Source organism: Halopiger aswanensis, assembly GCF_003610195.1.
Classification (GTDB): Archaea; Halobacteriota; Halobacteria; order Halobacteriales; family Natrialbaceae; genus Halopiger; species Halopiger aswanensis.
In genome coordinates this window covers 115344-576716 of record NZ_RAPO01000004.1, presented here as the reverse complement: position 1 = coordinate 576716, position 461373 = coordinate 115344, and the positions used below count along the sequence as shown (strand labels likewise).

Here is a 461373-nt window from a genome sequence, read left to right as displayed (position 1 = left end):
GTCTCGGCGGGCGACGTCTTGCTCCTCGAGGACGACCGAATGATCATCGTCGCGTTCGAACCGCGGGACGCGCTCGCCGTCGAACTGCCGGAGGCGACGGCGACGACGCGTGATGCGGCAGTCGAACTCGGCCACCGGATCGGCAACCAACACTGGGATCTGGCCGTCGAGGACGGCGTCGTCTACGTACCGCTCGAAGCTGACCAGCATATCGTCGAGCGAGTGATCGCCGACGTCGTTCCGGGTGCTGCCGTTCGCAAGACGACGGTGGAAGCGGATCTGTTCGTGACGGATCTCGGGGGGATGCCGGATCACGAGCACGATCATTCGACGAACGGACACGAGCACGACCACGGCGAACACTCGCACGGCCCAGAAGACCCCGATCGCGGACACAATCACAGACACACTCGAGACGGCACGACACACGAGCACGACCACACTCACGGCGAGCACGAACCCGACCACAGCCATGACCACTAATGAGGCTCCCGAGTCGTTCCTGACGGCGCTGCGACTTGCCGACTCGTTCCTCCCGGTCGGCGGCTACACGGCGTCCTACGGTCTCGAGCAGTACGTCAACGAAGGATACATCGATGACGGTGACGGCCTCCGCGAACTGATCGCCGCGTACCTCCGACGCGTGGTCGGTCCCTGCGAAACCGTTGCGCTAGCGAACGCACACGCGGCGAGCGCCGACGGGGATCTCGAAGCACTCCGGCGGGTCGATCGACGTCTCCACGCCGTCACGATGCCCCACGAGTTTCGCGAGAGCTCGACCAAAGCGGGCGCGAAACTGTGCGAACTACTCGTCGAAACGGATGCATCGTCCAGCAGAGCTGACGTCGATCCGGCGTCCGAATCGAGCACAGCCGAGGAATCTGCGGGCCTCGAGGCAGCGACGGCTGCAGCGGTCGCTGCCGATGAGATACCCGGCCACTACCCGGTCGTCTTCGGCGTCGTCGCCCATTCGCGCGGGCTCTCGCAACTCGAGGCTTGTCTGGCGCACGCTCACTCTTTCGTCACCGGACTGTTGGGCGCTGCACAACGACTCGGCCGGTTCGGTCACACGGAGATTCAGTCCGTCCTCGAGACACTGCGACCGCTGGTCGCTCGGATCTGCCGACGCCATGTTGATGACCCCGTCGAGTCGATGGCATCGTTTGCTCCGTTCGCCGAAATAATGGGGATGCGACACGAACGAGCGGGACGGCGACTATTTATGAGCTAACGGGCCGTATTTAGCCTTCATCGTGCGACCCAACCGCAAAACCAGCCAGCCATGGACGTCTTACTGCTCGGTGCGAGCGGCCGAATCGGGACTCGAGTCGCGAACGAACTGCTCGACCGAGACCACGCCGTCACCGGCGTCTCTCGAAGCGGCACCGTCGAGGATGTCGACGGTCCAGATTTCGTCGCTGTCTCGGGCGACGCGACCGATGCCGACGATATCCCGAAACTCGTGACCGGCCACGACGCGGTCGTGTCTGCGCTCGGGCCGTCCGATGACGCATCCCCCGAGATCCTTACAACAATGATGGAGGCGACGATCGAGGGGCTGCGTCGCGCATCGGTCGACCTCCTCGTCTGGACCGGCGGCGCGGGCGGGCTCACAGTCGGCTCCGACACGCGACTCATCGAGACCGAGGGCTTCCCGGAGGAGTGGAAACCCGTCGCCAGCGCGGCGATCGACGCCTACGAGATTCTCAGCGAGGCCGACGACCTCGAGTAGACGTACGTTGCGCCCGCGGCGCTGATCGAATCCGGCGAGTACCGCACCGCCGAGGGCGAACTCGCCGCTGACGACGAGGAAGACAGCTACATCAGCATGGAAGACTTCGCGATCGCCTTCGCCGATGAACTCGAAGAGGCGAACGCGGTCCACACCTACCTCGGCACTGCCTACTGACGATATTTGTTCGAACCGCAGTTTACAATTGAACACTTTATAGTAATGCACGAACCATTCAATGCCTCTCAGACGCTCGCCTGGCTGTCCCCCATGATTACGGAAGCGACCGATTCGCTGATCTGCTCGTCCAAGTCAAGTTGACCGGTAAGTACGAGCACGCACCGTTGTGATCGCGGATAACACGCTTACGATGTTAAAGAAGGAGACAGGTATCGGCGAAAGGCTACTCCGTCCGAGGAAGCCCCGAAGTTCTGAGTCGCAACACTGGTAGCAGTCTCGGAAATCTCTCGAAATTGTTGGTAGTGATACAAAAACGGCGGTTGGAGCCTCGGTCTGATGCAGTTTCTGTGCACTGATGCTGCTGAAAACGCACATTACAGACCCGATGGGGCCGGTGTAGTCTCAACGTCCCTACTGAACTTCTCATCCAATTACCGATAGAAAGAACTCCACTAAAAGCAACACCTGAGACGATCTCATACAGGGCACTGTCTACTTGAGTCGGTTTGAGAACGAGCAGGCAGTTCAGCGACATCTTGAGAGAACGAGCAATGGCGACGCCAGTTAGGGTGTTCTCCGTTTCCTCAGCGATCATCGTTACCTTGAGATCGCCGTCGCTGTTGGTCCCAGCGTGGGCAACATCGTCTTCGTACCGCTCAGTGACTGGACCGTCGAGAGTCCCGATTCTCGCGAGCCAAATTACTGAAGACTATCGATTAAGAGATCTAGATCTACCAGTTCGAATTTAGAAGTGTTAGACAGATAATAACGTCTCAAGATCACGTTCCGTTGTGTCCTCTCGAGGGCTTCACCCAGAAAATGCCGCTGTTTTCAACGGCATTAGATACGGATTTCGGTGCAGCTAACGAGTCGTACTCCGGAGTGGTGACAGGACCGCTCACCCGTATTCTCCTGAGACGTTCCGACACTGGCTAATCGTCAGTTGATTCCACTGCCGTCGAGTTTGCCTCAGCATAGCTCCCGGTGAGTAGCGAATAGCTGAGGAGGGACGCAAGGAGCGCGAACCCGGCAAGCGTCACGAACATCGCTAGTTCACCGAACCCTTCGTAGACGATGCCGGTGATGGTTGCTCCGAGCGCGCCGACTCCAAAGGAACCGACGTATGTGAATCCGTATGAGAGACCGCGGGCGTTCGCGGGGGAATACTGCGCGATCGTCGCCTGGTAGAGCGGCTGGATCATAAACAAGAGGAATCCGAGTACTGTACCGACTAGCGCAAGCGTAACGAGACTACCCCGTGCTGCGGGGATGAAAACGAGAGCAGTAACCGCCAATGATGCGAAAACAATCATTAGTGCCCGCTCCGTCGCCACTCGCTCAGTTAGTTTTCCGCCAGCGTACTGGCCGCCGATGCCGACCATCAAAAGTCCCGTGTAGAAAAATCGAGAGGGTTGAAACTCCTCAGCCATTGGTGAATCCGGTTCGAAAAGCTGTAAATCACCAACAACGGGCTCAAGCATCGTGGTCAGTATTTCAGGCAGCAGCGTCAGTGTACCGCGGTAAAACAGACCGTTGAAAATTACGATAATGAAGACGATGCTAAAACCGGTGGCAAACAGCGCTTTCGATTCGGTCCACAGTTCTGATAATGAAGACGCAGCCGTCGCGTCACTTGAGTCGGACTCGCCCTGTCGGTCTTTCGTTCCTGCAGTTTCGTCGAATTGTACCTGCAACGCGTAAAGTGCAGCAAGCAGGGCGGGGATCGAGAGCAGCGCAGCGACAAGCCGCCAGTCGACAACGAGCAAGAGTAGCGCGGTCGCCAACGGTCCGAGTGCGATTCCAGCGTTGCCTGCCATCCCGTGATATGCGAACGCCGTCCCACGATCAACGACGCCCGTGCTAATCAGCGAGAGGCCGGCTGGGTGATAGATGCTCGCTGCGATTCCCCAGCAGACCAATCCAAAGACGAGGACCGGGAGCGTAGGTGCGATACTCAAGACGAGAAACGAGATGCCCATACCGACGAGACAGCAGACGATAAGCAGTCGCGAACCGTAAATATCGGCAAGGACGCCCGTCGGAAGGGCTCCTAACCCGAACATCGCGTAACCGGTGGAAACGACGACAGCGAGGAGCCCGATCGAGATTGAGAACTCGCTTGCCCACAGTAGCATGAGTATCGGGATCGATAGTTCATACGTATGGACCATTGCATGGGAAACCATCGCAAAGCTGATGATAGATCGATCGTTCCTGTCCATAGCGCTGATTGATGCTTTCGTTGGGTAAAAACATCCCTTTTGATTCAGCGGCGACCTCAAATATGCGGTAATAAACGCCGATATCTTCTGTATGGATCAGTTCTACCTGCGTTTTCAGACTTCTGGCTTTCCCTGAAGACATTCGAAATTAATTCAGCTGTTTCTATTGGCCCAATGGCAACTTCTGTTTCAAATGGGGTACTCCTAAGACCTGCAGTTTCGTACCGCCCACGATTCATGTCCATAACATAAATTATTTTATGTAACTGCCTGTTGTGTCAATCATGCCCGGGTACCAATATTATGAACATCCGAAACATATTGGTAAATGAATCACGTCACAATATTGAACATGGAACCCGATTTGGACCGCTTCAATTCCCGTCGTTCGACCGTCTATGGACAGCAGGGAATCGTTTCAACGAGTCAACCGCTTGCCGCCTCGGTGGGCATTGAGATCCTTCGCGACGGCGGGAATGCCTTTGACGCGGCAGTAGCGACTGCGGCCACGCTCAACGTTGTCGAACCGACATCGACGGGTCTCGGCGGCGACGTGTTCGCCCTTTACCGGACGGCCGAAGACGAGATCGGCGCGATGCGAGCGTGCGGTGGCGCACCGTCAGACGCGACCATCGAAACTGTCCGTGAGGCGGTCGGTGGCGGTAAGGACGCGACGATGCCCAAAACTGGTCCTCATACGGTCACCGTTCCTGGAACTGCACGCGGGTGGGAGGCCACCGTGAAACGCCTCGGGACGTTGGACTTGTCGACACTGTTGGCGCCTGCCATTCGCTACGCGATCAACGGTTATCCGGTCTCAGAAGTAGTCTCAAGCCAGTGGGTACACGGAGAGGAGCTGTTTAAGTCCGAACACGCCCGCGAGGCGTACCTATTCGACGGTGAGGCCCCGGATACGGGCCAGTATATCAAACTTCCAGAGCTTGGGGCGACGCTGCAACGTATCGCCGAGGCAGGTGCCGACGTCGTCTACGAAGGCGAAATCGCTGAAAAGATTGCCAACGCGGTACAAGCCGAAGGGGGAGTTATGACTGTCGAGGACCTTGCCTCCTTCGAGGTTGAATGGCCCGATCCCGTCTCAACGACGTACAACGGTGCGACAGTGTACGAACTGCCTCCGAACAATCAGGGACTCATTGCCCTCGAGGCGCTAAATATCGCCGAAGAAATTGATGCCGGCGGGTACGAGTATGACTCCGCCGAGCGCGTCCACTACTTCGCCGAGGCTACGAAGCTGGCTTTCCACGACGGTCATCAGTACATCACGGATCCGTCGTTCGAGGATCATCCACCGATTGGTTCGAAATCGTGGGCGAGAGAGCGTGCAGCCGAGGTTGGATCGGAGGCAAATCACGACGTTAGCTTCGGCGTCCCCGAAGCGAACGCCGAGGACGCAGACACCGTCCTCCTCACCGTTGCCGACCGTGACGGTAATATTGTGTCCTACATTAATTCTCGGTTCGCTGGTTTTGGCTCCGGTATCGTCGCCGGAGACACCGGAATTGCCCTCCAGAATCGAGGCTGCTCGTTCTCGCTTGACTCAGACCACCCAAACAGCCTTGAACCCGGTAAGCGTCCCTTCCACACATTGATTCCGGGAATTGTTCGCTTCGACGAGGACGATTGGGGGGCATTCGGTGTAATGGGCGGCTATATGCAACCACAGGGACACGTACAACTGATCAGTAACCTCGTCGATTACGACATGCCGCTCCAACGCGCACTCGATGAGCCACGATGGCGCTACCGAGAAGATGGCCATCTTGCCCTTGAACCACACTTCGATGACGACGTGGCCGCGAAACTCGTACGGAAGGGACACAAGGTGCGCACGTTAAACGCCGGTATGTTCGGCGGTGCACAGATCGCTCGCAACAATGGCGGGATCCTTTCCGGTGCAACCGAACCGCGAAAGGACGGCAACGCGCAGGGGTATTGATCATCACTTCGCTATAATACTCTGAAGTCGGCTAAATTTCGCGGCTGGTCGATCGACTTTCTAAACAGATTGGTGACCCAATAGACAAGCAGCTGCACAACACGTTCGTGACGATAGCTGACCTGATCTCATTGGCGTGGGAACCTCGAGCACGTAGTCGGAGTATACTCAGCGTGCTGTACGAACCCTCAATACACACTGTAAGCAAAGACAGCAACCGCTATCCGTGCAAAAAGATCGAACAGCGCTTATTCGACGCTGGTGATATCCCAGTATGTCTCTCTCACCACGCCTGACTGCGCTAACATAGTAAATATCTCGTTATTTTACTGGAACTCTTTGATGAGTTGTGGAACGACATCGAAGAGATCGTCAACAATCGCGTAGTCCGCGATATCCATAATCGGAGCGTTCGGATCAGTATTGATTGCGACGATCGTGTCCGAACCCTTCATGCCAGCAACGTGCTGAACTGCCCCTGAAATTCCAATAGCGATATAGATGTCGGGAGTGACGACTTTGCCCGACTGGCCGACTTGTCGGCTCTGGGATAGCCACCCGTTATCGACGATCGGACGTGACGAGGAAACCGTTGCATCCAGCGCATCCGCAAGGTCGAAAATGAGATCGAGCGAGATTCTCCTCTTCTTCGATTCCACGACCGACGGAGACGAGTACGTCGGCTTCTGTGATATCGACGTCACCCTCGCCAACGTCTTCAAAGCCCGTGACCGTTGAGCGAATAGCGTCGTCATCGATTTCGACATCGAAGGCCTGAACGTCGGCATCGCCAGTCCCTTTCGCAGGAGACCACTCGGCACCGCGGACGGTAACGACCGCGTCACCCTTGATCTCAGTAGTGGTCTCGACCTTCCCACCATACATCTCGCGGGTCGCAAGAAGGGTATCACCGTCCGTCTCGAGAGTGACGGTATCAGTGACGATCGGCAGGTCGAGTTTATTAGCGACTGCGGGCGCGTAGTCGAGACCGTTGACGCTATTGGGAGTCAGGACGTATTGGGGAGCAATCGCTTCGTAGAGCTGGGTGAGCGCCTGCACGTAAACGTCGTGATTGAACTCTTCACCGTAGTCGACGGTGTGAATTTTGTCAACGCCCTTAATATTGAGTTTCTCGGCGAACTCGTCGACGGAACCACTAATGGCAGCTACGTTGAGGCTGCCACCAGTGTTGTCGGCGAGCTGGCGGGCTGCGGTAACGAGTTCGTAGCTGACATCGCGCAATTCGCCGCGACGGTGGTCGGCGACGGCCAGAATATCGGTCATTGTGCTACCCCCTCGTTGCGAAGCAGAGCAGCCAATTGTCCGGCCGTCTCCTCCGGGCTCCCCTCCCAGATTGCCACGTCGCTCTCGCTTTCGGGCACGTACATCTCCGTTAGCTCGAGGTCGGCGTCCACGGTGTGTTTATCGACGCCGAGGTCGCTGAGACTGTAGACCTCCAACTCCTTGCGCTGGGCTTGACGGATGCCCCGCAGACTAGCGTAAGGGGGCTCGTTGATCCCCGTTTGAACGGTCAGAACGGCGGGAAGATCGATGTCGGTGACCTCCTCGATACCGCCTTCGAGTTCACGTCGCACGGACGCAACACCGTCGTCAAGTTCGTGTTCGAGATGGTTGACAACGGCGCCCCACTGGAAGCCCATCTCCTCGGCTAGGGAGACGCCGGTGGCGCTGAAGCTGTCGTCGCTGGCCTGAACACCGGTCAGTACGAGGTCAGGTTCCTCTTGCTCGACGACAGCGCCGAGGATCTCGGTCTTGGCGCCAACGTCGAGTACATCACTCTCCTCGAGAGCGGTGTCCCAGACACGAACGGCACGGTCGGCACCTTTCGCAAGCGCCTGGCGGATCGTCTGCTCGCAGTCTTCTGGACCGATGGTGACTGTCACAACCTCGTCGGCGATGCTTTCTTCCCGGAGTTGGACGGCCTCCTCGATGGCGTAATCGTCCCACTCGTTCAGGTCGGCGTTGAGGTATTGATCGTCGATTTGGGTCCCCTCAATTTCAAACTCGTCTTCTACAGTTGTGACTTCTTTGACCGTTACGAGGACTTTCATCGCTATGAGATTTGTAGCTATTTTCTCCCGTAAAAACGCACCGGTGGAGATCACAGAGCGAAGTGACACCGATGTTGGGAGCTGTGTGGCAAAATAAGAGTGAAACGAACGATCTAGGGTTATGGTCGTCCGTCTTCAGTCTTCACCAACCCCCGAGTTTGTAGGAGGGGTTGCTGTCCCGGTCAGCCCCTCAACGGCGGCGATTGCCATGCACCTACACTCGGATGGCGATCCCTAGACTGTGGCGACCACCACTTATAAGCCGTCGGCACAGGAACCCTGTCACCAGCGATGATGTACCACGACGTCGCCATTGTTGGCGGCGGCTGCGTCGGGCTATCAGTCGCAAAGCACCTCGCCGAGCGGACTGACCTCGACGTCGCTGTCCTAGAGAAAGAACACCATCTCGCGGCTCATCAGAGCGGCAGGAACTCAGGGGTCCTCCACCCCGGCTTCAACTATCCGCCAGACTCGAAGAAGGCGCGGTTCGCCACCGAGGGCACGAGCCGGATGAAGAAGTACTGTGCCAAGCACGACATCCCGTGTGAGGAACTCGGAGTACTCGTGGTGGCGCAGGACAACAGCGAGGAAGCCCGCCTCGACAAGCTCGCCGAGCAAGCCGAAGCCAACGGTGTCGAATACAAACTCCTCGACTCGCAAGCCGAGATTCACGAGCACGAGCCGCACGCGAACGGACAGGCTGCACTGTACGCGCCAGAGGCCGCGTCCGTAGACTCCCAGCAGTATGTCTACGAGCTGGCCAAGGAGGTTCGGGAGGCGGGCGTCGACCTCTATACGGACTACGAGGTCACGCGCGTCGAGCAAACGGTCGACGGGTACCACCTCGCTACGAGCAACGGTCACTTTGAGGTGTCCTACCTCGTGAACGCGGCGGGTCTGCACGCCGACGAGATCGCCCACCAGGTCGGCGTCGGGGAGCGCTACCAGGTGGTGCCGTTCCGCGGCGAGTACTACGAGGTCCGCCCAGAGCGTGCGGATCTCTGCCAGACGATGATCTATCCGACGCCGAACCCCGAACTCCCGTTCCTCGGAGTCCACTACACGCGCCGCACTGACGGGAAGGTCATCGTCGGGCCAAACGCCGTACTCGCGTTCGGTCGTGAGGCCTACGACAACACCGAATTCGATCCTCGAGACCTGTATGAGACGCTCACCTACGAAGGATTCCGAAAGCTGCTGTCCTCGAAGCTGATGATCAAGGTGGCGTGGGACGAACTCAACAAGTCCTACCGGAAGGAAAAGTTCACGAAGGCATCCCAGCGACTCGTCCCGGATGTACGCGCCGAGGACCTCCAACAGAGCTACGCGGGCATCCGGGCGCAACTCGTCAGCGACGACGGCGAACTTGTTAAAGACCCGCTCTTCGTCGAGCGCGAGGACGCCGTCCACATTCTCAACGCGGTCTCTCCGGGACTGACGTCGTCGCTACCGTTCGGCGAACATATCGCGGAGACGCTCGTCGAGAAAGTCTGAACGCGAACTGATTCTCAGAGTTGTTCTACTCAAGCCCGCGAGCTAGGAGACCGGCTATTCAAGCTCTTTACTGTCAGCTTGTGGAACGACCCGTTCCTCATGGGATCGGTCTACGATCACATCGAGCGCCGCGTGTCACTACACCGTTGTGGAAGACACTGGATTTCCGCCCCACGAGTACGAGGTTACTCATTAGATTAGCTACTTTATCAGCAGAGGTACCGAGCTATTTAGCGACTGCAAGACGGTACTGAAGGCCATCGACACATTTGTCCTCGGAGAGAACATCCGTCGCGGCATCGCTGAGGCCGCCGAGCTTCTGCATACGTTTCTGCTCCATCTTGTGGATACGTGCGGAAGTAGTCGGTGGGGAACAGACGTGCCGGCCATCCAACTACCTATGACCCGAACTTTAATAACGCAGTGCTGTTACCTCGAGATGACAAGCGACCAACGAAGACACGGAGTCAGACGAGACCGTCTGACTTCGAACGCTGCCACTCATAGACTATGTCAGGTCACACGACAGGCGGCCGTACGGCCGCTACAGACGGCTGTATTGCCTTGAAGAAGCGCATGCCCCGCCGGAACGCCGAGGAGGAACGATGACCTGTTCGCCACAGAAACCCGTCGAACAGCGGCTACATGGCGATGTGCCGGTCGTCGACGCGACGGAAGCGGCGACATCCATCAACACGGACGCGACGGTACTCATAAGTGGTTTCGGGAGCGTCGGCTACCCGAAGGAGATCCCGCTTGCACTCGTAGAGGATGACCGAGACCTCTCGTTAACAGTGGTACACAGCGGGAATGTCGGCGATGAGATCGATGTCGATCTCGTGGAGTCGGGTGCCATCGAGCGACGGTTTTCCTACCAGTCCTCGCGGGTTGCCAGGGCAGCGACGAACCGCCGCGATATCGCGTTCAGTGACCGAAACGCCTCGGCTATTGGCGACGAGGTACAGTATGGCGGACTCGTCGACTCCGCCATTGCCATCGTTGAAGCGGTTGCAGTCGGCGAGGACTGGTTCATCCCATCGACATCGCTCGGCCAAGTGCCTGCATTCGTTGAGGCCGCGGATCAGTTATTTGTGGAACTAAACCACCGACAGCCACTCGAACTGCAGTTGCTCCATGACGTTTATCGACCTGATGCACCGCCGAACCGCGACCCCGTGCCGCTCACCGATCCTAGTGAACGCATTGGTACCGCACATGTCAGCTTCGACGCAGAGAAACTCGCAGGCGTCGTTGAGACTAGCACCCCGGACTCAACGTATACGTTTCGTGATCCGACCGATGATGATCTCGCCATCGCTGGGAATCTCGGAGCGTTCCTCGATACGGAGATGGAGCGTTCGTCCGTCTTTGAGGACGCCGTCCACCTTCAGTTCGGTGTCGGGTCACTCGGAAATGCACTCATGGGTAAGCTCAAGGAACTTGACTTCGGTGACCGCGATGTCGCCTACTTCGGCGAACTTATTCAGGACGGTCTCCTCGATATGCTCGACGATGACCGATTGGAGTGCGCGAGCGCTACTTCGATGGCGCTCACCGACGACGGCCAGCAGCGGCTCTTCGAGAACGTCGAGCGGTACGCCGAGGACGTCGTGCTTCGGCCGGCAGACGTCTCGAATCACCCTGGCGTCATCAACCAGTTCGGCGTCATCGGCGTCAACAGCGCCATCGAGGTCGACATCTACGGAAACGTCAACTCGACGCATGTCGGCGGCAAACGCATGATAAATGGCGTCGGCGGCTCCGCGGACTTCAACCGGAATTCACTGGTGACCGTGTGTGCGCTCCCGTCGACACTAAAGGACGGCGAGGTTTCTCGCGTCGTCCCGATGGCGTTCCACGTCGATCATACTGAGCACGATGTCGACGTCTTCGTCACCGAACAAGGTGTCGCGGACGTCCGCGGCTGCTCGCCGGTAGAGCGCGCCGAGCGCATTATCGAGTCCTGCGCGCACCCAAAGTTCGCGCCCAAACTACGCTCGTACCTAGAGGATGTCCGCGAGCAGAACAACCATATCCCACACGATATCCATCGTGCCATGGAGTGGCACGAGTGATGTCGATCGCGGGCGAAGTGCCCGCTGAGCCGAGAACTGACTACAGATAGAGGATAAGCCACCAGATGTAGCCGGCGGCGAGCGCAAGACCGACCAGTACCTCGAGGGCGCCGGTGTACGTCTCGCCGTGGGTCTGCCGGAATGACTGGACGAGTTCGATGCGACGCCAGACCGGCAGTAGCGGCTCGGGAATGACTTCACCGAGTCCGCCGGCTTGATCGATAGACTCTTCCGCGACCGCTTCCGGGGAGTCGTCTGTCGAACTCATTGGCTTGTACCTCTGCCGAACGGCAGTTCGAGACCGCGCATTAGCACTTTCTCTGCGACGAAGATACTGACGAACAACACGATACCAGCGAACTTCACGATGTTGCTCGGGTACACCATTACGAGTACGCCGAGCACCGTCAACAGCGCTCGTAAGGCGATCTTTCGACCAACTTCCAGCCGGAATGGATAGTTGAGGCCATAGATTATCGTAATCGCGCCGAGCAGCACGAGCGTCCCAACGATAACCGTGTTGAGGCCAACGGACATCGTGATCATCTCGGGATTATAGACGAACGCGATGGGCAGGACGAACAGTGGTGCGGCGATTTTGATTGCGGCACCGCAGGTCCGCCAGAAGTTCGCCTCTGCGATGCCTGCGGCGATGACTGCCGCAGTCGCGACCGGGGGTGTGATACCCGCAAGGATAGCTGCGTAGAACATCGTGTAGTGGGCTGTAATCTCCGGGATGTTGAAGTCCGCAACGAACGTCGGCACGATGAGAATTGCGACGATGACGTAGGCGGCGACTGTTGGCATCCCGACGCCCATCAGAATAGCGACGCCCATCCCGAGCAGTACTGCAAACAGCAGGACGCCACCAGAGACGTTGATGAGCAGGAGCGCGATTTTAGCGGGGACGCCGGTCGTGCTGAAGACGTTCACGACGCCGCTGATAACCACCAAGATGATAGCGATCGGTGCCAGAATGATGGCGCCACGGCGAAACCCATGGATGGTATTCTTCAGTTGCGTCCAGAGCTCGCCGGCTGCCCCAACGTCCGCGCTGTCCACGGTTCGCTGAACGGCCGGCACGAGGATGCCCATGATGGTCATCGCAACGACGGTGTACAGCGCCGATGTCATCACCGTGTACTGGGCAATACCGAGCAGGTAAATGAGCAGCGCAAACGGGACACCAAACCGGATTGCCTCGAACACTTTCTGTTTATTCGAGAGCGTCTCGTCGAAGAACTCCGAGAACTCCATCTCCTGTTTGCTGGCGTCCGAAATAGCCGTGTAGTGGACCGCGATGGTAATGGACACAACCAAAATCGCGGCCGGGATGAGTCCTGCGACGACGATGTCGAGGTATGGAACGCCGAGGTACGACGCCATGACGAATGCAGACGCCCCCATCACAGGCGGAAGGACCTGCCCCGCTGTGGATGCGACCGCTTCAATACCGGCTGCGCGGTGGCCCTCCATCCCGGACTCCTTCATCGTCGGGATGGTAAACGATCCCGTCATCGCTGCGTTAGCGGTGTACGAGCCGTTGATGGAACCGATGACCGCGGACGCGAGTACGGCGGTCTGTGCGACGCCGGACTCGATATACCTCGCAGCGACGATCGCGATCCGAAGGATGAGGTCGAATGCGCCGTACGCGAACAGGAGTCCGGCGTACAGCAGGAACGGCGCGATCCAGGTTGCGGTGATCTGAGTCAGGTTCCCGTAGAATCCGTAGAGGTCTGTGACCGTCACTTGCAGGAGCGTCTGCTGACCCATGCCGGCGTGCCCGAGGACTCCCGGCACGTGATTGCCGTATAGCGCATAGAGGAACACGCCACCAACGAGTAGCAGGAAGACGTTCCCGAACTCTCGCCACGTGAGGTACATTAGCGAGAGGATGACGAGGCGCGCGAGCATGTATTCGTGTTCGAGCGCGTACCCCTGCCGGAGCAGGTAGACGTCCTCGAAGTTTAGCGCGAAGAACGCCGACGCGGTCATCAACACCAGTGACGCCGGAATCAACACGATGCCAGAGGCCCAGTCGCCATCCTCAATGGCGAGCCGCGTCTCGTTAAGTGCATACACGGTCATGATGCCGCCGACGAATGCGGTCGCGTACCGTACGTCGCCGATCACTTGCGTCTGCGCCCAGTACAGCACGCCCAGCCAGAACAGCACCGCCACTACAGTGACCGTGATATCGATACCTCGAAGAAACCCGGAAAGCCGTTCAACCGAATCCGATTGTGTATTCATTGATGGATTAGATTAGTGGTCGATACCTCCTGAAGGAGGGACGAAGGTTGGATCGCCATTGCCTCAGGCGCTCTCGCCTTCTTGGAGGCTGTCGTCCCACGCGTCGTTATCCTTGTAGTACTGGACAGCACCCGGGTGGACCGGGATGTTTTCGCGGGCGGAGCCGAGCATGTCCCCGGTAGACTCGAAGTCGTTGAACTGGGCTTCGCCCTCGTTGACGACATCATTGTGCTCATCGACGACGCGGCAAAGTTCATAGACGGCGTCAGCATTGGCCTCCGGGTTGAACGTGTAGTTCACCTCGAGGTTCCAGTGGAATACCTCATCGGTTCCAATGTCCGCGTCGGCTATCTGCCAGTCGTCGTAGCTCGTGGTACCGGTGCCGGCGCCCGAGTACGACTCAGCGGACTCGCGGAGTGCATCCGTCGGCTCGACGTAGTGAACGTCGATTCGAGACGCGATCTCCTGGACAAAACCAGTATACCGAACACCGGGAGTACCGTAAGCGATGCTCGCGTCGATGTTTCCTTCTTCCATCGCGCCGGGTGCGGAGTCGACCCCCATATTCTGGATGTTCATCTGGTCGTAGACGTCGGCGGTCGGATCCTGTGACCAGACATCGAGCGTGGTCGCCCGTGTCGAGTACCCTGGTTCGGCGGGGTAGACGTTAGCACCCGCGAGGTCGTCAAACGTCTCGATCCCCGTGCCGTCGCGGGCGATGATGTAGATGCTGTATGGGAATGCGTAGAACCCATAGTTCGGGATACGGTCGACAGGCTGATCGGAGAACGCACCGCGCTCGTCGATGGCCTTCATGAGAGAGTTATTGTCGGTGATGCCGGCGTTGAACTGGTTGTTGGCCATCCGACGAATGGTTCCGATGTAGCCCGGGCTCTCTATTGTGGAATACTCGAGGCTGTCACTCTCTTGGCTCACTGCGCGCTCAACAGCAAGACCGACGTCTTGGGTGCCACCGGCGGACGTACCGACGCGCAGCGAAAGGTTGCCGCCGCCGTTGCCGTTACCGTTGCCGCCACCGTTGCCGCTTTGAGAACCGCCGTCACTGACGTTGGTGTTTCCGTTTCCGTCGCCGCTACATCCGGCGAGACCTACGATGCCTGCTGCAGCTGTACTGTACAGAAACTTACGTCGCTTCATGTGGCTGTCTACCATGTACATCACAGCCATCACATTCAAACATTAACAATCTATTTGTTTGTTTCCTACACGTGGTTGCGAAAATACATCATCGCGGTTCTATTCGCCTGTGTTACAGCGTAATATATCACCCCCTGAGAGAGACTGTGACTGGACAATTCGCAGACAGCATTACTGACTGTGTAGTGCTTCCAAATAGCACTTTCCCGGTAGGGCTCCGCTGGCGACCGCCCATCACAATGTTGTCAGCGTCGATTTCATCTGCGGCCGCGAGTATCTTTTCGGTCACGTCACCGTGCTCGCGTCGCTTTGAGACTGCTGAGACGTGAGACTCGAGATACTCCTCAACAGCGTCGACGGCCTCCGGGTAGTTTGTTTCGTCCCAGATATCCTCGGATTTGATCTGGCCGGCCTCGCCGGTGACGTCGAACTCTTCGAAGACGTTCAGGATCACCGCCTCGACTTCCTCGTCAGCGTTTGGAAACCCTGCGACGGCTTCAGCGGCATTCAGCGCGCGGTCCGTGTTGTCTCCAACTGGTATGAGTACTCGGTACACGGTAGCTACTCACAGACCCTCGCATAATAAAAATTCCCGCTGGACGACCGCTATCGCGTGACCGGTGCCTCGACGGTCCCGATGTCCTCCACGACCGCGCGCACGTCGTCGCCGGGCTCAATGTGTGCCGCACCGGGTGTCCCCGTACTGAACAGGTCGCCCGGTTCGAGGGACATCACGTCCGAGTGGAACGAAACGATCTCCGCGGGAGGGAACAGCATGTTCCGAATCTCGTTTTCGGCCTTGATATCGCCGTTGACCTCCGTTTTCACGGACAGCGACGTCAAATCGAGGGGCTCCTCGGGAACCGCAAGCGCGGCACCGGGTACGAGGAACGTATCGTAGCTCTTCGCGCGCGTGAGAAACCGTGGGTTCCGCTGGAGGACGTCCTCGGCCGTCATGTCGATGACCGGAAGGAATCCCGCAACGACGTCATCGAAGTCATTCTCGTCTATGTTTCGGCACGTCCGGCCCATCACGACGGCGAGTTCTGCCTCCGCGGTCACGCGCTCACTCTGCGAGGTTGGCGGCAGACGAATCGGACCGCTCGGCCCGGTGAGTACCGTCGACGGCTTCATGAAGCTCGCGGGCTCCTCGGGCCGCTGCTCGTCGAGATCACCGGCGTGCTCTGCGTAGTTCAGACCGATACCCCAGAGTTTCCCGAAATCCGCGAGCGGCGCGCCGAACGTCAGATCGGCAGCTGGTACGGGTTCGGCGGGCGCGTCGGCGACGTCGCCGAGCGTCCCGTCGGCGGCTCGCGGGAGCGCCTCGTGAACGCTATCGAGGTCCGGCTCAACCGAGCGAAGTGGAACGTAGCCGTCCTCATTGCCGAGTAGCGGGTTGCCAGTCGCGGTGCGTGCAAGGTACTTCATTCGTCCCGTTCCGTCCAGAAGTCGAACGAGCGGCCGGGCGCAAACACGTCCAGCCCGACCGCGCGCTCGTCACCGGTGTTCTCCACTCGGTGTGTTTCGTTGGACTCCAGAAACACCGAGTCGTTCGGTTCCAGCGTAACCTCGTCGTCCTCCGTGGCGACCGTCAACTCGCCCTCGAGACAGAGACACACCTGCTCGTTTTCGTGATCGTGCATCGGCGAGCTGTGGCCCGGCGGCTTCTCGAACCACTCGAAGGAGAACTGGTCGCTGCCCGCCATCGCGACGCGGCGCCAGCCTTCGTCGGGCTCGTAGGTTTCCGCGTCGTCGAAGCGCACCGGCTTCATAGGTTCGCCCCCACGGAACCGCCGTCGATGGGCAATGCGGCACCATTGATGTACCCGGACTTCGGCGAGCTCAGGAACGCCACCGTGTCCCCCAGCTCCATCGGGTCGCCGATGCGCTCGAGGGGGTTGTCCGACCACGCTGCCAGTCCCTCCTCGTAGTTCTCGTAGTCGCCGCGCTCGATGGCGCTCTCGATGAGGTTCTCGATGCGCGAGGTCTCGTGGGAGCCGGGGAGGACGGCGTTCGCACGCACGTCGGGCGCGAACTCCTTCGAGAGTGTCTTCTCGAGGCCGATAACGCCCATTCGGACGGAGTTCGACAATACGAGGTTCTCCTTGGCTTCCTTGACCGTCCGGGACGTGATATTGACGATCGTGCCGCCCTCGCCCTCCTTCAAGTGGGGCGCGGCCTCCCGAGCCAGGCGAACAACGCTCATCACGAGAAGCTGATAGGCGTCCTCCCAGTCATCGTCATCCGTGTCAAGGAACGCGCCGGAGGGTGGACCACCCGCACTCGTGACGAGGTGGTCAATAGTGCCGAACTCCTCGACCGTCGTCTCGACGAGTGTCCGTATGTCCTCAGACTCCGTGAGGTCGCCGGGCTGGGCGACAACATCGCCCGTTGCCACGTCTTCGATTTCCTTGCGAGCTTCCTCGAGCTGGTCCTCGTCGCGACCGTTAATGACGACGTTCGCGCCCTCGCGAGCGAGCGCCTTCGCTGACGCTTTGCCGAGTCCGCTGGACGACGCCGTCACCAGCGCCGCGTTACCATCTATCTGCAGGTCCATGTGAATGGCAATCAGAGGGCAACGGGAAAACGTTTACGTAAAGGCAATCGCGCCTACGCGTCCCTGAACCGTGCCGTACCATCTTCGAAGATCAGCGTCTCACGGGCCGCTACGGTCGCTGACGCCGGCAGGTCCTCGACGACGGCCGCCGAGACGCGAAGCTCACCGAGGTCTTCGGTGTTCTCGATCCAGAGGATGCGGACCGTCTCCGGATCGTAGCTGCCGAGCGCAGCCAGCGCCGTGCGGAGCGCGAACTCATCGTCGGGCGCGACCACGGGGAGCTTGGACTTCGCGAGCGAGCCGCTCGTGAGCGCGTTTGCGTACGTCTTTTTCAGATCGAGTTGGTCGACGGCGGCCCGCCGCGTAAGGTCCGCGAGCCCGATACCGTTGCCGTTCCCGTTCGTCTCCTCGGTGAGTCCGCGGACGTAGATCAGGTCGATATCGGGATTCTGCGGGTCGGGCGCGTTGAGTACGCGGTACCGACCGATAACGTTCGTGTCCATCCCCGCACCGGAGATCTCTTTGCCGATTTCGTCCACGACGAGCAGGTCGATGTCGTCGACTGGGAGCGTCGCCATCTCGTCGTACGCGCGCTCTAGGAGCTCCGGTTCGCGCTCCGTAAACGATCCCGCGGGAACACCCTCGACGTACGCGAGTTCATCCTCGAAGTTCTCGACGAGCGCGACGCCACCGAGCAGTGGCACCGAGGACTCGATGGCGTCCAGCGCGGCGGTCAACGTCTCAACGTACCCTTCTGCGATGGCCGTCGAGTGGAACGACTTTGCGCCGCGTTGCTTTCCGAGGCCGACGACGGTCATCTTCGCGAGCCCGCTCTCGATGGGGCCGCTAAAGTTCGTGTGCGCCTTCACACGGTTCACCACGAGCATTGCGTCGGCCTCGAGGGCGGCCGTCGCGAAGTACACCGGAACGTCCGCGTCGCCGACCGTGACCGTCGCCAGCAATTTGGCGTCCATCCGCGCGTCTATCGGCGCACCCACCGTCTCATCGGTGATGCCGAGCGACGCCAGCACCTCGCGCTGTCCTTCGGGCGTTGCGCCGCCGTGGCTTCCCATCGCAGGGACGATTACGGGAGCAAAGCCGCGCTCCTCGAGCTCGGCGACGATACCGTGTACGACGTCGTCGATGCGGTGGATGCCGCGGCTGCCGACGCCGACGGCGACCGTCGCGCCCTCGTCCAGTTCGTCTACGGCGAGCGCGTCGAGTTCGGCTCGGACGTCGGTGACGGGATCGGCCAGCGATTCGCTGCCCGGCTCGTACCGGATTCGCGCGAATTCGGGTAGCGACTGTGGCTCGATGAGGTGATCGACGTCGCTACGATCAGGAAACTTCATGTCCGGGCTGTTGCGGGCGTCCCACTAATACTATGGGTGAGAGTGTTGCCGCTACAATTGGCTACTTGTGTACGTGTGTCACCCCTCGTAGCATGGAAATCACAGACGTAGAATCGTTTCCAATCAAGTTACCCTTGGAGACCCCAGTATCGTTCTCCAATCGCACGCTCACATACCGAGACCACGCGATAACGTACGTAAGAACTGATACCGGCCACGAGGGAGTCGGCTACTCGCTGGGGTACGAGGGCGCCGGACTCATCGCCGACGCGGTCGAGGAGCTACTGGCGCCGGTCCTCCGCGGCGAGGACCCTCGAGACACAGAGCGACTGTGGCACGAAATGTACGACGGTAATGTCCAGATCGGACGGACAGGTCTGCTGTTGCGCGCCATCTCAACGGTGGACATCGCGCTCTGGGACCTAAAAGGGAAAGCCGCAGGTGAGCCGCTGCACAAGCTGCTCGGCGGGCACTCCGAGCGCGTGCCGTCGTACGCCAGTGGCGGATACTACCGCGACGACAAGGGTCACCAAGGCCTCCGTAACGAGATACAGCGGTACCTTGACGAGGGCCATGACATCGTGAAGATGAAGGTCGGCCGCCGATCTATCGACGAGGAGGTGGATCGTGTCGCTGCAGTCCGTGAAGCGATCGGCGACGAGCGCACGCTCCTTCTAGACGCCAATGGAGTCTGGTCATCAACGACAGCGGCTACGCGGGCGTGCCGTGCGTTCGAGCCCTACGACCCGTACTTTATCGAGGAGCCCGTGATGATCGACCGAGTGGATACGATGGCGGAGGTCAACAGTGCTCTGAACTATCCGGTCGCGACCGGGGAACTAGAGGGAACGCGGCACAACTTCGCGCGCCTTGCTGATCAGGGCGCTGCAACCATCCTCCAGCCGGACGTCACTGTCTGTGGCGGCATTACTGAGTGGCTGAAGATCGCCCACTACGCTGCCGCCTACGACATCCCCATTGCGCCCCACTACAACTGGAACATCCACGCCTCGCTGCTCGGCGCTATCGAGAACGGTCTCTGGGTGGAGTACTTCTACCGCGACATGGACGTGAAGGCGTTCGACGATGTCGTCGCTGACCCTGTACAGCCCGACGACAACGGGATGATTGCCCTTCCGGACCGCCCCGGCCACGGCGTACCGCTCGACGAAAACGCCCTCCAGCAGTTCAAAGACCAATGAGAGACTTTTCGGACCACATCGAGACTCGCGACCCGGACAGAGACGTAGCAATCACAAGCATCGACGCGTGCGTTGTCGAAGGCAACTTCGAATGGAACCTCATCAAAGTGGAGACGGATGCCGGCGTCACTGGTATCGGCGAGTCCTATCGGGGTGGTGGAATCCCCGAACTCGTAGAGTATACCAACCGGTTTCTCGTCGGCGAGAACCCGCTTGACGTGGAGCGCCTTGTTCGGTATATCTTCCAGGAGATGTCCGGCCACGGCGGTACCACCGGAAAGGTTGTTACCGCAGCCTCGGGAATCGAGGTCGCCTTGCTGGACGCTGCCGGGAAAATTCTCGGCCTCCCGGTGTACCAGTTGCTTGGTTCGAAGTACCGTGACGAAGTCCGGCTCTACTGCGACTGCCACGCCGGCGAGGCGTACGCCGTCGAGGACGGCGCGACCGACTACGCGGATACCGAAGCGTACACGCCGGAGGCGTACGCCGCGGAGGCTGCGCGCGTCACCGATATGGGCTTCGACGCGCTCAAATTCGACCTCGACCTGCCCGCGGACAACGCCAACGACCCGTACAACGGCCGCCTTACGAACGCTGCCGTCCGGGAGAAGCGAGAAATAGTGGCAGCGGTCCGTGAGGAGATCGGCTACGACGTAGACCTAGCGTTCGACTGCCACTGGGATTACTCCGTCGAGAGCGCCAAGCGACTAGCCTACGAGCTCGAGGAGTTCGACCTGATGTGGCTCGAGGACCTCGTGCCGCCGGAGAATATGGATGCTCAGAAGGAAGTCACACAGGCCACACGGACGCCGGTTGCGACCGGTGAGAACCGATTCCGCGTATTCGAACTCTCCGAACTTATCTACGAACACGGCGTCGATGTTATCACCCCAGACCCGACGACAGTCGGCGGACTCACGGAGACGATGCGGGTTGCAGACCGTGCAGAAGAGAACTACATCCCGATGTCCCCGCACAACGTCTGCAGCCCCGTTGGAACGATGGCATGCGTCCACCTCGGTGCTGCCGTTCCGAACTTTGACCTGCTGGAGTACCACGCGCTGGAAGTCGAGTGGTGGGACGACCTGCTCGAGCGCGACGAACCCCTAATTCAGGACGGATCCATCGAGGTACCAGAAGAGCCTGGCCTCGGCATCGAACTTGACGAAGCGGTGGTTGAGGAGCACCGTCTCGACGGCACATCTGGGTTCTGAACCCCCTCGCGTAGGTTGGTTATTTATTGGTGGACACGTAAGTTGGCATATGCTCGATTACTTCGACCTGGAGGCATCACTTTCCCAATCGGAGCAGTTACTCGTCGAATCCGCTCGCGAGTTCGTTGAAGGCGAAGTCGACGATATCGGCCAACACTGGATAGACGGTACGTTTCCGAGAGATCTCATCCCGAAGATGGGAGAGATGGGGTTCTACGCACCGAACTTGGAGGGATACGGTTCGGCGAACGTCAGCGAGACGGCCTACGGCCTCCTGATGCAGGAGTTGGAGGCCTGCGACTCCGGACTGCGCTCAATGGCGAGCGTGCAGGGGGCACTCGTGATGTACCCCATCCATGCGTACGGCAGCGACGAGCAGAAAGACGAGTGGCTACCGAAGCTCGGCACTGGCGAGGCAGTCGGATGTTTCGGTCTTACCGAGCCCGAACACGGCTCGAATCCGTCCGCAATGGAGACCACTGCCGAACGTAACGGTGACGAATACGTCCTGAACGGCTCGAAGACGTGGATTACGAACTCACCTATCGCAGATATCGCGGTCGTCTGGGCAAAAGATACCAGCGAGGACGATAATCCTGTCCGGGGATTCCTCGTGGAGACCGACCGTGACGGCGTCACCACGAACAAGATTGAGGAGAAACTCTCGCTGCGAGCTTCGATTACAGGCGAAATCAGCCTGCAAAACGTACACATTCCAAAGGAAAACCTGCTGCCTGGCGTCTCAGGAATGAAGGGGCCGCTGTCATGTCTTACGCAGGCACGATACGGTATCGCGTGGGGTGCGGTCGGTGCCGCTCGCGACTGCTTCGAGACCGCACGCGACTACGCTACCGATCGCGAGCAGTTTGGGAAGCCTATCGGCGGCTTCCAGATGCAACAGCAGAAACTCGCCGAAATGGCCACCCAGATCACGCTCGCGCAACTGCTCGCTCATCGGCTTGCGGAGCTCAAAGAGGAGGGGAGAATGCGTCCCCAGCACGTCTCAATGGCCAAGCGCAACAACGTCCGGATGGCCCGCGACCAGTCTCGGGTCGCCCGCGAGATGCTCGGCGGAAACGGCATTACCGCAGACTACTCACCGATGCGCCACATGGCGAACATGGAAACCGTCTACACCTACGAGGGTACCCATGACATCCACACGCTAATCCTCGGCGAGGACCTCACCGGTATCCAAGCATACCAGTAATCACGAAATTGAACTTCTGAGGTTGACGTACTTGCCGGCCTCGCTGATCGACGAGCACCGTGGAGAGGCGATCAAAATTTCTGGAGTTGCAGCCTCAACGGTCCATACGAAGCGGTGCTGCCGTACTCATCGCAAGCAGGCACGCAATGCCCGTCCCCGCGCTGAGCAGCCCTATCGCTACACCCACAGTTCGCACAGCCACCGCGAAGCCGAGGTGCGATGTGGTAACGGCGATAGCGGCTCCCATCAGAACCGGCGTCATCGTCGCGGCTGCGCGGCCGCTGCCCTCGCTGAGGCTGACGAGGCCGCCGCGGAGATCCGACGGTGCGAGGCCCGTAATGATGCTGCGGTATATCGAGAGCACGAGCCCAAAGCCGATGCCCATGAGGACGACGCCAATGGCGGCTACAGCCAGCGACGTTGCGAGGAAGACGAGCGCGAGCCCCACACCCATCGATGTGTTTGACGCGATGAGCGGGTAGACCCGATCATCGAACAGATCAGCAATACGGCCCGCCTGCGTCGCCGCGAGTGCATACGTGAGACTGGCAAGTGCCGCGAGCAGCCCAGCTTGGGCAGGTGTGCCGCCGAGCACGTCCACGATGAGGATAGAGTTGTACGTGAGAAAACCGAACCACGCGAGGTTCGCAGAGCCACGGGCGACAACCATTGACCACGCGCGTCGATGGGCAACGAGCGTGCACAGATCCGAGAGTTGTTCGCGGAAGTCCGTGGGCGAGTCATCGTCCGACGTCGGCTCGATTGGCTCCTCGAACCAGACGTAGACGATCGCTGCAATGGGGAATGCGACGGCATATAGGAGGAACGGATACTGCCATGCCATCCCGACGAGGACGCCAGCGGCGAGTGGGAAAACTGTCTGGGAGAGCCCCGATCCGGAGAACCGCAACCCCTGCGCAGTCGCCTCCTTGGTTCCCGTATAGAGATCACCGAGGCTAGTGATGATGATGGGTGTGAGCGCGGCGAAGCCAATGCCCTGGAGGAACCGGAGCATGAGCGCGGCCTCGAACGTTGAGACGAGTGCGATAGCCGTCCCGGTAAGGCCGAACCACAACAGTCCAAAAATGAGAACCGGACGACGGCCGTATCTATCGGAAACGACGCCCGCGACAGGGATGACGAAGATGGCTGGCGCAGTGAACGTGGACAGCAGCAGCCCGATGTTCGCCGTCGACGCACCTAACGGCTTAACGAGCGAACCCAACACCGGCGAGAGGAGTGCTGTGCCGAGCGGTGGGAGAACATTAATGAGCAACAGTAACTGGAACGGCCGTTCACTCACGAGATCCGTGTCGTCTCCGACGACAGACGAGAGCGATACCACACCGGACAACTCGAGCGTGTCTAAATTAAAGGTATGTTTATAGGTACTATACGCTGGACTGGTTCCCTGAACGTCGCACAGCACGGACACCATTGTTCGACATAGTCGAATACTTTTTAATGGTGGCGAATCCTAACATGCCTCATGGACACACCAAACAGGGCTGGTCCAACAGATTCAGTCCAGACGGCACGAACGATGTTCAGCATAGTCGAATATATCGCAGATAGAGAGGGTGCGTCATTGTCAGCGCTCGCGGCTGATCTCGACTATGCGAAGAGTACGATTCATCGGCACCTGCGGACGCTCGAGGACCTCGAGTACGTCGTTGAGCGCGAAGACGGCTATCACGTTGGCCTCCAATTCCTTGAGATCGGGGTGACTGCCCGGAACAGCTATCGGGGGTACGGCCTTGTCCGAGAAAAAGTTGAGGCGCTCGCCGAGGAGACCGGCGAACGAGCACAGTTCTTTGTTGAGGAACACGGGAAGGCGGTGTACTTAGCGCGGTCAGTCGGCGAACACGCGGTCCGGACTGACCCCGGTATCGGGAGCCGTATCCCGCTGTACGCAGCGTCAGCCGGGAAGGCGATCTTGTCGGAACTTCCCGAGCCAAAACTGTCCGATATGTTCGAACGCATGGCCTTTGAGCCCGTGACGGAGCGCACGATCACCGATCCCGATGAGCTTCGTGCCGAACTTGAAACAGTCCGCGAGCGCGGGTACGCCTTCAACCGTGAGGAATCCCTGCGCGGCACACACGCGGTGGGTGTCCCCATCTGTGGACCAGATGGCGACGTCATCGGCGGACTCAGCGTTACCGGTCCGAGTCACCGCCTAAAGGGCGAGCGCTTCGAGGAAGAACTTCCGAATCTGCTGCTTGGCGCCGCGAACGAACTCGAGCTCAATATCGCACACTCGTAGCTCGGACGCAGGGGATCAGTCGATCCAGGCGGTATTCGATATATTCGAATGCAGGTACCGAATCGACGGTCACTCGTTGTGTATAAAATCGGAACCGGACAGTCAGTGATCCGTTACAAGAGTACAACTGTAAAAATATACATCATATAATATACTATAGTATTCTGCATTTCATCTATCTCAACCCGAACTGCAGCGTGGTTGCCCCTACGTATAGTCCACGGGTATACTGTTGTGGTCAAGTTTCGTTTGTAGCATTCTAATTCTATGCTCCGGAATTAGCACTTTTCCGTTGAAAGCTTAATGTGTTATTTACAACGGTACTAGTGTAATATGTGTCGGGTTCGAGATTGCCTGTGAGTTTCAGTTACGGGAGTCAGTTTTGTCATCGTCAAAATTTAGGGTGACACACAACCTCATGAATGGGAAGACCCTTAACGGTTAAACGAAAATTTAATTCGTACTGATATTATATATTAGATCCCACCGTTGGTTCGGGCATCTGTAAATTAACCTCAATCACATTAGCGGAATCAACAACTCGCTCTGGAACTGTAGTCGAAAATCGTTCGCCCCGCATTCGACTCGTCGGCGCGGAGAGGCTGATCGCACCGTGCACTGTCTCATCCTGAATTATCGGTGCAGCGACGGCTCGTTACTCCAGCTATCTGTTCTTCGTCGTTGCGAGCAAATGCTTTCGCGCGTACGTTCTCAAACTCTTCTCGCAAGGTTTCCTCATCTGTGATTGTATTCGGCGTCCTCGAGATGAATTCGTAGTCTTCGAGAATATCATCTCGACGCTCCGGTTCGAGGTGAGCGAGAATTGCCTTGCTGGCCGCTGAACAGTGGAGATTTCGCCTTGGAAATCCCTTGATCCGAGTGTAGAGGTCCTCGCCAACTGCTTCTGGTCCGAACCGTTCGTACAGTAAAATCTCTCGACCGTGGCTTTCGACCACTAAGTGACTGGCTTCGCCTGTTTCTTGAGCGAGTTTATCGACTTCTGACTTGCCGACTTGATAAAGTCGCGAGTGCGATCGCACGTATTCGCCGAGCGGTAACGCGAACAGGCCGACGTGTATTTGCCTTTAACAGTGCGAACGTAACCTAGATTCTGAAGCGTCGATAGATAGGTGTGAGTAGTACCAGGCGACCGGTCGGGTGTGTTATGAGATACCTGAAGTATGGAAGAGATTGTGACTGACGAGGACCCCAGTGCAATTGGACCGTACTCTCAGGGAATCAAGGATGAGGGGCGGATATACGTATCCGGACAGGGTCCGGTTAACCCCGAAACCGGAGAGGTCGTATCGGAGGATATTCGTGAGCAGACAGCCCAGACAATCGAGAATATTTCAGCTATCTTAGAAGCTGCCAACGCATCTCTCGACGATATACTAAAAGCGAACGTCTATGTCACCGACATGGACGACTACGAGGCGGTGAACGAAGTATACGCCAAGTACATGGACGAGCCGTATCCGGCACGAGCGGCCGTAGAAATATCACAACTTCCAATCGAGATCGGTGTCGAAATCGAAGTCATCGCGCGCGCTGAATGATGAAGAGTCTTTGCCAAAAGCGCTGTACGACTGCATAATGTTAGCAAATGGGCTCTAACGGAGCCCATGTACACACTGTTGTCGATTAAAATACACACTCTGAAATCACCGAGCTGCGAAATTATCTCTAAAGAGGTCCCATCTAGTTAGCGTGGTTTGAAAAGTGAGCGGGTCGTAGAGCTATTTTGGCTATGATACTCGCAGACCTGCTCAGCGAGTATTACGCGGCGGAATTTGATGAATGTTGGAAGCGTGAGTGGACGGCGATGCCCGTCAGGGTGTTCGCCGTTTGCCTCTACGTGACCGGATATTCGCTTTGAGAGACACAAGCGAAGAATCGCTCGAGCGGCGTCAAACGATCTCATCAAGCAATCCGCCGCTGGGTACATCGGCTGGCTGATAGCCTTTCGGACCTGCTGACGGCGAAGCCGTCGTAGGCCATCATTAATAAGAAAAACGTCATTATTAACAGCGAATGGTATTGGGTATGAATTGCAATAATAGTGGGCTCGAGATTCATTCTCGATGTCACAATGTTCGGACGATAAAGCACCGATCTAGTTGTTGCGTTCTTGCATCGATTAACCGAGAAACACGGTCTTTCCGATACTGTATTTGTCGTCGATGGTTACGGTTATCTAAATCTCATCTTCCGATCAGGATTGAAAAGCACCTGAATTCTGTCGATCGGAACCACATCGAAGAGTGGTTCTATACCCTCAAAATGCGGGTCAAACCCTCCTATAACTCGTGGGTAGGCAGTCAGGCGAGCATCAGGGTATGTATTGAGTAGTTTGTACACTACTACAATACACAGTGAATACACCAATCACTTAACCGACAGATATAGCCTGAGGTGCTAAACTATACAGTGACGTCTAACTCCTCATTTCTGGTGTATTTAAACACTTGCAGGGTGGTGTACATTCCTCAGAACGCTCGCAAGATGGTGTGGGATGATTTCTTTTTCTCTATACCCTATTATCGATGTGAAAATCGACACCTTTTGGGGACGCTCGGCAATGTAGACTACCTCGAGTAGGGCGGTTCATGTTCAGGGACAGCTGCTACGAGTGATTCAGTACGATCGCAGATTATCCTTAACCTGTCGTAGAGAGAATAGAACTGCAGAGAGTCACCACACCGGTAAACATTGTGTTGGTCGACGAACGGAGGTTACTGACCGCTGAAGTGGGTATATGACGGTTGCAATTCGAACGCTGGACGATGGCGCGTGGATCAGCGTCAACGACGCTCGACAGGTAAGCGTGAGCGACATTTGGATGCTTTCTCGCGGTGTATTCTGTGAATGTGAACCCGCATCGATCCTCCTCGAGACGTTTGTCGACGCAAACGCCGACGGTCCGATTATCACTGCGGATGCAGTCGGCCAGTGTCTCGAGTGCGGAACGCGCGATTCGGTCGATGGATTACCAGTCGGCCAAATCGTCGACGGCGAATTTCGGCCGTACGATCCTGACGCCGTACAGTCGATTCTCGAGCCAAAGCCAAACTAACGATACTCATGGTACGGGTATAATAAATATAGGTAACAATAGCCGGTAGCCACGAGAGGGGGGAAGAACTGACGGAGGACGGAGAGCCTTATGAATAGCCGTTATACGGTGCGTCAATGCCAAGCGACGTGGAGCAGTGGAAGGACGAACTCTACGGGACGGATATCCGAGCGGAAATCGAGCGCTTCGCCGACGCAGGATGGGAATCGATCCCCGACGACGAACGAGACGCGTGGTTCGAGCGGTTCAAGTGGTACGGACTGTACCACCAGCGAGCCGGCCAGGAATCGTACTTCATGATGCGGATCGGACCGCCGAGCGGCGTCCTCGAGCCGGGCCAGTTCCGTCGGATCGTCGAGATCGCCGACGACTTTTCCCGCGGCCCCGTCGCGAACCCCGAATTCGGCAACGGCTGGCTCGACGTGACGACGCGACAGGCGATTCAACTGCACTGGATCCGCCTCGAGGACGTTCCCGAAATCTTCGATCGGCTCGAGGACGTCGGGTTGTCGACGGTCCAGGCCTGCGGCGACTCGTGGCGAAACATCGTCGGCTGTCCGGTCGCCGGCAAGGACAAACACGAACACGTCGACGCCGGCGCGCTCGCGACCGAACTCAACGACACGTTCAAGCGGAACGAGGCGCACTCGAACCTCCCGCGCAAGTGGAAGGTTTCGGTGACCGGGTGTGACGAGGGCTGCGGACAGGGAGACATCAACGATCTCTCGTTCGAACCCGCCGAAAAGGAAATCGACGGCGAGACGGTGACGGGATATAACGTCCGCGTCGGCGGCGGCCTCTCGCGCAACGAGCCCCGATTCGCGCGCGATATCGACGTCTTCGTCACGCCCGAGCAGGCCGTCGACGTCGCCGGCGGCATCTCGGCGCTGTTCCGGGACCACGGCGACCGCGAAGACCGCTATAACGCGCGCATGAAGTTCCTCGTCGACGAGTTGGGGCCTGACACGATCCGCGAGATGCTCCAGGCGGAGTACGTCGACTTCGAACTCGAGACGGCGGGCGAGGATCTCCGCGACTCCTACTCGTACAACGCGGGCGACGCCGACGGCAAGCACGACCACGTCGGCGTTCACGAACAGACCGACGGAAACTACTACGTCGGACTGAACGCCCTCGTCGGACGGATCGGCGTCGACGAGGCCTACGAACTCGCCGACGCCGCCGAGACGTACGGGTCGGGCGAGGTCCGGCTCACCCAACGTCAGAACGTCGTCCTGACGGACGTCCCGGAGGAACGGCTGGACGAACTTCTCGACGAACCGGTCCTCGAGGAGTACAGCCCCGATCCGCATCCCTTCCAGCGCGGGTCGATCGCCTGCACCGGGACCGAGTTCTGTTCGCTGTCGATCGTCGAGACGAAGAACCGCCAGGTGCGGTTCGCGCGCTGGCTGAAGGAGAACGTCGAACTGCCGGTGGGTGTCGACGACTTCCACATCCACCTCTCGGGCTGTACGGCGTCCTGTGCCCAGCCCCAGATCGCCGACGTCTCCCTGCGCGGAATGAAGACGCGCAAGAACGGCGAACCGGTCGAAGCGCTCGACATCGGACTCGGGGGCGGACTCGGAGAGAACCCGCAGTTCGCTTCCTGGGTCGCCGAACGCATCCCCGCCGACGAGGTTCCGGGCGCGATCGCGAACCTTATCGAAAACTTCGCTGCCGCTCGAGAGAGGACCGAGAGCTTCCGGGAGTTCGTTCTCGCCCGTGAGGACGACGAACTCGCCGAGTTGATCGAACCCGAGGAGACGGACTACGAGGATCCGTACATGCACAACACGAAGCGAACCTGGTATCCGTACGCCGAAGACGACGATCTCGACGCAAGTCCGGCACCTGCACGGGCTGACGGAACACCGATCCCGTCTGACGACTGACGGTTTAATCGGGGTCGCTTCGTCTGCGTTCTGATCGTCACTCTCAGATAGCCTAAGTACCTTCGCGGATTCCAAATAGATACCAATGACCGACCGCCTGATGAAAGTGAACGCGTACACCACGCTCGACCTCGTCGACGCAGTCGTGGCAGGACACGAGTTCGAAGCGGAATCGTTCGCCGTCGTGAATGCGACGACGGACAAGGATGCACCAGACTGCGTCCGTCTGCAGTTCGAACTCGACAACATGACCGAAACCCACCTTCCGGCACACATGGAGGAACTGCAATTGACACCCGACCAAGCCCGAACGCTTGCAGCCGAACTCGAGAAACACGCGAGTCGTGTTGAACAGGAGAACGGAGGCGATGAGAGGTAACCAACATATCGAGAGCGGTCCTGAGAGCGTTAGTTAAACCACTTCCCGTACATAACTCAGACGAAGGAGCGCAGAGATCGAGATGTCCGCTACCGAACGACAGTCAGAGGATGGATCGTCTCCGTTCAGTCCCGCGATCGACGCCCATACGCACCTCTTCCCGAAGCGACTCAGCGACGCGATCCGCCGCTCGCTTACCACCGAGACCGGCTGGGAGTTCTCGCACCCGACGGCTCGCCCGGAGATCGAGGACGTCCTCCGCGCGGCCGGCGTCACCGCCTACGTCGCACTCCCGTACGCACACAAACCGGGGATCGCACGCGGGTTGAACGAATGGCTCCGCGAGCAGGCCGCCGCGTCGGACGTGCTACTCCCGTTCGCGACGGTTCATCCCGACGACGACGGCGTCGCTGATATCGTTCGAGACGCCTTCGACGGGGGAGCGAAGGGCCTGAAGATCCACTGTCCGGTCCAAGAGTGTCGCCCCGCGGACTCGCGACTCGAGCCGGCCCTCGAGGTTGCGGCGGCAGCCGATCGGCCGATCACCTACCACGGCGGCACGGCACCGATGTTCGAGGATAGCCCGTACGTTGGCGCGGACGCGTTCGCGGAACTGGTGGCTTCGTATCCGGAGCTTCGCGTCTGCTGCGCGCACATGGGCACCTACGAGGTCGAGGATTTTCTCGACCTCGCGCGAGACCACGAGAACGTTTATCTCGACACGACGTTCGCGATGTCGACCGCGGCGACGGAGACGATGGGGTTCGATCCGTCGACGATCGCCGACGAGACTCTCGTCAACCTCTCGGAGTCGATTATGTACGGCTCCGACTTCCCGAACATTCCGTACCCTTACCGCGCCGAACGAGCGGGACTCCTCGCTCGAGACCTCCCCGCGGGGACCGTCCGAGATCTCTTCGCCCGAACGGCCGCCGACTATCTCGGGCTCGAGTCCGAATCGGACTTCGCCCTCGAGTGACGGAGACGGTCGTTCGGGAGGATGGCACCTCACGACGGACTCCTTCACTCCGTTATAAGAATCGACACCACTTACTCGGGATACGTGGCAGCTACTGGTATGGTTCGTCGAAGCGTTCTTTTCGCCCCCGGTGACAAACCAGCTCTGATGCGGAAAGCAGCCAAGACTGACGCCGACACCGTCGTCTTCGACCTCGAGGACGCAGTCGCTCCGGCCGACAAGGAAGATGCTCGCGAGGCCGTCCGCGAGGTACTCAACGACGTCGAGTCTGAGTGCGAGGTCTGCGTTCGGGTGAATCCGATTGGTATCTCGGCTGCGACCGACCTCGGGGCCGTCCTCGAGGGGGCAACTCCGGACAGCGTGATGCTGCCGAAGGCGGAAGCAGCCGAGGACGTCCAGAGGATCGACCGCTTGCTCGAGGAACGCGGTGTCGACCTTCCGGTGCTGTCGCTCATCGAATCCGCGTCGGGGGTCCTCCGGGCCGACGATATCGCGGCGGCCGACGCGACCGACGCGCTGCTATTCGGGGCCGAAGACCTCGCAGCCGACATCGGTGCGACTCGCACGAGCGAAGGGATGGAGGTGTTGTACGCCCGCGAACGGACCGTGATCGCGGCCAGTGCCGCCGGTGTCGGTGCGATTGACACTATTTATACGGATTACGAGGACCTGGACGGACTCCGCGAATCGACTAAGCGCGCCGTCCAATTCGGGTACGACGGAAAGATGGCGATCCACCCTGATCAAGTTCCGGTCATTAACGACGCGTTCACGCCCAGCGACGAAGAGATCGCGTGGGCCGAACGCGTCGTCGAGGCCGACGCCGAAACCGATGCCGGCGTCTTCGAGGTCGACGGGGAGATGATCGACGCGCCACTCATCTCGCAGGCCGAACGCATTCTCGAACGCGCTCGCGAAGCCGGTCGACAGTAGCTGTCTAGGAACCCCTACCGGACGGTTTCGATCCCGTCGAGTACAGCGTGATTCTCGATGCTACTCGTGTCATCGAGGTCCTCGCCCTCGGAGGTGGCTTCGACTGTGCGGCGGATGATCGTTCCCGATTGGGTTTTGGCGAATTCCGCGATTCCTTCGACCGACCCATCCAGCAGCGGTCGCGCTGAGTCGTCGGTGTGGCCGAGTAGACTCGTTCGAAGAGCGGTTCGTCCGCGATGGAACGGTGTCCTCACGTGGCGTGTTCGCGTTTCAGTGAGAGTACGGTGCGGTCGAACTCGCAGACGAGCGGTTCCTCCGCCGCGTTGACCTTGAACACCTCGACGTGCATCGTGACGACCCCGCGTTCGCCGTCGCTGGTCTCTCGTTTGTCGGTGACGGTCGACTGGACGCGGATCGTGTCGCCGTGGTATACCGGATTCGGATGCTCAACGTTATCGTAGGACAAGTTTGCGACGATAGTGCCGTCGGTCGTCTCCGGAATGGTCAGCCCGACGGCGAGGCTCATCGTGTAGAGTCCGTTGACCAGCCGCTCGCCGAACTCGGTATCGGCCGCGAACTCGGCATCGAGGTGTAACGGTTGCTGGTTCATCGTCATGTCACAGAACTGCTGGTTGTCCCGCTCGCTGATCGTTCGTCGCTTTCCGTGGTCGATGGTCTCGCCGACCGCGAACTCCTCGTAGTGCTTGCCCGTCATAGAATCGTTCCGTGTTTCTTGGCCGGCAGATCTTTCTCGACGGTCTCGTAGAACGCGAAGCGGTTCGTCAACTCCTCTCGGAGACTGCTCGGCGGGACGATCTCGTCGATGACGACCTCGCTGGCCATTCGGTGGATATCGATGTCTTCACGGTACTCCTCGCGCAGTTCCTGCTCTTTTTGCTTGCGCTCTTGCTCGTCTTCGATCTCGGAGAGCTTTCTGGCGTAGACGGCGTTGATCGCCGCCTCCGGCCCCATGATTGCGATCTCGCCGCTTGGAAGACCAATGGTCGATTCCGGATCGTAGGCCGGACCGGACATCGCGTAGATCCCCGCACCGTAGGCCTTCCTGACGATGACTGACTGCTTGGGAACCGTCGCCGAGGACGTGGCGTAGATCATCTTCTTGCCCTGCTCGAGGATGCCTTCTTTCTCGACGCCGGAACCGGCCATGAACCCGGGCGTGTCACAGAGATACAGTAGCGGGATGTTGTAGGCATCGCAGGTCCAGATGAACTGGGCCGCTTTCTCCGCTGCATCGGGGAAAATAGCACCGGCTCGGTGGTTGGGTTGGTTGGCGACGATCCCGACCGGCCGGCCGTCGATCCGGGCGAACGACGTGATTATCTCCTCGCCGTACTCGGGCCGCAGTTCGAGCGTCGACCCGGCGTCGACTACCCGGTCGATCACGTCGAACATGTCGTAGCCCTTGTTCGGTTCTTGGGGAACAATGGCATCGATCCCTGCTGGCGAGAACTTCGGTTCCGTGCCGCTGGTCCGTGGCGGGTCCTCGTCGGCGTTGTCGGGCAGATAGCCGATTAGTTTGGCGACGAGTTCCCGCGCCTCTTCCTCGTCATCGGCGACGAGGTCCGCGCTCCCGGAATGTCGGGCGTGCACGTCGGGGCCGCCCAGCTCTTCGAGGCTGATCTCTTCGCCGGTGACCATCTCGACCATCCGGGGGGACGCGATGGCCATCGCACTCATGTCCCGGACCATGACCGTGAAATCCGCGAACACGGGGGTGTAGGCCGCGCCGGCGATACAGGGACCGTACAACACGCAGATCTGCGGAACCCTGCCCGAGAGCATCGAGTGGTTGTAGTAGTACTTCCCGATGCCCTCGCGGTTGGCAAAGAAGCCGGTCTGCTGATCGATCCGGCCGCCCGAGGAGTCCATCAGGTAGAGGACGGGACGTCCCGTCTTCAAGGCCCGCTGTTGCATCCGGAGGAACTTCTCGACACCCTTCGCGGCCATGCTGCCGCGTTTGACCGTGTAGTCGTTAGCCATAAAGTGCAGGTCACGGCCTTCGAACTCCGCGGCTCCGGTGATGAGCCCGTCAGCCGGGAGCCGGTCGTCGGCGTCGAACTCCGCGAACTTGCCGTCCTCGAACAGGAAGTCGTCGCCGAACCACAGGTCGATCCGGTCGCGAACGAAGAGTTTGCCCTCCTCGGGCAGCTGCGCTTTGTACTTCTCGGGACCGCCTTCGAGAATCTCCTCGATTTCCTCGAGGAGCGTCTCCTCGCGTTCGGTCGGGCCGAGATCGTCGTCAACTGTCTCTGCGGTCGCGTCGCGCTCGTCGCCGTCGTAGGTGGCGCTGCCGACTTCGTCGCCGCTGTCGACGACGAGGATCACGTCCTCCTCGAAGTGTGTCGCCAATGCCTCCGCGATCGCCGCTGCTTCCGATTCGGTCGTATCGTCCGAGATTCTGATTCGCATGCTCACTCCTCCAGGACGACCAATGTGTCGCCCATATCCACGGAGTCGCCCTCCGCGACCGGTACCGACGCGACGGTCCCCCCGGTAGACGCCACCACGTCGTTTTCCATCTTCATCGCTTCCAGCACGCAGACGACGTCGCCTGCCGCGACCTCGTCGCCGGGCTCAACCGCCACTGACAGGACGGTCCCTTGCATCTCGGCGGTGATCGTACCCGATGTGGACACGTCCACCGCGGCGCTCCCGGCCGACCCACCGCCGGAACTTCCGGCGCTGGATCCCTCGCCGGCGTCGCCACTGCGCCGGGCGCGCGGGAGACCGTCCTCGACGACGACGTCGAAGCGCTTCCCGTCGACCTCGACGGTAATCTCGTCGGTCGATGCCGACGGTGTGTCGCCACCGACCTCGTCGGTCCCCCAGCGGTCGACAGCTGCGTCGAGGGTCCGGTCGTCGAGTTCCTGATCGAGATACTTCGTGGTGTGGTCGCCGGTGATGAACGTCTCGTCCTCGAGCATCAACCGGTGAAACGGGATCGTGGTATGAACTCCCTCGACGGTGAAGTGGTCGAGGGCGCGTCTCGACCGATCCAGACAGTGTTCGCGGTCCTCGCCCGCGACGATCAGTTTCGCGATCATCGAGTCGTAGTCCCCGCCGATTTCGTCGCCCTGCGCGACCGCATGGTCGAGGCGGACGCCGATACTGCTCGGGGGAGCGTACGTCGTCAGCGGTCCCGGCGTCGGTGCGAAGTCCTCAGCCGGGTTCTCGGCGTTGATCCGGTACTCGACGGCGTGGCCGCCGATTTCTACGTCGTCCTGAGCGAAGTCCAGTTCCTCGCCCGCGGCGACCCGAAGCTGCCAGCGCACGATGTCGATCCCGGTCACCTCCTCGGTGACGGTGTGTTCGACCTGGATGCGGGTGTTAACCTCCATAAAGTAGAACTCCCCATCTTCGACGAGGAATTCCACGGTCCCGGCGTTCGTGTAGCCGGCCTCGCGGACACCCCGGCGGGCAGCCTCGCCGATCTCTGCACGCAACTCGGCATCCAGCGCCGGACTGGGTGCTTCCTCGATGACCTTCTGGTGGCGCCGCTGCAGTGAGCAGTCACGTTCGCCGAGGTGGCGAACGTTGCCGTGCTCGTCCGCCAGCACCTGCACCTCGATGTGTTTCGGAGCTCCGAGGTATTTCTCGACGTACACGGAGTCGTTGTCGAAGTACGCCTCGCCCTCGCGCTTGGCGCTCGCCAGTGCGTCCTCGACTTCGGCCTCGCTCCGGACGATCTTCATGCCGCGACCGCCACCGCCACCTTCGGCCTTGATGGCGATCGGATAACCGAACTCCTCGCCCAATTCGCGCACTTCCGCGGGATCCTCGACGGGATCGGTGGTCCCTGGGACGACCGAGACGCCGGCCTCCTGCATGACGGATCGGGCCTTCGTCTTCTCGCCGAGCGTCTCCATGGCGCCGCTGGGCGGACCGACCCAGGTGATCCCGTCGGCGGTCTCGACCCGTGCGGCGAACTCGGCGTTCTCCGCGAGGAAGCCGTAGCCGGGGTGGATCGCGTCGGCGTCCGCACGCTGGGCGACGTCAAGGATCTCCTTCTGGTCGAGGTACGACTCGCTGGCCGGTGCCGGGCCGACGTTGTACGCCTCGTCGGCGTACTCGACGTGGCCGGCGTCGCGGTCGGCGTCGCTGTAGACAGCCACTGTCTCGATGCCCAGTTCCTCACACGCTGCCATCACGCGGACTGCGATTTCGCCGCGGTTTGCGACGAGCACTTTCTCGAACATGGTCAGTAGGACTTCGGGAAACCGAGCTGCTGGCTGATGTGATTATACGCCATCTGTTGGGAGACCGGCGCCAGTCGAGTGAGGTTGATCTCGCGCCACCAGCGCTCGACGTCGTACTCCGTGGCGTAGCCCCAGCCGCCGAAGGCCTGCATCGACTGCTTGACCGCCTCGATACCGGCGCTGACGGCCGTCGCCTTCGCGATGTTGGTCTCGTAGCCGCAGTCCTCGTCGTGATCGTAGAGCCACGCGGCCTTCTCGCGCATCAACGCGGCCGTCTCCATCCGCGCGTAGGCCTGCGTAATGGGGAACGAGACGGCCTGATGGCTCCCGATCGGGGCACCGAACACTTCACGATCGTTGGCGTACTCGACAGCGGTGTCAGCGGCCAGTTTTCCGATCCCCGTCCCGGCCGCGGCGAAGCCGATACGCTCGGGATTCAACATATCGACGAGCACCCACCAGCCCTCGTCTTCCTCGCCCAGCAGGTTCTCTTCGGGGACTCGAACGTCCTCGAGGAAAACCTCACAGGACTTCGAGTAGTTGATGCCGTGTTTGGGGATCGGCGCGACGTCGATGCCAGGGTCGTCCATGTCGACGATGAACAGGCTGATGCCGTCGGTGCCGCGGTCGACCTCCTCTAGAGGGGTCGTCCGCGTGACGATGATCATGTTGTCCGCCCGATCGGCGAACGTGATCCACGCCTTCTGTCCGTTGAGGACGTACTCGTCACCCTCTTTCTCGGCGCGCGTCGCAACGTTCAGCGTGTTCGTCCCCGCCTCCGGTTCGGTGATTCCGATGGAGAAATTCCGCTCGCCGTTCGCGATGTCGGGGAGGTAGGTCTCCTTCTGGGCCTCGGTGCCGTTCTCACGGATGCCGACGGCGGCCATACCTGCGGTGAGCACCAGATACCAGGTGCCGGCCATGCCACAGCCCTCGGCACAGAGCGTCTCCATCACCAACCCCATCTCTTGCATCCCCATGCCAGCGCCAGCGTACTCCTCCGGGACCAGCAGCCCGTGGAAACCGGCCTCCGCCAGTTCGTCCCAGAACTCTTGGGCGAACTCGCCGTTCTCCTCTTTTTCTCGCCAGTACTCCGGTCCGTACTCGGCCGCGACCGATTCCGCGGTCGACCGGATCATCGCGCGTTCGTCCGTAGACTCGAAATTCATCGTGTAGTGTGTCGAACAGGTATTTGCAGATCGTTTATTTCGAAAGACGGTCGTTTACGGCGACGCCTCGGTCTCCGCTTCCGCCTCGTCCTGGAGCTCCGTCCGTCGGATCTTTCCGGTAACCGTCTTCGGCAGCTCGTCGCGAAACTCGATTTCGCGGGGGTACTCGTGGGCCGACAATTCGTCGCGAACGTGGTTCCTGATGTCCTCCTTGAGCTCCTCGGACGGCGTTGTGCCCTCGCTGGGGACGATGTAGGCTTTCACGATGTTGCCCCGTTCCGAGTGCGGCTTGGGCACGACGGCGGCCTCGGCGACCGCCTCGTGCTCGCCCAGCGAACTCTCGACCTCGAACGGGCCGATCCGGTAGCCAGAGGAGAGGATGACGTCGTCCGCCCGTCCCTCGAACCAGAAGTAGCCGTCCTCGTCTTTGTGCGCGAGGTCACCGGAGAGGTACCACTCGCCGTCAGGACCGTCGACGAAACATGACGCGGTCTTCTCGGGCTTGTTCCAGTACTCGGCGAAGAAGCAGGGGTAGTCCCCGCGCTGGGCGATTTCGCCGGTTTCGCCGGGTTCGAGTACTTCGCCCGTTTCGGAGTCGATGATGTCGGCCTCGATTCCGGGGAGTGGCTTGCCCATCGAGCCGGGCCGGACCTCCATGGTCGGGTAGTTGTTGATGATCATGTTGCCCGTCTCCGTCTGGCCGTACGTGTCGAGGATGGTGACGCCGAGCACGTCCTCGCCCCACTCGACGACGCCGGCGCTGAGCGGCTCGCCGATAGACAGCGCGTGTCGCAGGTCGAGGTCGACGCCCTCCAGTACGTCCTCTTTTTCCCGGAGCATTCGGTAGGCCGTCGGGACCGAGAACAGGACGTTGATGGGGTACTCGTCGAGTAAGTCGGCCCACTCCTCCGGGTCGAACTCGTCCTCGTAGGTGAACAGCGAGGCCCCCCAGAACCAGGCGCCGAGCGTGTTGATCGCGCCCGTCAACCATCCCAGGTCGCCAGTGCTCCAGTAGAGGTCGCCCGGCTGGAGGTCGACGGCGTACTTCTGGGTCGCCGCCACGCCGGCCACCCAGCGGTGCTTGTGCAGGACGCCTTTCGCCAGTCCGGTCGTCCCCGACGTGTAGTACAACAGTGCGTCGTCCTCGCCATCAGTCTCGGCGGCGTCGTACGCCGTACTCGCGCCGTCGAGCGCCACGTTGAACGAGACGTCATCGGTGGGCGCCCCGCCACCGCGGTCGACGGTGATGACGTGCTCGACCGACGGCGCGTCCTCGAGTGCGTCTTCGACGGTGTCGCGGTTGTCGGTCGTAGTGACGACGACTTTCGCGTCGCAGTCGTCAAGGCGGTAGGAGATCCCGTCCGGGCCGAACCGCTCATTGACGCTTCCCCAAACGGCGCCCCGCTTGAGCGTCCCGACCAAGGCGACGTAGTGTTCTGGGATCCGCGGCATATACGAGAATACCCGATCGCCCTGCTCGACACCCAGTTCTTCGAGCACGTTCGCGAACTGACTCGAGCGATCGGCCAGTTCCCAGAAGGTCAGTTTCGTGAGTTCCCCGTCGGTATCGACCTGGTAAAGCGCGACCTTCTCGCGGTCGGTAGCGTGTCGGTCGGCGACTTCGTGTGCGATGTTTAGTTCCCCCGGTGCGTCCCAGTCGGCTTCTGCGTAAATGTCGTCCCACGAGAACTCCTCCCGTTCAGTCTCGTAGTCGGACAGGTTGTGGCTGGATACCATACACGGCCTCGGATTTCGTTCCCATATATAAACGAACTGGAAAATTACTCGCTAAAAACACACTGATAATATATACAACTAGGAACGGTAGGTGGGTTGTCCCTACGTCGTATTGCGTAAACGGTAGTGTTTACATCTAGTAAGATACCGAACGTGTTCAAAATCCGCTCCGGTCGCGGTCGACGGACGCTGCGTCGTGACGGTCGTTCCACACTTCCCGAGCGGCGTCGCGAACGGACGTCGGAAACGACTGCTCGAACGAGACCCGCGGGGCGATGTACGAATCCTCCCAGCGAGGATCCCAAGCCGCGTTCACGTACAGCCGAGCGCCGGTCGTCCCGTCCTTGCGATACCGGGGACGTTTCGCCGCCGGTGCGGACGATTCGCTGAATATCCAATCTCGAGAGGGATGTGCTTTCACCCAGATATCGCCGAGGACGCGCCCGAGTTCCCGCGGCGAGACATCTTCGTCAACGATGACGACGGTGTCGAAAAGCGACGAGAAGGCGAAGAGGAGGTTAGCGAGCTGCCACTCGAAGCCGGCGTAAAGGACGTCCGTAGCGACAAAACAGATGCCGAGTTCGGCCTCTGCCGGCAACAGAACCCACTCGACGGGCGAGATTCCCCAGTAGTCGTTGACGCGTCGGTATAGCGTCGCCGCCGTCGCCAGCCCAGTGAGCTGTAGGTCGTCCGCGAGCGGCCGTCCGACGGGCGAGAATGGGATCACCGGATCGTCGGTCGCGATCACTCGCTCGACGGAGAGGGAAAGCGGCGTACTCGAGACGCCGTGTTCCCACGCCTCACGCCGGTCGGACTGGAAGTCGGGGTGTCGGTCCGCGACCGTCGTCTCGACGATTAGTTCCGTCGCGCTCGGGACGAGGCCGCCGTTCGTCGGGACCAGCGGAACATCGTCCGCGACGCCGCAGTCCTGTACCGGTACCTCGATACCTTCCGTCACAGCGAGCAGGTAGGCGGCCGCCACGGCCGCCGCCGGCACGCCGAGCGCGATGGAGAGCGTCCCGTCGTCGGCTAGCAACGACGACAGCGCGGCCGGCGTGCGTACGCGAAGTTTGTCGTCGCCGATGACGGAGCCGTGAATCGGAGCCCAGTGTGACCCCTCGTCCGTCGATACCGAGGCGACACCTAGCGTCAGCGAAGGCCAGACATCGTCGGTGCCTTGCGGCAGGTGCAACTTCTGTACACTATCGACGGTGCGCGACGCCGCCTGCCTGGCGTACGTCGGCTCTGCTTCGCCGGCGGATGGACCGAGACTCGTAATCGTCTCGAGTACGGAGACGAACGACGCCTCCGGATCCAGTCCGAGGCCCAGCGCCAGCCGCGACCACGGCCGCGACTTCCGACGCTGCATCTGGTCCGGACCGGCCAACGTCCCGCTGGCGAGGTCGACGCCGTCGGTTCGGTCGTACCGGAGCGCCGGTCCGCTCGCGCGGAGCGCCTCGGCCGCGACCACGTCCAAGGGAACGTCGATGGGCTCCTCGAGGGTCACCAGATCCCCGTTACCCGCCAGCCCTTGGAGGTATTGCGCGAACGAGATCATCCGGACTCACCACCTCCTTCTCCGAGGAGATCGAACGGCTCCGGCGAGAGCCCCGCGTCGACGAGGAGTTCCTGTGCTCGCGTTCGCAGCCGTTCGTCCTCGGATCCGTCCGCGGCCGGCCGATCGGCGGTCGCGTCGATGTACGCTTTCGCGGTCTTTGCTTTCGAGGTACCGACGTCAGCACTGCCCTTCTCGTCGGGGGTCTGGTAGATGTTGAGCGGTACCTTCGGCATCCGTTCGACGCCGAACTGGTGGAAGTCCGCGTCCGGGTCGGCCTCGAGCGCGATCGCGGTCAGTACGGCCCGCGGGTCGAGCGGGTCGACGTCGGGGTCGACGAACACGAAGAAATCGATGTGGAGCATCCCCCAAGTGGTGAAGATGAAGTTCGCTAGTTCGTGGAGGTAACCCGGATACGGGCGGTCCGTCGCGATGATCCAGACGGTCCGGGAGGTAAACCGCCACGGGACGGCCAGCTCGACGTCGAAGCCGGCCGCCCGTAACCCGAGGGTCGCGTCGGGGCCGGCCGCAGCCGTCTGAAGCGTGCTGCTCGAGTTCTGCCCGTAGCCGACGCCGGTTCCCTCGACACAGAACGGTACCCGCGGCTCGGACCGGTGGGTAATCGCGTCGACCGCGAGTACGGGCATGGACCGCCGTGGACCGTTCATGTACCCGAAGTAGTCGCCGAACGGCCCCTCGTCGAGTCGCTCGTTCGGAAGCACCCGTCCCTCGACGACCAGTTCCGCCGTCGCCGGGACGAACAGATCGCTCGTCTCACAGGGGACTAGGTTAACGGGGCTGTCTTTCAGACCGCCTGCGAAGGCGGCCTCGCTCCGACCTGTCGGAATCCACATCTCCGTGCTGCACTGAACGGCCGGTTCAGCGCCGAGAACAACGGCTACGGGCATCGGCTCGTCGCCCGGTTCGTACTCGTAGTAGTAACGGTTCGGCGCCTGTTCGCCCGCCAAGAACAGCAAACTGGCGAGGGCGTCGTCGTGGATCATCATCCGGTGGCTCGACCAGTGTCCCCACCGTGTCTCCGGATCCGGCGCAACGACGGTGTGGAGGTTCGAGTACCGTCCCCCGTCGCCCTGGTGGATGTACGGCCAGGGAATCGACAGGAGGTCGACGTCCGTCCCGGTGTGGACGACCTCCTTGCACGGGGCTGTACCCCGATCGACGACCCGCGGCTCTCGAGGCGACCGAAGCCGCTCCACGACCCTCTCGTAGTACGCCGTCCCGGAAAGCCCGGCCGGCAACCCGAACGAACGTGCGAGGTGGTCCCATGGTCGGTACTGCGGACCACGGTACGGGTCGCCGACGAGCGCCGCGCCGATCGTGTCCTCCTTGATCGACTCGAAGATCGGTACCTCGCCATCGGTTCGGTTGGCGAGGGTCGTGACCGCACTCGCCTCGAGATCCCACGATGTCGGCTCCGAGATCCTGATGCAGTCGTTTTCGTCCTCGAGGAAGTGGAGGTACGTGCGGAACGAGTCGGCAAACATGGCTACTCCCCGTCCGTGAGGGCGCGACGGAGCGGGTCGGCTTCGAACTCGGTCCGAACGTCCTCGTACGTTTCTAGCAGCGCGGGCCGATTCTCCGCGAGGTGCTGGAACGCGATCTCTCGGAGCGCCTCAGCGGTCGATTCGTACTGGCCCGATTCGACGAGATAGCGCAGAATCACCTTGAGGTCGTCCGACCGCGTATTGACGATGTTCGATGCTGATTCCTGCTCGGTCGTGAGCCGATGTAGGAGGTCGTCGTCTATCTCTCCCTCGTCAATCTCGTCGATTAGTTCGACGTACCGTTCCTCGCTAACGTTCTCGTGCGGTCCAGTGACGACCCGCAGCGGCCGCGGGTCGGTCAGCTCGTCGGGTTCGCGGGCAATCCGGACTCGCGCCTCGAAGATTCGCTTCGTCTCGGCATCGGTGATCTGAAGCGTCGTCTCTGCCAGTTCCTCGTCGGGCAGATGCTCCTCCGTTGTGATGTAGTGCTTCGACATGTCCTCCCCGTTTTCGTGTCCTGTGTCTCGTGTGTTCACACGCCAGTCGGTCATTTCTTTTCCTCACCCGTCCTAAAGAGTAGGGTTCTCCGGGGTTGCTCTGCGCCGTTACCCTCGTAGCGACGCGTCGGTCGTCCCGATGGCTGTTCGATGCCGAGATTCGGAATCTCGACGTCCGATCGAACTTTGGAGCGTACTTATAGTACCAAGTGAATAAATATCGCCGATCATCGGTGATCGAGTCGTTGTACTCGTGACCGCACCCGAAGGAACCGACCTGGATGAGGTAGTCGTCGAGATTAGGGTTGAAGTAAAGCCTTCCTACGCACCTTTCGAACTCTCCGCGGAAACGGGCTGCGAAGCGAAACTCGTCCGCCTTCTCCCGCGAAGCCACAGACCATACGGTGTTTCAGCGGGTCAGCGGCGCGCAACCGCAGCAAGTCCTCCAGTCGACTTTGATACTCGAGTTCGTCAGCTTGTCGGCGCCGTCCCGGCAGATGGCACGGGTCCACGGTCGCCGACATCTGCTGATCGACCGAGGCTCAGCGCGAACGGTTTGGAGGATGACGACGAACGTGCAGACGGCGAATCGCCGGCTAGCCGCCGAGGCCGTCCCCGATCATCGGGTCGCCGAGGCGGCCGAAGTCGAGGACTGAGTAGTATCGGCACTGCACGAGGCGGCGTCGACGACCCCGAGGATCGACGGAAGAGGATTAGAGACTTCAACGAGGCCGATGCGAGGTCATAGGCGTATTCGAATACCGACGAGCGAGTAGAGTCAACGAATCGATGCTTGGGACGACCTGAAACGTCGTTCCTCCGCGAGATTGGGGTATCCGTCGTGACCGTCCCCAATGGCTATCTATCATTGTCTAACGACCCAATCTACGATTCGAATCGAGCGTACGTCGGTATATGAGTGACATGACCACCGCTCATTACGGCCTGCTCACTTCTCAAACACGCTTTACTGGATAGTGTAATATCGTCTGAATATAATAAATAGTGTATATATAAGCAGGAAAGATTTATCAATGGTAATGTTGCATGGCTATTTGGAATGCGTCGACGAACCATCCTCAGAACCCTCGGTGGAATCGCAGGAGTCGGAACACTCGGCATCGGCACCGTCAGTGCCGACGACTGTACAGATGACTTCATCAAACCGGGCGGCCCGTTCCCTCCGGAAACGGCGAACATTAACTACAACGCATTCACGAGTAACGCAGACCTCTACAACACTCTCGATAAACTCGACAGAAAGAGCAATCTCGAGTATGATTCGATTGGCGAGACGTGGGAAGGACGAGACGTACCCTACGTTCGGGTTGACGGCGGCGACACCGATGTCGTCTACGTGACTCAACAGCACGGTGACGAACAACACACGACGGAGGCAGTCCTCCAACTTCTCCAGCGGTTCGCCGCTGGCGGACACCAAGTCGAGAAGATCCGTGACGAGGTAACGTTGCATGTCGTTCCGCGACTCAATCCTGACGGCTGGGCGCCGGCCGACAACAATGAGACACCTCAGCGAGAGAACGCACGACCGGCAGACATCTGCCACGATGGACCTTACTTCGGAAAGAATCAGTGTGGCTCAGTCGATCCGAACCGACAGCACTACTTCGGTATCGATTCGGATATCCTCGCCGAGACTGACGGCATTGATCCCGATCTGATTCCGAATGAGAATCCCTCTCCTGAGACGCAGGCGTTACTCGACAAGGCGGATGAGGTTGATGCCGATATTATCTGCGATTGGCATCATCAGTTCACCTACCGGAATTCGGACTGCGAACTGATCAATGCGTCGACGATGTGGCCGCGCAACGAGGCTGCGCCTGACGAAGCAGTAAACCTCTCGCGCCAGATTTCTGCGCATGCGTATCAGGAGACTACCGATCTTGGACATACCACTTGGGACCGCTATCCTGGCGGGACCACCGCTAATATCGCCCGGAACGCCCACGGAATTCGGGGACGCGGCAGCGTTCTCTTCGAGTTCCGTGGACAGGCTTCGCAGCTCGGGAACGCAGCAAACGGCAAACTCGTGACCGTCATCAATACGACCATGAACGAGATCCTCGAGGGGCTGGCCTCCGGCGCGCTCTACGAAGTTGATCCCGCAGCTGCCGACGAAATTCCACCCCGCGGTGACTACTTCTGGAAGGACCTCCCGCGAGAGGAGTGGTCACCGGAACACGAGGCCTACCGAGAGTAACGAGCGCTGGTACTGCACCGCTTGTTTCGCCCGAACTCGCATCGATACTTTTGCCATTCGACTTCCAAGAGATAGTTAGTATCTCCGTCGGATCAGAACTGCCCTGCCCGACAGCGACGACGTCGGTATTCTCGAGTAGGTCCGTAACTGCACGCTGGTGCGTTGTATACCAAAACTGACGGCCATTTTCGAAGTGGGCATCTCGGCACGTTCGGTGTAACTGGTCTTGGGGGTCGGACCCTGAGAGAGTTGGTTAAGGATGGAGTAGAAAGGGCCCGTGCTCGAACCTATCGAATTTGAGCGTGTCCCTCAATATATTGAATTGCCCAAGCAGGTTCAACCTGTACAACGTCTATACTGGCGTGCCTTTGATGATTATCCATATCACGACGGTTGTAGTGAGTCACCGTCTCGTTGCCACAACTTGCAAGCCGCTCGTTTTGAAGTCATACGCTGCCATGACTACATTACGAATACCGGTGTCTACGTCGAAAGAAGGGTGAAATCGGGGCTGTATACATACTACTTTGACAAGGTGGCGGTCCTTAGTTCGAAAAAGGGTGTTAAATCCAAAATCCACAATATAAAAACTGCTGCACACTATGTGGTAATAGATAGTATGAAATCCCTCAAACTGGATATGGTCCAGTACGATTGTCCGTATATCAGGACGACGCGGGAGCACGATGTTGCCTTTCATACACAACATTGGGACTTCAACCACGCCGACCGGACCCTCGAGACTCACCTCATGGTCGTTGGCCAGAACCGTGAGGAACTGAGCAACGGACTCGAATCGCTGAGTGAGTACCAGATGTTTCGGGGGTACGACCTCCTCACTCGCAAGGGGAACACGGCCGTCGTCCGGTCTCGGATCGACGAAACCGACGCTATGCGGACAATTCTCGAAAACGATGGGTACGTGACCGGTCCCTTCGTTATTCGCGACGGGAGCGAACTCTGGAACGTCGGTTTCGACCGTGACGAACAGGCGGACGACGCGCTGTCGGAGCTCGATCGGAACAACGAGTTCACAGTGAAAAACGACAACTCGATCCACATCGATGAGTTCTCTGACATCCTGCAAAACGTCGATTCTCTGTATACGCTGCTGTCGGGGCTGCAGGACCTGACCGACACCGAGAGGGAAACCCTCGAAGCGGCCGTCGAGAAGGGCTACTTCTCAACTCCTCGAGAGACGAGCTTGGAAGGGCTGGCCGAGGAGTTCGACATTTCAAAGATGGGGGCCTCGAAGAATCTCCGCCGGAGCCAGCGGAAGATTCTCCGGCGAGTCGTTCACGCAATGAACGACATCGAAGCACAGTCGGACCTCGAGAATGAGTCATCTGACCGGCCGGCCGACAACGTGACGCGAGAGGCAAAACCCGCGGACTCGGGCACCAACGGGGATTCTAATGCCGGAATCGGTTCCCGTTAAGATAGATTTGGAGGCCAACTCCGGGAAGAAATCGGTCGGAACGTTCCACTGAGGTGCTTCCCTCCCACGAGTACGCTCATCTAGTCGGTCTCCCGTGCTTGCTTCCGTCTTCGGGCTCATTCGACTCGATTGGAATGAAGCCGATGAACCTCTCTTCGTCTTTGGTGTCGTTGGTGGATACCACCGTCGGCACGACCGTGCTCCCTCCTTCGACGGTCGTCGGATCGACGTCTTGTACCTGTCCGGTTAGCCGCACTGGACCGAACGATGCCACCGCGACCGCGTACGGTGCGTCGTCGGCGAACGCCGGGTGCGGAACGTGGATGGTGCTTACCGCCTCGATCGTTCCTTCATCGGGAAGTGGCTCGCGATCGAGACTCTCTCGTTCAGGAGCCGGCGGAATCGTCGCTGTATTCTTCCCCTGCAGGTAAAAACCGTTACCGTCCTCCAAAGCGTCGAGCCAGTCGTCGTAGCCGATCCCGGTGGACTCAAGGTCGTCGCTCATGCTCCGACCTCCTCGAGGACGTGGACCGCGGCGGTCGCGACCGTCCCGCCCGCATTGTGGGTGACAGCCGTCGAGGCTTCCGGTACTGCGTCGGCGTTCGGGTGGGCGCCCGTGAGCAGTTTCGTCGCCTCGACCAGTTGAGAAACGCCCGTCGCACCGACCGGATGGCCCTTCGCCTTCAGTCCGCCCGAAAGGTTGACCGGGACGTGACCGTCGCGGGTCGTCTCGCCCTTGCGGGCCGCATCAATCGCTTCGCCGTGCTCGTACAGGTCGAGCGCCTCGAGCGCAAGCACCTCAGCGATGGTAAAGCAGTCGTGAACCTCTGCGAAGTCGAGATCGACCGACGTGATGGCGGCCTGCTCGTACGCCGTTTCGGCCGCGGCCTCGGCGGCGGGCGTTCGAGTCAGGTCGTCACGTTCCTGCAGTGCCAGCGCATCGGTCCCGCGGCCTGAACCAGTGATCGCGACCTCCGGCTCGAGTCCGGCTGATTCGGCGTACTCCGGCGAAACGAGTACGGCGGCGCCGGCCCCGTCGGTGATCGGACAGGCGTCGTACAACCCCAGCGGTGAGGCGACCCGCGGCGCCTCGAGTACGTCGTCGACGTCGATCACGTCTCCGTACTGCGCCTTCGGATTGGTCGACGCGTTCGCGTGGTTCTTGACAGCGATACGGGCGAGATCATCGATCGTGCCGCCGTGGCGGTCCAGGTAGGCGTCCGCAAGAAGGCCGTACGCTCCCGGGAAGGTCATCCCGGCGCTGATCTCGTACAGTTCGTCGGCAGCCCGTGCGAGCGACGCCGTCGTCGCGTCAGTCTCGAGGTTGGTCATCCGTTCCATTCCGCCGACGAGGGCGACGTCGGCCTCGCCGCTGCGGATCGCCCGGACGCCCTCGGCGACCGCGTAACCCCCCGAGGCGCAGGCGTTCTCGATACGCATCGCCTCGAGGTTCGTTCCGCCGATATCGCCTGCCACCAGCGGCGCCTGATGACTCTGTCCCTCCGCGGTTGCGCCCATGAAGTTCCCGTAGTAGAGGACGTCAACCTCGCCGGGCGGCACGGCGCTTCGTTCGAACGCCAGCGATCGGGCCTCGGCAAATAGTTCTCGGCCCGTTCGATCCGGGTGGTCGCCGAAATCGGTGGCCCCGACGCCGGCTATCAGGACATCTCTCATACGTTTCTCATTGCGCAGCACGGTGGAGAAACGCCGGGTTGACATGTAACCCCTGCCGGGGTGTTTTCGTACGGTTCAGATTACTGGTGCGTGATTTTCAGTCCGGAGCGAACCGTCTCCCTCGTGTTCCTCGACACCGCTCGCCGATCGTATCACCGGGTGGAGAGTCGAACCCAGTCCCTGATTGTGCGATGGGTTCAGGGGTACTGGGTGGGTTCACCACCGGGATACCCCGATATCGTCTGGCGTCGAACTGTCGTAAAGTCGGTGTGCTGGCGACGCTACTCGAGGTTTATGACTAAACCCGGGCGTTTACCCACTATCCAGGATTATCAATGATTATTGAGGCACTGACCGGGGAGACTGATGACCAGAAACAGAGCACGACACGGCGTACGGTTCACGTACAGGCACCGAGACGACGATCGGTGATAGCTATGCTAGACAGGAAAATCGACATCGAACCCTACGTAACTCACTTGATGGTAGCGGGAGCGGCGCTGTGGCTCGCTGCCCTCCTGTTGGGTTTTGCAGGGTACTGGTTCGAGGCGTTGCTAGTCACGGTTTTCGTGCTGCACCCGTACTTCATCGTCGGAGCGGCACACGACCACGAGATCAGTCTGAAATTGCTCGCGTACCCCCTCGGGGTGTTCACGGTGTTGGCGCTGGCCGGGTTCGGTTTGGCCCAGTACTACAGCGAATTGTTCGTGGGACAGACCCCCGAGTTCTTGGTCACCGGAATGCACCCGTCGTTCGCGGCGGTCTTCTGGCTGTACTGGATCGGCGGCTTCATGAGCATCAACCTCGCGTACGGTCTCTATTATCGCGAGCACTACCTGCCGGACGGCGCCTGGGACGAGTTCCTCGCCGAACTCGAGGAAATCGAGGGCGCCGAAGCTACGCCAAGCGCGGAATCGCCATCCGGATCAACGACAGAAGCAGCGGAGGTGGAATGATATGGCACTCGAAGCGTGGCTCGAAGGCGTACAGGTCGTCCAGACGGTGTTCGTGATCCTATTTGTAATCTCGACGGTTCTCGTGGGCCTCTGGGCGGAACGACTGATTTCCGACCCCGACGAGTACTACGGCGCGACGAAACTGTTCGGTGCGGCGGTGATCACTCTCGCGAGTATGTCAGGGATAATGTCGGCTTTCGGATTCATCGGCGGCCCTGGTCTCGTTTACCAGATGGGGACGTCCTCGCTGTACATGACCTTTGCAGCGGGACTCGGGTTCGCGATGGCGTACTGGATGGTCGGCAAGCGCGTCCGCGGGATAGCTGACGCCGCCGACATCGGCACGCTGCCTGACATCGTCGATGAACGGTTCGAGAGCCCGCTGGCCCGTGGATTGCTCGCGTTGATCCTCTTTATCGCCTGCATTTCCTATCTCGCGTCCCAGGTTGCGGGCGGGGGATACGTCCTCTCCGTGCTGCTCGGGGTGAACATGGAGGTCGCCGTCTGGATTGTCTTCGGTGCGATTATCCTCTACATTGCCTTCGGCGGAATGGCGGCCGCACAGCTTTCCGGGGCGTACACTGGCGCAGTGATGCTCGTCGGTGCGGCTGGTGCGGTCGTCGGCTTCTTCCAGGTCGCCGGCGGGATGACCGAAGTCACCATGACTGCCGCGGCGGCCGGCGAGGTGTCGAACGGCGACATCGTGAAGACGTTTACGCCGCAGATGCTGGACGGGTTCGGGCTCGCGAAGGCATCTGCGCCCGGCCTGTTGCTCATTTGGCCCATCGTCTTTTCAGTCGGCGTCGTCGGCCAGCCGCAGGTACTCCAACGCATGTACTCAATCGACAACCCTGAGGGGCTCCGTACGGTGGGCCTCATCAGCGGCGTGACCTATGCCGTTGGCAGTCTTCTGTGGATGCTGATCGGCTTTGCGGCGTTGCACCTGGTCGCCGACGGAACGGTTGAGCCGATGACCGACCCTGACTTCGCCGCGTTGCAGTTCGTTGAACAGCTCCACATCGGTATTCAACTGATCATATACGCGGGACTCGTCGCGGCGATCATGTCGACCGCCGGGTTCTTCCTGTCGGTGGCTTCGGGCGTGATCGCTCGCGACTTCGTCCGGATGTTCGGCTGGAATTTGAGTGAAAATAGACAAACGTGGGTCGGACGTATCACGACGCTCGTCATCGGCGTTATCTCGGTCCTATTCGGGCTGTACGGGGGCCACCTCGTGGCGATCCTCGGTACCTTCGGTTGGGGTACCTTCGTCAGCGGGACGTTTCCCGCCATCGTGATCGGCCTTCTCTGGAAGGATTGCAGCCGCGAGGGGGTCATCGCCGGCCTGTTGACGGCGGTCCTCCTGAACGTCGTGCTACTGATCGCGACTCAGATTGGATTCGAATTCCCGATCGGGATGGACTTCTACTTCATCGCGATCGTCGCTGCGGTCGTCGTGACAGTCGGTGTATCGCTCGTCACCACTGGAGCCAGTGGCGAAAATATGCCGGACAAACTCGAGCCAGTGTTCGATCTCTAAGGAGGTGATACCGGATGGAAATACCACTTTGGTTGGTCGGGTTCGTCGCGATGGTGTTGATCAACCTGATCGTCGTCTTCCTGAAGATTTGACGACAGGCCTCGGATGAATATTGATACCCAGACATACAATATTGGCAAAAAATAAAATTACATATATGTAATTCTGACTGTTGAGTTTGAAGAAGCCGGTAAGAAACCATCTAGGAGCATTTTATGGCCGTTACTGAAATGTATGGTTCGAAACTGGAATAGCTACCAGTATTCATATAATAAGATATATCCTGATAGATGAAGTAGTTGCGGGCGATGTCAGAAGACAGTGTGGAGCCGGCCGAGCTGAAGCGGTCGGACATCATGCAGATCGAGGACGATCGCTTTACCGCCGACAACGTCGCTATCGTCACGGGCGCAGCGTCGGGGATCGGCCGCGCGACCGCCATCGTACTGGCCGAAAACGGACTCACAACTGTCGCGACCGACGTCGACGAGGCCGGCCTTGACGGAACGCTCGAGAAGGCTGAGGAGGTAGCTGTCGAGGGAGAGATCCACGCACTTCCGGGTGACCTCACCGACGACGATGAGATGGACGCGGTCGTCGAGGAGGCGGCCCAATTGGGAGATATCCGGTTCCTCGCGAACATAGCGGGGATGCAACACATCGACTCCATCGGGGACTTCCCGATGGATACCTACGATATGATGCACCAGGTGATGCTCCGCGCGCCGCTTTATCTGTCGAAGCTCTGTCTGCCCCGTATGCGGGAGACCGGCGGCGGTGTCGTTGGGAATATGGCGTCGGTTCACGGCCACTACGTTACTCGCGATAAGGTCGCGTATAACATGATGAAGTTCGGGATCCGGGGACTCACGCGGTCGATCGCCGCCGAAGGCGAGGGTGAAAACCGCTCGTTCTCGATTAGCACCGGCTACGTAAAGACGCCGCTTGTCATGAACCAGATCGAGGATTCAGCCGAGAGTCGCGGCATCACTGAACGCGAGGTTGTCGAGGACGTGATGCTCGGTCAGGCCCGAACGAAGGAGATGATGGAACCCGTCGAAGTTGGAAATCTTTTCGCCTTCGGGTTCTCGGAAAACGCTCGCCACCTCAACGGTAACGACCTGCTGTGGGATGGTGGGTACACCCACACCTACGAGTAGTACCGATAGCCAACCGATAATCATACGATCACCAGCCAATGACAGATACGACGGTCGATATTGACGGGATAGTTCACGAACCGAGTCAGGAGTTCGTCGAGTCGACGAACGTCTGGGAGTTCATGCAGACGTACGACATCGCCGACTACGATGAGCTTATTGAACGAACGACGACCGAGATCGAGGGCGTCGAGGAGTCCGGCGTCGAGTGGTTCTGGGACGAGTTAGTTGAGTACCTCGATATCGAGTTTTACGAGGAGTATGCCAAAGTTCGAGACGATACAGCGGGCCCACAGTTCACCGATTGGTTCCCCGAAGGAACCATCAACATCGCGCACAACGCCCTTGACCGCCATGCCGCAATTGATAACGAGCGTCGGAACAAGGTCGCCTGCATCTGGGAGGGTGAAGACGGCGAGATCCGGGAAGTCACCTTCCACGAACTTCATCGGCAGGCCAATCAGGTGGCGAACGCGTTGGCGGAGCGCGGCGTCGAAACGGGCGACACCGTCGGGCTCTACATGCCGATGGTGCCGGAAGTCATCTCGATTCTCTACGGCTGCTTCAAGATCGGAGCGGTTGCCGTTCCGATTTTTTCAGGCTTCGGTGTCGACGCGACTGCGACCCGCCTCGAGGATCCAGCGTGTTCAGTGCTGTTTACCGGTGACGGTTTCCGCCGCCGCGGTGATCCGGTGACGCTCAAAGGGACTGCCGACAAGGCGATCGAGGAGGCCGACACAAACGTCGAATCCGTCATTGTCTACGAGCGGCTGGGGGCCAGCGAGGAGAGCGGCGACGTCACCGCACCGATGACTGAGGGTCGCGATGAGTGGTGGGTCGACGCCGTCGAATCGCAAAGCGACGAGTATGACACCAAAGAACTGCCCAGTGATCAGGAGTCGATGTTGCTGTACTCGTCGGGCACGACGGGCAAGCCCAAGGGTATCGTCCATACCCATGCCGGTGCCCAGATACAGTGTGCGAAAGAACTACACTTCGGGTTCGACCTCAAACCCGGCGATCGCTTTTTCTGGGTCAGCGACATCGGCTGGATGATGGGGCCGTGGACGCTCATCGGCAACCACACGTTCGGTGGCACCGTTTTCATGTACGAGGGTGCTCCGGACTACCCTGACCCCGACCGCTTTTGGGAGATGATCGACCGGCATAAACTCACCCAGTTCGGCATCTCCCCCACTGCCATCCGGGCGCTCCGCAAGCAAGGCGATGAGTGGCTCGAGGGACACGACCTCTCCAGTCTCAGACTGTTAGGCTCAACTGGTGAGCCGTGGGACCCCGAATCGTGGCAGTGGTTCTACGAGAACGTCGGAAACGGTGAGACGCCCATCATTAACATCTCCGGTGGTACCGAAATATGCGGCTGTTTCCTCATGCCGATGCCCATTCAGTCCCTTAAACCCTGCACGCTCGGTGGTCCCGGTCTCGGAATGGACATTGACATCGTCGATAGCGAGGGGAACTCCGTCAAAGAGGATAACAAGCGTGGATACTTGGTGGCTCGAGATTCGTGTCCGTCGATGACCAAGTCGCTGTGGAGTGGCGATGAACGTTACCTCGACGAGTATTGGAGCACGTGGGATGACTTGTGGGATCACGGCGACTGGGCTCAAAAGGATGAAGATGGATTTTGGTTCCTCCATGGTCGGGCTGACGATGCGCTGAACGTAGCTGGCCGGAAAGTCGGTCCTGCGGAAGTCGAAGGTGCTGCCATAGAACATGAGGTCGTCAACCAGGCAGCTGCTGTCGGCGTCCCCGATGACACCACCGGTACTGCTGTCGTCCTCTATGTCGTTGTTGAGGGCGGTATCAAAGAAAGCGACGAACTCCGGGAAGAAATCCGTGAACTCGTCGGCGAAGCACACGGCAAACCGTTCCGTCCCCGGGAAGTACTGTTCGTTGACGAATTTCCCAAGACTCAATCCGGGAAAATCATCCGTCGAGCGGTTGAGGCAACTTACACCGGCGAAGACTTTGGTGATCTCTCCTCTATTGAGAATCCAGAAGCATTAGAAGAAATCGAAAACGCGCGGTAACGGACCGGCCGAGCGGTTTTATTGCTTGTCGACCTCGTGCGTTCTGGAATCTGTCCCACCTCTAGTCGTTCACTTGCTCGGAAAAGCATTCTCCTGACTGATTCGGAGTTCCAAAAGGTGTCGTTCCTATCTACTCCGTTATCTATAGATTCGGACTTCTTGGAGCAAAGACTGACCGATATTTAGTGGCTGTGAGGTGGTCAGTGGATGCTCGATTGCCAGAGGGTGCCTATCTAACCCTCCCGCTCGTATCTCCTCTCGCTGCGAGGTAGCGACCTCTGGCATAAGCACACAGATGCGATTGTGAGGCGGCAGCAGCGGGTTGCCGATTCATGATACCGAAATGAGGGGAGCATGAGTGAACAAGAAACGACAGGTGACACGAGGCGATCGTTCGTGGCGAAGAGCGCCCTTGCTGCGGGGGCGCTGACGCTCGGAACGGGCGCGTTCGGCACGGCAACGGTCGCGGCCCAGCGAGAGCAGGTCGCGGTCTTCGCGGACAGTTACTACCCCGGAGCGAACTTCGACGTCATTGACCCGCTTCAGCAAGGAACGACGGTCGACATCCTGCAAGTCGATGACGAACCGGTGACGGAGATCTCCCAACCCGACGAATGGACCGGACACGTCATCCGGTACGATATCGGCCAGGGAGCAGGGATCACGACGTTCCTGTTCGTGCGCGGTGACAGATTCAGCCGCGGCGACAGCGGAACGATCGGACCGGAGGCATCGGTGCTGAGTTCCGACCTGAACCTTCTCACTACGTCACTGGGCGACGGTGGCGGCCCGGGAGACAATCAGGCAGCCGAGGGGAATCAGACGACGAACGAGACTCCCACTGAGAACGGAGGCGGAGAATAATGGTGCAAGATGGTGACGCGCGCGTCCTGCTCTTCACCTACGATTACGAAGCCGGCGCAACGTTCGACGTCGTCTCCCAACTCGAGCAGGCAACGTCGGTGCGACTGCTTCAGACCAGCGAGGGAGAGACCGTTCCCGAGATTCCCCAACCCGACGAGTACGACGGCTACGTCGTCCGGAATCAGAGCGACAGCGGCCCGTTAGAACCAACGACGGTTCTGTTCGTTCGCGGACAGGCGCTTAGTGTCGATGACAGTGAAACGCTCAGCGAAGACGCGTCGATGTTCAGTTCGCGACTGAACCTCTTCTCGACTTCGCTCGAGTAACAACCTTATTTTGTAGTCTCTCCACCAGGGCCGCTGTAGTACCGCCAGATCCAATCCTCCGGCGACGGTGAATAGATGACAGAAAGAGGGAGGGAACTACTTCTATACGGTCGGTGGTGAACCGAATATTCCGCCTCATCGAGGACACCCCGATTCGACAGGCAGGTTTGGCTACCGGTGGAGGATTATCGTGGTTGGGAGGGTAGAATATAGCATGACCTATGAATGGTAATCCAGCTATGATGACGAGGTGATCCACCGGATTGAAACAGAGTGACTCGCCCACGAATAAGCACTAGCCGGTGACGGTCACTACCTGATGGCAGGCGAGTTCAGCCGGTCGGTTTGAACACGTGCCACATTTTTTCCGGACGTAGTAGCGTGGACGGTGGTTGTTCCATCGTCAGCACCCGAAAGAACGCGCTGGACAGCGTGCTATCGGTGTGGGCTTTCTGAGTCAGCCGGGAAAGATACCATCGGATGACGTCAGTGCCACGCGGTTTTGGGCCGGTTGTCTGCGGAAACGCGAAGTCACTGCCTACCGCCAACCGCCACGCCGTGTCGATCACCTCTTCGGCGCGATCGAAAAACCGAAGCGCGAGGCCCTCAGTGCTGTCCGTAGCCAGCGCGTGGTGAAGCACGAGTGCTTCCAGCGCCGCTACTGACATGCCCTGTCCGTAGATCGGGTTGAAGCTCGCAATCGCGTCTCCGATGACGATCAATCCTTCGGGGAACTGATCAAGGTCCGCATAGCGGTACCGTCTATTGGTCGGAAACGGATACTGCTCGATGGCCGAGGAGACCTGTCGATGGTCGTCGAGGAGATACTTTACCTCAGGGGTCAGCAGGCTCGCTGCGAATTCGACGAATCCATCCGAGTCCGTTGGGGGGTGGTCACCGTGGACGCCATGCACGCTCACCACCCAGCGGTTTCCTTCTACAGGTGCAGCCATGCCGCCGCGCGTGTGCGGTGCGGACGGTGGAACGAGAAATGTGCGGAGGTCGTCGGTAGGTCGCTCGATAAACGCGGTGCTGTAGGCCACGTCGATGTGCACCTCCTCTAGCTCCGGCGGCGTGTAGCCGTGGTTTTCGAGCCACGCCGGCGTGCGACTCGTCCGCCCGGTGGCATCCACAACCAGGTCGGCGGCGATTTCCGCTCGATCACCACCGTCACGGATAACCACGCCTTCCACGGTCGTCGCCGTGTCGTCAAGGAGATAGTCGTTGACCTGGCAACCCGAGCGAATGTGAACGCCATCGAGATCGGAAACGCGTTGTCTGACAATCTGCTCGATCAAGGGTCGGGTTGCGGAGTACGTCTCCATCGGCGTTCGTCCGTGAGCGAGGAAGTCACCTTCACTGTAGAAATTCACGTCGCTGGCGAAATCGACGGCGACGCCTCCGGCCGAGACGAGATCCTCGCCGTACCCGGGGAACAGGTCTTCCAGCGTTGCCCGCCCGGCTTCGAGTAGTGCGTGAGGATGCGCGCCTTGGGGTACTCCTCGGCGTACAACGGGCTCGGTGGGCAGTTGATCTCGTTCGATGATCGTGACTTCGCTAAATCTATCAGCTAAAATGCGAGCTGCGAGTAGCCCGGCCATACTCGCTCCACTCACCACCGCGTTACCCCGCCTCTTTCCCGATTGGTTACTGTTGTAACGTGGTACCGTTGCCAAGGTCATGATATCTGTTCCCGGATCTGTTGACCTCGCGAGCAGCCATTTTCGGGAGTCGCGATGAGTTCGCATTCGCACCGATCGGGTACTGAGCGAGGTTTTGGGCGATCTCTCCCGACCGCTCGTTCAGAAGGCGGGGATACCATCACGGCCTGACTTCGAGTACCAGATTGAACGGTGTTTCAGCCGCCCGCCGGAATCGGGTGAAACCACCTTCGGTAACCACCTCGCGCAGCCGTTCCTCGCCCGCTTGTGCACCGAGTGCAGGATTTCCGCCCTGATCGAGCGAGTTCGGCGTACAGAACATCGTCGAGAAGCCGTAGAATACTCGCCCAACCGGATTTAGATTGTTCTCGACTCGATCGTTGGCGTACGGTTCGATCAACATCAACGTCCCATCGTCGGAGAGCGTCTCCCGAACGTGCGCCGCTACGCTGACGGGATCACCCATGTCATGGAAGGCGTCGAATATGGTTACCAGGTCGTATTTCGTTCCGTTGTACTCCTCAGCTGTCGCCACTTCGAAGTCAACGCGGTCGCCGACACCGGCCTCATTGGCGCGCTCGCGCGCCATCTCTATCGAGTGGTCGTGATAATCGATGCCGACGAACGTCGAGTCCGGATACCCCTCGGCCATGAGGATCGTCGTTGCGCCGTAGCCACAGCCGACGTCGGCCACGCGTGCGCCGTTTTTCAGCTTTGTATCTACTCCCTCCAGTGATGGAAGCCACTCACTTACCAGACTGGCCGCGTAGCCGGGTTTGAAGAACCGCTCCGTGGCTGGAAACAGTTCTGGATGATGCTCGTGCCATCCCACACCATCGCCCGTCCGAAATGCCGCTTCGATGTCGTCTTGCACGTCGGCAAGGACGGTGTTCATCCCCTGGAAGCCGCCTAGCATAAACGCCGGACTATCCTCATCAGCTAACACGGCCCTCTGTTCTGGAGAGAGGCTGTAGCGTTCAGTCTCGGGATCATAAGTCACGTACCCGCCAGCGGCTTGTGCGCGCAACCACTCGCGGACGTAGCGTTCCGCAGTATCGGTCCGTTCGGCCAGTTCGACGGACGTGAGCGGGCCGGCGTCGGCAATTGCTCTATAGAGACCGAGCCGGTCGCCGATCTCGGCTAGCGCAGCTTGGACCGCACCGCCGAGGTCGTTTACGGTCGTTCCGACGAGTTCATCTAGTTTCTCTTCATCAATCGATTCTGCTGGCGTACGAGTCCCTGTTGTCATAGTTAGTCGTCCTACGTACTGGGACGGGACGAATCGAGACATAGGTATCTAGTGCAATTCCCCCAGTACACGACCTAATTGCAGCCGATGATAGCGAGTCACCGGTTGCAAACAGATGGATAACCGATTCTCTGTCACTAAATGGCTATATGTTTCTCTCACCCGTTGAGCGACGCACTGATCTGTGTCGGCCATCCCTTACTTCCTGACTCGGTCAAAAATAGGGGTGAGATACAAGAAGAGTCCTTGAGGCTGGGTCGATAGTCTCTCTATATCTGGAGTCCGTGCTCCTCGCAGAGCGTCGGAACGCTTTCCAAGTCGGCCTCGAAGCCGTACCGCTCGCAAATCTCTTCGAAGCGAGCGAGCGCCTCCTCGTCCGTGGGGTCGACCGGGTAAACGCGTGCGATCTCTGCAAAGAACTCGGAGAACTCGCCGGGTGCGATGATCTCGAGGAACCGGAGCGGTTCGTCGGTTGCGTTCCAGAAGGTGTGCCAGACGTTTCGGCCCTTGACGGTAGCTTCGTCCGCAGGGACGGTCCAGATTTCGTCGCCAGCAAGCACGGTCATCTCACCTTCCAGTACGTAAGAGATCTCGTCTTCGCGACTGTGTCGGTGGAGTGGGGCGGCGAGCGTGTGCGGCGGAAGCGTATGTTCGACGATGGCGACGTCCGCCTCGTTTTCAGTCCGAGCGATCTCCAGTTTCGCCCCCAGTTTACCGAGATCGACGTCGTACTTCTGATTGGATGTGGTATGTGCACTCATCACACGTACAGACGGCTTACAACGAGATAAAATATCAGTGAGGTGACCGAGCACGAACGCGAAGTGATCGATCTGAGCGAGTGAGGAGCGTCTATTACCTAGTGACGCCTATCCACCCCATGACTATTATCGCCGAAATTTCGATTCAAGCCGATCAATTTCTCCTCGGGCAGATCATCGCCGAACACGACGGTCTCTCGGTCGAACTCGAACGTGTGGTACCCGCCGAAAAACGGATCATGCCCTATATCTGGGGCTACGGGAGCGATCTCGAGACGTTCGAGACCGCGATGGAGGAGAGTCCGAACGTCAAATCGATCTCCGTCCTCGACCAGTACGACGATCGGGCGCTCTACAAGATCGTGTGGGAAGATCCGGCCGAACAGTTGATTACCGGGATCACGAACACCAATGCCACGATACTCGAGGCGCACAGCGACGAGGAGTGGTTATTTCGAATTCGGTTTGAGGATCACTCCGGACTCGCTCGGTTCAACCGGTACTGTGCCGAACACAATATCACATATCGGCTCAACCGCGTTTCCTCGCTCGCCGAGCGTCCACCCAACGGTCACGACTTCGATCTGACCGATGCACAGCACGAAGCGCTCGCGCTCGCGGTCGAGCGCGGCTACTTCAAAGTCCCTCGGGAAGTCGAGTACGCCGAACTCGCTGCAGAACTCGACGTCTCAGTGCAGGCACTCTCCGAACGGGTGCGTCGAGGAGCGGACAAAGTCCTTCGCGCCGCGTTGCTTCAATCCGGAAGCGGAAACCCGTAATGCCGATATTCAGGTCAAGCAGTACTACGAAGATAAAGGCCATGAGTAGTACGGAGCGAAGGCTTTCGGAGTTCTACTCCATTACGGATCATGGTTGAACGACTCAGCGTTGACCGACTGGAGAGCCCCGAGTTCCTCGATACGGTCTACGTAATCTTGGCCGACGCGTCCCGTCGACACGCGCTTCAGTACCTCCTCGCTCACCGTGATCGAGTACCGGTTTCTCGGTTAGCTGCCGAGCTCGCCGCACTCAAACGCGGGATTCCGAGCGAAGACGTAACTACCGACCAACAACACGATGCGTTCCTCGAGTTGCAGCACGTTCATCTGCCGATGCTTTCCGACTCGGGAGTCGTCGAGTGGGATCGAGACGAAGGGGACGTTACGTTCACCCCGCTTCTGGAACTCCTCGCCGAAGCGTTACCGGACCCGACCGAACTCGTTGACGTGTCGACGTTGTCGGAGACGGTCGAAAACTGCCGTAAGTAGGGGAATGCCGCGAGACGATTCGGTTGAAAAACCGCCGAGCGTCGCTGTCGTCGAGGCGGTCGCGGCGAAAAGCGGTGTCGACCCGGCCGACCTCGAGTGTCTGTTAGCGGATGTGATCGATCCGGACGCGTTGGACAGATTGTTCGAACCGACGTCGACGCACGAGCGGGGATCGGGGTTCGTCGAATTTGGATACTGCGGGCGGGTCGTCACAGTGTGGGCAGACGGGAGCGTCGATGTTAGATAGCTCGACAGGAAGACGTTCTGGAAACGCCCCGCCGACGTTCCGTACCCACCTCCGGAAGGCCCAACAGAAGCGCTCGATGCGTTGCTATCGGGTCCGATACCGAAGACGATGACCTGGCTCTCGCTCTCTCAGCTACTCGATGCGTCGGTCCGTATATGTGCCGCTCAAGTTACTTGAACGATGGCGCCCACGTGACGGAGTAGGATCGAGATGAATGCGGGGTCGGCCGGTCTCCGACGGTGGACGCAGCGGTTTACGATCGCCAGTGCCGGCGCGTTCGTCGCGTTTCTTCCGGCGCCGCTCGTTGGCACAGGCCACCGAACGGCCGTCCTCATCGGGTTGTTCGGCTTCGTCTGTCCGATGATCTTCGGAATGGGGTATCTCCTCCTGCCGGCGTACGCGGGTCGAACGCTCGTGGATTACCGACTCGCCGGATTTCACTTCGGGCTCGCATATCTCGGCGCCGCCCTGATCGTCGGCGGATGGATTCGCGACGGCATCGGGACGCTGTTTACCGCCGGCGCGGCCCTCTGGGCGCTCGGCGTCGCGACGTTCGTCGGCGCACTGCTCGCGACGATTGGACCAGTTCTCGTCACGGAGCCGGCGGCCGTCCTCCGGTTCGGCGATCGGCCGCAGCGGTCGACGCGACTCGCGACAGCCGTACTCCCGGTCGCGGTCGGCTATCTTCTCGTCGGGACGATCGCTCTCCTCGAGGTGACGCCACTGCTCGGACTTACGGACGGCTCGATCCGACCGGCGCAGGTGAGCCACTACTACGCGATCGGGTTCGGTGCCCTGTTGGTCTTCGCACTCGGCGCTCGACTACTGGTCGGCTTTTACCACGTCACGCCGCCGCGGTCGCTCGTCTGGCTCCTTCTCCTGTCCGGCGTGGTCGCTCCAGGGTTGCTCGGAACCGTCCGCTGGCAGGGGCCGTGGTTTCGGATCGGCGCCGGGTCGGCGGCAGTTGCGATGGGCTGTTACGCGGCGGTCATCGCGTTCGTCGCAGTCCGGACCGATCGCTCGCGCGTCGAACTCTCCGGTATCGCGTTCGGCGCTCTGGCAGGAGTGCTCGCGGTTGTGGCGTCGGGATCGCTTCTGCTCGGCAACGGCGTCCGAAACGCGCTCCTGCTACACCGAACGTTCGTCCTCGCTGGGTTCTTCCCGCTGACGATCACCGGCTACGCGTTCCAGTTTTTCCCAGTCGCTACCGGTCGGGTCCCCGGCGCGACGGCTCGAGGCGTCGCGGCGACGATCGGGGCGCTAGCTGTGGGTGTCGCCGCACAGGGTCTCGGTATTGCCGGTCAACTCGAACTCGTCCGATCGTTCGGGATCGGCCTCTCACTCCTCGGGGCAATCGGCTATCTCTACCTCGTAGTCGGTCGGTTCGCGAACTTCGAACTCGAGGTTTGACCCGCCGGCTCGAAATCTGAACCTCGAGTGCTCTACAGGCTGTGCAGGACGAGCGGCTCGGGGCTTGTCCCCGAGGTACTTCACCGCGTCTGCGTGACGACGAAGGGTGAACCCTCTTTCCACCGGATTCGCTAGTTACGGTGCTATGGTTCCCGGATTTCAGCCCCGAGATGTCTCGTCGACGCGGCGGACGACCGTCGCCGATATGCTAGAGCGCATCCGGAATCGACAGGAATGCGAACTCTGTCGCGTACGGACACTCACGACGGAGGCGTACGGACTGTGGGTGTGTAGACAGTGTGAAGAAACGTATCTCCCGTAACGGAGAACCGGGGTGGATTCCGAGACCGTCAGTAGCGACGACGTTTCGTGCCCGCAGACGCGAACTACGGTTCACTCGATTACGAGTGCCGATCGGCCAACGGCTTACTCGCCGAGGCCCGCTCGTAGCGGGCCGGTTTCGACCATTCCCAGAATGTAGGAGCGCGTTCCGCGCTTTATTATTCACCCCCGCCAAATGACGGGTGCGGTCAGGAACAGTGGCCGCACCCTCAGCCGATTCACGCACCACCCACCTTCCACCCACCAAGCCCACTTGCCGTGGTCTGTCCCACGCATTGCGAAAGCGCCTTCGCAACTCGCTTTCGGCTTTCGGCTTTTGCTTTTGGCGGCACACTCGAGCAGCTCCCAGCCCATCGCAGTTAGCAGTACGAAGACGAGTGTGGATCGACCCGCCGCTCAGGGGCAACGATGCTGCTGCAGAGAAGTCGATAGTAGATACCGGCTTGGACTACGTGAGCAAGTACAGTCCCAACGGAAGCAGTACGATACTGAGAACCAGTTCTAGATGATCGGGATCGACGTGGTGTGCGAGGACCCAACCACTTACGGCCCCGATGATAGCCGGAACCGTCGTGAGGGTCGCGAAGAACGGCGAGATCGCATCCTGTAGAACGTATCCGCTCGCCGCGAATCCCGAGATGAAAATCGCCTGCACCTGCGCCACGCCTAAAGACAGTAACAGTGGAACACCCAGCGTCACCAGTACTGGGACTGCAAGTATCGGGCCACCGATACCCACAATTCCCGAGGTAAGTCCGAGAAACAAGCCGACGCCACTGAACGCGAGACGGCCGCTCGTCACACTGACGTCAACAGTAACGACGGCTGGGAGATCGCGGATTTGCCCGTAGAACAGCACACTGCCGATTATGACCGTCAGCGTGCCGAGGAGAATGCTGAACAACTGGTGTGAGATGTAGGCGTTCACATATGCGCCAGTGAGGGCGCCGAGGATGCTCGTTCCGCTGAGAATCGCCGCTAACGCACGTCCGTCGGTCCCGAGTAGTTCACCCGACCGCGTGAACCCAATCGCCCCGACGATCCCGACAGCGATGAAGACAATATGTGCAGTCCCGGCGATTTCCGCGGATGAAAGCGATGTGAACACGTAGAGCGAGATCGTAACGAGTATTCCACCCGCACCAGTCGTCGTACATCCGATCCCGGCGACGAGAGAGATGACGATAAGGAGACAGAACAGCTCGAGCGGGATTGGAAGCATTCCGTGCCCCCAGCTAGCACACTCACGCCGATAAAGCCGATTCCGGTGTGGCCGTTTCGGTGATGCCGGATCGGCCGTCAATCGTCCGTCGACGCAGCGCTCGGTCCGGCGACATCGGGTCCGGAACTCGAGCCGGTGAGATCGGATTTTCGCCACGTACCGCGTTTGAACCACAGAGACGCGACGATCGCCCCGACTGCGTTCGAGATCGGGAACGAGATCCAGAGTCCGGCGGGACCGATCGTCGACGCACCGATCCAGGCGATCGGCAACCGAACGAGGCCGAGCGTTACGACCGAAATGACGGCCGCGTAGATCGTCTTCCCGGCGCCGCGGAATCCACCGGTGTAAGCGCGCATGACGCCCATGAAGCCGAACGTCAGGGCGGCGTAGCGCAGGAACGTCGCGCTCTCGGCGATGACCGCCGGATCGTTCGTGAAGATCGAGGCGACGGGTCGCGCAGCTACCAGCGTGACGAGGCCGACACCGGTCAGGATGGCGAGCATGGCGCGGGCGCCGAAGTGATTCGTTTCGGCGGCTCGGTCTACCTCGCCGGCGCCGATGTTTTGGCCGGTCATCGTCTCGATGCCCTGTGAGACCGCCAGCGCCGGTAGGAAGACAACCGAGAAGATCCGCGTCCCGATCCCGTACGCGGCACTGATCTCCGCGGGGAAGACGGCGAGCACGAACAGCAGGAGGTTGATCGACACCGATCGGGCGGTCCCCTCGATAGAGGCCGGCAGCCCGATGTCGACAACCCGCCGTCCGAACGAGAGATCCGGTGCCATGTCCGCGAGGCTGATCCGGACGCCGCGATCCCCGCGGAACATGATCGCCAGCCCGACGACGAATGCGAGCGCCCGCGAGAACACGGTCGCGATCACAGCACCGGCGATTCCCGAGCCCGTGTAGCCGGTCATCCCGAGCAGCGACGCCTCGAGGCCGCCAGCACCGACGTATCCGAACAGCGGGTTGTCCTGAAAGCCGAAGATGAGGATCGGATCGAGGACGACGTTCAGGACGACGGAGCCGGCCATCACGTACATCGGCGTCACCGTGTCGCCGTAGCCGCGCATGAGCGAGATGAACACGGCGAAGCCGAAGACCGCGACGAGGCCGACCGAGAACACGCGCATGTAGTCGGCCACCAGCGGCGAGATGTCGGGGCCGGTGCCGAGAAGCACGAGGAACTCGTCGACGAAGACGTACCCGAGGACACCGAGCACCAGCGAGGCGAGGACGGCGTAGCTTATCGTCTGCGAGGCGGCGTACTCGGCGTCGCGGCGATTGCCCGCCCCGATGTGTTGGGCGACGAGGACGCTGCCGGCGACGGAGAGTCCGAGCGCGAGCGAGATCATCAGGAAGACCATCGGGAAGGCGAAACTGATCGCCGAGAGCGCCACCGTACTGTGGCGGCCGAGCCAGAAGGTATCGGCCAGGTTGTACATCACCTGAAACAGGTTCATGATGACGATCGGCAGGGACAGGTAGAACAGCGGCTTCCCGATGCCGCCCGACGTGAGGTCGAACTCCTCGGGACCCTTGAGCAGCGAGTCGACGAACCGGCGGACGCCCATTAGGCGACCACCTCGAGGCGCGAGGGCCGCGGTACGTACAGCGAGTTGGATAGCGGGTACTCCATATCGGTCTCACCGAACTTACTGACTGATCAGTCAAAAGCGTTCTGGAAGGGGTAGCCGCTCGGGCTGATCGGACGCATTAGTCCGTGAACGTATTGTATAGGACCAATACGTGGTATATGGGTGCGGTACGGACGCAACCGTTATCCGCGAGCCAGCTAACTAACGAGTAACAATGGCAGCACCGTCCGACGAGTCGAGTTCCGATCCGAACGAGGCAATCATGCGGGCAACGTACCGTGCGCTCTGCGAGTACGGCTACGCCGAGCTCACGATTCAGCGGATCGCCGACGAGTACGGGAAATCGACCGCGGCGATCCACTACCACTACGACACGAAGGAAGACCTGCTCGCGGCGTTTCTCGACTACGTCCTCGATCGGTTCAAGGACGCCGTCCACGAGGTCGAAACGACCGATTCCGAGCAGCGCCTGCGGGCACTGCTCGACAAACTCCTCGTCGATCCCGAAGATCATCGGGACCTCCTCGTGGCGATGCTGGAGATGCGGAGCCAGGCGCCGTACAACGAGCGGTTCCGGGAGCGGTTTCGAGAGAACGACGAGTACGTCTGCTACCTCCTTCGGACGGTGATCGAACAGGGAATCGCGAACGGCGTCTTTACCGACGTCGATGCCGACCACGCTGCCCGAGCGCTCATGACGATCGTCGACGGCGCCCGGACTCGAGCGGTCGTCTTCGACGATGAGGCTGCGTTGACGACGGCGCGACGGACTGCTGCAGAATACGTATCGAACGTGTTGGTAGCTGACGGTCAGTAGTGCGGTAGAGCGGCGCTACGGCTCCCGAATCTCGTCGGATCGCTCGCGCTCGAGATCGTCGAGCCGCGTCGTACACCAGTGACAGAAGTCGAGTTCGGGATCGACGTCTTTCCCGCAGTGCGGACAGGAGATCGCGTCGTCGGTATCGGCGGCGCCCTCGACGGGTGGCTGGGACTGGACGACGTGGGCGCGAGCGAGGAGGTAGGCGTCGATAACGCTGAGTCCGGTAATGAACAACGACGGTGCGACTGCGAGCAACACGTCGGGGGTCGCGGTTCCGGCCAGAATTTCGTCGATCGCCGCCGGATCGACAAAGAGCGCGGTCGCGGCGACCGAAAGGACGAGCCAGCCGACCGCGCGTCGCCACCGTCGAAGGTACAGATGCCCGAATCCGGTGACGAGTGCGGCCAGGAGTGCTGCAAGCCACGGTCGCTTCTGTGATACCGAGCGAGGCATATGCTGACTAACTGTTCAGTGTGAATAAATCTTCTTCTCGGATTACCGGTTGGTGTTTCTCCGGTAGATGACAGATGCGTATAGATTCGGCCGCTGCAAGTCGTCACAAATCGAGAGTTTACTTTTGAACTAACCCTCGACTAATTATTCAACTAGCACGTAGTGCGTTCCTGATACCCCGTCTGTAATGTGATGTCCTTCAATCTCTCCAGCTGTGAGCGGACCTAGACCGAACATTCAATCAGTTTTTATAGCCGGCGTCCGTATTCGGTAGCCGTTATGACGGGTTGCAGGGCAGCACATCGGGATCACCAATGGAACCGGGGAACCAGCAACACACCCGACCACCGCGAGCGGCGAGCACCATGACGCAGCTGCCACCGTTCCTCGAGGAGCCGGACGACACGCAGCAAGCGATCATGAAGGCGACGTACGTCGCGCTCTGTGAACACGGCTACAGCGATCTGACGATCCAGCGGATCGGAGACGAGTTCTCGAAGAGTAAATCGCTGCTGTACCACCACTACGACAGTAAGGACGATCTCCTGCTGGACTTTCTCGAGTTTATGCTGGCGGAGTTCGAATCGGAGATTCCGGCGGAAGACGAGGAGCGCTACGACGAACACATCGATGACATCTGTAGCGGCGACTTCGAGTTCGGCGGCCCGGAAGCGAACCTCGACTTCACGAAGGCGCTCGTCGAACTCCGTGCTCAAGCGGCCCACGACGACGCGTTCCGGGAATACTTCGAACGGACCGACCGTTCTATCAAAGCGTACCTCGAGGAGACGATCCGGACCGGTATCGACCGCGGTGTGTTCCGGGCGGTCGACCCGGAGGCAACGGCGGCGCTGCTTATGATCGTGACGACCGGAACGATGTTTCAGCGGGCCACCGGTTCCGATGCGGTCGTCGAGGGTGCGGGCGCTGCGTTCGAGCAGTACGTCCAGACGCACCTCCTGAACGCTGATTTCTCGCCGAGCGATTGAGCCCGTCGATTCGGGCCGTCCGGCACGCACTTCAGTGTCGGAGAACTAATGTAATACAACAATCACAACTATGGTAGCGATACAGGTCGACGACCTCACCAAGACGTTCGGCGAGACGGTCGCCGTCGACGAGCTTTCGTTCCGCGTCGAGGACGGGGAACTGTTCGGACTGCTCGGGCCCAACGGCGCGGGGAAATCGACGCTCATCAACATGCTCGTTACGCTGCTCCGGCCGACTGCAGGAACGGCGACGGTAAACGGGCACGATATCCTCGAGGAAACCGCCGCCGTTCGGAACAGTCTCGGCATCGTCTTCCAGGAACCCGCACTCGACGAGGAGTTGACCGGCGAAGAAAATCTGGCCTTGCATGCTCGGCTGTACGGCATGGACGGCGACACTCGCCGCCAGCGCATCGACGAGATCTTCGACCTCGTCGGCCTCGAGGCCGAGCGCGACCAGCCCGTCGGCTCGTACTCCGGCGGCATGAAGCGCCGCCTCGAGATCGGCCGCGGACTGCTCCACGAGCCGTCGGTGCTCTTCCTCGACGAACCGACCGTCGGACTCGATGCGCGAACGCGGCGCGACACGTGGGAGTACATCCAGCGGATGAACGCGGAGGCCGGCGTCTCGATCGTCCTGACGACCCACTACATAGAGGAGGCCGAACAGCTCTGCGACCGGGTCGCCATCGTCGACGACGGGGATATCGCGGCTATCGATACCCCGGACGCGCTCAAAGAGTCGCTCGGCGGCGACGTCGTTTCCCTGACCGTCGACGGCCCCACCGCGACATTCACTCGGCAACTCGAGGACCGGCCGTGGGTCACAGACTATGCGACCGACGGCGATGCCGACGTCGTTCGGGTCACCGTCGACAGCGGCGCCGAGCGCATCGCCGATCTCGTGCGGCTGGCGGACGAGGTCGACGCGCCGATCGCGTCGATCGACGTTCACCGACCGAACCTCGAGACCGTGTTCCTCTCGCTGACGGGGTCGACGATCGGCGACCGCTCGTCGGCAGTCGATGCGGACGGCGACACAACGGTGGGCCGCACGGCCGGCAGCCGGCGAGACGGAGCGGAACGTCGACGGCGCACTGCCACGACGGAGGACGACCGATGAAACTCGTCGACGCGCGCAGCGTCTACGCGCTCTGGCTGCGGGACGTCAAGCGATTCCTGCGGGCGCCCTCCCGAATCATCGGCTCGATCGCGATGCCGCTGTTGTTCTTGGTCTTTCTCGGATTCGGATTCAGCGGCGCCGCCGTCCCGGGGCTCCCGGAGGGCGTCGACTACCTCGAGTACCTCGTCCCCGGCATGGTCGGGTTCACGATGCTGTTCGGTGCATCGTTCGCGGGCCTGTCGATCCTCTCGGATCAGGACGTCGGTTTCCTGAAGGAGATTTTGGTTGCCCCCGTCAGCCGCACGTCGATCGTCCTCGGGCGTATCGCCGGCGGGTCGACGACGGCACTGGTGCAGGCGACGCTCATCCTGCTGCTCTCGATCCCGCTCGGGTTCCCCCTCAGCAGCCTGCTGTCGATCCCGCTCGCCGCGGTGTTCATGGTGTTGATCGCGGTCACGTTCGTCGGGTTCGGCGTGGCGCTGGCCTCGCAGTTCAACGATAGCGAAGGGTTCGGACTGGTCGTCCAGTTCGTTATCTTCCCGCTGTTTTTTCTCTCGGGCGCGCTGTTCCCGCTCGAGAGCCTTCCGGGACCGGTGCAGTTACTCGCACTCGCGAACCCGCTGACCTACGGCGTCGACGGCCTGCGGGCGGTGCTCGTCGGCACCTCGGCGTATCCGGTCGCCGTCGACTTCGGTGCGCTCGTACTCTCGTCGACCATCACGGTCGCCGTCGGCACGTACCTCTTCGAGCGCGTCGAAGCGGTTTGAGCGCTCTCGAGCAACCCGAGATTCGGATTCAAATCTGAATCCGGGTAGACAAGACAGACGGTTTAACAGCCACGACTCCCTACCGGACGCTATGGCAAGCTTCCGCATCGGTCGGATCTTCGGGATTCCGATCGAGCTCGACCTGACGTTTCTGCTCGTCCTGCCGCTGTTCGCCTGGATCATCGGCTCGCAAGTGGAGTTTTGGATCGACATTCTCGGGATTCTTCCGGAGGCAACCCCTTCGACCGGCGCGCTCACGGAGGGATCGACGCCGTGGCTGCTCGGTCTCGCCGCAGCCGTCGGCCTGTTCGTCGGCGTTCTGTTGCACGAACTCGGTCACTCGGTCGTGGCGCTGCACTACGGCTTGACGATCGAGTCCATCAAGCTGTGGCTGCTCGGCGGCGTCGCCCAGTTTACCGAGATGCCCGAGGACTGGCGCCAGGAGTTGGCCGTCGCGGTCGCCGGGCCGATCGTCAGCGTCGCCGTCGGCGTGGTCTCGTACGTCGTTTTCGTCGCACTCCCCGCAGATCTGCCGGCAGCCCGTTTCGTCGCGGGCTATCTCGCGCTCATGAACGTCGCGCTCGCCGGTTTCAACATGCTCCCGGGATTCCCGATGGACGGCGGCCGGGTCCTGCGCGCGCTGCTGGCTCGGAACCGGACCCACGTCCGCGCGACGGAAATCGCCGCGGCCGTCGGGAAGGGATTCGCCGTGCTGCTCGGCCTCCTCGGTCTGGTCGCCTTCGATCTCATCATGATCGCGCTCGCCTTCTTCATCTACATGGGCGCCTCCGGCGAAGCCCAGCAGACGGCGCTGAAGGCCGCCTTCGAGGGCGTCACCGTCCGCGATATCATGACCCCCGCCGCCGACCTCGAGACCGTCACTCAGGAGACGACGATCGCCGACCTTCTGGACCGAATGCTCCGGGAACGCCACGTCGGCTACCCCGTGTTGCAAAACGGCCGGTTCGCCGGTATGGTCACTCTCGAGGACACCCAGTCCGTTCGCGAGGTCGAACGGGACGCCTACCGCGTCGAGGACGTGATGACCGAGGCCGGCGACGTCCCGACGGTGCGTCCCGACCAGCCGGTCATGGACGCGCTCGAGACGATGCAAGAACACGGCGTCGGTCGCATCCCGGTCATGACTGTCGACGACGAACTCGCCGGCCTGATCTCACGAACCGACCTCATGATGGCGTTCAATATCGCCCAATCCGGCGGCTCGCTCGGTCCGATTCAGACGCAGGAACGGCTGCTCGAGCGACCGTAATAGCAGGGGTGGATGCGGTAGACGGTTCCGATAACCCAGTCTGCCGTCGGCAGTACCGCGATCCGTCACCGTCACCATCAGTTGGCCGTCCCTCTACCCCGGAACCTCGGAATGCACTTTCGTACTGAGTATCGAACCATAGTCGTCGGTCCAGGTACGTCCGTTCGACGAGAACGTTCTCACAGGTATCGATGTCCCATCCGTAACAATTTGCGCCGTGATTGTGGACAGTTCGGTCTCCCCACACCATAGATTACATTCGAGGGCACTAGATTTAACTAACACTGGAATCGATTCCGTGGTAGTCACAAATGGCTCTCCAAGAATTACCTGACGACGCCCCCGGGCGCCTCATCCCGTATGATCGGCGTCCATATTACAATCCCGATCCCCTTCCACCTGACGCTGAGTTACAGTTCGAGAAAGAGTTCTATGACACGCTTTCGGAAGCGACGTTTTGGCTGGGAAAACTCAGCGGCTTCAGTCTGACCGCGGATTTTGCACCTGTGTTGTACACGTCGTTACTCCGGAAAGAAGCGATGGAGTCGTCCGAAATTGAGGGCGCGGATATCGATTACAATGCGCTCTACAGTTTCGAAACTCGATCACTGGACCGGTCCGGGGCAACCGATAAGCAAGCAGCAGCGATAGACGAGACGAAAGACGTCCAGGAAGTGCTCAACTACGAGCGGGCGCTGAAAAGCGGAATCAACGCGCTCGATCACGATGATGGGATCTCCATCGACCTTCTGCATACGCTCCATACGATACTCCTGACGGACGTCCCCGAAGACCGCAGAGAAACGGACACTATTGGCGAATTCAAGACGGTTCCGAATCACCTCGGTGAATTCGTTCCTCCCGTTCCGAGCGCCGTCGACGGGTTGATGGATGCGCTGATGACGTATATTCGAACCGACGGGAGTTACCATCCCGTTATCGATATTGCACTCACGCATTATCAGTTCGAGACGATACACCCTTACGGGGACGGAAACGGTCGACTCGGACGCCTCTTGATCACATTACAACTGTATGATCACGGCTACCTCGAGCACCCGACACTCTACCTCAGTGAGTATTTTAACCGATATAAAGAGACGTACGTCGATCGGATGAACGCTGTCCGGAAGTACGGGGAATGGGAGGCCTGGATCGAGTTCTTCGTGACAGGGCTCCGATATCAGGCAGAAGAATCTCTGCTCCGGTCTCAGGAGCTTTACACCTTACAGGAAGCGTACGAAGCCGAATACGGCGACATCTCTGCTGCCTATGCGAAATTGGCGCGTAAGCTCTTCGACCAGCCGTATCTTACTGCCGGTGTTGTCGAAGAACTACTCGATGTCACGAGTCCAACCGCCTACCGAGCGATCGATCGGCTCGAGGAGGATGGAGTACTTGAGGAAACGACCGGCAAGGAACGGAACCGCGAGTATCGAGCACGGGAAATCTTCGAGATTCTCGAGCGACCACCACGGACGTACTGATTCTTTCAGTAGGGGACACATTGCTCGCCCATCCACGCACGATCGAGGGCTGGCCGACCCGTATTAAACGGTCGAGTCGCCGCTCGTTCAACTCCCGTAGTCGCCCTCGAGGGCTTCGGAAAGGTCGTCGCCGACCGACGCAATCGCCTCGAGCGCGCGGTCGACGTCGCGCATCGTCATGAAGCCGTGGACCATGTCCTCGTAGTTCTCGTAGCGCGTCGGGACGCCGTCGCGAACGAGTTGCTCAGCGTAGGCCTTCCCACCGTCCCGGAGCGGGTCGAAGCCGGCGGTGACGACCGTTGCCGGAGCCACCCCGGAGACGTCGTCGGCGTTCGACGGGTCCGCGTAGGGGTTGCGTCGGTGGATCTCGTTGCGGTAGTAGCACTCGTTGAACCACTCCATGTCGGCCTCGTCGAGGACGAGTCCGGCGTGTTCCTGCACGGACGCCTGTTCTCGGTCGACACCGATGGCTGGATAGAGCAGCGTCTGATAGTCGATCTCGGGCCCGTCGCGTTCGGTAGCCATGAGCGACGCGACGGCGGCGAGGGTTCCCCCGGCCGAATCACCTGCGACCGCGATCCGTCCGTTTCCGCCGACCGCGTCCGGATTCGCCGCCACCCACTCGAGGGCACCGTAGGCGTCTTCTACTGCCGCCGGGAAGGGATGTTCGGGGGCGAGTCGGTAGTCGACCGAAAGGACGGCACAGCCGCCCTCTCGAGTGAGGTGCCGACAGAGCCAGTCGTGCGTGTCGATGCTCCCCAGGACGAAGCCGCCGCCGTGGAAGAAGACGACCGTCGGGTACGGTCCGCTCGCAGCCGGGAGGTAGAGTCGCGTCTCGAGTTCGCCGTCGGGGCCGGGAATCGTCCGGTCGATCGTTCGCCCGACGCTCGGTCCGTTTCGGTTCTGGATCCGCGAGGTCACGCGGCTGAGCAGTCTGAGGAATTTCAATCCGTACCGGTTGTGCGGCATCGGAATTCGCTCTTGGCGCTCCAGGGCGGCCTTCGCCTGCGGATCGATCCTCTCAGCCTGCATACGTGATTGTTCGGCGAATTGAACTAAGCCGTTCCGATCTGAGAATTCCACTGCCAGCGGCGTGCTCGAGAGGGCGTCAACGCACACCACCCGCGGCGGTACGTGATACTCACTCGAGTCGCCGGCCGGTGGTGAATCACTTGCAGCAGGTATCCCCCTGTGACAGCAGTCGTCGTCACTTTCACTACCGATACTGAAGACTAGACGACTATGGGAACCGATACGGGCGATGATACCGACGACGTTCGCGTGTGGCTCGTCGAGCGGACCTACTCCGACGACGAGCAGAACATGATCATCCTCACCTACGCCACGCTTGACGGGGATCGATACTTCCGCAAGGAACGAGCGCTGACCTCGTTTACCGATATTCGCGACACGACCGCCGCCGTCGACGTTCCGCCGACCAATCTCGGAACCGTCGACGACCCCGACCAGCAAGCGCAGTACGCGGCCGAAGCCCAGCGCATGGCCGAGATCCACGATCCCGACGACGTAATCTGAGAGTCCGGGCGCAAACCCGACCGTCCGAGCGCGGACCATCACGGTAGCGTCGCTCCCTACCGTTTTACGTCGGTAATACGTATCTCGAGTATGCGCGAACTCGTCTTTGCTCTCGAGTACGAACCCGGCTGCAACAGGGTGGCGGATACGCTCGCCGACCACCCCGACGCTCGGATCCGTTCGCTGTCCTTGCACGCCACGATGGACGGGCTCTGGCGCGTCGATCACGCGACGGGCGATCCGGACGCGCTCGCGGCCATCGAGGACGCGTTCATCACCGCCGACTACTACGCCGACTGTCTCGCGACCGGCGACTGCGGCGCCGTCCAGACCACCCAGGTCTTAGAACACGCCGACGACACGCTCGTACTCTACTCCTACTGGGAACGGACGCCCGACTGCGCCTCGGTCCCCCACATCGCGCTCGAGCACCTCGGCACCGGCGTTCTCTTCGAGACGCGCCACGAGGGACGCCACTACACGTGGCGGCTCATTCACTCCGGCGAGGGTAACGTCGGCGCGTTCTTCGACGAGCTCGAGGCGGCCGTCGGCGACTGCGCGCGAATGGAGATGCTCCGGACGGCCGAGGCGGAACCGTCGGGAAGCGAACCGGCCGCGGGCGACGGTGAACTCTTGCCCGAACAGGACGCGGCGTTGCGGGCAGCCGTCGAACACGGGTACTACGAATCCCCGCGGGACGTCGATGTCGGTGACCTCGCCGACCACCTCGACGTCCCGCGATCGACGCTCACCTACCGACTTCGACGTGCCGAAGAGCAACTGGCGAAGCAGTACGTCGCCGACGGGACGGTCTCGAGCGAACCGTCCCAGTCGCTCTGAGAGCACAGTCGGGTCGCTACTTTCGCTCAGTATGCGACACCGTTGCGGTAGTATGACTCGAAACGGCGGGTAACACCGGTGTTAGTAGCCGACACCGGTGTCCGCGAGCACTTATGGCCAAGCTGTGACTATCAGTCGATGTCGACACAACCGCCATCGAATATGTCACAGCAAAAATCTGATTACGCGGACGAGGCTGCTATCGACGAATCGCTGGACGAACTGCCGACCGACGACGACCTCGAGGAGACCGTCGCGAACCTGGAAGCGAACGGGTTCGAGGTCATCGTCGTCGACTCCGCTGACGAGGCACTCACGGAGGTACAGTCGCTCATCCCCGCCGGAGCGTCCGTGATGAACGGCCACTCGACGACCCTCGAGGAGATCGGCTTCGTCGAGTACCTCGGCGAGGGCGACCACGAGTGGGAGAGCCTTCCGGACGAAATCTGGAGCATCGACGACGACGCGGAACGGCAGGCCGCACGCCGCGAGTCCCAGACGGCCGACTACTTCCTCGGCGGGATCAACGCGATCGCCCAGACGGGCGAGCTCGTCGCCGCCGACCGCTCCGGTAGCCGCGTCGGTGCCTACCCCTTCGCCGCCGGCAACGTCGTCATCGTCAGCGGCGCCAATAAGATCGTCCCGACGCTCGACGACGCGCTCGACCGCCTGGAGTCGGTCGCCTACCCGCTCGAGAACGAGCGCGCCAAGGAGGCCTACGGCGTCGAGTCCGCGATCGCCAAACAGCTGATCTTCCGGCAGGAACTCGAGGAGGGGCGGACGACGGTCGTTCTCGTCCGCGACCGCTTCGGCTACTAACGACCACCTCTCGATCAACGCGGCCGCTCCCTACGCCCGAAACAAATCAGCGAGTTACTATCTCTCGACTGTTGTAAGAGGGTTTTAACTCAGATAATCACATAAAACGCAATCGTATGGTCGACGAGGGCGAGCGACAACGGGCAGCGGCAGTGTGTGAGAATTGCGGGACCGCTCACGCAGTACGGCTCGGTCCCGACGGTGAAATACGACCGATCGGGAGCGAACGGGCTACCGGTTGCACGTGCGGGAACGGCGATCTGCGAATTCTCAGTACCGATGCGACTGTTCTCGAGGACGTGGATATGTGAAATCGTCGCTCGAGTGCAGAGGCGAGGTGCGAAGCGGTTGTCCTGCGTGTCCCCTCTCACTCCTCTCGTAGCGGTGACGCCGTTCGTCTCGAGTTGGAATATTCCAACGAAGGCTTATCGAGATGACGCCCTTAGCTCGACGTAATGACAGACGAAACTGCAGCGCGGCAGCCGAGCGGGGGTGAGCGGCAGCGCACGGAGACGCTGACCGCCCGCCTCGCGGTCCCCGAGATGGACTGTCCCTCCTGCGCGGGGAAGGTAGACAAGAGCCTGCAACGCGTCGGCGGCGTCGTTGACGCCGATCTCAATCCCACGACCGGGACGGCGACCGTCACGTACGATCCCGAGCGAACCGCCGAGAGCGACGTGGTCGCGGCGATCGAGGGTGCGGGATACGAGGTAACGGGCGGTACCGGCAGTGACGCTGGCACCGACGCCGATGCAGCGGCGGGCGGGTCGTCCGACGGCGTCGACGTCGCACCGCCGACCGAGGTCTGGACGAGTCCTCGCGCGAAGAAGACGTGGCTCGGTGCCGCATTCGTCGTCCTCGGACTGCTCTTCGAGTTCGTCCTCGAGGCGCAGAACGTCGCCGTCGCGAGCGTGCTCGGGACGCCACTCTCGATCGCTGACGTACTCTTCCTCGGCGCCGTCGCAGCCAGCGGCGTGCCGGTGGTCCGCAGCGGCTACTACTCCGCGAAGGCCCGGAGCCTCGACATCGACCTGCTGATGGGGACGGCGATCGTCGCCGCCACCGGAATCGGCTACTTCGTCGAGGCGGCGACGCTCGCGGTGCTTTTCAGTATCGCCGAACTGCTCGAGGACTACGCGATGGACAGGGCCCGCGATTCCCTGCGCGAGCTGATGGAGCTGTCGCCGGACGAGGCGACAGTTCGCCGCGACGGCGAGGAGGTGACCGTTTCCGCGGAAGACGTGGCCGTCGGCGAAACGGTCGTCGTCCGCCCGGGCGAGAAGATTCCGCTCGACGGCACCGTACAGGACGGCGAGAGCGCCGTCGACGAGTCGCCGATCACCGGCGAGAGCGTCCCCGTCGACAAGACGCCCGGCGACGAGGTCTTCGCCGGTGCGATCAACGAGGAGGGCTACCTGGAGGTCGAGGTCACGTCGACGGCGGGCGACTCGACGCTCTCGCGGATCATCGAGTTGGTGCAGGGTGCCCAAGCCAAGCAGACCGATACCGAGCAGTTCGTCGACCGCTTTGCGGGCTACTACACGCCGCTGGTGGTCGCGCTGGCGATTCTGACGGCCGCCGTGCCGCCGCTTCTCATTACCGATCCGATCTCGACGAGCGTCGTCGGCTACGAGTTCACGTTCGCCGCCGACTGGGGGACGTGGTTCGTCCGCGGACTGACGTTGCTGGTTATCGCCTGTCCCTGTGCGTTCGTCATCTCGACGCCGGTCTCGGTCGTGTCCGGGATCACCAGCGCCGCGAAGAACGGCGTCCTCATCAAGGGCGGCAACTACCTCGAGGCGATGGGTGAGGTCGACGCCGTTGCGCTGGACAAGACCGGCACGCTCACGAAAGGCGAGCTTGCGGTCACCGATGTCGTCCCGCTCGGCGAGACGAGCGAGGCCGACCTGCTGCGGTACGGCGCCGGACTAGAGCGGCGCAGCGAACACCCGATCGCCGACGCGATCCTCTCCCGCGCCGACGAGGCCGGACTCGAGGACTTGCCGGAGCCGTCGTCGTTCGAGAGCCTCACCGGGAAAGGCATTCGCGGTGAGATCGACGTCTCCGGCGAAGCCGGAGGCTCGTCGGACTCGTCCGACGGTGGCGAAACCTACTACGCCGGCAAGCCGGCGCTCTTCGAGGATCTCGGCTTCGATCTCTCTCGAACACGTCGCTCGACCGAGACTGACGGCGGCGTCGCTATAGACTCGGCTGCGGCCGCTGACACCGTCTTCAGTGAGGAGACACTCGCCGACCTCGAGCGGGAGGGGAAGACGGTCGTCCTCGTCGGAACGGAATCGACGCTGCTGGGTGCGATCGCGATCGCCGACGAGGTCCGGCCCGCCTCCAAGCGAGCCGTCGAGCGCCTCCACGAGTTGGGCGTCGACCGCGTCGTGATGCTCACCGGCGACAACGAAGGCACCGCCCGAGCGATCGCCGACGAGGTCGGCGTCGATGACTACCGTGCCGAACTCCTGCCCGACGAAAAAGTCGACGCGATCGAGTCCTTGCGGCGCGAGTACGGAACCGTAGCGATGGTCGGCGACGGTATCAACGACGCGCCGGCGCTTGCGACCGCGGAAGTCGGCGTTGCGATGGGCGCTGCAGGGACCGATGCGGCCCTCGAGACCGCCGATATCGCGCTGATGGGCGACGATATCGGGAAGCTCCCGTACCTGTACGCGCTTTCGCAGAAGGCAAACGGCGTTATCCGACAGAACATCTGGGCGAGCCTCGGCGTGAAGTTCCTGCTCGCGCTCGGCGTCCCGCTGGGTCTCGTCAGCGTGGCGATGGCCGTCGTCGTCGGCGACATGGGAATGAGCCTCGGCGTGACCGGGAACGCGATGCGACTCTCCCGGCTGCGGCCCGACCGGTTCTTCGACTGACGTACGGTCGTTTGCCAAGGCGACGCTGTCCCCTTATTTGGCCGGTAATTATACCTGATCGTGTTTGCAATTATGAGTGAATGAACGCAGGGGACGAACGGATCACGCCGGCAGTCAGACGAGGTGTCGATGGCGCGCAACTTGCCGCCGAGATCGGTATCGACGAACGCGAAATCGAGTGGCGCAAGGAATTTACCGGATTCGACGATGCCGACCAGCGGCGGCTGCAGGCCTTGGACGATGTCGTCGGTCCGATCATTGACGAGACGGTCGACGATTTCTACGACAATCTCCAGTCGTACGACGAGACGCTGGAGATTTTCGATCGGTCGACGAAAACAGTCGAGCAGCTCAAACAGACGCAGCAGCAGTATCTCACGCAACTCTTTGCTGGACAGTACGACGAATCGTACTTCCGACGGCGCGCCCGGATCGGGAAAATCCACGACATGTTGGACCTGGGACCGAAGATCTATCTCGGGGCCTACGCCGTCTTCTACGAGCACCTTCTCGAGGCGATCGTCGAGGATTTGAAGGCCGATCTTCCCGACCGCGACGCGGAGGCGGCGGCCGACGGCGATGGCGAGACGCAGTCGCCGGCCGAGGTATTGGACGAGATGGCGGCGCGAACGCTCTCGCTCCTGAAGGTGACGAACCTCGACCAGCAGGTGGCGATGGACACCTACATCCACTCCTACAGCCAGCGCCTCGACGAGGTTATCGACGAGCAGGAAACGCTGATGGAGCAGGTCAGCCAGGACGTGCAGCAACCGTTGGCCGACCTCGAGGCCTCGGTCGGCGACGTCGCCGCGAGTTCCGAACAGATCAGCGCGCAGGCCCGCGATCAAGCCGACTCGGTGGAGACCGTGACCAGCGAAGTCGCGGCTATGTCGGCGACGGTCGAAGAGATCGCCTCGACGGCCGAGGAGGTCGCCGCGACCAGCGCCGAGGCCGAAAGTCAGGCCCAGGAGGGACGGGAAGCGGCGACGGAAGCGATCGAGTTGATGCAGTCGATCGATTCCTCGACCGCCGAAGTCGCCGCCGACGTCTCGCAACTCGAGGAGCGCATCGACGAGATCGACGAGATCGTCGACGTCATCAACGACATCGCCGACCAAACGAACCTGCTGGCGCTGAACGCGAGCATCGAAGCCGCACACGCCGGCGAGGCCGGCGACGGGTTCGCCGTCGTCGCCAACGAGGTCAAATCGCTGGCCGAGGAGTCCCAGGAGCACGCCCGCGAGATCGAAGGGCTGGTCGACGAAATCAAATCTGACACCGCCGAGACGGTCGCGAGCCTCGAGGAGACGACCCGGGAGATCGATCGGGGAATCACGCAGGTCAACGACGCGATGGAAACCCTGCAGGACATCGCCCGCGCCGTCGAGGAAGCGTCGGAGGGGGTTCGGCAGGTCTCCGACGCGACGGACGATCAGGCCGCAAGCACCGAAGAGGTCGCGTCGCTCGTCGACGAACTCCTCGAGCAAGCCGACCACGTCGCCGACGAGATCGAAGACGTCGCCAGCGCCAACGAGGAGCAAGCCGAGAAGGTCGAGCGGATCAGTTCGACCGTCGCTCGCCTCTCGGAGACGTAAGGACGAGCCGAAGTCTCACCGGGACCGCGTTCGTGCCCGACGGGACCGGACGTAACACAGAAAAAAGACGAGCGCAGCGGCGAGGCCGACGATCTCGTAGGCACGGTCGTGAAAGGTCAGCAGTGCCGACGCGACGACGAACGCGCTCGTCAGGACCGCGTAGCCGAGTTCGCGGATCACTGCGTCTCGAGTTCGTGCATCGACGGGGTCCGTTCGGACGACGAGCTCGCCGCGCTCGAGTCGGTCGAGTACGCTGTCCGCCCGTGCGGGAAGTCCCGCGACGACGGGTGCGGATTCGCGAAGATCGCGTTGCAAGTCCTCGAGCAGTACCTGGAACTCCCGCTCGAGGAACCCATGGTCGACGAGAAACGACCGCGTCGTCTCGAGGAAGTCGAACGTCGGGTCGAGGTTCCGACAGACGCCTTCGCCGACCGTCCCGACCCTGACGAGCAACATCACGTTCGGCGGGATCCGGAACGGGAACTCCCGGAGTCGTCCGAACAGGTCCGTGATGATCGTCCGCCACGTGATGTCGGTCCGCCCTTCGAGGTTCTCGATGACCATCTCGAGGACGCGGCGAACGGCGTTGCGATCGACCGACGGATCGAGGACCTCGAGCGCGACGAGGGTGCGGACTAGTTCGTCCACGTCGCGGCGGACGAGCGCCCGGTACAAGGAAGTGAGATCCGCCTGTTCCTGCTCGGTCAACCGCTGGCTCATCCCGTAATCGTAGATCACGAGGCGCCCGTCAGGCGTCACCGATAGGTTTCCCGGGTGGGGATCGGCGTGAAAGACGCCGTCGACCAGCCCCATTTGCAGGTACGTTCGCGCGATCAGCGTCGCCATCTCGGTGCCGTCGACGCCGGCGGCCGCGAGCGCCTCCTCGTCGGTTACTTTCTCGCCCTCTACGTACTCCATCGCGACGACCCGATCGGAACAGAGTTCCGGGTACACCTGTGGGATGACGACTCGCTCGTTGTCCTCGAAGTTCCCTCTCAGTTCGGTCATCATCGCCGACTCGCGCTCGAAGTCGAGTTCGTCGAGAATGATCGACTCGAAATCGTCTGCGACGTTCTCGAGCGAGTACTGCTGGCTCTCGTCGGCGAACAGGGCGATCAGGGGTACGAGTCCTTGGATAACCCGCAGATCGCGCTCGATCACCGGGACGAGATCCGGTCGTCGAACCTTCAGCGCGATGCGCTCGCCCTCGTAGACGGCCGTGTACACGAACGCCAGCGACCCGCCCGCGATCGGTTCGACCGTTTCGAGATCGATCGCGTCACCGAGTTCCGCCTCGAGGACGGTGAACGGGTCGCCGCCGATGTCTTCGGGGACTTCGTCCTGCAGCGTCGCGAAGGTCTCGACGTACGTCGGGGGAACGATGTCCGGTCGTGTCGAGAGCACTTGGCCGACTTTGACGAAGGCCGGTCCGAGGTCGAGCATGATCCGCGTCAGTCGCTCGGCGCGCTCGCGGTGGACGGAGTCGGAAACGCGTCTAGACGGGCCGAACAGGACGAACCGGCGCCGATCCCGCAATAGGGCGAACGCGATCGGGAGTACTCGGAGGAGAACCTGTAGGTATCGGCGGTAGTAGCGCATCATCGCTAGCGGATCACAGCGAACCGAATCGCGTCTTGTTTCATACTCAGATTCGAATACCGATCCCTACTGGCCAGCGCTGCCGACGAAATCTGGCGACTGCGACGGACGGCTGGACGGCACCGGTCGCCGCCGTCCGACCGTCGCTCGACCGTTTCTCACGCGTCTTCGACCGGCGTCTTGACGATCGTGACCGGTCGATCGGCCATGCGGGCGACGCGCTCGGCGACGCTGCCGAGTAACCGACGGTATTCGCCGGGCCGGTTCTTGGAGCCGACGACGATGAGGCCGATATCCGCCTCGTCGCTGTACTCGAGAATGTCCTCGTGGGGCACGCCGTGGCGAATCTCGGTGACCGTCTCGAGTCCGGCCTCGGCAGCGCGATCGGTTATCTCCTCGACCGCATCCCGGCCCGCTTCCTCGAGGGCGTGCTCGAGGCCTTCGAATTCGTGAACGTACTCGTCGCCGGGATAGGAACTGTACGCGTCGGCGTCGACGACGTACAGGACGTGCAACTCGGCGTCGTACCGCTCGGCGGCGTCGATCGCGTGCTCGATCGCGCGATCGACTCCGGGGCTCATATCGGTCGGAAGCAGTATTTTATCGTACATCACGTAGTAATTCTTTGAGACGAGTGATAAACTGCGGGCGCGATTATATCATCGTTGGATCGAACGGTTGCATTCAAGTACTTACAGTAGTGGTTACGAACGACTCCGTAACTCCACGAACGATCTCATATGATCAAGAACAGCTATAGATATTCCGGCTTCACCCCGTTACCGATTATGCGCGGGAAAAGTTGTCCCGTTCCCCCAGCGCGGAGGTAACGAAACGGGATGACGGACGGGAGGACGGTGATTAGCCTCTCGGTCGGACCGACGAACTGCTACCTGCTCAAGACGGATGGAGGCTACCTGTTGATCGATACCGGGTACGAGTGGGAGTATCGGACGTTCCGTGACCGGCTCGCGGATGTCGGCGTCGACGTCGACGAAGTCGAGTATCTGCTGCTGACTCACCATCACGACGATCACGTGGGCTTCGTGAACGAACTGCTCGACGAAGTGACCGTGATCGCCCACGAGTCCGCCGACGAACTGTTGCGAGCCGGCGAGAACGACAGGTCCGGCGGCGGGCTGTTGAACAGGCGGGTCTACTACCTGGCGAAGCTTCGGTCGTGGATTACTCCCGAGTGGGACCTGACCTTTCCGCCCGTCACGCTCCGGGACGACGATCTACTGGTCGATGGCGACGACGACCGGACTCTGCGCGAACTGGGCATCGGTGGCACGATCCTCCACACGCCGGGGCACACCCCGGACTCGATCTCCGTGTTGTTGGACGACGGGACGCTCTTCTGTGGCGATGCAGCAATGAGCAGGCCCCTCTGGGCGGGAATCCGGTACCACACGATATTCATCACCGACCTCGAGCAGCATTACGAGAGCTGGCGAAAGATCCTCGACAGCACAGCCGAGAGAATCTATCCGGCACACGGCGAGCCGTTCGATGCCGAACGATTACGGGAGAACCTGGGTGCGTACAGCGACGACGCGCTGATCGAGAAGGATCCGATCACCGATCGGTACGACGACTTTGGCTGAGTCCGTACAGCCAACCCATTAACAGGATCACCGCAAGTCCGACGAACACTAGCCCGCGTTGTAGTACTGTGTGCCGAGTGCCGTATTCGCCCCCGGCGGCCCGCCGACGGTCATCCCGAGGTCGCTGTGGTAGTCGGTCAGTGGCGAGAACTCACCCGGCCAGTAACGGTACGCCTGCCCCATGAAAAACGCCTCCCCGAGCAGGACGAGTCTGCCGCCGAGAACGGTCAGGGGCCACCGGAACGGATTTCGATCCATGCTCTTTCCTCCGTCCGTTAATCGTTGCCAGTGGTTACCGCTCAGTAGGAAGGGGGATGTACCTATATGTCTCTCGCCCGACACCGTTCGGCCATGAATTACGCCGTGAGTGTTGCGGATCGACGACCGGCTGCTCTCGGCTGCGTCCCGTCACGAGCGCTCGCTCTGTGGCCGCTCAAGTCCGAGGCTCACGCCGATGGCCGTCGGGCTGTCGGCAACGCGGGGGGTCGGCTGTCGGCGTTCGAGGACGCGAGCGGCTCGGAAGTCAGCGATTCGAGGGAGGGGATTGAGTGACCCGGGATACCCCCCGCCGCGAGTACCTCGCGTTGGCCGGGGCAAACCTGACCGGTTCGCTTGCCGGCTGTCTCGATCTCGGGTTCGGTGGGAGAGACGGACCGGCAGACTCGCTTCCTAAACACCTCAACGAGCGCGTCCCGAAGTTGCTCGAGTACTACGACGTCCCCGGAGCGAGCATCGCGCTCGTCAAGAACGGCGAGGTGACGTGGACCGAGGCATACGGCGAGGCCGACAGCGAGAACAGGCGGCCGACGACGACCGAGACCATCTTCCGGGTGGCCTCCATCACGAAGTCGGTCACCGCCTGGGGCGTGCTAACGCTGGTCGAGCGTGGCGAGATCGGCCTGGATGATCCGGTGGAACGTCACGTCACGCGGTGGGAACTACCGGAGGCAGAGTTCGACACCAGGGAGGTGACGGTCCGGCGGCTGCTCTCGCATACGTCCGGCCTACAGATGGGATTGCCCGACGAAGACCAGCTGTACGCGCCGGGCGAGGCGGTCCCCGCTCCCGAGGAGGTGCTCGCCGGGAAAGGGATAGAATCAGCCGCCGAGTTCGAACAGCCGCCTGGAACGGAGTTCAGTTACTCAAACGCCGGGTTCGTGCTCCTCGAGATCCTGATCGAGGAGGTCTCCGGCCGCGAGTACGAGACGTTCATGCGGGAGGAAATCCTCGAGCCCCTAGGGATGGACGATGCCACGTTCACTTGGGACGAGGAAGTGGCTTCCGACATCGCCACCGGGTACTATCTCGACGGTGGCCGCGCTCCCGTTTTCGTCGACCCGGTCAAGGCCCCCGGCGGGCTGTACGCGACCGCCGAAGACATCGCCCGCTTCGTGGCCGCCGCGACCGAGGGGCCCGACGGGGAACCGCCCGGCCGTGGCGTCCTCGAGCCCGAGACACTCGCGGAGATCCACGGCCCGGCGGTGGAGACGACGGGGCTCTACGGCTACGTCTCCGACGGCTACGGACTGGGGCACTTCGTTGAGACGCTGTCTGGTGGCCAGAGGGCCGTCTGGCACGGCGGCCAGCACACCGGCTGGCTGAGCCACTACCACTGTGTCCCGGTGACCGGCGACGGGATCGTCGTGCTCACCAACAGCGAACGATCCCAGCGACTCTTAGGCGAGGTCGCGGGTGCGTGGGCCGAGGCGCAAGGGCTATCGTCGGTGGCGATGAGCCGTACCTACTCGCGGATGGCGACTGGGTTGAAAGCGACGATCGGCGTCGCCGGACTTGCCACCGCGGGACTAATTTGGCGACTCGGGCGGGGACTCCGTGCCGGGGAACGAGAATTTCATCCCCTCGCTCGGTGGGACGTGAAGTGGCGTGCCGGACTTGGTGCGATCGGGTTCGTCGTCGCCGGACTGTGGTGGGGACTCGGCTCGGAGGTCCTACCAGCGCTGTTGCCAGTGCTGGCAAACTGGATGGAGTTCGCACTAACGGCGTTCGTAATACTCGTGGTACTCACGGTGCTCTTTCCGCGGTCGAAGGAGGACGATTCGTGACTGGGGAACTGAAAGACGGTCTGGCCAATCTGACATGGTCCGGAACGCGGGCCTCTCGACAGGGCTGATACACACACTCACGATCGAAGCCGGTCGAATCACGACAGTTTTCCTTCTACTGACCGGTTGCGATAGCTTCAATCTGGCCACCACGCCGTCACGACTCGCGCCCTGTATTCAGCACGATTTCCAAGAACTATCTCTAATTAAGGGTTTCAACAGGGCCGAACGAATCGGTCCTGTCTGTCGAGGAGCACTGGGATGATCGAGATCGGGGTGAGTCGAATCAGAGCGATTGCGACGTGGCCGGGCCACGATGATATCGACCCCGTTGACGTTGACTGTATATTGGTATCAATCGCTCGGATCGACACCGGCCGAAGATGCCCTCGAGTACGCCCTCGATCAGTCCCCGAAGCGGCTATCACCGCACTGTACGTCGTTCCGGTCCCAGACGGCTACTGGACAGTCTGCGACGGAGTAAAAAACCGATTCCGACCGACGAAGCGGATACACGGAGTCGCGGAATCCTCGATGATTCGACTGCTGTCGCCGTGAACTGCGACCGCAAGATCGAGACCGCAATCGAACACCGCTCCGTCGATACTCGAGTTGGAGGGCGATTCAGTGGTATCCGATTTGATCGCACCGAAGCACCGTCAGTTATGCCGACGCGTCGTAGCCGGCGTCCTCGACGGCGCCGACGAGCGCGTCCGGATCGGCGGAACCCTCGACCGTCGCGGTCTCGGCGTCGCTATCGGCCGTCGCCTCCGAGACGCCCTCGACGTCCTCGAGGGCTTCTTCGACGGTCTGTTCGCAGTGTTCGCAGGACATCCCTTCGACGGTGATGGTCTGGCTCATAGTCGACTGAAGGTAACGGTGCCTGATCTTTGTGCGTTTCTCCTTGGATTCGAACGTTTCGTCTCGGCTGCACCCGAACGATCCAAAGTAGAAGACGAGAAACAGTATAGTATCCGGAGCGAGTACCAGTCCTATGCGCGATCTGGACGAAACGGATATGGAGATTCTGTCGCTGTTGGCCGAGAACGCCCGCCGACCGTTCAGCGAGATCGGCGAGCACGTCGGGCTGTCGGGGCCAGCAGTCTCGGACCGCGTCGAGCGGCTGCAGGAGACGGGTATCATCAACAATTTCACGATCGACGTCAACCGGTCGCAGCTTCGGGCCGGCGTTCCCGTCCTGATTCAGGCGGAACTCCCGACCGAGTCGCTCGAGCCGGCTCGAGAACGCGTCCGCGACGCGGACGGCGTCGAACACGTGTTCGTGACGGCGGAGGGCGACCTCTGGTTCTACGCCCGTATCGAGGCCCAGAACGTCCGGACGTGGCTCGAGACGCTGTTAGAGGACGTGACGGTGATCGACTACACGGTGACGCTGGTCGACCGCGTCGAGTGGACGCCGTCGATCGACGGCGTCGAGTTCGCGCTCTCCTGTGCGGAGTGCGGGAACACGGTCGACAGCGAGGGCGAAACGTCGCGGATCGACGGCGAGGTCTACCACTTCTGCTGTCCGTCCTGTCTTTCCCGCTTCGAGGACCGGTACCAGCAACTGGAAGAAGGCGTCTGACGACACTTTGGATTCGAAAGTAAATCGACGGCCGTAGCGGACACATCGAAGGAGAAAACCGCCTAAAGGTGGGGCCCCTAGGACGAGACAAGAACCAGTATGGCCACCCGAACTATCCACCTCGATATCACGGGGATGTCCTGCGCCAACTGTTCGGCGACGATTCAGGACACCCTCGAGTCCCTCGACGGCGTCTCGGAGGCGAACGCCAACTACGCCACCGACGAGGGCTCGGTCACGTACGACCCCGATGAGGTATCGCTCGCGGAGATCTACGACGCGATCGACGACGCCGGCTACGGCGCCGTCTCGGAGACGGTGACGATCGCCATCGCCGACATGTCGTGTGCGAACTGCGCGGAGACCAACGAAACCGCACTCGAGTCGACGCCGGGCGTCGTCGACGCGGACGTCAACTACGCGACTGACGAGGCGCAGATCACCTACAACCCCGCGGACGCCTCGATCGCGGACCTGTACGACGCCATCGAGGACGCCGGCTACTCGCCGGTTCGCGAGGAAGGCGACGACGAGGACTCGGATCGGGACGCGCGCGACGCGGCCCGGCAGGACGAAATTCGGAAGCAACTTCGACTGACGCTGTTCGGGGCGGTGCTGTCGGCCCCGTTCCTGTTCTTCCTGGCCGATCGCTTCCTGTTGGGTGGAACTGCGCTGCCCGAACAGGTCTTCGGCCTCGAGTTCGGCTGGGTCGAGTTCGCGCTCGCGACGCCCGTTCAGGTCGTGCTGGGCTGGCAGTTCTACAGGAACTCCTACAAGGCGCTCGTCAGGAACAAGCGGGCCAACATGGACGTGCTCATCGCGCTGGGCTCGTCCACCGCGTACATCTACAGCGTGGCCGTCCTGCTCGGACTCATCGCCGGCGGCGTGTACTTCGACACGGCCGCGTTCATCCTCGTGTTCATCACGCTGGGGAACTACCTCGAAGCCCGCTCGAAGGGCCAGGCCGGTGAGGCACTCCGGAAGCTGCTCGAGATGGAAGCCGAGACGGCGACGGTCGTTCGCGAAGACGGAACCGAGGAAGCGGTTCCGCTCGAGGACGTTGCGGTCGGCGACCGAATGAAGGTCCGGCCCGGCGAGAAGATCCCCACGGACGGCGTCGTCGTCGACGGGCAGTCGGCCGTCGACGAGTCGATGGTCACCGGCGAGTCCGTCCCCGTCGAAAAGGAGGAAGGCGACGAGGTGGTCGGCTCGACTATCAACGAGAACGGCGTCCTCGTGGTCGAAGCGACGAAGGTCGGCTCGGACACGGCGCTCCAGCAGATCGTCCAGACGGTCAAGGACGCCCAGTCGCGCCAGCCCGATATCCAGAACTTAGCGGACCGCATCTCGGCGTACTTCGTGCCCGCGGTCATCGCGAACGCCTTGTTCTGGGGGGCCGTCTGGTTCCTGTTCCCCGAGGCGTTGGCCGGCGTCGTCGACTGGCTCCCGGTGTGGGGCCAGGTCGCCGGCGGTCCCGCGCCGGCCGGCGGGGGCGTGTCGGTCTTCGAGTTCGCGGTCATCGTCTTCGCGTCGGCCGTGCTGATCGCCTGTCCCTGCGCGCTCGGGCTCGCGACGCCCGCCGCGACGATGGTCGGGACCACCATCGGCGCCCAGAACGGCGTGCTGTTCAAAGGCGGCGACGTCCTCGAGCGCGCGAAGGACGTCGACACCGTCGTCTTCGACAAGACGGGGACGCTCACCGAGGGCGAAATGGAACTCACCGACGTAGTCGTCATCGGCGAGGACGGAACCCCGCTGCCGGACGGCGGCGAGGCGTCGCCTGACGGCGGCCAACTCACCGCTCGACCCGACCTCTCGGAGGACGACGTCCTCCGACTCGCGGCGTCGGCCGAGAGCGGGAGCGAACACCCGCTGGCCCAGGCGCTCGTCGAGGGTGCCGAGGAACGCGGCCTCGACGTCGTCGATCCCGACGCGTTCGAGAACGTCCCCGGCCACGGCGTCCGGGCGACGGTCGACGGCGGCGAGGTGCTGGTCGGGAACCGAAAACTCCTGCGGGACGAAGGAATCGATCCCTCGCCCGCCGCGGAGACCATGGAGCGCCTCGAGAACGAGGGGAAGACGGCGATGCTCGTCGCCTACGAGGGCGATCTGATCGGCGTCGTCGCCGACGCCGACACCGTGAAGGAAACGGCGGACGACGCCGTGGCCGCCCTTCGGGAGCGCGGCGTCGACGTGATGATGATCACGGGCGACAACGAGCGGACCGCTCGAGCGGTCGCCCAGCGCGTCGGTATCGACCCCGAGAACGTCCGCGCCGGGGTCCTCCCGGAGGACAAGTCCGACGCGGTCGAGCGCATTCAGGACGAGGGCCGACAGGCGATGATGGTCGGGGACGGCGTCAACGACGCTCCCGCGCTCGCCGTCGCCCACGTCGGGACGGCGATCGGCTCCGGGACGGACGTCGCCATCGAGGCGGCCGACGTGACGCTGATGCGCGACGATCCGCTCGACGTCGTGAAGGCGATCCGCATCTCGGACGCCACGCTGCAGAAGATCAAGCAGAACCTCGTGTGGGCGCTCGGCTACAACACGGCGATGATCCCGCTCGCGTCGCTCGGCCTCCTGCAGCCGGTACTCGCTGCGGCCGCGATGGCGTTCTCGAGCGTCTCCGTGCTGACGAACAGTATGCTGTTCCGCCGGTACGACCCTGACGGAGACTACGAACTGCTCGGCCGGTTCCGCTGATCGGAACCCGTCCGGCTCGAGCCTGACACTCTAATTTCTGTCTATTCTGTATATATGATATATGGTGTTGGGTCGTCGTAGATTCGGCTCGACTTTGCAAGCAGTCCTCTCACGGCGACTGGCCCCGAAGCATTCGATAAATGGATCATCTATCCAACAACCAGAATCGATATAATGGGCTCGACACCGCTGAAAAACGCACTTATTCCGGATTCGGTTCGCAATGGTAGATTCAAACACAACGAACCGAGATCGGTCCCGTTACCAACGGGGTAAGGACCGCGGCCAATCAGTATCATCAATTGTCGTAGCTGTTTCTGAAATAGATAGCGGTCAAATTGATAATGTGAGTGATGTAGTCGCGGAGGTCGCCGGTCCCGCTCACGCAACTGTCCATCTCGTTTGTCCCTTTTCCACCGACGAGTTCGAGAAGACGATCCAGCGGCTCGAGTACGACGCAGACTCGCCGCCGGAGCCGGACGAACTCGCGAAGCGGTCGCAGTCGGTTCGGCAAGCGGCGGCCGGATTGCGCGATCCGACTCGAAACTACGGGATGCCGATTACCGTTCACGGTCGGATCACCGACAATACCGGAGAAGCGATCGTCGATACCGCGAACGAGGTGAACGCCGATCGCGTCGTTATCTGCGGCGGGAACCGGTCCCCGACGGGGAAGGCTATATTCGGGAGTACTGCGCAGTACGCGCTCCTCAATGCGCCGTGTCCGGTCACGTTCGTCCGTAGCGACTGAGAGATTCTCGACGGCATATTTAGCAGACTTCTCGGACCGACGGCTACCCGGGTTCTCGTGCAACAAATCGTGAACATTATCTTTCTCGCCGTCGCGACCACGGGTATGGACGTCTACGGTATCATCGGCAACCCCGTCGAGCACTCACTGTCGCCGCCGCTGCACGAAGCCGCCTTCCGCGAACTCGGCATCGACGCCAAGTTCGTCACCTTCGAGGCCGATCCCGATCGGATCCAGGAGGCGTTTCGCGGCGCCGAGGCGCTCGGTATCGACGGCCTGACAGTCACGCTGCCGTTCAAACACGACGCCTTCGAGTTCGCCGAGCCGGACGCGCAAATCGAACGGGTCGGAGCGGTCAACACGATCGACTTCACCGAGGACGGGCCCGTCGGGTACAACACCGACATGACCGGCACGCTTCGGGCCTTCGAGCACCACGGCGTCGACCTCGAGGGGGGTCGCGCGGTCGTCGTCGGTGCCGGCGGCGCCGCCCGGGCGCTCGCCTTCGGGTTCGAGGAAGCGGGCGCCGACGTGCAGATCGCCAATCGGACGGAGTCCAAGGCGCACGACCTCGCCGACGAGGTCCCGGGCGCGACCGGCCACGGACTCGAGGAACTGCCGGACTTGATGGCCGACGCCGACGTCGTCGCCAACGCGACCAGCGTCGGGCTGGAGTCGGACGAGTCGGTCGCCCCGGCCGACGCCTGGCACGAGGATCTCGTCGCCTTCGACGCGGTGTACAAGCCGTTCGAGACGCGGTTCCTGCAGGACGCCGCCAACGCCGGTGCTCAGACGATCGACGGCGCCTGGATGCTGCTGTTCCAAGGCGTCGACGCCTTCGAAATCTGGACCGGCCAGGAGGCGCCGGTCGACGCGATGAACGAGGCGCTGCGCAGTCACTTGTAACAGGGCTAGAAATACGGTTTCTGCATTTACGGCCGGGGTGTAAATCACGGTCCGTTCGGATCACGTACTTGCCGGACTGACAGGTGGTCTCAGCGATCCCAATCACGAATTGCGTTTGAATACCGCCCAAACGCGTCGTCGTACTGTCAGCAATAGTGACCTGTTCTCCAGATCCGATACATGATTAATTGCGTTTGCAGTCCTACTACTCTCGGACGGACACCAAACAATGGCACACACGGCCCGCACTTCTCACCTCGGACGTCTCGATCGACCAACTAAATCGGATCACGGCGAGTACGAACAATGAGTCTCGTCGATGTTCTCCCGCTGGCCATCGTGATGATCGCAGGGCCACAGATTCTCTCCTCGATCTTCCTCGCGACGAGCGAACAGTGGCGGACGAACTCGGTGGCCTACGTCTTCGGTGCCACCCTCTCGATCAGTTCTGTCGTGGTGGTCGCGTACCGCCTCGGAAACAGTATCAGCGGTGGCGGTTTTTTGGGGGCGAGGGCGAAACACCTCCTCTATGTCGCCGTTCTCGTTCTCCTCCTCTTTGCAGCGGTGGACACCTATCGAAAGCGGGCCGTGTCGGAACCGCCAGAGTGGATGGGCAAGTTGGCAGGTGCGACGCCGCGGTTCTCGTTTCGACTAGGATTCCTCTTATTGGGGTTTTTTCCGACCAACATCATTACCTCGGTTAGTGTCGGAACCTATCTCGCTGCCAACGACGCCCCGGTTACTGATGCGACGGGGTTTGTCTTGCTCACGCTCTTCATCTTAGCGCTCCCGTCACTGGGTGTACTCTTACTCGGAGCCCGCGCCGAAGCCGCACTCCCCGAACTTCGCGACTGGATGGATGACAACTCGTGGATCATCTCTGAGGCGGTAATTGTGCTCTTCGTCGTCCTGACGATTCAGAACCTCCTCGGGTAAGATGGGGAGATCATTATCGCATGGAGGTGGTGTGCCCTCCCGACACGATCGTAGATGCCGTCCCTCGTGGGGTATCACCGTAGCTAACAGCATTCTCACTACCCGGTAGACTCCTGTACGTATCGAACAGTTCAGTCCAGTTTCGTTCCTTCAGCAAGCACAATCTCATCGAACGGCCGGCCAACGGACGCCGAGCGGGCAACGTTGACCAGGGCGAATCGACGATCGTCTCAACACCGATCACGAGGAAACTCGAGTCGCGTCTCAGACGTCGAGGTCCGCCTCGAGGACGCGCTCGCCGGCGATCAGGAACCAGCCCTGGCCGTAGAGGTTGATCGCCTGCGGAGCCTCCGGGCCGCCGGGCATCGCCGCGTTTCGCTGGACCGCACCGTCGGGGGTCACGACCGTCTTGGCCGCGCCGATCGCGTCTTCGGCGACCTCGCGGTACTCCTCGTCGAGCAGGCCGCGGTCGACGGCCTCGGTGAAGGCGTAGGCGTACTGGAGGGTCCCCGAAGTCTCGAGGTACATCGTGTCGTCGTCGATGAGGTGGTGCCAGAAGCCGCTGGCGTCCTGGTAGTCGGCCATACTCTTGAGGTGGTCGGTGACGAGTTCCTCGAGGCGGTCGCGCTCGGGGTGGTCCTCGGGCACGTAGTCTAACGTGTCGAGCACGCCCGTGGCGAACCAGCCGTTGCCGCGCAGCCAGAGCGAGCCGTCGGGGTAGCTGTTGGGCTGCTCGCGCCAGATGTGCCGGTAGAGGTCGGTGTACGGGTCGCGGAGGTGTTTATCGTGCACCAGAATCTGATCGACGGCTTCGTCGATTGCCTCGGGCCTGTCCGCGAGCTGGCCGTAGCGAGCCATGAACGGACACATCATGTAGATGGCGTCGATCCACAGCTCGATGTCGTCCATGTGGTGGGTGATCCCGCCGTCCTCGCTTCGCGGGGCGTCCTCGTGAAGGTACTCGAACTGGCGGCGGCAGGCCTCGAGGTAGGACTCGGGCCCGCCGTTCTCGTAGGCCTCGAGCGCGAGCACGGCGACTGCACCGGCGTCCGGAATCGGCCGGAAGATGCGGTGTTCGTCCCACTCCGGGACGACGTCGATCGAACCGTAGGCCATCAGGCCGTCGCTCGACTGCGAGCGGACGGCCCAGTCGATGTACCGTTCGGCGATTTCAGTGTGTTCGTCGTCGTCCGTCGCCAGTAAGCCCCGAAGCACCATCGGTCGTTCGCCCTGGATGAAGTCCTCGAAATCGAGGTCGATCGTGTATTCGGCGACGGTCGGGAGCAGTTCCTCTAGCGGACGTTCTCTAGCCATACGAAGTCATGTGAGGGATTATCACTTAAGATTATAGATGTTGTCCGTGCCACTTTCTATCGTGATGGGGAAATATAGCTAACACGGGGCGGTAGTCGATAGTGTATCAGAACTGGTGGGGTAATCTGTTCCTGAGAGACAAATAGTTGCGTGACCGGCTTGACGATGCCCACACCAACTGATCTATCCGTTCGACTGGATTTCTCGGTCCGTTCGACCGATAGCGGGAGCAACAATAACGACGATGAAACGAAGAGCCAGCACGAGGGTCGCCAACGGGCAGTATCTCGAGCCTACGTCGAGTAACAGACGTTTTCCGTCGGCCCGATTACGGCGGGATCGCTCCCGAACGGTCGGCGCTCCGATCGACCGTTCGGGTATCGGGAACACCGTAAGAACGAAGACGGCCGACCTCGAGTCGGTGATACGTCTCTCGCACATGGCACCAGATACGACAATCCGCGTCGGCGTCCGAACGCGATCTCTTGCAGAACCGCGACTCCAGTACATACGCCAACTCGGCGCAACGGATATCTTCGTCGACCACGCGGACGTCGACGAGGAACCCGACGAGTTCAACGACCGCGACGCGAGGGCGACGCTTGCGGTCGGTCGTGACGCGATCCCGACCGTTGCGGACCTCGAGGCGGCGAAAGAGCGCGTCGAGGCCGCCGGGTTGACGCTGACCGGGATTCAGTCGCTGCCGTACTCGCTGTACGGCGATATCATGTTCGACCGCGAGGGGAAGGAAGCGGCTCTCGAGCAGATTACCACGCTCGTCCGGAACCTCGGCGAGGCCGACATCCCAATCCTCGGCTATCAGTGGAACCCCCGGGGCGTCGTGCCGATGCGAACCGGGTCGGCCGAACTCCGCGGCCGTGCGCAGGGAACCGCGTTCGACTACGACGAAATCGACGATCCCGACGCGCTCGCGCCCGGCCTCGACCGCGAGTACACGGAAGCCGAGTTCTGGGACAACTACGAGACCTTTCTCGAGACCGTATTGCCGGTCGCCGAAGAGGCTGGCGTCGAGATGGCGTTGCATCCGGTCGATCCGCCGGTCATCGAATCCATGTGCGGCGTTCCGCGGCTCTGTCGCAGCGTCGAGAACTTCGAGAAGGCGATGGACCTCGTTCCGAGCGACAACCACGGCCTCAAACTCTGCCTGGGCTGTTTCTCGCAGATGGGCGAAGACGTTACCGACGTGCTCCGGACGTTCGGCGAGCGCGATCAGATCGGGTTCATCCACTTCCGCGACGTCGTCGGGACCGTTCCCGAATTTCACGAGACGTTCGTCGATCAGGGGAACTTCGATACGACCGAAGTCGTCGAGACGCTGGATGAGATCGGCTACGACGGCGTCGTGATCCCGGACCACGTGCCGGCGATGACCGACGACACCGACTGGCGACACCGCGCTCGCGGCTATACCGTCGGGTACCTGCGTGGAGTTATCGATACCGTTCAGTCGACTTGAGGCCGACTCGAGTCCGCCAACCGAGACACGTGAGGCCTTGTACGGTTTGAGTTCGGCATCCGGAATCCTCGTCGGGTTGAACTCGGCGACGCGATTGGCGAGTAGTTCGTCGGGGGCGTCGACGTGCCAGCGGTTGGCGTCGGGAGTCCTAATCTCTACAGGAATTTCCCACGTCCCGTTCTAGTAATCCGCGTGGTTCAACTGCGCGATCTCTTTCCGGATAAATTCCGTACGTTAGTCACATAATGGACAGTTCTTCGTTCGGTTTCGACGAACACTGGAATAGCACTTGAGGGTACCGACAGCCGAACGGGGGCGACCCGTCTCGGTCGAGTCACCACTGCCGCCGAACGGTGGATTCTGACTGTGCCGTTCGCTGCACCGAGTACGGTGAGAGCGGATTCGTGAGTTCTCGTCCACCGGATGTGTCGAGCGTTACCGACCGTATATCGGGACATCCCCGACATTCCGTCCGGTATGATCGGACAGTCCGGAAACGACCGCTATCTAAGCGAACGACCGGTCGTGTCACGTCTCTCGATATTGTATGTACGATCATTACGTTCTATTTACGGCTGTACCCGTGTAAATGTCGAGTGCCGAATTCCCTCTAACAGTTATCCGGCTACACCGGACGGTGTGAGATAGAACCACGCTTCGTCTCAGTACCGGGAAGCAGTTTCAACTGAGCGGTTCGTCACCGGACGGATCGCCGTCCTCACCCGAACCTACAAATAAGCAAGCCGCAATGAATGGCGCAGATGACGGGAACGGATGACCACGAGATTGCCGTCCTCGAGGGTGACGGCACTGGAGACGATGAGACACGCGCGGGGACAGCGACTGTCGTTCCGCTGGTCGGAGATGCAACGGCACAGATCCGATACGTGTGCGACGCGTCAGTCGTCGAAATCGCTGCCGACGATCTGCAGGCCGACATCGACCGCGTTACCGGCCAGTTGCCGACCTGCGATTCCGGTCTCGACGATATCGGCGGACGAGCGATCGTCGTCGGGACGTACGGCGTCGACGAGGCCTTCGATCGAACGATCGACCAACTCGCGACCGACGGCGAGTGTGACCACGGTCTCGAGGCTCGCGAGAGCTACGTTCTCTGGGCCGGATCGGGGACGGACGCGCCGTTCGGCGCGGACGAGGCGCTGGTGATCGCGGGCAGCGATCCCCGCGGCACCGCCTACGGCGTCTACGAATTTGCCCGCCGTCTCGGCGTCTCGCCGTGGTACTGGTGGGCGGACGTACCGACGCCCGAGCGCGACGCCGTCCGCGTCACCGCGGGCCTCGAGCGAGACGGGCCGCCGTCGGTTCGGTACCGCGGGCTGTTCGTCAACGACGAGGATTTCGGCTTTCGCGAGTGGGCCCAGCGGACGCACGACCCGTCGGCGCCGGACGGAATCGGGCCGAAGACCTACGAACGGGTGTTCGAACTGCTCTTGCGTCTCAAGGCGAACACGATCTGGCCCGCGATGCACGAGGGGACGAAGGCGTTCTATCGGTGCGACGGCAATCGCGAGGCCGCTGATCGATACAGCATCGTCGTCGGCACCTCCCACTGCGAACCGATGCACCGCAACAACGTCGACGAGTGGGACACGGCGACGGACGGCGAGTGGAACTACGAGACCAACGCCGAGCGCATCCGCGAGTACTGGGACGACCGCGTCGCCGAGGTCGCAGGGTCCGAGAACGTGTTCACCGTCGGGATGCGCGGAATTCACGACTCCGGTATGCCCGGCGGCGACACCCGCGACGAGCGCGTCGCCCTCCTGCAGCAAGTGCTCGAGGATCAGCGCGACATCCTCGAGGTGCACCACGAGTCGTCGGCCGAGTCCGTCCCGCAGATATTCTGCCCGTACAAGGAGACGCTCGACCTCTACCGAAACGGCCTCGAGGTGCCCGACGACGTTTGTATCGTCTGGCCCGACGATAACTTCGGCTACCTCCGGCGCCTGCCGACCGAGGAGGAGCGATCGCGTTCCGGTGGCCACGGCCTCTACTACCACCTCTCCTATTGGGGGCGACCGCACGACCACCAGTGGCTCTGTTCTGTTCCGCCGGCGCTGATCCGCGAGGAACTCCACCGGGCGTACCGCCACGACGTCGATCAGCTCTGGATCGCGAACGTCGGCGACATCAAGCCTGCCGAGACGGAGACCGAGTACTTCTTCGAATTGGCCTGGGACGTGGAGGAGGTCGCGGCTCGGTCGACGACCGACTGGCTTACCGAGTGGGCCGCCCGCAAGTTCGGCCCGTCCCGCGCGAGCGATATCGCCGACGTGCTCGCCGAGTACTATCGACTCGCGCTCGCTCGCAAGCCGGAGCACGTCGGCTGGAACTCGGTGTACCCCGATACCGAGAAGAACGAACCGACGTTCAGCGCGATCGATCACGGCGACGAGGCTCGGCGACGCCTCGAGGCGTACGAGCGAATCGGCGAGACGGCTGCAGCGATTCGCGAGGACCTGCCGTCGGAATCGCGAACGGCGTTTTTCCACCTCGTCGAGTATCCCATCCGCTGTGCGCGAGCGATGAACGAGGGTGCGCTCGAGGCGATGCGAAGTCGACTCTACGCGGGACAGGGCCGGACGGGTGCGAAGACGTACGCGGAGCGATCGCGGGCGGCGTTCGAGCGAATCGACGCAGCGACGGAGCGGTACAACGCCTCGTCGGACGGGAAGTGGCGCGGGATGATGTCCGCGAGCCCGCGGGACCTGCCGGTGTTCGATCCGCCTGCGACCGGACGCGTAACTGACGACCAGGGGCCAACACTGGACGTCACCGTCGAAGGGGCAGCGGGTGTCGCCGGTACCGGACCGCGGGACCGCCGGTTGCCGACGCTCGTCCAGGGCGTCGATCACCCCCGGTTCGTCGACTGCTACAATCGCGGCACGGGGACGATCGAGTGGTCGGCGACCGTCGACGACGAGTGGATCGATCTCGAGCGAACGGCGGGGACCTTCGACGAGGACGACCGGCTGTGGGTCAGCGTGGATTGGGACGCCGCACCCGATTCGGCGACGACCGGCCGGTTCCGGATCGAGGGCGCCGGGCGGGAACTCGAGGTGACAGTCCCGATCCGACCGCGGGAACAGCCGTCGCGATCGGCAGCTGGTGACGGAAGCGAGTCCGGAGCGACCGACGGGCGGGCGCCGGTTTTCGTCGAATCGAACGGTCGCGTCGCTATCGAGGCCGACCATCCGACCGCCGTTGAACAGGGAGCCACGCGGTGGGTGCCGATCGAGGGGCTCAGCCGAACGACCGGGACTGCAATGGTCAGTCGTCCGTTCGACAGTCCGCACCTCAGCGCCGACGCGATCCGCGACCGGGCGGCTCGTCTCGAGTACGATTTCGTGGCCGAGGCCGGCGACGTCCGCGTCGAGGTTCAGCTGCTGCCGACCCACGCGTCGACGGACGGAACGCCCCATCGGTACGCGATCGCGATCGACGACGCCGAGCCGACGGTTGTGGATTTCGACGCCAACGGCGGCGAACACGATCCGCAGTGGCAGCGGAACGTGCTCCGGTCAAGTGTCCACTCGAAGACTGACCACGAACTCGATCGGGCCGGGCGTCACACGCTGTCGCTGTACGCGACAGATCCAGCCGTCGTCGTCGACCGGGTGCTCGTTCTCACCGACGGCGAGAGTCGTCGATCGTATCTCGGGCCGCGCGAGACGCGCGATCGACCGTTGGACTGAGGTCGGTCGTGCGCTTGGTGACCGAACTCAGAAGTGATCGAACACGTCGATTTGGAAGTACGTCAGGATCGCGACGATGGCCAGCATTAACAGACAGAGCGCGGCCGTCATTGTCGCGACGACGTACGAGCCGGTACCGGGTTCGAGATACGGATACGAAAATCCCAGCAGAACCAAGAAGAGCACGTTGATTCCGAACACGAACTTGAGCACCGGACGAGTACGATCCATCGATTGACTAATGGGGGGCCATCGGATCATAAGTTTTCCCCAGCTACCACCGCGATGAGCGCTGCACTCGGTACTAGTAGTGTTTGTAGCCAATTGAGTAGAAAAATATATATGGTTCTATCATGAACACGTGATCGATGCCAACGAATAGCAATGGTTCGAACAGTGCAATTACTCGACGGACTGCACTGAAGAGTGGGCTGGCAGGGGGTGTTGTGGCACTGGCCGGCTGTACTAACAACTCCGGCAACGGTGTCGATAACAGCAACCGCGAGCCGGTTGAAGAACGGGTCGACAAACGGTTTACGAAGGCGCTCCACCGCGGGACCTACGGAATGGACAACGCGTCGTGGAATCCCTACGACCCGTCTAACGAGATGGCGAACTTCGACCCGCCGGGGCTGATCTTCGATCCGTTGATGGTCGAATACCAGAGCCACGGTACGTTCCAGGGACTCATCGCGGACAACTGGGAGAAAGAAGACGGATCGGTGCTCGTCGAGATGAGCGACGAGTGGACGTGGCACAACGGCGATCCGGTCACCACTGCTGATCTGGTAACCGATCTCGACATTCGGTTCCGAATCTCCGAGATCACGTCCCCGGATGATCCGGCGAGTACGTATATCGAAGACTACGAAGCCGTGGACGATTACGCCATCCGATACCACCTCCACGACGACTTCACCATCGAGTCCGTTCTCACCAACGAACTCGCAGAAGCGCCTCTGTTCATCAAGGAGGACGTCGGGAACCCCTCCTTCGGCCAGTGGCGTGACGACCTGATGGACGCCGACGCGGACAGCGACGAGGCGACGACACTCGTCTCGGACTTCCAGGAGTGGTCGCCCGAACTCGACGAAGTCGTCGGGAACGGCCCGTTCCAACTCAAAGAGGTCACGGACACCGCCCTCGTCGCGGAAGTCTACGACGACCATCCCAACGCGGACGATATCTACTTCACCGAGTACGTTATCGAGCACCACGAAGACCAGGTGCTGGCGTTCATCGAGGAGCAGGTCGACGCGATCGCGCTCAACCTACCGGAGTCGCCGGACCTCATGCAGCAACTGCCGGAGCACCACGAGATCAACCGGGACTACGATCACCTCTGGTCGGTCCTGTTCAACTTCGGTGACTACGACTGGCCCAACTCGCCAGCCAACAACCCAACCAACCAGCCGATCACGTCGGACGAGCGGGTTCGAAAGGCGATCGCGTGCGCGCTCGATCGTGAACAGATCTTTGCGTCGGTCCCCGAGGAATACGATCTCTACGAACTCCCGCCGACATTCCTCAACTCGACGGCGGTCGAAGAGGGACTGGTCGACATCGACGGGTACGACAACTACGATGTCGACCACGATCGCGCGACCGCCCTCATGGAGGAGGCCGGATACCAGCGCGATGACGGCCAGTGGTACGACGAGGACGGCGAGCCGGCCGAACTTACGTTGCTCGCTCAGTCGAGTACCGCCGTGCAGGTCGACGGACTCGACGCAATTCGACACCAGCTCGAAGAGTTCGGCTTCACCGCAGAGGTCGATGCCGTGGACGAAGCGACCTACGGCGAGAGCCGGTTCAACGGCGACCACGACATCATCTTCGACAACCACCCGGTGTTCTCCATCATGGGGCTGACCTACGTCGACTTCGTCTGGAACTGGTTCGCGCAACTGAACCACGTGGACTACGAGAACGAGACGTGGGAGATCCCCGCGGAGATCGGCAACCCGGATGCCTCCGACACCATGGAGCTCAACGTCATGGACGAGATCGAGCAGCTGCACCTCACCGGCGACGACGAGTACCTCCAGCGGCTGACCTGGTGGTACAATCAGGCGCTGCCGATGTACGGCTGCGTGATCGCCGGCGACTACGGGGCAATCAACGCCAACGAATGGCACGTCGATGCCTCGGACGAAATGCTCGACAACCGCGTCTGCGAGTTCAATCTGGTGCGACTGCCGGACGGCGATCTCCGTCCGTACCAGGAGTAAGGCTCTCAGGCGATTACGGGGTTTTATAACGGTAGATAACAATACTAATGATGCCGTACTACGACGTGGTCATACAATGAATTGGAAGATACGACGGCTTGGTCAGGCCGTATTTACCATCTGGGCAGTGATGACCCTCGCGTTCGTCATGACGCGAATGATGCCCGGGAATCCGGTCGACGCATTCGTTGCACGAATCGGACCGGAGCTCGACAATCCGCAGGAGGCCTACGAGCTCGCGGAGATTTACATGAATATCAACCCACAGGACCCGATCCACGTTGCCTACGTGGACTACATGGTTGCCCTTGCTCAAGGTAATATGGGTCACTCGATGAGCCAGAACGCCTCAGTCGCTGCGATCATGGGCGATGCGATCCCGTGGACGCTGTTCGTCATGAGCTGGGCGGTGTTCCTCAGCTTCACGGTTGGCATCTCGCTCGGTGCGCTCATGGCCTACTGGGAGGGCAGCAAGTTCGACGTCGGGCTCACAGGCTACGCGACGACGATCACGTCGATCCCGTTCTACGTGCTCGCGCTCTTGCTGTTGATCACATTCGCCTACCGACTCAACTGGTTCCCGACGTCGGGTCGTCGACCGACGGGCGTCGAAGCCGGGTTCAACCTGCCGTTCATGTTGGGGATCCTCCACCACGCGGCGTTGCCCGTCCTCTCGATGTTCGTCGCGTCGGGCGCGGCATCGCTGACGATGCGAGGCAACAGCGTTCGCGTCCTCGGCGAGGATTACCTCCGCGTCGCCCGACTTCGCGGGTTGCCCGACCGAACGATCGCCGTCCGGTACGTCGCCCGCAACGCGATCTTGCCGATGTACACCGGATTGATGATCTCTCTCGGGACCATGTTCGGCGGCGCCGTCGTCCTCGAGGAGATCTTCGCGTACAGGGGCATGGGCTACTACATGATTCAAGCAGTCCGGGCGCGCGACTACCCGCTGATGATGGGCGCGTTCACGATCATCACGATCGCCGTCGTCATCGCGCTGTTCATCGCCGACCTGACCTACGGTAAAATCGATCCCCGTGCAGGAGGTGAGGGCCGTGAAGCGTTCTGACGACGAGTCCTCGGAACCGCCGAACGGGCGATCGGGCGACTCGATCGACCAGTTCGTTCCCGAGCAGTCCGTGGAAACGACTGCCGAGGAACAAACTGACGAGACAGCCGCGCAGATGCGAAGCGACGGCGGCACGATCGGAACGGACTCGCCGTTCGAAACGACTGCCTCCGTCGCGGAGACGCGCAGCGACCGGATCGATCGGTTCCTCGAGGAGTACATCCGAACACCGTGGTCGATCCTGCGCAGCGACTGGCGAGCGGTCGTCTCGTTCGGCATCCTCGGGATCTACTTCCTCATGGCCACCGTCGGCGTCTATCTGGTCGAGCCGACCCATCCGGCCCACGGACCGCAGTTGTTGGGCGCGTTCGAGAACTGGGACTTCCCGCTCGGGACCACGGTCGCGGGCAGGGACGTGTTCGCGATGCTGATCCACTCGACGCCCTCGATCCTCATCATGATGGCGTCGGGTGCGGTCTTTACCGTCGCCGTCGGTACCATCTTCGGTGTCGTTGCCGGCTACAAGGGCGGAACGATCGACACCGTGCTCAGCACGATCACCGACATATTCATCAATATTCCCGGCCTGCCGCTGGTGATCGTCCTCGCGACGCTGCTCGAGGCCTGGATCAACAACCCCGTCACGCTCGGCGTACTGTTGGCGGTCGCCGCGTGGGCGGGGCTGGCTCGAGCGATTCGCTCGCAGGTGTTGACGATCCGCAGCGAGTCGTTCGTCGAGGCGGCGCGGGCGATGGACCTGTCGACGCGGTGGATCCTCCTCCGAGAGATCATTCCGCACCTGATGCCGTACATCGTGGTGAATATGGTGAACGCAGCCCGCCGGATCATCTTCGCAGCCGTCGCGCTGTACTTCCTCGGCGTGCTGCCGTTCTCCGACGCCAACTGGGGCGTCATGCTGAACAACGCGTACAACGCCGGCGCACTCTACCGGCCGTCTGCGTACCACTGGCTGCTCGTTCCGATGATCGCTATCTCGGGGATCGCGATCGGGCTCATCCTGCTCGCGCAGTCGCTGGACCAGGTGTTCAACCCGCGCATCAGGGCGCGCCATCAGGATCTGGGCGACGACGACCAGCTGGAACCGGACTCCGAAAGCGACACCAAGGACATGATGAACGTATGATTTCGGCTACGACGAATGCGACTTCGGTACGACCGACTCGACCGATTCGACGACCGTACGCGCACGCCAACGTCGATCAAAGCGACGACCGGCGGACCGCACTGGAGGTGTCGCGATGACGGTCTCGCAGTCGGCAGCGGACATCGACCGACCGAACGAGGACGTCATCATGAAACTCCGAGATACCTCCGTCGCGTTCGGCATGAACCGCGGACAGTCTCGTGTCCTCAATGACGTCGATTTCGACGTCCAGCGCGACGAAATCGTCGGCGTCATCGGCGAATCCGGCTCCGGAAAATCGATGTTCGCCTCGGCGATGCTCGACGCCGTGCCCGAACCGGGCGTCACGACCGGCGAGGTGACGTACTATCCCGAGGACGGGGAGCCGATCTCCGTCACCGACCTCTCGAAGGAGGGACTCCGCCAGTTCCGCTGGGAGGAGGTCTCGATGGTCTTCCAGGGCGCGATGAGTTCGTTCAACCCGGTCCTGAAGATACGCACTCACTTCGTCGAGACGCTTAGCGCCCACGACTACAACGTCGAACGGGGCCTCGAGCGCGCGAAGGAACTTCTCGAGGACCTGTACCTCGAACCGGAGCGCATGCTCGACTCGTACCCGCACGAACTCTCCGGCGGAATGAAACAGCGCGTGCTGATCGCGCTGAGTCTGGTCCTCGATCCGGAGATGCTCGTGATGGACGAGCCGACGGCGGCGCTTGACCTGCTGATGCAGCGGTCGATCATTTCGCTGCTCGAGGATATCAAGGAGAAACACGACCTCACGATCGTCTTCATCACCCACGACCTGCCGCTGGTCGCCGACCTTGCGGATCGACTCGCCGTGCTGTACGCCTTCGAGTTCGCGGAGGTCGGGCCGGCCGACGAGATCCTCGCGGATCCCGCCCATCCCTACACGCGGGCGTTGCTGAACGCGACGCCGAACCTCTCGGCCCCGCTCGAGGAGATGCGGCCGATCGAGGGCGAGAGCCCCGATCCGGTCAACATCCCGGAGGGGTGTTCCTACCACCCGCGGTGTCCGCTCGCCGACGACGAGTGTCGGGCCCACGACCCCGACGCCTACGACGCCGGGACGGACCACGACGTCTACTGTCACCACTGGGAGGACTCGATCGAAAACATCGATAAAGCGTTCGCTAAGTCAGACTCGAGCGACCTGGTCAGGCGGACGGCCGCCGATCGGACGGCAGCCGAAGAGCCGGTCGTGTCGTTGAACGATGTCGAGATAGAGTTCGGCTCCGAGAACGACGGGTTACTCGACTTCGGCGATTCGGACGTGGTTACTGCCGTCGACGGCGTCTCGCTCGACATCTACGAGAACGACGTGGTCGTTCTCGTCGGCGAATCGGGCTGTGGGAAGACGACGCTCGGGAAGACCGCCGTCGGACTGCAGCAGCCGACCGATGGGACGATCGAGTACAAGGGACGGGACATCTGGGAAGGCAGCGGCAACAGTAGTACCCTTGCCGACAAGGAGATTCGACGGGCCCTCCAGATCGTCCACCAAGACCCCGGCAGTTCGCTCAACTCCCACCACCGCGTGCGGACGATTCTCGAGACGCCACTCAAGCGGTGGCACTCGGATCTCGACGGAAACGATCGCCGGGAGCGGATTTTGGGGATGCTCGAGTACGTCGGGATCAGTCCACCGGAGGACTACATCGACCGGTACCCACACCAGCTCTCGGGCGGCGAGAAACAGCGGGTCGCCTTGATCCGCGCAATGTTGATCAATCCGGATCTCATCCTCGCCGACGAAGCAGTGTCGGCACTCGACGTCTCGCTGCGGGTCAGCATGATGGACCTGATGATCGAACTGCAGGACACGTTTAATACGTCGTTCCTGGCGATCTCACACGACCTCTCGAACGCCCGCTACTTCGCCGAGAAGACCGGCGGCCGGATCGGCGTCATGTACCTCGGGGAACTCGTGGAGATCGGCTCGCCCGAGCAGATCATCCACAATCCGCAACACCCCTACACGCAGGCGCTGCGCTGGGCGACGCCGGAACTCGATCGTGCTGAGGACACCGACGAGAACCCGATGCGGACGATCGACGTTCCCGACCAGACGAACATGCCCTCGGGCTGTCGCTACCACACGCGGTGTCCGAAGGCCCGGGAGGTCTGTAAGACGGAGAAACCGGAGATGATCGACTGTACCGACGAGGACGGCGTCCAGCACACCGCCTGCTTCCGCGCGCTCGAGAACCACGAGTACTGGGACAGCGAGCCGATCGCGGACGACCCACCGACCGCGGAAGGGACAGGCAACGCTGACTGATCGCCGTCAACGACTCTTCGTTTTCTCTGTATCGCGGATGACGGTTGTCTGCTGTAAAACGGACGGCGACAATCCAATGCTTCAGCCAGAATCAGCCGCGAGTACCCCGCTGTGAGAGCGTCACTCCAACGTGGATTGCGACACCGAGGAGAACGAGTGCAATACCCCAGATGCCCAAGATCGCGGGCCAGATGCCAGTGTTGACGATAAATGCGATGACGGTAACGATAAGTCCGACAGCAGCAGTCTGTAGTGCGTACGAATCTTGGAGCGGACCGAGAATCGATGTCTCGGCTGATCCAGCCCGGTCGAGACGACTCGCTTGCGTATCGTCGCCAGTATCGGTGGCCATACACCCATGTTATCGTGAACCGTGTTATCTGTTTCGGAGCACCATGTCGTCCCCTTCATCTTGCCGGGTCGCAGCTACTCGAGATCGAGAGCCGGCCTCGAGCGGGACTCGACGAATAACGACAGGGCGACCGGAAGCGAGACGACACGAACTCCCGCCGCTCGAGTCGGTGAAATGACGACCGTACGCGGTGAGTTCGACGTTGCAACGGGTGCTGCATGACCCAATCAGTATCGATTCTGTCGTAATCGACGCTAATCTTAGCTCACCTACATAATTTTTATATTACATGCTGTGGTCGGAGAATGTGCGGTGTGAGAGACAGTGACAGATCCAAATACGAGCGATATGAGCAGCCAACGGTATCGACGCGAGATCCTAAGCGGGATGGCAGCCGGATCGACGGCGGCGGTCGTCTCCGGCGTGGCCACGGCGTCCCACGGTCAGGGTAACGCCCGCGGAAACGGCAAGCAAAAGCACGGCTCGAAACGACAGGCAGAGGCCCTCGACCGCGGCCTCGTGGCCGTGCCGTCCGGCGACGGGGTACTCGTCCGCTGGCGACTCCTCGGAACCGAGCCCCGCGATCTGGGGTTCCACGTGTATCGCGACGGCGAGCGACTGAACAACAAACCGATCACCGAGAGTACGAACTACTTCGATCCCGACGGAACGACGGACTCGACGTACGCGGTTCGAGCGGTCGGCAACGGTCGGGCCAGCGGCAGGAAGGACGGCGACCGGAAACCCGGGATGTCGGAGTCCGTCGAGGTTTGGGACGAACAGTACAAGGAAATCCCGCTGAACAAGCCCGATCCCGTCGAGGGCGAGGACGGCGAGACGGTCACGTACCACGCCAACGACGCGAGCGTGGCCGACCTTACGGGCGACGGCACGCTCGACATCGTCCAGAAGTGGACCCCGTCGAACCAGAAGGACCCCTCCCAGTCGGGGCACACGAGCGACGTCCTGTTCGACGCGTATACGATAGAGGGAGAGCACCTCTGGCGGATCAACCTCGGCCAGAACGTCCGGGCCGGCGCGCACTACACGCAGTTCTTAGTGTACGACTTCGACGGGGACGGCAAGTCGGAGTTCGTGGTTCGGACGGCCGACGGGACTGAAGACGGGGTCGGCAACGTCATCGGCGACCCGGACGCCGACTGGACGAACGACGACGGCTACGTTCTCGAGGGGCCGGAGTATCTCACCGTCTTCGACGGTGAGACCGGGGAGGAACTCGCGACGGAGGAGTTCCAGCCCGCGCGGGGCGACCCCTGCCAGTGGGGCGACTGCTACGGGAACCGAGTCGACCGGTTCCTCGCGGGGACTGCCTACCTCGACGGCGAGCGACCGAGCATCGTATTCACGCGGGGCTACTACGAAAAGACGATGCTCGCCGCGTGGGACTTCCGGCAAGGCGACCTCGAGTTACGCTGGCTCTTCGACAGCGAAGACGGGAACGAGGACTACGAGGGCAAGGGCGCACACAGCCTGGCCACCGCGGACGTCGACGGCGACGGGAAGGACGAGATCGTCTTCGGCGGGGCGGTCATCGACCACGACGGCACCGGCCTGCACACGACGACGATGGCCAACCCCGACGCCCAGCACTGCGGCGATTTCCTCCCGGATCGGGAGGGCCTGGAAATCTTGGTCCCCGCCGAGTATCCGCCTGAGGGGGAACCGAGTCTCTCGATGCGTGATGCCGAGACCGGCGAGTATATCTGGGCCGTCAGGAACGGTGAGGACGTTGGCAGAGCGCTGGTCGCGGACATCGATCCGAGATACTCCGGCGCGGAAGCGTGGGGCGGCGAACCGCTCTCCAGCGACGGAGTGGGGACGTACAGCGCTCGCGGTGAGCAGATCAGCGAAACACCCATCAATTCCATCAACTCGGCTATCTGGTGGACCGGCGATCTGCACCGCGAACTGCTCGATCACGACTTCCTCGGCTGGGACGAGGGATACGGGGTCGGCTGGATCAAGAAGTGGAACCCGGAGACCGAAGAACTCGACCTATTGAAATCCTTCGAGGGAACGCGCTCGAACAACTCCTCGAAGGGCAACCCGTGTCTGTCGGGGGACATTCTCGGTGACTGGCGCGAGGAGGTCATCTGGCGGGCCGAGGACAGCAGCCACCTGCGTCTGTACGCGACGCCCCACGAGACGGATACACGGCTGTATACGCTGTTGCACGACCCGCAGTACCGGACCGGTATCGCCCGGCAGAACGTGGGCTACAACCAGCCGCCGTGGCCCAGTTTCTTCCTCGGCCACGGGATGGACGATCCGCCGAAACCTAACATCATGACCTCGTTCGAGCCCGCGGGACACGACCGACTCGCCGAGATATCCGCGAGCGAAACCGACGCGACTCCCTGCGACCAGATCGAATTCGAAGCGGTCGACCTGACGGGTAACGGCAACAAGGTCCGTTCCCTGACGTGGGAGTTCGGCGACGACACGACTGCGACGGGATGGTCGGTCAGTCACACCTACGACGAACTGGGGACGTATCCCGTCAAGCTGACCGTGACGGCCAAGAACGGGGAGACGACGACCGACTTTGAGACGATCACGATCACCGAAGCGGAGCCGCTAGCGCGGGCCGTGCCGAGTGCGACCCGCGTCGACGTGGGCGAGTCCATCGACTTCGAGGCGGAGGACGTCTCCGGCGACGAGGAGTCGATCGACACCCTGACGTGGGAGTTCGGCGACGGCACGACTGCGACGGGGTGGTCAGCTACGCATAGCTACGACGGTCCCGGCGAGTACACCGTCACGCTGAACGCCACCGCCGAAAGCGGTTGTACGACATCGTACTCCGAGACGATCACGGTCGACCTCACGGAGGGCACCTACCGTCTAACCTCCCAGCTCAACAGCGACGACATCGTGATGAGCGCCGACGGCGAACTCGCCGACGGGGCGAACGTCTACAACGACACCGTGGGCGAGGCCAGCGGACAAACGTGGAGGGTGATCGAACTCGAAGACGGTATCTACCGCATCGCCGCGGCTGACAACGAGGACCTCGTGCTGGAGGCCGCCGACGGCGGTACCGACACCGGCACGAACCTCGAGCTCGGCCAGTGGGAGGGCGCCGACTACCAGAAGTTTGCGGCGGTGCCCGAGAGCGGCACGGGCTACACGCTCGAGCCGACCCACGCTAACCTCGCGGCCGACGTCTGGGAACGTGATCCCGATCCGGGCGCGGACATCCGCCACTGGAACGTGACCGGCGCGGAGAACCAGCTGTTCGCGTTTATCGACCCCGACGGCGACTAACCGATCGGAGTCGCGTAGTCACACCCACCACCACGAACCTCGGGACGGGAGTCGGGCAGACACTACGCCGGTCTCCGTAGACCGCGTCGCTCGAGGAGCGCGCAGGCGACCGGCGGTTCGATGCTCGGTTCCGTTCTCGCCGATTTATCGATAAAAACGGGACGGTAATCAGCGACCGCCTCAGTTTTCGAGGACGGCCGCGTTCTCGAGATCGTACGACTCGAAGTAGTCGCGCTCGATCTCGATCAGTTCGGCGAACAGCTCCTGTGCTTCCTCGCGAGGGAGCGTCACGAGCGGCTCGTTGAGGAACGCCTCGAACGCGAGATCGAGATCGCCGGCGAAGCCGGCTTCGACGAGCGTTTCCTGGTTGTGAATCGCGGTCGTGACCATGTTCCGGACTTCGCGGGGGAGCGTGCCGGCGGTGATCGGCTTCACGCCGGTCCCGGTGATGAGGACGTTCGTCTCGACGACCGCACCGTCGGGCAGGTCCGGCGTCTGGCCGACGTTGGGGTAGTTGACGTTGGTCTTCAGCGGCTCGAGGCCGCACAGTGCGCGGATGATGTCGACGGCTTCCTCGCCGGTCTCTGTGAACTCGAACTCGTCCGGATCAGTCAGGTACTGGTCCATCTTCGCCGGTCCGTCGCTGTCGCTGACGCGGGCGGAACTGGGCGTCAAGCGGAGCCCCCAGCGCTGGATCTCCTCGGGGTCGTCGATCGAGAGGTACCACGGGACGAACTCCACGAGGTGGCGGTCGCCGGCGGCGCCTAAGAGACCGAACTTGTCGTAGAGGTCGAACGCAACTTCGTGGTGGTTGATCCAGTAATCCGCGTCCGCGAGGTCGCCGGGCTCGAAACTCGGGAGCGGCTTGCGCTCCTCGAGTTCCGCGTCGAGATATTGGAAGACGTCGTGATCGCGCCAGTAGGCCTCGTCGATCCACGTGAAGTGGTTGATGCCCTTGACGGTGACGTCGATCTCGCTGCCGGAGACGTCGTCGGCACCGTCGATGTACTTCTCGGCGATTTCGGCGAGGAGCATTTGGATATGGAACACTTCGTGACAGAGGCCGATGGCGTTGATGTCGGGGTACTCCTCGTAGAGCGCTCGGGTGCAGACGGTCATCGGGTTCGTGTAGTTGAACACCCAGGCGTCGGGACACCGCTCGCGAACCGTCGCCGCGATCTCGCGGTACTGCGGAATCGACCGCAGCGCGCGGACCGCACCGCCCGGCCCGCAGGTGTCGGCGACCGTCTGGTAGATACCGTACTCCTGAGGGACGTCGATGTCGTGAACGAACGTCTCCTCGGGCGGATCCTGCGTCGAGCAGATCACGAAGTCGGCGTCCTCGAGCGCCGCCGCGAGCGTTTCGGCGGCCTCGAACGTCCAGTCGCCGACGGCCTCCTTGCGGGTCGTCAGCGCGTTTCCGAGTTCGGCGTTGCGCTGGGCGGCCTCGTAATCGACGTCGTAGAGTCTGACCTGCCCCGAGACGTCCGGACACTGGAGCAAGTCGTTGATGAACGTGTGCGCCCAGCCCTGACTGCCGCCGCCGACGTAGCCGATCGTGACGTCCGTTCGCGCGTCCGACGCAGTCGTCGCTGTACTACCGAGGTGGTGCATGGTACCGTGACTGGTGCTGACGCACAAAAGCGTTGGTGTTCAGGTCGGTCAGACCGTCGATCGCAGGTGACGGATACCGGACGATCGGTGATGGCCGCTCCCCGCCGTCGCAGGCTGCTACCGCCACTCGAGGACGGTCTCGACCGCCGCGTCGGCGTCGCCGGTCGGCGAGAACTCGCAGCCGACGTAGCCGTCGTAGCCGGCCTCGTCGATCGCTCCGATGATCGTCTCGTAGTCGAGTTCTCCCGTCCCGGGTTCGTGTCGGCCGGGCACGTCCGCGATGTGGACGTGGCCGATCCGGTCGACGTTGTCGGTGATCGTCTGAATGACGTTCCCTTCGGTGACCTGCTGGTGGTAGACGTCGTACAGCAGTTGTACGTTCGGCGAGCCGACGTCGTCGACGATGTCGAACCCCTCGGCCGACGTCTCGAGGAAGTAGCCCGGGTGGTCGACGGCGGTGTTCAGCGGTTCGAGGACGAGCGTCACATCGGCTTCCTCAGCGTCGGGGGCGACGCGGGAGAGCACGTCCACGATATTGTCGTACTGCGTGTCGCGGTCCAGTCCGTCCTGGTCCTGTCCGGTCGTGACGATTAGCGTCGGGACATCGTACTCGGCGGCGGTCGCGATCGATTCCCGGATCGTTTCGACGGCGTCGTCAGCCGCGTCGGGATCGGTGAGCGTCCCGCCGGCGACGAAGCCAGCGATCGGAATATCGCTCACCTCGGCGGTGTCGACGATCGCCTCGAGATCTTTCTCTCGCCAGTCCCAGAACTCGACGGCGTCGGCGCCGGCTTCGGCGGCCCGCGAGATGCGGTCGACGAACGGCTCGTCGTCGTAGACCATCTCGACGCAGATCGAGATCCGGGCCATCTATTCGGCCTCCTCGTCCATCGGTTCGGGATTCAGTTCGCCGGACTCGACCATCGCATCGAGCGGGTTGTCGTCGATCTCGAGCGGCAGGTCGACCCGGCCGCGCTTGCGAGCCGATTCCCACGTCCCGAAGATCAGTTCGGTCGCGTTCAGGGCGTTTTCCGCGCTGAGTTCCGGTTCCTCGTCCTCCTCGAGACAGCGGACGTTCTCGGCGATGGCGCGGTCGATGAACTCCCAGCTGTGGAGGCCGTCCTCGGTCTCGACGGCCTCCCACTCGTCGTCGCCGGCGCGGCGGATGCGCAGTACGGGGAGATCCTCGTCCTCGTCGCCCTCGGGGCCGAGTTCGATCGTTCCCTCGGTACCGATCAGTCGGTTGTGACACTCGACGGCGCTCGTCGGGCCACCGTCGCCGGTAGCGTCGCTCGTGCCGAGCCCGTGGACGCCGTTTTCGTACTCCCACATGACGACGGCCTGGGTCTCGTTGTGCGACCCAAAGACGACGTTCTCCTCGCTGTAGTCGATCTGCCCGAGCACCCACTCGGCGGGTACCTCGTCGTTGAAGTAGTTACAGAGGTCGAACGAGTGGCTCCCGTAGTCGAAGATGCCGACCGGCGCGGAGAACTCGACGCGCTCTAGCTCGCCGATCTCGCCGTCGTCGAGCAGCTGTTTCGCGGTGCGGACGGCGTCGCTGAACCGACGCTGGTGATTGAACGTCAATTGGACGTCGTGGCGGGCGGCCTCCTGGGTCATCATGCGCGCGCCGCCGTAGGTCTGGGCCATCGGCTTCTCGCAGTGGATCGCGTCGACGCCCGCGCGGCAACAGTCGATCGCGATCGACGCGTGGATCACCGGCGGAACGCACAGCGAGACGATGTCAGGGTCGACCGTCTCGAGCATGACCTCGTAATCCTCGAAGACGTTCTCGTCGGCGATCCCGTACTCGGCGGCGAACGCTTCCGCGTTTTCGGGGACGATATCGGCGCAGGCGACGAGCTCGCACCGATCGTGTTTTTCGTACCCTTCCGCGTGGTGGTACGCCATGGCGTACCCGTCGCGTCCGGGGTCGTCCGGTTCCGTTCCAGTTCCAATCACCGCTACCTGATAGGACATACCATACCGTTTCAGGTCAAACAGTATAATTGTTCATCCTGTTAACCGGGTACCACTGGCTGAAGTGATCTGTCGATGAACCGTCGGCGGCGCCGTGCGAGAGAAAGATTCAAGATTCAGGCTGGAAAGTTCGAGACGATGCAATTCGTTCGATTCGCGACCGACGGTAGCGTCCGTTGGGGCGTAACCGTAGACGACCAGACGTACGATCTGACCCGGTTCGGCGAGCCAACACTCGAGGAACTCGCGTCGCCGGGGTACCGACGACGCGTCCGTCGCGCCGTCGAGACGGGCGAGCTCCCGGAAATCGACGACCCCGAGGACCGCCTCGCACCGGTGCCGTCGTCGGCAGTCGACCAGATCATCTGCGTCGGGCTGAACTACCACGACCACGCTGAGGAGCAGGACGAGGAGATCCCCGAGAAGCCGATGCTGTTCGCGAAGTCGCCGTCGACGGTCACCGATCCCGAGGCCCCGATCGTCCACCCCGACGACGTCGAGCAGGTCGACTACGAAGTCGAACTCGGCATCGTCATCGGCCGCACCGCCTGCGAGGTGTCGGCCGAGGAGGCCGAGGAGTACGTCGCGGGCTACACGGTCATCGACGACGTCAGCGCGCGCGACGCCCAGTTCGAGGACGGCCAGTTCTTCCGCGGGAAGAGCTACGACACGTTCGCGCCGATGGGGCCCGCGCTGACGAGCCCCGACGCCGTCGACCCCAACGATCTCGAGGTCGAACTGCGTCTCAACGGCGAGGTCAAACAGGAGTCGACGACCGCGGAGTTCATCTTCGACGTCGGCGAGGTTATCGAGTACATCAGCAACTTCACGACGCTGCGGCCGGGGACGGTCATCTCGACCGGCACGCCCGGCGGCGTCGGTATCTTCCGCGACCCGCCCGAACTCCTCTCGCCGGGCGACACCGTCGAAGCCGAAATCGAGGGTATCGGGACGCTCGAGAATCCGGTCGTCGGCACGGAAGAGTAACGCGGTACCGATTCGGTGAACGGATAGCGGTCAGATCCCCGCCAGGTCCTTGAACGACCGCTCGGTGAGCCACTCCCGGTCTTTTTGCGAGAGGCCGTCGACGTGCTCGAGCCACTGCAGACTTTCCTCGTAGCTCGCTTCGTCGCTGACGTTCGGGAAGTCCGAGCCCCAGACGACCCGTTCGCGCCCGAACGTCTCGAGCAGCCAGCGGACGTGATCGTGCATGTCGGCGTAGGGGAAGCCCTCCTCGGAGCGGTGGACGATCTCCGAAATTTTCACGGCGACGTCGTACTCGTCGGCGGCCAGCGGCTCGAGGGGTGCGAACACCTCGTCGGGATCGGTGTCGGGACCGGCGTGACAGAAGTGATCGAGCGCGTAACTGAGGTCGGGGTACGTCTCGATCAGGTCGACAACCTGATCCAGCTGGTCGTAGTGGGCGAGAATCTGCACCAGGGCGTCGGTGTCGCGGGCCGCGTCCCAGAACTCGGGCTCGTCGATGGCGTCGCGCAGCCAGTCCACGTCCGGATCGAACGTCTCCCACATCCGATCGTAGGGACAGATCGCGCCGAGTCGGAAGCCGAGGATGCCGTCGGTCGCCATGCACGAGCGCAGTTGTGCGGCCGCGTCGTCGGCGAACTGGTCCAGCATGACGATCCCGTAGAGGTCGTCGTACTGCTCGGCGCACTCGAGCGTGTAGCGGTTGTCGGTCCACTCGCAGATCGGGTAGCCGACGACGACGGCCTCGTCGACGCCGATCGCCTCCATGTCCGCGTGCAGCGCGTCGGCGTCGTAGACGGTGTCGACTGAAAAGTCGTCGACCGTCTCCACGAGCGGGCCGTTGACCCAGGGGTGGTCTCGGCTCGGTCGCGTCCACGCGTGCGTATGGGTATCCAGCACCATCGTATACGAAATGCGACGCGTCGAGCGCTACTAAACGTTGTGTCGCAAAACGGCTCGAGATTGATGCCGAACGGCGTCGATATCCCGGCTCGCAGCCGGCGCTACAGCGATCGCACCGCTTGATGGCCGCTCATAGGTCTGCGAACGAGAAGACCGGTTTGCAGGTCTCGGACTCGAGGAACGCATCGAACGCTGCGGTTGGGTCCTCGATGCTGTAGGAGGTGTCGATGATTTCGTCGGCGTCGATCTCGCCGCCGTCCAGAAGACGGATTGCTTGTTCGAAGTTCCGCCAGGTCGATCCGTAGGACGTGTTCACCATGACTTCGCCGCGGACGACCGGCGTCATGAACAGTTCGCTCGGTGCGCCGGGCAATCCGACGACGACAACCTGGCCGCCCTTGCGGACGTGCTCGACGCCCATCTCGACGCCGCTCTTGTGGCCGGTCGTATCGAAGACGACGTCGAAGCCGCCGCCGTCGGCCTGCGACTCGACGAACGCCTCGAGATCGCCGTTTTCGACGTCGATCGTGTCGACGCCGAGCCGTTCGACGAGCGGCAGGCGGTACTCGGTGTCCTTGCCGAGCCCCGAAACGACGACGTTCGCGCCCAGCGAGTCGGCGACGGCCGCAACGAGGACGCCGATCGGGCCGGGGCCCTCGACGAGGACGAGATCGCCGGGTGTGACGGTCGACTGGTCAAATACCGCTCGCGTCGCGATGCTCAGCGGTTCGGTGATGCTCGCCTGTCTGAGCGGGACGCTGTCGGGGATGTGGTGCAGGTCTTTGGGTTTGACGGTCGTGTACTCGGTGTACGCGCCGTCGTTGTGCATCCCCGTGATCTCGAAGTTCCGGCAGACGTTGGGCTGGCCGTTCTTGCACTGAAAACACGAGCCGCAGTCGTGGATCGGTTCTTCGACGACGTGATCGCCAACGTCGAAATCGGTGACGTCCTCGCCGACCTCGACGACTTCGCCGGAGTATTCGTGGCCCATGATGCGGGGCAACGGGATCCATTCATAGCCGTCTTCGTACGTATAGGCGTGGGCATCGCTGCCGCACAGGCCTGCGGAGTTGACTTGAACGAGCACTTCGTCGGCGGCAACCGTCGGTTTCTCTCGTTCGCGGATTTCGATAGATCTGGGTCCGGTGTGAACTATAGCCTTCATGCTGGAGTTACCTCTCGCTCTGGTCGAGCTACTGGTGGTTTGTAACCCAGCCACATATAACTTTACGCTCTTCGGAAGGCAATGCGGGATCGATCACAGAGGGCACCGGGTTCGATAGCGTACTGGATATAACGAGGACGGCCGTTAAGAGGAGTCAGTCCTCGCGTGATCGATTGCACTCGAGCGGCCGACGTGGGGATGAGCGCGCAAACGAAGCTGACAGACAAACACAAACGGCGGCGAGATCCGAGCAGTGGAAAGGATTTTATCGTTGCCGAAAGCAGTGGCACCTACGAGGAAAGACGATGGAAATCACAGACGTCAGTGCAACCAAGATCAGCAACGAGTCGTGGGGCGAGTTTATCGAGTTCCCGCTCGTGACGATTATGTCGAAGTACGAGGAGTATCGGAACGTCGACGGCGAGAACCCGCAGGCCCGCCGCAAGTGGATGGGGCCCGTGGGTGACGTCGTCGTCGAGATCGAGACGGACGCCGGCATCACCGGCGTCGGCGTCGGGAACTGGGGAAGCGGCGCCATCGCCACCGTCGTCGAGGAGACGCTCTCGAAGATCGTGATGGGCGAAGATCCCACCCGGCGCGAGAAACTCTGGGAACAGATGTACCGCGCGACGCTGCCGTTCGGTCGGAAGGGCGTCGCCGTCATGGCCATCAGCGCGGTCGATCAGGCCCTCTGGGACATCGCGGGCAAGGAAGCCGGCAAGCCGGTGTACGAACTGCTCGGCGGTCCCACCAAAGACGAAATTCCCGCCTATGCGTCGAACCTCCACCCCGTCGACATGGAGAAACTCGAGCGCGAGGCCGTCCAGTACGCCGAGGAGGGCTTCGACGCGATGAAGCTGCGCTTCCTCCACGGCCCCGAGGCCGGCCGCTCGGGGATGAAGAAAAACGAAGAGATCGTCAAGACGGTCCGCGACGCCGTCGGCGACGAGATCGAAATCGCGGCCGACGCCTACATGGGCTGGTCGGTCCGCTACGCCAAGAAGATGCTCGACCGCCTCGAGCCCTACGACATGGCGTGGGTCGAAGAGCCGGTCATCGCCGACGACATCGACGGCTACGCCGAGGTTCGCGAGGCCGCGCCAATGCCGATCTCCGGCGGCGAGCACGAGTTCACTCGCTGGGGCCACGAGGACCTCCTCGAGGCGGAGGCCGTCGACATCCTCCAGCCCGACGTCGGTCGGGTCGGCGGCATCACCGAGATGATGAAGGTCGCCGATATGGCCGAGGTTCACGACGTCCCCGTGATTCCCCACGCCGGCACGAATCCGACGCTACACGCCATCGCGGCGCACACGAACATGCCGATGGCGGAGTACTTCCCGATGCCGGAGTGGTTCGAAGAACAGCAGGAGGAGAAAGAGTCGACCTACGCCGACGCGATCTTCGAGAATCCGCCCTCGCCCGAAAACGGGTCGATTCCGATCCCCGACGAGCCCGGCGTCAGCACGAAGCTGAACCACGAAGCACTGGAACACTTCGCCGTCGAGTGAACCATGTCCGAAGACATTACATTCGAGTACAACGTGCCGGTGTTCGCCGGCGCCCCCGATGAGGGCGACGACGAGCCGGTCCACCGCGACACGCCCCGGTACGAGCGACTGGACTGGGAGACGACGAAGGAGGGCATCCTGAAAGCCGAGGAACTGGGCTTCGACGCCGCGTGGGCGCCCGACCACCTCATGCTGGGGCGCGACCACGCCGAGTACGAGGTCTGGACGCTGCTGTCGGCGATGGCCGGCTTCACCGACGACATCAACCTCGGGTCGCTCGTGCTCTGTAACGACTACCGCAACCCCGCCTTAGTCGCGAAGATGGCCGCGACGCTCGACGTCATCTCGGAGGGTCGCCTCGAGCTCGGCCTCGGCGCGGGCTGGCACGAACCCGAGTACGACGCCTACGGCTGGGAGTACCGCGACGGCTTCGAGCGGTTGATGCGCCTCGACGAGGGCATCCGGCTGATGAAGGAAATGTGGGCGACCGACACCGGCGAGGGCGCGACCTTCGAGGGCGAGCGCTACCAGATCGAGGACGCCTACTGCGATCCCGGCCCCGTGCAGGACCCGCACCCGCCGATTCTGGTCGGCGGCCAGGGCGAACAGGTGACGCTGAAACTCGTCGCCAAACACGCCGACGTCTGGAACACCGACGTCTTCAACGGCGACGTCGACACCCTCGAGCACAAGATCGGGGTGATCGAGGACCACTGCGAGACGGTCGGGCGCGACCCCGACGAGATCGAGTACTCCTGGGACGGCCACGTCATCTGTACCCGCGACGAGGACAAACTCGAGTCGCTGATCGATCTGATGACGCCGATTCAGTTCGAAGAGGAGTATCAGGATCAGGCGCCGATCGAAACCGAAGCGGACGCCCGCGAGTTCTTCATCATGGGCACGCCAGAGGAGTGTGCCGAAGCCATCGAACGCCGGATCGAGGCTGGCGTAACGAAGTTCCAGGGCTGGTTCATCGACTTCCCGGAGACCGACGGAATGGAACTGTTCGCCGACGAAGTTATGCCGCAGTTCCGATAACGCGAGTATTGATTTCGCTTCGGTACTCGGAACTTTTCTCCGTTCACTGTTGAAGCGATCGTCGGGCCACGAGTGTCGTCTGTGCCGTTCGGACCCGGCTTTGGACTACAAATTACGGCTAGAGTATTTGTCCGCCGAGGGTTGACTTCGTAACGGGATCCGTCCGGTGACAACGGACAGCGCTAGATAATTCATGATGGGGCCTGCATTCCGTTTGATCCCTTCGAGAGACGCTGTTCAGCGGTAATTCAGTTATTTCGAGCGGTAGTCGCGTTCTCACTCCACCAATGGATTACACAAGTACGGTTGTAATGTAATTCTATCCGTGATTCTGGTAATGGCGGACGTGAACCAGATGGAAACGAGGCTTGCTACCACGAGACGGGTCCCATGTCCGCGCTGCGCGCCATCTTCGCTAGACGATCACTACAAGAAGGGCGTACGAGTAATTCGATGCCGTCCGCCCCCACCGGACAATCGATTACAGATGACTCGCTCGAGACCAGGCGGTACACATAAGGAATTGTCCCCCGCAGAACCGGTATGGGCACGAGCGAGTACGATTTCACCGGTGAGACGGTCATCGTGACGGGCGGGAGTTCGGGTATCGGCCGGTCGGTCGCCAAGCGGTTCGGCCATGCCGGTGCGACGGTTCTCGTCGCCGACGTTCGCGAGTCGCCGAAAGGTGACGACGACCGCGCGCCGACGCACGAACGGATCGAACGCGACGGCGGCGAGGCCCGGTTCGTGCAGACGGACGTCTCCGATCCGGCCGATCTCGAGGCGCTCGTCGAGGCGGCCCGCGAGTTCGGCGGGGTCGACGTCATGGTGAACAACGCGGGGATCTTTCGAGGCGGGTCGCTGCTTGACCTCGACGTCGAAACGTTCGATACGGTCTACGAGACGAACGCTCGAAGCGTCTTTGCGGGGTGTCAGGCGGCCGCAGCCGATATGGCCGACCGCGGCGTCTCCGGATCGATCATCAACACCGCCTCCATTAGTTCCGAGTACGCCCAGGTCGGCCACGCCGCCTACGATCCCTCGAAGGCGGCGATCATGATGCTCACCCGCGTCGCGGCCCTCGAGTGCACCGAGTACGACATTCGCGTCAACGCCGTCGCTCCCGGCCCCGTCGCGACGCAGATCAGTACCGAAAACGACGGCTCGACGACTGACAGGTCGGGATTTCAGAAACCGAACCCGATGGGGCGGCGGGCCCCGCCGGACGAAATCGCCGGTTCCTACCTCTACCTGGCCAGCGACGACGCGTCGTTCGTCACCGGCCACATGCTCTACGTCGACGGCGGACACGCGATTTACTGACGGTCTCGAGGACTCGCGTGAAGCGGTTACTCCGTGAGCAATCGACGAACCGTTTCGTAGGCCGCTTTCGGCCGCCGGTATTCCCCGACGATCCCCTTGTTGTTCTTCGACTTCGGCCGGCTCATCGGATCGCGGCTCGTTCGCGTATCGCAGAACTGCCAGATGGTAAACCCGGCAACGGAATCGTCGGCCAGCAGGACCGGAAGGACCGTTTCGAAGAATTCGGACTGGTAGGTCTCGCTCCACTTCGCCCTCTCCCAGGTCCGCTCGCCCTCGATCGCGCCCGCCCCGAACTCGGAGACGAAGATCGGACAGTCGCGGCGGTCCGCGATCCGTTCGAGGAATCCCGTCCACTGGTCGGCCGCCACCGGTTCGTCGGTGTACCAGCCGTAGTAGCCGTTGACGCACGCGAAGTCGCAGTGCTCGAGACACCGGTCCTCGCCGCGATCGACCCATTCGTTGTACGACGCGAGCGTGACGAGTCGCGAGTCGTCGGTCTCACGTGCGACCGTTGCTAGGTGGTCGGTCGCCTCGGCGACGCCCGCCTGCTCGTTCGCGCATTCGTTAGTGAGGCTCCAGGCGAACACCGACGGGTGATGGCGGTCCCGCGAAATCATCTCCTCGAGCATCCGTTCGCCGCGCTCGAGGAGGTCCGCTCGCTCGAAGTCGTCGGCGTCGAAGTGCCAGTAGGGCAGTTCCTCGATAACCAGTACCCCCAGTTCGTCGCACAGGTCGAGAAATCTCGGGTGGTTCGGATAGTGCGAACAGCGGATGCAGTTCAGCCCCGCCTCGCGGATTCGTGCGAGGTCCTCGCGCATGACCCGCAGCGGCTGCGCCGACCCCCACTCCGGGTGGTCTTCGTGGCGATTAACGCCGCGGAGGTCGACCGGTTCGCCGTTCAGCAGGATTTCTCGGCCGTCGACGGTCACCTCACGAAAGCCGATCCGATCCCGTCGGTCGTCGACGACCGTCTCCTCGGCCTCGAGTGCGACCGTCACGTCGTACAGCGTCGGATCGTCGAGCGTCCACCGGTCGACCGGGCGCTCGAGCGCGAGTTCGACGCTCGTCTTCCCGGCCGGTACCGTCACCCGCTCGCGGACCGTCGTCTCGCCGATCGTGACCGCCACGGTGCGGTCGGTTTCGCGATCGCAGTTCGAGACGTCGACGTCGGCTCGGATACGTGCCGTCGTTCGCCCGCCGTCCGGATCCGAAGCGAGGTCGTACCGGAGGTCGAAATCGTCGATGTAGACGTTTGGAACCGTCTCGAGCACGACCTCGCGAGTGATGCCACCGTAGTCGAACCAGTCGGTCTCGGGGAGCGGAATCGTCGTTTCCGATCGGCCGTTTTCGGCGCGGACGAGGAGTTCGTGCTCACCCGCGGAGAGGTCTTCGGCCACGAACTCGAACGGCGTGTAGCCGCCGGAGTGTTCGACCCGCCGCTCGCCGTCGAGATAGACGATCGCCTCGTGGGACACGGCGAGGAATCGAACGCGAACGTTCGCGCAGTCGGGAAGCGTGATCGTTCGGCGGTACCACGCCGACCCGTGGTGGTCGGCGTAGTCCGCCAGCGCGTTCCACGCGCAGGGGACTGGGATCGTCTCTGGCTCCGCAGGGAAGTCCGCCGGGGTCGCGTCCGCCTCGAGGGCCGTCGTAAACTCCCAGGTTCCGTCGAGGTGCCGTTGCTCCCGTGTCTCCGTGGTGTCGAACCGCCTGTGCATAGTCGGGTTGCTCGGGCCACCCGCAAAAACCTACGGTCGGGTTCGGCGGCGCGCTTGAGACCGTCGCTCACCCGTCGGCTCGGCACAATCTATTTCACACGCCGTTCGGTTATCTGCTGTATGTCACCATACGACCCGACCTGGGAGTCGCTCGATTCGCATCCCGTCCCGGACTGGTTCCACGACGCCAAGCTAGGCATCTTCGTCCACTGGGGCGTGTATTCCGTCCCAGCCTGGGCGCCTCCCGACGCCGACATCGGCGGCGAAGACGCCTCGCCGTACGCCGAGTGGTATCCGTACTACATGTACGAGGAGGGATCGCCGACCCGCGAGTACCATCGCGAAACATACGGCGAGGACGTCGAGTACGCCGACTTCATCGAGGAGTTCACCGCGGAGAACTGGGATCCGGACGCGTGGGCCGACCTCTTCGCCGACGTCGGAGCGGGATACGTCGTCCTCACCGCCGAACACCACGACGGCTTTCCGCTGTGGGACACCCATTACACGCGGTACAACGCCGCCGAGATGGGGCCCGAACGGGATCTCGTCGCAGACCTAGCGGCGGCGATCCGGGAGCGGGGGCTCCGATTCGCGCCCTCGTACCACGCGAACTTCAACTACTACCAGCCGGGCTTCGACGGGCAGTTCGGTCACCCTGACTTCGAACCTGCCCACCCGCTCGAGGACGGCGGCGGCCCCGGGCCGGAGTACGTCGACTTCATGAACGCCAAACACCGCGAACTGGTTCGGAAATACGATCCGGATTTGCTGTGGTTCGACGTCCCGACGAGACACAGCGACGACGTCCGCGCGAAGGAATTGATCGCCGACTACTACAATCGCGCCGCTGCGCAGGATAGGGCCGTGGCGGTTAACGATCGCGCCTCGAACGATGCGATCCGGGCTGAAAGCGAACGGTGGGATCCGTCGGAATACCACGGCGACTTCGTCACGCCCGAGTACCACTCGTACGACGAGATCCACGAGGAGAAGTGGGAAGCCTGTCGCGGGATCGGCCGCTCGTTCGGCTACAATCGGGTCGAAGGCGAGGCCGAGCAGCTCTCGCCCGGCGAATTGATCCGCTCGTTCGTCGATATCGTCTCGAAGAACGGGAACCTCCTGTTGAACGTCGGTCCGCGAGCTGACGGGACGATCCCCGAGATCCAGCGCTCGCGCCTCGAGGCTCTCGGTGACTGGCTCTCGATCAACGGCGAGGCGATCTTCGGGACGCGACCCTGGGCCGTCGCGGAGGACGGGGCGAGCGACGTCCCGGTCCGGTACACGTGGCGCGACGGCACCTGTTACGCGATTGCGCTCGAGCGGCCGGGCGACGCCCTCTCGCTGTCGCTGCTCGACCACGTCGACGAACCGCCGGCGACGGCCGCGCTCCTCACCCGCGACGGCGACCGCGAATGTGAGTTGACCGTTACTGGCAACTCGCTCACGGTTGCTCTCTCGACGGAACCGGACCACGAGCACGCGTACGCAGTTCGACTTTCGGCTACCAAGAACCCGCGAACGTAGCGTTCGCCACGATCGCGGCCGGCCAACCGTCGATCACGGGTGAGCGTCGATCTCGTTCACCACCCGTATATTAAATCTGATTATCACGGAGCAGATGGCGTTCGAGGACGAACGTGGAGAGAACACGCAGGAGGGTTATCCGCCGCTCAGTCCCACTCGGACGGCTCGTACTCGGGCAGCGACTCGAACGCCGGGACGTCGACGAGGTAGATGTTGCTCGAGCCGTCGTACCGGTCCGAATCGAACACAACCTGCGAGCCGTCCGGGCTGAACCGCGAGTGGGGATGTGGGCTCTCGGGCTTCCAGTCGACGGTCGCGAGGGCGCGCGGCCCCTCGTACTCGCCTGCACCTTCGTCCCATCGGTAGAGGATGTTGTAAGGCAGTCCCGTGAAGGAACCGTCGCAGACGAGCAGTTCGGGCGAGTTCGCGTGGGTGTGAGTCAGCGCGTACACCTCGTCCGGAAGATCGGTTTCCCGGCGGTCGGTGTCGTCGTACCGGACGCTGCCGATGAACGGCTCCGGCTCGTCCACCTGATCGCGGCCCTGCGGATCGCGCATCGAGCCGTGGTAGCCGATCCGCTCGCCGTCGGCCATCCAGTACTCGTGACCGATGCCGGCGTCCTCGGGCACTTCGCGGACTTTCCAGATGTCGCCGGATTCGGTATCCGCGACCCAGATACGGTGCTCGACGCCGTCCCACGGCCCCTCCTGGCAGAACGTGAAGAGTTCGGGTCGGGTCGGCGAGGCGTTGACGTGGCTGCTGACCCAGCGATCCTCCTCGTGTATCAGTTCGGGGTCGCCGCCGTCGCCGTCGATCGGCACGGCGAGAATCTTCGTGTGCGGCCGCGCCTCCATCATCTCGTCCATCCGCGGCTCTTCACCCGGGAGATCCACGCCCGCCTCGCTGACCGCCGCGTAGACGACGGTCCCGTCGGCGTTGACGTCCATCGATCCGCCTCCGTACCCCTCAGGCGCCTCGTAGAGGACGTCCGTAACTTCGAGTCGCTCGAGGTCGAACCGAACCAGGTTGTCGTCGACCCAGAAGTATGCGTCCGAGGTCTCGTGGTGAATCGAGGTTTGACCCTGGAACTCCTCGAGCGCCGTGACCTGCGTGATCAGCCCTGACTCGAGGTCGATCGAGAACAGCTGTCGGCTCCCCGTCCGGTCGCTGCGAAACAGCAGCCGGCGGCCGTCGTCGTACCAGCCGTCCTCGGTGAAGTAGAGGTGGTAGTCGTCGTCGGGGTGGCTCGTCAGTCGAGTAACTCGAGCGCCCGTGTGCGGATCGTCGTACTCCTCCCACTCGGCGGGCCAGGTGCTTCCCGCTCTGGGCCCCTGCGCGATCGTATTTGTCGAAGTCATCGGCAACCACGCCTGTTGTTGTCGCCGGGGGTGTTAACTATCCCGGCTCCGCTCACCCGGTGATCGCGCGAAAAATACCGAGTCAGCGACCTGCGTTCCAGTCAGGAGTCGCTTTCCATGAATTTGAACGGCTGATTGTTGCCGCCGTACCGATGAGTGCGGCGTCGTCGAGACGCGGTCGGACGAGCGGTAGCCGGCGCCACACCGCCCGACCCTACTGTGCGGGCGGGACGTTTCCGTATTCCCGGAATCCGTACTCGCCCTCGCTATCGATCGCGGTTTCGGCATCCGCCAGATCGTTGCCCGCGAACAGGCGCTCGTCCGCTGTTCCCTCGATCGAGCAGAAGGTGCCGGTTCCCGCTCGAGCGCGCGAGTTCCTGATCGAGACCGTCCGCACGCCGCGGAGCGCGACGGCTGCGTTGTTCGCGCCCTCGTGAGCCTGTCGACCGCTGAAGCCGTCGATCTCCAGGTCCTCGATGTCGGTACACCGAATCCCGTTCGCGTAGTACGCGGGAAGATCGATCCCCCACTCGAGGGCGATATCGCGCAACTCGAGGTCGCGGACGCCCTCGCAGTCGATCCCCGCGATCTCCCGTTCGGCGATCGGCGCTTCGACGGCCGTCGGCTGGAGGTCGACGTTCCCGCCGACGCGATCGGCGTGCGGACTGTCCTTGATCTCGACGCGCACGTTTTCGAGGGTGACGGCGGCCACGTCGGCGTCTTCGTGGGCGTAGACGAGCGCGCCGTTCTCGCTTCGGGCGACGATGTTCGAGAACCGAACGTTGCGGATCCGGCCGAGGTCCGTCTCCTCGTCTCGAGGCACTGACGTCACGTAGATCGGTTCGGCTTTGCCCCACCACGGGCCAGGTAGCAACCCAGTTTTGACGACGATGTTCGAGAACAGGACGTTCTCGAGGTCGCCCGCGTCTCGGTGCTGAATCCCGAGGCCGCGGTTCGAGTCGCGGATCACGCAGTTCTCGAAGACGCAGTCGCGGATCGGAGCATACGTCTCGGAGCCAAACTTGATCGCACAGGCTGCCGACGCGAGCGTGCAGTTGGTGACGGTAACGCCGGTCGTCTCCCCGTCGCTCTCTGCGCGCGTCCCGATCGTAATCGAGTCGTCGCAGGAGCGGATCGAACAGTCCGAAATGCGAACGTCGCGCGAGTTCATGATCGAGATCCCGTCGCAGTTGGGAATCCGCATGTGGTTGTCGATCGTGACGCCGTGGACGCCGACGTCGTCGCAGTCGTGGAGGCTGATCGTCCACGCCGGCATGTCCCGCAGCGTCACGTCCTCGAATCGCACGTTCGTCGCGTCCTCGAGGAGGAACATCGGTCCCGGGCGGAACTCTGATTTCGCCCGCGGCCACTCCTCGGTGCCGACCGCGGGGTCGAGATAGTCGTCACCCTGGCGCGCCTCGTGCGGGGCGTTCGCGATGAGCGGGTGGTGCTCGCTCTCGCCGGAGTGACCGCGCAGCGGTTCGTCCATCTCGTGGAAGTCGGTTCCGCAGCCGTCGAAGACGCCCCGACCCGTGATCGTGACGTTCTCGATGCCTTCGGCGCGCACGAACGGTCGCTCGCCGTCCGGCCCGTACACGTCGCCGTACGCCGACTGCTCCTGCGCGGGGGACACGGTCGCTCCGGCCTCGAGCGAGAGCGTAACGTTACTCCGGAGGTCGATCGTGCCGATCTCGTACTCGCCGCTCGGCACGACGACCGTGCCGCCGCCCGCGTCGGCGCAGGCGTCGATAGCGCTCTGGAACGCTTCGGTCGCACGGTCGGCGTCTGGCTCGAGGTGCTCATCGATCGACGGGCATACTCCTGGGTCGGCCATGCGAACGACTCACGGGTGCTCGCGCTTAATCGTTCTCCTCGCGATCGTCGCGACCGAGTCTCGCTGCTCGAGCACTGGGGCTGATACGTCGGCACCTATTACTTGGTCCGCGACCAACCGTGGTGCACGAGATGACGCGGATGCAACCAACAGAGCTGCGAACCGAGTTCGTCCAGACCCCACTCGGTATCGAGGAGCGCAAGCCGGACCTCCGCTGGCGAGTCGACACCGACCGCCGCGGCGCGGGCCAGACGGCCTATCGCGTGCTCGTCGCTTCGAGCCGCGAGCGCCTGGCCGACGACGAGGGCGACGTCTGGGATACGGGAAAGCGAGAGCGCGAGACGCCGTCGGTCACCTACGACGGGCCGGCCCTCGAGGCGGATACGGACTACTACTGGAAGGTCCGCGTCTGGGACGGCGACGAGGCCGGCGCGTGGAGCGAGCCCGCGATGTGGGGCACGGGCCTGCTCGAGGCCGACGACTGGGCGGCGAACTGGATCCGCCGACCTGGAGAGGTCAACGCCGACGCTGTCGAGGACTTCGAGCGCGGCCAGTTCACCTACGCCCGCCGCGAGTTCGCGCTCCCCGAGGACGCCGACGTCGAGCGTGCTCGCGCGTACGTCGCCGCCTGCCACCAGTACGAACTCTCGGTCAACGGAGAGCGGGTCGACCGCGGCCAGTCGTTTTCCTACCCCGACTTCCACTACTACAAGATCGTCGACCTGACCGATGCGCTCGAGACCGGCGAAAACGCCGTCGGCGCGCTGTTCACGTGGCAGGGCGAGGGCCAGGGACGGCCGACCGCCGAGCCCGGATTCATCTGCCAACTCGAGATCGAACTCGCCGACGGGACCGAGCGGACGATCGTCACCGACGATTCCTGGCGACTCCGCGAGGCCGAGTGGGACGAGGACGCGCCGCTGCGAAACGACGAGATCGGCGAGGCGGTCGAAATCGTCGACGGTCGCGACGAGCCTTGCGGCTGGGCCGAACCCGGGTTCGACGACGCCGACTGGACGGCTGCCGGCGTGGTCGGCGAGCATCCGACCGACCCGTGGGAGCGACTCATCGCACAAGATCGAGAGGTCGTCGGGAGGAAAATCGAACCCGAATCAATCACGCAAATCGACGACGAGACGTCCGTCGTCGACTTCGGCCGCGTCTACACCGGCCTGCCGACGGTCGCGTTCGAAGACGGCACCGCCGGCCACCGCGTCGACATGCGAGCGGGCTACCGCCTGCGCGAAGACGGAACCGTCCACGAGCAGGAAGGCACCCAGTGGACCGACATGCGCTACGCCTACGTGCAGCGCGACGGCGCGTGCACGTTCCGGCCGTTCAACTACCTCGGCGTCCGCTATCTGCAAGTCGAGTCGCCCGGCGAAAATCTCGAGGCCGATCAGGTGTCGCTTCGGGCGCTGCACAACGAAGTCCCGGACGAACACGCGGCGACGTTCGAATGTTCGAACGAGACCCTCGATGACGTCTTCGAACTCGCGCGTCACTCGGCGCTGTACGGCAGCCAGGAGCAGTTCATCGACACGCCGACCCGGGAGAAGGGACAGTTCCTCATGGACGCGTTGAACATCTCGGCGGTCTCGCGGCGCGCGTTCGGCGAGCGAGCGCTGACGCGCCAGGCGATTCGGGAGTTCGTTCGGTCGCACTATCGCTACTGGGAGGACGAGGGGCGACTGAACGCCGTCTACCCCAACGGCGACGGCAAGCGCGACATCCCGGATTTCACCGAAGCGTTCCCCGACTGGGTCTGGCAGTACTACCGTGAATCGGGCGACCGGGCGATCCTCGAGACGGCCTATCCGGTCGTGCAGGCGGTCGCCGACTACATCGCCGAGCACGTCGACGAGGAAACCGGTCTCGTCACTAACCTCTCGGGCGGCGAGGGCGGCCCCTACGAGGAGGGAATCGTCGACTGGCCGCCGGAGATGCGCTACGGCTACGACCGCGACTGGCCCGCCCGGACGACGGTCAACATCCTCGGCGTCAACGCCTTCGCCAAAGCCGCAGCCATCGCGGACGCCCTCGATCGGCCGACCGAGGAGATCGAGACGTATTGGGATCGGCAGCAGGCGCTCGAGGATGCGATTCGAGAGCACTGCTTCGACGGCGACCTGTTCGTCGACGGCTGCGACGCGACCGACGCCAGCGAGGGCCGCTCCCAGCACGCTAACGCGTTCGCGCTCGCATTCGGTCTCGTCCCCGACGACGCGATCGATGGGGTTGCCGACCACATCGCCGAAATGGGAATGCGAATGGGGCCGATGATGGTCCCGCGGCTGCTCGAGGCGCTCGAAGCGGCGGATCGAATCGACGCGCTGATCGATCTGCTCACGAACGCCGAGGACGACGGCTGGGCGAACATCCTCGCACAGGGCGGGACGTTCACCTGGGAGACTTGGCACTGTCGCGATTCGGATCTGCCGACCAACGAGCGGCAAAACCGCAGCGAATCCCACGCGATGGGCGCGCCGGTGCTCGTGAGTATCCAGCGCGCGCTGCTCGGCGTCCGTCTCGCCGAACGAGAGGCCTCTCACCTCGAGATTCGGCCGGCGATCGACCACCTCGAACACGCCTCGGGCCGAGTCCCAACCGAACGCGGCCCCGTCGAGGTTGCCTGGTCCCGATCGAACGGGAACTGCGACCTCGAGGTGACGGTGCCGTGGAACGCGACCGCCTCGATTTCGCTCCCTGCCGACGTCGAGACTAACCGGATCGACGTGACGCCAGTCGCCTCGTCACTCCCCGAAGGCATCACGAATGTGCACCGCGTGGACGGATCGATCGTGATCGAGGTCGAATCCGGGACGTATCAACTCACGCTCGAGTGAGGAGGGCGAGTGCCGTCGAGCTCGTCGCAGAGCGTGATAGATCTGCGTAGGATATCGCAGACCTGAACGAGGCGGCAGAACCGTGTTATCGGCCATTTGAACGTCACTTTCGTTTTCTATCAGCATCGCTGTTAGGAGCAGTGGAACTGGAAGCAAAGTGAAAAACTACCGTTCACGAGGAGTGAGTGGTCGTCGAGTAAACGACACTAAGTTCTCTTGCTGGACCGTGTCTGGCATAGCCTGGCCGATCGGACTTCACGCTCGGTTATGGAGTGAACGCGACGCTGTCAATGTCCGCGATAGCGTCGATGTCTGCGACAGACTTAGATAACGTGAGATAAACGCAGTAACATGGACAGAGGATTAGTACTCATCGAGAACTCCGAATCCCACGCGGAACTCCTCCAGGAAGCGAAAGAACACGCGCTCGGTTCCGGCGCCGACCTCATACTCCTCGTTACGCTCACGGAAGACGAGTTTGAGGAGACACAGGAGGTCCTCAACACGATCGGGGACATCGAACAGACGTCATACACGGACCAGAACGCCTACCAGGCGGCGATGAACGACGCTGAAGAAGTTTCGCGATCGGTCTTCGATGACGATGACGAGGTGTCTTACGAAATAGTTCCGCGCGTATCTTCCGAAAAGGAACGTGCAGAGACGGTCATCGAAGTCGCGGAGGAGATGGACGCGGACCACGTGTTCATCCTTGGTCAGAAGCGGTCGCCGACCGGAAAGGCGCTCTTCGGCGACCTCGCGCAGTACGTTGTTCTCAACTTCAACGGCTACGTGACGCTCAACACCCAGTGAGCGTCGCCGCGGCGGTCTAACGCGCCCTCGTTTTTCGAACCACCGAGCGACGTGGAGTACATCAGCTGTTGGGTCCCTACCTGTGAGAGGCGATGTTAAGGAACCGTAGTCCGAGTCGATAACTGTCGCCCTCGTGGACGATGATGCGTCGCTCTTCGAGCGTTCAGAGATAGCTCTGAATCGTATCCTTCAAATGCTCGAGTTCGTCGGATATGTCCGTCACACCGCCACCTGACTCCTCTTGGATTCGCAGACGCTGTCGTCGAGATTCTCGAACGACAGAGTTCCCAAGACGCGTGTCGAGCGGATCGATTCGTTCCCGTCTCGATCCGGCGTCGTCGGTTCCCGTACGGCGTTGTCCACCAACCGGTCTCTGATTAGTTGGAACCGGACGACCACCACTGCAACACACCGTAGCCGAGGATCGTACCGACTACGAGCGAAACTCCCCAAACTCCGAACATGCCCGCGAGGACTCCCTCCGATAAAATTACACCGCCAATTACGAACAGAACACCTATCCCGACGAGTATCCAGAACAGACGGTTCTTCGGAACGAGCGCCATCTCGCTGATCGAACTGGACTGTTGTGTTGCCATATCGATTGGATGGTAACTCCTCGCATATAGATATTTTCCCATTGGCAGATCGCACGGTTCGGCGGTATCACGACCGACGTGTCTATGCTACGGACGGAGAGCATGTCACGGTATGTACCGTGGTAAGCGGTAGACGCGTCTCAGAACTCGTCAGTGTATATTATGTTGTATACCTGGTCTCGGGTGGCCTTCGCCACGCAGAGCAGCCCAATCGCGAGCGCGCCGATCGGGACCTTGCCGCGCCAACTGGACCAGTGGTACCGCTCTTCTAGCGTGACGATATAGACGGCGTCGTTACGCTCATAGAGCAAGGGGAGGTGGGCCGGAGCCGACTCACGTGATCGGTACCACTGTCCCTCCCCATCACGGACGCTATCGACGGTCGACTGACTTTCGGAACCGAGTTCCTCGTACGTCGAGACGCCATCGTCACTCGTCGACTGGAGCGTCGATTCCGTGACACGATAGTCGATAGCATATACCGCTGAGATCGGAACCAATACGAGCAGAAACACCAAGCCGACGATGCCGACGATGAAGAGACGGGTGTCAGGAGTTAGCATATTCAGCGATTTCATGCGACGGATCGAAAGTATTGTGGTCCGTTCGTCGTTCAAGGAACGCGAGAATCGGCACGGATCAATCCGAGACGATACTGGGAACACCGAGCGGTATCGAGCGTGAGTACTCCACCGTCGGCGTAAATTTGGAGCCGCCGAACCTTTTTTGGACTCCTACATCCACACTCGAAGTATGGCCTCAAAAAAGTATATTGACCATCTCTGTGAGCGTGAGACAGGTATTCGGTACGTGTTTATTATCTCTCTGTTGTCGATCGTCCTGTTGATGGGATCTTTGACCGTTGTCTCACCCGGGACGGGGACGTACTACATCGCGGTTATACAGGTGATCACGTTTGGAGCCTTGGTCGTTTTTTCCTTCGGACTGATGACGCACTGCCACCGTCGTGAAGAGCAGCGAGAGCTGTGAGATCGGCCGGAGATCGCAAGCCAATCCCGTTAGCTTACAAAAAGGGAGCGCGAGGGCTGACAACCCGACGAAGCCATTACAGAGTAATAATTTGTGATATGTTCCCTAACCTGAATAACGCTAACAATTATATAGGATGCCTATTAACGCGTTACCGTAGCAAAAACCATGGAAGATGGCAGCCCTTGGACTCGACGCAAATTTGTTGAGATCGGTGCGATCGCCGGCACTGGACTACTTGCCGGTTGTACCAACGGAGATGATGCGAGCAGCGACGGTGGGAATGGAGGCGCAGGCGGCGAAAGTGACCGGTTTACCCTTGTCGTCGGACGCCCGCTTCCGGAGGTTCAGTTCAATCCCTTCAATATCCAGAACTACGGCCAAACCATCAGCACGTACCTCAACGTGGGGCTCGCTAACGGGCACGCCGACGGAACTGTGCAGTCACGGTTCTTAGAGGACATCTCAACGGACGAAAGAGAGATGACGATCTCGATTCCGGAGGGATGGACCTACTGGAACGGCGACGAGATCACGGCAGAGGATCTGTACACCGCGTTCGAACTCAAGCGGTACCAGAACTACGACTCGACGAGCTACGAGAGTCACGAAATCGTCGATGACTACACGGTGAAGCGGACGTTCAAGAGCCCAGTCACGCCGACGCTGATGCAGGCCTCCCTCGTGGGTGAGCCCTTCGTCCACTCAGAGCTGTTCTCGGACTATCTCGAGGATTACGAAGACGCGAGCTCCGCGGACGAGCGCGAAAGCGTCACCGAAGAGCTCATCCAGTACACGATTAGTGCGGAAGACTACATCGACGGCGGATACGGAACGGGCGTGTATCGGCCCACCGAGTGGAACAGCGACCGGGCCGATGCGGAACTGGTCGAGGACCATCCGATGGCCGAGTCGACGGACATCCCCGGGGTCCGCATCTACGCCGTCGGCGGCGAAACCGATGCGATGGCGAGAAACAACACGCTCGACCGTGCGGGAGTGCACCCCGACGACACGTGGATGGAAAGCACGGATCTGGAGATCGAGAGAACGATCAACTGGTTCCGGGCCCAGAAGTTCATCCTCAACTGGAACAACAAGCATCTCTCGAACCTGAATGTCCGCCGGGCGATCATGGCCATCATGCCGCTCGAGGCGATGAGTGCGGCCGCGAACGAGGGCGGGTACAATGCGGAACCGACTCAGTTGCAGACCGGTCTCCGAGAGTCGATCCACGGGGAATACCTCGGTGAGGACTTCACGGAACAACTCATCGAGTATCCGGTTGCGTCTGATCCTGAAGCTGCTGGAGAGTACATGCGTGCGGCCGGCTACTCCGAGGAGGGCGGAAGCTGGGTCAGTCCTGACGGAGAACAGGTCTCGTTCAACATCCTCTCACGGAGCAACACCGGTCAGGCACTCCCGACAACGGCCTTCTCGGACGCACTCAATCGCTTCGGGATCGAGACGGAAGTGAACGCCATCGGCGAGGACTACTACACCACACTGCAGAACTGGGAGTTCGACATGGGTTGGGTCTGGCACGTCGCGTCCGCGCTGTGGCATCCGACCTCCTACTTCTCGAACGACTTCTACGGTGTCCGTATCGGTGACCCGGGGGAGACGGAAGGGACCGGTGAGACCGGCATTCCGCTTACCATGACCATCCCGAGCGAGATCGGTGCCGAAGAGATCAGCGGGAGCGGACAAGAGATCCGACCGGCTCAACTGAGCAACGATCTACGGTCGGCCGAATCAACCGAGCGGGTTCGAGAGATAACCCGAACGCTGTCGTGGTGGTTCAACTACAGCCTCCCGGCAATCGCCTACATCCAGGAGAATCAGACTAGAGCGCTGGACACGACGAACTTCGAGATCGTCTCAGATACGCAACCGCCGTTGAACGTGAGCGAACCGATCATGGAAGCGCTGTTCAACGGCCGCATCCGCCAAAAATAGCTTGTGAGAACTCGGTGCTCACTCGCCCGACCACAAATGATAACAAAGAAATAGTAACTGGATCACAATAGTAGACACACCCATGAATCTAAACTATCTCATACGACGGCTTGGGCAGGCCGTTATTACGTTCTGGGCGACGGTGACGCTCACGTTTGCACTCTATCACATGATGCCTGGTGGCCCAGTGGAATCGATGCAGAATATCATCCTCCAGCAGATCACGACGTCCGGCGGGACAGCCGACCTCGAACAGATCGAGGAGATGGTCACGCTGTACGCGAACATCCAGCCCGACGATCCGGTGTACATCCAGTATATCGACTACTGGCGCCAACTGCTGTTCGAGTTCAGCATGGGACGGTCGTTCTCACACCAGGAACCGGTCACGACGCTCATCGCTGAGCGCATTCCGTGGTCGATGTTCGTCTCGGTGTACTCGCTCGTCATCGGGTACACAGCGAGTATTCTGCTCGGGTCGGCAATGGCTTTCAAAGAGAAGAGCCGTTTCGACTCCATCATGTCCACCATCATGGTCTCATTACAGTCGACTCCGTACTACATCGTCGCGCTCCTGCTGATCTACTCGGCCGCACTACAGCTCGGATGGTTCCCGACCGGCGGTCGCGTCGGCACCGGAGTCGAACCTGGATTCAACCTGGAGTTCATGACTAGCATCATTCACCATGCGGCCCTGCCAATTCTCTCGACGAGCATTCTCGGAATCTCTGGCGCGATCTCGCTGCGCGGGAACGCGATCCGCGTCCTCGGTGAAGACTACCTCCGAGTGGCGGAGCTCCGCGGTCTTCGCCCGAGTCGGATCGCGACCGAGTACGTCGGTCGGAACGCGATCTTGCCGATGTACACGCGATTCATGATCGGGATCGCGGGGGTACTCAGCAGCTCAGTCATCCTCGAGCAGATCTTCTCCTACCCGGGGATGGGGCTGCTCATGTACAACGCGATCAGCATCAGAGACTACCCGTTGCTGATGGGGACGCTGATCATTTTCACGTCGATCACCATCATTGGGATCCTGATCGCCGACTTAACCTACGGATACATCGATCCGCGGGCGAGCGGCGGAGGTGGTACTGAATGAGTGACTCAGAAGGCGAAACACAATCGGAACTGGAAGCACTGTTCGAGCCCCAAGACACTGTCGAGTCGCTAACACGCTGGGAGCGGATGAAACAGCAGTACGATCTGTACATCCGCGCACCGCTGAAGGTGGCGATCAACGACTGGCGGACGGTCGTCGGTCTGGGCCTGCTCATAATGTTTGGCCTGGCGGGAACCGTCGGCGTCTGGTTCACGAACGCCCCGTCGTCCGGTCAGGCACCGTTCCTGCTCGGTCCGTTCGAGAACTGGGCGTATCCGCTCGGGACCGACGCACTCGGCCGGCCAATTCACACGCAGCTCATCCATGCGACCCCCTCCATGTTCCAGATGATCCTAGGCGGCGCCGGGATCGCGATCGGTCTCGCGACGCTCGTCGGGTTGCTTTCGGGGTTCCTTCGAGACACGTTGGTCGACAGGGTACTCATGACGATCGCCGACGTCGTTATCACGATCCCGGGGCTCCCATTGGTGATGGTGCTGGTCGCCGTCTTCCAGCCTCGGAACCCGTATGTCGTCGGAGTTCTCCTGGGTCTCGATGCGTGGCCCGCCTTGGCGCGACAGATCCGCTCGCAGGTGCTCAGCATCCGCGAGGAACACTACGTTGAGGCCTCGAGGATAATGGGACTGAGAACCTGGACGATCCTCCGGCGGGACCTGTTAGGACAGCTCACGCCGTACATCGCCATCAACGCCGCGTTGGCGGCCCGTGGAATTATCTTCGGATCGGTCGGACTGTACTTCATCGGTGTGCTCCCGTTCAACGCACTGAACTGGGGAGTGATGATGAATATGGCGTACGAATCGGGCGCGCTGAACGACACCGCGAAGCTCCATTGGCTCATCTGGCCGATGTTGACGATCTTCCTGTTATCGGTCTCGTTCGTCCTGCTGTCGCAGGGGCTCGATAGCGTTTTCAACGTCCGACTCCGAGCAAGACACGCACAAACGGCTGGTGAAGGCGACAAATCCGCTTCAAAAGGAAAACACGATAACGCATGAAATCCGAACCGATAGCTGAAGTCAGAAATCTCAACGTAGCCTTTCCCATGGATCGAGGCGAATCGCGGGTCGTCCGCGACGCCGATATCGATATTTACCAGGACGAAATTCTCGGCGTCGTCGGTGAGAGCGGCAGCGGCAAATCGATGTTCGCCGCATCGCTGCTCGACGGCGTCGTCGAACCAGGCGTGAGTCGTGGCGACATCACGTTCAATCCGCCGGAGGGCGGTGACCCAATCTCCGTGTTAGACCTCTCGGAGGAAGAGCTTCGACGGTTCCGCTGGGATCGGGTCGCCATGGTGTTCCAGGGGGCGATGAGCTCGTTTAACCCCGTCAAAACGATCAGGGCACACTTTAAGGAGACGCTCCAGGACCACAACAAAAACGTCGAAGAGGGGTTAGAGCGGGGTCGACAGTTGCTCGAAGACCTGTATCTCGATCCCGACCGGGTTATGGACTCATATCCACACGAGCTGAGCGGGGGCATGAAACAGCGCGGTCTGATCGCGTTAAGCCTGCTTCTAGACCCAGATCTGTTGATCCTCGACGAGCCGACGGCGGCGCTTGATCTGCTGATGCAGCGGTCGATCATCTCCCTCCTTCGAGATGTGCAGACCAATTACGACGTGACGATGGTGATGATCACCCACGATCTGGCGCTACTATCAAAGCTGGCAGACCGAATGGTTATCATGTACGCCTTCCAGTTCATCGAGATGGGCGAAACCGACGAGATCGTCTGGAACGCCTCTCACCCCTACACTAGGGCACTACTCGCGTCGACGCCGAGCTTGGCCTCAGATATCGACGAGATGAAGCCGATACCCGGTGACAAGCCGGACCCGGTCGAGCAGTTCCACGGCTGCTCGTACAGTTCGCGATGCCCGCTCGCGGACGACCGGTGTCGCAACGAGGAACCGCCTCTCAGGACGATAGAGGGGTCGAATACTCAACAAACTGCATGCTTCCACTACGAGGACGCGGCAGATGCGATCCAACTGCCGTCCTCGCCACAGGAGACGGCCGAGTCCGCCGCAGCCGACGGGGGTGAACAATGAGCGGGGCTGACCCGGTCATCTCGATGCAAGACGTCACCGTCGAGTTCGGTGAGAGCGGCTTCGGTCCCTTCGGCGACTCCGAGGTCGTGCGCGCCGTCGACGAGGTGGATCTCGACATCGACGAAGGAGAGGTAATAGCCTTGGTCGGCGAGTCCGGCTGTGGGAAGACCACGCTTGGGAAGACCGCGATCGGCTTCCAGCGCCCGACCAGCGGCACGATCTGCTACCGCGGCCAGGATATCGGGGAAGCGCGTGACAGCCGCAACGCCGACATCCCGTTCAGCGAAATTCGGCGGTCGCTTCAGATCATCCATCAGGACCCCGGAAGCGCACTGAACCCCAATCAGCGCGTGATCACTTCACTGCTGTTGCCGTTAAAAAAGAACACGGACCTAGGTCGCAGCGAGTGCAAGGAGCGTATCTATGCGCTCGCCGAAAGCGTCGGACTCACTCCGGTCGAAGACTACATGAATCGCTACCCGCACCAGCTCTCGGGTGGCGAACAGCAACGGACGGTCCTGATCCGGGCGATGATGATGAACCCGGATCTTATCCTAGCAGACGAGGCTATCAGTGCGCTTGACGTCTCGCTGCGGATCGAGATGATGGACCTCATGCTGGAGCTGCGGGAGATGTTCAACACCTCGTTCCTGTTCGTGTCCCACGACCTCTCGAACGCGAGGTATCTGACGAAGAAGTCCGGCGGACGCATCGCCGTGATGTACCTGGGAGAGATCGTCGAGATCGGGACCGTCGAGGAGATCATCGAGAACCCTCAGCATCCCTACACGCAGGCGTTGAAATGGGCGACGCCGAACCTCTTCGTCGAAGACGAGCAAGAGTCGCCGCTCCGCGGGCTCGACATCCCGGACCCTACCGAGAAGCCGGAAGGGTGTCCGTTCCATCCCCGCTGCCCGGAGGCCCGTACCGTCTGTGAGACGACGCGGCCAGAGGCGTACGGGAGCGACGACAGCGAGTACCGATGTAAGTGCTTCCGCGCGACCGACGAGCACGAGTATTGGAACAATGAGGAGCTAGCGGGTACCGAACTCGTCGAGTAGTACCCGTCCCCAGTATCCTTCCCTCGGAACGTGTTGTTGCAGACGAGTAAGCGAGTGTCTTCGGGACTTGGCTTCGAGATGGTTCACCGTCCAAGGCGGGACAGCTGGTCGTGCTCGGACGGGGTGCGCCCGTCGTCAGTGCGGAAGCGCGGGGACCGGTGAGGTCGATCTACCGCCACTTGAGGACGGTTTCGACTACCTAGTCGGCGTCTCCCGTCGGTGAGAACTCACAGTCGACGTATCCGTCGTAATCGGTGTCAGCGATCGCCCCGAAGATCGCTTCGTAGTTAAGCTCGCCTGTGCCTGGCTCGTAGCGCCCGGGCACGTCGGTGACGTGGAAGTGGCTGATCCGATCGATGTTTTCGGACGGCGTGGCGATCGACGTCAAATGTACCTGCTGATCGTCAGGGCCGAACCGCAAGTGAAAGGGTCCGCTCGCTACTCTCCTGTGGGAACCAGCACCGCCGATTGTCGACGGAATAAGTTCTCAGTTATCGAAGTTTATTTGTAATTTCAATAACTATAATAAATATGAATAAAATATAAGTAGATAGTTCACAAGATCCGATATATGGTAGAGCAAAACATACCTGATAGTAGCGACGATAGAGGGGACGATGACGGATTTTCGCTAACGCGTCGCTCTGCAATATCGATGCTCGGTATCGGAAGCGTAGGAACGGCTATCGGATCCGCGACCCCCCAGGAGAGTGCCGACAGAGGCAGAGACGGACGTCCGTGGAACCGAGACGTCGACGCGAACGAACACACCCTGTTCGACCTCCACTCGCTTGACGTCGATCACGTCCATACGGCAGCTCGCGACGCCGACGCACTCGTCTGGCGGGACGAGGAAGGCATACTTCACGTCGACACCCAAGACGAAACACTGTACAGTGGTGAGGACTTCACCGAAGCCGTACAGACGGCCCTCGATAGTCTAACTGACGGTCGTGACCGCAAGGAGCGGGTTGTCGTCGCCGCGTCAGGGACGGTAACCGACGGCGGGACGAATTGGGACGAACCGGGTCCCGACGCGATCGATGTGCCGAGCAACGTGGTGCTTGACGTCCGCGGCACGATCCGTGTTGACGGCGGTATCGCGCTCCGGGCACTCGACGCCGAGAACATCGAGATTCCGCGGGCCGTCATCCGGGGGGAAGGACAGGCCCTCCTCTTCCGGAGCGTTCGGAACGTTCACATCGGTCGCCTGGATATTCGCGGTGAACCGGCGATCAGTGGAGTCCGAATCGACGGTTTCGCGAAAGGGCGAGGTGACGATACGATTCGTTGCGAGGATATCCAGATCGACAGCACCTATATCGAGAGGATTGTCGAGGGATCAAACGAACACGCATTCGAGACGTACGCGGTCGATCGGCTCCAGCTTGGTGAGATCATCGTCAAGGATGTACCGACCGGTGCCGGCGTTCTGCTCAACGACACGCAAGACGCGACCGTCGGTGAGATCGTCGCTCTCGATATCGACCCCGGCGGCGGTTACGGCGCGTTCCGGCTGGCGAACAGCTGTACGGATATCACTTGCGGACAAGTCGTCGCTCGGAACGCTGCACGGGGCGTCTTCACGGTCTCGGACACCTCTCATGCGACGGTCAACTCGGTTAACATTGCCGGAACGGACTCCCACGGTGTCCTGATTCAGGACGGCGAGAACATCACGATCAACGGCGGCGTAATCAAAGACCCTGGCGACGAGGGCGTTCGCATTGATTCGCGGTCGTCGCCCGAACACCGGCCCGCCGAAAGTGTCTCAGTGTCAAACCTCAGGATTGTTGACGAGTCGGGTCAGGAGGGGATCAGCGTTACGGTCGGTGGACGCAGCGGAAAAGATACCAACAACGTCCGCGTCGTCAACAACGACGTCCGAGACAGCGGCGGTATCTACGTCGAATCGCCGTCGACGATCGTCCGGGACAACGTCGGTGACGGGATCGCCTCGGGCAGCGTCACGCTCGAGTCAGGCGCGGCTCCTGCCGCTCGCGTAGAAGACATCGCCGAGCACGGATCAGCAACGCTCGACCTCCGGGCGCAGGTGACGACCGTTCCCGACGTACCGTTCGCCTGGGATCACCGCTTCGAGTGGACTGGCGACGGCTGGGACCTGGTCATCGAGTGGGAATCCGATCCCGGCGAGGACCTCGAGCTGAACTTCGTTGCCGACCAGCCGCAGGTGACCGCCGGATTGGTCAACGAGACCGACGACGAGGACGAGGACGACGAGTTCGACGTCGGCGATCGCTCTCCCGGTGTCGTCGACGGCTTCGAGAACGGCAATCTCGACGAGTACGAGGGGAGCGCGGACAACTACGAAGTCACCTCAGAAGCACCGATCGCAGAGGGGAACTACAGTCTGAAAGGAGGCGTCAATTCCGATAACGCGACGCCGATCGTCTCGACCGACGGGCTCGAGCGGTATCCCTCGCAGGGGACAACCTTCTCAGCGGAGATCGGCTTCACGGAGGAGATGCCGCACATGGGGATCGTCTTCGGTGCAATGGATGTCGGCGATTTCCACCTCATCCGTCTCGAGAACCTGTGGAGCTATTTCGAGGAAGACGATCCGGATATCAAACTCCAGATGTTAGCCGGCGGCGACGTCAAGGACGGCGTCGATCCCGAGGCGCTTGAACCGGGCGAGTTCCACGAACTCGTCGTCGAGTGGTCCCAGGATGACGAAATCACCGTGACGCTTCACGATCCCGACGGGGCTGAAATCGCGTCGGTAACCGGGTACGGCGACGGCCGCACTGCTGGCGGTATCGGAACGCGGAGAACTGCGCTGCTGGACGATATCACGATCGACGAGGTCCACTGAGGGATCAGTCGTTCCGCGCTCTTCCGTACCATTTTCTTTCGTTCCCCTCGCCCCCGGATAGGCCCGGTGACAGTGAGGTGACGTCTCTTATCACCGTCATGTCGTCCGATCTCGAAAAACGAGGATTGATACCTATTGTCACTCCTTTACCAGGAGAGATTGAATCGCTATCCGAGGGATCTTGATCAGAAGCGTCGGATGAAGTGGCTAAGCCGACGAGGCGTTCTCGAAAGCGGGTTCGTGGGCGACGCGGCGATGCTGGCTGGATGTAGCGGGAACGGCTCCGAAGACGAATCTGGCAGTGAAAACGGCGGTCCGGACGGCAACCATTCCGTGGTTCCTCCACCTCAACCATGCCGACTACGAGAACGAGGACTGGAAGGTACCTGCGGAGATCGGCAATCCCGACGCTTCCGAGACGGTAGAGATCAACGTCATGGACGAAATCGGGCAACTCCTCCTCACGGGCGACGACGAGCACCTCCAGCGGCTGACCTGGTGGTACAATCAGGTCCTACCGATGTACGGTTGTGTCGTCGCGGGTGACTACGGGGCGATCAATGCCGCCGACTAATACGTCGACGGACCCGAAGAAATGATCGATAGCCGCGTCACCGAGTATAATCTCGTGAAACTTCCGGACGGAGACCTGATCCCGCGCAAAGAGGTGCAGCGTCGCCGACCGACGTAGCCGCTTCCCAATGAACTGTTTGAGGAACGGCCATCGTACGTTCTATCCTCGAATATAGAAAGACGGATCAGCGCTCAGGCTGGATACTCAGCCTCGAGAATCTCGACGTCGGTACCCTCATACTCTCGGATACGCGCTTGAAGTCGCTCGCGCAACTCGTCAGCGACCTCGCGATAATCGGGCCGACCGATCAGGTTCACCTGTTGGTGCGGATCCGCCCGCAAATCGTAGAGGTAGCGTTCGACGTACCCGTCCGCAGGACTCGCGGGATCGTCTATCGGGTCGGCGTCGGGGTCGTACACCGAGTAGGTCCAGCGATCGGTGCGGAGGGTCCGCTCAACCGCCGATTCGCTGACCTGAATGAAAGCATCGGCCGGTCGCTCGCGTTCGGCACCGCTTGCTCCGTCTTCGTTCCCGGCGACGAGCGGACTAACACTCTCGCCCTGGAACGAATCCGGCACCTCGACGTCAGCGGCATCGAGCAGCGTCGCGGGAAGGTCGAGCAGACTCACTACGTCTTCGACGGTGCCGCCGTCATCGAAGCCGGGACCCTGCAAAACGGCGGGGACTCGGATAGACGATTCGTGGCACGATCGCTTGTACTCGCGGTTACGCGTGCGGAAGTGGCAGCCGTGATCGGACGTGAAGAGGACGATCGTTTCGTCGTCGATACCTTCGCGCTCGAGCGTCGCGAGCAGGCGCTCGAGGTTCTCGTCGATCCGCCGACAACAGCCGTAGTAATCAGGGAGTTCCTCGAACCAGTCGCCCGGCCGCCCCTCGAGGTCCGGCGGCACCCATGGGTTAGCGAACTCCTCGGCGTAGCCGTCCGGCGCGACGTAAGTGTCCTGATCGTTCTGATGGTGGGGCTCGAGGTACGACAGGAAGAGGAAGAAGGGATCGTCCGAGTCGCTCTCGTCGGCAATGAATTCCTCGGCGTGATCGGTCAAGAAGTCCACGCGGTACCGATCCTCGAACTCGACTGGTTCACAGTCTCCGTCGTACAGGGTTCCCTCGTAGGCTTGCGAGGTGTGCTCTAGGGCGTCGGCAGCGAGCCAGTAGTCCTCGTAGCCGCCGCGAAGCCGCTCGGGTACCGGCTCGAGGCGGGTGTTCGCGATGTGCCACTTGCCGACGTAGCCGGTCCGATACCCGGCGTCGTTGAACGCGTCGGCGAGCGTCGTGGTGTCTTCGATCGGCGAGTCGGCCTCGCCGCTCATGAGGTTGCGGTAGATGCCGCACTCAGTTGGATACTGTCCCGTCTGCAGCGATGCCCGCTGCGGGCCGCAGACGGGATTCGACGAAACGCACTGTTCGAGACGGGTTCCCCGGTCCGCCATCGCGTCGAGCGTCGGCGTAACGTCCATCGGGTTCCCGTAACAGCCGGCCGTGTCCCAGCGCTGCTGGTCAGTGAAGACGACCACTACGTTTGGATGGTCTCGGCTCGAAGTCACGGCGGGGCCTACGCCCGCCACTGCATTAAGTCACGGGGAGAGAGATTCAAACGTTCGCAACACACCGGAACCCGATGTTCCCCGTCGAGCTCGCCGGCGTGTTCTTGCTCCGCGCAGCGAGGCGGTACCGATTGCACCACGACTCGTGACAGAGGTGGGAGCCGCCGCGCATCGACCGCACCCGACCGTCGTCCGGTCCGGTCGGGTTCTCGGCGGCGGTCGTTTCGTGGTAGTCGGGATCGAACCAGTCGGCGCACCACTCCCAGACGTTGCCGACGACGTTGTACAGCCCGTATCCGTTGGGTTCGAAGGCGTCCACGGGCGCCGTTCCCAGGTACCCGTCCGAGGCGGTATTGTGCTCCGGGAACGACCCCTGCCAGACGTTACACCGGTGTTCGCCGTGGGGTTCGAGTTCGTCGCCCCAAGGAAACCGGGTGCCCTCGCGCCCGCCGCGGGCGGCGTATTCCCACTCGGCTTCCGTCGGGAGGCGCCGGTCCGCCCAGTCGCAGTACGCGACCGCGTCGTTCCACGAGACGTGCACCACGGGGTGGTCGAGCCGGTCTTCGATCGACGAGCCGGGACCTTTGGGACGGTACCAGCAGGCACCCTCGACGCCGACCCACCAGTCCGCCGCACCGGACGTGCCGACAACGTGCTCGCGGGCGTCGGGCGTGAGGAACTCCTCGAAGACGAACGACCAGCCGTGGCGCTCGGCGTCGGTGGTGTACCCCGTCTCCCGGACGAACTCGTAGAACTCCGCGTTCGTCACGGCGTGTATGCCGGCGGCGAACGGATCTACGACGACCTCGCGGGCCGGGCCCTCCCCGTCGTCCTCGAAGCCGACCTCGGAATCGGTTCCCATGCGGAACGTACCGCCCAAAAGGCGGCGCATCCGGGTTTCGTTGCCGGTCGGTTTCGCGTTCGCCGACGCCGCCTCCCCCGCCGCGGCGTCCTTCGCCGCCGAAGCGGACTCGCCGTCGCGGTCGGTCGTCGCGTCGCGGGTCGTCCGCGATCCGCCCTTCGAGGGCGAACAACACGAGGGCGTTTCGTTCGTCATAGGCGTGCCACAAAGACAAAGAGCCACGCGTTTAGTTCCGTCGGTCGCTCGAACGGACCGGCTTCGGTCACACCCGACGCCCGCCGATGGCGGACGGGGCGCACGGGTGACCAGCCGACGGCGGGGGACCCGGTCCGGTGCTGCTGCGATCACAACTATTTTGCGACTGTTTCCCATGTGTCCTGACGATGCATACGCTCGAGGAGATACCGGATCCGTCGTCAACGGCGACGAACGCGAACGTGAAGATCGGTTACATCGGCGGCGGGAGCGAAGGATGGGCGCACACCCTTATCAACGACCTCCTGCAGTGCGAGGACGTCTCGGGATCGGTCGCGCTCTACGACGTCAACTACGAACCGGCCGCGAAAAATGCCGAACTCGGCAACCGCCTCGTGGAGCGGGACGACGCACCCGGCGACTGGACGTTCGAAGCGTACCAGGAAATAGAACCTGCGCTCAAGGGAGCAGATTTTGTGATCTGTTCGATTCAGGATCCGCCCGAGGAGACGTTCGTCCACGACATCGACGTCCCCCAGGAGTACGGCATCTACCAGACGGTCGCGGACACCTGCGGACCGGGCGGGGCCGTTCGGGCGCTGCGGGCGATCCCGCAGTACCGCGAGATCGCGGCGACGGTCCGCGAGCAGTGTCCCGACGCCTGGGTGGTCAACTACACGAACCCGATGACCGTCTGCACCCGAGCGCTCTACGAGGAGTACCCCGATATCAACGCCATCGGTCTCTGTCACGAAGTTTTCGGCACTCAGCGGTTCCTCGCCGGAATTGTCGAGAAGTACGTCGACGAGGCCGAGGACGTCGACGCCGAGGAGATCGACGTCAACGTCAAGGGGATCAATCACTTCACCTGGATCGACGAGGCCTACTGGTACGACCGCGACATCTTTCCGTACCTCGACGAGGAACTCGAGGAGCGAAAGCCCCTGCCGAGCTTCGAGCCCGGCGACCTGGACGACGAAGGATACTGGACGAACCATCACCAGATCGCGTTCGATCTGTACGACAAGTTCGGCCTGTTCGGTGCCGCGGGCGACCGGCACCTCGCGGAGTTCGTCCCGTGGTACCTCGACATCGACGAACCCGAGGAGATTCAACGGTGGGGAATCCGCCTGACGCCCAGCTCCGCGCGGCGGTCCGACGGCGAGGGTCCGGCGAAGATGAGTCGCTACCTCAACGAGGACGGCACCTTCGAGTTCCAGGAGTCAGGCGAAGAGGTCGTCGACATCATGCGCGCATTGCTCGGCATCGAACCAATCAAGACCCACGTCAACTACCCGAACGAAGGCCAGATCTCCGATCTGCCGACCGGCCCAGTCGTCGAGACGAACGCGATGATCACCGGCGCCGGCGTCAAACCGATCACCGCCGGCGACTTCCCCCGCGAGGTCCGCAGCATGGTCAGGCAATCCGTCGATAATCAGGAGACGCTCGTGGAAGCCGGCTACGCCGGCGATCTGGACCTGGCATTCCAGGCGTTCCTCAACGAGCCGCTCGTGACCATCCAGCGCGACGAGGCCAGGGAGCTGTTCGCCGAACTGGTCGAGATCGAACGCGACTACTTCCGAGACTACGACCTCGAGGGTGCCGATGTCCTCACGGACGACTGACCGCTCGCGGGTCCCGTCCGAACATTTTCGCAACGGGGACCGGCGGACGGCTTACAGGCCGGCGACGTTCCGCCAGTTGTAGCCGACCGCGCCGAGCCGCTGGGCTTTGCGGTAGTAGGGATGCTCGTAGCGGCGCCGGGCCGCATCGCCGTCCTCAGCGTTTCGATCACCCCACAGACGAACGCGACCGTCATCGGTGTACGTCACGAACTGCTCGCCGGCCCGATCGAGAAGCTTCGACGGCGAACACCGGACGACCGTGTCGTCGACGGTATCCAGCTCGGTCCCGTCGGCGTCGATGACCCGTCCCTCGCGGTCGAACATCTCGTAGACGAATTCGTGGACGCCGTCGCCGTCGAGATCCACCGGGAGCGCGGAGTAGACTGGGTAGTCGAGCTCACGCTCCGCGCCGGTGAACGGGTCCCAGCCGTACTCGGACATTTCGTCGTAGCCGGCGTGTTTGTTCGCACCCGCAACTGCGAGCCGATCGCGCTCGTCGTCGCCGACGCGGGCCGTCCAGCCGGTGTGCATGTGGCCCGCCTCGAGGTCCGCCCAAACGCGCTCGCCGTCGGCGTTGTAGGTGACGACCCGGGGCGGCTCGTCGGTGTTCGATTCCCGGCAGGTGTACGTGTACCATTCGTCAGCCTCGTGATCGAGCGTCGGAAGCACGATGTCAGAGTGGCCCGACCAGGTGTCCCGATCGGCACACCACAGCTCCCGGCCTTCGTCGAATTCGACGCAGCGTTCGCCCCAGAGTAGTTCGTCGACACCGTCGTCGTTTAGATCGAGCACAGGACACATGTGGCTGCCGCGAGCACCGGGATCGTCGCGGTCGATCATCAGCTCCCACCGCCGCGACAGGTCCGGATTCCAGCCCTGCAGCTTCATCGTCCGGTAGGTTCCCTGGGCGGTTCCGAGCACCGGTTCGCCGTCGACGTGGCCGCCGAAGATGAAGTTCCTGTAGGCCATGCTCATCGGCTCGTACGGTGGCACCGGCCAGTCCCAGGTCCCGGTCGTCTCACCGGTTTCGGCGTCTACCCGTTCGAGCTGGTAGTGACCGGCATCAAGCGGGTGGTCGGGATCCTCGTTTCCGACGTACCAGATCTCCTCGACGCCGTCTCCGTCGAGGTCAAACGGATAGACGGGACAGAACCACTTTCCGGGGACGACACCCTCTCCTGCATCGTGTTGCCAGCGTACGTCGCCGTTCCCGTCGACGAGCGTCAGCGTCAGCGTATCCGTCGGGAACGTGAAGTGACCCGGCGCCGGATCGATGTTCGAGTGGCCGCTGTGGACGCACAGCAGCGCGTCCTCGGATCGCAATCGAACGGGAGCAACACGTAGCTGGTTCAGTTCACTCGCGAGTTCGGCCTCGAGGAGTATATCGAGCTCGATCGTATCCACGGGAGACATTCGTACGCGCTGTATGACGTGCGCAGCAGTATATAGATTCGGTCCGCGAGGGGAACGGGATGATCTCGGCGCACCCGTTCCACGGCGTGAGCCCGGATGCATATCGCACCGACGATGAACCGGCCACGTCTTCCGGTGTGCGGTGATTGGAAGCCGGTGGACTGATAATTGATCTGACCGCCGTAACCGGTGTGACGGATTTCGAGCTTTCACGCCGCCGGTAGAGCTTCGGACTCGCAACCGCGCTCGGTCTCTCCCTATCCGGCTGTTTCGACGATGGCGAGACTAGGGACTCGACTGGAGACGGGAACGGAGACCGGACCAAAGCCGACGACGAAGCAAACGCGACCGACACGGACGACGCGGAAGATGAAATCGAAACCGACGTCGAGGACCCCCTCGAGGAAGAGGAACCCGTTGAGCCTAGTCTTCGAAACCGAGGACGGGAAGCCGGTCTCGACGGGCCTCTAAACCCTTGTGGGGACGAAAAACTGGACGAGCCGTCGCTGTCAGCTATCCGTCGAATCGCCCGTCTCGAGAGCGATCGAGACGCCGCGTTCGACGCGGAGTTCGACCGGACCGAATAGGCCGGAACGCCGCTGTCCCTCGTACACGTACCGCGTCGGCGTCTCCGTGGCGAAGTGGTTGGCGACCGTGTTCGCGACCCGAATCTCGATCTCGACGTCGCCGGGACTCGCGGCGTCGGTCACGTCGATCTCGTAGGGTGCGGCGAAGGCCGTCCCGACAGGTTCGCCGTCGACGCGGACGGCAGCGGACACGCCCACATCGCCGAGATCAAGCACGACGCGGTCGTCGGAATCGAATTCAGGGGTCGAGACGGTCTTCCGGTAGACGCCGACGCCCGAATAGTCGCGTAATCCGAGTTCGCACCAGTCGCCGGTATCGACGCGGGTAGTCTCCATGTCGACCCGAACTGGGCCAGTCCACCGAGCGCCACCGTATGCGTTCGTATTATCGACACTGCGAACGGCGACCTCCGCCGGAGCCGAGAGCGGCGTCTCGAGCGAGACCCGATCGCCGTGAATCGATTGTTCCTCGCCGTCGATCCAGACGCGAACGGCTCCTGACACCGGTAGCGTGAGCGTGGTCGTTCCGACTGGTGCCTCGAACCGGAACCAGTCCACCCGATCGTCCGCCCACGGTCGCGCGTCGAACGGGAGCGCGTCGTCGTCGGTATACGTCGGCGCATCGATGATAATGCCATCGTCCGACGCAGAGCCGTCGTTGAACCACCGAAGCCGCGGCACGTACGACATGTCGCGCTCGGCGGCCTCGGCGGGCGGCGACTCGAAGGCGACGTGGGTTTCCGTACCCGGCTGCACGACGACGTGGACGGGAACGGTCCCGCCCGACACCTCGAGTTCGAGCGTGTCGCCGTCAGGTTCGAGCTCCGCGATCGGTTCGCCGTCGATACGGAGCTCCTCGATTCCGGTTCCGTAGTGGCAGACGACGGACTCCTCGCCCGCCGCCCGGACCGTCGTCCAGAAGTGGACCGGTGCCGCGCCGTCGGGCGCCACGAGGAAATCGTCGGAAACGATCCCGTCGAAGCCGTGATCGTCCGGGTGCGTACCCGGCTTCCCGGTCAGCGTCGAGAACTCGTACGGCTCCCAGTCGTCGGGGGCCGCTTCCGGTGATGCCACGTCAGCCGCGTCGGCGTCGGCGATCCGTCGCCACAGGTACTGGCCGTACGACCAGCGCACCCTCCGCCAGTCGGCCGTTCCAGTTTCGAGGTCGGGATCGGTCCACCCCTCCTCGAGCCCGTCTTCGTCGTTGTCTTCGGTCCGATGCTCGAACTCGCGCACTTCGACGCCGATCGTCTCGTCGCTCGCGGGGTACCGGTGATCGCCCCACTCGTTGGACAGCGTCGGCTCCACTTCGAACGTCCAGTCCTCCTCGAGCGGGATTGTATCGGGAACCGTCGCGGGGTCGCTCGCGCCGGCGTAGCGCCGGCCGTCCACGACGAGCGTCGCGTCGTCGCGCCCCGAGTTCGCGGTCCGTCCCTCGACGACGACCCGGTCGTCGTCCGTTGCGTCGGTATCGACCCGCTCGACAGTAGTCAGCGACGTGTCCGCGACGACCGCGTCGACATCCCGCTCGTCGTCGACGACGAGCAGGTGGAACTCGTGGGGGGCGAACTCGAGCTCGAGCGACGCGTACCCGTCGGCCCGTTCGACGGGGAAGATCGGCTCGACGTCGCCGGATTGCACGTCCCACCGCTCGATCCGTCCGGTCGCTCGAAGATCGATCCGCTCGGTCCGTGACTCGTCGCGGGTGTTCAACAGGAGGTAGATATCTCGGTCGCCGGCCCGACGGTGGGTGTGGTACACGTCCGCCGACGTGCGGACGTCCCGATCGACGTGCCGGTCGAGAACGGAGGTGAGATCATCCGCGACCTCGTAGGTCGAACTCGAACCGTCCAACGTGACGTCGGCAGCGAGGATCCCGACGCCGCCACCCTCGCGCTCCACGACGATTGGAGCCTCGTCAGCGCCGTCTCGCCAACGCTGGAGTCCGTCGCCGAATATCCGCTCGAGCAGCGGCTCGAGGCGTTGGTCATCTGCCCCGCCCTCGACGGTCGCCGTCGGAAGGCGGCCGATCGAGACGACGACACCGCCGTCCTCGACGAGTTCCGCGGCCGTCTCGAGGACGCTTCGCCGGACAGTGGTGGTCGGACCGATGACGAACGCCTCGGCCTCCTGACCGGCGAACGTGAGCCGGCCGTCAGAGACGCCGCCGTCGTCGATCGTCTCGGGATCGACGAAGAGAAGGTCCGCGACGTCGGTGTAGATCCGCTCGGCGATTTCGCGCGTCCGCTGGTCGATCGTGTCCGCCTCGGATTCGAACTCGACCCGGTGGTGTCCACCTGGCCCGTCGACGTCCGGCTCGTCGCCAGCCAGTCGATGCGACTGGACGGACGTGATCGGGTACAGCATCGCGATATCGACAACGGGATCGCCCCGGCTGCACAGGTACATGAGCCGTGTGACGGCGTCGTTGAACGCGTCGGCCTGCTCCCAGTAGGGCTGGCGGAAGTGCGTATCCGGCGGCGCATGCTCGTACCAGCCGCCGAGGGTCGCGTAGTAGAGCCCGTGTTTGTTGTACCGATTGAGCCCGTAGCAGGCGTTTTCTGCGATCGCCGCGAAGTGGAGGTCGAGCGGAAAGCCCCAGCCCGTAGTGTGCAGCAACTCGCCCCAGACCCGATCGCGGTTGTAACAGGCCGCGATCGACGCCGCCAGCTTGCCATCAAAGAAGTTGCGCGTGCCGACGCCATCAAAGGCGCCGCCGTCGTCGTACCCGGGCTCCTGGAACCACCGCATCGTCCGGACGTAATCGCCGTACTCGGAGGCGTGCTCGGTGAGATCGTTGCGCCCCCAGTTGTCATGGGCGAACCGAAGTCCCCGGCGCTCGTGCCACTCGTAGAGCGGTTGGAACCAGTTCTCCTCAAGCATTGTTACGACGACGTCGTGGTACCGCGCGCGGATCGCCCGAGTTTCGGGACCGCAGTCCTCGAACAGCGCGATCAGCTGCGACGTCGGTTCCTCGCCCCACTCGGCTCGGTAGCGAGCGAGGAGTCGAGCGTCGCAGGGTATCGTTCCCCGGAGGATGTACAGCTCGTCCTGGAACGTCCCAACGATCGGGTCGCCTAGGGCGTCGCCGAGCCGGTCGACGTACTCCTCATAGTGGAGTTCGATAATTCGATCGACGACATCCCGGGTCGTCCGACACAGTCCCTCCGGCCGGTAACCGACAGCAGCGACGTGCCACTCTCGATCGTCGCCGTCGGGTGCAGTCCACTCCACGGTCCGCTCCCGGTCCGACTTGCGCGCCGCGTCGACGTCGAGTTCGACGGCTTCGTCGATCGACAGCGTCCCGTCGTCCGCAACCGGATACGCGGCGACCGAAACCGGCATGAACTCTTCCGGGAGCTCGAGCGTCGCAGTCTCGCCGGGTTCGACCTCCTGGCCAGCACGATCGAGGACATGTCCTTGGAACTCGGGGTGCTCGTCGATTTCGTCCTCGAGATACGACTGCCAGTACCGCTTCCAGTTCGGCGGACTGTGGTGGTAGGTCAGATCGTGGATCCACAGCGACATCCCGAGGCGATCGCACTCGCTGACCGCGTGTTCCATGTACTCCCACCACTCCTCCGTGAAGTACGGCGTCTGCGGCCCCTGCGGCGGTCCGTGGGGGAACTTCTGCTCGAAACAGACCGCCTCGACCCCACGCTCCTTTAGCGTCTCGAGCTGATCGGTTATCCGCTCCTCGCTCAGTCGATCGCCGTCCCACCACCAGAACGGAACGTTGCCGTACTCGCTCGCAGGGGGGTCGCGAAAGCTGTCGAGTGTTACCGGTAAATCGTCGTCCGTCGTCATACCCGTGATCATTGTTACAACTACTTAGAAATACGTGGCGACGGAAATCGAGCGGTGTCCCGTTCCAGTCCCGACCGAACGCCCGGCGCCGCCGAAGTTCTCGACGACGAAGTTCTCGACGACGAATTAGTCGCGTCGGAGTCCGCGCGGAACGGTCCAACGGTGCGGAGAGCCGAGGGTCGGTTCAGCGAGAAAAGCGGGACGGCGGACGGAGCGGCCGACCGCGTATCCAGAGGCTACGCGACCGCCGGTTGACGGCTCGGTTCTTGTAGTCCGGTCGTCGACGCCGAGTACCTCACGGGGGGACCGAGGCGCGCGAAGCTGTCGAACTCGTCGAGGCGATCAACGAGTCCGCCAAGGCCGGCGAACCCGTAGGACTGGAGACACGGAAACTCGCCCGATCGGCAGTCGATCGTCGTCGCCAGTGATCGACGACGATCCCCCTCAAGACGCTCGGCAAACCCGGAGCGTTGACGCCCGAGTCGACCGGATAACGCTCGAGCCCATTGATCGTCGGTCGGACAAAGCGGTAGCGTCGCTGAACGGCCACACTAAAGTCGTAATTCACAGTTCGGTCGCGGAACTCCGGTTGTTCTCCTGTTCCCCGTCTCACCGACCGTGTTTCGAATCGGAATCCGAACTGAAAATTTTACTGTCGGTCTGTTCCCCCTTCGCTAATCGTTACAAGCGTACTGCTGTAATTGTATTTACAGTAGTACGATTATAATATAATTGGTCGCTAGCAACGGCGGGGATTATCCCCGAGATGCGTGAAACAGCGCGAGAGAACGTAACACAACCATATAACGAACATGACGAGAATTCTCAAGGGACAAACGGGTTCGTCGATCAAACGGAGGAAAAAGAATGCACGCAGTGCTAATTGCGTATCTCGGGGAATTTTAGAGACACAAATGAAAGAAATGTTATAGTAAGTTCATTTCACACCTACGAGCGTCTGGGTATCATTCGTTCCTCCCGAACGCACGTCCGATCGAATCGGTCTGCCGCAGCGGATTCGCACCGGTTTTCCGAATTAATTCCCGGTGCTATCCGGACCAACGAACGAATTGGGACAGGAAGGAATCGCCGACGCTTGTATCACGGACCGGTTCCCGATAGCCGGTGTAGACCCAGGTACTTTACTATCATGCATCCGTAATCCAACTGCCTCTAGTAGGGTCTACTACCCGTTGGGATGAAATCGAAGCACCCGTTCGGAGACGAAACCGTATCGAGAACCGGGACACCCTGTGTAATGTCGTCGGGTAGCGCTCGAAGGCGCCGACGGTGATCAAATACTCACGGATTCTTTTCTCGCGAACCGTACTGGCTCATCCGGATCGCCGTCACCTGATTCGATATCGGCGCGTACGTCCCAGCAGCGCGTCACCGCTCCCGGACCTCCGTTATGTTCACTCGTAGCCGTAGTTCCCGTAGCGGGAACAATTTTATTAGGATAGAATCAATTATTAAGATATGGAATCACAACGGGAAACAGGTCGGACGATCCGCTCGGTGCAGATAGCGTTCAGCATCATCGATACGCTACAGCGGAAGAACGGCGCCGGCGTCACAGAGATCGCAAACGAGCTCGGACACTCCAAGAGTACGGTCCACAGCCACCTAGGAACGCTCGAGGAACTCGAGATCGTCGTCCGAGAAGACGGCCAGTATCGCCTCAGTCTCCAGATCCTCGGGATGGCACAGCACGTTCGCGAGCAGGTCGGGAACTACGAGGTCATTCGAAGCGAAGTCGAGACGCTCGCGGCGGACACCGGCGAGATCGCGCAGTTCGGTATCGAGGAACACAACCGAGTGTCGTACCTCTGTAAGGCGGCTGGCGACAGCGCGGTCGAAACCGCCTCGAGCGTCGGCACCCAGCAACCGATCTACTCGACCTCGCTCGGGAAGACGATCTGTGCGTACCTCCCCCGGGAACGCGTCGAAGAAATCGTCGCAGAAACCGAGTTCGTCGCGCAGACGCGCAACACGATCACGACGCCGGAGGAGTTCTTCGAGGACCTCGAGGCGATTCGCGACCGCGGCTACGGCATCGACGACGAGGAGAACATCAACGGCCTGCGCTGCGTCGCCGCGCCCGTCAGGAAAGGCGAGAAGGTCCTGGGTGCCATCAGTGTCTCCGGCCCCTCGAGCCGGTTTACCGACGAGCGACTCCATGGGGAACTCTCGGACTACGTCCAGCGTGCTGCGAACGTCATCGAACTCAACACCAAATTCTCGTAGGCAGTCCCGCCCGCTGCGCTCGTAGATCAGGACGATTCTTGACGGTGCTCGCATGATTTATACTGATAGATGTAGTTAGCTCCGGTATGGAGATTACAGCAGTGAGAGGCTACGCCCTCTCGTCGCCGATCGATCCGGTACAGGAGCGGCCGTTCCACGGCGGCGTCCGACGACTCCGGAAGCGGGACGTCGTGTTAGTCGTCGTCGAAACGAGAGACGGCCTCCGGGGAATCGCGACGGCCGGCGCGAGCAGTTCGGCCATGACCGAGTACTTCGAGGGCGACTCGCAGGGAACGTTCGCCGACGTCGTCGAGGGGCCCGTCGCCGACGCCCTCGAGGGCGAAACCATCGACGCGATCCCCGACGCCCACGACTTGCTCCGCGGGAGCAACGTTCCCGACGGCGATCTGATCGAGGCGATCTCGGCGATCGACGTCGCGCTGTACGACATCGAAGGGAAGCGGCGCGGCGCGCCGGTCTACGAACTGCTCGCGGACGAGTTCGACGCCGACGCGGCGCCGACGACCGAACTCGATCTGTACGCCAGCGCGGGGATGTACATGGAGCCGGACGGCTACGTCGAGCAGGCACAGGTCCTCGAGGAGCTGGGCTTTTTCGGCTACAAGTACCGCCCCGGGATCGGTCCCGAGGGCGACCGCGAAACCGTCGCGCAACTCGCCGCGAGCGTGGACGACATCGAACTCATGCTCGACGTTCACACCTGGTGGAAGCTCCGCGAGGGCTACGACCGCGAGACGGTCCGCGATCTGGTCGTCCACGCTGCCGACCACGACGCCTACTGGATCGAGGAACCCGTCGAGCCGGACGACCACGAGGGGTACGTCGACCTCGCTGCAACAGATGCGCCGCTCGCGGGCGGCGAGAGCGAGGAGTCGGCCGCGGGACTGGTCGCGCTCGGCGAAACCGGCGCCGTTGACTTCCTTCAGGGCGACGTCCGCCACCACGAGGGCTTTACCGGCTGCCGGGAGGCCGTCGCGCTCTGCGCGGGCCGGGACGACCTCGAGTTCGTCCCGCACAACTTCGGGACGTGGATCGGCCTCGCCGCGAACGCACACCTCGTCGCGGCCGCGCCCGAAGCCACGCTCGTGGAGTACCCCGTCTTCGAGGACGACCCGCTGTTCGACACCGAGGTGGATCCCGGAATGTATCCGTTCGATCTCGCGTTCGACCTGATCGAGGGACAGCCCGACGTCACCGACGGCGTGCTGTCGGTGTCCGACGAGCCCGGTCTCGGCGTCGAACTGAACGAAGACGTGATCGAACAGTACCCGCTCACGGACGGTCCCTGGACCGAATTCCACTACGATAACGACTGACAATCCACCGATGACGACCAACGCTACCACGACGGAGATCGCACTGCTCGGCGGTACCGGCGAGATCGGCGAAGCGCTCGCGCTGCGGCTGGGACGCGATGCGGACTACCCGCTGACGATCGGGTCGCGAGACGAGCGGAAGGCCAGCGAGGCAGCCGAGCAGTACCGATCCCGGTTGCGCGACCGCGGCGTCGACCCGCAACTCGGGGCGGCCGAAAACGTCGACGCCGCGGCGGACGCGGACGTCGTCGTACTCTCGGTTCCGCCCTACTACGCCGAAGAGACCATCGAAACTATCGCACCAGGGCTCGACGACGAAACGATACTCGTCAGTCCAGCGGTCGGCATGCAACGCGACGAGGACGGCCTCCACTACCACCCGCCGTCGGTGGGGAGCGTCATCGAAATGATCGACGAAACGGCGCCGGACGACGTTCCCGTCGTCGGCGCGTTCACGAATCTGTCGGGCGAACGACTCGCCGATCTGGACGTGGAGATCGACACGGATACGCTGTTGCTCGGCGACGACGAGGGGGCCAAGGAGACGGTCGCGACGGTCGCGGACTCGATCCGCGGCCTCCGCCCGCTCGACGTCGGACCGCTCACCAACGCCACCGAAGTCGAGGCGCTGACGCCGCTGCTGATCAACATCGCGCAGTACAACGACGACATGGAGAACGTCTGCGTGACGTTCCACTAAGCGGTCGCGTTTCGGTCCCTTACTGCCGGCGCCGAAGCTGCGAAACGTTCCGCTCGCCGGGTCGACGTTCCAACTCGAGCCCGTCGATCTTCCGGATCGTCACCTCGCCGAGTACGTTGATCTCGCAGCCGTCCTCGAGGTGGCCGCCGACCGTGCGCTCGCCGTCGAACGCGGTCACGTGGAGGTGCGGCTCGCCGTCAGCGATCACCCCGTTGATGTCCGTGACCTCCCAAGCGCCCTCGAGTTGCAGGTCGACGTTCCGGTCGGCCTGGTCGTCGGGCAGATCCGTGCGGTCGACGTAGTGGATGTTCAGGGTGCTGAAGGTGCCGATGCCGGTGACGACGGCGCCGGTGTCGACGTCGTGTTCGTCGCAGGCACGTTCGATCGATTCCAGTGCGAGATCGCCGCGGTCGAGACGGACGATGACGTGTCCGTCCTCGGACTCGAACGACTCCATGCGGACATATGGCACGGCCGGCGGAATAAAACTTGACCTCGCGTGTCCGCGATCCGCTGTCGCCCGAGGCCACATCGCTCGAGGCACCGCCGTCCGAGTCAAGCGCCGCAATCCGATCGCGCCGACGAAAATTGAAGTGCGAGCGAACTGTTGGTTCTCGTATGCTCAGGTACGGTATCGTCGGAGCGACGGGATTCGGGAGCAACCACGCGGCGGCCGTCGAGTCGATCGACGGGGCAGAAGTCGTCGCCGGCACGGCGCGCAGCGAGGAATCGATCGCGGAGTTCACTGACGAGTTCGACGCGACCGGCTACACCGATCATCGAGAGATGTTCGAAACCGAGGAGTTAGACGCCGTCAGCATCTGCACGCCGTCGGGAACGCACGCCGAGATGGGGGTCGACGCCGCCGAGGCCGGACTCCACGTGCTCTGCGAGAAGCCGCTGGACGTGTACATCGACCGCGTCGATCGAATGATCGAAGCGGCCGATCGCAACGACGTTCGGCTCGGCGGAATCTTCCAGCGGCGGTTCACGCCGGAGCGGTGGACCGCCCGCCGGTGGGTCGAGGAGGGACGATTCGGCGACCTGATCCTCGCCGATACGAGCGTCAAGTGGCACCGCCCCCAGAGCTACTACGACGACCACTGGCACGGGCAGCGGGACCTCGACGGCGGCGTCCTCATCCAGCAGGCGATCCACTTCGTCGACCTGCTCGACTGGCTGACCGGCGGCATCGAGCGCGTCTCCGCCGAGACGGACACGATCGCCCACGAGATGGAGTGCGAGGACCTCGCGGTCGTCTCCCTCGAGTTCGAAAACGGCGCCCGCGGCGTCATCGAGGCGACGACCGCCGTCCAAGGCGGCGAGGACCGTGTCGAACTAAACGGAACCGAGGGGTCGTACAACTCCGGTGTCTTCGTCCTCGAGGACGAGGAAGTCGAGCCGGATCTAATCGAGCCGCCGACCGGAACGGGTCTCGAGGGGCAGGTACGAGACTTCCTCGAGGCGATCAGAGAGGACAGGGAGCCGATCGTGAGCGGGCGGGACGCCCGCAAGGCTGTGGAAGTTGTCCTCGCAGCGTACGCGTCGGCCGATCTCGGTCGACCGGTCGACGTCGACGAGGTGCGGGAGCTGCAGGAGCACACCTGATACGCGACATTCGATATCCAACCGGCGAGTATCCCGGTGCGACCGACCGATTCTTCGAACGTAGCGTCGTGATCAGAATGACTCGAGCGTCGCGTCGCTCTCGGCTTCGATTTCGACGTCGTCGGCCAGGTCGCCGAAGTTACCCGCGAGTTCGATCGTCTCGGTCTCGCGGGTCGCCCGCACGAACGGCGACTCGCCGTCGGGCGCGCAGCCGCGAATGCGGGTTCGATCGACGTTCTCGAGATCGATGATCGGCGCCGCCTGGTCGTCCGGAACTTGGAGGCCGTCGACGGTGACCGACTCGGTGTCGACGAACCGCATCGCCGGGCCGTCGGCGGTCCGGATGCGAACGTCGTTGAACGAGATGTCGGCGATGGACTTGCAGAACAGCCCGTGGGTCTGCTCGTAGCCCGACGCCATCGCGGGGTCGAGATCGGTCGCGTCGAGCGGCCGCGTTGCGTCGATCCGCACGTTATCGAACTCGATGCCCTCGAAGTACTGCTCGGGGAGGCCGGCGAAGAAGCCGGCCGTCTCGACGTTGCGGGCGGTGATGTTGCTGAATGTCACGTTGCGGACCATCGGCGTCCCCTCGTCGACCGGTTCGGGCTCGCTGTCTAACGGCGTGAAGTAGTAGCCGTTGATGGTGAACGGGGAGGCGATCCGCCGCATGACGATGTTGTCGAACCGGAGGTCCTCGACGACGCCGCCGCGGTCGCGCTGGGTCTTGATCCGGACGCCGCGGTCGGTATCGGTAAAGGTGCAGTTGGTGACCGCGACGTCGCGAACGTCGCCGGACATCTCGCTGCCGATGACGACGCCGCCGTGGCCGGCCTCGACGGTGCAGTTCGTGACGGTGATCTGCGAGGCCGGCTCGCCGAGCTCGCGGCCCTCGGCGTTCTTGCCCGACTTGATGCAGATCGCGTCGTCGCCGGCGTTGATGTACGCGTCGCTGATCCGGACGTACCGCGAGGAGTCGATGTCGATCCCGTCCCCGTTGGGCGCGCCCTCCGCGGGATTGAGGACGTTGACGTCGGTGATCGTGACGTTCTCGGAGTAGACGACGTGGGTGTTCCAGAACGGCGAGTTTTGGAGGGTGACGCCGGAGACGGTGACGTTCTCGGACTCGGAAATCTGGAACAGCGGCGGACGGAGCGTGAAGGAGCTGACGTCGTCCGCCTTGTCGTTTTTCTCGTTGAACTCCGCGAGACGCTCGCGCAGCCCCTCGGGGAGCTCGTCGTCGTCAGCACCGTAGAACTGCCACCAGTACTGGCCGTTGCCGTCGATCGTTCCGCGACCGCTGACCTCGACATTTTCGGCGTCAGTAACCCACAAGCAGGGGTGGAAGCCGTGCTGGTTCCACCCTTCCCAGCGGCTTTCGATCGTGGGGAACGCGTCGTAGTCGCCGACGAACGTCAGCGTCGCTCCCGGATCCAAATGGAGGGTCGTCCGGTCGCCGATCCGAAGCGGACCTGTGCGGAACGTGCCGGCCGGAACGTACACGGTCCCGCCAGTCTCGGCGCACTCGTCGAGCGCCGTCTGAATCGCGTCGGTGTTGGGATCGTCCGAGTCGCTGATCGCGCCGTACTCGCGGATATCGAACCGATCCGTGTCAGGCACTGCCATCGTCCGGATATCCCGGAGTACGGACATAAACGTTGTGTCGCCGGCGCGACGGGAAAGGTTCTACCCGTCTCGAATCGGCAGCTCGGAGTCGTATTCGGCGGCAGCCCCGGCCGTCGGCTCGTCCTGATCGACGCGGACGTCGATCAGTTCCGGCCCGTCCCGCGACAACGCGTCGTCGACCGCCTCCTCGAGACCAGCAAGCGTCCGAACGGTCCGGCCGCGACAGCCGAACCCTTCCGCGATCGCGGGGAAATCGGGCGAGGACCAGTCGAACCGGTGGCCCTCGGTGTACTGATCGATCTCGGGGGATTTGCTGATGATGCCGTAGTCCGCGTTGTTGAAGCAGATCACGAGCACGTCGAGATCGTCGGCGGCCGCCGTGTGCAGTTCCTGCAGACACATCATGGCGCCGCCGTCGCCGGTCAGCGCGACGACCGCCCGATCCGGTTGGGCGAACTTCGCACCGATCGCGGCGGGTACCCCGACGCCCATCCCCGCCCACGAGCCGGCGGAAATGTAGCCCTCCGGCTCGTAGGCCGCGAAGTTCTGCTTGGCCCACAGCCGGAAGCCGCCGATATCGGTCGTCACGACGGTCTCTCGAGGGAGCGCCTCCCGGAGGGTTCGGAGCACACCCGCCGTCGCGACCGGTTCTTCGTCCGCGAGGAGGCTGCGATCGCGGAGGTGCACTTCGTACTCCGATTGGACCCGGTCACCGATCTTCCGGCCATCCCAGCCGTCGTCCGCGTCCGCAGCGGGGGAGTCGGACTCGGACCTGGACTCGAGCCCGTCGCGAATCCGCTCGACGGCAGTCCCGGCGTCCTCGACTATCGCCACGTCAGCCTCGTAAGCGTTGTCGATCCACGCCGGATCGGCGGAGGCGTGCACGAGGGTCTCGCCGAAGGAGATCGACCAGTGGTCGGTCGTCACGCCGTCGAAGCGGGCGCCGAGCGCGAGGACGACGTCCGCCGCCTCGAGCGTGCGTCTCGCGCCCGCGGGGAGGTGGCTGCCGGTGACGCCGAGCCAGCGCGGGTCGTCCTCCGGGAAGACGCCTTTGCCCTTGTAGGAGGCGACGACGGGCGCGTTCAGCCGCTCGACGAGGTCGCGGACCGCGACCGGGTCGCACGTGCGGCGAGCGCCGACGCCGAGGTAGACGACCGGTCGCTCCGCCTCGGCGAGCAGCCGCGCTGCAGTCCGATACTCGGCATCGCCCTCGAACCGGCTTACGGGCGGGTCGACAGTTACTCGTGGCGAGCGAAACTCACCCTTGAGCAGCGACTTCGGGACGCCGAGCCGAACCGGGCCCCGCGGCGGCGTCAGCGCGGTTTCGATCCCCGAGCGGACCGCCCGGTGGAACTCGAGCGGCCGCTCGATCGAGATGTTCTCCTTGACGACGTTGTCGAACGTGTCTGGTTCGATCTCGTGGATCGGCCCCTTGCCGCGATCTTCGGGGTCGGCGTCCGCGGCGACGTGCACCAGCGGGACGCGATCCTCGAGCGCGTTTTTCAGACCGTGCATCGCGTTCGTGTCGCCGGGACCCGGCACGGTCAGCGTCGCCGCGACGCCGCCGCCGGCCTCGTAGTACCCCCACGCGACGTGCGGAATCGCGGTCTCGTGGCGAGCCATCACGTACCGGATGTCGTCGCGGCGTTCGACGGTGCGATCCAGGGGGAGCGTCTGCGTTCCGGGCAAGCCCACGAGCAGGTCGATCCCGGCGTCGACCAGCGCGTCGTACAGCTGTTCGCTGCCGGGTCGGGCCCGCCCCGAGGGATCGTCTTGGTCGGTCATTGCGTCCGAGTACAACGACGGAGCCACTAAATATGGCTGGTCGGCCGTCGACTCGAGCCGTCTCGAGGAGCGGTCGCTGGGATTGGCAGTTAGCCCGACGATCCCGTCGCGGCGTCGTCCTCCTCGCCCGCGAATCGCGGGTGGTCCGCGATCCGCTCAACCATGGCGAACTTGAAGTAGATTGTCCACACAAGCGCGATAACGAAGGCGCTGAGGATGAGTTCGGGTCGCGATGTAACGTCCAACTGCTGGACGACGTAGCCCGTAGTGATCGTGACGCCGAGATTGTACACGAGTAGAATGCCGTCGTGTTTCGTGAGTTCCATAGAAACAGGTTTCAACGGATCACCAAATAGCTACTCACTGGTAGGTATCGACGTCCGGGCCCGTCGAGCAGCGGTGCCGACGCCACCCCGACACCAACCCGACGGCGTCCGACCCCACCGGTTCTGATCCGATAGCACCGAATCTGTCGGACCCGCGACACACGTCTCATGACAGCAGTCCGGGTCGGGAGACGACTGCGTCGCTGCGTCTACGGGATCACTCGATGAGCGACTCGATGTCGTCCTCGAGTTGCCGGTAGAGGTCCTCCGCACGGCGTTCTTCCTCGGCCGAAAGCGGACGGATCGGTTCGCGGACGGCGCCGCCGCCGGCGTTGAGCCCGGCGAGCTCGAGCCCCTTCTTGACCGCCGAGACGCTGATCGCACCCGGAATCTCGTTGTCCTGGCCGGTTTCGCCGCGGAAGTTCTGATAGGGAAGGCAGATATCTCGCAGTTTTCGGGCGCGCTCCCAGTCGCCGTCCGAAAGCGCCTCGTACAACTCGAGCCCGATTTCGGGCCGGAAGTTGCTCACACCGGCGGAGAACCCTTCGGCACCTTCAGCCCAAAACGAGACGGCGAACGGCTCCGCCAGCCCGTCGACCCAGACCACGTCGTCCGCGCCGGCGTTGATGCCCGCGCCGAGTTTGACGGGATCCTCGAGCGCGTACTTGATCCCGACGACGCCGTCGACGCGCGTCAGTCCGGCGAGGTAGTCGACGGACGGATCGAAGCCCCGCACGTACGGCACCAGCGGCGTGTCCGTCGCCGAATCGAGTTCGCGATAGTACTCGAGCAGCCCCTGCTCGTGGATGTACGTGTGATCCGGCGGCATGATCATCATCGCGTCGACGCCGACGTCGTCGTAGGCGCGAATCAGTTCCTGCGCGTGGCTCGTGCTCCCGCCGACGCCGGCGAGGACGCAGGCGTCATCGGGGAGTGCGTCGACGCTCGTCTCCGCGACGGCGACGCGTTCGTTCGTCGAGAGGGAGTGATACTCGCTGATGTTCGCAGTCGCGAGGAAGGTCTGAACGCCTTCATCATAGAGTGTCCGTGCGTTCTCGGCCAGCTTCTCGTGTTCGATCTCGAGATCGTCGTCAAAGGGTGTGAGCAGGCCAACGGCTACACCGCGGAGTCGGTCCCGTACCTGGTCGGCTGACAACGGCATAAACTGTAAATATGGCGCAACTGGTAAAAACCCATCGCCTCCGTGGATCGTTCCGGTCGTCGCTGAATCGATCGCTTCGGCACGATACCGTCCGTAGACGGCCGTTGGGACAACGGGTAAGTGAATCGGCATCATTGTGGTGGCACAGAATGACAGCGTCCCACGAGATGAAACAGTACCTCGAGCGACTCAACGGAGGGACGACGCGCGAGTACGGTTACGAGGGGCAAACCGGCGTCGCGTTTGCGGCCTGGCAAGACGCTATCCAGAAAGAATTGGCGTCGGTACTCGGCCTCCCCGCGATTCGGGCGACCGGATCGTCCGACCCCGCTCCGGAACGTCTCACAACCGAAACGAAAGACGGGTACGAGCGCCAGACGTGGCAGATCCGGACGGAACCCGACTTTCGCGTTCCATTTGACCTTCTGCTTCCCGAGGCGAGCGAGCCGCCGTATCCGGTCGTGCTCGCGATTCACGGCCACTGCGAGGACGGGCGGGCGCTCACCGTCGGCGAGATCCCCGCGGATCGACCCGAGATCGCCGAGGAGCGGCGGGATTTTGCACGCCAAGCGGTGGACAGGGGCTACGCGGCCCTTGCACCGGATATGCGCGCGTTCGGCGACCTCGCCGGGCCGGAACCCGACGCCGACGGCTACCGATCGTGTACCCGACTGCAGAAGGTCGCACAACTGTTCGGGCGGACGCTGGCCGGCGAACGAGTCTGGGATATCCTGCAGTTGCTCGAGTTCGTCGAACGCCGATCGGTGCTGGACGCCGAGCGGATCGGTATCGTCGGCCACTCCGGCGGAGCCGCGGCCGCCATGTTCGCCGCGGCGCTCGACGATCGATTGGCACCGGTTGCGCTGAACTCGTACTTCTGTACGTTCGACGCGTCGATCGTCGCCATCGACCACTGCGAGTGTAACTACGTCCCCGGGATCCGCCGCGTCGGCGAGATGTGGGACGTTGCGGGCGCGATCGCCCCGCGGCCGCTCGCGGTCGTCACCGGCGACGAGGATCCGATTTTTCCCGTCGAGGGAACGAGACGGGCGTTCGACGAACTGACGGAGATCTACGCGGCGGCCGACGCGGTCGATGCGTGCGACCTGACCGTCGCCTCGGGCGTCCACCGGTTCTATCCGGATGCCGTGTGGCCGTTCGTCGACGCCAGGCTGTAAGTGATAACCGGCAAAGGCCCTCGTCGCTACTCGAACTCGGGGATAACTTCCTCGCCGAACAGCCGGATCTGATCCTCGACGAGGTCCTTCGGCATACCCGAGTGATGGAAGCGGAGCGCGAGGTGGTCCAGCGGGAACCGCTCTTGGATCGACGTGATTTGCTCGACGATCTGTTCGGGCGTCCCGTAGATGAACCGGTCGTCAGCAAGTTCCTCGAAGTCTTCGACGGAATCGGCCGTCATCAGCGGATGCGAGAACTCGCCGCCGTACTCGTCGATGTAGGTCCGGTGGACGTACTCCTTGCGTTCCATCACTTCTTCCTCGGTTTCGGCGATGACCGCCTCGCGCATCAGCGGGTGTTCGATTTCCTCCCAGCTCTGGTCGGTGTCTGCGATGTGCTCGCGCTGCTGTTCCTTTCGATCTTCGACGATGCCGAGGTCGGCGACGACGCCTGGCACCCAGGCGTCGCTGAACTTCACCGAGCGGGCGATCTGTTTGTCGCCCCAGCCGCCGACCCAGAGATCCGGACGGGGTTGCTGGACCGTCGGCGGGAGCGGCTGCCAGTCCTCCACCGAGAAGAACGGACACTCGAAGGTAATAGGTTGGTCCGACGAGAGGAATTCATCGAGGAAGCGCAATCCCTCGATCATTCGCCCAGCACGCTCGTCCATTGGAACGTCGAACGCCTCGAACTCCTCCTCGACGTAACCGAGACCGACGCCCAGCGTGAGTCGCCCGTTGGAGATGTTGTCGAGCATCGCCGCTCGCTGTGCCACGTGCAACGGGTGGTACAGCGGCAGGATCAACACCGACGTAACCAGCTCGAGCTCTTCGGTGCCGGTACCGATGCTGGTCAGCCGCGTTAGCGGCGAGGGCCAGTAGTTCTCGCCTTCGGTCGCCTGATGGTCGTTGACCCAGCAGGACTCGAAGCCGACGTCTTCGGCGAGCTGACAGTGCTCGACGACGCCGTCCCACGACTGTCCGCCCTCGACGGGGAAAATTCCGAACTTCATGCTCATGTGTTACGATGAAACAGTGCGATCAGCACGTACTTACATTTTCGGTTATGTTTCACGGCCGACATACCGACGGCGGTACGTTCAAGGGCCGACCGGTCCCATCACCGGTCGAATGCGCGTAACCGATTACGAGCTCTTCGCGGTGCCGCCGCGGTGGCAGTTCCTCAAACTCGAGACGAGCGACGGTCGCGTCGGCTGGGGCGAGGTCTACACCAAGTGGCACTTCGCGGGCGACAGCGAACCGGCGACGCGGAACGCGGTCGACCAGCTGATGTACCAGTACGTCCTCGGGGAGGATCCCAGCCGCATCGAGTATCTCTGGCAGGCGATGTACCGGAGCAGCTTCTACCGGGGCGGCCCGGTCCACATGAGCGCCATCGCCGGCATCGACGAAGCGCTGTGGGACCTGAAGGGGAAAGCAGCCGGGATGCCGGTCTACGACCTCCTCGGCGGCGCGGCCAGGGACCGGATTCGGCTCTATCACCACGTCAGGGCCCACGGCGAGGACGTGTCCGACCCGGCGGCCGCCGCAGCCGAAGAGGCTCGAGAGCACGTCGAGGCCGGCTACGACGCCGTCAAACTCGTGCCGACGGACGGCCTCGAGCCGGTCGACACACCTGCGACCGTCGAGCGAGCACGCGAGATCGTCGGCGCGGTTCGCGATGCGGTCGGCCCCGACGTCGACGTCGCGCTCGATTTCCACGGCCGCGCCTCGAAGGCGATGGCTCGCCGGCTAGCGACGGCGCTCGAGGCGTTCGATCCGATGTTCATCGAGGAACCGGTGACGCCGGAGCAGGACCGAGAACTCGAGCGGGTCGCCGAGGCGACGACGGTTCCGATCGCGACGGGCGAACGGCTCTACACGCGGTGGGACTTCCGGCCGCTCCTCGAGGCGGACGCCGTCGATATCGTCCAGCCCGACGTCTCGAGCGCGGGCGGCATCACCGAGACGAAAAAGATCGCCGACGCGGCCGAAACGTACGACGCCTCGATCGCGCCGCACTGCCCGATCGGCCCGGTGGCGCTGGCGGCGTCGCTGCACGTCGACGCGGCTGCGCCGAACGCGTTGATCCAAGAGCAGGTGATCCTCGACGATGCGGACGCGCTGGCGTACGTCAAAAACGACGAGATTTTCGAGCCGACCGACGGCTATCTCGAGCTTCCCGACGGACCGGGTCTCGGCGTCGAAATCGACGAGGAACGTGTCCGCGACCGTGCCGGAACGAACCTCGGCTTCGATCGCTCGCCCGGTCACCGAGCGGACGGCAGCGTCGGCGAGCGGTGAGCGGCAGTCGCTCACCCTCGCCGCGACCAATCAGTAGTCGCTACGCCGCAGCCGCGGTCGTTCGTTCCGCGTCGATTCGCTACGGCGGACTGGCGTTCGGGTCCTCGACAGCGAGGGCCCACTGGTCGATCCAGTCGCGCAGGCCCGAACTGGGGACGTTCAGCGAGTGGGTCGACGCGGGTCAGTGCCCGCCGTCGAGTTCCTCGATCGGTTCGACCTCGCCCCACACTGCGTCGCTTCCCTCGGTCGGAGCAGCCCAGTCGACGGCGTTGTCGAGTACCTGCCGAATCTCGTCCTGGTAGAAGATCGGATACTCCTCGTGGCCGGGCCGAAACGCGAAGATGCGCCCGCGGCCGCGTCGATAACAGATGCCCGAGCGGAACACCTCGCCGCCCTCGAACCACGAAATGAAGACGGTTCTGTCGGGCTCCGGAACGTCGTAGGGTTCGCCGTACATCTCCGTCGACGGCACCTCGAACGATTCGGGGAGCCCGTCGGCGATCGGGTGCCCGGGGTCGGCGACCCAGAGCCGCTCCGTCTCGCCGCCGTGGCGGTACTTGATGTTACAGGTCGTCCCCATCAGTTGCTTGAACGGCTTCGAGTTCTTCCCGGAGTGGACGGGGACGAACCCCATACCCTCGTGGACGCGGTCGACGACGCGCTGGGCGACCTCGTCGCTGACTTCGTCGTTCGCGCAGTGGGACCACCAGACGAGGACGTCGGTTTCGGCGAGGACGTCTACGGTGAGTCCGTGTTCCGGTTCCTGCAGCGTCGCCGTTCGGACGGTTCGACCCTCGGCCTCGAGGGCGTCGGCGATGGCGCCGTGGATACCGTTCGGGTACCGTTCGGCGACGTCCTCGCTCTCCTGCTCGTGGACGTTCTCGTTCCAGACCGTGATCTGCAGCGTCATACGACGTGGACTCGTCGGTAATCGTGAAAAAGATTCGGCTCTGTGATTGCCGAGACGGGTCCGCTGACGACATTCGTCGACGGCGATGCTACTGATAGACCGCCATCACAACACCACGATAGCGCGGGTGTCGATCGACTGTTCCCGACCAGCGAACGTTACAGTCGTACGGACGTAAGATATTGCTGGAAAAACCGATAGAACCGACCCGTTTGGAGCGATCGTTCACCGATTCCATCCGCCAAATGGCCATAATTGCTCGTTCCCAGCCCCCACAGCATTGATTCGCCGTACGGGAACAAATGCGTGTGAATGAATGACAATCACGACCAGTAAGCGAGCGCTCGAGCGACGTTTCGGTTGGATCGAGTGACCGCGAGCGATGGACGTCCCGCATTGCTCCGGCGAATTTGTTCCCTACAGGGGAATATTTAGTCGGGATGTGGGAAGAAATAGGCGAATTTCGACCCGTGAGAAGGACGTCGTCTCGAGCACGACGGGTTTCGAGGACGACGGGTTATGCGAGGACGCTGCGTCCGAGAGAGCCGATTAGTGCAGCTCAGTCGCGTCGATTGTCGCGTACTGGTCCTCGACGCGAGCCTTGTCGTCGGCGGCGAGTTCGACGAGCGGGCGGCGAACGGGGCCGCCCTCGTAGCCCGCCAGGTCCATCCCGTACTTGACGACGGGGACGTTGTTCGCCGCCGCGAGGTCGTTTTCGGTCCCGGATTCCTCCCGGATGTCCTCGAGCGGGCGCAACAGCTGTTGGAGGTCGCGGGCGCGGTCCCACTCCTCGGCTTCGATCGCGTCGTAGAGTTCGAGCGTCACCTCGGGAACGAAGTTGCCGACGCCGGTCGTATACCCCTCGGCGCCCTCGATCGCGAACGAGAGAGCGTACCGTTCGGCGATGCCGTTGAGCCACGTCACGTCGCCGTCGGCGTCGTCGACGGTCTGGGAGAACTCCTTGAGATCGTCGACGGCGAACTTAATCGCGACGACCTCCTCGCGCTCGCTCAGTTCGACGAGCACGTCTCGGGTGAGTTCGGGGCCACGCTTGTAGATAACGACCCCGAGATCGGTTACATCACAGATCCGGTCGTAGTACTCGAGGAGCCCCGACTCGTGCGCGTACGTGTGATCGGGGTGCATCACCATGACCGCGTCGGCGCCGGCATCTTCGTAGGCGTTCGCGAGGGCGGTCACTTCGGGAACGTTCCCCGCAGCGCCGCCGACGATCGTCGCCTCATCGCCGGTCGCCGCGACGTGGGTCTCGACGACGTCGACCCGCTCGTCGTCGGTCAGTGCGTAGTACTCGCCGGTATTCCCGCACGGGATGAACAGCCGTGCGCCCGCCTCGTACAGCCGCGAGACGTTGTCCGCGAGCGCGTCGTCGCGAACGGCCGTCCGGTCCTCGGTGAACGGGACGGCCGTCGTGAAGGCGACGTCTCGAAACCGATCGTGTAAGCTAGTCGCTGGCATTTCTCATCCGTGTTACGGACGACCACACGCTTAAACGTACTGCCGATGGCGGTCACCGATCGTACCGGACGACGTGAGCGGCTAACTCGAGCTCCAGGTCATCGACCCCCTCGAGTACCAGGTCGGCCATCCGTCGAGCGCCCTCCTCGCTGAAGTGCGTATCGTCGGTCACGCCGTCGGGATAGTTCGGGTGCTCGTCCGGCGACAGGTGAAGGAAGAGCGATTTCGATTCGTCGGGGCCCAGTTCGCGCAGGAGCGACCGACTCCGTTCGTCCGCGTCGATGAGCGGGACGTTGTGCTCCTGGGCGACGGTGCGCGTCAGTTCCGAATACTCCCGATGGGTATCTTCCAGCTCGCCCGCCTCGTCGAAGTGGCGACGCGCGATGGGCGTGAGTAACACCGGGTTCGCCCCGCAATCACGCGTTTCGTCGACGAACTTCTCGAGGTTGGCGACGAACGCGTCCGGGGGTGTGTACTGTTCCTTGGATGGGACCTCGTCGTTGTGACCGAACTGAATGAACACGTAGTGCGTCTCGGTCAAGTCGCGCACCACGGGCTGCCAGCGGTCCTCCTCGAGGAAGGTGCGGGTGCTGCGCCCGTTACGGGCGTGATTCTTGACCGTCACCGAGTCCTCGAATCGTTCGGCGAACGGGGTTCCCCAGCCCGTTTCGGGGCGGGCGTCTGGCTCTTTCTCGGCGGCAGTCGAGTCTCCGATTAGGTGGACTGTAATCGGTGCTGACGGCATTTGAGTACGGGCGGTACCGAGAACGGACAGCCCTATAGAAGCATCGGTGCCGCGAGTTCGCGTCGTCGAGCCCACGGCGGACGCTGGGTACACCCCGACCCGGATGAGTGAAGAACAAACGGCTCTGTCGAAATCCGCTTCCTCGAACCACCGTAAGCGCAAACTCTTAAGAGAATTATACGAGAAGAGGCGTTATGGGAGGCAATCGCGTGATAGATCGCCGCGAATCGAAGGGCTTCGAGCTCATCGATTCGTGGGATAGTGGCTTTGGCTGGTTCGCACATCCGGACGAGAGCGCAATGCGCGCGAGTCACGCGTTTGCTTTCGACAATGGTGTATGGATCGTTGACCCACTCGACTCACCGGGCATCCACGACCGTATTGCAGAACTCGGCGAGGTCGTCGGCGTTGCAATCTGTTCGAGTTGGCATACTCGTGATGCCAACCACTTCGCTGAGCGGTACGACGTCCCGATTTACATCCCAGCCGGAATGCCCAACGTTGGGGCGCAAGTGACCGGCACGGTCGAGCGATATGCAGATGATCTTCCCGATGCCGACGTACGAATCTTTCACCGCCAGTTGGTTCCAGGATTTGGGGAGGCGATCCTCTATCACGACTCCGGTCGCACGCTCTACATTCCAGATACGCTGGGAACTGCTCCGTACTATCTCGTCGGTGAGGAGCGTCTCGGGGCTCCCTTGTTGGCAAGACTGAACCCTCCGCGCTCCCTTCTTTCGTTGAATCCCGCGCGTATTTGCGTTGGCCATGGTCGCGGCATATTTGAGGACCCTACACCAGCACTGCAAGATGCGATCGTTAACGGCCGGCGTCGAATGCCACGAGCGCTTTTCGAAAATTTCGGAACTGGTATTAGAATCGCATACGCCACACTGAGAAGATGATGGTACAGAAACGGCGGTTTCGCTAACGGGAGAGTTCGAGAGATAGTGAGCGGCTAACCAGAAATCGACTGAATGGATCGATTGCGTTCCGGATGTGGGGCATTTCAAGGAGTTCGTCGAGGAGTGTTCGAGAGGGCGTCTTCTTCCGAACGTTGAGACACAGGAGAACGGTGTGCTGATGAAGCGTGTAACGTCGTTTCGAGAACGTCGAGGAGTATCGAGCGACACTACGTTTCGCTAACTGAAATGCTTCCTCGACAAACCGGAGCAGGCCACTCTCAGCCCGCAGTCTCGGAGGCGACCGTCCAGAACACATCGACGACGAGAGCGCCGCCTCAGCGCAAGCTATTTCGGGGCGGGCGCCACTCGGTAGCACATGGAAATCACGTCACTCGAGACGATTCCGCTCGAACACGAGTTACCCGAAGGCCGCGGTCTCGGCGACGCCCGCGGATTCGGTCGCACCCGTGCAACTACGCTCGTCCGCCTCGAGACCGACGACGGACTGGTCGGCTGGGGCGAGGCGTTCGCACCCGGACAGATCGCCGCCGCCACGATCGACGAACTGTTCCGGGACGACGTAGTCGGCATGGATCCGTTCGACGTCGAGTCGCTGGCCGACGGCTCCTACACTGATCCGTACCACTTCGGCGGCGACGTCTTCGTCCAGAGCGCGCTGAGCGCGATCGACGTCGCCTGCTGGGACATCATCGGAAAGTCGGTCGGCCGGCCGATCCACCGGCTGCTCGGCGGCCGCGAGCGGGACACGCTGACCCCCTACGCCTCGACGATGTACTACACGGCCGAAGACCGACCGCTCGAGGAGCCGATCCGCGAGGCGGTCGAAGAGGGCTTTACCGCGGCCAAGATCAAGATCGGCGCGGATCCCGAGACTGACGTCGAACGGGTCCGTGTCGCCCGCGAAATTCTCGGCGATGACGGCACGCTCATGGTGGACATGAACGGGAACTACCGGCCCCATCAGGCGATCAAGACGGCGAAGCGAATAGCCGAGTACGACGTCGCCTGGATCGAGGAGCCGGTGCCGCCGGAGAACCCGTCGGGCTACCGCGACGTGAAGGCGAAGGTCGACGTGCCGCTGGCGGCCGGGGAAGCCCACTACGGCCGGTTCGATTTCAAGCGCCTGATCGACGACCGGCAGGTCGACATCGTCCAGCCGAACCTCGGGCGCTGCGGCGGGCTCTCCGAGGCCCGGTTGATCGCCGACATGGCCTCGACGGAGAACGTCGCCGTCAGACCCCACATCTGGAACAGCGCCGTCGGCATGGCCGCCGCGATCCAGTTCGCCGCCAGCGTCTCGGACTACCCCCACACCCGGAACGTGCCGGAGCCGATGCTGATCGAGTTCGACCGCAGCACCAACCCGCTGCGCAGCGAGTTGCTCGAGGCACCGTTCGACCCGGCCGGCGGCACGCTCGAGGTTCCCCAAGAGCCGGGACTGGGAATCTCGATCGACGAGGACGCGCTGGCGACGTACCGCGCCGACGAATAGCGGACTCAGGAGGTGCTGTCGACTCCGTTGAACCCATCAATTTAATAGGCATACCCGTCGGATAACTGGTATGGACGTCCTTGTGACCGGCGCGTACGGTCGCTGCGGCACGGCGATCATCGACCACTTGCACGACCGCGAGGAGTACAACTTCACCTACTACAACCGTTCGGACCGTCCCGACGATCATCCCTACGGCGGCTACGACACCGTCGTCGGCGATATCAGCGACTACGAGACGCTTCGGGACGCCTGCGAGGGACAGGACGCGATCGTCCACCTCGCCGCGTTCCCCAGCACGGACGGCGACTGGCACGACGTCTTCGAGCCCAACGTTATCGGCATGTACAACGTCCTCGAGGCCGCACGCGAGGCGGAAGTCGAGTCGATCATTTTCGGCTCGACCAACCACGTGATGGGGATGTACGAGGAGGAGTTCGCCCCCGAGATCTACGAGCCCGACTTCGACCTCGTGCTCGATCACACCGATCCGGTGCGGCCCGACTCCTACTACGGCGCCTCGAAGAGCTTCGGCGAGGACCTCGGCCGGTACTACGTCGAGGACTACGAGTACCCGACGCAGTTCTATGCGCTCCGGATCTGTACGGTCAACTCGAGCGAGTACGACCACCCCTACGGGGACGCCGAGCAGGGCGTCGACGAGGGCAACTGGGAGCGCGGCAGCGACGAGTACGAGCGCTGGGTCGCACGGATGAAGGCGATGTGGCAGTCGCGTCGGGACTTCGCCCACCAGATCGACTGCTGTCTGCAGGACGACGACGTATCGTTCGACATCTTCCACGGGGTCAGCGATAACCGGCGGCGGTGGTTCGACCTCGAGCACGCCCGAGCACGGATCGGCTACGACCCGCAGGACGACGGCGAGGAGTGGGACGCGCCGCCGGAGTGACCGTCCGCTCGTCTACTCGCTGCGTTCGGGTTCAGCGTTCAGTTGCGACGGCTGGGCCACGGTAATCGGTATCGTTCCCCAATCAATTTATATCGGAATGACGTAGTAACGGATACAATGTCGACGATCCAACGAGCGCCCGTCCCAGAACCGGTCCGGCAGGGGCTCGGACTCATCCAGAACTCGGTATCGCTGGTTATCCTCGCAATGGGGGTTCTGTTACTCCTCACCGGGTTTATCATCCAGACAGGCGTGTGGGCAGCGATATTCGCGGTCTGGGGAACGGCGTTGACGATCGTCGGGGCGACGGCGTACGCGATCGTCTGGTGGTCGTACCAGTGAACTGCCACGGAGCCGTTCCTCGCAGTCGCCAACTGGACCGGTGACCCCGTCAGTGGCAACTCGAGCGAGGTCGACACGCTGTTGCAACGCCCGCAGTCGGTGTTCGGGTGCCGTGGATCGCTGTGCAGTGCTCACGCTCGTCCCATAGTCGGCGCGAGCGCCGAAGCTATTATTGGACGCACCGATGTGTGAGATCGTATGTCAGAGACACTGGCAGATACGGTCGCCGTCATCACTGGCGGCGGTGCGGGAATCGGCGAAGCAACCTGTCTCCGACTCGCCGAAGCGGGCGCGTCGATCGCCGCTGTCGACTGGGACGGCGATGCGGCCGAGGCGACCGCCGCGGACGTAACGGAGCGGACCGGCCAGGCGGCGATCGGCATCGAAACCGACGTCGCCGACGAATCCGCCGTCGAGGAAATGGCAGAAACCGTCGTCGGCCGCTTCGATAGGGTCGACGTACTGGTCAACAACGCCGGCATTCGCGTCGATCCCGGGCCCGTCACCGAGGCCGACGCGGAAAGCTGGGATCGGATCCTCGGCGTGAACCTCGAGGGCGCGGCCTTCTGTGCGAAACACCTGATTCCGTACATGGACGGCGGCGCGATCGTTAACGTGGCTTCGAACGGGGCCGAGGTCGCGCGGCCCGACTGGTCCCAGTACGATGCCACGAAAGGTGCGCTCGTCTCGATGACGAAAGACATGGCCTGTGACCACGCACCCGATGGAATCCGCGTCAACGCCGTCTCGCCCGGCTGGGTCATCACCGACTACCACCTGCCGGACGACGAAGACGAGGCGGAAGCGTTCTTCGACGAGAAGACAGCGCCCCACGCCGACGGCCCAGGGATCCTGAAACGCGCCGCAGCGCCGCGAGAAGTCGCCGACGCCATTCGGTTTCTAGCGTCGGACGAGGCCTCGTTTATCACCGGCACGAACCTCGAGGTCGACGGCGGACTCGCGGCCGTCGGCAAGGGTCTCGAGTGGGACTCGCTGTCCTGATCGGACCGACCTGCAGGGAGCCCAATCGAACAGTGGACCCGTCTGACCGGAACGTGGGGTGATATCGATCAAGCGCGCAGCAGCCGGGACGAACTGAGAGACGTACCGGCGGCTCGGAGCGACGTTCGGAGTCGGACGCGAAAAACGGAGTTCGCTGAATCGCAAGTTGCCCGCTTCTACGACGCCATCACGATCGAGCGACGTTCGCAGTAGGCGGGCTACGGTCGGACGGGACGGTTCGTGCGGTCGTCAGATCGGCGGTTACTCCTTGTATCGCAGCGTTCCCTCCTCGAGCTTGGGCGCGATGTACAGCGCGTCGTCGACGCCGTCGACGATCGTGTCCGGCACGCCGTCGAACTCGAAGTGCGCCGTGTTGAGCGCGGCGGCGTCGGGTTCGTACAGCGCCTCGTACTCGGGCAGCGTCTGGTTCCACCACCACGTCAGCTCCTTGTGGTACTCTTCGTCGTCGGTGGTCATCCACTGCTGGACGTGGTCGGCGATGTTGATCGTCTTCGTCCCGCTGGAACCCTCGGGATCGCCGACGGGCATCGGGATCTCGGCCTCGGGTTCGTAGTTGGTAAGCTGGGAGATCCAGTCGACGATCAGGCCGGGCGACCACATGGCGAAGACGCCGTTGGCCGAGGAGCCGTCGGGGATGATGTCGTACTCGCCGTTCTGTCGCCGCTCGTTCATCGTCGCGTCGTCGACGTTCTCGGCTTCGACCGCGATCCCGAAGTCCTGCAGGTTCTGGATGAGGACCTGCAGGTGCTCCTGCTCGGCCGGATTCAGGATGTTGATCTCGAAGCGTTCGCCGTCGGGGGTCAGCCACTCGCCGCTGTCCTGCTCGTACCCTTCCTGGCGGAGCAGTTCCGCCGCGCGCTCGGTGTCGTTCTGGCCGTACCGGGGGAAGTCCTGGATCCACTCCGTGGAGGGGTGGCTTCCCTCCTCGATCGTCGGCCCCGGAATCCGACACGGCGGGCCGTCGAACAGTTTCTTGACGCCCTGTAGGAGGCCTTCGGTCTGTTGCTTGTCGTAAATGTGGGCGATCGCCTTTCGAACGTTCGCGTTCGAGACCGCGGAATCGTAGCCCTCCACCTCGTGGCCACAATTGAAGCAAATCAGGGAGTTTGCGGTCCGCGCCTCCCGGTACAGGGAGTGGGTGTCGGGAAGCTGGTTCCGTTGATTCTCCGGAACCGGATACCCACCCGGAACGGCGTCGACGATACCGTTGGCGTACGGTTGGACGCGCTCGCCGACGTCGCCGGACACCCACAGCTCGAACTCGTCGAAGTTGATGTCGTCAGCCCGGGGGTGATCCTCGTACTTCTCCATGAGAATGATATCGTCCCCGACCTCCGAGACCTGGAACGGCCCCTGCCCGATCGCGTCCTCGACGCTGGGATAGCTCGAGGTCGTGATCTCCTCAATGACCGTGTCCAGTTCGTCGCCCTCCGAGTTCAGCAGTTGCTCGTGCCACTGGCTCCACTGATCGTCGTCGTGCTTAGTGTAAATGCCGCGACCGATGTCGCCGTGGTACCAGCCGATCGTGTTCTGAACGGCGAAGATTTCCGACAATTCCGTGTTCAGGTGGATCCGCAGGAAGTGATCGTCGACGACCTCGATTTCGTCCATCGGCGTCGGGTTGTCGCCGTCGCCGGCCGTCGAGATGGCGATCTCCATCTCCCACTGCATCGCCCAGTCCTGTGCGACGACCGGATCGCCGTTGTGCCACGTCCACTCGTCGCTCAGTTCCGTCTCGAGCGTCGTGTCGTCGGTCATCTCCCAGCTATCGGCGATGATGGGGAACGCCTCGTTGGTCGCCGGCGAGTGGATCGCGAGCCGGTCGAAGACGTTCGCGCCCGGATGCCAGCAGCCGGTCTGTGAGGGGTTCCACGGGTTGAAGTGGCGCTGCCCCGGCGGATCGCCGACCGGATCGAAGTAGGTGAGTCGCGAATCGTCGCCGCCACCACCGCCGCCGGTACCGCCGTTTTCAGTGGTGTTTCCGTTGCCACCGCCACTACAGCCCGCGATTAGTGCAGTGCCACCGACCGCACCAGCCTTGAGGACGTCTCGCCGACTCCGTGCGCTGCTATACCGATTGGTAGGATCTGGCATACCACCCAATTGATAATGGAGGTATATATAATTAATCATCAGTCACAATGCGAGAGAATCGAAGGCCGACAATGCCACACAGAACCGGCGAGACGCGTCGCTTCGCGGTACTCGAGCAGTCCCTCGAGACGGTTCGATGTCCTCGCTACCGCCCGTCACCGGAGAACGGGCGCCGGGAAACCGAACGACGGCCGGCTTCGTTACTCGGCCGCGTCTCCGTCGTCAGTGATCGGCTCGCTGTCCCAGTACTCGTGGTCCTCGACCGCGCGGAAACACGTCACCTCGTGGAGCTCGTCGTCGGACCCGCTGTACGCGTCCGGTCGTTCGGTCCGGCAGACTTCCCGAGCCTCCGGACAACGGGTGTGGTAGCGACAGCCGCTCGGCGGATTCGTCGGGTCGGGGATGTCGATGTCGCGGATCGGCGCTTCCTCGGCTCGCTCCTCCTCGGGATCGAGTTCCGGCGTCGCCCACCGCAGCGCCTTCGTGTAGGGGTGTTGCGGGTTGCGGATGATCTGTTCCGGCGGCCCGATCTCGACGAGTTCGCCCAGGTAGACGACGCCGATCCGACCGCCCGTCTTCTCGGTGATGTAGCGGGCGTTCGAGAGGTCGTGCGAGACGAACAGGTACGAGGTGTCGAAGGTGTCCTGAAGCTTGATCATCAGGTCCATCATCTCGACGCGCAGGGAGACGTCCAGCGCCGAGACCGGTTCGTCCGCGAGGATGACCTCCGGATTCATCAACATCGCGCGGATCAGGGCGACGCGCTGTTGCTCGCCACCCGACAGTTGGTGGGGGTAGCGTTCGATATAATCTTCCGGCGGCGTCATCCCGACGTGCTCGAGCAGGCTCAGGATCCGCTGCTTTCGGTCGTTGCCGTCGAGTTCCTTGTTCCAGCGCTTGAGCGGTTCCTCGAGCGACTGGCGGACGCGACGGTTGGGGTTCAGCGCGCTGCCGGGATCCTGGTGGACGATCTGTAGCGACCGGCGGATCTCCGCCCAGCTGGTCTCGTCGCTACCGTTTGCCTTCACGTCCCAGATATCGTGACCGCGGTAGCGGACGCTGCCGCCGGTCGGCTCCTGGAGCCCGATGGCGGTCTTCCCGAGCGTCGTCTTTCCGCAACCGGATTCGCCGACGAGGACGACCACGTCGTTCTCGTAGATGTCGAACGAAATGCCGTCGACGGCCTTGACGACATCGGGGTCGGAGAACACGTCGAGGAAGCCGCCTTCCGTCTCGAAGTGGACCTCGACGTCGTCGAGCGAGACGACCGGCTCGCCGGTTCGCGACGAGCGCGAGCGCGCGGCGACGCTCGAGTCCGCCATCCCGATCCGGTCGTCCGCGGACTGGACCTCGGTCTCCATCGAAATCGTCTCGATGGCCTCCTCCCAGTAGTGACAGTGGACGTGATGGTCGTCGTTGACGTCGTACGGCCCGGGTGCGTCGGCCTCGCACGCCGAGTCGCCGATCGGACACCGGGGATGGAACGAACAGCCCGTGGGAACGCTCACCGGATCCGGCGCGCTCCCCTCCACCGGACGCATCGATTCGATCGGCGCGGCGAGGTTCGGCGTCGACTTGAGGAGCAGTCGCGTGTACGGATGCGCCGGATCCTCGAGAATCTCGTCCGTCGGCCCGAGTTCGACGAATTCGAAGGCGTACAGGACGCCGACCCGGTCGGCGATGTCCGCGACCAGCGGCAGGTCGTGCGTAATGAACACGATCGTCAGATCGTACTGCGTCTTGATCTCCTCGAGCAGCGAGATGATAGAGCGCTGCATCAGCAGGTCCAGCGCCGCGGTCGGCTCGTCCATCACCAGCACTTCCGGCTCGAGGACGAGCGAGAGGGCGATCAGCGCGCGCTGTTTCATCCCGCCGGAGAGTTCGTGCGGATAGCTCTCGAGGACGCGATCGGGATCGAGGTAGAGATCCTCGAGGATGCCGCGGGTGCGTCGCATCCCCTCCTCGACGTTGTAATCGTGCGCGCTCAGCGTCTCGACGAAGTGGGTGCGGATCTTCCGAACGGGGTTGAACGAGCTCATCGCCCCCTGGAAGACCATCGACACTTCCTCCCAGCGGAACTCCTTGAGTTCGTCTTTGTCGAGGTCGAGGACGTCGATCGGGTCGCCGTCGGGTGGACGGTACGTGATCTCGCCGCTGAGCAGCCCCGGATCGACGACGGCGTCGAGCAGCGCCGACGCGAGCATCGACTTGCCGCTACCGCTCTCGCCGACGATGCCGAGGACCTCGTTGCGTTCGATGTCGATGTCGACGTCGTCGAGGACCCGCGACTGGCCGCGGTTCATGTCGAACGTGACGGACGCGTTCCGCACTTGGAGAATCGGGTCTGTCGTCTCGATACTGCGGTCGAGGTCGGGTTGTGAGGTTTGTGAAACGGTCATGGCTCGTTAGATTCCACCAACGACGTTCGTGTTCTGTTCGTTCGGTTCGTCGGCGTCGGGCTCACCGCCCTCGCCGGTCGTTTTCTCGTGGCGGGCACGGACGCGCGGGTTGAAGACGCGGTCGAGCGACTGACCGAGCAAGATGAGGCCGATCGAGATGCCGATGATCGTCGCCATCGGAACGAGGAACCAGTGGAGCGCGCCCGCCGTGTAGTGGGCGCCCTCCTGGTAGGCCTGGTTCAGCATGACCCCCCAGTTCAGACTCGAGGACGAGAACGGCAGGATTGCGAGGTAGTACAGCGCAACGGCCTCGAAGATGACGCGCCGGGCAGCGTTGGTGAGGTTGATCACCACGTACGGCATCAGCTGCGGGATGATCTCCTTGAAGACGATGCGGTGGGTCGGAATGCCCATGCCGCGGGCCGCCTCGACGTAGGACTCGTGGCGGATCGTCAGCACCTGCGATCGGATCGCCCGCGCGAGGCCGCCCCACGCGCCGACGCTCAGCAGGACGCCGACCATGTAGGGGTTCTCGCCGACGGGCAGCAGCGCAGCCAGGATCATCACCAGCGGGAAGCCGGGCAGGTTGATGAACACGTCGGTGATCGAACTCAAGACAGTGTCGGTCGTGCCGCCCTTGTACCCGGCGACTCCGCCGATGAGCGTGCCGACGGCGACGGTAACCAGCGCACCCGACGCGATCATCTTGAGGATCGTCGAGGTCGAGTGAACCGTCTGGGACAGCAGGTCGCGACCCATGTTGTCCGTCCCGAGGGGGTACTCCCAGTTCTGGAACGGTTCGACCAGCGCCGGCCCCTCCGCCACCTGCGTCGGATCGATCAGGTACGGGCCGACGATCCCCATCAGGAGGTAAAACAGCACGATGGAGAAGCCGATCCGCGCCCGCCAGTCGCGCCAGATGATGGCGATCGGCGCGTAGACGTAGGTATCGTACAGTTTCCGGAGCCGGTCGCCACGGGACTCCTCGTACTCCGAGACGACTTCGAACGGGGAACTCACGTTGCCGCCGTCCGTCCGTGCGTCCGCGTTCCGGTCCGGATCCTCCCAGTCGGCGAACGGGTCGGCACCGTCGCCTGGGGCCGTCGGCTCGTCGCTCTCGTTCGTCATCTGTCCACCTCCGTCTCGGCCGCGCTCGAGTCACGCGGCCGGGTGCGAGTCGTAACCTGAGTCATGTGTGACGTCCTTTGCTGGCGTTTCGAGCGAGCCTCGAGATCGATCGCCCTCGAGGGCCGTCGGACGGGGGCCGGCGGTCCGGCCGCCCGCAGTTCAGTACGATTCACTCTCCTGCCCTCCCGCTCGCGGGTCCACGAACGAGTACGTGAGGTCGGCGACTAACAGGGCGATGACGACGGCGATCGTGATGACGGTGAACATGCCCATCATCAGCGGATAGTCGCGCTGGTAGGTCGCCGAAAGCATGTACCAGCCGAGTCCGCGGTAGGAGAACACCTGCTCTAAGACCACGGAGCCGCCGAACATCTCGCCGATGCTGATCAGGAACGCCGTATACATCGGAAGCACGGCGTTGCGGGCGACGTACTGGGTCGAGATCGTCAGATCGGAGAGCCCGCGCAGCCGCGCGACCCGGAGGTAGTCCTCGCCGAGGACGCGGATGCTGTTCCCGCGCATCCCGAGCGAGGCGACCCCAGAGGCGACCAACATTGACAGGACCGGGAGCGCAGCGTGGTGCACGATGCCCGAGATGTACGCCCAGTTGAACCCGGGCGGGACGCCGGTCGGCTGCCGTCCGCTCGTCGGGAAGATCCCCCATCGGTAGGCACAGAAGATCAACAGCAGGAGTGCGAGCACGTAGTAGGGAATCGATCCCATCATGATCGCCCACGACGTGAGCCCGACGTCGAGCTTGCCGCCCTCCCAGTAGGCCATCAGCGCGCCGACGACGACGCCGAGGAAGAAACTGATGAACAGCGACCAGCTCAACACGAACAGCGTCCAGGGGAGCGCCCGCGCGATGATATCGACGACCGGCTCCGAGTAGTACATCGACATCCCCAGATTGCCCTGGAGCATGTTGGCCATGTAGTCGACGTACGCGAGCGGAATCGGTTTGTTCGGATCGACGCTCAACCGCATCGAAACGAGCTCGCGGGCGCGAGCCGGATTAACCCCCTGTCTGATCAGTTGCTCGATCATCGCGCCCATCGGATTGCCGGGTAACAGCCGCACGAGGACGAACGTCAGTGTCAGCACCGCCCACAGCGTGAACACTGATTGTCCGATTCGGCGGATTCGCCAACCTATATTTGGCATGGTATCGTTGCACACATGGTTATGTGACTACCCTAATTAATGTATCCCATCTATAACGGATATTCTAATAGAATCAGGACTGTTCGATCCGAGCGCCGACCGGTTAGTCGAACGGCTCCCAACCGGTATACAGCACGACGAGACTGCCGACGAGCGTCAAGCCGATGGGAACGAGCGTTAGCGTTGCCACGACGAACGGTCCCGTTCCGGGTTCGATGTAGAGAAACGAGAACCCGAGCAGGAGCAAGAAGAGAACGTCGATCCCGAACAGGAGTCTCGAGGCGGATTGCAGCAGTCCCATAGTCGGGAATCCAGCCACGGGATATTAAACGTTTATCCGGTATGAACGGTTGTCGCGGTCCGCGCTGCGCATGCGCCTGCAAACGGATTCCGGCGTAGAGCGCTTCGATCGCGATCGGTACGCGAACGCAACGAGCGAAAGAATAGGGCGTCTCGAGTTCGATCTAACGCTGCTTCCGGTTCCGCGGCCGCTACTCGTGACGACCGGGTTTCGACGGCGACCGGCCAGCCCCGTGCGACCGACCGGCTTCGACGCGACGGGTCCACGAGCGGAGCCACGCGCGGGTCCCGCTCTCGGGGACGCGCAGGTCGTGCGTGTTCTCGGGCAGGTCCGGATAACCGCCGACCTCCTCCTGGCTGTCGATCCGTTCGCCGTCGCCGGTCCAGACGTCTTTGATGAGCCGCCAGTCGTGCTCGGTTCGGTCGGCGGGTCGTGCGCCGACGTTCGCGAGGTTGTGCCACCGGGTCTTCGCGGCCGGCATCGCCTCGATCCCATCGGGCCAGAGAGGCCGTTCCTCGAGTTCGGTGATACCGTCGCCGACCATCTCGCGGTCGGCGTCCCAGTACGGGATGTTGTCGTCGACGAAGGCCTCGCCGTCCCCGAAGACGTTGGGCTGGTCGCTCTGGGGTTGCTCGAAGACGTTGCCTTCGATGCTGGCGTTCGTGTCCGGGTCCATCCAGACGCCGTCCTTGTAGTGGTGGATGAGGTTGTTGACGAGGACGGTCTGGGTTCCCTCCTTCAGCCGCGGATTCCGGTCGACGTTGTACGCGTACACGCTGCCCAAGATGGCGACGTTCTCGGCGCCGTCCCCGACGAGGGTCCCGTAGCCGTGGGGGCCCTTCGGGTGGGTCGCGTCGTCGAGCGGTTCGGCGATCAGGCAGTTCGAGAGGGTCGTATCCGTCGTGTCGTAGCCGACCGAGAGGTTCTCGTCGATGCCCCACGTCGCGGTGCAGTGATCGATAACGTTGTTTTCCGTGTCGTCGCCGGTGTGAAGCGCGTCGGGTTCCCAGCCGACGTCCTGGTCGGCGTCGCCCGGTCGAACGCGGATGTGCTGGACGACGCAGTCGTCGCCCTCCACGTAGAGCCCGCCGCGGATCAGCGTGATCCCCGGCGACGGCGCGGTTTGTCCAGCGACGTAACACTCGTCGTTCGGAATCTCGAGCGTGCGTGCGCCGAGGTCGATCGTGCCGCTGGTCTCGAAGACGACGAGACGAGGGCCGTCGACGTGGAGCGCGGACTGCAGTTGACGCCGCGTCGGTTCGCGGACCGTGACGACTGGCGTCTCGTCGTCGAGCCACTCGGCGGCGGTCGCGAATCCGTCGTCCGGATCGAAGTGCGACTTGCTCTCCGGTCCGCCGTCGCCGCCGGAGCCGTTCGACCTGCTCGGCGTCGCGAACTGTGCAGTCGAGCCGACGGCCGAATCCCCGTCGCCGGCCTCGACGGCCGCGCGGAATTCGTAGTAGCGACGGGTGTCGAGCCCCGAAACCTCGGCGCTGAACGATCCCGGCTCCGAGAGCGTCCGTGCGTCGGTTCGCTGCCAGGACTCTCTGGGAACCTCGCGGTACTCGAAGTAGCAGTCGGCGGCGTCGGCGCCGCCGAGGTCGTCGAGCGTTCCGTGAAGCGTGACGCCGTCCGCCGTAACGTCGGTCGCCTCGTCGGTCGAGGCGAAGGGAACGCCCTCCTCGGTCGAGACGCTTCCGGCGACCTCGACGTCGCCGATATCCTGGTTCGTCATCGCCTCGAGCGAGAGTCCCTCGAGGTCCTTGAACGTCGCCGTCGCGAGCGTGCCGGCGTTGTGGCTCGTGACCGCCAGCCCGACGTAGACCTCGTCGGCGAGCGCGATGTCGTCTGCGCCGAGCTGTCCGAGGTCCGTCCAGTTTTCGCCGTCGGGAGAGCCGTAGGCCTCGATCGTCTCGCCGCTGCGCCGGAGGCGGAGCCAGTCCGCCTGGATCGCGTCCATGCTATCGGAATCGGCACCGGCATCGGGTCGCCACTGGACCGACGCTTCGCCGTTCGGTCGGTGCCGTACCATCGCGTTGGCCGCGTCGGCTGTCAACGAGTTCCGGACCATGAGCCCTGCTTTGGCCCACGGATCCGTGTTCTCGACGCCGAGGCTGTGGACGACGACGTCGAAGTCGCCGGTGAGCGACTGATAGTAGTAGTGGAAGGCGTCTTCGGTGCTCCAGATGTCCGCACCGCCGCCCTCCATTGTGATGACCGTCGCTGCCGCGGCCGTGTTACTGATCGCCGTGCCCGCGGCGATGCCGAGACTCCCCGCTCCGATCGTGCGCAGAAACGCGCGTCTGTGCTGTGTCATTGGCTCGCACCGAGCCGACAGTATCACGATTTATTTGATAAATCTTTTGTCGATGGTTATCACGGACGGTTATCGGTCGTCGACCCGTCGCAAGCCGCTTCTCGAGTCGCGACGAGACTGTCGTACCCAAGAATGACTCGCCCTCGGTCGTCCGTTCGAATCGTGACGACCGGAGTACTTTTCACGACGGATGACACGCCCATTGGTATGCCAGACGATACCAGACCGGCGTATCGAGATCCGTCGCTGTCGTCCGCACGGCGCACCGAAGAGCTGCTCGAGCGGATGACCCTCGAGGAAAAAGTTGCACAACTGGGCTCGATCCCCGCCTCGGAACTGCTCTCCGATGGCGAGTTCGATCACAAACAAGCAGAGGAGATCCTCGCCGAAGGCACCGGCCAGATCACCCGCATCGGCGGCGAGGGAAACCTCTCGCCTCGCGACGCTGCGGAAGTCGCGAACGCGGCCCAGGCGGTCCTCGCCGAGACCCGACTCGGGATTCCGGCGACGCCCCACGAGGAGTGTCTCAGCGGCTACATGGGCCCCGGCGGAACGACGTTCCCGCAGTCGATCGGGCTCGCGAGCACGTGGTCGCCCGATCTAGTCGAGGAGATCACGACCGAAATTCGCAAGCAGCTACGAGCAATCGGCGCGGTTCACGCGCTCTCGCCGGTACTGGACCTCGCGCGGGATCACCGGTGGGGGCGCACCGAGGAGACCTTCGGGGAGGATCAGTACCTCGTCGCTCGGATGGCCTGCGTGTACGTGTCGGGACTACAAGGCGACGACCACGAGGCAGGGATTTCGGCGACGCTCAAACATTTCGTCGGTCACGGCGCACCCTCGGGCGGCAAGAACCGCGCGTCCGTCTCGCTGGGCCCGCGAGCGCTCCGTGAGCACCTGTTCCCCTTCGAGGCAGCCGTGAAGGAGGGCGACGCCGAATCCGTGATGAACGCCTATCACGATCTCGACGGCGTTCCCTGTGGCAGCTCCCGGTATCTGCTCACCGAACTGCTACGCAAGCAGTGGGGCTTCGACGGCGTCGTCGTCGCCGACTACGGGACGGTCACGAAACTGCGCAGCGAGCACGAGGTCGCCGCCGACGACCGCGAGGCCGCGATCATGGCGCTCGAGGCGGGGATCGACGTCGAACTCTCGAGCATCGACGCCTACGAGGAGCTCGTCGCGGCCGTCGAAGACGGGGAAATCGCAGAGGAGACGGTCGACGAGTCCGTCCGCCGTGTCCTCCGGTCGAAGTTCCGAAAGGGACTGTTCGAGGCCGATCCCGTCGATCCCGATGCAGTCGACGACGTCTTCGAAACCGACGGCCAGCGAGCGCTCGCGCGGCGGGCCGCCCGCGAGTCGGTGACGCTCTTACAGGACGAGGCCGACGTCCTCCCGCTCGATCCCGACGCCGTCGAGTCGGTCGCCGCGATCGGCCCGAAGGCCGACGCGACGGAAGGATTGCTCGGCGACTACGCCTACCTCGCACACTTCCCGGAACTCGACGATGCGGACGCCGGCATCGACATCGTCTCGCCGCTGTCGGCGCTCGAGGATCGCTTCGGTGCCGACGCCGTTACGCACACACCCGGCTGTACGCTCACCGGTCCGTCCACCGACCGCATCGACGAAGCGGTCGCAGCGGTCGACGAGGCGGACGTGGCCGTCGCGTTAGTCGGCGCAAATTCGACGATCGACTTCAGCGACGCCGACGACGACCGCGCCCACCAGCCGACGATCTCGACCAGCGGCGAGGGCCGCGACGTCACCGATCTCGGGCTCCCCGGTGTCCAGGAGCAACTTCTCGAGGCCGTCACGGAGACGGACACGCCGACCGTCGCCGTCGTCGTGAGCGGGAAACCCCACGCGCTGACCGACGTCGCCGACGCCGTGCCGACGATCGCCCACGCGTGGCTGCCGGGCGAGGAGGGCGGCGCGGGAATCGCGGACGTGCTCGTCGGCGACCACAATCCGAGCGGCCGGCTTCCGGTCTCGCTCCCTCGCGACGCCGGACAGTTGCCGATCAACTACAATCGCAATCCCAACGCGGTCAGCGGCGATTACGTCTACACGCCCGGAGACGCGTTGTTTCCGTTCGGCCACGGCGAAAGCTACACGACGTTCGCGTACGGTGATCTCGAGCTCGCGGCCGACGCGGTGGGCCCTGCAGGGACGATCGAGGCGAGCGTGACGATCGAAAACGTCGGCGATCGGGCCGGCCACGAAGTCGTCCAGTGGTACAGCCACGCTCGGAACCCGCCGCTCGTACGGCCCGTCCAGCAACTGCGCGCCTTCGAGCGGGTCTTCCTCGAGCCGGGCGAGCGGGCTCGCGTCACGGTCGAACTCGGCACGTCTCAACTTGCCCTCCTCGACGAAACGGAAGAACTGGCCGTCCACCCCGGCGAATACGAGCTTCGAGTCGGCCGCTCCGCTGCTGACATCCGAGCAACCGCCACCGTCGAGATCGGCGGGGAGAAGCGGCTCGTTCCCACGATCGAGAAACGCTTCTTCGGCGAGACGCGCGTCGAGTAACGGCGTCGAGCCGCGTCTCAAACAGTATCGTCGGCTCGAGTCGAGGAAACAACTCGGTATCGGTACTACAGGGGTAGTGCGTCAGGAGTTCGTGGCTCGCGATCGTCGCGCCGGGAAGCCGAAGCCGACGGCGCCATTCCCGACCGCGGAACGAAAACCCCGCTGCCAACCGGCCACCCCCGCTCCGAATTCGACTCCCGAACCGGTTCGGGGCTGTCGCGACGGTTCGATCGCTGCATCGATCGGTACCGTCGTTCCTCTCTCGAGAACGAGCGGCTATCATCGAGTATCGGCGAGCGAACCGCCCGTGCCGACGGAATTCCGCCTTCATCGGCGAAGAGCGGCGGTCGTAGTGCGACTGATATCCCGATTACGAACGCGGGAGGTTACAATCGTATGGTCGTAATAGGAACGGCGGAGCGCCGGGAGGATCGATCGCACTCGTCTCCGATCCGGACGACCGTATCGACAGTCAGCCCTCAAATCTACGAGTGTCAGGTCGTTCCGCGGCAAGCGCGGGTGAGTCGGGTATCGATGACTGCCCGACCCGTCACAGATAGTTCCCCTCTGGGGAACGCCTGATCGCTGCTCGAATCAGGGCTCGAGGACGCTGGCGCCCTCGAGATCGTATTCCTGGGGATAGCCGCGCTCGATATCGACGAGTTCGGCGAATACGTTCCGGGGTTCGTCTAACGACCCCCGGTGCAACGTGTACGCAATGTGAACGCAGCACAATCTATAAATCCCTGCTACTCGCTTGTGCACGTCAATGGCAGCTAGTGACTTCCGGTATGGAGTCGTCGGTTGTGCCGGCATGGGAGAAAATCACGCGGACGCCGTCGAAGACCTCGAGGACGCGACGCTCGTCGCCTGCGCCGACATCGACGAGGGGATCGCTCGCTCGTTCGCGGACGCGTACGACGTCGCCTGGTACACGGATCCCGGCGAGATGGCGGTCGAGGCCGACCTCGACATCGTCAGCGTCTGTACGCCGAACGGAACGCACCTCGAGATCGTCTCGGCTCTCGCCGAAGCGGGCGTGGACATCCTCTGCGAGAAGCCCCTCGAAATCACGCGCGAGCGGGTCGACGAGCTGATCGACGTCTGCGAGCGCGAGGGGATCACGCTGGGCGGGATCTTCCAGCGGCGGTTGTACGGCGGCCCGCAGTTCGCCCGCGAGGTCGTCGCCGACGGGCAACTCGGCGACCTCGTCCTCGGCGAAGTGGAGGTCAAGTGGCACCGAGACCCGTCCTACTACGAGGACATCGGCTGGCACGGGACGACCGACCTCGACGGCGGAGTGCTGCTCACGCAGGCGCTCCACGGCATCGACCTCCTCCAGTGGACGGCCGGCGAGATCGAGCGGATCGCCGCCGAACTCGATACGGTCCACCACGACGTCGAAGTCCCGGACACCGCCGTGGCGAGCGTCGAGTTCGCGAACGGCGGCTACGGCCAGATCACGGGGACGACGGCGATGTATCCCGAGGAACGACTCTCGCTGAACCTCCACGGAACCGAGGGCTCGTTCAAGTGGCACGAGGACGAACTCGACCTGTTCGAGACGAAAGCCGGCGCCGAGGCGACGCCCGAACCGTTCCACATGGGAACGGGCATCGCCGGGCAGGTTCGGGACTTCGTCGCGGCGATCCGCGACGACCGCGAGCCGATGATCCCGCCCGAGGAGGCACGCAAGGCACTGGATATCACGTTCGCCGCGGAAGAGGCGGCCAGAACCGGCCAGTGGGTCGACGTCGAGTACGGCGCTCGAGAGTAACGATGAAAGGACCAACTCGATTCGTCGCGACGGCGAGCACACGGTATCTCGAAGCGACCGGCGTGCCTCGGTCGATTCGTTCCCGTCTCGGGAACCGCTATGAGATACGCCGGCGCTCGAAGTACTATCGACGGACGGAGGCGAGCGCATCGTGACCGACATCACCGCGACCACCGCAGTCTCGACCCCGCCCTCGTGGGCGGTTCGCCAGCGAGAGCTGTTTCACGTCCTCGAGAGCGCGGTCGATCGGTTCGTCGAGGACTACTTCGACGAGAACGGCGAGCCGCTGTGGCCGCCCGAGGGGTACACCGGCGTCGACGGCTTCGACGATATCATCGAGGGGTTCTACAACTGGCCGCTGGTGTACGCCATGGGCGGTGACGAACGGCTGCTCGAGCAGTCTCGTGAGGCCTACGAGGCTGCGCTGCGCCGCGGGAGCGAGACCGAGACCCCCTTCGGCCATCCGATGGTCGTCGACGAGTTCGAGCAGTGTCGCGACTGGTTCCACATGGGTGAGGGGAACCTCTACACGTACAACATGGGACTGGCCGCGCCAGACGACGAGGGCGTCGTCGAGCGCGCCGAGCGGTTCGCCGGCCTCTACTTCGACGACGCCGACGTGAACAACTACGACGGCGAGAAGCGTCTCGTCCGCGGGCCGATGAACGGGAGCATGGGGCCGGACTACTGCGACTTTGAGGCCTACGAGCACCACCCCTACGGCGCCGACTACCGCTGGGCCAGCCACGGCCTCCCCTGGCGCGACCTCGAGTTCGACGAGGCCGCCGACCTGCTCGATCCCGACAACGAGGAACGGCTGTTCGAGGTGCTCAACGAGCGCTGCGCGAAGGGCGACATCCCGCTGAATCTCAACATCACGAGTCTGATGACCAACGCCTACCTCCACACCGGCGACGACCGGTATCGGGAGTGGGTTACGGAGTACCTCGAGGCGTGGCGCGAGCGCACCGCAGAGAACGGCGGAATCATCCCGGACAACGTCGGTCGCTCGGGCGAGATCGGCGAGTACACCGACGGCGAGTGGTACGGCGGCTACTACGGCTGGTCGTGGGGCGGCTGGCACTATATCGGGATCGGGCCGACCGTCGCCGCGGAGAACGCCGTCCTCCTGACCGGCGACCGCGAGCACCTCGAGTTCCCCCGCTCGCAACTCGAGACCCTGATCGAGAACGGGATCGAAGTGAGTTCGGACGCCGTCCACGATACGCTCTACATCCCGCACAAGTACGGCGGTCCCGGCGACTACCACTACGACGCCTCGGGCGTGCTCACGGAGGACGACGGCGAGGTCCTCTGGCGGGACGGCTGGTACGAATTCAAGCCCCACCGGGACGATCCGTACGCCGTCCACCTCTGGTACATGTCGATGGACGAGGACGACCGCGAGCGCATCCGACAGCTTCGCGATTGGAACAAACGCGACTGGACGCGGGTCGATCCCCGGACTTCGAACAAGCACGGCGCCGGCAGCGAGTACGCGTGGCTCGCGTACCTCGACGGCGAGTTCCCCGAGTATCCCGAGCGAATCCTTGAAGCGAGCCACAGCCGGGTGCAACAACAACTCGAACTCATGCGCGAGGAGGGTGGCGTCCCAGCGGAGGTCGACGAAGATTACCTCCGGGATCGAAATCCCGTCTTCCACCGCGGACTGCTCCAGTTGACGATGGGTGCGCCGCAGCCGGTCTACTACGGCGGGCTGGTGATGGCACAGGTGCGCCACTTCGACGCCGACCGCCGCCGGCCCGGGCTCCCCGAGGGCGTCAGTGCGCTCGTCGAGAGCGTGACCGATGCGGGCGTCGATCTGACGCTCGTCAACGGTGGGAGTCGAGACCGCGAACTGATCGTCCAGGCCGGCGCCTACGGCGAGCACGAGTTCGCGGGCGTGCAGACCGACGGCGAGGAGGACCGCCCCGAATCGAACACGATTTGGGTAAGCCTCCCCAGCGGCACCCGGATCTCGCTGACCGCCGATCTCGAACGGTTCGTCAACGACCCGACGTACGCGTTCCCCTGGGATCGGTCGTAACCGATCCTAGGCCGATAGATTACGCTCTCTGTCCCGTCACACGGACCGAACACCCGGTCCCAACACGATTGGCGTTTTGCAGCCAGTGTCTTGTACCGATTCCGTTCGCCCTCGTTTTACACACATACTGGTGTAATCTACCGAAACCGGCATCGGTCGATGCAGATTACGTATCCGATACTTGTTTACTGGACGTAGATTAAACAGATATCTTACCTATACGCGACTCCGTCGTACGGCGATTCTCCATTACGAGTCGAGAAACGAAAACCTGTAAGGATGCGTATCAAACGTCGAAGGACGAACGACAGCGCTTCTGGAGGCCGGTTATCGATAGCGCCGTCGCTCGAGAGTTCGGAGTCAGCCTTCGGACGAAAAACGAGGATCCAACGAGAGAAACTAGATCGATTCGAGCGGCCTCGAGACGGAGCTAGTCGCGCTGCGGACGGACCGCGAGTTCGAACGTTCGATCCGCAACGGAGAGCTGCAGGTGTCCGTCGTCGCGACGGCCATCGGTCGAGCGGTCGAAGAGCCCGAGTTCGTCCGGATCGACGCGAAGGTCGACCGTCGTTCGTTCACCTGGCTCGAGTTCGACGCGCTCGAAGGCCCACAGTTCGCGAACGGGCGTGACGACCGAACTGAACTCGTCGCGGCCGAACACCTGAACGACCTCGCTGCCGTGTCGGTCGCCGGTGTTGGCCACCGTGACGCTGACCGTAACGTCCTCACCCGGGCTGATCGCGTCGTCAGATAGGTCGATCGCTTCGTACTCGAGGGTGGTGTAACTCAGTCCGTGGCCGAACTCGAACAGCGGGTCGTAGGAGGAGGGATGCTCGTCGGGACCGATCGGATGCGGGTGCGGCAGGTAGTTGAAGTACGTCGGCAGGTCGGCCGCCGAGCGCGGCATCGAAATCGGAAGCCGGCCGCCGGGCTCGGCCTCGCCGAACAGAACTTTCGCGATCATCTCGCCGCCGACGCGGCCGGGATAGTACGCCATGAGAATCGCCGGGACGTCGTCGGTCACTTCCTCGATAGCCAGCGGGCGGCCGGTCACCAGCACCGCGACGACCGGCGTTCCGGTCGCCGAGACCGCCTCGACGAGGTCGCGCTGGGCGTCGGGCAACGAGAGTTTCCGGCGGGTCGGGAACTCGCCGGTCTCGCCGTCGGTCTCCGCGGAAGGACCGAACTCGTGGAGGTACCAGTCCTCGCCGAGCGCGACCACGGCGACGTCGGCCTCGGCCGCCCGTTCCGCGGCGGCGTCGATATCGACCGGCGCGTTGATTTCGCTGCCGGGTTCGTAGGTGACGGTCGCCCCGTCGGCGACGTCGGCGAGCCCCTCGAGAATCGTCGTCCCGGGGACGCCCTCGTCGGCGTTACAGCTCCAGCCGCCGTTCTGGTGGACGATATCGTCGGCGTTCGGGCCGGTGACGAACACCTCGTCGGCGTCCTCGAGCGGGAGCAGGTCGGCCTCGTTTTGCAGCAGCGTCAGCGACTTGCGAACGGTTTCGCGGGCCACGTCGAGGTGCTCTGACGTGCCGAGTGCGTCCGCGGCGTCGTCGTCCGGGTACGGATCCTCGAAGAGGCCGAGTTCGAACTTCGCCCGCAGTACTCGCTCGGCGCTGGCTTCGATCACCGCTTCGGAGAGGGCCTCCTGCTCGACCAGTTCCTGCACGTGTCCCGCGTGTTCGCCGCCGGCGACCGAGCCGATATCGAGACCCGCAGCATGGGTCTGGCGGGCCGCCTCGAGCGGCGTCCCCGCCGTCCGGTGGTCCTCGTGCAACTGGGTGATGCCGTTCCAGTCGGAGACGACGACGCCGTCGAACTCGAGTTCCTCGCGGAGGAGGTCGGTCAGGTAGCGTCCGGAGCCGTGTGCCGGCTCCCCGTCGACCGAGTTGTAACAGGGCATCACCGAGCCGACGTCTTCGTCCAGCGCGGCCTCGAAGGGCGGCAAGAGCACGTTGCGAAGCGTGTGCGAGGAAACGTCGACCGGGGCGGCGTCCTCGCCGCGTGCGGGGACGCCGTAGGCCGGGAAGTGTTTGGCCGTCGCGAGCACGCTATCCCCCTCGAGGTCGTCGCCCTGATATCCCCGTACCTTACTGGCGGCCAGCTGCCCGACGAGGTACGGACTCTCGCCGAACGTTTCGCCAGTCCGGCCCCATCGGGGATCGCGAACGACGTCGCACGTCGGGCTGTAGTTCTGTGCGGCGCCGGTCGCACGCAGTTCCGCCGCCGTGATCTCGGCGGTCCGCTCGATCAGATCGGGACTCCACGTCGCCGCCGCCCCGAGCGCGTTCGGGAAGACGGTCGCCTCCTTGATGTAAGCGTGGCCGTGGATCGCATCTGAGGCGAACAAAAGCGGGATCCCGAGCCGGGTCTCTTCGACGGCGTGTTGCTGGAGCCGGCGCGCCGCGTCGACGGCCTCGTCGACCGACTCGTTGGGCGACCCGCCCCAGCCGAAGGGAGCGACGGCCCCGATGTGGTACTCGTCGATCTCCTCGATAACGTCGTCGACGTCGTGGAGTCCATCGTCGAGGACCCCGACGTAGGACCCGGCCAGTTGCCCGATCTTCTCCTCGAGGGTCATCCGCTCGAGGAGGTCGGCGACGCGCTCGTCGATCGACAGCGACGGATCTAGATACCGAACCTCGCTCGTCATGGATGTAGGGATCCACGCAGGAAGCTAATAAGTGTATCCCTCGTGTACGAACGTCTGAGGCCTCGAGAAGTCGGAATGACGATATGCCCGGGCGAAGCGCGCGAACGCGATAACGGTGTCAAGAATCGTTATGTTTTCCGAAAATTATTTAAAATACGGGACGGTACCAGCAGGAGTACCATGGCACCAGAGAGAGTGCTATCCACCGGCACAGAGGCATCACGGCGACGGATCCTACGACTCACCGGCACAGTGGGGGCAGCGGCGCTCGCAGGGTGTGCCGGCGGTAGCGACGACGGGACCGACGACACCGGCGGGGAGATCACCGGTGACGAGCCGATGACCGAACGGACCTTCACCGCGCCGACGTCGGTTCTTCCTGACGACATGCAGTGGAACGCCGCGAACGACAGCAACTATCCGGATCGGCCGGGGTTCGTGGTCTTCGACCAGCTCGTGTACTTCCGGGCGACGACCGGCGAGTTCGCCGAGGGGGCGCTCGCCGACTGGGAGGTCGGCGACGACGCGGCGACGCTGACGCTACAGGACGACCTGACGTGGCACAACGGCGAGGATGCCACGGCAGAGGACCTCGTTCGAAAGCTCCACATCTCGCTCTACGACAACCATCCGATCGGGAACTTCACTTCGGTCGAGAACGTCGCAGCAGTCGACGACACGACCGTCGAGGTCGGACTCGAGGCCGACGTCTCCGAGCCGGTCTTCCTCAACTCCATCCAGAACATGGAGTTGGATACGCCGGCCGAACAGTACGAGGATATCCTCGCGGAACTCGAGGACGATCCCGAGTCGACGGCGCTGACGGATTTCGCGCCCGAGGAGCCGATCGGGACGGGGCCGTTCCAGTACGATAGCAGCGGGGAACAGGAACTCGTCACCACGAAGTTCGAGGACTCACACTGGGCGGATAACGTCAACTTCGCCGAGTACCGGTTCCGGTTTATCGACGGCAACGAGCAGGCCTGGCAGGCGCTGCGCGGCGGCTCGGTCGACGCCCTGCACAACATCTTCACTTCGCCGGACATCATGGCGTCGTTCCCGGACCACGTCGTCGAGATCCAACAGCCCGCCAACTGGGGGCTGTCGATCGCATTCGATCACGACCACAAACACTTCGGCCAGCGCGAGGTCCGGAAGGCGATCGCCCACGTCGTCGATCGCGAAGTCGTCGCGGAGAACTCCGCAGGGGGTGGCGACGCGAAGGCGCCCGTGGGGACGCCGACCGGCATCGTCGGGAACTTCGACGGCTCGGCGGAGGATTGGCTCGACGATCCCGACGCGTTCGAAGACTACGCCGGGAACAATACCGACCGAGCCGCCGAACTGCTCGAGTCGGCCGGCTTCTCGCGGGAGGACGGTACCTGGGTCGACGAGGACGGCGAAACGCTGACCTTCGAGTTCAAGGTGCCCGCCGCCTGGAACGAGTGGGTCGACGCCGCGATCACGATCAACCAGCACCTGCAGGACTTCGGCATCCAGACGAACCTCATCACCCGGGACGACGGCGTCTACTTCGGGCAGGATCTCTACGGCGACACCGGCTTCGACATCGCCGGTTTCTGGTGGTCCGACGGCTGGACCTACCCGTACCACACCTTAAACTGGAACCTGAACAGCTTCGACGCACAGAACGTCTACAACTACCCCGAATCGATCGAGCTACCGCCGATCGGCGAGCCGGACGGCGAAACCGAGACCCTCGAGTTCGGTCCGGAGTTCGAGGAACTCGTCGGAATGGACCGGGACGCCGAGGAGACCCGACGGAAGATCAACGAGCTGGCGTGGGCCTTCAACTACGACCTGCCGCAGCTGCCGATCCAGGAGAAGGTCGATCAGTGTTTCGTCGCGACCGAAGACTTCAGTGTCGTCGACGACTCCGATCCGGACGCGTCGGTCAAGTACCCGACGACGTACCTTCCCCGGGTCGGGAAACTCGTCGCGACGGAGGAGTAGCGCGGCTACGTCGAACACATGCAACGATACTACGTCGAACGCACGCTACAGGCGATCGTCACGGTGGTGTCGGTGATGAGCCTCGCGTTTTTCCTGCTCCGGCTGATGCCCGGCAATCCCGCGGACGCCTACCGGGCCGAGCTCATCCAGAACAATCCGCAGATGACGCAGGCCGAGATCGACCACCGCGTCGAGCGCAAACTCAACGTGATTCCCGACGCGCCGCTGCACGAACAGTACGTCAACTACGTCACGGGACTGCTGCAGGGCGACCTCGGCGAGTCGATCAACGAGGGCGTTCCCGTCGCCGAGATCATCGCGGAGGCGCTTCCGTGGACGATCTTCACGATGGCGACCGCGCTGTTGCTCTCCTTCGCCATCGGCGTCTCGCTCGGCGCCATGATGGCCTACAAGGAGGGCAGTTACTTCGACAACGGCTTCTCCGTCGGCTCGATCCTGTTCAACTCGATTCCGAACTACATCGTCGGGATCGTGCTGATCTGGTTCCTCGGCTACCGGTTCGAGCTGTTCCCGACCGGCGGCCGGTACTCGACCGACATGGAGCCGACGGTCGCGCTGCTCGAGCCGCTCCAGACCCTTGCGTTCCTCGGGGACGCGGTCTGGCACGCCGCGTTGCTGATCGCCTCCTACACGGTCGTCGCGGCCGGCGGCTGGGCGCTGCGGATGCGAGGCAACAGCATTCAGATACTCGGCGAGGACTACCTGCGCGTCGCGCGGCTCCGCGGCCTCTCCGAGCGGCGGATCGCGACGCGGTACGTCGGACGGAACGCGGTACTGCCGCTCTACACCGCGCTGTTGATCGCGATCGGCTTCGCGCTGGGCGGCAGCGTCATCCTCGAGCAGGTGTTTACCTACCCCGGCGTGGGCTACTACATGATCGAGGGGCTCGAGGCGCGGGACTATCCGCTCATGATGGGCGTGTTCCTCGTGATGACCGTCGCCGTCGTGCTCGGCGTCTACATCGCCGACCTCACGTACGGGATCATCGATCCGCGAGCGCAGACCCGAGGAGGTGAACACTGATGAGTGAACGAAGCGAGCGGACGGGAACCGAACCGCTGCACGCGATCGAGGACGGCGACGCGTTCGAGGCGGTCTCCGAAACCACGCTCACCCGAAAGGAACGGTATCAGCGACTGCTCGACCGGTGGGTGCTCGCCCCCGGACGGATCGTCTGGAGCGAGCGCCGCGCCCGTATCGGCGCCGGAATCATCCTGCTGTACGTGATTCTCGGGCTGATCGGCCCGGCGCTCTACAAGGAACCGCGAACCAACCAGGGACCGCGGTCGATCGCACCGCTCGCCGAGGGGCTAGCCTACCCCCTCGGCACCGACAATCTCGGTCGGGACATCCTCGCTCAGATCGTCCACGCGACGCCGTCGATGCTGCAGATGATCGCGGCCGGCGGCCTGTTCGTAACGGTCATGGGGGTCACCGTCGGGACGGTCGCCGGCTACTCCGGCGGCCGGACCGACCGGGCGCTCTCGCTCGTCACGGACATCGTGATGACCATTCCGGGACTCCCGCTGATCGTCATCCTCGCCGCGCTGCTCGAGCCCCAGAACCCGATCGTCACGGGGCTGATCCTGACGGTCAACGTTTGGGCGGGACTGGCCCGCGAAATCCGATCGCAGGTGCTCTCGATCAGCCGCCACTCCTACGTCGAGGCGTCCCAGGCGATGGGACTCTCGACGCCGTCGATCATCGTCAAAGACATCCTTCCGAACATCATGCCGTACGTACTGATCACGTTCGTTAACGCCGCGAGACAGGTCATCTTCGCATCGGTCGGCCTGTACTTCCTGGGGGTACTGCCGTACGACAGCGTCGTCAACTGGGGCGTCATGATCGACCAGGCGGTCAGCGGCGGGGCGATGCACGTCGCGTCGATGGCCCACTGGTTGGTCGCCCCGCTGGCGACGATCACGCTGCTGTCGTTCGGGCTGATCCTGTTCTCGCAGGGGACGGATCGCATGTTCAACCCGCGCGTTCGCGCTCGACACGCCTCGACCACGGGATCCGACGACGATCCGACCGGTGCCGGTGACGGCGCCGCGACGACCGGAGCCGGAGGTGGGGTCCGATGAGCGGCCGCGTCGGTCAATCGGGATCGAAATCGGACGTCGTCGCAACCGATTCCCGGTCTGATGCGGTCCTCACGTGTCGCGACCTCACCGTCGAGTTCCACATGGATCGAGGGACATCGACGGTGCTCAACGGGCTCGATATCGACGTCGAGCGCAACGAGATCATCGGCGTCGTCGGCGAGTCCGGCTCCGGCAAGTCGATGTTCGCGTCCGCGCTGCTGGACGCCGTCGTCGACCCCGGCGTCACCTCGGGATCGATCACCTACCGGCCGACGGACGGTCGGGAGGTCGACGTCCTCGAGCTCTCGGACGAACGACTCCGGCAGCTCCGGTGGGAGGAAATCTCGATGGTGTTCCAGGGCGCGCTCTCGTCGTTCAACCCGACGCTGACGCTTCGGGGCCACTTCGTGGAGACGCTCGAGGCCCACGAGTACGACGTCGAGGTCGGGATGGAGCGGACGCGGGAACTCCTCGCCGACCTTTATCTCGACCCCGACCGGGTGCTCGATTCGTACCCGCACGAACTCTCCGGCGGGATGAAACAGCGCGCGCTGATCGCGCTCTCGCTCGTTCTCGAGCCCGAAGTGTTGGTCATGGACGAGCCGACGGCGGCGCTGGACCTGCTGATGCAGCGGTCGATCGTCAGCCTGCTCGGCGATCTGCGGGACAAGTACGATCTCACCATGGTGTTTATCACGCACGACCTGCCGCTCGTGACGAAACTGGCGGACCGCATCGGCGTCCTCTACGCGTTCGAACTCGCGGAGGTGGGCCGGACCGAGGAGATCCTCCGGTCGCCGACCCACCCCTACACGCGGGCGCTGTTGAACTCGACGCCCGACATCGACTCCCCGCTCGAGGAGATGCGACCGATCGAGGGGTCGGCGCCCGATCCGGTCAACGTGCCCTCGGGCTGTCCGTACCACCAGCGGTGTCCGATCGCGAGCGAGGACTGCGCGACGGTGAAGCCGCCGATGGAACCCGTCACCGAAACCCACGACGTCGCCTGTCACCACCGCGATCGGGTCGACGAAATCGAACTCACCGCGGAGGTGGACGGATGAGCGCCGACGAACCCGTCGTCTCGATGGACGGCGTCGACGTCCACTTCGAGACCGAGGGCGGACTCAACCCCTTCGAGAACCCGGAGACCGTGCGAGCGGTCGACGGCGTCGACCTCGAGATTCCGGAGAACGACGTCGTCGCGATCGTCGGCGAATCCGGCAGCGGCAAGACAACGCTCGGGAAGGCAGCCGTCGGCCTCCAGCGACCGAGCGGCGGTACCGTCAGCTACCGCGGTCAGGACGTCTGGGAGGCCAAGAAGCGCTTCTCGAATCCGTCGATCCCCTACGAGGAGATCCGGCGGTCGCTCCAGATCATCCACCAGGACCCCGGCTCGTCGCTGAACCCGCACCGGACGGTCGAGGCGTCGCTCGCCGAGCCGCTGAAGAAGTACCAGACCGACCTCGGGCCGGAGGACCGCGAGGCGCGGATCCTGGCAATGCTCGAGCGGGTCGGCATGGCGCCGCCCCACGACTACGCCCAGCGGTACCCACACCAGCTTTCCGGTGGAGAGAAACAGCGCGTCGCCCTCGTGCGGGCGCTGTTGATGAATCCGGACCTCATCCTGGCCGACGAGGCGGTGTCGGCGCTGGACGTCTCCCTGCGCGTCGAGGTGATGGATCTGATGCTCGACCTGCAGGAGCAGTTCGACACCTCGTTCCTGTTCATCTCGCACGACCTCTCGAACGCCCGCTATCTGGCCGAGCACGCCGGTGGACGCCTCGGCGTGATGTACCTCGGGGAACTCGTCGAACTCGGCGAGGCACAGGAGGTGTTGCAGAACCCACAACACCCCTACACGAAGGTGTTAAAGTGGGCGACACCGTCACTCAGCCTCGAGGAAGGGGCGACGGAACCGCCGGTTCGAGAGATCGACATTCCCGACCCGGTCGATCCGCCGTCGGGCTGTCGGTTCCACACCCGGTGTCCGCACGCGACCGACCACTGCAAGCGGACGGCGCCGGACGTGCGCTCGGTCGACGGGGGCGCTCGCACGCACCGCGCCTCGTGTTTCCGCCTCGAGGACGGCAGCGACTACTGGCGCAGCGAACCGCTCGAGGGCGCTCGGCTGGACGACTAGTCATCGACGCCCGATTTTCTCGCTCGCGGTTCGCGGTTTGTGCTGCCGGCTAACGCTCGGTGAAATTCAGTCGACCGGCCGATACTGCCGACAGCGATACAGGACGTAGACGGCGCCGAAAAAGCCCGTACCGACGAGGACGAAATCGGCGACGAGAACGGTCCGCGTTGCCGACCCGGACGGCTGGAGCCACAACGCCGCGAGCAACAGCATCAGGAGGACCGCCTCGAGGCCGAGTAGCAACACGACCGCGGAGCGGTACTCGCGCATCGTCTTCCAGAATCGCTCGGTAATCGAGTCTGCCATTGGTACGCACACTCGAGTGGGAGTACTTCTTGGTACCGGTTCGGGACGTCGGACTCGACGAGTCCGACCGGACCGGACGGCTCGATCAGTCTACGTCCGTCTCAGCGTCTTCCTCGAGCACCTCGTCGACGTCGATTTCGGTCCCGCTCGAGGGGTCTTCGAACTCGATCACCTCGAGGGTGATGCGGACCGCCTCGATATCTTCGTAGACGGCCCCCCAGCCGCCGATGCTGTACAGTTGGCCGTCGGCGGCGACCTCCAGTTGCAGGAAGCCGGCGACGTCCTCGAAGGAGGGGTAGTCGTCCGAGCGGTAGATCCCCGGATAGCCGATATCGGTGACGATACCCGTAATCTGACAGGGCTCGTTCGTCTCGACCCACGTTCCCTCGATGGTCACCGCGAGATCCGCTCCGTCGCGCCACAGCGGCGCCACGTCGCGGACGAACTCCTCTAGGGTCATGTAGGGGAAAGGCGGCTCGGTATCCTCGTAGACCGTCTCCCAGAGTTCCCAGACGCCGGTCTGGAAGTACCAGTGGAAGATAAACGAGAGGATGTAGTCGTCGATCAGGACGCCGAAGGGGCGGTTCGCCCAGTCGTTGGGCGTGAAACACGTTCGGGTTCGGTCCGCGACGAGGAGAAACGGCCCCGGAATCCGGCAGGCACGCAGTTCCGACACCGTCGCCGCGAGGTCGACGTCCTCGAGTCGCGCCTCCAGATCCGTCCCGTAGACGGCGACCCGGATCACGACGCCGCGATCCCGGGCGTCCTGCAGAGCGTTCGTCAGCGCCCGGAACTGGTCGACGGTCGCCGACAGTTCGATGAAACTCTGCGCGTCGCGGATCAGATCGCGTGCGCGGTCGACGACCGTCTCCTCGTGTTTGACGACGCTGACCGTGTGCTCGCTGATCGCCGGTTGCTCCCACCGATCCTCGATGGCGTCCGCGGCCTTGTTCATCAGCTTCCCGCGCGAGCGGAGTTCGCTGAGAATCTCGATCGGTTCCTTGGGTCGGGCGTGGAGTTTGTCCTGATCGAACGTCTCGACGTACCCCTCACCCTCGAGTGCGCGGAGGACGTCGTAGATCTGCGATACCGGCACGGAGCACTGCTTGGCGACCTCCACGGCCGGCATCATCCCCTGCTCGAGAAGCGTGATGTAGGCGTCGGCCTGGTACGCGGTCAATCCCGCGTCCTGCAGCGCGTCTCGCAGCGGATCCCTGTCCATGCCCGCATCACTGGCGTACTAACTAATCAGTCTTTTGTAACATTGGGGTACGATTATCCATGTGACGTGGACGGCAGATGAGCCACCGACATTCAGTCTGTCGGCGTTTAGTTCCGTATGGGGCTATGGTCGATATATAACACAAATATCATATTTTTCTTCTACCCTCATGCGGTTGAAATAGGGAGACGAAACCAATCCGATAGAGACAATAATATGTCATGTACACGTCGAATAAACAGATATCAGAGGGGACAAAGAGAGGGCATTCAATCAGAGGTATCGGTCAAGAAGAGAACGGAAGGTTCTACTGAAGAGGAGCCAATTTATACAATAGTACGTTTGTAATTATACTCCAACGACACTCCGTAGGTGATCGTGTGGAGCGACCCAACCCGTATTCAGACCCCCGTACAATGATAATGGATTAGCTTCACTAGTCGAATAGGACCAACGGATTCGGAAAGGAAGCGATGCGAATACAAGAGCGTTAGTACAAGGCCCGTACTTCGTCAAACCGCTCAAAACTACCACGGTGATATAGTCGCCCATCAGCTGCCCGTATCCACGCCCACTAGCGTTTAGAACGCAATTATAAGCAGTGTCCGATATAGCTGGACGATTGACGAATCAATATCAACGACTTCGATATCGATCCTTAACTAAAACCAACCTAGAGACGGATATCTGTACAGAACCAGCCTTTGTTCCCACTGTATGACACCAAATAAAATGTGCATCTTAACTACCATACTACCAAGTGGTTGTTAACAAATAACGCGGTTCAATTCCGATAATTACGCGGATAGAGACCGAGCTCTCTAGCGCCTGCTCGAGTCCACAACGAAGGGATCACTTCATCTTGGACCAATTAAGCTGAATGTGAAGCCTTGGTTGACTACGTTCATCATTTCTGGACGAAACGCCGCCAACACAAGCGTTGACTTTGTTCCCAGCCGTTGAAGTAACACACCGCCGTCGAGAGCGGAATCAGGGACCCGAGCATCACCGGCCAGTCTATTGCGAGAAAGTAAACGGGACTAACAGCCACGGCAGAAATCTTTTATCGAGCGGGAGTGAGAATATCTTCCATGGAGACGTTCAAAGGATATGAACGCCCGGTTGGACCAGCGGGCGTGCGGAACTTCGTGGCAGTCCTACCGATATCGGTAGGTGCATCGCCGGTTGCTGACGAAATAGCCTCTCGAGCGGGCGAGAACGTTCGGGCGACCCCTCACCAGATGGGCGCCGATCCGCCGAAACAGGCGCGCGAACAGATCGAGCGGACCCTCAGCGGCATCGGACAAAATCCGAATGTTGGTGCGGCGCTCGTCGTCGAACTCGGAACGGAATCGATCGCTGCAGATGACATCGCCGACGAAATCGCCGCGATGGAACGCACCGTCGAGACCCTCTCGATACGAGATGTCGGCGGAACGACGGCCGCCCTTGAGACGGGCACAGACTGTGCGAGGGAGCTCTGGGACGAGATTACGGATCAACGCCGCATTGAGTGTGATGTGAGCGAACTTCGGTTCGGCGTCGAGTGCGGCGGTTCGGACGCGACCAGCGGTATTGCCGCAAATCCAGCGGTCGGCGCAGCTTGCGATCTGCTCGTGGAGGACGGCGGGACGGCCACGTTCTCTGAGACGCCGGAGTTCATCGGTGCTGAGCACATCCTCGCCGACCGATGCGTGAACGAAGACATTCGCGAGAAGTTGTTAGACCGGGTCGACCGAAGGGAGGCGAATGCCCATTTGATGGGTGTCGACTTTCGGGGAGCCCAGCCCTCGCCCGGAAATCAGGAGGGGGGACTCACGACTATCGAGGAGAAAAGCCTGGGCGCCATTTCGAAAGGTGGGACGACACCCGTCCGCGGAATTGTCGACTACGCCGAGCAGTTACCCGTTGGCGGCGGGTTAGTATTGATGGACACACCCGGCTACGATGTCGAAAGCGTCGTCGGGAAGGTTGCTGGCGGTGCGCAGGTGATCGCGTTCACCACCGGCCGGGGCTCAACGACCGGCAACCCGATTGCGCCGGTGATCAAGGTGACCGGTAACCCGAAGACGGCAGATCGACTCGCGAACAATATGGACGTCGACGCGAGCACGGTTATCGAAGGCGAGTCGATCGGCTCAGTCGGCAAACGCATCTACGAGACAGTACGTTCGGTCGCAAGCGGGGAGCGGACCGCCGCGGAGGTGCGCCGTCTCGAAGAATTCGCTATCAACGAGCTCCAACCGAACGAACTGGCGGATCTGGAGGGGGAAGCATGAAAGGGGAAGTACTCGGGGACCTCGCCCTGCACATGACCGCCGACGATACCGTCGTTACGGCTATCGACGATCTGGAGGCCGGAACCGAGATCCCCTACGACGGCGGAACGGTCGGACTCGTCGAAGACGTCCCGTTCGGGCATAAGATCGCCTTGGTCGCGGGCGAACCCGGAGATACCGTCGTGAAGTACGGCGAGAGCATCGGTCGGCTGACCGAACCCGTCGAAGCGGGTGAATGGGTGCATACTCACAATTGCGAGAGTACCCGCGGACGCGGCGACATCGTCGAAGCCGATGCGGAGGTGGTCTGATGTCGGCGCCCGATACCGACGCCGGGACTGTCGACGACGGTACGGAGCCGCTCGACGAATCCATTGAGGCCTTTCGTCGGGTGACATCCGAGGTCGGCGTTCGGAACCGGATACTCGTCGTGCCGTCGGTCATCTGTTCGCACATCGTCGCAGACCGCATCGCACAGGCGACCGACAACGCCGTCAGCACCCCGCACGACCACGGTTGCGCTCAGATCGGCGCCGATCACGAACAGACCGAGCGGACGCTCCTCAATCTCGCGCAGAATCCGAATATAGCCGGCGCAACCGTCGTCGGTCTCGGCTGTGAACACCTGCAGAGCGGACCGTTCGCGGAGCGCATCGCCGACGCCGGCGTTCCGGTTCGCGAAACGGCTATTCAAAATGCGGGTGGTTCCGACGCCTGCATCGAGGAGGGGAAGAAGGCGACGACCGAACTCGCCGCCGACGCGGCGGAGGCTGACCGTACCGACGCCACGCTCAGCGATCTCACCGTCGGAGTCGTGAGTTCGGACCTCGCGCCGACTACCCGCGAGATCGCGGATCCGCTCGTCGGCGAGGCGGTCGATACGCTGCTCGAGGCGGGCGCTCGTGTCCTCGTAACTGGGACGGAGCGACTCGTAAGCAGTGCGGACGCGGCCGCCGATCGCGCCGAGACCGACACGGTCGGCGACGAGCTCCGCGACACGATCGAACGAACGGCGGATCAACCCGGAAACGTCCGGGGAATCGCCCGACGAGCGACCGAATTACCGTTCCGGTCAGTCGTGGGCGCGTGGGGTAGCGGAACCGTCTCGGAGGTCGTTCCCTACGGCTGTCGGCCGTCGGTTACCGACGGACTCGTCGTCGTCGACTCGCCGTCGCGTTTCGAAGAAGCGACGACGGCGCTCGCGGCGGCCGGCGCTTCGATCGTCATCCACGTCACCGCCGAAGGCGTTCCCACGGGACACCCGGTCGTTCCCGTGTGCAAAGTGACGGGGGACGGCGAGACCGCCGACGCGCTCGAAGACGACATCGATATCGACGCACGGTCGGCGACGCCGGACGAACTGCTCGCGGAACTGCATCGGGTGGCCGGCGGGAAACCGACGGCGGCAGAACAACACGGTCTCACGAAGTTCGCGATAAACCGCGTCGGTCCGTCGATGTAGAGGACGGACCCTCGATACGATCGGGTACGGTTCTCGAGTCGTCGATCTATCCGGCAGCTCTCACGCGGTCCGATACTGGTCTACGTCCGCAAACGACAGTCCGTGTCCCGGGCGGTCCGGCGGCGTGATCCGACCGTTGTCGACCGCAACCGGTTCCGCGAGAAGTTCGTCGAGAACGGTCGAGTGGTGTTCGATGACCGGAACAGTATCGCACGCGCAGGCGAGGTGTGCGTGGATCGGTTCGATGTAGTGGGGCGACACGGAGAGTCCGTTCGCAACCGCTTGCTCTGCGACGGTCATCCACGGCGTGATACCGCCGACACGGCAGACGTCCGGCTGCAAATAGTCGACTGCATTGCGGTCGATTACCTGCCGGAACTGCGTCTCGTTGTAGAAGTTTTCTCCCGTGGCGATCGGCACATCAACGCGACGGCGGAGATCAGCGTACGAAGCGTAATCGCCCTTGGGGAGCGGTTCTTCGAACCAGGTGATCGCGGTGTCATCGAGTCGGTTCGCCAACTGGCGTGCTTCCGGGACGGTGTACGAGCAGTTGCCGTCGAGCATGAGATCCAGTTCCTCGGGAAGCGTCTCTCGGACCGCACGGACCCGCTCGACGTCTCGGTCGATCGCCGAGCCGACCTTCATCTTCATCCCGGCAAACCCGCGGTCGGCGACCTTCCGTGCATTTTCGACGAGGGTATCGGCGTTGTACTGGAGCCAACCGCCGTCGGTCTCGTACATCGGCACCGGCTCTCTGGTTCCGCCGAGCAGTTCGCACAGCGGCAAGCCGGTGTGCTTGCCGAGCAGGTCCCAAATCGCGATGTCAACCGCGGCAACGGCGAACTCGCTGATCCCTTCGCGTCCGATGAACGTCGTCTCACCCCGCAGGGATGACCGAACGGTGCGCGGAGCGATCGGCTGCCCCTCCACAAGCGGCACGAGTTCGTCGTCGAGGAACCGCTTCACCGCCGCACCGCCGCGACCGATCGTGTACGTGAACCCGAGGCCCCGATGGCCGTCGTCGGATTCAGCGGTGAGCGCGACGATCTCCAACGTATCGAACGACTGGGTCGCATCCTCGAGCGTCTGTTCGTTCGGAACTCGATAGAGGGCCGTCTCGACGGTCTGGATGGTTCCAGTACTCGCTGCTGACTCGCTCATCTCTCGTTCGGGGATCCACTTCTTGCAACAAAATAGTTCGGGCTCGAGCGCGGATTCGCGGTAGCGATCCCGCACGGTCGCGAATCACGAGGGGTCTGTCGATTACCGCCCAGCCGGATTGACCGGATCGAGGAGTTCGATCGGATGGCGGGTTCCCGGCGACAGGAGCGCGTCGAGTTGCTCCGTACAAGACGTTCCGCTGGCGACGACCGTTCGCTCGTCTACCGCTCCCTCGAACTGTTCGGCGAGGTGTTCGCCGACGTCCATACTGAGTTCGTAGTACTCGCTCTTGTAGCCGAAGCTGCCGGCCATGCCGCAGCACTCCACGTCCGAGGTGAGCACGTCGTATCCGAGCCGCTTCAGGACCGCCTCCGTGTACGATTCGAGACCGAGCGTTCGCTGCTGACAGTGGCTATGGTATGCGACCCCCTCGCCGTCACCTGCTGTCAGAGCGTCGGGGTTCGCACCGTTTTCCAGCAGTCCGTAGACGAACTCGAGAATTTCGTAACTCCCGTCGGCGAGCCGTTCCTGCTGCTCGGCGGGGAGTAACTTCTCGTACTCGCGGCGGAACATCGCCAGGTCGCTCGGCTCGACGACGACGACGTCGTAATCGGCCTCGAGGTACGCGAGAAGCGACGATGCGACGTTCTCTGCTTTCTCCGTCGCCGTCGCGACCATTCCCTGAGAGAGCGGCGCGCGTCCGGAGCCACCGACGTCCGGAACGACCACTTCGCAGCCGAGCGCCTCGAGGACGCGGACGGCGGCCTTGCCGCGCTCGGTTCGGACGTAGTTCGTGTAGACGTCCGGATACAGAGCAACGCGACGGACCGGGTCCTCGACGGTCGTATCCCGATCGATGGCCCATTCGCGCAACGTCGTCCGCTCGAAGGTCGGCAGGTCGCGTCTGGTGTCGATCCCGAGCGTCGTCTCCATCGCCTTCCGGGCGACGCCGGTGGCGGCGACGACGTTCGAGAGAGGAGCTGTCGCGCTGCCGAGCTTCGCGACGGTCTCGAAGTTCCCGAAGAAGCGCTTGCGGAGGGGCGTCCCGCTCGCCTCCTCGTCGGGGACCAAGCCGTCGACCAACAGATCGTCGAACCCGGGGTCCTTACCCCGATTGATGCGGTCGCGGACGACCGTATTGATCCAGGGAATGTCGATCTTCACCGGGCACGCGTTCACGCAGCGCGAGCAGCCGGTACAGAGATCGTTGAACTCCTCGGCGACGTCCAACCCTTCGATTCCGGCTTCCCAGCCCGTGGCGATACCGCCCGTATACGTCTCGCCGCCGAAGGCGTGGCCGCCGACCGACTGGAAGTTCGCACACGAGTTCGCGCAGGCCCCACACCGGATGCAGTACAGCGTCTCGCGGAGGTCGTCGTCCTGTCGCATCCTGCGCCGACCGTTGTCGACGAGCACGAGGTGGAAATCCCGGTCCGCGTCGCCGTTCCCGAATGCGGGCTCGTCTTCACGATCGAAGTCTATCGTCGGCGTCTCGACCGGGGGCGTCAGGATCGACAGATACTGCGGGATGTCCTGCCCGGTTGCCGATCGGGAAATGAGTTCCGCGAACGGCTCGAGTTCGTCGATCGACGGGATGATCTTCTCGATTCCGGCGACGGCGACGTGCGTATCGGGAATCGACGCGCACTTGCGGGCGTTTCCCTCATTGGTCACCAGTGCGATCGATCCGCTCTCGGCCATGACGAAGTTCGCTCCCGTGATGCCGACGTCGGCGTCGTCGATACGCTCGCCGAGGAACTCCCGGGCGAACGCCGTCAGCTTCTGCGCGGAGTCGAGCGACTCGTCCGGGTCGAACTCGCGTTCGAACAGTTCCGTGATCTCTTCGCGGGACTTGTGCAGCGAGGGCCCGACGATGTGCGACGGCGCCTCCTCGGCAACCTGGATGACGAATTCACCCAAGTCCGTCTCCCAAACGTCGAGGTCGGCGGCCTCGAGGGCGTCGTTCAATTCGATCTCTTCGGTCGTCATCGACTTCGATTTCACGACGCTGTCGGCGTCTTTCTCCGCCAGCGTCTCCCGGATGTACCGGTTCGCGTCGGCGGCGGTGTCCGCGACGTACACCGTCCCGCCGTTGGCTTCGACGGCGTCCCTGGTCCGGCGGATCAGATCCGGGAGGCGCTCGATCGCCTCCTCCTTGATCTCCCGCGCTCTGGTTCGGTTCCGATCGTGTGCGTCCGCGCCGACTCCATCGACCGCGTCGTACCGCTCGGCGTTGAACAGGCGCGTATTTTCCTTGATCTCGTCGCTCTCCGTCTCGAGTAACGTACGAATGCGGTCAGCATTCAGTCGTGATGAGTCACTCATTGTCGGTGACGATGACGATGTGGACGTGTTCGGGTCCGTGGACCCCCTGGACGAGCTCGCCCATGTCGCCGGTCGAGCTCGGACCGGTCGCGAGGATGAACGACTGTCGTCCCGCCTCGAACTCGGACCGAATCCACCCGAAGGCATCCGAGAGGTCCGCTCTGATGTCGCGCTCCCTGACGACGACCACGTGTTGCTCCGGGTACAGCGCCACGAATTCGTCGCCTTCCGGGCGCGATTCCACGGCAACGGTCCCCAGCGAGGCGATACCCAGCCGAGACCCGGTGACTCCCGTAACGGCCTCCCGAAGCTGTGCAGGTGACGGGTCGAGCGTTACCGGTGCGTCCGAGAGGGAAAGACCGTCGAACGGGAGTTCGGCCCCGACGGCGGGAATCTCGATTCGGTCCGCGAGTTCGGACTCGAACTCGTCGGACGGGACGACGGTCGATGACGCGTTCAATTGTGACAGCGAGCGCTGAAATTCGCGTATCGTTTCTGTACTCGTATTGGCGTTCATTGACCCTTCAAAGATCAGCCTTGTAGCGTGATTTTCGATCGGCGATTCGATCCTCGAATCGCGTGTGAATTCGATAGCACCGTCTCCGTTCGACCTTCGCTCCAGCGTTGACTACGTCTCTTGTTCGGTAACCGTGACGACGGGCCGATCCGTGTTGAGGAGGATCGATTGCGTTACGCTCCCGAAGACGGCCTTTCCGACCGGTGACCGGGATCGGCCACCGACGACGAGGTAGCGGGCGTCGACCTCGTCCGCGTACTCGACGACCTTCTTGCCGGGATTTCCAACTCGTCCGACGATCTCGTAGTCGGAAGAGACCACCTCCTCGATTCCTGACGCAGCCCGCGCAGCCTCGTTGTCTTCGACGGACCCCGTCCCGGTGTCTCGCATGTCGGATTGTTTTTCGACGATCCTCGTGTACTCGGTTTCTTCGATGACGTGCACGAAGTGGAGTTCGTCGCCGAACGCTCGTGCCAGTTTGTCCGCCTCTGCAGCGATGGCGAGAGACTGATCAGAGTCACTGATCGCCGCGACGATGACCATACCGTAAGATGTGTCCGTTATAGTATAAATGTTCGCCCGAGTTCCGGAGACGGCTCGGAGTCGAGTCGGACGCAGTGATCAGCTTAATCCATCGTGATCATCCCTTTCACCACGTCGGGTTCTTTGGCCCGCTCGAACGCGTCGCCGATGCGATCGATGGGAAGTTCAACGTCGATCGTTCCCGCCGCATCGATCCGGCCGGCCTCGAGGAGGGAGATCGCCGTCGAGTAGGTGTTCGCGAACCGATAGCTCCCGCGGACGTCGACCTGCCGCCGGACGAGTTCGAAGGTGTCGACCGGGACCGTCTCGTTGGGTGCGAGCCCGACCAAGACCGCGGTCCCGTCCGGCCGCGGCGCCTCGAGAGCCGATTCGATAGCCGGCGGCGAACCGGTCGCCTCGATCGCAACGTCGACGCCGGCGCCGAACTCGTCGCGGACCGCCGCCGCGACATCCGCTTCCCGGTTGTCGATCGCGAGATCCGCGCCCCGATCGGCAGCTCGCTCTAACTTCGCGGGAATGATGTCGACGACCGCTATATTCGCAGCGCCGGCCGCCCTCGCGACGTCCATCGCGAGAAGGCCGATGGGACCCGCACCGGTGACGAGTACGGTATCACCCACCTCGACGTCGGCTCGTCGGACGGCTTGAATGCCGACGCTCACCGGTTCGCACAGCGCGCCCTCACGGGTGGAGACTGACGGCGGGAGCGTGTGGACGTAGTCCGCCGGCCAGGCGACGTACTCCCGGAACGCGCCGTCGGTACCCGGCGTCGCCATAAACGCCACGTCCGGACACAGGTTGTACCGCCCGCTGCGACAATAGTCACACTGCTCGCAGGGAATCCCCGGTTCGATCGCGACCGCGTCGCCGACGGCAACGTCGACGACGTCGCGGCCGGTTTCGACGACCCGACCCGCGCTTTCGTGACCGAGCACGAGCGGCTCGTCGACGGTCCGGTCACCCATCCGGCCGTGATCGTACCAGTGAACGTCCGAACCGCAGATGCCGACGTTGCGTACCTCGACGAGAACCTCCGACGGACCGGGTTCTGGCTGCTCTCGAGTCCGGACCTCCATCGTTCCCGCGTCGACGAGCGTCGCGGCTTTCATCGTATCCGCTCCGTGGTCATGGATAGTTGTACGATAACTCGGCACATTATTCTTTCCGACGAACCGATCGTCTGGTCGGCTCGAGATCGTTTCACGCTCTCGAATGCGTGCGCAAGCGTCGATTCGGATGTGGGTACGATGCGGCGACGAGTCACCGAGCTATCGTTGATGTTCTCGCGAGAGGTCAAGAGAAGTCGAGTCCGGCCGGGAAGGAAGTCGGCCGTCAGCTCCCCATCAGCTCCGTTGCCGGGTACGTGACGATCTCGGGGACGAAAATCGTCAGCAACAGCACCGCAAGGATCGGCACGTAGTAGGGCAGGACGCCCTTTATCGCCTCCTCGAGGGTGGCGTCGGTCACCTTCTCGAGGACAAAGAGGATGACGCCGAACGGCGGGGTAAGCAGCCCTAACATCAGCGTGAGGATCATCACGATCCCGAAGTGGAGCGGATCAATACCTGTGAGATCGAGGATGGGCATGAAGATCGGGACGAGGATGGTGATCGCGGCGATCGTCTCCATGAACGTCCCGACGATCAACAGGAGCCCGACCAGCAGGAGGATGACGATCGTGGGGTCGTTAGAGAAGGCCGTGATCGAGTCGGCCATCAGGATCGGGAGGCGAAGCTGCAGGGCGACGAGGCCGTATAGCGATGCGATACCGACGATGAACGTCAGCGAGAACGTCTCGACCATCCCGTACTGGAGCTCCTCGAAGAGCCCCCTGAGGGTGAGCTCATTGTAGACGAACATCCCCAGGAGGATGGTGTAGACGACAGCGATGGCGCCTGCCTCGGTGGCGGTGAACGTCCCCGTCAGAATCCCGCCGATAATGAGGATCGGCGCGAACAGCGGGAACACTGCCTCCTTTAGACACGCCCAGAAGGTCTCGAGGTCGAAGGTATCCTCGGTGTCGTAGCCTCGTCTGTAGACGAAGAAAAACACGAGGGCCATGATGAACAGGCCGATGAGGATTCCGGGAAGGATACCGCCGAGGAACAGCTGGCCGATTGACTCCTCAGCGAGGACGGCGTAGATAATAATCGGGACGCTCGGCGGGATAATGGGGCCGATGATAGCCGACGATCCCGTAACGCCGAGCGAAATGTCCTTCTCGTACCCTTGATCGCGCATCGCAGTGTACTCAACGCGCCCGAGTCCCGCTGCGTCCGCGACGGCCAGCCCGGACATGCCCGAGAAGATCATGCTCGCGACGATGTTAACGTGGGCGATTCCGCCGCGGAACTGGCCGACCATGGCGTTTGCTAGATCGAAGATCCGCTGTGTCATGCCAATCCGGTTCATCAACCGCCCCAGAAGGAGGTAGAATGGGATCGCAAGCAGTGTGAAGCTGTTGAGCCCGTAGAGCAACTGCTGAGCGATGACGCCGTAGTTGAGTCCCCGACCGAACGGCGAAATCATCACAAGGACGCAGGTCGCGCCCATCGCGATCCCGACGGGAACACCGAGCGCGTACATGGCGAGCAGCGCACCGAGGAACAGGACCCCGATCAGTAGGAGCTCACTCATCGGTCGTCCCCTCCTCAAGCTGCCTCTCGACAGTCTCTTCAAGGCTCTCGGTTCCAAGACCTCGTATCAGCTGAACGATATCGAGGAGGGCGTAGATCAGCATTAACCCGACGCCCACGGCGATTCCAAGGTAAAGATGTCCTGAGGTAACGAATCCGATCCCGCCGATCGACGTTGCCCAGTCGTTGATCGCCGTAGTAGCGGTCCCGCGGAGGGCGATCAATAGGAATCCAACGACGATCAGATCACCCAAAAGTCGAACGGTGAGGCCGATCCGCGGACTCCACTTTGTGAGCCGCTCGAGGAGAAATCGGATCGAGATATGTTCGTTGTTTCGAACGGCGACAGCGGCGCCGAGGTACGTCGCGACGATGAGGACGAATCGGGCCGCCGGTTCGGTCCAGTGCAGGAAGCCGAACGTCGGGAGGTTCAGCCAGCGGATGAAGACCTGAAGCGTCGTCAACACGATCGTGAGCGTAAACAACGCGGTCGCGCTGTAGAGGACGACCCTATCGAACAGGTGTTCGCGCTTCAGATCGAGCGATTGGTCGATTTCCATTGTTAGGGTGCTGAGTTTCAGTTGTCACCTGTGCATTTGCGCTGCGGTTCGATCGTTGTCCGCTGAATCACATGTTTCGGACAGTGTCCCAGTCGAAGGCCCACGTGTCCTCGAACAGTTGCTCGACGGCCGGCTCGGCTTCCGCCTGGAAGGCCTCATTGTCAACGTCATCGACGATCTCCATCCCCTCGCTTTCGAGTTCGTCGATGAGTTCCTCTTCGCGATTCTGAGACTCCTCGGCGGCCTCTTGTGTCGCCTCCTGACCGACTTCCATGATCAGGTCTTGGTACGTCTCGTCGAGTCCCTGGTAGAAGGACTCGTTGATGTAGATGTTCCCATTGGCGATGAGGTGTCCCGTTAGGCTCAGGTGACTCTGGACCTCGTGGAGGTTGAACGAACTGATCTGTTCAGCCCCACCCTCAGAGGCATCGGCCGTGCCCTGCTCGAGGGCACTGTACAGTTCGTCCAGCGCAACCGGGGTCGGCGACGCCCCGACTTCCTCCCAGATCTGGACCCAGGGGTCCAACTCCGGAAGTCGCAGGTTGAGCCCGTCGACGTCGTCAGGCGTTCGGATCGGCGTGTTCGACGTGAAGTGACGGGCGCCGCGATAGATCTGTTGCCCGATCGGACGCTGGTTGCCGTTCTCGACGAGCGCGTCGTGTGCCTCCTGCATCTCGTCGCTCTCGAGTACGGAAAGCAACTGGTCGTAGTCCGAGAGCACAAACGGGCAGCCGAAGAACCAGTACTCCGATGCGAACTGGAAGTACGGGAAACTTCCCGCCGAGTGCGCTTCGACGCCCCCCTGACTGACGATCTCGCCGATCTCGTCCTCCGATCCGTAAGCGCCACCGGGACTGATTTCGACGGCAATATCGCCGTCGGACTCCTCCTCGATCCGTTCCTGGAAGTTCTCTGCGGCTTGGACGAGAATGTGGCCCGGTTCGAAGGTGCTGGCGATCGTCATCTGGACGTCGCCACCGCCGCCGTTACCACCGTTCCCGTTACCGGTACCACCATTCCCGTTGGAATCTTCTTGCCCCGCACAACCGGCGGTGAGAGCAACTGCACCGGTGCCGACACCCTTCAGTAGCGACCGCCGATCGATCCCAAGGCTACTATCTGACATGATTCATCACACAGATCCATGCTCTGGTATAAAAGTGTGGCGGAACAGGAGGATAGAACCGGGTTTGTATGAGTAGAGCAGCGCGACAACCGGCGGTTGAAGTACGTCTCGAGCCGAGACCAGATATCTATCGGGACCGACTCGACACAGAGTTAAATCCGTCCCTCGCGGTAGCACCACGCGTCTGATGTCTGACTGCCGTCGGCACGAGGCACTCCGCCGGTGACGAACGCATCGTTCCGCGCCAGAAACGGGATACAGTTGGCCACCTCTCGGACGGTCCCGTATCGGGCTATCGGCGTCCGTATACGACACGGACACCTGTGATCCAACCGATGAGAGAAAGATACTTGTAAATGGTCAGAATTCGTCCGTTCATGGTCAACCTCGCAGTAGTCTTACCACCGCAACCCGACGAGCGATGGCAGCTTGCGAAACAGATGGGCGTGACCAGCGCCGTCGTCCACACGCTCGAGATCGGCGACGGGAAAACGTCCTGGTCCTATCACGATCTGCTTCAATTGAAAAACTGGTACGAGGACGCCGGCCTCGAAATTAGCGTCATCGAGGGCAGCGTTCCGCTTACAGACCGCGTCAGGCTCGGATTAGAGGGGCGCGACGAAGATATCGAGGCGTTCAAGGAGTTTCTCAGGGATTGCGGACGACTCGATATCCCCGTCGTCTGTTACGACTGGATGGCCGGTGTCCGCTGGGCACGGACCGAATCCCACGTCGAGTCCCGTGGTGGCTCCCTCGTGACCGCCTACTCCGACGACCGGATGCACCGGAACGGTGCGGAGCCGGTCGTCGAGGCCTCACGCGAGCAGCTCTGGGACGCACTCGAGTACTTCCTGCAGGAAGTCGGCCCCGTCGCGGAGGAAGCGAGGGTGAAACTCGGACTCCACCCCGACGATCCCCCGCGGCCGTCCGTCGGCGGTGTTCCCCGGATCGTTACGAGCCCTGAAGCCTACGAGCGCGTCCTCGAGTGCTACGAGAGTGAGTACAACGGGATCACGTTCTGTCAGGGGAACTTCGCCGCAATGGGTGTCGACGTCCCGGAAACGATCCGGCGGTTCGGTGATCGGATCAACTTCGTCCACTTCCGCGACATCGAGGGTGATGCGGATGATTTCGTCGAGACGTGGCATGACGCGGGACCAACGGACATGCTCGCCGCGATGCGAGCCTATCAGGACGCGATCGACGACGATGTGCCGATCCGGCCGGATCACGTCCCGACAATGGCCGGCGAAGACAACTCGAACCCTGGGTATCACACGAACGGCCGGCTCTTCGCCATCGGCTACATGCGAGGCCTGCTCGAACAGAGCGAGCAGTAGCGCCGGCAAACCCGTCCCTCGATCAGCGAACGTACATGTGAGTATTCGTCTACCTGTTTTGCCGTACTGCTCGAGTCGAGCAAGCGACTACGAGCGAGGACGGCTCGCAAGACTCGTTCGGAAAGGACCGTGGAGAGCCCCGCTCACGTCGAACGCGTCTCATCCAGTATTGTTGGACAACTTCAAAAAGTAATATTTGAGAGGGAGTGTCATACGAAGACATGGGCAAAAACGGGTCGACGGGGTCGAACCGAGTGCAGGCGGTGACGAACGTCTTCGAGATCATCGAAGAAGTAGGAGAACTCGGTAGCTGCGGCGTTCGGGAGCTCGCGACGCACATGGATCTCCCGAAGAGCACGGTCCACGTCTACCTCAAGACGCTTGAGGAGATCGGATACGTAGTGAAACGGAACGGGGAGTACCGACTCAGCTTTCGCTTCCTGAACACGGGCGGGCAGGTACGACACAATAACAGACACTATCAGGCAGGGAGAAACGAAGTCGACGAACTCGCACGAACGACCGGCGAAGTCGCGACGATGGGCTGTGAAGAGCGGGGATACCGGGTCATGCTGTACCGGACGGAGCCAACGGGCGCTATCTTCAACAACGCACCGACCGGTGAGTATACGCGGATGCACTGGACGGCACTCGGCAAAGCGCTCCTGTCCCGGAAGTCCGCGGACGAAATCGAGGATATCGTCGATCGGCGCGGGTTACCGCAGGCGACGGAACATACGATCGTCGATCGCGACGCATTGCGGGAGGAGATCGAATCGATCCGCTCGCGAGGATACGCCGTCGAGAACGAAGAGCGTGTCGCGGGCGTCAAGTCGGTTGCCGTTCCGATCGAAACCGACGACGAGACGCCAGACGTTGCGATCTCGGTCGCCGGTCCGAAACACGACTTTGACGAGAACCGCATTCAGGAGGAGCTGCTGCCCGCGCTCCGAAACACCGCGAACGTCATCGAACTCAAGACGAAACACTACTGAGAGACGCCGCTGATGCCCTCTCTGGACCGGCGCGAATTACGCAGTTGACCCGCCATCGACGTGAACGATCTCTCCGGTCAGATACTCGGATCGATCGCTCGCCAGAAACACTGCGAGCGAACTGATATCTTCCGGCAACCCGAGCCGACCGTACGGGATCTCCGCGGCTCGCTCGTCAACCCACGACGGATCGCGCTCTCGGACCTCCTCGTTCAACGGCGTCTTCGTGGTTCCGGGTGCGATCCCTGTCACCGAAACCCCGTCGGGGCCGTAGTCGAGCGCAAGTTGCCGCACCAGCGCATCGAGACCCCCTTTACTGGCACAGTAGGCCGGTAAATTCGGGACACCGACCGAGCCCGCCTCCGACGATATGTGAATCAGCGTTCCCTCCGTTTCCATCAACGACGGAAGGACGTGTTTGCTTACACGCAATGCACCGAGCAGATTCACGTCGATAATGCGAATCAAATCCTCAGTATCGGCGTCGTGCAGACGGCCGCGGGCGATTGTTCCTGCGCTGTTGACGGCGACATCAATGGGACCGAATGCATCGATGGCGGCCGCGACTGCGCCTTCGACCGCCTCCTCGTCACAGACGTCGCACTCGATCGAAATGCAGTCGCTCGAAACAGACGCAGCAACGGCTTCGAGATCGTCGATCGACCGTGCGGCGATCGCGATATTCGCCCCGCAGTCGGCGTAAGCTTCGGCAATTGCGCGGCCGATTCCGCGACTCGCGCCAACGACGAACGCGTTTGTATCGGTCAAATCAGCTGCCATCGATTGTGTTTTGCATCGCCGCTGGAATAATCTAGGGGGTCAGCTCCCGTACTATAGCGGTTCGTAAATCAGCACGAGATATGACGAGTCACTGTCCAACATCGTTAGACGTGCTTCCCATCGGTTTGATCAGTATGTGGGATAGTAGCAAACGTGTTTTTGTGCACTGTTAACAATTAGTATTGAGGTGGACCGCACGGTCGGTGACCGCGGTATCGTTCGAATGTAGGAAGCAATTCGTCTGATAATGCTGGACAACAATTCGCGCAAGTGAACGGACGCAACTTGTGGACGATCGAGTCAGAAACTAATCACTCGAGCGGCATCAGAGTGGTTTACAAGGATGAATCCGCGAACGCGAACTATTCGCTACCCGTAGTATCGGTTAGCCGTCAATGGTGTGACTCCACTGACGGTTTCGTTCAACAGTGATAAACGCCGCTCGCAGCGGAGCGAGAGTGAGGTTGAGCTCAGACGACGAACACAACGATAATTTTTATACATTAGTACAGGTGTAAATTACGTGGAGGATCATCGCTGCGTATCGAGCCTCACTCTCCAGTCATCGGCAAGTCACTGGTCACCCCCATCAATCAATCTACCCCATAATGTCCCGTACGTTCGGCCCATTCGCATTTATGACCTAAGAGACGCCGTATTCCGTCTTGAAAAGGGAAACGTGGTGTCGAATCCGCGCAAATCGCCGGTATAGAGCGTTCATTATAATATAACATTTGAGCCCTATTGTTGAATGTCAGGTAGCGGGAGGATTTATAGTGCTGGTCGTTACACGGCATGGTATGGCACCGACGATCACACGGATCGAAAGTCGGGAATTCCAGTACCCGCTCGAGGACATCGGGACCGACGAGCACGGGTTCAATCTCGTCTACGAGCCCGGCGAGACGACGTGGCGGAAGCTGTTCGGCATCAAGATCTACACCGACGAGGGGATCACCGGCGAGTACGTCGGCGGGAACTCGCCCGGCGCGGCCCAGATCAACATGTTCGCCGACTATCTCGTCGGAAAGAACCCGCTCGAACGCGAGAAACACTGGAGCGAGATCAAGCGGGCGCTGCGAAAGTACGATCGGATGGGGATCGGGCCGATCGACATCGCGCTGTGGGACTTCGCCGGGAAGTACTACGACGCGCCGATCCACGAGTTGTTAGGCACGTATCGGACGGAGATTCCGGCCTACGCCTCGACCTACCACGGCGACGAAAACGGCGGCCTCGACTCGCCCGAGGCCTTCGCCGACTTCGCCGAGGAGTGTCTCGAGCGCGGGTTCCCGGGGTACAAGATCCACGGCTGGGGCGGCAGCGACGCGAGTCGCGACCTCGATCGCGAGATCGCGTCGATCGAAGCGGTCGGCGAACGAGTCGGCGACGAGATGGACCTCATGTTCGATCCAGCTTGCGAGTACGAGACGTTCGCCGACGCGCTCAAGGTCGGGCACGCGCTCGACGAACAGTGTTTCCTCTGGTACGAGGATCCCTACCGGGACGGCGGCATCTCCCAGCACGGCCACCGCAAGCTCCGGGAGCAACTCGAGACGCCGATCCTCCAGACGGAACACATTCGCGGCCTCGAGTCCCACGCCGATTTTGTCGCCAACGGCGGCACCGACTTCGTCCGTGCGGATCCCGAATACGACGCGGGGATTACGGGTGCGATGAAGGTCGTCCACATGGCCGAATCGTTCGGCCTGGACGTCGAGTTCCACGCGCCGGGGCCCGCCCAGCGCCACTGTATCGCGGCGACGCGGAACACGAACTACTACGAGATGGCGCTCGTTCATCCGGAGTGTCAGAACACCCAGCCGCCGGTGTACGAGGGCGGCTACTCCGATATGATGGATACCGTCGACGAGAACGGTCGCGTCACCGTTCCGGACGGCCCCGGGCTCGGCGTCGACTACGACTGGGACTACATCGAGGAGAATCAGACGGGTCAGTTACACGTCTACGAGTGATCCTCGATGACCTACACGGCAGGCATCATCGGGACGGGCGGCATCGCCGGCATGGGCATTCTCGGCATGCACGACGAGGAGCGGATCGGTCGCGAGAAGATCACGGCCAGCCACGCCGGCGGCTTCGAGGCGCAAGACGAGATCGAACTCGTCGCCGTCGCGGACGTCGACGAGGCGAACCTCGAGCAGTTCGGCGACGCGTGGGAGATTCCGCCCGATCGGCGGTACGTCGGCCACGAGGCGATGCTCGAGGCGGAGACGCTCGACATCGTCTCGGTCTGTACGCCCTCCTATCTCCACCACAAGCACGTCGTGGACGCGGCGCGGTCGGCCGCCGATCCCGATCTCATCTGGTGCGAGAAACCGATCGCCTCGTCGGTTACCGACGCCGATGAGATGGTCGCAGCCTGCGAGGAGACGGACACCGAACTGCTCGTGAACCACTCGTTTCGCTTCACCGAGAAACTCCAGCAGCTTCGGACCCTCGTTCAAGAAGAGGGAATCCTCGGCGAGCCGCTGTCGGTCACCACGCAGTTTCGCATGGAGTTACTCCGGAACTCGACGCATCTGCTCGATACGCTCGTCTACCTGCTCGACGCCCGCGCCGAAATCGTCTCAGGGTACGTGAACGGCACCAACGAGGCCGTCGATGACCTCGAGGCCGCCCGGGAGGTCGACGACGCCGGCGGCGGCGGCTTCGTCGTGATGGACGACGACACCTTCGTCACCATCGACTGTACGATCCCCCGCGACAGTTCCTCGATGACGCTGCAGTTCATCGGCGACGCGGGGAAACTGTACCTGAACAACGATGACGGCGAGTGGCGCTACTGGCGCCTCGAGGACGGCGAGCACGTCGAAGCACCCTTACGCGGTATCGATGGATCCTGGACTTGGGAGGACGATTACGAGCGCGCGTTCGCAAACGCCGCCGCCCACATCGTCGACGTGCTCGAGGGGCGAGCCGAAAACAGGTCGACGGGAGTCGAGGCGACTCGATCGCTCGAGATCATCATCGGTCTCTATCTCTCCCATCACTCGGGTGGCAAGGTAGAGATTCCGTTGGCGCGGCCGCTGCGAGACGTTCGCGTGACCTCGTGGTGAGTTGGTTGCGGTGAGTGGCTGAAGTGGCCTCAGGAGACAGTATCGAAATGGAGGAGCGTCGAATCCGGGCCGCTACTGGAGGTTTCCACCGCCGCTGACGCGGACGATCGTCCCGACGACGTACGACCCCGCGTCGCTACAGAGGTACAGGACCGCATTGGCGACGTCACGTGGCTGTCCAAGTCGACCCAGTGGCCGTTCGTTGCCCCACTCCTCGAGTACGTCCTCGGCGGTCCGGTCCGACTGCTCCGCGGCGATCTGCTCGGCTTCGTACCGGAGCTGGCGGGACTCGGTGACGTCCGTCGAGACGGCGTTCATTCGAATCCCTTCCTGTGCGAGCTCGTGTGCCATCCGCCACGTGAGCCCGTTGACCGCCGTTTTCGACGTTCCGTACAGGCCGCGCCCGCCCGTCCGTCGATCGGCCGTCTGGCTCGTCACGTTTACGATCGCTCCCTCGAGACCGCGTTCGAGCATGTGCTGTGCGACGAGTTGCGAGGCGTAAAACTGCGCGCGAACGTTGACGTGCATCGCCGTCTCCCAGTCTTCGAGGGGAGCCGTCACCATCGATTCCTCCTCGGGCCAGACCGCGGCGTTGTTGACGAGGACGGTGATCTCGCCGAACGCGTCGATCGAACGATCGACGAGTCTGTCGATTGCGTCGGGACTGGAGAGATCTGCCGGTACACCGATGACGCGTCCGTTGCCCACCTCGTCGAGTTCTGCGGCGGTTTCCTCGACGTCGTCCGTAGTCCGGGCATTGACGACGACGTTCGCATCAGCTTCGGCGAACGCTTTCGCGATGCCGCGGCCGATACCGCTGGTCGAGCCGGTAACGATCGCCGATTCCCCGCGGTAGTCGTACGTCGTCTGTCCGACCATACGAACCGTACGTCGAAGTGACATATATAACTACTCTCGAGACCCACTATAGCGTAGATTTCGCTCTGTGCTGTCTCGTACTACCTGCTGAGATCGTTGTAGATCCGAGCACACCTGATAGTCGGTTGATCTTTCACCCCATAATATATCGTTCTACGGTGTGGAACCAAGGTTTTTGTATAATGGATAACAATAGACACGGTATGTCCCCAAAAGCGGCCAACCCGATCAAATCGACGAAAACGACGTTTCGTATCATCGAGGCGCTCAAGGAACTCGACGGCGCCGGGGTGACGGAGCTCGCCGAACACCTCGAGCTACCCAAGAGCAACGTCCACAACTACCTCAGTACGCTCGAGGAGGAGGAGTACGTGGTCAAGGAGGGGACGACGTTTCACGTCGGCATTCGATTTCTGGAACTGGGTGCTTACGCCCGCAGCCGGCGGGACCTGTACGATATCGCCCGGCCGGAGATGGACAAGATCGCCGAGAAAGAAGGAGAGTTGGTAAACCTCCTCGTCGAGGAGCACGGTCGGGGGACCTACGTCTACCGCGTCGCCGGCGACGACGCCGTCGAGGTCGACGCCCACGTCGGGACACGGGTCTATCTCCACTGTACGGCGCTCGGAAAGGCGATTCTCGCACACATGCCCGAAGAGCGCGTCGAGAAGATTATCGACCAACACGGGCTGCCGAAGATCACCGAGAACACGATCACGGACCGGGAAGCTCTCTACGACCGACTCGAGCGGGTCCGCGAGCAGGGGGTCGCCTTCGACAGGGAGGAGCGACTCGAGGGGCTCTGCTGTGCCGCGGCGCCGATTCGCAGCGACAGCGGCCGCGTCCTCGGCGCGATCTCGATCTCCGGGCCGACGACCCGGGTACAGGGCGAACGCCTCGAGGAAGAGATTCCGTCGCTGCTCGAGCAGGCGACGAACGTAATCGAACTCAACATCACGTACTCCTGATCGACACGACTGTACTGCAGACACCAGCTAATACGAATCACTGCGCCTCGAGACGGTCCAGTCGGAGGAGAAACATCGAGTATCGATCGGGACGGACGCGCGACACGGTGAATCGAACCGATACCGACTAGCGGTCGATCGTCACGCTCGTTGCTGTACCCTCGTACGTGAGCGTCGCCTGCGGATCGTGTGCGTCGACGCCGATCCCACGTTGCTGCTCGCCGTCGACCACGACGACGTGCAGGTCTCTGGTTTCGACTACCTCGGGGAACGAGCCCTCCCGCTCGCCGACCGCGAGTTCGCTCGCAGTATCGTCCCACTCGAGGGGTGTGACGGCGTAGGCCCCGTCCTCGTAGTCGTAGCCGTCGCCGGCGTCCTCGTAGACGTCGAACGAGCCGTCGCGACCGGGATAGACGCGCAGCGTCCACGGCGCGTCGGGCCGCTCCTCAGTGTGCTGGACGACCGGCCCCATCGGCACGATGCTGCCGGCGCGGACGAACAATGGAAGCTTCTCGAGCGGAGCGTCCGCGAGGATCGTCTGGCCACCGGCGTAACGTTCGCCGGTCCAGAAGTCGTACCACTCGGTTCCCTCGGGGAGGTAGACCTCGCGAGCCTTCGCCCGTTCCTCGAGAGAGGTCGAGTCCGGGCCGTAGTACATCGGTTCGGTAACCGGACAGACCAGCAGCGACGGGCCGAACATGAACTGGTCGGCGATGTCGTGGACGCGCTCGTCATCGCGGAAGTCGAACGCGAGGTGGCGGAACATCGTGTAGTCGCGGTGGGTTTCCCAGCCCGCCAGCGAGTAGATGTAGGGGAGCAAGCGGTAGCGAAGTTCGTCGAATTTCACGAGCGTGTCGTAGAACTGGTCGCCGGGCTCGCCGAAGCGCCACATCTCGCGGGGCGTGTTCGTCCCGTGCGAACGGAACAGCGGCAGGAAGGTACCGAACTGGAACCAACGGGTGTAGAGCTCACGGTAGCCGAGGTCTTCGTACCCGTTGTCGAAGTCGCCGTTCGCGTAGAACTCCTCGTCGGTGTTGTCTGCGACGAAGAACGCGCCGATATCGAGCGTCCACTTCGGATTCCCGGTGGCAGTGAACTGCAGGCCGTCGGCGAGCTGCTTCTCGAGTCGATCCCAGGTCGCCTCGATGTCGCCCGACCACGTGATCGCGCCGTACCGCTGCTGGCCCGGGTAGCCGCTCCGGGTGAGATTGAGGACGCGCTTGTCCGCTGTCGTCGACCGTTGGCCCTCGTAGAGTCCCTTCGCCTGGTAGAGCGAGTACGCGTTGCTGTAGGCCGGATCGAAGACCTGCTTGTAGTCGTCCGTGATCAGTGCGAGGCGCTGCGCCGGCTCGAGGGGGCGCTCGAGTCCCCAGTCGGGATTGTACGGCTCCGTCGAGTCGGCCCACCAGGCGTCGACGCCGTGTGAAAACAGGCCCTCGTTGGCTTGTTTCCAGTAGAGCTCGCGGGCCTCCTCGTCGAAGACGTCGTAGTAGTTGACCTCGTTGTCGGGCGCCGAAAGGTCGTGATCGTCCAGCAGGTGGCCGGCGTCGGCCATCTCCTCGTAGTTCTCGCCGGTGATCATATTCGGCCAGATGGAGATCATCAGCCGGACGTTGCGCTCGTGGAGGCCTTCGGTCAGTGCGTCGGGATCGGGAAATCGCTCGGGTTCGAATGACTTCTGTCCCCACTGACCCCAGTCACCGGCGGGACCGCCCCATTCCTCGAAGTCCGGGTCATCAGCGGTCGAGTCGGGCCAGTACTGCCAGTCCTGGACGATGCAATCGATCGGAATCTCCCGCTCGCGGTACTCGTCGACGACCTCGAGCAGTTCGTCTTGGCTCTTGTAGCGCTCCTTCGACTGGACGTAGCCGTAGGACCACTTCGGGAGCATCGCCGCCGTTCCCGTAAGCTGGCGGAAGCCCGAGACGATCTCGTCGAACTCGGGCCCGTAGACCACGTAGAAGTCGAGTTCGTCGACGCATTCGGACCAGAAGTACGTGCCGTGGCGGTCGTCGTGGAACGTCGACAGCGAGTAACTGTCGAACAGCAGGCCGTATCCCCGCGCCGAGACGAAGACGGGCATCGCAACCTTCGTGTTGTGCTGGTAGAGGTGCTGGTCGTGCCCGCGGTAGTTCGCGATGCCGTCGTCGTGCTGGCCGAGCCCGTAGATCGCCTCGTCGTCGGCGAACTCTAGTTCGAACGTCGCCGAGAAGGCTTCCCGCTCGAGCGTGTCGTGCGGCGAAGCTGCGTTCTCACCGGCCATTGCCTCGACATCGACGGGATCCAGACATCGGCCACCGTCGCTCGGTTCTCGGACGAGGCAGTCGCCGTCGGCATCGCGCCACGTGAGCGCACCGGTCTCTTTCGCGAGATCGACGCGTAACGCCGCGGTCTCGAGCGAGATGGTCGACTCGGTTTCGGCGAGCGACCAGTCGGCGTTGACGGATTGCTCGACGATCATCGGACTATCGGTCGCCGGTTCCGTGAGCGGTTCCGTTCCGAGGACGACTCTGACGATCGCGTCGTCGATTACCTGTAGTTTGAGGATGCCCTCCGCGGTCCGAATGCACGGACCGTCGGCTTCCGAACGCAGAAGTTCACACTGCATGCCAACATGCGCGTTCTCCGGCCCCTTTACTGTTACTCTCCCAATACGTACGCTCGAGAAGACGGTCGATGCGGAGGACGCGAACGGCCCGCCAGCGCCTCTATCGGAGCGTAGCGACTGGCGGACGCCGCTGAGCGGTCCCGGTCGGCCTCAGTCGTCAGTCGTGCGGTATCACTCGAGTCGGATCGTGTCGACTCGCGCCTCACCACCGCGAACGACGACGTAGAGTTCGCGGTTGTTGCCGGTGGCTTTCTCGAGCGACAGCGTGTGCGCCTCGTACTCGTAGACGCCGCCTGTCGGCGAGGCCTCCGACTGACCGAGCACGGGACCATCGGGAGACCCGCGCCGGAGTTCGACCGTCACCGCACTGTTGCCGCCATTGGCGACCGAAACGGTCGCTTCCGTCGGTTTGTCCCGGAGATCCACATCGTGGAATGCGACCCACGAGCCGTCGGTCATGCCGACGACCGTCCCCTCGTACCGCGAACGGTCGAGCAGTTCGATCTCGTCCCACGACCAGTCATCGGCGTCGACGGCCCGCGTCGCCGTCGAGAGGTCACGCGGCGGGATCTTTTCGCCGTCGACGCGGATCGACCCTCGCTCGCGGATGTCGTCGGACGCGGAGCCGATGAGCACCGAGTGGGTCGCGCGTTCGACGACCCGCTGTCGGCGGGTGACGTCCCAGAACGAGAACTCGTCGTAGTCGATCTCGAACTCGACGGTCGTGCGCTCGCCTGGCTCGAGGTGGACGCGCTCAAACCCGCGCAGTTCCCGGTCGGGCTGGTCCGTTCGGGACTGGCGCTGGCGAGTGTAGCACTGGACGACCTCGTCTGCAGCCCTCGAGCCGGTGTTCGCGACGGAGACGCTGACCGTCGCCGTCTCGCCCGGCTGGAGTGGCGCACTCGGGGTGATCTGGAGGTCGCCGTACTCGAAGCTGGTGTAGGTGAGGCCGTGACCGAACGCGTAGAGGGGATCGTCCTGGCCGTACCGGTAGGTCATGCCCGTCTCGGCGACGTTGTACTCGGTGATGTCGGGGAGCCGGTCGGCCGACCTGGGCCACGTCTGAGTCAGGCGGCCGCCGGGAGAGACGTCGCCGACCAGCACGTCGGTCAGGGCGCGTCCGGTTTCCTGCCCGGCGTGGCTGGTCCACAGGATCGAGGGGACGCGGGCCTCCACGCCCTCGAGGTGGACCGGGTAGCTACTCTGCAGGACGACCGCGGTGTCCGACTGGGCGTCGCTGACCCGCTCGACGAGTTCCCGCTGAGAGTGGGGCATGGCAAGGTTGTCTCGATCTTGCGTCTCCCGGCCGCCCATCAGCGGATGCGTTCCGACCGCGACGACGGCGGCGTCGGCGTCGCGGGCGGCCTCGACCGCGGCTTCGATACCGTCGGTCCGTACCTCGACGTCGAACCGAGCGGCAGCAGACTGCTCTTCGGCAGTGGCCTGCAGAAGCCCGTCCTCGACGGTCACGTAGTTGCCGCTGCTGGGATGGTGGAGGACGACCGCGCCACTGACATCGACGAACTCGAAGGCTTCGTCGACCACCTCCCAGCCGCCCGGCCCCGCCGACGAGTTGACCAGATCGTCGCCGTCGACGGTCACGTACCGGTTGTTCGCCGTCGATCGGAGCGTCCAGTGGTCGTCGGTCCACTGAATGCGCTCGAACAGCTGGACGCTGGGCGCGTCGTTGCGCTGAAGGTGAAGACCGCCGCCGCCCTTGCCGACGCTGGCCGACACGTACTCGCCGGAGGACCGCTCTCTGAGCGCGATCCGATCGGCGCCGACGTCGGTCCGGAGTCGGTCGGGACCGAACCGGTCGCGCATTCCCTCGCGGAGGGTGATCCGGTACGGCATCGTGCCGCTGTACCAGTCCTCGAAGACTCGGTCGCAGAGCGGCCCGACGACGGCCACGGTTTCGTCCTCGGAAAGCGGGAGCGCACCGTCGGCGTCGTTTTTGAGGAGGACCGTCCCCTTTTGTGCCGCCTCCCGGGCGAGCTCGCGGTGGTCCTCGTGGCCGAGGACCTCCTCGGTGAGATGTGCGTAGGGGTCCTCCGAAGAGTCGAGGAACGCGCCGAGCAGCGAGCGGACGGTCAACACGTGGCCGGCGGCTCGATCGATGTCGTCTTCCTCGAGGTAGCCCTCCTCGAGTGCCCCCAGCAAGGCGTCGGTCGTCGTCGAGTTGTCGGCGTCGAACTCGGTGAAGCTATCCAGCCCAGCAAGCACCGCGGCGGCGCGCGCTTCCTCGTCCGACTCGAAGTACTCCTGCGCACCGGTGAGGTTCAACGGTGCCCAGGCGTCGCTGACGTTCATGATGGCGTTTGCGTCGGGGGCCCACTCCCGGATGGGATCGTCCAGCAGCGGTGACGCCGTCATCGGCCGGCCGTTGACGACGTTGTACGAGGCCATGACGCCGACTGCGGTGCCCGACTCGATCGGGTCCCGGAAGAAGGGGAGGTAGTAATCGCGCAAGAGGCGGGGCGGCATCTCCGCGTTGGTCGTCGTTCGCTCGGTCTCGTTGTTGTATCCGATGTAGTGTTTGAGTATCGGCGCCGTCTTGAGGTACTCCGGATGATCGCCGGTCAGTCCATCCGTGTAGGCCGTCGCGATCTCGTTCGTAACCAGCGGATCTTCCGCGTATCCCTCCTCGTTGCGGCCCCAGCGGGGATCCCGGAGCGGATCGACCGTCGGCGACCAGACGTTGAGCCCGACGCCGCCGTCGGTCGCGTTGTGCATCGCGCGTACCTCGTCGCCAACCGCGTCGCCGACCCGTCGAACGAGGTCCGGGTCCCACGTGCTCCCGAGACCGATCGCCTGCGGGAAGACGGTCGCCTCACCCAGCCAGGCGACGCCGTGAAGCGCCTCCGTCCCCGTCCGGAATGAATCGAGCCCCGCTCGATCGATCGGCGGCTGATACTGGTGGAGCAACGAAACCTTCTCTTCGACGGTCAGTCGCTCGAGGACGGCTGCAACCTGATCGTCGAACGGTGGTTCTGCCTCGCCGTCGCCCTCGCTCTCGCTGGCCGCGGTCCCGTCGTCCGATCCGGCGGTGGTCGCTCCGGTAACGAACGGTAGGCTCGTTCCGGCGCCGATACTCGCGAGTAAGCGTCTGCGTTGCTTGCTAACCATTGGTATGGGATGCTCCGGTTGTACTATCCGTTATCGGTGCTAAAAATATACCTATTTAATTCAATTATGAAGGAGAGAAATAAATAATTGGTCCGGTCAGATCGCGGTTTTTAGCCGAACGGCGGTCGTTCGACCGGGCTAGCGAGTACTCACAGGGAGATATCGATACTCGACGCTCGAGCGGAGCGACCCTCGACAGTACGAATATTTATGTAGCTGAGTTATGATATTCGGAGCATGGGTTCGGTTCGCTTGGAGAACGTGAGCAAGCGGTACGGCGACGTCACGGCTGTCGACGACATGAACCTCGAGATCGACGACGGGGAGTTCATCTCGCTCGTCGGGCCCTCGGGGTGTGGCAAGTCGACGACGCTCGAGATGATCAGCGGCCTCACGACGCAGTCGTCGGGGAGCGTCTACATCGACGACGAAGACGTGACCGGCCTGCCGCCGAAGGATCGGGACATCGCGATGGTGTTCCAGAATATCGCCTTGTTCCCCCACATGGACGTCTTCGACAACATGAGCTACGGGCTCCGAATCCGGGGCACCGACGACGAGGTCATCGAACGCCGAGTCGACGACGCCGTCGAAACGCTGCAACTCGAGGGGATGCTCGATCGGATGCCGAGCGAACTCTCCGGCGGGCAGCGACAGCGCGTCGCGATCGGCCGCGCGATCGTGCGCGATCCCGAGGTCTTCCTGATGGACGAACCGCTGGCGAACCTGGATGCCAAACTGCGGGTGCACATGCGGACGGAACTCCAGCGCATTCAGCGCAAGCTGGACGTGACGGCGATCTACGTCACCCACGATCAGGAGGAGGCGATGACGATGTCCGACCGCGTTGCGATCATCAACGGCGGCGTGCTTCAGCAGATCGCCCCGCCACTGACGTGTTACAACGAACCCGCGAACCTGTTCGTCGCCGGTTTCATCGGCTCGCCGTCGATGAACTTCATCGAGGGGAGCGTGACGGACCGTCGCTTCGAGTCGGAAACGGTCACCGTCGACGGCGTCGGACTCGAAGAAGGGAGTACGGATGCGGTCACTCTCGGTATTCGCCCGGAGGACATCTATCCCGAAGCCGCACATCGAAACGGGGAGACGGCAGGGACGGTCCGCGCGTCGGTCGACGTAATCGAACCGATCGGCGAGAAGATGTTCGTCTACCTCGTGCCGCAGGGAGACGGCCATACCGACGACGTGAGCGCAGACCTCGAGCGGGATCACCTCCTGATGAGCGTCACACCCGATACGGAAATCGAGGAAAACGAAGTGATCGACGTCACCTTCGATCAATCGAGCATTCATCTGTTCGATACGGCGACCGGCGACGCACTCGTTCACGGACTGAAGCCCGAACAGCAGCCGACATCGTGAGACGGGCCGAGGGACAGGAGTAGCAGCGGGATTCGGTAGTGCGAGCGATAGTATTCGGATAGGATAGCAAAATCATGCCCAATGGAAACATATATGTATCTACTGCAGGACGATACTGTGTATGCCTGACAGCTATAGCAGCCCGACCGGGCGGACTGTGCGCAGTTCGATTCGGCGACGACGGTTCGTGAAGCTCACAGGTGCGACGGGACTGACGGCGAGTTTCGCAGGCTGTTTCGGCGGCAGCGACGACGGTGCGTCAGTATTGCAGTTGACCGCGACGAACGAGTGGCAGAACAACAGCGACGCGATCCAGGAGGCACTGTACGACGCCGGACTCTCGGAAGACATCGAACTCGAGATGATCAGCGGCGGGGAGAACACCGACGAGATGCAAAACCAGTACTCCCAGTGGCTCAACTCCAATCAGGAGCAACCCGACCTGCTGGCGTTCGACAGCGGCTGGACGCTCCCGTTTATCGTGCGGGAACAGATCCTGAGCCTCGAGGGCGAACTCTCCGACGACGTTATCGAGACGGTTCGCAGCGACTACTTCGAGCAGAGCGTCAACTCCGTGACGAGCCAGGACGGCGAGCTGTACGGCGTGCCGCTGTACCCGGACTTTCCGACGATCCAGTACCGAAAGGATCTGGTCGAAGATGCCGGCTACGACTGGGAACAACACGCGACCGATCCGCTGTCGTGGGAGCAGTTCTCCCACGAGCTCGCGGACGTCTACGATCAGTCCGACGTCGACTACGGCTTCAACTGGCAGGCCGCGTCCGAGATCCAACTCGGCTGTTGCGTGTTCAACGAGTTCCTCACGTCGTGGGGCGGTGCGTACTTCGGCAACCCCGAAGAGAACCTCTACGGACCGGTCGGCGACCGCCCCGTGACCGTCGACGAGGAACCCGTCCTCGAGTCGCTTCGGATGGCTCGGACCTTCATTCACGGAACGGACGCGCCGGACACCCACGACGATTTCGCCGGGAACATCACGTCGGAAGAGGCGTTCCAGTGGGGACTCTCGCCCTCGATGAGTCCGTTCACCGACCGCAACGCCGTCGCGCTGCGGAACTGGCCCTACTCGATCAACATCAACGGGGCCGACGACGCGCTCGGCGAGGACATGGGCGTGATGCCGATGCCCTACGGCGTCCCCGAAGGAGAGGGCGAGTATCCCGGCACCGGCGGTTCGATCGGCGCGCTCGGCGGCTGGAACTACTGCGTGAATCCGAATACGACCCAACTCGAGGACTGTCTCGAGTTCCTCGAGGTGCTGACGAGCGAGCAGTTCCAGCGGCAAAACTTCGAACTCGTCGGCCACATCCCGCCGCGGCCGGACGTCCTCGAGAACGCGGGGGACGTCCCGATCATGGGCCGCTACCTCGATGCACTCTCCTACGCCGGGGACCACACGATGGCCAGGCCCGTAACGGAGGTCTGGGACCAGCAGGTCGATCCGGTCGCCCAGGAGGCAAACGCCGCGCTGATGGGTGATGCCGGCGTCGAAGAGGCGATGTCGAGTCTCGCCGATCGACTGAGCGATATCGAGGCCGAGTACAGCGGCTCATGAGCGCCGAGGACAGCACGACGGCATCGCGAGTCGAGACGTCGACGAGTCGGTCGCGATACCGCGTCGATCGCACGGTACTCAACTGGCTCGAGCGCCGCAGCGACACGCAGTTCGTCTACATGATGTTGCTCCCCGTGTTCGCACTGCTGGGGACGATGGCCATCTGGCCGCTACTGTACACGGGCAATATCTCCCTGCACGCGGACAACATCGCCGGCGCGAATCCCGTCGGCGAGTTCGTCGGCCTGGAAAACTACGTCGAGATTCTGACCGGCCAGGCGAACCTCCAGCGGCCCTTCTTCAGCCTCTCGAGTCCGTTCACCAGCGCTGTGCCTGTAACGCTGATCTATACGGTCAGTGCCGTTGCCGTCGAGACGGTGCTCGGATTCGCGATGGCGCTGATCCTGAACAAGGAGTTTCGCGGCCGTCGGTGGGCCCGCGTCGCGTTGATCCTTCCGTGGGCGGTCCCGATCGTGATTCAGGGGATGATCTTCTACCTGATGTTCCAGCCGTCGATCGGGTTCGCGGTCGGCCCGCTCAACGACTTGGGACTCATCTCGACGACCCCGCTGGCCAACAGCCGGGACGGGCTGTTCGTCGCCGTTATCGCCGATATCTGGAAGCAGTCGGCGTTCATGGCGCTGCTCATCCTCGCCGGACTCCAGAGTATCGACCGGAGCCTCTACGACGTTGCCGAGGTCGCGGGCGCCTCGAGAATCCAGCAGTTCCGGACGATCACGCTCCCGCTCGTCCTGCCGGCACTACTCGTCGCACTTCTGTTCCGAACCATCGGTGCGCTCAAAGTGTACGGTCTCGTCGAGTCGACAGCCGGCTGTAACACCGTGCCGACGCTGAGCTGTCTCGTGATCGACCTCTGGAGCGGAAACCGATACGGCTCCGCCGCGGCGGTCGCGTTCATCATCGCTGCCCTCATCGGGGTCTTGCTGCTCGGGTATCTGGTCCAGATCCGCCAACAAGAAAACGGAGGTCGATAACATGGCAGACGCATCCACAGCCGACGAAAGCGACAACGTAGTCGAGCGAACCGCCAGCAAAGCGATCCACGATCCCGATACCGTCTACCGGTGGCTCACCTACGTCGGGCTCGGCTTTTTCCTGACGGTCTCGCTGTTCCCGTTCTACTGGCTGTTCGTCCTCGCGCTGACGCCAACCAACCAAATGGCGGATATGGGAGTCGTCCCGAAAGGGTTCAACCCTGGCGCCTTTCTCGAGGTGTTCGAGACCGTGCCCTTCCACCTCTACATCCTGAACAGCGTCATCATCGCTGCGCTCTCGACGATCATCGTCCTGTTCGTCGGCAGCATCGCCGGCTACGTCTTCGGTCGATACGAGTTCCGCGGTCGGACACCGTTGTTGCTGCTAACCCTCGTGATCTCCTACTTCCCGCCGGTCGCGTTCCTCATTCCACTGTATCGGCTGTTCACCGGACAGGTCAGCCTGATCGGTCTCGAGTCACCCGAACTCTACAACACGCCGTGGAGCATCGTCATGCCGCTGAGCGCCATTACGATGCCGCTGATCATCTTCCTGCTGACGACGTTTTACCGGCAGATTCCCGACGGACTCGAGGACGCCTCTCGAATCGAGGGATCGACGCGGATCGGGGCTCTCTGGCGAATCATCGTTCCGCTATCTGCGCCGGGCGTCGCGACGGCCGGGATTTTGACCTTTATTATCGTCTACAACGAGTTCTTCTTCTCGTATCTGATGGTCACGGGCACCCCAGATGACTGGGCGCCGATCCTCCACGGAATCTTCGCCTTCCAGGGGACACAGCAGGTCGAGTACAACCTGATGGCCGCGGCGAGTATCATCGGCGTGATCCCGATGGCGGTGATCGTCATGGTTGCCCAAGAGCGCATCGTAAGCGGACTCACACAGGGTGCGCTCAAGGAGTAGCGACGAAACCACCGCGCCGTCGTCGACATTTCTCGTCAAATCGTCGTTCAACGATATCGAAATCGGTGGCGTCTGTCGATTGAAACGCCCTCCGTTGGGACATCGCTTGAACCGGACTCCGTGTGCGTCTTTCCACCGACTACGTACCTCATAGAGGGACAGATTTGACGCGATAGTGACCGACGTGTGGCATTTCTGCGTTCGTTATCAGTGAACACGTCAGTTGCGTAGTCGATCCGCTCGAGCGGGAGACGGGAGCTCGACCCTTGAAATCGGTGTACGGTCGGTACAAGGGCGAACACGCGCCAATTCGTTTAATACTATATAATCGGCTCGAGTAATCGATCGAGTCGAGCGTTCATTTCCAAGTGAACGAGTACCGATCCGCGATAGAGCGCTACTGCGCTGGACAAGAGACGAAAGCGATCCTCACTACTCCGTCGAGAATGATTATACAGCCATACTATTGTAAACCGAAGAGGGCTACGGACTGCTAGAGCCGAATCATGAGTAGAGCAGAACTAGTCACGAAGTAAGACAGATCCGTGCCGAAAGCCATCTCCAACGTACATATGATAGGAAATATCAGTTACAGTAAAGTGAAGTGTTTTTGGGTGTTTGGGCAAGAGATAGACGATATTCCCTAAGCGAACGACGTCGTGAGTCCAGTGCCCGTGGTGGTAAGACGAGTACGTGGGTATAGAAGCCGTTAGATCGGATTTTTCCATATCAGGGAAACGAAAGCGGAGACGACCGATAGTTCTAAACGCGATCGGTACTCGGATCGCTCGCTGGCCAACGTGTCCTGTATCAAACATATGTGGAGAACGGTGATAGAGCCGACAGTCTACAGTGGAAGCAACTGATGATCAGTGGCACTGGATGAAGTGAAAACCGTACCCGCCGGTTGGTATGTTCCAAGAACAGGATGAGTACAGAGCGGCAGCTGCACCGCATATAGCGGGATAGCCAGGCCCTAGCACGGTGTACCCCTGATCACGTCGATTCCGACAAATAGGGGTTATCAACCCCTCGCCAGTACCGAACGGACGAAAATAATCAGAATCGTTACGATCCGATCCGAATGGGGGCGAAGAGCGATGCAAACGAGTACTACGATCGGATGCGGTGTATGACTATCGACGACACGGTTTCGCCGTGTTTCACAACTATTAGGCTTCCTCCCACCTAACGGAGGGCCATGAAACAACTGTTCATCGACGCGGCCTGGGGCGAACAAACTGATCGCCCGCCGGTGTGGATGATGCGCCAAGCCGGGCGGTATCTCCCCGAGTACCGGGAACTCCGGGAGGACTACTCGTTTCTCGAGGCGATCTCGACGCCGGAGGTCGCCGCCGAAATCTCGCTCCAACCCTGGGAACGGTTCCGCCCCGACGGCGTCGTCATGTACTCGGATATTCTCACGGTTCTCGAGCCGCTCGGCTTCTCCTATCACCTCGAGTCCGGCGTCGGCCCGGTCGTCGAGAACCCGGTCGAATCGCCGGCCGACACGGACCGGGAGCGCGGCGACGTCCGCGAGGAACTCGACTACGTCGGCGCCCTTCTCGAGCGGCTGACGGCGGAACTCGGCGAGCAAGCTGCAGTGCTTGGCTTTGCGGGCGGGCCGTTCACCCTCGGTGCGTACGTCTGTGAGGGCGTCTCGTCGCGGTCGTTCATGGAAATCCGGCGACTCCGAGCGGAACACCCCGAGGCGTTCGAACGCCTGCTCCGGGCGTTTACCGACATCCTCGTCGAGTACGTCACCTACCAAGAGGAGTCGGGTGCGGACGCAATCCAGCTGTTCGACACCTACGCCGGCCTGCTCTCGCCGTCGGACTACCGCGAGTTCCTCCTGCCGCTTCACCAGGAAATCCTCGAGGCCGTCGACGTTCCGACGATCGTGTTCGTCCGGAACGTGAGCGGCAACCTCGAGTTGTTGGCCGACAGCGGGGCCGACGTTGTCGCACTCGACTGGACGGTCGATATCGGGGAAGCTCGCGAGGAACTCGCGGATGCGGACGTGGCGATCCAAGGTAACCTCGATCCGGCGCTACTGTACGGAGAGCCGGATACGGTCCGCGAACGCACGCGAGAAGTCATCGACGCCGCCGACGAGGGCGGTCACATCCTCAATCTCGGTCACGGCGTCGATCGGAACACGCCGGTCGAAAACGTCGAGGCGTTCTTCGAGGCGGCGAAAAACGCGGACGACGCGTAACTCGGCTCCGTCTCGAGAACTGATTTCGAATCGGTATCGGAGTTGCCGAACCGCCCCGCTCCCGCTTACTGGGGTTGGAGGCCGGCGTTCATGCAGTACGTCCCGGGTTCGTCGCGACACTGGCACTGCCGGAGGTTGTAGTACGACGGCTCGAAGCCCGACAGGAACGGCTCGACCAGATCCGAGAGCAGTTCCGGGAAGCGCGGATCGTCGTGGGGAACCGGCACCCGGTGAAGGTCGAGACCGACTTCCTCGGCGTCCTCACGGAGGTCGATATCGAGTTCGACGAGCGTCTCGGACTGCTCGTGCATGAAGCTCATCGGCTCGACGACGACGCGGTCCGCCTCGTCGTTGCGGCCGATCTCCTCGACGACCTCCTCGGTCTCAGGTTCGGTCCAAGAGATATTGCGGTTCTCGTGGTTCTGGTAGCCGATCTCGTAGTCGTCGATCCCGATCATCCGGGCGAGGGCCTCGGCGTGTTCCTCCACGTACTGATCGTACCGACTCCCCTCCTCGAGGTACTTCGTCGGCGTACCGTGGGCGGAGAAGACGAAGGCGGTATCCGAATCCTGCAGATCAATTCCTTCGTCGTCGGCGAACCCCGTGATCGAGTCGGCCCTGATGCGGTTGTAGGCCGGCGACCGGTGCCAGCCGGTGAGCGAGGCGACGTCCGGCTCGTAGCCGTCGATTTCCTCGATGGCGGACTCGAGGGAGTTGATCGACGAGACGGTCGTCGAGGGACCACACAGCGGGTAGATCGGCACGGCGACGACCGAGTCGACCCCGTCGTCGGCCAGTTCCTCGGCGACGTCCGGGATCAGCGGTTCCATGAACTGCATCGCGCGGTAGACTTCGACGTCGTCATCGTGGCCGCGGTCGGCGAGTTCGGCCGCGAGCGCCTCGGCCTGTGCGTCCGCTTGCTCCTGGAGCGGCGAGCCGCCGATCTCCTCGTACTCCTCCATGAGGCCGGGTAAGCGTCGTTGGGCCAGTTCGCGCGAGCGTTCCCACGCGGCCTCCTCGGAGTCGGCCTCCTCGAGGGAGGCGTTGTCGTAGAAGATTCGCGTGAGATAGTCGAGCACCACATCCCGATCCGGCGTCGACGGTTCTCCGAAGTTCAGCAGGACTATTCCTGTCTGCATAGGCGAGCGTTAGGATGGGTCCGGTATAGATACTTCGGACTCGGCAGTCCAGAACAAGAGGATACGTGACTGCAACGAGGTGCAACCTTACTTAGCGATTTCCTCGGCGAGTCGCGTGGCGTTTCGGATCCGACCGGGAATGCCGGGCCGGCCGACGTAATTCGAACAGAGGTGGACGCTCGACGGCAACTCGAGGTCGTCCATCGCGGTCCACGATCGATCGTACGCGGGCATCCCGGGATTCCAGCGGTGGACGTGGATCGGCGTCGCCGGCGCGCCCGTAATCCGCTCGAACGCCTGCGCCGCGACCGAGCCCAGTTCCTCGTCGCTGCTGTCGGGCATCGCCGGATAGCGACCCGGGTCGATGTAACAGGTAAATACCCCGTCGCGATCGAGGAAACTCGCGTTCCACGTGAGCCCGCTGATCGGAACGTCCTCCGTCGACGGAACGAGCGACCCGATCCCCTCGCCGTCGAACGACGACTCGAGGAAGACGACGCCGATCGGATTGTAGTTGAACCGCTCTAACGTCGCCGCCAGCTCCGAATCCACGGGCTCGAGTAAGTCGGCACTCGTCCCCGCCGGCGTCGTTACCACGACCTCGTCGACGACTTCGCGTCCGTCGTCCGTGAGGAGTTCGTAGCCGCCGTCGGCCGCCCGAATTTCGGTAACGGGCGTCTCGAGGGAGACCGCGTCGGCGTGTTCCTCGTACAGTCGCTCCGACAGTTCGCCGAGCCCGTTCTCGAACGTACAGATCGGCGGGGTCTCGCGGTCCGAGAGGACCCGTCGAACGATCGCCGCGAGGATACTGCCGTCGATGCCGGCGTTCTCGAGGGCGCGTCCGAGCGAGTACTCGACCAACATGTCCTGGGGATCGGTGCCGTACAGGCCGCTGTACAGCGGACCCATGTATCGACGGGCGGCCTGACGGCCGAACTTCCGAACGAGGAACTCGTCGACGGTCTCGTTAGGCCGCGCCGAGTCGGTAAGGGGCTCCTTCAGAATCCGCAGCTTGCCGAGCGGACTCAGGAGGTCGGTCGTCAGCGCCTCGCGAACAGACAATGGAACGACACGCAGCTTGCCGTCGTAGTAGATGTACAGCGGCTGGTCGTCGTCACCCCTTTGGAGCTGATCGCGAAGCCCGAGTTCGTCGACCATCGATTCGATGCTCGGGGTCAGCCGGAGGCGCTGCGGGCCGAGTTCGACGACGCGACCGTCGATACGTCGGCTTCGCATGATCCCGCCGGGTTCGTCCCGGGCCTCGAAGGCGACGACGTCAACGTCGCGGTCCGCGAGGGCGTGGACCAGTGACAGGCCCGAAATGCCGGCGCCGACGACGCCGACCCTCATCGGCGATCACCCGTTCGTCGGCTCCGAGACGCCCCGGTCCGGTGAGCAGCAACGCGACCTCTCATTCTCTCCTGATATTGCTAACTCGAGGATATAACGATTCCGTTGTCGAAACCGGTTCCCGGAGACCGAATTCGGTGGGCGCGAGAGCCGAACGTTGTGTCAGCATCGGATGCGCCCGCGCCGTCGAACGCGGATCAACTTAAGGCGTGAACATGATCAGGTCGGCATTCATTTCGCGGGAACCACCCGGTCCGCGTTTACGAACTGCCGTCGAAGAAACACATATGACCGACACAGTCAACGAATCGACCGCGTGTGCCCGCGCCGGACGGGACGGTGCGCTCGGTTGTAATCCGAAACAGCTCATCGAACTGCTCAACGACGACGATGCGAGGGAGATCTACCTCTTCCTCGAAGACCCGGCGACGGTGAGTGACATAGCCGACGAACTCGATCTCCCGCAGTCGACAGCGTACAGAAAGGTGGAAAACCTCCACGATGCCGGATTAATCAGCCAACTCAACGAACACTCCCGAAGTGGCGTTCCGTCGCACTACGTACAGGCGATCGACCACGTCACGGTGACCTACGACGATCCGTTGCGGATCGAGTGCGTTCGGAACGGGATGACCCTCTACTGTGAACCGTGAGACGGCGGTTCCGAGTCTCCCGTTTCCAATCTACTCGTTGATCGACGGCTACGTTAGCATACTAATTTGATGATCAGTACGTCCGACCTAAATAGTCGTCTGTCAGATAGGAGTTAGAAACCATCAAATAAAGTATTTTACCGGCGGACCTATAGAACGCGGATGGAGGAACGATTCACTTATATTGAAGAAAGACTGTAAAATCGACAGAATCAATATGACGAACCGGTGCGAAGACCATTACAAGAGGTTTTCAGCCCACATATATCCGAACCACAGCACGGGACACCCTCTCTTCCGAATGTCCTTGATCTAATACACCAACTTAATCTAATCAGTATATAGTCATTTTTGTAGGCGTTTTGAGGATGAGAAGGTAGTCTCCATATCAAATTCACAACGGTAGTGAAACATGGAGGATATAATTAGATATCCGACTCAGATCGAAGACGACACGGAATTGATTCGGCGGCAGAACCGTAATCTATCGTCGTTCGTACTCGAGCGGACGACCCTCGGTGACCGAGCGGCAATACCGGATCACTGCACCCCTCGAGTAGCCGACGGAACAGTTACGCTTCGGTCGCCCGATCGCGGTACTCCTCGAGGTCGAGATCGATCGCCGACGCCTGGGCTCGGACCTCGTCGGCATCGACGGTGCGGACCTCGCCGTTCTCGAGGAGCACCTCGCCGTCGACCATCGTGAAGGCGACGTCGTCCCCGTGCGCGCTGAAGACGAGGTGCGAGAGCGGATCGTGGAGCGGCGTCGCTCGAGTCACGTCGGTGTTCAGACCGATGATGTCGGCTCGCCACCCTTCCCTGAGCGCGCCGAGGCGGTCGAAACCGGCGGCTTTCGCGCCGTTTACCGTCGCCATCTCGAACAGCGTCTCGGCCGACGCGGCGACCGGATCCAACGCGTCGACCTTCTGCAGGAGGCTCCCCTGTCGCATCTCGGTGAACGGATCGAGCGTGTTGTTACACGGCGGGCCGTCGTTGCCGATCGCGACGTTGATGCCGCGCTCGAGGTAGTCGGTGATGGGCGCGATGCCGCTCGCGAGTTTCATGTTCGAGGACGGGCAGTACGTGACGTGCGTGCCGGTCTCGGCGAGTAGTTCACGTTCACTCTCGGACGTCCAAACGCAGTGGGCTAGAACGACGTCCTCGCCGGTGAGTCCGACCTCGTCGAGCCAGTGGATGTTCCGCATCCCGGTGTCGTCCTCGACGGTCTCGATCTCGTCGCGATTTTCGCTCGCGTGGGTGTGAATCCGGACGCCGTCGTAGGCGTCGGCGAGTTCGCGGGCGCCGCGCAGACAGGCCTCGCTGCAGGAGACGGCGAACCGCGGTGTCACCGCGTACCGGATGCGATCGTCGAAGGCGCCGTGGTACCGTTCGATCAGACGTTCGCTCTCAGCCAGTCCCTCGTCGGTGTCCTCCAACAACCCCGCGGGCGAGCGCTGGTCCATCAGCACCTTGCCGAGCACGCCGCGGATTCCGATCTCGCCGGCCGCGTCGAACGCGCGGTCGGCGTGGTTGACCGAGAGGTGATCGATACACGTCGTCGTCCCGCTCTCGATCATCTCGAGGTAGCCCAGTTTCGCGGCGATTTCCATCTCCTCGGGCGAGAGCGACGCTTCCATCGGAAGAACGTACTCGAACAGCCACTCGAGTAGTTCCGAGTCGTCGGCGATACCGCGGCCGAGGCTCTGGACCGAGTGGAGGTGGCCGCCGACCAGCCCCGGCGCGAGGATGTCGTACGTTCGTTCCTCGCGATCCGGATAACGGTCGCGGAGTTCGTCGCGTCGCCCGACGGCTTCGATCCGTGATCCGTCGACGACGACCGCACCGTCGTCGATGATCGTCGTCGAATCAGCGATAACCGTTCCGGAGAGTAGCATCCCACGCAGATATTCAGTTACGTGGTAAAAACGGTTCTGATCGGACGAATACCACGATCGATACGTTCGGAACGAGGTGCCGACTGGAATTAGCACTGGCTGTCGGACCGCTGTGAGCGTCGGATAGACGGGTTCCGAACGCGGACGAAACAATATTAACGATCGTTCACAATATATCAATAATAGGGGCTATTTGTTTCCCTAAGTCTTTAATAGATAAACACACCCATTACAAACGAACGAGAACCCGTATGAATCAAATTGATCTTACGAGTCGACAACGACGAACGCTGACGACGCTCATCAACGAATTTCAGGGGACAGATTCTCCGATAACGGCCAAACAGCTTGCGACCGAACTCGATCGAGACGCCGGCACGCTTCGCAATCAGATGCAGTCGCTCACGTCGCTCGGCCTCGTCGAGGGGATTCCCGGACCGAAAGGCGGCTACAAGCCGACCGCCAGCGCGTACGAGGCCCTCGACCGCGATCAGCTCGACGACGCTGAGACCGTCGTTCTCGCTCGGAACTTCGACCGCGTCGACGCCACCGTCGACGAAATCGAGTTTACGAACGTTCACCATCCAGATTCGTGTCGCGCACGCGTTCGCTTCCAGCAGTCGCTTCGCGAGCTCTCGGAGGGAGACGAAATCGCCGTCGGACCGACGCCAGTCTCGAGTCTCGTGCTCGCCGGCGTCGTCGTCGCCGTCGACGACTCGCTGAATAAGGTCATCATCGACGTCGCGAAACTCGAGGCGCCGCTGCGAGAGGACGAGTGACGGCCCTCCCCTGAAGGGATAGGGTAGGGTGGGATCCCCGAACGGGAGTGCAAGGATGTCCAGTCCCTCGATCGCGAAGGACGGCTTCCCGTCCCACGTCAGTGGTCGCCCTCAATTGCGACCGATGGGGTGTATGACGAATCCCGCTCGGTTCGCGGACCGTCCGACCGGTTCGTTCGTGAGTTCGCTATACCCAGTGCAGCGGCGGTGACAGTATGCGGTCGGACCTCGCAAAATGAAAACGATCGCTGTGAGATTCCGGATCGACTGGCGTGACCAGTTTCGGCTCCGGCGTTCGCAACGGAATCGCCAGCCGAGCGTGAGACGCACCGCGAACCGGTCAGTTATTCGGCTTCGTCGGTTCCGCCTCCGTCAGTTTCGGTGTCTTGACTCTCGTCGCTGTCAGTAAGGCCGTCGCTTTCGTTCGTTTCGTTGTCTTCGTCGGTCTCGTTCGCACCGAGTTCGTCATCGCCGCTGGTTTCGTTCGTCTCGTTGAACCCGGTGCTCTCGTTGTCACCGTCCTCGGTGTCTCCGTCCTCGGTGTCTCCGTCGGCACCCGTTTCGTCTCCGCCCGTTGCATCTTCGGTGCCCGTCCCGCTTTCGTCGCCCGATTCGGTGTCATCGGGCGCGTCGTCACTCGACGTCGAATCGGAGTTCTCGTCGTTCGTACAGCCAGCCAGCGCTGCAACCATGCCGACGCCGACTGCCTTCGTGAATCGGCGTCTGTCGAGGTCTGGTGCCTTCATAGCGTGCGTTCGAGGCGACGACGGAGCGATAAATAAGGCTGAGAGTCCGTTTCAACGATTAGTTTCAGTTAAGACGGATTGTAATTCTTGCAGTCAGAGCAACCGTTCGGTTGCAATCGTGACAGGAATTACCGGTTACGTAATCGGCCCTGTTCGGCATCTATACGCCGACTAAGCGGACGACGGTCGCTCTATTGCTACCTGGGACGTGGACTGCACCGTTACAGCGAATGGGGGCCCGGTCACGAACCCGTGGGCAACCGAGTTCCGAGTCGACGGAATCGGGGTCGTACCTGCGTCCGGTCTCGGATCCAGCCGTCGACGATCGCGGATCTGGATACGTGTCGGCATCGAACGACGCAAAACGACCGGTCGCGGGCATTTAACACCAGTATAAGCAAACGCCGCGGCGGTATCGTCCCGAGTATGCAAACCGTCGTTCTCGCGGCAGGGATGGGATCGCGAATGCGTCCGCTCACCGAAACGACGCCGAAACCGATGCTTCCGGTCGCCGGGCAGCCGCTGGTCGAACACACGCTTCGGGCCGCGGTGGCCGCCGGAACGGACGAGATCGTTCTCGTCGTCGGCTACGAGGGGGACGCTGTTCACGAGCACTTCGGCGACTCGTACGCCGACGTCCCGATCCGGTACGCGGTCCAGTCCGAACAGAACGGAACGGCGAGCGCCCTCCGCGCCGCCAGCGAGTACGTCGACGACCGGTTCGCGGTCGTGAACGGCGACATCGTATACGAGCCGGAATCGCTCGCCGAACTGTTCCGCGCCGGCCCGAGTATCGGCTCGACGCGCGTCGAGGAGCCGTCGAACTACGGGATCCTCGACGTCGAGGACGGGACGGTGACCGGTATCGTCGAAAAGCCGGACGATCCGCCCGGAACGCTGGCCAACGCCGGCGCGTACGTGTTCCCTCGAGGCGCGCTCGAGTACCTCGACGTGCCGAAGAGCGAGCGCGGCGAGTACGAACTCACCGACGTCCTCTCGCGGGTCATCCGGGAGGCCGACGTCACGCCGGTGGAACTCGAGGGGTGGCTCGACGTCGGTCGGCCGTGGGAGTTGCTCGAGGCGAACGAGCGGCGACTGCGCGGTTTAGAGCGGAGCCTGAGCGGCGAGGTCAGCCCGGACGCGACACTCGAGGGCCCGGTCGTCGTCGAGGAGGGAGCGACGGTTCGGGCGGGCGTCGTCGTCGAAGGGCCGGCGCTGATTCGGTCCGGGGCGACCGTGGGGCCGAACGCCTACGTCCGCGGCGCGACGGTCGTGGGGAAAGACGCGTCCGTCGGCCACGCGGTCGAGATCAAGAACAGCGTCCTGTTGCCCGGCGCGCGCGTCAATCACCTCTCGTACGTCGGCGACAGCGTGCTCGGCCGGGACGTGAACCTCGGCGCGGGAACGACGGTCGCGAATCTCCGCCACGACGGCGAGCCCGTCCGGACGACCGTCAAGGGCGAGCGCGTCTCGACGGGCCGCCGGAAGTTCGGCGTCGTCCTCGGCGACGGCGTCAAAACGGGCATCAACACGAGCCTCAACGCCGGCGTGACGCTCTCATCGGGGGCGACCACCGAGCCGGGGGCGGTCGTCACTCGAGATCGGTAACGGTCTCTCCGCCTCGAGCGCAGTCGCTATCGTCCGTCGCTACACTGATCCTGAACTGGAGACGATCGCCGGGGCGAGCAGCTTAACGACGCTATAGTAATCCGCGCGTTCGCGGTGGAGGGGCGTATGTTCGGAACGAGCGGAATCCGTGGAACCGTTGGCGAAGACGTGACGGCCGAGCTCGCCCTCTCCGTCGGACGGGCCGTCGCCGCCGACGGCTACGAGCGAGTCGTCGTCGGTCGGGACGTCCGAGAGAGCGGCGCCGTGCTCTCCGATGCGCTGACCGCCGGACTCCGGGAGTGCGGAACGGACGTCCTCGAGGCCGGCATCGCGTCGACGCCGACGGTCGCGAGAGCCGTCGTGCGAACCGGTGCGGATGCGGGAATCGTCGTGACGGCGTCGCACAACCCCGCCCCGGACAACGGGATCAAACTCTGGTCGGCCGACGGGACGGCGTTCGATCGCGACCGGCTCGAGGCGATCGCGCGTCGAATCGACCGCGACGAGTACGACCTCGCAGCCTGGGACGGACACGGATCGAGCGAGTCGCTGAGCGAGCCGATCGATCGCCACGCGGCCGACCTGACCGCGGCCGTCTCGATCGACGACTCGCTGCGCGTCGTCGTCGACGTCGGCAACGGTGCCGGCGGGGTCACCGCACGCGCGCTGGCGGATCTCGGCTGCGACGTCGTCACGCTGAACGGCCAGCGGGACGGCCGGTTCCCGGGCCGGCCGAGCGAGCCGACTCGAGAGACGCTCACCGAGCTGGCGTCGCAGGTCGCGGCGACCGACGCCCACCTGGGAATCGCCCACGACGGCGACGCCGACCGGATGCTGGCCGTCGACGAGACCGGCACGTTCGTCCCGAAGGACGTCCTGCTCGCGCTGTTCGCTCGAGCAGCCGCGAGCGACGCGGCCGTCGATCGACCCGTCGTCGCCGCGCCGGTCGGGACGAGCATGGCCGTCGACGACGCGCTCGCCGCTATCGGCGCGTCGGTGAGCCGGACGCCGGTCGGCGACGGCTACGTGGCCGAGCGCGCGACGGACTCGAGAGTCGTCTTCGGCGGCGAGCCCAGCGGCGCCTGGATCTGGCCCGACGAGATCCCGTGTCCCGACGGCCCGCTCGCCGCCTGCAAGCTCGTCGAACTCGTCGCCGACCGCGGCCCGCTCTCCGAACAGGTCGCGGCGATCGAGACGTACCCGATTCGGCGGCAGTCGCTCGAGGTCGAGGACAAGAACGCCGTCGTGGACCGGATCCGCGGCAGGATCCGCGACCAGTATCCGGACGAGGACGTCGACGCCACGGACGGCGTCTACGTCGACCGCGACGACGGCTGGTTCCTGATCCGGGCGAGCGGCACCGAGCCGCTCGTCCGGGTGACGGCCGAGGCGCGAACCGAGTCCAGCGCCGACCGCCTGGAAGCCGAGGCGCTCGAGGAACTCGAGCGGGCGACCGAGGCGCGCGCGGCCGTTCCGAAATCGGACTGAACCGGACGGGAAACGCCCCACGCTGCTCCGCCTGACCGCTTTCACGAGGCAGACCGTTCGGTCGCGGTATCGGCCGTAATACCGCGAGCGACCGCGTTTAACGGGTTGATAATGAAGTTGTCCGGATGCCACGCAGGAGATAGATAGTCGTGTCGTGCCGACCGAGTTCGCCGCCGCGGTTCGTCCGGCGGTGATCGAACCTACCGCTACCCGTACCGATATCCAATCGATGGCCACTGCTACGAATCCTGATACCGACCGATGACACGGACGCACCGTCGAGATGACGCCGCATCGACTACGAGTACTGGAACCGATACGAGCCTGGAGACGCTGCTCGTGGGAATCGACGCTGGCTGTTTGCCGGTCTTCGAGCGGCTGTTCGACGCCGGCAAGATTCCGACGATCGAGCGGCTCTGTACCGACGGCGTCGCGGCGCCGCTCGAGTCCCAGATTCCGCCGTGGACGCCGAGCGCCTGGCCGTCGATCTACACCGGGGTCAACCCCGGCAAACACGGCGTCGTCGGGTTCGTCGGCTACGACGGCTACGACTGGCACGTGACGAGCAACGACGACGTCCGCGAACACCCGCTGTGGACGTTGCTCGACCGTCACGACCGCTCGAGCGTCGTCGTCAACGCGCCGGTCACGCACCCGCCCGACGAGTTCGACGGCGCGGTGCTCCCCGGTTTCCTCGGCCCCGAGGATCCGCCCTGTCACCCCGAGGGGGTCCTCGCGGACGTCCGGGAGGCGATCGGCGAGTACCGCGTCTATCCGAACTACACGCGCGGCGACGACTCGCTGTCGGAGGCGGAGAAGCTCGCGGAGTACGAGAGCCTGATCCGGATGCGCGGCGAGGCGTTTCGCTACCTCGCCGACCGGTTCGATCCGGCGTTCGGGTTCGTCCAGTTCCAGAAGACCGACACCGTCTTTCACGAGTTCGGTGGCGAAAACCGATACATCGAGCCCGTCTACGAGGCGACCGACGAACAGATCGGGGCGATCCTCGAGGCGTGCGATCCCGACCGCGTCTTCCTCGTCAGCGACCACGGAATGGGGCCGTACGACGGCTACGAGTTCCGGATCAACGAGTTCCTCCGCGACGAGGGGTACCTCGAGACGACGACGGGCGGCAAGGGGATGCCGTCGTGGACCCCGATGCGGCGGCGGCTCCGCGAGGGCGAGAACTGCGACACCTGGGAGCCCGGCACCGCGGCGCGCGCGGCGTCGATCGCCGCCCGGTTCGGCATCACCGCCAGTCGCATCCGGGCCGCCCTCGAGCGGGTCGGCCTCGCCGACGTCGCGATCGAACACGCGCCCGGCGGCGTCTCGCGAACGGCGAACGAACAGGTCGACTTCGCCGCGTCGAAGGCGTACGTCCGCGCGCGGACGGAACTCGGCGTCCGAATCAACCTCGAGGGGCGGGAACCGAACGGCGTCGTTTCGCCCGACGAGTACGAACCGCTCCGCGAAGAACTCATTCGGACGCTGCAGGCGGTCGAAACGCCCGACGGCGAGCCGTTCTTCGAGACGGTCGCGCCGCGCGAACAGTACTTCCACGGGGACTACCACGAGGAGACGGTCGACATCGTCACGATTCCCGCGGATTTCGAGCACATGCTCACCGAGCAACTCGGCGGCGAGGGGTACTTCGAGACGGCCGAACCCTGGAATCACAAGCTCGACGGCGTTTTCGCCGCGATGGGCGAGGGAATCGACGACGAGGCGCCGATCGATCGCGCCCACATCTTCGACGTCGCGCCGACGATCATGGCGTCGATGGGGCTTCCCTACAGCGACCGGATGGACGGCAGCGTCGTCCCCGTCGTCGAGGACGTCGAGCCGACGACCTACCCGGCGTACGACGGTGACGTGGACGGCCACGGGGACGACCGCTCGTCCCCGGGTGAGGACGTCACCGAACGGCTGGCCGATCTCGGGTACATGAACTGATGTGGAATCGCGGGTGAGGCGCCCGCTTGCGCGATTCGACTGTTCGAGCGGGCGAAACGGTCCTTACGCGAGATATAAGTATGGGATCGAAACGCCAACTTCGCGGACACCGCCACTGATGGGATTTATCGCTGAAGTCCGTCTGGTCCACGACGAGCTACCGCTGGTACCGACGATACAGAACCACCCAGACGCGTCGCTGCGACACGAGTACGAAGCGGCGGGCGACGGGCGACGCATCCAATTCGTCTCCGCCTTCGGCGACGCAGGTGCCCGCCTCGTGGAGGCGATGCGCGACGATCCCACCGTTTCGAATCCGACGCGGATCGCCGCGTTCGGTCAGCGGACGATCTATCGACTCACCGTGGAGACCGACCTCGAGATCATCCCCTACCGGTGCGCCGAAGACGACCTGTTCATCTTTGCGGTGACGAGCGACGGGCGCGGGTGGACCGCTCGGATCCACCTGCCGGATCGCGACGCTCTGGCCGCGATCAGGCGGTGGTATCGCGACCGCGGCGTTTCGTTTCGCGTGACGCAGCTGTACGATTCCGCCGTCTCCGACGACGGCACCTACTTCCTGACCGAGGAGCAACGCGAGATCCTCCTGCTGGCGTACGAATCCGGGTATTTCGACGTGCCGCGGGGGATCACCCAGGACGACCTCGCCGAGCAACTGGACGTCACCGATTCGGCGGTCTCCCAGAAACTGCGGCGAGCGATCGCGACGTTGATCGCCGCCACGGTCGAGACCGATCGGACTGCAGACACGTTCGTCTAACTCTCGATACCGGATCGGCGAGCCCCGGCTGAACCGGCCCAGCGGACGCACTTATACAGGTATTAAACCGCCGTAGCGGCTCCAGAAACCGATTATTCGGTTGCCCTCGTTTCGGGCGATTGACGGCTGTGAAACAGTTCCCGATATGAAAATCGAGGGTAAGTTTCAATTACCGTATTAGAATTCGAACTTAAAAGCTTGCTATCCGAACCCCTAGTTACTGAACCCCGCCGTTGTTTTAAAACGAGTGACTATCAATGACGGAACGAAGTGGCACGCGAGATTCGAACCGGGGGAAGACGACGGGGTGTCGTCGATCGACTGCGTCCGACGCTACCGCGTCGCGACGGACGTTTTTGCGTCGCGCCGCGGTTTCGGGTGCGACGGTGATGGGGATCGTATCCGGGGCGAGTACGACCGTCGCGGCGTTTCGCGAGGAGTACGACGACGTCGTCGACGTCGTCGAGGCCGGCGCGGACGACACCGGCGAGACGTCGATCACGCCGGTCCTCGAGGAACTTCGAGCCGATAACACGGCGTTCGTCTTTCCGGAGGGGCGCTACTACATGGACTCGCAGTTCCGGTTTACGGGCTTCGAGAATATCGGCTTCTTCGGGGAAAACGCGACGCTCGTCCCCGCGAACTACCACGACTTCGACGGGCCGCAGTTTCGGCTGTTCCGCCTGGGCGTCTCCTACAATCCCGGTCGCCGGCTTCGATTCGAGGGGTTCGACGTCGATCAGACGGCTGCCGACACGGGGATCCGAACGATCGAGGCGACCGTCTCGCGGGATCTGCAGGTGCGCGACGTGACGATCCGCGGGGAACACGACAGCGGCACGTGGGGCCCCGGGATGTTCGCCGTCAGCGATTCGGACGGACAGGGAGTCGTGGAACGGTTCCGCGCGCCTGATGGCGGCGTTCACGCCGATCAGACGCCCAACGCGGGGAACATATGGCGCGGCCCGATCGGCATCGAGGCGAACACGAACGTCGGCTACCTCGAGTTCAGGGACTGCGAACTCGGCGGGTTCCCGGACAACGGTCTGTACGCGATCAACGACCGCGGAACGGTCGTCGTCGACGGCGGTCGGTTCGCGAACAGCAACGGCGCGAACGTCCGCCTCGGCGGCGCGGGGAGTCGGATCCAAAACGCGACGGTCGAGGTCGACCGGACTCGATCGTACGACAAGAGTCAACGCGGCGTCCGCCTCGAGAACGGCGACGACCTCCGCGTCGAAAACGTCGATATCTCGATCACGTCGCCGCAGCCGACTAGCCACGCGATTTCGGTGATCAACACCTGTCGGCAGGCGCGGATCGAGGACGCGTCGATCGAGGTGCGCGGCGACCGAGTGAACCACGGCATCGTCGTCTCCCCGGAAGCGGGCGAAACGATCATCGCCGGCGGCGGGATCGTCCACGAGACGGCCGGCGGCTACCCGCTTTGGATCCGGGAGACGGACAAACAGGATCGAGTGCTGGTCGAACGGTTCGACGTCTCCGGGGCGGCCGGGGTTACCGCAGCCGGGCTCCGCGACGGCATCCGGTGCGGCCGGGACAACTGCCGGTTCAGTCACGTGACCGTCGACCAGCCCGGTCGCGACGGCGCCGACCGGAACGCGGTCGTCCTCACGGGCGACGACGCCACCTTCTACGAGTGTACGCTCCGCGCGAGCCAGTACCCGTACGTCGACCTGGGGGACGGGAACCACCTCCGGGACTCGGAGGCCGAATCCTACGACGGCGACCTCGAGGCCGTTCGCCTCTACCCGGACGTCGACGGAGCGGATTTCCGGGTCAATCGCATCGTCAACGGCATCGACGACCTCGGCGCCAGCGACGTGCTGACGTGGCGTAACACCTACGAGTAGCGAGCCCGCGCGCTCGTCCCCGCTGGCGTCGATTCTCGATTCAGGCCCCCCGTGATTCCGCCTAAAACCGATCGCAGCCGGCAGGGAGAGCCGGTCGCGCCATCGGTTTCGATACCGAAATTTCGGCCGCAGCGACGTTTAATACGGGTATAATAAGGGACCGTCGACGAGACCGTAGCGATACTGTGTCGCTCGTTTACGACAGCGGCCGACCGGACGGCGACGGGCGCCGCCGGTCGCCGGCATCGGGAAGCCATCCACGATCGTGACCATGAACAGGAGTATCGCGAGCGGCGTCTTCTCGGTCGTCAGCGCGAAGGTCGTCGTCCTCGTCGTCACCGCCGTGTCGACGCCGCTCCTGTACCGGTTCCTGGGCGCATCGGCCTACGGCGACTACGCGTTCCTGCTGTCGGCGTTCGCCATCTACATGATCTTCGTCAGCTCCGGAATCACCGACGGCGTCCGGAAGTTCCTCGCCGAAGACCGCAACGCGGCCAACTGGAGCGAACACGTCGTCGGCTTCTACTTTCGACTGGCGATCGTCCTCGCGATCGTCGGCGCCGTCCTCCTGGTGCTCGCGGCCCGGTCCGGGCTCGTCGCCGCCGCGTTCGGCGAGGAACTGACGCGGTACTTCTACGCCCTCGCGGCACTCGTGCTCTCCGCGCAGTTCCGGGACTACGCCCGGAAGACGCTGATGGGATTCGGCCTCGAGCGGTACTCGGAGCCGCTGAAGGTCCTCGACAAGGTCGGCTTCGTCGCGGTCGCGATCCCGCTCGTCTACCTCGACTTCGGGGTGCTGGGGGCCCTCGCGGGCCACCTGTTCGCGAGCGTGATCGTCGCCGCCGCCGGCCTCGCGCTCGTGGACCGTCGCGTTCCGCTGTCGTGCGTGTTCACGCGGCCGCCCGAGCGGTTTCCACGCAAGCGGATGCTCACGTTCAACTCGATGAGCATCGTCCTCGTGTTCCTCCTGATGTCGCTGTACCACATCGATATCGTGATGTTGCAGCGGTTCCGGACGAGCGCAGAGGTCGGGAACTACCGGGCGGCCCTGACGATCGCCGAGTTCCTCTGGTTCGTCCCGCTGGCGCTCCAGACCGTGTTCGTCCACTCGACCTCGGAGCTGTGGTCGCAGAATCGGATGCGAAAAATCACGGATTTGGCCTCCCGGACGACCCGGTACACGTTCCTCCTGACCGGCGTCATGGCGGTCGGCCTCGCGGCGCTGGCGGACGTCGCCGTCCCGCTGTACTTCGGCTCGGAGGCCGAGCCGGCGATCAAACCGCTGTTGCTGTTGCTCCCGGGTGCGATCGGGTTCGCGCTCGCCAGGCCGATCCTCGCCATCTCGCAGGGGAACGGCACGCTCCGGTATCCGGTCGTCGCCACCGGCGTCGCGGCGGGGATCAACCTCGTCCTCAACGCCCTGTTGATCCCGCTCTACGGCATGCAGGGCGCGGCGATCGCGACCAGCGTCGGCTACGGGTCGATGTTCGTCTTCCACTGCTGGAGCGCCCGTCGGGTCGGGTTCGATCCGCTGGCCGACGCGCGTCTGGGCCGCACGGCGCTGACGACCGTTCTCGCCGGCGGCCCCATCGTCGCACTCGCCGCGGCGATCTCGAACCCGTGGGTCGCGCTGGCCGTCGTCCCGCCGATCGGCTTCGCGATCTTCCTCGCGTTCGCGCTGCTCGTCGGCGCGCTGGATCCGACCGATCCGTTCGAGGTGCTGTCGGCGTTCCCCGACCCGGTCGGATCGACGGCGAGCGGCCTGCGGGCCCGACTCGAGTCGCTCGAGGACGAGTCCTCGCGCAACTGGCTCCAGACGCTGTTGTTCGGGATCGGACTCTCCCTGCTGGTATCGGGGCTCACCCTCGGCGTGCTGGGCGTCGACGTTCGAGCCGTGCTCGCGTTGCTCTCCCTGTAGAATCCGTACCGGACGCGGAGAACGTTCGAACGGACGGTGTCCGTTTTCACTGCCTCTAAAACCGTCTGAAAACGTCTGCCCTGTAGCCTTACCCGTGCTGCATGTAGGCCTTACCCGTACCGCAGAACAATCACACGAGCGGCGGAGCCGTTCCTAGCGACGCGAGAGAACAGCGATCGAAGCGACAGCCGAGTGCAAACGTCGGGTTCGGAACGGAAGACGAAGGCGACGATCGCAATACCGCACGACTACTGTACCTGCATCTCGAGGTGTTCGCTCTCGCCCATGTCGAACACCATCGCGAACAGGAGGAAAGCGAGGCCGCCGAGGAACAGCAGCAGGATGCTCGAGCCCTGCACGGCCGTCTCGATCGGCGCGACCGCCGCGAACAGCGTCAGCCCGACGGCGAAAACGCTCGTCGCGGCCAGCCCCGCGCCGACGAGGTAAAACAGCGCGAGCGGGTGGAAGTCGAGCACGAGGTGTTTCGTCTTCAGCCGCCACAGGAAGTTGCGCAACAGCATCGTCGACACCTTCGGGATGTACTCCGAATACGCGATGCTCGACTCCTCCTCGCCGTAGACGGCCGGCATCGTCACGTCGGCCACGCGCATCCCGTGGACGTTCAGCTTCACCAGCAGATCGTTACAGTAGCCGTAGTACTCGTAGAGGTTTTCGACGTCGATCGCCTCGAGCGCCTCGCCGGAAATGGCCGTGTACCCGTTTTGCGGGTCCATCGTCTTCCAGTAGCCCGAGGCGATCTTCGTCAGGAACGTCAGGATCGCGTTGCCGACGAACCGGAATCGCGGCATCGCCGACCGGTACTCCCGGAAGCAGAGGCGATTGCCCTTCGCGTAGTCGGCCTCGCCCTCGACGATCGGATCGAGCAGGCGCGGCATCTGCGACAGGTCCATCTGCCCGTCCGCGTCGACGGTGACCGTCGCGTCCGTGCCGTCTGCGAGCGCGGCCAGGTAGCCGGTCTTGATCGCGCCGCCGGCGCCGCGATTTTCTCGGTGTTGAATCGGGACCACCCGTCCGATCGGATCGCGGACCGCCGCTCGAGCGGCGAGCGCGGACGTTCCGCCGTCAACCGCGAGTCGATCGGCGACCTCGCCCTCGCGACTACGGCTTGCGGGGCGCTCGGCGTTCGCGTCCGCTCGAGCGGCCTCGAGGATCTCCTCCCAGGTGCCGTCGGTCGAGCGATCGTCGATCGCGTAGATCCGATCGACGTAGCCGGGCATCTCCCGGATCACGTCGCCGACGAACCCCTCCTCGTTGTACGCGGGGAGCACGACGGCGACGCTCTTGCCACGGTACATCAGTTGTCACCTCCGCTTCCGCCGCGACCGCGGTCGGCCAGCAGGTCCGTCGCGGTCACGACCTCGACGGGTCGCTCGTCGACGTACGCCAGCAGGTCGGCGAACGCGTCTTCGCTCATCCCGCCGTCGCCGATCTCCTCGAAGTGCAACACGGCGAGTTGGCCGTACTCGGCGGCGTGATCGACGTACGTCCGCGCCTCCTCGCCGGCGTCGCCGGCGAAGAAGCCCACGTTGTGCGGGTCGGTCAGCGGCAGGGCGTTCGGCCCGCCGCCGTACCGGAGGGCCTGCTCGTGGTACTCGCGGACCAGATCGACGGTCTCGGTGCCGAGGACGTTCCGCGGCGTGACGAAGTGCTTCGCGCCGTCCTCGAAGCCGCGGTTCTCGAGGTAGGCCTTCGTCCGCCGGATCATCCCCTCCTGTTGCTCGGGCGTGAACTCGTGGATGAAGTTCGCGCCCGTCCGCGGCCGGGCGGCCATCTCCCAGCCGGCGTCGTTCAGTTCGTGCAGCGCGTCGAGCGTGAGTCGGCCGCCCTCGCCGACAGCCTCGGGGATGACCGCCTCGACGCCGGCGAAGCCGTACTCGTCCATGTGTTCGAAGGCGGTCTCGTAGTGGCTCTCGAGCGTGCCGTCGAACAGGAGCATCACTCGGCCGGTCGCCGGACGATCGACGGCGCGGAGGTCGTCGATCCGGCAGTCGATCGGGCCCGACGAATCGCCCCGACGGCGGGCGGTGATCCGGATTTCGCGCACGTCCGAGAGGTCGGGTTGGGTCTCGACCCGGTCGGTGCCGAAGTCGACGCGAACCCAGCGATCGGTCGGACCGGTGAGGGTCCGTTCCATCGCGTAGACGTTGCGCGCGTTCGGCGCGAGCAGCTCGAGTTCGAGGTGGAGTTGCTCGCGTCCGGTGAACGACACCGCCAGCGAGAGGTTCGCGTCGCGCAGGTCCAGGCCGTCGGGATAGGTCCTGTAGACGGCGGCGTACTCCGTCCCCTCGTCGGCTGTGAGTCGCGCCGACTGCGATCCCGCGTACGGGTCGTCCGTCGCGGCCTCGAGGTCGCCCGCGTCGATCATCGCCATCCAGTCGTCGAGGGTTTCGAACGACGCGATCGACTCGCCGGGGAGCCCCGACGGTTCGTCGGCGACGGAGTTGCCGCCGTCGCTGCGCTCGGCGTCTCCGTCCGACGCGGACTGCGTCGAGTTCCCGTCTGCCGATCCGTTCGTCTCCCGCCAGCCCTCGACGGTCGAGAGACAGCCGGCGAGTCCGAGCGTTCCGGTCGCCGCGACCGCGCTCACGAACGATCGTCGGTTTCGGTGCGTCATCACCCGCCTCGACGGACCGATCGGCCTTTCTTATAGAGCCGTTAGCGTCAGCACGAACCGATCGCGTCCCGCAGCTTCCGTTCGGGACGGCCGCGCGAGCCGGCTTATCCACGCGATAATAATCCGGCCCGTTCTCGAAACGACGCAGCATGACCCGCGTCAGCGTCGTGATTCCGACGTACAACAGGGCGGACACGCTTCCGCGCGCCATCGAGAGCGCGCTCGCACAGACGATCGACGACCTCGAGGTGATCGTCGTCGACGACGGTTCGACCGACGACACCGAGTCGGTGCTTTCCGACTACGAGCGCGAGGATTCGCGGGTTCGGCCGGTCGTCCACGAGACCAACCGCGGGGCGAACGCCGCCCGGAATACGGGGATCGAGTGGGCTCACGGGGAGTACGTCGCGTTCCTCGACTCCGACGACGAGTGGCACCCCGAGAAACTCGAGCGCCAACTCGACGCCCTCGAGGAGCGCTCGGACGAGTGGGTCGGCGTCTACTGCGACGCGACGTTCGAGCTCTCGGGAACGAGCGGATCGCTTCGAACCGCCGTCGCGTCCGTCCTCGCTCGCGCCGACGACGAACCCACCAGAGAGGGCGGCGAGGAACTGATCGGCGAAATCCTCGCGGACAACGTCCAGCCGGGCGCCGGTTCCACGCTGCTCGTCGAAACGGCCGTCGCCGACGAGGCGGGCGGATTCGACGAGACGCTCGATCGGTTCCAGGACCCCGAGTTCTGCCTGCGCGTGCTCGAGCACGGGAAACTCGCCTACGTCGACGAGGAACTGGTCCGCCGCGAGCCGACCGGCCACCCGCCGGCGAGCGTCATCGAGACCGCGAGCGAACGGTACCTCTCGAGCTACGAGGAGCAGGTCGACCGCTTCGAGGCGGCGGGCTACGAGATCCGAGCGACCCACCGACTCATCCTCGGAAAGCGGTACCTCGCCGAGGGACGGCTCCTGCGAGCCGCGTGGCACCTTCGCGGAGCGTCGGTGTCCGCCCGACACGTCCCCGGGCTCTGCTGGACCGCCGCTACCGGCGTTCGACGACGACCGGTCCCGATCGCCGCGACGCTCGCCGTCCTCGTCGGCGCCAGCGTGCTGGTCGGAACCGCGCTCTCGAGTCGGCTCCGCTCGGCCGCGCCCGAGTAGCAGCGCGGCGATTCGCTTCCGGTTCGCCGCGAAATCAGCCGCACGCTCCGTTCTCTCGAACCTGCAACGATCCTGAAACGGTCTTGATCGATCGATAACTATGGGCCGCCGTCCGGCAGGGACGGTCGTGAACGTCCGACAGCTCTACCACACGATCAGGGGCGTACAGGATCTGGCGGCGACCGAGCGCGAGTCGACCGTCTCGAGATCGCTTCGACGCCGGTGCTGGCTCTGGCGTCGCGGCTTCCTGAGCCGGTCGGACGCCGTCTACGACCTCGACGAGTCGACGTACCGGGACTACGTCAGCGACTATCAGCGGTACGTGCGCTCGAAGCGGATCAACGGGACGTGGTCGGTCGCGCTGTCGAACAAACTGCTCTTTCACCGGGTGATGCAGCCGTTCGACGCCCACCGCATGGCGGTCTACGGCATGCTTCGCGACGGAACGTACCACCCGATCGACGACCGAGTCGACGGACCGGCCGCCGGGAGCGCCGCGCGCCACGAACTGGCCGACGGCGGACCGGCCCTCGAGGCCGTTTCCGGGACCATTTCCGGAACTGAGTCCGACCGAACCGAGGGCCGGCGAGAGCGCGACGCACCGCACACGACGCGCAACGCCGCCCAGCGCGTCGTCGAACGGCTCGAGGCCGAGGAGCGACTGGTCCTCAAGTGGGTCCGCGGAGGCGGCGGGAACAACGTCCTGCTGTGTACGCGCACCGAAGACGGCTACCGGGTCAACGGCGATCAGTACGCCGAGGTGGAGTTCCGGTCGCTGGTCTCGAACCTCGACGAGTACCTCGTCTGCGAGTACGTCGAACAGGGACCGTTCGGGGCCGCGCTGTACCCTGAGACGCCCAACACCCTCCGTATTATCACCATGTACGACGAGGCGGCCGGCGAGCCGTTCATCGCCGCGGCGATCCACCGGATCGGGACGAGCGACTCCGCGCCGCTTGACAACTTCACGCAGGGCGGCCTCTCCGCGGCCATCGATCCCGACTCCGGGACCCTCAGCGCCGGCGCACAACCGCCGGTCGACGGCGAGGTCGAGTGGCACTCTCGCCATCCCGACACCGGAGTGCCGATCGACGGCGCCCAGGTTCCCGGCTGGCACCGAATCCGCGAGCGACTCCTCGAGATCGCGGCCGGCTGTTCGTTCGTCCCCTACGTCGGCTGGGACGTCATCGTCACCGACGAGGACGGCTCGTTCACCGTCATCGAGGCCAACAGCTACCCCGGCCTCAAATCGATTCAGGTCCACGGACCGTTGCTGGCCGACGACCGCGTTCGCCGGTTCTACGAACGCCACGGCGTCCGGTAGTCCCGCCGCAGTTGCAGCCTCGAAAACCGTTGTTCGTTCGGAAACGACTCGTCCGGGACGCGGGCGATGTCCTCGAAATCGTTGTCACACGCGAAACTGCCCGTTTCAGCGCCGAAATGGATCGCGAGCGGTCATTATCGCTGCGATAGTAAACACCGTGTCGTTCGTCCCGACAACCGCATGCAGCGCGAGACACTGTCACGACGATCGGTACTGGCCATCGCAACCGGCTGTACGGTCGCGGGCGTCGGCGCCACGACTGTCAGCGGCGTTCTCGAGGACGGGACCGCTGCAGCCGACACGGCCGAGGAAGATCTCTCTCGAGAATCGTTTTCGATCATGGAGGGGACGAGCCGCGAGACGACGGTGTACGTCACGGAGGCGCCGGTCGAGGGGCCGACCGTCGTCGTCACCGGCGGCATGCACGGCAACGAGGTTGCCGGCTACGAGGCCGCGGGCGACATCGCCGACTGGCGGATCGACGCCGGCACGCTCGTCGCGATTCCGGAGGCCAACGCAGCAGCCGTCGAGGAGGGAACCCGCAGCGGCGACGACTGGGGCGACCTCAACCGACAGTTCCCCGAAGGTTCGGAGCCGGAAACCGACCTCGCGCGGGCGATCTGGGACGTGCTCGTCGAGTACGACGCCGACGTCGTCGTCGACCTCCACGAGTCGACCGGGATCTACGCGGGCGATCCGGTCGACGGCGTGGGACAGGCGATCTTCCACTCCGACGGCGCCGAGGCCGTCGAAACCGCCCGCGCGGCCGCCGAGTACGTCAACCGAACGTCCGTGGACGATCCCGAACTCGCGTTCGAGATCGGTCCCTTCTCGGGACCGGACACCGAACCGAACGGGCTGCTCGTCCACAAGGCGGCCCGCGATCTCGGCGCCGAGTCGTACCTCGTCGAGACGCTCTCGACCGACGTCGACCTCGAGACCCGCGTTCGGTGGCACCTGACGATCGCGGAGCAGCTCGTCGCCGACGACCTGTTCCCCGAAGACGAGCCCGATAACGAGCACGAGCCCGACGTGGACGAGGACGCCGACGCGAGCGATGACGACCCGGCGGAAGGCGAGTCCGACGGGACCGGGGACGAATCCGACGGCGATGGCGAAAACGCGGCCGACGGCACTGACGAAAACGCCGGCGACGCCGGCGCGGACGACGCGTCGCCGATCGCGAAGATCACGACCGAGCCCGCGAACGCCGGCGACGTTGCGCTCGAGCCGGGCCAGACCGTCACGCTCGACGCGACCTGCTCGAACGCCCGCGAGGGGCGACTCGTCTGCTACGAGTGGGACGTCGGCGGAAACGACCAGTTCGACGAGCGCGGCGAGACGCTGCAGGTGACGGCCGGCGACGTCGGCCGGGACACCGTCGTGTTGCGGGTGACCGACGACGCCGACCGCACCACCACCGCGTCGATCACGCTCTCGACGGACTGAGCGCGTCTGTCCCCACCGGTTGCGCGCAGTTCCGTCGCACCCCGTTTGCGCCCCTGTCCCGTTTTCGCCGTCTCGTTTCTCCCCCCGTTTTGCGGTCGCGCTCACTGCCGCGAATGGATCGAAACGACACCGTTCGCACGGTGTGCTGAGCCGAAGACGAGCCGCCCGTTCCGGAACCGACTGATGGGCAGAGTTTTCCGGTACCGGAGCGTGACTCATACAATGACGAACGGAAACGGTAACGGTCACGGTCCTCGAGCTTCCCCGGGGAGTTCCGATCCGTCGACGCGGGAACGGACGAACGAGGACCGGGACTACCAGTTCCGTGCGTTGGTCGAAGCCGTCGAAGAATACGCCATTTTCCGACTCGATCCGGAGGGGACCGTCGTGAGCTGGAATACCGGTGCCGAACGCATCAAGGGCTATTCTGCCGCCGAAATCGTCGGCCGACATTTCTCCACGTTCTACACTGACGACGATCGAGCGGCTGGCGTCCCCGAGCGGAACCTCGCTGCCGCAGTCGACAACGGATCGGTCGAGGACGAAGGCTGGCGCGTTCGTGCGGACGGCTCCCGGTTCTGGGCGAACGTGACTATCACGGCGATTCGGGGCGACGACGGGGACCTGGAGGGCTTCGCGAAGGTTACCCGCGACATGACCGATCGAAAACGCGCCGAGGAGGAACATCAACTCCACGTGTCGGTGAGTCACTCCCTGGCGGAAGCCGCGTCGCTCGAGGAGGGCCTGTTAGCCGTACTGGAAGAGGTCTGTCAGTGGACCGACTGGGAAGTGGGTCAGGCCTGGCTACCGACCGACGACGGCGTCGCGAAGAAGTTGCCTATTTCGTACGTACAGTCCGACGACTTCGCCCCGTTCGTGGACGAGTCGTCCGTGTTCGCGTTCGAGCCGGGCGAGGGGATTCCGGGTCGCGTCCTCGACGCCGCGGAGTCCGTCTGGTTTCCCGACGTTACCGCAGTGTCCGAAGAGATCTACCCCCGGACGGCGCTGGCCGCCGAGATGGGGGTGAAAGCGGGGCTCGGCGTCCCGGTGCTCGCCGACGGGGACGTAGCCGTAATCTTGGAGTTCTACATGACCGAGCGACGGGAGATGGACGACCGGCTGGTGGAAGTCGTTTCCGCCGCCACCGCCGATCTCGGCGGCCTGGTATCGCGACGCCAGGCCGAGGACGAACTCGACCGAGAGCGCCAACTGCTCGGAGAAATGATGGAGGCCGCGCCCGTCGGCATTTCCGTTCTGTCCGCGGACGGGGACGTCCAGCGGATGAACGAGCGAGCGGCGGTCCTCCACGGCCGCCCCGCGAACGCGGAGCAACCCGACGCCGATAGCAGAACGTACTACGACGAGGAGGGGTCCCTCGTCCCCTTCGAAGAACGCCCGTTCGCGCTGGTTCGAGAGACGGGCGAGCCGCTCTACGATTGGACGGCACAGATCGAACACCCCGACGGTCAGCGGAAGTGGCTCTCGGTCGACGCTGCCCCGATCGAAACCGACGACGGAGAACTCGATCGAGTCGTGCTCATCGAGGAGGATCTCTCCGAGCTCGGGGAGCGATATCGGGCGATCATGGAGGCGATCAACGACGTGATCGTCACCATCGACGAAACCAGCACCATCAGATCGGTGAATCCGGCGGTCGAAGACGTGTTCGGATACGGTCGGGGCGACCTCATCGGGGAACCGCTGACCCGGCTGATGCCGGAGGAGTATCGCGAAAAGCACCACGCCGCGATCTCGCGGTACCTCGAGACCGGCGATCAAACGCTCGATTGGGAGTACCTCGAACTGCCGGGATTGCGGGCCGACGGGACGGAGATCCCGCTGGCCGTCTCGTTCAGCGAAATCCGGTATCGCGGCGAGCGGTACTTCACCGGCGTTCTCCGCGACATCTCCGAGCGCAAAGCGTACCAGCGACGGATCGAGGAGTCGAACGAACGCTTAGAGCAGTTCGCCTACGCCGCCTCCCACGATCTGCAGGAGCCCCTGCGGATGGTCTCGAGCTACCTCCAACTCATCGAGCGGCGGTACGGCGACGACCTCGACGCGGACGGGCAGGAGTTCCTCGACTACGCGGTCGACGGCGCCGAACGCATGCGCGACATGATCGACGGCCTGCTCGAGTACTCGCGGGTCGAGACGCGGGGCGATCCGCTCGAGCCGGTCGAACTGGACGCCGTGCTCGCGGACGTCCGCGACGACCTGCAGGTGAAAATTCGGGAGCACGACGCCGAGATCACCGCCGAGTCGCTGCCGCGGGTCGAGGGCGATTCGGACCAACTCAGACAGGTGTTCCAGAATTTGCTGGACAACGCCGTAGAATACAGCGGCGACGAGCCGCCGCGAGTGCGTATCGAGGCGGAGCGATCCGGCGACGAGTGGGTGCTCTCGGTGAGCGACGAGGGGGTCGGGATCGAGTCCGGCGACGTCGACAGAATCTTCGAGGTGTTTCAGAGCCTCCACACGCCCGAGGAAGGCGGCGGGACGGGCATCGGGCTGGCGCTGGTCAAGCGCATCGTCGAGCGTCACGGCGGCGAGATTCGGGTCGATTCGGAACCCAGTGAGGGGACGACGTTCTCGTTTACGCTCCCTGCGGCGGATGATGGTGAGCGGTGATCGGTACTACCGTCGATCGGTAGCGGATCGGCTAGACACGAGCCGCAGACTTCGAGGGATCGCAAGTAAAACGGAGCCGGATCGGTATCAGTAGTGCTGCGCCGTGCGCAGTTCCCAGAGGTCGTCGAAAGTGATGACCTCGATATCGGCGTCGTCGATGTGCTCGAGCAGCGCCTCGTATTCGTCCGCGGACAGCGTGTTGTCCGCGTCGAACGCGTGGAAGTTCAGGATGGTACACTGATTGTGCGCCGCGGCGAGATCCACGCACCGCTTGGAGATCTCGAAGTCGTGGGCGATCGTCCGCGGGAGCACCATCGGATCGAAGCCGCGGACGCCCGTCGTATTGACGTTTCCGGCCTGATTGAAGCCGCCGCCGTAGTGGTAGTCGGTCGCGTACTCGAGGCTCGTCCGGTCGAAGCTGTTGTGCGGGAAGACGATGTAGTTCGCCCCCTCGAACCCGTTGTCGATGTACCAGCGCTTGTCCTGCCGGAGCCGCGTTTCGACCGCCCCTTCGTCGTCGTACTCGTGGATCGGTTCGTGCGTGCCGTGGACGACGATCTGGTCGCCCTCGTCCTGGCGCTCCAGCAGTTCCGAGACGGACATGACGCCGTCGCGGCCCTGCTCGGTCCACCGCGGAATCGGCGCCTGAACGGTCCGGAAGCCGAACTCGTCGTGCAGCGGTGCGGCCGTCTCGTAGTAGTCGCGCATGCCGTCGTCCCAGACGAGCATGACGTACCCCTGATCGGGCTTGTCGTGGGTCCGCAGGTCGTCGATCCAGACCTCGGCCTCGTCCATCGTGTGCAGCACCTGCACCTCGAGTCGGTCGAGGTGGTCCATCGCGGGTGCGTACTCGTCCTCCTCGAAGACGCCCGGAGACGATCGGAACCAGCCGACGTCGGGCGCGCGGTACGTGACCTCGCGCAGCGAGTACACCCGCGCGCTTCCGAACTGGTCGACGATCCGCAGGTTGATCGTGAGATTCTGCGGCGTGGTCGTCCGAACCGCAAAGGAGAGATCCGTCTCCGTCAGGTCCTCGCCCTCGAGACTGCGCCGGGCGACGATGTTCTCCTCACCGTCGGATCGGAGGTGGAGGCTCTGCTCGCCGTCGAAGACGACGTCCGCGTCCGCCTCGCCCGACCCCTGGACGATCTCCCACTGCTCGAGGTCGCTGAAGTCGTCCAGCGACTCGCCGGGCTGGCCGTACTGCTCGCGGCTGTCGTACTCGGTCTCGAGCGGCGGGACGCCGTCCGCGAGCGCCGCCGGGCCCGACCCCGCTTCGACCTCGGCGTCGGTCGCCGTTTCGTTGCCGCTCTCGTTGTTGTCGGCGGCGCGGTCGGTAACGGAGCTGAGTCGATCCGCACAGCCCGCGACGCCGGCGAGTCCGGTCGCACTGGCGAGTGCGAGGACGCGTCGACGCGTCGTCGAACGTTGCTGTGACATAGGCGACCCGATGCTACCGACAGCGACCCCATTATTATGGAGCCGATAGGCGGCGACGACGCCGAATCGGCCGTCTTCCGAATCGCCCCGAAGCGTGCGGTTCGGGACTTAACAATGCCATAGTTATTGAACGGAGGGTCGGACGCTGTGGCAGTGAGGCGTCCGACTGCGCGAACAGGGTCGACCGCAAAGGACGACCGACGGCCGAACGATCGGACGCCGATCCGTTTGTGGAGCGATCGGAGACGATAACGATGACGATGAACAGGGAACTCTTCGGCGTATTCGGCGATCGAGAGCGGTTCGAACGATTCAGATCGAGCGACGAGTTCGATGCGGTCTGTTCCGGGCCGCAGCTGACGGTCGGGATCAGGGATTCGGACCTCGGAACCCCGGGATGGAGCGCTCGGTACAGCGGCGACGGCGGCTGCTGCGTCGTCTGGGGCGAAGCGTACGTCCCCGACGACGCCGACGCGTCCAACGCGGCCCGCTGGCTCCTCGAGCGGTACGCCGCCGCGGGCCGCGACGCGCTGCGGGCCCTCAACGGCTCGTACCTCGCCGTCATCGACTGTGAGTCGACAGCGGAAGCGTTCGTCGCGACGGATCCGGTTCGATCGCGGGAGTGTTTTTACACCGACGACCCCGGCGTTCGGATCTTCGGCACCGACGCCGCCGCGGTCGGACGCACGATCACCGATCCGACGCCCGATCGGAACGGGATCCTCGAGTACCTGCACCTCGGCGTCATCCTCGGCGAGAAAACGGCCGTCGAACAACTGCGTCGGCTGCCGATCGACAGCCGACTCGCGGCGGACGAGGTCGACTCGCTCGACCGGTTCGTTTACCGACCCGCGTACGAGGGATTCGACTACGTCGACGAACTAGCTGGCCGGCTCGAACGGGCGCTCCGGCGACGAGCGACGCTCCCCGGCCGGAAGGGGGTCCTGCTCTCGGCGGGGTACGACTCGCGGATCATCCTCTCGCGGATCGACGACATCGAGCACAGTTACACCGTGGGCTCGCCCGACGCGCAGGAGGTGGCCGGCGCGAAACGAGTCGCGGCGCAGTACGACTCCGACCACACTGCGTTTCCGCCGGACGAGCGGTACCTCCGCCCGGACGAGTCGAAGCTCCGCTACTCGCAGGGGATCAAGGAGTCGCTGCACATCCACCACGCCGGCTACACGGACGAGATCGACGTCGACACGATGTACCACGGTCTCCTCTGCGATACGTTCTTCCGCGGTCACTTCACGGCGAGCGAGACCGTCGACGTCCTCGGGAAACGCGTCCCCGTTAGCCATCTCGATCCCGATCCGAATCCGGTCGAGACCCTCCTCGAGAAGTTCGGCTACAGCCGCGAGGCGAGCCTCGAGTTGATCGAGCGGACGACGTTCGACGTCGATCCGGAATCGTTCGTCAGGGACGCGATCGCCGACGAGTTCGACGCGAGACGGGCGCGGGCGGACGGCGTACAGAACGCGCTGGCGTGTTGCGGGATCGCGAACCAGCCGTCGATCCCGTTCCACAACCACCTCTCGGACCAGTTCGTTACGTCGTTTCTGGCGACGGATCGCGAACTGCTCGAGTGGCACCTCCGAGCGCCGCCCGAACACCGGACGACGGAAACCTTCCTTCGAGCGTGTAAGCGACTCGACGACGATATCTTGCGACACCGACCGCCGGATCGACCGCACGATAGCACGCTGCTCAACGAAGTCGAAGGGTTCGTTCGCCGCAAAACGCCGTTTCTAACCGCGTTCGAACCACCGTGGCCGGATCGAGAGACGCTGTTCGATCGGTACGACTTCGATCAGCGTCTGTTTGCAGACCTCGAGCACGTTTCTCCGTTGCCGCCCCGCCACAAACTCAGAATCGTCGATCTTCGGCGGTGGTTGGAATCCTGGGACGGGCCCGACGCGCACGTGCTCGGCTGGCTTCGCGCGGAAGAACTTGTTACTGCGTAACTAATCACGCGAACAGAACCGATAGTATCATCCTTTTTATCGGTTGTGAATTGTCGAATTAGCGGTGGTACCGTCCCTATGACCATTTATTCCGATCGGGAGAAAAAACCGTGAAAATACTTATATGCAAAGATGAGCTACCACGGAATATGCGTCTGACGCCGTCTTGGTTCCGCTCTTCGTCGGACACTCCGCCCGAGGAGTGTTCCGACGATAGCGAGGCTAGGTCGAGACCTGAAGTGCCGATTTCTTTCGATCCGGGAGACGATTTTGCAGTGGGAGATCCTGATCCCGACGATCAGGTCGACGAGTTCCTCCCCGATACGGACGCTGCGCTCCTCACCGTTATCGATGAGATGCAATTGCCCGTCACCGTCGACGAGATCGCCGATCGGTTGATCGAACCCGCGCAACCGCCGATCGACACGTGGGCTGCCGTTCACGAGCGCCTGCATCGAACGCGACTCCCGGCCCTCGACGCCGCCGGCGAAATCGAATTCGACGACGCGCAGGGGATCGTGGAGCGGTCGGCGTCGCAAACGGACGAGACGGGACCGTTTTCGCAGGCCGGACTCGGGACGATTTCCGCCATCGTTCTGCTTGTGGTGTTCCTGCTCGTCTCAGTATCGATGGTGACCGTGCTCATGATGACGCTCGGCACGCTGTCCGTCGTCTGATCCGGTTCTGATTCGTAAGACGCGAGTCGGGTACGCGCTCGGGGGCCTCAGTTAAGAAGGCGGGTAATCGTGAGTACCGTAAAGAGGAATAGGATCAGCGCGCTGAGGCCGATTCCCGAGAGAAGCGAAATGAACGGTAGTTCCATCACTGTACCGAACAGGGCCGCGTAACAGAGCGTCGTCGCGACGATGTAATGGTCGACCCAGTTCGTGGTATCGCTCTCCGCGTCCGCCTCGTCCGTCGATTCGACGGTCGGGTTGACGTCGAGATACGCGTCGACTTGGTCGGCGAGCGGTTTTCGTTCGACGATGCCACGATCCTTCTGGTAGTCGATCACGCCGGCTTCGTCGAGTTTCGTGAGATGAGACTGATATAGCGGAATGTAGACGCGCTGGCGTTGTTTCGACGTGAGCTGTTCGACGGTCGTATCGTGTTCCCAGGCCGCGACCTGTTCCGCGACATCGCGCATGCGTACGGGCCCTTCGGTCCCGCGGAGATAGCGCAGCACCAACCGTCTCCGCTCGTTTTGCAGTAGATGAAAGAGTTCGTCCTTCGGAACTGCGGACGCGTCTGGGGGACACTCCTCTTCTGCATCTGCGTCCTTCTCGCACTGTTCTTCCGGACTGATATATTTCGATTTCATTGCGTCAGATTCCCCTTTCCAACGGTGGGTAATAAAGTATAGAAACCGTGTATCTGAAGATAGTCCATTTTACGTGATTTTATGGGTCCCGTGAATTACTTTTATTCTTTTTTAAAACCGCAGATATAGCATCTTCAGTGCATAATACCGACGATATTAGAATCACGCCCCAATATTATTTCATACTCTTAGTTTCCGAATTTTTGTTGCGGATTTACTCCATATTTCGGTATGTGGCGGCTATCGAGACGGTTCTGGGAGCGTCGAATCGTACTTAAGCCGAATCAGTATCGAGATTATTATAGTTCGGTGCAAGACGGGTGTCAGACGACCCCTGATGAGCGGGGCTTACCGGGGGGATAATAAACCATACCGGCACCCAATCGACGACGAGATGAGCGATACTGATTGGTGGTTTTTCGATCTGGCACTCGTCATCGCCGCCGCAGGCAGCGTGACGTTCGGCGTTATTTTCGGCATCGATGGAATCGTACGATTGCTACTTGCGATACCGTTAGTCTGCTTTCTACCGGGGTATGCAGCCGTCTCAGCGCTCTTTCCGGATGAACCCCAGGACGAATATCAGGCGTTCGATGAAGGGAAAACCGGCCTCGGAAATCCGCTCCTCGTCAGCGGCGGTCTCGAGTCGATCGAGCGAACGGTGATGTCAGTCGTCTTTAGCGTCGCGCTCGTTCCGACGATCACCCTTTTCGCGTCCGCAACCCCTGGGGGTGTGACGGTCGAACCGGTACTCTTCGGGGTTTCAATACTGACCGTCGCGCTTGCACTCGTCGCGATCGGGGCTCGGTACCGGTGTTCCCCCGAGCAACGGTACACGCCGTCCCTTCGATCCGCGGTCCCGTTTTTCACGGCCCGATCGACGCTCTACGATCGGTCCAGCACTCGTCCGTACAACGTCGCGATCGCCGTCGGGATCGTGCTGGTGGTTGCCAGCGGCGGGTTCGCCGTCGCCAACCCACCCCAGCACGACGGGTTCACGGAGTTCGCCATCGAGACCGAGAACCTCGACGGCGACACGCAAACGATGTACGACTCGACGTACGGCGACGGCAGTCCCCAGGAACTCGTGGCAACGATCACGAACCGAGAACACGAAGAGCAAAGGTACACGACCGTCGTCGTGCTCGAGGACGTGAGCTACGGCGACGGAAACGACGTCACCGTTCACGAGCGAGACGAACTGGACAGACGGACGGCGACGGTCGCGGCCGGCGAGACGCATCGACAACCCCTCGACGTGGCCCCGACGATGCAGGACGACGAGCTTCGCGTGACGCTGCTCCTCTACAAAGGTGAGCCGCCGTCGGAGCCCGCGGCCGAGAACGCCTATCGGGTCATCCGCCTCCCGATGGAGGGCGCATGATGTGGCCGTGGGAACACCTCGTCGTCGCGTACGTCCTCTATTCGCTGCTGGCACACGTCGTCCTGCGGCGGTCGCCGACGACCCGCGAAACGATCGCCGTCGCCGTCGGCTCGCAGCTTCCGGACCTGATCGACAAGCCGCTCGCCTGGACGTTCGAGATCACCGAGGGCGGGTACGCGATCGGCCACTCGATCCTCGTCGTCCCGATCGTCTGTCTCGCGGTCCTCGCTGCGGCGGGTCACTACGGCGCTGAGCGGTCCGTCGCGGGTGCGTTCTCGACGGCGATCGGCTCTCACCTCGTGGCCGATATCGTCAACCCCGTACGGTTGGGGCGGCCGCCGGAGTTGCGGGTGATCCTCTGGCCCGTCGCAACGCCGCCAGCGTACGATCGCGGTAGCTTTCTCGATCACTTCGTCGCCTACTTCGTCCGGTACGCCGACCAGCTTCTCGGCAACGGGCTGTCGACGCAGATCGTCGTCCAACTCGGGATCGGGGTCGGCGTCGTCGCGCTGTGGTTCTACGACGGTGCGCCGATCGTCAGCGACTGCTGGCGGGCCGTCCGCTCCCGACTCCACTGATCGACGACGGACTCGAGTGCGGACTGAACCGACCCGCACGACGTGACCCTCCGACGGTTCGGGATTGTCACAGCCGCCGCTCGTAGCGGCTGTATATTCGTTTGCGAGCGCGTGACGGCGGGACGAGAGATACTACTCCTCGATACAATTGCGCACCGCGTAGGCCGTGACCGGCAGGCTACCGACGGCTCGCACTCGAGCCGACGTCAGTTCCGATTCGGCCCGGTCGGCTCGGTCCTACTGACCGCGATCGCGTCTCGCCACCGAGACCGTAAAGACGAGACGGGACGCGGTAGTCGGCTCCGTCTCGAATCGGTGCGTATCGTACTGTCGAGCTCATAGCGAAGGACGTCACAGCCCCGATCTCGCGCGAGCCAAACTATCGGCCGGACGATGCCACACGAACGTTCGAAACGCGACTCGAGGGACGACAGCTCACGAGGAACAGGAACAGAACACGGGATCGCGAAACGGAGTCGCCGCAGGCGAACGTCGATCGGTCGCGCTCGCGGGTATCGATGTGGACTCGTTTTCGTTCTCGTTCCCGTTCGAACGGTCGACGACGGAAGACGGGAGCGGCGCAGAATCGGTCAGTTCGATGCCGGAGAGGGGGTACACATCGTGACCTCGCCGTTCGTGTAGACCGTCGCCTGATCCGGTCGGCACAGTTGCGCTCGATCGATCTGCCGGATGCGGGCCTCGCCGTTTTCGCCGACGAAGTAGACGCCAGTGTCGTCGGCCGACTGCGCCGACCGGTAGACCGTGTACTCGTGGCCCGCGGTTCCGCCGTCGGGGACCGTCGCGGTCGTCGTCGACGGATAGGCCCCGGTTCGACTCATCACCGTCTGGTACGGGTGATCCGTGTAGAGCCGCTGGTCGGGCCGGATCTCGCTCCCGTCGGGCGAGCCGGTCAGTTCGGCGATCGATTCGGCCGCCGCGAGTTCGGACTCGTCGTACGCGAGCCGTTCGTGTTGACCCGGGAAGACCGGGTTGTCGATGTTGCTCTCGGGGGCGAGCAGCATCGCTCCCGGATAGACGAGGACGAACAGCAGCAGGACCGAGACGACGATCGTGGGGTTCAGTTTCTCGCTGAAGGTTCGGAGTCCGATCGCCCCCAGCACCGCCATCGGCGCGTAGAGGAACGCGAACCAGCGTGTCGGGATGAAGTTGTGGATGCCGAACATCGGGAACCCGAGGACGAACACGAGCATGAACGCGGAGGCGAGCAACAGCGTGAACACCGATTGCTCCGCGCGGCGTCTGTGGACGACGTACAGACAGCCGACGAACGTCGCACCCAGCAGGAGCAGGAACCCGAGTGTGTCCACGTAGGGGACGACCTGATCGAGCAGCGTCGTCGAGGTCGTCGCCGCGGCATCGGTCTCCTCGCCCGTCGACCCGCTGGCGATGTTGAGGAAGCCGGCGCTCTCCTCGAGCGTCTGCGTGAAGTAACTCAGGACGGTTTCGAGGAACGAGTCCTGCCGGTAGGGCGTCAGCGACCAGGCGAAGATCGTCAGCCCGAAGTTGAAGACGACGAGCCCGACGAGGTTGACCGGTTTCTTCGCCCGGAAGACGCTCGCGTCGACTCGCGTGAGCCCGAGCGGGCCGACGACGAACACGAGTTGTGCGACGAACGCCGCCAGCAACAACACGAGCATGATGAACGTCGACACCTGGTGTGTGAGAACGACGGCGATGCTCAGCACCAGCAGGAGGGCGAAGTCGCGCATCGTGTACTCGATGCGCATCACGCGGATCAGCGCGTACAGCATGCCGAGGAAGAAAAGCAGCCCCAGACTCGTCGGAATGAGGTGGATTCCCCACATGGAGACGTGGCTGGCGAACGCGTAGAACGCCGTCGCGAGCGTCGCCCACCGCGCCTCGGCGAGCAGGTTCGTGGCCGCGTAGACCAACAGGATCGACAGCGGCATCACGAGCCCGACGGAGAGGTAGATCGCGAGTTTGACCGGCACGTCGTACAGCAGCGCCGACGCCGCGACCAGCAGGTGGTAGAACGGCGCGGCGTAGTGTTTGTCGTCGGCGATACCGCTGAGGGACTGTTCGGCGAGAATCGAGCGCGTGAGCTCCGCGTGCGTCCAGATGTCGATCCCGACGAATCCCGGCGTGGCGTACAGCGCGGTAAACCGGAAGACGACCGCGAACAGGACGATCTGGAGAACCAGCAGTCCCGGATGGAGATCGCGATCGCTCGCGAAGAGGATCTGGCCGACCAGCAGCGTCCCGACGACGCTCGCCGCGCCGAAAAAGACCGGCGTTCGCGTCCCCTGGACGACCACGAGCGCCACGAGCGCCGCGAGTCCGACGAGCACGACGCTCGGCAGCGCCATCGTCACGCCCGACGGCAACGTCGGCAACGTTCGCGCGTCGTCTTCCTGGTACAGCGAGACGAGATACAACGCACACGCAGTGCCGAGGACGATCGGCACCGTGTCGAGGTAAACCTGCGACGCGAACAGGCGAAGCGGAAGTAGCGCCAACGCGATCGCGAGCCCGCCGATCGCCGCGACCGTGTCGAGACGGAACGGCCGCAGGTCCGACAGTCTGCTATACGCCATAGCTCACCCCCGCTTTCCGATCGTCGACGCCGCGACGACCGATCGCCCGACGGTAGACGTCGAGAAGCCGATCTCCGAGGGCGTCGACGCCGAGATCGTCGATCGTTTCGCGACCGTTCGCACGGGAGCCGTCCGTGGCGATTCGCTCGAGGCCGTCGACCAGTTCGGAGTCGGCGTCGCTGACGACGCAGTTGGCCACCCCCTCGAGGGTCTCGCGGACGAAGCCGACGTCGGTCGAGACGACCGGCAGGTTGCACGCTGCGGCCTCTTTGACGACCATCGGGCCGCTCTCCCGGCTCGAGGTAACCAGCAGCACGTCGCTGGCGTTCATGTAGTAGGGTATCTCCTCGTGGTCGACGCCGGAGACCGTGCGCAACTCGAGGTCCGCGTCCGCTCGCTCGACGAGTCGGCGCGCCCGCGGGAAGTCCTTCACCGATCGCGTCCGATCGTACGGGAACAGCGCGACCGGGCGATCGGTCTCCCAGCCGACGCGCTCGCGGGCCGCTTCGCGCGGGATCGGCCGGAACAGGTCGGTGTCGACGCCGAACGGGATCAGCTCGTGGTCGGCCTCGAGTTCCCGGGACATGGCCGGACTCGGCACGATCGCGGCGTCCGCGCGGCGCGCGCTTAGCCGGCTTATCGACCGGAGCCAGCCGCGGTCGCTCATCAGATCCGTCCCCCACAGGGTCGTGACGACCGGGCGGATCGGTTGTGCGAGCGCGACCGGCGCGACGAGCCCGTAGTTGGCGTGCACCAAATCGTACTCGGTCGACCGGAGCTCGGAAAGAACCTCGGCGTAGTACCGCGCGTACGCCGTCGGCGATCGCGAGGAGTCGCCCTCGTGTGCGCCGGGGACTGAGAGGACCGTGCAGTCGACGCCGCGGTCCTCGAGCGCGGCGATCTGCTGATCGAAGAACGGCCGCGGCGACGTGACCAACTGCAGTACCTTCAGCGTCGTCGTCACCGTCCGGATCACCCCGCGTTCGTCGCCGGGGTCGATTCGGTCGTCGCTCGCGGCCGTGCGAGCGATTCGAGTTGTCGGACGACGACGTTCGTCACGTCGACGCGGTCGTCCAGCAATCGCTCGCGGCGATCCGCCCACTCCTCGGCCGGCCGTTCGACGGTCGAGACGGCCCGTTCGAGCCCGCGGACGTGGCGGTTCTCGCCGTTGTACTCGAACAGGAGTCCGTACTCCGCGTCGAGTTCCCGAGTGTACCCGAGCGAGAGCGGGTTCACGTAGACCGCCGGCGTACCGAGGACGGCCGCTTCCGCCGCGGTCGTCGCGCCCTCGCTCAGTACCACGTCGGCGAACGCGAGCAGGTCGTGCATCCGCTCGGGCGCCGTCGAGAACCGGTAGGCCTCGAGGTCGGCCGGCGGCTCGCCCTCGGCCGAGAGCAGCACCGTCAGGCCGGCGTCCTCGAGTCGGTCGACGATCTCGCGCGGCTCGTCGAAGCCGCCGTGGCCGACGTCGTGGGACGCCTCCCAACTGCTGAGTCGAACGACGGCGAACGACTCCTCGGACTCGAGGCCGACCGACTCGAGGACGGCCGGATCGGGTTCGAACCGGTCGGGGTGGAGGTAGGCGAGTTCGTGGTAGCCCGGGTAGGTCACCTGCTTCGCGCCGATCTCCTCCCGGTAGCACGAGGGCGTACAGATCACGTCCGCGAACGGGTAGCCCAGCTTCGTGATGAGCGTCGCGTGCTCGGTGTCGTAGAAGACGAGGCTCTTCGTCCGCAACACCGAGGACACGTGGGCGGCGGCGACGCCGCCGATCGCGGTGATCACGTCCGGGTCGATCCGGCGGGCCCGTCGAAGCAGCCGCGTCTCGTAGGTCGCCTGCACCGCGGCCAGCGAGACCAGCGATCCCGATTCGCCGGCCAGCACCTCGTGGTCGATGTCGTACGCCTCGAGGAGTTCGATCGCCACGTCGTTCTCGCGAGCGAAGACGTGGACCTCGTGGCCGCGCTCCCGGAGTTCGGCGATCGGGTGCCGAAAGAAGTGGACGTGGCCGGGATGCTGGATCGTAATCATCACGCGCATCGCGCGTCACCTCCGCGGTCGCTGGTGGCGGCGAGGGAGCGTCGCGAGTCGCCGGTCGGCGTCCGCATCGCCGTCGGCGGTATCGGCACTTGCATCGGCTCACAACCTCCGATAGACGAAGCCGGCCTCGACGGCCGCGTCCTTCTCGAGCGTCCCCGTCACGTCGACCAGTGCGGGGCGCTCCGCGAGTTCGTCGGCGACGGCCTCGAGGTCCAGTTGCTCGAACTCCGCGTGCGGCGTGGCGAGCACGATTGCGTCGACGCCCTCGAAGGAGAGCGTCTCCTGAACCTCGAGGTCGAACGCCTCTCGAACCGCGTCGTCGTCCGCGAACGGGTCGAAGCCCTCGATGTCGACGTCGTACTCCGCGAGCGCGTCGACGACGTCGGCGACCTTCGAGCTGCGGATGTCTCCGACGCCCGGTTTGTACGAGAGCCCCAGGACGAGGACGCGGCTCTCGCGCAGCGTCTTGTGGCACTCGTTCAACGCCTTGATCGTCAGCTCCGCGACGTGGTCCGGAACCGACTCGTTGACCTTCCGGCCCGTGTGCACGAGTTCGGGATCGAACCCTTCTCGGGCCGATCGGTGCGCGAGGAAGTACGGATCCACCGGAATGCAGTGGCCGCCGACCAGCCCCGGGCGGTAATCGTGGAAGTTCCACTTCGTGCCCGCGGCCTCGAGGACGGCCTGCGTGTCGACGTCCAGCCGCTCGAAGACCATCGAGAGTTCGTTGACGAACGCGATGTTGAGGTCCCGCTGCGCGTTCTCGACGACCTTGCAGGCTTCGGCGACCTCGATCGACGGCGCGCGGTGGACACCCGCGTCGACGACCGACTCGTACAGCGTCGCCACGTCCTCGAGGACCTTCTCGTTCTGGCCGCTGACGACCTTGACGACGTCCGCGAGGCCGTGGTCAGGATCGCCCGGGGTCGCGCGTTCGGGCGAATAACCGACGAAGAAGTCCTCGCCTGCGGTCAGCTCGGACGCCTCCTCGAGCGCCGGCACGAGGACCTCGCGGGTCGTCCCGGGGTAGACGGTCGACTCGAGGATCACCGTTGTTCCGGGATCCATCCGCGAGCCGACGGTTCGGCCGGCTTGCTCGACGTACGTGAGATCCGGTCGATCGTCGTCGTCGACTGGCGTCGGAACGGTGATGATGACGTAGTCGGCCTCGCTAATTTCGGCCGCGGAGGTCGTGTACGAGATATTGTCGTCGCGAATCCCCTCGGCCGACAGTTCGCCGGTCGTGTCGACGCCCGCTCGCAGTCGGTCGACGGTCTCGTCGTCGACGTCGTACCCGATCACGCGGTAGTCAGACTGTGCGAACCCGACCGCGAGCGGGAGGCCGACGTAGCCGAGGCCGACGATACAGATCGTCGCGTTCTTCGGCGCCGACTTCGAGATGTGTTCGAACGTCGTTCCGCCGGACGTCGGGTCCTGTGGGTCTTGGTCGCGCTTTCCGTCGTCCGATTGGTTCTCCGTATCGGTGAGTGTCGTGGTCATGGGTATGCTGTCGACGTTGTCGGTATCGTTGTCGCGTTGCGTAGCCGCCACACGGCCGCGTGCGGCGGTGACTGTCCGAATTCCGGAACACCCGCAACCGCGGGGCGTGCCTCGAGTAGCGCTCTATCGGCGGGGCGGTTTACTATAGCTCGAATAAACCGTTGCAGCGATGAGACCGAACCGCGATCTCGCGTTCGGGACGCGCTTTTGCCGGGATTTGCGGAACGAAGACCGACCGGCGACGGAACCGTTTAAACCGTTGTTAAGCCGGCTGTAGCGCTCTATAATGAAGAGGCAAGATCTCCTCGTCTCGGATGCGGTCGGCGCTCACAATCACCCCTACCCGAGACCAGCCGACCGCAACAGAACCGCGATAACCCATGGCATCCACCGTCAAACTCCGGGCTCGGATCGCACACGGTTCGGCTAGCCAGCCGACCGACGCGACCCGGGCGACGATACGCCGGAATGACGTCCACGCGGCCGTATCGAGACCAGCCGATCAGTTCGGCGTCCCGGTCTCTTGGCTACGGCCGCTCGAGCTGCCGACGGTCTGGGAACAGGCCCTGCTCGCGGTTCTGTTTCTGCTGATCAGCGGGCTCATCGCGCTTCGCCTCGTGGAGGCGTTGGACCGTGATCTCGAAGCGGCGTTCGGCCCGTTGTTCTCGGGACCCGACGGCGGCTCGGACGAGAGAGACCAGTCAGGGGACACGCGTCACACACACGAAGAACGCAGTTCACCCACCACCGATCACCGAGGGTACGAACGGTACCTCTCGCCCGAGACGCCGCCGGAACTCCTGAGCGACGAAGGCAAAGTCGTCAGACTGTTGGTCGCGAACGGCGGTGAAATCCGTCAGCACCGGATCACGGAGGAAACCGGTTGGTCGAAGTCGAAAGTCAGCCGGATCTGCTCGCAGATGCACGCTGACGGCGTCGTCGAAAAAGAATCGGTCGGCCGGGAGAACGTTATCACCCTGTCCGCAACCGAGTCGACCGGTACCGACGATTGCGACGATCCGGGAACGGCGGGAGACGTCGAGAATCCCATCCCGTAAGCGTCTCGGACCGCTCTTCCTTTCGCTCGTCCGCCGCCTACCGTCACCAGTATCCCCCGGCACACCATCACCAGTATCCCCCGGCACACCATCATCAGCAGCCGCTAGCGGTAATCGGCTCACCGACCGTCCGCGGCGGCCGTCCCTTCTCGTCGCTACGTGACTCTTCCGGTCGCTACGTGAGAGAACGAGGAACGACCGAACGTCGCTCCTCGAGTCCGATCGCGTTCGATCGGATCCGAACGGAAGGCATCGCTTGCGGTGGATACAGCTACCTCAATGCGTTTCGCTCACAGGATCGGCTATCGGACGGTACCGACCGCCGACGCGTCGGAATACTGCGAGCGGCGGGCGACCAGCTGTCGAACGACCGGCTATCAGATGACCGGCTGTCGAACGACGGTCACGATGCGGCGGTGGCCAGCCGTCGTCCTCGAGCGGCCCGAAACGCGGTCGTCGTGATCGAGACCGTGAGCGGCGACCGGCTGCTCGACAGACGTCTCGGTCGCCTCGAGCGTCCGGCGAGCGTCCCGTTCGAATTGAGCGGCTCGACCGAGGCGCCGCCGATACCGAGTCGACCGTACGAAATTTGCGCCAGCTGAAACCGTCTTCGGCGGTCGATAGCGGCCGGCTTATCCGTCCTATAGTAATGGGCGCTTCGAGACACGGTGAGCGTAGAGACCCGCCCGTCTCACAGTGAACGACGGACGCGGGCAGGTGACAGCTATGACACGATACAGTAGTGTACTTCGGGCACCGGTCTCGAACCGCGTCGATACGATCAACGCAGTCGTCTCCCGAGAGGTGATCGTCTGATGTGCGGCATCATCGCCCACATCGGTCGCGGTGACGCGACGGAGACGCTGCTGTCGGGACTCGAGAACCTCGAGTACCGCGGGTACGACTCGGCGGGAATCGCCGTACAGAACGGGTCCGGCGTGAAGGTTCACAAGACGTCGGGCGAGGTCGACGACCTGAAATCGACGCTCGACGCGCGGCCGAGCGGGAACATCGGGATCGGCCACACCCGATGGAGTACCCACGGGCCCCCGACCGACGAGAACGCGCACCCGCACACGGACACCGCGGGTGACGTCGCCGTCGTTCACAACGGCGTCATCGACAACTACGACGAACTCAGGGCCGAGCTCCGCGAGAAGGGCCACGAGTTCGAGAGCGACACCGATACCGAGGTCATTCCGCACCTCATCGACGAGTACCGCCGAGAGACCGACGACACCGAGCTGGCGGTCCGGAAGGCCGTCGACACGCTCGAAGGCAGCTACGCTATCGCCGCGATCGTCGACGGCGAGGAGCGCGTCTACGCCGCACGGAAGGGATCGCCCCTCGTGCTGGGACTGGCCGACGAGGAGTGGTTCCTCGCCAGCGACGTGCCGGCCTTCCTCGACCACACCGACGAGGTGATCTACCTCGAGGACGGCGACCTCGTCGTTCTGGAGCCCGACGACTACCGGATCACGGACCTCGCGGGGAGTCCGGTCGATCGATCGGTCGACACCGTCGACTGGGATCCGGAAGACGCCGGCAAGGGCGAGTACGACCACTACATGGAGAAGGAGATCCACTCCCAGCCGACGGCGCTCTCGAACACGATCGAGGGTCGCATCGAGGACGGAACGGTCGCGTTCGACGACCTCGAGGCCGGCGCGTTCGCGGACGTCGACTCCGTCCAGTTCGTCGCATGCGGCACGTCCTACCACGCGGCGATGTACGGCGGTCAGTTGCTACGGACGGCCGGCATCCCCGCCGAGGTCCTCCGCGCGAGCGAGTACGACACGGCCGCAGGGCCGGTCGACGAGAACACGCTCGTCGTTGCGGTCACCCAAAGCGGCGAGACGGCCGACACGCTGGACGCGGTCCGAACGGCGGCCGGCCGCGGTGCGCGAACGCTCGCGGTGACGAACGTCGTCGGCTCCACGGCCGCCCGCGAGGCCGACGACGCGATATACATCCGGGCCGGCCCGGAGGTCGGCGTCGCCGCGACGAAGACCTACTCCTCGCAGGCGGTGACGCTCGCGCTGTTGACCCAGCGCCTCGCCGACGACGTCCCGGACGCGACGCCGGCCGACGACCGCGAGGCGATGCTGAACGCGCTCGCGGACCTCCCCCGACACGTCGAGACCGTCCTGGAGACGTCGCGAGCCAGGGCGCTCGCCCGGGAGTTCATGGACAGCGAGTCGTACTTTTTCATCGGGAACGGCTTCGGCCACTCGGTAGCGCTCGAGGGCGCGCTGAAGTTCAAGGAGATCACCTACGAGCACGCGGAGGGGTTCGCGTCGGGGCAACTCAAGCACGGGCCGCTCGCGCTCGTCACCTCGGCGTCGCCGATCTTCGCGGTCTACACGGGCGGCGACGACGAGAAAACGAAAACCAACGCGATCGAGGCGCAGTCCCGCGGCGCGCCGATCGTCGCCGTCGGGCCCGACGACCACCCGCTGGTCGACGTCGCCGACGCCCACCTGTGGGTCCCCGAGACCCACCCCGTCTGGGCGGGCCTGCTCGCGAACGTTCAGCTCCAGTTGCTGTCGTACTACGCTGCGAAACTGCTCGATCGGCCGATCGACAAGCCGCGGAACCTCGCGAAAAGCGTCACGGTCGAGTAATCCTCGGAGAGACTGACGTCGCTCCTGCACACGTTCCAGTTCCCCCGTAGTATCGTTCCGCTCCGTTTTCGTCGTCTTCGTCGATTCACTCCCGGCTCACACTGGTACGACGCACAGCTGCGCGCGATCGGCCGTCGGATCGTATAGTGGAGTTCGGTGAGCGGTTCGAGCACGATTCACGGTCTCTCGAGACGCGCTGTGACATTCAAACGCTATTCCTCTGCGTATCCCACGCCCATCCACATGACCGTCCAGTTCGAACGACGGGACGGGCGTTTCGCGTTGTATCTACCACGTATCGGTCGAGATCGTGGCTCGAGTTCGCGTAGACGCTCCTCGAGGCTTCGGTTCCTCGTTCCGTCTCCGCTACGTCGAATTGCCGAGGCTGCGCTAGAACTGTGCCGGTGAGGATCTCACTCGAGGTGGCTACTGGTGAGGATGCCACTCGAGGTGGACGGCTTCGTCGGGAGGCACCTACCACTTCGAACGCGATTCGCCGCCGAGCCGGGGTTTGAATCGCTGTCCGCGGACCGGTACACGAGACGTGTCGAACGACCGGCGCTCGTACTCGAGACCTCGTGACCGGGATTCCGATCGCATCGTCCCCGATCCGATGGTTCCGTCGCTCGAGCGCGACTCGACTGCTGAACCGCCGGGGCCGTCGATGCCGGTACCGTGTCCGTCCGCCCATCGCGACGCTCATCCCGGCACCTCCGCGGGCACGAGCGAGTGTGCGAAGAGGAATCGCAGGAAAGCGAGGCAGTGGCTATCCGCAACGGCGGTAACCCGAGAGTTACACCGAGAACGGATCGCGGATCCGGCGTAATAACGTCACGCCCGCCCCCGAGAGTGTCCGGGCTCGCTTTCGAAGGCGAGGAGTGAAAGTCGACAAACGGAGACGAGGGGTGGGATTCGATAAACAGGGTTGAATGGACGGAATGCTTCGCGGAGCGGCGACAGAAGAGTGCGCGACGGTCGGCGGCGAACGCGGGAAGTCGGAGACGATCCGAATCGTCGCAACGAGTGCGACGAGGTGGGCAGTTAGCCCGACTCCTCGAGCATCAGCAAGACCTCCTCGTCCTCGCCGTTGATTTCGACGGTGTCCTGAGCGTCATCGTAGCCGTCGGCGGAGACGGTCAGGTCGTACTCGCCGTCCTCGAGGTCGAACTCGGCTTCACCGTCGGCGTTCGTCTCGTTATCGTGACTGTCGCCGAAGAGCCCCGACTCGGTAGCCTCCACGGTAGCGTTCTCGACGGGATTACCGTCCCCGTCGACGACGAACACTGTCAGCGTGCTCGACTCGTTGTCGGCGGCGTCATCGTCAGTGCCGTCAGTACCGTCAGTATCGCTTTCGTCCTGCTCTTGGTCGCTCGCGAGCGTTAGCGCTACGTCTTCGTCCTCACCGCTGATTTCGACGGTTTCCTGGGCGTCTTCGTAGCCGTCCGCGGAGACGGTCACGTTGTACTCGCCGTCCTCGAGGTCGAACTCGGCTTCGCCGTTGCCGCCCGTCGTGGTTTCGTTGTGGAGCGAGTTCCCGGCGTCCATCGCGTCGACGGCGACGGTCGCGTTCTCGACCGGGTCGCCGCTCTCGTTGTCGGCCGTGACGGTCAACGTGTGCGTGTCCGCGGATTCGTTGGTCTCGCCGCCAACGGCGCTTTCGTTGTCTTCGACGTCGGATTCGTCGCCGCCGGCGCTGCTATCGGTGTCGTCAGTGCCGTCGGCGGCTCCCTCATCGGCGTCGTCGGTTTCGTTGCCGGCGTCGCTCTCACCGCTCGTCGAATCGCTCCCGTCAGCGTCGCTTTCGTCGCTTTCGTTGTTCCCGTCTTCGTCGTCGGTCGCGCCGCCTCCGTCAGCGGTCGTGTCCGTTCCAGTCTCCGTGCTCGTCTGATCGCTCCACTTCTCGGAGATAGTGTCGACCGCGTCGCCGACGGATGCGCCGCTCGCCGCGAGGGCCAATCCGGCGACGAGCAGTCCGATTCCAGCGACGATCAGGAAGACCTGTACGCTTCGCTGAATCGATCGCATCTTCGCGTTCTCGCTGCGGGCATTACGGCTCATAGTTACGTATTCAATCGATGACGGTTACCCGTCGTGACGGTCGTTCGAAGTCGATTCCGTCGAGCCCGTCGAGCCGGCGTCCGCTAATGCTGCCCATCCGAATCCGTCGAACGGCTGCCGACACCGGCTGTTCGTGGTGTCTTTTAGCGTCTCGGCGACGCTCCCTCTCCGTTCACGTCTGCGTCTCTGCCTCCAAAGTAATTGCATTATGAGAACCGTTTCCCGCAACGGTAGTTCACTATACGGTTGTTAAGACCGTCCCTGCGCCAGGACGACCCGATACTGACCTCAGATTCCACGGTCGGATCGAGCCCGACAGCTACTCGAGTCACTCGGTCGAATCGAGAACGATCGACGGGACCGACGTCGAATTAACACCCCCTGCCGAACGTCCCGTCGAGCGCCATCGAGTGTTGGTCGTAGTAGGTGTAGAGATTCCGGGGTGCGACGTACCTGCCGCCGTAGTGACCGACGGGCCCGCTCGTCTCGATAATATTGTCCTCGAGATCGGCGGTGAACCGAAGGTCCCGCCGGTCGTAGATTTGATCGCCGTCGAGCCAGTACTGAACGATTCCGTCATCGTTCGCGACGCCGTTCGAGACCGTGTTCACGCACACGTAGTACTCGAATTCGTACCACCGACCGGGGACGATTTCGGGCTCCTGAACCGTGTACTCCTCACCCTCGATGAGGTAGTCGTGATCCTGCTCTTGGTCCATGTGATACGTAAAGGAGAGGAGGTTGTACGGGCCGTCCGGATCCGCGTCCTTGGTGCTGACGTAGAGCCGGTTGCTCCACCCGTTCGTCCCGTCGGGTCGGTCGCCGCCGGCGCTGCCTTCGCCCAGGGCCATTGCGCAGTTCCAGAGCCGACAGTTGGCCGGCTGGCGGCCGGACATATCCCAGTCGGTGTCGAGCGCGAAGCGGACGCGGCCGTTGAGTTCGAACAACCCGTCGTCGAACTCGTAGTGGGTACTCACGCCCCAGTGCTCTCCCTCGTCGATCTGCATCTGCAGGGCGGTGTCGCCGGCGTACGTGGGACTCGAGACGAGCGTCGCGTTGTCCGGATCGCCGTTCGAGGCCCAGTACACGTCCTCCCAATCGTCGTACTCGTCGTAGTTGAGGTGGACCACGTCGGTCGGTCTGTTGCAACCGCCGCCGGACTCGCTTGCGCTCCCGGTTCGGCTGTCGACCACGCCGAGCAGTCCAGTGACGCCCGCGACCCCGCCGAGACGGAGCGTGCGACGACGGCTCAATTCGTCCGCGGTCGTCCGGGTGGTGCCCTCGTTCGTCGACTCGTCCGTTGTCCGCTCAGCATGCGTATCCGTCATGCGACTTCGGTTCCATCATCTCGGCACAATAGTATTCGACCGCTGGGCGAATGTAACAGGAGGATTCGATCTCCGCCCGATTTTCCGTCGTTCGTGCATCCCCAGTAAGTATCTTTCGTTTGAACTGTTCGCGATTAACAACAGTTGTGCCAACGACAACTGACGGACCGTTCGACGATGCAAACGACTCTGCGTATCTGAGCTCTCGTTTCCCGACCGACTCTCAGTGTGCTGCCGGCGGGGGCTACCGAAGCAGCGCTACCGAATACTGCGACTGTGAACGCTACTACTCGCTGCCGAGAAAAGGTGAGGGGGAGTCGAATCCGAGCGGCCGTTCGAGCGGACTTCGATGGCCGATCTCTCGAGGTCGTGTGTGGACACTCCAGACGTACCAGCATTCTTATCCACGGATCGATATCCACACACGCATCTCGCCACCAGCCAGCGTCAGTGCAGCGTCAGTAGCCACCAGTAGCACCGTTTCAGCGTCTCTCCGGTGGCCAATTTTCGACGGTACAGCAGGTAACACGAAACCGAATAAGACGGGATCCGCTCTCGCTACGCTCACTGAAACAGATCCGCGCTGGCACTCGAATCGGGGGTTACAGTTAAGCGGTAGCGTATGGAACGAGCATCTGACAGGTGATCTCACAGATGCCCCTGGCCGCTGATCCTCGTCCACCGCTTCCCGACTGGGTGTTGGACGCATACGATGTGCTCACCGACGCCATTACGGAGCACGGACCCGGTGAGCACGACCGCCAGGTCCCGGCAATCAACCGTGACGATGCGATTGACGTCCTGTTGTCTACCGACGAGCGACACTTCGACCGAGGAGACATCGACCACGCATTGACGCGCCTACTCGAGCGCGGCTATTTCTACGAGGTCAACGGTGAACTCCGCGTAACCACACCACTTAGCGAGTGACTTCATCCCACAGCTACCGCCGTGGGCTTCCGCCTCGAGACCGCTGTAATCGATAGCCCTCGAGTCGAGCCGGCCGCGCGTTCGATGAATATCTCACACCGGGTTTCCGGTGTAATACGTAGATAGAAATCGTGTTCGTACTGCTTTATACGATACGTAAATCGCGACACGTAACTCGATCGCGTGATAGAGGGGATCTTCGAGAGCGTTGATCGACTACTAACAGTATGTGTATAGAATACGACGAAGAGAGGGTTTCACCGGAAACCGAGTGTCCGACGGTAGCGACGAATGAGGCGACGAGTACTGCGGACACCGAGTTTCCGGTGAATCAGCACCGATCTCAGAACGTGTTAAACAGGATAAATTATATGTAGTTATCTACAGTTTCACCGGAAATCCGGTGTGAGTTGGACGGATCGGTACTCTCAGTAGTCACACACCGGGTTTCCGGTGAACGACACCGCGTTTCCAGTGAACCACACCAGATTTCCGGTGAAACGATTCAGTCGATCGAGTCAGCGAGGACGTTTTTGACGACTTCGGGATCCTCCAAGAGCATGTGCTCGGTGTAGCTCCCTTCGGCGCTTCCCCCGCTGTGTCGTGACTGTTCGATCACGTCCAGAAAGGCGTGTTCCTTGAGGAGATCGCGAACGCGACGCAGCGAGAGCGTATCGACGCCTTCCTGACGACAGATCTGTTCGTAAACCTCGTAGATACGAGTCGTCCGGAAGCCCTGTTCAGGCGTAACTGAATCGTCCGATTTCTGTTCGAGCGAGAGGACGGTCAGCGCTTGCAGGACGTACTTCGAGTGCGGCGTCGAGCCGCGGATGAGTTCCCTGAACCGGTCGACCTCGGCTCGTTCCCGGGCCTGCACCACGAAGTCCTCGCGAACGGTGTCAGCACCGGTCGATTGTGCGATTTCGCCCGCGTAGCGAAGAATGTCGATCGCCTTCCGCGCATCACCGTGCTCTCGAGCGGCGAGTGCCGCAGCGCGAGGAATAACGCCCTCCTCGAGGACGCCCGATCGGAACGCGTCGCTTCGGGCCTCCATAATATCGTTGAGTTGTGTGGCGTTGTAGGGCGGGAAGACGAATTCGCGCTCACACAGACTCGATTTCACGCGTTCGTCCATGCGATCCTTGTACTGGATCTTGTTGCTGATACCGACGACGCCGACCTTACAGTTAGTGAGTTTGCCGGCTTCCCCGGCTCGAGACAACTGCATAAGAATCGCATCGTCCTCGAGTTTGTCGATCTCGTCGAGGATGATCAACACGACGTCGTACTTCTCGTCGAGAATTCGCCAGAGGCGTTTGTAGTACGTCGCCGTGCTGATTCCTTTATCAGGAATGTAGATCCCCGTCTCGTCCGTGTTGACCGAACTGGCGATCGTCTGGACGGTCTGGGTTTCGGTGCTATCCTGCGCACAATCGACGTAGACGTACGTCGCGTCAGTTCCCTCTTCCTCGGCGGTATCGACGAGCCGGCTCGAGACGTACTTGGCACACAACGATTTCCCGGTGCCGGTTTTGCCGTAGATAAGAACGTTACTCGGACTCTGGCCGAAGATAGCGGGGTTGACCGCACTCGCTAATTGGCTGATTTCGTCGTCGCGCCCGACGATACGACCTTCGTCAGGGACGTGACTGATCTCGAGGAGTTCCTTATTGACGAAGATCGGATCCGTGCGGACAAACAGATCGTCGGAGTCGGACATTTACTTGGACACCGTGTTTCCGGTGAAATCTCTTCAACGTTTCGCCGAGACACACACACCACGTTTCCGGTGAAACACGTCGAAGCAGGGGGTGGTGTCTAAAAGAAATGGAGGCTAGGATTCACTGGAAAGGCACATTGACAGCCAACACGGTAAACGAGAGAACGGGAGTGGACCGAGCGATGAGCCCGATTTCGGCTGCTCACACGTTGCGACTTCGCCTCACCTAATTAAACACGACCCACCCAATGGACTTTACTCGTTCTATGTTAATAAATAGTACGGTATTCTCTTTAGGTCCCAGTCGAAATGAGAGCAATCGACGTTCCGTATCAACCCCACCCCGTGTCCCTTTCACCGGCTTTCACCGGAAACCCGGTGTGTCTCTGCGTTCTGGGGTATGCTATCGAACTACATGAACAGTCACCGGCGTCACCGGCGACTCTCTGGAACGAAAGCTACCGTGTCTCTTTCACCCACCTCATCTCGTGTCTGACCTCAACAGACCCTCTCTATCATAGACTCCTTCTATCGTCCATATCGCTTGGAAACCCTGGATTGCTCGTCCATCGCTCGGAGATTCCCTCTTGAATCTTTGAAACCAACGAAAGACGTATTGTCGCACGGCTGCTACTAGAAGATAGGGGATAACGATGGTTCAAACACCTCGAAACAGTAACGAAGCCCAGCACAGCGGCGGTAGACTGCCGCATCTTCGGGATCCCCACGGTTTCTACGATCTCCTCATCGTGAATCTCTGTCTGATCGGACTAATCGCGCTCGAATTCGCGATTACCCAAGCGGTCTTCGTTCGCCTCGAGGTACTCACCATTACAGCTGCCGTACTTGTCTGGGACATCTGGGCGACCTTCCACATTCTCGAACGGGTTGATTCGAATTGGTGGTCTCGTGGCCGCTAACCGAGGATCAGTCTCATTCTCATAACACCATCCCAAAGGCAAGGCATCGCTGACACCCGCTCGGAGCGTTATTTTCCAGTAGCGATTGGACGCGATCAGTTCTAGAGGTTTCTATGATACGACTGACACCAATCTAAAATGGAGATGCAACTCTGTCGATCTCAGTAGCACAGAGATCCATCCAGACGGCCTTGCCGAACGCAGTACAAAGCTGCCATCCGTCTCGAGGGAGCCAGAAGAGCAGCTAATTGTTCCCCTCGTTGGGTTCGTCTATGGTTACGCTCTCTGCATCGATAGAGACAGCAAATCCGCTGTACTCGAATTCGACGCGAACGCCAGCATTCGAGTTAGCGATCACCTTCGTTAACGCCTCTGGATCGATCACTTCGTACAGTGGCTCGAGTTCTTCCGGTCGCCTCTCAGTATACGCAGCGATCGCTCGCACGACCGCGATACTAGCAGACTCGTCGGTATCAATCTCGTATTCCATGGCTCTCTAGTAATGGGGGTACCCCCATCCCCGCGACGAGCGTTCCATATCGAGTATATTAACGCTGGCGAATAGATCAGCGGTATTAGGGTATATGTACATTCTACGCATAACACCCGAATTCGAAAAAGTGTTTCAAACCATATTACTGAATGTGGAACGGGGATGACGAAGAAAACGGTGAAGGTGCGTGGGAGAACTGGCACTGCAACGATGGACCTGACGATTCCCGCAGCAATCTCACGAGAGTACGATATCGATCAGGGGGACGTATTCGCTATCGAAGCTGCGGAAGACGACGATGGACGCTTAGTTCTAGAATACACTCGAGTGTACGCTGGTGAGTGACGACACGCGTTTCGTCCATCCAGAATATCGGTACCGAACTCCCGGGTGGCTGCAGTACGTTGTGGGCTGAAGTGCCCGTACTCCACTCGGAGGATTCCTCGGGGGTCACGACGGGACCGTTCGATCAGTTCAGTCGCTGTGCGACGACTGCGGTCGGTAGCTGCGACTGACGACCTTCCAGTGGCCGGTGGTAAACCGGTAGTAGGTGATCACGGCGGGGACGAGCGTCTCGAGTATCAGCGCCGCGTACAGCGCTTCGATGCCCAGCGGCGTGACGGCATCAAGAAGGGGCACCGGTAGCGAGATCGCACCGAGGGCGGCCAACGGGAGCGCGAAGACATATAGTCCCAGCAGTTGCCCGTAGAACGGCCAGCGGGTGTCGCCGCTCGCGCGGAGCGGGCCGGTTGCACCGCCGCTGACGCCGCGGAAGATGACGCTGATGCAGGCGACGACGATGAACGTCGTTACCAGCGGCAGGATCGACGGATCGTCGACGAAGAGCCGGCCGACCTGTTCAGCGAAGAGGAAGACGCCCGCTGCGCTGAAGAGGTAGACGGCGGTCCCGAATCGGAGTACTTCCTGTCCGTACCTGTCTGCACCCCGTTCGTCGCCGGTGCCGAGCTCCTGGCCGACCAGACTCGAGGAGGCAAGCGAGAAGCCCCAGCCGGGCGTGTCCATCAGGTCTCGCACGCGGCGGGCGACGACGTAGGCGGCGACGACGTTCGGGCCGAACAGTGCGACGATCGCGAGCATCGGGAACTGCGCGGCGCGCCGGGCCACGTTCGTGAACACGAGTGGGGTTCCGATGTCGATCACGTCCCGAACGTCGGCGAGGGTCGTGTAGGGTCGACGGAGACGCACGGTAACGGGGAATTCGCCGATTAGCGGTAGCCAGCCGACGGTGAATCCGGTGATGAAGGCCGCCAACACGAGCACGTTCGCCGCGACGGTCCCGATCGCCGCGCCGACGACGCCGAGCTCGAGGACGAACAGCAGGACGGCGTTGATGACGACGTTGACGACTGCACCGCCCGCTCGCAGCATCATCGGCGTCCACGCGTCGTCGGCGCCGACGAGCGTGCGGCTCCCGATCAGGTTCAGACCCGCGAAGGGGACACCCAGCGCGACGATGTGGAGGTAGTCCGCACCGTAGTCGATCGACGCGGCGTCGTCCCCGACGAGCCCGATCAGTCCCTCGGGGAGCGTCCAGAACAGGGCCGCGAGCGGAACGGTAATCGCGACGACCACGAACGCGCTCGTCGTTACGGCCAGCGATAGCTCGTCGTCCGCGTTGGCGCTGTACCGCTGGGAGACGAGACTGATCGTCGCCCCGGCGACGCCGCCGCCGAACGCGAACGCGAGTCCCCAGAATGGGGTCGCGAATCCGACGCCAGCGATCGCTGCTGGTCCCAGCGCTATCCCGACCATCGCCACGTCGGCCGCGGATTTCGACATCCGGGCGATCCCGGTCACGATCCGCGGCCAGGCGAGATCGGTCGTTCGCTCGACGCGGCGCGGGTCGACGACGTCCGCTCGAGCGAGGAGGTACCCGATCGAGAGCAGCAGCCATCGGAACGGATTCGGCACTCGAGAAGCCACGATAGTCGGTCCGTGTCTCAGGCGTAAAACGCTTCATATATCAGCTGTATGTAACGGTCGTTTGTCCGCTATGGGTGCTGGTATCGATGATTAGGACAGAAATAGAATACAATTCACTAATCTTCTACATGTGTGTGAGCGGGTTACACGCGACCGTCTCTCACGACAAAACCGGCTTCGATCATCCTCGGTGGTGACGACGATGAGAGTCTGGAAGTAGGGCCGGCCAAATACCGTTGGTTATATTATGGCGTGCATTTATTACTCGGGTGAGTACTCAATGACAGATACCGAAGATCGGATCCGCACGACGCACATCGGGAGCCTTCCGCGGCCACCGGAGCTTCTCGAGCTTCTCACGCGGCGCCAGGACGGCGAGGAGGTCGATCAGGACGAGTGGGAGTCCACCGTCGCAGACGCCACGCGAGCCGTCGTCGAACGCCAGGACGAGGTGGGGCTCGACATCGCCAACAACGGCGAGCAGTCCCGCGTTTCGTTCAACTGGTACGTCGAGGACCGACTGAGCGGAATCGACGGCGAACGCGAGCAGGAACTCTGGGCCGATCTCCAGGAGTTCCCGGAGTACGCCGAGGAGACGTTCAAAACGGACGTCATCGATCTCTCGATGCAACCCGTCGTCGCCGACCGGATCGAATACACCGGTCACGAGGAGGCGGACGCCGAGATCGACGGGTTCTTCGAGGCCCTCGAGGATGTCGACGCCGACTTCGAGGACACCTTCATGACCTCGGCGTCGCCGAGCATCGTCACGGCGACGCACGTCAACGACCACTACGACGACTACGCGGAGTTCCTCTTCGACGTCGCGGACGCCATGGCCGAGGAGTACGAACGCATCGCCGACGCCGGTCTGACGATCCAGATCGACGCTCCCGAGTTCCTCACGACCGGCCAGACGGCGGCGTACGCAGACGCGCCGCTCGACGAGATCAAGGAGATCACGCAGCTCCACGTCGAGGCGCTCAACGAGGCCCTCGAGAACGTCCCGGCGGATCAGGTCCGACTCCACACCTGCTGGGGGAGCTACGAGGGTCCCCACCACCTCGATACGGACCTCACCGATCTCCTGCCGGTGATCTACGAGGCCGACATCACCGGACTCAGCATCGAACAGGCCAACCCCCGCCACCAGCACGAGTACCGTGCGTTCGCGGAGCATCCGGTTCCCGACGGGTGGACGCTGATCCCGGGCGTCGTCGACGTGAAAACGAACATCATCGACCACCCGGAGACCATCGCGGATCGCCTCGAGCGCGTCGCCGACGCGGTCGACGACTCGACGCCGATCGTAGCCGCCCCCGACTGTGGGTTCGGCACGCAGGCCGGTCTCGGCATGGTCGATCCCGAGATCGCGTGGGCCAAACTCGAGGCGCTCGTCGAGGGCGCTGAAATCGCTACCGAGCGGCTCTACTAAGTACTACCTCGAACGGCCGAGTTCCGTCTTCGATTCGGTTGTTTCGCCTATTATACCTGTCTGATCTATTGTGACTATTGCACCTATTGCTCCTATTGGACCTATTCCAGCTAGTATCCCTACTCTCCCTATCGGTGTCCGTCCAACACGCGGTATCGCGTAAAGAGATATTGTCGCTAGTCGGACGGCCGATCCTCGTCTGTGGGGTAGTTCACTCGTCCGCGTATAGCGAGTCGAGAACGAACTCGTCAATAGCCCGACGCGCGTCTTCGGGAGCGTCATCATCGCCGAGCGAAATCCGGCGCTCTCGAGCGGCGTGGATCACGTCGGTCAGCAGTTGTCCCATCTGTGCGGCGTCGACGTCGCGGAACACGCCTTGCTCGATGCCCGCTTCGATGACTTCGACGATGCTCTCGCGGAGTCGCGTGTAGTGGGCGTTGAAAATCTCGCGGTGTCGCTCGTCGTTTTGAGCGTGTGCGAACAGTTCGTGATACACCTTCATGCGGTCCCAGTGGGTGAACTCGTCGAATTCGGGCCCGAACAGACACTGATCGATCCGTGCGTCGAGTTGGTCTTTCGGATCCGCCTCGCTATCGACGGTGACGCTCCCCTCGTACTGTTCGATGACGTACTCGAGAAACGAGGCCATGAGATCGTACTTCCCGTCGAAGTGGTAGTGGATGACCTGCCGGGTCATGTCCATTTCCTCGCCGATATCGCGCATTCTGAGGTCCTTGTACCCGTGCTCGCTGATAGCACGGAACGTCGCCTCCATGATCACCTCCTGCGTGTCTTTAGAAGAAGCCTCCCCCTGGGGCTCGCTCATATACCGCATTCAGCGGCGTCCCGTATATAACGATTGCTCCGAGTACGACCGGTAGATGGTAGTACGGCTTCTTCGTTCAGAAAATTCCACTCAGCACGGAATCAATTGTCACGTAAGAAGAAATATGTGTGGCTGGGGTCACATCATACACATGAACGATGATGCTGTCGTTCAGCGGCTCAATCTAATCATCGGCCTGCTGGTTGTCGTCATTGCAATATTGCTGTGGCCGATTCTACCGAAGTTGTTGTTTATCACTGGGTTGGTTCTATTCGCCGTTGTTGCGGGCCTGATGATTTGGGGAATGACTCAGACATATCGGTAGGTATGCCTTCAGATCTCGATCGAATGGGAGGGACGGACGGATCGGTCTGTGATTCCGCTATTCGCCGGCGAGCAAAATAGTAAGTCCTTCCTGTAGGTCGATACAGTTACCGCGTCAAAATACCGGAGAACTCGAGAGAAGACGGTCACTCGCTAAGAAGAAAGCCGAGAGGGCTCGTGCATCTCATCGGCGGCGACGATATTCGCGCACGCGAAGTTAGAGGACGAACGGCCCTCGCTGGCGGATCGGATCGCCGTGTGGGCGTCCGGAGACGGCGACGACGCGGAACGGCTCCTCGGCTTCGAGAACGATGTCCTCGTTCCGATCCGCCTGGATCGGGAAGACGTCACCTTCGGCAAAAGGACTCCCGTCGACCGTACCCTCTCCTGCAACGCCGTAGAGGAAGCCGGCCCAGTCGTTAGGCAGCGACCACGTCCAGGTATCGGTGACGCGGCTGTCGTAATACTCCATCTCGGTGTGAAGGTCGATCGGCGACCCGTCGCCGACGACAGTCGTCACGGTTGCGCCCTTCTGGTCCTCGGTCGGCAGTTCGTCGGCCGTCGCGTCGGCGTAGTCCGGCTCAGCGTCTTTGTCTGCGTCCGGGAGGTTCACCCAGAGCTGGAGCCCGTTACAGGCCTCCCCGTCGGCGGCGAACTCCGAGTGTCGGATCCCGCTGCCGGTCGTGATCCGCATCGCTTCGCCCGCTCGAGCCGTGTAGCTCACGTCGAGGGTGTCCTCGTGGTCCATTCCGCCCTCGAGCATGTAGGTGACGATCTCGAACCCCTTGTGGGGGTGCATCGGAAACCCCTTCTCGGGATCGATGTAGAACCGCTCGAAGAGGACGAACGGGTCGAGGTTTACGGGGTAGTTCTCGGTGGGGAACGCGCGGTTCGCGGTGACTCCGGCCCCGTGCCGAACCAACCCGCCCGAGAGCGGTCCGTCTCGGTCGGTCGGCGTTTCGTTCGATGACATACCTGACCTCGTTCCTCACTCCTGATAAGGGTCGCGTAGCCGGAAACGCGGACTAGTCGAGAAACAGATATGGTTTCTCTCGATCCTGGCCACAACGGATGGAACGGCGTGAAAATCCAATACCCAATATCTAACCGATGTTACTTGAACGGGATACAGAAAATCTTCATATCCGTCCCGTTGCTATTCGAGACTGGACATGAGCGACTACGAACTGCCGCCGCTTCCGTACGACTACGACGCACTCGAACCGCACATCAGCGAACAGGTCCTCACCTGGCATCACGACACCCATCACCAGGGCTACGTCAACGGCTGGAACAGCGCCGAGGAGACCCTCGCCGAGAACCGCGAAGAGGGCGACTTTGCCGGCTCGGCGGGTGCCATCCGAAACGTCACCCACAACGGCTCGGGACACATCCTGCACGACCTCTTCTGGCAGTCCATGAGCCCCGAGGGCGGCGACGAGCCCGAGGGCGACCTCGCGGACCGCATCGAGGAGGACTTCGGATCCTACGACGCCTGGAAGGGCGAATTCGAGGCCGCCGCATCCAACGCCGGTGGCTGGGCGCTGCTCGTCTACGACTCCTTTAGCAACCAGCTGCGCAACGTCGTCGTCGACAAGCACGACCAGGGCGCACTCTGGGGCAGCCACCCGATCCTCGCGCTGGACGTCTGGGAACACTCCTATTACCACGACTACGGCCCGGCCCGCGGCGACTTCGTCGACGCCTTCTTCGAGGTCGTCGACTGGGACGAGCCGTCGTCGCGCTACGAGCAGGCCGTCGAACTCTTCGAGTAAGAGACGTTCGCCGTACCGTTGGCATCACGGCAGCCGATCTCCGTTTTCGGTATCGGCTGCGTTCTGTTTTATGCGATCGCGGTGGTTCACGAAACCACGCTATTGTTGCCTGCTGTCCGATCCGAACTCGAGCGCTACTACAGCCGTCTATTGGGGCAGGTGTTCGACGACCGCCGTCTCGAGGACCGATCCGGTTTCGTCGAGTAGCACCTGCAGCTCGTCACCCTCGCACGGAAGCGTGAGCTGTACGCGGAGTGGCTCTTCCTCGATAATCGTCGTCCGAGTATCGCTGACGCACCAGTCGAAGCGCCAGAACGGGGCCGTGTTCAGGTCGACGCCGCGCTTGGAGTGGAAGACGAGAACGTCGGCGTTGTCAAGCAGGGTAAGGCCGACCGTCGACTGCAGCTGGTAGCCACACCGTTGGCAGACGTGTTCGACGGCGACGGTCTGATCGTCGGCGTCGGGATCGCGGACGAGATCGCTTTCGACGGTACCCGTACACTCCGGACAGACGCCGTCGGCGGCGAGACAGTAGTGATGGCGAACGTAGTGGTGAAACGCCTGCAGGAGTTCCTCGGTCGAGCGATCGTCGAGGCCGCCGGTCGGGAACGGGTAGCTCACCTGAATCGCGCCGCAGTCGGTACAACCGATCGTGAGCGTATCGTCGACGTACCAGCCCTGCAGCGCCCCGTCGCAGTCGTAACACGAGCCGTCGACCGGGAAAAAGCCGAGCTTCGCGCGTTCGGTGAAGGTTCCGCTGAAGATCGAACTGACGACCTTCCGGCCGGGGTAACGGAACTCGTAGCCGTCGTCGGTCTGTGCGATGAAGTGGTCGGTGAGCTGCTGGAGGTGGTAGTTGAAGTTCGCGCTGTCCTCGATATCGACCGCCTCGAAGAGTTCGGTGAAGCTGACCGGGGACTCGTCAGCGTCGAGCTCGAGCAGCGACCGAAGAATGTCGACGCGCGTTTCGTTGCCCAGTGTGGCGAACACGTCCGCTGGGAGCAATTGGGATTCGGTCTGTGCGATGGCACCCGGTTCCGTATCTGCGTCCCCCTCCGGTCCGGTATCTCGATCGGCCCCTTGTCCCGATTCCGCGTCGGATCCGACCGTCCGGTCGAACTGGCTCATACGCGTGGCCTAGTTAACCAGGTGGTAAAGCCTGTCGACCGACTAGTTTCGATTCGATCCCGAACGTCGACGCTCGCGAGGATGGGCGCTTCTGCTCATCGTGTGGCCACAGCTAACTACTGGACACGGTTCGGACCGAAGTCGATATCGTCGGTTAGACGGAGATACCCGCGGGAACTGCGTCGTCGGGAACGACGCCGTCTTCCCACCCGCGAGCGTCGTAGTACTCCTCGAGCGCCTGTTCGAAGTCCGGAATCTCGTACGGCAGGTCGTCGTCCGACGCGTCGAACCCGCGCTGGTTGTTGAAGTGACGCTCGAGGGTGACGACTCGATCGCCGACCGCGAGCAACTCCTCGAAGTCGGCGCCGAACAGGGCCTCGTACCGGTCGGGACTCATGTAGTCGCGGGAGAACTTGCAGACGACCCCGGAGTCGTTGAGCGCCATCAGGTTTTCCCGCCGGACGAGTCGGTCGGCCTTGCCGACGGTACCGGTCGGGTCGAGGGCCTGCTCGTCGGGGACGAGCGGGTATTCGACCGAGTAGAAGACCGAGTACATGTGGTCGGCACCGCGGTTGGCGACCGCGTACGAGAGACCCTGACCGTGAAGGACGCGGCCCTCGTGGGCGGCGAAGTCCATCCCTTTCACCGTCCAGTTGTCGACGCCCAGTTCCTCGTGGACGCGGTCGATCCCCTCCGCGAGGGTGTCGCCGACGCCGTCCCGGAACGCGATCTGCTCGACGAGTTCGTGGATCAGGTCGTCGTTGCCGAACTCGTCCTCGGCGGCGAGGTACGCCGCGACGGTGTTCCCGGCGGAGATCGCGTCGAGACCGTACCGATCGCAGAGTTCGTTGGATTTCATCACGTCAACGATATCGTCGACGCCGGAGTTGGAGCCGAAGGCCATCGCGACCTCGAACTCCGGACCTTCGGTTTCGACGCCGCGTTCGTCGTCCTTCGTCGGGAGCTTACAGGCGAAAGCGCAGGCCGAACAGGTGCCTTTCTTGTACTTCTTCTCCTCGACGGCCGCGCCGTTGATCCCCTCGACGCCCTCGAAGGACCGCTCGGAGAAGTAGTACGACGGCAGGCCGTCGATCTCGTTCGCCAGGTCCATCACCGCGACGGTCCCCTGGCGTTTCATGATGTGGTCGTCCGTCGCCGCCTCGCTGTGGATCTCGTTTTGCGTCGCGGGAATCTCGATGTCGGGCGCGGAATCGCCGTCGAAGGTGATCGCCTTGACGTTCTTCGAGCCGAGCACCGCGCCGAGGCCGCCGCGGCCGAACGCCCGCTCCTCCGAGGTCATGATCGACGCGAACCGAACTTCGCGTTCGCCGGCCGGTCCGATGACGGCGGTCTGGTCCGCCGTGATCCCGCGTTCGTCTTCGAGGTACGCGACCGTTTCGGGGACGGTCGCATCCTCGAGGTCCGGGACGGACTCGAACCTGACGCCGTCGTCGCGGACGTGGACGACGACCAGTTCGTCGCTCGCGCCGGTGAGTTCGACGGCGCCGTAGCCGGTGGCGGTGAAGTTTCGGGACATGAAACCGCCGGCGTTGCTCGAGAGGAGGCCGTCGGTCAGCGGCGAGACGCCGGTGCAGTTCATCCGCCCCGTAAAGCTCATTCTCGAGGCCTGCATCGGCCCGGTGGTGAAGAACAGTCGGTTATCCGGGGCGAACGGATCGACGTCGAAGGGGATGCGCTCGTGGGCGAGCCGCGTCGCGACGCCGCGGCCGCCGATATACTCGCGATGGACCGCCTCGATATCCGTTTCGTCCGTCGTCCTCGCCCCTACGTCGATCGTCAATAGGGGTCCGCGACTGTGTAGCATACTTCGTCATTTCCGGGACCGCTATTAGGCTTTGTCCATCGAGGGATCGAGTCCGAATACAGATATATCGGATTTAAAATTAGGGGGCTCTCTAATCACACTGTGAAAAAGGGCGCTAAACGGGACTTGAAATCTTCTACCCGAATTTCACTGTTTGATATAACCATTTCTTCTCATATGTGTTTGAAATGCGCCCTTTATTATGGTCAAATCTCATTTACTTATTTCGCGATCTGTAACCGGTATCTGTAGATGGTCTGTATGGTTAGTGTGGACAAATTATTAATACCTGTTTCACTTGGAGTGACGTATGACGGCAGGACCGCCGATCGACGAACTCCACTTCGACGAGGCACCGAACGTCGACTCCGTCCCTGGGCCGAAGACCCGGTCGCTGCTCGAGAAACAGCGCGAAATCGACAGCAGCGCGGTCGCGTACCCGAACGACATCCCGATCGCGTTCGAGGAGGGGAAGGGGGCAACGGTGCGCGACGCCGACGGCAACACCTACATCGACCTCTTCGCGGGGATCGGCGTGCTCAACGTCGGCCACGCGAACCCCTACGTGCTCGAGGCCGTCCACGAGCAGGCCGACAAGTTCGTCCACACCGTCGACTTCCCGACCGAAGCGCGCCTCGAGCTGATCGAGAAATTAGACGAGATCGCGCCGGACGGACTGCAGGGCAACAACCGCGTCGTCTTCGGCGGGCCGACGGGCAGCGACGCGATCGAGGCCTCGATCAAGCTGGCCAAGTACAACACCGGCGGCGACGGCCTCATCGCCTTTCGCGGCGCCTACCACGGCGCGACGACCGGCGCGATGAGCGTCACCTCGAACAAGAAGTTCAAGGGCCACTACACGCCGCTGCTCTCGGACGTCGTCCACGCGCCGTACCCGCACCCGTTCCGCCAGGATAAGACGCCCCAGGAAGCGGTCGATCACGCGCTCGAGGAGGTCCAGGCGATCGTCGAGGACCCCTACGGCGGACTGGCGAACCCGGCGGGGATCATCGTCGAACCCATCCAGGGCGAGGGCGGGATCGTCACCCCGCCGGAGGGCTTCCTGCAAGGGTTGCGCGAAATCGCCGACGACAACGACGTCGTGCTCGTCTTCGACGAGATTCAGAGCGGGCTCGGCCGGACCGGCGAGTGGTGGGCCAGCGACTGGGCGGGCGTCGCGCCGGACGCGATGACCTCCGCGAAGGCGCTGGGCGGCGTCGGCTTCCCCCTCTCCGCGACGATGTACAAGGAAGAACTCGACACGTGGGGGTCGGGCGATCACGCCGGGACCTACCGCGGCCACGTCGTCGGCATGCGCGCCGGCACCCGCGCCATCGAGTACATTCAGGAACACGACCTGCTCGCTCACGCCCGCGAACTCGGCGAGTACATTCGGGATCGACTCCGCGAGGCCGCCGACGGCACGGAACGGCTGGCCGACGTCCGCGGCAAGGGCCTGTTCATCGGGGCCGAATTCGTCGACGCGGACGGTCGGCCCGACGGCGACGTCGTCGACGCGATCCAGCAGTACTGCTTCGAACGCGGCGTCCTCGTCTGGACGGCCGGCCGCCACGGCAACGTGCTCCGATTCCTTCCGCCCCTCGTGCTTACCCACGATCTGGCGGAGACGGCGCTCGACGTCGTCGTCGAGGCGATCGAACACGAGACGGCGGAAGCCAAGCGGGCCGCCTGACGTCGCCGCTCGAGCCCCAGCTATGGCAGACACCACCCCCATCGAAACTGACGGCGCACCGAGCAACGACAACCCCTACTCCCAGGGCGTCCGCGCCGGCGATACCCTGTACGTCTCCGGCTACGGCCCCGTCGATCCCGAGACCGGCGAAGCCGTGAAAGGCGACGTCCAAACCCAGACCCGGCGCATCCTCGAGAACATCGCCGCCGTCGTCGACGAAGCCGGCGGCGACGGCCTCGCGGACGTCGTCAAAGTCACGGTCTACCTGACCGACCTCGAGGACTACGACCGGATCAACGAAGCGTACGGAGCGAAGTTCGGCGGCGAACCGCCGGCTCGCGTCTGCGTTGAGGTCTCGCGGCTGCCCGAGGACGTCCGCGTGGAGATGGACGCGACGGCGTACCTGGGCTAACCGCCGGTCGGTTCGACGGTCAGCGTCCAGACGGCTGATCGAATTTCCAGCCAGTGAACGGTCCGATACTGAACATTCGTAGTCTGGATACGATTATCGACCATCATTAAGTAGATCCCGCTGGTAATGTTGGGAGACAATGGCATACGAGGTTCGAAACAGGTTGCGCGAATTACGGCGCGCGTTTCACCGGCATCCCGAACCCGGGTGGCGGGAGTTCAAGACGACGGCCCGCGTCGTCGAGGAACTCGAGCGGCTCGGGGTCGACGAGATCGCCGTCGGGCGGGAGGCGATGGCGACCGACGCGCGGATGGCCGTTCCCGACGCCGACGAACTCGAGCCGTGGCTCGAGCGGGCGCGCGAGGCCGGCGTTAGCGAGGACGTCCTCGAGCGAACTCGCGGCGGGCACACGGGCGTCGTGGCGGTCGTCGAACAGGGCGACGGGCCGACCGTTGGGCTACGGGTGGATCTCGACGCGATCTCGATGGCGGAGTCGACGGCCGACGATCACCGGCCGGCCGCGGAGGGGTTTCGCTCGGAACACGACGGCTACATGCACGCCTGCGGCCACGACGCCCACATCGCGATGGCGCTCGGGACCATCGAGGCGGTCCAGGAGAGCGACTTTGCGGGGACGCTGAAGGTGTTCTTCCAGCCCGCCGAGGAGATCTCCGGCGGCGGGAAGGCCATGGCCGAGGGCGGGTACCTCGACGACGTCGATTATCTGCTCGCGTTGCACGTCGGCCTCGACCATCCGACGGGTGAGATCGTCGCCGGCGCCGAGAAACCGCTGGCGATGGCCCACGTAACGGCGACGTTCGAGGGTGCCAGCGCGCACGCGGGAAAGGCGCCGAACGAGGGCGGGAACGCGATGCAGGCCGCCGCGACGGCGATCCAGAACGCCTACGGGATCCCCCGCCACAGCGACGGCATGACCCGCGTCAACGTCGGGTACATCGAAGGCGGTACGGCGAGCAACGTTATCGCGGAGGAGATCGCGATGGAGGCGGAAGTCCGGGGCGAGACGACCGGCCTCATGGAGTACATGCGGACGGAACTCGAGCGCGTCTGCTACGCCGCGGCCGAGATGCACGACTGCGACGTCACGCTGCGGGTTACCAGCGAGTCGCCCCGAGCGGACAGTCACCCGGCGTTGCGCGATCTCATCGAACGGACTGCTCGAGGGGTCGACGGCGTCGAACGCGTCGTGCCGACGACGGAGTTCGGCGTCAGCGAGGACGTCACCTACCTGATGAACCGCGTCCAGGACGGCGGCGGCCTCGCCTCGTATCTCCTCGTCGGAACGGATCATCCGACGAACCACCACACGCCGACGTTCGACATCGACGAGCAGAGTCTCGAGATCGGCGTCGACGTCCTCACCGAAACCGCGGTCGAACTCTCGAAACGGCCGGTCTGAATCGTCCAATCCCGCGGGCCTCGGGCGTTAGAACTCGCTTTCCTTACGGGGAATTAGCATCATTATAGAATCAAATCCTGTCGAACAGAAACGTTAATTCGCGAGCCATCTGTGTGTGATGTATGAGTCAGGACGACGTTCCGGAGTCGCTGCAGACGGCGGCGGACTCGGATCGGCCGCGAGGTATTCTTACGCCGTCGGACCGTGACTTCTTGCTCGGGCGGAAAACCGACTACAAGGACCACTCGAAGAAACAGAAGCGAAATCGCATCCGACGGCGGGTTCGAAACGCGATTCTCGATTTCAGTATTCTGTTCGAGTACATGGAGGAACGCGACCGCGAAACGGTATTCGATCCCGACGATGAAGATCGCGACGCCTACACCCAGGGGATCACCGATATGCTCGCTTTCCTCCACCTGGGGACGATGGGCTACCACACCCCGTTCAAGGACATGCTCTCGGAAGGCGTCGGCAAGGCAGAACAACGCCTCGCAGGGTCGAACTACCGAATGGTCAACGTCGAGTTCAACGTCGATCCGGTCGGCCAGATCGACGTCGACGAAGTCATCGCAAAACTCGAGAACGAGGAGTTCGCCCAGCTCACCGACGAGGAACTCCGTGCGTTCGTCCGCCTGCTGACGATGTCCGACGCGTTCTCGCCCGAAGACACCCGCGAGGAGATCAAGGATCGCGTCGACGAGTTTTCCGATCGAGTCGCCGAGAGCGCCGCGGTCCGCGACGAGAAACTCGAGGACCTGACGAACTAACGGCCGCCACCGAATCCGGTTTCACTTTCCGTGTTCTCGATCTCGAGTCACCGCTCGTAGCGACGTCTTTCCCGAACTGCCTTTCGTCCGTAGTCAGTTATTGAACGCTCGAGGTGCCGTTCCTATTGCCGGTCTGCATTCGAGTATGCGATGTATGGCTATCTTACTCCTCGTCAATCGGCCATAGACATTCAGATATTACGCGATAGTCCGGTATAGCTGATCGAACCGGAAGTAAACGCAATTCGTGTATTAGACTCGAGAGTGAGAAACGCTTATTGTATACGGCGTAAATGGATGTGGTATGCCATCGCCAATCATGGCAAACGGTAGGTGGAGGCACGGCCAACCGGCGAGCGGTCGCTCGAGTCGGGGTGATACCGGATGAGCGACGCCGAAAAGGGGGCGATCGATACGTTCTTCGAGGAGATCGATCCGATCGTCTTCGCGTTCGGCGCGCTGTTGACCCTCGGCGTGATCGGGGCGTTCTTCGTCAGTCCTGATACGGTCGAGAGCGGAATCGAGTCGCTGAACAATCAGATGCTCGGCGCGTTCAACTGGGCGCTGCTGCTGATCGTGTTCCTGATCGTCGTCTTCCTGCTGTTCCTGATCGTCGGCCCGTGGGGATCGATCAGGCTCGGCGACGAGTCGCCGGAGTACAGCTTCCTGTCGTTCTTCGCGATGCTGTACTCGGCGGGGTTCGCGGCGGGCGTCGTGTTCTGGGGGCCGACCGAGGCGCTGTTCTATTACGACAGCCCCTCGCCGCTGTTCGGCGGCGTGGAGGGTGGCACCGCCGAAGCGATGCCGATAGCCATCCAGCAGACGCTGTTCCACTGGGCGCTCCCGCAACTGGCGGTGTTTACGATCATGGGGATCGCGATCGGCTACTTCGCGTACAACTACGAGTCGGTCCCGCTGCGGGTGTCCTCGGCGCTGACGCCGATTCTCGGGAAGGAGAACCTCGACGGCCCGGCGGCGAAGATCATCGACATTCTCGCCGTCTTCGCGACGATCGGCGGCGTGGCCACCTCGCTGGGCTTCATCGGGAGCCAGTTCGTCACCGGCCTGGACTACCAGTGGGGGATCAGCATGGGCAATATCGGCATCCTCGCGGTCGTGACGATGATGACGCTGCTGTTTACGACCTCGATGGTACTGGGAGTCGACAAGGGGATCCGTCGACTCTCGAACTTCAACATGGTGGCGTTCGTCCTCCTCATGTTCGCGACGTTCGTCGTCGGACCGACGCTGTTCCTGGTGTTGATCGGGACGCAGGCCCTCGGCGGCATGCTCTCGGACTTCGTCTCGATGAGCCTCTTTACCGGCGCCGGACCGATGGGCGCGGGTGACCCGGCAGCCACCGAGTGGATGAACGCCTGGACCGTCTTCTACTGGGCGTGGGCGCTCTCGTGGTCGCCGTTCGCGGGCCTGTTCATCGCCCGCATCTCCAAGGGCCGCACCGTTCGCGAGGTCGCCTTCACCGGCATCATCGCGACCTCCGCGGCCACCATTCCGTGGTTCACGTTCGTCGGCGGCACGGCCGTGTGGGCCGAACACAACGGCATCGCGGACTTCGGTGCGGTGATCTCCGGCGAAGCCGGTGCGGAGGTTTCCGGGTTCATCCTCTTCGAGGCCCTCCGGTTCACGATGGACTTGAGCGCGATCGGTCTCGGGACGTACTCCCTTCCGGTCGGGGGCGTCCTCGTGTACGTGTTCCTGCTCCTCGTGACGACGTTCTTCATCACGTCGGCGGACTCCTCGACGCTGGCCGTCTCGATGATGACGACCGGCGGGAAGGCGCGCCCGTCGAACATCAACCGGATCTTCTGGGGCGTCGTCCTCGGGATGACCGCGGCGATCCTGATGATCCTCGGCGGGACCGGCAGCGCGAACACGCTCCAGCAGGCGGCGATCATCACCGGGACGCCGTTCGCGTTCGTCTGCTTCGCCGCGATGCTCGCGCTCATCAAGGACTTCGGCTCGTCGTACGGCCGCGTGCTCCTGCAGGACGAGACCGTCCTCATCGGCTCGAGCAGAACGAGCGACGCCGAATCCCCGCCGACCGGACCCGGCGGTCCCGTCGAATCGGACGACGACTGAGCCGTCCCAGCCCTCCACCTCGTTGGCTGGCATCCGTTTTTGCTCGCTGGCGGCACCACCCCGTCGCTGCCGTTTTCGACTGATACCCTCGCCAATCTATAACAAGTTTTAATGTATGGTGTATACATAATCTGTGTATGGATAGGGACGCAGCCGAACCGGACGTGGACGCCTTCCCGGGTCCCAACGCGAAGCGGTGGGTCGAGTTCCACCAGTCGAACTCGGCGCCCAGCGAGTACTCCCACGAGTTCGTCTGGGACATCACCCGGGAGGCCGACGGGCCGTTCGTCACCGACGTCGACGGGAACGTCCTGTTGGATTTCACCTGTCACATCGGCGCGGCGCCGCTCGGCTACAACAACCCGAAGCTCACCGACAAGTTCGAGGCGTTCGACCTCGTCGAGCCGATGAAGATCGCCGGCCAGGACATGTACTTCGGCGCCGGCCCCACCCCCGAGGCGTCCTCGGTTCCGGGCTCGAGCCACCTCATGGACGAACTCACCGAGGTCTCGAGCCAGTACGGGATGGACACGGTCTTCCTCTCGAACTCCGGCGCGGAGGCGATGGAGAACGCGATGAAGATCACCCACGACTACCGCGCGCCCTCGACGTACGGCGTCACCTTTTCCGGGAGCTTCCACGGCCGGACCCTCGGCACGCTCTCGATCACGAAATCCAAGGACGTCTACACGCGCCGCTATCCGCAACTCAGCGGTATCGAAACGGTGCCGTTCTGTGCGGACCGGGGCTGCGACGCCGACACCTGCGACTGCGGCTTCTTCGCCGGCGGCGACTCGCAACTGCGCAGCATGCTCGCACCCGAGGGCGGCCACATCGATCCCGACGAGATCACGTTCCTCACCCTCGAGCCGATTCAGGGCGTCGGCGGCTACCGGTTTCCCAGCGAGGCGTTCATGCGGGAGGTCGCGGCCGTCACCGACGAGTACGACATTCCGCTGGTCGTCGACGAGATCCAGTCGGGAATCGGCCGTACCGGCGAGATCTGGGCTTCGGATCACTACCCGATCGAACCCGACGTCATCGCGAGCGCGAAGGCGCTGCGCGTCGGCGCGACGATTTCTCGGTCGGAAATCTTCCCCGACGAGAAGAACCGGCTCGGCTCGACGTTCGGCGGCGGCGATATCCTCGGCGCGATGATGGGGACGTTCACGCTCGAGGCCATTCAGGAGTACGACCTCCTCGACAATGCGACCGAACGCGGTCGGCAGGCCAAAGAATTGCTTCGAGACGACGCGCCGGACTACGTTGCAGACATCCGCGGGAAGGGGCTGATGTTGGCCGTCGAGTTCGACACCGCAGAGCGCCGAAATGCGGTCGTGACGGCCGCGCTCGAGCGCGGGCTCCTGACGCTGGGCTGCGGGAAGAAGACGATTCGGCTGCTCCCGCCGCTGGACTCGACTGAGCGCGAGATCGAGCTGGGGGTCGGGCTCTTCTGCGATGCGATCGAGGCCGTCGGCCCGAGCGCGACGGTGGCCGACTGACGTGGATTTCGGTTTTCGTTTCCGTTTCTGTTCGATTCCGCCCCGCTCGACTACGTGAGCGAGCGCTCGAGCACCGATACGCCCTCGAGTCCATCCAGTGCCTCGAGCACGCCCTCGAGATGGTCGGGACCGCTACCCGCGAGGCCGACGGTGACCGGCACCCGATTCGGCTCGTCGACCGACGTTCGCCGGGCGCGCTCGAGGACGTCCAGTTCGGCGCCCGCCGATTCGACGGTCTCGGCGACGTCGCCCACGGTCGTCGGCCAGCCCGCCACGGCCAGTCTGGCCTCGGCGTAGCGCTCGAGTTCGTGCAATCCGGTACGGGTCAGTTCGGCGTGCTCGGTGAGGTCGACGTTGCCGCCGGAGATTACGACCCCGACGTGTTCGCCCTCGAGATCGAGGTCCGCCTCGTCCGACAGCGCGGCAGCCAGCGGTGTCGCTCCGGCGCTCTCGGCAACCGTCTTCGCGCGCTCCGCCAGGAGCGTCACGGCCGTCGCGATCTCCGTATCGCTGACGGTGACGACGTCGTCGACGACCTCGCGGGCGATTTCGAACGTGGTCTCGAGCATCCGCGTGTCGGCGATGCCCTCCGCGACGGTGTCGACGGCCTCGAGTTCGCGGATCTCGTCGGCCTCGAGCGACGGCTTCGCGTGGGCGGCCCCCTCGGGCTGGACGCCGATCACGCGGATCTCGGGGTCGCGGGCCTTCAGCACCGTTCCGATCCCCGAGATCAGCCCGCCGCCGCCGATCGCGACGAGGACGGTGTCGATCGCGGGGTATTGCTCGAGCAGTTCGAGGCCGATCGTCCCCTGGCCGGCGACGATCGCCTCGTCGTCGAAGGGGTGGACGAAGGTTTCGCCGGTCTCGTCGGCCCGCTCTACGGCGTACTCGTAGGATCGTTCGTAGATGTCGCCCTCGACGATCACCTCGGCGCCGTAACCGCGAGTCGCCTCTATCTTCGCCGCCGGGGTCACCTCGGGGACGACGATCGTCGTGTCGATGTCGAGCAACTGACCGGCCAGCGCCACGCCCTGGGCGTGATTGCCCGCGCTCGAGGAGATGACGCCCGCCTCGCGCTCGGCCGCCGAGAACTGCCTCATCTTGTTGTACGCGCCGCGGATCTTGAACGAGCCCGTCCGCTGGACGTTCTCGAGCTTTAACCCCACGGCGGCCGCGCCGCTCAGTTCGGCGAAGGTCCGAGACGTGTCCAGCGGCGTGCGGTGGACAACGTCGGCGATGCGATCGCGAGCGTCTTCGACGTCTGCGAGGGAGACGACCGATTCGGCGGCGCGGTCCCTGCTCATTCTACGACCTCGCTCGCACCCTCTCCCCCGCGGTCGACCCGCGAAACGGGGTGCCGTCGCTCGAGTTCCCGGATCGCCCCGAGCAGAACGTCGACACCGTGCTCGAGGCTGCGTTCGTCGACGTCGAACGTCGGCGTGTGGTGGCTCGTGGGGTGGTCGGTCCCGACGATGAGGTACGTCGCCAGCCCGCCGTCGCGCTGGACGCGGTCCATCAGGAAGGTAGCGTCCTCGCTGGCGCCGAAGTCGGCGGCCTCGAGTACGTGATCGACCCCCCGAACCTCGCGGGCGACCTCGCCGACCAGCGTCTGCAGTTCCGGGTCGCTGTCGGCTCGCGGCGACTCGCTGACGACGTCGAACTCGGCCCGACAGCCGTGCATTCGAGCCGCGTTTGTTACTGTCCGCTCGAGACGGTCCTTCACGTACTCCATCAGCTCGGTCGTCTCGCCGCGCGCTTCGGCCTCCATGTGAGCGCGTTCGGCGATGACGTTGCTCGTCGTGCCGGCCTCCGCCCGACCGATGTTCACGCGGGTCATGCCGTCGCTGTGGCGGGGGATCCCGTAGGCGTTCTCGATCGCCGTTCCCATGGCGTGCATCGCGTTGTCGCCCTCGTTGGGCGCCTTCCCCGCGTGTGCGGAGGTCCCCTCGATGGTCAGATCGACGTGGCACATCGCCAGGGGTTTCTCGATTCCCGCCACGACCTCGCCGGTCGGGTGGTCGAGGCCGACGTGGACGGCCAGCAGGTAGTCTAACCCGTCCGCGAACTCGCTTTCGGCCATGGGACAGCCGCCGCCGCTTGTCTCTTCGGCCGGCTGGAAGAAGACGACCAGCCGTCCGGAAAAGTCGCTCTCGGCGATCGCCTCGAGGACGGCCAGCCCCCACGTCATGTGGACGTCGTGGCCGCAGGCGTGCATCGTGCCGTCGATCGCCGATCGAAAGCCCTCCGCGGCCGGATCGTGCTCGTCGTCGGTCGACTCCTCGATGAACAGGCCGTCGATGTCGACCCGTAGCCCGATCGCGGGACCCTCGCCCGTCTCGAGAACGGCGACGGCCCCGGTGTTGCCGCCGGTCATCCGCTCCAAGAGGACCTCGTCCGCGCCGCGCTCGCGGGCGCGTTCGATCCACGGCTGGATTTCCTCGTCGTCGGGGACGGCCATCCGATCCGCGGGATCGTACGCGTCGGGGCCGACGGCCAACTCGTCGACGCCGATCGCTCGGATCTCCTCGACGAGTCGTGCGGTCGTGTAGAACTCGCGCCACGCGGGCTCGGGGTGGCGGTGCAGGCTCCGTCTGAGGGAGACGAGGCGGTCCCGTATCGGCTCGTTCATGCGAGACGCTGACGCGGCCCAGTGACTTAATTATACACAATCAGTGTTAACGCCAGATACACAAAAAGGATAAGAGAACTGGTGACAACCGTAGGGTAACGCGTCGCTTCGACGCTGTTCACCAATGAGCACGAACCCGGACATCGTCGTTCTACGAGAGGGGACGGAAGGACTGTCGATGGAATCGTACGCCGAGACGCTCCGCGAACGATTGCCCGAGCACACCGTCGCGCTCGCACGGACGCCGACGGCGGAGCGCGAACTCGTCCCGCAGGCGCAGGTGGTAACCGGCATTACGATCGACGAGTCGCTGCTCGAGGCGGCCGATCGGCTCGAACTGTTCGCCTGCACGTTCGCCGGCACCGACCACGTCCCGATGGACGCGCTGGCCGAGCGCGGGGTCGCCGTGACGAACGCGGGCGGGATCCACGCACCCGGCATCGCCGAGCAGACGATCGCCAACATGCTCGTCTTCGCTCGCAATCTCCACGAGGGGTGGCGCCGCAAGCGAAACGGCGAGTGGCGCCACTTCCAGTCGCACGAGTTCACCGACAGCACGGTCACGATCGTCGGTCTCGGCTCTATCGGCCAGGAGGTCGTCAAGCGCCTCGAGGGGTTCGAAGTCGAGACGATCGGCATCCGCTATACGCCTTCGAAGGGCGGGCCGACCGACGAGGTGCTCGGCTTCGAGGACGCCGATATCCACGCGGCGTTCTCCCGCAGCGACTACGTCGTGTTGGCCTGCCCGCTGAACGATCTCACCCGCGGGCTCGTCGGCGAGGACGAACTCGCGACGCTGCCGCCGAACGCCGTCCTCGTCAACGCGGCCCGCGGCGGCCTCGTCGACACCGACGCGCTGGTCTCGGCGCTGCAGCACAACGGCATCCGCGGCGCCGCGCTGGACGTCACCGATCCCGAACCCCTGCCCAACGACCACGAGCTCTGGGATCTCGAGAACTGCCTGCTCACGCCCCACACCGGCGGCCACACGCCGAAACACTGGGACCGGCTGGCCGACATCGTCGCGACCAACGTGGCCGCGCTCGAGGCCGACGAGGGCGACGAAGGCGAGGGGGACGCGCTCGAGAACGTCGTCTACCGACCGGAGTCGACTGACGAGTGACGAGTCACGATGGCTACGGAACACCCGGATTCGACGACCGATCGGGTCGACGGCTCGTCGACGACCGACCACAGCGATCAGACGTCGACGCTCGACGAGACGACCCTCGGACCGCCCGCCGATCCGCGCGCCGACGATCCGGCCGCGGATCCGCGAGCCGACTACGACTACGTCGGCGGCGACGTCGACCAGTCCGACCTCGTCGCGGCGCTGCGCGAGCGCATCGACGGCGAGGTGCGGTTCGACGACTACTCCCGACAACTGTACGCGACCGACGCCAGCGCCTACGAGCAGATGCCCGTCGGCGTCGTCTTCCCGCGGTCGACGGCCGACGTCGCGAGCGTCGTCGCCTACTGCGCCGACGAGGGGATTCCCGTGCTCCCCCGCGGCGGCGGCACCAGCCTCGCCGGCCAGGCGGTCAACGAGGCCGTCGTCCTCGATTTCACGACCCACATGGGCGACGTCCTCGAGATCGACCCCGAAACCCGGCGAGCGACCGTTCAGGGGGGCGCGGTGCTGGCCGACCTCAACGGCGAACTCGAGTCCCACGGCCTGAAGTTCGCGCCGGATCCCGCCGCCGGGAACCGCAGCACCGTCGGCGGTGCCATCGGGAACAACTCCACGGGCGCCCACTCGCTGCAGTACGGGAAAACTGACGCCTACGTCGAGGCCTGCGAGGTCGTCCTCGCCGACGGCTCGGTCGAACGGTTCGGCGAGGTGACGGTCCGCGAACTCCGCGAGCGGGCCGATCCGGACGGCGACCGCCTCGAGCGGATCTACGCCGCGCTGGTCCGCGTGATCGACGAGGACGCCGGTACGATCGCCGACGCCTTCCCGCAGCTAAAGCGCAACGTGTCGGGGTACAACCTCGACCGGCTAGTCGCCGAAGCCTACGGCGAGCCCGATGCGTTCGACGAGCGCCGGGAGGGATCGCTCGAGATCGGGAACGCCGAGGGCGAATCCGAGGCCGCTCTTGGCCCTGACCCTGATCCCGACGCCACCGTCAACCTCGCCCGCGTCTTCGCCGGTAGCGAGGGCACCCTCGGCGTGGTGACGGAGGCGACCGTCTCGCTCGAGTCCGTCCCCGAGACGACGTCGGTGGCGCTGTTGACCTACCGCGATCTGCTCGAGGCGATGGCCGACGTCGACACAATCGTGCGAAATCACGATCCGGCCGCCGTCGAGGCGATCGACGACGTCCTAATCGATCTCGCTCGGCGAACGGAGGAGTTCGCCGACCTCGTCGAACGGCTTCCCGCGGGTACCGAGACGGCGCTACTCGTCGAGTTTTACGCCGAAGACGACGACCACGGCCGCGAGCAAGTCGCCGACCTATTGGCCGACCGGCTGCCCAGGGACGCCGATCAGGATCTCGATGACGGCGGCGCCGACAGCGAAGCGCCGGTCCGGGCCTTCGACGCCCTCGAGGCCCACGACTCCGAGGGAATCGCCGAACTCTGGAAGCTCCGCAAGAGCGCGGCGCCCATTCTCCTCTCGCGAACGTCGGACGAGAAGCACATCTCCTTCATCGAGGACACCGCCGTTCCCACCGAGCACCTCGCGGACTACGTCGCCGACTTCCGCGCGGTGCTCGAGGACTACGACACGTTCGCGAGCTTCTACGCCCACGCCGGCCCGGGCTGTATGCACATGCGGCCGCTCGTGAACACGAAAACCGACGCGGGCCTCGAGGACTTCGAGTCGCTCGCCGACGACGTGACCGACCTCGTCGTCCGCTACGGCGGGTCGGTGTCTGGTGAACACGGTGACGGCCGGGCGCGCACCCAGTGGAACCGCAAGCTCTACGGCGACGACGTCTGGGGCCTGTTCCGGGAGCTGAAGACGGCCTTCGACCCGGACTGGCTGCTCAATCCGGGCACCGTCTGCGGCGACCACGACATGACCGAGCACCTGCGGTTCGACCCCGACTACGAGTTCGATCCGGCGCTCGTGCCGACCCTCGAGTGGGACACCGACAACGGCTTTCAGGGCATGGTCGAACTCTGCCACGGCTGCGCCGGCTGTCGCGGCGAGCAGGAGACCACCGGCGGCGTGATGTGCCCGACCTACCGCGCGGCCGAGGAGGAGGGGCTCAGCACGCGCGGCCGGGCGAACATGCTGCGGGCCGCGATGAGCGGCGACCTCGAGACCGACGCCACCGACGAGGAGTTCCTGGCGGAGGTGATGGATCTCTGTATCGGCTGCAAGGGCTGTGCGCGGGACTGCCCGAGCGAGGTCGATATGGCGAAGCTCAAGGCCGAAGTCGAGCACGCGGCCCACCGGAAACACGGTGTGGGTCTGCGCGATCGGCTCTTCGCGAACGTCGACCGACTGAACGCGGTCGGAAGCGCGCTCGCCCCGCTGTCGAACTTGGCCGCGTCGCTTCCCGGCGCCGACCTGCTCGCCGAGAAAACCCTCGGGATCGCCCGCGAGCGCGACCTGCCGAGTTTCGCGAGCGAGAGCTTCGAGGCGTGGTTCGCCGACCGCGGCCCTCGCGTCCCCCTCGCGGAGGCCGACCGGAAGGTGCTACTGTTCCCCGACACGTACACGAACTACAACCACCCGCGGGCCGGGAAAGCGGCCGTTCAGGTTCTCGAGACGGCGGGCGTCCACGTCCGGATTCCGGACGGCGTCTCGTCGACGGGCCGGCCGGCCCACTCGAAAGGGCTCCTCGACGTCTCCCGCGAGCGGGCGCGGACGACCGTCGACGTGCTGGCGCCGTTCGTTGAGGACGGCTGGGAGGTCGTCCTCGTCGAGCCCTCCGACGCCGTCATGTTCCAGTCGGACTACCTGGACTTGCTCTCGGGTCCCGACGTTGAACGGCTCGCCGCGAACACCTACGGCGTCTGCGAGTACCTCGACCGGTTCGACCTCGCCGCGGCGTTGCCGACGGACCGCGCCGATCCGGCCGAGACCCTGACCTACCACGGCCACTGCCACCAGAAGGCCACGAAGAAGGACGGCCACGCGGCGGCGGTCCTCGAGGCGGTCGGCTACGAGGTCGACGCCCTCGATTCGGGCTGTTGCGGGATGGCCGGCTCGTTCGGCTACGAGGCCGAACACTACTCGCTCAGTCGAGCTATCGGCGAGATCCTGTTCGATCAGATCGCCGCGAGCGACGGCGACCGGGTCGTCGCGCCCGGCGCGTCCTGCCGGACCCAGCTATCGGCGTACGACGGTTGCGACGACCCGCCGCATCCGATCGAATCGGTTGCGGCCGCGCTCTCGCAGTAAGTCTCGAGGGCGGCGCTCGGGCGGCGTCTCGTTTTCTTCACCGTGAACGGGTCGGATGGTCCCGCTCGAGAGTACCGGATTAACTCGGGTCGTACGGGTTCGTCGCCGTCTCGAGTCGATAGACGTCGTCAGCGACGTCGAAATCGTCGTCGAGAGCGTAGAGGTAACCGAGTCCTTCGGTTTTCATGTACGCGACGATGCAAGCGTCGACGAACGAGAGGGGTTCGTGCTGCCGGAACAGCGCTTTTCCCGTCGCGAGGGCGTCCGCAGAGAGCGAATCGATGTGGAAGCGCGCGTTTTCCTCGATGCGATCGAGCAGATCGACGGCAGCACCGTGTCCGGCGTGCGTCGTGAGCCCGCTGAGCGTTTCCGCGAGTACGTAGTCGAGGACGACCGCTTCCGGGAGGGATCCGTCGTCGATACCGCGGAGCACCGGAAGCGCAGTCTCGTGCGCGCTATCCCGTCTGTAGGCGGCTGCGAAGAGGACCGACGTATCGACGAGTGCGCGAGGCATTTACTCGCCGTCGACGCCCCAGGCGTCGTGGTCGGTCGTCACGTCGGTCGCTTCCGTCCCGTCGTAGCCGTCGAACTCGGCGAACGTTCCGCTTTTCTGCCGGACGACCTCGACGCGGACGCTCCCGTCGTCCTCGAGGCGCCAGCGAAGCTGATCGCCGTCGTCGATATCGAGTTCGCGACGAATTCTGGACGGAATGTTCGCCTGATTTCCCGAAACTTTGCTCTCGGCATCGACCCGTTCACTGCTCATACTCGTCGGTACGGGATTCGATTTGAAAAACCTAGTGTGGCCGCACACTATGCAGTATCTCGGGGAGCTGCCCGAATCATGTACGGTGTCCAACGGCAAATCACTCGGTCTCCAGTTCGCCGGCGAGCTCGTGGAAGCTCTCGATCGTGAGGTCGGGTTCCGTCTCGTAGGGTCCCCACAGCGTATCCTGTCGGTCGACCCAGACATCCTGTATCCCGGCGTTGATCCCGCCCGGCACGTCCCACCAGCCCGCCGCGACGAACGCGATCTCCTCGACGGGCGTGCCGATTCGATCGGCGGCGTGGCGATACAGCTCCGACCCCGGCTTGAACTGGGAGAGTTCGTCGGCGCTGATCGTCTCCTCGAGGAGGTCGTCGAGATCCCCGCGGTCGACCATCTCCTCGCTCCCGTTCGAAACGACGTACAGCTCGTATTCGGCGTCGTGCAACCGCTCCAGGCCGGGACGGACGTCGTCGAGCCGTTAGCGCCTTCGACCCTGGTGTCGTGAGCAGGTGGTGGGCCGGGGTAGTGCGGTTACGCCGTGAACAGCCGTCGCGGGAAGTCCGCCAGCGGCTCCGCGCCGCTACCCGTGACGCGAAACGTCTCGCTGATCTCCATGCCGATCTCGTCGGTCCAGATGCCGGGGATCATGTGAAAGGTCATGTTCTCCTCGAGTTCGGTCTCGTCTCCCGGACGAATACTGGCGGTGTGTTCGCCCCAGTCCGGCGGGTAGCCAAGCCCCATCGAGTAGCCGATGCGATCCTCCTTCTCGAGGCCGTACTGGGCGATCGTCTCGCGCCAGGCAGCCTCGACGGCCTCGCAGGTGACGCCCGGTTCGACCGCGTCGAGGGCGGCTTCGATCCCTTCGACGACGATGTCCGCGGTCTCCTCGAGTTCCGCGGGCGGGTCGCCGACGAAGGTCGTCCGGGCCAGCGGCGAGTGATAGCGGTGCCGACAGCCCGAGAGTTCGATGATGACCGGGTCGCCGTCCTCGAACTCGCGGTCGGTCCAGGTCAGGTGCGGCGTCCCCGTGTGATCGCCCGAGGGCATCAGCGGCACGATCGAGGGGTAGTCGCCGCCGTACTCCTCGGTCCCCCTGACGAGTTGCTCGTAGATCGCGGCCGCCGCCTCGTACTCCGGCACGCCGGCCTCGATCGCGTCGAGGCCCGCCTGCATGGCGTTCTCGGAGATCCGTGCAGCCTCGCGCATGTACTCGAGTTCCCGCTCGGATTTCTTGATCCGAACCCAGCCGACCAGCAGCGTCGCGTCCTCGAAGTCCGCCTCCGGAAAGTTCTCCTGCAGTCGCGTGTAGGACTTGGCGGTGAAGTACGACGCGTCCATCTCGAGGCCGATCCGCCCGTCCGCGACCTCGAGTTCCTCGAGGACGCCCGCGACGTAATCCATCGGGTGGAGGTCGTACGGGGAGTGGACGTGGTCGTCGCTGTACGACCGGATGCTGTCCTCCGGGAGGACGGTCGTCGCCCGCGCACCGTTCGCGTCCATCTCCCGGCCGACCCAGACGGGGTCGTCGCGCTCGGCCGTCACGATAACCGCCTGGTGAACGTAGAACGACCAGCCGTCGTAGCCCGTGAGATAGTTCATATTGGCCGGATCGGCGACGACGATCGCGTCGAGGTTCTCCTCGCGCAACCGCTCTTTCGTCCGATCGACCCGGCGTTCGTATTCGCTCGCGTCGAAAACGTTGCGGGACATGGTAACAGATCCTGTGGAGAGGGTCATCTACTATCATCAAAAGCTTTTCGTGTATTATAGATACAGATTCTGTTTACACAGCTCTGCGGGGCGTCCTAATATCACTCCGAGAACTACCGATTGTCGAGCCAAGTGTGAGTCTGCCTCGAGTCCGAGGTACCAGCTAGCTCCGACCGGCTACGACGCGCTGTCTGCGGAAGCAGTGTCTCACGCTCGAGCCGACTCCCTTGTTCAACTGTCGGCCGTCGGCTGTCGACTGTCGTCTGCGACTGGCGACCGTCGAGCCTGTCCTACCGAAACATTCCTCGAATCGGTTCGTCCTGTTGGCCCTGTGCCTGCTGTAACTGCTGTGCAACCTGCTGTTTCTGGCGTTGAATCTCCTCCGCCTGCTCGCGAAGTTCGGTCGTATCGATGTCGAACTCGACGAGGGGCTCGAGCGCCGTCTCGATGACGGACCGCGCCGCGGCCGGATCCGGGAGCCGAGGATCCGCACGGACGAGCAGCAGCGCTGCCGGTACGTCGGCCTGATAGCACGCGTTGATGAGTGCCCCGGTCACACCGCTTACGGCACCGGAGTCCTCCGCCAGATCGATTCCAGCATCCTCGAGTTCCGTCTTCAGTTCCTCGGTCGTCGCGACGCCGACGACTTCGCCCTGCTGGTCCTCGGACTGGGCCGGCGCCCCGGCGAGGAAAATGGCTCGGCTGAAATCGTCGACCAGTTCCTCCAGGACACACTGACTCAAGTCGTCGAACGCGTCTTCCGGGATCGGAACGTCGCTCTGGAGCGTCATGATCTCCGGCTCCGTGCCGCCGTAGACGCGGACCGTATCCTGCACGAGCCCGTCCGTGAACGAGGCGACGGGCGGAAAGGCGTCGGATCGGATCGAGCCGTACTCCTCGAGCCCGAGCTGGTCGGTGAGCTGATCGACGGCGATCGACGCGACCAGTCCGTGGCCCGGCAACCCTTCGATCAGCGTCGGCGACTCGGCCTCGAGGTCGGTCGACTGATGAAACAGCCCGTCAGCTGCGTCTGACATAATTCTCGTCGGACTACACTGACTCGCTACATATGCCTACGGGACGCTTTCAGATACGGCGGTTCCGGCTGGGTATTGCTCGAGCACGGGGCTGCCGTCGAGCGGTGTGAGTGATCAACGACGGCGCCAGTCGGTTCTCACAGCCGAGAACCGAATACACCGCTAATGGCCGCCGGAAACGAGGTTGAGGCCGACGATTCCGACGACGATCACGGAAATAAAGAGGAGGCGCGCGGCCGTCGCCGGCTCGTCGAAGAGCAGGATCCCGAGCGTTGCGGTTCCCACGGCACCGATCCCCGTCCAGACGGCGTAGGCGGTCCCGATCGGGAGGTCTTGGACCGCTTTCGCGAGCAACACCATACTGATGACGAGCGCGATACCCGTCCCAACCGTCGGCAGCGGCTTCGAGAGGCCATCAGAGTAGGCGAGCCCGATCGCCCACGCGATTTCGAAGAGGCCAGCGATGAACAGGATGAGCCACGACATCGCCCGAGATTCTGCCGCGCTCGAGCTATGACTTTCGATATCGAAGCCGGTACGAGATCCGATTCGCCCGGCGATCCGTTACGAGGGGTTGACCACGAGTGAAATTTCGTCTTTCATCGCAACCGTTCCAGTAGTCGTCGGCCGACTCCCGACCAGTATACCTCTGCGATGCCGCCCGTCACGGCTGTGATACCGAATACTCCGGCGACCAGCAGATCTCCAATCGTCATCCACGTCGGGGCTGCATGAAGGACGCCGTTGACTACCGGGCCGGTGATGAAGGCGACGAGCCAGGAAAGTCCGGTCTTCGAGGTTCGATCCGTTTCAGCGGCCGTTGCGTCGACGGACCCGTTCGCAAGCGCAGCCGTACTCCGCCCGGTTGTACTCTCATCGCCGGTTCCGAGACGCTCCGCTTCGTAGGGTGTCGCGATATCCACGCTCCAGACGACGTCACCGGTTTCCGAGAGTTCGAGCACCCGATCACCCTTGGAATCCGTCACGAGCGTATGGCTACCGGGGAGTCGGTCGGCGTCGCGTGGCCACTGCAGTCGCTCGTCTTGCCACTCCCAGGTTCGCATCCACGTTTCATTTTGGCGCTGATACTCGACGACGCGATTGTTCTCCGAATCGGAGACGATCACCGCCGGGCCGCCGCGGGCGGACGGGATGTAGTCCGGATTGTGCTGCTCGTAGAGGATCCCGTACGCGTCCTCGGCACCGAGCGTCCAGTCACGCTGGAGTCCGTCACCCGGTTCGAGAAAGGCGACTCGGTCCTGATTCCGGAGACTCACCATCACCCGACCGTCCTCGAGCAGTTCGACGTCGTTGACGTGGGTCCAATCGCCGGGCTGTCCGCCGCTGTCCGGATCGAGGTCTTCCTCGGCGCGCCACTCCCAGGTTACCTCGTCGGTGGTGGTGTTCAGCGTGAACACGCGATCTCGAGCGATGTCGGCCACGAGGAGTCGGTGGTCGTCGATCCGGTCGACGTCGTGCCAGATGTCCCAGCCGGTGACGGCAGTGTGTAGCCGCTCGGTCGTCCCCGTCGTGAGGTTGACGCGTTCGACCGCGACTTCAGCACAGCCGTCGTCACCGGCGCTGTCTCTCTCTGCTTGGAGCCTGTCTGGACACGAGTCGTACCGGCTTCCCGCGACGTACAGAACGGTCTTCGAGCCGGGTGGATCGGGATCGACATCGAAGTAGTTCCCGTACGTATCGTTGTGGTAGAGCGGCCGTCCGTCGGCACTGAACGCGACGATAGCCCCGAGGCCGTCGCTTCCCGCCGGCGGATCGGTCGTAATGACGGTCGCCCCACCACGGTCCTCGACGACCGGCGTCCGATCCTCGAGCGGTAACTGCGTCTGATTCGCCGCGGCAGCGGTCGCGTTAGTCGGTGCGTTGACCCACGCAATCGCAAGATACCCGCCAGATACGACTAAGACGGCCAGCAGCAGCATTCGAAGGATATTACGTCGTTCCACTACCTCCGCCGACCACGTGCTCATACTTGAGAGTGGGGCTCAGTGGTTTCGAGACCCCATTCTCTCTACGATACCGTATCAACGTCGTTTGAGCCCATCACATTTCGATGACCTATGCGACTGAACTGTTTTCGTCCGGTGCAGTCGTCAAGTGCTCTTTTCCCCATTCTGCCATTTCCCTGATCACTGGCTCGAGCGATTCGCCCAGCTCCGTCAACGAGTACTCGACCCGGACCGGTTTTTCGTTGACGATCTCCCTGTTGACCAGTTGCTTTTGTTCGAGATCCTCGAGGACGTCCGAGAGCACCTTACTGGATATCCCTCCGACTTCTTCTTTGAGTGCATTGAACCCGAGCGGACCGTTTTCGAGCAGCCGATGAACGACCACAGTGTGCCACTTCTTTCCGATTAGCGTCGCAGTTGACGTAATCGGACACCAGTCTTCGCCCGCGCACCACACTTCCAGTTGCTGCGTTGAGTCGCCCATACGAGTCGCTTCGTCTCAGATCGGTATATAGTTACGCATCGTAACCTAGTTACTAGTAGTTGGTTACGTTACGATCGCTTCTGCGTCCGCTCCACTGAGGACGGTTACCGGCCGGTAACCGAATGATCGACAGGTTAGCTGACACTTATTGCTAACTAAGCGTAACTGGATTACTGTAGGTTACCCAAGATGACGATATCCACCGATTCCCCGACCGAATCTCGATACGAAGTCGCCGTCGTCGGCGGCGGTCCCGCCGGCCTGACGACAGCCCTCTACACGACGCGGCTCGGCCACGAAACCGCAGTCTTCGACCGGGGCGGCGGTCGAGCCGCGATGATGCAGGAGACGCACAACGTCATCGGCGTTCCCGAATCCGTGTCGGGTAACAAACTCCTCGAGACGGCCGTCGAGCAGCTCCGCTCGTACGGTGCCGACTACCGCCAGGAGTTCGTCACGGACATCGAGCGGGTCGACGATTCGTTCGTGCTCGAGACGACGGATGGATCGGCCACCGCGGATAGCGTCGTTTTGGCGACCGGTTTTTCGGACGGGCGACCCGACCCGCCGCTGCCCCGAACTGGACGCGGACTGCACTACTGTCTCCACTGCGACGCATACGCGTTCGTCGACGAGCCGGTCTACGTGATGGGCCGCGGCGACAGCGCCGCCTACGTCGCGATGATCATGCTCAATTTCACCGACGACGTCGATCTGCTGCTCCGCGGCGACGAGCCGACTTGGAGCGACGAGACGGCGACGATGCTCGAGCACCACCCTGTCGATATCGTTCGCGAGGATGTGACTGGCGTCCGGAACGGTGACGATGGCTGGCTCGAGGCCCTCGAATTCGCCGACGGAGCGGTCCGCGAGTACCGGGGCGGCTTCGCGATGTACGGCTCCGAGTACAACAACGGGCTCGCCGCGTCGCTCGGCGCGGATATCAACGATGACGGCACAGTTGCTGTCGACGATCACGGCCGAACGTCGGTCGACGGCCTGTACGCGGTCGGCGATTTGACGCCCGGACATAACCAGATCCCCGTCGCGATGGGACAGGGAGCGAAGGCCGGACTCGCGATTCACAAGGAACGTCGCGAGTTCCCGAAGTCACTCGCGGAACTCGAGACCGACGGCTCCGTCTCGACGGACGATGTTCCCGCGATGGCGGCCGAGTTACGAAGTCGAGCAACCGAACACGCTTCGACGGCGGACGATTGATCGATAATCGTCCCGTCTGGTTCCAGACCTCTGTCGACCGTTCTCTCCGAACTGCGGGGTGTCGACTCGTCGGCGAGCTTCGCTTCGGCTTCGTAGAGTGGGCTGTTCACCGGTGGGTAACCGTCCCTGTGATCCGCGTTCTCGTCGGATAGCTTGGCGCGTTCCGCGACGGCCCATCGACCTCCGTCGTGCGTTCGCTGCTGCGATCAGGCTCGAACAACCGCCCGGTCCTTCCGGAAGGCGGCAACGCTGCGGCAGACGGAGCGGATACTCCACATAAATCGCGTCATGTGCGGCCGGTGCACAATCGGGATAGAACTTTGTGGCTCGTCGGTCCATGTGAGTGCGATGCTCGTCATCCACGCGACGTTTCCGATCGATCCGGATCGACGCGACGACGCCCTCGAGCTCGTAGCGGACCTGGCCGAACGCTCCCGTGAGGAAGACGGCGTCGTCGACTATCGAGTCACAACGGACGTCGAAGATCCGAACGTGTTCCGAATCTTTGAGCGATACGAGGATGAGGCCGCCTTCGGAGCGCACGCGGAAACCGACCACTTCGAAGCGTTCGAGGAGGCGCTCCCGGATTTGCTCTCGGGCGACCCCGAAGTCACCCGATTCGACGTCGAGTCGGCATCCCCAGTCGAACTGTAACCGGCGGGACGCGTCTCTCCCGCTGCTGAGCAGACCCCGTAGTCGCAACGAGTTCGCTACCCCTGTCCGGCCGCGACGGCGGCCAGGGAGCTGAGCCGACCGGATTCCGACCGTTTCCCGAACTGGCGGTAGAAGCCGAAACTACCAGCTACTCGCTGAACGGATCCTCGTAGTCGTTCCGGATGAAGTACCGGACCCAGTTGCCGTAGGTGCGATCGGCGGGGTGGTCTGCGACCTGTTCAAACCGAACCGTCCCCTCCTCGTCGATAACGTACACGCCCGAGATGCCGGTGAGACCGTGGCTCGTTTCTTCCGTTCCGCTGTACTGCTCAGCGACTTCGCCGTCGGGATCAGCCTGCAGTTGGATCTCGAGGTCGTACCGATCGCGCATTTCAGTGACGCGCGCCAGTGGATCGGTCACGACCGGCAGGATATCCACGTTCTCGTTGAACCAGAGGTCGTAGGAAACCTCGCTGAACGTCTGGAGCTGTTCCGCACAGAAGCTACACCAGTGGCCCCGGTTGATGATGACGACGGCTGGACCGTCCTCGAGTCGGTCCGAAAGCGACACCTCGTCGCCGGCGGTGCTCGGAAGCGTGAACTCGGGCGCTCGCTCGCCTTCTAATCCCATATCCCATCGAAGGTCCACACGGGAATATGGCTGTGGGAGAGGGAGTGATTGGACACAGTCGTCCCGCAGTGAACGAGTAGTCTTCCGGAGGGACGGAACCCTCGACTGAAACGGGTTATCGCAATTTCCCGGAGAGTACCTTCGCCGCAACGAGTACGGGATCCCACGTAGTGTTGAACGGCGGGGCGTAGGGGAGGTCGTAGTTCTCCAGATCGAACACGGTCGCCCCCTCCTCGAGGGCTCCGACGACCGCGTGGCTGCGATGGACAGCGCCCTCGCCGTACTCGCTGACCAGGCTCGCGCCGAGTACGCGTCCCGTCTTGCGGTCGGCGGTCAGGGTGATCGTGACAGTCCCGCCGTCGGGATTATCCTGTAGCGCGGAGGCGATCGCGTCCTCTGACGAACCCCTGGCTCCGTAGTGTCGCCTTCTACTACGATCTAATCACCGATTATCGTGGACTGCAGTGTGGGCCGTCGTCACGTCGCCGTCCTGTATATCGACCTCACCGGGAACGGTGGGACCCACTAGTCGCTCGAGTGTCGAAACGTTGAACCCGACGGCTGCCCGAGCTTAGATAGCTACCACCGCTCGTCATTACATGGCTTCCTGGAAACGAGATTTCTCCCGCGGCCTGATCGTCCTCGCGCCGATCCTCGTCATCGGCTACCTTTGCTACGTCCTGTACGGGTTCGTCGACGGATTCACGCCCGATCTGCTGGTTCCCGAGTGGTTTCTCGAGACGCTCATCGCGAATGAGATGGTCCGTACCAGACTGACGGCGCTGCTTCGGGTCGCCGTCTCGGGCAGTCTGCTGTTGGGGCTGCTCTATGCAACCGGCTTGGTAGCGCGGACGGCACTCGGTGCCGTCGTCGAACGAGCGATCGATACCAGTGCCAACGCGCTTCCCGGCGTCCGCGTCGTCTACAACGCCTCGAAGACGGCCGCCGAAACCGCGGTCAACGAGCAGACGGAACTCCGCCAGCCGGTCAAACTCGAGGTCTGGGACGACGTTTGGATGACGGCGTTCAAAACCGGCCGCTCGGCGGACGACGGACAAGGGCTGTACTTCGTTCCGACGTCGCCGAACGTGACGAGCGGTTTCCTCGTCGAGGCCGATCCCGACGAGGTTGAGCAACTCGACGAACCGTTCGAGCGGGCGCTCGGTCGCGTGATCAGCGGCGGATTCGGGAACGGTTCTGAGGTCGGGCGGGACGATAGCGTCTCGATCGACGTGATCGACGGCATCGATCGGACTCGAGATGAGGATGGGAAGTGACAGCTGCCAGCGCCTAACGACGCGGGACGCGAGAGAATATCACTTCGAAACGAAGACGGGGTGAACGCTCACGACAGTTCGGTTTCGGTCCGTTCGTAGACCTGTACCCAGCCGTCGCTCCGTACCTTGATGAGCTGATTCGTGTAGCGAAATTCGACAGTTCCGGTCCCCTGTCGAGACGCATTCTCCGTATGAGGACCGAAGAACGCAGCTTCGATACCGGCGACATCGACGCTCTCGTACAGTGGCGGGGACTTCACCTCACTCGGGGAGGCGTCTTTCGCTTCCGCGATCGCAAACACGATCGCGGTCGTCAGCCCGCCGTCACGATCGGGCTCGTATAACCACTGTGCGGTTTGCTGCCAGTGGCTCTTCTGGTTGAGGGTCGGATCGTCCTCGCTGTCCGTTCCGCCGTTATTGTTCGTCGTCATCCATTTCACTCCGGGCGTGTGTTTCTTGGGTATTGTTGACACTCGCTCCCATTCCCTCGAGTGCGGTCAGAACTTGAGCAGCGTTCTCAGCGGCCGTAATGGTCTCGGTTGCGTCATCGAAGGTGATGACGCCCTCATCGACTAACTTGGGCACGTGGGCGTGATAGAGCGAGACGTACACCCGTTCTCGCTGCTGTGCCGTGACCTCGTGATCGGGGCTGTCGTTCTCCCACGCGGCGATTTTCGTCGCCAGATCGGTCAGCGTCCACTCTGTGTCCTCGAGAAGCGTATAGCAGAGGTAGCGACGCCGCGGATGACCCAGTGCCTCGTAGACGTGGTCTAACTCCAGTATCGCTTGCGGCGGGGCCTTCCACCGGCTGGTGGACTCTCGGAGTTAGCATCGACATCGTCGTGTTGTTCGGTATCGTCGCCCATACTACCGATAAAGGGACTGAGCAGGCTATTAAACCCGCTGCCAGTCGGATACAAATACTAACAGGGCCGCGAGAGATGCTACTGACCGAGGATTTCAACACTATTAACTGAATATTTCCTGTGGGATATCCGGGGATCCCACAGTCTGCTGGCCACATCGTTGATCAGTAGCCAGTAGACGGACATCTCTACGATCGGGAGCAGCCATCAGCCGAAAGCAGAACCAGCAATACAGGTTGAGAGGCTGGCGCTATCGACATCTATTTCTACTTAAACAAATTAGAATTCATGTTTCTGCCTATCCTCGTAAACCAATACGTCTAAATATGGATATTATTTCTAACGAAACTTTCAATATCGTCTCGAGTGACCAATTTTGTCTGCTGGGGATGAGCGAAGATGGGGGATGTATCCGACGTAATCGATACGATCAGAAAGCGCTCGGACGTGCTCGCTGAACTCGCGGAAGAACCGTTACAACCGCGAGAACTCGTCGATCGGTTGGCGGTTTCCCGATCGACGGTCACGAGGGCACTGGGGGACCTCGAAGACGCGGACCTCGTCGCGAAGCGAGACGGACGCTACGTCGCCACTCGATTCGGGGAGATCGCTATCGAGCGTTTCGAACGGTACTCTACGGAGATCGAAACGCTCGTCTCTATCAAGCCGCTTACCCAGGCATTTCCGACGGCTGATCCGCCGCCGATCGAACTTCTCGAAGGCGCTGACATCGTCCTGCAGCGTCACGATGGCGCGTTTCGACCGCTCGAGATCGTCGAAGAGACGTTTCGAACGGCGAGCGGAGCGGCGATCGCGTACTTTCCCACCGTTGTCAATCCGAACCTTCCTCGAGTCTGGGAGCGGACCGCGGGCGAGTCCGATACCGACCTGACGATCATCCTCGAGGGGGAAACGTACGACTGCCTCAGAACGCGGTACGAGGACGAACTCACTGCGATCGCTTCGCAGTCCGACGCCGCGTTGTATGTCGGGGATGGTCCGTCGTTCGGGCTCGTTTGTATCGACGCTGGTGACCAGTTTACCGTTCTCGTCGTTATTTACGCTGCGGGCGGCGTTGAAGGCGTCATCGTGAACCGATCTGCGGAACTGCACGAGTGGGTTCGCGGACTGTTCGATCGAATTCGAACTGACGCCGACCCCGTCGACGCGTCGCTTCGAGAGCGTGATTCGGTCGTTGTCGATCCGTCGTGAGTAGATCTCAACGCAGGCGGTCTCACCCAGTACAGTTGCCCGCTATTCGGTAGTTCGTTCCCTTGTTCAGCGGGTGACACAGTGGCCCACCCGGTGCATATGAACGTGATCACCGTGATGTGGATACCGATGACAGTTCACGAGCATCCGCTCGGTATCATCGCATCGGTGGATGAGGGGGCACTCGAGGACTTCGGGGAGGAACTCCGCGGCGATCTTATTCTTCCTGATGGCGACGAGTACGAAGACGCCCGGAACGTCTGGAACGGTCTCATCGAGAAGCACCCCGCGATCGTCGCTCGCGTGAAGGGGGCGACCGACGTCGCCCGCGCGATCCGGTTTGCCCGCGAGCAGGATCTCGAGCTTTCGATCCGGGGCGGCGCCCACCATCAGGCCGGGAGCGCCGTCGTCGAGAACGGGCTCGTCGTCGATCTCGAAGACATGGATGCCGTCCGCGTCGACCCCGAGGAACAGGTCGCTCACGTCCAGCCCGGCACCCGCGCCGAGGATGTTCTCGCCGAGACCCAGAAGCACGGTCTCGCCGTCCCGACCGGCAGTGCGGGCGACGTGGGGATCCCCGGGAGCACGCTTGCCGGCGGCATCGGTTGGATCCGCCGGAAGCACGGCCTCGGCATCGATGCGCTCCGCCGTATCGAACTCGTCACCGCCGACGGCGACCTGGTGACGGCCTCGCCCGACCATAACGAAGACCTGTTCTGGGCTGTCCGCGGCGGCGGAGGTAACTTCGGCGTCGTCACTCATTTCGAGTTCGACCTGTACGAGGTCGGTCCGATGGTGCAGGCCCTCGGCGTGTTCTATCCGTACGATGCTGCGACAGCGGTCCTCGAGACGCACCAGCAGGTGATGAGCGATGCGCCTGCTGAACTGACGACGATAGTCCTCGCCGGACACGTTCCCGGCTTGCCGCCGATGCCCGACGACCTGATCGGCGAGGATGCCGTCGCCATCATGGGCTGCTACGCCGGCGACCCCGAAGACGGCGCAGCAGTCATCGAGCCGCTTCGCGATATCGCCGAGCCGCTTCTCGACATGAGCGACGTAATGCCGTACGAGGCATTACACGATCTCGGGACGCAGATGTACCCGTGGGGCCGGAAATACACCCACCGGTCGGTCTTCGTCGACGAGGTTACCGACGACATCCGCGACATCATCCTCGAGCAGACTGAGGCGGCGCCGTCGCCGATGTCGGCCGTCGGTGTCTGGTCGCTCGGCGGCAACATCGGCCACGGTACCGATGCTGCCTACGCGTGGGATGACAAGGAGTACATGATCACCATCGAAGGCAACTGGGAGGAGTTCCGGAACCAGCCGACCCTCGATTGGGCGGCCGAAACCGAGCGCGAACTGCGCCGTGCCGGTGCGGAGGGAGCGTACGCGGGCTTTACTGGGGTTGACGAACGCAACTGGGAAGACTGGACGAAACAGGTCTACGGCGATAACTACGACCGGCTCGCCGAGGTGAAAGCTGCGTACGATCCCGACAACGTCTTTCACCGCAACGTCAACGTCGATCCGGACGACGCGTGAGCCGGTAACAACGTAGCTGGTTCGGTGCACTTCTCTCCGTTTCCCGTCCCGGTCACGCTGTGACATACGCTACGGAGACGATCGGGGTTTCCAGTAGAAGGGAGCGCGCCGTGCCGATACAGTCCCCGTGTGGACGGCACTCTCCGACCTGTCGTTCGAATCGATCATCAGAGATGTAATGTTTCTCGATTAACACGTATGCAACATGGTCCCCAAATTCGCGGGAACGCGAGCGATACCCGCGGCGATCGCCGTCCTGTTCGTGATGCTCCTCGCGGGGTGTGTCGCCGTCCCGAGTACCGGTACCGGTGTCTCCGACACGGCCCTCGAGACGCAGATAACCGAGGCAACGCCGCCGTCGGAACTCGCCGCAACCGTCGAAATCAACCAGACGATCGACGGTGAGACGACGACCGTCCGCGAGGACGTCCAGTTCCGCGCCGACGGTGCCAGCCGTATCGAGACCGCCGACGGCACGGTGATCGTCAGCAACGGCACCACGCGATGGCAGTACGATCGGGATGCCGACTCCGCTCAGCGACTCGAGATCGATCCGAACGCGTCGTCGTTCCTCGAGGGAGTGTACGCCCAGCAACAGCGATACGTCGAACGGTACGAAATCGAGTCGATCGACGAAACGACGATCGACGGGAGAGATGCGTATCGGGTCGCGTTCGAGCCGGCCGCGAACGAGTCGGTCGGCCGGTCCGTCTCTATCCTCGTGGGTAACTCCGAGTACGTGATTCCGCTGGAGCGGGACGACGGCGACTTCGACGGCGCGGATCGATCGGCGGAAACCGTCGACGTGTGGTTCGATCAGGAACACCTGTTTCCCGTCAAGCACCGCGTCGCAGGCGACGGCGTCTCGCTCGAGACGACCTATCGAAACCTCACGGTCGATCCGGGGTTCGACGACGATCGCTTCGAGTTCGAGCCGCCGACGGACGAGAACGGAAGCGAGAGCGTCGATGAAATCGTGCTACCGTCGATCGAGAGCCACGAAACCGTCGACGCTGCTGACGATGCTGTTCCGTTCGCCGTCGGGCAGCCACCGGCTGCAACGGTCCCGGACGCATTCGCGCTGGAGAAGGTCACCAGCTACGAGTTCCCCGACGAAAAGCGCCAACAGGTCACGCTGTCCTACCGCGGCGACGGCGAAACGATTACGGTGACGACCAGCGACGGACCGCGACTGTTCGCTCGCGGCGGTGAGACCGTCTCCATCGGCGATGCGACGGGGACGATCGCCGACACTGACGAGGGAACGGAACTCGAGCGGTCGTGTGGCGGCGCCACTGCCGACGGCGACCTGTACTATTCGATCTTCGTCAGCGACGGACTCTCCGACAGTCGGCAACGCGCCCTCGAGATCGGTCGCGCGCTCGAGTGTTAGGGTGACAGTTTCGGATCGACCGTGTCCTGTCATCGCTGATGGGTAATTATGGGGGTCTGTGACAATTGGCTGTCCGCCAACCGCTTGCGGGCTATTTGCTGTTGTCAGAACCGATAGGATAAACCCCCTCTAGCGAGAGAACCCATTCAATGAGTTCCGCCGGGCGCCACTCCATAACCGAGGTGACAGGAGAAGTCACCCGCGCCTTGCTTCCGAGCAGCACTACAGACGACCTCCAACAACGCGTTTGTGAGACGTTCGCAGCCTCGGCGTTGTACTCGTTTGCGTGGATCGGTCGCTATGATTCGGCAAAAGAGGCGGTGGTTCCAACGGCGTCCGCCGGACTCCCGGAGCAGACGGTCGATGAAATCGCGCTTACCGCGGACTCGCCTCGAGCAGCGCTGATGCAGGAGGCAGTGCGTACACGGGAGATCACGATCGGGCAGGATCTCGTTGACGACTCGCGTTGCGAGGAGCGCCGCCGGAATCCAGAACAGAACGACCGCCCCTGGGCGGTCATCCCTCTCGTTTACGAAGAATCGCTGTACGGCGTCTTGCAACTTGCCACCGACCGTCCGCACGGATTTGGCGCAGTTGAACGAGAATTACTCGCAGAGGTAGGGGAAACGATCGCGTACGCCCTCGAACTCGAAAATGCGGAGTCCACCACGAGGACCGCTAGTCCCGACCGACCGGAAACGGAGACCGAGACGACGGCATTGCCGATCGAGGCCGAGCAGGAACGGCGCCTCTACGAGACAATCATCTCCAGTACTCCCGACCTCGTCTACGCGTTCGACCTCGATTACCGATTCATATTCGCCAACGACGCGCTGCTGGAGATGTGGGGGCAAACCTACGAGGAGTCCATCGGAAACACCTTGCGAGAAAACGGCTACGAGCCGTGGCACGCGGAAATGCACGAACGCGAGATCGACCAGGTCGTCGCGACGAAAGAGCCGATCCGTGGCGAAGTAGCGTTCGAACACGCTGAGCGCGGGCGTCGAATCTACGACTACATTTTTGCACCCGTATTCGATGCTGAGGGGGACGTCGAAGCTATCGCCGGGACGACGCGCGATATCACTGAGCGCAAAGAGGCTGAGGAGGCCCTGCAGAAAAGCGAAGAGCGGTTTCGAGCACTGGTCAACGCGAGCTCGGATGTCGTGTATCGCATGAGCCCGGATTGGAGTGAAATGCACCAGCTCGAGGGGAAGGATTTCATCGCCGATACACACGAATCGACCAGCGATTGGCTCGATAAATACATTCATCCGGATGATCAGGAGCGTGTTAAGAAGGCGATCGACGACGCGATCCGAACTAAGAGCACCTTCGAGTTGGAACACCGGGTAGAGCAGGTCGATGGGAGCCTCGGCTGGACGTTCTCGCGTGCGGTCCCGATGCTAGATGACGACGGGACCATCGTCGAGTGGATCGGGATGGCGAGCGACATTACCGATCGGAAGGAGTACGAGCGCAAGCTCGAACAGACCAACGCGCAACTGAAACGCTCAAATAAGGAGCTCAGACGATTCGCCCACGCCGCCTCTCACGACCTGCAAGAACCATTACGGATGGTCTCGAGCTATCTCCAGTTGCTCGACAATCGCTACGGCGATGACCTCGATACTGAGGCACAGGAGTTCATCGAGTACGCCGTCGATGGCGCCGACAGGATGCGGAAGATGGTCGATGCGTTGCTCGAGTATTCTCAGGTGAATACGTACGACGAGGACTTTGAACCGGTTGACTGCGAGACAGTCCTCGAGGAGGTACGCGAGAATCTTCAGGTAGCGATCGATGACCATGAGGCGACCATCACGTCGGACGACCTCCCCACTGTGAGCGGGGATGAGCGGCAACTCGTTCTCCTCTTCCAGAACCTCATCGATAACGCCATCACGTATGCGGGCGACGATCCACCGGACATTCACGTCTCCGCCGATCGACGAGACGACGAGTGGAAATTTTCGATCCGCGACAACGGGATCGGAATCGACCCGGAGCTGACCGACGACATCTTCGAGGTGTTCAATCGCCTCCACGCCCGTGATGAGTACCCCGGAACCGGTATCGGTCTCGCTATCTGCAAACGCATCGTGACGGCACACAATGGCCGTATCTGGGCCGAATCCGAGTCCGAGGAAGGGACGACGTTCTTCTTCACGGTCCCCGCCGAAAACGGTGAGGGTGCCGGTTCCGGGCCAGCGGATGGCCGGGCAGCCAGCCAATAGTCGAAATTCCTGACGATAGCGCTATTCTCGCTGCCGACGAAGGGACGGTACCGAGTCGGGTACTATCCACATCATCGACCCCGGCTCGGTCTGCATTCTATCGACCGTTTTCGACGTCGAACCCCCGTCACGGGGCTCGACCAGCGTCTCGCATGTATTCGTCGAGCGTCTCCGCGAGCGCCGCAGCGAAGGCTTCGTCGTTGATGTCGGTCTCGAGTTCGAACAGTTCGATATCGTCCTGGAGCGTCGACCGCAGCGCGTCGAACAGCGCCTCGTCGGCCTCCGGATCGTGGAAGTCCTCTCCCTCGACGTCGATCGCCGAGACGCCCTCGAGCGGGAGTGCAAGCGCAGTTGGGCCGGTTGCTGCGTTGAGTTTCTCGGCGATGATCTCCCCGAGTTCGGCGTTCTCTTCGGGCGTCGTCCGCATGAGCGTCACCTGCGGGTTGTGGATGTGGAACTCTCGTCCCTCGAACTCCTCGGGGACCGAATCGCGCGGTCCGAAGTTGACCATGTCGAGTGCCCCCGTCGACACGACCTGCGGGATGCCCTCGTCGCCGGCCGCCTCGAGTCGCTCCGGCCCGGCGCTCAAGACGCCGCCGACCAGTTCGTCGGCCCACTCGGTCGTCGTGACGTCGAGGACACCGTCGACGATACCCTCCTCGACGAGCGATTCCATCGCGCGGCCGCCCGTTCCGGTCGCGTGGAAGACGATGACCTCGTAGCCCATGTCCTCGAGTCGCTCGCGGGCCGCCTGCACGCAGGGCGTCGTGACGCCGAACATCGTCATGGCGACCGTGGGTCGTTCTTCAGCGTCGACGTCGGGGTCGTTCGCGACCATCCCGACTATCGCCAGAGCGGCGTTAGCAATGATCCGTCGCGAAAGTTGGTTCAACCCCTCGATGTCCGCGACCGAGTACATCATCGTGACGTCCCGGGCCCCGACGTAGGGCTCCGTATCGCCCGACGCCATCGTCGACACCATGACCTTCGGCACGCCGACGGGCAGCGCCCGCATGGCCGCCGTCGCGATCGAGGTGTTTCCCGATCCGCCCAAGCCGAGGATGCCGTCGAGGGTGCCCGCATCGTAGAGCCGCTGGGCGATTTCGGTCGCGCCCTCCCCCATCGCCGCTATCGCCTCGCCGCGGTCGCCCTCCTCGCGAAGGTGCTCGAGCGTCGTTCCCGCTGCATCCGCGACCTCCGCCGCTGTCGTTGCCGGTTCGACCGCCGGTCCCGGTTCGCCCATCACGCCGGCGTCGACCACGTGAACGTCGACACCCTGGGCCTCGAGAACGTCCTTAGCGAAGCCGATCTCTTCGGCCTTCGTGTCCAGCGTTCCGATGATGACGACGCTCATTGTTCTGCCTCGCTCGAGACGGCGGTATCGCGGTCCTCAGTCGGCAGTTCTCCCGCGGGAACGATCTCACAGTCCGGCTGCTGACGCAGCTGTGTCTCCGGGCCCGGCGGCGCGTAGACGGCCAGCAGGAGCAGCGGCTCCCAGCCGGTGTTTTCCGTCCCGTGTTCGACGCCTTCGGGAATGAACACCAACTCGCCGGCTGCGATATCGCGCGTCTCGCCGCCGACTTCCTGTCTCCCCTCTCCCCGTAGGACGTAGAGGATTTCGTTGCTTTCGGGGTGGGTATGACGCTCGTGTCCCTTTCCCGGCTCGAGTCGAACGACGCCTGCACTGAATCGATCGCCGCCGGTGACCTCGGGCGTATGGAGCCACTTGAGGACGCCCCAGTCGAACGCCAAGCTTTCGACGTCGTCCGGTTCGACGAAGTGCGTGTCCGTCTCCGTCATGGTCAGACCTCGATCGATTTGAACTCGCGGGCCTGGTTCTCGATGGCCTCCTCCGTCGGCAATCGCTCGAGGCTGGACGCCCCGAAGAAGCCGACGACGCCCTCCGTCTCGTTCAGGACGTATTCGGCGTCGTCCGGCCAGGCGATCGGCCCGCCGTGGCAGATGACCAGTACATCGTCGTTGACGGCCGTGGCCGCGTCGTGGTGGGCCTGTACCCGTTCGGCGGCCGCGTCGAGATCGAGCGCCGTTTCGGCGCCGATGTCGCCCGACGTCGTCAGTCCCATGTGCGAGACGATCACGTCCGCGCCAGCTTCAGCCATCTCGCGGGCCTGCTCCTCGGTGAAGACGTACGGACACGTCAGCATGTCCTGGGCGGCGGCCTCCCGGATCATCTCGACTTCCTTGTCGTAGCCCATCCCCGTCTCCTCGAGGTTTTGGCGGAACTGGCTGTCTTCGTCGATGAGCCCGACGGTCGGGAAGTTCTGGACGCCGGCAAATCCGCGCCGCTTGAGATCCTCGATGAAGACGTCCATCTGCCGGAACGGATCGGTTCCGTTGACCCCCGCTAGTACGGGTGTGTCCTCCACGACCGGCAGTACCTGTCGTCCCATGTCGAGGACGATCTCGTTGGCGTCGCCGTACGGAAGCAAGCCGGCCAGCGAGCCCCGCCCGTTCATCCGATACCGACCGGAGTTGTAGATGATCAGCAGGTCGACGCCGCCGCGCTCGGCGAACTTCGCCGACATGCCCGTCCCGGCACCCGCGCCGATGATCGGCTCGCCGTTCGCAACCGTCTCCTCGAGTCGCCGTCTCGATTCGTCGTGTGCAAATTCCATGACAGATGATGTCAACCACACTTCTGCTCTTCAAGCTTTCCTCGATAGCGGCTCGTGACTGCAGTAGGTGGGCCCCGGATACGTGTATTCGTGTCTTTGATGGTTAGAGTAGACTGTCTTGGCGGAGCGGTACAGGCAATCTAGTTGCCAACCAACAGATCTACAACACTGACTGACCAAACAGTTAAACGCGAGGAGGACGGGGCGCTGCCCGATATTCCGTCGGCCCACCCCGTCCCCTTCGTCGACAGCGAATCAGCTATTCGTTGGCATCATCACCGGGTCTGGAGTCCGATCCAGGCCCGTCTCAGTTCAGCCGAGGTACTCCTCCTCTCGTGACTTGCGACTCCACAGAAACCACTTTGAGCCTCAATCGAGTGCACGACCCCTCAAGATATCGGTACAATAGACGAGGAGGGGCTGTCTTCGGGCCAAGACTGGCAGGCAACGACAGTATGTCCCCCACCCCCCTCGCCAGTATCTACTTACTCGGCCGAACGCATAGTTGGGGTCGCTGACCTGTAAGCCTCTCTCATAACTTACAGGAACCGCTGCGGATGGTCTCGAGTTACCTGCCACTGATCGAGAACCGGTACGCCGACGACCTCGACGAGGAGGGTCGCGAATTTCTGGACTTTGCGGTCGACGGTGCTGAACGGATGCGCGCGATGATCGACGGCCTGCTCGCGTCCTCTCGAGTCCAAACGCAGGGCGATTCGTTCGAGGCAGTCAATCTCAACGACGTTCTTGCAGAGGCACAACAGGATCTGCAGGTGAAAATCGACGACGCTGATGCAGCTATTACCGTCGAGGAACTCCCTCAGATCGAAGGCGATACGAACCAACTCCGCCAGGTCTTCCAGAATCTGCTCGAGAACGCGCTCGAGTACAGCGGCGAGGGGCCACCGCGAATCCGTGTGTCCGCCGAACGCGATGGTTCAGAGTGGGTTGTATCGGTTCAGAATAACGGAATCGGTATCGAGTCCGATGACGCTGAGCGTATCTTCCGCGTGTTTGAGCGACTCCATAGCCGCGACGAGCATTCGGGGACTGGAATTGGGCTCTCGTTGTGTGACCGTATCATCGACCGCCACGGTGGGGACATCTGGGTCGACTCTGAACCCGGCGATGGGACGATATTCTCGTTTACCCTGCCCCAGCGTCTGTGAGCTGCCGCTGTGATTTTACGTTAGTTCCGTGGTGAATAGGCTGTCACTGTATACTGATGCAGTAGCTGGTGACCGAACCGACGCTCGAGTCTGTTCGAAATGCTATTTCTTGCGCCCGTGGTCGGATCCGTTTGGTTCACAGAATGATGCCGTCAGTAGCCGTTTGTGAACACGGGCCCCCTATTTTTCGTAGAGTAGTGTCTGGATATTGTGTCACAGATCTCTGGAAGATGTTCTGAGTTGTCGCTGTAGTCGCTCACACGGTCTATTTTGATTGTGACCACGACAAGTCGATACTCGTGTACATATTCGGGAAACTAATTCTGTCGATGTACGACCACAGGGGGATCGGATAATATAATCAAAATAACGGACTGAAGAAAATATTCAGAAGCAGTACTGCTAATCCGCTTGCACCAATCAAGATGAAACCTAATACGATCAATATGAGCGGATCTATATCTATTTCCATAACTTTGTCTTTGACTTTATTATTTATAAGCATCAGGGTAGAAAATCCCCGTTAGTACCTATAATACCGCGGCGTATGATCGCAAAAAGTTGTGTGGAACAGCTAGTGTATAGGTTAAATATCTAACTCATGTATCGGTGATTTCTGGGAGGATTTCTGGAAGTTTTTGAACATCAAACTCAAACTCACCATCTTTCCGATTTATATCCCGAAGACAATCTAATTCTCCGATTATTTGCCATACAGTTGCCATATCTAGATTGTACTCTTCTATGAGCTCATTGACAGTTACTGTTGGAGAGTCAACTAATTCCGTTTCTGCTCCATATTGATGAGCTAAAAAGTATATTCTTATCTTTTGTTTTAGGGAGTACTTCTCGCTATCGGTTATATATAATTCTCCTTCATTCGAGAAACGGAACAAATCATCAACATCCGTTGAATACTCTGATAAAATCTCAGAATCTGATGTCTGGAAAAGTTCTTTGTCTAACTCTGTATTATTAGACTGAGCTTCATCAGTAGCTGATGAAGGTGTTACGTTATCTTCATCAAAAGATTTCCTTCGAAGGCTAAATAATACCGTTGCGGTCTCTTCTATCATTTCCGAATATTCATCTACATCACTTTTTGTCACCTTCTTTTCGATCGAATGAGCGCCTGCATTTCCTTGATAGCGAATCTCGTGAAGTTTATTGATTAATTCCATATCGACCGCATCAGACAACGGTTTGAAATGGTCTATTTCCTCCTTAAAATTATCAATCAACCCTCCGAATTGTACGAACTGTTTACGATCTTCATTGAAGAATAAGTGCATACCTTCTTCCATGGCAAATCTCGAACGTAATGTTTCTATCAAAGCATTTTCTAGTAACTTACGAGATAAAACCAAAGTAGCATTATAGGCTTCTGCTTGATAGCAAGTGTTTATTTCGCTTATTAGGCCAGGATAAAATGATTCGGGTGAGTTACTCACATTAATGAATGGGTCTGAATGATATGCGATATTTGGAGTTGTTAGTGATCCCTCGTCAACGCCCTCCTCAATCTGTTGGACCATGGGGTACTCATCGAGTTCATCTTGAGCTGCTCCATCGACTTTTTGATAAACTCGATTCATGATCGCTATCGCCAAATCCTTATCTTCGTCATGGACACTTTTCAAAAACTTCGCCGTCCTATTTGCTTTATCTTCATCGCCAAAATACCAACTTCTGAAAAATCTATCCGTGTTTTTGGCAATATCGTAAACACCAAACTCCATTGAGATAGTCTCCCATTCTTCTTTCGATATCTGTTTAGAAGAAATGAATCCGGAAAACTGTGCAATAAGTGCTTGGTTAGCATCAATAGACATTATCCAGTATCTCCTATTCAAATCAGATATATTTATTGAATATTCATAGATAGATTATTTTCATTATTCGTCCGGTCTACCTCCCCTGTTTCGTGAGCTTCAACTGGAGATTTTTCGCGCGGATACGGGCGGGGGCGCTGTAATTTTTTGGCGCTGTCGCCTTGGCGACACCCTCGAGACAGGAGACTCGAGTACGAAACCGACGGTCGAATCGCGTACCGGATCGGCGTTCCCTCTCGAGTGCAGCGGTGAGCCGCCTCGAGAAGCGATCGCACGCCCACACGAAGACGCGTATCACCGGATTCGGTCGGCGGCCGACGGCTGTCTGGGCGGCTCGTCTGGAGGGGTGATCGACGCATCGCCGCCTCCGTCTAGTCAGGACCCCACATTCGGAGCAGTCCGTTGAGAATCCACGCGAGACCGATCGAACGGTTCGAGGGGAACTCGAGTTAGGCCGCGTCGGTTTCGTCGTCTTCCGGGAGCACCTCGAACGGCCGCATCATGTCGTAGTCCTCGTGCTCGATCATGTGGCAGTGCCACATGTACTCGCCCGTCTGGTCGTTGAACAGCCCCTCGAACTCACCGAAGTGGACGATTATGTGTACCACCTCCGTGGGATCGACGGTCACGACGTCGTTCCACCCCAGTTCGTACGGCTCGGGCCCCTCGAGCGTCTCCGGATCGATGCCGTCCGTCTCCGGGTCGTAGTCGCTCAGCGGCTCCCGGCCCAGCACCTGGAAGTGGACGAGGTGGAGGTGCATCGGATGGGACATCGGCGTATTGTTGGCGATGCTCCAGATTTCGGTCGTTCCGACCGTCGGTTTCTCGGTGACGGGATCGTCGAGCGCGTACCCCGACGGCTGCGCTTGGTCCCCGAGGTGGTGTTTCATCCGTCCGTACTCGTCGGTCCCGCCGGCAAGCGTCAGATGGCGGTGAGTATCGACCGACTCTACGGGAAGCTCGGGCAGGGTCGTCAATTCGTCGGGTACCGACCCGGTTGCATCGCCAGTCGTCGAGTCCGCAACGTCGACGAGCATGATCTCCGGAAGCGGCTTCGTTTCGTCGCTGTCCTCGAGCGAGCCGCGGTACAGCGACGGTGCGTCGTTGTGCAGCAGCAACGTCTCGCCCGCGTAGTCGGAGAAGTCGACGACGACGTCTGCCCGCTGTCCTGCGCCGAGCTCGAGGCGGCCGTCGACCGCGACGGGCTCCGAGAGGAGGCCACCGTCGTTCCCGATCTGGACGAACGACGGGCCGTCGGTACCGGTCTCCCCGGCCGACTCGTCGTACGCGAGCAGTTTGAGAGTGTAGTAGCGACTGTTGGAGCCGTTGAGCAGGCGGAACCGGTACGACTCGGGGTCGACCGAGAGTCGCGGCCAGGCCGTTCCGTTGACGACCGGTGTATCCCCGTAGAACTCCGGCACGATGCTCGTCTCGGGATACGAATCGTCGCCACCGCGGTCCGCTGAAACGGCCGACGGATAGAACAGCGACCCGTCCTCGTTGAAACTCCGATCCTGTATGACGAGCGGGATTTCGTGCTCGCCGGCCGGCAGATCGAGTTCGCGCTCGTGGTCGCTCCGAAGAAGGTAGAACCCGGCGAGACCGGCGTAGACGTTCAGCCGCGTGATGCCGACCGAATGGTCGTGGTACCACAGCGTCGCCGGTGGCTGGTCGTTGACGTAGTAGTAGTCTTTGTTCTCGAATTTCGGCCCCGTCTCCGCGAAGTCGCGGGTAAACCATCCCTGAGCTTTGCCGTCGCTCGCGGATTCGACGTTCCCGCCGTGGAGGTGAGGGACGGTCCGAACGCCGTCGATGTCGTAGGGAATCATCTCGTCGTGGACCGTCGTGTCGACGGGCAAGAGGTGGTCGTCGGGCAGGCCGTTTTGCCACCGCACGTAGATCGGCTCGCCCTGTTCGGCCTCGATCGTCGGGCCGGGGAACTGCCCGCCGTACCCCCAGACGGTCGTCGGTGGAAGGTCGCTGTGGAGTTTCTGCTCGACCTCGCGCATTTCGATCTCGTAGTAGGGATGGCCGTCCTTCGTGCCGGTCGGCTCTACGACGCCGGGCCGGGGCACTTCGTCGACCCACTTCTCGAGGGCCGGCGAGGAGTGAGCCGCGACGGTCGTCGGAACCGTTGTCTCCGTTTCGGTACCGGTCGGCGCGATACAGCCTGCGATGGCCGAAACGCTCGAGGCGCCAGCCGCACGGAGAAGCGTCCGCCGCGAGAGACCGAGTCCGGACCGCTCAGTACGTTCGTTCATATACCGACATATGAATCCCCGTCGAATAGCGGGTCAGTCGATTCTTACCGGGTGGGAACCGACGGAATACCTTCGCTCCCAGAACTACGCCAGAACGACGTTGTACCCCGGACTCGAGAGCGAGAGTACGGGTGGGGCCGAAATATGTTCGGAACAACCGTTTACGTGATGTCGTCGTAAACGGATTCGATGAGCGATCTCAAACCACACGCCGTTCCCGACGACGTCGACCCCGACCGGTGGACGCTTCGGCTTACCGGAGCGGTCGATCAGTCGCTTCGGCTCACCGCCGAAGACCTCGTCGCATACCCGCTCGAGACGGCAGCCGACGACTTCGCGTGCGCCGAGGGGTGGGTCGCGAACGGGCTCTCGTGGCGCGGCGTCCGCGTTGGGCGACTCCTCGAGGACGCCGAACCGACCGAAGCGAGCGAGTACGGCCTCGTCCGCGCGATGGACGGCGAGTACGCCTGTTCGTTCCCGTTAGATCGACTCCGGGAGTCGATCCTCGCGCTCGAACTCGACGGCGAGTCGCTTCCGCTCGAGCACGGCGGTCCAGCACGGCTCGTCCCGCTCGATACCGACCGCGACTGTTGGGAGAGCATCAAGTGGGTCTCGGAGATCCGCATCGGCGAAACGCCGTTTGTAGGGGATGACACCGCGAAAGACCTCGCGCTGTCCCGGATCGAAGGGTAACACGAGTCGAACGGAAGGCAGAGTGAGACGTCTGATACATCCCCGAACGGGTTCGGCACAGGTGCCATCCCTCCGGCCGGAAAGTTTCTACTACGACGATGGCCACCGAGATCGACTTACGCGGGCGACCAGCCGACGAGTATCGGACCCGACTCTTCGATGCGTTGACCGAGGCCGAACGCGGCGACGTCTTCGAAATCGTCGCTGCGGAAGACGTCGATCCACACCTGGTTCAGTACCAGCTCGAGCACGAGCGCGCACTCGAGTGGGAGTACGATGATCCGGACGAAGAACCACGGGAGCTTCGAGTAACGGTGGGTGACCCGCTCGAGGACGAGCACGGGACGATCGACGTCCGGGACCTGAAACCGCAGCGTCGCCACGGGGTCCTCCTCGAAATCTTCGATACCCTCTCTGCCGGCGAGGGGTTCGTGCTCGTAAACGACCACGATCCCAAGCCGTTGTACCACGAACTCCGCTCGATGCACGGCGATATCGTCGACTGGCAGTACGCGAGCAAGGGCGACGGAGAATGGCGCGTCGAGATCGAGAAAACGGCCGATTCAGCGGCCGACAGCGAGGACGTCGTTACCCGGTACGACGTTCGCGAAATCCCGAAGCAGGAGCGCCATCCCACGATTCACCACCGGTACGGAATGCTCCCCGACGGTGCGACGATGGAACTCGTGGCGCCACACGAGCCGCGGCCGCTCCGCCGCGAGTTCCGCCAGCAGTACGGCGATACCTTCGACTGGGAGATCGTCGAACAGGAACCGGGCCGCTGTCGCGTCCAGATCACGAAACGAAGCGGTGGCGGCGAGGCGACCGCGAGCAACGCTGATGAAGTTGAAAACAGGGACGAGGACGCGGACGAGGCGACGACGGACGACGAATCGCTCGAGGTCGTCGATGAACTCGATGTTCGCGACCTGCCACCCGCCCAGCGTCACGAACGGATCTTTAAAGCGTACGCCGAACTGGACGGCGGTACGGGATTCGTGCTGGTGAACGATCACGATCCGAAACCGCTGTACCACCAGTTCGACGCCGAGGCCGGACCGGAGTTCCGGTGGACGTATCGCCGAAAAGAGCCCGACGAGTTCCGCGTGTTGATCGGAAAAGCGGAAACGGACGACGGCGTTCCCGGAACGGATGCGAGTGCGACGCAGGAAGAGACGGAGCCCGAGGCGCCGTTCTAACGACCACTGACGTCTCTGACCGCTGACCGGCGCTCGATCGTGCATTCGGGCGTTCCGGTCGAGCGGTTCGAACCGGACGAGATGGAAACTGGTGGACCCAGAACTCGAATGCCGTACGTCGATTGCAGGCCGAACCCCTATTTCACTGATCGCTGAATCGGCTCAATACAACTCGTTTGATGCGATCAATCCCGGAGGTCCGGGTTCCGGGATCGATACTATGCAAGAACTGAACATTGCGTTCGTCACGATCGGTGGGTTGACGCTGGTGTTGAGTCTCGTCGCGGGGTTTATGCGAAGTAAGGTGTACTTCCTCTCGGAGCCAATGGCAGCGGTACTGCTGGGGATTCTTATCGGTCCCCCGGGGCTCGGCCTGATTCGCCTGTCCGGCTGGGCGGATCCGTTTACGATCCTCGAGCAGTTCGCCCGGTTGACGGTCGGACTCGCCGTTATGGCGGCAGCGCTCCGGCTCCCGCAGCGATACTTTCGGGACCACGTGCGGTCGATGGCCGCCGTGCTCGTTCCCGGAATGATCGGGATGTGGCTTGTCAGCAGCGGACTCGTCTATCTCCTCGTCGATGCCCCGCTCTGGATAGCGCTGCTTATCGGCGCGATCGTCACGCCTACGGATCCAGTCCTCGCCGGAACGATCGTCACGGGCGACATGGCAACGCAGTATATCCCGTCACCGATTCGCAACCTCCTCACCGGTGAATCGGGTGCCAACGACGGATTAGCGTATCCGATCGTCTTCTTGCCGATGCTCGTCCTCCAGCATTCGCCCGAACGGGCGCTCACCGATTGGCTGCTCTCGACGCTTCTCTGGGAAGTCGGCGCTGCGATTCTCGTCGGCGCAGTTATCGGGGCGGCCGCCGGGTGGATCGAGAGCGAGTCTCGAACGCACGACTTCCTCGAGGAAACGTCGCTGCTGAGCGTGACCGTCGCCCTCACCGTCGCTGTGTTAGGCGGCGTCAAGTTGCTGGGAAGCGACGGCATTCTCGCCGCTTTCGTCGCTGGACTCCTGTTCAATCAGTTCGCCGATGCAACCGACGAAGCCGACGAGCAGAAGGTCCAAGAGACGGTGCTTCGCTTGTTTACGTTCCCGATCTTCGTGTTCTTCGGGATGGCGTTGCCGATCGATCAGTGGGTTTCGTTAGGATGGGCGGGAGTCGCTCTTGCAGCGGGCATCCTCCTCTTCCGACGGGCGCCGATGATGGTGGTGTTCCGCCAGACGGTTCCGTCAGTCGAGGACGACCGCGATGCACTGTTCGCAGGGTGGTTTGGTCCGATCGGGATCGCAGCGCTGTTCTACGCAACAGTTGCCCACCGGATACTGGGCAATGAATTCGTCTGGGGTGTAGCCAGCCTCGTCATCGCGAGTTCGGTGTTAATCCACGGGATCACGGCGACGCCCTTTACGAAACTATACGGAAGCGTAATCGACCGCGTCCAGTCGGAGTCGTCGGATGGAACTGACCAATCGTCGGTGTTCACGGACGGAGGATAACCGGGCAGTCGCTCTCGATGAGCGATCACACAAACGATCCATGCGCTGGTCTACGCCTATCGCTCGAAACCTCGGGCGAGTCTCGACTAGATTCGCCGCCGTGATCGTAAGCCTCGGCCCGTCTCGAATTCGTCAGGATCGGTCGCGGTTCCGATCGGGCGACCCCTGAGACTCGAGCAACTGCTGAATCCCCGCTCGGATCGCCGCACTTCGGGAGTGGTAGACGTCAGCCTCGACCAGCGATTCGAGGGCTGCGAGCTGCTCGTCGGTCGCTCGGAATGTGATGCGATTCAGCGTCCGACCGTTCTCGAGCCGGGAATGGCTGCCATCGGCTGTCCCGGCGTCGGAGGGTGAACGACGCGTCATCGAGCCCCACCTCGTTCGGGCTCAAGCTGGAACGATGGTCTGGTTGGATTTCGTCCGGTGACCATATCCCGGAAACGGGTTCGGCGTCAAAAAGGGCTCGCGTAGCGGAGTGAAAGTGAATTTGGAACGCTATCCGGACATCGAAATGACGGCCCGTTAGGGCCAGCTCGAGCAGCCTTCGATCAGGCGAAATTCGACCCCCGAGTAAGGTGGAATTCGACGGACGGCGTGACGGACAACGTTATCCTCGTCGGGGCCGTGTACGTGATGCGGGCAACCGCAGAAAACCACCATGCCCGAAGATACGCATTCATCACCCGAGCGCAGCGCAGTCGCACCCGATCGATTCGAACGACTCGAGCACGCCGACTACGACCGCGTCAACGACTTTCTCCGCGAGCGTGTCGCCTTTACGGCCCGCGAGTGGGCGATTGCACGCCTCTGTTCCGACTTCCGGACCGGTACTGGCGTCGAGATGACGAAGATCGGCGAGAACCTACCCGACCTCGTCCCGTTCATGGACGAACCGTACACGCGCCAGGCCGTCTACCAGTCGCGCCGCTCGTTCGAGGAGAAGGTTCGCACCGCCGGCGCGACGGTTCTCTACGGGGCCTACGCCGATTTCTTCACGGCCGACGAACTCGACGATATCATGTACGAGGCGACCGAGGTAGCGAGGTTCCTGATCGAAGTCGAAGGCGCATCGCTTTCGGCTACCGCAGAACGAGACGCGGAGGAGCGGATTCGCACGGCGATGGAAGCCGTCCATCGAGCGAGTCGCGACCTCCGCTACGACCACTGTCCGAACTGCGGAGCGAAACTCGACGCGGACGCGACCGACGCCGACGAGTCGTAATCGAGGTCGGTGCGGTAGCGGTGACTCGATCGACCAACCCTGCCGTGACGCCGGTCAGCGCGCAATCCGGATCAGTGGTACCGCACTCCTTATCCGGCTCACCCCTCGTCCGTTGGTGCCGTAACGAACTCCTCGAGAGCAACGAGGATCGACTTCCTTGCGAGTACACCGATCGCTCGAGTCGGGAGTAACGATATGTGACTCCTGTCCGAACACCCTGTATGATCGATTTCGTTCTCGTCCCTGTCGACGGCAGTGAGCCAGCGGCTGCCGCACTCGACTACGCTCTCGAGATCGCGGCCACCAACGGGGCGACGGTCCAGTTGCTGTACGTCGCGAACACGAACAAACCGAGTCTCACACAGCAAGCGGGATCCGTCGTCGACGCCCTCGAACAGGAGGGCGAAGACGTCATCGCGGATGCGCGCGAGCAAGCGACGCAGCAGGACGTTCCCGTCACCGACGATATCGTGCAGGGTGATCCGCGGGAGGCGATCGTCGAGGCGGCCGAACCGGAGTTCATCGATCTCGTCGTCATGGGGACACACGGCCGAGACAGCCTCGAGAACTACGTCCTCGGAAGCGTCACGGAACACGTCGTCAACGCGTGCGAGACTCCCGTCCTGGCGGTCCGGGCGGACGAGGACGCGAGGCAACCGTATCCCTACGATGATATTCTCGTCCCGACCGACGGGAGCGATAACGCGCGGAAAGCGATGGCGTTCGCCGCGGACGTTGCGACACAGTACGATGCAACGCTGCACCTGCTTTCGGTCGTCGACGAACCCGCACTCGGGGCTGCGGTCGGCTCCTCGCCAGTCCTCGATCGACTCGAGGAGAACGCACAGGAAATCGTCGCTGACGGCGCGGACACTGCGAGAGAAGCGGGCATCGACGATGTCGAGACAGCGGTCGAAACGGGTTCAGTGCCGGATACGGTTCGCTCGTTCGCGACCGACGTCGGTGCCGATCTGATCGTGATGGGGACGCACGGCCGACGGGGACTCGACGAGCGGTTGCTCGGGTCGACGACGGAGCGGGTGCTTCGAACGGCACCGGTCCCGGTCTTGACGATCGGCGCCGCGGCGGAGTGAGTTCCGTCGAGTGAGGGCGAACCGACCGAGATCGCTACGAGAGTCGTCCCTGGTCGATCGGATCCTCGATATCGCCCATAACCGCTTCTAAGAGGTCGGTCACGGTTATCAACCCAACCACCGCACCGTCCTCGATCACGAGCGCCAGTTCCTGCTGTTCCGTCTGGAACTGGTCGATCGCATCGCTGACGTCCGTATCAGGGGACATCGTCATCGGTGGGGCAGCGACTTCCGTGAAATCGATGCTGCCGTCGGTCATTTCCTCACGGTTTCTGACGAGGATCGGCGTATACACGATGCCGCGGAAGTCGGTAAGGTCGTCGCCGACGAGGGGGTATCGTGTTTGGGGCCGCTCCTCCATTTTCTGAAAGTTCGATTCCGGACGTGCTTCGGTAGACAGCGCGACGATCTCGTCCGGCGGGACCATCAGTTCACTAATGGGCTGTTCGCCGATCTGAAAGGCGTTCATCACCTCCTCGCGTCGTTCATCGGGAAGTTCGCCTTCCTCGAGAACCGACCCGAGCCGGTTGCGGAGATCGGCACGCGATTCGATAACCTCGCGTTCGGTCTCACGCCACGCACCGGTCATCTCGATGCCGAACAGTCGCAGCGTTCCCTTCGCGACCAGGTCGCCGAGTTTGATCGCCGGAGCGAGCACCTTCGCGAACCAGTACAACGGGCGTGCGCCGTACTTACAGACCTGCTTCGAGCGTTCGACGCCGAGATACGTCGGCGTCTGTTCGCCGTGCGTGAGGTGGATTAAGTTGATGAGTAAGAATCCCAGCAAGGAGCCGGCGCCGACCGACGCCAGCGCCGTATTCGCGAACAGCGGTTCGAACAGGGCCGCTAGCCCGGGCTCGGCGACGATCCCGAGTGCGATACTCGTGCCGGAGATCCAGATCTGACACGTCGTCAAGTAGAACTCGAGGTCGTCGGTCATCTTCCAGGCGAGCTCGAGACCCGGCGTGTTAAACTCCGACTTCGGGTATTGGCGGGCGCGTGTAAGGCCAAATTCGATCGCGACGAAGTAGGCGTTCAGGCCGATCAGGATGATACCAGCCAGTATTCGTCCGCCGATCTCGAGTGGGTCCATCACTGGTAAACTGTTGTCGTCTCATAAAGTAGTGAGTGAAACCACCGTACAGTACGTGGTCGATAACGACTCTTGAGTGAGACTCTGGTCAAGACGACTTAAACATCAACAAGAAAACAGTATTCGGAACCAAATTTGCTGTCTGGCGACGTCAGATCGCGAGGTCGCTTTCCGTCAGAGTCCGTAGATGAGTACGCGTTCAGATGACCGGTTTTCGATACCTATATCTGATTATCTTACCTATCTCGACTTGGACATGTATGATTTGACCGGATTCCAGCGTGACCTGCTGTACACGATTGCTGGTCAGGAGGAACCACACGGCCTGGCGATCAAGGAGGAACTCGAGAACTACTACGAAAAGGAGATCCACCACGGCCGGCTGTATCCGAATCTCGATACGCTCGTGGATAAAGGGCTCGTCGAGAAGGGACAGGCCGACCGTCGAACGAACTTCTATACCGTTACCAAGCGCGGCCAGCGCGAACTCGAGGCCCGCCGCGAATGGGAAGACCAGTACGTCGGCGACCTCCTCTCGTCGGAGTGAAGGTCACGCCGTACACTGAGCTCCTCGAGGACGGTTTCGGTCATAGCAGCGTCGCACGACCTCGTCATATTCCGTGAGCGTGTCGTCTCTGTATCCAGCGCTGTTGGCCCAGTATTCGTAGAACTGACGCTCATGTGGTCGGCTAGTCAACTGGATTGCACAGCAAATACTCTGTACCAGTCACCAATTATTTTCACCAAAAAGTATTAAGTAATGTATTGTGGTAAAGACGGTGGTGTTCGATACCAGTTGACGCCGTATCGGGCACGATCGCCGTTCACACGAACGGGGGGCGAGACCATGGCACCAGAGCAGATACACCAAGAGATCGAGGAGTACCTCGGGCAGGTACCGAGCTGGATGGAGATGCTGGCAGCGCCGGCCAGCGAGCACAGTTGGGGAATCTTTCGCGATCTCGGCCTCGGGGAAACCGAGCTGAGCCCACGCGAGAAAGCACTCATCGAACTAGGTGCAGCAGCGGCGATGAAGTGTCCGTACTGCACCTACTTCCACAAAGAAGAAGCGCGGCTGTCGGCGGTGACGGACGACGAACTCGAGGAAGCCGTGAACCTGGCCAGCGTTACCAGTTACTTCTCGACGATACTTCACGGAAACGAGGTTGACTACGACAACTTCGTCGCCGAAACGGACGAGATCATGGCGTACGTCGAAGAACAAGAAAGCGCAGCGCCGGCAGACGACTAACGTAATCGACACAGGGATCCCGTCCACTGTGTCGACGCTGCACTATTTCGCCGCAAATCCCAACCCGGCTCCGCTCCAAGTGACTCTCGTATGACAACCGACTCCGATAGTAGCGTTCGACTCGTGCGGAACGCTACCCTTCTCGTGACCATCGGCGAGACGACGTTCCTCGTCGATCCGATGTTTGCATCACCCGGTGATAATCCACCCGTACCGAATTCGCCGAACGAGCGAAGGAACCCGCTCGTCCCGATGCCCGATGTCGACCTGTCCCACGACGCCGTGGTCGTTACCCACCGTCACCCCGACCACTTCGACGAGGCGGCGATGGAAGAACTCGAGGCGGACGTTCCGCTGTTCTGCCAACCCGACGATGCGGACGCGTTCACCGACGAGGGGTTTACTGATGTGCGCCCCGTCGACGACGAGGTCTCGTTTGACGGCGTCACTATCCACCGGACGCCCGGTCGCCACGGACACGGACAGTTAGCCGAGGAGATGGGACCGGTTTCCGGATTCGTCTTCGAAAGCGACGAAACGCTGTACGTCGCCGGTGATACGATCTGGTATGAGCCGGTCGAGCAGACGCTCGGGGCGTTCGACCCGGACTTGGTCGTCCTCAACGGGGGCGAAGCACAGTTCGAACAGGGCGAACCGATTACGATGGGCGTCGAGGACGTCACCGCCGTCCGCGATGCGACCGACGCGGCGGTCGCAGTCGTTCACATGGAGGCCATCAATCACTGCCTGCTCTCGCGCGAGGAACTGCGCTCGGAGACGGAAGACGTTCTCGTTCCCGATGATGGATCGCAGGTCACTCTCTAGCGGGATCGCCGTAGCCGCCGAGCACCGGCGCCGGCTTTTCGGGGTCGATATAGCGTCGCAGCTATCGGAGTATAGTGGCGGCATGCACCGCTTCTCGAGCGAGGGTCAGACTAGATCGGATCCGGAACCGCACCTCGTTCGAGAGGACGGTGCCTGCCGAGTCACATATACCTAAGTAATGCCTCTACAAACCTATGTCTGCACCGTAAGGTGCCCCGGTATGCGAGAGTCGCCCCTACCATCGAAACCACCCTCGCATACCGCGCTTCCGTACCGGAAGCGAGTGGGTCTTTTGTGCCAACCTACTAAACGATATTGCCCGTCGCTGTTCGGGATACTCATACAACGGAGGCCGACGATATCCGCTGTCGTCTCAGTACCCAGGCCGGGTGACCAGTCGCGATCGCGGTCACCACTCGGCGATTCCGCCGTCTTCGTGACGCCAGACGGGGTTATACCACCTTACGTCACCACGTGACTGTTCGCGCACGTATGACCCATCAACGTCGATGCCAAGCCCTGGGTCGGTCGGTCGACTGACGTAGCCATCGTCAAAGTCGAACGTCTCTGGATCTTCCAGATACTGCAGTCCGACGCTCTCCGTCGGGTCGTGAAGCGAGAGATCCTGCTCCTGCATGACGGCGTTGTGCGAGCAAAAGACCACTTGCAGGTTCGCCGCGAAGGCGATCGGACTCAACGGACAGTAGGAAACGACGGCCACGTCGAACGCCTCGGCCATCGTCGAGATCTTCCGTAGTTCCGTGATGCCGCCGACGTGCGTTACGTCAGGCTGGATGACCGTCACCGCACCCTCAGTGAGAAGCGGTTTGAAATCGTACCGCGAGTGGACCCGTTCACCGGTGGCGATCGGGACGCCCGTCCGCTCAGTTAGCGTTGAGAGGAACTCCGAGTGTTCCGGTAACACCGGTTGATACATCCGTACGGTTCCAGCGCCTCGACGAGGCGGCGGCTCATCGACTTCGAAACCCGCCCGTGAAAATCCTCTTGCGAATCCGCGTCGCCGAATGAAACCGTCCTCGTGAACTAACTCCTCGAGTTCTCGATTTCGAACAGCGCTACCGAGGGAGTTAGGTATTAGTTGCACCACCACGGCCCGGAGCCGCATTTCCTACCGATGACTGGCCACCGACTTCGAACTTCTGAAGGAGTCGCTGGAGCCGTTCGGCGTGATCGGTAAGCGAACCGGCTTCGGCAGTCGCTTGCGATATCGCGGAGAGTTGGTCATCTGCGGCTGCGGAGACGCTGCTCGCTTCGTCGGCGGTCGTCCGGCTGATCGTCGCCACCGCCTCAACCATCGAGACGGTTTCCTCCGTACTCGCGGCCTGGTCGTCGGTCGCCTCGCTTATCTCACGAATGCCGTCGTTGGTTCGTGCAGTGTTTTCGGCGACGTCGGTGAACGCAGCAGCGGCCTCTTGAACGGCGTCAGCAGTGTTTTCCATATGCTTCTCCGCGGTACGGGCTTCCGCAACGGTTGCGGCCGTTTGCTCTTGAGTTCCGGCGATGATCTCTTCGATATCCTTCGCAGCTTCCTGCGTTTCTTCGGCCAACTGTTTGACCTCGTTGGCGACGACCGTGAACCCGTCGCTCGTTCCGCCGTCGCTTCCCGCTCTTGCGGCTTCGATGTTAGCGTTCAGTGCGAGTAGGTTGGTTTGCTCGGCGATGTCGCCGATCAGGTTGACGATTTCGCCGATATCACTCATCCGGTCGTCGAGTTCCTGGACCGTCGCCGCAGTAGAGTCGATCGCAGCCTGTGACTCGTCGACGCTCTCGATCGCGTTTCGCGCGGTCGCCTCGCCGGTTTCTGCAATGGTCGCCGTTTCCTGTGAGGTTTCGACGACGGTCACTGCGGACGAGGCAACCTCTTCGATCGTCGCAGAGAGGGTGTTCATCTCGCCGGAAACTTCCGCAAGCATCTCTCGCTGCTCGTCCGCACCGTCGGCGATTTCCGAAATAGACTGCGTGACGTTCTCGCTGAGTTCTTCAGCCGTCGTCGCGCCGTCCATCGTTTTCTCACTCGCCGCCGATACGTCGCGGGCGAACGACTGAATTTCCGCCATCGTCGCTTCGATGTCGTCCATCATGCCGTTGAACGTACGCCCGATCCGTTCCATCGCCTCGCTCTCGCTGTCGGCGTCGAGTCGAGCGGTAAGATCGCCATCGGCCGCCTGATTCATTACCGAACTGTACGCGCTGGCCTTCTGCTCGAGATGGTGATTGAGTCGCTCGACTTCCTCGCGGCGCTTTTCGGTCTGCGCTTTGGCCGCTTCGGCCTCTGCTTTGGCCGCTTCGGCCTCGGCTTTCGCCTCCTCAGCCTCAGCCTTCGCTTCCTCGGCGTCTTTGATTTCGGCCTTCTGCTCGGCGACCAACTCGAGTTGTCGTTGCGCTGCCTCGCGAGACTTCTCGATCGAATACCAGTTCACCATGAGCGCCCCCGCGAGGCCGGTGATGAACACGGCGTGAATGCCGCCCCAGACGATCGGGTTCGCGATCGCCGCCGAGTGGTTATAGACGAGGCTCGAGTCGATCAAGCTGAACGCACCGTGGCCGATCGCGACATACCCCATCCCGATCGCGAACGGAAGCCAGTCTTCGTACAGCGCGAGGATCGCGATGAAGACGAAAAAGTGGAAGTGCGCCTCGATGTAGCCGCCCGAAAACTTCACCAGCGCCATCGAGACGGACATCACACTGAACGCTGCGAGCGTGGTCCGTTGCCGTCGTCCGAACCGTGACCAACTCGAGAGCGCGGTAGTCGCGATGATAACCGTCAAAAGTCCACCGAGCATCCACGGTGGGGTGGCTGGAATCTCCGCTCCGGTAACGGATTCGGTCCCCTCGTAGCGGCCGAGTAGTAACAGCAGTGGCACCTGTACGGCGATCAGCAAGAGGATGTTCCGATGGCGGTTATTCCACATCTCCTCTGGTATCGACGTTCCGTCGGGTATGTATCTAATAAATTCGGTGACTTTTTCTCCCAATCCCCGCGGTTTCCCCTGATTCGTATCAGGGTTGGCTGTCGTCCCCATGCTAATCCTGAAAGTCCCTATAAGGAAAGTGTTGACTGTTTAAAATTCTTCTTTGCTATCTTATTTTTCGACCGTTCTGACGGATGTTTGTCGCGTGAAACCACAGTTAGAGACCAGTGCTCCCTGATCTACTGCTACCGATCGCTCCCTCACGCGAGCGGTGCTGTACAAATGTGGGTGTCTCGGTCCAACCCGTGTGATCGGTATCGCTACTCGAGGGGCAAACAGTGGTAATACCGACCCTCACTGCAGAATCTACGTTGACCACGTCGGCCGAGAAACGTCGGCCCTCACTGGACCGAGTTTCGACTTTCCAAAATAATTTCTAAGGCTCGGAAGGGATCGTCGTTCTCTAACTTTGAGACCGCGTCAACCCTAACCTCTTTTGAAACGAGGTCTCGGTCTAAAAACCCGGTGACGACCTCCGCTGCCCGATTTTTATCTTCTGCCTGAGAACTCCTCATGTATTACCATACGGAATCTCCGATAGATATACGTTCGGATTCGCTGGGAGGACAGCACGAAGTCCGAAAACGAGAACGAAACCCAGCGACGAGGCTAATCGTCGTGAATTCGAGCTTCCACTGAGGGGAACGGTTTCTCGAGAACGCAGAAGCGATCCGATAGCAGAGCTGTGATCGATACCACCCGCCGATCCGTGGAGTGACAGGTCCGTCTTACGCGATCTCGAAGCGTGACCTCCGATCAACATCCGCCGAGAGCGTCCGGACGGCCGTGAGCGTCTACACGATAGTGTCTGGGTCATCGATGCGCTGTACGCGTCGAACGCTCGTGAAACGAAGGTGAGCGACCACCTTGATACCGCGAGAACAACCGCACGGAACGGCAACTTACGACGATCGATGCGGAGACTCCTGTGGCGGCAAATAAAAGTACACCGTGTTTCCTCGCGGCGCTCGTCGTTCGAACGTGAGCTCACCGCCGAGCGATTCGATACACCACTTCATGACGAACAACCCGACGCCGGACCCGTGAGAGGTGTTCGTGACCTCGTTTCGCGTGTAGATGCTCTCGATCTCGGTCTCTGAAATCAGGGGGTTCCTGTCTTGAATCCGTATTTCGACGCGGCCCGTATTCGGCGAGGGACCGATTACGACCGTCACAACAGGCGCTTCCGTTTCGCTGTGAACGATAGCGTTCTCGAGGGCCTGCGTGAGCGCATATCTGAACCCCTCATCGACGGTGACCCACATCTGCTCCCGTTCTTCCAGCGAGATCTCCGCAGACGGGTAGGTGGCTGTCACCTCGTCGATAATCTCTCTTACGGCAGTGGTAGCATCTCGAGTGATTCGCTGAGAGTCGGCCTGTTCTACCGCATACTGGATCTGTTTGATCGACTCCGTAAGGGTGCCGAGTTCCGTCGCGCAGGATTCGATTTTTTCGGCGGCGTCGGACAGTTCATCGGTCTCCGCATTCACGGTGACGAACTCGCTATACCCCATGAGCGTATTCGCCTTGTTTCGGAGATTGTGTCGAAGGATACGCCAGAAGAGTTCTTCACGATGGCCGGTGTTGTAATCTTCAGTCACGTCCCTGATTTCTGCTAAGACGTACTCGTCGTCGTCGGATGTTTGAGACAGCTGGATCTGTACCCAAATTAACTCTCCGTCCGCCCGTTTGACTCGCCAGCTAAATTGGTGCGACGACCCCGCTGCACTCGTCCGAAGTCGATCGATGAAATCAGCTTCCGAAAGGGAGTAGGTGTTTGCAGAATACGTCTCGATGGAGAGTTCGCGGAGTTCAGCAGTCGCGTATCCGAACAGTGACTCCAATCGTTCGTTCGCGTCCAAAATCGTGCCGGACTCCGGATCGTACAGTGCAATTCCGATGTGCAGGTTTTCGTACTCCGTCGATAGTTTGCTGGTGATAGAATCAGGCATCTAGTACGGTGATTCCCGCCGTCTACTAGATATTCGCTACTAATAGCTCTATACTCGGCTATTTAGCGATCGAGAGCCGCCATCCGATTCAAGGGCCCTAACTGAACCAACGTACTCGACACCGACTGCTCCGCGGGCGCGCTGATCGGCGTGGAGCAGCGGTACCTGCTTCTGTCGTTCTTCACGACGGGGCGTTCTATCCGTCCTCACGCCGATCAACTGTCCCAGTTACCAACCTTTATTGTATTTTGATTCAGTGATTCGAAAGGACTTGTTGGGAAGTACAGGAATTGCCATCGCCGTCACCGTCGGCTCACTCGGTGCCGGAGTCGGGACCGTGGGCTTAATTTGGTATCTGAATCGCCACCGAGGCAGACCGGGTGCAGGGTGGTTTATGATCACACTCGGTGCACAGGCACTTTGGTGTCTCGCGTACGGCATCGGACTGTTCGTCTCGGATCCGACCTGGCGGGTGCTGTTCGAAGCGCTCGTGTGGGTCGGAATGATTTGGCTCGGCCCGACCTTCCTCGCCTTCGGGCTTGATTATACCGGCAGGGGACATCTCATCCAAACGCGGTCGTTTCGTTCGTTGTTGACCGTTTCCGGTCTCGTGACGGTTGTCACCTTCACGTATCCGTACTCAGATCTGCTATGGACTGACTTTCGGCTCGTTGGATCGCTGGGCATTTCGACGGTGCTGTATACGATCCAACCGTTGGGATACGCCACTATCTTCTTCGGCGTCGTCTGTGCCAGCGTCGGTATTCTCCTCTTGATCGAAACGGTGGTCAGTTACGGACCGCTGTACAGACGCGAAGCGGTTGCGATCACACTCAGTACGCTCCCGCCGGCGATCGGGTTCGCCATCTGGATGACTGGGGTGGGACCGTACCCGGACGTATTCCTCGTCCCACCCCTCTTTCTCGCTCACGTCGGACTCGATGCCTACGCGTTCGTGGGAACCAACATATTCGAGACGAATCCGACGACGATGCGGTCGGCCGAACGGACCGCGATCGACGACCTCCCGAATCCCATCGTCATCGTCGACACCGACGAACGGATCGTCGAACTCAACACTGAAGCCGAGGCCCTCTTCGACTGTGAAACGAACGACGTGCTCTACGAGCCGCTATCGGACCGATTCGACGTCGAAATCGGGCCCGACGGACGACCGACCGATGAAATTCAGACGATTCCGACACGCGGCGAACGGTCGGACCGCACGTTTTCGATCTCAACGACGGCGCTGACCGAACCCGCCGGAGCGACCGTCGGACGAACGATCGTCCTCCAAGACGTCACCACCGAACTCGAGCGAAAGCAGCAGTTGACCGTTCTCAACAGAATCCTCCGCCACAACCTCCGCAACGAAATGACCGTGATCATGGGCGCGGCCGATGTAATAGAGAGCGTTAGCGATCATACGGAGATCGAGTCCTGGCTCGGTCAGTTACGCGAGAGCGGGCGGGAACTGATCGAAATTGGCGAGCGAGCCCACGAGTTCGAACGCGTTCGACAACGGGACCTCCAGCTCGTCTCGATCGATATCGACGAAACGCTGTCCGGACTCGCACGTGATGTTCGCGACCGCTACCCGGACGCGACGACAGCCGTCGAACGGACGGAGTCGGCGACCGTTCGAACAGACCCCGAAATCCTCGAGGTCGTACTAACGAATCTCCTCGAGAACGCGCTCGTCCACAACGACGACGACGATCCGACCGTGGCCGTCCGCGGGTGCCGAAGTGACGACTCCCAGTACATAATCACGATCGAAGATAACGGCTCGGGGATCCCGGAGGACGAACTGGCGGTGCTCGACGAGGGAGCCGAAGACGCGCTCGATCACGGGAGCGGCCTCGGCCTCTGGATCGTCAGTTGGGGTATCGACGCGGTCGGCGGAGAGGTTCAGTTCGAGACGTCGCCGGCCGGAACGACCGTCACGGTCAGCGTTCCGACCTGAGAGGAGGTAGTGACAGCCATCGAAATACGGAATACGAAACACGAAACACGACTATCGGTGCTCAGGTCCCCGTCGATTCGCCGTCCCCGCTGAGCCGGCATCGGTCGGGCGGATCGAGTGCGGAGCGAGACCGATCCGACGGCCGCCCAGTTATACCCTCCGTGATCGTTTTATACATCTGCTCGGGGTACGTCCCGCTACGATGGTCTCGGTTCTCGTCCTCTACGGCACCGGCGAGGGGCAGACGGCGACCGTCGCCGGACGAATCGGTGATGCGCTCGAGGAGCGCGGCTACGAGGTGTCGACGCTCGAGGTGACGGAACTCCCGGCGGAGTTCGACGTCGGCGAGTTCGACGCGGCTCTCGTCGGCGCGTCGATCCACTTCGGCACGCACCAGTCCTCGGTGGTCGATTTCGCGCGGTCGAATCGGGCGGCTCTGAACGCGATGCCGACGGCGTTTTTCCAGGTATCGCTGTCGTCCGCGACCGAGGACGGACGGGCGCAGGCCGCGGGCTACTTCGAGGCGTTCGCCGACGAAACGGGGTGGCATCCCGATCGAATCGGATTCTTCGGCGGTGCGCTGCGGTACTCGAAATACGGGTTCCTCAAGCGACTGATGATGAAACAGATCGCTACGCGAACGATCTCGGACGTGCCCCCTGCCGACGACTCGGGGGACGTCGAGTTCACGGATTGGGACGAAGTCGAGGCGTTCGCCGCCGACGTGGCCGCGTTCGTCGAGGGGCGGCTCGGCGTCGCTCCCGGGACTGCCGCCGAATGAGCGGAATCGAGATTGCGGACTGAGACAGCGCCTTCCGGGCTGGCCCCTCCAACTCGCTGTTCGACCGCGGTGACTTCATGTTGAAAGAGCCGCTCGACGGCGGCGAAGCCGGGTTTCTGGACGGAGTTGACGCCGACGGAGCAGCTGTCCGCGATCCGACTCTTCACCAGCGGCGGGTGTGACTACGGAGAAACGCGGCGGGTGCGACTACGGAGACACCTCGAGCGCAGCCGCAGTCGTCCGCTCGAGCGTCTCGAGGTACGCTTCGGCGTCGAGCGCCGCCATGCTGCCGGTTCCGGCGGCGGTGATCGCCTGTTGATAGTCCGGATCGGCGACGTCGCCGGCGGCGAAGACGCCCTCGACCGTCGTCTCGGTCGTCGCGCGGCCGGCGTCGTCGGTTCGAGTGTAGAGGTAGCCGCGCTCGTCGCGTTCGACGGCGGTCCCCTCGAGGAACTCCGTGTTCGGCGTGTGACCGATCGCGTAGAACACGCCGCCGACCTCGACGGTCTCCCGATCCACGTCGACGCCGTTCGCGGCTTTCTCGCTGGGGTAGCCGTCGGGATGGGAGACGAGCGTCGCGCCGGTGACGCCCTCCTCCTGCGAGCCGCGGAGCGCCTCGAGTTCCGTGTTCCAGCGGAACTCGATAGCCTCGTGATTGCGGGCGCGGTCAGCCATGATCTCGGAGGCGCGCAGCTCCTCGCGGCGGTGAACGACCGTCACGCTGTCGGCGAACTTCGCGAGGAACAGCGCCTCTTCCATCGCCGAATCGCCGCCGCCGATCACGAGGACGTCGTCGCCGCGGTGGAACGCGCCGTCGCAGGTCGCACACGTCGAGAGGCCGTACCCCATCAGTTCGTCTTCGTTCTCGGCGCCGACCCAGCGAGCGCTCGCGCCGCTCGCGACGATCAGCGCGCGCGTTCGCAGCCGATCGCCGTTCGAGAGTTCGAGTTCGAACGGCCGTTCCTCGAGCGTCGCATTTTCGACGGTGCCGTGAGTGAACTCGGCGCCGAAACGCTCGGCCTGCTCCTTGCCGTTCTGGATCAGCTCCATCCCGCCGACGCCCTCGGGGAAGCCGAGGTAGTTCTCGACGTCCGTCGTCAGCGTCAGCTGGCCGCCCGGTTCGGGGCCTTCGAGTACCAGCGGCTCGAGGTCGGCTCGCGCGGCGTAGACGGCCGCCGAGAGCCCGGCGACGCCGGACCCCACGATCACCACGTTGCGAACGTCCGCGGTCGTTTCAGTTTCCTCGTTCATTCGGTGTACCTCTCGATCAGGGTGCGGAGTCGGTCTTCCGGCAGCGCGCCGGACTGCTGTTCGACCTGCTCGCCGTCCGCGAAGAGGACCAGCGTCGGCACGCCGCGAACGCCGAACGACCCCGCGAGCTGCTGGTGTTCGTCGACGTCGACCTTCGCGATCGCGGCCTCGGTCTCGCCCGCCAGTCGCTCGAGGACGGGATTGAGCATCTGACAGGGGCCACACCAGTCGGCGTAGAAGTCCACGAGGACGACGTCGTGTGCCGCCGTGACCTCCTCGAGGTGACTCCTCCCGTCGATGTAGATCGGTTCGTCGAGCGATCCCGCCGAAACGTCGTCGCGTGCATCAGTTGCCATCACCACCACGTACGGACCGACGCTGTTTAAAGGTTTTGTGAATATTGTACAATATAGTTGCGACGTCTATCGAGCGGTTCGTCATCGTATCGGAGGGGGGATTTGCTCAGGCCGTTTAAACCGGAAGTATGGTTAATTCGATCGCTGTGGGAAGTCTGAATCGGCGATTCGATCATCAGTACAGTCCAGTCAGTTTTGCACGAATCTATAACAACCACTTATTCGACGGGATCGGCCGACCGCTCCGAGGTGTCCGCGTCGAAGCGCGCGAAATACCCGGCTCGAGTCCCGACGCGCGCATCTAACGCCAATCCACGCCGTTCGACGCGGCGGCGTAACCGTTCGAACCCGACGAAGTGAGGGTCGGGGAGCGATTCGCCGACGACGAGTCGGCCGTCCGGCTTCAGGACCCGCTCGAGTTCGTCGAGCGCTCGCTGCTGATCGGGAATCTCGCCGAGGACGAGCACCAGATACGCGGCGTCGAACGTGTCGTCCGAATACGGAAGCGACCGTGCGTCGCCGCGGATCGCTTCGACGTTGGACCGTCCCTCCTCGCGCGTCCGCGTCCGGAGGTGCTCGACCATCTCCGATTGGACGTCGACGGCGTGTAGCGTTCCCGACGGGTCGATCGCCCGCGCGACCGTTCCGGTGTAGTGGCCCGTTCCCGGGCCAACCTCGAGAACCCGTTCGCCGGGACGGGGCTCGAGAACCTCGCGCAACCGCGAACGAGTGATGATCGGCCGCGGAAGGTCGATCGCGTAGCGCTGGGAGTACGGACACGGCGACGGATTCGATCGCCACCGGAGCGCGTAGCCGAGTATGGCGAGCGCGACGAGTCCGAGCAGTGCGGCGACCGCTCGCGACGTTCGGCGAGAGATCATGGCGACGCCTTCGCCGCGGACAGACTACAGTCTTCCCCGAAACCGGACCGTCGCGTCCGAAAACTCCGCGAAGCCAACTCGAGGGGACGGCCGTCTCCGACGAGCAACTCGATCCTCGAGCGAGGGACGCGGTTGCGGTGAGAGATACGGGGCTCGTCCGGCCCACCGCCGGCGGTGCCGACGGTCGTCACGACTCGTCGTCGGACGGCTGCCGGTCGAGAAGCGGGGTATCCGGATTCTCGCAGTCGGGCATTCCGCAGATACCGGCGTCGGCTCCCGCCCGTTCCACGCCGGCGGCGACGCGATCGATTTGCCAGTCGACGTCGTGTCCCGTTGACTCGTGATCGTCGAGCGCAACGCGCGCCCGCCGGAGGTTCGTGAACGACTCGCGGAACTCGCAGTCGCGACACTCGACGACGACGGTTTCCTCGCCCATACGAATCGATTGCCGCAAAGCGATGAAAACGCTCCGGTCGATAGGACCGTCAGAACTGCGCGGGGCACTTCCGCTCCGTCTCGGCGAGACGGGCCGCGCAGTTGTTCGGCCCGACCTCGAGTTCCGTCGCCTCGGACTCGTCCTCGAGCGCCTCCGTTCGGTGTCAATCTCGATAACGGGCTCGGAGTCGGCGCTTTTCGGGCGCGTTCTCGAGCGGGTGCGGGACGACCGCCGGGCATCGATTTACGTCCCCGCTCGGTGGAGTGTGACGGAGGACGGAACCATGAGACGCCATACGTTCACCGGCGGCGCATCGTCCGCTCCCGATTCGTCGATGCTGATCGACCGGTACCTGCCCGAGTACGACGTCACGGCGATTCGACACGCGGTCGTCGAGGCCGACCCCGAAACGACCTACGCGGCGATGCTGACCGCCGATCTGCTGGATACCGGGCCGATCGTTCGAGCGCTCGGCTGGTTGCGAACCCTCCCGACGGCAACGGCTCGTCGGTTCCGCGGGACCACCGGCGCGTCGCCGCCCGAGCGGCTGCGGTTCGCCGACGTTCCGGAGACCGACGAGTGGACGCTGCTCGAGGCGGCGCCGGGCGAGGAGTTCGTCTTCGGTGCGGTCGGGAAGTTCTGGCGGCCGGCGATCGAGTGGCGACGGGTCGATGCGGACGCGTTCGCGTCGTTCGACGAACCGGGGTACGCGAAGCTCGCGATTAGCCTGTCCGTCCGGCCGTACGGCGAGGGGCGGACGCTGGTGTCCTACGAGGCGCGCACGGCGACGACCGACGACCGCGCGCGCAGACGGTTCCGACGATACTGGCGAGTCATCGGTCCGTTCGCGGGCTACCTGATGTCGCGTGCGCTCGAGCGCATTCGGGCCGACGCGGCGGCTCGAGCGAGCACGGACTCGGCGGCGACAGGGATCGAAGGCGGAAACCGAGACCGTCCGAACGGAGCCGGCAAACGGATCGTCGCTGCGCTCGCGTTCCTCGTCGCGGGCGCGTACCACTTCGCGATTCGCCCCTGGCATCGTCGGTGGGGCGTGACGGTGGCCGAAGCGCGAGGTCCGCTCCCGGGAGACGATCTCCTCCCGGACGCAACGGATCAGGTCACCCACGCGATCGAGATCGACGCCCCCGCCGAGGCGATCTGGCCGTGGCTCGTCCAGATCGGACAGGATCGCGGCGGCTTCTACAGCTACGACTGGATCGAGCGGGCCGTCGGCGCCGACATTCACAACGTCGAACGGATCGTCCCGGAGTACCAGGACCTCGAGGAGGGCGACGTGGTCAGGTTGGCACCCGAGGACTATCCCGTCTCCTCGCCCGAATCCGCGCCGGAAGTCGCGCGGCTCGATCCCGGACGAGCGCTCGTCCTCAGGCCGCCCGGCGAGTCGCCGGCGTGGACGTGGGCGTTCGTGCTCGAGCCGAGCGGCGAGGGGCGGACGCGGCTGTTCGCCCGCACGCGGTCGAACCCGGAGCGGTCGTCGATCGGACCGCAGACGACGCTCCTCCGTACGGCGATCGACTACTGCGTCTGGGAGCCGGCCCATTTCGTCATGGAGCGGAAGATGCTCCGCGGGATCAAGCGCCGCGCCGAACGGGTCGGACGGACGACGGCGGACGCGAGCGTGTGACGCTATCGAGCGTAACTATCGCACCTTCGGCGCGTTACTCCGCCGGCCGGCCGGGGCTCGACAACAGCGAGTCGAACACCTTTCGCTGCGCCTTTCGAAGGTGCTGGTTGAACGTCGGCGGGGCGATGTCCAGCGACTCGGCGACGTCCTCGCCGGACGCGTCCCGCGGCCACTCGTAGTAGCCCGCGTGGTACGTCGCCTCGAGCGCCGCCCGCTGACGGTCGGTGAGATCCGCCTCGAGCACGTCGCGGACCCGTTCGGGCGTGTCGATCCGGAGTTGGCGTTGCTTCAGCAGCTTCGCATTGTGGTACGCTTCTTGCACGGTGTCGACGACCTGTCGGACGTCCGCCCCCGGCGCCGCGTGAAGCGTCATCAGGTAGTCGCCGTCCTCGATGACGGCTGTCTCGACGGAGCCACCGAGCGACGCGACCGTCGACAGGACCGGTGGCTCGGAGAGGCGAAGCTCGAATCCCCGCTCGTCGCCGCCGGTCCGGTACGTCACGCTCACCCAGTGTGGGAGCGTTTCGACGAGCGACTCGAGTCCGTCGACCGCGTCCGCGGTGACGTTCCCGTAGACGAGGTACTCGTCGTCCTCGATGGAAACCACGTGATCGAGCGTGATGGTGCCGGTCGTCGGCGTGTCGACGTCGAGTGCGGCGAAGACGTCCCGGATTCGAAACTGGAGCTCGACGACGGTGTCGCTCATCAGCGCTCGCTTGCGTTCGGCCGCCGCGATGGCGTGCCCGACAACCTCGCCGAGTTGACTAATCACGTCTCGCTCGCGACCCTCGAACGCTCTGGGTCGCTCGGCGTAGACGTTCAACACGCCGTAGACGGTCTCCTCGTGGACGATCGGGATCGCGGCCGACGATCGGAAGCCGTACTTCTCGATGTGGCTTCGCCAGGGGTCGTGCCTGTCGTCGGCGCGGATGTCCTGCGTGGTCTGGATCTCGCGTTCCAGAATCGCTCTCCCGGTCGGACCGTTGCTCCGTTCGTCGTCCGGGTCGACGGAAATCGAGATCCCGTCGAGGTAGCCCTCGACGCCGGCTTCCGTCCGCCCGACCACGGTCTGGGAGGTGACGTCGACGTCCCCGATCCAGGCGAAGAGGTACGACTCCGTCGCGGCCAGGTGCTCGCAGACGACCCGCTCGATCTCTCCTCGGGTCGACCGTTGGGTAATCGCGTCGATAATCTCTCGAACGACGTCGTTGAGGGTGTTGAGCGCCTCGAGTTGCTCGCGCTGGCGGCGGAGTCGATCCGCCGTCTCGCGGGGCGTCGTCTCCTGCTGCTCGGCCGCGTCTCGCAGGACCGCCGCGAACCCATCGAGGTTGCCACTGCCGTCGCGGATCGCCTCGACGATGCCAGCTGCCCGGTCCGTCGAACCGTCCCCTCGAACGCGCCACCGGTCCGTTTCGACCGCTCCCGCGTCCGCGGCGGTTTCGAGCGCCGCTTCGGGTCCTGTCGCCTGCCGGTCCGCTGCGGTGTAGAACGTCGAGACGTGTTCGCCCAGCGCGTCGCCGGTCGCGGAGCCCGTGATTCGCTCGGCGCCCGCGTTCCAAGTGCGGACGCGGCCGTTCGGATCGAGCAGACAGATCGCGAACCGCTCGAGCCCATCGACGATCGACCCGGACCGGTCCCGACTCGACCGGGTTTCCGCGTCGGACGCGGAATCGGGTGTCTCGGCCGACGACCGCGGGCGCCACCACACGCGGGCGCTCGCGCCGACGCGTTTGGTCTCGAGTTCGCCGCGCTCGACGAGTCGCTCGAGGCGCTCGTAGGTGCTCCGGCGACCGATCTCGAGGTCGTCAGCGAGCTCCGCGGTCGTCCGCGGCGTTCCCGAGCCGTCGAAGAGAGCGAGGGTCTCCCGAAGACTGTCGGTCAAGGATTGCCCGGCCATTAGAACGAGAGTGGGGCCGCACGGTTGTCAAGCCTCCGCCGGCGGAGGTCAGTCCGTGGCCCGCCGGTTCACTGCCAATTCAAGGCCGATAGGGCGGCTCCGTACTGCAGCACGGGCGACCACCTCACCGTGTCGACCCGAAGTGGTTTTACTGTGTCCTTACGGACGACCGAATTCTGAGTAACGGATACGGCTTCCAGATGAGTTCCCCTACACGCGAATCCGCCGGCGCGAACGAACCGACCGAGAGCGATTGGTGTCGGCTGCTCGGGAGCGACCGACGCAGAATGACGATCGACATCCTCTCGGGACAGGAGCCGCCCATCGAACTGACCGAACTCGCGTCCGGAATCGCCGCCCGCGAACGCGGCGCGGACGCGGTCGACGACGAGACCGTCGCCCGCGTGGCGTGTTCGCTTCACCACGTTCACCTCCCGATGATCGATTCGTTCGGCGTGATCGAGTACTCGCCGGAAACGACCCGTATCGGGTCGTGTCCGACCCGACTCGACGTTCGAATCGAGTGAGTCCCGCTCGGCCGCTTTCGTTCTACCACTCGCGCTCCAGCCCCTCGAGCAGTCGATCGACGTCCCCGGCGGTATTGACCGCGTGGACGGACGCGCGAACGGCGTTCGGTCGCGGGAGCGCACGAACGACGATCCCGTCGGCGGTGAGGCGTTCGACCGTCGCCGCCGGGTCGTCGACATCGATCGTTACCAGTCCGGATTCCGGCTCCGACGGACTCAGGAGTCGCCCGTCGGGAACGCCGTCCGCCAGCCGCCCGGCCAGTCGGCGGACGCGGTCCTCGATCCGGTCGATCCCGACGTCGCCGATCGCGTCGATCGCTTCCCGGAGCGCGACGTGCGGCGCCGGGTTCGCCGACCCGACTTCGAATCGGCGCGCGCCGGCGGCGTACTCGAACGGGTCCGCCGTCGGCGTCTCGACGCTCCGGTAGCCGACCGTCCGCGGCTCGAGGCCGGCGGCGGCGTCGCGGTCGACGTAGAGGAAGCCGCTGCCCCACAGCCCGAGGAGCCATTTGTGGCCGGCAGCGGCGACCGCATCGGCGCCCCACGCTCGAACGTCCATCGGTAGCTGTCCGGGCACCTGCACGGCGTCGACGAGCGCGAACGCGTCGTGCTCGTGGGCGATCTCGACCAGCTCCGCCACCGGGAGTTGCGTCCCGTGGGTCCACGTCACCGCGCTGAAACAGGCGAGCCTGGCGTCCGCGACGGCCTCGGCGAACCGCTCGAGGTCGATCCGGCCGCCCGTCGTCTCGACGACGCGAACCTCGACGCCCTCCCGCTGGAGGCGCTGCCACGGGAGCGTGCCGGCCGGATGCTCGAGATCCGTCCGGACGACGACGTCGCCGGGTTGCCAGTCGATCGCGGTGGCGACGGCGTTGATCCCGGCGGTCGTGCTCTCGGTGAGCGCGATCTCGTCCGGCTCGGCGCCGACGAACGACGCGACCGCCGCTCGAGTGCGGTCGAAGGCGCGAAACGCCGTCTCGTATGGATCGTCCGCCACCGGCGACTCGTACTCGTGTGTGCGGACGAACTCGTCGGCGGCGTCGACGACGTACTTGGGACTCGGCCCGTGTGCGCCGAAGTTGAGATAGGTTCCCTCCTGTAGCGCGGGGATATCCGCCCTGAGTTCGGTCGGGGTCATCGGCGTACTCGGTTGCATACGTTACGCTACGGCCCTAGAACACAATAGTCTTGGGAATACTATGAAATACTGGTGCGCCCGGAGCGAGCGAACGATTCGGTCGGTGGTGAAACGCAGTGAGTGGAGTGGGAAGGAGAGTCGGATAGCGGTCTGTCTGTAACGTGGGCGTTCGGTCGTCTGCGTCGACCCGATCGCTGCTGCGGGACACTCGGAGGGACAGCCGCTGTGAGTACGGCGCCGCGCCACACCACGACGGAGTCGGACTCGGAACCGCTACGGGTGACGCGGCGTACCGCCGGTCCCGGAGCGGGCGTCGCCTACGCGTTCGCGACGGGCATCGACGGTGCCGCTGCTCGCCGGCCCCGACGAAAGACGCCGGAAGGTGACGAGACGGTTCCGGTAACCGCGGAAAGCGACTTTTCGTTCAGTCCTCCGCGGCCGGTTCGGACGTTTCGCGCGTCGAACTTCGGGGTGAGTCGGGGCGGTCGGGTCGTTCGTCGGCCTCCGGGATCTGGCGCGGCAAGAATGTCGATGCGACGAGCAAGAGCAGCACGAACAGTACGAGGAGCAGCAGCGTCGCCCGTTGCGCGTCGAACATCGCAGCCTCGAAGATCCCCTCGAGCAACCGTCGCTGCGACGGGGTGAGTCCGTTCAGGAACTGTTGCTGCGTAGCTTCGGTCGCCGTCTCGGCTGCGTCCTCGAGAGCGAGCACTAGCTCGTTTCGTTGCTCCGTCGAAGCGGTCACGTGTTCCGCTCGCAGTACACCGTCGACGACGCTCCCGTAGAACCGTCCGAGAAAGAACGAGCCGACGACCGCCGTCCCCAGGGAAAATCCGATCGAACTGCTCACGTTCAGCACGCCGGACGCCTCGGGGGAGTCCGCGGTCGGGACGGCCGACATCGTCATATTGCCGATCTGAGCCACGATGAGTCCGACACCGGCTCCGTAAATCGCAACCGGAACGAGCATCGTGCCGATCGTCTGCCCGGGGCCCGTCTGCTCGTACAGTACCACCAGTCCGGAGCCCATACACACGATGCCGAGTTGGACGAGCGTCTTCGGCGAGATGTACTTCCGCCAACTGGTCGTCACCGTCGCAAAGAGGATCGACGCGATCGAATATGGTAACAACGCGAGCCCGGTTTCGAAGGCGGAGTATCCGAGTACCGCCTGGAGATAGACCGGGAAGATGAACATGAAGCCGGCCGAGACTATCGAGCGAATGTTGTACGTAATGATACCGGCTAAGAAGGGACGGTTCGCCAGTACGTGCAACGGAACGAGCGGCGACGTCCCGGCGCGTTCCATTCGACGTTCGTACTGAACGAACGCGGCGAACGCGAGCAGTCCGATCCCGAGAAACCAGATCGCCGGCGACGTCCCGAACGGATTGAACTGCAGCTCGCCGACGACGAACGGCCGCCGTTCGACTACCCACCCGTACTTCCCGGTAAGAAGGAATCCGGTGACGAGCGACGTTGCACCGACGACGGACAGCACTGTCCCGCCTTTGTCCAGCGAACTGCGCGTTTCAGACAGCGGCTTCGGAGTCACGTATCGGACGAAGAAGAGAATAACACCCACACCGACGATTTGGAGCGAAAACCCCCACCGCCAACTCGCGTAGGTAGTTAGGGCGCCACCGATAATCGGTCCGAGCGTCGATCCGACTCCGTGCACGCCGGCCAACAGTCCGAACGCCTTCGCCCGATCGTCGTCTTCGTAGCTGACCGTCAACACAGTGAACGTCAGGGGAAATAACACGGCAGCCGCGGCACCCTCGATGAGCGACCAGCCGAGATAGAGGATCGTCGTGTTCCAGCTAATCGACGCCACCAGCGTCCCGCCGGCGTAGACGATCAGGGCGACCGCCATTACACGCCTCGTACTGTGCCGAGACGGCAGCGTACCGGCTGGCAGAATCAGCGCCGCGATCACCAGCGAGTAGAGCGAAACGGCCCCCTGGATCACGGTGACCGTAGTATCGAACTCCGCCACCATCGTGGGGATCGCCACGTTCATCAGCGACGCATTGACGACCAGAACGAACGTCGTCAGACTCGCGGCGATCGCCGGCGCCCAGTACTGTACCCTCGTCTGTACTACCTCGGATATAGACGTATCCCCGTTCGAAGGAGGCTCGTCCGGGGTCATGAAGTAGCCTCACGCGTTTGCCCGTCAAATAACCGGGACGTGACCGACTGCGGCGGCTCGTCGGAGACCGATGAGACGAGCTGTGCGCTCGCACCCCCACGAACCCGATCGAAGGACGTGCGGAAACCGCCTCTCGAGCACCGTAGCATCTCGAGTCAGCCGACGAGATGTTGACGGTGATCGCGACGAAGACGAGGATCACGAGTTCGCTCACTGTACTCATGCAACCGTCGGTCGACACGCGTTCCACCGACATTATACCCCGATCCCGCGAAGGAGGGTGCGAGTCGCTACGGAACGCATGCGCGCCTACCGCCGTTGCTTCTATCAAACACCGGTAGTGTTGACAGAGCCGTGCTGAATAGGAGGCGCGAATGGGGCACGAACTACGGCCCGTGATCGCCCACTATACGTACAGATAGACAATCGAGAACTCAGAGATGTTTATCCATCTACCACTATCATCGTGCCGTGAAATTGTTCTCGAATCTCGTCACTGTATTATATGGGATGCAGGAGTGTGAACGTCTGAGTCGGTCCTAATCGCTGCTGTGGGCCACTCAGAGTGGCATGAGCCATGAGCAACGAAACACACCACACGACGCCAGAACCGGACTCCAAACCGCTTCAAGCAACCCGGCGAACCGCACTTCGCGGGGCGGGCCTCGCCGGACTGCTCGCGCTGGGTGGTGGCAGTGCCACTGCCCAGACGGATCCCCCGAGGCCTAACGCCTTAGAGGACCAGAACGAGCCGTTAGAAAGTGACGAGACAGTCCCAGTAACGTGGGAGAACTACCCGCGCGCCAACTGTCATGTCGTGTTCCAGTCAATCGTCGACGCTGGCGGGTTCGGACAGTTCTACCATCGCAGAAATGTCTCTCCCATCGAAGAGCAGGTTGCTATCGGGGAGGACCGGGACGTGCTCGCCTCGTTCGGTGTCTTCGATCTGACCGAGCCGGTCACCATCACGCTCCCAAACAGCGGTGACCGATACCGGTCGATGAACGTCCAGAACGAGGACCAGTACGTGAAGATGTTCGCCACCGACCCCGGCGAGTACACGATAACCCAAGAGCTCGTCGGCACCCGGTATGCTGGCGTCGTGATTCGTGCGTTCGTCGACCCGACCGATCCAGACGATCTGGAACAAGCCCGGCAACTCCAAGACGAGACCGACGCGGAGCAATCGTCGGCTGGCACGTTCGAGATACCCAACTGGGATCTGCGATCACACGAACAACTCACCGACGCGCTCGTAACGGTTGGACTCACATTTGACGACTACTCGGGCGCGTATGGCGACGTCGATGAGGTCGACCCAGTGAAGCATTTCATCGCCAGTACGGCAGGGTGGACCGGCGTTCCGAACCCATCAGAAGCGTTCGTTCTTCAACGGACTCCCGCCCAGAATGACGGCACGACGCCACACACACTTACCGTCGAGGACGTCCCCGTCGACGGGTTCTGGTCGATCAGCGTCTACAACAGCGACTTCTACTTCGAGGAGAACGAGTACGATGCCTATACTGTGAGTAACGCGACCGCAGAGCCAAACGACGACGGCAGTATCACGATTCACTTCGGTGGTGACCCAGACAAGCCGAACTTCCTCTATACACCAGCGGGATGGAACTACACGGTTCGGCTCTACCAGCCGCGCGAGCCCATCCTCGACGGGAGCTATCAGTTCCCCGAGGCCGAGCCGCTCGAGTGAGGCAAACGCGCTGATATCGGTCTTGACGCTTTAGACGACTGAATCGCCGCGATATCGAACATCGACTCGTCCGCCCCTTCTACCGACGGTCATATGCTGAACGTATGCTCTGTATCGGTCACGCCGATCCGACCAATTACTGGATAGATCGAGCGAGACGTGCTGAACGCAGAGCGCGAATATGTCACGCCTTCATACGTTCGGCTGTACCTGCGTGAAAACACTCACTACTCCATGCCAGCGAGAATTTTCCACCGCAGACAGGCGGCAGTATCACGTAGCCTTTCTCTCTTTTTCGTCCTTCTCGTGGTCTTTCTCGTCCGGGAGGGCATCCTCCGTGAGAAGGATCCCGAACGGCTCATCGGCGGGTGCCCCCTCCGTCTCGAGGTAGCCAATCGCGAACGCGGAGTAGACGGTTCCTCCGGCGAGTGAAACGTCGATTTCGAAGACGCTGGTCTCTCGATCACCCGTTGGATAGATGACGAGTGGATACTCGCCCTCCGGGACCTCGGTGTAGCCGGATTCACCGAACGCGACGTTCTCGAACAGCGCGTCCTCGTTTTCACCGGCAACGACGTCCACCGCAGGCGCATCGGGTGAGGCGTGGACGACGCGAACGCGAGCGGTACCCGGATCGACCGGGCTGTTGTCGTCGTCGAGGAACAGCGCCTCGAGGGGCTGGTTTTCGGCGGCCACTTCGCCGAGCACTGCGAGGAGTCCGTCGAGGGTGGGGTCCACGCCGGCCTCGACGGTCTCCTCGAGCACTGCTTCGGCCGGATCGTCACCGGCGGGAACGATCTGAATCCTGTACGTGCCAGGTGCGAGGTCGCGGTAGTCGGTGACCGTCCCGTATGGGATGCCCTCGCGGACCCGCTCTCCGTCGACGTAGACGTCGACGCTGGGTGCGTCAGGTGAGAGGTGTGCAACTCGAGTCCGGAAGCCAGTATCGGTTGGCTGGTCGTTCGTTTCGTGGTCGCTCGAGGCGGCCGTAGTACCTCCGACGCCGCTGACCACCACGAGGCCGCCACCGATCTGTATAGTTCGTCGTCGGCTCACGCCATTTCCAGTCATGCGATTGTCATCAACGGCGATGTCGGTAATAGTGCAACCACTTGCAGGCGTAGGTCGATGCCGTTCCGAGGCTCGATATCGAACGCGTTGGGCCTTCCGAGCCAACCACCCGCTATGGGAGAATTCGGACGTTCACGACCTGCCGTCGCCGTCAAGACGGAACGTGGCCTCGTCCTGACCGGCGTCGGCCCCGAGAGGACCCCGACGCCCTCGAGGTCAATCTCTCGGAGCTGGGCTACGGCCCCAAGGACATCTGGCTGGTGACCCTAATTCACCACGACGGGACCATGTCGGCGGGACCGAATCGATCCGTGCACGCGCCGATCTAAACGTCATCACCAACCCGGAAGAGACTGCGTTTCCCACGGGTGAACGTGAGCCGAGAACGGCGATCCACTCTCGTCTTCTAACACTGTCACTATGTCATGAAATCCTTCTCGAGCCTCGTCACTGTATTATATGGGATGCAGGAGTGCGAACGTGTGAGTCGGCCCCAACCGCTGCTATAGGCCACTCGGAGCGCCACGAGCCATGAGCAAGGAGACAAAACACGAGACACCAGTATCGGACTCCCAACCGCTGCGGGCAACCCGCCGAACCGCACTTCGCGGGGCGGGCCTCGCCGGACTGCTCGCGATGGGCAGTGCCAGCGCCCGCCAAAACTCCGGTCTGCAACTCCACTGGCACCGCCGGGACCTTCGTGTGACCGACAACCCGGCGCTGGCGGGCGACGATCGTCTACTCCCGGTGTTCGTCCACGATCCCGCGATATTCACCTACGGCGCGCCGCCCGTGGTGGCGTTCCTGCTCGATGCGCTCGACTCGTTGCGCGAGCAGTACCGCGAGCGTGGCGGCGAACTGCTCCTCGCTCGCGGCGACCCACGGGCGGTGCTTCCCGACCTCGCCGCGGCCTGCGACGCCGATACGGTCACTTGGAACCGCGACTACTCCGGATTGGCGGGTGAACGCGACCGTGCGGTCGCGGCGGCGCTCGCCGACGCCGGCGTCAGCGTCGACGTCGAGCGGTCCGGCGGCACGCTCCTTCACGAACCAGAGCAGGTTACGACGAACGACGGGAGCCACCACTCCGACTTCTCGGACTTCTGGCGGGAGTGGCGCAACCGGGAGAAGGCCGGCCCCGTCGCCGCGCCAGTTCGCGGTGACGTCGTCGATCCTCGCGACAGCCTCGACGAGGAGTGGCTCGGCGAGGCCTCCGAGACCGCCGGCGCGCTCCCGTCACTCGCCGACCTGGGCTTCGACGATCCCGAAGCCGACGTGCAGCCAGCGGGCACCGACGTCGCCTACGACCTACTCGACGACTTCCGCGAGGACACGATTTACCGCTACGGGGACGACCGCGAGTACCCCGCCCGGGAGTCGACCTCGCGCCTCTCGCCGCACCTGAAGTTCGGGACAATCGGCGTCCGGACGGTCTGGCAAGCCACCGAGGACGCGGCAGCCGCCGCCAGCAACGGGGACGCCCGGGAGTCGGTCGAGGCGTTCCGGCGACGGCTCGCCTGGCGGGAGTTCTACGCGCACGTCCTCGACGCGCGTCCCGACGTCGTTACCGAGAACTACCGCGAGTACCCGGACGAAATCCGGTGGCGCGACGATCCCGAGGGACTTCGGGCGTGGAAGGACGGCGAGACGGGATATCCGCTCGTCGACGCCGGGATGCGGCAGTTGCGCGCCGAGGCGTGGGTTCACAATCGCGTCCGGATGGTGGCCGCCTCGTTCCTCACGAAGGATCTGCTGATAGACTGGCGCGAGGGGTACGACTGGTATCGCCGAAAGCTCGTGGACCACGACACCGCCCACGCCGCCGGCGGCTGGCAGTGGGCCGCCTCGACGGGAGCGAACGCCCAGCCGGATTTCCGCGTCCTCGACCCCACAACACAGGCCGAGGAGTACGACCCAGACGGCGAGTACGTCAGGGAACACGTCCCCGAACTCCGGGATGCACCGACCGACGCTATCCACGAGTGGCCCACGCTGGACGACGAGACACGCGCCGCTATTGCGCCCGACTACCCCGCTCCCATCGTCGAGCTCGGCGAGTACCGCGATCGCGCAATCGGGGCGTTCGAGGCCGCGCGCGGCGACGGCTGACGGGGCACGCGAGAAGCGGCGCCGTCAGGAGCACAAGGACACGGCGGGGCTGGGTTCCGTGGGCGGGGATACTGAAGCGACGAAACTCCAACGCCAGGCCGAACACAACGGAACGGCCTTGTTGAAGCCCTCAATCGATGGCAGATCGTAGCGACCGTGCTGACTACAGCGCGCAAATGCAGCACGAGTTGATCTGTATGATCGCTCACTACAGGTACAGAGAGCTGATCAAGAATTCAGATATGGTCAGCTATCTATTACGGTCATCATGTCATGAAACCCTTCTCGAGTATCGTCACTGTATTATATGGGATACTGGAGTACGAGCGCGTGAGTCGGTAACAACTGCTGCTGTGGGCCACTCAGAGAGGCATGAGCCATGAGCAACGAGACAAATCACACGACGCCAGAATCGAGTTCCGAACTGCTGCGGGCAACACGCCGAAACGCACTTCGCGGGGCGGGCCTTGCCGGAATGCTCGCGCTGGGTGGTGGCAGTGCCACTGCCAGCCGAAACTCCTCGGAGGCGAACACCCAGGAGGCTGAAACCGAGACGTCAGCAGCTGACGAGTCAGTTCCGGTCACATGGGAGAACTTCCCACGGTCACAGATACATCTAATGATGGAGAACATCGTCGAACAAGGCGGGTTCGGCGAATTTTATCATTTCCCGACGATAGTCGGCCCCGAGGTGCGGATCGCGGCCTTGCCCAATCGCGACACGATCTATTCGATCGGCGTCTTCGACTTGACCGAGCCGGTCACCATTACCAAGCCGGACACCGGTGATCGTCACCAGTCGATGGTTGTCATGGATGAGGACGCGTACGTGAAAGAGGCGTACCAGGATTCCGGCGAGTACACGTTGACCCAGGACGGGGTCGGGACGCGGTACGTGTGGGTCATCGTCCGCACGTTCGTCGACCCGAACGATCCGGACGACGTAGCAACTGTCAATGAATTACAGGACGAACTCGCAGTGAGACAGAACTCAGCCGGCGCGTTCGAGATTCCCAACTGGGATCGTCAAGCACACGACGAACTCTTCGACGCGCTCGTCACCGTCATGAAAACGATGGAGGACTTCAGCGGCGCGATTGGCGACGTCGGGGAGGTCAACCCCGTGAAGTACTTGCTCGGTAGTGTGACACCGGGCGGCGTTCCGGAGCCAGAAACGATCTATTTGCAACGGATTCCCGACCAGAACGACGGTGACACGCCACACACGTTCACCGTCCAGGACGTCCCCGTCGACGGATTCTGGTCGGTCACCGTCTACAACAGCGACGGGTTTCTCGAGGAGAACGAGTACGACGCGTACTCGTTCAACAACGTGACTGCAGAGCCGAACGATGACGGGAGTGTCACGATCCATTTCGGCGGTGACCCCGATGAACCGAACTTCCTCTACACGCCAGCGGAGTGGTTCTACGTGGTCCGGCTCTACGGTCCGCGCGAGGAGATTCTCGATGGGAGCTATCAGTTCCCCGACGCCGAGCCGCTCGAGTGATACGGTCTCAAGTCACCACCTTAGACCCTCTGGCGACTGAATCGTGCGATATCGACCGTTGGCTCGACACCCGTTTGTACCCGTGATCGCGCTGAACGCACCCTCTCTACGCAGTGCGGCGGTTCTCTCCGTTCCAAATGGGTCGACAGCTCCGATCCGGGCTACCTACCCATTCGATCCGGAGAACGCCCGTGACGGACCGTAGTGGTTCCGAACGGTTCTCGAACCGACACTGGGCAATACTCGATAGCGGTCGGTTGTCGCTGAGTCTGCGGATATTTGTGACTGGATGTGGGAGCACGTCGCATGTCGGTCGTACGGGTCGAGAACTACCCGTGGAGCCGTCGCTCGTTGAGTGCGCGGTGCACGGATAGCCATACGTCCTCTCTTGGAGGTCGATAACCGGTGTCCATTCACGTCAGCCTCGACGCCGTCGCCCTCATTGCGGCCATCGTCGGCCTCGGTGTGACGGCGCAGTTTCTCGCCGCGAAGTACCGGGTGCCGAGCGTGTTGTTTCTACTTCTCATGGGCGTCGCCATCGGTCCCGAGGGCCTCGGGCTGATACCGCCCGACGTCGCCGGCGATACGCTCTCGACCATCGTCGGCGTGAGCGTCGCCATCATCATCTTCGAAGGCACGTTTCGCCTCGAGTACGGGGCCATCTGGAAGACGTCGAAGGCGGTCAGCCGGATGATCACGGTCGGAGCGGTCATCGCGTTCGTCGGGACGGCGCTGACCGTGCGCCTGTTACTGGGTGCGAGTTGGGATATCGCGTTTCTCATCGGCGCGCTGCTGGTCGCCACCGGACCGACGGTCGTCGCGCCGATTCTCGCGGTGGTTCCCGTTCGCCAGGAGGTCGCGACGACGCTCGAAGTCGAAGGGATCGTCAACGACGTCACGGCCGCGGTGCTGGCTGTCGTCCTCTTCAAGGCCATGACAGCCCGACAGCTCGCACCGGGCGAGTACGTGTGGCTCTTCGTCCAGCGTCTCGCGATAGGGGTGATCATCGGATCGGTGGTCGCCGGGGTCGTTTGGTACCTCCTTACGCAGGTCGAACACCCGTCGGAGACCGCGCCGCGGACGGCTCGACTGCTCGCGCTGGCCGGTGCCGTCATCGCGTTTGCTGCCGCTGACTCGGTGTTCTCGGAGGCCGGGATCGTAGCCGCCGCCACTGCGGGATTTACCCTCGGAACCCTCGAACTACCCCATCAGGAGGGGATCCTGCAGTTCATGCAGGATGTGACGTTGCTCGTGCTCTCGTTCGTCTTCATCACGCTGGCGGCGCTGCTCGAGTTCGCGGAACTCCTCGCGCTGGGAATCGCCGGGCTCGCCGTCGTCGCGGTCCTGATGGCCGTGATCCGTCCGCTGGCCGTTTTCGTCTCGACGGTCGGGGTCGGCTTCACGACGAGCGAACGGTTGTTCATGAGCTTTGTCGGTCCGCGCGGGATTATTCCGGCGTCGGTCGCGACGCTGTTCGCCGTCCGACTGCAGACGGAGGCACCTCCATCGGATCCGTCGGGGGCGCATTTACTGCTCGGTACGGTCTTTCTCGTCATTCTCGTCACGGTCGTCGTCGAAGCGGGCTTCGCGAGACGGATCGCCGGTGTGCTTGGGGTTACCGACTCGAAGCGATAAGTGCCGAGTCCGATCTGCGATCTGTGAGTGCCGCGTAGAGAATTGCAGCGTGGCGTGATTCGCGTACAACGTCAGCGGCGATCGAAGCGTCTGGATCGAACGAACGGACACACAATTCTCATCGGATCGCAACGATTCGAGGACTTCGTCACGGCGATCGACGAGACTTCCGACCGCTAGCTGTAGATCGATGCGATATCGTGGACGCTGCCCCTTTTCGGGCGACTAACTCGCTGAATAATGAAATCGTGTAGTCAACGACTGCTACGCGGTCTCGCACGTATCGACGCCCAGAAGTCGGTACGCGAGACAGGTTCGCGTCAGCGCCGTCCCGAGGAGGACGGCCCCGATCAACAGCGCGACGGCACCCGCCGCCGTTCCGAACTCGAGTGCGCCGATGAGAATCGCGATGCCGAGGACGGCCAGGACCGCACCGCCGACCGCGCGAACGTTTCGATCCGTCGAACCAATATTGTGTTCCATGCCCACAAGTACGCACACAGTCGAGTTAAGCGTTTCTCGAATTCCGACCGCCAGGGAGCTATCCCGACGCCACCGTCCTGTCGACTGCGGCCACCCATCGTTCAGGGAGGCGTGCGTATATCGTTGCGTTCCCCACGAGTGCGTCGACGGTCGTGTACTCGTCGACCGCGTGGACGGTGTCCGTTCCGAGCGCGAACTCGACGGTCGGAATCCCGGCGTTTCGAAGCTTCTTCGCGTCACCGCCGCCGGTCGCACTTCGGCGGTACACCCGTTCGCCGGTCGTCGCTTCGGCGCTCGAGGCCACGGCCTCGACGAGCGGACTCTCGATCGGTTCGGCGGTGCCGACGCTCCAGGAGACGTCGGCGACCGTGATCCCGTCGCAGTCGGCGACGCACTCCCGGATCTCCGAGAGGAGGTCGGGCGTCTGCACGTTCGCGGTTACTCGGATATCGATCTCCGCGCGGGCTGTCCGCGGGACGCTATTGATCGCCTCGCCCCCCTCGAGGACGCCGAGATTGATCGTCGGCGTCGCGAACAGTTCGCGGGCGGTCTCGGCACCCATCGTCGGCTCGTAGAACGCGACTGATTCGTCGAGGATCGGCTCGATCGCGGGATCGAGTTCGAGTCGCCGCGTTCCGAATCGCTCCCGCAGCGTCGCGACCGCCCCATAGAGCCGATCGATGGCGTTCTCGCCGAGCACGGGCCGCGAGCCGTGTACAGCCTCGCCCGTCGCCTCGAGGGTCAGCCAAATGCTGCCGCGATCGGCGACCGTCACCGAGTGGCGGTCGTTCTCGCAGGTCGGCTCGCCGATGACGCAGGCGTCGGCAGCGAGTCTATCGGCCTCGAGCAACGCGGGGAGCCCTGCGTCGCCGCCGACCTCCTCGTCGCTGACGAACGCAAATGCGAGGTCGACGGGCGGTTCAGTCGCTGTCGCTGCGAACGCGCGGATCGCGAACAGCATCGAGGCGACCGCACCCTTCATGTCCGTTGCGCCGCGCCCGTAGACCCGGTCATCGACTCGTTCTCCGAGCGGATCGAACGTCCACGCGTCAGCGTCGAACGGAACCGTATCGAGGTGGCCGTTGTACAACAGCGTCCGAGTTCCATCGCTAGCACCCGGTACCGTCACGAGCAGGTTCGGCTTCGCCGGATCGACGGCGAACCGGTCGACGCCGACCGGAAGCGGTGACAGGTACTCTTCGAGCAGCGAGACGATCTCTCGTGTATCGCCGGGCGGATTCGCTGTGTCGACCGCCAGCAGGTCGAGTGCGAGGTCGATCAGTTCCTCGCGGTGGTCGGCGACGTAGGTTTCGAGTTTACTGGAGTCGTCGGTCATGGTGGGTATCGCGTCTCACTCGAGTTTTCCGTTGAGCACCTTCGCCGCGGTCAGAATCGGATCCCAGACGGGACTAAAGGGCGGGGCGTACGCCAGGTCCGCGTTCTGCAGTTCCGCGACGGTCATGCCGGCAGTCAGCGCCGTCGCGACCGTATCGATCCGCTTCGCTCCGTCACGACCAACGACGGTACCGCCGAGCAGTTTCCCGCTCTCTCGATCGGCGACCAGCGTGACCGTAAGCTCCGCGCCGTCGGGGTAGTAGTGGGCGCGGGTCGACGCCGAAATCGTGACTGAGACGGGATCGAAGCCCGCTTCGCGGGCCCGGCCTTCGTCGACGATCCCCGTGCGTGCGGCCCCGAGGTCGAACGCCTTCACGATCGCGGTGCCCGCGGTGCCGCCGGTCGGCGTGGGATCGCCGGTGACGGTCTGGCCGATCGCCCGACCCGCGCGGTTAGCGGTCAGCGCCAGCGGGACGTGGTCGGGTTCGCCGGTCACGACGTTGGTCGCCTCCGCGCAATCGCCCGCCGCGTAGACGTGCTCGTCGTTCGTTCGACCGTACTGGTCGGTCGCGATCGCGCCGGTCGGCCCGAGTTCGATGCCCGCGCGCTCGGCGAGATCGGTGTTCGGCGTCACGCCGACGCCGACGATCGCGACGTCCGCGGGAACGGTCTCGTCCTCGAGTTCGACGGCCTCGATCCGCCCGTCGCCGACGAATCCGGAAACGGCCGTCTCGAGGTGTAGCTCGACGCCCTGTTCGCGAAGGTGGTCCTCGACGATTTCGGCCACGGCCTCGCCGAACGGCTGGAGGACGTGTGGGAGCATCTCGTAGAGGTGAACGTCGAACCCGCGGGCCGCCAGCGCCTCGGCCATCTCGATGCCGACGTACCCACCGCCGACGATCGCGGCGGTCTCGAGGTCGCGCTCGGAAACGTCGTCCTCGATGGCGTCGGCCTCGCCCATGTCGTGGATGGTGAACACGCCCTCGAGTTCGAACCCGTCGAACGGCGGTTCGATCGCGCTGGCGCCGGTCGCGACGAGAAGGTCGTCGTAGGGCTGCTCCTCGGTTCCCTCGCGCGTCTCGACCGTCACGGTCTTCGCCTCGCGATCGATGTCGACGACCTCGGCATTCGTTCGCAGGTCGATATCCCGTTTCTCACGGAACTCCTCGGGCGTCACGGTCACGAGATCGTCCAACTCGTCGACGTCGCCCTTGACGTAGTAGGGCATCCCGCAGGCTGCGTAGGAAACCCACTCGCCCTTCTCGAACACGATCACGTCCAGGTCCGGGTCCTCGCGTTTCGCCTTGCTCGCTGCGCTCATTCCCGCGGCGTCACCGCCGACGACGACGAACGTGTCGCTCATGCGTAATCATTGGCACGGTAACGACTAAAGTATTTCCCGAAATTCCCAATACTATGAAAACACAGTGTGTTCCGGACGGAACGACGTTAGTGTCCGGTGCTCGAGTCACCCGAGCGGCCTCGAGAGCGCGACACGGACCGTGGCGTCGGGTTCGGCAAAACCGGACGCAGAACGAGCGTACCACGACGAGACGAGAATACCGAGGCGTCGAGACGGCGCGTTCCTACGATCGTCCGAACTGTGTCGTGGGATCGGCCGACCTTCCGGCGGGCGCTCTCGAGTCCGTCGCGCGATCGGCGTCGAAAAACGCCTCGAAGACCTTCCGCTGGGCGGCCCGGAGGTGCTGGAGGTACGTCGACTGACAGACGCCCATGCGCTCGGCGAGGTCGTCGCCGCTGGACTCCCGGGGCCACTCGAAGAAGCCGCCGAAGTGAGCCAGCCGGAGCGCCTCGAGTTGGCGACCGGTGACGCGTTCGTCGACCGCCGACCGGAACTGCCCGTGCGTCTCCGGCGGCCGGTCACGCTCGCGTTGGCCGACGAGGGTTACCCCCGAGTGCGTCTCGGCGACGGCGTCGACGACGCTCCGGACGGCCCCCGTCTCGGCGAGGTCGGCGACGACCCGCCCGCCGTCCGCGTCGGCGGTGACCGATCGAACGACGGCGCCGTAATCGGCGAGGGTCGCGATGATCGACGCGTCCGATACCGCGAGTCGGACCAGCAGCGAGTCGCCCTCCCGAACCAGTTCGACCGGGCCTATGTCGTCGACCGCGTCGACGTACTCGCGAACGGCCTCGAGGGTCGTCTCGCGGAGGGTGACGAACGCGACGAGGTCCCCGTCTCCGTCGTCGGTCGCCGTGATCTGCTCGAGTTCGAGGTCGCACTCGAGCGCCGCTGCTAGTGACGGGAGCGGTGCGTCGGTGGGATCCACTTCGAACGTCAATTCGGTGACGCGGTCGGCCACCAGCGACCGCTGGCTCTCGACCGCAGTAATGGCGTACGCGATCGTCTCGCCGAGTTCGTCCAGGATCTCGCCGTCGATCACGTCTGGCGTCCCGGCGTCGCTCGCGTGGAGGACGAGGGCACCGTAGTGGGCGTCGCGGTAGGACAGTGGAATGGCGACCGTTGCAGCCGCGCCGCCGTAGGAGTGGCACTCACAGACCTTTCGTTCACATGCTGGTCGTTGTTCGCCGCAGGTCCGAACGGCGTGGGTCGTCTCGGTCTCGAGGGCCCGATCGACGACCGTCTCGTGGCCGGTGTCGTTGACGGCGTCGACGATTCCCGACAGCGTGTCCGCGTCGATTCCGGCGCTGGTCTGTGCGCGAACGGTGTCCGTGACGGCGTTCCGGGTAGCGAACCAGGCCGATTCGTAGGGGCCGGCGCTCGCGAATCGCTCGCAGGCGACCGCCTCGACTTCGGCTTTCGAATCCGCCTGAAGCAGTTCCCGGTTGACGTCGCGGATGACCTCGTTGGTCGTGTTCAACACCTCGAGTTCGGCGTGTTGTTCCCGGATTTGTAGTTCACGCTCCTTGCGCTCGGTGACGTCGGTGTCGACGGCGACGAAGCCGTCGACCGCCCCGGTCTCGTCGGTGATCGGCGCGATCGTCATGTCGACCCAGCACAGGTCGCCGTTTTTCCGTCGGTTGACGATCTCGCCGTCCCAGACGTCGCCGTCGGTAATGGTCTCCCACAGCTCCGCGTAGAACGCCTCGTCGTGTTCGCCCGATTTCCACAGGCGGGGCGTCTCTCCGACGGCTTCCGCCGGTGCGTAGCCCGTTACGTCCTCCGTCGCCGGGTTCGCGTACTCGATCGTCCCGTCGGCGTCGGTCAGAAAGATCGCGTGCCCGGCGTGTTCGACGGCTTTCCTGAAGCGTCGCAGTTGCTCGTTCGCGCTCGACAACTCGCTTTTGATGCGGTTCTCCTCCTCGACGTACGCCGCGAGATAGTGGACCGTCGCCACCGCCAATCCGCTCACGACGAGCCCGGGGAGTTCCTCGAGCCCGGTCGTGCCGGCGGTTGCGAACGTCCAGGCCTGCCGCGATGCCATCAGCCCGAGCATCACGGTCAGGAACGCGAACCGGTGGTCACCGCTGCGATACAGCAACACGAGCGAGTACCCGGTTCCAGCGAGCCGAAGCAGGATCGAACTGGCGAGGACCACGCTCATTGCCCCCACCTCCAGTCGTTCCCTCGCGCTCGCGCTTGCGCTCGGCCTCGCCCCCGTTCCCGCCGAGCGGTCGGCAATACCACCGGGTTCCCAAGCATAGGTAGCGGTTGCACCGCTCGGGACATATGAACTGGTTGGATTCCTATCCCGTAGGAAATAGCGTATAGATGGTCTGAAAACGCGATCAATACGACCTTTCCGACATTTCCCGGCGAGGATGGAGTTGCGGACCCCAACAGTATCGGTAGTCGGTTCATCCGGGGACAACCGGGGCGAAACCGGCCCCAAGAGTATCGGTAGAACGCTCAGTCCCCCGGGGCTCCTTTTACTATCTGTATGATCTCGAACCAGCCGAACGCGTCACGGGCGTCCCCCGGTGAGTCGCGATGAGCGCAGACGAGCCCCAGCCGTCCGTGCCGGACTCGTCCGCGCAGTCGTCGGCCGACGAGATGCTCGACGTCGAGAAGACGGATCCCGAGGAAGAGCTCGCGAAAACGACGTACCGGACCGACCTGGGCCTCGAGATGGCCGCGGACGCGCGTCGCGTCAGCCGCGGCGAGCTCTCGAGCGAGGCCTTCTGGGAGCGGTACGACGACGCCGCCGCGGCGGAGTTCGGCGACGACTACCGCGAGACGCCGAACCCCGCAGTCGATTCCGCCACCGGAGCGATCGCCGAGGAGACCGCGGCATCGCTCGGCTGCGCGGTGGGTTCGATGGCCAGCGTCGCGGCGGGGCTGTCGGAGGGTGGTACGGACGACGGAGACGCCGACGCGGCCGATGCGGACGACGAGCGGACGTGGGGAATGGTCATCGACCTCCAGAAGTGCATCGGTTGCGAGTCGTGTACGGTCGCGTGTAAGGCCGAGAATCGGACGCCGCCGGGCGTCTCGTACAATGTCGTCATGGAGCGCGAGAAGGGCGAATACCCGAACGTCACCCGGACGAACGTCCCCCGGCCGTGCATGCAGTGTGAGAAACCGCCCTGCGTACAGGTGTGTCCGGTCAGCGCGACCTACAAGATGGACAACGGCGTCGTCAACATCGACTACGACCGCTGTATCGGCTGTCGGTACTGCATGGTCGCCTGTCCGTACGACGCGCGCTACTTCGACTTCGGGGAGAACTACGACGGCGAGTTCGCGGAGAACGGCGAGGTGACCAGTCCCGAGTACGGGATGGATCGCGGCCCGCGCGAAGACGGCGAGTCGCCGATCGGCAACGTCCGGAAGTGTAACTTCTGTCACCACCGCTTGGAGCGCGGCGAGGAGCCGGCCTGCGTCGAGACCTGCGTCGGCGACGCCCGCTACATGGGCGACCTCGAGGACGACGACAGCGAGGTGAACGAACTGGCCGCTTCCTCCCGCGCGTTCCAGCTCAAGGAGAAGGAAGGGACCGATCCGAACGTGTACTACCTCAAGTGATCCTCATGGCAACCAACACACCGACCGTCACGAAACGAATCGGCGGGAACCGCCTCCGGATCGCCTGGTACGCGCTGCTCGTGGTCCTGCTCGGGATCGGCGCGTACGGCGGCTACCTGCGCGTCACCGAGGGACTCCGATCGACGAACCTCACGAGTACGGTCCCGTGGGGCGCGTGGGTCGCCTTCTACATCTACTTCGTCGGCCTGTCCGCGGGCGCGTTCCTCGTGAGCACGCTCTCGAACGTCTTCGACGTCGAGGGCATGCACGAGATCGAACGCGAGGCGCTGTTCGTCGCGATCGTCTCGATGATCGTCGCGCTGACGTTCGTCATGGTCGACCTCGGCCGGATGGGGCGGCTCTGGCACCCCTTCGCGTGGCGCCAGCCGCTGTCGGTCCTCTCCTGGGAGGTCCACGCGTACGTCCTCTACGTCGGGGTCCTGATGGGCGAACTGTACTTCTCGATGCGGCGCGACCTCGTCGCGCGGAGCGAGGAAGACGACGGCCTCCGCGGCCGGATCGCCGGCCTGCTGACGCTCGGCCGGACCGACACGAGCGACGAGGCCCTCGAGGCCGATCGCACGTGGCTGAAACGGCTCGGCATCGTCGGCATCCCGCTGGCGATCGTCTTCGTCCACGGCGGCACCGGGAACCTGTTCGCGGTCGCAGCCGCACGGAGTTACTGGTTTAGCGCCCTGTTCCCGGTGATCTTCATCACGTCGGCGGTCGTCAGCGGCATGGCGCTGATCGCCCTGCTGTACGTGCTCCGTGCGTGGCTGGGTGGTCGAACGCTCGAGACGCCACTGCTCGAGCGCATGGCGGCGCTGCTGGCGGGCTTTATCGTCCTCGACGCCTCGCTGAAGGTCCTCGAGGCGTTCGTCGGGCTGTACAGTCTCCACCCGGGACACGTCGAGTCGTGGCTGACGATCATGACCGGCGAGATGTGGTGGTCGTTCTGGCTGGTGATGGTCGGCATGGGATGGGTCGCTCCGGTCGTCCTCTTGTCCCGACGCGACTGGCGACGGCGACCGGCGTTCGTGGCCGCGGCGGGTGCGAGCGTCGTCCTCGGCGTGATCGGAACGCGGTTCAACATCGTTGTCCCCGCACAGATCGAGCCGACGCTGTACGGGTTGCCGACGGGCTATTACGTCCCGTCGATGCCGGAGTGGATCCTCTCCGCCGGCATCGTCGCTTTCGGCGTGCTCGTCTACACGATCGGCACGGAACTGCTGCCACTCGTTCCTCGAGGTGAGGCTCATGACTGATACGACTGATTCGAACACGACGACCGAGACGACGACGGATGCAGAATCGAGCGAGACCGAATCCGGCCCCCACCCCGAGCGTACCGACGACGGCATCGAACGCCGCGACTTCGTCAAGGCGGTCGGCGGCATCGGCGCGCTCTCGCTGTCCGGCGGCCTCGGGAGCACCGTCCTCGAGACCGGCGACTGGTTCGGCGACGACGGCCACGGCGTCGGGACCGAGTACGGCGACTACGAGGGTTCGGACGTCCTCTACACGACCTGCGGGCAGTGCAACACGTTCTGCCCGATCAAGGTTCGCCTGGCCGACGAGAGCGGGACCGGCGAGTACAGTTCGCTCGTGCGCAAGCTCGCGGGCAACCCGTACTCGTTTCTCAACACGCAGCCGAACGCGCAGGTCCCCTACGGGAGCGATCCCGAGGACGTCGCGACCGGCGATCTCGAGGGAACCGGCGACGTCGACGTGAGCAAGTGGTCGCTCTCAGGCGGGCGCATCTGCCTGAAGGGTCAGGCCGGCATCCAGACGGCTTTCGACACCTACCGGCTGCGCAAGCCGATGAAACGCGTCGGTCCGCGGGGCAGCGACGAGTGGAAGACCATCTCCTGGGAGCAGGCTATCGAGGAAATCGTCGAGGGCGACGACGAACTCGGCCACGACGGCCTTCGAAATATGTGGGCGTACGCGCCCGAAGACGAGGTGATGGACGACTGGGAGGCCGTCCAAGAGGGCGAGTTGAGCCGTGCTGAGTTCGACGAGCGATACGAGGACGTCCTGATCGATACCGACCATCCCGACCTCGGGCCGAAGGCCAACCAGATCGTCGACGTCGGCGGCTTCCGGCGAAACTTCATCCGGAATCGGCTCTGGCACCAGGGGCTGGGCTCGATCAACAGCATCCACCACGCGGGCGTTTGCGGCCTCTCGGGCGTCATGGGCTTCAACCGCTCGCACGACGGGCAGAAGAAACGCCAGTACCCCGATATCGAGAACTGCGAGTACCTGCTGGTCTGGGGCACCAACCCGATGGTCGCGAACAAGGGACCGACGTGGCTCGCCCCGAAACTGACGAACGCGATCGAGGACGGCATGCGGATGGACGTCGTCGACCCTCGCCTCTCGAAGACCGCCGAAAAGGCCGACGAGTGGGTCCCGGTCAAACCCGGCGCCGACGCCGCGCTCGCGCTCGGGATGGCCCGCTGGATCATCGAGCACGAACGCTACGACGAGACGTACCTCCGCAACCCCGGCGAGGACGCCGCGGCGGACGACGACGAACCGACCTGGAGCGACGCGACCCACCTCGTGCTCGTCGACGACGAGGAGCGTCCCAAAGCGCGGGCGTCGGATCTGGGCCTCGAGGCCGACGACCCCGAGTCGTTCGTCGCCGTCGACGCCGAAACCGGCGAATTGGGCCCCGCGAGCGACGTCACGGAGGGCACGCTCGAGGTCGATACCACCGTCGACGGACAGTCGGTCAAGAGCGTCTGGACGCTGTATCGCGAACGGGTCTTCGAGCACGACCTCGCGGAGTACGCCGAGATGGCCGGCGTCGACGTCGAGACGATCGATCGGCTCGCCGACGAGTTCACGAGCCACGGCAAGCGCGCGGCGATCATGGCCTACCGCGGCCCGGCCAAACACACGAACGGCTTCTACGCCACGCGGGCGATATCGACGCTGCAGCACCTGATCGGCAACTTCGACTGGAAGGGCGGGCAGATCACCCCCTACGCGGGCTACGAGACGATGAGCGGCCGGTACGAACTCGGCGCGGTCCCCGACGGTCACGAACCGTGGGGGATTCCGCTGCTCCGAGGTGGCGTCAACTACGAGGACACGTCGCTGTTCGAGCGCGACGACGGCTATCCGGCCAAACGGCCGTGGTTCCCGGTCGCACCGCCGATGGCGACCCAGGAACTCTACGCCAGCGCCGACGACGAGTACCCGTACGGCGTCGAGGCGCTGTTCATCCGCCCGTACTCGAACAACCACGTCATGTCCGCGGCCGGCGGGGACACGATCCCCGACGTGCTGAAAGACGAGGACGCCATCGGACTGATCGTCGCTTCCGATACCGTCCTCGGGGAGACCAGCCGCTACGCCGATTACGTCCTCCCCGAGCCGACCTACCTCGAGCGCTGGGAGAACTTCGGCACCTACCCGAACAAGCGCCTGGCCGACGAGAAGATCAGTCAGCCGACGATCAGCGTCGTTCCCGACGCGCGGCCGTTCGAGGAGGTGCTGATCGACATCTGGACGGAACTGGACCTGCCGGGCGTCGGTGAAGACGCGATCCCCGACGCCGACGGCGACCTGTGGCCGCTGGACACCGCCGAGGACTTCTACGTCAAGCTCGCGACGAACATCGCCTACGACCGCGACCCCGTCCCAGACGCCGACGACGAGGAACTCGAATTGTTCCGAGAGGCCCACGAAAAGGGCCTCGGCGAGCAGTTCGACCTCGAGAACTGGCGCGGCGCGGTGACCGACGAGGAGTGGCGCAAGGCCGTGACCGTCCTCAACCGGGGCGGCCGGTTCGAGGAGCCGATCGACGACTACGCGGAGACCTTCGCCGAGCGGGGCCACGACTACGATTACGCGGGCCGGCACCCGGACACGAACGCCTACGACGGCGATCACATGCGGTACAAACTCGCGAGTCGGGTGAACTTCTACGACGAAGTCGCCCCGAACGGGAAACACGCCTACGACGGCGAGCGGTTCGATCCACTGCCCCGCGTCGAGGACGTCGTCCACTTCGACGGCGAGGTGCAGGTCCCGGTGACGAGCGACGGCGAGCCGGACCACGACCGGCCGCTCCAGCTGACGAACTGGAAGCCCCGGACACAGGGGATGCACCGGACGACCGGTTCGGCGTGGCTCCGCGAGACCGAGCCCGGAAACGCCGTGTGGATCAACCCTCGAGATGCCGCCGAACGCGGCATCGAGAACGGCGATCTGATTCGGATCGACGCCGGCCGCCGCACCGTCCAGGCGACCGCTCGCGTCACCGGCGGGATCCGCCCCGGCGTAGTCGGCGCCGCCTGGGGATTCGGCCGCGCCGGCGGTGGTGCGACCGACACCACTATCGACGGCGAGCGCCGGACGGGTGCGACCGAGCGGTACGGCCACGCCGACCACGCGTTCGACACGCCGGGCGAGGACACGGGCGGCTACGCGACGGGCCGCGACGCCGGCTTCGCGGTCAACCACGTCCAGCCCCTCGATTCCGAACTCGGCGACGTCGGTCTGAGCGACCCCGTCGGCGGCAGCAACGCGCAGTTCGCCGCCTACGTCGAGATCGAACGGGTGAGCGATCGATGACACCGACAGATTCGAACTCGGAGCGCACGGGCGACGCGGAAGCCGCAGCGCCGTGCGGCGTCGACCCCGACTCCGAATCCGCGTCAGACTCCGGACCAGCACTCGAGCCCGGGGGCATCGCGGACGCTCGAGCCACCCTGTACGAACTGCTCGCAGCTGCGTTCGACGGCGAGGTCGACGTTCTCGCGACGGCGATCGAGGACGGTGCGCTAGTCGACGTCGCGGCGACGCTACCGATCGGCTCCGAACCGGACGCGCTCGGACGCACGGCAGTCGATGCGGACGCACTGTCGATCGCCTACGACAATCTGTTCGTCGTCCCGGGGCCGCGGTACGTCCCGCCGATCGCTTCCGCACACCGGGATCGGCCGTCGGAATCGTTCGAGTCCGACTCGCCGTTTCACGACGAGGGCGCGGCGGGCGAGTTGCTCGGCGATCCGGCCGCGGCGATGGCGTCGCTGTACGACCGGGCCGGATTCCGTCCGGAGCGCGGCGACTTCCCCGACCACGTCGCGGCGCAACTCGAGTTCCTCGCGGCGACGACCCGCGCGGCGGCGCTGCGGCGTGACCGCGGTGACGAAGACGCCGCCGAACGGTTCGAGCGCCTTCAGGACGAGACGTTGACGCAGCTGGGCTGGCTCGATTCGTTCCACGAGGCTGTTGCGGACGCCGACGGAGACGGCGTGTTCGCGGCGACGGCCGCGCTCGCCCGGACGGCGGCGGCGTGGCACGCGCGCGACCTCGACGGTGACGGAACGGACGCGGAAACCGGATGACGCGTCGCAGCCGTGGTCGGATTCGTTCGCTCCCGGTCGCAAACCGATTTCGAAATCGACGTTACGACCGTCGAGACCAGCGGAACAACCGCTCGTGGTGCCGTCTATCGAATGCGGTTAGGTATCGCAGGACGAGCAGTCGGACCGTCGTCGGAACAGCAACGCGACGGCACCGAGAACGACGAACACGACGAGTCCCTGTACGAGCCCGGCGACCAACCCGACGGTGGTGCCGCCGGTAACGGCAGCGGCGCCGGGTCCGACACAACAGAGGCTCGCGATACCTGCAACGCTGAGGAGCGTCCGCCGGGACGCAGCGTCCGAATCCATAGGGAAGTCTCCGCAAACGAGACGGATATGTATTCGGTCGATTTTCCGGGCCGGCGAAATGGCGACGTCGAGATCCGGAACTGACTTTCGTATACGGCCCAATACTCTACACGAACAATGCTTCCGATCGATCCCGCGCAACTAGACCCGGACGACATCGGTCAAACGCAGACCGTCCTCGAGATGGACCACGAGGAGGCGATCGAACGCGTACGCGAGGTGTTCACCGACGCCGGCTTCGGCGTTCCGGTCGAGTTTTCGCCCTCCGAGTTGCTCAACGAGAAGGTCGGCGCCGACCGCGATCCCTACTACGTCCTCGGCGCGTGTAACCCCGCGGTGGCCGACCGGGCGCTCGAGGTCACCGACGGAAAACTCGGCGCGCTGTTCCCGTGTAACGTCGTCATCTGGGAGGAGGAGCCGGGTCGACAGCGCGTCTACCACGTTTCGATCATGCGGATCGCGCGTCTCGTGGGGATGGCCCCCGACGACGATGAGATGGCGGACATCGTCGCGGAGACCGGCGAACTCGTCGATGAAGCCTTCGAGGAACTGTAACCATGGGCTACCATACCTTCGACGCGTCCCGAGCGGACAAACTGGAGGAAGCCGGACGGCGATACCGGTTCGTCTCGGCCGAGGAACTGCTGTGGGCGCTCTCGCCTTCGCCGGCCGACACCGTCGCCGACCTCGGCAGCGGGACCGGCTTCTTCACCGACGACGTCGCGCCCAACGCCGGCACGGTCTACGCGGTCGACGTCCAGGAGGAGATGCACGAGTACTACCGCGAGAAGGGCGTTCCGGAGAACGTCGACCTCGTGACCAGCGACGTGAGCGACCTGCCCTTCGAGGACGACGGCGTCGACGCCGCGTTTTCGACGATGACCTACCACGAGTTCGCGAGCGACGACGCGCTCGCGGAGATCCGACGGGTCCTCGCACCCGGCGGCCGCTTCGTCGTCGTCGACTGGGCGGCGACCGGCTCCGGCGAGGATGGGCCGCCGGTCGACGAGCGCTACAGCGCCGACGAAGCGGCTGACGCGCTCCGCGACGCCGGGTTCGCGATCGAACACCGGGCCGTCCGCCCGGAGACCTTTCTGCTGATCGCGACGCTCGAGTGAGGTCGTGTACGGCCTGTTCGAACGCAGTCGTGGTCTCCGGCAGGTCTCGAGATCACAGTTCTCGGACACGGGTCGAGATCTGCCCGCGCTGTCATGCCCCTCCTTTTTCGCGGCAGTCGTGGGCGATTCTGTGATGGACGAGAACGATCGAACCGTCCCGCGACGGCGGGCACTGCGCGCCGGCGCGACGCTGTTCGGGATCGCGGGACTATCGAGCGGAATCGGATCAGCCACCCTCGAGCGTCCTGCTCAGGAGGACGACGGCGGTACACAGGAGGAAACGCTGGCCGCCTCAAGCGGGGAAGTCGACGTCGGCGCGGACGAGAGCCGCGAGACGTGGCTGTACGAGGAGCAGTTCCCCGGGCCGGAGCTCCGGGTGAGCGAGGGAGAAACCCTCCGCGTCTCGCTCGAGAACGGGTTACCCGAGGGGACGACGATCCACTGGCACGGCGTCCCCGTGCCGAACCCGATGGACGGCGTTCCGGACGTTACGCAAGAGTCCGTCTCGACCGACGAGACGTTCGAGTACGAGTTCGAGGCGTCGCCGGCGGGAACGTACGTCTACCACAGCCACGTCGGGTTACAACTCGACAGGGGACTCTACGGACCGCTGATCGTCGAGGAGGAGTCGCCCCACGTCGAGTACGACCGCGAGTACGCGCTGCAACTCGACGACTACCTCGCCGAGGAACCGACGCTGGATTCGACCGAAGCGCCGCCGGGCGACGGTGACGGCGTGGGGCCCGGCGGCGGACCAGGGGGAGACGGAAACAGGACGGGCCCCGGCGATGGCGACGGACGGGGCGGCGGTCGCGGACCGGGTAACGGAATGGGTCCGGGCGGGAACGGCGACGGTACGGGACCGAGCGGCGACGGTGGACCAGATGGCGATTCCGGACCGGGCAGCGGAATGGGGCCTGGCGATGGGATGGGGCCCGGTGACGGCATGGTGCCGGATAATCAGATGATGAGCCAGCGACCGCCGTACGAGGGACTGCTCGTCAACGGCCGCCTTCCGTCGGACCCGCCGGTGTTCGACGTCGAAGCGGGCGAGCGCGTCCGACTACGATTTATTAACCCGAGCAGCGCCACGACCTATCGCGTCGGCGTCGGCGGCCACTCGCTGACAATCACGCACGCCGACGGTCGACCGGTCGAACCCGTCGAGGTGGATTCGTTCGTGATAAGCATGGGCGAGCGCTACGACGCGATCCTCGAGGCCGACTCCCCTGGCGAATGGGCCGTCGTTGCGGAACCAGTCGTCGGCAAGGAGGACCCCGCGGAGGCGAGACTCCGGTACGGGAACGGGTCCGAGAACGGATCCGCTGAAGGGCCGGAGTTCGACGGGCGAGAACTCGAGTACGGCGACCTGACGGCACTCGAACCGCTGGACGTAGACGGGGAACCGGATCGGACGTTCGATCTCACGCTGTCGGGCGGGATGATGAGCGGCGCCGACGCCGACGCGTGGACCATCGACGGCGAGGTGTACCCGGATGCCGATCCCCTCGAGATCAGCGAGGGCGACCACGTCCGCGTGCGGATGGTAAACCGCAGTCCGGCGATCCACCCGATGCACCTTCACGGCCACTTCTTTCAGGTCGGCGACGCGGTCAAGGACACCGTCCTCGTCGAACCGCACGGCGGTCGGGTGACGTTCGACTTCCGCGCGGACAACCCTGGCGACTGGCTCTTTCACTGCCACAACGTCTACCACCTCGAGCGGGGGATGGCTCGCGTGTTCGAATACCGGTGATCGACGTCGATCCGCGATCGCGTCGAGCGATCGGCCGTCTCGCTGTGGTCGATCCTGGCGTCCGCGCCGTCAGGGGACCAGCGTCCGTTCGAAGAATGTGAGCTGGCGATCGATGACGCGTTCGAACGCGTCGCCGCGGTAGACGTCGAAGTGACCGACCGGGAGTCTGAGTCGTTCGACGTCGTCGAGTTTCGAAACGAGTCGGTCGACTGTCCACGGCGGGACGATCGTGTCTCGCGCCGCCTCGACGACGAACGCCGGACAGGCGACGTCCGTAGCTGCGGTGATCGGACGATAGAAGGGGACGGTCGCGATGATCCGCCCCGGACACTCGTTGCGGACGTTCGCGTCAGCGGGTACGATCGACTCGAACCCGGGCTTCGCGTCGGGCGTGTTCAATACGGCGAACTCGTTCGAGTCGCCGACGAGCTGGATGTAGTGGGGATCGCGACCGACCGCTGCCCGCGCGAGATCGGTGATCGCGCCGAGGAGCGCACCGCGAGCGTAGGAGAGACCGCCCCGCCGGATCAGGTCGCCCGCCGTCGCGAGTCCGTCGGAGAACGGGACCTGTGCGACGACCGCCGCGACGTCGGGATCGCGAGCAGCGGTTGCGACGGCGTGGCCGCCGCTGAAGGACGTCCCCCAGAGCGCGACTCGCTCGTCGTCGATGTCGGGTCGAGACCGGACGGACGAGAGCGCAGCGCGCCAGTCCTCGAGGTGGCGCCGCGGGCTGATCAGATTCCGGGGAGTACCGTCGCTGTCGCCGAACGTGCGATAATCGAAGACGAACGTTGCGATACCGCGGTCGGCGAATCGGCGAGCGAACGCGGGGAGTCGCCACGAGCGTTCGCCGCCGAATCCGTGCGCCATCACGACGGCGGGGTACTCGCTGCCGTCGGCTGCATCGGCCGGCGCGTACTGCTCCCCGCGACACGTAACTCCTGCGCTACGAAACGAAAACGGGATCCGCTGAACCATCGTCCTGCACGGCGGTACCACCCAATCGACGATAAATCGTGACCGGTATCACGCGTCCTCGATCCGTTCGATCGCCTCGTCGAACCGTTCCAGCGGCTGTGCGCCGACGAGCGAGCCGGCGGCTTCGGTCTCCGGATCGAAGACGACGAACGTCGGCGTCCCCGTCACGCCGATCGAACGCGCTCGGTCCGCGTCCGCGCCGACCTCGTCCTCGAGTTCCGACCGTCGGTCCTCGAGACACGACTCGAGGGCGTCCGCGTCGACGCCGGAGACCGAACGGGTGTACTCGAGGAGGTTCTCGGCCGACGCCCACCCCGAATTCTTCTCGCCCTGTTCCTCGAAGATCGCCGCGTGCCAGTCCCAATAGGCGGAGAGCTCGTCGTCGCGAACCTGCTCCCAGACGCACTTGCTCGCGACCGCGGCGGTCATCGAGTCCGCGCCGAAGTACGGCACCGTAATCACCACGACGCGCACGTCGCCGGGCTCGACGTACTCCCGAACGAGATCGGGAAACGTCCCCCGTTCGAACCGCTCGCAGAACGGGCACTGGAAGTCCGTCCAGTAGTAGATCTCGAGCGGCGCGTCGGGCGACCCAACGATCGGCTTTCCGGCGAGGTCGACCCCCAGTGCGGACGTCTCGTCGCTCGAGTGAAGCGAGGGCGAGAGTTCGTGCGCGGTTTCGTCGGAACGCGTGAGGTAGTATGCGCCACCACCGAGCGTGACGACTGACCCGGCGAGGAAGGCGCGCCGGGACGGCTGATCGAGTGACATCGGTCGTTTTGGACGGTTTCACCCGATACCCGTAACGGAATCGTCGATTTGCTGGGTCAGCAAATCGGAGTCGGGGCTTTCCCACCTCCCGCCGTTTGACCGCCTAGATGGCTCCGCGCGACGTAATCGAGACGCACATCGTGAACCTCTCTGCGGCGGTATCGTATCCGTTCGAGACGTGGCGGGGAACGATCGGATTCGTGCTCGTCACGGTCGCCACGTACGCGCTGCTGATCCTGACTACGATGCCCGAGTTCTCGATCCAGATGCTCGGCGACGGCCTCCACTGGTTCGAGTACGTCCTCGTCTCCCTGACGGAAACGGTGTATCGCACCGACGGCTGGACGGGGCTCGCAGTCGTCGTCCTCTACGCCCTCCTCTCGGGCGTCGCCGTCGTCAACGCCGTCGCCCAGTTCCGATTCGTCGGCACCTCGAGTCTCGCCGACCTCACCGGCATCGTTCCGGGGCTCCTCGCGTCGGGCTGTGCGAGCTGCGGCGCGGGGCTGCTCGGCGTTCTCGGGTTCGCCGGCGGACTCGCTGTGCTCCCCTACGACGGCGCCTTGCTCCGCGTCGGCGGTCTCGGCCTGTTGCTGTTCTTCCTCGGACGGGCGGGCCATCCCGAACGGTGTGGGGTCGCGACGGAGGGGGCGAAATGAGGGGACGCGAGTTCGTCCGACCGATCCTGTCGGATCGGCAGGCGATGGCGTACGGTGGGGCCGCCGGAGTCGGCGTGTTCCTACTGTTCGGGCTCGTTACCGGCTTGATTCCGAACCCGCTGTACGTTCGTATGGTTCCGCGGACGCCGGTGGACTACCTGTTGCTGACGCTAACCGCACTGCTGGCGGGCGTCTACACCGCACAGCGGCTGGCGACCCGGGTGGTCGGTGCCGACTCCGATCACGACGCCGATGCCGGGAACGCCGACGGGAGCGGAACGGTCGGCGACTTCGGCGAGGATCGCTTGGCTATCGGCGGCCTCGTCGGCGGGTTCCTGGCCGTCGGGTGTCCGATCTGTAACGTCGTCCTGCTGGCGCTGTTCAGTTCGTCCGCGCTCATGACCTACTTCGATCCGTTGCGGCCGGTCCTCGGCGTCCTCTCGGTGACGCTGCTGGCGGGGCTGATATACGTCCGTCACAGTCGGTCGTGTCCGACCTGTGCGCCGTGATTCGCGTCACTCGCCGCCGGATCGTGAGGAGAGCGATTCAGCTCGACACCCCTTCATACAGTCGGCCCACGTAGCTCGGTAGGACGCCGGCAAATCGGCCACGTCAGCTCTCCCCCGTCAACAATCCGAACGCCGAGGACGCCCGGCGCTTTCTCGAGGGTCTCGAGACGGCCGGGGCGATACCGTGTGAGTGCGCCGAGCGACGAACCGGGCGGGGAAGATCGGCGGCGCGACGGGGATACAAGACGTTCGCGGCGATTTGCTGAGTCAGCAAATCGTGGCCTATTTGCCGGTGAACGACGGGGTATATCGTGTGCAACAGGGAGGCGCTTCGGACTCGGCGGAAATCTTTCAGATCCTCGCGGACGAGTACGCGCGGAAGATACTCCTCGCCGCGGATCACGGGCCGAAGACCGCGAAAACCCTCAGCGAGGAGTGCGACGCGTCGCTCACGACGGTTTACCGCCGCGTCTCGAGGTTACAAGCGCTCGGTCTCGTCGAGGAACACAACACCGTCGACGAGGACGGCTCCCACCGAAGCAAGTTCGAAACGTCGCTCGAGGAACTCCACGTCGAGATTTCCGACGGCCAACTCTCGCTGACGCTGGAGACGCGCGACGAGCTCGCGGACAACTTTACGTCCCTCTGGAGCGATCTCCGGGGTGAGGACTGATGGAGACGTCGTTCCTGCTCGCCAAGCTGATCACGCTCGTTCTCAGCCTCGTGGTCGCATATCTGGCGTATCACGGCTACCGCCGGAGCGGGCAAACGCCGATGCTGTACGTCTCCGGCGGGTTCGTCTTCATCGGCGCCGGCGCGATCTGCGAGGGACTCATCTACCACGTGTTCGGGACGACGATCGCGTCCGCCGCGCTCGTACAGGCGGTCATCGTCTCGAGCGGGATGGTGCTCGTGCTCCTGTCGCTGACGAAGTGATCGCGTCGTCGGCTGGCGGACGATCCTGCCGACGACGATCGAGGGTGGGAAAACCCGTCCGACCGCCTCGCAGTTCGCCCCGATTTTCCGACTCGAGGAATCGCCGTCTCGGATTTAGGTGTGGAACCGAAACGCTGACCCGTGAACCGACGACTGTATCTCCGATCGATCGCCGCCTCGAGCGTCGCCGCCACTGCGGGGTGTTTAGATACCCTCTCTTTCGCAGGAGCCGGTACCGACGACGTGATCCTCGAGCCGCCGGAACGCGACCTGAGCGAGGCGAGCCATCCCAGTTACGGTGACGAATTTCCCGCGGCGAGCGTCCCGAACCCCCTGACCGGTGAGACCGTTTCGACCGATCAGTTCGAGGGCGAGCGAGCGATGCTAGTGACGTTCTTCTACACGTCGTGTCCCGACGGCGTCTGCCCGGCGCTGATACTCCGGTTACGACGCGCACAGGAAGTCGCGGCCGAGAACGGGTACGGCGACGACGCGGCGTTCCTCGCGATGACGTTCGATCCCGAACGGGACACCGAAGACGTGTTGCGAACGTACGCCGGTCAACGGGGCGTCGACCTCGAAGCCGGAAACTGGCACTTCCTGCGCCCGGAGCGCTACGAGGACGCCAAATCGATCGTCGCCGACCGGTACGGACTCCCGCTCGAGAAGCGAGACGCCGAGGAGTACGACGATCTCGAGTACATGTTTCCGCACTTCGCCTACATCTTCCTCGTCAACAAGCGCGGACTGGTCGAACGCGCGTATCCGAACGGCGCGACCATCGCGACGTCGACGGTCGTCGACGACGTCGAGACGGTGGCGACGTCGTAACCGAGACGGAGGCGAACGCTGGGCGGAATCCAGCGCCGATCGACGCCCGGCTAAAAGAACAGCGCCGGAACGGTGTTCCGGAAGATATTGAGCGAGATCACGAAGAGCAGTCCCACGACGAACCGGTTGAACGTCCGCTCGTCGAACTCGAGGCGCCGAAGGTATGTACCGAGCAGCAATCCGACGATGGTGACGACGGCGATGACGGACCCGAGCCAGAGCCGGTAGGTCGTCAGGAGGTCGGTGAACAGCGCCATCTGGACGATTCGAACCGTGAATATCGTCCCGAGTACCATCGACAGGCCGCCGATGTATCGTTCGGCGTCCCGCTCGAAGGTGTGGAAGTACGCCGGGAGCAGCGGCCCGAGATTCGCGAACGCAAGCAGGAACCCCTGGGAGAACCCGGCGGCGCCGAGGGCGAACGGGTGGTGTGCTTCCTCGACCGTGACGAAGTTCTGTACGAGTTGGAAGGCCACGTAACCGAGGAGGACGAGGCCGATCGCGAACGCGACGACCGGACCGGCGCGAAACGTCGCCAGCGCCGCGACGCCGATGACGGTCCCGACGATCGCGAGCACCAACAGCGGCCACTCCTCGCGAACGAACGCCCGTCCCGTTCCGGTTTCGGCGATCTGGAACATGTTGAGCATCCACGGCGGGATCGCTAAGACGACGACGGCGATGGTCGGATCGATCACCGACGCGACGATCGGCGTCATGATGAGCGAGTAGCCGAAACCGGTCATCCCCTTGACGGCGCCGGCGACGATCGCGACGAGGACGACCCCGGCGAGCAACCCGCTCGAGAGATCAGACTGGACGCCGTTCCCGACGTTCTCGAAACCGGGGAAAAACGCGACCGAGGCGACGAGGACGGCCAGCGTCGCACCGACCATCGTCACTTCGCGGTAGCGAAGCTCACGGAGATTGGCGAAGAACTGTTCGACGTCGACTCTGGATTCTGTGGTGCTCATACTGGTTCGAATAGGGAGAGACGACACGCCGTCGCCGTTTCGATGGGATTGCCGCTCCGTACGTATTTCCCTGTACGAGTCGGCGAAAATCCGCTCGTCTCGAGTCGCCGGCAGTTCGTAAGACCGTCGATTGCGGACCTCTTGTGCCGGCTTAGTAGACTCTATTCCAAAACGAACCGTCACAGATACCAGTAATAGTTTCCGGTATGCTCCGCGGGAATCACGCTGTTGGTCTCGGCTTTCGATCTCGTCCGATTTCGGTCGCTGCAGCCGCAGTCTCACGGGCGGTTCGATGGTCCGCCTCGTGTGAATTCTGTGACCGAAACCGTCGGCGGGCGGATTGGACACGTTCGTACCTTCAGTAGCCGCATAAACCGTGGTGGGGAGATAGTGAGAGCGCCCGGCGTTCAGTCATCCAGTCATCACTGTCGTCGTTCGGCTACGAGCGCGGCGATATTGTGTAATTCGCACAAAACACTCATGTGCGCTCGAGCCCTACAGACGACGATGACCGAATCGACCGCTTCGGAGCCGACCGACGGCCAGCCACCGCGAAAGCCCGTTCAGTTGACCGACGTCGCCGACTACGAGGACTTGCTGGAGGAACAGGACCTCGTCCTCCTCGAGTTCGTCACGTCCGGCTGTGGCATCTGCGCGTCGATGGAGCCGGTGCTCGGAACCGTCGCCCGCAGCGCGCCGGGCGCCGTCGCGACGGTGAACGCCGGTCTCGTCCCCGACCTCGCCGCCGAGTTCGACGTCCGGAGCGTCCCGACGCTCGTCGTCCTGCGAGACGGCGAGGAAGTCGCTCGCTTCGACGACGGGTTCCAGCCAGCCGAATCGCTCGTGGACGCGCTCGAGGCGCACGCGGCCGAGTAACGCGCCCGCGCTGAACCGCGTCTGCCGACTCTCGTTCCGCGCTCTGTTATCCCCGATCGAGCCGCCGGACGGCGCTTCCCTCATTCGTGATCGTGGTCGTGCTCGCCGTGGCCGTGGTGTTCGTGCTCGTGTTGATGGTGATGGTCGTGGTCGTGGTCGTGCTCGTGTCCGCCCGCGCCGCGTCGGGTGAACCGCCCGGAGAACGCCCGATCGACCACTTCCGACAGCGCGGGATGAATGTGAACCGACTCACGTACGTCCCAGACGGTTCCCGTTCCCGCTTTCATCGCGACGACGACCTCCTCGATCAGGTTCGACGCCTCGGGGCCGAGGATGTGACAGCCCAGAATTTCGCCGTTCGGCTCGACCAGGACCTTCACGAACCCTTCCGTCTTCATCGCCTTGCCGCGGGCCGTGTCCTCGTACCGGTAGGTCGCGGTGGCGTACTCGCGGTCGGCGTCGCGGAGCTCCTGTTCGCGCGCGCCGACGCCCGCGACCTCCGGCGAGCCGAAGACGGCAAACGGCATCGCGGTGTAGTCGACCGCCTCGAGTTCGTCGCCGAATAGGTTCCCAACGACGGTGCGAGCCTCGTGGTTCGCGTTGTGTTTCAGCAGGTACTCGCCGACGATATCCCCGAGCGCCCAGACGCCGTCGGCCGTGGTCCGGAGGTACGCGTCGGTCTCGACGAAGCCTCGCTCGTCGGTCTCGACGCCGGTCGCCTCGAGGTTCAGTCGGTCGGAATTCGGTCGGCGGCCCGCCGCGACGAGCAGGGTGTCGCCGGTCACGGTTACGTCGTCGCGGCCGGACGAATCGTCCCACGCCGGCGGGTACGGGCGCGACTCGACGGTCACCGTTCCGTCGGCTTCCTCGACCGCGACGGCCTCGTAGCCCGTGTGGACGTCGAACCGATCGGCGTAGCGCTCGGTGAACGCGGCCGCGACGGCCTCGTCGGCCGTCGGGAGGAGTTGTGGGCGACGGCCGACGATCGACACGTCGCTGCCGAACGTCCCGAAGAAGTGCGCGAGTTCGGCCGCGATGTAGCCGCCGCCGACGATCACGAGTTCGTCCGGCGGCGTTTCTAACTGGAGCGCCTCCCTGCTGGTGAGGTAGTCCACGGTCTCGATTCCGTCGATCGGCGGAATCGCCGGTCGTGTCCCTGCTGCCACGAGAACCGTCTCGGCCCGTGCGCGCTTCCCCGCGTCGAGTCCGTCGACGATTTCGATCGTCCGGTCGTCGACGAACCGGCCTTCGCCCTCGAGCAGCGTGTGCTGACTCGAGGTCCGCAACCCGTGGTGGATCGACTCGGCGCTGCTCGAGACGTCCTCGTTGACCTCGCGGACGATGTCGGCGAAGTCGACGCCGGTCACGTCGGCGCGGATGCCGAACTCGTCGGCGCGCTCGACGGTTTCCATCACTTCGGCGTGGTACAGCAGTTGCTTCGAGGGAATGCAGCCGCGATTGAGACAGGTGCCGCCGAGCGGGCCCTTCTCGACGACGGCGACCGACTGACCGCGACTCGCGGCGGCGCTCGCGACGTCGAGACCGGACCCCGAGCCGATAACGAGGAAGTCGAACTCCGCAGTGCCTGCGTCCATGCGTCGATCGACTACGGCCAGCCCGATTAAACTCACACCGACGGCCGGTTCGCTCGTCGGTGAATCGGGTCGTTCCCGAAGCGCTCGAGCCGGCCGTCCGTTTCGCTCGCGAGACCCCGTCGAAACACCGGTTACACGAACAGGACGGGTAACATCGCCACGACGCCCGCGCCGAATCCGGCGAGGAGTTCGCGGCGGCCGCCGCCCGGCAGATCCGCGCCGGTTGCCAGCGCTTCGGGAATGAACTCCGTCGCGACCAGATAGACCATCGCGCCGGCCGCGAAGCCGAAGCCGAACGGCAGGAACGCCTCGGCCCACGAGACGAACGCGAACGCGATGACGGCGCCGATCGGCTGCGGGAGACTCGAGAAGACCGCCGCGCCGACCATCCGCCAGTTGGACAGCCCCATCGCTCGCATCGGGATGGCGATGGCGGTCCCCTCCGGAACGTTGTGGATCGAGATGGCGATCGTCATGAACACCGCGAGCAGCGGGATCGAAACCCCGAGTATCGACGCGCCGCCGGCCAGTCCCAGTTCGGCGAACGAGACGCCGACGGCTACGCCCTCGGGGAAACTGTGAACCGTGAGGATGCCCAGAATGAGAACGAGTTTCTTCAGGTCGCCCTCGGCGAACGCCGTCGCCTCGATCGGCGGCCCGTCGTGACCGTGCCCGTGACCGGCGCCGTTCGCGCGGACCGCTTCGGAATCTGTCGCCTCGTGCTCGGTATCGTGATCGTGGTCGTGGTCGTGGTCCCGTTCGCCTCTGTCCTCGTGATCCGCGTCGGTCCCGACATCGACGCGATCGAGTACCCGATCGGAGACTTCGACCAGGACGATCCCCGCAAGTAATCCCCCGACCAGCAGCGTCGGAAACCCGCTCGAGGCGTACGCGAGCCCCTCGTCGGCCAGACCGAAGACGGATACCGTCACCATGATGCCCGACGCGATTCCCCACAGTCCGACGTTCCATCGGTCGCTGAAGTCGTCGACGAAGAAAAACGGCAACGCGCCGATTCCCGTCGCCAGCGCGGTGATAAACCCCGCGATGAACACGATGGCGAGGTTTTCCACGAGTACCATACGCCCTGTATGAACGGAAAGGTAAAGTAATTTTCCGAAACTGGAAAATTGTTTTGGTTAACCTAAATCATTTCGGGACCGCTCGCGGGCTTCCCCTGAGGCCACGCCACAGACGGCGTCAGTTGGCCGCGCAGTTGTTCGGCCCCAGTTCGAGCGCCGCTACGTCGCCGTCCGGCTGTTCCCTCCCCCAGTTGATCTGCTTGATCTCGTTGTAGTTGGCCGGTTCGTCCGCGAGGCTCTCGACGATCGTCTCGACGAACGCCGCCTCGTCGCCGCCCTCGACGTAACTCAGGAGTTCGTTGGTGGACTCCGTCCGGAGGTCGCCGAGTTCGGTCGCGAGGGGACGAACCGATTCGTCGCTAAAGTGGCCAGGTAACACAACGGTCTCGTCCTCGAGGTCGGTCAGCCGATCGAGACTGGCGAACAGTCGGCCGGCGGCCTCGCGGACGGTTTCCGTCGCGCCGTCCTCGAGGTCGGGGCGGCCCACGCTGCGGAGGAACAGCGTGTCGCCGGCCAGCAGCGCGTCGCCGATCCGGAACGAGACGCTGCCCGGCGTGTGTCCCGGCGTGTGGAGAACGTCGAGTTCGCGATCGCCGACGGAAATCGTCTCGCCGTCCGCGAGTTCCGTCATCCGCTCGAGGTCACCGGCGTCGTCGCCGTGAAGGTAGTACGGCACGTCGAGTTCCCCGGCGAGTCGGCGAGCGCCCGAGACGTGGTCCGCGTGGGCGTGGGTATCCGCGACGCCGACTATCTCGAGGTCGCGCTCGTCGGCCGCGTTCAGGTACTGATCGACGTACTGGCTCGGATCGACGACGATCGCCTCGTCGCCGTCGTGCGCGAGGTACGAAACGCAGCCCGTTCCGGGACGGACGATCTGGACGACGCCCTCGACGCCCGCCGACTCCTCGAGGTCGTACTGCCGGTGGACGCGTCCCCAGCCGTTCATTCCGTCCTCGATCGATTTCGCGTCGAACCCCCGTTCGCGGAGGAATTCCGCGGCCCGTGCGGACGTAACGCCCGCGACGCAGACGACCGCGATCTCCGTATCCGCGGGGAGCTCGTCCAGACGCTCCTCGAGCGTCGAATAATCGTAGTCCAACAGCTCGTCGTAGATGGGGACGTTTACGCTGCCGTCGATCCGCCACTCCTCGTAGTCGTCCTCGTTCCGGACATCGAGGACGAAGAGGTCCGCCGTATCGTCCGTCTCGAGACGACGAGCGACGTCCGCCGGGTCGAATCTAGTATTGCTCATTACACCCAATTCTATACGACACCCGCTTGTAAGTCCACTGCCGGAGTATGCGCAGATCGACGTCTCAGCCAGCGGTAATAGTTGCCTCGTCCGGCACTCCGGAAAGGAGGACTAGAGAAGAGACGCAGCGTCGGGAGCGCCGTCGAACGGCGGTCCGAATCGGAAACTCGAGAGTTCTCCGAGGGTGGCGCGGGTCGATCGGTTACTGGGCGGGAATTTCGGTGTCGGCTTGGGCGTGGTCGTACTTGTCCTCGAACTCCTGGATGAGTTGGCCCATCTTCGCGTACCAGTCGTTCAGCATTCGCTGCATATCGTTCGCGATATCGGTGGGATCGGTCGGGTAGTAGACGTGGTAGTAGCCACCCTGTTCGTAGTTGATCTGTTCCTTCTGGATGAAACCGCTCTGGAGCAGTCGCTGGATCGAGCGGTACGCCGTCGAGCGTTCGCGGTCGACCTGCTCGGCGACCTCGTCGATCGTCAGCGCCTCCTCGGTCTCGACGAGCACCCGGAAGCACTCCTTGTCGAGTTGCTTGAGTCCGTGGATACACTCCAACAGCCCTTCACACTCCATGTCCTGCTGCAGTTGTTCTGCCATCGAGTTAGCCATTTTACTAGCTCACGATAGGGACCGCACCGGTATAAGGGTTGTGTGGATAATGCGCAATCTCGATGGCCGACGGCCGCGGAAAACGGGAGGCGGCGTCAGTCGGCCGACGGTGCAGTCGCGCTCGAGCGCTTTCGCATCGTCGTGATCGTGCTGTAGATCACGGCGCCGCTGACCAGGAGCGCGGAGAGCATGATCAGCGCGAAGGCGACCGTCTCGAGCACGGGCATTCCGAGGGGGCCGGCGGCCTGTCGGAAGGCGACCGCGATCGAGCCGCCGAGGAGCATCAGTCCGAAGTAGATCTTGATGTCGTCTTCGTTGACGATGCTGGTCGCCGCCGAGCCGATGCGGGCGCCGAGGGCGCTGCCGGCCAGCAGGGGTGCGACGATCGAGAGGTTGACGCCGCCTTCCATCCCGTAGATGTAGGAGCCGACCCCGCCCGAGATGACGATCTCGAACAGGTCGGTCCCGACCGCGATGGGAACCGGGACGCCGATCAGGTAGAACAGCGCGGGCATGCGGATGAAGCCGCCGCCGACGCCGAGGAAGCCCGAGAGGAGTCCCGTGGCGAACGCGACCCCGAGGATCATCCACAGCGAGACCTGAATGCCCCCGGAGAGGGTCATCATCGGCGGCACCCTGTAGGACTGGATTTTCTTGGCGACGTCAGGGATGTCGTCCGGATCGATCTCCTGGTCGGCTCCTTCGTGGTGGCCGCCACCGCCGTCGTCCGATTCCCCGGACGTGAGCGCGTTGTAGGTGACGAACAGCCCGATCGCACCCAGCAGGAAGACGTACGTGACGCCGATGACGCTCCCCGCGAGACCGAGGTCCTCGAGGTAGTACACCAGCATGCTACCCACTTCGATACCGACGGTCGTCCCGAGGACCATCAGGGCGCCGAGTTTGTAGTCGACCTGTCCGAGATCGCGGTGTTTCAGCGTCGCGATCACGGCCGTCCCGAAAACGAACGCCATGCCGCTCCCGACGGCGACGCTGGTGTCGTACCCCATCACGAGCAACGCGGGCGTGACGAGGAAGGAGCCGCCCATGCCGAAGAAGCCGAACAGCACGCCGACCATGAAGCCGAAGCTCACGAACAGTGCGAGCGTCGTCAGTGCGATTCCAAAGAGCTCCATCTATGCGTGTTTGATCCGTTCGACGACTGGCGTTGCGACCCGCTCGAGCGCGCCGTAGCCCACGTAGAGGACGATCGCCTCGAGGAGGACGGCGCCGACGAGCGCGGCGGCCTGTACGGTTGAAGAGTACGCTGCGAGGTCGATCATCGGTCTCGACCTCCGACGTTCGGTTGTGTGCGAATCATGGGTTTCTGCTCAGTATCGACTACCCGGAGGATGGGTATAACGCTTTTGGGACTAGCGTACAATATTACTGCGATCTATCCCACCGCTATCCAACGAGAATATTCCGATAAGTTATGGAGATACGGAGCGTCGATCGACTCCCGATCGATACCTCTGGGACGCGTCCGACGGGCGTGGCGCGCGATTCGCGTTGAACAGTATCTCGTGTGACGAGTTGTCGATTCGAACGGGCTTTTGGTCACGTCGGTGATCTACGAGCATATACTGACTCAGTATTGATTTACCCAAACAATATTATGCTAGCGGCGCCTACGGGGAGTATGAAAGCGATCTGTGCGACCGACCTCTCCGCCGCCAGCGAGGCGACGATCGAGAGCGAGACCTGCCTCGAGTGCCTCGGTCGAATCGGCGTCGAGGAGATTCACCTCGTGACCGTGATCCCGTCGAACGTCCACGCGGGCATGCCCGGAATGGACTTCGAGGAACGGCGCGAGCAAGCGCTGTCGCGCTACCGCCGCGTCATCGAGGAGGCCGGCTTCGATGTCGAGGCCCACGTCGTCCGCGGCACGCCTCACCGGCGAATCAACGGGGTCGCGGAGGCGGTCGGGGCGAGCCTGACGGTGGTCGGTTCGCGCGGGAAGAGCCCGCTCGAGAACCGTATCATCGGCTCGACCGCGCGCAACCTCGCGCGAACGACTGTCGTGCCGCTGCTGGTCAATCGGATCGAGCGCGAGGCCGACGATCCGGCCGTCGTTCGCGAGCACCTGTTCCGGCGGATGCTGTACGCGACGGACTTCTCGGAGAACGCCGAGCGAGCCTTCGAAGCGTTCTCGTACCTGCGACACGCCACGCAGGAGGCGACGCTGGTCCACGTCGAAACGCCGAAGGACCCGTCGCTTCCGGACGATGCCGATCCCGAGGCACGACTCGCGGACCTGGCCGCACAGCTCGAGGACTGGGGTATCGAGACGCGAACCGAGGTCCGCAGCGGCGATCCGGCGGACGAGATCCTCGCCGCCGAAGCGTCGTACGAACCGACGACGATTCTGGTCGGTTCGCGCGGTCACAGCAGGCTGCGCCGCCTGTTGCTGGGCAGTGTCTCCGAAGATATCGTCGCGCAGGCGAGCGGAAACGTCATGCTCGTCCCGCCGGACCGGACGGCCTGAACCCGTCGCCGGTTTCGAACACTACTCTGAGTAAACGGCGAAGGCGGCCCGCCGTCCGGTCGAACGTGATTACCTCGAGCGACGTCCCGACGATTGCCGCGGCGAGTGTCCGGTCACGGTTCCGATCGAAATCACCGATCTCGCGACGCGGGAAGCGTAAACGAGAACGTCGATCCCTCCCCGGGTTCGGACTCGACCCGAATCTCCCCGTCGTGGCGTTCGACGATCCGCCGGCAGAGCGCGAGTCCGATTCCCGTCCCGTCGTGTTCCTCGCGGCTGTGGAGCCGTTCGAACACCTCGAAGATACGATCGGTATCGTCCGGATCGATACCGATTCCTTTGTCCCGAACCGAGACTATCCACTTCGGACCGTCTCGCTCGGCGGTGACGTCGATCCGCGGCCGCTCGTCCCCGCTGTACGTGATCGCGTTCGAGAGCAGATTTTGGAGGACTTGCCGGATCTGGCTGGCGTCGCCTTCGACTCGAGGGAGCCCCTCCGCAGTGATTTCGGCGTCGGTCTCCTCGATCCGAAACTGAAGGTCCGCACACACCTCCTCGACGAGACGCATCAGATCGACGGACTCGAACGGATCACCGCGCGTTTCGATCCGCGAGTACTCGAGGAGACCGTCGATCATCCGCCGCATTCGTTCGGCACCGTTGACGGCATAGTCGATGAACTCCTCGCCGTCGCCGTCGAGCGCGTCGCCGTACCGATTCTCCAGCAACTGGAGATAGCTGGTCACCATCCGAAGCGGCTCCTGGAGATCGTGGGAGACGGCGTAGGCGAACTGCTCCAGACGCTCGTTCGACTCCTCGAGTCGCCGCTGGTACTCCGTTCGCTCGGTGATATCCTGTATCACGAGCATTCCGGCGGCGATCTCGTCGTCGGCCCCTCGAACGGGAAGAGTATACGCTAACAGCTGTCGATCGCGGTACGCCACCTCGAACGAGTTCGATTTCCCGTCGAAAACGGCACGGAAGTACGGTTCGATTGCCGCGACGAGATCGTCGGGATAGCGTTCAGAGACGGTGGTACCGACGATCTCGTCCGATGAGACCCCGATGGTCTCGAGGTACTCGCCGCCGGCGACGGTGTACGTCAGTTCGTCGTCGTAGAGACCGACCGCACCGTTCGGGAAGTTCTCCGCGAGCGTCCGGTAGCGGCGCTCCGATTCCTCTAACGCTCGTTCGCGCTCGACGCGGTCGGAGATATCACGGACCACGCCACAGCGCCCGTACTCGTCACCGATCGGGAACGGGGCAAGCCGACTCTCCGCGGGAATCGTCTCGCCCGAACTCGTCTGGATATCGAGGTCGATCTTTGCTACGTCGCGCTCGCCTTCGACGGCCTCGGTAACGAGCCTCTCGGCTCGAGGCGTGATTTCGTCGGCGTGGACGGTCGTAGCGTGGCTTCCGAGCAGTTCGTCGCGGTCGTAGCCGGTCATCTCGCAGAACGCCTCGTTGACCGTGACGAACCGGGCGTCGGGATCGACCGCATAGACCCCGTCGTCGACGGTTTCCACGATCGTCTCGTACTGCTCGAGTTCGCGCTCGCGGGCTTTTCGCTCGGTGATATCGGCGAAATAGATCGAGAGGCCGGACTCCGAGGGGTAGACTCTGACGGTCTCCCAGATTCCGAGCGGCTCCGAGAACCGTTCGAAACTCGCGGCCGTCTGCGTGGCCATCGCCGTCTCAAACCTGTCTCGGATGGGGTCGTCGTCGGCTACAGACAGCGCCTCCCAGACGGTGCATCCGAGGAGTTCGGCTTCGGTGCGTCCGAGGAGTTCCTCCGCCCGGTCGTTGACGTAGGTAAACCGGAACTCGCCGTCGATCGCGTAGAACGCGTCGTCGACTCGCTCGAATACGTCCTCGAGTTCGCTCTCGAGTTCGTCGCGCTGGCGCTCGAGTTGACGCTCCTTCTGCTTCAGTTCCGTGACGTCGTTGCCGGCGACCACGATCCGATCGAGTTGCTCGTCTTCATCGAACAGCGGGGTCGCGGTGAGCGAAACCCATCGACGCCGTCCGTCGGGCCGTTCCTGCTGGACCATCCGATCGAAGACCGGCTCTCGCGTCTCGAGTACCGCCGAAACCGGATGGTCTTCCACCGCGATCGGATTTCCGTCGACGTCGGAGAGGTTCAAATCCTCGATACTGAACTCGGCGACTGCCGATTCGTCGATGCCGAGTTGTCGTCTGGCCTGCGAGTTCATACGTTCGATCGAGCCGTCGGTCCGAAAGACCGCGAGTCTGACCGGTGCGATTTCCAAAAGCTGCTCCGTCAGGTTGCGCTCGCGCCGCAACTGACGTTCGCGCTCACGCTGCTCGGTCATGTCCTGCGTGACCTTCGCGTACCCCTCGAGTTCGCCGTCGGCGCCGCGAATGGCCGTAATAGTGACGTTCGACCGAAATCGCGACCCGTCGCTCCGAACGCGCCACCCCTCGTCCTGGGCCGATCCCGTTTCGGCCGCGACCGCGAGGTTCGTTTCGGGGACGCCGGCCTCCCGATCGTCCTCGGTGTAGAACATCGAGACGTGTTCGCCCAGAACATCGTCGGGCGCGTACCCCTTGATTTGCTCAGCGCCCGTGTTCCAACTCCGAACGCGGCCGTCCGTATCGAGCATGCAGATCGCGTACTCTTCGACCGCCTCGACCAGCGATTCGAACCGCGTTTGATCGTACCGATGTGCGCGTTCCGATTGCTTCTGCTCGGTGATATCGTAATAGAGTTCGATCCGGCCACCGGCGTAAGCGCCGGACGTAATCGGCCTGCTTCGGTGTTCGAGCCAGCGCGCCTCGCGTTCCTCGCCGGCCGTCACGCGACACTCGAACCGTTCGGCGTACGTGTTGTCGTCGTACGTCGCCGAGACGGTCTTCGCGAACGACGCTTCCGCCTCGACTACGGGAGCGATCTGCTCTTCGATGAGCGTCCGCTTGTCCTGCCCGAGAACCCGTTCGTCAGAGAGACCGAAGTACCGCTCGGTGGCGTCGTTGACCCACACCACCTCGAAGTCGGCATCGAGGACGAACATCCCGACCTCGGCGTCGTCGAGGACGCCGATCAGGGACTCGGCGACGGCCGGCCAGTCGCTAGCGTCGGAAACCCGATCGGTCGGTCGCGGACGCGGCCGCCACCAGACCCGGCCGCTCGAGCCCGCTTTCTTCGTCTCGAGTTCGCCGTGGTCGACGAGTCGATCGAGGCGTTCGTACGTGGCCCGGCGGCCGAGATCGAGCCGATCTGCAACCTCGGTCGTCGTCCGTGGTGCTCCGGAGTCTCCGAAGAGCGCAAGCGTTTCCCGGAGATTATCGGATAACGAGCGAGTGACCATTAGCTGTACAAGAGCTAGGTCCGAGTTATAAGCCCTCCGCCCCGGGAGCAAACGGAAATGGGAATGGACCGATCGGGCGGAACATCGTTCGATGCCGCCTATTCCGTTGAGTGGCGGTACGTCCGTTCGACCGTACCGCCGTGGTACCTGCGAAGCGATCGGTCGGCATCGTCGAGGCTCCAACGGGGTCGGAATCAGCGAGGAACTCCGACTCGATCAGATCGGGGATATTCAAATACCCAAAGTCGCTCATCGACCGTGCGAACCGGAACTGATTCGTTCCTCGGCGAACCACCGTGCGATCTTCGCTTCGGCACGGTGCAGGACGTCACTACAGGTTGACTTCGTCACGCCGAGCGCCGATGCGACGTCCGTCAGCGTCGCTTCGCGCGGAACCTCGTAGTACCCCGACTCGAGCGCGGTCAGGAAAACCTCGCGTTGCCGATCCGTCAGCAGATCCGCCGTGCGACTCGCGTCGGCGGCACGGACGTACTCGAGGCGGTAGTCGATACCCCGCTCGTCGAACGCGTTGCCGAGCGTCGACAATCGGTCGGCGCTGGTCGTCAGCTCCCAGGTCACCACGCCGTCTTCGACCTCGAACGGCGTCTCCATCGGAACGCCCGCCCGCTGCATCGGGGCGAGCACCGACGGGTTCGACGTCTCGACCTGCAGCAGCGCCGTCTCGTCGTGTTTCCAGAGCAACTCGAGGTTCCGGACGTCGCTTCGGTCGTCGATCTCGGCGAGTATCGGGACCGGATTCGACGACGCCAGTTCGATGACGCCGATCGCGGCGTCCGTGCCCGGCAGCACCGAACTGACGCGAAACGTGGCGCCGGGGTGGGCCGTCGAGATTTCGTGGATCCAGATCGATTCGGGGAGGGAGACCGTGAGTTTGGCCCGTGGCATCAGTATCGATAGTTGGAATTCGAACGCCGTAGCATAGGCTTCGAACATGTTCGAAGTGGGCACCGATGTTCGCAACAACGGCTACGCGACGGCCGAGCGAACGAACGTGTATGGTCGATACAAATCCGCGTGAGCAGCATCCGATCGACGCCGATTCCGAGGCGGCCCACCGTCCGGCCGCCGGACCGCCGCTCACGATGACGCCGTTTCACGCGGCCGGTATCGCGTTCCTGTTCGTCGGGTTCGCGCTCGCGCTCTATCAGGGCCTCCAGCAGTTCGAACTCGTTCCGCAGGTGTCGTGGGTCACGTGGACGCACATCCACTTCGTCACGATCGGCGCGTTCACCCAGCTGCTTTTCGGCACGCTGCCGCAACTGACGGCGAGAAAGCTCGAGCGGCCGGGACCGTCTCGGCTGACGCTCTGGGCCGTCTTCCTCGGGTTGAACGGCGCCCTGCTGCTGGCCTGGTACGGGCGGGCCTTCGGCGAGCCGCTGTGGTTCGACGTCGGTCTCGGGACGATCTGGCTGCTCACGGGCTGGCTGTTCGCTACCGTCCTCGCGATGACGTTCCGGACGCTCCGAGGCGACACCGCTCGAGTGCGCGACCCGACCGTCGGCTTCTACCTCCTGTCACCGGCGATCTACCTGATCGGGCTGACGTTCGCGTTCGGGCTGTACAGCCGCGGCTGGGACGTCCCCGGCGGCTGGTACGGTCTTCGGGAGGCCCACGTCCACGCCAACGCGTGGGGCTTTCTGGGACTCGCAGCGATCGGGACGCTGTACGATCTCTTCCCCCGGCTCGTGGACGCGGAGCTGTACAGCGAACGACTGAAACGCTATTCGTTCCCCCTGTTCGCGCTCGGGATCGTCCCGCTCATCGTCGGGCCGGTGCTCGGTATGGGGAAGACGGTGACTGCGGTCGGACTGGTGCTGTACGCCGCCGGCTACGTCCTGTACGTCTACACCCTCGCGCGGACCTACCGGGCCGGCACGCCGAACGGCACGGCGCTCTCGGTGTTCGTCGCGCAACTGTGGATCCTCGGTCCGGCTAGCTTCGCGCCGTTCATTTTGTTCGGCGTCCCGCTGGGAATCCCGGAACCGTTGATCGAGACCGGCGCGTTGCACTTCTTCTTCCTGGGCTGGGCGCTCCCGGTCGCGCTGGCGGGTTCGTTGCTCGCCGCTCGCGCGCTCGAGTGGCCGGCTGGAACGACTCGTGCTGGTACCGGTGACGATCGCGGGCACGTCGACGGGCTCGTTCCTGCCGAGGATCGACCGTCGGCGGTCGGGCCGGGATCGGTTCTCGCCTGGAACCTCGCGGTGCTCGCCGTCGGGATCGGGTTCTTCTACCAGGATCAGTCGTGGTCGGCGTTCCTGCACGGCACGGGATACGCGGTCGTCCTCTCGATCTGGAGCTTCTACCTGGTCAAAATCGTCACACAGCGGCGAAGCGTCCGTGCACTGGGTCAGTCCGAACGGTCCTCGGCCGACTGAGGGTCGTCGGTGGCGTTCCCTTCCAGTTGGCGGACGAGATTCAAGTGCATAAGGTGCAGGTGCATCCCGATACCGTACAGTATGAGTCCCAACCCGACGAAAATGAGCGGGAGCAGTATCGACTCGATCGCCTGCGAGACGCTATCGAGGTTCGCCGGAAGGACGCCACCGACCGCGAGGAGGAACGCGATCAGGATGACGAGGTACCCGGCGCGAACCGCACGGGAGTAGGTCCCGACCTGTCGAATTCGATCCTCGATCTCGTCTCGGGTGGGGTGAGAGTCCTCCGTAGACATAGCCGTGTGTATGTTACTACATATCCGGCGGAATAATCGTTCAACTTGCAACGCTTCGACCGGCCGCACCTTCCGAATTCGGTATTCTGGAAGGGGAGTTCCAGACGGCGAACTGGAGTACTATGCGGAGTTGACATCCTCCTCCGCCTGAAGGCGGAGGAATCCCGAGCGTTGGGATATTACGGTTTGCAGACTTCCTGTTCTCTCGGTGTGAACCGTCCGCTCTCGCGGTCGAACAGGAAGACTCCGGGCTGTGCCAACCAGCCGTTACTCATATCCCCCGTTGGGGGACTCTGAGTTATCTTTCTGCGGATGTTCACCCGCCATTCACGTCTGCGTTCATCGTCGTCTCACATGAGTCACAGACGTACAGACCGCGCTCCACACGGTTGCTGTCCCGAATCTGCCCACAACACGAACACGTCTTCGAGGTGTTCTCCTCGTCTACACGGTCAACGAGGATTCCATGTTCCTCAGCCTTGTATTCAAGCAGACGAACGAATCGGTCGAATTCCCATCCGTGGAGTTTCTTGTTCCCCGACTGGCCCCAGTTCCGCGAGTCGCCGTTCTCGTCTTCGCGGATGTCGCTGAGGTCGCCAACCGCTATCTTCTCCACACCTTCGTCTGTACACCGTTGAACGATGTGTTTCGAGAGGGTGTGGAGGAAGTGGTCTTTGCGCCGGGAGAGTTTCCGTCGGGCTTTCCGCGCGCGTTTCGATGGCCCGTTCTCGCCTTCGGTCTGGTACTCCTCGCGGGTGAAGTAGTGCTTGTCCTGTTTCAGTACGTTCCCCGGATACAGTTCACTCGCCCCGTCTTCGTAGTCGATGGCAAGGTAGTTGTTGATACCGAGGTCAATACCCGCTGTCTTTTCGCCGGGTGCGTCCTCGACGGGAATCTCTTTCTTGCAGACGAGGTGGAGTTCCCACTCGTCGCCGTTCCAGACGGCACGCACCTGCTGGATGTTCTCGACTTCTACGTCGGGACGGGTTTCGTACTCTGCGAGGATGAAGTCAGACCGTCCGTCTTTCAGATTCCAACCTTTCGAGAGGCGAACACGGTTGTGCTTGTCGTCGTGCTTGATGCCTTTCTGCTTCCACGTCACGGTGGAGCGCGGGTGTTGGTCGCCACGTTTCCGGTAACCCGGTGGGTTATTGCCGTCGTCGGAGTTATACCAGCCGGTGAACGCCTCAGCAAGCTCTTCGAGAACTCGCTGTGCTCAATGAGCAAAGCTCATTGGCATCACGAGACGGCGAAGCCGTCTCGAACGAACTTGACTGAGAATGCAGGTCACTATAGCGTTCATGGTCTTTCAACTCCGATTTCAGTTCGGCTTCGTCAGGAATCTCACCGCCTTCATCCCACCGTTGTTGGATGTAGTAGCGTCCGACGTTCCACAGTTTGGATGCGGAGAACCCGCATTGGTCAAGGTCGCCACGAACCTGACTGTGGTTCGTGATGCGTGCGACGTAAGTGCGGGTTGTCTCCAGCATCGTACTGTGTTCATAACCAGTTATGGAATATCGGGTATTAAAGCTGTATTTGGCGTGGAATATCCAGCCCTGTCGATCTCGGTGGAAGGCGTCACTGTATGACGGCGCGTATCCACGGCCTGAAGGCCGTGGTATTGCGCCTGTTCAGCGTATAACCGACGCGGTGTCTGCGGGAATGGTCGAACGGAATACCGGGGTGGCGAAACACCCGGCGGTGCGACGCGCGTCTCCAACTCGCGGTGAAAGAGGAATCGAGCTGCAGTTCATTTGGAACGTTGCGTCCAAAGATACCGCAGACAGCCAAGCCCCTCGCTCGAAACGCCACCTTCGATGTACTGATTCCCGAGCGTCGTTATCCGGTACTTTCCGCGCTCGACTTTCGAGACGAAACCTCGAGATTCGAGTTCGACTAACCGGCGGTTCACTTCCTCGCGGCTGTAGTCGATGTTGTACGCGATGATGGCCGGCGTTAGAACGAGGTCTTTCGAGTGGAAGAGCCCGAGAATCGCGTCGTCGATGGGGTGCATCCACTCGTCCGACTGCCGAACCCGTTCCGGATTCCGGAGGAGGACGTCGGCCCAAGCGTCCTGACGGAGCTCGCTTTTCACCGGACTGTACAGACCGATCACGACGAGCACCGATGCGGCACCGTGGATCCAGTGGACCGCCGTCGGGACCAGCAGCTCCGTCAGTGGTCCGCCGACGAGAAACAGTAGTAGTCCCGAGATCGTCAACAGCAAGTGGCGGTGGTAGTCGACGACGGTCGGCCTGAAGAAGAGGAAGTAGAGTAATCCGACGGCCGTGACGACGCCGACCGCGAGATTGTAGACGGCGAACGGAGGGAGTTCGAGCATCGCTTCTCACCCCCCTGCGACGCTCCGTTGGATCTGTTCGCGGGTGGCGATCACCAACCAGAGGAAGATCGCGACGACGGTATGCATCCCACTCCGAAGCGTCTCGAGGAACGCCGATTCTCCGCCGACGATAAACAGGACGACGTGATAGCAAATCACGCCAGAGAGCGTCAACGAGAGGAGCCCGACTACCGTTCCAAACGGCGTTTCACGGAGAACGTTCCAGAGAAGGAGAGAGAGGACGCCGGCGGCCGTCCCGCCGATTATGGAGAACAGGATGCTCGCCGTCCGCAGCGTTGCATCGAACATACCGAAACGTACAATAGCGACCACCTTCAACGCCGTTGCCTTCAGCCGAAAGCAGTGACGGTGCGATAATCGACGTTTGTGATGTCTCCCACGAAGGAACAGCGGAATCCTAGCGCCGTTTCGCGCGGATAATACCGTATTAGGTTCGTCCTCATCCGTTATCTGTGCACCGTCAACCGATGTTACCGCCACCTCACGGATTATTCTCGCGGTTTGGGCGACCGATAACAAAGTCCGTTCCAGCCGACTAGAGACCTGCGATGGCACTGACCCAAATCGATCACATGTCCGACGAGATGGCAGAGTGTACGGATAATTGCTTCGAGGCGGCACAAGCCTGCGAGTGGTGTGCCGACGAGTGTATCGGCATGGGCGAAGAGATGGCCCGTTGTATCCGTCTCTGTCGGGACGTCGCCGATATCACGACGCTACACGCCCGTTTCATGGCTCGCAACTCCGCGTACCACAGCGGACTCGCGGAGATGTGTGCGGATGCCTGCGAAGAGTGCGCCGACGAGTGCGAGCAGCACGACCACGACCATTGCCAAGTGTGTGCTGACGTGCTGCGCGAGTGCGCGGAGTCCTGTCGGAACATGGCGTCTGCCTAACTCACCGGCGACACGAGACGCACGAAATCGAGTTCCGGCGATCGACTCCGTATCGCTCCGAGGATGTTACCGAGAACCGTTTCGACGGCTACGATGGTCTTCGGACTCTGGGTGATCGCCGCGCCGCTCGTTCTCGGTGCACCGACTGCCTTCCGGTGGACCGTCGCAGTTACCGGTATCCTGATCGGAACGCTGTCCAGTTCCGTTCACTGGCTCGAGCGGGGTGACTGGGCGATCGTTCGGACCGTCGCGGGAATGACGACCATCCTCGGAGTCTGGCTGCTAACTACGCCGTTTCTCTTTCGGGTCGGCGGACTCCACCGTTGGAACGCCGTATGCGTCGGCGTCCTGGTCGCTTCGCTGGCCGGGTACAATTACTATCTCGCGGGGCGACTGCACGACGGCGGATCACCCGCCGAACCGAATACGAATGGCCCGTAACCCGAACGTGGATCAAAATGAACGCTGTCTATCTCGCGCTCGGTATCGTTCTTCTCGCGGTCGCAGTCGTCGACCTCCTCTGGACGACGCTCTGGGTCGAAGGGGGCGCCGGGCCACTCACCTCGCGACTGATGGCGAGGGCGTGGCGCGCACTGCGACGGATCGGTGCTCAGAATTCGCGACTGCTCAGCCTCTCTGGACCGCTGCTATTCGTGATTACTCTCGCGCTCTGGATCGCACTGCTCTGGGTCGGGTGGACGCTCGTCTTCGCCGGTGCCGAAACCGTCCTCGTCGACACGCTCGGTCGCGGGACCATCTCCTGGTCCGATCGGCTCTATTTCACCGGGTACACGATCTTCACGCTAGGTATCGGGGACTTCGCTCCCAAAGCGGGACGCTGGCAACTCGTTACGATACTCGCCACCGGGAGCGGCCTGCTTTTCGTTACGCTGATCGTCACCTATACGCTCTCGGTTCTCGATGCGGTCACCCAGAAGCGCGCGTTCGCCAGTAGCGTGAGCGGGTTCGGTACCCACGGCGAGGAAATCGTCCGAACGAGCTGGACCGACGGGGAGTTTCGCGGACTCGAGCTCCCGCTGCACTCCGTCGTAACGCAGCTCGCGGTCCTTACGGAGAATCACAAGGCCTACCCGATCCTCCACTACTTTCATAGCGGTCAGCCGGATCAAGCGCCGACGAAGAGCATCGCCATCTTCGACGACGCGCTGACGCTCTACAGGTTCGGCGTTCCGCAACGGGCCCGCCCGAGCGCGCTCGTCGTCACGAACGCACGCTCGAGCGTCGAGAACTACCTCGAGACGCTTCGGGAGGGGTTCGTCGTACCCGCAGACAGATCGCCGCCACCGCCAGCTCTCCCGGCAATACGCGAGGCGGGTATTCCGACGGTCTCGGACGAGGCGTTCGAGTCCGCCCTCGACGAATTGGAGACGCGCCGGCGACTGCTGTACGGGCTCGTCGAATCGGACGCTCGAGAGTGGCCGTCGAGCGAATCCGACGATCCCCTTGACGCAGACGAATGACTGGTTCCCAGTAACCGGTACCCTGCCGTCTGTTCAATACTCTAGCGACCGAAGGATGAGATATGGCAACCGACGATCCACTGATACGGACGCTGTTGCTCGTTATCGTCGCGATACTTCTGCTGCCGGTACTCATGATGGCGTTCGCGATGCCGATGATGGGCGTCTGGGGCGGCCACATGTGGAACGGCGGCGCGTGGGGCGGGACCGGAGCGACGTGGATGTGGGTCCTTATGGCGGCGATTCCGCTCCTGGTGGTTCTCGGGCTCGGATATCTCCTGTACGGCGCGTTTCGCCGGTCCAGCGGCCAGCGGACGGACCCCGCACTCGAGGAGCTGCGAGCCGCCTACGCTCGCGGTGATCTCACCGACGAGGAGTTCGAGAGACGGCGCGAACGCTTACAGCGGGAGGAATCGTCGGAAGAATAGTGCCAGATGAACGCGGGTGGTCCGGGCCGCGCGTCCGAGATAGACGCGTCGCCGGTTATCTCGTCGTCCGCCCCAGCGCCTTCGCGAACGAGAGGAAGAAACCCAGTCCGGCCTTGACCTCCGGATCGCGCAGCGCTTTCGCGACGCCGACCGCTCCGACGGGCTCCGCCGGTTCGGAGCCGGCCTCGCCGACGGCCTCGAGGAGGCCCTCGAGCGTCCGAACGACGTCTTCGTCGGCCGCCGTATCGGCCACTTCGCCGAGGCTCGTCCCGGTTGCGGCGAGGTCGGTCACCATGTCGTCGTCCATCGCGTTCGAGGCCAGCGCGGCGAGATCAGCCAGCGCAGCGAGGTCGTCGAGCGTGCCCGATCGCTGTAGCCGAGCGAGCGTCTCGAGTCCGTCCGCGAGGTCCGCGGCGTTCTCGCCGGCCGCCTCGCCCAGTCGAGCGGCCTCCGCGGTCGCCAGCCCATCGGCCGCGGCACCGAGGTTCGTCGCTGTCCCGGACAGTTCCTGCACCATCCGATCGTCCATCGCGGCGGTCGCCAGGTCCGCGGTGTCGAGCAAGTCGTTGACGACGCCGAGGCGATCGAGGAACCGCGCGACTTCGTCGGGGTTCTCGGCGACGAGTTCCTCGAGCGCCGCTGTCTGCTCGATGGATTCCGCCGCGGAGTCGGATTCCGTTTCGGACATCTTAGAGTAACCCCCGTGCGGTGAGCCAGTAGGACTCGTTGTAACCGAGCTTCGCCCAGTGGAGCGGTTTCGACGGTTCGCGGACGTAGGGCTCCTCGCCGTACTCGAACTCGATGAACGTCGCTTCGTCCATCCCGGCCTCGAGGAAGCAGACGGTCTTGCCGTCGTAGGTCGCCGTCGGCGTCTGCCCGCGGGCGCGGCTGGCGATCCGGTCGGCCACGACGCCGGCCTCGTAGTGGGCGACGCTACCGGCCTTGCTCGTCGGCACGTCCGCGGCGTCGCCGATCGCGTAGACGTCTTCGGTCGCGGTCGCCTCGAGCGTGTGCCTGTCGACGTCGACCCAGCCGTCATCGCCCAGTCCCGCATCGGCGACGAGGTCGCTGCCCCGGTGGGGCGGGATCGCCACGAACAGGTCGTACTCGAGTTCCGTCCCTTCGACGGTCTCGACGACTTCCGACTCCGGGTCGATTTCGTCGACGTTGAAGAACGTCTCGACGTCGATCCCGCGTTCCTCGAACCGGTCGGTCGCCCAGTCGGCGATCGACTCGAGGCCGTGGGCGCGGTTGATCGGGTACGTGTAGGTGATGTCGACGTCCGCGCGGCGACCGCGCTCGCGGAGCCAGTCGTCGACCATCAGCGTGAACTCGACGGGCGCGGCCGGGCACATGTGCGGGACGCCGACGACGCTCAGCACGAGGTGGCCCTCGGTGAACTCGGCGAGTTCGTCCCGCAGCGCCTCGGCGCCGTCGGGCCCGTAGAAGTGGTGGCCGCCCTCGGCCAGACCGGGAACGGCCTCGGGCTCGAGGGTCGCGCCGGTCGCAAGCACGAGCTGGTCGTAGCGCAGTGAGGTCGTCCGGTCGGCCAGCGAGAGCCGGTTCCGGTCCGTATTGACGTCGGTGACTTCGTCGATCGTCAGGGTGACTCGGGAGTCGATCAGCTCCTCGATCGGCCGTGTCGCGTCGTCGACCGTCTTCTTCCCGAAGGGCACGTACAGGAACGTCGGTTTGTAGACGTGGTTCGGATCGGCCGTGATCAGCCGGACCTCGACCTCGCCGTCCTCGATCTCCGTCCGTAATTCGCTCGCGAGTCGATTCGCGAGGACCGTCCCGCCCGTTCCGCCGCCGACGATCGCGATTCGGTGCATCTCAGTTGACCTCCAGGTAAATACTCCAGTACTCGTCGCGCTCCTCGATCTCGAGCAGTTCGTGGCCGGCTTCCTCGAGCCACTCCGGAACGTCGGTCGTGGAGTTGCGCTCGGTGGTCTGGAGTTCGACCACGGTGCCAGAGTCGAGGGTCTTCACCTTCCCGATGAGGTCCATCAGCGGGCCGGGACACGATGCGTCCTTCGAGTCGATCGTCACGTCAGAGGTGGGTGTATCGGTCATTGGTCTAGGTTTGTAGGGTTCGTCGTCGCCGTTCGAACTCTTCCTCGGAGAGGTCTCCGCGGGCGTAGCGCTCGCGGAGTTCCTCGAGCGCCCGATCGTCGCGGTCGGATCGGCCGGCGCGTGCGGCGCGGGCATCCAGACGCCGGCTTCCGACCCAGACGACCAGCAGGGCGAGCAGGCCGAGCAACAGGACCGGCCAGAGGGACATCCAGCTGCCGAATCCACCCCAGCTTCCCATCCCTCCGCCACCACCGCCGTGAGGCTGGGCGGACGCCGTCGCCGTCGCGGCAACGAGGAAGACGGTACCGGACACCGTCGATCCATTCGCGACTCGTTCGAGCGTGGCGCGTCGGTCGGTCATCAGTGGATCACACTCGAACAGTAGTATTGTGTAGTAAAGACATTTCTACAAAATACATGGGATCGGGAAGTAGCGACAGATACATACGATCGAGAGCACAGCCGATCAGATTGCTGTCTGTCGAATGACGCACTCTGAGAGGAGTTCAGCCGATTGAACCGATTTCAACCACTGATCGTGTTCATTCGTAGCCGATACGGCGCCAATTTCCGTTCAAAGTTCACCGATACCGGCGCCGCCATCGATCGACCGCGCCGGCGTCCACTCTGATGAAGCGTCCGAAACAGTTCGGTACTATTGATACAACACCGCAAAATTATTATGGCCGTGGAGTTCTTACGGTCGCACGATGAGCAACACCACGGACGACGAACGGCAGCGGATCCGCGAGCGGAAAAAGCGAGAGTTGCAGCAACGCCTCGAGAACGGCGGGAGCCTTGACGGGAGCGACGCCGACGAGGCGGACACTGCGCCCGGCGAGCCGATCGAGGTTACGGGACAGGATCACCTCGAGGAGGTCGTGGACGAGCATGATGTCGTCCTCGTGGACTGCTACGCCGACTGGTGTGGCCCTTGCCAGATGCTCGAGCCGACGATCGAGGCGCTGGCCGCCGAGACCGACGCCGCGGTCGCGAAGGTCGACGTCGACGTTCACCAGCGCCTCGCCCAGCAGTTGGGTGCTCGTGGAGTCCCGACGCTAGTCCTCTACGCCGACGGCGAACCGGTCGAGCGGATGGTCGGTGCACAGGACCGGGCGACTCTCGAAGGACTCGTCGACCAGCACACATAGCGCCGGCGTTCGACGCGTCAGTTGACTCCCCTTCCCTTGCGGACTTTTCTAGCACGTCCGGCCCGTCCGGTCTCGAGATCGGCTGGGATGCCTCTCTAATGACTGCGACAGTCACTTCGTCACCCTCACGCGGGAACCACGGGGACAGTCGCCGGGGAGCAACCTCGCGGTGAACTCGGTGCCACGAACGGATCGCGTCGACGAGGTGAGTCAAGGATCGCCTTCGATTTCGATGTCGCCGCGCTTCGACCAATCGGCGTGTATTTCGCATACGTACTCCGCCATCTCGTCTCGAGCCTCGATCTCCAGGGATTGCGTTTCGTCTTTTTCATCCATCAGTTCGGTCTCGTAGCCGTCGAGGACCGATTCGGATTCGTCCCAGATCTCGATATTGTGCGGCTGTCCGTCGTCGTTCCGCCAGGTGATGACGTACTCCGCACCCGCTTCCAGAACGAGTGTCGGGTTTTTCTCGCCCTCGATGGCCGCGGGGGCAATTCCCTCCCAACCGGCTGTCGTCGCACTCAACACGATCTCGCCGACGTTCTCCCAATCGGCGGACACATCCGTACCGTCGTCGGTCGCTCCGTTGTCGTTTTCATCCGCTGCATCGTCACCCTCGTTCTCCGCTTCGTTGCCTTCAGGCGCCGATTCGTCGCCTGTCCCGACGTCAGGTGTTTCGTTGGGCTCCGATTCGTCTGTCTCCCCACGGCTATCTTCGTTGCTCAGACAGCCAGCTACGGGGAGCGTCGCCAACGTTCCACCCATAAGTCGCAGTAGTTGTCGTCGACGGGTCGGATCGGTTCGTCCCATCGCGATCCCGTTCGAGACGACCGGACAAAGGTACGGAGCCCATACTATCAGTAAGTAGCGACTATCATGGTACGTTATACGATCAATGGGGCGGGTCGAAATGCCATTACGTCCGACTCGAGGCCGCGTAGAACGCCTCTTGTGTCGGTAGCGCGTTACCGCATCAGTCCGTCGAGTCCGAGAAGTCGGTCCCAGGTCAGGTTCCGGAGCCGTCGGGTTTGAGAAGGCGGCCAGACCAGCGGGCTTCCGACGACGAGTACGACGATCAGGACCGTCTCGAGGACGGACAGTTCGATATCGTTCCAGAACAGTACTCTCCGTAAAACGAATCATGAACCGTGAACCGTCGGGGTCAAGCCCCGAGGCGTCCGGCCTGCTCCGCCTGTAGAGTATGCACGGTCGAGCGATGAGAGGACGGGAGCGGGCCCTACGTTCAAGATGGTTGCAGTCGTACAACCGGCAATGTACGGCGATATTCTCGTCGCGACCGACGGCAGCGACATTGCAGCGACGGCCGTCGACCAGGGGCTAGACGTTGCCCGGGCGGTCGGCGCGACCGTCCACGTCGTCTCGGTCGTCGAACGAACGGATACCGATGGCGAGCGTGTCGACAAATCGCGTCATCAGGAAATCGTCGAGCGCGTCGAAGCCGACGCCGTTGACGAGGGTCTCTCGGTCGTCACGAGCGTCCGAACGGGCCGACCGAGCCGCGAATTACTCGCGTACGCTGACGAGCACGACATCGCGTTGAGCGTTCTTGGAACCCACGGCCGAACGGGCGTTCGACGCTGGCTGATGGGTAGTGTCGCGACGGCGGTCGTTCGCGAGGCTCGATGTCCAGTTCTCACCGTCAACGCCGCCGTATCGACCTCGTCCGGCGATATCGACAACGTTCTCATCGCGACGGACGGACGGCCGGGAGCCGAGGCGGCTATCGAGGAGGGACTCGATCTCGCCGAGACGTACGGTGCAACCGTCCACTCGATGTACGTCGTCAACGACGTTCACTCGCACATGGACGTCGTCCTCGAGGCGTTCGAAGAACTCGGCGAGCGGTCGACGAGTACGATCGCCGAACGCGGTGCGAAACGCGGCCTCGACACCGAGCGAGCGATCGAGCGAGGGGTACCACACCGAGAGATCGTCTCCTACGCGGCCGACCACGACATCGACCTCATCGTCGTGGGGACGGAGAGTCGAGCCGGGCTCGATCGGGTGGTCGCTGGCAGCGTCTCTCAGCGTGTGATCAGTGCGGCATCGGTTCCCGTTCTCTCCGTCCGAACGCTCGAGCGGTGACGCAGTCGCTTCGAACCCGCGAGGATTCCCGCGAGTGAATATTCGGCGTGCGCATGCCCGTTCTCAAGTACGTTGTAGAATCGTCGCGACCGACGAGCAGTCCCGTTTTCACACAGAGACAGCGCGAAAGCCCACGACTGAAGTCGTGGGGGACGTCAGGCGCCGACGAGCAGCATCGACCCGTAGCCGAGTCCGAACGCGAGGACAAACGAGCCGATCCAGGCGGCCACGGTGTAGCCCAACTTTCGCGGACTGACACCGGCGCCGCCGGCGACCGCGGCGCCGCTGCCGACGATGGCGCTGACGATGATCTCGTTGAACGAGACCGGCACTCCCAACAGGACCGCCGTCTGAGCGATGAGAAACGAGGGAACGAGCGTCGCGATCGATCGGCGCGGTCCCAGCGACGCGTACTCCTGCGAGATCGACTTGATCATCCGCGGCGCGCTCGTCCACGAGCCGGCGAGAATCCCGACGCCGCCGCCGAGCAACACCGCGAACGGCGACACCATCGGCAACTCCTCGAGTAACGGGAACAGCGGTCCGACGGCTAGACCGACCTGACTCGCGCCCGCCGAGAACGCGACCAGAGCGCCGAGCGAGAGCACGAACCGCCGCAGTCCGCCCGCCTGATCGCGGTCGATGTCCCAGCGGACAGCGGCTGCGACGACGATGCCGAATCCGAGCGAGACCGCGGCCGTAGCGCCAGCACCAGCGACCGGAATCACGGTGGTACCAGCAGCAGCGAGCGTCCCGCCGAACGACGAGAGGAACGTGAATTTGAGGTTCGCGACGATAGTACCGACGATACCGGCGAGTATCGGAATACTGACCGTCTCCGGGACGTCGGGCCGGGGAAGGAAGCTCGCGATGGTGTAGGCGATCCCGCCGCCGATGACGGGAGTCAACACCCACACGGCTCCGATTTCGACGTATTTCGACCAGACGGGATCGCCCCCGAGCGCGAATCCGACGCCAACGACCGATCCGGTGACGGTGAACGCGGTCGCGATCGGATAGCCGGTGTAGATGCCGATCGCCATCAGCCCGGCGCCGATCAACAGCACGATGATGACGCCGCTGACCGGAAGACTGATTCCACCGACGAGACCTTTGCCAACCGCTTCCGAGACGTTTCCGCCCTGAGTCACCGCGCCAGCGAAGCCGAGCACGCCGACGAAAAACGCCGCGCGCATCGTCGAAATCGCATTAGCGCCGACGGCCGGGGCGAACGGCGTCGCGCCGCTCGAGCCCGCGCCGATCACCCAGGCCATAAACAGGCTGGCGAGTGCGGCGGTCCCGAACAACGCTATCGTTGCGAGTTCCATTGGAAGCTGATAAACTGGGTTTCGGTGCTCGAAGGTCGAGGGGCGTTAGTCGGCACTCGTCGGGTCGGAGTTGGATGCAACGCGTTGGCTGCGCCACCGTCCCTGTAGGTAGGCGCCGACGAACATGCCGCCGAGCGCCCACAGGATGGTGACGTTGCCGACGCCGAGGCTGGCGTAGGCCGCACCGGGACAGATCCCCGACAGTCCCCAGCCGACGCCGAAGATCGCGCCGCCGATCAGGACGTTTCGGTCGAACGGCTTCAGCCGGCGTTCGTACCGATCGCCGGTCAGCGGCGCGCTGTCTCGAATTCGGGGCATCACGGCGAAGGCGATCCCGGAAACGATCGCCGCGCCGAACATGACGAACAGCAGCCCGAAGTCCTCGAACTGGAGGAAGTCCAGTACGACTTCCGGTCGCGCCATCTGGCTGAACCCGAGACCGAACCCGAAGATCAGCCCCCCGACGAGGATCAACGGCATGAACAGGGGATGTCGGTCCCGGCTCACGGCTCGTCACCTCCCCGTTCGCGGTTCCGAGATCCTCCCGTCGGTCGCATCTCGTCCATCACGGACTCACCCCCAGTGCTGCAACGATCTGGGCAGTCACGATGGCGACGAACAGGAACGTCACCACGCCGACGAGCGAAGTCTTCGACGCCGAACCGACGCCACAGACTCCGTGGCCGGACGTACACCCTTTGCCGATCCGGGTACCGATCCCGACCAGGATGCCGCCCAGGAACAACCGCCACGGCTGGACGCCCGTCGACCAGAGCGTCACGCCGCCGACCTCGTACAGTTCCCCGGTCGTTCCGGGCTGGTAGAGCGACGTCGTGATCACGCCGGACTGGACCGTCGCCGCGAACGCCAGTGCGCCGAGGATGATCCCGAGCGTGAAGACGACGCGCCAGTCGCGAGACGAGACGTACCGCTGGAATCGCGGCTGGTCCGAGACGTACGACAGCGTCGACTCGAGGAACGTGCTCGCTCCGGCCGGGATGCCGGTGCCGACGTAGATCACGACCGCGCCGAGACCGACGAGGAGCCCGCCGACGGCATAGCGACTGATTCCGTTGGGAAACAGCTCGGCGGCCAACTGTAGCGGTACCGGATCGACTACCATCGGTCGGATTAGTCACCCGCCAGCGATTCCTGGCTGGCTGCGCAGTTGTTCGGCCCGAGCTCGAGTTCGAAGGCTTCCTCGTCGTCGGCCTCCTGTTGGCCGAGGTTCGTCGGGATGATGTCCTCGTAGTTGGCCGGCCGGGGCGGCATGTCCGAGAGGATCAGCTCGATGAACTCGTCTTCGTCCATCGTCAGGGCGTCCATCTCGTCCTCGAGTTGACCGATCGGCGCCGTGTAGGTGCCGTCGTCGGCGGGCTCGGCGGCGTCGCTGAAGTGCGCACCCCCGATGAGGGTGTCGTCGGGCAGGGTCAGCACGCGCTCCTGCAGCGACTCGTAGAGCTGTGCGGCAGCTTCGGGCGCGCCGTCGTCGCCCTCCTCGAGGTCGGGGCGGGCGACGCTTTCGACGAACAGCCCGTCACCGGTCGCGAGCAGTGAGCCGTCGATCAGGTACGACGTCATCCCGGAGGTGTGGCCGGGCGTGTAAACCGTCTCGATCGTAGCCGATCCGACCTCGAACTCGTCGCCGTCTTCGGCCAGCGTCAGCTCGTCGGCGTAGGTAACCCCGCGGTCGACCGACGCCTCGGGAACGACGCCCTCGGCGCCTTCGTCGTCGAGTTCGCGGACGCCCGAGATGTGGTCCGCGTGGATGTGCGTGTCGATCGCGTACGTCAGATCGGCGCCGAGTTCGGCGGCGTCCTCGAGGTAGCGGTCGGTGAACGCGCGCAGCGGATCGATCACGGCCGCCTCGTCGCCGTCGACGAGGAGGTAGCCGAGACAACCGCTCGAGGGACGCTGGTACTGGTAGAGCGTCCCGGACCCGTCGTAGCGCTCGACCTCGACGCGTTCGTAGATGCGCGCCCAGCCGTTCATCCCGTCCTCGAGGTGATCGACGTCGTAGCCGCGCTCTTTCAGCGTCCCAGCGACGTACTCGCTCGAGCCGCCCTTCGCACAGAGGACCGTGATTTCTCGATCGTCGGGAATCCGTGCAAGAACGTCGTCGTCGATCTCGTCCTCGAGGAATTCGAAGTAGGGAATATTGATCGATTCGACGGTCTCGCCGTCGATGCGCCACTCCTCGAAATCCGATTCCATCCGGGTGTCGAGGAGCGTGACCGCCTCGCCGGCGTCAATCCGTGCCTTCAGTTCTTCGGCACTGACCGATTCGATCTCGACGTCTGGTGTTGGAAAGTCCGTGTCGTCCATGTTGTACATCCCTCAGTACCGCCTTCGCGCACTTAAGGCTTTGCATGGTAATTCCCTGACCACACAATACTGATTCTCGGACCGATTCGGGTTATGTAACTCGTATATGCGTTATACTGTATCCTTGAACGCTCACGGGTGAGAACGACCTGCTAATACGACACGGACTGTGGAACGGATGTTCGAATATTGCACAATAACCGATGGGTTTTTATGGGCGCAGTTGGTATTGTGTGATAGCTCCAATACAGAGCACAGCAATAAACATGAGTTCAGAATACACCGTTACGGAGACGCTCGACGTGAAAGGACAGTCCTGCCCGATGCCGATCGTCAAAACCAAACAGGCGATCGACGACCTCGAGGCCGGCGACGTCCTCGAAGTAGTCGCGACGGACTCGGGCAGCATGAGCGACATTCAGGGGTGGGCCGACGGCACCGACGGCGTCGAACTCCTCGAGCAAGAGGAGGGCGACGGCCGCTACACGCACTACGTGAAGAAAACGGAATAATGAGTACGGACAACCCAACGGCGTCGGTCGACGGCGACGGCGAATTCGACGCCGCCGAGTTACAGGCCCTGCGCGAGCGCGTCGACGAACTCGAGGCATCGATCGCGGAGGCGGACGCGGGCGACGATCAAAAGAAGATGACGATCGTCGCGACGCAGGGGAGCTTCGACATGGCGTATCCGCCGTTGATCCTCGCGAGCACGGCCGCCGCGTTCGGCTGGGACGTCGTCGTCTTCCACACGTTCTGGGGGCTCGACATCCTCCACGAGGAGAAGTCGAAGAACCTCAAGCTGAGCGCCGTCGGCAACCCGAACATGCCGGTTCCGAACGCCGTCGCCGCGCTCCCCGGGATGGACACGATGGCCACGAAGCTGATGCAGAAGAAAATCGACGACAACGGGACCGCCACCATCGAGGAGTTGATCGACCTCTCGCTGGAAAGCGGCGTCGACCTGCAGGCCTGTCAGATGACGATCGAGCTGATGGATTACGACGAGGACGACTTCTACGACGGCGTCACCACCGGCGTCGGCGCGGCCACCGCACTGCAACACATGGCCGAATCGGACATCCAGCTGCTGGTCTAAGTCGTAACCGACCTCGAGTCCGGCGTCAGTGCTCTCCCGGCCGTCGCACGCGTCCTCGAGGCGGCCGGCGACGCTTCGCCTGACCGATCGGTATCGCGCAGTTCAGTACTCCGGCCGCTGTGCGCGGATGACGTCCGCAAGCTGGTGTTCCTCGTCGGCGATGAGTTCCGTCAGGTCGTCGGCGGTGATGATTCCGACGAGCTCGTCACCGTCGCAGACCGGCAGTCGTCGAATGCCGTGGTCGGCCATCAGGTTCGTCGCCTCGTAGAACCCCTCGCTTCGATCGATCGTCTGGGGGTCGTCGGTCATCACGTCTTCGGCCGGTAATCCCGACGAGTCCGCATCCTCGGCGAGAACGCGCACGGTTAAGTCACGATCGGTGACGATGCCGACCGGCGAATCGCCGTCGGTGATCACGATGCTACCGACGTCTTCCTCGTTCTAATTGATTGCCACGTGCGTCAACAATCCGGAACGATCTGCGGCCCCGACAGCGGACCGACCCGAGAACCTTCTTTTCGGAGAGCCGCGTCTAGAGCGTCGATGACTCGACTCAGTAACTGGGTCCGCACGCGTTCAGACCGCCGAATTCGACGGCCATCCGGAGGGAGTCGATGATCTCGAACGATTCAGAACGGGCCGGCCGGCGAGCAAAGCAGTTCGGGCGGCCGCTGTCTCGGCTGGCGCTACCGACTGTCCTCGCCCTCGCCCTCGCTACGGCTTCCACCGTCGTCCTCGCAGTCGTCGCCAAGAGAACTCGAGCCTTCGAGCGACGGGTCGACGACCGCGTTGACGACCTCCTCGCGGACGCTCGATCGGCGCCGGGTGGCCGAACGCGGGTCGCGAGCGCCGACCTCGAGGACCTGCCGGCACCCGTCGAACGGTACTTCCGGACCGTCCTCGCGGACGACCAGCGGTACGCCCGGACCGTTCGCATCCGCCAGCGCGGCGAGTTCCGCCTCGGCGGCCAGGGCGGGAAGTGGCGCCCGTTCGAGGCGACCCAGCACGTGGCGACGCGGCCGCCCGGCTTCGTCTGGGACGCCGAGATCGACGTCGCACCCCTGCTCTCGGTCCGGGTTCTCGATCAGTACGGGCGCGGCGAGGGACTGTTGCGAGCGAGACTTCGCGGCGCGATCCCGGTCGCCAGCGCCGGGCCGTCGCCGGAGATGAACGAGGGCGAACTCGTCCGCTACCTCGCCGAAGCCGTGTGGTATCCCACCGCCCTCCTGCCCGCTCGAGGCGTCCACTGGGAACCGATCGACGATCGAACCGCGAAAGCGACCCTCGAGCACCGGAACGCGACCGCGTCGCTCGTCTTTTACTTCAACGATCGGGACGAGGTCGAGCGCGTGACGACCGAGCGCTATCGACAGGAGGCGGACGCCACCGCACCCTGGACCGGCCGCTTCCGCGACTACGAGGTTCGAAGCGGACGCCGGGTTCCGACCCGTGCGACGGTCGAGTGGACGCTCCCGGACGGCGACCTGCCGTACTGGCGAGCGACGATCGACGCGATCGAGTACGACGAGGCCGGCGACGGAAGCCGCTGAGCGGATCGCTCCGGCGGTTACGGGCCCAGTGCAGGCGGTCGCACCGACGAGTCGGTCCCGTCCTGAGAGAGTTCGGCCGCCGCGGTTATCGCGTCCGCCGCGGGGGCGGGCGGGGGACGGCGTCGACACCGCGCAGGGTCTTCGGACCCCAGACAGCGGTGAGTGCGACCGCGAGGGCGATCCAAAGAAGGATCGTGAACGCGTCCGCCCGTTGTGTGACAGCAACGAGTTCGCTGGTGAAGTTGACCATCCCGTGAAACAGGATGACGGCGAGGATGCTGCGCGACGTGTTGTTGTACAGCCACGTGAACGCCACCGAGAGCGGAACGATCCCGATCGTGAACAACCAGAACGCAGCCGTTCCCACGCCGAGGCCGTGCTGATAGGAGCCTTCGACGAAGAACAGCGGGAGGTGCCAGACCGACCAGACGATCCCGAGGAGCAGACTAGCGCCGAGCGCGGACCAGGTCAGTTGCAGTCGATCCAGTACGTAGCCCCGCCAGCCCAGTTCCTCGAGCAGCGGCGGCAGCGTCGCAAAGAACATCGCCGGGAGAATCGAGAGCGGACTCGAGGCGACTCCCGCTACTGCGTCACCCCACGTCGCGCCGGCACCCCCTAGCAGGATGTCCAGCCCGGCCGCGATAACGGTCAGGACGAGCGTGAGAAACAGGATCACGAGCGCCCACGGACCGCCGATGCGACGGACGTCCCGAACGCGGTCCCAGTAGTCCCGTCGTCCCCGTTCGTCGTAGACCAGATACGTGAATCCGATACCGGCGATCCCGGGACCGAACAGCCCCGCTAGCAGCACCACGAATCCCGCCGCGCTGTCGAACCGAAGACCGAAGACGATCGCCCCCAGCCAGAACGACCACGTGATCGCGAACGTCACGGCGAAAAACAGCAACGGACTCGCGACTGAGACCGTCGGTTTCCGGATTCGCGGGTGCGACGTCTCGTTCATCCCATCGCCGCTCCGGAATCGTCGTCACCGACGGCCGTTCCGGCAGCCGTCGACCCGCCGGTCGTCCCGCGGGGCTTTCGACGAACGGCGTGGAAGCCGATCGCCGCGTTTCGTCCTCGAGTGGGAGCGTCGTCTGCGTACATTAGATAGGACTCATAAGACGGGGGCGGCAATAAGCAACGCTCCGAGAAGCAGGTCGTCGTATCGATCGTCAGGCGGTGCGTGTCCGACGGATAGACCGCGTCTACACCGAGCGCAGCAGCCGCGAACCCGAGTCGGCAGGATTACGCGACCGGAGGGGCGGTCTCACCCCGACGCTCGCGGTCGCCCTCGACGTCGTAGCCCAGTCGGCCGTGGGTGAGTACGACCAGAGCGAGCACGGCGACGAGGAGGACGCCGATCTGGACCGTCAGGAGCGTCGTGTACGTCGGTCCGAAGACGAGTTCGTCCGCGAACGGCACGAGGTGGACCGTTCCGGTGTTGAATCCGCCGTGAAGGAACATCATCAGGAGGACGCTTCGGGTGTGGTTGTAGATCCAGGTGTAGAAGAACGAGTAGAGGACGATGCCGACGGCGGTGAGAAGCACCATCCCGACGAGGACGAGCGGATCGGTAATCCCGTGGGACGACCGCGGATCGACGAAGAACACCGGCAAGTGCCAGCACGCCCAGACGGTCCCGAGCAGGAGCGTCGCCCCCAGCGGGCTGTACCGCTCCTGAAGGCGAGACAGCGCGAATCCGCGCCACCCCGGCTCTTCGCCCAACCCGGCCAGAAGCGTGAGGCCGACGAGTGTCGGGAGATAGGTTCGCAGCGGGTCGGGCACCCGCGAGAGTTGCGGTTCGTACCCCAGCAGCGCGAAGCCGACGCCCGCGGCGCCGAAGACGACGATCGGGATCGCGATGGTCGCGGCCCACCAGCGCAGCGGGACGCGCCAGCGACCGACGCGGCCGACCCACTCTCGGATCGACCCGCCGGTGTACCACAGGACGAGGCCGCCGGCGATCGCCGGCCCGAACTGAGCGAGCAGCAGGTTCAGCCCGCCGAACGCACCGCCACGTCCGAGTATCGTCGGGAGAAATCCGAGCCACGAAATGGCGTAGGCGAGGACGAAAAACGCGACGACCGGACGACGGGCGACGCGTTCGCGGACGAAAACCCGACTCATAGCCGTACAATGGTCGCGATCGGCGATAGCCTCGTCGGTGATTCCCGCGGCGTGAACGCACCGTAACGCGCCGACGGGCGGACGGTAGCTCGATATACGACGGCGTACTACGGACGCCCATGGGTGACCGAGAGCCCTCCCGACCGTCGCCGAGGGAATCCGGTGCCGAGACGCCGGCGTTGACCGCACTCGAGAACCGGTACGGCTTCGACGTCTGGGGATTCCTGTTGTTCTCCCACGGCTGGACCTGGTGCTGGTGGAGCGTGCCGATCCTCGCCGGGTGGCACGTCTTTCGATTTCCGGGACTCGTCTTTCTGCTCGTCGGCGGTCTCGGCGTCACGATCGGTGGCGTCGCCATGGCCTGGCTGGTCGGCGGCCGCACGGGGCTCGAAGACCTGTGGCGGCGCCTCGTCGACGTCCGACGAATCCCGGTGCGTTGGGGAGTGGTGACGATCGGTCTCTTCCCGGCGCTCGCGCTGACCGGTGCCGGCATCGCGATCGGCGTCGATGGCGCGACGCAGGCGTTGAGTGCGGCACCCCTTCGATCCTTGCTCGGCGATCCGGTCGCGCTCGTCGGAACGCTGACGGTGATCTTCCTGCTCGGCCCGCTCCACGAGGAGATCGGCTGGCGGGGCTACTGGCTCGATCGCCTCCAATTGCGCTGGAGCGCGCTGACTGCCAGCCTCCTCCTCGGCGGCGCGTGGGCTGCCTGGCACGCGCCGCTGTTCCTGATGGTCGGTTACTTCAGCAGCTGGGACTTCGCCCCGGAACCGACGTGGTTCGCGGTCAACATCCTCGTCGGCGCCGTCCTCTATACCTGGCTGTACAACAACGCGAATCGCAGCGTCCTCGCGGTGATCCTGTTTCACTTCGTCGGGAACGCAACCGGCCAACTCCTCGAGCTCTCGCCGGCCGCGGACCGGTATCAGACGATCGTCACCGCAGCGCTCGTTCTCGCGGTCGTCCGTTGGTGGGGCTCAACTGCGCTCCGTCGTGATGACGAGCAGCCGCGACCGCCGTACTAATTGCCGGCGCCGATCGCAAGACCGCATCGATCTCACGACGTGCGCGCAGTGCCGCCGTCGCGAGCGAGCCGGTCGCATCCCACGTCGCCGACACCCGTACGCGGTTCGCCAGAACGGTATCCGTCACGTCCGTTTGGGACTTCGTAGGGTCCCGAGTGCGATAAAACGGGTGTCGTCGCTCGAGACGGCGTCGAATCGAGGTCGAGAGACCGGCGTCCGTTTCAGTCGTCGGTCGCCGCGCCGCGAGACGTCTCCGGGGCCGGTGCCGGCGGTTCGTGTGTGCCGAATTCGGGATGGGTTTCCTCCATCCAGAGATAGACGACGGCGCCGGAGAGGACCATCGAGACGCCGGTCAGGTAGAACGCGGCCTCGAGGGTCACGAATTCCATCGAGAGTCCGATGAGGATCGCACCGACGCCGTAGCCGGCGTCGCGCCACATCCGGTAGACGCCCATGCCAGTCGACCGCCACGTCGGATGGGCCGCGTCGCTGGGGACGGTCATCAGGTTCGGATAGAGCAGCGCCATTCCGAGCCCGGAGAGTCCGGCGAGAATCGCCCACGCGACGTAGCCGTCGACGAACACCATTCCGAGGACGCCTGCTCCGGCGAGGAACATCCCCGTGACGACCGGCGGACGGCGTCCGATGCGGTCGGCCAGTCCGCCGGTCCCGATCTGGAGGAAGTACATCGCGCTGTGAACCCCGACGACGACCCCGACGGCTTCGATCGCCAATCCCTGACTCGTGAGGTAGAGCGGGACGGCGATCCAGAACAGCGTGTCCACGAAGTTCTCGACGTGGCCAGCCTGGGCCGCTGCGAACAGCGTTCTGTCGCCGTAGGTCGCCCGCTTCAGCACTTCGTCGAACGGAAGGTTTGCGTCGCGGTGGTCGTCGTCGCCCTCGAGCTGTGCGAACTGCACCGTCTCCCCGATGAGAAAGACCGAGATCAGGAACGCAAGCACCACCACGGCGGCGAGGAAGTAGAACGGCTCCGGGCGGAGGCTCGTCTGCCCGGCGATAACGCCCGTGATCCACGCGCCGGCGGCGACGCCGGTGTAGCCGAACGCCTCGTCGATGCCGACGGCGAGCCCGCGCTGTTCGGGGCCGGCGAGATCGATCTTGGCGTTGATCGCCATGCTCCAGGTCAGCGCCTGGTTGATCCCCAACAGCACGTTCCCGACGGTGATCCAACTCCAGCTCGGCGCGAAGATCAGGATCACCGGAATCGGCAGCGCGGTGAGCCAACCGAGGACGAGTACCGGTTTCCGCCCGTACTCCTCGCCCCACTTGCCGGCGTAGAGGTTGAGCAGCGCCTTGACGAAGCCGAAAGAGACGACGAACGAGCCGATGACCAGAAACGACTCGACGCCGAGAACGTCCCCGCCTAAGACCGGAACGACGGTTCGCTCCGATCCGATCGTTAGGCCGGTCGCAAACACCAGCAGAACGTGCAGCGAGAACTGCCCGAGGTGTTCGTGGATGCCCTGACTCAGTTCCGTTCGCTCGCTCATCGGTCGCTCGTACGATCGGTACCCGAATAGGAATGGTGCGGGACATGACCGGTACCGTTAATCACGCCGAGAGCGAACGGCGGTGTATGGGTCTGTACGAGGCTTCGTTTCGGTTGAAACACGAGTGTCCCTACCGAGCGATCTCGGAGCGGTATCCGGACCTCACGATTCGGGAGTGGTATCTAAGCGACTGCCAGGTGCTCGAGATCACCTCGGCGACGGCGCCGACCGACGAGTTACTGGCGGAGATCGAACGGATCGGCACGGTCCTTCATGAGTCGATCGACGACGACGGTCTTCAGGTCGTCACCCGAGCATGTCTCTGCTCGCTCGAGGGGTCGATTCTGGAGCGGTTCGAGGAGCACGACTGCCTGTACCAGCCGCCGACGATTCACCGGCAGGGATGGGAACACTACACGGTGATCGCGTTCGACGAGGCCGACGTCCGGGCTCTGCTTCGGGACCTGGAGGGAGATCGAGACATTGAACTGCTCTCCAAGACCGCCGTCACGGAGCAAGCGATTCCCCACAGTATGCTGGCGCCGGTCGATCAACTGTTCGAGGGACTTACCGACCGCCAGCTGGCGGCGCTACAGTTGGCGCTGGAACACGGCTACTACGAGCAGCCACGAGGGACATCGCTCCGGGAGTTGGCATCGCAGACGTCGATAGCCCGCTCGACCTACGAAGAACACCTGCGGAAAGCGGAGAACAAGCTCATGGCGAACGCCGGCACGTACCTGCGATTGGTGACGTCGCGGACCGGCACGGATCCGCTGGATGCGGGGCGGGCGGAGTCGGCCGGACGGTACGCCGACTGATGTTCAGACAATTCGGTGCTGCAACTTCCGCTCATTCAGCCTGTACCGTCGACTACGGGGACCACCGCAATCGGTGATCAAATCGGACGGAGACGCCGACCGTTACCGAACCACGAGGACGGGAACCGGTGATCGGCGAACGACCTTCTCAGCGACGCTTCCGAGCAGCAGCCGCGAGATATTCGCTTGTCCGTGACTCCCGATAACGATCAGATCGGCCGATTGCTCTTCTGCCTGCGCGACGATACGGTGATCGGGTTCGCCGGTGACGATCTCCGTGTCGAGACGCCGGTCGCGCTCGTCTGCGATTTCGGTCGCCGACTCGAGGATGTCCGATGCGTACTCCTCCGCTCGCTCGTTGACAGACAGTTGCAGTTCGGGGCCGATGGCCTGCGCCCAGCGACTGTCCGGGATCTCGACAACGTAGAGCGCTACAACGGCCGCATCCGGGAAGTTCTCGAACGCGTACTCGAGCGCGTCGGTTGCCGGTGGCGATCCGTCGTACGGAACGAGAATTCGGTCGGCCATACCGAACGGATTCCGTCACCTACTATAAATGTATCACAGTGCACTGAGGCCGTCGGTGCGTAGACGCTGCCGCGTACCGTCTTTGACAGTATGCCGGCCGGAACAGTCGGTCTTTCGCGACGGTCTCGGTGTATAGAACGTTCGCTTCGCCGTGAGAGGGGATTTTTTACCGAAACGATGTACGAGGGGTATGCAGGGACTGCGCTGGCTGCAAATGAGCGAGGAAGAGATGAACGAGTTCCTCGGACGCGGCGGGACGGGCGTACTATCGTTTTCCACGGAGTCGAACGAGCCGCCCGTTTCGATTCCCGTCTCGTACGGCTACAACGCCGATGAGAAATTGCTCTACTACCGGCTCTCGTTCCAGGAGGACAGTCGGAAAGAGGCGCTCGTGGGAAAGTCGGTCACGTTCGTCACGTACGGGCAATCCGACGGCGGCTGGCGAAGCGTCGTCGCGACGGGACGGCTCGAGGAAATAGACGAAGCGCCGTACGAATCACCTCAAGTACAAGGGATGTGGGCGATTCGAATTCCGCTCGTCGACATCTTCGAACGGCCGCCGAAGGAAACGACGTTCCGGTATTTCAGTTTCGATCCCGACACCATGACCGGGCGAAAGGAGGTGACGACCGACGCGTAGTGTGACCCGATACCGCCACGGCTTTCGGAATCCGAAACGCCGGTAGCAGGGAGCCGCTCTCGACCCGAGAACGCCGGTCCCGCGTCCAGATATCGACCGGACTAGCCCCAGAAAGAAGCGTTCCCCAGACAGTAGAGAAACGCGACCCACCCGAGAAACAGCCCGGCGAGTATCACCAGAAAGTCCGCTAACTTCGTCCCGACCAGGAAGTCGTACCCGATGCCGATCGTCAGGAGAACTAACGAGAGACCGATTAACAGATGACACCGCCGCTCCACCTGCGGTTTCATAGTCGGTCTATCACCCACTAGTATAAATAGCGATATCGCTGACAGTCCGTATTGTATCCGTTCCGGTACCGTCAGTCAAACTGAACTCGAACGGTAGTGCCGGCGTGTTTCGACTCTCGACCGCTCGAACGGAGACGACTCTCCGTTACCGGCCTCGAGTCGATCTCGAGTACGTGCTGTGAAATGGGACCACCGTCATCGCGGGAGCGGACGCGTTTCGCAACCCGATCGGTCACCGATTGATCGTCGTACCTGAAACTGGGAGGGACCGGACTGTAGCCACACAACTATACCCGTCAGTGTCGAACGACGGACATGGATCGAGACCCGTCATTTGAGGTACAAACGGCTGGCACTACCGATTTCGGTGACGTAATGCTGATCGGCCTCGCCGACGTCGGCGCGGCGAGTCTGACGGCTATCGACTATCTCGTCGCGAACCTCGAGACGACGCAAGTCGGCCACATCGCGACCCGAAATCTTCCGAGCGTTACGCCGGTCGAAGCGGGACGACCGCGGCAGCCGATCCGACTGTATCGGGTCGACGACGAACCGATAACGATCCTCGTGAGCGAGGTATTTATCCCCGTCTCCGTAGCAGAGCGGTTCGCCCAAACCGTTATGCGCTGGTCGGATACCCTCGACATCGAGGAAATCGGGGTACTTCACGGCACTCCGTTCCCCCACAGCGAGGACGAACACCGCGTTTTCTACGCCGCCACGCCGGACTTTCGGGAAACACACTTCAGCGACGAGACTGGCACCGGCATCGAACCGCTCCCCGGCGGTGTGGTAGACGGAACGACTGGAGCCGTGCTTCGGTACGGACTCGAGACCGGGTCGTCACCGGCGGCCGGGGCCTTCATCACGCCCGCACACGTCCCCGGTCCCGATCTCGAGGCGGCCCTCCAACTCCTCGAAGGCGTCGAATCCTGTTATTCGGTCGACGTCGACGAGCGACGGCTTCGCGAACGGGCGGAGGAGATGAACCGGTACTACGAGGAACTCGCGAATCGGCTCGCGACGCTGCAACAGGAGGACCAACCGATCGATCGACGCGACTTCCCTGAAGATCGAATGTATATGTGAGTCGTTGCTTTCGAACGCGAAACTGAGACCGGCGGAAACGAGCCGGATCTATACACCCGTCCGCGCTATTCGAGGAGCAGACGATACGAAAGGGCGTGCGAATGCGTGTCCGCGTCTCTCCGTGCCCAGCGGACGAGTCACCCGGAGAGGTCGCGGCGTTCGAAATATTCGCTGCTGACGACGACGAGGACGACGACGGCGAGGCAGAGAACCGCGAGATCCGACCACGCGATTTCGCCCTCGACGAGAATCGCTCCGGGGTCGAAGTACCGGGAGAAGGCGATATCCCCGAGCCATTCGTAGTCGGTATCGAACGTGAACGTATCGAGCAAGAACAGCCCGAACACGGCTCCCGCGCCGACGGTCTGTGCGCGACGAATGGAATCGAACGCGACGGAGGCAAGCAGACCGAGCCCGGCGCAGGCGAGCAAATAGACGCTCGAGTACGCGTGGACCGCAAACAGGTCGATGACGTCGATCGACTCGTCGACCGCTCTCACACCGAGAACGACCGCGAGAAACGTGATCGCGTTGACGAGGACGACGCTCGGAACGAGCGAGAGGAACTTGGCGACGACCACTCGCGTCCGCGTCACCGGGAGCGACAGCGTCAGTCCGATCGTCCCCCGCTCGACCTCGCCGGCGAGCGTCGACGCCGCAGCGTACGCGTAATAGATCGCGAGCAACAGCACCCACCCGAACTGGTACAGCTGAGAGACGAGATAGCCCTCGATGGTCGTCAGCGTCGTGACGTTTCCGACGAACGCCCGCGACGCTTCGGGCGGCAGGGACTCGAGGTAGGCGTCGAGATCGACCCCCGTCTCCTGAATCGACGGAAAGAGCGCGACCGTGAGCACGATCAGGGCGACCATCGCACCGGCGAGTAACAGCGACCCGCGGAGTCGACGACCGGCTTCGAACGAGGTGACCTCGAGCATCGGGCGGACGTCAATTCTCGACGCGTGCCGACTCCTTATAGGTACACTGGGGGTCCTCGAGCCCGCTCGCAGTAAGACCCGGTTATCGAGACGCAGCGTCGGTAATAGCTCGTTCCAGGGCGGAACGAGCGCGGTGATTTATCAGTGGGCTGCCCGTCTCGGAGCGGAACGATGGCTCGAGCGCGGACTCCGGAGCGACGGCGGCGCCGCGCGGCAGTCGTCGTAGGGTTCCTTTTGCTCGTCGGGTTGGTGGTGACCAGCGCCGCGACGGCCACGGAACTTCGGGGACGCGACGCGATCGAATCGGTACAGGCCGAGGGGTTGCAAAATGATACGCCGGAAAACGACACGTCGGAAGACGACACGCCGGAAAACGACTCAGTCGGGGAACCGGCGGGCGGTCAGAGCCAACGCCCGGCGGAGACGACGGCCGAAAACGAGTCCTCGGCGCGATCACCTGCGGACGACACGCCCCGGATACCGCCAGCAGAATCGCAGGCGGGCGCACAACTAGTGCAGCAACCCGGCGGCAACGTTACCGCCTCCGTCGCCGAGAACCAGTCCGTTCGCGCGGACGAAGCGACGACGATCGCGCTCGAGGTAACGAACGACGGCGACCGACAGGCGACCGATATCGTCGTGACGGTACAAACCGTAGACGGCGCCGTAACGCTCGGCCCGCCCGCGACGCCGCAGTCGAGCCAATCAGTCGTGGTCGAGGATCTCTGGCCGGGGGACACCGCGATCGTGGACGTCGGCGTCGTCGCTGCGAATGTCGATCCGGAGACGTACCCGCTGTTCGCCAGCGTCCAGTACCGCGTCGACCCCGACTCGCCGATCGACGAGCCACCCCTAACCGAATCCGCCGAGACGAACGAGACCGTCGACGATGACGAAAACGGAACCGTTCGGACCGGCGGGCCGACGCTGCTCGAACTCCCGATCAGCAACGCTCGATCGTTCGAGGTGACGCCCGTCGACGACGAGATACCCGTCGACGGAGACGCCGTCTACGAGGCTCGAATTACGAACGAGGGCGACACCGCCGTAACCGAGGTCGTCGCCACGATCGAGGCCGGGCCGCCGTTGTCGAGCGAATCACCGACGGCGTACGTCGGAACGCTCGAATCAGGTGAATCGGCCACCGCACGATTTGCCCTCGAGTCGTCGTCCGACTCCATCGAGTCGACGACGAGCATCGCGATAACGCTCACGTACGATACCGGCACCGGCGACCGCACGAGTACGGATCCGATGCCGGTTCCGGTCTCGATCGTCCAGACCGACGAGGATACCGACGTCGACGCTCTCGCGCCGTTTGCCGCGGTTGCGATCGTATTCGTTCTCACGGTGATCTGGTGGATCCGCAGGCGTTGATACCCGTTTCCGTCGGTACTCCGACCGGATGGAAAAGCGCTCGAGGCGTGTCGTGCGACGGTCCCCGTGGACGCCCCATCGCGCCGGAGGCTCCCGAGCAACTCGGCAGTCCTAACGGGGCATTCGTTCGACGACGCCGGAGTCACCTTCCACCCTCAACGGGAACTCGAGTTACCAGGCGCCCGTTCTCTCGAGACGGCCGGTACTCACGCGCTGTCGCCGAGGTCTCCGAGGATGCGATCCCCGAACGCGAGAACGAGTGTTGCGCCCACCAGATCGAAGACGAGATCCAGAACGGTATCCCGCTTTCCGTACGAGACGAGCACCGGTTCGACGCCGAGGCGGTTCCCCACGGCGTGAACGGCGTACTCGACGAGTTCCCAGAGGAGGCCGAAGCAGACGACGGCGGCGATGACTCGGGGCCGAGGATCGCGACCACGATGCCGGCTGATCGCGAAAACGGCACCGCCGAGAATCGACGACGAGTGCGTATGCGTGAGGTGATCCCACCACCAGACGTCGTCGTACGGCCCGAGCATTCCGATGGCGTGGGTGATCATCGCAGTTTGGACGTATATCCGCTGCCAGGGTCGAAGCTCGACGCCGGACGCCCGTTCAGCGAGGTCAGGGAGGTACGTTCCGATCGCCGCGACGACGGCGTTGACGACTGCGCCCGGGTCGCGTCGACGGACGCCGAGCCCGAACACCGCGAGCAACGCATACCGAATTCCGCGTTCCACCTCGCGTAATACCGAGGTCTTCATCCTGTCAGTCCGTAATCGTGAGTCGGAGGGCATAGAGATATCGGAATACGGTCCGCTCAGTGCGCTGGGGCCGATTTCGGTTTATCGGTTGCTTTCGAGTGCGTGGCGAGCCCACGTTCGACTCGCTATCCCGTAGAAATCCGGCGGTGCAATATCTCTTGTGTGTATTCCCTTCTCGAAAATACCATCAAGCGTTATATTCACGAGCGATGGGGTGCTGACCGACTCACCGCACGGATATGGGCTCCCTGCGTGAGACTGGGATAGAGCCATTCGTTTTTCTCCCGAAACCAAACCGATGGGACGAGATCAGCTACTCTCACGACGGCGGATGCTCGAGTTGACGGGTGTTACGAGCGCGACGGTGTGTATCGCCGGCTGCGGCGGCGGTGATGACGGCGGTAATGGCGGTAACGGTGGTAACGGAGGTAATGGCGGCAATGGCGGTAACGGCATCGAAATCGAACCCGGTGCGCAGATCGAGTTCGACGGACAGACGCCCGGCTGGGTCGGTATCGCGCCTGATCCGATCGCAGACGAAGAAAATCCGACGCTCATCCTCCAAGAAGGGGAAACGTACGAAATGGGCTGGACCCAGGGCGACGGCGCCCAGCACAACATCGAAATCCACGACGAAAACGAAGAGATCGTCGACGATCTCCAAACCGAAGTGGTCACCGAACCCGAAGATCAGTGGCTCGAGTTCGAGGCTTCCAGTGAGATGGTCACGTATATCTGCCAGGTCCATCCAACGACGATGATCGGCGATATTCAAGTCCAATCGTAACACATCGGTACCGGGTTCGGATCGCGTTTCAGACCGATCGGTCACCAGAAGACACTCTCATTCGATCCGAAACATATCACCTTTTGGGAACTTGCTGCAGGCACTTATACATGTCCGATGTACGGCCGAGTACGACCAATGAGAAGGTGTCCGATCGTGGACCGTGACGGCGTCGAACGGTGTACGTGTATGGTTAGTGACGTCTTTAGGTTGCTGGCGAACGATCGGCGACGCGCCGTCGTTGCCGCTCTCGAGGATGCAGAAAACGACTGGCGCAGCGTCGACGAACTGTGCAAACAGGTGGGAACGCGGACAAACACGAGTCCCGAATCCGCAGCGGTCGAACTCCACCACATACACCTCCCGCAGCTCGAGGACTGCGGAGTGATCGAATACGACGCCGCAAGCGAATCGGTTCGATACTACCACTGCGAACTCGTTTCGAAGGTTCTCACTGCGGTCGAGACGAGTACGACCGATTGCCGGCTCGGGTGAAGGCCCGGAATCGTCAGTTACTCGAATGACAGCTTAGTGGCGATTTGACTCTATCAATCGACGGCTCTGTTGAAATCCTATTAGTTCGACACCTTTCCGCTGAACCAGCCGTTAGGTAGGACTGCGAGTCTACCACTATTAACCGGGTTGGCTAAGAAGCATCAAGCGATGAACTCTGAAAAGCGAGAACATGTCTATGGGAAGGAAGAGTATTACTGGGGAACGGAACCGAACCAAATGGCCGAACGAACGGTCGAAATCGCGTCCAGCATAGCGAACGAACCAACAGCTATCGACATCGGAGCTGGCGAAGGGAGGGACTCCGTTCTCTTCGCCGAGCACGGCTGGAAAGTGTATGCTGTCGATGTGTCTCGGAACGGTTTGGAGAAGGCAAAACGACTCGCCGAGCGTCGAGCCGTCGATATTGAAACGATTCGGGCAGATGCGAACGGACTGACCCTCCCTACGAACGTTGATGTTGTCTACTCGGCAGGGACAGTCCAGTATATCCATCCTGAAAACCGGAATCGACAGTTCGACCATTTCAAGTCTCAAACGAACGCCAACGGGGTTCACGCTATCTTCGCGTTCGTCGACCACCCCGAAATCCCAACGCCGCCGGACTGGACGGAAAACGAGTACTTTTACGATCCGGGCGAACTGGCAAACCACTACGAGGACTGGAAGACGATTCAATACGACGAGATTGTATTTGACGATGACTCTGGGAACGAACCGCACCAGCATGCGGCGGAGATTCTGTTTGCGCAAAATCCGGGTGAGTGAGCCTCGTCTGGTATGAACCGTTAAACCTACGCTCTCTATTGAACGTTCAGAGTGCCTTTTCGATGTTGTGAGTGAGACTGCCGACAACGAGTTCACGGAACTGCTTCCACCAGCGCCGTGAGCGGATGAATGCGCCATATTTCCGTTTAAGGCGAGAGTTCACCGTCTCGTTCTGACTACGTTGCCCGTAGAGGTCGGCGTCTAGCCGAGCATTCCACGCTTTGTGGAGCGACGAAAAATCTCGGTGCTTGATCAGGGGGCGAATGCCATCTTCACGGGCTAACGCGCGAATCTTCTGGTCGTCGTATCCCTTGTCGCCGAGGGGAATCGTTACTTTACCGGTATTCCGCTTGATGAGCGACGGCGCGATCTTCGAGTCGTGTTTTCTGATCGTCGTCACGTGGAGATCGAGGATGGCATTCGCTCTCGTATCCACGAGAAGTGTAATTTTCAATTGCTGAATCGTCAGCTTCGTTCGCTTCGTGTAGTGTTTCGAGGCGTGACTCCGGTCAAATCCGGAGGCATCGATCCCGACGACACCGTTAGTCGGGAGGAGTGTGACCGAGAGGTTGAGCAGGACGCGCCAAACCGCCATACCAAGCCTATCGAACGCTTTGCACAGCGTTGACGGCGCAGGGAGTTCGGTGAGATTAATCGCTTTCCGAATGCGGGGCATCTCGATGAGTTCGTCGAGGAGAGTTCGATAGGTCGTGTCCTTCCGCACTTTAAGACACAGGAGAACGATGTGCTGATGACGTGAGTACCGTCGTTTCGAGAACTTCGAAGAGTAGCGAGCGACAGCTCGACGAGCCAAGTGAAATGCCTGCTCAACAAACCGGAGTACCCGCGACTTTGGGAGGGCTTGCATCCGGTCAAACTACCGATCGAACCTGTAACTCTCTGAGGGTTTCAACAGAGCCCAATCGACTATTCACCCGCTATGTAGTACCCGTCTTGTGGCACACTCGGCGGAATATCTCGATCGATGTACGGCGACACGATTCCGCAGTGCAGGCCACCGGTCACCGAGCGCTACGACCGACGGCGAACTCTCGAGTTGCGGATCGACTACCGGCTCCGCGGACGGGTGGGCGGAACTGGCGTGCTCATCGGATGACGGTCACCGGAACCGGCGCTCGTCGGACAATGGTCTCAGCTACGCTGCCATACAGCGGCCGTTCGGCGTCGAGCCGTCCGTGCGATCCCAGAACGATGTGATCGCTGTCCTCGTCGATAGCGTACTCGACGATGAGTCGTTTCGGATCGCCGATGTCCGATTCGGTCGCGACCGAGCGATCGTAGTCCCCGGCGATCTCGGCTACGTCGTCGAAAATGCGATCCGTCGCTTCGGCCACGGCTCGGTCCCACGCGTTCGATCCGATCATCGGTTCGTACGTCGAGTCGACGCCGACGGCGTCGGGGGTGAACGGATCGACTGCGTGGTACGCCGTGATCTCGGCGTCGGGAAACTCTCGCAGCGCGTAACGAAGCGCACGCGAAGAGAGCGGCGAGCCGTCGACCGGAACGAGTACCGTTCGGACCATGCAGGAGCTTCGGTCTCGAGGACGATAGCGTCACGGGTGTCTGTGGCGACCGGTACCGGTGCCGTTCGTCCGAGCGGCTCGCGATGATGCCAGTAGCGCGGCGAATCGCATCCCGTCGCCGTCACGGCTGCTCGAGAGTTGTTCTAAATCGTCCGTTCGTCGGTCCGTCGTTCGGTCAGGTCACCGGTTGTTCAGGCACCGTGACAGAAGTGATACCGTATTAACTCGTCTCGCCGCGTAGCCGCAGTCGGGGTATCTATGCCAATAGATGACCTTTCCCGAAGCGACGTCGTAACTGCCGATCCAGACACACCCGTCAGCGACCTCGGGGCGAAGATGGACGACGAAAACGTCGGCAGCGTCGTGATCACTGAGAACGGAAGTCCGGTCGGCATCGTCACCGATCGCGATCTGACCGTGCGGGTGCTCGCCGACGGGACCGACCCGACCGACCAGACCGCCGAGGACGTGATGACCGAGGATCCCGAAACGCTCGAGACGGACGCCGGATTCTACGAGGCGACGAACCTGATGGCCGATCACGGCATCCGCCGGGTCCCCGTCTGCGAGGGCGACGAACTCGTCGGGATCATCACCGCCGACGACCTGACGGAACTCATCGCCGACGAAGAACAGCAACTCGCGGACGTCATCCGCGCGCAACGACCGGAGTACTGATCCACCTTCGAAGGGGACTCGCTGTCCGCAGGCGATTCCACGCGGTCGCTGCACCTGCGTACCGCACCCTCGGTCACCTCGGGCGGAGCCACGATACTCACGCCTCGCAGTACCGTTCGGGGACGTACGGACGCAGCGAGGACGGGACCAGCCGAACGAGCCGTTCGGCGAGGGTTGCGAGCGGCTTTCGCAACAGAACGTAGACGGCCGACACCGCGAGGAGCGAGAGCGCGATGGCGGACACCGGTCCGTCAGCCACGCCGACGAGCGGGGCCGCTGCAACGCCAGCTAGCCCGAGGTCCTCCGGAGCACCGTCGTAACGCACCCAGCGCCGCGGACGGATCCAGCGGCCGTGATAGTGGCTGTAGACCGCCCGCTCGGAGCCCGCGAGCCACGGGCGCAACTCGAGGCCGCCGCCGACGGCGTCGGTCACGGCGTGTGTCGCCGCCGCGGCGAGGCCGACGGCGAGCGCAACGGTCGCCGTCGACGGCACGACGGCTGCAAGTGCAATCGCAGGTCCCGCCGCGAGGGTAGCGTACACGGGGTAATGGAGCGTCTTCCGGTGGCCGGCGTAGAGATCGAGGTCGGGGGCGAGTCCGCCGACGAGTCCGGCAAGAAACGCAGCAGGGGCAAACTCCGGGGCGGTCGCGAGGACGGGAAGTGCGAGTACCATCCCCCAGAGCGCGTGGGTCGTCGCCATCATCGTGACCCCTCATAGAGGACAGAACGGTAAATAGTTACCCGTCGTCCCGACCGAGTTCGACCGCCACACCAAACGCGAACTCGAGCCGATTCGTGGATAACGCGGCGGTCGATATCGACCGTAACACGGGTCTCGATGTGTGACCCGACGAGGGGACGACGACCGCCGCGGGCGCTTACTCCGACTGGTCTCGGCTCGAGCGCTGGGCGAACGTCGGCGGAGCGATCGCGTGTCGAATCCCCGTCCACTCGTCGACGGTTAGTTCGTAGACTCGGGTTTGTTCCGTCTCGCTGGCAGTTTCGAGGAGTTCCGGCCGCCAGATCGGCGTTTGCGCGTCGGTGATCGCGGCTCGCTCGTCGTCCGAGAGTCGGCGTAACGACCCCGTCGCGAGGACGCTGCGCCAGTGAAACATCGTCTCGGCGCTGTAGACGAGGAAGCTGACAGTCTCGGCCCGGTCAGAGAGCGTTGCTTTGCGACTCTCCGCGCCGACAACGTAGACGAAGTACAGCGTCGATCCGCCGTCGTATCCGTAGGACATCGGAATCTGGTAGGGCGTTCCTTCGGTGGGCAAGCCGAGGACGCCGAGACTCTGCGTTTTGAGAAACTGTTCGATTTCCTCGTCCGCCATCCGTTCCATGCCGTACTCGGTGAGCTCGTCGATAGTCATCCCTACCACGAGATATGCGACCAATCCACATAGTATGTAGCCCGAAATCGATCGCTCTCGTGATCACATGTTCGGCGTTTGGATTTTCACAAAATATAAAATAAACAACACTATCCCTCCGATGTCGAGCTAATAAGCATTTAGGAGAGCCAAATCGATCCCGAAGGATGGATTGGGTAGATGACTTATTTTCAGCATTGAGAGGAAGAAGTTGATTAGCATGTGTGCAGAAGTAGGCAATCCTCGTTGTATCCATCTGAAAACGTCATTAAAACTAAAACTACTATAGTTTTTAGGCTCACCTAGACCATATGCTATCAGCCACAACGAAGCACGAAATCCCCACACGACCACATCAAGGGTAGCGGCGCAATAGTCGACGGGCGTCTTCACGACCGCCACCGGCTTTTCGACCGTTCGAGCGACGCGCTCGAGGCCCTCGAACTCGTGGACGAACTCGTCGCCGGGAGCGAGAACTGTAGGCCTCGGCGTCCACGACGTACAGCACGTGGGGCGCGGCGTCGTACCGCTATGGGTCGTCGATCACCCGGTCGATCATCCGGTCAACGCCGGGACTCGTGTCTGTCGAGCAGTATCAGGTCGTATAGCGGGGACCACTGGTGAATCGATAGGATAAATGACCGGCGCAGTTCCGTCGGTCTCGGCGCCACCAACCACGTTTAGGTGGCTTCGCGTCGGACGGCGATCGCACCCCTCGGAATCGGTTACGAGGCGAACGACCCGAAACGCGTCTGGAACGCGTTCCGACTGGCGAATACGGCGCTCGCGTCCGATCACTCCGACTCCGCCGAGACGGTTAGCTGACCGTCAGCACCGGGATCGTCGATCGACGCACCACCCGCGCCGTCGTACTGCCGAGCAACCGACCGGAGCCGACGGTTTGCCCACGCGTCCCCATGGCGATCAGTTCCGCGTCGACGTCATCGGCGTATGCGAGCAGTTCGTCCGTCGGAATCCCACGCCGAACGGACGTCGTCGCCGAAAGGTCCCGTTCCCGCGCCATGTCCGCGACCGCGTCGGTCGCCGCGCGCCCTCCCTCCTTGAGGAGTCCGACGATGCTTCGCGGGGCGTCCTCGAGGTCGTACGTCGTCGCGTCGAGGACGTATACGGCGTGGACGGTCGCGTCGTACTTCTCGGCGACGTCGAGGGTGGTTTCAGCCGCGCGCTCGGCGGCGTCGCTACCGTCGGTCGGAATTACCACTTCCTCGTACGGACCGACGACCGCGTCGGTTCCTGCGGAGTCCTCGCCCAGGCGGACCGACAGAACCGGCGCGTCCGAACGTGTGAGCACGCGCTCCGTGGTACTGCCCAGGCGAGCGCGATCAGGGCCGGTTCGACCGTGCGTTCCCATCGCGATCAGGTCGATGTCTTGTTCGGCAGCGTATGCGAGGATTTCTCTGTGCGGCGTTCCCTCGCGCACTTCTCGAACGGCCGGCAGGTCGTGCGCTTCGGCCCGGTCCGTGATCCGGATCGTCGCTTCGCGGCCGCGGCGTTCGGACGGTTCGCGAAGCGTCTCGCGCTGGTCGGTCTCGAGCGCGGCCGGTTCAGCGCCGGTATCGACGACGTACAGCGCATGAATTGCCGCGCCGTAGGTTTGCCCCAGTTCCGTCGCGTGGGCGATCGCTACCTCGGCCCCGGAACTCCCGTCGGTCGGAACGAGTACTGTCGTAAACATACCGGTCGTTCGACTCGAGCGCCCATCAATCACACAGGTACTTTCACCGACGCTGACGCGCTTGACGCCATCGCGCGGTCTCTCGAACGATCCGATCATTCGATCGGTTCCCCGGTCGGTTTGCGTCGATGTGTTCCGTCTCGTCGGCGGGTCGCAAGTCGATACCGTATATCGATACTAGAGGACAGTGCGTTTGATCCGCCTACTCCCGGGTCGGCAATCACGCGTTCAATAGATGAACCAGATTGCCTTTATTCGTATCCGCCCAAGTCAGCGTGTGAACGAACGACTGCGACTCTGGTCACTCGTGGTAGCGGTTCTTGCTACGATACTCTGTGTCGGGGTCGTTTTCGGCGTTGAAACGGGTGCGGAGTCTCCGGAGCCGGTGTCGTTCGACGATACCGTCCAAACCGGCCTTACGCTCGAAGACGAATATTCGCTTCTGGGAACATCAAATGTGGTACTCCCGCGCGTGCAGACGTTCTACTCGCAATACGAGTACGTCGTCGGTTACTACGGCGTCGACACGTACGTCGACGCGCAGCGTCAGGCGGGCCACGATCACCGCTTTGGCTACCCGATCGCAATCTACGTGACCGATTACGGCGACACGGGAATCGACCTGAACGACGACGGATACCCGATCGTCGAGCGTGATCCCGGGTGGACCGACGCCGAAGAGGCGTGGTACGTCGTCGATAGCGACGCTCGGACGCCCTCGGAGAAAGCAGTCCCGTCGTTCGCGGACCGATCGGACGCCGAATCGTTCGCCGAGTCCCACGGCGGCGAGGTGCTGTCTTGGGCGGAGATCGTGGACACGCCGTTCGAGACGGACGACGCGTCGAGCGTCCGCGATCGAGTCGATGAACAGAATGCCGACGCCGATGAGCTGGTCAATAATTCCAAAACTCACGACGAGCGTCCGGTCTCGGTAGTGGTCGGCGAGGACGTCGACAACGTACAGGAAGGGATCAACGAGGCACCCGAGAACACCACCGTCCTCGTTCCCGAGGGAACCTACAACGAAACGCTGCAGATCGATCGACCGATCACGCTGGCGGGCGACGGCAACGTGACGATCCGCGGTGATGAAGACGGATCGGTCGTGACGGTCACCACGTCCGACGTTAGCGTTCGCGACCTCTCGATCACCGGCGTCGGAACGCTGGCGACTGGTGCGGAAGAACTACCGGGTGAGGTGAGTGACGAGTGGGACGACGATTTCCTCGTGTACTACGGTGGCGCGGACGCCGGGGTTTCCGCACACGTAGCCGACGACGTGTTAATCGAAGACGTCGACATAGAGACGCCTGCAAACGGGGTGATCCTGCGCGATAGCAACGGCGCAGTCGTCAGGAACGTCACCGTTCGGGAAGCGACCGAAGGAGACACCGGCTACGCCGGCGTGATGGCGCTTCGCTCGCCGGGCATAATTGAAAACTCGACTATCACCGACGGACGCGATACGGTCTATCTCTATCGATCCCCGGGAATGGTCGTCCGAAACAACGAGATCGGCGAAAGCGATCTCGGCGTGCATCTGATGCACACCGATAGGGCGTTACTCGCGGACAACCGGATTCGAAACGTCGAGAACACCGGGATATACATCATGACCGGGCCGGTCGGAAACGCCATCGTCGGTAACGAGATTTCGAACTCGAGTTACGGCGCATCCGTCGGCGGGTCGGACTCCTACGTCGCCGAAAACGTGTTCGAAGCGAACGACTATGGACTACGGATGGCAGCAAGCGCGTCGATCTACGAGCACAACGTCTTCGCTGGGAACGACGTCGGTGCCCGGGACGCTGCAGTCCTCCCGACTAACCGGGTCGTCAGGAACGACTTCGTCGGGAACGAGGATCACGCGATCGCCGGTGCCGGTCCGCTACGGATCTGGTCGTACGATGGCGACGGAAACTACTGGCAAGGGGGGACCAGCCTGGCAGACGGTACCCCGCCGAAGCGACCATACTCGCCGACTGATCCCGTCGACGGACGGTTACACGACGTCGACGGCGCGGAGACGCTCGCGCGAGCCCCGGCGCTCGACGCGCTCTCGGGGCTCGAACAGTCCGTCTCGGGGATGCAGACCAAGAGCATCGTGGACCTTTCGCCCGCTTGCGGACCGAACAATCCCGAACTGATCGAACGAACGGCGTGGGCCGAGGCGGCCTACTCGTGTAACGGGACGGTGGTGACAGACTGATGACGGAAGATCGAACCAACCCTGCAATGACGACAGCTACCGATCGGTCACAAACAGCTCAAGGATCGAGCGACCCGCGAGCCGACGAAATCGGATCACAGCCGTCGGATCCGCCGATAGATGACGTTTCGTCGAGCAACGATCCATCAGCGGAGGCCGACGAAACGCTACTCGAGGCGTCGAACCTCGAGTTCGCCTACGGCGACGTGACGATCTTGCGCGACGTTTCGATCGCCGTCGACGCGGGGACGGTGACGGCACTGATCGGGCCGAACGGGACCGGGAAAACGACCCTCCTTCGGAGTCTGGCCGGGTTACAAGAACAGACGTCCGGCTCGATCGAGTACCACGGCCCTGACGTTCCTCGAAAGATCGGATACCTTCCGCAGCAACCCACGTTTAGACCCGGCTTCACCGTCATCGAGACGCTCGAATTTTACGCCTCGCTGGTCGGAGAAAGCCGCGAAGACGCCGTGTCGCGACTCGATCAAGTGGGGCTCGCTGACGCGGCTAGCAGACGGGTCGAGGACCTCTCGGGTGGCATGACGCGGCTGCTCGGTATCGCTCAGGCGACGATCGGAGACCCGCCCATCGTCGTTCTCGACGAACCCGGATCGGGACTCGATCCTGGCATGAGTACGCACGTATTCGACGTCGCCGGTGCGTTCGCCGACGCGGGTACTGCAGTGTTGGTAACGTCACACGACCTCGGATTGATCGAACGCAATGCCGACGAGGTGCTCTTGCTAGACGACGGTGTCGTCGCCGAACGAGGTCACCCGACGGAACTCCTCGAGCGATTGGATGTCGACACGTTACGAGCGGCCTACGAAGCGTCGGTCGCGGGTGACTTGCATCGCGTCCGCGTACAGGGTGAATCCCAATGAGCGACGTTGAATCGGCGACTGATGAGGTGAGAGATGGGCAGCGGGCACCGGGTTCGCTTCGACGCATCGACCGCATCGTCTGGCGCGAAGTCAGGACCCTCGCTCGAACCCGAACCTTCCACGTCCTCTCCGTGGCGCTGGCGATCGTGTTGGTTACCGTCGCGGTACTCGGGAGTGCCAGTGCCGGCTACGTGCCGACCGTGGTCAGCCTCATCACGCCGCTCGAACTACTCGTCCCCGTCGTCGCGGTCGCGTTCGGGTATCGGGCGATCGTGGCGGACCGTGAACGCGGTGAACTCGACGTGCTCGTGACGTACCCGATCTCCACTCGCGAACTCGTCATGGGGATATACGTCGGCAGAGCAGTCGGCATACTCGTTGCCATCACCACACCGCTGCTTCTCGTCGGCGCGTCGGTCGCGTACTTGCGCGAAGAACCCCCTGAGATCTATGCGACCCACGCAGGGGCGGACTCGCCGATCCTGTTCGCCCGGTTCGTCGTGCTCACGCTGGTATTCGCACTGGTCGTCCTCGCGGTCGCGCTCGCCATCTCGGCGCTTTCGAGCGCGACCCGGAGCGCACTCGCACTCGCGATCGTCGGCCTCGTCGTCCTGCTGGTCGGTCTCGACCTCGCGCTCGTCTTCGGGTTCGCTACCTCTATTATCCCCGACGGTTCGCTCATCGACGCGATCGCCATCAGTCCCCTCAGCGCTTACCGGGGACTGGTCTTCGAAACGGTCATCTCCACGGCAGCCGGGACCGGTCCGAAAAGTGCGTCACCGATCGCCAGCGTCGGTAGTCTCGGTATCTGGACGGTCGGCTCTCTCGGCGTCGCGATGTGGGCCGTGAACCGATAATCGATTTCTCCCTTCCCTGAAGGCTGTGTCTTCGACCTGCGTGTCCGCTTCATTCCCGACCACGGTGGGTTGGGGTATTCGCCTCGCGATTCGGTACGAAAATCGGTTCGACGTCCCTCGCCGGGGCGCTAGTTCATCAGCGACTGGATCAGTTCCCGATTGATCTCGTCGTGCTCGTAGCGGTCACCGCCGTACTCCTCCTGAAACGAGTCTGCATCGTCGCCGTCAGAAAAACCGATCAGCGACGCGCCCATCGCCCCTCGAACCTCGCTGTCGACAACGAACGTAAGATCGGTAGCTGGTGCGAAACCGTCGGCGTCGAGGTGTCTGCTGATCTCTGGTTCGTCCCCGCCGGTGTCGATCTCGTAGTCGACCGCCGAGTAGTCGGTCAGGTAGCTTACTTCCGGTTCCTGTTCGGATTCGTTCTCGAATGTGAAGTTGTACGTGCAACGCGAACTACAAAACTGGGCCGGACGGTCCTGATCGTCACCCTCACCGCCTGCCGAACCACTGCCGAGGACGGCGGCGGCGTCCTCGTAGAACGATTGTCCGGCGGGCCCAGGATAATCCCCGATCGTCATGGTGCAGTTATCACATTGCATCTCAGACTCGATCGTGATCGGATCGGACATCGACTCCCCGCCCCCGGAACCGCCACCGAGACAGCCGGCGAGTGTGCCGAGGCCGGTCAGTGCAGCGCCGATGAGGGCTGCTCGTCGGGTTGGTCCGGAGTTCAATCGGCGTGTTCGAGAGTTTTCGTGCGGGTCCATAGGACACCTTGGGAACCAAGTAAAAAGACTAATCTGGTTTCATTGACGAAAGTGCGTCGTCTGAAGACTGTGCAATCGCGAAATCAGGACGTCAAAGAACTCTTTGACGCAGATGGAAGCTGCAGTTCTGTCCTGATCAATAGCCTCCGACGGGAGCTCCGAGCGAGGATTGAGCATGGCTAGCGCTGGCGGCGACGGGTAGCCGACGACGCGACAGCGGTGCCACTCGTAGCGGGGCTTCCTCGGTCGGCGGGGACCGGTAGCGTCGACCGTCAGTGACTGACTTGCGGGGAGAGGCTGACGGACTTGGTTTTCAGTCGAAAAGCGGCGGAACTGGCTTGCGATACCGTTCGACCACACCCGCGTTTGATGAGTCTCGGCGGCGAAGGCCGCGGTATGTTCGACACGATTCTCGTTCCGGTCGACGGAAGCGAGTGTGCGGATCTCGCCGTCGATTACGCCGCGGACATCGCGAGACGGTACGATGCGACGGTGTACGTCGCGACCGTGATCGACGTCCGCCTCGTTTCGACCGCCCCGCACTACGACAATCTGCGATCGGAAGCGACCGCCCTCGTCGACTCGGTGGCGAATCGACTCGAGGCCAGCGGGGTGGCGACCACCAGCGTCGTTCGAACGTCGAAGCCGTATCAGGGGGTGTTGATGGTCGCCGAGGAGTACGACGCTGATCTCATCGTCATGGGAACGCACGGCCGCAGCGGTGTCGATCGCTACCTCCTGGGGAGCGTCACCGAGCGCGTCGTCAGACGGTCGGACAGTCCCGTCCTCACCGTTCGGAATCGCGACGAGGGCGGCGTTTCGTTTCCCTACGACAATATCCTCGTCCCGACGGACGGGAGCGACGGGGCTGCGGCGGCATACGAGCCGGCGATCGACCTCGCGTCGACGTACGATGCCACGCTGCACTCGCTGTCGGTCATCGAGACGAACGCGCTCGGTCTCGAAACCGCACCGAGAGGCAACGACGAGGGGCCGGACGAAGCGGCGCGAGTCGCCCTCGAGGCGGTCGAAGCCAACGCCTCCCAGGCGTCGGTCACCAACGTTGTTACGGAGATCACGTTCGGGAGCCCCGCCGCGGAAATTCGTTCCTACGTTCGGGAGCACGACGTTGATCTCGTCGTCATGGGGACACACGGCCGGAGCGGGATCGCCCGCTATCTCCTCGGCAGTGTTGCCGAAAAGCTCGTTCGGACTGCCCCCGTGCCCGTGATGACGGTTCGAACGCCGTCGTAATCCCCGAATCCGGAGTTTGAGAACCGGCAGTAACGAAGCGAGCGTCCGTTCCCGAACGCGGCGACTCGAGTCGCACGGCGAAGTTCGTCGGACGAGCGCTGATCCGTGGGCTTCTCTCGCGGATCGAGAGAACCGTGCTGAACCGGATTCGAGCCCGTGACGATACCACCGCGGAACCCCCGCGGAACGTCCGAACCGATGACCGCTGGAGGTTCCGCCTGTTCTCCCGCGGCTGGACGTGGGGCTGGTGGAGCATGCCGATCATCGCGGAGTGGCACGTCTTCCGATTCCCGGAACTCGTCTTCTTGCTCGTCGGCGGACTCGGCGTCACGATCGGTGGCGTCGTCATGACCCGGCACGTCGGCGGGCGGAGCTCGCGGACCTGTGGCGGCGACTCGTCGACGTGCGACGGATCTCGTTGGACTGGTTCTCGATCGTGGTCGCTCTCTTTCCGGCGCTCGCAGTGGCCGGCGCCGGCGCTGTAACCGTCGTCGAGGGCGCGACCCGGCCGTTGAGCGCGGCACCGCGCTGGAACCACTTGCCGAGCCGGTCGCGCTCGCCGGAACGCTCGCGGCGATTTTCCTGCTCCGACCGTTCCACGAGGAGATCGGCTGGCGGGGTTACTGGTTCGATCGCCTCCAGTTGCGGTGGTCTCGTCCTCGGCGATGGATGGGCGTCCTGGCACGCGCCGCTGTTCCTGATGGTCGGCTACTTCAGCAGCTGGGACTATTCACCGGACCCGGCTCGGTTCGCGTTCAACATCGTTCCGGGATCGGTGCTCTCCACGTGGCTGTATAACAACACCGACCGAAGCGTTCTCGCAGCGATCCCGTTTCACTTCGTCGGCAACGCCACAGGACAACTGCTCGAGCTCTCGCCGACGGCAGAGCGGTACCAGGCGGTTATCACGATTGCACTCGTACTCGTCGTCCCGCTCCGGTGGGGACCGGTGGATGTCCGATGCAGTGACGATCGAGCGCGACCGCCGTACTGACAGGAAACCGTCTTCCCGCCGACGCTGATCTCAGTCTTCGGTCGCGTCGTCCGACCAGTAGAAGTCGTCGTGGGGGTCGATCCCCTTGACTCGCGGCGGTGCGGCCCGACGGACGACGAAGACGTCGTACTCCTCGTCGGCGGCGACGTGGACGCCGACGCTGGTCAGCGGCGTAACGATGCGGCCGACGTTCTCGCTACCGAGGAAGACGACGCTCGGGTCGTGTGTCCTGGCGAGTCGTTCAACGTGTTCGGCCAGCTGTGCTTCCGGCGGAAACTCTCGAATGCGTTCGTAATCGTACGTTGCATCCGGTGCGAGGGCCAACACCTGCTCTCGAAGGGACTCGACGACTGTCTCGACGTCGTAAGGCTCGTCCTCGTCGATCCATCCCTTGTCGCGGGCGTAGCGCTTTCGCTCTGGGACGACCGTCACCGCCGCAACGTTTTCCTCGAGGGCGGTACCGTACTCGACAGCCCTGACCAGGGCCGCTTCCGCGAGTTCTGATCCGTCGAACGGGACGACGAACGTCATATCCGCCTTCTCAACGCCCGTCTCAATAACTCCACGGGGCAATCGGCGGCACCAACGAGCCGCGAGCGGCCGCTTGCTACGCCGGTCGATACGCTCCAGGAGCGATACTCCTTCCTCGCTCGATATCATATAATTTATAAATTCCAATTTCAGGTTGAAATTCACCCACATACATCCGTAATAAGCCATAAATAAGGGCCGACGTGTGTTGTGTTCATCGGTCAACCAAACTGAAACAGCCAGATATGATACAACTGACGGGAAAATACGGGCTGAACAGTCTCGCGCCCGGTTTCGTGTCGCCTCGAGGGGACGGTGATGCGTCCTTGAGGGCAACCTCGAAGCGGTCCCGCGCGAATTCAGACGCCGTCTTCAGTCCCGGAAACGGAGCCTAGCTGATTCGATGCCGAGCCACTTGAGTGCCGGCGTTGGCCGCGCTCGCGTGGGAACCATCACCAGCCATTATACTCGGTCTCGGCCACTACTCAAATATGACTGAACGAATCCTGGTGCCGTTTGACGGTTCTGATCCGGCAGAAGCAGCGCTCGAGTACGCGTTCGAGACGTTTCCCGACGCGTCTGTCACGGCGCTGTACGTCGTCCCGGTCCCCGAAGGCTACTGGCGAGCCTTCGGTGCAGCCGAGGAGATCGATATGAAACAGGGCCGCGAACGCGGCGCGGAGCTCCTCGAGGAGGCGACGGCGATCGCACAGGAACACGACCGCGAACTCGAGACGGAGGTCGACAAAGGCAAGCCAGAGCAGACGATCGTTAGCCAAGCGGAAGACGAGGCGTACGACACGATCGTTATCGGAAGCCACGGTCGGGAAGGCGTCTCTAGAATCCTGCTCGGAAGCGTCGCGGAGAACGTCGTCCGACGATCACCGACGCCCGTCGTGGTCGTCAGATAACCGGTGGGCCGCTCCCAGAAAGTCCGGGACGACTGCGCAGGGACGATCTGTCGTCCTCGAATGCTCCTCGTCGTTTGATCCCTCGCTCTCCTCCCCTCCTACTCTCGTTGTACTTCCGTATAGGGCGAATGCCTCGCTCGTTGCGGTCGAGACTCCACCTCGAGTGCGGGGAATCACACCGTGCTTTCGCTGGGGCCTCGGTTGCTGGCCCTGTCGCGATAGCGGCCCGTCACCGTCTCCAGACGGAGCAGGCAGATCGCCGCGAGGGAAAATGGTTCGGACATCGTCGGCATCTCATCATCACGGGCGACCGACGGACTGCCGAGCGACCGCAAGGCAACTCATGCGTTCGATGAGGGTTCCCGAACCGTCAATACCGGAATCGGCGACGTTCGAACGAGATATTCGGTGACGCTTCCAAGTACGTATCGATCGAAGCCCGTCCGGCCGTGGGTACCGACGACGACGAGGTCGACGTCGTGATCCTCGATGTACGAGAGAATCCCCTCGTGAATCGATGGCCCGTATTCGACGGTTTCAGCCGCTGGTTCGACGCCGGCGGTTTCTGCAACCGCTGTTGCGTCGTCGAGAATTGCGTCTGCGGCCTCCTCTAACTGCGCTACCTGGATATCGGAACGGACATCGATACCGAGACTCGCGATATCGACGACGGTGAGGAGGTGAAGCGTTGCTCTTGTGGCCGTCGTCACGTCGGCGGCCGTCTCTATTGCTTCCTGTGCACAGGTGCTCCCGTCGGTCGGCGCCAACACGGTCTGGTACGGGTAGGTGATTGTGCCATCGTCGTCAGGTCGAATCGTGAGCACAGGGACGTCAGATCGCCTGAGGACGCGCTCGGTGGTGCTACCGAGCAAGAACCGTTCGAGCCCTCGCCGACCGTGGGTCGGCATGACAACGAGATCGACGTCCTGCGACGCTGCATAGTCGACGATCGTGCTGTAGGGCTCCCCTTTCTGAACCTCGGTGACCGTTTCTACCCCGCGTTTTCGCGCGCGGTCAGCGGCATCACGAACGAACGCCTCGCCCTCCTGCTCGAGCGCGTCGAGAAGGTCTTTCTGCGGCTGGAAAACGAGCGCCGGATCCGCGACGTTGAGGACGTGAACCGTTGCGCCGTGTTCGGCGGCGATATCGAGAACGTGGTCGAAGACGACCGATGCACCCTGACTACCGTCCGTGGGAAAGAGTATTTGATCGTACATGGATCGGTCTCGAGACATTACTCCTGATCGGCTCCCGTCCTTCCTGCATGGGGACGGGTCTCTGCTATCCATGCGAACGCGAGACGCCGGCTTGCGTTCGTCTTTCCGATTTCGAGTTGGTTCATACCAAGACGATACACCAGATCGGTCATAAACATCGAGGGTACGCCAAAATCGAGGCGTCTCGGTCACTCTTAATCTGTATTTCAAGACGGACGACTGTAGAAGCCCAGTTCGTCGAGTTGCGGCTGCAGCGGCCATGGCGGATGAGATGGTCAGAGTAGTACCCGAGGACTATCCCGTCTCTTCGCCAGAATCTACGCCGGACAGTCGAGTGCACATACCTCGAGTCGTCACCCGGGAAGGAACAGGTTCAGGATCGCGACGACGATTCCGGCGAGCCCCATTCTGATCCCGGCGACGATCCAGTTCTGTTTCGAGATCGAGCCGAGGTACGCGCCGAACGTAAAGAGGACGGCGACGCCGACGCCGATGGCGAGCACCGTCGCCCCGAGCATCGAGACGACCCCGCCGCTCTGCCCGAGAAACGGAACCAACGGCAGGAGAATACCGATCAGCGGCCCGATCCCGCTTGCGACGGCGTTGATCTTGCGAGCACCCGCCCGCCGTTGCCCGACCGTCGTCTCCTCGAGATCGGTCAGCATGGCTTGCTCGATCCGTAGTAACTCGGCCTGTTTCTCGGCGCGCTCGATCTCCCAGACGCTCCAGACGCCGGACGTCCCGAGTCCGACGGCGGCGCCGAGACCGATCGTGATCACGGTGAGACCGTCGGTGATGCCCGACAGGTAGGCACCGACGACGACGCCGATGCTCGTCAGCGTCCCGTCGAAGCCGTTGGAGATGAAGTACCGCCGGGAAATCGATCTGACCTCGTCGTTCTCGAGGAGGGTTCGGAGGGCCTCGAGGCGGTCGCGAAGCGAAGGCACGGTACTACACTCGGTCAGTTATCCTGCGGCGTGTCGATCTGGTCGACGAGTCGCTCGCCGCAGACGACCTGGTCGATCGAATGAACCGTCCCGCCAAGATCGATGATGGCCGCCTCGAGCGCGTCCGCGTCGATGTCGTCGCCCTCGATCGTGAGTTTGAGGTTCTGGACCTCGCGGTCGGTCTCGACGAGAGCGACGTTGACGCCGTCGACACCCGGGCGGTCGCTGACAACGGTGGCGAGTTCGAGAATATCCGGTTCCTGTGGCTTCATGACGTCGAGGACGAGCCGTCGTATCGATGGCGACATGTGCTGATTCTTGTGGCCGGTGCCCTTAGTCTCAGGGGACGCTCGGCGACCGAACTCAGCCGCCGACGTCTTACTCACCCCTTCTCTGACGTCCAGGGTACTCTCCTCGGCCGTTTGCGCCTCACGCCACCAGACCAACTCGAATTCGATGCTCTGTTTCGCCTCGGTGTCACCCTCGGACCAGTCCGACTCGCCTTCCAGTTTGAAGGTAACGGGATCGGACGGGTTCAACAGTACTTCGCTCCCGCCGAGTTCGAGGGTCACGTCGCCGTCGCCGTCGAGTTGGTCGGCGAGATCTCGGGGGTAGCTGGCGATTTCGGTCCGCGATCGCTGTGCTTCGGTTTCGAGATCTCCTATGTCCGTCGCTACGACGAACGGATAGTTACAGCGGAGGGGCACGAGTCTCCGCCGAGGATATTTCCATTCTCCGTACAGTGACCGGCTGCTCACCGCTCGAGTCGTCTGACGAGTACGGCGACTGCGAGATACCCGGGGAGAGTCACCGCGAGGACGACGGTGATAATTCCCCAGTCCGTCGGGCTGAGCGGAACCGTCCCGAAGTACCGGTTGAGCGGCGTATACAACACGGCGAGTTGCAGCAGGGCCGACGTCGCGACGGCGGCCGTGAGCCACGGGTTTGACAGCATCGGCGTCTCGCGTAGCCACCGAATGACGTACAGCCCCGCGAACTCGAGGAAAACGAAGGCCGTAAACACCATCGTCATCGCGTACGGCGTGACGGCGGCCGCTCCCTCGAGCGTATAGTACATGAGTGCGAGCAAGACCACGGTGGTTACAGCACCGATACCGCCGATCAACCCGAGCATGGGACGACCGATGATCCCCCGGTCGGGATCGCGCGGCGGCCGTTCCATCACGTCGCCGCTCACGGGGTCGACGCCCAGCGCGAGCGCCGGCAATCCGTCGGTCAGCAGATTGATCCACAGCAACTGGACGGCCGGCAGGATGAGGTAGCCGTACAGTGAGGCGAGGAAGACGATCGCCACCTCGGCGACGTTTGCGGTGAGGAGGTATGCGACGAACTTCCAAACGTTGTCGAAGATCCCCCGTCCGCGCTCGACGGCGCGCTCGATCGTCGCGTAGTTGTCGTCTAACAGGACGATGTCCGATGCCTGCCTGGCGACGTCGGTTCCTCGAATTCCCATCGCGACGCCGACGTCGGCGTTTTTCAGCGCCGGCGCGTCGTTGACGCCATCCCCAGTCATCGCCACGTCATTCCCTCGACCCTGCATCGCCTGCAGGATTCGAACCTTGTGTTCCGGCGAGGTTCTCGCGAAGACGTCGACGGCTGCGACCCGTTCGCGAAGCGTCTCGTCGTCCATCCGTTCGACCTCGCGACCCTCGAGGACTGTCGTGCCGATCCCGAGCGATTCGGCGATGGCCCGCGCGGTCCGGACGTTGTCGCCGGTCACCATCTTCACGTCGATTCCTGCACGGTTCGTCTCTGCGATAGCGTCGGCGACCTCCGCGCGGGGCGGATCGATCAGTCCGGTCAGTCCCACGAATGTCAATCCGTCGGCGAGATCGTCGGGGCCAGCGGGTTCTTCGCGGAACGCCATCGCGAGGACGCGAAGCGCGTCGTCGCCGAACGCTCGGACCGTCGTTTCGACGCGCTCGCAACGCTCGTCGGTCAGCGGTTTCGGTCCGTCGGCGGTCAGGATCCGATCGCAGTTCTCGACGACGACCTCGGGAGCACCTTTGACGTAGCCGACGTCGCCGTGGACGGTTCCCATCCACTTCCGCTCCGAGGAGAACGGCACCTCGCCGGTCCGCGGGTTCTCGGATCGACGTTCGGCGACGTCGATCCCGATCCGATCAGCGGCCGCGAGCAGCGCCTGCTCGGTCGGATCGCCACCGTCATCGAGCGTCGCGTCGTTACACAGCGCAGCGATCTCGAGGAGGCGTTCCTCGCGGCTGCTGACCGCCGTCGGCTCGGACTCGTCCGACTCGAGGTCGACGACGGCGTCGTTGACCCAGAGCCGGCTGACGGTCATCTCACCCCTCGTGAGCGTGCCCGTCTTGTCGGTGCAGATGACGTCAACGGCGCCGAGTGCCTCGACGGCCGGAAGCCGCCGGACGAGCGCGTTCTCCTCGGACATTTGCCGGACGCCGAGCGCGAGCGTGAGCGTGACCACGGCCGGTAGTCCTTCGGGGACCGCGGCGACGGCCAGCGACACCGCAGTCAGGGCTGCCTGGACGGCGTCCGTCCCGCGGAGGAGCAACAACGGTGCGACGAACGCCGAAAGCACGAGGACGCCGAGCCCAAGGTTTCGCCCCAGTTCGTCGAGTTCGTCCTGTAGGGGCGTTCGCGTCTCCTCGGTCGCGGCGAGTTCGCGAGCGATTTCGCCGACTTCGGTTTCCATGCCCGTTTCCGTGACGACGGCAACGCCCTTGCCGCGAGTGACGCTGGTCCCCTTGTAGACCATGCCCTTGCGTTCCGCCAGCGGCGTCTCCGCCGCGACCGGGTCGGACGACTTCGCAACCGGGACGCTCTCCCCGGTCAGTGCCGCTTCGTCGACCTCGAGATCGGTCGCCTCGAGGAGTCGAGCGTCCGCGGGGACGACGTCACCGCCGCGCAGGACGATAACGTCGCCGGGAACCAGCCCCGTTGCGCTTATCTCACGTTTCTCACCCGCTCGTCGAACCGCGGCCGTCGGCGCAGCCAGTTCGCGCAGCGACTCGAGGCTCCGTTCGGCCCGGTAGTCTTGGACGAAGCCGAAAATGCCGTTCGCTACGACGATAATCGCGATGAGGACCGCGTCGACGGCGTGGCCCACCCAGATCGAAAGGGCCGCTGCGGCGAGCAGGACCCAGATCAGGACGCTATTGAACTGCGCGACGAAGATATCGACCGGCGACCGACCGCCGCCGCTGACGATCTCGTTCTCGCCGCGGTCCGCGAGCCGTCGCCGGGCCTCGTCGACTGTCAGTCCATCGCGGCGGGACTCGAGGCGCTCGACGACGCGGTCGGCCGGCAGTTCGTGTGGCTGCTCGGACACGACTCGCAGTTCACGCCGAATCCACATAGAGATACGTGCGGCACCGATCACCGAACGACGAGCACGAGTCCGGCAAGAGTGCGACGACGGTTCGCCGTCGGGACGCCGATCGGATTCCTCGCCGCCGATGTCAATACCGGTGGCCCGAAGGTCGGACGGGAGCAATGTTCCCTGGACTAGCGCACCGATGACCGTGACACCGAAGACGACTGCCCGAAGGAACTCTCGGTGGGGAGTCGCCGGGCGAATCGTGTGGCGGTGTATCCGAGACCACACCCCAGGAGGAATCCGCCTAGGTCAGTAACGAGGAGGTCACTCGCGAGGGCTGCGACGACCTCGATACCCGACGCCGACACCGTCTGCTCGGCGACGATCGCGAGCAGGGCGCACACTCGGATGAGTAACTCGAGCACGGCAGTCATCGGGCTACTACTCGAGAGACAGACCCGTTATATCCGAGGTGCCGCTCCGGGCCGACGTCCGCTATGGCCGAAGTTCGACACCCCGTCAACGACCTGATCGACAGCGAGCGATCGGTCAGTACCCCCTGCAGGGTCGGTTTCTTTCCCTCGCGCGTGGATGCGGCGCACATGGCGTTTCCAATTCGAGTTACCGACGTCATGAGTAGCCCCGTACGGACGATCCGTCCCGACGCGACAGCGGCCGAGGCGGCAACGACGTGTCACGAAGAAGGAATCGGATCGCTCGTCGTCGTCGAGAACGGTGAGCTCGCCGGACTCGTGACAAACGAGGACTTCGTTCGATTTCTCGGCGAGGCAACGACACCGAAAGACCGTCCCCTCCACGAGTTCATGACCACCGAGGTCGTGACGATTACTGCGGACGCGCCGATCGGGGATGCGGTCGAGAGAATGTTCGAAAACGATATCGCTCGACTCGTCGTCGAAGACGGCGACGAACTGGTCGGACTCGTCAGCACGGACGACGTCGTCCGGTACGTCCCACAAATCTTCCAGCGGCACGAATTCGACTATTCTCCCCCGGCCCAGTTCCGGTATCGCGTTCGCCGCGATACGGCCTACGAATCGCCCGAGTGGGAGGTCGAAAGCGTCGGTCTCTCCGACGAACGCGTCAGCGTCGGCGACCGCGTCGAATTCACGAAGACGATCACGGAAGCGGACGTCCGAGCGTTTGCGACCGCCAGCGGAGATACGAACCGACTGCACCTCGACGAATCGTACGCGCGTGACACGCGGTTCGGTCGACGAATCGTCCACGGAACGCTCGTCAGCGGGCTGATCAGCGCGGCGCTGGCCCGACTTCCCGGGGTGACGATTTACGTCTCGGCGGACCTCTCCTTTCTCTCACCGGTCGACATCGGCGACCGAGTAACCGCCGTCTGTGAGGTTATCGAAGAGTACGGCCGAAACAAATTCCAACTCACTACGGACGTGATCGGCGCGGACGGCGACCGCGTACTCGAGGGACAAGCTGCCGTGCTCGTCGACGAACCGCCCGAGACGGCTACTGTCGAATTCGAATCGATTCCGTCGCGATCGGACAGCTAACGTTCGGGTCGAACATTTGCCGTAATTCAGTCGTCGACCGAAACCGAGACGAGAATTATAGGCAGCGCTAACAGAGGGTGGGTGACTTTTCTTTGCCGCCGTCGAGAGAAGTCTCGCATGACCGTCGACGAACTACGCGAGTATGGACTGCTACCGATGGACGACGAAGAAATCAGCGGCTTCCTCTCGAGCCAACGAACGGGCGTGCTCGGTCTCCTCGCGGAAGACGTTCCGTATCTTCTTCCCCTCTCCTACGGGTACGACGGGGAAGAACGGCTCTATTTCACGTACCTCGTCGGCTCACGCAGCCAGAAAGCGGAGTTAAGCGAGGCGACCGATACCGCGAGATTCCTCGTGTACAAGGTCGATACGATGTATAACTGGGAAAGCGTTCTCTTGACGGGGCGCCTCGATCCCGTGCCGGAAACGGAATGGGATGGCCTCGAAGAGCTTTTAAACGACATCTGGCGGCCATCGGTCCTCCAGTCCGGCGCTCTATCCGGCGACGTCACCATCTACGAATTCCGTATCGACGAACAGACAGGAATCAAACATCAGGGGCTTCCACCGCGTCTCGAATCGACCCGCGAATGAATCCGGCAGTCGACGGCGAGAGCGGGACGCGTTTCCGGCGGCGAATTCGTCAGGGCGGCGAGTACGGCGTTCGAACCCGCCTTCGCCTCAGCGGATCAACGACACTCGAACCGGCGCACGGAACGCGACTGCTTCGGTGACACTACCGAGAAGGAGCCGCGATTCTTCGCCCCGGCCGTGGCTCCCGACGATGATCTGATCGACGTCCTCGTCCGTCGCGTACGAAATAATCTCGCGGTCGGGTCGACCGACGACCGTCTCTGTTCGAATCGAAACGCCGTGCTCGTCCGCCAGCGCGTCCAACTCTTCGAACAGTTCGTCGGCGAGTTCCGTCGCTCGTTCATACCACGCTTCGGATCCGTGTCGCGGGGCCGTCGAGGGATCGTACTCGACGCCGAAGATACTGTAGCCCGGTTCGGTCGGATCGATCACGTGCAGCGCCGTGATCTCGGCCGTGCCGTACTCGTCGCACGCCACCTCGAGTGCACGCTTCGACAGCGGGGACCCGTCCACGGGAACGAGAATTCGATCGGGCATCCCTGCGACCTCCGACGCGAAGGGAGAAAAAGGACTCCATCATTCGGTATTTTGACATCCGTGGCACCCGCATTCGATTCGGTACCGTCTCGGTCGTCGCCAGAGTAGCGGGACAGACGCGTTCGTTACGGTGTCGTCCGTCCCTCCCTCGGTTCCGACCCAGGTTCGTCGCCGTAAAAGTGGATGAACACGTCCTCGATCGACGCCTCGCGAACTTCCAGTTCGAGGACGGTATAGTTGCCCAGACGGTCGATCAACGCGTCGAACTCCCGCGCGAGAACCAGTTGATACTCGCCGTCGTCGCTATCGTGCCGTTCGACGCGCGCGACACCGGGGAACTCGAGCGCGTCCGGGGGCGGATCCTCGGCCAACCGCACGGTGACGACGGTGCCGCCTTCGGCGAGAATATTCTCGACGGTATCGAGTTCGATCAACCGGCCGTTCTTGATGATGCCGACGCGATCGCAGACCCGTCGCACTTCGCTCAGGACGTGCGAGGAGAAGAAACTCGTTCGGCCGGCGTCCCGTCGTTCCTCGAGTAGTTCGTAGAACTCGTTCTGGACGAGCGGGTCCAGGCCGGACGTCGGTTCGTCCATGATCACGAGCTCGGGTTCGTGCATGAACGCCGCGACGATAGCGAGTTTTTGCCTGTTGCCGCTCGAGTACGCCTTCACGTTCCGGTCGAGGGGAACGGGAAATCGCTCGAGGAGTTCCGCGCGACGGTCGTCGCCGCGCAGTCGAGCGAAGTAATCGAGTACCGCCGAGCCCGTCACGCGGTTGTAGAACGTGGCGTCGCTGGGAAGGTAACCGACGTGTCGCTTCGCCTCGCACAGTGCCGTTCGGTCCGTTACGTCTCGGCCGAGCAGCGACGCCGCGCCGTCGGTGGGCCGTAACAGGCCGAGGAGCACGCGGATCGCCGTCGACTTGCCCGCGCCGTTCGGTCCGAGAAAGCCGAATATCTCGCCTCGACGGACGGTGAACGTGAGGTCTTCGATCCCCCGAACGTCGCCGTAATACTTCGTCAGGGACTCGAGTTCGATCGCCTGCGATTCGGCGCTGCTCACGGACTCACTGACGACGGCGCGGAACTTATACACTTCAGCCGGAGACCCGTCGCAGCCACGGGTCGGCGTAACGACGGGGCTGCTGCAATTGCCGACACAGGATTTCCGGATCGCTCGGACTGCGCTCACCTACGCATCTATGGGGCTGCGAGATGTACGATGGCTATGCGATCCGCCCGAAACCTACTGCTCGGTGCCGTCACCCTGTTGGGAGCGTGGATCGGTTGGGGAGTGTACGTCAATCGAACGACCGAGCGCGTTCCCTCGGAAACGCTCGAGCGCTTCGACGGCGTCGAGATCCGCCGCTATCCCCGAACCGTCCTCGCGGAGACGACGGCGCCGAACGCGAGGACGGCGTTCGGGCGCCTCTTTCGTTACATCTCTGGCGCGAACGCGAGCCGCGACGACATCGCGATGACCGCACCGGTCGCCGTCCGCGGGACAACGGTTCCGATGACGGCCCCGGTACGGACGGCAGCCGAGAGTGACGACGTGACGATGGCGTTCTACCTTCCGCGTACGTACACGCCGGAAACCGCCCCGATGCCGACCGATCCCGACGTGCGCCTCGTCGTCGAACCGCCGCGGACGGTCGCAGTGCGCCGATTCTTCTGGTACGCGACCGAGAGGCGAGTCGAGCGAGAACGGACGCGACTGCGCGAACAACTCTCCCGGCGGGGCCTCGAGGCCCGTGGCGAGCCGACGCTATTGCAGTACAACGATCCGTGGACGCCGCCGTTCATGCGAACGAACGAAGTCGAAGTCCGTCTCGAGGAAGTCCCCGAACGGCTCCGAACGGCGGACCGATAATCGAGCCGTGGCTCCTCACCGGACGATGGTCACCGGAACCGGCGCTCGACGGGTCACGGTTTCGGCGACGCTGCCGAGTAAAATTCGTGCAGCGCCGGAACGGCCGTGACTCCCCATCACGATGTGGTCAACGTCGTTCTCCGCGGCGTAATCGAGGATCGTCCGCGCGGTCGCTCCCGTTTCGACTGCGGTTTCGAGGTCGACCGTCGCGAGGATGCCGGCGTCGTCGGCTCTGTAGCGCGCCTCCTCGCCGAGTTCTTCGCCGCGTTCGACGGCCCGTTCGTGCGCCTGCGCGTCGTAGTATCCGCCGCCCCCGTAATCGCCGTACACGCCTTCCATGGGATTGACGACGTGTAACACCGTGATCCTCCCGGCGTCGTAATTCGAAGCCGCGTAATCGAACGCTGCCCACGATTGCGGCGACCCGTCGAGCGGGACGAGTACGTGCGGTGCCATGCGAGAACAACGTCGCGAACGTACAAGAACCCCTCCCAGCCGACTGCCCGGTCGTTGGCTATCGCGAATTTACGAACCGTGGCTCTACCCTCCCGTTGAGGACCTACCGAAACGAGCCGGTCGAGGTTCGCTCGAGCGCTCGATTCGCGGCGGGAATGGTTGGGCAACGATCACACCGGTTTTCGTGACGCACTGTCGAACCGGGTCGCCACCGACCGATCAGTGCTCGACCGGAAACGCGATTTCGGTCGTCGCCTTGTACTCCACGATATCTCCGTCTTCGACGTCTGCGGTCCAGTTTTCGACGCGGATACCGGAGATATCGTCGACCGTCTGACTCGCCTCGCGGAACGCTTCGTGAGCGGCCGCCTCCCACGATTCGTCCGACGTTCCCATAACGCGGATTACTTTTACTGCCGTCATCGCAATCGTCGTACTACCATCCCCGATATAATCCCCACTCGTACCGACCGTGACATTCTACACAGTATAAATCAGCGTCTTCGAACCCGTGAGTTCGATCCAGTCACCGGATCTCCACGCGGAGCAGCCGAATGCCTCGGGGTCGTCGGGAAGGGGTTCACTCGTCCGCTATGACGTGAGGGCACCGCTCTCGACCTCCTCGACTCAGACGATTCACGGAAGCGCCAACGCGGACGAGGGAACGGCCCAGGCGACTCCGTTCGACGGCTGACACCAGTAATCAGGGGAGGGATATATATCGGTGAACGGGGAAAGAGTCTCGAGCCATGAATTTCGACGAGTTCACCGGCGAAGTACAACACCGTCTCGAGCTCCCCGGAACGGGTGAGACCGTCCGGGCGATCCGCGCGACCCTCATGACGCTCGGAGAGCGGATTCCGGCCGGGGCGGCCGAGGACCTCGCGGCGGCGCTGCCGATGGAGATCCGCTGGTACCTGACCGGTGCCGTCGGAGAACACGGCCAGCGGTTCGACTGGCGGGAGTTCGTCTCGCGAGTGAGCGAAATCGAAGGGTGTGAGCCGTCGACGGCGGCATACCACGCTCGCGTCATCGTCGACTTCGTCCGGACGCAGGTCCCGTCGTCGGATTTTCAACAGCTCCGAGACCAACTTCCGGAAGATCGTCGAGACGAAAACTGGGAGAAGCTGTTCGAAGTCGTGGATGCCGGCGGCTGGGGAGACGCGGAAGAGGCGCAGACGGGCGGTGGACCGCAACCAGATACTGAGTGATCGACGCTCCCTCCGCCGTTCGGGGACCGCCGCTCAGTTCGTCCCTCGAGTGCATCGAACGGATCAAAAGCTGCACTGGGTCGGCCAACGAGCCGCAACCGCTGGGGAATGAACGAAGAGCGTGCGCGTGGAACGGCGACGCATACCATGTACGATCGGATCCTGATCGCCGTCGACGGAAGCGACGAGGCCGAGCAAGCGGCGAAACGCGGACTCGAGTTCGCTCGCGTTTTTGATGCGGCCGTGGACGTCCTCCACGTCGTCGAGCGGCGGGCAATACAGTTGGCGACGGCCGCGCAGAAGGAACGGCTCCGAGAACGCGGGACGACCGTCCTCGAACGCATCGAGGAGATCGCGTCGACTATCGGTCATCCGGTAACGACGGAGCTGACGGAGGGAAAACCGTCGGTACAAATCGCCGACTACGCGACGACCCGGAATGCGTCGTTGATCGTGATCGGACGGCAGGGGCTCACAGGCGTCGGAAAGCGACTTCTCGGCGGCGTGACGGAGCGGTTGCTTCGCCGGAGTAACGTACCCGTCTTCGTCGTTCCGAAGGCTGCACCGGACGAGGAAGTGGAGTACTCCGACGTACTCGTTCCGACGGACGGCAGCGAGATCGCAGCCGACGCCGCACGACACGGCGCCGCGGTCGGACAGCGGTACGACTCGACGGTCCACGTGCTGAACGTCGTCGATATCCAGGCTGCGGGCGGCGCATTCAATGCGGGTGGCCTCGATCGCGAATTCGTCGACCGACTCGAAGCAAACGGCGAAGCGATCGTCGACGACGTCGCGACGACGATCGACGATACACCTCCGACCGTGACGACCGCCGTCGTTCGGACGACGTCGTTCGGCGGCGTCGCTGCTGGCGTTCGCGAGTACGTTGACGAGAACGATATCGATCTCATCGTTATGGGTGCGCGCGGTCGGTCGAACCTCGGCCGGCGGGTCCTCGGGAGCGTTACCTCCGCCCTCTTACGGACGGTCGATATCCCGATTCTAGCCGTGACGCGGTCATCGTGACGACGGCCGATTCGGCTACCCGCTTTCGAACGACGATCGAGACTGGGGACCGAGACTTATAGACCGAGTCGTCGAACGTCGACGTATGTACGATCACATTCTCGTTCCGACTGACGGACGCGAGAGTACCGAGCAGGCGATCGACGAAGCCATCGCTCTCGCCCGTGAAAACAGTGCGACGCTTCACACGCTCTATGTCGTTAATTCGGCCGCGATCGCGCCCGGAATCGAATTCGCCGACCTCGAGGACATCGGCCAGCAGGCCGTCGAATACGTCCGCGATCGCGCGACGGACGCTGGCGTCGAACAGGTCGTTTGTGAGGTGACCCATGGGCTCCGTCACCGCGCGATTCTCCAGTACGCCGAGGAACACGATATCGACCTCATCGTCATCGGTCGCCATCGGGAATTAGACCATCTGGTATACGGAAGCGTCTCGAAACTGGTTTCCGATAACGCGTCGGTCCCAGTGCTAATAATCGAATGACACCACTGGTATATTTGACGCGGTTGCCAATGAGATATAAGGGAGTCGGCCGATATGGCCCGTATGACCGCTCCCGATCGCGGAAAGTCCGACCGGCGAATTCAATCGCTCGAGCGGGGATTTGAGGTCCTCGAGTATCTGTATCAGGAAGGGGAGACCACCGTCTCGGAGGTGGCCGCAGACCTCGACCTGTCAACGAGCACGGCTCATATCTATTTGAAAACACTCAGCGAGTTGGGCTATGTGAAAAAAGCGGCGTCGAAATATTCGCTTAGCCACCGCTTCCTTCGATTGGGAACGAAGACTCGAGAGCAGACGGACATCTATCAAGCGGCGCTCTCAGAGGTCGATAAACTAGCTGACGAAACGAACGAGGTTTCCGCGCTCGGTGTTCCGGAACGGGGAAAACGAGTCTTGTTGTATAAATCAGAGAGTTCCGAGGCAGTGTACGATAATCCTCCCGCCGGCGAGTACACGTATATGCATTGGACCGCGCTCGGAAAGGCAATACTCGGTCACTTGCCACGAGACCGAGTCGAGGAGATAATTGATCAACACGGGCTCCCGGCCAGAACTCAGCAGACGATCACTGACGAGTCCGAACTGTTCGACGAGTTAGCGACGATCAATGAAAACGGGTATGCCATCGAAGATGAGGAACGGTGGAACGGGATTCGGTCGGTTGCAGTGCCGATCTCGAATAACGATAATGTGATCGGCTCAATTTCTGTCTCAGGGCCGAAAAATAGGTTCGACCAAGGTCGTATCGAATCCGAACTAGTCACCGATCTTATGCAGTCGAAAAACGTAATCGAAGTCAGGTTGGCACACGAATGACCGCTCGTCACAATGTCGCCGTGATGGACTTCCCTTCCGTATTTATCGCTCAACGGATTATCCGGCAGTGTGACCGCTGCTGTGTCCTAGCAACGTACTGTCAAGTTGGACGGTGGTACATACTCTAATTGCCACGGGAGAGACGGTAAGAATATTTACCACTCTTTGTTCACGTTTTCGATCGGAACTACTCTTATTTGATGTAGTAATCTCTTCAACCGTCGCTCGATGAAACCACAATCTAGCGGACATTACAAGCATACGAATGTAATATGTGATTAGAACACGTCGTCTTTCAGCGCGTCGACTTCGTCCAATAACAGCCGCCCGATCGCCGCAGTCGATTCGTCGTCGACGGCCATCCGGTACGTCGGCCCACCAACGGTGAAGGCACCGAGGACATCGCCCTCTGGGCCCGTAACCGCCGCTCCGATCGACCGATACCCCTCGATCAGTTCTTCGTCATTAACAGCGTAGCCGCGGCGCCGAATCGTCTCGAGTTCCGCAAACAGCGTCGATTCATCCGTGATGGTTTGCTCGGTCGTCGCCGGTAGCCCCCAGCGATCGAGGATCGATCGAACTCGATCTTCGGGCATGGCGGCCAACATCGCCTTTCCTGAGGCACAATTGTGCATGTGGAACTGGTTGCCGGCTCGGAACGGACTCGAGTCCGAAACGCCGCGTGTCGACTCGCTGATCGCGTACTCGAGCGAGTAGGCGCGGCCGTTTTCCTCGACGATGAAGTCGGCCTCGTTGCCCGTCTGCTCGGCGAGTGAATAGACGCGTCGCCGTGCCGACGCGTACAGCGGGTTCCGGTGACGTGCGTGTTCGCCGAACGGGAGGAACTCGAGGCCGACGTGGTACGTATCGCCCTCGCGAACGAGAAAGCCCTCGTCGACCAGCGTGTGCAGATGGTTGTGGACGGTGCTCTTGGCCAGACCGAGGCGATCGGCCAACTCGCTCAACGTCGCACCGTCGGTCTCGCGAATCGCGCGGACGATCGCGAACGACGTTTTCGTCGTCTTGACCGGACGCGGCCGACTGTCAGTCATTGATCGATCGGTCGAGCGCCGGGTCCATAAGCGTTCGGAATGTGTGAATAAGATAGGTGGACGAACGTAGATTTCGGCTGTGATAAAATCGCCGTGAAATTACGGACGGTCACTTCGGTTACCGTTCACCGCGATATCGCGCTCGGGGATGGAAGTGTGTGAGTAGATAACACCCATTCGGATACGCTTCTCTATTCGCCGTGGTTATCCCGGGGAGCGTTCGTTCGAAATGCGTGAACGGAAAATCACGAATTATCGTCCGGGTCACAGTCTCCCTCGATAGCGAGGATTCCAACTGAATCGGCTCGGGAGACTGTTTCGTCTATTCACGTATCCCGAACGGGTCGTCATCACCGTTGTTCACCAATTTAGGTGGACGGGAACGGGAGACGGGACACCCAGAACGGACGCTTGAGACAACGGTCTCGAGATCGCTAGCTCCGATAGAAGTCCATCGAACGGAAAACGAACGGGAGAACCCCGAAGAGCAGTACCGCGGAAACCGACCAGTTCGATCGCGGTTAGTCGTCCTTCGTCGTGACGTCCGCAGAGAGGCCCTGGGCCATCTCGATCTCCTTCGAGTTGTTCAGCGTCCAGGCGGTGCGTTCGGTGACGGCTTCGATCACTTCGCGGCCGCTCGGGTAGCCGTTGCCCGACTTGCCGACGCCGCCGAAGGGCAGGTGGACCTCCGCGCCGATACACGGCAGGTTGCCGTAGGCGAGGCCGACCTCGGCGTTGTCGCGGTAGTAGTTGATCTCGCGGTAGTTTTCGGAGATGATCGCACCCGCCAGCCCGTACTCGGTGTCGTTGTGGATCTCGACGGCGTCCTCGATGTCACCGGAGTACTCCATGAGCGCGACGTGGGGGCCGAAGACCTCCTCCTGCGTACAGCGGAGGTCGGCCTCGTGATCGGCCTCGTAGACGAACGGGCCGACCCAGTGGCCGTCCTCGTGGCCCTCGGGAATTTCGTCGTCGGCCAGTTCGTCGCGGTCGACGAGGACGTCGACGTCCTCGTTGCGCGCGAGTTCGTTGTACTCGAGGACCTTCTCCTTGTGCTCGCCCTCGACGAGCGGGCCCATGAAGGTGTCTTCCTCGAGCGGATCGCCGACGGCGATGTTTTCGGCGACATCGACGAAGCGCTCCTTGAACTCGTCGTAGAGATCCTCGTGGACGATCAGGCGCTCGCTCGAGACGCAGCGCTGGCCGGTCGTCTTGAAGCTCGACATTACGGCGGAGTGAACGGCCGTGTCGAGGTCGGCCTCGTCGGTGATGACGACCGCGTTCTTGCCACCCATCTCGCAGGCGGCGAGCTTGCCGGGCTGCTCGGCGACGGAGCGGGCGACCTGCTGGCCGACCTCGGCCGACCCGGTAAACAGGACGGTGTCGACGCGCTCGTCCTCGACGATGGCCTCGCCGGCGTCGCCGAAGCCCTGGACCATGTTGAAGACGCCGTCAGGAATGCCGGCGTCCTCGAACATCTCGGCGACGATCTGTGCGCACCACGGCGTCTGCTCGGCGGGCTTCCAGACGACGGTGTTGCCCTCGACCAGCGAGACGGCCATGTGCCAGAAGGGGATCGCGACCGGGAAGTTCCACGGCGTGATGCAGCCGATGACGCCGCGGGGCTTGCGGCGCATGTACGCGTCCTTGCTCGCGATCTCGGAGGGAACGACGTCGCCGTGGGGGTGACGGGCGTTGCCGGCGGCCCACTCGACCATGTGGGCGGCCTCGACGACGTCGGCCTTCCCCTCCGAAATCTCCTTGCCGCACTCCTTGGTGACGATCTCGCCGAGCTCGTTCGTGCGCTCGCGCAGTTCGTGGTAGATATCCCAGAGGTACTCCGCGCGGTCGATGTGCGAGAGTGCGCGCCACTCCTTCTGGGCTTCCTCCGCGGCCTCGAGCGCCGCGTCGACGTCGGCTTCGGTCCCCCGGTGGAAGGTTCGAAGCGTCTCGCCGGTCGCGGGGTTCTCGCTCTCGAACGTCTCGTCGCCTGCGCCCTCCGTCCACTCGCCGTCGATGTAGTGTCGGTCGGGCTGGGCTGTGGTCTGCTGACTCATACGGTATCGATGACGGATCACCGCCGAATAAGCAGGCCCTCCCATGGTCGGGTCCGGGTCCGACGTTCGATAGCTGAGGACGAAAACGAACGGACGACGTTTGGTACCCGGAGTCAATATGTTTATAGCGGTGACGGCGAAAGGCACGATACGGACTAACACATGAGTAGCACGAGTTCGACGACGACAGCGGCGGGGACGACCGACGGGACGCGGCTGAC

Annotated in this window: 387 protein-coding genes and 9 pseudogenes (2 of these 396 running past the window's edge); 205 read left to right on the top strand and 191 right to left on the bottom strand. The window is 62.8% G+C overall.

Going from position 1 to position 461373, the window contains the following annotated elements; genetic code table 11:
- The 3 genes and pseudogenes from ureE to ATJ93_RS20375 form a co-directional block, all read left to right on the top strand.
- On the top strand, positions 1-483 hold the 3' portion of the coding sequence (ureE, locus tag ATJ93_RS20385) for an urease accessory protein UreE (RefSeq protein ID WP_120246477.1). The gene continues 189 nt to the left of window position 1, outside the view; only the last 483 of its 672 coding nucleotides appear in the window; the start codon falls outside the window, past its left edge; it ends in the stop codon at positions 481-483.
- Positions 473-1231: an urease accessory protein UreF gene (locus ATJ93_RS20380; RefSeq protein WP_120246476.1), complete on the top strand. Its 759-nt coding sequence runs from the start codon at positions 473-475 to the stop codon at positions 1229-1231. The genes ureE and ATJ93_RS20380 overlap by 11 nt, the downstream gene beginning before the upstream one ends.
- A 51-nt stretch (positions 1232-1282) precedes the next feature.
- Positions 1283-1909, top strand: a pseudogene (locus tag ATJ93_RS20375) (NAD(P)-dependent oxidoreductase).
- A 935-nt stretch (positions 1910-2844) separates the two neighbouring features.
- On the opposite strand, the gene ATJ93_RS20370 reads toward ATJ93_RS20375, so the two are convergent.
- Positions 2845-4134, bottom strand: coding sequence for an MFS transporter (locus ATJ93_RS20370; RefSeq protein ID WP_120246475.1), 1290 nt, complete (start codon positions 4132-4134; stop codon positions 2845-2847).
- 352 nt (positions 4135-4486) lie between these two features.
- Here ATJ93_RS20370 and ggt point away from each other — a divergent pair, with 352 nt between their 5' ends.
- A complete protein-coding gene (ggt, locus tag ATJ93_RS20365; protein WP_120246528.1) occupies positions 4487-6091 on the top strand; it encodes a gamma-glutamyltransferase in 1605 nt (534 codons plus the stop codon).
- A gap of 326 nt (positions 6092-6417) precedes the next feature.
- Here ggt and ATJ93_RS20360 read toward each other — a convergent pair.
- Both ATJ93_RS20360 and ATJ93_RS20355 read right to left on the bottom strand, forming a co-directional pair.
- A pseudogene (locus tag ATJ93_RS20360) lies at positions 6418-7375 on the bottom strand (electron transfer flavoprotein subunit alpha/FixB family protein).
- On the bottom strand, positions 7372-8163 hold the full coding sequence (locus ATJ93_RS20355; RefSeq protein ID WP_120246527.1) for an electron transfer flavoprotein subunit beta/FixA family protein: 792 nt from the start codon (positions 8161-8163) through the stop codon (positions 7372-7374). Before ATJ93_RS20355 ends, ATJ93_RS20360 begins: the two are co-directional and overlap by 4 nt.
- 291 nt (positions 8164-8454) lie before the next feature.
- On the opposite strand from ATJ93_RS20355, the gene lhgO reads away from it, so the two are divergent.
- Both lhgO and ATJ93_RS20345 read left to right on the top strand, forming a co-directional pair.
- On the top strand, positions 8455-9657 hold the full coding sequence (gene lhgO, locus ATJ93_RS20350) for an L-2-hydroxyglutarate oxidase (RefSeq protein WP_120246474.1): 1203 nt from the start codon (positions 8455-8457) through the stop codon (positions 9655-9657).
- A 605-nt stretch (positions 9658-10262) separates the two neighbouring features.
- Positions 10263-11732, top strand: coding sequence for an acetyl-CoA hydrolase/transferase C-terminal domain-containing protein (locus ATJ93_RS20345; RefSeq protein ID WP_120246473.1), 1470 nt, complete (start codon positions 10263-10265; stop codon positions 11730-11732).
- Positions 11733-11772: 40 nt separating this feature from the next.
- On the opposite strand, the gene ATJ93_RS20340 is transcribed toward ATJ93_RS20345, so the two are convergent.
- The 8 genes from ATJ93_RS20340 to ATJ93_RS20305 form a co-directional block, all read right to left on the bottom strand.
- On the bottom strand, positions 11773-12000 hold the full coding sequence (locus ATJ93_RS20340; RefSeq protein WP_120246472.1) for a hypothetical protein: 228 nt from the start codon (positions 11998-12000) through the stop codon (positions 11773-11775).
- The gene (locus ATJ93_RS20335; RefSeq protein WP_120246471.1) at positions 11997-13988 is read right to left on the bottom strand and encodes a TRAP transporter permease; all 1992 of its coding nucleotides are present in this window, start codon (positions 13986-13988) and stop codon (positions 11997-11999) included. The genes ATJ93_RS20340 and ATJ93_RS20335 overlap by 4 nt, the downstream gene beginning before the upstream one ends.
- A 63-nt stretch (positions 13989-14051) precedes the next feature.
- Positions 14052-15161, bottom strand: a complete 1110-nt coding sequence (locus ATJ93_RS20330) for a TAXI family TRAP transporter solute-binding subunit (protein ID WP_120246526.1) — start codon at positions 15159-15161, stop codon at positions 14052-14054.
- 112 nt (positions 15162-15273) lie between these two features.
- Positions 15274-15702, bottom strand: a complete 429-nt coding sequence (locus ATJ93_RS20325) for a universal stress protein (protein ID WP_120246470.1) — start codon at positions 15700-15702, stop codon at positions 15274-15276.
- A gap of 50 nt (positions 15703-15752) precedes the next feature.
- Positions 15753-16574: a fumarylacetoacetate hydrolase family protein gene (locus ATJ93_RS20320; protein WP_120246469.1), complete on the bottom strand. Its 822-nt coding sequence runs from the start codon at positions 16572-16574 to the stop codon at positions 15753-15755.
- The gene (locus ATJ93_RS20315; RefSeq protein WP_120246468.1) at positions 16571-16918 is read right to left on the bottom strand and encodes a cupin domain-containing protein; all 348 of its coding nucleotides are present in this window, start codon (positions 16916-16918) and stop codon (positions 16571-16573) included. Before ATJ93_RS20315 ends, ATJ93_RS20320 begins: the two co-directional genes overlap by 4 nt.
- Positions 16915-17703 carry an SDR family oxidoreductase gene (locus tag ATJ93_RS20310; protein WP_120246467.1) on the bottom strand — a complete coding sequence of 263 codons (789 nt, stop codon included), beginning with the start codon at positions 17701-17703 and terminating at the stop codon, positions 16915-16917. Before ATJ93_RS20310 ends, ATJ93_RS20315 begins: the two co-directional genes overlap by 4 nt.
- A gap of 53 nt (positions 17704-17756) precedes the next feature.
- Positions 17757-19055, bottom strand: a complete 1299-nt coding sequence (locus ATJ93_RS20305) for a DUF362 domain-containing protein (protein ID WP_120246466.1) — start codon at positions 19053-19055, stop codon at positions 17757-17759.
- Between the two features lie 92 nt (positions 19056-19147).
- On the opposite strand from ATJ93_RS20305, the gene ATJ93_RS20300 reads away from it, so the two are divergent.
- The 3 genes from ATJ93_RS20300 to ATJ93_RS20290 are packed head-to-tail and all read left to right on the top strand — an operon-like array spanning position 19148 to position 22681.
- A complete protein-coding gene (locus ATJ93_RS20300; RefSeq protein ID WP_120246465.1) occupies positions 19148-20257 on the top strand; it encodes a mandelate racemase/muconate lactonizing enzyme family protein in 1110 nt (369 codons plus the stop codon).
- Positions 20254-21471: a mandelate racemase/muconate lactonizing enzyme family protein gene (locus ATJ93_RS20295; RefSeq protein WP_120246464.1), complete on the top strand. Its 1218-nt coding sequence runs from the start codon at positions 20254-20256 to the stop codon at positions 21469-21471. The genes ATJ93_RS20300 and ATJ93_RS20295 overlap by 4 nt, the downstream gene beginning before the upstream one ends.
- 49 nt (positions 21472-21520) lie before the next feature.
- The gene (locus ATJ93_RS20290) at positions 21521-22681 is read left to right on the top strand and encodes an acyl-CoA dehydrogenase family protein (RefSeq protein WP_120246463.1); all 1161 of its coding nucleotides are present in this window, start codon (positions 21521-21523) and stop codon (positions 22679-22681) included.
- A gap of 94 nt (positions 22682-22775) precedes the next feature.
- Here ATJ93_RS20290 and ATJ93_RS20285 read toward each other — a convergent pair whose 3' ends face one another.
- Positions 22776-24026: an MFS transporter gene (locus ATJ93_RS20285; RefSeq protein WP_120246525.1), complete on the bottom strand. Its 1251-nt coding sequence runs from the start codon at positions 24024-24026 to the stop codon at positions 22776-22778.
- A gap of 144 nt (positions 24027-24170) precedes the next feature.
- Here ATJ93_RS20285 and ATJ93_RS20280 point away from each other — a divergent pair, with 144 nt between their 5' ends.
- Positions 24171-24947 carry an IclR family transcriptional regulator gene (locus tag ATJ93_RS20280; protein ID WP_120246462.1) on the top strand — a complete coding sequence of 259 codons (777 nt, stop codon included), beginning with the start codon at positions 24171-24173 and terminating at the stop codon, positions 24945-24947.
- 623 nt (positions 24948-25570) lie between these two features.
- On the opposite strand, the gene ATJ93_RS23955 is transcribed toward ATJ93_RS20280, so the two are convergent.
- A complete protein-coding gene (locus ATJ93_RS23955) occupies positions 25571-25987 on the bottom strand; it encodes an IclR family transcriptional regulator (RefSeq protein WP_211334105.1) in 417 nt (138 codons plus the stop codon).
- A gap of 141 nt (positions 25988-26128) precedes the next feature.
- Here ATJ93_RS23955 and ATJ93_RS20270 point away from each other — a divergent pair, with 141 nt between their 5' ends.
- From ATJ93_RS20270 to ATJ93_RS20240, 7 genes and pseudogenes are all read left to right on the top strand, one after another.
- Positions 26129-26506 carry a Rid family detoxifying hydrolase gene (locus ATJ93_RS20270; protein WP_120246461.1) on the top strand — a complete coding sequence of 126 codons (378 nt, stop codon included), beginning with the start codon at positions 26129-26131 and terminating at the stop codon, positions 26504-26506.
- 191 nt (positions 26507-26697) lie between these two features.
- A pseudogene (locus ATJ93_RS20265) lies at positions 26698-27296 on the top strand (IS6 family transposase); the annotation flags it as partial.
- A gap of 409 nt (positions 27297-27705) precedes the next feature.
- Positions 27706-28023, top strand: coding sequence for a hypothetical protein (locus ATJ93_RS24170; RefSeq protein WP_120246460.1), 318 nt, complete (start codon positions 27706-27708; stop codon positions 28021-28023).
- 116 nt (positions 28024-28139) lie between these two features.
- Complete coding sequence (locus ATJ93_RS20255; protein ID WP_120246459.1) at positions 28140-29915, top strand: nitrite/sulfite reductase; 1776 nt, start codon at positions 28140-28142, stop codon at positions 29913-29915.
- An 85-nt stretch (positions 29916-30000) separates the two neighbouring features.
- Positions 30001-30294 carry a DUF6360 family protein gene (locus tag ATJ93_RS20250; RefSeq protein WP_211334104.1) on the top strand — a complete coding sequence of 98 codons (294 nt, stop codon included), beginning with the start codon at positions 30001-30003 and terminating at the stop codon, positions 30292-30294.
- An 82-nt stretch (positions 30295-30376) separates the two neighbouring features.
- The gene (locus ATJ93_RS20245; protein ID WP_120246458.1) at positions 30377-31273 is read left to right on the top strand and encodes an amidohydrolase family protein; all 897 of its coding nucleotides are present in this window, start codon (positions 30377-30379) and stop codon (positions 31271-31273) included.
- A gap of 99 nt (positions 31274-31372) precedes the next feature.
- The gene (locus tag ATJ93_RS20240; protein WP_120246457.1) at positions 31373-32206 is read left to right on the top strand and encodes an HpcH/HpaI aldolase/citrate lyase family protein; all 834 of its coding nucleotides are present in this window, start codon (positions 31373-31375) and stop codon (positions 32204-32206) included.
- Between the two features lie 250 nt (positions 32207-32456).
- Here the strand turns inward: ATJ93_RS20240 and ATJ93_RS20230 are convergent, their stop codons facing one another.
- From ATJ93_RS20230 to ATJ93_RS20195, 8 genes are all read right to left on the bottom strand, one after another.
- Positions 32457-32921, bottom strand: a complete 465-nt coding sequence (locus tag ATJ93_RS20230; RefSeq protein WP_120246455.1) for a MaoC family dehydratase — start codon at positions 32919-32921, stop codon at positions 32457-32459.
- Positions 32918-34636: an acyl-CoA carboxylase subunit beta gene (locus ATJ93_RS20225; RefSeq protein ID WP_120246454.1), complete on the bottom strand. Its 1719-nt coding sequence runs from the start codon at positions 34634-34636 to the stop codon at positions 32918-32920. The genes ATJ93_RS20230 and ATJ93_RS20225 overlap by 4 nt, the downstream gene beginning before the upstream one ends.
- 2 nt (positions 34637-34638) lie before the next feature.
- Positions 34639-36423: an acetyl-CoA carboxylase biotin carboxylase subunit gene (locus tag ATJ93_RS20220; RefSeq protein WP_120246453.1), complete on the bottom strand. Its 1785-nt coding sequence runs from the start codon at positions 36421-36423 to the stop codon at positions 34639-34641.
- 2 nt (positions 36424-36425) lie between these two features.
- Positions 36426-37592 carry an acyl-CoA dehydrogenase family protein gene (locus ATJ93_RS20215; protein WP_120246452.1) on the bottom strand — a complete coding sequence of 389 codons (1167 nt, stop codon included), beginning with the start codon at positions 37590-37592 and terminating at the stop codon, positions 36426-36428.
- A gap of 54 nt (positions 37593-37646) precedes the next feature.
- Positions 37647-39329 (bottom strand): acyl-CoA synthetase, encoded by a 1683-nt coding sequence (locus ATJ93_RS20210; protein WP_120246451.1) that lies wholly within the window; start codon positions 39327-39329, stop codon positions 37647-37649.
- Between the two features lie 157 nt (positions 39330-39486).
- On the bottom strand, positions 39487-40887 hold the full coding sequence (locus ATJ93_RS20205) for a UbiD family decarboxylase (protein WP_120246450.1): 1401 nt from the start codon (positions 40885-40887) through the stop codon (positions 39487-39489).
- A complete protein-coding gene (locus tag ATJ93_RS20200) occupies positions 40884-42389 on the bottom strand; it encodes a UbiD family decarboxylase (protein ID WP_120246449.1) in 1506 nt (501 codons plus the stop codon). The genes ATJ93_RS20205 and ATJ93_RS20200 overlap by 4 nt, the downstream gene beginning before the upstream one ends.
- 2 nt (positions 42390-42391) lie before the next feature.
- Positions 42392-42886, bottom strand: coding sequence for a ubiD operon protein (locus ATJ93_RS20195; protein ID WP_120246448.1), 495 nt, complete (start codon positions 42884-42886; stop codon positions 42392-42394).
- Between the two features lie 1060 nt (positions 42887-43946).
- Between ATJ93_RS20195 and ATJ93_RS20190 the strand changes: the two genes are divergently transcribed.
- Together ATJ93_RS20190 and ATJ93_RS20185 are read left to right on the top strand one after the other, a co-directional pair.
- Complete coding sequence (locus ATJ93_RS20190; protein ID WP_120246447.1) at positions 43947-45110, top strand: M14 family zinc carboxypeptidase; 1164 nt, start codon at positions 43947-43949, stop codon at positions 45108-45110.
- 619 nt (positions 45111-45729) lie between these two features.
- Complete coding sequence (locus ATJ93_RS20185) at positions 45730-46548, top strand: helix-turn-helix domain-containing protein (RefSeq protein ID WP_245977739.1); 819 nt, start codon at positions 45730-45732, stop codon at positions 46546-46548.
- Positions 46549-46624: 76 nt separating this feature from the next.
- On the opposite strand, the gene ATJ93_RS20180 is transcribed toward ATJ93_RS20185, so the two are convergent.
- Together ATJ93_RS20180 and ATJ93_RS20175 are read right to left on the bottom strand one after the other, a co-directional pair.
- A complete protein-coding gene (locus ATJ93_RS20180; protein ID WP_120246446.1) occupies positions 46625-47053 on the bottom strand; it encodes a Zn-ribbon domain-containing OB-fold protein in 429 nt (142 codons plus the stop codon).
- Complete coding sequence (locus tag ATJ93_RS20175) at positions 47050-48222, bottom strand: thiolase C-terminal domain-containing protein (protein WP_120246445.1); 1173 nt, start codon at positions 48220-48222, stop codon at positions 47050-47052. Before ATJ93_RS20175 ends, ATJ93_RS20180 begins: the two co-directional genes overlap by 4 nt.
- A 335-nt stretch (positions 48223-48557) precedes the next feature.
- On the opposite strand from ATJ93_RS20175, the gene ATJ93_RS20170 reads away from it, so the two are divergent.
- The 6 genes from ATJ93_RS20170 (at position 48558) to ATJ93_RS20145 (ending at position 55122) form a co-directional block, all read left to right on the top strand.
- On the top strand, positions 48558-49178 hold the full coding sequence (locus ATJ93_RS20170; protein ID WP_245977737.1) for a hypothetical protein: 621 nt from the start codon (positions 48558-48560) through the stop codon (positions 49176-49178).
- A 1-nt stretch (position 49179) separates the two neighbouring features.
- Positions 49180-50718: a sodium:solute symporter family transporter gene (locus tag ATJ93_RS20165; RefSeq protein ID WP_120246443.1), complete on the top strand. Its 1539-nt coding sequence runs from the start codon at positions 49180-49182 to the stop codon at positions 50716-50718.
- 308 nt (positions 50719-51026) lie between these two features.
- On the top strand, positions 51027-51878 hold the full coding sequence (locus ATJ93_RS20160) for an SDR family oxidoreductase (protein WP_120246442.1): 852 nt from the start codon (positions 51027-51029) through the stop codon (positions 51876-51878).
- Positions 51879-51916: 38 nt separating this feature from the next.
- Positions 51917-53932 (top strand): AMP-binding protein, encoded by a 2016-nt coding sequence (locus ATJ93_RS20155; RefSeq protein ID WP_120246441.1) that lies wholly within the window; start codon positions 51917-51919, stop codon positions 53930-53932.
- A 396-nt stretch (positions 53933-54328) separates the two neighbouring features.
- Positions 54329-54796: a calcium-binding protein gene (locus tag ATJ93_RS20150; RefSeq protein ID WP_120246522.1), complete on the top strand. Its 468-nt coding sequence runs from the start codon at positions 54329-54331 to the stop codon at positions 54794-54796.
- The gene (locus tag ATJ93_RS20145) at positions 54796-55122 is read left to right on the top strand and encodes a hypothetical protein (RefSeq protein WP_120246440.1); all 327 of its coding nucleotides are present in this window, start codon (positions 54796-54798) and stop codon (positions 55120-55122) included. Before ATJ93_RS20150 ends, ATJ93_RS20145 begins: the two co-directional genes overlap by 1 nt.
- A 332-nt stretch (positions 55123-55454) precedes the next feature.
- On the opposite strand, the gene ATJ93_RS20140 is transcribed toward ATJ93_RS20145, so the two are convergent.
- The 3 genes from ATJ93_RS20140 to ATJ93_RS20130 all read right to left on the bottom strand — a co-directional run bounded on the left by ATJ93_RS20140 (position 55455) and on the right by ATJ93_RS20130 (position 58793).
- Positions 55455-56804, bottom strand: coding sequence for an FAD-dependent oxidoreductase (locus tag ATJ93_RS20140; RefSeq protein WP_120246439.1), 1350 nt, complete (start codon positions 56802-56804; stop codon positions 55455-55457).
- 139 nt (positions 56805-56943) lie between these two features.
- On the bottom strand, positions 56944-58032 hold the full coding sequence (locus ATJ93_RS20135) for a methyltransferase domain-containing protein (RefSeq protein ID WP_120246438.1): 1089 nt from the start codon (positions 58030-58032) through the stop codon (positions 56944-56946).
- Between the two features lie 269 nt (positions 58033-58301).
- Positions 58302-58793, bottom strand: coding sequence for a cupin domain-containing protein (locus ATJ93_RS20130; protein ID WP_120246437.1), 492 nt, complete (start codon positions 58791-58793; stop codon positions 58302-58304).
- 119 nt (positions 58794-58912) lie between these two features.
- On the opposite strand from ATJ93_RS20130, the gene ATJ93_RS20125 reads away from it, so the two are divergent.
- The 5 genes from ATJ93_RS20125 to ATJ93_RS24580 all read left to right on the top strand — a co-directional run bounded on the left by ATJ93_RS20125 (position 58913) and on the right by ATJ93_RS24580 (position 62040).
- Positions 58913-59572, top strand: a complete 660-nt coding sequence (locus ATJ93_RS20125; RefSeq protein WP_120246436.1) for a helix-turn-helix domain-containing protein — start codon at positions 58913-58915, stop codon at positions 59570-59572.
- A 90-nt stretch (positions 59573-59662) separates the two neighbouring features.
- Positions 59663-60061, top strand: a complete 399-nt coding sequence (locus tag ATJ93_RS20120) for a DUF7344 domain-containing protein (RefSeq protein ID WP_120246435.1) — start codon at positions 59663-59665, stop codon at positions 60059-60061.
- 4 nt (positions 60062-60065) lie between these two features.
- Entirely contained in the window at positions 60066-60308 is a 243-nt protein-coding gene (locus ATJ93_RS20115; RefSeq protein WP_120246434.1) for a HalOD1 output domain-containing protein, read from the top strand.
- A gap of 210 nt (positions 60309-60518) precedes the next feature.
- Positions 60519-61718: a hypothetical protein gene (locus ATJ93_RS20110; RefSeq protein WP_120246433.1), complete on the top strand. Its 1200-nt coding sequence runs from the start codon at positions 60519-60521 to the stop codon at positions 61716-61718.
- 145 nt (positions 61719-61863) lie between these two features.
- Positions 61864-62040, top strand: a complete 177-nt coding sequence (locus ATJ93_RS24580; protein ID WP_120246432.1) for an eL43 family ribosomal protein — start codon at positions 61864-61866, stop codon at positions 62038-62040.
- Between the two features lie 468 nt (positions 62041-62508).
- On the opposite strand, the gene ATJ93_RS20100 is transcribed toward ATJ93_RS24580, so the two are convergent.
- Together ATJ93_RS20100 and ATJ93_RS20095 are read right to left on the bottom strand one after the other, a co-directional pair.
- Positions 62509-63282 (bottom strand): sulfite exporter TauE/SafE family protein, encoded by a 774-nt coding sequence (locus tag ATJ93_RS20100; RefSeq protein WP_120246431.1) that lies wholly within the window; start codon positions 63280-63282, stop codon positions 62509-62511.
- Positions 63283-63359: 77 nt separating this feature from the next.
- A complete protein-coding gene (locus ATJ93_RS20095; protein ID WP_120246430.1) occupies positions 63360-64859 on the bottom strand; it encodes an MATE family efflux transporter in 1500 nt (499 codons plus the stop codon).
- Positions 64860-65097: 238 nt separating this feature from the next.
- Between ATJ93_RS20095 and ATJ93_RS20090 the strand changes: the two genes are divergently transcribed.
- Positions 65098-65700, top strand: a complete 603-nt coding sequence (locus ATJ93_RS20090) for a TetR/AcrR family transcriptional regulator (RefSeq protein WP_120246429.1) — start codon at positions 65098-65100, stop codon at positions 65698-65700.
- 15 nt (positions 65701-65715) lie between these two features.
- Here ATJ93_RS20090 and ATJ93_RS20085 read toward each other — a convergent pair whose 3' ends face one another.
- Positions 65716-66156 carry a zinc ribbon domain-containing protein gene (locus ATJ93_RS20085; protein ID WP_120246428.1) on the bottom strand — a complete coding sequence of 147 codons (441 nt, stop codon included), beginning with the start codon at positions 66154-66156 and terminating at the stop codon, positions 65716-65718.
- Between the two features lie 365 nt (positions 66157-66521).
- Here ATJ93_RS20085 and ATJ93_RS20080 point away from each other — a divergent pair, with 365 nt between their 5' ends.
- The 5 genes from ATJ93_RS20080 to ATJ93_RS20060 all read left to right on the top strand — a co-directional run bounded on the left by ATJ93_RS20080 (position 66522) and on the right by ATJ93_RS20060 (position 71792).
- Entirely contained in the window at positions 66522-67145 is a 624-nt protein-coding gene (locus tag ATJ93_RS20080; protein ID WP_120246427.1) for a TetR/AcrR family transcriptional regulator, read from the top strand.
- Positions 67146-67215: 70 nt separating this feature from the next.
- Entirely contained in the window at positions 67216-68268 is a 1053-nt protein-coding gene (locus tag ATJ93_RS20075; RefSeq protein WP_120246426.1) for an ATP-binding cassette domain-containing protein, read from the top strand.
- Positions 68265-69035: an ABC transporter permease gene (locus ATJ93_RS20070; RefSeq protein ID WP_120246425.1), complete on the top strand. Its 771-nt coding sequence runs from the start codon at positions 68265-68267 to the stop codon at positions 69033-69035. The genes ATJ93_RS20075 and ATJ93_RS20070 overlap by 4 nt, the downstream gene beginning before the upstream one ends.
- 91 nt (positions 69036-69126) lie before the next feature.
- Positions 69127-70305, top strand: coding sequence for a CBS domain-containing protein (locus ATJ93_RS20065; protein WP_120246424.1), 1179 nt, complete (start codon positions 69127-69129; stop codon positions 70303-70305).
- Between the two features lie 311 nt (positions 70306-70616).
- Positions 70617-71792 carry a Fic family protein gene (locus ATJ93_RS20060; RefSeq protein ID WP_120246423.1) on the top strand — a complete coding sequence of 392 codons (1176 nt, stop codon included), beginning with the start codon at positions 70617-70619 and terminating at the stop codon, positions 71790-71792.
- Between the two features lie 87 nt (positions 71793-71879).
- Here the strand turns inward: ATJ93_RS20060 and ATJ93_RS20055 are convergent, their stop codons facing one another.
- A complete protein-coding gene (locus ATJ93_RS20055; protein WP_120246422.1) occupies positions 71880-72824 on the bottom strand; it encodes an alpha/beta hydrolase in 945 nt (314 codons plus the stop codon).
- Positions 72825-73034: 210 nt separating this feature from the next.
- On the opposite strand from ATJ93_RS20055, the gene ATJ93_RS20050 reads away from it, so the two are divergent.
- The 5 genes from ATJ93_RS20050 (at position 73035) to ATJ93_RS20025 (ending at position 79467) form a co-directional block, all read left to right on the top strand.
- Positions 73035-73328 (top strand): hypothetical protein, encoded by a 294-nt coding sequence (locus ATJ93_RS20050; RefSeq protein ID WP_120246421.1) that lies wholly within the window; start codon positions 73035-73037, stop codon positions 73326-73328.
- A 90-nt stretch (positions 73329-73418) separates the two neighbouring features.
- A complete protein-coding gene (locus ATJ93_RS20045; RefSeq protein ID WP_120246420.1) occupies positions 73419-74168 on the top strand; it encodes a helix-turn-helix domain-containing protein in 750 nt (249 codons plus the stop codon).
- Between the two features lie 162 nt (positions 74169-74330).
- A complete protein-coding gene (locus ATJ93_RS20040; RefSeq protein ID WP_120246419.1) occupies positions 74331-74987 on the top strand; it encodes a lactate utilization protein in 657 nt (218 codons plus the stop codon).
- A 455-nt stretch (positions 74988-75442) separates the two neighbouring features.
- Complete coding sequence (locus ATJ93_RS20030) at positions 75443-77872, top strand: heavy metal translocating P-type ATPase (protein ID WP_120246417.1); 2430 nt, start codon at positions 75443-75445, stop codon at positions 77870-77872.
- Between the two features lie 80 nt (positions 77873-77952).
- A complete protein-coding gene (locus ATJ93_RS20025) occupies positions 77953-79467 on the top strand; it encodes a globin-coupled sensor protein (protein ID WP_120246416.1) in 1515 nt (504 codons plus the stop codon).
- Positions 79468-79482: 15 nt separating this feature from the next.
- Here the strand turns inward: ATJ93_RS20025 and ATJ93_RS20020 are convergent, their stop codons facing one another.
- Positions 79483-81069, bottom strand: a complete 1587-nt coding sequence (locus ATJ93_RS20020) for an ABC1 kinase family protein (RefSeq protein WP_211334103.1) — start codon at positions 81067-81069, stop codon at positions 79483-79485.
- Positions 81070-81224: 155 nt separating this feature from the next.
- The gene (locus tag ATJ93_RS20015) at positions 81225-81677 is read right to left on the bottom strand and encodes a universal stress protein (RefSeq protein WP_120246415.1); all 453 of its coding nucleotides are present in this window, start codon (positions 81675-81677) and stop codon (positions 81225-81227) included.
- A gap of 228 nt (positions 81678-81905) precedes the next feature.
- Here ATJ93_RS20015 and ATJ93_RS20010 point away from each other — a divergent pair, with 228 nt between their 5' ends.
- Positions 81906-82673 (top strand): MBL fold metallo-hydrolase, encoded by a 768-nt coding sequence (locus tag ATJ93_RS20010; protein ID WP_120246414.1) that lies wholly within the window; start codon positions 81906-81908, stop codon positions 82671-82673.
- Positions 82674-82721: 48 nt separating this feature from the next.
- Here the strand turns inward: ATJ93_RS20010 and ATJ93_RS20005 are convergent, their stop codons facing one another.
- On the bottom strand, positions 82722-82931 hold the full coding sequence (locus tag ATJ93_RS20005; RefSeq protein ID WP_120246413.1) for a hypothetical protein: 210 nt from the start codon (positions 82929-82931) through the stop codon (positions 82722-82724).
- Between the two features lie 290 nt (positions 82932-83221).
- On the opposite strand from ATJ93_RS20005, the gene ATJ93_RS19995 reads away from it, so the two are divergent.
- Positions 83222-84736, top strand: a complete 1515-nt coding sequence (locus ATJ93_RS19995) for a serine hydrolase domain-containing protein (RefSeq protein WP_120246411.1) — start codon at positions 83222-83224, stop codon at positions 84734-84736.
- Positions 84737-85399: 663 nt separating this feature from the next.
- Here the strand turns inward: ATJ93_RS19995 and ATJ93_RS19990 are convergent.
- Complete coding sequence (locus ATJ93_RS19990) at positions 85400-85597, bottom strand: heavy-metal-associated domain-containing protein (RefSeq protein ID WP_120246410.1); 198 nt, start codon at positions 85595-85597, stop codon at positions 85400-85402.
- A gap of 133 nt (positions 85598-85730) precedes the next feature.
- Here ATJ93_RS19990 and ATJ93_RS19985 point away from each other — a divergent pair, with 133 nt between their 5' ends.
- The 5 genes from ATJ93_RS19985 (at position 85731) to ATJ93_RS19965 (ending at position 91620) form a co-directional block, all read left to right on the top strand.
- Positions 85731-86321 carry an AsnC family transcriptional regulator gene (locus tag ATJ93_RS19985; protein ID WP_120246409.1) on the top strand — a complete coding sequence of 197 codons (591 nt, stop codon included), beginning with the start codon at positions 85731-85733 and terminating at the stop codon, positions 86319-86321.
- A gap of 99 nt (positions 86322-86420) precedes the next feature.
- A complete protein-coding gene (locus ATJ93_RS19980) occupies positions 86421-89027 on the top strand; it encodes a heavy metal translocating P-type ATPase (protein WP_120246408.1) in 2607 nt (868 codons plus the stop codon).
- Between the two features lie 223 nt (positions 89028-89250).
- The gene (locus ATJ93_RS19975; RefSeq protein ID WP_120246407.1) at positions 89251-89778 is read left to right on the top strand and encodes a universal stress protein; all 528 of its coding nucleotides are present in this window, start codon (positions 89251-89253) and stop codon (positions 89776-89778) included.
- A gap of 105 nt (positions 89779-89883) precedes the next feature.
- The gene (gene aroE / locus ATJ93_RS19970) at positions 89884-90684 is read left to right on the top strand and encodes a shikimate dehydrogenase (protein WP_120246520.1); all 801 of its coding nucleotides are present in this window, start codon (positions 89884-89886) and stop codon (positions 90682-90684) included.
- Positions 90685-90990: 306 nt separating this feature from the next.
- Positions 90991-91620 (top strand): GAP family protein, encoded by a 630-nt coding sequence (locus ATJ93_RS19965; protein ID WP_120246406.1) that lies wholly within the window; start codon positions 90991-90993, stop codon positions 91618-91620.
- Between the two features lie 264 nt (positions 91621-91884).
- Here the strand turns inward: ATJ93_RS19965 and ATJ93_RS19960 are convergent, their stop codons facing one another.
- The gene (locus tag ATJ93_RS19960) at positions 91885-92934 is read right to left on the bottom strand and encodes a glycoside hydrolase family 88/105 protein (RefSeq protein WP_120246405.1); all 1050 of its coding nucleotides are present in this window, start codon (positions 92932-92934) and stop codon (positions 91885-91887) included.
- A 439-nt stretch (positions 92935-93373) separates the two neighbouring features.
- Between ATJ93_RS19960 and ATJ93_RS19955 the strand changes: the two genes are divergently transcribed.
- Together ATJ93_RS19955 and ATJ93_RS19950 are read left to right on the top strand one after the other, a co-directional pair.
- Positions 93374-94411, top strand: a complete 1038-nt coding sequence (locus ATJ93_RS19955; RefSeq protein WP_120246404.1) for a mannonate dehydratase — start codon at positions 93374-93376, stop codon at positions 94409-94411.
- Between the two features lie 761 nt (positions 94412-95172).
- Entirely contained in the window at positions 95173-98127 is a 2955-nt protein-coding gene (locus ATJ93_RS19950; protein ID WP_245977726.1) for a glycosyl hydrolase 115 family protein, read from the top strand.
- Positions 98128-98154: 27 nt separating this feature from the next.
- On the opposite strand, the gene ATJ93_RS19945 is transcribed toward ATJ93_RS19950, so the two are convergent.
- Positions 98155-98358 (bottom strand): hypothetical protein, encoded by a 204-nt coding sequence (locus tag ATJ93_RS19945; protein ID WP_120246402.1) that lies wholly within the window; start codon positions 98356-98358, stop codon positions 98155-98157.
- Positions 98359-98573: 215 nt separating this feature from the next.
- On the opposite strand from ATJ93_RS19945, the gene ATJ93_RS19940 reads away from it, so the two are divergent.
- From ATJ93_RS19940 to ATJ93_RS19915, 5 genes are all read left to right on the top strand, one after another.
- The gene (locus ATJ93_RS19940; RefSeq protein WP_245977724.1) at positions 98574-100358 is read left to right on the top strand and encodes an ABC transporter substrate-binding protein; all 1785 of its coding nucleotides are present in this window, start codon (positions 98574-98576) and stop codon (positions 100356-100358) included.
- A gap of 76 nt (positions 100359-100434) precedes the next feature.
- Positions 100435-101430 carry an ABC transporter permease gene (locus tag ATJ93_RS19935; RefSeq protein WP_120246400.1) on the top strand — a complete coding sequence of 332 codons (996 nt, stop codon included), beginning with the start codon at positions 100435-100437 and terminating at the stop codon, positions 101428-101430.
- On the top strand, positions 101417-102574 hold the full coding sequence (locus ATJ93_RS19930; protein WP_245977721.1) for an ABC transporter permease: 1158 nt from the start codon (positions 101417-101419) through the stop codon (positions 102572-102574). The genes ATJ93_RS19935 and ATJ93_RS19930 overlap by 14 nt, the downstream gene beginning before the upstream one ends.
- 115 nt (positions 102575-102689) lie before the next feature.
- A complete protein-coding gene (locus tag ATJ93_RS19925) occupies positions 102690-104876 on the top strand; it encodes an ABC transporter ATP-binding protein (RefSeq protein WP_120246398.1) in 2187 nt (728 codons plus the stop codon).
- Between the two features lie 700 nt (positions 104877-105576).
- A complete protein-coding gene (locus ATJ93_RS19915) occupies positions 105577-108516 on the top strand; it encodes a rhamnogalacturonan lyase family protein (protein ID WP_170155615.1) in 2940 nt (979 codons plus the stop codon).
- A 180-nt stretch (positions 108517-108696) separates the two neighbouring features.
- Here the strand turns inward: ATJ93_RS19915 and ATJ93_RS19910 are convergent, their stop codons facing one another.
- From ATJ93_RS19910 to ATJ93_RS19900, 3 genes are all read right to left on the bottom strand, one after another.
- A complete protein-coding gene (locus tag ATJ93_RS19910; protein ID WP_120246395.1) occupies positions 108697-110130 on the bottom strand; it encodes a family 4 glycosyl hydrolase in 1434 nt (477 codons plus the stop codon).
- A gap of 117 nt (positions 110131-110247) precedes the next feature.
- Positions 110248-111000 carry a hydroxypyruvate isomerase family protein gene (locus ATJ93_RS19905; RefSeq protein WP_211334102.1) on the bottom strand — a complete coding sequence of 251 codons (753 nt, stop codon included), beginning with the start codon at positions 110998-111000 and terminating at the stop codon, positions 110248-110250.
- Entirely contained in the window at positions 111001-112110 is a 1110-nt protein-coding gene (locus ATJ93_RS19900; RefSeq protein WP_120246394.1) for a Gfo/Idh/MocA family protein, read from the bottom strand. It abuts the gene before it with no gap.
- A gap of 138 nt (positions 112111-112248) precedes the next feature.
- Here ATJ93_RS19900 and ATJ93_RS19895 point away from each other — a divergent pair, with 138 nt between their 5' ends.
- Entirely contained in the window at positions 112249-113097 is an 849-nt protein-coding gene (locus ATJ93_RS19895; protein WP_120246393.1) for a fumarylacetoacetate hydrolase family protein, read from the top strand.
- Between the two features lie 30 nt (positions 113098-113127).
- On the opposite strand, the gene ATJ93_RS19890 is transcribed toward ATJ93_RS19895, so the two are convergent.
- Together ATJ93_RS19890 and ATJ93_RS19885 are read right to left on the bottom strand one after the other, a co-directional pair.
- Positions 113128-113994 carry an amidohydrolase family protein gene (locus ATJ93_RS19890; protein WP_120246518.1) on the bottom strand — a complete coding sequence of 289 codons (867 nt, stop codon included), beginning with the start codon at positions 113992-113994 and terminating at the stop codon, positions 113128-113130.
- A 133-nt stretch (positions 113995-114127) separates the two neighbouring features.
- Positions 114128-115162, bottom strand: coding sequence for a zinc-dependent alcohol dehydrogenase (locus tag ATJ93_RS19885; protein WP_120246392.1), 1035 nt, complete (start codon positions 115160-115162; stop codon positions 114128-114130).
- Positions 115163-115467: 305 nt separating this feature from the next.
- On the opposite strand from ATJ93_RS19885, the gene rhcD reads away from it, so the two are divergent.
- From rhcD to ATJ93_RS19870, 3 genes are all read left to right on the top strand, one after another.
- On the top strand, positions 115468-116673 hold the full coding sequence (rhcD, locus tag ATJ93_RS19880; RefSeq protein WP_120246391.1) for an L-rhamnonate dehydratase: 1206 nt from the start codon (positions 115468-115470) through the stop codon (positions 116671-116673).
- Positions 116674-116676: 3 nt separating this feature from the next.
- The gene (locus ATJ93_RS19875; RefSeq protein WP_120246390.1) at positions 116677-117714 is read left to right on the top strand and encodes an LLM class flavin-dependent oxidoreductase; all 1038 of its coding nucleotides are present in this window, start codon (positions 116677-116679) and stop codon (positions 117712-117714) included.
- Between the two features lie 543 nt (positions 117715-118257).
- On the top strand, positions 118258-119037 hold the full coding sequence (locus ATJ93_RS19870) for an SDR family NAD(P)-dependent oxidoreductase (protein WP_120246389.1): 780 nt from the start codon (positions 118258-118260) through the stop codon (positions 119035-119037).
- A gap of 26 nt (positions 119038-119063) precedes the next feature.
- Here the strand turns inward: ATJ93_RS19870 and ATJ93_RS19865 are convergent, their stop codons facing one another.
- Positions 119064-120755 (bottom strand): glycoside hydrolase family 2 protein, encoded by a 1692-nt coding sequence (locus ATJ93_RS19865; RefSeq protein WP_120246388.1) that lies wholly within the window; start codon positions 120753-120755, stop codon positions 119064-119066.
- Positions 120756-120875: 120 nt separating this feature from the next.
- On the opposite strand from ATJ93_RS19865, the gene ATJ93_RS19860 reads away from it, so the two are divergent.
- Positions 120876-122282: an alpha-L-fucosidase gene (locus ATJ93_RS19860; RefSeq protein WP_120246387.1), complete on the top strand. Its 1407-nt coding sequence runs from the start codon at positions 120876-120878 to the stop codon at positions 122280-122282.
- 146 nt (positions 122283-122428) lie between these two features.
- On the opposite strand, the gene ATJ93_RS19855 is transcribed toward ATJ93_RS19860, so the two are convergent.
- Together ATJ93_RS19855 and ATJ93_RS19850 are read right to left on the bottom strand one after the other, a co-directional pair.
- Entirely contained in the window at positions 122429-123640 is a 1212-nt protein-coding gene (locus tag ATJ93_RS19855; protein ID WP_120246386.1) for an oligogalacturonate lyase family protein, read from the bottom strand.
- A gap of 214 nt (positions 123641-123854) precedes the next feature.
- Entirely contained in the window at positions 123855-125474 is a 1620-nt protein-coding gene (locus ATJ93_RS19850; protein ID WP_120246385.1) for a glycoside hydrolase family 28 protein, read from the bottom strand.
- A gap of 131 nt (positions 125475-125605) precedes the next feature.
- Here ATJ93_RS19850 and ATJ93_RS19845 point away from each other — a divergent pair, with 131 nt between their 5' ends.
- Positions 125606-128320 carry a family 78 glycoside hydrolase catalytic domain gene (locus ATJ93_RS19845; RefSeq protein ID WP_120246517.1) on the top strand — a complete coding sequence of 905 codons (2715 nt, stop codon included), beginning with the start codon at positions 125606-125608 and terminating at the stop codon, positions 128318-128320.
- A 351-nt stretch (positions 128321-128671) separates the two neighbouring features.
- Entirely contained in the window at positions 128672-129133 is a 462-nt protein-coding gene (locus ATJ93_RS19840) for a universal stress protein (protein WP_120246384.1), read from the top strand.
- Between the two features lie 377 nt (positions 129134-129510).
- On the opposite strand, the gene ATJ93_RS19835 is transcribed toward ATJ93_RS19840, so the two are convergent.
- Together ATJ93_RS19835 and ATJ93_RS19830 are read right to left on the bottom strand one after the other, a co-directional pair.
- Positions 129511-129732, bottom strand: coding sequence for a hypothetical protein (locus ATJ93_RS19835; protein ID WP_120246383.1), 222 nt, complete (start codon positions 129730-129732; stop codon positions 129511-129513).
- Positions 129733-129872: 140 nt separating this feature from the next.
- Positions 129873-130295 (bottom strand): hypothetical protein, encoded by a 423-nt coding sequence (locus ATJ93_RS19830; RefSeq protein ID WP_147376665.1) that lies wholly within the window; start codon positions 130293-130295, stop codon positions 129873-129875.
- Positions 130296-130485: 190 nt separating this feature from the next.
- On the opposite strand from ATJ93_RS19830, the gene ATJ93_RS19825 reads away from it, so the two are divergent.
- The 6 genes from ATJ93_RS19825 (at position 130486) to ATJ93_RS19800 (ending at position 136921) form a co-directional block, all read left to right on the top strand.
- Positions 130486-130722 carry a hypothetical protein gene (locus ATJ93_RS19825; RefSeq protein ID WP_120246381.1) on the top strand — a complete coding sequence of 79 codons (237 nt, stop codon included), beginning with the start codon at positions 130486-130488 and terminating at the stop codon, positions 130720-130722.
- Between the two features lie 405 nt (positions 130723-131127).
- On the top strand, positions 131128-132681 hold the full coding sequence (locus ATJ93_RS19820) for an ABC transporter substrate-binding protein (RefSeq protein WP_394338802.1): 1554 nt from the start codon (positions 131128-131130) through the stop codon (positions 132679-132681).
- Positions 132682-132763: 82 nt separating this feature from the next.
- Positions 132764-133783, top strand: a complete 1020-nt coding sequence (locus ATJ93_RS19815; RefSeq protein ID WP_120246379.1) for an ABC transporter permease — start codon at positions 132764-132766, stop codon at positions 133781-133783.
- A complete protein-coding gene (locus ATJ93_RS19810) occupies positions 133780-134802 on the top strand; it encodes an ABC transporter permease (protein WP_120246378.1) in 1023 nt (340 codons plus the stop codon). The genes ATJ93_RS19815 and ATJ93_RS19810 overlap by 4 nt, the downstream gene beginning before the upstream one ends.
- Positions 134799-135860 carry an ABC transporter ATP-binding protein gene (locus ATJ93_RS19805; protein WP_120246377.1) on the top strand — a complete coding sequence of 354 codons (1062 nt, stop codon included), beginning with the start codon at positions 134799-134801 and terminating at the stop codon, positions 135858-135860. The genes ATJ93_RS19810 and ATJ93_RS19805 overlap by 4 nt, the downstream gene beginning before the upstream one ends.
- Entirely contained in the window at positions 135857-136921 is a 1065-nt protein-coding gene (locus ATJ93_RS19800; RefSeq protein ID WP_120246376.1) for an ABC transporter ATP-binding protein, read from the top strand. The genes ATJ93_RS19805 and ATJ93_RS19800 overlap by 4 nt, the downstream gene beginning before the upstream one ends.
- 199 nt (positions 136922-137120) lie before the next feature.
- Here ATJ93_RS19800 and ATJ93_RS19795 read toward each other — a convergent pair whose 3' ends face one another.
- The gene (locus tag ATJ93_RS19795) at positions 137121-137309 is read right to left on the bottom strand and encodes a TIM barrel protein (protein ID WP_211334100.1); all 189 of its coding nucleotides are present in this window, start codon (positions 137307-137309) and stop codon (positions 137121-137123) included.
- Positions 137310-137576: 267 nt separating this feature from the next.
- On the opposite strand from ATJ93_RS19795, the gene ATJ93_RS19790 reads away from it, so the two are divergent.
- Together ATJ93_RS19790 and ATJ93_RS19785 are read left to right on the top strand one after the other, a co-directional pair.
- A complete protein-coding gene (locus ATJ93_RS19790) occupies positions 137577-139757 on the top strand; it encodes a right-handed parallel beta-helix repeat-containing protein (RefSeq protein ID WP_170155614.1) in 2181 nt (726 codons plus the stop codon).
- Positions 139758-140058: 301 nt separating this feature from the next.
- Positions 140059-140331, top strand: a complete 273-nt coding sequence (locus tag ATJ93_RS19785; protein ID WP_120246374.1) for a hypothetical protein — start codon at positions 140059-140061, stop codon at positions 140329-140331.
- 191 nt (positions 140332-140522) lie between these two features.
- Here ATJ93_RS19785 and ATJ93_RS19780 read toward each other — a convergent pair whose 3' ends face one another.
- A complete protein-coding gene (locus tag ATJ93_RS19780; protein ID WP_120246516.1) occupies positions 140523-141896 on the bottom strand; it encodes a sulfatase-like hydrolase/transferase in 1374 nt (457 codons plus the stop codon).
- Positions 141897-141942: 46 nt separating this feature from the next.
- Complete coding sequence (locus ATJ93_RS19775) at positions 141943-142953, bottom strand: formylglycine-generating enzyme family protein (protein WP_120246373.1); 1011 nt, start codon at positions 142951-142953, stop codon at positions 141943-141945.
- Positions 142954-143141: 188 nt separating this feature from the next.
- On the opposite strand from ATJ93_RS19775, the gene ATJ93_RS19770 reads away from it, so the two are divergent.
- The gene (locus ATJ93_RS19770; protein ID WP_120246372.1) at positions 143142-144581 is read left to right on the top strand and encodes a family 4 glycosyl hydrolase; all 1440 of its coding nucleotides are present in this window, start codon (positions 143142-143144) and stop codon (positions 144579-144581) included.
- Between the two features lie 51 nt (positions 144582-144632).
- Here the strand turns inward: ATJ93_RS19770 and ATJ93_RS19765 are convergent, their stop codons facing one another.
- Positions 144633-145994: a hypothetical protein gene (locus ATJ93_RS19765; RefSeq protein WP_147376664.1), complete on the bottom strand. Its 1362-nt coding sequence runs from the start codon at positions 145992-145994 to the stop codon at positions 144633-144635.
- A 509-nt stretch (positions 145995-146503) separates the two neighbouring features.
- Positions 146504-150388 (bottom strand): glycosyl hydrolase, encoded by a 3885-nt coding sequence (locus ATJ93_RS19760; RefSeq protein WP_170155613.1) that lies wholly within the window; start codon positions 150386-150388, stop codon positions 146504-146506.
- 1479 nt (positions 150389-151867) lie between these two features.
- Between ATJ93_RS19760 and ATJ93_RS19750 the strand changes: the two genes are divergently transcribed.
- From ATJ93_RS19750 to npdG, 3 genes are all read left to right on the top strand, one after another.
- Positions 151868-152635 (top strand): IclR family transcriptional regulator, encoded by a 768-nt coding sequence (locus ATJ93_RS19750; RefSeq protein WP_120246368.1) that lies wholly within the window; start codon positions 151868-151870, stop codon positions 152633-152635.
- Between the two features lie 86 nt (positions 152636-152721).
- A complete protein-coding gene (locus ATJ93_RS19745) occupies positions 152722-153972 on the top strand; it encodes a mandelate racemase/muconate lactonizing enzyme family protein (protein ID WP_120246367.1) in 1251 nt (416 codons plus the stop codon).
- Positions 153973-153982: 10 nt separating this feature from the next.
- Positions 153983-154672: an NADPH-dependent F420 reductase gene (gene npdG, locus ATJ93_RS19740; protein ID WP_120246366.1), complete on the top strand. Its 690-nt coding sequence runs from the start codon at positions 153983-153985 to the stop codon at positions 154670-154672.
- A gap of 19 nt (positions 154673-154691) precedes the next feature.
- Here the strand turns inward: npdG and ATJ93_RS19735 are convergent, their stop codons facing one another.
- Entirely contained in the window at positions 154692-155129 is a 438-nt protein-coding gene (locus ATJ93_RS19735) for a PPC domain-containing DNA-binding protein (protein WP_120246365.1), read from the bottom strand.
- 161 nt (positions 155130-155290) lie between these two features.
- Here ATJ93_RS19735 and ATJ93_RS19730 point away from each other — a divergent pair, with 161 nt between their 5' ends.
- Entirely contained in the window at positions 155291-156280 is a 990-nt protein-coding gene (locus ATJ93_RS19730; protein ID WP_120246364.1) for a Gfo/Idh/MocA family protein, read from the top strand.
- Positions 156281-156352: 72 nt separating this feature from the next.
- Here ATJ93_RS19730 and ATJ93_RS19725 read toward each other — a convergent pair whose 3' ends face one another.
- From ATJ93_RS19725 to ATJ93_RS19710, 4 genes are all read right to left on the bottom strand, one after another.
- Positions 156353-157903, bottom strand: coding sequence for a glycoside hydrolase family 28 protein (locus tag ATJ93_RS19725; protein ID WP_120246515.1), 1551 nt, complete (start codon positions 157901-157903; stop codon positions 156353-156355).
- Between the two features lie 60 nt (positions 157904-157963).
- Positions 157964-159688, bottom strand: coding sequence for a thiamine pyrophosphate-binding protein (locus tag ATJ93_RS19720; protein ID WP_120246363.1), 1725 nt, complete (start codon positions 159686-159688; stop codon positions 157964-157966).
- An 89-nt stretch (positions 159689-159777) separates the two neighbouring features.
- A complete protein-coding gene (locus ATJ93_RS19715) occupies positions 159778-160014 on the bottom strand; it encodes a hypothetical protein (protein ID WP_120246362.1) in 237 nt (78 codons plus the stop codon).
- A 217-nt stretch (positions 160015-160231) separates the two neighbouring features.
- Positions 160232-161176, bottom strand: a complete 945-nt coding sequence (locus ATJ93_RS19710) for a dihydrodipicolinate synthase family protein (protein ID WP_120246361.1) — start codon at positions 161174-161176, stop codon at positions 160232-160234.
- 149 nt (positions 161177-161325) lie between these two features.
- On the opposite strand from ATJ93_RS19710, the gene ATJ93_RS19705 reads away from it, so the two are divergent.
- On the top strand, positions 161326-162354 hold the full coding sequence (locus ATJ93_RS19705; protein ID WP_120246360.1) for an alpha/beta hydrolase family protein: 1029 nt from the start codon (positions 161326-161328) through the stop codon (positions 162352-162354).
- A gap of 26 nt (positions 162355-162380) precedes the next feature.
- On the opposite strand, the gene ATJ93_RS19700 is transcribed toward ATJ93_RS19705, so the two are convergent.
- On the bottom strand, positions 162381-163367 hold the full coding sequence (locus tag ATJ93_RS19700; RefSeq protein WP_120246514.1) for an LLM class flavin-dependent oxidoreductase: 987 nt from the start codon (positions 163365-163367) through the stop codon (positions 162381-162383).
- Between the two features lie 118 nt (positions 163368-163485).
- Between ATJ93_RS19700 and dgoD the strand changes: the two genes are divergently transcribed.
- Positions 163486-164658 (top strand): galactonate dehydratase, encoded by a 1173-nt coding sequence (dgoD, locus tag ATJ93_RS19695; RefSeq protein ID WP_120246359.1) that lies wholly within the window; start codon positions 163486-163488, stop codon positions 164656-164658.
- Between the two features lie 181 nt (positions 164659-164839).
- On the opposite strand, the gene ATJ93_RS19690 is transcribed toward dgoD, so the two are convergent.
- The 3 genes from ATJ93_RS19690 to ATJ93_RS19680 form a co-directional block, all read right to left on the bottom strand.
- Positions 164840-165568, bottom strand: coding sequence for a ThuA domain-containing protein (locus tag ATJ93_RS19690; protein ID WP_120246358.1), 729 nt, complete (start codon positions 165566-165568; stop codon positions 164840-164842).
- A 549-nt stretch (positions 165569-166117) separates the two neighbouring features.
- Positions 166118-167044 carry a dihydrodipicolinate synthase family protein gene (locus ATJ93_RS19685; protein ID WP_120246357.1) on the bottom strand — a complete coding sequence of 309 codons (927 nt, stop codon included), beginning with the start codon at positions 167042-167044 and terminating at the stop codon, positions 166118-166120.
- Between the two features lie 52 nt (positions 167045-167096).
- Positions 167097-167789, bottom strand: coding sequence for a rhamnogalacturonan acetylesterase (locus ATJ93_RS19680; RefSeq protein ID WP_120246356.1), 693 nt, complete (start codon positions 167787-167789; stop codon positions 167097-167099).
- 194 nt (positions 167790-167983) lie between these two features.
- Here ATJ93_RS19680 and ATJ93_RS19675 point away from each other — a divergent pair, with 194 nt between their 5' ends.
- Positions 167984-168694, top strand: coding sequence for a hypothetical protein (locus tag ATJ93_RS19675; RefSeq protein ID WP_120246355.1), 711 nt, complete (start codon positions 167984-167986; stop codon positions 168692-168694).
- 76 nt (positions 168695-168770) lie between these two features.
- On the opposite strand, the pseudogene ATJ93_RS19670 reads toward ATJ93_RS19675, so the two are convergent.
- Positions 168771-169010: pseudogene (locus ATJ93_RS19670) on the bottom strand (hypothetical protein); the annotation flags it as partial.
- Between the two features lie 60 nt (positions 169011-169070).
- Between ATJ93_RS19670 and ATJ93_RS19665 the strand changes: the two are divergent.
- The 4 genes from ATJ93_RS19665 (at position 169071) to ATJ93_RS19650 (ending at position 172461) form a co-directional block, all read left to right on the top strand.
- On the top strand, positions 169071-170207 hold the full coding sequence (locus ATJ93_RS19665) for a mandelate racemase/muconate lactonizing enzyme family protein (protein ID WP_120246354.1): 1137 nt from the start codon (positions 169071-169073) through the stop codon (positions 170205-170207).
- A gap of 70 nt (positions 170208-170277) precedes the next feature.
- Complete coding sequence (locus tag ATJ93_RS19660) at positions 170278-171117, top strand: NAD-dependent epimerase/dehydratase family protein (protein ID WP_120246353.1); 840 nt, start codon at positions 170278-170280, stop codon at positions 171115-171117.
- 117 nt (positions 171118-171234) lie between these two features.
- Positions 171235-171459 carry a hypothetical protein gene (locus ATJ93_RS19655; RefSeq protein ID WP_120246352.1) on the top strand — a complete coding sequence of 75 codons (225 nt, stop codon included), beginning with the start codon at positions 171235-171237 and terminating at the stop codon, positions 171457-171459.
- A gap of 198 nt (positions 171460-171657) precedes the next feature.
- On the top strand, positions 171658-172461 hold the full coding sequence (locus ATJ93_RS19650; RefSeq protein ID WP_120246351.1) for an SDR family NAD(P)-dependent oxidoreductase: 804 nt from the start codon (positions 171658-171660) through the stop codon (positions 172459-172461).
- Positions 172462-172722: 261 nt separating this feature from the next.
- On the opposite strand, the gene ATJ93_RS19645 is transcribed toward ATJ93_RS19650, so the two are convergent.
- From ATJ93_RS19645 to ATJ93_RS19620, 6 genes are all read right to left on the bottom strand, one after another.
- On the bottom strand, positions 172723-174576 hold the full coding sequence (locus ATJ93_RS19645; protein ID WP_120246350.1) for an ABC transporter substrate-binding protein: 1854 nt from the start codon (positions 174574-174576) through the stop codon (positions 172723-172725).
- 200 nt (positions 174577-174776) lie between these two features.
- Positions 174777-176975, bottom strand: coding sequence for an ABC transporter ATP-binding protein (locus ATJ93_RS19640; protein ID WP_120246349.1), 2199 nt, complete (start codon positions 176973-176975; stop codon positions 174777-174779).
- A 6-nt stretch (positions 176976-176981) separates the two neighbouring features.
- Positions 176982-178103 carry an ABC transporter permease gene (locus tag ATJ93_RS19635; protein WP_120246348.1) on the bottom strand — a complete coding sequence of 374 codons (1122 nt, stop codon included), beginning with the start codon at positions 178101-178103 and terminating at the stop codon, positions 176982-176984.
- Between the two features lie 159 nt (positions 178104-178262).
- Positions 178263-179267, bottom strand: a complete 1005-nt coding sequence (locus ATJ93_RS19630) for an ABC transporter permease (protein ID WP_211334098.1) — start codon at positions 179265-179267, stop codon at positions 178263-178265.
- A gap of 103 nt (positions 179268-179370) precedes the next feature.
- The gene (locus ATJ93_RS19625; RefSeq protein ID WP_120246347.1) at positions 179371-179568 is read right to left on the bottom strand and encodes a hypothetical protein; all 198 of its coding nucleotides are present in this window, start codon (positions 179566-179568) and stop codon (positions 179371-179373) included.
- A gap of 190 nt (positions 179569-179758) precedes the next feature.
- Positions 179759-181885 (bottom strand): pectate lyase, encoded by a 2127-nt coding sequence (locus tag ATJ93_RS19620; protein WP_120246346.1) that lies wholly within the window; start codon positions 181883-181885, stop codon positions 179759-179761.
- 207 nt (positions 181886-182092) lie between these two features.
- On the opposite strand from ATJ93_RS19620, the gene ATJ93_RS19615 reads away from it, so the two are divergent.
- The 3 genes from ATJ93_RS19615 to ATJ93_RS19605 all read left to right on the top strand — a co-directional run bounded on the left by ATJ93_RS19615 (position 182093) and on the right by ATJ93_RS19605 (position 188244).
- Positions 182093-184420, top strand: a complete 2328-nt coding sequence (locus ATJ93_RS19615) for a glycoside hydrolase family 3 N-terminal domain-containing protein (RefSeq protein ID WP_120246345.1) — start codon at positions 182093-182095, stop codon at positions 184418-184420.
- A 769-nt stretch (positions 184421-185189) separates the two neighbouring features.
- A complete protein-coding gene (locus tag ATJ93_RS19610; protein ID WP_120246344.1) occupies positions 185190-186197 on the top strand; it encodes a Gfo/Idh/MocA family protein in 1008 nt (335 codons plus the stop codon).
- Between the two features lie 151 nt (positions 186198-186348).
- On the top strand, positions 186349-188244 hold the full coding sequence (locus ATJ93_RS19605; RefSeq protein ID WP_120246343.1) for a hypothetical protein: 1896 nt from the start codon (positions 186349-186351) through the stop codon (positions 188242-188244).
- Between the two features lie 430 nt (positions 188245-188674).
- On the opposite strand, the gene ATJ93_RS19600 is transcribed toward ATJ93_RS19605, so the two are convergent.
- Entirely contained in the window at positions 188675-190900 is a 2226-nt protein-coding gene (locus ATJ93_RS19600) for a glycoside hydrolase family 3 N-terminal domain-containing protein (RefSeq protein WP_120246342.1), read from the bottom strand.
- A 180-nt stretch (positions 190901-191080) separates the two neighbouring features.
- On the opposite strand from ATJ93_RS19600, the gene ATJ93_RS19595 reads away from it, so the two are divergent.
- From ATJ93_RS19595 to ATJ93_RS24475, 5 genes are read left to right on the top strand one after another with little or no spacing between them, the layout of a single operon-like run.
- Positions 191081-192874: an ABC transporter substrate-binding protein gene (locus tag ATJ93_RS19595; protein ID WP_120246341.1), complete on the top strand. Its 1794-nt coding sequence runs from the start codon at positions 191081-191083 to the stop codon at positions 192872-192874.
- Positions 192875-192892: 18 nt separating this feature from the next.
- On the top strand, positions 192893-193918 hold the full coding sequence (locus ATJ93_RS19590) for an ABC transporter permease (RefSeq protein ID WP_120246340.1): 1026 nt from the start codon (positions 192893-192895) through the stop codon (positions 193916-193918).
- Positions 193918-194982 carry an ABC transporter permease gene (locus tag ATJ93_RS19585; protein ID WP_120246339.1) on the top strand — a complete coding sequence of 355 codons (1065 nt, stop codon included), beginning with the start codon at positions 193918-193920 and terminating at the stop codon, positions 194980-194982. The genes ATJ93_RS19590 and ATJ93_RS19585 overlap by 1 nt, the downstream gene beginning before the upstream one ends.
- Entirely contained in the window at positions 194979-196046 is a 1068-nt protein-coding gene (locus ATJ93_RS24480; RefSeq protein WP_120246338.1) for an ABC transporter ATP-binding protein, read from the top strand. Before ATJ93_RS19585 ends, ATJ93_RS24480 begins: the two co-directional genes overlap by 4 nt.
- Positions 196043-197125, top strand: a complete 1083-nt coding sequence (locus ATJ93_RS24475; protein ID WP_120246337.1) for an ABC transporter ATP-binding protein — start codon at positions 196043-196045, stop codon at positions 197123-197125. Before ATJ93_RS24480 ends, ATJ93_RS24475 begins: the two co-directional genes overlap by 4 nt.
- A 66-nt stretch (positions 197126-197191) precedes the next feature.
- On the opposite strand, the gene ATJ93_RS19570 is transcribed toward ATJ93_RS24475, so the two are convergent.
- The gene (locus tag ATJ93_RS19570) at positions 197192-197431 is read right to left on the bottom strand and encodes a hypothetical protein (RefSeq protein WP_120246336.1); all 240 of its coding nucleotides are present in this window, start codon (positions 197429-197431) and stop codon (positions 197192-197194) included.
- Positions 197432-197516: 85 nt separating this feature from the next.
- A complete protein-coding gene (locus tag ATJ93_RS19565) occupies positions 197517-198653 on the bottom strand; it encodes a TrmB family transcriptional regulator (RefSeq protein WP_120246335.1) in 1137 nt (378 codons plus the stop codon).
- Between the two features lie 1091 nt (positions 198654-199744).
- On the opposite strand from ATJ93_RS19565, the gene ATJ93_RS19560 reads away from it, so the two are divergent.
- From ATJ93_RS19560 to ATJ93_RS19550, 3 genes are read left to right on the top strand one after another with little or no spacing between them, the layout of a single operon-like run.
- On the top strand, positions 199745-200932 hold the full coding sequence (locus tag ATJ93_RS19560; protein WP_120246334.1) for a UxaA family hydrolase: 1188 nt from the start codon (positions 199745-199747) through the stop codon (positions 200930-200932).
- Positions 200929-201243 carry a UxaA family hydrolase gene (locus tag ATJ93_RS19555; RefSeq protein WP_120246333.1) on the top strand — a complete coding sequence of 105 codons (315 nt, stop codon included), beginning with the start codon at positions 200929-200931 and terminating at the stop codon, positions 201241-201243. The genes ATJ93_RS19560 and ATJ93_RS19555 overlap by 4 nt, the downstream gene beginning before the upstream one ends.
- Positions 201243-202394 (top strand): UxaA family hydrolase, encoded by a 1152-nt coding sequence (locus tag ATJ93_RS19550; protein WP_120246332.1) that lies wholly within the window; start codon positions 201243-201245, stop codon positions 202392-202394. Before ATJ93_RS19555 ends, ATJ93_RS19550 begins: the two co-directional genes overlap by 1 nt.
- A gap of 60 nt (positions 202395-202454) precedes the next feature.
- On the opposite strand, the gene ATJ93_RS19545 is transcribed toward ATJ93_RS19550, so the two are convergent.
- The 8 genes from ATJ93_RS19545 to ATJ93_RS19510 all read right to left on the bottom strand — a co-directional run bounded on the left by ATJ93_RS19545 (position 202455) and on the right by ATJ93_RS19510 (position 211100).
- The gene (locus tag ATJ93_RS19545) at positions 202455-203555 is read right to left on the bottom strand and encodes a mandelate racemase/muconate lactonizing enzyme family protein (protein ID WP_120246512.1); all 1101 of its coding nucleotides are present in this window, start codon (positions 203553-203555) and stop codon (positions 202455-202457) included.
- Positions 203556-203657: 102 nt separating this feature from the next.
- A complete protein-coding gene (locus tag ATJ93_RS19540) occupies positions 203658-205880 on the bottom strand; it encodes an LUD domain-containing protein (protein ID WP_120246331.1) in 2223 nt (740 codons plus the stop codon).
- Positions 205873-206340, bottom strand: a complete 468-nt coding sequence (locus ATJ93_RS19535; protein WP_245977716.1) for an LUD domain-containing protein — start codon at positions 206338-206340, stop codon at positions 205873-205875. The genes ATJ93_RS19540 and ATJ93_RS19535 overlap by 8 nt, the downstream gene beginning before the upstream one ends.
- Before the next feature lie 168 nt (positions 206341-206508).
- Positions 206509-206940, bottom strand: a complete 432-nt coding sequence (locus ATJ93_RS19530; RefSeq protein ID WP_120246329.1) for a universal stress protein — start codon at positions 206938-206940, stop codon at positions 206509-206511.
- A gap of 83 nt (positions 206941-207023) precedes the next feature.
- Positions 207024-208049 carry an NAD(P)-dependent alcohol dehydrogenase gene (locus ATJ93_RS19525; protein WP_120246328.1) on the bottom strand — a complete coding sequence of 342 codons (1026 nt, stop codon included), beginning with the start codon at positions 208047-208049 and terminating at the stop codon, positions 207024-207026.
- Between the two features lie 223 nt (positions 208050-208272).
- Positions 208273-209577 (bottom strand): TRAP transporter large permease, encoded by a 1305-nt coding sequence (locus ATJ93_RS19520; RefSeq protein WP_120246327.1) that lies wholly within the window; start codon positions 209575-209577, stop codon positions 208273-208275.
- Positions 209570-210043 carry a TRAP transporter small permease gene (locus ATJ93_RS19515; RefSeq protein ID WP_245977747.1) on the bottom strand — a complete coding sequence of 158 codons (474 nt, stop codon included), beginning with the start codon at positions 210041-210043 and terminating at the stop codon, positions 209570-209572. The genes ATJ93_RS19520 and ATJ93_RS19515 overlap by 8 nt, the downstream gene beginning before the upstream one ends.
- A 160-nt stretch (positions 210044-210203) precedes the next feature.
- A complete protein-coding gene (locus tag ATJ93_RS19510; protein WP_120246325.1) occupies positions 210204-211100 on the bottom strand; it encodes a TRAP transporter substrate-binding protein in 897 nt (298 codons plus the stop codon).
- Between the two features lie 539 nt (positions 211101-211639).
- Here ATJ93_RS19510 and ATJ93_RS19505 point away from each other — a divergent pair.
- Entirely contained in the window at positions 211640-212602 is a 963-nt protein-coding gene (locus tag ATJ93_RS19505; RefSeq protein ID WP_120246511.1) for a mannonate dehydratase, read from the top strand.
- Positions 212603-212823: 221 nt separating this feature from the next.
- On the top strand, positions 212824-213597 hold the full coding sequence (locus tag ATJ93_RS19500; protein ID WP_120246324.1) for an IclR family transcriptional regulator: 774 nt from the start codon (positions 212824-212826) through the stop codon (positions 213595-213597).
- 36 nt (positions 213598-213633) lie between these two features.
- Here the strand turns inward: ATJ93_RS19500 and ATJ93_RS19495 are convergent, their stop codons facing one another.
- On the bottom strand, positions 213634-214377 hold the full coding sequence (locus tag ATJ93_RS19495) for an SDR family NAD(P)-dependent oxidoreductase (protein WP_120246323.1): 744 nt from the start codon (positions 214375-214377) through the stop codon (positions 213634-213636).
- Between the two features lie 800 nt (positions 214378-215177).
- Between ATJ93_RS19495 and ATJ93_RS19490 the strand changes: the two genes are divergently transcribed.
- A complete protein-coding gene (locus tag ATJ93_RS19490) occupies positions 215178-216353 on the top strand; it encodes a mandelate racemase family protein (RefSeq protein WP_120246322.1) in 1176 nt (391 codons plus the stop codon).
- A 6-nt stretch (positions 216354-216359) separates the two neighbouring features.
- Complete coding sequence (locus ATJ93_RS19485; RefSeq protein ID WP_120246321.1) at positions 216360-217457, top strand: Gfo/Idh/MocA family protein; 1098 nt, start codon at positions 216360-216362, stop codon at positions 217455-217457.
- A gap of 72 nt (positions 217458-217529) precedes the next feature.
- On the opposite strand, the gene ATJ93_RS19480 is transcribed toward ATJ93_RS19485, so the two are convergent.
- Positions 217530-218336 (bottom strand): SDR family NAD(P)-dependent oxidoreductase, encoded by an 807-nt coding sequence (locus ATJ93_RS19480; protein ID WP_120246320.1) that lies wholly within the window; start codon positions 218334-218336, stop codon positions 217530-217532.
- Between the two features lie 203 nt (positions 218337-218539).
- Here ATJ93_RS19480 and ATJ93_RS19475 point away from each other — a divergent pair, with 203 nt between their 5' ends.
- Positions 218540-219304 (top strand): IclR family transcriptional regulator, encoded by a 765-nt coding sequence (locus tag ATJ93_RS19475; protein WP_120246319.1) that lies wholly within the window; start codon positions 218540-218542, stop codon positions 219302-219304.
- 127 nt (positions 219305-219431) lie between these two features.
- Here ATJ93_RS19475 and ATJ93_RS19470 read toward each other — a convergent pair whose 3' ends face one another.
- Both ATJ93_RS19470 and ATJ93_RS19465 read right to left on the bottom strand, forming a co-directional pair.
- Positions 219432-221912: a glycoside hydrolase family 31 protein gene (locus ATJ93_RS19470; protein ID WP_120246318.1), complete on the bottom strand. Its 2481-nt coding sequence runs from the start codon at positions 221910-221912 to the stop codon at positions 219432-219434.
- 171 nt (positions 221913-222083) lie between these two features.
- Complete coding sequence (locus ATJ93_RS19465) at positions 222084-225038, bottom strand: glycoside hydrolase family 3 protein (protein ID WP_120246317.1); 2955 nt, start codon at positions 225036-225038, stop codon at positions 222084-222086.
- 237 nt (positions 225039-225275) lie between these two features.
- On the opposite strand from ATJ93_RS19465, the gene ATJ93_RS19460 reads away from it, so the two are divergent.
- From ATJ93_RS19460 to hemE, 5 genes are all read left to right on the top strand, one after another.
- The gene (locus tag ATJ93_RS19460; protein WP_120246316.1) at positions 225276-226421 is read left to right on the top strand and encodes an ABC transporter ATP-binding protein; all 1146 of its coding nucleotides are present in this window, start codon (positions 225276-225278) and stop codon (positions 226419-226421) included.
- 121 nt (positions 226422-226542) lie between these two features.
- Positions 226543-227997: an extracellular solute-binding protein gene (locus ATJ93_RS19455; RefSeq protein WP_120246315.1), complete on the top strand. Its 1455-nt coding sequence runs from the start codon at positions 226543-226545 to the stop codon at positions 227995-227997.
- A complete protein-coding gene (locus ATJ93_RS19450; RefSeq protein WP_120246314.1) occupies positions 227994-228992 on the top strand; it encodes a carbohydrate ABC transporter permease in 999 nt (332 codons plus the stop codon). The genes ATJ93_RS19455 and ATJ93_RS19450 overlap by 4 nt, the downstream gene beginning before the upstream one ends.
- 1 nt (position 228993) lies before the next feature.
- Positions 228994-229917, top strand: a complete 924-nt coding sequence (locus tag ATJ93_RS19445) for a carbohydrate ABC transporter permease (protein WP_120246313.1) — start codon at positions 228994-228996, stop codon at positions 229915-229917.
- 1201 nt (positions 229918-231118) lie between these two features.
- A complete protein-coding gene (gene hemE / locus ATJ93_RS19440; protein WP_120246312.1) occupies positions 231119-232135 on the top strand; it encodes a uroporphyrinogen decarboxylase in 1017 nt (338 codons plus the stop codon).
- Positions 232136-232200: 65 nt separating this feature from the next.
- Here hemE and hemH read toward each other — a convergent pair whose 3' ends face one another.
- Entirely contained in the window at positions 232201-233274 is a 1074-nt protein-coding gene (hemH, locus tag ATJ93_RS19435; protein ID WP_120246311.1) for a ferrochelatase, read from the bottom strand.
- An 87-nt stretch (positions 233275-233361) separates the two neighbouring features.
- On the bottom strand, positions 233362-234624 hold the full coding sequence (gene hemG / locus ATJ93_RS19430) for a protoporphyrinogen oxidase (protein ID WP_120246310.1): 1263 nt from the start codon (positions 234622-234624) through the stop codon (positions 233362-233364).
- A gap of 287 nt (positions 234625-234911) precedes the next feature.
- On the opposite strand from hemG, the gene ATJ93_RS19425 reads away from it, so the two are divergent.
- Positions 234912-235277 carry a helix-turn-helix domain-containing protein gene (locus tag ATJ93_RS19425; RefSeq protein ID WP_120246309.1) on the top strand — a complete coding sequence of 122 codons (366 nt, stop codon included), beginning with the start codon at positions 234912-234914 and terminating at the stop codon, positions 235275-235277.
- A 572-nt stretch (positions 235278-235849) separates the two neighbouring features.
- Here ATJ93_RS19425 and ATJ93_RS19420 read toward each other — a convergent pair.
- Positions 235850-237172, bottom strand: coding sequence for a 5'-deoxyadenosine deaminase (locus ATJ93_RS19420; protein ID WP_120246308.1), 1323 nt, complete (start codon positions 237170-237172; stop codon positions 235850-235852).
- 251 nt (positions 237173-237423) lie between these two features.
- On the opposite strand from ATJ93_RS19420, the gene ATJ93_RS19415 reads away from it, so the two are divergent.
- Positions 237424-237951: an HTH domain-containing protein gene (locus ATJ93_RS19415; protein WP_120246307.1), complete on the top strand. Its 528-nt coding sequence runs from the start codon at positions 237424-237426 to the stop codon at positions 237949-237951.
- 344 nt (positions 237952-238295) lie between these two features.
- Here the strand turns inward: ATJ93_RS19415 and ATJ93_RS19410 are convergent, their stop codons facing one another.
- Complete coding sequence (locus ATJ93_RS19410; RefSeq protein WP_120246306.1) at positions 238296-238697, bottom strand: hypothetical protein; 402 nt, start codon at positions 238695-238697, stop codon at positions 238296-238298.
- Positions 238698-239123: 426 nt separating this feature from the next.
- On the opposite strand from ATJ93_RS19410, the gene glmU reads away from it, so the two are divergent.
- From glmU to ATJ93_RS19380, 6 genes are all read left to right on the top strand, one after another.
- Positions 239124-240305 carry a bifunctional sugar-1-phosphate nucleotidylyltransferase/acetyltransferase gene (gene glmU / locus ATJ93_RS19405; protein ID WP_120246305.1) on the top strand — a complete coding sequence of 394 codons (1182 nt, stop codon included), beginning with the start codon at positions 239124-239126 and terminating at the stop codon, positions 240303-240305.
- Between the two features lie 126 nt (positions 240306-240431).
- Positions 240432-241793: a phosphoglucosamine mutase gene (gene glmM, locus ATJ93_RS19400; RefSeq protein WP_120246304.1), complete on the top strand. Its 1362-nt coding sequence runs from the start codon at positions 240432-240434 to the stop codon at positions 241791-241793.
- Positions 241794-242054: 261 nt separating this feature from the next.
- Positions 242055-243746 carry an alkaline phosphatase family protein gene (locus ATJ93_RS19395; RefSeq protein WP_120246303.1) on the top strand — a complete coding sequence of 564 codons (1692 nt, stop codon included), beginning with the start codon at positions 242055-242057 and terminating at the stop codon, positions 243744-243746.
- 118 nt (positions 243747-243864) lie between these two features.
- On the top strand, positions 243865-244527 hold the full coding sequence (locus ATJ93_RS19390) for a helix-turn-helix domain-containing protein (protein WP_120246302.1): 663 nt from the start codon (positions 243865-243867) through the stop codon (positions 244525-244527).
- A 389-nt stretch (positions 244528-244916) separates the two neighbouring features.
- Positions 244917-246401, top strand: coding sequence for a right-handed parallel beta-helix repeat-containing protein (locus ATJ93_RS19385; protein ID WP_245977708.1), 1485 nt, complete (start codon positions 244917-244919; stop codon positions 246399-246401).
- A gap of 271 nt (positions 246402-246672) precedes the next feature.
- The gene (locus ATJ93_RS19380; RefSeq protein WP_120246300.1) at positions 246673-248319 is read left to right on the top strand and encodes a flippase; all 1647 of its coding nucleotides are present in this window, start codon (positions 246673-246675) and stop codon (positions 248317-248319) included.
- 248 nt (positions 248320-248567) lie between these two features.
- On the opposite strand, the gene ATJ93_RS19375 is transcribed toward ATJ93_RS19380, so the two are convergent.
- The gene (locus ATJ93_RS19375; RefSeq protein WP_120246299.1) at positions 248568-249635 is read right to left on the bottom strand and encodes a glycosyltransferase family 2 protein; all 1068 of its coding nucleotides are present in this window, start codon (positions 249633-249635) and stop codon (positions 248568-248570) included.
- Positions 249635-250954: a polysaccharide deacetylase family protein gene (locus ATJ93_RS19370; protein WP_120246298.1), complete on the bottom strand. Its 1320-nt coding sequence runs from the start codon at positions 250952-250954 to the stop codon at positions 249635-249637. The genes ATJ93_RS19375 and ATJ93_RS19370 overlap by 1 nt, the downstream gene beginning before the upstream one ends.
- 149 nt (positions 250955-251103) lie before the next feature.
- Between ATJ93_RS19370 and ATJ93_RS19365 the strand changes: the two genes are divergently transcribed.
- From ATJ93_RS19365 to ATJ93_RS19350, 4 genes are all read left to right on the top strand, one after another.
- Positions 251104-252108, top strand: a complete 1005-nt coding sequence (locus tag ATJ93_RS19365) for a glycosyltransferase family 2 protein (protein WP_120246297.1) — start codon at positions 251104-251106, stop codon at positions 252106-252108.
- Positions 252109-252235: 127 nt separating this feature from the next.
- Positions 252236-253432 carry a sugar-transfer associated ATP-grasp domain-containing protein gene (locus ATJ93_RS19360; RefSeq protein ID WP_120246510.1) on the top strand — a complete coding sequence of 399 codons (1197 nt, stop codon included), beginning with the start codon at positions 252236-252238 and terminating at the stop codon, positions 253430-253432.
- A 180-nt stretch (positions 253433-253612) separates the two neighbouring features.
- Positions 253613-254881, top strand: coding sequence for a succinylglutamate desuccinylase/aspartoacylase family protein (locus tag ATJ93_RS19355; protein ID WP_120246296.1), 1269 nt, complete (start codon positions 253613-253615; stop codon positions 254879-254881).
- A gap of 222 nt (positions 254882-255103) precedes the next feature.
- Positions 255104-257512 (top strand): PAS domain S-box protein, encoded by a 2409-nt coding sequence (locus tag ATJ93_RS19350; protein ID WP_245977706.1) that lies wholly within the window; start codon positions 255104-255106, stop codon positions 257510-257512.
- An 87-nt stretch (positions 257513-257599) separates the two neighbouring features.
- On the opposite strand, the gene ATJ93_RS19345 is transcribed toward ATJ93_RS19350, so the two are convergent.
- On the bottom strand, positions 257600-258952 hold the full coding sequence (locus ATJ93_RS19345) for a polysaccharide deacetylase family protein (protein WP_120246294.1): 1353 nt from the start codon (positions 258950-258952) through the stop codon (positions 257600-257602).
- 260 nt (positions 258953-259212) lie between these two features.
- Between ATJ93_RS19345 and ATJ93_RS19340 the strand changes: the two genes are divergently transcribed.
- A complete protein-coding gene (locus ATJ93_RS19340) occupies positions 259213-260919 on the top strand; it encodes an asparagine synthase-related protein (RefSeq protein ID WP_120246509.1) in 1707 nt (568 codons plus the stop codon).
- Between the two features lie 275 nt (positions 260920-261194).
- Positions 261195-261596, top strand: a complete 402-nt coding sequence (locus ATJ93_RS19335; RefSeq protein ID WP_245977704.1) for a hypothetical protein — start codon at positions 261195-261197, stop codon at positions 261594-261596.
- Positions 261597-261643: 47 nt separating this feature from the next.
- Here the strand turns inward: ATJ93_RS19335 and ATJ93_RS19330 are convergent, their stop codons facing one another.
- Positions 261644-262240, bottom strand: coding sequence for a DUF7344 domain-containing protein (locus tag ATJ93_RS19330; protein ID WP_120246292.1), 597 nt, complete (start codon positions 262238-262240; stop codon positions 261644-261646).
- A gap of 394 nt (positions 262241-262634) precedes the next feature.
- Between ATJ93_RS19330 and ATJ93_RS19325 the strand changes: the two genes are divergently transcribed.
- Together ATJ93_RS19325 and ATJ93_RS19320 are read left to right on the top strand one after the other, a co-directional pair.
- Entirely contained in the window at positions 262635-263624 is a 990-nt protein-coding gene (locus ATJ93_RS19325; protein WP_120246291.1) for a DUF1616 domain-containing protein, read from the top strand.
- Complete coding sequence (locus ATJ93_RS19320; protein ID WP_245977703.1) at positions 263621-264202, top strand: metal-dependent hydrolase; 582 nt, start codon at positions 263621-263623, stop codon at positions 264200-264202. Before ATJ93_RS19325 ends, ATJ93_RS19320 begins: the two co-directional genes overlap by 4 nt.
- Positions 264203-264792: 590 nt before the next feature.
- Here ATJ93_RS19320 and ATJ93_RS19310 read toward each other — a convergent pair.
- The 4 genes from ATJ93_RS19310 to ATJ93_RS19295 form a co-directional block, all read right to left on the bottom strand.
- Complete coding sequence (locus ATJ93_RS19310) at positions 264793-266778, bottom strand: hypothetical protein (RefSeq protein WP_120246288.1); 1986 nt, start codon at positions 266776-266778, stop codon at positions 264793-264795.
- Complete coding sequence (locus ATJ93_RS19305) at positions 266768-267730, bottom strand: glycosyltransferase family 4 protein (RefSeq protein ID WP_120246508.1); 963 nt, start codon at positions 267728-267730, stop codon at positions 266768-266770. Before ATJ93_RS19305 ends, ATJ93_RS19310 begins: the two co-directional genes overlap by 11 nt.
- Before the next feature lie 20 nt (positions 267731-267750).
- Complete coding sequence (locus ATJ93_RS19300; RefSeq protein ID WP_120246287.1) at positions 267751-268818, bottom strand: DUF354 domain-containing protein; 1068 nt, start codon at positions 268816-268818, stop codon at positions 267751-267753.
- A gap of 99 nt (positions 268819-268917) precedes the next feature.
- Positions 268918-270318: a nucleotide sugar dehydrogenase gene (locus ATJ93_RS19295; protein ID WP_120246286.1), complete on the bottom strand. Its 1401-nt coding sequence runs from the start codon at positions 270316-270318 to the stop codon at positions 268918-268920.
- Between the two features lie 380 nt (positions 270319-270698).
- Here ATJ93_RS19295 and ATJ93_RS19290 point away from each other — a divergent pair, with 380 nt between their 5' ends.
- Positions 270699-271376 carry a helix-turn-helix transcriptional regulator gene (locus tag ATJ93_RS19290; protein ID WP_120246285.1) on the top strand — a complete coding sequence of 226 codons (678 nt, stop codon included), beginning with the start codon at positions 270699-270701 and terminating at the stop codon, positions 271374-271376.
- An 815-nt stretch (positions 271377-272191) separates the two neighbouring features.
- Entirely contained in the window at positions 272192-274000 is a 1809-nt protein-coding gene (gene glmS, locus ATJ93_RS19280; protein ID WP_120246283.1) for a glutamine--fructose-6-phosphate transaminase (isomerizing), read from the top strand.
- Positions 274001-275041: 1041 nt separating this feature from the next.
- On the opposite strand, the gene ATJ93_RS19275 is transcribed toward glmS, so the two are convergent.
- Entirely contained in the window at positions 275042-276058 is a 1017-nt protein-coding gene (locus ATJ93_RS19275) for a carboxypeptidase-like regulatory domain-containing protein (RefSeq protein WP_120246282.1), read from the bottom strand.
- 371 nt (positions 276059-276429) lie between these two features.
- Positions 276430-277386, bottom strand: a complete 957-nt coding sequence (locus ATJ93_RS19270) for a hypothetical protein (RefSeq protein ID WP_120246281.1) — start codon at positions 277384-277386, stop codon at positions 276430-276432.
- A gap of 714 nt (positions 277387-278100) precedes the next feature.
- Here ATJ93_RS19270 and ATJ93_RS19265 point away from each other — a divergent pair.
- The gene (locus tag ATJ93_RS19265; protein ID WP_342768874.1) at positions 278101-278316 is read left to right on the top strand and encodes a hypothetical protein; all 216 of its coding nucleotides are present in this window, start codon (positions 278101-278103) and stop codon (positions 278314-278316) included.
- Between the two features lie 505 nt (positions 278317-278821).
- Here the strand turns inward: ATJ93_RS19265 and ATJ93_RS19260 are convergent.
- The 3 genes from ATJ93_RS19260 to ATJ93_RS19245 form a co-directional block, all read right to left on the bottom strand.
- Positions 278822-280036, bottom strand: coding sequence for a Cdc6/Cdc18 family protein (locus ATJ93_RS19260; RefSeq protein ID WP_120246279.1), 1215 nt, complete (start codon positions 280034-280036; stop codon positions 278822-278824).
- A 1164-nt stretch (positions 280037-281200) separates the two neighbouring features.
- Entirely contained in the window at positions 281201-281446 is a 246-nt protein-coding gene (locus ATJ93_RS19255) for a HalOD1 output domain-containing protein (RefSeq protein ID WP_120246278.1), read from the bottom strand.
- Positions 281447-281923: 477 nt separating this feature from the next.
- On the bottom strand, positions 281924-283381 hold the full coding sequence (locus ATJ93_RS19245) for an MATE family efflux transporter (RefSeq protein WP_120246276.1): 1458 nt from the start codon (positions 283379-283381) through the stop codon (positions 281924-281926).
- Positions 283382-283673: 292 nt separating this feature from the next.
- Between ATJ93_RS19245 and ATJ93_RS19240 the strand changes: the two genes are divergently transcribed.
- Positions 283674-284828, top strand: a complete 1155-nt coding sequence (locus ATJ93_RS19240) for a cobalamin-independent methionine synthase II family protein (protein ID WP_120246275.1) — start codon at positions 283674-283676, stop codon at positions 284826-284828.
- A gap of 211 nt (positions 284829-285039) precedes the next feature.
- Here ATJ93_RS19240 and ATJ93_RS19235 read toward each other — a convergent pair whose 3' ends face one another.
- A complete protein-coding gene (locus tag ATJ93_RS19235) occupies positions 285040-285654 on the bottom strand; it encodes a TetR/AcrR family transcriptional regulator (RefSeq protein ID WP_120246274.1) in 615 nt (204 codons plus the stop codon).
- 151 nt (positions 285655-285805) lie between these two features.
- On the opposite strand from ATJ93_RS19235, the gene ATJ93_RS23820 reads away from it, so the two are divergent.
- Positions 285806-285979 (top strand): hypothetical protein, encoded by a 174-nt coding sequence (locus ATJ93_RS23820; protein WP_170155611.1) that lies wholly within the window; start codon positions 285806-285808, stop codon positions 285977-285979.
- 216 nt (positions 285980-286195) lie between these two features.
- On the opposite strand, the gene ATJ93_RS19225 is transcribed toward ATJ93_RS23820, so the two are convergent.
- Positions 286196-286951 (bottom strand): pirin family protein, encoded by a 756-nt coding sequence (locus ATJ93_RS19225; protein ID WP_120246272.1) that lies wholly within the window; start codon positions 286949-286951, stop codon positions 286196-286198.
- A 199-nt stretch (positions 286952-287150) separates the two neighbouring features.
- On the opposite strand from ATJ93_RS19225, the gene sod reads away from it, so the two are divergent.
- Positions 287151-287753 carry a superoxide dismutase gene (gene sod / locus ATJ93_RS19220; RefSeq protein WP_120246271.1) on the top strand — a complete coding sequence of 201 codons (603 nt, stop codon included), beginning with the start codon at positions 287151-287153 and terminating at the stop codon, positions 287751-287753.
- Between the two features lie 147 nt (positions 287754-287900).
- On the opposite strand, the gene ATJ93_RS19215 is transcribed toward sod, so the two are convergent.
- Both ATJ93_RS19215 and ATJ93_RS19210 read right to left on the bottom strand, forming a co-directional pair.
- Positions 287901-288881 carry an ArsR/SmtB family transcription factor gene (locus ATJ93_RS19215; RefSeq protein WP_120246270.1) on the bottom strand — a complete coding sequence of 327 codons (981 nt, stop codon included), beginning with the start codon at positions 288879-288881 and terminating at the stop codon, positions 287901-287903.
- 154 nt (positions 288882-289035) lie between these two features.
- Complete coding sequence (locus ATJ93_RS19210) at positions 289036-290706, bottom strand: aldehyde ferredoxin oxidoreductase family protein (protein WP_120246269.1); 1671 nt, start codon at positions 290704-290706, stop codon at positions 289036-289038.
- A 310-nt stretch (positions 290707-291016) separates the two neighbouring features.
- On the opposite strand from ATJ93_RS19210, the gene ATJ93_RS19205 reads away from it, so the two are divergent.
- The 6 genes from ATJ93_RS19205 (at position 291017) to ATJ93_RS19180 (ending at position 298603) form a co-directional block, all read left to right on the top strand.
- Positions 291017-292399: an aspartate aminotransferase family protein gene (locus ATJ93_RS19205; RefSeq protein WP_120246268.1), complete on the top strand. Its 1383-nt coding sequence runs from the start codon at positions 291017-291019 to the stop codon at positions 292397-292399.
- Positions 292400-292421: 22 nt separating this feature from the next.
- Positions 292422-292811, top strand: a complete 390-nt coding sequence (locus tag ATJ93_RS19200) for a Rid family detoxifying hydrolase (RefSeq protein ID WP_120246267.1) — start codon at positions 292422-292424, stop codon at positions 292809-292811.
- A 139-nt stretch (positions 292812-292950) separates the two neighbouring features.
- Entirely contained in the window at positions 292951-294231 is a 1281-nt protein-coding gene (locus ATJ93_RS19195) for an amidohydrolase (RefSeq protein ID WP_120246266.1), read from the top strand.
- Positions 294232-294353: 122 nt separating this feature from the next.
- Positions 294354-295001, top strand: a complete 648-nt coding sequence (locus tag ATJ93_RS19190; protein ID WP_120246265.1) for a hypothetical protein — start codon at positions 294354-294356, stop codon at positions 294999-295001.
- A 384-nt stretch (positions 295002-295385) separates the two neighbouring features.
- Positions 295386-297101 carry a BCCT family transporter gene (locus ATJ93_RS19185; RefSeq protein WP_120246264.1) on the top strand — a complete coding sequence of 572 codons (1716 nt, stop codon included), beginning with the start codon at positions 295386-295388 and terminating at the stop codon, positions 297099-297101.
- 137 nt (positions 297102-297238) lie between these two features.
- The gene (locus tag ATJ93_RS19180; protein WP_120246263.1) at positions 297239-298603 is read left to right on the top strand and encodes a class-III pyridoxal-phosphate-dependent aminotransferase; all 1365 of its coding nucleotides are present in this window, start codon (positions 297239-297241) and stop codon (positions 298601-298603) included.
- Positions 298604-298653: 50 nt separating this feature from the next.
- Here the strand turns inward: ATJ93_RS19180 and ilvA are convergent, their stop codons facing one another.
- Complete coding sequence (gene ilvA / locus ATJ93_RS19175; protein ID WP_120246262.1) at positions 298654-299907, bottom strand: threonine ammonia-lyase; 1254 nt, start codon at positions 299905-299907, stop codon at positions 298654-298656.
- The gene (locus tag ATJ93_RS19170; RefSeq protein WP_120246261.1) at positions 299904-301232 is read right to left on the bottom strand and encodes an amidohydrolase; all 1329 of its coding nucleotides are present in this window, start codon (positions 301230-301232) and stop codon (positions 299904-299906) included. Before ATJ93_RS19170 ends, ilvA begins: the two co-directional genes overlap by 4 nt.
- A 124-nt stretch (positions 301233-301356) precedes the next feature.
- Here ATJ93_RS19170 and ATJ93_RS19165 point away from each other — a divergent pair, with 124 nt between their 5' ends.
- Positions 301357-302355, top strand: coding sequence for an NAD(P)-dependent oxidoreductase (locus tag ATJ93_RS19165; RefSeq protein WP_120246260.1), 999 nt, complete (start codon positions 301357-301359; stop codon positions 302353-302355).
- Between the two features lie 9 nt (positions 302356-302364).
- Positions 302365-305589 (top strand): FAD-binding and (Fe-S)-binding domain-containing protein, encoded by a 3225-nt coding sequence (locus tag ATJ93_RS19160; RefSeq protein ID WP_120246259.1) that lies wholly within the window; start codon positions 302365-302367, stop codon positions 305587-305589.
- A gap of 79 nt (positions 305590-305668) precedes the next feature.
- Here ATJ93_RS19160 and ATJ93_RS19155 read toward each other — a convergent pair whose 3' ends face one another.
- The 8 genes and pseudogenes from ATJ93_RS19155 to ATJ93_RS19120 form a co-directional block, all read right to left on the bottom strand.
- Positions 305669-306103, bottom strand: coding sequence for a PIN domain-containing protein (locus tag ATJ93_RS19155; protein WP_120246258.1), 435 nt, complete (start codon positions 306101-306103; stop codon positions 305669-305671).
- Positions 306104-306355, bottom strand: a complete 252-nt coding sequence (locus ATJ93_RS19150; RefSeq protein WP_120246257.1) for an AbrB/MazE/SpoVT family DNA-binding domain-containing protein — start codon at positions 306353-306355, stop codon at positions 306104-306106. It lies immediately after the preceding gene.
- 100 nt (positions 306356-306455) lie between these two features.
- Positions 306456-306830 (bottom strand): annotated as a pseudogene (locus ATJ93_RS19145) (HAD family hydrolase); the annotation flags it as partial.
- A 59-nt stretch (positions 306831-306889) separates the two neighbouring features.
- A complete protein-coding gene (locus ATJ93_RS19140; RefSeq protein ID WP_120246256.1) occupies positions 306890-308068 on the bottom strand; it encodes a M24 family metallopeptidase in 1179 nt (392 codons plus the stop codon).
- Positions 308069-308358: 290 nt separating this feature from the next.
- On the bottom strand, positions 308359-309105 hold the full coding sequence (locus ATJ93_RS19135; protein ID WP_120246255.1) for a proteasome assembly chaperone family protein: 747 nt from the start codon (positions 309103-309105) through the stop codon (positions 308359-308361).
- Between the two features lie 162 nt (positions 309106-309267).
- Positions 309268-309591: a DMT family transporter gene (locus tag ATJ93_RS19130; RefSeq protein WP_120246254.1), complete on the bottom strand. Its 324-nt coding sequence runs from the start codon at positions 309589-309591 to the stop codon at positions 309268-309270.
- A 113-nt stretch (positions 309592-309704) separates the two neighbouring features.
- A complete protein-coding gene (locus tag ATJ93_RS19125; protein WP_120246507.1) occupies positions 309705-311069 on the bottom strand; it encodes an aryl-sulfate sulfotransferase in 1365 nt (454 codons plus the stop codon).
- A gap of 112 nt (positions 311070-311181) precedes the next feature.
- The gene (locus ATJ93_RS19120) at positions 311182-311556 is read right to left on the bottom strand and encodes a winged helix-turn-helix transcriptional regulator (RefSeq protein WP_120246253.1); all 375 of its coding nucleotides are present in this window, start codon (positions 311554-311556) and stop codon (positions 311182-311184) included.
- A gap of 189 nt (positions 311557-311745) precedes the next feature.
- Here ATJ93_RS19120 and ATJ93_RS19115 point away from each other — a divergent pair, with 189 nt between their 5' ends.
- On the top strand, positions 311746-312777 hold the full coding sequence (locus tag ATJ93_RS19115) for an NAD(P)/FAD-dependent oxidoreductase (protein ID WP_120246252.1): 1032 nt from the start codon (positions 311746-311748) through the stop codon (positions 312775-312777).
- A 348-nt stretch (positions 312778-313125) separates the two neighbouring features.
- Complete coding sequence (locus ATJ93_RS19110) at positions 313126-313431, top strand: putative quinol monooxygenase (RefSeq protein WP_120246251.1); 306 nt, start codon at positions 313126-313128, stop codon at positions 313429-313431.
- Positions 313432-313579: 148 nt separating this feature from the next.
- Here ATJ93_RS19110 and ATJ93_RS19105 read toward each other — a convergent pair whose 3' ends face one another.
- Entirely contained in the window at positions 313580-314062 is a 483-nt protein-coding gene (locus ATJ93_RS19105) for a peroxiredoxin family protein (RefSeq protein ID WP_120246250.1), read from the bottom strand.
- Positions 314063-314177: 115 nt separating this feature from the next.
- A pseudogene (locus ATJ93_RS24160) lies at positions 314178-314426 on the bottom strand (FAD-dependent oxidoreductase); the annotation flags it as partial.
- A 235-nt stretch (positions 314427-314661) separates the two neighbouring features.
- Between ATJ93_RS24160 and ATJ93_RS19095 the strand changes: the two are divergent.
- On the top strand, positions 314662-315339 hold the full coding sequence (locus tag ATJ93_RS19095; protein WP_120246249.1) for a DUF502 domain-containing protein: 678 nt from the start codon (positions 314662-314664) through the stop codon (positions 315337-315339).
- Between the two features lie 68 nt (positions 315340-315407).
- On the opposite strand, the gene ATJ93_RS19090 is transcribed toward ATJ93_RS19095, so the two are convergent.
- Together ATJ93_RS19090 and ATJ93_RS24690 are read right to left on the bottom strand one after the other, a co-directional pair.
- Positions 315408-315770, bottom strand: a complete 363-nt coding sequence (locus ATJ93_RS19090; RefSeq protein WP_120246248.1) for a HalOD1 output domain-containing protein — start codon at positions 315768-315770, stop codon at positions 315408-315410.
- A complete protein-coding gene (locus tag ATJ93_RS24690; RefSeq protein ID WP_449405101.1) occupies positions 315754-316092 on the bottom strand; it encodes a DUF7344 domain-containing protein in 339 nt (112 codons plus the stop codon). Before ATJ93_RS24690 ends, ATJ93_RS19090 begins: the two co-directional genes overlap by 17 nt.
- Before the next feature lie 512 nt (positions 316093-316604).
- Between ATJ93_RS24690 and ATJ93_RS19080 the strand changes: the two genes are divergently transcribed.
- From ATJ93_RS19080 to ATJ93_RS19065, 4 genes are all read left to right on the top strand, one after another.
- Positions 316605-317417, top strand: a complete 813-nt coding sequence (locus ATJ93_RS19080) for a helix-turn-helix transcriptional regulator (RefSeq protein WP_120246246.1) — start codon at positions 316605-316607, stop codon at positions 317415-317417.
- Between the two features lie 129 nt (positions 317418-317546).
- Positions 317547-318968, top strand: coding sequence for an FAD-binding oxidoreductase (locus tag ATJ93_RS19075; protein WP_120246506.1), 1422 nt, complete (start codon positions 317547-317549; stop codon positions 318966-318968).
- Positions 318969-319173: 205 nt separating this feature from the next.
- Positions 319174-320361, top strand: coding sequence for a LolA family protein (locus ATJ93_RS19070; RefSeq protein ID WP_120246245.1), 1188 nt, complete (start codon positions 319174-319176; stop codon positions 320359-320361).
- Between the two features lie 149 nt (positions 320362-320510).
- On the top strand, positions 320511-322598 hold the full coding sequence (locus tag ATJ93_RS19065; protein WP_120246244.1) for a PAS domain-containing sensor histidine kinase: 2088 nt from the start codon (positions 320511-320513) through the stop codon (positions 322596-322598).
- Positions 322599-322725: 127 nt separating this feature from the next.
- Here ATJ93_RS19065 and ATJ93_RS19060 read toward each other — a convergent pair whose 3' ends face one another.
- Genes ATJ93_RS19060 through ATJ93_RS19050 form a run of 3 tightly spaced genes read right to left on the bottom strand, consistent with a single transcriptional unit; the run spans position 322726 to position 325234 of the window.
- Positions 322726-323952: a Tm-1-like ATP-binding domain-containing protein gene (locus tag ATJ93_RS19060; protein ID WP_120246243.1), complete on the bottom strand. Its 1227-nt coding sequence runs from the start codon at positions 323950-323952 to the stop codon at positions 322726-322728.
- Positions 323949-324398 carry a cupin domain-containing protein gene (locus ATJ93_RS19055; protein ID WP_120246242.1) on the bottom strand — a complete coding sequence of 150 codons (450 nt, stop codon included), beginning with the start codon at positions 324396-324398 and terminating at the stop codon, positions 323949-323951. The genes ATJ93_RS19060 and ATJ93_RS19055 overlap by 4 nt, the downstream gene beginning before the upstream one ends.
- A gap of 2 nt (positions 324399-324400) precedes the next feature.
- The gene (locus ATJ93_RS19050; RefSeq protein WP_120246241.1) at positions 324401-325234 is read right to left on the bottom strand and encodes a phosphoenolpyruvate hydrolase family protein; all 834 of its coding nucleotides are present in this window, start codon (positions 325232-325234) and stop codon (positions 324401-324403) included.
- Positions 325235-325764: 530 nt separating this feature from the next.
- Here ATJ93_RS19050 and ATJ93_RS19045 point away from each other — a divergent pair.
- Positions 325765-326403, top strand: a pseudogene (locus ATJ93_RS19045) (sensor histidine kinase); the annotation flags it as partial.
- Between the two features lie 599 nt (positions 326404-327002).
- Here ATJ93_RS19045 and ATJ93_RS19040 read toward each other — a convergent pair.
- A complete protein-coding gene (locus ATJ93_RS19040) occupies positions 327003-328235 on the bottom strand; it encodes a DUF4145 domain-containing protein (protein WP_120246239.1) in 1233 nt (410 codons plus the stop codon).
- Between the two features lie 449 nt (positions 328236-328684).
- Positions 328685-330496 (bottom strand): multicopper oxidase family protein, encoded by a 1812-nt coding sequence (locus ATJ93_RS19035; RefSeq protein ID WP_120246238.1) that lies wholly within the window; start codon positions 330494-330496, stop codon positions 328685-328687.
- 189 nt (positions 330497-330685) lie between these two features.
- On the opposite strand from ATJ93_RS19035, the gene ATJ93_RS19030 reads away from it, so the two are divergent.
- From ATJ93_RS19030 to ATJ93_RS19020, 3 genes are all read left to right on the top strand, one after another.
- Positions 330686-331189, top strand: a complete 504-nt coding sequence (locus ATJ93_RS19030; protein WP_120246237.1) for a molybdopterin-dependent oxidoreductase — start codon at positions 330686-330688, stop codon at positions 331187-331189.
- 98 nt (positions 331190-331287) lie between these two features.
- Positions 331288-332388: a DUF2249 domain-containing protein gene (locus ATJ93_RS19025; protein ID WP_120246236.1), complete on the top strand. Its 1101-nt coding sequence runs from the start codon at positions 331288-331290 to the stop codon at positions 332386-332388.
- Between the two features lie 220 nt (positions 332389-332608).
- Positions 332609-333895 (top strand): cation:proton antiporter domain-containing protein, encoded by a 1287-nt coding sequence (locus tag ATJ93_RS19020; protein WP_120246235.1) that lies wholly within the window; start codon positions 332609-332611, stop codon positions 333893-333895.
- A gap of 132 nt (positions 333896-334027) precedes the next feature.
- Here ATJ93_RS19020 and ATJ93_RS19015 read toward each other — a convergent pair whose 3' ends face one another.
- Positions 334028-334261: a ribbon-helix-helix domain-containing protein gene (locus ATJ93_RS19015; protein WP_120246234.1), complete on the bottom strand. Its 234-nt coding sequence runs from the start codon at positions 334259-334261 to the stop codon at positions 334028-334030.
- Between the two features lie 292 nt (positions 334262-334553).
- On the opposite strand from ATJ93_RS19015, the gene ATJ93_RS19010 reads away from it, so the two are divergent.
- Complete coding sequence (locus tag ATJ93_RS19010) at positions 334554-335117, top strand: DUF5806 family protein (protein ID WP_120246233.1); 564 nt, start codon at positions 334554-334556, stop codon at positions 335115-335117.
- A 221-nt stretch (positions 335118-335338) separates the two neighbouring features.
- Positions 335339-336211 (top strand): universal stress protein, encoded by an 873-nt coding sequence (locus tag ATJ93_RS19005; protein WP_120246232.1) that lies wholly within the window; start codon positions 335339-335341, stop codon positions 336209-336211.
- Between the two features lie 34 nt (positions 336212-336245).
- On the opposite strand, the gene ATJ93_RS19000 is transcribed toward ATJ93_RS19005, so the two are convergent.
- Entirely contained in the window at positions 336246-337304 is a 1059-nt protein-coding gene (locus ATJ93_RS19000; protein ID WP_120246231.1) for a CNNM domain-containing protein, read from the bottom strand.
- Between the two features lie 256 nt (positions 337305-337560).
- On the opposite strand from ATJ93_RS19000, the gene ATJ93_RS18995 reads away from it, so the two are divergent.
- The 3 genes from ATJ93_RS18995 to ATJ93_RS18985 all read left to right on the top strand — a co-directional run bounded on the left by ATJ93_RS18995 (position 337561) and on the right by ATJ93_RS18985 (position 339381).
- Complete coding sequence (locus ATJ93_RS18995) at positions 337561-337851, top strand: PadR family transcriptional regulator (RefSeq protein WP_013875869.1); 291 nt, start codon at positions 337561-337563, stop codon at positions 337849-337851.
- 300 nt (positions 337852-338151) lie between these two features.
- Positions 338152-338556: a carboxymuconolactone decarboxylase family protein gene (locus tag ATJ93_RS18990; protein ID WP_120246230.1), complete on the top strand. Its 405-nt coding sequence runs from the start codon at positions 338152-338154 to the stop codon at positions 338554-338556.
- 90 nt (positions 338557-338646) lie between these two features.
- The gene (locus ATJ93_RS18985; RefSeq protein WP_120246229.1) at positions 338647-339381 is read left to right on the top strand and encodes an MBL fold metallo-hydrolase; all 735 of its coding nucleotides are present in this window, start codon (positions 338647-338649) and stop codon (positions 339379-339381) included.
- 409 nt (positions 339382-339790) lie between these two features.
- Here the strand turns inward: ATJ93_RS18985 and ATJ93_RS18980 are convergent, their stop codons facing one another.
- The 3 genes from ATJ93_RS18980 to ATJ93_RS18970 form a co-directional block, all read right to left on the bottom strand.
- Positions 339791-340306: an enolase C-terminal domain-like protein gene (locus tag ATJ93_RS18980; protein WP_211334096.1), complete on the bottom strand. Its 516-nt coding sequence runs from the start codon at positions 340304-340306 to the stop codon at positions 339791-339793.
- A gap of 163 nt (positions 340307-340469) precedes the next feature.
- Positions 340470-342317: a methyl-accepting chemotaxis protein gene (locus ATJ93_RS18975; protein ID WP_211334095.1), complete on the bottom strand. Its 1848-nt coding sequence runs from the start codon at positions 342315-342317 to the stop codon at positions 340470-340472.
- A gap of 962 nt (positions 342318-343279) precedes the next feature.
- Positions 343280-344329, bottom strand: coding sequence for a PAS domain-containing sensor histidine kinase (locus ATJ93_RS18970; RefSeq protein WP_120246227.1), 1050 nt, complete (start codon positions 344327-344329; stop codon positions 343280-343282).
- A 256-nt stretch (positions 344330-344585) separates the two neighbouring features.
- Here ATJ93_RS18970 and ATJ93_RS18965 point away from each other — a divergent pair, with 256 nt between their 5' ends.
- Together ATJ93_RS18965 and ATJ93_RS18960 are read left to right on the top strand one after the other, a co-directional pair.
- Complete coding sequence (locus ATJ93_RS18965; protein WP_245977699.1) at positions 344586-346295, top strand: sensor histidine kinase; 1710 nt, start codon at positions 344586-344588, stop codon at positions 346293-346295.
- A gap of 202 nt (positions 346296-346497) precedes the next feature.
- On the top strand, positions 346498-347076 hold the full coding sequence (locus tag ATJ93_RS18960; RefSeq protein ID WP_120246226.1) for a flavodoxin domain-containing protein: 579 nt from the start codon (positions 346498-346500) through the stop codon (positions 347074-347076).
- Between the two features lie 207 nt (positions 347077-347283).
- On the opposite strand, the gene ATJ93_RS18955 is transcribed toward ATJ93_RS18960, so the two are convergent.
- The 4 genes from ATJ93_RS18955 to ATJ93_RS18940 all read right to left on the bottom strand — a co-directional run bounded on the left by ATJ93_RS18955 (position 347284) and on the right by ATJ93_RS18940 (position 350000).
- The gene (locus ATJ93_RS18955) at positions 347284-348327 is read right to left on the bottom strand and encodes an NAD(P)/FAD-dependent oxidoreductase (RefSeq protein WP_120246225.1); all 1044 of its coding nucleotides are present in this window, start codon (positions 348325-348327) and stop codon (positions 347284-347286) included.
- Positions 348324-348683, bottom strand: coding sequence for a thioredoxin (gene trxA, locus ATJ93_RS18950; RefSeq protein ID WP_120246224.1), 360 nt, complete (start codon positions 348681-348683; stop codon positions 348324-348326). Before trxA ends, ATJ93_RS18955 begins: the two co-directional genes overlap by 4 nt.
- A gap of 218 nt (positions 348684-348901) precedes the next feature.
- Positions 348902-349564 carry a class I SAM-dependent methyltransferase gene (locus ATJ93_RS18945; RefSeq protein WP_120246223.1) on the bottom strand — a complete coding sequence of 221 codons (663 nt, stop codon included), beginning with the start codon at positions 349562-349564 and terminating at the stop codon, positions 348902-348904.
- 187 nt (positions 349565-349751) lie between these two features.
- Positions 349752-350000, bottom strand: a complete 249-nt coding sequence (locus ATJ93_RS18940; protein WP_120246222.1) for a DUF7542 family protein — start codon at positions 349998-350000, stop codon at positions 349752-349754.
- 283 nt (positions 350001-350283) lie between these two features.
- Between ATJ93_RS18940 and ATJ93_RS23950 the strand changes: the two genes are divergently transcribed.
- Entirely contained in the window at positions 350284-351645 is a 1362-nt protein-coding gene (locus ATJ93_RS23950; protein WP_211334094.1) for an SRPBCC family protein, read from the top strand.
- Positions 351646-351679: 34 nt separating this feature from the next.
- On the opposite strand, the gene ATJ93_RS18925 is transcribed toward ATJ93_RS23950, so the two are convergent.
- Positions 351680-353542 carry a bacterio-opsin activator domain-containing protein gene (locus tag ATJ93_RS18925; RefSeq protein WP_120246221.1) on the bottom strand — a complete coding sequence of 621 codons (1863 nt, stop codon included), beginning with the start codon at positions 353540-353542 and terminating at the stop codon, positions 351680-351682.
- Between the two features lie 200 nt (positions 353543-353742).
- Here ATJ93_RS18925 and ATJ93_RS18920 point away from each other — a divergent pair, with 200 nt between their 5' ends.
- A complete protein-coding gene (locus ATJ93_RS18920; protein ID WP_120246220.1) occupies positions 353743-354069 on the top strand; it encodes a DUF7344 domain-containing protein in 327 nt (108 codons plus the stop codon).
- Between the two features lie 22 nt (positions 354070-354091).
- Here the strand turns inward: ATJ93_RS18920 and ATJ93_RS18915 are convergent, their stop codons facing one another.
- Positions 354092-355225 carry an aminotransferase class V-fold PLP-dependent enzyme gene (locus ATJ93_RS18915; RefSeq protein ID WP_120246219.1) on the bottom strand — a complete coding sequence of 378 codons (1134 nt, stop codon included), beginning with the start codon at positions 355223-355225 and terminating at the stop codon, positions 354092-354094.
- A 406-nt stretch (positions 355226-355631) separates the two neighbouring features.
- Positions 355632-357362 carry an MFS transporter gene (locus ATJ93_RS18910; RefSeq protein WP_120246218.1) on the bottom strand — a complete coding sequence of 577 codons (1731 nt, stop codon included), beginning with the start codon at positions 357360-357362 and terminating at the stop codon, positions 355632-355634.
- A 577-nt stretch (positions 357363-357939) separates the two neighbouring features.
- Here ATJ93_RS18910 and ATJ93_RS18905 point away from each other — a divergent pair.
- Positions 357940-359076, top strand: coding sequence for a DUF1214 domain-containing protein (locus tag ATJ93_RS18905; protein ID WP_120246217.1), 1137 nt, complete (start codon positions 357940-357942; stop codon positions 359074-359076).
- Positions 359077-359349: 273 nt separating this feature from the next.
- Here the strand turns inward: ATJ93_RS18905 and ATJ93_RS18900 are convergent, their stop codons facing one another.
- Positions 359350-360147 (bottom strand): DUF4397 domain-containing protein, encoded by a 798-nt coding sequence (locus ATJ93_RS18900; RefSeq protein ID WP_120246216.1) that lies wholly within the window; start codon positions 360145-360147, stop codon positions 359350-359352.
- A gap of 669 nt (positions 360148-360816) precedes the next feature.
- Here ATJ93_RS18900 and ATJ93_RS18895 point away from each other — a divergent pair.
- The 3 genes from ATJ93_RS18895 (at position 360817) to ATJ93_RS18885 (ending at position 365401) form a co-directional block, all read left to right on the top strand.
- A complete protein-coding gene (locus ATJ93_RS18895) occupies positions 360817-362256 on the top strand; it encodes a cryptochrome/photolyase family protein (protein WP_120246504.1) in 1440 nt (479 codons plus the stop codon).
- 379 nt (positions 362257-362635) lie between these two features.
- The gene (locus ATJ93_RS18890; RefSeq protein WP_245977695.1) at positions 362636-363766 is read left to right on the top strand and encodes a DUF1214 domain-containing protein; all 1131 of its coding nucleotides are present in this window, start codon (positions 362636-362638) and stop codon (positions 363764-363766) included.
- A 405-nt stretch (positions 363767-364171) separates the two neighbouring features.
- Positions 364172-365401, top strand: a complete 1230-nt coding sequence (locus ATJ93_RS18885; protein WP_120246214.1) for a cation:proton antiporter — start codon at positions 364172-364174, stop codon at positions 365399-365401.
- A 264-nt stretch (positions 365402-365665) separates the two neighbouring features.
- Here ATJ93_RS18885 and ATJ93_RS18880 read toward each other — a convergent pair whose 3' ends face one another.
- From ATJ93_RS18880 to ATJ93_RS18865, 4 genes are all read right to left on the bottom strand, one after another.
- Positions 365666-365884 (bottom strand): YgaP family membrane protein, encoded by a 219-nt coding sequence (locus ATJ93_RS18880; RefSeq protein ID WP_120246213.1) that lies wholly within the window; start codon positions 365882-365884, stop codon positions 365666-365668.
- Positions 365885-365942: 58 nt separating this feature from the next.
- Positions 365943-367220: a M20 family metallopeptidase gene (locus ATJ93_RS18875; RefSeq protein WP_120246212.1), complete on the bottom strand. Its 1278-nt coding sequence runs from the start codon at positions 367218-367220 to the stop codon at positions 365943-365945.
- Positions 367221-367235: 15 nt separating this feature from the next.
- Positions 367236-368582: an FAD-dependent oxidoreductase gene (locus tag ATJ93_RS18870; RefSeq protein WP_120246211.1), complete on the bottom strand. Its 1347-nt coding sequence runs from the start codon at positions 368580-368582 to the stop codon at positions 367236-367238.
- Between the two features lie 223 nt (positions 368583-368805).
- Positions 368806-370746 carry a bacterio-opsin activator domain-containing protein gene (locus ATJ93_RS18865; RefSeq protein ID WP_120246210.1) on the bottom strand — a complete coding sequence of 647 codons (1941 nt, stop codon included), beginning with the start codon at positions 370744-370746 and terminating at the stop codon, positions 368806-368808.
- A gap of 386 nt (positions 370747-371132) precedes the next feature.
- Between ATJ93_RS18865 and ATJ93_RS18860 the strand changes: the two genes are divergently transcribed.
- The 4 genes from ATJ93_RS18860 to ATJ93_RS18845 are packed head-to-tail and all read left to right on the top strand — an operon-like array spanning position 371133 to position 377533.
- Positions 371133-372167 carry a 4Fe-4S dicluster domain-containing protein gene (locus tag ATJ93_RS18860; RefSeq protein WP_120246209.1) on the top strand — a complete coding sequence of 345 codons (1035 nt, stop codon included), beginning with the start codon at positions 371133-371135 and terminating at the stop codon, positions 372165-372167.
- 5 nt (positions 372168-372172) lie between these two features.
- Positions 372173-373432, top strand: coding sequence for an NrfD/PsrC family molybdoenzyme membrane anchor subunit (nrfD, locus tag ATJ93_RS18855; RefSeq protein ID WP_120246503.1), 1260 nt, complete (start codon positions 372173-372175; stop codon positions 373430-373432).
- Positions 373425-376757, top strand: a complete 3333-nt coding sequence (locus ATJ93_RS18850) for a molybdopterin-dependent oxidoreductase (protein ID WP_120246208.1) — start codon at positions 373425-373427, stop codon at positions 376755-376757. The genes nrfD and ATJ93_RS18850 overlap by 8 nt, the downstream gene beginning before the upstream one ends.
- The gene (locus tag ATJ93_RS18845) at positions 376754-377533 is read left to right on the top strand and encodes a molecular chaperone TorD family protein (protein ID WP_120246207.1); all 780 of its coding nucleotides are present in this window, start codon (positions 376754-376756) and stop codon (positions 377531-377533) included. Before ATJ93_RS18850 ends, ATJ93_RS18845 begins: the two co-directional genes overlap by 4 nt.
- A 117-nt stretch (positions 377534-377650) precedes the next feature.
- Here ATJ93_RS18845 and ATJ93_RS18840 read toward each other — a convergent pair whose 3' ends face one another.
- Entirely contained in the window at positions 377651-377863 is a 213-nt protein-coding gene (locus tag ATJ93_RS18840) for a hypothetical protein (protein WP_120246206.1), read from the bottom strand.
- A 117-nt stretch (positions 377864-377980) separates the two neighbouring features.
- Here ATJ93_RS18840 and ATJ93_RS18835 point away from each other — a divergent pair, with 117 nt between their 5' ends.
- From ATJ93_RS18835 to ATJ93_RS18825, 3 genes are all read left to right on the top strand, one after another.
- On the top strand, positions 377981-378418 hold the full coding sequence (locus ATJ93_RS18835; RefSeq protein WP_120246205.1) for a DUF302 domain-containing protein: 438 nt from the start codon (positions 377981-377983) through the stop codon (positions 378416-378418).
- Between the two features lie 2 nt (positions 378419-378420).
- Positions 378421-378981: a class I SAM-dependent methyltransferase gene (locus ATJ93_RS18830; RefSeq protein ID WP_120246204.1), complete on the top strand. Its 561-nt coding sequence runs from the start codon at positions 378421-378423 to the stop codon at positions 378979-378981.
- Positions 378982-379114: 133 nt separating this feature from the next.
- Positions 379115-380737, top strand: coding sequence for a multicopper oxidase family protein (locus ATJ93_RS18825; protein WP_120246203.1), 1623 nt, complete (start codon positions 379115-379117; stop codon positions 380735-380737).
- A 69-nt stretch (positions 380738-380806) separates the two neighbouring features.
- Here ATJ93_RS18825 and ATJ93_RS18820 read toward each other — a convergent pair whose 3' ends face one another.
- Both ATJ93_RS18820 and ATJ93_RS18815 read right to left on the bottom strand, forming a co-directional pair.
- Positions 380807-381715, bottom strand: coding sequence for an alpha/beta hydrolase (locus ATJ93_RS18820; RefSeq protein WP_120246202.1), 909 nt, complete (start codon positions 381713-381715; stop codon positions 380807-380809).
- Between the two features lie 48 nt (positions 381716-381763).
- Positions 381764-382486 (bottom strand): DsbA family protein, encoded by a 723-nt coding sequence (locus ATJ93_RS18815; RefSeq protein WP_120246201.1) that lies wholly within the window; start codon positions 382484-382486, stop codon positions 381764-381766.
- Between the two features lie 107 nt (positions 382487-382593).
- Here ATJ93_RS18815 and ATJ93_RS18810 point away from each other — a divergent pair, with 107 nt between their 5' ends.
- From ATJ93_RS18810 to ATJ93_RS18790, 5 genes are all read left to right on the top strand, one after another.
- Positions 382594-383142, top strand: a complete 549-nt coding sequence (locus tag ATJ93_RS18810) for a hypothetical protein (RefSeq protein ID WP_120246200.1) — start codon at positions 382594-382596, stop codon at positions 383140-383142.
- The gene (locus ATJ93_RS18805; protein WP_120246199.1) at positions 383139-383651 is read left to right on the top strand and encodes a hypothetical protein; all 513 of its coding nucleotides are present in this window, start codon (positions 383139-383141) and stop codon (positions 383649-383651) included. Before ATJ93_RS18810 ends, ATJ93_RS18805 begins: the two co-directional genes overlap by 4 nt.
- A 313-nt stretch (positions 383652-383964) precedes the next feature.
- Positions 383965-384324, top strand: a complete 360-nt coding sequence (locus tag ATJ93_RS18800) for an ArsR/SmtB family transcription factor (RefSeq protein ID WP_120246198.1) — start codon at positions 383965-383967, stop codon at positions 384322-384324.
- Positions 384324-384587, top strand: a complete 264-nt coding sequence (locus ATJ93_RS18795; protein WP_120246197.1) for a DUF7521 family protein — start codon at positions 384324-384326, stop codon at positions 384585-384587. Before ATJ93_RS18800 ends, ATJ93_RS18795 begins: the two co-directional genes overlap by 1 nt.
- Positions 384588-384728: 141 nt before the next feature.
- Positions 384729-385418, top strand: a complete 690-nt coding sequence (locus ATJ93_RS18790; protein WP_120246196.1) for an SCO family protein — start codon at positions 384729-384731, stop codon at positions 385416-385418.
- Positions 385419-385468: 50 nt separating this feature from the next.
- Here the strand turns inward: ATJ93_RS18790 and ATJ93_RS18785 are convergent, their stop codons facing one another.
- Positions 385469-386392, bottom strand: a complete 924-nt coding sequence (locus ATJ93_RS18785) for a sulfite exporter TauE/SafE family protein (protein ID WP_120246195.1) — start codon at positions 386390-386392, stop codon at positions 385469-385471.
- Between the two features lie 507 nt (positions 386393-386899).
- Here ATJ93_RS18785 and ATJ93_RS18780 point away from each other — a divergent pair.
- Positions 386900-387268 (top strand): thioredoxin family protein, encoded by a 369-nt coding sequence (locus ATJ93_RS18780; protein WP_120246194.1) that lies wholly within the window; start codon positions 386900-386902, stop codon positions 387266-387268.
- An 80-nt stretch (positions 387269-387348) separates the two neighbouring features.
- Here the strand turns inward: ATJ93_RS18780 and ATJ93_RS18775 are convergent, their stop codons facing one another.
- The 6 genes from ATJ93_RS18775 to ATJ93_RS23815 all read right to left on the bottom strand — a co-directional run bounded on the left by ATJ93_RS18775 (position 387349) and on the right by ATJ93_RS23815 (position 393087).
- Positions 387349-388863 (bottom strand): dihydrolipoyl dehydrogenase, encoded by a 1515-nt coding sequence (locus ATJ93_RS18775; protein WP_120246193.1) that lies wholly within the window; start codon positions 388861-388863, stop codon positions 387349-387351.
- 131 nt (positions 388864-388994) lie between these two features.
- Entirely contained in the window at positions 388995-389945 is a 951-nt protein-coding gene (locus ATJ93_RS18770; protein ID WP_120246192.1) for a ZIP family metal transporter, read from the bottom strand.
- A gap of 118 nt (positions 389946-390063) precedes the next feature.
- Positions 390064-391197 (bottom strand): MBL fold metallo-hydrolase, encoded by a 1134-nt coding sequence (locus ATJ93_RS18765; protein ID WP_120246191.1) that lies wholly within the window; start codon positions 391195-391197, stop codon positions 390064-390066.
- Between the two features lie 202 nt (positions 391198-391399).
- The gene (locus ATJ93_RS18760; RefSeq protein WP_120246190.1) at positions 391400-391804 is read right to left on the bottom strand and encodes a helix-turn-helix domain-containing protein; all 405 of its coding nucleotides are present in this window, start codon (positions 391802-391804) and stop codon (positions 391400-391402) included.
- A gap of 95 nt (positions 391805-391899) precedes the next feature.
- Complete coding sequence (locus ATJ93_RS18755; RefSeq protein WP_120246189.1) at positions 391900-392940, bottom strand: sulfite exporter TauE/SafE family protein; 1041 nt, start codon at positions 392938-392940, stop codon at positions 391900-391902.
- Positions 392941-393087: a DUF7512 family protein gene (locus ATJ93_RS23815; protein ID WP_170155610.1), complete on the bottom strand. Its 147-nt coding sequence runs from the start codon at positions 393085-393087 to the stop codon at positions 392941-392943.
- Between the two features lie 359 nt (positions 393088-393446).
- Between ATJ93_RS23815 and ATJ93_RS18750 the strand changes: the two genes are divergently transcribed.
- Positions 393447-394292 (top strand): universal stress protein, encoded by an 846-nt coding sequence (locus tag ATJ93_RS18750; RefSeq protein ID WP_120246188.1) that lies wholly within the window; start codon positions 393447-393449, stop codon positions 394290-394292.
- A 131-nt stretch (positions 394293-394423) separates the two neighbouring features.
- Here ATJ93_RS18750 and ATJ93_RS23945 read toward each other — a convergent pair whose 3' ends face one another.
- Together ATJ93_RS23945 and ATJ93_RS18735 are read right to left on the bottom strand one after the other, a co-directional pair.
- Positions 394424-397621 carry a PAS domain S-box protein gene (locus ATJ93_RS23945; RefSeq protein WP_120246187.1) on the bottom strand — a complete coding sequence of 1066 codons (3198 nt, stop codon included), beginning with the start codon at positions 397619-397621 and terminating at the stop codon, positions 394424-394426.
- A gap of 249 nt (positions 397622-397870) precedes the next feature.
- Positions 397871-398527, bottom strand: a complete 657-nt coding sequence (locus ATJ93_RS18735; protein WP_120246502.1) for a helix-turn-helix domain-containing protein — start codon at positions 398525-398527, stop codon at positions 397871-397873.
- A 110-nt stretch (positions 398528-398637) separates the two neighbouring features.
- On the opposite strand from ATJ93_RS18735, the gene ATJ93_RS18730 reads away from it, so the two are divergent.
- On the top strand, positions 398638-400017 hold the full coding sequence (locus ATJ93_RS18730) for a hypothetical protein (protein WP_245977693.1): 1380 nt from the start codon (positions 398638-398640) through the stop codon (positions 400015-400017).
- Here ATJ93_RS18730 and ATJ93_RS18725 read toward each other — a convergent pair.
- From ATJ93_RS18725 to ATJ93_RS18710, 4 genes and pseudogenes are all read right to left on the bottom strand, one after another.
- Complete coding sequence (locus ATJ93_RS18725) at positions 399990-400313, bottom strand: hypothetical protein (protein WP_120246184.1); 324 nt, start codon at positions 400311-400313, stop codon at positions 399990-399992. The two genes, ATJ93_RS18730 and ATJ93_RS18725, sit on opposite strands and share 28 nt — an antisense overlap.
- Positions 400314-400492: 179 nt before the next feature.
- Positions 400493-401803 (bottom strand): annotated as a pseudogene (locus ATJ93_RS18720) (RNA-guided endonuclease InsQ/TnpB family protein).
- A 263-nt stretch (positions 401804-402066) separates the two neighbouring features.
- Entirely contained in the window at positions 402067-402657 is a 591-nt protein-coding gene (locus ATJ93_RS18715; RefSeq protein WP_120246183.1) for a helix-turn-helix domain-containing protein, read from the bottom strand.
- A gap of 6 nt (positions 402658-402663) precedes the next feature.
- Complete coding sequence (locus ATJ93_RS18710; protein WP_120246182.1) at positions 402664-402966, bottom strand: hypothetical protein; 303 nt, start codon at positions 402964-402966, stop codon at positions 402664-402666.
- Positions 402967-403226: 260 nt separating this feature from the next.
- On the opposite strand from ATJ93_RS18710, the gene ATJ93_RS18705 reads away from it, so the two are divergent.
- The 4 genes from ATJ93_RS18705 (at position 403227) to ATJ93_RS18690 (ending at position 405483) form a co-directional block, all read left to right on the top strand.
- Entirely contained in the window at positions 403227-403574 is a 348-nt protein-coding gene (locus ATJ93_RS18705; RefSeq protein ID WP_120246181.1) for a four-helix bundle copper-binding protein, read from the top strand.
- 93 nt (positions 403575-403667) lie between these two features.
- Complete coding sequence (locus tag ATJ93_RS18700) at positions 403668-404015, top strand: SPW repeat domain-containing protein (RefSeq protein WP_120246180.1); 348 nt, start codon at positions 403668-403670, stop codon at positions 404013-404015.
- Between the two features lie 17 nt (positions 404016-404032).
- A complete protein-coding gene (locus tag ATJ93_RS18695) occupies positions 404033-405055 on the top strand; it encodes a potassium channel family protein (RefSeq protein ID WP_120246179.1) in 1023 nt (340 codons plus the stop codon).
- Positions 405056-405117: 62 nt separating this feature from the next.
- Positions 405118-405483 carry an SHOCT domain-containing protein gene (locus ATJ93_RS18690; protein WP_120246178.1) on the top strand — a complete coding sequence of 122 codons (366 nt, stop codon included), beginning with the start codon at positions 405118-405120 and terminating at the stop codon, positions 405481-405483.
- Between the two features lie 55 nt (positions 405484-405538).
- Here the strand turns inward: ATJ93_RS18690 and ATJ93_RS18685 are convergent, their stop codons facing one another.
- From ATJ93_RS18685 to ATJ93_RS18670, 4 genes are read right to left on the bottom strand one after another with little or no spacing between them, the layout of a single operon-like run.
- Positions 405539-406171: a DUF1641 domain-containing protein gene (locus ATJ93_RS18685; protein ID WP_120246177.1), complete on the bottom strand. Its 633-nt coding sequence runs from the start codon at positions 406169-406171 to the stop codon at positions 405539-405541.
- Between the two features lies 1 nt (position 406172).
- Positions 406173-407315: an NAD(P)/FAD-dependent oxidoreductase gene (locus ATJ93_RS18680; protein ID WP_120246176.1), complete on the bottom strand. Its 1143-nt coding sequence runs from the start codon at positions 407313-407315 to the stop codon at positions 406173-406175.
- A 1-nt stretch (position 407316) separates the two neighbouring features.
- Positions 407317-407556, bottom strand: coding sequence for a sulfurtransferase TusA family protein (locus ATJ93_RS18675; protein WP_120246175.1), 240 nt, complete (start codon positions 407554-407556; stop codon positions 407317-407319).
- 4 nt (positions 407557-407560) lie between these two features.
- Positions 407561-407917: an SHOCT domain-containing protein gene (locus ATJ93_RS18670; RefSeq protein WP_120246174.1), complete on the bottom strand. Its 357-nt coding sequence runs from the start codon at positions 407915-407917 to the stop codon at positions 407561-407563.
- Positions 407918-408266: 349 nt separating this feature from the next.
- On the opposite strand from ATJ93_RS18670, the gene ATJ93_RS18665 reads away from it, so the two are divergent.
- Positions 408267-408707 carry a thioredoxin family protein gene (locus ATJ93_RS18665; protein ID WP_120246173.1) on the top strand — a complete coding sequence of 147 codons (441 nt, stop codon included), beginning with the start codon at positions 408267-408269 and terminating at the stop codon, positions 408705-408707.
- Positions 408708-408917: 210 nt separating this feature from the next.
- Here the strand turns inward: ATJ93_RS18665 and ATJ93_RS18660 are convergent, their stop codons facing one another.
- The gene (locus tag ATJ93_RS18660) at positions 408918-409472 is read right to left on the bottom strand and encodes a cupredoxin domain-containing protein (RefSeq protein ID WP_245977691.1); all 555 of its coding nucleotides are present in this window, start codon (positions 409470-409472) and stop codon (positions 408918-408920) included.
- Between the two features lie 507 nt (positions 409473-409979).
- Here ATJ93_RS18660 and ATJ93_RS18655 point away from each other — a divergent pair.
- The gene (locus ATJ93_RS18655; protein WP_120246171.1) at positions 409980-410813 is read left to right on the top strand and encodes a universal stress protein; all 834 of its coding nucleotides are present in this window, start codon (positions 409980-409982) and stop codon (positions 410811-410813) included.
- 155 nt (positions 410814-410968) lie between these two features.
- On the opposite strand, the gene ATJ93_RS18650 is transcribed toward ATJ93_RS18655, so the two are convergent.
- From ATJ93_RS18650 to ATJ93_RS18635, 4 genes are read right to left on the bottom strand one after another with little or no spacing between them, the layout of a single operon-like run.
- Entirely contained in the window at positions 410969-412141 is a 1173-nt protein-coding gene (locus ATJ93_RS18650) for an inorganic phosphate transporter (RefSeq protein ID WP_120246170.1), read from the bottom strand.
- A 45-nt stretch (positions 412142-412186) separates the two neighbouring features.
- Entirely contained in the window at positions 412187-412648 is a 462-nt protein-coding gene (locus tag ATJ93_RS18645; RefSeq protein ID WP_120246169.1) for a YeeE/YedE family protein, read from the bottom strand.
- A 58-nt stretch (positions 412649-412706) separates the two neighbouring features.
- Positions 412707-413264, bottom strand: coding sequence for a YeeE/YedE family protein (locus tag ATJ93_RS18640; RefSeq protein WP_120246168.1), 558 nt, complete (start codon positions 413262-413264; stop codon positions 412707-412709).
- Between the two features lie 8 nt (positions 413265-413272).
- Positions 413273-414466 (bottom strand): MBL fold metallo-hydrolase, encoded by a 1194-nt coding sequence (locus tag ATJ93_RS18635; protein WP_120246501.1) that lies wholly within the window; start codon positions 414464-414466, stop codon positions 413273-413275.
- A gap of 266 nt (positions 414467-414732) precedes the next feature.
- Here ATJ93_RS18635 and ATJ93_RS18630 point away from each other — a divergent pair, with 266 nt between their 5' ends.
- Both ATJ93_RS18630 and ATJ93_RS18625 read left to right on the top strand, forming a co-directional pair.
- The gene (locus ATJ93_RS18630; RefSeq protein WP_120246167.1) at positions 414733-414978 is read left to right on the top strand and encodes a sulfurtransferase TusA family protein; all 246 of its coding nucleotides are present in this window, start codon (positions 414733-414735) and stop codon (positions 414976-414978) included.
- Positions 414978-415565: a DsrE/DsrF/DrsH-like family protein gene (locus ATJ93_RS18625; RefSeq protein ID WP_120246166.1), complete on the top strand. Its 588-nt coding sequence runs from the start codon at positions 414978-414980 to the stop codon at positions 415563-415565. The genes ATJ93_RS18630 and ATJ93_RS18625 overlap by 1 nt, the downstream gene beginning before the upstream one ends.
- 102 nt (positions 415566-415667) lie before the next feature.
- Here ATJ93_RS18625 and ATJ93_RS18620 read toward each other — a convergent pair whose 3' ends face one another.
- The gene (locus tag ATJ93_RS18620) at positions 415668-415985 is read right to left on the bottom strand and encodes a CBS domain-containing protein (RefSeq protein ID WP_120246165.1); all 318 of its coding nucleotides are present in this window, start codon (positions 415983-415985) and stop codon (positions 415668-415670) included.
- Positions 415986-416179: 194 nt separating this feature from the next.
- Here ATJ93_RS18620 and ATJ93_RS18615 point away from each other — a divergent pair, with 194 nt between their 5' ends.
- Entirely contained in the window at positions 416180-417115 is a 936-nt protein-coding gene (locus tag ATJ93_RS18615; RefSeq protein WP_211334093.1) for a DUF6920 family protein, read from the top strand.
- 85 nt (positions 417116-417200) lie between these two features.
- On the opposite strand, the gene ATJ93_RS18610 is transcribed toward ATJ93_RS18615, so the two are convergent.
- The 3 genes from ATJ93_RS18610 to ATJ93_RS18605 all read right to left on the bottom strand — a co-directional run bounded on the left by ATJ93_RS18610 (position 417201) and on the right by ATJ93_RS18605 (position 419245).
- Positions 417201-418079 (bottom strand): CPBP family intramembrane glutamic endopeptidase, encoded by an 879-nt coding sequence (locus ATJ93_RS18610; protein WP_120246164.1) that lies wholly within the window; start codon positions 418077-418079, stop codon positions 417201-417203.
- Positions 418076-418222, bottom strand: a complete 147-nt coding sequence (locus ATJ93_RS23795; protein ID WP_170155609.1) for a hypothetical protein — start codon at positions 418220-418222, stop codon at positions 418076-418078. Before ATJ93_RS23795 ends, ATJ93_RS18610 begins: the two co-directional genes overlap by 4 nt.
- A 141-nt stretch (positions 418223-418363) precedes the next feature.
- Positions 418364-419245 (bottom strand): CPBP family intramembrane glutamic endopeptidase, encoded by an 882-nt coding sequence (locus ATJ93_RS18605; protein WP_120246163.1) that lies wholly within the window; start codon positions 419243-419245, stop codon positions 418364-418366.
- A gap of 119 nt (positions 419246-419364) precedes the next feature.
- On the opposite strand from ATJ93_RS18605, the gene ATJ93_RS18600 reads away from it, so the two are divergent.
- Complete coding sequence (locus ATJ93_RS18600; RefSeq protein ID WP_120246162.1) at positions 419365-420270, top strand: CPBP family intramembrane glutamic endopeptidase; 906 nt, start codon at positions 419365-419367, stop codon at positions 420268-420270.
- Between the two features lie 221 nt (positions 420271-420491).
- Here the strand turns inward: ATJ93_RS18600 and ATJ93_RS18595 are convergent, their stop codons facing one another.
- Positions 420492-421781, bottom strand: a complete 1290-nt coding sequence (locus ATJ93_RS18595) for an MFS transporter (RefSeq protein WP_120246161.1) — start codon at positions 421779-421781, stop codon at positions 420492-420494.
- Positions 421782-421867: 86 nt separating this feature from the next.
- On the opposite strand from ATJ93_RS18595, the gene ATJ93_RS18590 reads away from it, so the two are divergent.
- Positions 421868-422602, top strand: a complete 735-nt coding sequence (locus ATJ93_RS18590; protein WP_120246499.1) for a helix-turn-helix domain-containing protein — start codon at positions 421868-421870, stop codon at positions 422600-422602.
- A 102-nt stretch (positions 422603-422704) separates the two neighbouring features.
- Here ATJ93_RS18590 and ATJ93_RS18585 read toward each other — a convergent pair whose 3' ends face one another.
- Positions 422705-423130 (bottom strand): universal stress protein, encoded by a 426-nt coding sequence (locus ATJ93_RS18585; protein ID WP_120246160.1) that lies wholly within the window; start codon positions 423128-423130, stop codon positions 422705-422707.
- 190 nt (positions 423131-423320) lie between these two features.
- Between ATJ93_RS18585 and ATJ93_RS18580 the strand changes: the two genes are divergently transcribed.
- Entirely contained in the window at positions 423321-423770 is a 450-nt protein-coding gene (locus ATJ93_RS18580; RefSeq protein ID WP_120246159.1) for a pyridoxamine 5'-phosphate oxidase family protein, read from the top strand.
- 101 nt (positions 423771-423871) lie between these two features.
- Here ATJ93_RS18580 and ATJ93_RS18575 read toward each other — a convergent pair whose 3' ends face one another.
- The gene (locus ATJ93_RS18575) at positions 423872-424060 is read right to left on the bottom strand and encodes a hypothetical protein (RefSeq protein ID WP_120246158.1); all 189 of its coding nucleotides are present in this window, start codon (positions 424058-424060) and stop codon (positions 423872-423874) included.
- 315 nt (positions 424061-424375) lie between these two features.
- Here ATJ93_RS18575 and ATJ93_RS18570 point away from each other — a divergent pair, with 315 nt between their 5' ends.
- Positions 424376-425149: a proteasome assembly chaperone family protein gene (locus tag ATJ93_RS18570; RefSeq protein WP_120246157.1), complete on the top strand. Its 774-nt coding sequence runs from the start codon at positions 424376-424378 to the stop codon at positions 425147-425149.
- Positions 425150-425286: 137 nt separating this feature from the next.
- Here the strand turns inward: ATJ93_RS18570 and ATJ93_RS18565 are convergent, their stop codons facing one another.
- Entirely contained in the window at positions 425287-426087 is an 801-nt protein-coding gene (locus ATJ93_RS18565; protein WP_120246156.1) for an ABC transporter permease subunit, read from the bottom strand.
- A 171-nt stretch (positions 426088-426258) separates the two neighbouring features.
- Between ATJ93_RS18565 and ATJ93_RS18560 the strand changes: the two genes are divergently transcribed.
- A complete protein-coding gene (locus ATJ93_RS18560) occupies positions 426259-427464 on the top strand; it encodes a COG1361 S-layer family protein (protein ID WP_120246155.1) in 1206 nt (401 codons plus the stop codon).
- Positions 427465-427670: 206 nt separating this feature from the next.
- On the opposite strand, the gene ATJ93_RS18555 is transcribed toward ATJ93_RS18560, so the two are convergent.
- Entirely contained in the window at positions 427671-428228 is a 558-nt protein-coding gene (locus tag ATJ93_RS18555) for a hypothetical protein (protein WP_120246154.1), read from the bottom strand.
- Between the two features lie 298 nt (positions 428229-428526).
- On the opposite strand from ATJ93_RS18555, the gene ATJ93_RS18550 reads away from it, so the two are divergent.
- The 3 genes from ATJ93_RS18550 to ATJ93_RS18540 all read left to right on the top strand — a co-directional run bounded on the left by ATJ93_RS18550 (position 428527) and on the right by ATJ93_RS18540 (position 430296).
- Entirely contained in the window at positions 428527-429015 is a 489-nt protein-coding gene (locus ATJ93_RS18550) for a PKD domain-containing protein (protein ID WP_245977689.1), read from the top strand.
- A 189-nt stretch (positions 429016-429204) separates the two neighbouring features.
- A complete protein-coding gene (locus ATJ93_RS18545; RefSeq protein WP_245977688.1) occupies positions 429205-429510 on the top strand; it encodes a winged helix-turn-helix domain-containing protein in 306 nt (101 codons plus the stop codon).
- A gap of 168 nt (positions 429511-429678) precedes the next feature.
- Entirely contained in the window at positions 429679-430296 is a 618-nt protein-coding gene (locus ATJ93_RS18540) for a class I SAM-dependent methyltransferase (RefSeq protein WP_120246151.1), read from the top strand.
- 46 nt (positions 430297-430342) lie between these two features.
- Here the strand turns inward: ATJ93_RS18540 and ATJ93_RS18535 are convergent, their stop codons facing one another.
- A complete protein-coding gene (locus ATJ93_RS18535) occupies positions 430343-431164 on the bottom strand; it encodes an IS5 family transposase (RefSeq protein ID WP_120246150.1) in 822 nt (273 codons plus the stop codon).
- Positions 431165-431402: 238 nt separating this feature from the next.
- Entirely contained in the window at positions 431403-431840 is a 438-nt protein-coding gene (locus tag ATJ93_RS18530) for a universal stress protein (protein ID WP_120246149.1), read from the bottom strand.
- A 258-nt stretch (positions 431841-432098) separates the two neighbouring features.
- Here ATJ93_RS18530 and ATJ93_RS18525 point away from each other — a divergent pair, with 258 nt between their 5' ends.
- Entirely contained in the window at positions 432099-432518 is a 420-nt protein-coding gene (locus tag ATJ93_RS18525; RefSeq protein WP_120246148.1) for a CBS domain-containing protein, read from the top strand.
- A gap of 97 nt (positions 432519-432615) precedes the next feature.
- Here the strand turns inward: ATJ93_RS18525 and ATJ93_RS18520 are convergent, their stop codons facing one another.
- The 3 genes from ATJ93_RS18520 to ATJ93_RS18510 form a co-directional block, all read right to left on the bottom strand.
- Positions 432616-433221, bottom strand: a complete 606-nt coding sequence (locus tag ATJ93_RS18520) for a metal-dependent hydrolase (RefSeq protein ID WP_120246147.1) — start codon at positions 433219-433221, stop codon at positions 432616-432618.
- Between the two features lie 175 nt (positions 433222-433396).
- The gene (locus ATJ93_RS18515; protein WP_120246146.1) at positions 433397-433888 is read right to left on the bottom strand and encodes a pyridoxamine 5'-phosphate oxidase family protein; all 492 of its coding nucleotides are present in this window, start codon (positions 433886-433888) and stop codon (positions 433397-433399) included.
- Between the two features lie 817 nt (positions 433889-434705).
- Positions 434706-435584: a universal stress protein gene (locus ATJ93_RS18510; protein WP_120246498.1), complete on the bottom strand. Its 879-nt coding sequence runs from the start codon at positions 435582-435584 to the stop codon at positions 434706-434708.
- 235 nt (positions 435585-435819) lie between these two features.
- Here ATJ93_RS18510 and ATJ93_RS18505 point away from each other — a divergent pair, with 235 nt between their 5' ends.
- Genes ATJ93_RS18505 through ATJ93_RS18495 form a run of 3 tightly spaced genes read left to right on the top strand, consistent with a single transcriptional unit; the run spans position 435820 to position 439537 of the window.
- Entirely contained in the window at positions 435820-437793 is a 1974-nt protein-coding gene (locus tag ATJ93_RS18505; RefSeq protein ID WP_120246145.1) for a NosD domain-containing protein, read from the top strand.
- Between the two features lie 26 nt (positions 437794-437819).
- Positions 437820-438680 (top strand): ABC transporter ATP-binding protein, encoded by an 861-nt coding sequence (locus ATJ93_RS18500; protein ID WP_211334092.1) that lies wholly within the window; start codon positions 437820-437822, stop codon positions 438678-438680.
- Positions 438677-439537, top strand: coding sequence for an ABC transporter permease (locus ATJ93_RS18495; protein ID WP_120246143.1), 861 nt, complete (start codon positions 438677-438679; stop codon positions 439535-439537). Before ATJ93_RS18500 ends, ATJ93_RS18495 begins: the two co-directional genes overlap by 4 nt.
- A 128-nt stretch (positions 439538-439665) precedes the next feature.
- Here the strand turns inward: ATJ93_RS18495 and ATJ93_RS18490 are convergent, their stop codons facing one another.
- On the bottom strand, positions 439666-440307 hold the full coding sequence (locus ATJ93_RS18490) for a nitrous oxide reductase accessory protein NosL (RefSeq protein WP_120246142.1): 642 nt from the start codon (positions 440305-440307) through the stop codon (positions 439666-439668).
- Positions 440308-440703: 396 nt separating this feature from the next.
- Between ATJ93_RS18490 and ATJ93_RS18485 the strand changes: the two genes are divergently transcribed.
- From ATJ93_RS18485 to ATJ93_RS24150, 3 genes are all read left to right on the top strand, one after another.
- Positions 440704-441561 (top strand): universal stress protein, encoded by an 858-nt coding sequence (locus ATJ93_RS18485; RefSeq protein WP_120246497.1) that lies wholly within the window; start codon positions 440704-440706, stop codon positions 441559-441561.
- A gap of 254 nt (positions 441562-441815) precedes the next feature.
- The gene (locus ATJ93_RS24155) at positions 441816-442046 is read left to right on the top strand and encodes a hypothetical protein (protein ID WP_245977687.1); all 231 of its coding nucleotides are present in this window, start codon (positions 441816-441818) and stop codon (positions 442044-442046) included.
- Positions 442047-442261: 215 nt separating this feature from the next.
- The gene (locus tag ATJ93_RS24150; RefSeq protein ID WP_245977686.1) at positions 442262-442555 is read left to right on the top strand and encodes a hypothetical protein; all 294 of its coding nucleotides are present in this window, start codon (positions 442262-442264) and stop codon (positions 442553-442555) included.
- A 30-nt stretch (positions 442556-442585) separates the two neighbouring features.
- On the opposite strand, the gene ATJ93_RS18475 is transcribed toward ATJ93_RS24150, so the two are convergent.
- Positions 442586-443086 (bottom strand): universal stress protein, encoded by a 501-nt coding sequence (locus ATJ93_RS18475; protein ID WP_120246141.1) that lies wholly within the window; start codon positions 443084-443086, stop codon positions 442586-442588.
- A 491-nt stretch (positions 443087-443577) separates the two neighbouring features.
- On the opposite strand from ATJ93_RS18475, the gene ATJ93_RS18470 reads away from it, so the two are divergent.
- Positions 443578-443997: a universal stress protein gene (locus tag ATJ93_RS18470; protein WP_120246140.1), complete on the top strand. Its 420-nt coding sequence runs from the start codon at positions 443578-443580 to the stop codon at positions 443995-443997.
- 341 nt (positions 443998-444338) lie between these two features.
- On the opposite strand, the gene ATJ93_RS18465 is transcribed toward ATJ93_RS18470, so the two are convergent.
- The 5 genes and pseudogenes from ATJ93_RS18465 to ATJ93_RS18445 all read right to left on the bottom strand — a co-directional run bounded on the left by ATJ93_RS18465 (position 444339) and on the right by ATJ93_RS18445 (position 449489).
- Positions 444339-445214 carry a universal stress protein gene (locus tag ATJ93_RS18465; protein WP_120246139.1) on the bottom strand — a complete coding sequence of 292 codons (876 nt, stop codon included), beginning with the start codon at positions 445212-445214 and terminating at the stop codon, positions 444339-444341.
- Between the two features lie 353 nt (positions 445215-445567).
- Positions 445568-446161: a VIT1/CCC1 transporter family protein gene (locus ATJ93_RS18460; protein ID WP_120246138.1), complete on the bottom strand. Its 594-nt coding sequence runs from the start codon at positions 446159-446161 to the stop codon at positions 445568-445570.
- Between the two features lie 14 nt (positions 446162-446175).
- Positions 446176-446469: a DUF211 domain-containing protein gene (locus ATJ93_RS18455; RefSeq protein WP_120246496.1), complete on the bottom strand. Its 294-nt coding sequence runs from the start codon at positions 446467-446469 to the stop codon at positions 446176-446178.
- Between the two features lie 99 nt (positions 446470-446568).
- A pseudogene (locus tag ATJ93_RS18450) lies at positions 446569-446868 on the bottom strand (amphi-Trp domain-containing protein); the annotation flags it as partial.
- 47 nt (positions 446869-446915) lie between these two features.
- Complete coding sequence (locus ATJ93_RS18445) at positions 446916-449489, bottom strand: calcium-translocating P-type ATPase, PMCA-type (protein WP_120246495.1); 2574 nt, start codon at positions 449487-449489, stop codon at positions 446916-446918.
- A 590-nt stretch (positions 449490-450079) separates the two neighbouring features.
- Here ATJ93_RS18445 and ATJ93_RS18440 point away from each other — a divergent pair.
- Both ATJ93_RS18440 and ATJ93_RS18435 read left to right on the top strand, forming a co-directional pair.
- Positions 450080-451018, top strand: coding sequence for a CBS domain-containing protein (locus tag ATJ93_RS18440; RefSeq protein ID WP_120246494.1), 939 nt, complete (start codon positions 450080-450082; stop codon positions 451016-451018).
- 117 nt (positions 451019-451135) lie between these two features.
- Positions 451136-451612 (top strand): pyridoxamine 5'-phosphate oxidase family protein, encoded by a 477-nt coding sequence (locus ATJ93_RS18435; RefSeq protein ID WP_120246137.1) that lies wholly within the window; start codon positions 451136-451138, stop codon positions 451610-451612.
- Between the two features lie 87 nt (positions 451613-451699).
- Here ATJ93_RS18435 and ATJ93_RS18430 read toward each other — a convergent pair whose 3' ends face one another.
- A complete protein-coding gene (locus ATJ93_RS18430; RefSeq protein WP_120246136.1) occupies positions 451700-452149 on the bottom strand; it encodes a universal stress protein in 450 nt (149 codons plus the stop codon).
- 125 nt (positions 452150-452274) lie between these two features.
- Positions 452275-453213, bottom strand: a complete 939-nt coding sequence (locus tag ATJ93_RS18425) for an ABC transporter ATP-binding protein (RefSeq protein WP_120246493.1) — start codon at positions 453211-453213, stop codon at positions 452275-452277.
- Positions 453214-453378: 165 nt separating this feature from the next.
- Here ATJ93_RS18425 and ATJ93_RS18420 point away from each other — a divergent pair, with 165 nt between their 5' ends.
- Entirely contained in the window at positions 453379-454023 is a 645-nt protein-coding gene (locus ATJ93_RS18420; protein ID WP_120246135.1) for an SOUL family heme-binding protein, read from the top strand.
- A 15-nt stretch (positions 454024-454038) separates the two neighbouring features.
- Here ATJ93_RS18420 and ATJ93_RS18415 read toward each other — a convergent pair whose 3' ends face one another.
- Both ATJ93_RS18415 and ATJ93_RS18410 read right to left on the bottom strand, forming a co-directional pair.
- Positions 454039-454479, bottom strand: a complete 441-nt coding sequence (locus tag ATJ93_RS18415) for a universal stress protein (RefSeq protein ID WP_120246134.1) — start codon at positions 454477-454479, stop codon at positions 454039-454041.
- A 219-nt stretch (positions 454480-454698) separates the two neighbouring features.
- On the bottom strand, positions 454699-454902 hold the full coding sequence (locus ATJ93_RS18410; protein ID WP_120246133.1) for a dodecin family protein: 204 nt from the start codon (positions 454900-454902) through the stop codon (positions 454699-454701).
- 326 nt (positions 454903-455228) lie between these two features.
- Between ATJ93_RS18410 and ATJ93_RS18405 the strand changes: the two genes are divergently transcribed.
- The 4 genes from ATJ93_RS18405 (at position 455229) to ATJ93_RS18390 (ending at position 458043) form a co-directional block, all read left to right on the top strand.
- Entirely contained in the window at positions 455229-455690 is a 462-nt protein-coding gene (locus ATJ93_RS18405) for a DUF2267 domain-containing protein (protein WP_120246132.1), read from the top strand.
- Positions 455691-455837: 147 nt separating this feature from the next.
- Positions 455838-456719: a universal stress protein gene (locus ATJ93_RS18400; RefSeq protein WP_120246131.1), complete on the top strand. Its 882-nt coding sequence runs from the start codon at positions 455838-455840 to the stop codon at positions 456717-456719.
- 85 nt (positions 456720-456804) lie between these two features.
- Positions 456805-457206 (top strand): universal stress protein, encoded by a 402-nt coding sequence (locus tag ATJ93_RS18395; RefSeq protein WP_120246130.1) that lies wholly within the window; start codon positions 456805-456807, stop codon positions 457204-457206.
- A 63-nt stretch (positions 457207-457269) separates the two neighbouring features.
- Complete coding sequence (locus ATJ93_RS18390; RefSeq protein WP_120246492.1) at positions 457270-458043, top strand: IclR family transcriptional regulator; 774 nt, start codon at positions 457270-457272, stop codon at positions 458041-458043.
- 278 nt (positions 458044-458321) lie between these two features.
- Here the strand turns inward: ATJ93_RS18390 and ATJ93_RS18385 are convergent, their stop codons facing one another.
- Together ATJ93_RS18385 and ATJ93_RS18380 are read right to left on the bottom strand one after the other, a co-directional pair.
- On the bottom strand, positions 458322-459095 hold the full coding sequence (locus ATJ93_RS18385; protein WP_120246129.1) for an IclR family transcriptional regulator: 774 nt from the start codon (positions 459093-459095) through the stop codon (positions 458322-458324).
- 521 nt (positions 459096-459616) lie between these two features.
- Complete coding sequence (locus tag ATJ93_RS18380; protein WP_120246128.1) at positions 459617-461152, bottom strand: aldehyde dehydrogenase family protein; 1536 nt, start codon at positions 461150-461152, stop codon at positions 459617-459619.
- A 162-nt stretch (positions 461153-461314) separates the two neighbouring features.
- On the opposite strand from ATJ93_RS18380, the gene ATJ93_RS18375 reads away from it, so the two are divergent.
- Positions 461315-461373: the beginning of a helix-turn-helix domain-containing protein gene (locus ATJ93_RS18375; protein ID WP_120246127.1), read on the top strand. Its footprint extends 685 nt past the window's final position; only the first 59 of its 744 coding nucleotides appear in the window; the start codon lies at positions 461315-461317; its stop codon lies off the right edge, out of view.

What these genes read in the sequence shown, in the direction of transcription:
- ATJ93_RS19340 (WP_120246509.1), top strand. Translation starts at nt 259,213, where the DNA reads ATGAACAGGGAACTCTTCGGCGTATTCGGCGATCGAGAGCGGTTCGAA.
- ATJ93_RS19380 (WP_120246300.1), top strand. Translation starts at nt 246,673, where the DNA reads ATGAACAGGAGTATCGCGAGCGGCGTCTTCTCGGTCGTCAGCGCGAAG.
- ATJ93_RS19680 (WP_120246356.1), bottom strand. Translation starts at nt 167,789, where the DNA reads ATGCCGTCAGCACCGATTACAGTCCACCTAATCGGAGACTCGACTGCC.
- ATJ93_RS18600 (WP_120246162.1), top strand. Translation starts at nt 419,365, where the DNA reads ATGGGTGACCGAGAGCCCTCCCGACCGTCGCCGAGGGAATCCGGTGCC.
- ATJ93_RS20270 (WP_120246461.1), top strand. Translation starts at nt 26,129, where the DNA reads ATGGAAGAGATTGTGACTGACGAGGACCCCAGTGCAATTGGACCGTAC.
- ATJ93_RS19505 (WP_120246511.1), top strand. Translation starts at nt 211,640, where the DNA reads ATGGTCAACCTCGCAGTAGTCTTACCACCGCAACCCGACGAGCGATGG.
- ATJ93_RS20095 (WP_120246430.1), bottom strand. Translation starts at nt 64,859, where the DNA reads ATGGGCGTCCGCCGGTTCGTCGACTCGCTGCTCAAGGGTCCCGAGGAG.
- ATJ93_RS19565 (WP_120246335.1), bottom strand. Translation starts at nt 198,653, where the DNA reads ATGGACAGGGATCCGCTGCGAGACGCGCTGCAGGACGCGGGATTGACC.
- ATJ93_RS19070 (WP_120246245.1), top strand. Translation starts at nt 319,174, where the DNA reads ATGGTCCCCAAATTCGCGGGAACGCGAGCGATACCCGCGGCGATCGCC.
- trxA (WP_120246224.1), bottom strand. Translation starts at nt 348,683, where the DNA reads ATGGCAACTGATGCACGCGACGACGTTTCGGCGGGATCGCTCGACGAA.
- ATJ93_RS20010 (WP_120246414.1), top strand. Translation starts at nt 81,906, where the DNA reads ATGACGGACGGGAGGACGGTGATTAGCCTCTCGGTCGGACCGACGAAC.
- ATJ93_RS18485 (WP_120246497.1), top strand. Translation starts at nt 440,704, where the DNA reads ATGTTCGACACGATTCTCGTTCCGGTCGACGGAAGCGAGTGTGCGGAT.
- ATJ93_RS18870 (WP_120246211.1), bottom strand. Translation starts at nt 368,582, where the DNA reads ATGAGCGACACGTTCGTCGTCGTCGGCGGTGACGCCGCGGGAATGAGC.
- ATJ93_RS20045 (WP_120246420.1), top strand. Translation starts at nt 73,419, where the DNA reads ATGCGCGAACTCGTCTTTGCTCTCGAGTACGAACCCGGCTGCAACAGG.
- ATJ93_RS20175 (WP_120246445.1), bottom strand. Translation starts at nt 48,222, where the DNA reads ATGAGAGATGTCCTGATAGCCGGCGTCGGGGCCACCGATTTCGGCGAC.
- ATJ93_RS24580 (WP_120246432.1), top strand. Translation starts at nt 61,864, where the DNA reads ATGGTTCCCGGATTTCAGCCCCGAGATGTCTCGTCGACGCGGCGGACG.
- ATJ93_RS18515 (WP_120246146.1), bottom strand. Translation starts at nt 433,888, where the DNA reads ATGACTATCGACGAGCTCACCGAGTACGGCATGGAACGGATGGCGGAC.
- ATJ93_RS20110 (WP_120246433.1), top strand. Translation starts at nt 60,519, where the DNA reads ATGAATGCGGGGTCGGCCGGTCTCCGACGGTGGACGCAGCGGTTTACG.
- ATJ93_RS19660 (WP_120246353.1), top strand. Translation starts at nt 170,278, where the DNA reads ATGGACGTCCTTGTGACCGGCGCGTACGGTCGCTGCGGCACGGCGATC.
- ATJ93_RS20005 (WP_120246413.1), bottom strand. Translation starts at nt 82,931, where the DNA reads ATGGATCGAAATCCGTTCCGGTGGCCCCTGACCGTTCTCGGCGGCAGA.
- ATJ93_RS18975 (WP_211334095.1), bottom strand. Translation starts at nt 342,317, where the DNA reads ATGTGGAATAACCGCCATCGGAACATCCTCTTGCTGATCGCCGTACAG.
- ATJ93_RS18955 (WP_120246225.1), bottom strand. Translation starts at nt 348,327, where the DNA reads ATGAACGAGGAAACTGAAACGACCGCGGACGTTCGCAACGTGGTGATC.
- ATJ93_RS19425 (WP_120246309.1), top strand. Translation starts at nt 234,912, where the DNA reads ATGACCGACACAGTCAACGAATCGACCGCGTGTGCCCGCGCCGGACGG.
- ATJ93_RS20300 (WP_120246465.1), top strand. Translation starts at nt 19,148, where the DNA reads ATGGAAATCACAGACGTAGAATCGTTTCCAATCAAGTTACCCTTGGAG.
- ATJ93_RS19260 (WP_120246279.1), bottom strand. Translation starts at nt 280,036, where the DNA reads ATGTCCGACTCCGACGATCTGTTTGTCCGCACGGATCCGATCTTCGTC.
- ATJ93_RS19065 (WP_120246244.1), top strand. Translation starts at nt 320,511, where the DNA reads ATGAGTTCCGCCGGGCGCCACTCCATAACCGAGGTGACAGGAGAAGTC.
- ATJ93_RS19725 (WP_120246515.1), bottom strand. Translation starts at nt 157,903, where the DNA reads ATGGCAGTGCCTGACACGGATCGGTTCGATATCCGCGAGTACGGCGCG.
- dgoD (WP_120246359.1), top strand. Translation starts at nt 163,486, where the DNA reads ATGCGCGTAACCGATTACGAGCTCTTCGCGGTGCCGCCGCGGTGGCAG.
- glmM (WP_120246304.1), top strand. Translation starts at nt 240,432, where the DNA reads ATGTTCGGAACGAGCGGAATCCGTGGAACCGTTGGCGAAGACGTGACG.
- ATJ93_RS18405 (WP_120246132.1), top strand. Translation starts at nt 455,229, where the DNA reads ATGAATTTCGACGAGTTCACCGGCGAAGTACAACACCGTCTCGAGCTC.
- ATJ93_RS19010 (WP_120246233.1), top strand. Translation starts at nt 334,554, where the DNA reads ATGCCCGAAGATACGCATTCATCACCCGAGCGCAGCGCAGTCGCACCC.
- ATJ93_RS20155 (WP_120246441.1), top strand. Translation starts at nt 51,917, where the DNA reads ATGACAGATACGACGGTCGATATTGACGGGATAGTTCACGAACCGAGT.
- ATJ93_RS20145 (WP_120246440.1), top strand. Translation starts at nt 54,796, where the DNA reads ATGGTGCAAGATGGTGACGCGCGCGTCCTGCTCTTCACCTACGATTAC.
- ATJ93_RS24150 (WP_245977686.1), top strand. Translation starts at nt 442,262, where the DNA reads ATGGTCGGCTACTTCAGCAGCTGGGACTATTCACCGGACCCGGCTCGG.
- ATJ93_RS18500 (WP_211334092.1), top strand. Translation starts at nt 437,820, where the DNA reads ATGACGACAGCTACCGATCGGTCACAAACAGCTCAAGGATCGAGCGAC.
- ATJ93_RS20020 (WP_211334103.1), bottom strand. Translation starts at nt 81,069, where the DNA reads ATGATGCGCTACTACCGCCGATACCTACAGGTTCTCCTCCGAGTACTC.
- ATJ93_RS19030 (WP_120246237.1), top strand. Translation starts at nt 330,686, where the DNA reads ATGAGCGATCTCAAACCACACGCCGTTCCCGACGACGTCGACCCCGAC.
- ATJ93_RS19900 (WP_120246394.1), bottom strand. Translation starts at nt 112,110, where the DNA reads ATGTCCTATCAGGTAGCGGTGATTGGAACTGGAACGGAACCGGACGAC.
- ATJ93_RS18610 (WP_120246164.1), bottom strand. Translation starts at nt 418,079, where the DNA reads ATGAACGAGACGTCGCACCCGCGAATCCGGAAACCGACGGTCTCAGTC.
- ATJ93_RS18605 (WP_120246163.1), bottom strand. Translation starts at nt 419,245, where the DNA reads ATGAGTCGGGTTTTCGTCCGCGAACGCGTCGCCCGTCGTCCGGTCGTC.
- ATJ93_RS18945 (WP_120246223.1), bottom strand. Translation starts at nt 349,564, where the DNA reads ATGATCTCTCGCCGAACGTCGCGAGCGGTCGCCGCACTGCTCGGACTC.
- ATJ93_RS18505 (WP_120246145.1), top strand. Translation starts at nt 435,820, where the DNA reads ATGAACCAGATTGCCTTTATTCGTATCCGCCCAAGTCAGCGTGTGAAC.
- ATJ93_RS20200 (WP_120246449.1), bottom strand. Translation starts at nt 42,389, where the DNA reads ATGTTTGCCGACTCGTTCCGCACGTACCTCCACTTCCTCGAGGACGAA.
- ATJ93_RS18735 (WP_120246502.1), bottom strand. Translation starts at nt 398,527, where the DNA reads ATGCCACGGGCCAAACTCACGGTCTCCCTCCCCGAATCGATCTGGATC.
- ATJ93_RS19520 (WP_120246327.1), bottom strand. Translation starts at nt 209,577, where the DNA reads ATGAGTGAGCTCCTACTGATCGGGGTCCTGTTCCTCGGTGCGCTGCTC.
- ATJ93_RS18705 (WP_120246181.1), top strand. Translation starts at nt 403,227, where the DNA reads ATGGCACTGACCCAAATCGATCACATGTCCGACGAGATGGCAGAGTGT.
- ATJ93_RS18730 (WP_245977693.1), top strand. Translation starts at nt 398,638, where the DNA reads ATGGTCGATACAAATCCGCGTGAGCAGCATCCGATCGACGCCGATTCC.
- ATJ93_RS20195 (WP_120246448.1), bottom strand. Translation starts at nt 42,886, where the DNA reads ATGTCGAAGCACTACATCACAACGGAGGAGCATCTGCCCGACGAGGAA.
- ATJ93_RS19130 (WP_120246254.1), bottom strand. Translation starts at nt 309,591, where the DNA reads ATGTCGTGGCTCATCCTGTTCATCGCTGGCCTCTTCGAAATCGCGTGG.
- ATJ93_RS18940 (WP_120246222.1), bottom strand. Translation starts at nt 350,000, where the DNA reads ATGGGCGAGGAAACCGTCGTCGTCGAGTGTCGCGACTGCGAGTTCCGC.
- ATJ93_RS19415 (WP_120246307.1), top strand. Translation starts at nt 237,424, where the DNA reads ATGAATCAAATTGATCTTACGAGTCGACAACGACGAACGCTGACGACG.
- ATJ93_RS19960 (WP_120246405.1), bottom strand. Translation starts at nt 92,934, where the DNA reads ATGGCTAGAGAACGTCCGCTAGAGGAACTGCTCCCGACCGTCGCCGAA.
- ATJ93_RS18585 (WP_120246160.1), bottom strand. Translation starts at nt 423,130, where the DNA reads ATGGCCGACCGAATTCTCGTTCCGTACGACGGATCGCCACCGGCAACC.
- ATJ93_RS19710 (WP_120246361.1), bottom strand. Translation starts at nt 161,176, where the DNA reads ATGCCGTTGTCAGCCGACCAGGTACGGGACCGACTCCGCGGTGTAGCC.
- ATJ93_RS18550 (WP_245977689.1), top strand. Translation starts at nt 428,527, where the DNA reads ATGGGACGAGATCAGCTACTCTCACGACGGCGGATGCTCGAGTTGACG.
- ATJ93_RS19140 (WP_120246256.1), bottom strand. Translation starts at nt 308,068, where the DNA reads ATGTCCCGCAACGTTTTCGACGCGAGCGAATACGAACGCCGGGTCGAT.
- ATJ93_RS19310 (WP_120246288.1), bottom strand. Translation starts at nt 266,778, where the DNA reads ATGGCGTATAGCAGACTGTCGGACCTGCGGCCGTTCCGTCTCGACACG.
- ATJ93_RS19190 (WP_120246265.1), top strand. Translation starts at nt 294,354, where the DNA reads ATGAGTCAGGACGACGTTCCGGAGTCGCTGCAGACGGCGGCGGACTCG.
- ATJ93_RS20380 (WP_120246476.1), top strand. Translation starts at nt 473, where the DNA reads ATGACCACTAATGAGGCTCCCGAGTCGTTCCTGACGGCGCTGCGACTT.
- ATJ93_RS20070 (WP_120246425.1), top strand. Translation starts at nt 68,265, where the DNA reads ATGAAACTCGTCGACGCGCGCAGCGTCTACGCGCTCTGGCTGCGGGAC.
- ATJ93_RS18655 (WP_120246171.1), top strand. Translation starts at nt 409,980, where the DNA reads ATGTACGGCGATATTCTCGTCGCGACCGACGGCAGCGACATTGCAGCG.
- ATJ93_RS19615 (WP_120246345.1), top strand. Translation starts at nt 182,093, where the DNA reads ATGCCAGACGATACCAGACCGGCGTATCGAGATCCGTCGCTGTCGTCC.
- ATJ93_RS18660 (WP_245977691.1), bottom strand. Translation starts at nt 409,472, where the DNA reads ATGGGTGGAACGTTGGCGACGCTCCCCGTAGCTGGCTGTCTGAGCAAC.
- ATJ93_RS20190 (WP_120246447.1), top strand. Translation starts at nt 43,947, where the DNA reads ATGCGTCGACGAACCATCCTCAGAACCCTCGGTGGAATCGCAGGAGTC.
- ATJ93_RS19600 (WP_120246342.1), bottom strand. Translation starts at nt 190,900, where the DNA reads ATGACGAGCGAGGTTCGGTATCTAGATCCGTCGCTGTCGATCGACGAG.
- ATJ93_RS18535 (WP_120246150.1), bottom strand. Translation starts at nt 431,164, where the DNA reads ATGCAAGCCCTCCCAAAGTCGCGGGTACTCCGGTTTGTTGAGCAGGCA.
- ATJ93_RS20340 (WP_120246472.1), bottom strand. Translation starts at nt 12,000, where the DNA reads ATGAGTTCGACAGACGACTCCCCGGAAGCGGTCGCGGAAGAGTCTATC.
- lhgO (WP_120246474.1), top strand. Translation starts at nt 8,455, where the DNA reads ATGATGTACCACGACGTCGCCATTGTTGGCGGCGGCTGCGTCGGGCTA.
- ATJ93_RS19855 (WP_120246386.1), bottom strand. Translation starts at nt 123,640, where the DNA reads ATGACTTCGACAAATACGATCGCGCAGGGGCCCAGAGCGGGAAGCACC.
- ATJ93_RS18640 (WP_120246168.1), bottom strand. Translation starts at nt 413,264, where the DNA reads ATGGTAGTCGATCCGGTACCGCTACAGTTGGCCGCCGAGCTGTTTCCC.
- ATJ93_RS19235 (WP_120246274.1), bottom strand. Translation starts at nt 285,654, where the DNA reads ATGAGCGAGCCCCAGGGGGAGGCTTCTTCTAAAGACACGCAGGAGGTG.
- ATJ93_RS20085 (WP_120246428.1), bottom strand. Translation starts at nt 66,156, where the DNA reads ATGCCTCGCTCGGTATCACAGAAGCGACCGTGGCTTGCAGCACTCCTG.
- ATJ93_RS19810 (WP_120246378.1), top strand. Translation starts at nt 133,780, where the DNA reads ATGAGTGACTCAGAAGGCGAAACACAATCGGAACTGGAAGCACTGTTC.
- ATJ93_RS19200 (WP_120246267.1), top strand. Translation starts at nt 292,422, where the DNA reads ATGGCAGACACCACCCCCATCGAAACTGACGGCGCACCGAGCAACGAC.
- ATJ93_RS18630 (WP_120246167.1), top strand. Translation starts at nt 414,733, where the DNA reads ATGAGTTCAGAATACACCGTTACGGAGACGCTCGACGTGAAAGGACAG.
- ATJ93_RS19650 (WP_120246351.1), top strand. Translation starts at nt 171,658, where the DNA reads ATGTCAGAGACACTGGCAGATACGGTCGCCGTCATCACTGGCGGCGGT.
- ATJ93_RS18540 (WP_120246151.1), top strand. Translation starts at nt 429,679, where the DNA reads ATGAACTCTGAAAAGCGAGAACATGTCTATGGGAAGGAAGAGTATTAC.
- ATJ93_RS18590 (WP_120246499.1), top strand. Translation starts at nt 421,868, where the DNA reads ATGGGTCTGTACGAGGCTTCGTTTCGGTTGAAACACGAGTGTCCCTAC.
- ATJ93_RS18795 (WP_120246197.1), top strand. Translation starts at nt 384,324, where the DNA reads ATGGAGACGTCGTTCCTGCTCGCCAAGCTGATCACGCTCGTTCTCAGC.
- ATJ93_RS18525 (WP_120246148.1), top strand. Translation starts at nt 432,099, where the DNA reads ATGCCAATAGATGACCTTTCCCGAAGCGACGTCGTAACTGCCGATCCA.
- ATJ93_RS19160 (WP_120246259.1), top strand. Translation starts at nt 302,365, where the DNA reads ATGGCTACGGAACACCCGGATTCGACGACCGATCGGGTCGACGGCTCG.
- ATJ93_RS19170 (WP_120246261.1), bottom strand. Translation starts at nt 301,232, where the DNA reads ATGAACGAGCCGATACGGGACCGCCTCGTCTCCCTCAGACGGAGCCTG.
- ATJ93_RS18580 (WP_120246159.1), top strand. Translation starts at nt 423,321, where the DNA reads ATGCAGGGACTGCGCTGGCTGCAAATGAGCGAGGAAGAGATGAACGAG.
- ATJ93_RS18625 (WP_120246166.1), top strand. Translation starts at nt 414,978, where the DNA reads ATGAGTACGGACAACCCAACGGCGTCGGTCGACGGCGACGGCGAATTC.
- ATJ93_RS18825 (WP_120246203.1), top strand. Translation starts at nt 379,115, where the DNA reads ATGGACGAGAACGATCGAACCGTCCCGCGACGGCGGGCACTGCGCGCC.
- ATJ93_RS23815 (WP_170155610.1), bottom strand. Translation starts at nt 393,087, where the DNA reads ATGATCGACCTCGCAGCGTACTCTTCAACCGTACAGGCCGCCGCGCTC.
- ATJ93_RS18410 (WP_120246133.1), bottom strand. Translation starts at nt 454,902, where the DNA reads ATGACGGCAGTAAAAGTAATCCGCGTTATGGGAACGTCGGACGAATCG.
- ATJ93_RS19445 (WP_120246313.1), top strand. Translation starts at nt 228,994, where the DNA reads ATGGCAGACGCATCCACAGCCGACGAAAGCGACAACGTAGTCGAGCGA.
- ATJ93_RS19510 (WP_120246325.1), bottom strand. Translation starts at nt 211,100, where the DNA reads ATGACGATCGCCAGCACCTTCGAACCGGGCCACATTCTCGTCCAAGCC.
- ATJ93_RS18670 (WP_120246174.1), bottom strand. Translation starts at nt 407,917, where the DNA reads ATGACCGACCGACGCGCCACGCTCGAACGAGTCGCGAATGGATCGACG.
- ATJ93_RS18395 (WP_120246130.1), top strand. Translation starts at nt 456,805, where the DNA reads ATGTACGATCACATTCTCGTTCCGACTGACGGACGCGAGAGTACCGAG.
- hemG (WP_120246310.1), bottom strand. Translation starts at nt 234,624, where the DNA reads ATGAGGGTCGGCGTCGTCGGCGCCGGCATTTCGGGCCTGTCACTGGTC.
- ATJ93_RS20100 (WP_120246431.1), bottom strand. Translation starts at nt 63,282, where the DNA reads ATGCTTCCAATCCCGCTCGAGCTGTTCTGTCTCCTTATCGTCATCTCT.
- ATJ93_RS18685 (WP_120246177.1), bottom strand. Translation starts at nt 406,171, where the DNA reads ATGTCCGAAACGGAATCCGACTCCGCGGCGGAATCCATCGAGCAGACA.
- ATJ93_RS19270 (WP_120246281.1), bottom strand. Translation starts at nt 277,386, where the DNA reads ATGACGGATACGCATGCTGAGCGGACAACGGACGAGTCGACGAACGAG.
- ATJ93_RS19835 (WP_120246383.1), bottom strand. Translation starts at nt 129,732, where the DNA reads ATGGCAACACAACAGTCCAGTTCGATCAGCGAGATGGCGCTCGTTCCG.
- ATJ93_RS18520 (WP_120246147.1), bottom strand. Translation starts at nt 433,221, where the DNA reads ATGATGGCGACGACCCACGCGCTCTGGGGGATGGTACTCGCACTTCCC.
- ATJ93_RS19685 (WP_120246357.1), bottom strand. Translation starts at nt 167,044, where the DNA reads ATGCCAGCGACTAGCTTACACGATCGGTTTCGAGACGTCGCCTTCACG.
- ATJ93_RS19805 (WP_120246377.1), top strand. Translation starts at nt 134,799, where the DNA reads ATGAAATCCGAACCGATAGCTGAAGTCAGAAATCTCAACGTAGCCTTT.
- ATJ93_RS19050 (WP_120246241.1), bottom strand. Translation starts at nt 325,234, where the DNA reads ATGGAATTTGCACACGACGAATCGAGACGGCGACTCGAGGAGACGGTT.
- ATJ93_RS19955 (WP_120246404.1), top strand. Translation starts at nt 93,374, where the DNA reads ATGGCACCAGATACGACAATCCGCGTCGGCGTCCGAACGCGATCTCTT.
- ATJ93_RS18995 (WP_013875869.1), top strand. Translation starts at nt 337,561, where the DNA reads ATGTATGATTTGACCGGATTCCAGCGTGACCTGCTGTACACGATTGCT.
- ATJ93_RS20330 (WP_120246526.1), bottom strand. Translation starts at nt 15,161, where the DNA reads ATGGTAGACAGCCACATGAAGCGACGTAAGTTTCTGTACAGTACAGCT.
- ATJ93_RS18475 (WP_120246141.1), bottom strand. Translation starts at nt 443,086, where the DNA reads ATGACGTTCGTCGTCCCGTTCGACGGATCAGAACTCGCGGAAGCGGCC.
- ATJ93_RS19585 (WP_120246339.1), top strand. Translation starts at nt 193,918, where the DNA reads ATGAGTGAACGAAGCGAGCGGACGGGAACCGAACCGCTGCACGCGATC.
- ATJ93_RS20230 (WP_120246455.1), bottom strand. Translation starts at nt 32,921, where the DNA reads ATGACGGGCAAGCACTACGAGGAGTTCGCGGTCGGCGAGACCATCGAC.
- ATJ93_RS20180 (WP_120246446.1), bottom strand. Translation starts at nt 47,053, where the DNA reads ATGAGCGACGACCTTGAGTCCACCGGGATCGGCTACGACGACTGGCTC.
- ATJ93_RS18560 (WP_120246155.1), top strand. Translation starts at nt 426,259, where the DNA reads ATGGCTCGAGCGCGGACTCCGGAGCGACGGCGGCGCCGCGCGGCAGTC.
- ATJ93_RS24155 (WP_245977687.1), top strand. Translation starts at nt 441,816, where the DNA reads ATGCCGATCATCGCGGAGTGGCACGTCTTCCGATTCCCGGAACTCGTC.
- ATJ93_RS19490 (WP_120246322.1), top strand. Translation starts at nt 215,178, where the DNA reads ATGGCACCGACGATCACACGGATCGAAAGTCGGGAATTCCAGTACCCG.
- ATJ93_RS19020 (WP_120246235.1), top strand. Translation starts at nt 332,609, where the DNA reads ATGCAAGAACTGAACATTGCGTTCGTCACGATCGGTGGGTTGACGCTG.
- ATJ93_RS23945 (WP_120246187.1), bottom strand. Translation starts at nt 397,621, where the DNA reads ATGGTCACTCGCTCGTTATCCGATAATCTCCGGGAAACGCTTGCGCTC.
- ATJ93_RS20310 (WP_120246467.1), bottom strand. Translation starts at nt 17,703, where the DNA reads ATGGACCTGCAGATAGATGGTAACGCGGCGCTGGTGACGGCGTCGTCC.
- ATJ93_RS18530 (WP_120246149.1), bottom strand. Translation starts at nt 431,840, where the DNA reads ATGGTCCGAACGGTACTCGTTCCGGTCGACGGCTCGCCGCTCTCTTCG.
- ATJ93_RS19620 (WP_120246346.1), bottom strand. Translation starts at nt 181,885, where the DNA reads ATGACACAGCACAGACGCGCGTTTCTGCGCACGATCGGAGCGGGGAGT.
- ATJ93_RS19005 (WP_120246232.1), top strand. Translation starts at nt 335,339, where the DNA reads ATGATCGATTTCGTTCTCGTCCCTGTCGACGGCAGTGAGCCAGCGGCT.
- ATJ93_RS19015 (WP_120246234.1), bottom strand. Translation starts at nt 334,261, where the DNA reads ATGACGCGTCGTTCACCCTCCGACGCCGGGACAGCCGATGGCAGCCAT.
- ATJ93_RS24480 (WP_120246338.1), top strand. Translation starts at nt 194,979, where the DNA reads ATGAGCGGCCGCGTCGGTCAATCGGGATCGAAATCGGACGTCGTCGCA.
- ATJ93_RS18715 (WP_120246183.1), bottom strand. Translation starts at nt 402,657, where the DNA reads ATGCTCGAACTCCCTCCGTTCGCCGTCTACAATCTCGCGGTCGGCGTC.
- ATJ93_RS19495 (WP_120246323.1), bottom strand. Translation starts at nt 214,377, where the DNA reads ATGGCAGCTGATTTGACCGATACAAACGCGTTCGTCGTTGGCGCGAGT.
- ATJ93_RS18835 (WP_120246205.1), top strand. Translation starts at nt 377,981, where the DNA reads ATGCTTCCGATCGATCCCGCGCAACTAGACCCGGACGACATCGGTCAA.
- ATJ93_RS19365 (WP_120246297.1), top strand. Translation starts at nt 251,104, where the DNA reads ATGACCCGCGTCAGCGTCGTGATTCCGACGTACAACAGGGCGGACACG.
- ATJ93_RS20225 (WP_120246454.1), bottom strand. Translation starts at nt 34,636, where the DNA reads ATGCGAATCAGAATCTCGGACGATACGACCGAATCGGAAGCAGCGGCG.
- ATJ93_RS18555 (WP_120246154.1), bottom strand. Translation starts at nt 428,228, where the DNA reads ATGAAGACCTCGGTATTACGCGAGGTGGAACGCGGAATTCGGTATGCG.
- ATJ93_RS19700 (WP_120246514.1), bottom strand. Translation starts at nt 163,367, where the DNA reads ATGAAGTTCGGAATTTTCCCCGTCGAGGGCGGACAGTCGTGGGACGGC.
- ATJ93_RS18985 (WP_120246229.1), top strand. Translation starts at nt 338,647, where the DNA reads ATGACAACCGACTCCGATAGTAGCGTTCGACTCGTGCGGAACGCTACC.
- ATJ93_RS19895 (WP_120246393.1), top strand. Translation starts at nt 112,249, where the DNA reads ATGCAATTCGTTCGATTCGCGACCGACGGTAGCGTCCGTTGGGGCGTA.
- ATJ93_RS19655 (WP_120246352.1), top strand. Translation starts at nt 171,235, where the DNA reads ATGTCGACGATCCAACGAGCGCCCGTCCCAGAACCGGTCCGGCAGGGG.
- ATJ93_RS19610 (WP_120246344.1), top strand. Translation starts at nt 185,190, where the DNA reads ATGGCAGCTAGTGACTTCCGGTATGGAGTCGTCGGTTGTGCCGGCATG.
- ATJ93_RS20205 (WP_120246450.1), bottom strand. Translation starts at nt 40,887, where the DNA reads ATGATCTCGTTCGCGCAATACCTCCAAGGGCTGGCGGGTAACGGGGAT.
- ATJ93_RS19965 (WP_120246406.1), top strand. Translation starts at nt 90,991, where the DNA reads ATGAGTCTCGTCGATGTTCTCCCGCTGGCCATCGTGATGATCGCAGGG.
- ATJ93_RS19630 (WP_211334098.1), bottom strand. Translation starts at nt 179,267, where the DNA reads ATGCCAAATATAGGTTGGCGAATCCGCCGAATCGGACAATCAGTGTTC.
- ATJ93_RS19135 (WP_120246255.1), bottom strand. Translation starts at nt 309,105, where the DNA reads ATGTCAGACGCAGCTGACGGGCTGTTTCATCAGTCGACCGACCTCGAG.
- ATJ93_RS19475 (WP_120246319.1), top strand. Translation starts at nt 218,540, where the DNA reads ATGTCCCCAAAAGCGGCCAACCCGATCAAATCGACGAAAACGACGTTT.
- ATJ93_RS20125 (WP_120246436.1), top strand. Translation starts at nt 58,913, where the DNA reads ATGACTATTATCGCCGAAATTTCGATTCAAGCCGATCAATTTCTCCTC.
- ATJ93_RS18510 (WP_120246498.1), bottom strand. Translation starts at nt 435,584, where the DNA reads ATGTTTACGACAGTACTCGTTCCGACCGACGGGAGTTCCGGGGCCGAG.
- ATJ93_RS18615 (WP_211334093.1), top strand. Translation starts at nt 416,180, where the DNA reads ATGATCTCGAACGATTCAGAACGGGCCGGCCGGCGAGCAAAGCAGTTC.
- ATJ93_RS18755 (WP_120246189.1), bottom strand. Translation starts at nt 392,940, where the DNA reads ATGGAGCTCTTTGGAATCGCACTGACGACGCTCGCACTGTTCGTGAGC.
- aroE (WP_120246520.1), top strand. Translation starts at nt 89,884, where the DNA reads ATGGACGTCTACGGTATCATCGGCAACCCCGTCGAGCACTCACTGTCG.
- ATJ93_RS19540 (WP_120246331.1), bottom strand. Translation starts at nt 205,880, where the DNA reads ATGAGTGACTCATCACGACTGAATGCTGACCGCATTCGTACGTTACTC.
- ATJ93_RS18830 (WP_120246204.1), top strand. Translation starts at nt 378,421, where the DNA reads ATGGGCTACCATACCTTCGACGCGTCCCGAGCGGACAAACTGGAGGAA.
- ATJ93_RS19320 (WP_245977703.1), top strand. Translation starts at nt 263,621, where the DNA reads ATGATGTGGCCGTGGGAACACCTCGTCGTCGCGTACGTCCTCTATTCG.
- ATJ93_RS18920 (WP_120246220.1), top strand. Translation starts at nt 353,743, where the DNA reads ATGAGTTCCCCTACACGCGAATCCGCCGGCGCGAACGAACCGACCGAG.
- ATJ93_RS18635 (WP_120246501.1), bottom strand. Translation starts at nt 414,466, where the DNA reads ATGGACGACACGGACTTTCCAACACCAGACGTCGAGATCGAATCGGTC.
- ATJ93_RS20120 (WP_120246435.1), top strand. Translation starts at nt 59,663, where the DNA reads ATGGTTGAACGACTCAGCGTTGACCGACTGGAGAGCCCCGAGTTCCTC.
- ATJ93_RS18495 (WP_120246143.1), top strand. Translation starts at nt 438,677, where the DNA reads ATGAGCGACGTTGAATCGGCGACTGATGAGGTGAGAGATGGGCAGCGG.
- ATJ93_RS18565 (WP_120246156.1), bottom strand. Translation starts at nt 426,087, where the DNA reads ATGCTCGAGGTCACCTCGTTCGAAGCCGGTCGTCGACTCCGCGGGTCG.
- ATJ93_RS19530 (WP_120246329.1), bottom strand. Translation starts at nt 206,940, where the DNA reads ATGGTCATCGTCGCGGCGATCAGTGACTCTGATCAGTCTCTCGCCATC.
- hemE (WP_120246312.1), top strand. Translation starts at nt 231,119, where the DNA reads ATGAAACAACTGTTCATCGACGCGGCCTGGGGCGAACAAACTGATCGC.
- ATJ93_RS19385 (WP_245977708.1), top strand. Translation starts at nt 244,917, where the DNA reads ATGGGGATCGTATCCGGGGCGAGTACGACCGTCGCGGCGTTTCGCGAG.
- ATJ93_RS19225 (WP_120246272.1), bottom strand. Translation starts at nt 286,951, where the DNA reads ATGTCATCGAACGAAACGCCGACCGACCGAGACGGACCGCTCTCGGGC.
- ATJ93_RS19950 (WP_245977726.1), top strand. Translation starts at nt 95,173, where the DNA reads ATGACGGGAACGGATGACCACGAGATTGCCGTCCTCGAGGGTGACGGC.
- ATJ93_RS20115 (WP_120246434.1), top strand. Translation starts at nt 60,066, where the DNA reads ATGCCGCGAGACGATTCGGTTGAAAAACCGCCGAGCGTCGCTGTCGTC.
- ATJ93_RS18490 (WP_120246142.1), bottom strand. Translation starts at nt 440,307, where the DNA reads ATGGACCCGCACGAAAACTCTCGAACACGCCGATTGAACTCCGGACCA.
- ATJ93_RS19990 (WP_120246410.1), bottom strand. Translation starts at nt 85,597, where the DNA reads ATGAGCCAGACCATCACCGTCGAAGGGATGTCCTGCGAACACTGCGAA.
- ATJ93_RS19080 (WP_120246246.1), top strand. Translation starts at nt 316,605, where the DNA reads ATGGGGGATGTATCCGACGTAATCGATACGATCAGAAAGCGCTCGGAC.
- ATJ93_RS19345 (WP_120246294.1), bottom strand. Translation starts at nt 258,952, where the DNA reads ATGTCACAGCAACGTTCGACGACGCGTCGACGCGTCCTCGCACTCGCC.
- ATJ93_RS18420 (WP_120246135.1), top strand. Translation starts at nt 453,379, where the DNA reads ATGCGATCCGCCCGAAACCTACTGCTCGGTGCCGTCACCCTGTTGGGA.
- ATJ93_RS18675 (WP_120246175.1), bottom strand. Translation starts at nt 407,556, where the DNA reads ATGACCGATACACCCACCTCTGACGTGACGATCGACTCGAAGGACGCA.
- ATJ93_RS19350 (WP_245977706.1), top strand. Translation starts at nt 255,104, where the DNA reads ATGACGAACGGAAACGGTAACGGTCACGGTCCTCGAGCTTCCCCGGGG.
- ATJ93_RS20345 (WP_120246473.1), top strand. Translation starts at nt 10,263, where the DNA reads ATGACCTGTTCGCCACAGAAACCCGTCGAACAGCGGCTACATGGCGAT.
- ATJ93_RS19295 (WP_120246286.1), bottom strand. Translation starts at nt 270,318, where the DNA reads ATGACCACGACACTCACCGATACGGAGAACCAATCGGACGACGGAAAG.
- ATJ93_RS18850 (WP_120246208.1), top strand. Translation starts at nt 373,425, where the DNA reads ATGACTGATACGACTGATTCGAACACGACGACCGAGACGACGACGGAT.
- ATJ93_RS19375 (WP_120246299.1), bottom strand. Translation starts at nt 249,635, where the DNA reads ATGTACCGTGGCAAGAGCGTCGCCGTCGTGCTCCCCGCGTACAACGAG.
- ATJ93_RS20090 (WP_120246429.1), top strand. Translation starts at nt 65,098, where the DNA reads ATGGCAGCACCGTCCGACGAGTCGAGTTCCGATCCGAACGAGGCAATC.
- ATJ93_RS20215 (WP_120246452.1), bottom strand. Translation starts at nt 37,592, where the DNA reads ATGAATTTCGAGTCTACGGACGAACGCGCGATGATCCGGTCGACCGCG.
- ATJ93_RS19915 (WP_170155615.1), top strand. Translation starts at nt 105,577, where the DNA reads ATGAGCAGCCAACGGTATCGACGCGAGATCCTAAGCGGGATGGCAGCC.
- ATJ93_RS18765 (WP_120246191.1), bottom strand. Translation starts at nt 391,197, where the DNA reads ATGAGCAATACTAGATTCGACCCGGCGGACGTCGCTCGTCGTCTCGAG.
- ATJ93_RS20185 (WP_245977739.1), top strand. Translation starts at nt 45,730, where the DNA reads ATGAAATCCCTCAAACTGGATATGGTCCAGTACGATTGTCCGTATATC.
- ATJ93_RS19830 (WP_147376665.1), bottom strand. Translation starts at nt 130,295, where the DNA reads ATGCTAACTCCTGACACCCGTCTCTTCATCGTCGGCATCGTCGGCTTG.
- ATJ93_RS19690 (WP_120246358.1), bottom strand. Translation starts at nt 165,568, where the DNA reads ATGACGCTGCAGATCACGGTCTGGAACGAGAACGTCCACGAGCAGGAG.
- ATJ93_RS19775 (WP_120246373.1), bottom strand. Translation starts at nt 142,953, where the DNA reads ATGACGAACGAAACGCCCTCGTGTTGTTCGCCCTCGAAGGGCGGATCG.
- ATJ93_RS19115 (WP_120246252.1), top strand. Translation starts at nt 311,746, where the DNA reads ATGACGATATCCACCGATTCCCCGACCGAATCTCGATACGAAGTCGCC.
- ATJ93_RS19150 (WP_120246257.1), bottom strand. Translation starts at nt 306,355, where the DNA reads ATGAGCAGTGAACGGGTCGATGCCGAGAGCAAAGTTTCGGGAAATCAG.
- ATJ93_RS20015 (WP_120246415.1), bottom strand. Translation starts at nt 81,677, where the DNA reads ATGTACGATAAAATACTGCTTCCGACCGATATGAGCCCCGGAGTCGAT.
- ATJ93_RS19210 (WP_120246269.1), bottom strand. Translation starts at nt 290,706, where the DNA reads ATGCTACACAGTCGCGGACCCCTATTGACGATCGACGTAGGGGCGAGG.
- ATJ93_RS18385 (WP_120246129.1), bottom strand. Translation starts at nt 459,095, where the DNA reads ATGACTGACAGTCGGCCGCGTCCGGTCAAGACGACGAAAACGTCGTTC.
- ATJ93_RS19570 (WP_120246336.1), bottom strand. Translation starts at nt 197,431, where the DNA reads ATGGCAGACTCGATTACCGAGCGATTCTGGAAGACGATGCGCGAGTAC.
- ATJ93_RS18820 (WP_120246202.1), bottom strand. Translation starts at nt 381,715, where the DNA reads ATGGTTCAGCGGATCCCGTTTTCGTTTCGTAGCGCAGGAGTTACGTGT.
- ATJ93_RS18725 (WP_120246184.1), bottom strand. Translation starts at nt 400,313, where the DNA reads ATGTCTACGGAGGACTCTCACCCCACCCGAGACGAGATCGAGGATCGA.
- ATJ93_RS18415 (WP_120246134.1), bottom strand. Translation starts at nt 454,479, where the DNA reads ATGGCACCGCACGTACTCGTCCCGCTCGACGGGTCGCCGCAATCGTGG.
- ATJ93_RS19735 (WP_120246365.1), bottom strand. Translation starts at nt 155,129, where the DNA reads ATGGAGTCGTTCGAGTCCGAGGACGGACACGTCATCGTCCGTCTCGAC.
- ATJ93_RS19290 (WP_120246285.1), top strand. Translation starts at nt 270,699, where the DNA reads ATGGCATCCACCGTCAAACTCCGGGCTCGGATCGCACACGGTTCGGCT.
- ATJ93_RS19450 (WP_120246314.1), top strand. Translation starts at nt 227,994, where the DNA reads ATGAGCGCCGAGGACAGCACGACGGCATCGCGAGTCGAGACGTCGACG.
- ATJ93_RS18840 (WP_120246206.1), bottom strand. Translation starts at nt 377,863, where the DNA reads ATGGATTCGGACGCTGCGTCCCGGCGGACGCTCCTCAGCGTTGCAGGT.
- ATJ93_RS18780 (WP_120246194.1), top strand. Translation starts at nt 386,900, where the DNA reads ATGACCGAATCGACCGCTTCGGAGCCGACCGACGGCCAGCCACCGCGA.
- ATJ93_RS20050 (WP_120246421.1), top strand. Translation starts at nt 73,035, where the DNA reads ATGGGAACCGATACGGGCGATGATACCGACGACGTTCGCGTGTGGCTC.
- ATJ93_RS19195 (WP_120246266.1), top strand. Translation starts at nt 292,951, where the DNA reads ATGGCATACGAGGTTCGAAACAGGTTGCGCGAATTACGGCGCGCGTTT.
- hemH (WP_120246311.1), bottom strand. Translation starts at nt 233,274, where the DNA reads ATGCAGACAGGAATAGTCCTGCTGAACTTCGGAGAACCGTCGACGCCG.
- ATJ93_RS18700 (WP_120246180.1), top strand. Translation starts at nt 403,668, where the DNA reads ATGGTCTTCGGACTCTGGGTGATCGCCGCGCCGCTCGTTCTCGGTGCA.
- ATJ93_RS18390 (WP_120246492.1), top strand. Translation starts at nt 457,270, where the DNA reads ATGACCGCTCCCGATCGCGGAAAGTCCGACCGGCGAATTCAATCGCTC.
- ATJ93_RS19770 (WP_120246372.1), top strand. Translation starts at nt 143,142, where the DNA reads ATGCATACGCTCGAGGAGATACCGGATCCGTCGTCAACGGCGACGAAC.
- ATJ93_RS19105 (WP_120246250.1), bottom strand. Translation starts at nt 314,062, where the DNA reads ATGGGATTAGAAGGCGAGCGAGCGCCCGAGTTCACGCTTCCGAGCACC.
- ATJ93_RS20210 (WP_120246451.1), bottom strand. Translation starts at nt 39,329, where the DNA reads ATGGTATCCAGCCACAACCTGTCCGACTACGAGACTGAACGGGAGGAG.
- ATJ93_RS18900 (WP_120246216.1), bottom strand. Translation starts at nt 360,147, where the DNA reads ATGACTGGAAATGGCGTGAGCCGACGACGAACTATACAGATCGGTGGC.
- ATJ93_RS19590 (WP_120246340.1), top strand. Translation starts at nt 192,893, where the DNA reads ATGCAACGATACTACGTCGAACGCACGCTACAGGCGATCGTCACGGTG.
- ATJ93_RS19760 (WP_170155613.1), bottom strand. Translation starts at nt 150,388, where the DNA reads ATGACGACGGACGACGATTTACCGGTAACACTCGACAGCTTTCGCGAC.
- ATJ93_RS20295 (WP_120246464.1), top strand. Translation starts at nt 20,254, where the DNA reads ATGAGAGACTTTTCGGACCACATCGAGACTCGCGACCCGGACAGAGAC.
- ATJ93_RS18710 (WP_120246182.1), bottom strand. Translation starts at nt 402,966, where the DNA reads ATGTTCGATGCAACGCTGCGGACGGCGAGCATCCTGTTCTCCATAATC.
- ATJ93_RS19465 (WP_120246317.1), bottom strand. Translation starts at nt 225,038, where the DNA reads ATGGTTAGCAAGCAACGCAGACGCTTACTCGCGAGTATCGGCGCCGGA.
- ATJ93_RS19095 (WP_120246249.1), top strand. Translation starts at nt 314,662, where the DNA reads ATGGCTTCCTGGAAACGAGATTTCTCCCGCGGCCTGATCGTCCTCGCG.
- ATJ93_RS20080 (WP_120246427.1), top strand. Translation starts at nt 66,522, where the DNA reads ATGACGCAGCTGCCACCGTTCCTCGAGGAGCCGGACGACACGCAGCAA.
- ATJ93_RS20055 (WP_120246422.1), bottom strand. Translation starts at nt 72,824, where the DNA reads ATGCAGGCTGAGAGGATCGATCCGCAGGCGAAGGCCGCCCTGGAGCGC.
- ATJ93_RS18860 (WP_120246209.1), top strand. Translation starts at nt 371,133, where the DNA reads ATGAGCGCAGACGAGCCCCAGCCGTCCGTGCCGGACTCGTCCGCGCAG.
- ATJ93_RS19935 (WP_120246400.1), top strand. Translation starts at nt 100,435, where the DNA reads ATGAATTGGAAGATACGACGGCTTGGTCAGGCCGTATTTACCATCTGG.
- ATJ93_RS18925 (WP_120246221.1), bottom strand. Translation starts at nt 353,542, where the DNA reads ATGGCCGGGCAATCCTTGACCGACAGTCTTCGGGAGACCCTCGCTCTC.
- ATJ93_RS19745 (WP_120246367.1), top strand. Translation starts at nt 152,722, where the DNA reads ATGGAGATTACAGCAGTGAGAGGCTACGCCCTCTCGTCGCCGATCGAT.
- ATJ93_RS19255 (WP_120246278.1), bottom strand. Translation starts at nt 281,446, where the DNA reads ATGGAATACGAGATTGATACCGACGAGTCTGCTAGTATCGCGGTCGTG.
- ATJ93_RS19485 (WP_120246321.1), top strand. Translation starts at nt 216,360, where the DNA reads ATGACCTACACGGCAGGCATCATCGGGACGGGCGGCATCGCCGGCATG.
- ATJ93_RS18695 (WP_120246179.1), top strand. Translation starts at nt 404,033, where the DNA reads ATGAACGCTGTCTATCTCGCGCTCGGTATCGTTCTTCTCGCGGTCGCA.
- ATJ93_RS18380 (WP_120246128.1), bottom strand. Translation starts at nt 461,152, where the DNA reads ATGAGTCAGCAGACCACAGCCCAGCCCGACCGACACTACATCGACGGC.
- ilvA (WP_120246262.1), bottom strand. Translation starts at nt 299,907, where the DNA reads ATGAGCAGGGACCGCGCCGCCGAATCGGTCGTCTCCCTCGCAGACGTC.
- ATJ93_RS18650 (WP_120246170.1), bottom strand. Translation starts at nt 412,141, where the DNA reads ATGGAACTCGCAACGATAGCGTTGTTCGGGACCGCCGCACTCGCCAGC.
- ATJ93_RS19120 (WP_120246253.1), bottom strand. Translation starts at nt 311,556, where the DNA reads ATGGGCGACTCAACGCAGCAACTGGAAGTGTGGTGCGCGGGCGAAGAC.
- ATJ93_RS19240 (WP_120246275.1), top strand. Translation starts at nt 283,674, where the DNA reads ATGACAGATACCGAAGATCGGATCCGCACGACGCACATCGGGAGCCTT.
- ATJ93_RS19800 (WP_120246376.1), top strand. Translation starts at nt 135,857, where the DNA reads ATGAGCGGGGCTGACCCGGTCATCTCGATGCAAGACGTCACCGTCGAG.
- ATJ93_RS18915 (WP_120246219.1), bottom strand. Translation starts at nt 355,225, where the DNA reads ATGCAACCGAGTACGCCGATGACCCCGACCGAACTCAGGGCGGATATC.
- ATJ93_RS20320 (WP_120246469.1), bottom strand. Translation starts at nt 16,574, where the DNA reads ATGAAGTACCTTGCACGCACCGCGACTGGCAACCCGCTACTCGGCAAT.
- ATJ93_RS19860 (WP_120246387.1), top strand. Translation starts at nt 120,876, where the DNA reads ATGTCACCATACGACCCGACCTGGGAGTCGCTCGATTCGCATCCCGTC.
- ATJ93_RS19110 (WP_120246251.1), top strand. Translation starts at nt 313,126, where the DNA reads ATGCTCGTCATCCACGCGACGTTTCCGATCGATCCGGATCGACGCGAC.
- ATJ93_RS18910 (WP_120246218.1), bottom strand. Translation starts at nt 357,362, where the DNA reads ATGACCCCGGACGAGCCTCCTTCGAACGGGGATACGTCTATATCCGAG.
- ATJ93_RS18575 (WP_120246158.1), bottom strand. Translation starts at nt 424,060, where the DNA reads ATGAAACCGCAGGTGGAGCGGCGGTGTCATCTGTTAATCGGTCTCTCG.
- ATJ93_RS18815 (WP_120246201.1), bottom strand. Translation starts at nt 382,486, where the DNA reads ATGTCACTCGATCAGCCGTCCCGGCGCGCCTTCCTCGCCGGGTCAGTC.
- ATJ93_RS19815 (WP_120246379.1), top strand. Translation starts at nt 132,764, where the DNA reads ATGAATCTAAACTATCTCATACGACGGCTTGGGCAGGCCGTTATTACG.
- ATJ93_RS20140 (WP_120246439.1), bottom strand. Translation starts at nt 56,804, where the DNA reads ATGACCTTGGCAACGGTACCACGTTACAACAGTAACCAATCGGGAAAG.
- ATJ93_RS19155 (WP_120246258.1), bottom strand. Translation starts at nt 306,103, where the DNA reads ATGCCTCGCGCACTCGTCGATACGTCGGTCCTCTTCGCAGCCGCCTAC.
- ATJ93_RS19730 (WP_120246364.1), top strand. Translation starts at nt 155,291, where the DNA reads ATGCTCAGGTACGGTATCGTCGGAGCGACGGGATTCGGGAGCAACCAC.
- ATJ93_RS19675 (WP_120246355.1), top strand. Translation starts at nt 167,984, where the DNA reads ATGGGAGGCAATCGCGTGATAGATCGCCGCGAATCGAAGGGCTTCGAG.
- ATJ93_RS18970 (WP_120246227.1), bottom strand. Translation starts at nt 344,329, where the DNA reads ATGCCTGATTCTATCACCAGCAAACTATCGACGGAGTACGAAAACCTG.
- ATJ93_RS19205 (WP_120246268.1), top strand. Translation starts at nt 291,017, where the DNA reads ATGACGGCAGGACCGCCGATCGACGAACTCCACTTCGACGAGGCACCG.
- ATJ93_RS19165 (WP_120246260.1), top strand. Translation starts at nt 301,357, where the DNA reads ATGAGCACGAACCCGGACATCGTCGTTCTACGAGAGGGGACGGAAGGA.
- ATJ93_RS20065 (WP_120246424.1), top strand. Translation starts at nt 69,127, where the DNA reads ATGGCAAGCTTCCGCATCGGTCGGATCTTCGGGATTCCGATCGAGCTC.
- ATJ93_RS19845 (WP_120246517.1), top strand. Translation starts at nt 125,606, where the DNA reads ATGACGCGGATGCAACCAACAGAGCTGCGAACCGAGTTCGTCCAGACC.
- ATJ93_RS18545 (WP_245977688.1), top strand. Translation starts at nt 429,205, where the DNA reads ATGGTTAGTGACGTCTTTAGGTTGCTGGCGAACGATCGGCGACGCGCC.
- ATJ93_RS19840 (WP_120246384.1), top strand. Translation starts at nt 128,672, where the DNA reads ATGGACAGAGGATTAGTACTCATCGAGAACTCCGAATCCCACGCGGAA.
- ATJ93_RS19715 (WP_120246362.1), bottom strand. Translation starts at nt 160,014, where the DNA reads ATGGAACTCACGAAACACGACGGCATTCTACTCGTGTACAATCTCGGC.
- ATJ93_RS24475 (WP_120246337.1), top strand. Translation starts at nt 196,043, where the DNA reads ATGAGCGCCGACGAACCCGTCGTCTCGATGGACGGCGTCGACGTCCAC.
- ATJ93_RS20130 (WP_120246437.1), bottom strand. Translation starts at nt 58,793, where the DNA reads ATGAGTGCACATACCACATCCAATCAGAAGTACGACGTCGATCTCGGT.
- ATJ93_RS19025 (WP_120246236.1), top strand. Translation starts at nt 331,288, where the DNA reads ATGGCCACCGAGATCGACTTACGCGGGCGACCAGCCGACGAGTATCGG.
- ATJ93_RS20355 (WP_120246527.1), bottom strand. Translation starts at nt 8,163, where the DNA reads ATGAAAGTCCTCGTAACGGTCAAAGAAGTCACAACTGTAGAAGACGAG.
- ATJ93_RS19750 (WP_120246368.1), top strand. Translation starts at nt 151,868, where the DNA reads ATGGAATCACAACGGGAAACAGGTCGGACGATCCGCTCGGTGCAGATA.
- ATJ93_RS19560 (WP_120246334.1), top strand. Translation starts at nt 199,745, where the DNA reads ATGGAGACGTTCAAAGGATATGAACGCCCGGTTGGACCAGCGGGCGTG.
- ATJ93_RS18760 (WP_120246190.1), bottom strand. Translation starts at nt 391,804, where the DNA reads ATGGCTAACTCGATGGCAGAACAACTGCAGCAGGACATGGAGTGTGAA.
- ATJ93_RS19885 (WP_120246392.1), bottom strand. Translation starts at nt 115,162, where the DNA reads ATGAAGGCTATAGTTCACACCGGACCCAGATCTATCGAAATCCGCGAA.
- ATJ93_RS19330 (WP_120246292.1), bottom strand. Translation starts at nt 262,240, where the DNA reads ATGAAATCGAAATATATCAGTCCGGAAGAACAGTGCGAGAAGGACGCA.
- ATJ93_RS18430 (WP_120246136.1), bottom strand. Translation starts at nt 452,149, where the DNA reads ATGCCCGATCGAATTCTCGTTCCCGTGGACGGGTCCCCGCTGTCGAAG.
- ATJ93_RS19395 (WP_120246303.1), top strand. Translation starts at nt 242,055, where the DNA reads ATGACACGGACGCACCGTCGAGATGACGCCGCATCGACTACGAGTACT.
- glmU (WP_120246305.1), top strand. Translation starts at nt 239,124, where the DNA reads ATGCAAACCGTCGTTCTCGCGGCAGGGATGGGATCGCGAATGCGTCCG.
- ATJ93_RS19905 (WP_211334102.1), bottom strand. Translation starts at nt 111,000, where the DNA reads ATGGCCCGGATCTCGATCTGCGTCGAGATGGTCTACGACGACGAGCCG.
- ATJ93_RS19595 (WP_120246341.1), top strand. Translation starts at nt 191,081, where the DNA reads ATGGCACCAGAGAGAGTGCTATCCACCGGCACAGAGGCATCACGGCGA.
- ATJ93_RS19325 (WP_120246291.1), top strand. Translation starts at nt 262,635, where the DNA reads ATGAGCGATACTGATTGGTGGTTTTTCGATCTGGCACTCGTCATCGCC.
- ATJ93_RS20240 (WP_120246457.1), top strand. Translation starts at nt 31,373, where the DNA reads ATGGTTCGTCGAAGCGTTCTTTTCGCCCCCGGTGACAAACCAGCTCTG.
- ATJ93_RS19470 (WP_120246318.1), bottom strand. Translation starts at nt 221,912, where the DNA reads ATGCAGTGTGAACTTCTGCGTTCGGAAGCCGACGGTCCGTGCATTCGG.
- ATJ93_RS19645 (WP_120246350.1), bottom strand. Translation starts at nt 174,576, where the DNA reads ATGCCAGATCCTACCAATCGGTATAGCAGCGCACGGAGTCGGCGAGAC.
- rhcD (WP_120246391.1), top strand. Translation starts at nt 115,468, where the DNA reads ATGGAAATCACAGACGTCAGTGCAACCAAGATCAGCAACGAGTCGTGG.
- ATJ93_RS19640 (WP_120246349.1), bottom strand. Translation starts at nt 176,975, where the DNA reads ATGACCGTTTCACAAACCTCACAACCCGACCTCGACCGCAGTATCGAG.
- ATJ93_RS19705 (WP_120246360.1), top strand. Translation starts at nt 161,326, where the DNA reads ATGACAGCGTCCCACGAGATGAAACAGTACCTCGAGCGACTCAACGGA.
- ATJ93_RS19625 (WP_120246347.1), bottom strand. Translation starts at nt 179,568, where the DNA reads ATGGGACTGCTGCAATCCGCCTCGAGACTCCTGTTCGGGATCGACGTT.
- ATJ93_RS19185 (WP_120246264.1), top strand. Translation starts at nt 295,386, where the DNA reads ATGAGCGACGCCGAAAAGGGGGCGATCGATACGTTCTTCGAGGAGATC.
- npdG (WP_120246366.1), top strand. Translation starts at nt 153,983, where the DNA reads ATGACGACCAACGCTACCACGACGGAGATCGCACTGCTCGGCGGTACC.
- ATJ93_RS20315 (WP_120246468.1), bottom strand. Translation starts at nt 16,918, where the DNA reads ATGAAGCCGGTGCGCTTCGACGACGCGGAAACCTACGAGCCCGACGAA.
- ATJ93_RS20075 (WP_120246426.1), top strand. Translation starts at nt 67,216, where the DNA reads ATGGTAGCGATACAGGTCGACGACCTCACCAAGACGTTCGGCGAGACG.
- ATJ93_RS23795 (WP_170155609.1), bottom strand. Translation starts at nt 418,222, where the DNA reads ATGTACGCAGACGACGCTCCCACTCGAGGACGAAACGCGGCGATCGGC.
- ATJ93_RS18770 (WP_120246192.1), bottom strand. Translation starts at nt 389,945, where the DNA reads ATGGTACTCGTGGAAAACCTCGCCATCGTGTTCATCGCGGGGTTTATC.
- ATJ93_RS19000 (WP_120246231.1), bottom strand. Translation starts at nt 337,304, where the DNA reads ATGGACCCACTCGAGATCGGCGGACGAATACTGGCTGGTATCATCCTG.
- ATJ93_RS20025 (WP_120246416.1), top strand. Translation starts at nt 77,953, where the DNA reads ATGAACGCAGGGGACGAACGGATCACGCCGGCAGTCAGACGAGGTGTC.
- ATJ93_RS19300 (WP_120246287.1), bottom strand. Translation starts at nt 268,818, where the DNA reads ATGCGCGTGATGATTACGATCCAGCATCCCGGCCACGTCCACTTCTTT.
- ATJ93_RS19460 (WP_120246316.1), top strand. Translation starts at nt 225,276, where the DNA reads ATGGGTTCGGTTCGCTTGGAGAACGTGAGCAAGCGGTACGGCGACGTC.
- ATJ93_RS19850 (WP_120246385.1), bottom strand. Translation starts at nt 125,474, where the DNA reads ATGGCCGACCCAGGAGTATGCCCGTCGATCGATGAGCACCTCGAGCCA.
- ATJ93_RS20040 (WP_120246419.1), top strand. Translation starts at nt 74,331, where the DNA reads ATGTCACAGCAAAAATCTGATTACGCGGACGAGGCTGCTATCGACGAA.
- ATJ93_RS20335 (WP_120246471.1), bottom strand. Translation starts at nt 13,988, where the DNA reads ATGAATACACAATCGGATTCGGTTGAACGGCTTTCCGGGTTTCTTCGA.
- ATJ93_RS19870 (WP_120246389.1), top strand. Translation starts at nt 118,258, where the DNA reads ATGGGCACGAGCGAGTACGATTTCACCGGTGAGACGGTCATCGTGACG.
- ATJ93_RS19370 (WP_120246298.1), bottom strand. Translation starts at nt 250,954, where the DNA reads ATGACGCACCGAAACCGACGATCGTTCGTGAGCGCGGTCGCGGCGACC.
- ATJ93_RS18990 (WP_120246230.1), top strand. Translation starts at nt 338,152, where the DNA reads ATGGCACCAGAGCAGATACACCAAGAGATCGAGGAGTACCTCGGGCAG.
- ATJ93_RS18865 (WP_120246210.1), bottom strand. Translation starts at nt 370,746, where the DNA reads ATGAGCGTGGTCCTCGCCAGTTCGATCCTGCTTCGGCTCGCTGGAACC.
- ATJ93_RS19480 (WP_120246320.1), bottom strand. Translation starts at nt 218,336, where the DNA reads ATGGTCGGACAGACGACGTACGACTACCGCGGGGAATCGGCGATCGTT.
- ATJ93_RS19275 (WP_120246282.1), bottom strand. Translation starts at nt 276,058, where the DNA reads ATGAGCCGTAATGCCCGCAGCGAGAACGCGAAGATGCGATCGATTCAG.
- ATJ93_RS18750 (WP_120246188.1), top strand. Translation starts at nt 393,447, where the DNA reads ATGAAAGCGATCTGTGCGACCGACCTCTCCGCCGCCAGCGAGGCGACG.
- ATJ93_RS18435 (WP_120246137.1), top strand. Translation starts at nt 451,136, where the DNA reads ATGACCGTCGACGAACTACGCGAGTATGGACTGCTACCGATGGACGAC.
- ATJ93_RS19355 (WP_120246296.1), top strand. Translation starts at nt 253,613, where the DNA reads ATGCAGCGCGAGACACTGTCACGACGATCGGTACTGGCCATCGCAACC.
- ATJ93_RS19545 (WP_120246512.1), bottom strand. Translation starts at nt 203,555, where the DNA reads ATGAGCGAGTCAGCAGCGAGTACTGGAACCATCCAGACCGTCGAGACG.
- ATJ93_RS19665 (WP_120246354.1), top strand. Translation starts at nt 169,071, where the DNA reads ATGGAAATCACGTCACTCGAGACGATTCCGCTCGAACACGAGTTACCC.
- ATJ93_RS19865 (WP_120246388.1), bottom strand. Translation starts at nt 120,755, where the DNA reads ATGCACAGGCGGTTCGACACCACGGAGACACGGGAGCAACGGCACCTC.
- ATJ93_RS19765 (WP_147376664.1), bottom strand. Translation starts at nt 145,994, where the DNA reads ATGTCTCCCGTGGATACGATCGAGCTCGATATACTCCTCGAGGCCGAA.
- ATJ93_RS20370 (WP_120246475.1), bottom strand. Translation starts at nt 4,134, where the DNA reads ATGGACAGGAACGATCGATCTATCATCAGCTTTGCGATGGTTTCCCAT.
- ATJ93_RS19035 (WP_120246238.1), bottom strand. Translation starts at nt 330,496, where the DNA reads ATGAACGAACGTACTGAGCGGTCCGGACTCGGTCTCTCGCGGCGGACG.
- ATJ93_RS18455 (WP_120246496.1), bottom strand. Translation starts at nt 446,469, where the DNA reads ATGTCGCCATCGATACGACGGCTCGTCCTCGACGTCATGAAGCCACAG.
- ATJ93_RS19975 (WP_120246407.1), top strand. Translation starts at nt 89,251, where the DNA reads ATGGTAGATTCAAACACAACGAACCGAGATCGGTCCCGTTACCAACGG.
- ATJ93_RS20290 (WP_120246463.1), top strand. Translation starts at nt 21,521, where the DNA reads ATGCTCGATTACTTCGACCTGGAGGCATCACTTTCCCAATCGGAGCAG.
- ATJ93_RS19910 (WP_120246395.1), bottom strand. Translation starts at nt 110,130, where the DNA reads ATGCACCACCTCGGTAGTACAGCGACGACTGCGTCGGACGCGCGAACG.
- sod (WP_120246271.1), top strand. Translation starts at nt 287,151, where the DNA reads ATGAGCGACTACGAACTGCCGCCGCTTCCGTACGACTACGACGCACTC.
- ATJ93_RS18470 (WP_120246140.1), top strand. Translation starts at nt 443,578, where the DNA reads ATGACTGAACGAATCCTGGTGCCGTTTGACGGTTCTGATCCGGCAGAA.
- ATJ93_RS19410 (WP_120246306.1), bottom strand. Translation starts at nt 238,697, where the DNA reads ATGAAGGCACCAGACCTCGACAGACGCCGATTCACGAAGGCAGTCGGC.
- ATJ93_RS19040 (WP_120246239.1), bottom strand. Translation starts at nt 328,235, where the DNA reads ATGTCTATTGATGCTAACCAAGCACTTATTGCACAGTTTTCCGGATTC.
- ATJ93_RS20255 (WP_120246459.1), top strand. Translation starts at nt 28,140, where the DNA reads ATGCCAAGCGACGTGGAGCAGTGGAAGGACGAACTCTACGGGACGGAT.
- ATJ93_RS20305 (WP_120246466.1), bottom strand. Translation starts at nt 19,055, where the DNA reads ATGAAGTTTCCTGATCGTAGCGACGTCGATCACCTCATCGAGCCACAG.
- glmS (WP_120246283.1), top strand. Translation starts at nt 272,192, where the DNA reads ATGTGCGGCATCATCGCCCACATCGGTCGCGGTGACGCGACGGAGACG.
- ATJ93_RS18905 (WP_120246217.1), top strand. Translation starts at nt 357,940, where the DNA reads ATGAGCAACGAAACACACCACACGACGCCAGAACCGGACTCCAAACCG.
- ATJ93_RS19925 (WP_120246398.1), top strand. Translation starts at nt 102,690, where the DNA reads ATGACGGTCTCGCAGTCGGCAGCGGACATCGACCGACCGAACGAGGAC.
- ATJ93_RS19525 (WP_120246328.1), bottom strand. Translation starts at nt 208,049, where the DNA reads ATGAAAGCCGCGACGCTCGTCGACGCGGGAACGATGGAGGTCCGGACT.
- ATJ93_RS19060 (WP_120246243.1), bottom strand. Translation starts at nt 323,952, where the DNA reads ATGAGCGTCGTCATCATCGGAACGCTGGACACGAAGGCCGAAGAGATC.
- ATJ93_RS18845 (WP_120246207.1), top strand. Translation starts at nt 376,754, where the DNA reads ATGACACCGACAGATTCGAACTCGGAGCGCACGGGCGACGCGGAAGCC.
- ATJ93_RS24170 (WP_120246460.1), top strand. Translation starts at nt 27,706, where the DNA reads ATGACGGTTGCAATTCGAACGCTGGACGATGGCGCGTGGATCAGCGTC.
- ATJ93_RS18810 (WP_120246200.1), top strand. Translation starts at nt 382,594, where the DNA reads ATGGCTCCGCGCGACGTAATCGAGACGCACATCGTGAACCTCTCTGCG.
- ATJ93_RS18875 (WP_120246212.1), bottom strand. Translation starts at nt 367,220, where the DNA reads ATGACCGACGACTCCAGTAAACTCGAAACCTACGTCGCCGACCACCGC.
- ATJ93_RS19550 (WP_120246332.1), top strand. Translation starts at nt 201,243, where the DNA reads ATGTCGGCGCCCGATACCGACGCCGGGACTGTCGACGACGGTACGGAG.
- ATJ93_RS19825 (WP_120246381.1), top strand. Translation starts at nt 130,486, where the DNA reads ATGGCCTCAAAAAAGTATATTGACCATCTCTGTGAGCGTGAGACAGGT.
- ATJ93_RS18775 (WP_120246193.1), bottom strand. Translation starts at nt 388,863, where the DNA reads ATGGACGCAGGCACTGCGGAGTTCGACTTCCTCGTTATCGGCTCGGGG.
- ATJ93_RS23950 (WP_211334094.1), top strand. Translation starts at nt 350,284, where the DNA reads ATGAGACGCCATACGTTCACCGGCGGCGCATCGTCCGCTCCCGATTCG.
- ATJ93_RS19420 (WP_120246308.1), bottom strand. Translation starts at nt 237,172, where the DNA reads ATGCTACTCTCCGGAACGGTTATCGCTGATTCGACGACGATCATCGAC.
- ATJ93_RS20165 (WP_120246443.1), top strand. Translation starts at nt 49,180, where the DNA reads ATGGCACTCGAAGCGTGGCTCGAAGGCGTACAGGTCGTCCAGACGGTG.
- ATJ93_RS18665 (WP_120246173.1), top strand. Translation starts at nt 408,267, where the DNA reads ATGAGCAACACCACGGACGACGAACGGCAGCGGATCCGCGAGCGGAAA.
- ATJ93_RS18880 (WP_120246213.1), bottom strand. Translation starts at nt 365,884, where the DNA reads ATGGAACACAATATTGGTTCGACGGATCGAAACGTTCGCGCGGTCGGC.
- ATJ93_RS18680 (WP_120246176.1), bottom strand. Translation starts at nt 407,315, where the DNA reads ATGCACCGAATCGCGATCGTCGGCGGCGGAACGGGCGGGACGGTCCTC.
- ATJ93_RS18400 (WP_120246131.1), top strand. Translation starts at nt 455,838, where the DNA reads ATGTACGATCGGATCCTGATCGCCGTCGACGGAAGCGACGAGGCCGAG.
- ATJ93_RS18570 (WP_120246157.1), top strand. Translation starts at nt 424,376, where the DNA reads ATGGATCGAGACCCGTCATTTGAGGTACAAACGGCTGGCACTACCGAT.
- ATJ93_RS18440 (WP_120246494.1), top strand. Translation starts at nt 450,080, where the DNA reads ATGGCGTTTCCAATTCGAGTTACCGACGTCATGAGTAGCCCCGTACGG.
- ATJ93_RS19875 (WP_120246390.1), top strand. Translation starts at nt 116,677, where the DNA reads ATGTCCGAAGACATTACATTCGAGTACAACGTGCCGGTGTTCGCCGGC.
- ATJ93_RS19390 (WP_120246302.1), top strand. Translation starts at nt 243,865, where the DNA reads ATGGGATTTATCGCTGAAGTCCGTCTGGTCCACGACGAGCTACCGCTG.
- ATJ93_RS20160 (WP_120246442.1), top strand. Translation starts at nt 51,027, where the DNA reads ATGTCAGAAGACAGTGTGGAGCCGGCCGAGCTGAAGCGGTCGGACATC.
- ATJ93_RS19635 (WP_120246348.1), bottom strand. Translation starts at nt 178,103, where the DNA reads ATGACGAACGAGAGCGACGAGCCGACGGCCCCAGGCGACGGTGCCGAC.
- ATJ93_RS19500 (WP_120246324.1), top strand. Translation starts at nt 212,824, where the DNA reads ATGGGCAAAAACGGGTCGACGGGGTCGAACCGAGTGCAGGCGGTGACG.
- ATJ93_RS18690 (WP_120246178.1), top strand. Translation starts at nt 405,118, where the DNA reads ATGGCAACCGACGATCCACTGATACGGACGCTGTTGCTCGTTATCGTC.
- ATJ93_RS19720 (WP_120246363.1), bottom strand. Translation starts at nt 159,688, where the DNA reads ATGACCGACCAAGACGATCCCTCGGGGCGGGCCCGACCCGGCAGCGAA.
- ATJ93_RS19790 (WP_170155614.1), top strand. Translation starts at nt 137,577, where the DNA reads ATGCTCGGTATCGGAAGCGTAGGAACGGCTATCGGATCCGCGACCCCC.
- ATJ93_RS19555 (WP_120246333.1), top strand. Translation starts at nt 200,929, where the DNA reads ATGAAAGGGGAAGTACTCGGGGACCTCGCCCTGCACATGACCGCCGAC.
- ATJ93_RS19180 (WP_120246263.1), top strand. Translation starts at nt 297,239, where the DNA reads ATGGATAGGGACGCAGCCGAACCGGACGTGGACGCCTTCCCGGGTCCC.
- ATJ93_RS18785 (WP_120246195.1), bottom strand. Translation starts at nt 386,392, where the DNA reads ATGAGCACCACAGAATCCAGAGTCGACGTCGAACAGTTCTTCGCCAAT.
- ATJ93_RS19985 (WP_120246409.1), top strand. Translation starts at nt 85,731, where the DNA reads ATGCGCGATCTGGACGAAACGGATATGGAGATTCTGTCGCTGTTGGCC.
- ATJ93_RS19455 (WP_120246315.1), top strand. Translation starts at nt 226,543, where the DNA reads ATGCCTGACAGCTATAGCAGCCCGACCGGGCGGACTGTGCGCAGTTCG.
- ATJ93_RS20245 (WP_120246458.1), top strand. Translation starts at nt 30,377, where the DNA reads ATGTCCGCTACCGAACGACAGTCAGAGGATGGATCGTCTCCGTTCAGT.
- ATJ93_RS18805 (WP_120246199.1), top strand. Translation starts at nt 383,139, where the DNA reads ATGAGGGGACGCGAGTTCGTCCGACCGATCCTGTCGGATCGGCAGGCG.
- ATJ93_RS19945 (WP_120246402.1), bottom strand. Translation starts at nt 98,358, where the DNA reads ATGGATCGTACTCGTCCGGTGCTCAAGTTCGTGTTCGGAATCAACGTG.
- ATJ93_RS20060 (WP_120246423.1), top strand. Translation starts at nt 70,617, where the DNA reads ATGGCTCTCCAAGAATTACCTGACGACGCCCCCGGGCGCCTCATCCCG.
- ATJ93_RS19215 (WP_120246270.1), bottom strand. Translation starts at nt 288,881, where the DNA reads ATGAGCCAGTTCGACCGGACGGTCGGATCCGACGCGGAATCGGGACAA.
- ATJ93_RS23820 (WP_170155611.1), top strand. Translation starts at nt 285,806, where the DNA reads ATGAACGATGATGCTGTCGTTCAGCGGCTCAATCTAATCATCGGCCTG.
- ATJ93_RS19090 (WP_120246248.1), bottom strand. Translation starts at nt 315,770, where the DNA reads ATGACGACGAACAATAACGGCGGAACGGACAGCGAGGACGATCCGACC.
- ATJ93_RS18960 (WP_120246226.1), top strand. Translation starts at nt 346,498, where the DNA reads ATGGTCTCGGTTCTCGTCCTCTACGGCACCGGCGAGGGGCAGACGGCG.
- ATJ93_RS20280 (WP_120246462.1), top strand. Translation starts at nt 24,171, where the DNA reads ATGGACACACCAAACAGGGCTGGTCCAACAGATTCAGTCCAGACGGCA.
- ATJ93_RS19075 (WP_120246506.1), top strand. Translation starts at nt 317,547, where the DNA reads ATGACAGTTCACGAGCATCCGCTCGGTATCATCGCATCGGTGGATGAG.
- ATJ93_RS19055 (WP_120246242.1), bottom strand. Translation starts at nt 324,398, where the DNA reads ATGACGGAGACGGACACGCACTTCGTCGAACCGGACGACGTCGAAAGC.
- ATJ93_RS18890 (WP_245977695.1), top strand. Translation starts at nt 362,636, where the DNA reads ATGAGCAACGAGACAAATCACACGACGCCAGAATCGAGTTCCGAACTG.
- ATJ93_RS19980 (WP_120246408.1), top strand. Translation starts at nt 86,421, where the DNA reads ATGGCCACCCGAACTATCCACCTCGATATCACGGGGATGTCCTGCGCC.
- ATJ93_RS20135 (WP_120246438.1), bottom strand. Translation starts at nt 58,032, where the DNA reads ATGACAACAGGGACTCGTACGCCAGCAGAATCGATTGATGAAGAGAAA.
- ATJ93_RS20170 (WP_245977737.1), top strand. Translation starts at nt 48,558, where the DNA reads ATGATTATTGAGGCACTGACCGGGGAGACTGATGACCAGAAACAGAGC.
- ATJ93_RS20220 (WP_120246453.1), bottom strand. Translation starts at nt 36,423, where the DNA reads ATGTTCGAGAAAGTGCTCGTCGCAAACCGCGGCGAAATCGCAGTCCGC.
- ATJ93_RS18595 (WP_120246161.1), bottom strand. Translation starts at nt 421,781, where the DNA reads ATGAGCGAGCGAACGGAACTGAGTCAGGGCATCCACGAACACCTCGGG.
- ATJ93_RS20030 (WP_120246417.1), top strand. Translation starts at nt 75,443, where the DNA reads ATGACAGACGAAACTGCAGCGCGGCAGCCGAGCGGGGGTGAGCGGCAG.
- nrfD (WP_120246503.1), top strand. Translation starts at nt 372,173, where the DNA reads ATGGCAACCAACACACCGACCGTCACGAAACGAATCGGCGGGAACCGC.
- ggt (WP_120246528.1), top strand. Translation starts at nt 4,487, where the DNA reads ATGGAACCCGATTTGGACCGCTTCAATTCCCGTCGTTCGACCGTCTAT.
- ATJ93_RS18465 (WP_120246139.1), bottom strand. Translation starts at nt 445,214, where the DNA reads ATGTACGATCAAATACTCTTTCCCACGGACGGTAGTCAGGGTGCATCG.
- ATJ93_RS20250 (WP_211334104.1), top strand. Translation starts at nt 30,001, where the DNA reads ATGACCGACCGCCTGATGAAAGTGAACGCGTACACCACGCTCGACCTC.